Below are 461373 nucleotides of genomic sequence, written 5' to 3'. Positions count from 1 at the left end.
TCATTATTATGGAATCGATCAACCCGATTCATTGGGAGCCACATCGGACAAAATCAATCAAAAGTTTGTTTCGGCCTTTCCAGTGGAACAGAACCGGACTGATAAAAATGTTATTACTAAGCAAGCCCACGGACATAATTTGGTAGTGACGGCAGCAGGTGACGCTGCAGTCAGCCCTCATTTTATGACTGCCAGTGGACTGACTGGCGCAAGGGAACATATTCTGCATTTGCAGAACTTCACCCAAAAAACGGCCAAAGAGACCGATTCATTTGATCCGGCTTTACATCAGGCAGAGCTCGAAGCCAAACACAAGAGAACGGCTGAATACATTGTTGGGCGAGGCAGAGTGCTTCTGAGGAGGTGAAGGCACGATTCTATTCCCCAGGCAGAGCAATAACGGCTTGATCAATAATCAAAGCCTGCTCTTCTTCGGTCATATTCTGAAAATCAGGGTTCTCTTTCAGTTGCTGTCGGAAACGGGCAACCCTGAGTCTTTCAACGTCTTCCATGGCTCGACCCTGATCTTCCAGCCGGTTGGCCATGGCTGTGCTCATTTGCTTAAGGTTCACCTTTTGACCCTTGCCAAAGTCCTCCTCAACACTTTTTGCTGCTGTATTAACTGCCAGTTGCAGCCGCTCAAGCGCCGCTGATGAAATTTCCTTCTCCAGATAGTTGTGCAACTGACTCATCACACGGTTTTTGATGATCTGCAGGTCATCACGACTGAGAGGTTGGAGTGAAACACGACCATCCTCGTCTAAAACGCTTTTGATGGGTCGCCCCAGAGTGGCCATTTTCAGCAAATAGTGGCCCCTGATCGTCTGTCTCAAAGTATCCTCCAGAGTTTTCTCAATAGCCAGCCGGGTGATGCCAGGGTTGGGAGTACCACAATGACGATGGATGGCCAGAGGAATCTCCAGTAACTGATCCTGAATGTAATAGCCAATGCCACGGCTGATTTCTGGCGGGTTAAGCCCCACTTCCCTGAGTTTGCTCTTGAATGTGTTAAAGGCTTTGGTGTCTTTGGCCAGAGTACCGGCCTGGTCTTTATAGCTCTGGAAGATCATCAGGGCTTTCTGGTGTTTCAGAATGTTTTCTGCCAGCTCTTTTCTGGCTTCAGCCAATTCACTGACTTCTTTTTCCACGCCGGTGTTAACGGTATCAACCAGATGTTTGTTCTCTTCAGCGTCACGCCATGCGTCCCAGTGGGTATTGGCCACTTCGGCGGTGATGGTTTCCCGCAGGTATTGCCTGAAAGGGCTCTGGGCGGTCATTTTAGCCATCATCTGTCTTGATGATTCCATGCAATGGGCTTCAATCCGGGCTCTTTCATCGGAGCCTTCCGGCAGCAGCATCTGATAATAGTGATAACCGTCATTGGCCGAACACATCAGGGTCTCGACATGATCCCAAGAGTTAAAGAGTCGACTGAGAACATTGCCGGCAGCCAGTGTTGTGACCATCAATTCGAAGCTGGCGGTGGCTATGGGCCATAATGCCACAGTCAGTAAGCCCCCGTAGAGAGTGCCACCGGCTACCAGGGCTCCGGTGGCGACTGAACCTCCCAGAACCATCAGGCATTTGGCACCTTCAGTGGCCAGCCGGCTAAAGGCTCCCGCCTCCCTGTTGTGGTAGGCATGAATCGCTTCTGCCAATCGGTTGTAGCGCAAATGAAAGGGGTTGTAGCAGGCGTTAAAGACGCTTCTGGCCAGACCTTCCTGTTTAGCAACGCCCCTGGCAATCAGCGCCAGCTCATCCATGGGGCTGGTTGCGTTGGCAAAGGTCGGTCCATAGTTGATTAACTGATTCAGGGTTCGAACCTGACGACCATCCAGTTGATTGACGCCTTCACGGATGGCAATGGCTCCGGTGGCATGAACGGTTGCCGTAGCCACCGCGCCAGCCCATCCGCCAGTCGTCCAGCCCAATACGGCACCTGCGGGTCCGGCAATCAGTGCGCCGGTAGTCAGTCCGATGACATTACCCAGTCTGGAACCTGCCGTATGATTGGACAGATCGGCAAAGAAGTTCAGGGCGACAGAGCCTTTCAGAGCCAGGTCAGAAACCTGTAGCAGAAACTGGAACTGTTTTAACAACGCCGCCTGTTCAGGGTGTTTTGCATAGCTGTTGGTGTGGTCGAATGTGTCATTAACGGCTTTATCACCTGCATCACCAGCGAAGTATGAGGCGGCTGATTCAGCCGACAGCCTTGCCTGAAGTTGTGAAACCAGCCCTGATTCGGCTCCCACCAGGATTTTTAACTGCTCAATAGTCTGGGCAGAGTCGCCGACCAGGCGTCGGAACAGATGTGGGTGGCTTTGGGCCATTGCCAGTACCCCCGAAAGTGTCTCACAGGCCTGTTTTTCCAACTCTGCGTAACTGCCATTTACCCCGGTCAGTACACTCCAGGCACTGCCTTTACCGCTGTACCAGTTCTGAACGGTGGTCGCGGTTGGCTGGACAATGTTGGACACCCGGTCAAGGAGATCAATGCTGGAGCCGGGAATGGCCACGCAGGTTTTCAGAAGCTCTTCCCTGAATGAGTAACCTACGGCTTTCAGGTCTTTAAGGTGCTGAAGTTCGACCAGTTTGCTATCAAGTGATTTTCTGTGGGGCCAGACGATTTGATGTCCCACTGCCATGATAGCCTCTGTGCCTGAATGGACGGGTCTGACCGGGGCTGTTTCCTGTAATGCCCGATCCATGGCTTTCAGCAGTTGCAGGTTTTCCTGATAATCACCGGCACTCATGACGGGCGGTATTTCAGGGTGTTCTATCAAAGCTCTGGTCTCTGCCATCAGCTGTTCTTCCTGAGCCAGTCGCAGGTCGTGATGTTTTTGCTGGTAAGCGACTATGGATGAGTAACTTGGGTTTTTATGATAAGCCTGCAAGTGATCACTGTATTGTTTGATAGCGTGATACAGCTTCATTTCTGTATCTGACTGTTGCTTGCAGTTACTCAGCTTTTCCATGAGATGCCGGGTGGCGGGAGGCTTGAGCATAAAAGTTCTTTCTGAAAGAGGCGCTTCCAGTTCCAGTTTCATAAAACGAACCAGTTGAATGGCATGATGGAAGTGTTTTAACGGTTGCAGCATGTCAGCTGAGACATCTGCCGACATTTGTTGATGCCCTTCTATAAGCAGCATATCGCCAACCTGCTGCTCTGCCTGATTAAGCTCGTTGATAGAGAGCTTCGATAACTCTGTTGACATTAAATGTTGATAGCGCAGATTGAAGTAGAGCTTCTGGCATTCCATTTCCAGAAAGTCCCGGACCTCTTGATATTCAGGATGTTCAATGAAGTCCGTCAGGTTTTCTGGCGTGCCGGGCATCTGGGCAAGACACTTGAGACGGTCCGATAACATTTGCAGGTGCTGACGACTTTGCGATTGCCCACTGTGCATCTTTTTTCGAGCTTCATGGATATCCGAGCAGCAGCGATCCAGCAGTAGTTTGTGGACGATTTGCGGTGTTTTCCGAATCATTGTTCCGGTTAACTCTGAGCGGTTATTCCAGTCATCGGGTGCTGGAAAATAGAGCCCTTCCAGAGCTTTTTGGGCGTTCATTTTTTTCAACGTCCCGACAGACGGGTTGGCTCCGGCATTTTTGGGTTTGAAGGGATCGGTCATTGTGTTCTGTACGAAGCACTCTTGCAGCACTTGGTAGAAAGGTGTTTTGCCATGCCGGGTTTCAAATTTAAGCAACTCATCAAGCAGGGCCTTGTAATCATGAGCGGCCAACAGGCTGAATAAAGCCTCCAGCTGTTTTCTGGCTTCCGGTTTGCTGGAGGTGATGCCCCACCAGTTTTTTTCTACGTCGCTGGCCAGTGCCAGCAATCTTTGTTGTAACAGGGCAAAACCGCTTTGCGGGCACTCATCCAGAATCCGTTCGAGAATGCCAAAAGGGTGCATCATGGAGATAATGTCTGCGTCCATGCCTTCCTGCCTGAACCTGTCCAGCAAATCGGAATACTCATGAATCAGGGTGTCCCTGTCGCAGGCTGAAAAGCACCAGTGATCCTTTGCCGCCAGTCTGGCATCGTAATCCTGTATCCAGTCCGGGTTATCCTGGGCATCCTCAAAAATATCATCCTCGTCATCGGGAGCAGGGACAGAGATGGGGGTTTTACCAACAAGTACCGAGGCTGAAGACGGGGTGACCTGATGGTCCGAGAGAGGTTTTGATAAAGGTACAGAGTGGCTTCTGGTCTTTTCACAGGGCAAGTGTGTGGACGCATCTTCCAGAGGGCTTTGCACGGGATTCAGGCCGGCGTGTGGATTGCCTGTAAAGTGGCTGCTTGTGGGAAGGCTTCCCATCAGTGCTTCTGACATTCCTGACCTCCTGCCAATATCGGGTATTAGGATCCTCTGTTGTTTAAGACACCCTGAATGGTCGGAGATTCTCTTTTTGGTCAGAATCACTGACCGTCTGGTTAAGAAGATAACGTCGAAAGTTATAAAAAACCCGGTGCAGCACTGGTTTTCAAGACGAAGCTGCGTATAATTTCGCGGGTTTATCTAAATTATCCGGGACTTTTCATGTATCAACTGGGCCGAAAGTTGTTATTTTGTCTCTCTGCTGAAAATGCACACGACGTAGCATTAGAGATGATAGGGGCGGGTCAGCGGCTTGGCCTAACCCATGCTTTTGTGCCATCTGTGCCTTCCCGTCCCAGGGAAGTTATGGGGCTGACTTTTGAAAACCCCGTGGGTCTGGCCGCGGGTCTTGATAAAAATGCAGACTTTATCGATGGCCTTGGCAGCCTGGGTTTTGGTCATATTGAACTGGGTACCGTGACTCCCCGTCCTCAACCGGGCAATCCGAAACCCCGCTCCTTCCGTATTCCAGAGCGTCAGGCGTTGATTAACCGTATGGGGTTCAACAACAAAGGGGTTGATCATCTGGTTGAGAATGTCCGCAAGTGCAATTATCAGGGCATTATTGGCATTAACATTGGCAAAAACTTTGATACGCCTGTGGAAGACGCTGAAAGTGATTACCTGACGTGCCTGCGAAAAGTGTACCCTCATGCCAGCTACATCACAGTCAATCTCTCATCCCCTAATACTCCGGGGCTGCGTAAATTGCAGTTTGGTGATGCCCTGAAGAGTCTGCTGGACGCCTTGAAGAAAGAACAGGCTTTATTGACCGAAAAGTTCGGTCGCAGGGTACCGGTGGCCATCAAGATTGCACCGGATATAGATGAAGTTGAAATTGCTGATATCGCCCGTGAACTGGCTGCCTGCGAGATGGATGGAGTGATTGCGACCAACACCACGCTGTCAAGGGATGCTGTTGAGGGTTTGCCTAATGCCGATGAGCAGGGCGGACTCAGTGGTGCGCCGTTAAGTGACCGCTCGACTGAAGTCATCAAGCTGTTGTCTTCCGAACTTTCCGGAAAGCTGCCCATTATTGGTGTGGGTGGAGTAATGGATGCCAGAACCGCAGCAGACAAGATCAGGGCCGGGGCCAGCCTGGTTCAGTTGTATTCAGGCTTTATTTACAAGGGGCCTTCCTTGATTCGTGAAGCGGCAGAGGCCGTTTACTCTTGCGATCACGGTTAAGAAAGTTCTCAATGAAAGAAGCCCCGGAAATCCGGGGCTTATAGGCTTTAACAATAGGACGACTCAGAGAAAGGAAGCATTATTGGCCCGTTGCAGGCCAGAAATGCCAATCAGGCCGTCCCAGTTGTCTACGCGACCTTCCCGCCAGCCCGATAGCCAGGCCTGACGAAGTTGGGGTTCCGTATGTGGGCAGATATCCTTCGAACGTCCAGACGCACCTGTCTGATATCCTTTGGTAAAGGCTCTGTCTGTCATATCCCTTTTTTGTCTTTTCATCATGTGGTACTGCCTCTTGCTGATTCGTTTACCAACGCCTCCCTGGCACCCTGTTACAGCACTTGGAAGATTCCCTGATCCGGTTCGTTGTTACCGCTCCGGGTGCCCCTGTTATCGCTAAAGTTATCGCTAAACAGAGGGCAGGGAAAAAACCAGAGAGCCAACATACAGGGAGAGTCTACGTTTTAAGTTCTAACCAAGTTTGATCAGGCTGTCGAGAAATCAATCTTAATTAATTATTGGGTTTTTAAATGATATTGGAATATAGGTTATGAATACGCCTCTTGCTGAGCGTTCTCTGGAACTCTTTGCCAGCTGCCCCAAGGGGCTGGAAATATTGCTGGCCCGGGAGTTAAAGGATTTGGGTGCAGAATCGGTTCAGGAAACTGTCGCTGGAGTGAGCTTCAAGGGTCGTCTTGAAGTGGCTTATCGCAGTTGTCTCTGGTCGAGGCTGGCAAGCCGGATTCTGCTACGGCTGGGTGAGATTCGATCCGAGAACAAAGACGATCTTTATCAGGGTGTCAGAACCTTTGAATGGGATGATCATCTCGACCGTCAGGGCAGCTTCCGGGTCGATTTCACCGGTTCCACGCCCGATATTAATCACACCCGATTCGGTGCCCAGGTCGTTAAAGACGCCATCGTTGATCAGTTAAGAGATGAGCATGGCTGGCGACCGTCCGTGAGCGCCTCTAACCCCGATATACGAATCAATGTTCATGCCAGGGGAAAAACTGCTTTTGTATCCATTGACCTGTCAGGTCAGAGTTTGCATCAGCGGGGTTATCGTCAGGAATCCGGTGAAGCGCCTCTGAAGGAAAATCTGGCGGCCGCCATTCTGATAAGAGCGGGCTGGCCTGAAATGGCGGCTCGGGGTAAACCCTTAATGGACCCCATGTGCGGTGCTGGCACGCTGTTGATCGAAGGGGCCATGATGGCGGCGGACATTGCCCCCGGCCTGCTTCGGGCCCGCTTTGGCTTTGATCGCTGGATAGGGCATGTGCCAAAGGTATGGATGAGCGTGCTGGAGGAAGCCAGAGAGCGTCGTCAACAGGGGCTGGCTGCCATGAACTCGGACATTATTGGCTTTGAAGGCCTGGGTTCTGTTGCCCGTCGTGCCCAATCCAACCTTGAAAGGGTCGGGCTGGCCAGAAGGGTTAAGATACGACAGCAGGAACTCAAGGATCTGGCCATGGATTCTGACGTAGACACCGGGTTGGTGGTTTGTAATCCACCCTACGGTGAACGTATGGGGGATGAAGCCAGCCTGGTCTATCTCTACAAACATCTGGGTGAAAAACTGAAGCAGAATTGTCCGGGCTGGGAAGCAGGCATTTTTACTGGTACAGCCAGTTTGGTGAAAAATCTCGGAATGGGACCAAAAAAGAGTTATTCACTCTTTAACGGTGCGCTGCCCTGTAAGCTCTTTCTTTATGATATTCGCAGCCGCGAAGCGAGGGAGGCTGTTTCAGAAAAGCAGGAAAGCCATTCATCAGAGACCAGAACGGTTACCTATATCTCCGAAGGGGCCACCATGTTTGCCAATCGCCTGAAAAAAAATCTCAGGCAGATGAGCAAGTGGGCCAGAAAAAACCACATTGACTGCTATCGCCTCTACGATGCCGACATGCCGGAATACGCTGTAGCCGTCGATGTTTATCGTGACTGGGTGCATGTTCAGGAATACGCAGCCCCTAAATCCATTAGTGAAGAAAAAGCTCAGGAGCGGTTAATAGAGGCGCTGGCAGTGACGCCTGAGGTGCTCAATATACCGGATGAAAATATTGTCCTGAAACGACGCCAGCGGCAATCAGGTTCGAGTCAGTATGTCCGGCAGGACGAACAGAAACAGATGATGGAAATCAAAGAGGGCGGATGTCGTTTACTGGTGAATCTGCATGATTATCTCGATACCGGCCTGTTTCTGGATCATCGCCTGATGCGAATGAGACTCCAGCAGGAAGCGGTAGGCAAGCGCTTCCTTAATCTGTTCTGTTATACCGCTACCGCGACGGTTCATGCCGCCATGGGTGGGGCTGTGTCGTCTACCAGTGTCGATCTGTCTAACACTTACCTGGATTGGGGTAAAAAGAATCTGGCCCTGAACGGCCTGAGTGAGCGCCGACACCGGTTGGAGCGGGAGGATTGCCTGAAATGGCTGGAAAAAGACACCAGCGAGTATGAGCTGATTTTTATGGATCCCCCTACTTTTTCCAACTCCAAGAAGCTAAAAGGGGTTTTTGATGTTCAAAAAGACCATTACCGGTTAATTGCACTGGCAGTCAAAAGACTGTCTGAAGGTGGTACTCTCTATTTTTCTAATAATTTCCGAAAGTTCAGGTTGGATGATTGCGTTGAGTCAGAATTTCTTGTGGAAGAAATTACGCATCAAACCATTGACCGTGATTTTCAACGGCGAAAAGGTATTCATCGAAGCTGGAAGATTATGAAGAAATAATCGGTACTGAGCTTCAGGTATTGGTTATCCTACTTTTTCCAACTCCAGGAAATTGAAAGGGTTTTTTGATGTTCAGAACGATCACTTCAGGTTAATTAGCTTGGTAGTCAATCAGAGCTATAATTTCCGCTAGGGCGACAACAGGGTATGAGGTCTCATGCCCTGTCTGCCTGGTTGACATCAGTAGGTGAGAAGTATGAAGCTGATTTCCAGACTAGCAGGGTCAACGATTCTTGCGCTCGCGTTCGGAAGTGTTCACGCACTGGATCAATATATTTATTTTATAAGAAACTATGATTCTGACCATAGCATGTCCTACTCCTTCAAAGCTGGGTCAGACAGCTCTTGCATGTACGGGGTATACTCTCCAGGGACTGACTCAATGCCACCTTATTACTTAAACATCAGCAAGCTTGGCCTTCATTATATGAATGCCATATTTACAAAATGTGGCGATGGCGATTTACCGCGATATCAGGATATCGTCATATCCCGGGATACCCCGCCGCCCAAGGCGACCGCTGTCGTTAGATGGCACATGCCAATAAGTGACGATTGTGACCCTTGGGCTGAGACTAAATCTGATCCTGTCAATATATTGCAGTGTTCCTTTGATCATTACGGAAATAGCACTGATGTAATGCTTGTTGTGGGTGAGAATGTGCCCGGTTCCGGTGGTAGCTGCAGACACAACAATTTCCGGGATTGACGGCGGAAGATATCACTCATCAAACCATTGGTTGCGACTCACTTTTTCTAACTCCAATCAGTAGGTAAGAAGTTAGTAGGTAAGAAGTATGAAGCTGATTTCCAGACTAGCAGGGTCAACGATTCTTGCGCTCGCGTTCGGAAGTGTTCACGCACTGGATCGGGATATTTATTTTATAAGAAATTATGATTCTGACTTGGGCGCGTCCTACTCTTTCAAGGCTGGGTCAGATAGCTCTTGCATGTACGGGGTATATGCTCCAATGACTGACTCAATGCCGCCAGGTTACTTAAACATCAGCAAACTTGGCCTCCATTACAAGGCTGTCATATTTTCGAAATGTGACATTGGCGATAAACCGCGATATCAGGATATCGTCATATCCCGGGATACCCCGCCCAAGGCGACCACTGTCGTTAGATGGCACATGCCAGTATGTGACGATTGTGATCCCTGGGTTGAGACTAGATCAGATCCTGCCAAGATATTACAGTGTGCCAATGATCGTTACGGATATACCAGTGATGTAATGCTCGTTGTGGGCCGGGATTTGCCCGGTTCAGTTAATAGCTGCACACACAACAATTTCCGGGATTGACAGCGGAAGAGATCACTCATCAAACCATTGATTGCGACTCACTTTTTCTAACTCCAATCAGTAGGTAAAAAGTTAGTAGGTAAGAAGTATGAAGCTGATTTCCAGACTGGCAGGATCAACGATTCTTGCGCTCGCATTCGGAAGTGTTCACGCACTGGATCGGGATATTTATTTTATAAGAAACTATGATTCCGACCATAACGTGTCCTACTCTTTCAAGGCTGGGAAAGACAGCCATTGCATGTACGGGGTATACTCTCCAGCGACTGACTCAATGCCACCATATTACTTAAACATCAGCAAACTTGGCCTCCATTACATTGCTTCCGTATTTTCAGTCTGTTCCAATGAATACGTACCGCGATATCAGGATATCGTCATATCCCGGGATACCCCGCCCAAGGCGACCGCTGTCGTTAGATGGCATATGCCATTATCTGAATCCCGTGGGCCCCGGGCTGAGACTAAATATGATCCTACCAATATATTGCAGTGCCCCTTTGATCATTACGGATATACCAATGATGTAATGCTCGTTGTGGGTCAGAATGTGGCCGGTTCAGGTGGTAAATGCAGACACGACAATTTCCGGGATAATTTCCAGGATTGACAGCGGAACAGTGTTTGGTTGGCTTATGGCTTTATGGCTGTTGTGGTTTCCAGCGACGAAAAGGTATTCATCGAAACTGGAAGGTCATGAAAAAGTAATCAGCACTCATATTTAGGTTTTATAACTTTGTCGTGTATCGGTATCCCCTTATCAGCCTGTGCAAATTACAGGTGTTGGAACGATTCTTAATAAGACTTAATGAAAAAGGTTTTTTTGCTGATCCATCAAAAAATCAAAGGGAGAGTTCTCAATAAGCTTATAAATAACAAAGAATGTTTCTATAAACTTATTGAAATCTCCCCCGCCTGAAGTCTGTCGGCTTATGTCTGGAAGGCTTCTCAAGTTCAGGAAGATCGAGCAATACCAGGGATACGGTCATTCACTGTCGAGCATCGGAACAAGGGGATAGATTTTATATGTCGCAATCTTTGAACGTACTGAAACAGCCCAGACCGTTTTATCTGATCTTTTTTCTTGAGCTATGGGAACGTTTTGGTTACTACGGACTTCAGGCCATCCTGGCCGTCTATCTGGTTCGTGAACTGGGTGTTTCGGAGTCTGAATCCTTTATTATCTTCGGTTCTTTCAACGCCCTTGTCTACGGTCTGGTGGCAGTAGGTGGCTTTCTGGGAGACAAGGTACTGGGTACCAAGCGGACTATCGTGTTCGGGGCTCTGATGTTGATGGCCGGTTATGCCATCATGGCCACAGCAGGCGAAGACATCCAGATGGTATACCTTGCCCTGGGTACTGTTGCCGTGGGTAATGGGCTGTTCAAAGCCAATCCTTCCAGCCTTCTGGCCAAGTGTTATAAAGAAGGCGACAGTCGTCTGAGCGGCGCCTTTACCATGTACTACATGGCGATCAATATAGGTTCCTTCATTTCTCTGCTGAGCGTACCTTATGTGGCGGATCATTTTGGCTGGAGCGTAGGCTTCATGGTCAGCGCGCTGGGTCTGTTCGTGGCTCTGGCTAACTATTTCATCATTCGTCACTGGGTCGCTGATTATGGCTCTGAACCTGACTTTAAACCTCTGGACTATAGGAAGTTTGGGCTGGTTTTTGTCAGTGCTATTGCTGCCTGTTTTGCCTGTGCCTTTATCCTGAACCATCTGGTTATTGCTAATATCCTGTTGGCGATTGTCGGTAGCGGTGTGGTATTAATCTTCCTGAGGGAGATTCTGGCTTCTACCGGTGTTGAGCGTGGCAAGATGATTGTCGCCCTGGTGTTGATGCTGGAAGCGATTGTCTTCTGGGTGATGTACTACCAGATGCCGACCTCTTTGAATTTCTTCACTATTCATAATGTTGAGCATACTGTTTTTGGTTTTGACATTAACCCGATTTCCTTCCAGTCACTTAACCCATTCTGGATCATGGTAGCCAGCCCGATTCTGGCTTACCTCTACAACCGCAGTGGTGTGACCGGTAAAGCCATGAGCATGCCAGCCAAGTTTGCCCTGGGTATGGCTCTGACATCAGCGAGCTTCCTGCTGATTCCTCTGGCCGCTAAGTTTGCCAGCGCTGAGGGGCTGGTGGCTCCGGGCTGGATTGTCGGTTCTTATCTGGTTCAGGCACTGGGAGAGTTGCTGATCAGTGGTCTTGGTCTGGCGATGGTGGCTATGCTGGTACCTTCACGTATGCATGGCTTCATAATGGGAGCCTGGTTCCTGACGACTTCAGCAGCTTCTGTCTTGGCAGGTTATGTGGCGGGCTTAACCGCTGTGGATTCTGGTCAGTCAGCGACCGCACTGGATACTCTGCCGGTCTACAGTCATTTCTTTGAAACCATGGGGCTGATTTCGGCGGTGGTTGCTCTGCTGATGTTTGTGACCGCGCCTAAGCTGAACAGACTGATGCACCCTGTAGAGGGAAATCAGGCAGAAACAGCAACAGCCTGAACGTTCTGACATTTTGGTGCTACGAAAAGGCGACTGTTCAGTGACGGTCGCCTTTTTTAATGGTGCGATCAGTTACGAGACTTCCATTATATTTTTTGAGTACTTTAGTTTTTGCAAGGAAATGCAAACAGTCTTATTCGTGTCGGCCTGTTGGGGTTATAATGACCGGCTTCACAACCATTGACGCCTTATAAATTCTAAATGTTCAGACCTTTACCGTTTTTTGTCGGCCTCAGGTATACCCGGGCCAAACGAAGGAATCACTTTATTTCCTTTATTTCACTCATGTCGATGGTTGGGCTGACCTTAGGGGTCTGCGTACTGATCATTGTTATGTCGGTTATGAACGGTTTCGACCGGGAGCTGAAACAGCGCATTCTGGGTATGGTTCCCCATGCCACCATTACTTCGGCATCCGGTGGCATGAAAGACTGGCAGGATATTCTTAAGCAGGTCTCAGGGCATGAAGGGATTGTTGCTGCTGCTCCTTTTGTCGATGGTCAGGGCATGCTGACCAATGGCAGTCAGGTTCGGGGAGCGATGATTTACGGGATTGATCCGGCCTATGAAGAGAAGGTTTCTATTGTTGGTCAGCATATGGTGCAGGGGGCTCTTGAAGACCTGAAACCCGGCAAGTTTGGCATTGTGCTGGGTGAGATTATGGCTCAGTCCCTTGGGGTGACCCTCGGTGACAAGGTCACCATGGTTCTGCCCGAAGCGAACGTCAATCTTGCCGGTGTTTTCCCCAGGCTCAAACGTTTCACAGTGGTCGGCATCTTTTCAGTAGGCGCTGAAGTGGATGGCAGTCTGGCCTATATCAATATTCAGGATGCGGCTCGATTCATGAGAGTCACGGAAGGGGTTGAAGGCATACGCCTGAAAATGGAAAACCTGTTTGCCGCCCCCAGACTGGCTTGGGACATTGCTACTGGGCTGCCGGGGCGTTACTACGTGCAGGACTGGACTCGTACCCAGGGGCAACTGTTCCAGGCGATCCAGATGGAAAAAACCATGGTGGGCCTGCTGTTGACGCTGATTGTTGCAGTAGCGGCCTTCAATATCGTTTCTACCCTGGTGATGGTGGTGACTGACAAGCAGTCGGATATCGCTATTTTGAGAACACTGGGAGCCAGCCCGAAAACCATTATGGGTATTTTTATGGTGCAGGGCTCTCTCATTGGCGTGGTGGGAACATTATTGGGCGTGGTGCTGGGTGTTATTGCCGCATTGAACGTCCCTGAGATTATCTCAGCCCTTGAGTCCTATCTGGGTATCCAGTTCCTCAGCCCGGATGTTTATTTCATCAGTTACCTGCCTTCTGAACTGCAATGGCGCGATGTTGCTGTCATCAGTATTGCCGGTCTGTCCATGAGTTTCCTGGCTACTCTGTACCCTGCCTGGAGAGCCTCTAAAACCCAGCCAGCAGAGGCACTTCGTTATGACTGAGTCCATGAGCGCGGTATTGGAATGCAAGGCACTTGCCAAGAATTTTGATGAAGGCCCTGAAAAGCTGGAAGTTCTGAAAGACTTAAATCTGATGGTCGGCCCTTCAGAAAGGGTAGCGGTGGTTGGCAGCTCCGGCTCAGGGAAAACGACATTACTGCAATTGCTGGCCGGACTGGATCGTCCTTCTTCCGGTGAAATCAGAGTCTGCGGCCATGATCTGGCAACGATGAAAGACACCCAACAGAATGAGCTGAGAAATCGTCATCTGGGCTTTGTTTACCAGTTCCATCACCTGTTGCCCGAATTCACCGCTTTAGAAAACGTCTCGATGCCGCTGCTGCTAAGAAAGAAAACGCCCATCAGGCAGATTAAAGAGAAAGCTGAACGCTTGCTGGATGCCGTCGGACTGCTGGCCAGAGCCAAACATAAGCCCGCAGAGCTGTCCGGTGGGGAACGTCAGCGTGTCGCCATTGCCAGAGCCCTGGTCACAGAACCTGACCTGGTGTTTATGGATGAACCAACGGGCAATCTCGATCCTAACACGGCAGAAAAAGTACATGGTTTGATGGCGTCGCTCAGCAAAGCGTCCAGGACCAGTTTTATTGTGGTAACCCATGACATGAATTTGGCCAGACAAATGGACAGGGTGTATCGACTGGAGTCTGGTACTCTGGTTTTAGACTAAAGCCAACCGGTTAACAGGTCAGAAAAAGCTACGCCTACTGGCATGGTTACTGAGGCTTTGATAGCATTGGGCAACGGCAATATTGCGGTTTGCCCTTGCATCTGCTACCGCAACGGGTGCGCAAGTTATCTTGCTACTGTGTACCTTATCTCGATGTTGTCGTCTTTTAATTCCTTACATTCCCAAATGGTAGAGACCTATGCTTTCCTATTTGCTGGCCGGTGACCACGGTATCCCTCTGACTCTGGTGGAAACTTCCGATTACAATCGCTGGTTTGATGAGCAGTCAGAACCTATTCAGAACTGGCTGACCTGCACGGACTACAAAGGAAAAGGCATTAGTCTGATTCCCGGCGAAGAAGGTGTCATGAGCCAGGTCGTTGTCGGGGTTGAAGATCTTTCCAGTCACTTTATCTGTGGCGATCTGGTCAATCAGCTGCCAGCTGGAGACTACCGACTGCAGGGTGATGAAAACCTGCTGAAACTGGCGGCATTCAGCTGGGGGCTGGGAGCTTATCAGTTCGATCGCTACAAAAAGGCCGATGAAAAAGAGCGTCCAAGATTGATTCTGCCGAGTCAGGCTCAGGTTGAAGAAGCTGAAAAGTTTGTTAAGGCCGTGGCTGTTGTTCGTGATCTGGTGAACACCCCGGCGGGCGATATGATGCCTGAACACCTGGGTGAAACCGTAGAAAAACTGGCCGCAGAGTTCGGCGCTAAAGTCAGCCAGATTGTCGGTGACGAGCTGTTGACCCAAAATTACCCCACCATTCATGCAGTAGGCCGTGCCAGTTGCCATGCGCCACGACTGATCGATATGACCTGGGGTGATGAGAAACATCCATTAATCACACTGGTAGGTAAGGGGGTTTGCTTCGACAGTGGCGGTCTGGACATGAAGGGCGCAGCTGGCATGCGTCTGATGAAAAAAGATATGGGCGGTTCCGCTCATGTCATCGGGCTGGCACGTCTGATTATGGACTTCAACCTGCCTGTTCGTCTGAGAATGCTGATTCCAGCGGTTGAAAATGCGGTGGCCGGTAATGCCCTGCGTCCTGGTGATGTTGTTAAAACCCGTCAGGGTCTGACCGTAGAAATTCACAATACCGATGCCGAAGGCCGTCTGGTTCTGTGTGAAGCCCTGACGGAAGCTAGTACTGAAAACCCCGAAATGATTGTCGATTTCGCCACCCTGACCGGAGCCTGCCGTGTCGCCCTGGGCACTGAAGTAGGCGGTTTTTACACCGACGATACAGCTCTGGCCTGTGAACTGATGCAGGCCGGTGATAAAACCGACGATCCAGTCTGGCGCATGCCGCTGCACAAGGGCTACAAGTACATGCTCAAGAGTGAAGTGGCTGACATGACCAACTGCGCTAAAGAGCCTTTTGGAGGTTCTATTACTGCGGCTCTGTACCTGAAGGAGTTTGTCGGCAAAGATATTCCCTGGGTTCATTTTGATATCATGGCCTGGAATATTCGTAATCAGCCGGGTCGTCCGGTAGGTGGGGAAGCTTTCGGTATGCGTGCGGTATTTGAAGTGTTGCAGAACCGCTACGGCCGGTAATTGAATCTCTTTGTTGAAAAAAAACCACTCCTGATTGCAGGCGGTGGTTTTTTTTGGGGTGTAGAGAAGGTGCCTGAACGCCCGTGTTTGATTTATGTTGCAGCAAGCAGGCTCTTCACAAATCTCAGGGAGCTATTTCTTGCAATAGTTATCAAGTATGATAACCTTTCTGTATGAAGTGGCGAATTACGTTTTACAGCAAGAAGGTAGAGGAAGAGACCCTGAGCTTCCCCGAGGGAATCTTGGCGAACTTCATCCATATAGCTGAAATAATTGAAGAATTTGGCCCTGCTTTGGGCAAGCCATATACAGCTCCAATGGGTGATGGTCTCTTCGAGATCAGAGCAAAAGGCAAAGAAGGCATAGGTCGTTCTCTGTTTTGTCAGGTCAAGGGGCAAGAGGTCGTCATCCTCAACTCCTTCATCAAGAAAACACAGAAAACGCCTAAAAAAGAGCTGGATCTTGCCAAAAAGCGAATGAAGGAGGTCAAAAATGACAAGACCAACATTTTCTGATTTCAAGAAAAAAGCGCTTAAAAATCCAAAAGTGAGGGCAGAGTACGAAGAACTTGAGCTTGCTTATGAATTACGTAAGCAGCTTATTGCCCTTCGTAAAGAAGCAGGCTTAACCCAGGAAGAACTGGCTGAAATTCTGCATACACAAAAAAGTAATATTTCACGCTTGGAGAATGTAAATTCTAAAACATCTCCAAAGTTGTCAACTATCGAAGATTATGCAAAGGCGATTGGGTATAAAGTAAAAATCAGTTTTGTGCCACAAACTGCAACATAACAATGGTTCCAGTTCTTTCCGGGGCTGCGCTACTCAACTCGTCGGCGGTGAGGCTGAACTGGACATTATGTTACCGGCCGATGAGGATGTCCCTGAGTAGGCAGGCTCATCCTTCACCCTGCCCAATTTCATGAAAAAAACCACTCCTGATTGCAGGCAGTGGTTTTTTGTCGGGGTGTAGAGAAGGTGCCTGAGCGCCCTAAAGGCTACTCTTCGTATATTGCTGTATAAATTTTGCCTTCCGCGTCAACATAACCTCGATACATACCCTTTGAATTAAAAGAAAACACGGCCTCCCCTTGTGGTGTCATTCCAACTACACCACCTTGCCCTTCCATTTTAACCAGCTTATCCAGGATCACTTCGTCGGACGCCGCTTGGAGCTTAATTCCCTTATACTTAACCCGCGCACAAACATCATGGGCGACCGCTGCACGAATAAAGTACTCGCCATGCCCAGTTGCCGAGATGGCACAGGATTCATTATCTGCATAAGTACCAGCACCGATAATGGGGGAGTCTCCGACCCGCCCAAATTTTTTATTTGTCAGGCCGCCGGTTGAGGTTCCTGCCGCCAGATTGCCATCTTGATCCAGGGCAACGGCACCGACAGTACCGAACTTTTTATCATCTGGCCACACCTTATCAGAAGCGGTGGATACTTGTGATGGCTGTTGATGGGAAGTACTAGCGTACTTGTCATCTTTGTCTTCTGACAATTTAGAAGCGTCGGGATCCTCTTTAAGGACTTTTTGAAGTTGCTGCCAACGACGATCGGTATAAAAGTATTCGGGTTTAACCATTTCCACCGATTGCGACTGCGCGAATTGCTCAGCGCCTTCACCACTGAGCATGACGTGCCTGGATTCGGTCATTACTAAAGCTGCCAATTTTATCGGGTTTTTAATATGGCTGACGTTGGAGATTGCACCGGCATTCAGAGTCTTGCCTTCCATAATCGAAGCGTCGAGTTCATTGGTTTTTTGGTGGGTAAATACTGCACCTTTACCCGCATTAAATAAAGGCGAGTCTTCCATGATGACGATAGCGGCTTGAACCGCTTCAACACTTGAGCCGCCTTTTTTGAGTACCTTGTGTCCAGCCTTCAATGCTTCTTCGAGTTCAGCGTGGTAGGCCTTCTCTAACTCAGGAGTCATATTCGCTTTTAAAATTGTGCCCGCACCGCCGTGGATCGCGATGGCGACTGGTTTATTTTTAGCCATAACTTGAGTGCTCATAACAAGAAAAGTGGAAAGGACTGCTAGCAGTTTTATCATTATTATTTGCCTTTATTGAAGAATCGCAAGCAGCTTAACCTAGCGTTTGGTCATATTAATTGCAAATTTCAGATGCTTGAGTGTCCCTAAAAATGACCATCAGGCTGGCTGGCAGAAGAGTGAGAGTGAACTTACCCTATAGGTTTGTGGTCTTAGAGCTAGAGTTGACTTAAATCAATGCTATGGAGTGGCTGATCCATTACTTTTGCGCGCTCAATCTGCGTAAGTTACCTATAAAGAAGGCGGCTGGCAGGTGGTTTCCATGCTTGCTGGAGCCTTCAGACGCAGAGTAGGGTACGAAAGTAATCATAAACAAGCAGCCAAAAGCTGTGAATTCAACCTTTTTCTGATCATCAGAAGGGGGTATGAATTTCATTATAAATAAGGTGGTACGGTATGGTTGAAACTCAATCTCTATTCGCTCGCATGGCCAGTACGAGTCTGGTATTGAGGATCGTCATTGGTATTGTGCTGGGTGCAGGTCTGGCAGTGGTTGCACCTGATACAGCCGTCTCATTTTCGCTCCTGGGTTCTCTGTTTGTCGATGCCCTGAAAGCCATAGCGCCTGTTCTGGTCTTTGTGCTGGTGGCGGCTTCGATTGCTAACCAGAAAAAAGGTCAGCATACCAATATGAAGCCTATTATCAGCCTTTATCTGATCGGTACCCTGGCTGCCTCCCTGACCGCTGTTGTCATGAGCTTTGCCTTCCCGGTCACCCTGACTCTGGTCACCCACGAAGCCAGTGCCAGCCCACCTCAGGGTATTGGCGAAGTCCTGAACACCCTGCTGTTCAATATTGTCCAGAATCCTGTAGAAGCGCTCATGACAGGTAACTTTATTGGTATCCTGGCCTGGGCCATTGCCCTGGGTCTTGCTCTGCACAGTGCCTCCGATTCTACCAAACGTGTTGTTCACGACCTTTCCGATGCAGTATCCAACGTCGTGCGGTTTATTATCCAGCTGGCGCCTTTCGGTATCTTCGGCCTGGTTGCCAACACGGTAGCCAAGACCGGTTTCTCTGCCCTGGCTGAGTACGGTCAGCTGCTGATGGTTCTGATCAGCTGCATGTTGATTATTGCCCTGGTTGTGAACCCATTGATTGTGTTTGCCAAACTCAAGCGCAACCCATACCCACTGGTTTTCCAGTGCCTGCGTGAGAGTGGTGTCACGGCATTCTTCACCCGCAGTTCCGCCGCCAACATTCCGGTGAACATGGAGTTGTGCAAGAAACTGAACCTCCATGAAGATACCTACTCTGTATCCATTCCCCTGGGAGCCACCATCAATATGGCGGGTGCTGCCATCACTATCACGGTGATGACCCTGGCGGCGGTCAATACCCTGGGTATTGAGGTGGACATGCCAACGGCTCTGATTCTGAGTGTGATTGCTGCCGTTTCTGCCTGTGGCGCTTCCGGTGTGGCCGGTGGTTCTCTGCTATTGATTCCTCTGGCTGGCAGCCTGTTCGGTATCTCTGCCGATGTGGCCATGCAGGTCGTTGCTGTCGGCTTTATTATTGGCGTTATCCAGGACTCTGCTGAAACCGCTCTGAACAGTTCAACAGACGTTTTGTTTACGGCTACAGCCTGTATCTCTGCTGAAGAGCATGGTCAGGCTGTTCATGTTACCCAGGAAGCTAACGCCTGAGACTGAAGTTTCATTAAGTCCATAAAAAAACCGCCAGCTGATTCTGGCGGTTTTTTTATGTGATGAATCAATCAGGAAACATTAAGGTCGAACCGATCCAGATTCATTACTTTGACCCAGGCGGCGGCAAAATCTTGAACAAATTTCTCACCAGCATCGGACGAGCCATAGACTTCAGCCACTGCACGGAGTTCGGAGTTTGAGCCAAAAATCAGGTCTACCCGGGTTGCGCTCCATTGGCTGGCTCCGGTTTTACGATTATGGCCTTCAAAAATATGTTCATCTACCGATGTGGCTTTCCATTCAGTGTTCATATCCAGCAGATTGACAAAGAAATCATTGGTCAGGGCATCGGGTTGAGAGGTGAAAACCCCATGCTGGCTCTGGTCGCTGTTGGTGTTCAGAACACGCATGCCACCAATCAGTACCGTCATTTCAGGGATGCTCAGGGTCAGTAGTTGAGCCTTGTCGATTAACAGTGCTTCGGCAGGAGTATCCGTGGTTTGTTTCTGATAGTTCCTGAAGCCGTCGGCTAAAGGCTCCAGTAGCCGGAAGCTCTGAACATCGGTTTGCTCCTGTACAGCATCCATACGACCAGGGGAGAATACCAGGTCAATATCGTAACCCGCATTTTTAGCAGCCTGTTCAATGGCGGCACAACCGCCCAGGACAATCAGGTCGGCCAGGGAAATCTTTTTATTACCTGATTGAGAATCATTGAACGCTTGCTGAATACCTTCAAGTTGCTGCAGGACACGAGAGAGTTGTTCTGGTCTATTAACTGCCCAGCTTTTCTGAGGCTCCAGACGGATCCGGGCACCATTAGCGCCACCTCGCATATCCGAACCCCTGAAGGTTGAGGCAGAAGCCCAGGCCGTTGATACCAGTTCGCTGATGGAAAGCGATGGACTTAGAATCTGCTGTTTGAGAGCCGCCTGATCTTCTTTATCCACCAGTTCATGATCAACAGGTGGAATGGGATCTTGCCAGATCATCACTTCGCTGGGTACATCCGGGCCCAGGTAGCGTGACCTGGGTCCCATGTCTCTGTGAGTCAGCTTAAACCAGGCCCGGGCAAAGGCATCGGCAAACTGATCCGGATTGTCATAAAAGTTTCTGGAAATTTCCTCATAAACAGGGTCAACACGGAGCGACAGGTCGGTGGTCAGCATAGTGGGCTTGTGACGTTTTGTTGGATTATGGGCATCAGGAATGGTGGTTTCACTCTCTTTGGCTACCCACTGATAAGCTCCAGCCGGGCTTTTGGTCAGTTCCCATTCGTAGTTAAACAGGTTTTCAAAATACAGATTGCTCCACTGGGTAGGTTGGCTGGTCCAGGTCACTTCGGGTCCACTGGTTATGGTATCACCGGCTTTCCCGCAACCGTGGCTGCTTATCCATCCCAGTCCCTGCTCGCTTATGTCAGCTGCTTCTGGCTCTGGGCCCATCAGCGCCATATCGCCCGCTCCGTGTGTTTTACCAAAGGTATGGCCGCCTGCAATCAGGGCAACGGTTTCTTCATTGTCCATGGCCATGCGGGCAAAAGTAGTCCTGATGTCGATGGCAGCAGCTTTCGGGTCAGGGTTGCCATTGGGGCCTTCAGGATTAACATAGATCAGACCCATCTCGGCTGCGGCCATTGGCTTTTCCAGATTACGTTCTCCGGTGTGGCGATCATCACTCAGCCAGGTTTTTTCGTTGCCCCAGTAAACGTCTTTTTCTGATTCCCAGATATCGACGCGACCGCCAGCAAAACCAAGGGTTTTAAAGCCCATGGATTCCAGGGCTACATTGCCTGTGAGAACCAGCAGGTCGGCCCAGGACAGTTTTCGGCCATATTTCTGTTTAATAGGCCAGAGCAAACGGCGAGCCTTGTCGAGATTGGCATTATCCGGCCAGCTGTTAAGTGGTGCAAAACGCTGGTTACCTGTTCCCGGGCCACCACGACCATCAAGGGTGCGGTAGGTGCCGGCATTGTGCCAGGCCATGCGGACAAAGAAAGGACCGTAATGACCAAAGTCGGCAGGCCACCAGGGCTGGGAGTCGGTCATCAACATTCTGAGATCGGCTTTGACTGCCTTGAGATCCAGAGTGTTGAACTCTGTCGCATAATCGAAATGCGCACCCATCGGGTTTGAGGCAGCACCGTGTTGACGCAGGATTTCCAGCTTTAATCGATTGGGCCACCAATCCTGGTTGGAAGTACCGCCACCAGCGGTATGATGCCTAACCGGACATTGACTGACAGACATACAGTGTCTCCTGTTCGTCCGCAAAAGTGCGGAACATGCCTTTGAAAATCGTTTAACAGCCGTCGTGTAAACAACAGAAGGCTAACCGGATACAATCAGATTCAAGTCAAAGAGATCAGATGATATGGAAGTGTAAGAGCGATTGGCTGTGTCGGCAAATGATATCGTTGGTTTGCGGGTTAGGAATTCTGATCAATACTTCAGAAGATTCTGGGTCAGTGGTCAAAGTTCTTGAGAAAAGTGAATAGCCCTCTCCATATCATCCAGAGTAGCTTTCTTGCCATTAGTATGATCTGCAAGGCATCCTCCCAATGCTTCAATATCATCAGACATTGGAGTAAGAACAATCATGCCATTTTTTTCTTCAAACATGACCTTATCGCCGGGTTGGAGCTGAAGTTTGGCTCTGATCTCACTGGGAATAGTGACCTGACCTTTGCTGGTAATGGAGCTGGTGGACATAGCTGTGATCTCACTGAGTAGGTATGACTAAAGGTAATACTAGTGCATCATTTCATGAGTTTGATGTGAACGATCTACGTTCATCCTGAGCGCCCTTCGACTCCGCTCAGGGTGCACGGTCGAAGGATGTGGGCTCCGAACCAACAATAAAGATCGTGCCCGGCACCCTTCGACTCCGCTCAGGGTGAACGGAGCTTGGGTGCCATTAATAGAGGGAACCCATCAATTACATTGAAACCGTGCACTAGCTTGATTACCTGTCAAAATGACCGTCAGAAAAGGGATGAAATCTCCGAAAGACCCATGTGACGAGTGGATAAGGCAGTTATTCGGCCTATTATTGTTTGCAGTAAAACTGTATGTCACGAATGCGGAGGCGTTGAGAACCAATATGCTTTCTATCGAAATGGACAGGAAAACCGGCATTGCCCTTATGGAACCCCATGGACCTCTCTCAAAAGAGGACTTCGTTTCTGCTGCCCGACAGATTGATCCCTTTATCGAAGAGAGAGGGGGGCTGGCCGGGTTGATTGTTCACACCGATCATTTTCCCGGCTGGGAATCCTTTCGGGCATTGGTCAGCCACATCCGGTTTGTGAAAAATCATCACAAGCACTTGAGGAAAATTGCCATTGTGACCAACGCAAAAGAAGGGGATCTGCGAGAAAAAATGGCCAGTCATTTCATTGCTGCAAAAATCAGGCATTTCAGATACGAGCAGATGGAGGCGGCCAAACTCTGGATTTTGGAAGAAGAATGAGACTACAGGGCCTGAAAAACAGGCCCTGAGAGAAGACATCAACGACTGGCTGTGGCTCTCTGCTGCTTCTTCTGCATTTGCACCAGATCCACCAGAACCATCCCGGCTTCCTTGATAAAGGCATCCGCTTCTTTCTTTTTCTTCTTGGCTTCAGCAGCCGCTTCTTCCTGCTCTGCTTCTTCCAGTTCATCCAGGTTATTTAGCAGGGGTTCGCCCTTAGCCTTTCTTAACCGGTTTTCAATGGCCAGTCTCTGGCTGCGCATGGTCTGGATTTCGAGCTTGCGCTTGGCTTCGTTCAGCGAGACTTTTTTCTGATTTTCGTAGCGCGACAGGTAGTCCTTCATTTCGTTCAGGTAGACGAAATCGGGATTGTCGTCCGTGCGCTGGTGGTGCTGCTTATCCAGAGACTCCAGATAAGGTTTCATATCGGCATACTTGCGGTGAGGGATTGGCTTGATGGTGTCCCAGGGGAGGGCATCAGGCAATTTGCTTTCGCCGATATCACGTCCGTCGTACAGCGATGGGAAGGCAATGTCCGGCAGTACACCCTGGTTCTGGGTGCTCTGACCGGAAATGCGATAGAACTTGGCCAGAGTCAGTTTAAGTTGCCCATGGTTCAGTGGCTGAATGCTCTGAACAGTGCCTTTTCCGTAGGTTTGACCGCCAATCACCAGCGCCCGTCCGTAGTCCTGCATGGCTCCTGCAAAGATTTCTGAAGCGGAAGCACTCAGGCGGTCAACCACGACAGCCATGGGACCACCGTACACCTGAGTCGGATCTGGGTCCTGCTGACGCTCGGTGCGGCCTCTGCTGTCCCGGACCAGAACCGTTGGGCCCTGATCAATAAACAGGCCAGTCAACTCATTGGCTTCCTGTAAAGAGCCACCACCATTACCGCGCAGGTCTATGATCAGGCCGTCCAGGTTTTCTTTCTTGAGCTTTTCAAGCAGTTTTCGTACGTCGCGCGTCGTGCTTTTGTAGTCGGGGTCACCAGACTGAGCTGCTTTGAAATCTATGTAGAAGGTAGGAATTTCGATAACACCGACACGCTGGGTTTTGCCCTTCTCTTTAAACTCCAGAATATGGCTTTTGGCGTCTTGTTCTTCCAGCTTGACCTTGTCACGAACAATTTCATAAATGCGGGTGTTGCTGCTTTTGCTGGAGCCGGGAATGATTTCCAGCCTGACCTGAGTTTTCTTTTTACCGCGGATCAGCTTAACCACGTCGTCCAGACGCATACCGACGACATCTTCCAGCGGGCCTTTACGACCCTGGCCGACGCTGATGATTTTGTCGCCAGGTTTCAGCTGGCCTGCTTTGTCGGCCGGGCCGCCGGGAACTACGCTGACCACTTTGGTGTATTCATCCTCCGAAGAGAGAACGGCTCCGATACCTTCCAGAGAAAGGCTCATATTGATATCAAAGTTCTCGGCAGTCTGGGGCGAAAAGTACTGGGTGTGAGGGTCAAAAATGCCGGTGAAAGAGTTGATGTAGGTCTGAAAAACATCTTCGCTTTTGCTCTGGTGCAGTCGGCGTAACAGGTTGGTGTTGCGTCGGCGTAACTGATCGGCAATTTCTTCATCGGTTTTGTTGTTCAGTTTCAGGGTCAGTACGCTGTCTTTGAACTGCTTTCTCCAGAGGTCACGTTGAGCCTTTTTATTGGCCAGCCAGGGCTGCTCCTTACGGTCAACAATCAGCTCTTCGTCCTTTTTCAGGTCCAGTTTGTCGACACCCTGCTTGACCAGAGCCAGCATGTAGCGGGCACGCTGTTCGGCCCTGACTGCGTATCGATTAAATATTTCAAAAGCAGGTTTCAGGTCTCCGCTTTTAAGCGAGCTGTCGAGCTTTTTTTTGTAAGGGGCAAACTCAGCGATGTCGCTTTGCAGGAAGAAGCTGCGATTGGGATCCAATCGGTCGAGATAGCGCTGAAAGACTTTCTCACCACTCTCCTGGTCCAGGTCAATTTTGCGGTAATGATTGCGTTCCAGTAGTTGCACCACATTGACACTGGCAATGGCCTGCTGCAGGTTAGGCTTGAGTTCATCAATCGGACGGTCAAGATTCTGGTCTGCGGCGAAAACCGAACCAGTGGTTAGAAAGAACGCGGTGAACAGGGCAAATAAAACCGAGGGTGTTTTCCTGGCGTTTCGCAGGGTCGGTATCATGGATTGTAAAGCTCCGTGTCGTTTTTCGATATCGGGTGTGCCGCCTCGGCTCATTAAAGGAATGCGTCCTGTCTCAGAGTGTTTAAAGCGACTCTTATCGACTATAGGACACTCCATCCCACCGTTCCTGAAACACTTGTACCAAACTACCCGGAACGGGCCCTTAAGCCTGTTTTGTCCCGGAAATAATTTTTAGCCTCTGGGTGGTACTGCGTTTGGTGTATGCAGCGCTGCTGGTTATCAGGCAGTTGCTCCATAGACCACAAGGCATTGGTTGACTTCTATTTTTAAGTTACCAGTGCTTTGAGGGTATTCTCAATCAGTTTTCTTGAATGATTGTGAATACCTTCTGAGACATAATACAGTCTATGTCTGAATGCAGCCAGTCAGGAGGGGTTATCAGAACGGCTGTTGAGCGGATAAAACCCCATTTAATGAGGCTCGATAACAGAAGTATTTCTTTGATGCCGGTATCGGCTTAATCACTGAGGTGTGAGTTAAAGATGTCAGAGAACGAAGGTTTTCAGGGACTTGTAGCTATTGATAGGGTGCTGCAATGGCAATCCTTTCCCCATCAGCCCCTGGGTAAAGATCAGGTAAAAGTTCGAGTGGTGGCCGCAGGTCTTAACCGTGCCGATCTTTCGCAGCAGGCTGGAACTTATAATCCACCGGAAGGGGTAACACCTGTTTTGGGACTGGAGTGCTCCGGAATCATTGAGTCGGTGGGAGCTAATGTTAGCCAGTGGCTGCCCGGCCAGCAGGTGTGCGCGCTGTTACCAGGTGGAGGGCTGGCGACCAGTGTCGTGTGTGACCAGCGGCTGCTGTTACCAGTTCCCGAAACTCTGAGTCTGGTGCAGGCGGCAGGCATTGTCGAGGTCTTCACAACCGCCTGGCTAAACCTGTTTCATCGTATTGGTGTCAAGGCGGGAGACAAGGTTCTGCTCATGGCTGGTGCCAGCGGTGTGGGGACAGCAGCTCTGCAATTGTGCGCTCATTTTGGCATTGATGTCACCGTAGTGGTCGGCAGTGATGAGAAGTTGCAATTCTGCAGGGGGCTGGGAGCAAAAAATGGCTGGAATCGACAGCAAAAGGACTGGCAGGCGCTTAAGGCTTTTGGCCCTTTTGATGGAGTGCTGGATTGCTGTGCCGGAGACTGGCTGGAAAGATACCTGCCTTTAATGAATACCGGCGGAAGAATTGTCACCATTGGCTTAATGGCGGGTCGAAAAGCACAATTGGATATGGGGCTGCTGTTAATGAAGCGGATTCAAGTGATGGGATCAACTCTGCGGTTTTTACCTATTACTGAAAAAGAAACGTTGTTAGCAGAGTTAATGGAAAAGGTTTGGCCTTTGTTTGCCCGAGCTCAATTAAAGCCGGTTATTGATAGGGTGCTTCCCATGGATCAGTATCAGAAGGCCTATGATTTGATGGCGTCCAATAAAACAAAAGGCAAGGTTATCCTTTCCTTGCCAGCTTAATCTATTATGAATCGCCTTAAAACAGTCATAGATACCTCTTGTTATTCTGGTATGGACAGAAAAACGCCTGACAGAATGGATCAGTTATACCCAAGCTCAAAGCATTCATTGCCCTCAGGCTTGCTGGCAGGCAGCTGGTTGCTGTTTTTCATCAGAGGCTTCAGGCCTTTTGGGTAGGCTGCTGAATGATGGGCGCGACCTTGTGGGCGAGTTTTCCGGTTTTTAAATGGCGCAGAGTAGTGATGTTTCATAGTCTTTCCTGACCGTGCTGGTTTTTGCATGAACACCATTTAAGAGTAACAGTAACTTAACCGTTGGTTTAGTCTGAATTTGTACTTAAGTGAGAGTTTCAATTGCAGTTTGCAACGCTATGTAAAAAGTGTTGCAAACTGTTGGGAGAGTAGGCGGGTGAGTTAAACAGTAGAGGATCAGGACTTTTCCGGTAACTGAACGTTGACTTCCAGGGTGGAGCAGTCACCTTCTTTGTCCAGCCGGACGGAGATGGTGTTATCAGCGACCTGAAAATACTTTTCCACGACTTTCAGTATGTCCTGTTTCATAGCCGGAAGAAAATCATGACCAGAACGGTTCAGCCTTTCATGGGCAACCAATATCTGCAGGCGCTCTTTGGCGACCGATGCGCTGCTTTCTGATTTGCTGGATTTAAAAAATTGCATCAGGCTCATGTACGACTCCCAAAAACTTTTTGGAGAAAGCTTTTTTTCGGAGGTTCAACAAACCGGAGCGGTAATTCAGCACCCAGAAAGCGAGCCACCATATCATTGTACGCCTGACCAGCGTCGGTTGTTTGCTGGTGAATCACCGGAACACCATGGTTTGATGCTTTCAGGACGTCTTTCGATTCCGGGACAACGGCCAGCAATGGAATGGCAAGAATTTCCTGAACGTCTTCAACATTCAGCATATCGCCCATTTCAACCCTTACCGGGTTATAACGGGTTAGCAGCAGGTGTTCTTTGACAGGATCAAGCTTCTTTTCAGCCCGTCGGGATTTGCTTTGCAAAATACCCAGAATCCGGTCTGAGTCCCTGACGGAAGAGACTTCGGGGTTCGTCGTTATAATAGCTTCATCTGCGAAGTACAAAGCCATGAGCGCACCATGCTCAATGCCAGCAGGTGAGTCGCAGATAATATACTCAAAATCTTTTGCCAGCTCGTCAAAAATTGCTTCGATCCCTTCGAGGGTCAGCGCTTCTTTATCCCGGGTTTGTGATGCCGGTAGTACGCTCAGGTTTTCAGTGTGCTTGTCTTTAATCAGAGCCTGATGAAGAGCGGCTTCGCCATTAATGACGTTGACCAGATCATAGACGACTCTGCGTTCACATCCCATGATAAGGTCAAGATTGCGCAGCCCCACATCAAAATCGATGACTACGGTCCTGTGTCCTTTCATGGCCAAGCCCGTGGCAAATGAAGCGCTGGTTGTGGTTTTACCAACACCGCCTTTTCCTGACGTTACGACTATTATGCGTGCCAAGTTCAAATCCTGTGAATAGTAAGTGGTGGTCGTTGTTCCAGTATTTATTAAAGCCTGCTGATGTGCAAGCGATCCTCTGCAAGCTTTATTAAAACAGACATGCCCCAGTGGCGGCTCCAGGATGATTCTTCCGTCTGGTCGGTCAGTTTGTACTGACCGTTGATGGAAATCAGTTCGGCTTCAAAACGATGACAGAAAATTCTTGCTTCAGGGTTGCCATTAACCCCGGCAAGCGCTCTGCCCCTTAAAAGTCCGTAGACGTGTATGTGCCCGCCAGCCAGTAATTCTGCACCCGGACTGACCTGTGATAGAACAACCAGATCGCCCGGAGCATAGATTTGCTGACCGGAACGAACAGGTTGGTCGATAATTTTTGTTTCTGAGCCGGAGCTGGCTGATGGCTCTTCTTTGGCTGATGGCTCTTCTTTGGCTGATGGCTCTTCTTTGGCTGATGGCTCTTCTTTTTGCTCAGAGCGAGGGAGTTCATGACTTTCGACGGGCATCGGCTGCCCGCTCTGTTGCATCATGATCACATTTTTCTCTGACTTTGTTTTTTGAAAGGGCAGCCAGGCTATGCCTGCACGTTCTGCCGAAGATCTGAGCGCCTCACCGCCACGGACGGCAACCAGAATCATACCTGATTCTCTCAATCGCCCAACAATAGCCCTTAGATCCGGGGTATCAACCGTTGCCGGTAACTTCTCCAGATCCAGAACCACTGGTGTCTGTTGAAAGAAGTGCGGGGCTTTTTCTGACATCGTCTGTAATTGCTGGCTGAGGTTGTTCAGGCAGCTGTTGTGCAATTCGAGCGTAGTCAGTGTATAAATACCGCCTTTTAACTGGAAGGCAGTTCTTGGCGGTTTTGAGGTCAGAGTTGAATTCATGATAGTTACGCTATTTACGTAAGTGTGTCAGTGATATCCCTTTTTGGTCTGGCGGATAATAGGAGGAAATGGTTGTTTCTCTCATTCTCAGGCTATCGTTCCGCATTGCCTTTCAGGCTACGATCAAAAACAATTTTTCTCAAGTCATTTAAAAGGTATCCCTTGAGAAATATGATCTTAGCTTTAACAGCTGAGATAATAGAACTTGGTGAATAGATGAAGTTAGATGGATTAAGCAACACCACGGAAGCAGATCGTTTTCGATGGTCCTATTTGAAGCCAAAGTTCTGGCTGGTATGGCTGGGGCTGGGGTTGACTGCTCTTGTGGCACGGCTTCCTTTTTCTGTCATGGTGCGTCTGGGACGGTTGATGGGGCGTTTTTTGCTGCGTTTTGGTGGTAGCAGGGTGCGTATTACCCGGGTCAATTTGGCAAAGTGTTTTCCCCAGATGGATGAAGCACAAAGGGATGCTCTGTTACAAAAGAACTTCGAGTCGGTCGGCATCGGTTTGATGGAAGTGCTGATGGCCTGGTGGTGGCCAAGAGAGCGCCTTGAGCGACTGGTGACTTATAAAGGCCTGGAAAACCTGGATTCAGAGCACGGTCAGGGTAACCTTTTACTGATTCTGCATTTTACCACTGTTGAAATAGCGGGCGCTTTGATTACGCTCAGGCACAGTGTCGATGCGACCTACCGTGAACATAAAAACCCTGTTTTTGAGTATATGCAGAGAAGGCAGCGTCTACGTTATGACCGGGGTAGTCGTCTATTGGGCCGAAGAGATGTGCGCGGTATGTTGAGGTCGCTGAGACAGGGGAAAACTGTCTGGTACTCACCTGATCAGGATTATGGGCCTAAGCAAAGTGTTTTTGCCCCTTTCTTTGGTGTTCAGGCGGCATCGGTGACAGGCACTTCCAGAATGACCAAAATGGGGAAGGCCAGAGTGGTGCCGATGGTGGTTACCCGAAAGCCGGGTTCCGAGGGGTATATTCTTGAGGTGTTTAAGGCTTGGGAAGACTTCCCCCAGGGAGATGACCTCCAGGATGCGACACGGGTCAACCAGTTTGTAGAACAACAGGTCAGGAAAAACCCGGATCAGTATATGTGGCTGCATCGTCGTTTTAAAACCCGGCCTGAAGGTGAGCCGGATTTTTATAAAGCACCATGAGGGAGAGGGGGCGGTGTAGCACGCGGATACTTCAATAAAACTTGCAAGATTCAGTTAGCAGGGTATTATGACGCCGCGTCGGGTCGTTAGCTCAGTTGGTAGAGCAGTTGGCTTTTAACCAATTGGTCGTAGGTTCGAATCCTACACGACCCACCAGCTTTTCTCCGCTTTTCCCCTACTGCCTGAATCTTTCAGTTGTGTTAAAATCCCCGCTGCAATTTTTCTAAGTTTGTCTTTTAGAGACTTTCGGATCGATTTTTATGAGTGTAATTAGTGATAGAGCATTTGTTCAGGAGCATCTGAGTGGCACATACGTTCAGAGTCTGGATGAAGCAAAAGAGCAAACACTGAAGCAGAAGGTATGTGAGCTTCTGGAACAGAATAATGCAGTTCTTGTTGCTCATTATTACACTAACCCTGTCGTTCAGGCCTTGGCCGAAGAAACCGGTGGTTATGTGGCAGACTCCCTGGAAATGGCTCGCTTTGGCCGTGATCATGCTGCCAATACGCTGGTAGTTGCTGGTGTTCGCTTTATGGGTGAGACCGCCAAGATTCTCAGCCCTCAAAAACGTGTTTTGATGCCAACGCTGGAAGCAGAGTGTTCGCTGGATATTGGTTGTCCAGTGGATGAGTTTTCGGCTTTCTGCGATCAGCATCCCGATCGTGAAGTGGTCGTCTACGCCAATACCTCTGCGGCGGTAAAAGCCCGGGCGGACTGGGTGGTCACCTCCAGTTGTGCTGTGGACATCGTTGAACATCTGATGGATCAGGGCAAAAAAATCATTTGGGCACCGGATAAATACCTGGGTGGCTACATACAGAAAAACACCGGGGCAGATATGCTGCTCTGGAACAGCAGTTGCATTGTTCACGAAGAGTTCAAGGCCAAGGGGATTGAAGACCTTAAGCGGGTTTATCAGGACGCAGCGGTTCTTGTTCATCCTGAGTCACCAGACTCCATTGTAGAACTGGCTGATGTGGTTGGTTCCACCAGCCAGCTGCTGAAAGCTTCTCAGGAAATGCCAAACTCCACCTTTATCGTGGCGACAGATCGGGGTATTTTCTACAAAATGCAGCAGGCCTCTCCTGACAAAGCTTTTGTAGAAGCTCCGACTGCCGGCAACAGCGCTACCTGTAAGAGTTGTGCCCATTGCCCGTGGATGGCCATGAACTCTCTCGAAACACTGGTTCAGTGCCTGGAAACACCCGGTAAGTTGAATGTGGTCAATGTGGGTGATGAGCTGAGAGAGAAGTCTCTGATCCCGCTGAATCGTATGCTGGACTTCACGGCATCGCTGTCAGCCTGAGTTATAGTCGGCCACAATGGCGGCCTTTTCTCACCCACTTTTTTCAAGCTTCTTACGATATTCAAATATGTCGTTTAACTTCTTGTCGATCTTGGCTCTCAGGGCGTAATTATCACCCACCATCTTGCGGGCGAACTGAAGGTGCTTGATAGCATCGTCCAGGTTGCCTGTTAAGAAGAAGTATTCTGCCCGGGCCTGGTGCAGGCCCAGAATGTCATCAGACTGCCCCTGTACTTCCGCCAGTTCATACCAGATGTCCGGGTCGTGGGGTCGACTGCGACTCAGCTTCAGTAAGATATCCCTGGCTTCGGTGAACTCTTTGGCCTGAGTCAGAATATCCGCTTTGGTTGCCATCAATGGGTAGTTATTCAGGTGAATTGACAGCGCTGTATTCAGCCGTTTAATCGCTTCATCTGATTTTCCGGTAGCCGATTCCAGTCGGGCCTGAGCCATCATCAAATGCAGGTTACGAGGGTATTTCTTCAGCAGAGTTTTCAGCTCTTGTTCTGCGGTTGGGTAATCCTGTGCTGCCATACTGGCCAGGGCAAGGCCGTAGCGGGTAATGTCTTTTGAGGTGGTATGACCCGTCTCCAGTTCTTTTTGCAACTGACGTGCATAGCGGGTCGGATTTTCGTCGCTGAGCACGAACAGTCTCATTCGGGTCAGCTGATAATCAAGGCTGCCCTCAGTACCCTCAGAAGGTAATTGTGCAGCCCTGGCTCTGGAATCAGCAATACGGTTATCGGTAACGGGGTGAGTCAGCAGAAACTCAGGCGGGCGACTCTGGTATCGACTGGCCTTGTTCATATTCTCGAATATCTCAGGCATCGCCTGAGGGTCAAAACCCGCCTTGGCAAGGGTTTGAATGCCAATGTTATCCGCCTCGCGTTCAAATTGTCTGCTGAAGCGCAAGCGACTGGTCTGGATGCCCGCCACCGTTGATGACAGTGCAGCAGCTCCCACCTGGCTGCCTGCTGTTGCCATCAGGACAACCGATGCCAGAATGGCGGCAGCGGTGGGCAGGCTTTTGTTCTTGGCATCTTCAACGTTTCGGGCGTAATGACGTTGGCTCAGGTGAGCCAGCTCGTGAGCAAGCACGGCGGCAAACTGAGCTTCTGTGTCAGCGTTAAAGAACAGTCCGGAATTGACTCCGATGATTCCGCCCGGTGCTGCAAAGGCGTTCAGGACAGCACTGTCTATTATTATGGTGCTTAATCGGTGATCCTTAATCTCGCTGAATTCAGCCAGGCGGTAGGTGAGCCGTTCCATATAATCCTTGACTTCAGGATCACTCACTGTCGATGTTCGGCTACGCAAATATTTCAGATAGGTCTGCCCTAGCTCATACTCCTGTTGAGGTGAGACTACTCCGGAGGTGCTGTCCCCCAGACTGGGCAGTTCAATTGGGGCCGCGCTTACAACTGCGGAAGAAGTTCCGAGCCAGGTGCTTAGCAGGGCCGCCATCAGGAAACCCGGTTGCTTCATAGAATATCCGTACTCATATAATCTGCGATACACTGTATCGTCATTAAAGGTGTTGGTTTATGGGTTATTCATCAGCCCAGCATAACACTGGAAGTGCAGTTTCTGCACAACTGATTTTCAGCTTTCCTGTGGGAGAATCGTTTTTATCATGATTGAAGTGGATGTTGAGCTGGATCTGAAGGGGATGAATTGTCCGCTCCCCCTGCTCAGGGCCAAGCAGGCGCTCAGTAAAATGGGCCAGGGTGAGGTGTTGCGGGTTCAGGCGACGGACCCGGGTTCGGTTCGGGATTTTGCCAGCTTTGCCCGTATCAGTGGTCATAAGCTGCTGGCCAGCGATGAAGCTTCCGGGGTTTTTATCTTTACTCTTGAGCATAAATAAGGTTGGATCGTTATTATTCATAACCCTGACCGATAATAGGTGATCAGGTCAGGCCCCGGGCAAATCAAAAGGAAAAAAACATGCTGGATATCATCAGGGAATGGCTGAACCGTTACCTGTCGGATCGTGAAGCCCTGGTGCTGCTGTTGATGCTGGTGACTGGATTTATGGTCATCATCTTCATGGGGAATATGCTGGCCCCGGCTCTGGCGGCCCTGGTTCTGGCATTTTTGATGCAGGGCGTGGTGAACGTACTTGAAAAGTGGGGGGTTCCCCACCTTTTGGCGGTCAGCATTATTTTTACCCTCTTTATGGCGGTTTTGCTGGTTTCCATATTTTTGCTGATTCCACTGATCTGGCAACAGGTTACCGGCCTGCTGAATGAGTTGCCGTATATGGTCAGGCAGGGACAGGTGATTCTGAGAGAGTTGCCAGAACACTACCCGGCTTTTATTTCCGAAGCTCAGACAGCGGCTATCAGCAATACCATCAGTGTGCATCTGGCCAAGTTCGGTCCGTGGGCGTTGTCATTTTCCATCTCCAGGTTGCCGGGTGCGGTGGGTATTATGGTTTATTTGATCCTGGTGCCCATTCTGGTGTTCTTTTTTCTTAAGGATAAAAATGAACTGCTGGGCTGGATTGGTAATCGCTTACCAAAGCGTCGTCGTCTAATTATTCAGGTGGCGGACGAAATGAACGACCAGATTGCCAACTACATACGGGGTAAGGTCATTGAGATTCTGATTGTTGGTGGAATCAGCTTCGTGGCTTTTGCCTGGCTGGAGTTAAACTACGCTGTTCTACTGTCTGTGCTGGTGGGCCTATCGGTCGTGGTTCCTTATATTGGTGCCACTGTGGTCACTATTCCTATTGCCCTGATCGGTCTCTTTCAGTGGGGTGTGGAACATGAGTTCATGATGCTGATGATCGTGTACGGCATCATTCAGGCCCTGGATGGCAATGTTCTGGTTCCTCTGCTGTTTTCTGAAGCGGTCAACCTGCATCCGGTGGCTATTATTGTTGCGGTTCTGGTGTTCGGAGGAATCTGGGGGTTCTGGGGGATATTCTTTGCTATTCCACTGGCGACCTTGCTGAAGGCTGTGATGAATGCCTGGCCCAGTGGGTATGATGTGGAAAAGGCTCCTGGCTAATTCTTGAAGAAAACAGGTTATCGTTGGGGGAATTGTCTTTGAGGGCCATCAGAGTAGATGACCCTGACGAATAAATCAGCCCAGCGCCTGGGCGGCCTGCAAAACGTCTTCTACATGGTTTTTAATCCGGACCTTGCGCCATTCATGTTGCAGGATGCCTTCACGGTCAATAAGGAAAGTGCTGCGCTCAATGCCCATATACTCTTTCCCGTACATATTTTTTAGCTTGATGACATCAAACAGTTTGCAGAGTTCCTCGTCCGGATCGGAAATCAGCTCGAACGGGAATTCGTGTTTAGCCTTGAAATTCTCGTGAGATTTCAGGCTGTCGCGGGAGACACCGAAAATCAGGGTGTCAGCTTCCTGGAATTCTGAGTAGAGATCCCGAAAGGTCTGCCCCTCGCTGGTGCAGCCCGGGGTATTGTCTTTGGGGTAGAAATAGACAACAACTTTCTTTCCTTTCAGTTCCGACAGCGTAACTGTAGTGTTATTGGTTGCCTTGGCAGTGAATTCCGTAACGGATTGGCCCAGGGTAAAACTCATTGTTCTTCCTTCGATACTCTTGTATTGGCTATTACCTGTTGTCTTTGCTTAGCTGCATTGACACGTGTTATGGGTTGCCAGACTTTAATGTTCAGGTGCGAAAACAGTCTGAAGGGTTCAGGTTTGAGCCTGATCAACAGGGTGTTTTCACGATAGCGAATCTATAGCATAGTGCCAATGACTGGCAATGGTCTATAAAGCTGGACTCAGTTGCACAGAATGTCAACGCTGCCCTTGTTAATGCCAGTGTGCGTCAGTAACATTATGCACAGCTTATGATTGACCCCTTGGAGTGGATAGATGATTACCGGTAGCCTTGTGGCACTCGTGACCCCGATGCAGGACGATGGAGAGCTGGACTGGGAACGTCTTCAGGAATTGGTCGAATTCCATATTCAGGAAGGCACTGATGGCATCGTGGCGGTAGGTACTACCGGAGAGTCTGCCACTCTGACTGTGCAGGAACATTGCGAAGTCATTAAACGGGTTGTTAATAAGGTCGATGGCCGGATCCCGGTGATTGCCGGTACCGGTGGCAACTCAACCCAGGAAGCCGTTCTGTTGACGGCAGAAGCCAAAATCCTGGGGGCTGATGCCAGTCTGCTGGTGACACCTTATTACAACAAGCCAACCCAGGAAGGCTTGTACCGGCATTTCAAAACCATTGCTGATGCGGTGGCCATTCCCCAGATTCTTTATAATGTACCCGGTCGAACTGCGGTGGATATGTTGCCTGAGACGGTGGCTCGTCTGTCCGGCCATGAAAATATTGTGGGTATAAAAGAAGCGACCGGTATCCTGGAACGCAATACCCGGATTCGTGAACTCTGTGGTGACGACTTTGCTATATACTCCGGTGACGACGCTACCGGTATGGAGCTGATGTTGCAGGGCGCAAACGGCGTCATTTCTGTCACCAATAATCTGGCTCCCCGCAAAATGCATGAGATGTGTGCAGCGGCTCTTAATGGAGATCGTGCTACAGCCGAAGCCATTAACGCTAAACTGAACGAGCTGCATCAGCAACTGTTTGTTGAGGCGAACCCCATTCCTGTGAAGTGGGCGCTGTTGGAGATGGGATTAATAGGTGGCGGTATTCGCCTGCCTTTGACGCCCTTGTCCGAAGAATATCACCCGGTTCTGCGTGACGCTATGAAGCAGGCTGAACTGATTTAATTACTCAAGGGGACGGGCTGACTCAGCCCGATTCCCATCCCCGTTATGACTGAACCTGAGCAACCGAAGGAGGTTATCGGGGGGATTGTTATGGAGCTTTTCAGAATGGAGATCGTATGTCGCGAGCGATGAAAACCTTGCCGGTTATGGCCTGTGCCCTGGTGCTGACAGGTTGTGCCAATCCATTCGGCAAGGAAGGTTATTTCCGGGATAAATCCGGAGATTACACTCAGGCAAGAGTGACCCAGCCGCTGGAAATTCCGGAGCAGATGAATACTGAGCCCATGGTGGAATCTCTGTCTATCCCGGCTATTTCAACAGACCACGCGCATCTGGAATCCGATTTTGACGTGCCCAGGCCTGACCAGCGTCTGACCCAGAAGCAGGGTGAAGCCTACACCATCGAAAGGGCGGGTGACGAAGAGTGGCTGCAGGTGGGTCATTCACCCAGTGAAGTCTGGCCGAAAGTTCTGGCGTTTTTGCAGGAAAATGATATTCCGGTCAAGTTCCGTAATGTCAAAGAGGGTATTCTTGAAACTGAGTGGGCTGACCTGGGTAAATATCCCGATAAGGGTTATGTCTCCCGCGCCTTCAGCAAGCTGTTTGGTGCAGAGGTGACTGGCCCTGTTGAAGATCGTTTTCAGTTTCAAGTGAGCCAGGGTGTGACGCCGGATTCTTCGGAGGTGCGCATCAAGATCAAGTCTCGCGCCATCCTGGAAGAAGGTCAGCCGGTCACTGAGCCTGAGTGGAATAACCTTGTAGAACGCAGTCAGAAGATGAGTGACAGTCTCCTGAACCAGTTGTTGTTATTCATGGTGCGGGATGACAGCGAAAAATCCGTCTCTTATCTGGCCCAGGATTTGAACCTCGGGGATCTGGCCGTTATTGAACAGGACGGTGCCGGTAACCCGTTGCTGAGACTGGATCAGTTGTCCTATGCCCGAAGCTGGTCTGCTGTTGATGCTGCCCTGCAAAAAGCCGGGGTGGATGTGACCGATAAGAACCGCTCGGCGGGTATCTTCTACCTGCAGGTAAACCCTGAAGGCGTGGTCAAGAAAGAGAAAGAATCCAGTGGCTGGTTCAGTGGCTGGTTTGGTGGTGACGAAAAGAAAGAGGCACCCAAAGAGGTTCTGCTAATGAGAGTCTCAGAACTGAACGGGGTTGTCTGGGTGTCGGTAGAAAAAAATGTCAACACCTCGGCACCGGCTGACATCAGTCTCAAGCTGCTGAACCTTGTGAAAGAAAACCTCAAATAGGTCAGCATCGCGCATTAAAAGCCAGTCTAAGTGACTGGCTTTTTGTTTTTGTATTCTCTGGCAACACGAGTCGTTTAATAGTCCGGCTTTTAATGTTGCTTCTGTTGATGGTTTATAAAAGAAGACGTGGTATTGGTAATGGGCCTTGCTGATAAAGTACTGGCGGTAAATAACGACCTCCCCATTCGCACAGCACTGCCTGTGCACTCAGGCAAGGTTCGCTCTGTTTATTGGTTAACTGAGGCGGACAGTCGCCGTCTGATCCGGGAAAAGGGCTATGATGTAGCAGCTGATACTCCGCTGGCTATTATGGTGATTTCTGACCGTATGAGCGCCTTTGACTGCATCTGGAAAGGTGAAGGCAATATGGAGGGAATACCTGGGAAAGGCGCTGCTCTGAATGCGATTTCCAATCACTGGTTCAAGCTGTTCAGAGACTCAGGCCTGGCTGACAGCCACATACTGGACGTTCCCCATCCCCTAGTCTGGGTTGTTCAAAAAGCGCGGCCTGTGATGATTGAAGCCATCTGCCGTCAATACATTACAGGATCCATGTGGCGTGACTACAGCAAGGGTGTGCGTGAATTCTGTGGTATCCAGCTTCCAGATGGTCTTGAGAAAAACCAGAAGTTGCCAGAGTTGCTGATAACGCCTTCCACCAAAGGTGTTCTGAAGGGGATTCCCGGTGTCCCGGAGCTGGATGATGCCAATATTACACGTTCTGACCTGAAGGCGAATTATGAGTCCTTTTGCTTTCAGAAAGCTGAAGATATTGACCGTTATGAAAAGCTCTTAAAAGAAGGGTTTGGTGTTATTTCAGAGGCCCTGGGCAAGCTGGATCAGGTGTTTGTGGACACCAAATTTGAGTTCGGTTATGTCACCGCGGCCAGTGGCCAGGACAAACTTATTTATATGGATGAAGTTGGGACTCCGGACTCTTCCAGAATCTGGGACGGAGCTTCCTACAGAGCCGGGAAGGTGGTGGAAAACTCCAAGGAAGGCTTTCGTCAGCAGTTGCTGAGTTATTTTCCTGACCCGGATATTCTGCTCAACAAAGACAGGATGGATGAGAGACGGGCATTGGCTGAGGAGACTGAGTTGCCTCAGTCTATTATGGAAGCTGTCTCCAAAACCTACCTGAATATTGCTGAGCGCATCACCGGTCAGCCTGTTCAGCTTTCAGACAACCCCAGGACTGAGATGATTGCCATTCTTAAGAATCAATACGGTTTGGTTGATGAAAGTCTGTGAACAGAATCTGTCCGTTGCTCGGGACGGTTTCACGAGTGCTGGCGGTTTAATAGCGATTCGCTATTAGGGAAAATATCTGGTGTGACCGGTTTTTTCCCTGTTTTTTCAATGAATGACCCGCACAAGGCGTACGTCATCTGTTTTTTATGCACAAATGTCAAGCCCTTGACGTCAAAAAAATGCAGCTTCTCTAAGTGCTTGATTTTATAGGCTTGAGATATAACTCATTGAAAATTAAAGAAAAAAAGTTGATCAAAAAACAAGCAATTTGTACAGAGCGCAGTAAGATTCGGTCTTTCTGGAAGATATGATCAGTTCTTCCACAAAGTTATCCACAGATTTTGTGGGTAAGATTTCAGCAATATTTCTGAGAGGTGACATAAGCGGCCGCCAAAGTCCTTTATTACAACTTTTTATTAAAGAATGTTGTGCTTCTGTCGAGGCGGCTCAATGACCTGAGTGTGAACGAGTTGTCGGTTTGAGCATTGATGTGAGCTGGGCTTCCTTAGAACAGAAGCCCAATGGCGGGCTTAAGATTCAGTTGCTATATCCGTCAGTCCACCCAGAACTTCTACCAGATCATTGATGAGCTTTCTTACCGAAAGGCTCATGACCGCGAAATCGGCATCGAATTGTTCAGCTGCGGTTTCCGCTTCGACTTCGTCCAGTTGATCCTGAATCACTTCGGTAAATTTCAGTTTTCGAACCGTTAAATCATCGCTGAGCACAAACGTTTGTGCTTCATCCCATTGCAGCGCCAGTTTGCTGACCAGCATCCCGCCTTCCAGGTGGGCCTGAATTTCTTCTGTGATCAATGCTTGTCGGCGAACATTAATTTGACCGCCCTCATCACCAGGTTCTCTCAGATCGCATTCATCACCCAGAATAAAAGGAGTGGGTACAGAAGGGTTTTCTGATAGCCATTGTGTCATGGAGGCTGAGGGTGGGTTCTTTAAAGGAGGGTTAATCACCGGCAGGCTGCCCAGGCATTCTCTCAGGCAGCTGGTCAGCTCTTCTGCTTTCTTAAAGGAAGAAGCGTCTACAATCAGCCAGCCCTCTTTGATGTCCAGATAAGCCAGCGTTTTCTGATGTTTGGTGAAAGCCCTGGGCAACAACTCCATGGTAACGTCGTCTTTGAGAGCCTTCTTTTCCTTGCTAAACACTTCCCGTTGTTCTTGCTGTTCTATCGTTTCTATTTTCTCTTCCAGGGCATCCTTGATAACGCTGGCGGGAAGAATCTTCTCCTCTTTCTTGGCGCAGACCATGACAAAGTCACAGCTGGTGTGAGTCAGCATGTCGCCATGACGACCCAGAGGTGGAACCCAGCCATAGGAGCTGATGTCCTGACTGTTGCAGCCGCGAAAGCGTTTTTCAGAGAGCTTTTCTTCCAACTCTTCGCTGTTCCATTCAATGGCTTTGGTAAAGCGATAAAAAATCAGGTTTTTAAACCACATGATTGAGTCCATGCAAAATTGAGTGTCTGCATTATACGCATCAGGCTCCTGGCCAGGGTAGGGGCCCATCATGTGAATACGCTTTTGCGGAGTTATGTTATCGATACTTATAAAAAAAGTGTCTAAAGGCGGTTGCGTGAAGTTAGGTTCGCTGCTTATAATGCGCCGCGTTGTTGAGAGACACACGGCCAAGACTGAAAGGGTGATTAGCTCAGCTGGGAGAGCATCTGCCTTACAAGCAGAGGGTCGGCGGTTCGATCCCGTCATCACCCACCACTTTTAATGCCTGGGCGTTAAGTGGTAGGTTATTGAGCTGTAATGCGGACCGGTAGTTCAGTTGGTTAGAATGCCGGCCTGTCACGCCGGAGGTCGCGGGTTCGAGTCCCGTCCGGTCCGCCATCTTGATTCAAGATGCAGTAGTGAATTATTTTTTTATTCCTTCTCTCAATCAGGACTTGAACGACAACTGTCTTCATGTATAGTTCAGTCCCGACTCACATCAGGGGTCGTTAAAAATACTTTGGGTGATTAGCTCAGCTGGGAGAGCATCTGCCTTACAAGCAGAGGGTCGGCGGTTCGATCCCGTCATCACCCACCAGTTTTATAGAGAGCAGTAATTGATTACAGTTCTTTGTTAAAAGAATGCGGACCGGTAGTTCAGTTGGTTAGAATGCCGGCCTGTCACGCCGGAGGTCGCGGGTTCGAGTCCCGTCCGGTCCGCCATACTTTTAAAGGTTGCACGACAGGCGCAGCCGACTCTAAAGTTGAAAGGCTTTAGATCAGGGTGATTAGCTCAGCTGGGAGAGCATCTGCCTTACAAGCAGAGGGTCGGCGGTTCGATCCCGTCATCACCCACCAGTTTTATAGAGAGCAGTGATTGAGTACTGCGCTTTATTAAAAGAATGCGGACCGGTAGTTCAGTTGGTTAGAATGCCGGCCTGTCACGCCGGAGGTCGCGGGTTCGAGTCCCGTCCGGTCCGCCATGCTTTTAAAGGTTGTACGACAGGCGCAGCCGACTCTAAAGCTGAAAGGCTTTAGAATAGGGTGATTAGCTCAGCTGGGAGAGCATCTGCCTTACAAGCAGAGGGTCGGCGGTTCGATCCCGTCATCACCCACCAGTTTTATAGCCAGTTTTATAGAGAGCAGTGATTGAGTACTGCGCTTTATTAAAAGAATGCGGACCGGTAGTTCAGTTGGTTAGAATGCCGGCCTGTCACGCCGGAGGTCGCGGGTTCGAGTCCCGTCCGGTCCGCCATTAATAAAAACGATTATCGCTAAGGTAGTCGTTTTTTTTTGTTTACAGATTGGGGATTTTCAGGCGAAAAAAAAGCTAGTACTGTACCAGCTTTTTTGCCCTTTGGGTGTAGCCTGTCAGAAGCGACGATTGCCTTCTCGGTTCCCACCAAAGCCACGACGAGCGCCGCCATTATTGTTGCGAGGACGTTCAGTTGCGATGCTGACGCGAATGCTGCGACCTGCTACATCCTGACCATCCAGGGCAAGAGCCGCTTCAGCAGCATCTGTAGAATTAAAAGTTACGAAAGCAAAGCCACGAGAACGACCGGTTTCACGATCGAGGATAATTTTCGCTTCCTCGATTTCGCCGAAGGCACCAAAAGCCTCTTCCAGATCTTGTTCTGTTGCGGCGAAGGCCAGGTTACCAACGAACAGTTTGTTTGCCATTTTTCCTCTATCTCCGGGGAAGCTGTAGCTGCTTGTCTGCTACCTTCCAAAGCATCAGGCGTCGGTTGAGACGCTGTCTTTTTGGGCATCAGGTAAGAGTACATGTTTAAGTGAGCTCCCATTGTAGCACGTAGATCAGTGGAATGAAGGCTTGTTATATGTATTATTTATTACTGATATCGTTTATATCACGGGCTTATTGCGTTATTTACCGTGACTCAAAATCAAAATCAGCAAAACAAATAAGGTTATGTGTTTTTCAGATGTTATTGGTAATAACGTACCTGTTAAAAGAATAAATCTCTCCCATATAACTGGTTGTCCTGAGGTGCTTGATGTTCTTCGTCTTGATCTGGTTGATCCACTCATTAGTGGCAACAAGTGGTTCAAGCTTAAATATTTCCTCACTGAAGCGCGTTCAAGAAAGATCAAAACATTATTAAGCTTTGGTGGCAGCTGGTCTAATCATCTTCATGCCATGGCGGCGGCGGGTTGTCGCCTGGGCTTTCAAACAGTGGGCATTGTTCGCGGTGAGAAACCGGCTAAACCTTCTGCCATGTTACAGGATGCAGAACGCTGGGGTATGAGGCTGGTTTATGTCAGTCGTGCGGATTATCGGCAGCGTTATGAGACAGAATATCAGCATAAGCTGTTAGAACAGCTGTCGATCTCTCTGGATCAGGTGGTGATTGTTCCTGAAGGAGGTTCGGGCGAACAGGGTGTCAGAGGCTGTGAGGATATTCTTGGGGCAGGCGGTATTCAGGCTTCGGAATATGATGAGATCTGGCTGCCCTGTGGTACCGGCGCCACCATGGCTGGCATCGTTCGCAGTGTCGGCAATACCACCTATGTGCGAGGCTTTCCTGTGCTGAAGGGAGCGGGGTTTTTGAAAAACGATGTTCAGCAGTACCTTTCCCCGGCTGCAACCCGTTGGAGTTTGGAATTGGATCATCATTGTGGCGGTTATGGCAAAGTAACACCGGAGCTTATCCGGTTTATCCTGGAATTTGAGCGAGAGACCGGAGTCCCTCTGGATCCGGTTTATACGGGTAAACTGGTGTTTGCCCTGAAGCAGATTGCTGAATCAGGTGGGCTGTCCGGGATGAACAGGCTGTTGCTTATTCATACCGGTGGCCTGCAGGGTCGTCGAGGTTTCAGGGAGTGGGCTACTTAAAGAGGGGTGTTTATATTTGCGGCTATTGTCGCTTTCTCTTCCCAGTCATCGGGTACTACAAAAAAACGACTGTTTTCCTGCAGTTCACCCCCTTTGTTATGGCATCGCACTACCATTTGGGGCTGGGGGCTTTTGTGTAACTGCAACTGCAAGTGTTTGACCAGTTCATTCTTGGAAAAGTGAGTGGTTGGGTCAGGCAGACCTCGGTATAAGGAGATCCAGTGCGATTTTGGCAGAGGCAGGTAGCGGACCTCGCCTGCTTCGGGTTGCAGCCAGGATGACAGCTGATTGATGGGCAGCCAGTGTCCTCTGAGATGTTGGGCAGAACTGTTTTCAGGGGGTGGGCAAATGCCTGTGACCGGATAAAAAAGGTATCCCTGAAAGAGGATTTCTGTCTCTACTTTGGCGATCGCTAAAGTATTCAGTGCCTGTCGCCCGGCCGGGGTTTCAGAAAGCCTGATCTGATGTTGCAACATATGGTTGAGCTTTCTGTCCATGCGATCGCGCAGGCCGGGGCCAACCCAGTGATGCCAGGGACTGGCGGAGTGAGTATTGGCAGGAAGGCCCAGGTAGTATTTGATGGCAAGCTCCCGATGAATAAAAACTTCTTGCCGAAGGGACTTGAGAATCAGGTCGTACTCGCCCAGGGTCTGGTGATTATCCTGCACCTGAAGGTTGCAGGCCAGCAACTGATAGTCTTCTGAATGTCTGAGAATGTATTGCCAGAGTGATTCATAATAGATGCCCAGCAGATGACTCCGTCGCTGATGTAGAATCTCCACTAGCTCTGAATAGTCAGAGTCTGTAACCTGATCGTTATGTACCGGACGGCTTGCCGGGCAGATAAACCTCGAATCACAATCAGGGTTGATGATGGAGGGGCTGTTTAGCGACCAGTGGATGTCCCGGGCTATCTGTTGATGAGAGAGGTGTTTCATTGTTGACTGTTCATGGTATCTGGCCGATGGCTATGAATAATAAAATGATGGCTTATCACTGCATGCTTTCAGAGGCTTGCCGGAGAGAGGTAAGGGTAACAGATTCAAATCGGTGTGTTTATTTCCAGACAGATAATAGCTAATCCCATCTTTGGAGGCTGTCATCCGGACGATATGAATTCACCAATCACAAGTGATTTAGACCGATGGAAGAATTTAAGCAGGTTGGGGTTACCGGACGTCAGGGTAAGGCCCATATTGATGGCACCCTGAAGTGTCTGACTGAGTTTCTGCAATCGCAGGGTGTCGCTGTGTCACTGGACGAGCAATTGTCGGATCTTTTGCCGGGGCACAGTTTCCCGCTCTGCGACCGGGCCAGTATGGGCAAAACCTGCGACCTGGTGGTTGTTGTCGGAGGGGATGGCAGTTTACTGGGAGCCGGCAGGGAGCTTTCTGTCTATGATGTTCCGGTCGTCGGTGTTAACCGCGGTCGTCTGGGTTTTCTGACGGACGTTTCACCCGATGAGCTGGAAACCTGTATGGGTGAAATACTCAATGGCCATTACCGAATGGCACATCGGTTTTTGCTGGAAGCCAAAGTTGAGCGTCAGGGGAAAACCATTGCCTCCGGCGATGCCCTCAATGATGTTGTGCTGCATCCGGGGGTATCCACTAAAATCATAGAGTTTGAATTATTTATTGAAGGCCAGTTTGTCTATCGCCAGCGTTCTGATGGCCTGATTATGGCTACACCGACGGGTTCAACAGCCTATGCGCTGTCGGGTGGGGGACCCATCATGCACCCCAAACTGGATGCCATTGTGCTGGTTCCCATGTATCCGCACATGCTGACTAACCGACCCCTGGTTGTGGATGGCAACAGTCAGTTGCAGCTGGTGATTCATGAAGGCAATGAAATACACCCGCGTATTAGCTTTGATGGACAGGTAGATATTGAGCTGAAGCCTGACGATGTCATTCTGATCCGTAAAAAGAAGCAAAAGCTGAAATTGCTGCATCCTTTAAATCATAATTTTTACGAAGCCTGTCGATCCAAATTAAACTGGTACCCCAACGAGGATCAACAGTGACTGTATTGTCTACACTAATCCGTTTGAGCATAACAAGAGTTGACTATGTATAGGGTGCTGGAACTTTCTGCACAAAAGGATTTAAGTGCACTGTCCTACTTTCTTTACCGGCAGGGAGTGCCCCACAAAATTACCGAAGAATCCGGGAAACAGGTGCTGTGGACCCAGAATGAGCAGCAGGGAGAAGCAGTAAAAAACTTCTACCGGGACTGGCAATCCGGGGAGCTGGAACTGGAAGCGGCGCCTCCCCGTAAAGGACCTGAAGTCGGGAACTTTTTTAAAAACATTCCCTGGAAACGCTTTCCCTTCACCTTTCTGATTCTTGCGATTTGTCTGGTGGTGGCTGTCCTGACGCACCTGGGCGAGAATTTTCAGGCTATATCCAGTTTCACCTTCGTAGACTTCAAGGTGGCCAATGGCTACATCTACTACGCCAGCCTGGAGCATACTCTGGAAAGTCATGAATACTGGCGTCTGATCACTCCGATTTTCATTCATTTCGGGATTCTTCATTTGGTGTTCAATGCTCTGATGTTCTACGTGCTGGGTGGCAGAATCGAAATGCATCAGGGTGGTATTCATCTGCTGGGGCTGGTTTTGCTGACCGGGGTTCTGTCCAACTTCGCCCAATACGCCATGTCAGAGGGTTCCGTATTGTTTGGCGGTCTTTCCGGTGTCGTCTATGGGCTGATGGGTTACAGCATGGTTCGCGAACGGCTGGACAAGAGTTTCCACATGGGACTGCCGCCAGCGATTTATGGCTTTATGCTGGTGTGGCTGGTGATTGGTTATACCGATATTCTCGGCCCAGTGCTGGGGCAGATGGCTAACGCCGCCCATCTCGGAGGACTGGTATCCGGGATTGTACTGGGCGGGCTGGCAGCCCTGATGTTTAAGTCCAGAATCAAAGTTTAAGTTGAAGTGTATCGGGAAGAGGCTTTTCGCAAACTGCACTTCCATGGAAGTGCAGTTTTGAAAATATAAATCAGTTGTCACTCATATACTGGCTTGGGTCAATGTAGATGCCCAGCGAGCGTTTGTCGATACGCTTTTCATTAGCCTGTTCTTTGTAGCGGAAGACGACAGTATCTCCCTGACTGACATCCAGGGTCTTGTCGGCGGAGAGGTACTTGTATTCGTCACCGGATACGGTCAGTGTATGGATGTAATAGTCGGGCATGCCCAGCCAGTCATTGTGTGGGCCGTCGGTGCTGATGTTCTCAAGCACACCGCGGCCTTCCAGCTTTGGCTTGCGCTTTTGGGGGCTTCTTTGCATGGCAGTATTTGGATTACCGAGGGGTCAAAAAGAGTTCTTCAAAAGGTGAGGGTTCTAACTCATGATGACAACTATAGGAAGACCGAGGCTCACTGTCCATAGCAATAGAGTGAAAATGTCGCATTTTTAGTGGTACTTATTTATTTATCACTCTGAATGGGTTTTTCATAACAGATTGTCGGGCAAGCATTCAAGCAATGAAGATGGAGTTAAACGATAGGTGTCATAAGGTCGCCGGTAATAAAGGCGCATTTACGGTTTTTTGTGAGCTGAGCGTTTGCGTCGCTGCCGCCAGTGGTGAATGACATTCCAGCGCCAGTAAAGCCGGATCAGCAGATAGCCAAGAAAACCACCAATCACTCCTGTAATGATTGAGCCCAGGTACAGAGGCTTCCAGATTCTGGCGAGTTCAACCCCCACGCTGTGTATTGAAAGCTCAAAGGAGTTTTCGCTGACGGGCACATCCAGAATGTAGCATCCGATCTTATAAGTGAAATAAAAGATGGCTGGCATAGTGACCGGGTTGGTGATCCAGACCAGGGCTACCGACAGGGGCAGGTTACAGCGAAATACGACGGCCATGGCTGCTGCTACGACCATTTGGAAAGGCATGGGGATAAAGGCACAGAATACGCCCACAAAAAAAGCGCTGGCTGCTGAGCGTCGATTCAGGTGCCAGAGGTTGCTGTCGTGAATAGCACTGCCCAGAAACCGTAGATGGCGGTTGCCCTTAATGGTTCCCGGATCCGGCAGGTAGCGTTGTATTAATTTCCTCGCCATGTCCCTTAACTGTACTCTTTCTCTAATTTGAGGCTGGTTCGAAGTCTTCACAGCATAATCCAATCTTGGCGACTATGCTGTGAACCTACCCCCGAGCGGCAAGCCCATTTTGGTCTGGTACGATCGTACTTTGTAAAAAAGCCCGACATTATGCACTGATAAAATGAAACACACTATCCACCTTCCCACAGCTTACTGTAGCTATTTGTCGGGAATAGTGCTGACGATTCTGTTTCCGGTGATACCTGATGAAATGTCTATCAGGGTTATCGGCGTCTTCAGTGCGCTGTTAATTATGGCAGGATTTTTGCCTGCCATCGCAGGGGTGAAGGTCTCCCGGATCACTGTCCCTGCTGCATTAAACGGAGGGTCGGGGTTTCGGAGGTTTTTGAGCGGTTATGCCCGATTCAAGGGTTCTGCGCCGGGTGCCAGCTATTTCTCCAATGGTTTTTCAGCGCTGATCCTTTTCTATCTGGGATTGGGGTTGATGGGAATCTTTACAGGGTTTTTACACGCTGATGGACTGAGGAAAAGCTGGATCAACGCTGAGCACGAAAGCAGAGCAGTGACAGTAACAGGGGTTATTTCAGACATTCCGGCTTATCACTCACACCTCACCCGCTTTGATTTTAATGTGAAAACGCTGGAGGAAGAGGCTACCGGACATCTTAAAAAGATTCGACTCAGCTGGTATCAGGCACCTGAGATTCAGGCTGGAGAAGTGTGGCGGTTACACATTCGGATCAAGCATCCTCAGGGTAATCGCAGTCCGGGAGCTTTTGACAGAGAGGCGTGGGCAGCCAGAGAGAATATTCAAGCCACGGGTTATGTCAAATCAGGCGAAAAAATGGCGACTTCTGACGGCATGGCTTTTTTCAGAAGTCGGTTTCGAAGTGCGGTGCGACAGTGGCTCTATGAACATTGCAGTGAGAATTCTGCTGGTTTGTTATCGGCACTGCTGATAGGCGATAAGTCAGGCATCTCTCAACAGCAATGGCAGTGGTTGAATCAGACCGGTACGACTCATCTAATGGTGATCTCAGGTCTCCATATAGGGCTTATGGCGGCAGTGGGTTTCTGGCTGATAATGATGCTGGCACGAACGGGGGCTGTCCCTCTCAGGAAGATCACCTGGCCTCGGTATGCGGCTGGGGCAGGGCTGTTGTTTGCTCTGGCCTATGCCTTCATGGCGGGCTTTTCGGTTCCGGTTCAAAGGGCTCTGGTGATGACGGGGCTGGCACTATCGGGGCCTTTGCTGGGTATTAAGGCCAGACCCCTGACCCTGTTCCTGCTGGCGCTTTGTGTTGTACTGTCGGTTGAACCTCTGGCAATAACCAGTGCTGGCTTCTGGTATTCCTTTTCGGCGGTAGGCATTCTGCTTTACGGTTGTTGTGGGCGGGTTTTCATGGCAGCTGATGAGGCCAGGATGGGAGGCAAGTCGAGGGCCTGGCTCAGGCCTCAATGGCTGGTTTTCCTGATGTTGGCCCCGATGTTGTTATTCAATCAACAGTCGGTATCTCTGTTTTCACCCCTAATTAATCTCGTTGCGATTCCTGTGATGGGGTTACTGGTCGTACCTGTTGCTTTTCTTGCCCTGGTACTGCAGCCGATTTTTACATCAGCCTCGATCGGGGTTCTGCACTTTCTGGATGAAGTTTTCAGGTTCTGGGATGTGGGGTTAGCCACGGTATCATCGGTGCCGGTTTTTGTGCCTGTTGTCAGCATAGGACTGGTTCAAGTGGTCCTCATGGTGTGTGCTGTATTGATTCTGGCGACACCCATGGGACTTGGATTAAGGGCGCTTTCCCTCTTTTTTCTGCTGCCTCTGTTGTTCCCAATCAAGGATTATCCTGAAACAGGCGCAGCAAAAGTGGCCGTGCTGGATGTGGGGCAGGGCATTGCCGTGCTTTTGCAAACTCGTCAGCACACACTGCTGTACGATACCGGAGTGGCTTCCAGGGGGCGCTTCAACTCAGTGGATGGCATCATTGTTCCTTATCTCAATCGATTGGGGGTTGATCGGGTGGATCGTGTCATGATTTCCCATGGCGATAATGATCATTCAGGCGGACTGGAACGGATTCATCAGCGATACCCCGAAGCGGAGATTATTTCAGGCTCTGCGGTGACGGGGTTTGAAGGCGCAATAAGTCCTTGCCTGCCGGGAATGAAATGGCAATGGGACGGAGTCGCGTTTGAGGTTTTATCAGGCAGTCGGTTATCAGTTCCTGATAATGAGCGATCCTGTGTCTTGAGAGTCACAGCAGGTCGTGAAACGTTACTCTTGACCGGCGATATTGGCAAAAAAACCGAGTCTTATTTAGTCAGTCAGCTTGAAGGTCTTGAGGCTGATTACCTTCTGCTTCCTCATCACGGCAGCCGTTTTTCGGGTTCACAGGCGTTTCTGTTTCAGGTCAATCCATCGCAGGTGTTGGTGTCATCCGGTTATCGAAATCGATTCGGGCACCCAGCGGGAGAGACCCTGGATCGAATTGAGCAACTGGGAGCCACTCTCTACAATACGGCGACTTCAGGGACGCTCAGTTTTGTCATGGGGAAAGGGCCGGAGAGAGTGAAACAGTACAAACATCAAAGCGCCAGATACTGGTGGCGCTGAGAAGTGACCAGTCGTGTCTGGGGTATCAGCACCCTTGCGGTTGATACGCATGTGCTCGTGGTTTTAAAGCAATGCTCTATGATAGAGTCATTTTATTAAGCGCAGGAAAAATCAGAAGGGAATAGGCCGTGTTCGAATTGGTTAAATCCGGTGGTTGGCTTATGTTGCCAATCCTGCTGAGTTCTGTCATTGCCATGGCGATTATTTTTGAACGTCTCTGGACGCTCAGGCCGTCGCGTATTGCCCCCAGGAATACCTTGTCCCAGGTCTGGAAGTGGATTGAGAATAATGATCTGGACAGCAAGAAAGTCAGAGGCTTGAGGGATGGTTCTCCGTTGGGTGAAATCCTTGCGGCAGGCATCAGCAACGCTCGCTATGGTCGCGATATCATGAAAGAGAGCATTGAGGAGCAGGCCGGCAAGGTCATCCACGAGCTGGAACGTTATCTCAATACCCTGGGAACCGTTGCTGCCATTGCCCCCCTGTTGGGTCTGTTAGGTACAGTGATTGGCATGATTGATGTGTTTACAGTGATTATGCTGGAAGGTACGGGTAATGCCGGGGTACTGGCAGGGGGGATCTCCAAAGCCCTGATTACCACTGCCGCAGGTTTGACGGTGGCGATTCCGACCCTGGTCTTCCACCGTTATTTTACCCGCCGTGTGGATGAGCTGGTGGTCGCCATGGAGCAGGAAGCTACCAAGCTGGTGGAAGTGCTTCAGGGAGAGCGGAAGCTGAAAAACCGCGAGGGTAAGTGATGAAATTTCGTCGCCAGTCCAGGGAAGAGGTCTCACTGAACCTGACACCGCTTATTGATGTGGTCTTTCTGTTGCTGATTTTCTTTATGGTCTCGACGACCTTTACCAAGGAAACTCAACTGGCTATTGATTTACCAGAGGCCAGTGGTGAACAGAGAGAGCCTGTTAAGAAAACCCAGGTGGAAATTACCATCAGTCGGGAAGGTCATTATGCGGTCAATGGCCGGTCGCTCGTGAACAGTCGTCTGGATACCCTGAAAAATGCCCTGGCCAAAGTCAGTGAGGGAGACTCCAATCTGCCCCTTACCATTACCGCTGACGCCAAGACGCCTTATCAGTCCGTGGTGACTGCCATGGATGCGGCTGGACAGCTGGGTTTTGCAAACCTCAGCATGACAACACGAAAACCGGTAGAATCAGAGCCGTAACGATTAATGAGCCTGAAAGGCTTTTTGTTAAGAGCATGTTATTAAGAGAGTTACTGATCCCCCATGGAAAGCAAGGAATCCCGTCGTTGGCAGGCAGTACTCAGTGACTCGGTTCTCAACTCATGGTACGGCAGTGGGTTCTGGACCCGGCTGCTGTTGCCATTATCCTTTTTATTCACTCGAATAGCTCGCAACCGCCGGGTAAAACTGGAGCGCTCTGAGCGCTGGCAGTCGCCTGTTCCTGTCGTTATTGTTGGCAATATTACGATAGGAGGCACAGGCAAGACACCTTTTGTCGCCAGCCTGGTGGCAAGATTAATCCAGCAGGGATTCAGGCCGGGGATTGCCAGTCGCGGTTTTGGGGCCGGCAGGGGTATACATTTGCCAGCAGAAGTATTGCCTGAGTCCGATCCTGCCCTGGTTGGAGATGAGCCTGTGATGCTGGCCCAGCAGCTGAATATTCCGATTATGGTCGATCCGGATCGGGTTTGTGCAGCGAAAGCACTGATCGAACGGAAAAATTGCAATCTGGTGATCGCTGATGATGGTCTTCAGCACTATAATCTGGATCGGCATGTTGAACTGGTGGTGATTGATGGTCAGAGAATGTTAGGCAATGGCCTCAGTCTGCCTGCCGGACCGTTAAGGGAATCTCCTGACAGGCTCAGGGAAGTCGATCAGGTGGTGGTCAATGGTGAGCCCTCTGGGGCACTGGACTGTCAGTTTGAAAGTTTTTTTCTTGAGCCGGGTGCACTCAAGCCTGTTAATGGGCAGAATACGGGTCAGCCTCCTGCCTCCGGAAAAGTACATGGGGTGGCAGGTATAGGTAACCCGGAGCGTTTTTTCAGAACGCTGGAAACGCTTGGATACGAGGTTATTCGCCATCCTTTTCCTGATCATTACGCGTTCGGGAAAGAAGATTTTCAGTTTCATGACCATCTGCCCGTTATCATGACGGCCAAGGATGCGGTAAAATGCTCCGCCTTTGCAGAAGCCCGTTTCTGGTTTCTGCCGGTCCAGGCCAGAGTGCCCGAGACGCTTTTTGAACGAATTCTGAAACTGATTGAAACTAAAGGACCGAAGAGTCGGTCTGATAAGGATACCCATGGACAAGAAGCTGTTTGAGATTCTGGCCTGTCCCCACTGCAAAGGCGACCTGAGATACGACAAATCAGCGGCTGAGTTGATTTGTCGCCCCTGCGGCATGGCCTATCCCATTCGTGATGGCATTCCTGTCATGCTGGAAAACGAAGCCCGTACCCTGACGACTGATGAGCGGCTGGAAGGAGGCGAGGCACCATCCCAAGAGGATACATCGGCCTGATGAATGCTGCCATTGCTCCATTTACTGTTGTTATTCCTGCCCGATTCAGCTCCAGTCGCCTGCCCGGCAAACCACTGGTTGATATCTGTGGCAAGCCTATGATCCAGCACGTCTATGAGCGTGCCTGCGAGAGTCAGGCCACCCGGGTCATTATTGCCACTGATGATGAGCGTATCGTCAAAGCCGCTGAAAGTTTCGATGCTGAGGCCTGTATGACACTGGCCGGCCATCCTTCCGGAACTGATCGTCTTCAGGAGGTTACCCGTCTTTATGAAATGGGTGACAACGAAGTGATTGTTAATGTCCAGGGCGATGAACCACTGATTCCGGCAAAAGTCATTGATCAGGTAGCCAATAATCTGATGCAGACTGAGTCAGCAGGTGCTGCAACCCTCGCAGAGCCGGTCAGGAATCGGGACGATCTGTTTAATCCCAATGTGGTCAAGGTGGTCACGGATCGCGAAGGGTTTGCCCTTTATTTCAGCCGCGCTCCCATGCCCTGGGCCAGAGATGAGTTTGCCGACAACGGCAGTTTATTACCCACAGTGGATATTTTCAGGCGCCATATTGGTATCTATGCCTATCGTGTCAGCCTGCTGAGTGAGTATGTGCAGTGGGAGCAGAGTCCGATTGAGTCCATTGAGTCCCTTGAACAATTGCGACTGCTCTGGAATGGTCATCGTATTCATGTCGCCGATGCCATGGAAACACCGCCCCACGGGGTTGATACGGAAGAAGATCTCAACGCTGTCAGGGTGCTCATGGCAAACAGACTGGCTGATATTTCCTGATGAGAATTCTTGAAAATCATTCCCTCGAGGCGCTGAACACTTTCGGTTTCAGGGTCAATGCCCGCTATTTTGTCGAAGCCAGCTCGGTGGATGACCTCCGCGAGGCTATCGCTTTTGCTACTCAAAAGAATCTTCCTGTCGTTCCTCTGGGCGGGGGCAGCAATCTGGTGTTGACGGGTGATCAGGAAGCTTTGTTTGTCCATGTCAATATCTCTGGTAAAAGGGTCACCTCCCGGAATGATGAATGTGTCGGCGTGACCGCGGGAGCCGGTGAGAATTGGCATGAGTTCGTCCGTTGGACTCTGGGTGAGCGGGCCTACGGCCTTGAGAATCTTTCCCTGATTCCGGGCAACCTGGGGGCAGCGCCTATTCAGAATATTGGTGCCTATGGCGTTGAAATTAAAGATTACTTTCAGAGTCTGCAAGCACTGGATATCCACTCCAAAGAGTTGAAAAACTTTGCTCTTGAGGATTGCCAGTTCGGTTACCGTGATTCGATCTTCAAGCAGTCAGCCCGAGACCGTTTTATTATTACCTCTGTTTCATTTGCCCTGGATTCCAAATGGTCGCCCAGACTCTCTTATGACCGTTTGCAGCAGGAAGTCGAACAGCGCTCAGATGGAAGTCCTGACCCTTTTGTGGTCAGTGAAGCCGTTTGTGGCATTCGCAGAGAAAAGTTGCCTGACCCTTTGCAATTGGGCAATGCCGGCAGCTTCTTTAAAAATCCTGTAGTGGGCGAAGCGCTTCTGAAGAAAGTACAGGCAGCTTACCCTGATGTTGTTGCCTACCCTTTTGAGGGACGCTGGAAGCTGGCCGCTGGCTGGCTGATTGATCGGGCGGGCCTTAAAGGCTGTCGTCATGGTTTGGTGGGTACTTATAACAAGCAGGCTCTGGTGCTGGTGAACCATGGGGGGGCAGAACCTGATGATTTGCTGGGGCTGGCCAGACATATTCAAACTGTGGTTCATGATCGCTTTGGTGTCGAGCTGGAAGTGGAGCCAAGGGTTTATTGACTCATTTCCGGTTGCATCTGGGAGGCCACAACAGGTTTTCGAATTTTCTTCGCTACAGCGTTTGAAGTTGCTATCCTGACGCGACTGATATTTCCATAGATTGAGCTCACTGTTACTTCCAGAGACAGAGTGTTCCAGCTGACCAGAGTTTTCGAATGACTGCCAAGATATCCGCTGTATCTTCTATACCCCAGACCCATCGCCAGGAATTGATTGTTGATTTAATTCGTCAGCATGGCTTTATGACAACGGATGAGTTGGTGCAACATTTCAAAGTGGCTGCCCAGACGATTCGCAGAGATTTGAATGAGCTGGATAAAAAGAACCTGATCTCGCGTCATCATGGTGGGGCGGGTATGCCCTCCAGCAGTACGGTTAATACGGCTTATTCTGAGCGCAAGATGAGCTTGAGTGAAGAAAAGGATCGTATTGCGGTGGAGCTGGTCAAGAGAATTCCCGACGGTGCATCACTGTTCATCAATATAGGCACTTCGACGGAAGCCGTGGCCAGGGCGCTGTTGCATCACAAGGCGTTAAGAATCGTTACCAATAACCTTCATGTGGCATCAATTTTGTTGCAGCGTGAAGACTTTACCGTGGTGATTGCAGGAGGGGAAGTGCGAAATCGTGACGGCGGTGTTGTTGGTCAGGCCACTCGGGATTTTATTGAACAATTCAGGGTGGATTATGCGGTTATGGGTATCAGTGGTATCGATATGGACGGTTCCCTGATGGACTTTGATTATCACGAGGTCAGGGTCGCACAGGCCATGATTGGTAATGCCAAACACTGTTTTCTGGCGGCAGATCACAGTAAATACGGTCGAAGTGCCATGGTCAGGCTGGGGCATCTTGAGCAGATTGATGTTTTATTCACAGATGATGAGCCACCCGAGCCACTCAAAGAGGTTATGGCAGATTCGGCAATAGAGGTTGTTGTTTGTGATTGACCTCGTCACTGGAGCGATCAAAGCCCGGTGATGGCTCACCGGGCCTGATTATTAATGTTCCTGTGACGCAGAGGCAGCGGATTGCCGATCTCCGGATGGCTTGTTGTCAGACTGCTGGGCGGCTGCGGCCTGTTGTTGCTCCTGGCGATGCTTCATTCGAGGGTCGTTGTGAGCCCGGCTGCGTCTGCGGCGGGGAGCAGACTCTTCCTTTTTGTTGAACTCAACAACATTTGACGTTGGTTCGGCCGCAACTTCAGGTTCAACTGCTTTGGGTGCTTCCTGCTTTTGAGGTGCAGCTTCTTCAGTAACTGGTGCCGGAATGACTTCCCTGGGGGTCTCAATCGCTGGCTTGACCGATTCTTCTGCTTTTACAGCCGGGGGCCTGGCACTTGGCTGAACCGGAACATTCGGCTGCTGAAGAGGGGTTGGTTCCCTGTGGCTGCTGGCAGCGACGGCCTTAGCCATTTCAGTCATGCGAGGTGCGGCTGTTTCAGGTGTTTCAGTAACCGGCTGGGCACTGGCTGCTTTAGGCTGCGAGGTTTCAGTCACAGGCTTCTGCCCGGTGGCAGGAGCTGGTTTGCTGACTGCTGCTTCAGTCTGTCTGGTTGCAGGCGTTTCGGCGGTCACCTCGACTGGTTGATGAGCAGCTTTTTGTTCAGGCTCTCTGGCAACCATCTTTTTAGCTGGGGCTTCCTGCGACGCTTTTGCTTCCTGTCGGGGAGCCGGTCTGGCACTCTGTTTGTGCGAGGTCTGTTCTACAAGCTCTCTATTAGCCGCAGGCGCTCTGGTGGCATCAGGTTGCGCTGGTGCTTCCGTCCTGATCTCTTCAGGTTGAGACAGTGAAGGCAGTACCGGTTGTTCCACCTGGCTACGGTCTCTCTGGGAAGGACGGTTGCTTCTTCTGCGATGTGCAGAGCCCGGGCGGCGACGGCGGCGGTTATCTTCCTGCTGCTCGGAAATGGCCGGATCCTGATGCCTCTGTTCTGCTACAGGCTCACGGCGCTCTCTTCTTTCCTGCGGCTGGCGACGGGGGCTGCGCTCTTCCGGCTGCTGATGAACACTGCGTTCCTGGCGGGCGGTGTTGTCTTTTCTCTCGTCCTGCTGGCGACCACTGCGACGACGTTCGTTGCGAGCCTGGCGATCATCGGGCTGTTCCCTGCGATGCGGTGGCTTGTTGCGTTGCTGGCGCTGGGTACGATGATCCCGTTGTTGATAGTCGCGCTGCTGGTTGTCACGATCCCTTGGCTGACGCTGCTGATGGGCAGTCTTGCGAGTTTCGGTCCGGACAGGCTTTACCGGAGTTTCTTCGGCTGTGAAGAGGCCACCAATGGCTTTCACAAACGACTTGAGCAGGCCTTGCTTTTCAGCTTGAGCGGGCGCCGGTTGAGTCGGAGTTACGTTTTTAACTGCGGCTTCCTGACGTGGATTAGCCCTGGTCTGGGGAGCAGTCGCTTTTTCTTCCTGCGGCTCTTCGGCGGAGATGATTTCGTAGCTGCTTTCGGAGCCTTCCAGTACGTGATCGTCTCTCAGGCGCTGGACGTCGTAATGCGGTGTTTCAAGGTTAGGATTGGGGATCGCAACGATACGAATCTTATGTCGCTTCTCAATCTTGGCAATGGTCTGTCGTTTCTCGTTCAGCAGGAATGCGGCAACCGAGACGGGTACCTGGGCACGGATTTCAGAAGTCTTGTCTTTCAGGGCTTCTTCTTCAATCAGGCGCAGGATAGACAGGGCCAGGGATTCAATGTCGCGGATAGTGCCCTGGCCGGAGCATCTTGGGCAGACCACGCCACTGGTTTCACCCAGTGATGGGCGCAGACGTTGACGTGACATTTCCAGCAGACCGAAAAGAGAAATGCGTCCTGTCTGAACGCGCGCACGGTCCATGGACAGTGCCTGACGGATACGGTTCTCAACTTCACGCTGGTTGCGGTTGTGGCTCATGTCAATGAAGTCGATCACAATCAGGCCGCCGATATCGCGGAGTCTGAGTTGTCGGGCGATTTCATCAGCTGCTTCCAGGTTGGTGTTCAGCGCGGTTTCTTCAATATCGCCACCACGGGTTGCACGGGCGGAGTTGATGTCGATGGAAACAAGCGCTTCTGTGGGGTCAATAACAATCGAGCCGCCGGAGGGTAGCTTAACTTCCCGCTGGAAGGCGGTTTCAATCTGGGATTCGATCTGGAAGCGGTTGAACAGCGGAATGCTGTCTTTATACAGCTTGACCTTGTGTTGGTATTGAGGCATGACCTGCTTGATAAAATCCAGGGCTTCATCAAATACGCTGGTTTTATCAATCAGAACTTCACCAATGTCCTGGCGCAGATAGTCGCGGATCGCACGAATGATAACGTTGCTTTCCTGATAAATCAGCATGGGCGCAGGCTTTTGCGCTGCATCCTTGATGGAACTCCAGAGTTGCAGCAGGTAGTCGAGATCCCACTGAAGCTCTTCCCTGGAGCAGCCAAGGCCTGCTGTGCGGACAATAACACCCATTTCGGAAGGGATATTAAGGTTGCTGAGGATCTCACGAAGTTCGGCTCGCTCATCACCTTCGATACGCCGGGAAATGCCACCGGCTCTCGGGTTGTTAGGCATCAGAACCAGGTAACGACCGGCCAGGCTGACCAGGGTCGTGAGGGCAGCGCCTTTATTGCCACGTTCTTCCTTATCTACCTGGATAATGACTTCCTGCCCTTCCTTGATGACGTCCCTGATATTGGGGCGACCACCCTGGTGAGGAGCGCAGAAGTATTCCCGGGAGATCTCCTTCAGGGGGAGGAATCCGTGACGTTCAGCGCCAAAATCGACAAAGGCAGCTTCCAGGCTGGGTTCAACCCGGGTGATTTTTCCTTTGTAGATATTGGCCTTTTTCTGTTTACGAGCCCCGGACTCAATGTCCAGGTCGTAAAGGCGCTGGCCATCAACCAGCGCAACGCGCAACTCTTCAGACTGAGTTGCGTTGATTAACATTCTCTTCATAGAGTACCGAATAAATTCAGAGGCTAGCCTCTCAAGCCGGCACTGCCCGATTTCTTGTCTTCCGGTCCGTCACTGATGCGGAACTGCCGGTTTTTAATCTGTGCTACCGGGGTTACTTCCCAGTACTTCTCTAACCTGCTTTGTAACGACGTAGCATCAAACTGGTGACCAGGTCCTGATCCGGACGGGTCACCCTGGGCGGGGAATTAAGTTTTGCCGGGAGTTTTCGGCGTTTATCAATAGCAAAAGGCTCGATAAAAAAATGGCCGATGATAATGTCAATTTTCCCGGAGTTTTCCTCACGCCCGGAATCCGGGGTGCACTGCTTGACAGAGAGTAGCGCAGTTTATCTTACACGGCTGAGCCGTGATGGTGTTTCATCTGTCCTGAGTGTCATCGGCTCTGGTTTAAATGGCTTTATGGGTCTTTGGTACTTGCCAATCCCGCTGCCGGCCGCTCTCAGGTTTCGTAAATCGAACTGCCCTTTCGGATATGCACAGGGCAGTGCCACAACTATATCAGTAATCAGTAAGTGCTTCAAATGAGGTAAAGCTGATACTATAGCGCAATGGATAGACATCAGAACGACTCCCGGCCAGCCGGGGAACCCCGTCCAGCGGTAAAAATGATCAATATTGATAGCGAAGATGCCGGGCAGCGGGTTGATAATTATCTGGTACGGATTCTTAAAGGCGTACCCAAAACCCGGGTTTACAGGATCATCCGCAAAGGTGAGGTTCGCGTAAATAAAAAGCGTGTGACAGCAGATTATCGCCTGCAGGATGGTGATCTGCTAAGGGTGCCACCTGTCAGAGTGTCCGAAAAAGCACCCAAGGCAGCCCCCGGAGCTGTTATTGCCCAGAAGTTGGAAGACGCCATCCTTTATGAAGATAACTCTCTGATCATTATCAATAAACCAGCGGGTATTGCTGTTCATGGTGGCAGTGGTATTTCCTATGGCGTTATTGAGACACTCAGAAATATCCGCCCCGAGGCACGAGGCCTGGAGTTGGTGCATCGTTTGGATCGGGATACGTCAGGCTGCCTGATGATTGCCAAAAAGCGAAGCATGCTTCGTTATCTTCATGCTCAGCTGAGGGAAGACAAAATCAGCAAAATCTACAATGCCCTCGTTCTGGGTCGCTGGCCCAGTAGAAAAGTTCTGGTGAATGCGCCTTTGTTGAAAAACACGCTTCGTTCCGGAGAGCGCATTGTGACGGTTGATGTAGAAGGTAAGCGTTCAAAAACCCTGTACAAAGTGCTGGAGCGGTTCAGTTATGCCGATCAGGTGGCCACTCTGGTAGAGGCCAGTCCTGTTACCGGTAGAACCCATCAGATCAGGGTGCATTGCCTGCATGCCGGGTACCCGATTCTTGGTGATAACAAATACACATCAGATGAAGACAATAAACGGTTCAGGGAATTTGGTTTGAAGCGACTGTTTCTCCATGCCGCCAGGCTGAAGCTGGTTTTGCCAGACGGACAGGCTTTGACAATGGATGCCCCTTTGCCGGAAGATCTGGATGGTGTGCTGGGGGCGTTCAGGGATTGACTGGGCAGGCGCAGAGAAAGAACTGTTTTTCTATCGTGGTCGTATAGAGAACAGGAAAGTTTTTTTTAAAATAACAGGAGCAAGTTGAGTGAGAAGTTCATGGAATGAGAGTGATGACTATGAGCAGTCAAATGAACAGGATGGGCGTGCCTGGAAGTTGGTAGAAGGTCTGGCTCAAGGGGCATTGAAAGAGCAGCGTCGTGCACGCCGCTGGGGGATTTTCTTCAAGCTTCTGACCTTTGTCTGGTTGTTTGTGTCTGTTGGTGTTGTCTACAACGTTATGCATGCGGATTTTTCCAGTACTCCAACCACTACATCATCCCATACTGCTCTGGTGGACCTGAACGGTGTTATTGGTGCTGACGAGGTTGATGCTGACTCTGTAGTGACAGGGCTGCGTGCGGCTTTTGAAGACAAGGGAACCAAAGGGGTTATTCTGCGTATTAACAGTCCGGGTGGTAGCCCGGTTCAGTCTGGATATATCTATGATGAGATAAGACGTCTGAGGGAGCTGTATCCTGAGACTCCTCTCTACTCAGTGATTATGGATATTGGTGCTTCAGGTGGTTACTACGTGGCGGCAGCGGCTGACAAAATTTATGCCGATAAAGCCAGTCTGGTGGGTTCTATTGGTGTGATTTCTTCCGGTTTTGGCTTTGTTGAGGCTTTGGAGAAATTGGGAGTGACGCGTCGTGTCTATACGGCAGGCGAACACAAAGCCTTCAACGATCCGTTTCAGCCCCAGGACGTTGAAGCCACTCAGCGTTGGCAGCAGTCTCTGGATACGATCCATGGTCAATTTATTGATGTGGTGAAGCAGGGGCGTGGTGATCGACTGGCTGATAATAAAGACATCTTTTCCGGCATGGTCTGGACCGGTGAGCAGGCTGTGGAACTGGGTCTGCTGGATGGTCTGGGTGGTGCGGGTTACGTTGCCCGTGAAGTGATTGGTGAAGAAGAGATTATCGATTTTTCTTTGCGTTTAACACCGTTAGAACGTTTTGCCAGAGATTTTGGAGCCGGAGTCGCTTCAACCATGGTGAAAGTTCTGGGGCTGAACACGCTGTCACTGCAGTGATGTTTTAAGTGATCAGAATCTGAAAAAGGTCAGCAGCGCGCTGACCTTTTTTGCATTAGTGGGGGAGCAAAGGGTTAACGCCTTCGTTCATCAGCATATGGTTCAGCCGTACCAGTGGCAGGCCAATCAGACTGTTTGGATCGTCACCTTCCATTTTGGAAAAAAGGCTGATGCCCAGCCCTTCGCATTTAAAGCTGCCTGCGCAGTCAAGCGGTCTTTCCAGCTTCACATAGTTCTCAATTTCGATTCTTTTCAGGGTCCTGAAGTGAACGGTATAAGGCACTGTATCAACCTGGTATTGGCTGGTTTGGGTGTTGAGCAGGCAAAGGCTGGTATAAAAAGTCACTGACTGCCCGTTGCAGTCCGACAGTTGCTTGATGGCTTGCTGGATGGTTCCGGGTTTGCCAAGAATGGTTTCGTTGAGTTGTGCGGCCTGATCTGAAGCAATAATCAGGTGTTCAGGATATTGAGTCTTGAGAGCCAGGGCCTTTTCTCTGGAAAGCCGTTGGGTCAGCTCTTCTGCGGACTCGCCAGCCAGGGGTGTTTCGTCAATATCGGGTGAGCAGCATTGAAAAGGAAGGCGGAGTTTTTCGAGTAAAGATTTACGGTAAGGAGAGCTGGAAGCCAGAATGATGTTCATAAAATTTGGTTGCTCAGATTGGTTCCTGGTTGAATGCGGTTAAACCCTTTGACAGGGGCTTTTCTAGCCCCTATTATGGCGCGCCTATGACAATCAACCCGTGAGCTCATGGCTATCGGACAATTACCCAAAACCTTCGACCCGCGTAAGTTCGCGCGTCAGGGCAGGCAGTTTCAAGGTTCGCTGGCGCTCAGTCAGTTCAAGCGTCTGGCAGACAGTCTGGTTGATGACAAAGGCGATGTCCAGATTAACCTTCGCTTTTCATTGAGCGAAAACAACCGGGTTGTGCTGGAAGGGCATGTTGAGGCGGAACTGAGCATGATCTGTCAGCGCTGTCTGGAGGTGGCCAGGCTGCCGGTGCGAGCTGACCTCCACTTGATGGGGGTGCTGACCGACGAGCAGGCCAAAGCCCTGCCGGAAGACTTTGAGCCATTGATGTATGGTGACGAGCTGGTAGAATTATTGCCTATTCTCGAGGAAGAGCTGATTCTGGCACTTCCGCTGGTGGCCTATCATCCGCCTGAAGACTGTTCAGCTCAGCAACACTATACCACTGAGTCTGAAGAAGAGGCTCGGGCAGCTGCCATTGAGGCAGATAAAGAGCGCAGGAGCAGTAACCCTTTCAGCGTTCTGGCCAAATTGAAAACAGATACTACGATCCAGGAGAGTTGACACATGGCTGTTCAGCAAAACCGTAAAACCCGTTCCAAGCGTAACATGCGCCGTTCCCACGACAGTCTGACTTCTGCTCAGCTGTCTGTAGAAGCAGCTTCCGGCGAGACTCATCGTCGTCACCACGTTTCTGCTGAAGGTTTCTACCGTGGCAAGAAAGTGGTTGCAACCAGCGAAGACTGAGTCTTTTGGCAGGTTAGCCAAGGGAGTCGGCACAGTGGCTGTTTCACTGTCTTCCAGGGGCGCGGAATAAATGACATCAGGTGCAAACGCAGATTCAAAAACGACGGTTGCTCTTGATGTAATGAGCGGGGACGACAGTCCCCGTTCTCGTATCCGGGCCGCAGTCAAAGCGCTCAAGCGTTATTCTTCTCTTCACCTTCTGCTGGTCGGCGATCGACAACTGATCGAAGGCTATCTTTCCGATATCGATTACTCCGATCGGTCACGTTATACCCTCATTCATGCCAATAAAACCGTCGCCATGCATGACAAACCTTCGCTGGCGCTTCGTGGCAAAAAAGATTCTTCCATGTGGAAGGTGCTTGAGCTGGTCTCAACGGGAGAGGCGCAAGCCTGTGTCAGTGCCGGTAATACCGGTGCGCTCATGGCAATGGGGCGCTACGTACTTAAAACCTTTGCAGGCATTGATCGTCCGGCAATAGCGGCCAGTGTGCCCACCGTCAATGGCAGTACCCTGCTGATGGATATGGGGGCGAATGTTGATTGTACCTCCATGCATCTTTACCAGTTTGCCATTATGGGGGCTCAGCTGGCCGCATCTGTGCATGGTGTGGAATCTCCGAAGGTGGCTTTGCTGAACATTGGTACCGAAGAAATGAAGGGGAATGAGCAGGTCAGGCTGGCGCACCACCTGCTTCTGGAAAAGCTTGAAGTGCAGCAGGGACTGGATTACATCGGTTTTGTCGAGGGGCACGATATTTTCAGTAGTCGGGCTGATGTGATTGTTTGCGACGGTTTCGCAGGCAATGTTGCCCTGAAAACCGGAGAGGGTGTTGCCAACCTGGTGCGTGATGGCCTGAGATCCATTTTTCAACGCTCCCTGTTAAACCGGTTTCTTTATTTTCTCATCTCGCCTCTGCTGAAAGAACTGAATCGCAAGATTGACCCGGTACTGCATAATGGTGCCAGTTTGCTCGGTTTGCAGGGGATTGTGATCAAGAGTCACGGTGGAGCCGATGAAGAGGGTTTCTATCGAGCGATTTGCCAGGCGGTGCAAGAAGCGCAAAACGACGTTCCAGCCAAAATCGCTCAAGAGGTTGAAGAGCGGTTGCTTTAACCCTGCTCCTCATCTAATTGTGCTCCTCAGCAGCAGGCGCCCGTCGTACAACCTGGCTCATTGTCAGCGACTACCGGCAGGCAGTTAAAAGGGCCGTAATGGGTGTTTCGGCTACCATGCACGGTAAAGTGTCTGCCATATCGGGTATCCTGCACCATGGCCGCGGTATTGCCGCACACCAGCATTGGTTTGCCGTTGATAAACCGGTGGTGGTCGTCCAGCTGGAAAAAGTGGGGGTGTTCCGGGAGTGTGCCGTTGTAAATAGCCACCTGTCCATAGTCTTCACAGATATCTTCAAGCTGATCCAGTTTGAACGCTCGAACGGTCAGGGATTGAAAATCAATATTGCCAATTTTTTGTTCGACCTGTTGATTGGCAATGGTGATTGGACCAGCAGAAAGTAACCGGTAGTCCGGGTAGCCCAGACTGGTTAGCATTCGACGGAAATCTTCAATATACAAAGCGCCACTGAGGCATTCTCCCATCAGCACTGGGTCGTCTTTTAGCGGGTCAGGTACTCGCTGACCGGAAAATACGTCACTGAAAAGCAGTTCGCCACCGGGTTTCAGTACCCGGAAAATCTCTTTGAACACTTCCTCTTTATTGGGTGAGAGGTTTATCACGCAGTTGGAAATCACCACATCAATGGAATTATCTTCTATGCCCGGCGTTTGCAGATCTTCAATATAACCTTGCCTGAAGTCGATATTGGGCTGCTCAAAGCCAAACTTCTCCATCATGGAAGGAATGTGCTTTCTGGCCACTCCTAATTGTTCATCAGTCATATCGATACCGATAACATAGCCCTGTGCTCCCACCAGACTGGCAATAATGTAACTGTCCCTGCCGGTGCCGCAACCAAGATCCAGTACCCGGCATCCTTCAAGAGCGGATGGGATGGGTGAGCCGCAGCCGTAAAACCGGTCAGTAATGGCTGGGTCGATCTGTTTCAGGATGTCCCGGACGTGAACAGGCATTGCGCCGGGATCAGAACAGCAGGCATTGGTTTTAAGATCCTTTGTGCTGCTGAGAACTCGACCATAGTACTCTTTCAGGATTTGATGATTAACGGAGTGGCTATTCATTGTCATCACCTTTGATAACGTACGCGCAACACAGACTTGTCATTTGCCATGAGGGGGTGTTGTGTCGCTTTTGTTATGTTCTTCAGCTGTCGTATGCTTCATCAGCGGTTCAGCAACACCCATAAAACATAAAGCGGCCATGATGCCCCCGGTAATTGGACCTAAAACATACACCGTCAAAAAGCCATAGTGATCATCCGGAAACGCTGCGCCCGCCCAGCCGGACATTGAAGCCAATAGCCGGGGCGATAAATCTCTGGCCGGGTTGAGTCCTGCCTGAGTCAGTGGCGCAATAATGGAGATGATAACGGCAACGGTCAACCCGATAAACAGCGGTGCCAGAGCCTGATCGGGTCGCCCGGTATTGCAGGCTTCGGTAAGAACGAGAATCATAAATACCAGGACAAATGTACCGGTACACTCGGCAAAGAAAGCATTGGCAGTGGAAACAGAAGCGACCTGTCCGGCCATCGGATTGGGGTAATACTCACCAAATATCATGGCGCTGGCTATGGACGACTCGGTACCACGGACAATGTCATGTGTTAACTCGAACTGCATGATTGAGCTGGAGAAAAGCAGGTAAAGCAGGGCCGCCGCCACAAATGCACCGGCGAACTGGGCAATCAGATAGCAGGGAAGCAAGGTCACAGGCATCCGACGGCTGACTACCATGGCAATGCTTACCGCCGGATTGAGGTGAGCACAGGAAAGGTGTCGGGTGGCGTAAATCGCCAGTGTTACTGCCAGCCCCCAGACCATGGCCACCTGAAAGAGTCCGGCATGGGCAGAAAATAATACCGTCACCGCCACCGATCCGCAGCCGAATAACACTAGAATAAACGTGCCTATAAACTCTCCGACAAAGTCCTTCAGGTAATTCATCGCGGTACTCCCCCGATGATCTGTACGATACGCAGAAAAACAGATCGTAGTTAGATGCCTGCCCGAGGGAGCGCAATCCCCGAGCCTCACGACGAGACACTAGGAGCCTGACCGAGAATAGCTGCCCTACGCGGCAACTGCTCCTGCGTTGCTCTAGCTCCTGCATCCATGCAGTCGTGCGGCGACAGCAAATTGGTCTAAAAATCCGCTTTTGTTCGTCAAATAGCTAGCTATTCTCCTCACAAAACCGAATTTTCATCCTCAATTTTCTGCCGCCCTCGCTACGGGCGCTATTCTCGGTCAGGCTCCTAGCAGGCAAAAACAAGTTAGTTCACAGGTTTGCAATGCGCAAGCCTTGCTTACGTTTCTGTCAGGTTGCTGAGTTTTTTGCAGGGGTAGTCTTCAGATTAAAACCATTGCACTCATGGCTGTTTCAGTCAAATAAAATTGCAACAATCGTAAAATCAATTACGCTAGACACAGGATAAATTGTCAAAAGACGAATTTATCTTGTGAGTTTCAGCTACAAAGCTCACCAAGATTGAAGGCCTAACCAGTCAAACCATAAGGCGCAAGATCGAAAGCGGTCACTACGAAAAAGTGAAGTAAACCAGTAGTGGCCACTTCCGAATATTCATTAACCAGCAAAGGAAGATATGCTACGCAAGAGTCAGTTCTGGAAAGCAATAATCCAGCATTGACACACAAAAGTGTATCTTACTCAAAGAGCACCCTGATGCAGAATTTATCAGCGACATTGCCAGTGCTTTCAACTTTAAGCGAAAAGGACTGCAAACCATTCTGGAATCAGCGGTGTGCGGAAATCCAACCCATATTGTGGTTGCCACAAAAGATCGCCTTGCCCGATCAGGGTTTGAACTCATCAAATGGCTTGTTGAATTATCGGGAGGACACATCGAAGTTTTGGATGACCCGGATAACGCCAGTGAGTCAATTGACACCCAAGAGCTTATCGGTTTCATTACCTCATTCTGCAATAGCCACTGCAGGAAGCGATCTGCTAGAAGACGCAAAGGACGCAAAAATAGTAGCGTCGAAAAAGATCAGGTTTTACCCGGAGAATGAGCAAGCCTATCACGATGCCCTGATGCTCTATCGGAGGTCGTACAACCTTGCTGTTGAGCGTTTCCGTAACGATGACTATAAAGATGCCAGCGGAAAATTCATCAACATGCGACCTGCCATTAAAGCTCAAGTGAAGCAAGAGCACAAAGAAATTGGCAGGGCTTATAACTCGATTGTTTCTGATAATGGAACACTGGAGGCAGCGGATACATTCAAAGCGGTCTGCGAGCACAACAAGAAGCTCAAGGGAGCTAAAGAGGGCTTTGCAGAAATCCATTTCAAAAGCCGCAAAGGTAGCAGGCACTCATTCTCTATTGACCGTTTCCCAAAGGGATTAAATCCTTGCGTAGACGCTCTTGGCAAGATTCACCTGACAGAAGATGTGCCAGCAGAAGCGATGGGTAAATCTTGTGTCATAACCTACGACAAGGGTCGCTGGTTCGTTCAGGTTCAACAACATATTGAGCTAAATCCCGAAATCCAAGGGAAGGTTAGATGCGTTGGAGTTGACCCCGGAGTTCGCACCTTTGCCACTTGCTACAGCGAAAAAGAGGCGTTGATAGCGGGTGATAACGTTGCAAAAACAAAGCTGTTCCCACTGATGAAGCAAGTGGACAGCTTGGTCAGTCAAAAGCAAAAAATCCTGAACACTCAGAAGGGCGTTGAGTTCCCCGATATGCCCCAGTGGGCAAGAGATCGGATTATTCATTTCAACAGGGAAATTGACCGGCTGAAATGCAAAAAGGATGACATTGTTCTTGATCTGCATAACCGGCTGGCGTTCGAGCTGGTGTCGAACTACGACGTTGTATTTTTGCCAACCTTTGAGACAAGAGGTATGGTCACGCGCAAAAATAAGAAGGTTCGCACCATTCGCCGTAACACCTGCCGCCAGATGCTTGACCTCAATCATTACCAATTCAAAAAGCGGCTTAAGTGGTACGCAAAAAAGTATGGAAAGCATGTGATTGATTGCAACGAAGCCTATACATCCAAGACTCGATCATGGAACGGGACCATTGACGAAAAATTAGGTTCTTCCAAGGTTATTAAGGGTGAGGGCTTCACCGTTGATCGTGACATCAACGGTGCCAGAAATGTCTTTCTTAAGTGTTTGACGAGGTAGCTTGAACCTTAGCCATAACAGCGAGTGTTGCGCTCGTTGCGGTTTTAATCAAGAGTTGGAAACATAAATTTACCAACCTTAGGTTCGAATTTTTCTATAATTGGCTCGATTTTTCCGGAAGAAGCCAAAGCCGTGAGAAAGGTGAGCTTCTTTCAACGATCAGCTAGCTCGGGAGTAGACCCAAGACAATGACGGATTCACTTGCATTTGTTTTTCCGGGGCAGGGATCCCAATCGGTGGGTATGCTTGCAGAACATATCGATCACCCTGTTGTAGTTCAGACATTCGCTGAAGCGGCTGAGGCGCTCGGGTTTGACTTGCTGAAGTTGATCAGCGAGGGCCCGGCAGAAGAACTCAATAAAACGGAGAATACTCAACCAGCACTGCTGACTGCCAGTGTCGCGTTATGGCGCCTGTGGCTTGAGAAAGGCGGAGAGCAGCCTGCCTACATGGCCGGTCACAGTCTGGGTGAGTACTCGGCACTGGTGTGCTCAGGGGCAATGAAGTTTGCTGATGCCGTTCGGGTTGTGCGTCAACGTGGTCTCTTTATGCAGGAGGCTGTGCCAGCGGGAACCGGTGCCATGGCTGCCATTCTGGGTCTTGAGGATCAGCAGGTGATTTCAGTGTGTCACGATGCGGCTCAGGACAGTGTGGTTGAAGCGGTAAACTTTAACTCGCCGGGTCAGGTCGTTATTGCCGGTGAAAAAGCAGCCGTGGCTCGTGCGATTGAGCTGGCTAAAGAGGCAGGAGCCAGAAAGGCAATGCCTCTACCAGTGAGTGTGCCTTCACATTGCGCCCTGATGAAGCCGGCAGCCGAGAAGCTGGCTGTTGAGCTGAGCCTTATTGAGTTAAGTCAGCCTTCAATAGCTGTGATTCAGAACGTCACTGCTGAGCCTTGCTCAGAACCGGAAAAAATTCGTGAAAATCTGGTCAGGCAGCTGTACAGTCCCGTTCGCTGGGTAGAAACGATTCAACATCTGAATGAAGCCGGAGTTACCCGGTTTGCTGAGTGTGGTGCGGGTAAGGTGCTTGCGGGTCTTAACAAGCGGATTGTCCGCAGATCACCTGTATTGACTCTTGAATCTGCATCCTCTTTCGAAGATCTTACCGGTCCGTCGAAATGATTCAGCTAAAAGCGGTTTCGCGCTAGAACAACAGGATAGAACTATGTCGAACCTTGAAGGCAAGGTAGCTCTGGTTACGGGTGCCAGTCGTGGAATTGGCAGGGCTATTGCCATTGATCTGGGTAAGCACGGAGCCCTGGTGGTGGGTACTGCCACCTCCGAGCCGGGTGCTGCAAGAATTACTGAAATGCTGCAGGCTGAAGGGATAAAAGGCTGCGGTATGGTATTGAATGTTTCTGAGGCTGAAAGCTGTACTGAAGTGGTAAAAGCCGTAACAGCCGAGTTTGGAGCCCCTCAGATACTGGTTAATAATGCCGGCATTACCCGTGATAACATCCTGATGAGAATGAAGGATGATGAGTGGGACGATGTTGTCAATACCAACCTGAGTTCCATATACAGAATGAGCAAAGCGGTATTGAGAGGTATGACCAAGGCTCGTTGGGGACGCATCATTAACATCAGCTCGGTGGTAGGCTCCATGGGCAACCAGGGGCAAGCCAATTATGCGGCGGCCAAGGCCGGTGTAGAAGGCTTCAGTCGCTCCCTGGCCAGGGAGATTGGCTCTCGTCAGATCTCTGTAAATACCGTAGCGCCAGGTTTTATCGATACCGATATGACCCGTGAATTGCCAGAAGAACACAGAGCCCTTTTGCAGTCTCAGGTGCCCATGGCCCGTCTTGGACAGCCCGAAGAAATTTCCGGTGTCGTGGCTTTTCTGGCCAGTGATGCCGCTGGTTACATTACCGGAGAAACCATTCACGTGAATGGCGGGATGTACATGGGTTAGCAGCTGCATAGCGTTATTCATAGCGTTATTCATAGCGTTATTGATAGCGTTATTGATAGCGTTATTTGTAGTTGATACGTGTCAAAACCTTCTAAGAAAGATGAAATTTTCGGTAATATAACGAGCCCGTCCTTGAAATTACCGTAAGCGTTTATATATAGTAATTGACCGCAGTTACGGCAGTTTCCTAAATCGCCACTCTGCATCCGAATATCGATAGGAGCACAACCAGGTATGAGTACCATTGAAGAGCGCGTCAAAAAGATCGTTTGCGAACAGCTTGGCGTAAAAGCAGAGGAAGTCACCAACAGTGCGTCATTCGTAGAAGACCTCGGCGCGGACTCTCTGGACACCGTTGAGCTGGTGATGGCTCTGGAAGAAGAGTTTGAAACTGAGATTCCAGACGAAGAAGCGGAAAAGATCACCACCGTTCAGGAAGCAATTGACTACGTTGTTGCTCATTCCTGATACTGTCCGGGTTGCATGCAAATAGCTGTATCCTGAAAAAGCCGTACGCAGTAAAATGTGTGCGGCTTTTGTGTTTTTGCAAGATCAGTGCGCGTGATTTTTTGAGTAGAAGGCTCGTTCCGGCCTCGGGTATAAAAAAGAAAGTCAGAAGATCTGATGCAGGAGTGAATGGTTGTGTCGCATAGAAGGGTAGTAGTAACAGGACTGGGTGCGTTATCTCCGGTAGGACTGGGAGTTGAGCAGAGCTGGCAATCGGTACTGGCAGGTTGCAGCGGTATTCATACCATCGATCATCTGGATACTGAGAAATTCAGTGTCAATATCTGCGGAACCGTGAAAGGTTTTGAGACAGGTGATTACTTTAACCCGAAAGACGCCCGGAAAATGGATGTTTTTATCCAGTACGCACTGGCAGCCTCCATTGAAGCGATGAAAGATGCAGGGCTGGATGGCAGTGATTTGCTCCAAAGCGATAACGTAGGTCGCTATGGCGTCGTTATCGGCTCCGGTATCGGTGGTCTCACATCGATTGAACAGAGTTATGATACGCTTCAGAAGTCTGGCCCTCGTCGTATATCACCCTTCTTCATACCGGCGGCCATCATCAATATGGCGGCAGGCTGGTTGTCCATGCACTACAACCTGCAGGGACCAAATTTTGCCACTTCCACGGCCTGTGCAACAGGCAGTCATGCCTTGGCCCTGGCCGCCAGAACCATTGCCTACGGTGATGCCGATGTTATGGTCGCAGGTGGTGCCGAAAAAGCCTCTTCAGCACTGGGCATGACCGGTTTTGCCGCCGCCAGAGCCCTGTCTACCCGAAATGATCAGCCTGAAGCGGCCAGTCGCCCCTGGGATAAAGATCGGGATGGTTTCGTGCTGGGCGACGGTGCGGGTGTTATGGTGTTAGAAGAGTATCAACACGCTGTACGACGCGGGGCTACTATTTATGCAGAGCTCAGTGGCGCAGGCATGAGTGGTGATGCTTATCACATGACCTCGCCTCCTGAAGACGGTCGTGGTGCGGCCAGGGCCATGCAGTCAGCATTGGACGATGCTGGCCTTAAGGCAGAACAGGTGGCCTATATCAATGCCCATGGCACCTCTACACCTGCCGGTGACATTGCTGAAACAAAAGCAGTGCACAGGGTGTTTGGTCAGTCTGCCAAACAGGTTGCCATCAGTTCTACCAAATCCATGACGGGTCATTTGTTAGGGGCGGCTGGTTCGCTGGAAGCCGTGTTTGCCGTGAAATCGCTTCAGGATAATATGGCGCCACCGACCATTAATTTGGAAAATCCCGATGAAGGCTGTGATCTGGATTATGTACCCGTAAAAGCCAGACCGATTGAGATGCAGCATGTACTCACTAACTCATTCGGCTTTGGGGGCACTAATGTGACCCTGGCTTTTTCGAAACTGGATTAGAATTTTGGATAGACATCATCCTGTCAGCTGGGTTAACGGGGAGCCAGCTGCTGAAATACGCCTCAGTGACCGGGGTCTGGCTTATGGGGATGGTGTTTTTGAAACCATCCGTGTCCAGGCCGGTGTCCCCACTCTTTTTGAGCTTCATTGCAAACGACTCTGTTCTGGTATTTCGATGCTGGATATTCCCTTTGATCTGGACAGCTTCAAAAACGAAGTCAGTGACTTTTTGCACAAGCAGAAGCTGAAGGAAGGGGTGCTCAAAGCGATTGTGACCCGTGGCTCAGGTGGCCGTGGATACAACCCTGAGGGTTGTGACCGTCCCAGCCAGATTCTTTCTTTTCACCCGTTGCCGGTCTACCCTGGCGACCCTGCTATCAAGGGTATCAGGTTGCATGAATGTAACATCAGACTGGGTGATAATGCCCTTGCCGGATTAAAGCACCTCAACCGTCTTGAGAATGTTATGGCTCGTTCCGAATGGCAGGGAACCGATTGCCTGGAGGGTTTATTACTGGGGATGGACGACAGGCTGGTGGAAGGCACTATGAGTAATCTATTCCTGGTATCCGGCAAAACCTTGCGGACACCCTGTCTCGGTAAATCAGGGGTTAAAGGGGTTTGCCGGGAGCTGATTCTGGAGCAGGCCCATCAGTGGGGCTTTCAGGTAGAAACGGGTGATTATCACTGGCAAGACCTTGCCGGAGCCAATGAAGTATTTGTTTGTAACAGTGTTAACGGAGTCTGGCCGGTGATTGCCTGTGGCCGTTGGCACTGGTCTGTGGGTAGTGTGACCGGTATCGTCAGAGATCGGGTTCAGGAAGTTTTGAATGCTTAAAAAGTTGTTATTCGCCGTGGTGGGCCTTTGTCTTGCGGGATTATTGGCAGCCGTTGTATTTTGGAAGGCACTGGACTGGTACGGCAATCAGCCCATGATAGGGCCAGGCAGTGCGGATAGCCTGGAGTTTACCATTGCCCAGGGCGAATCCATGACCGGAGTGGCAGACAGTCTGGCTAAGTCTGGCTGGCTTCACTATCCGAAACTCTTTGTACTGTTGGCCAAAATAGAAAAGGCGGCTGGTGCGATACACGCCGGGGACTATCTGATCCCGGCCGGGATTACCCATAGGGATTTGTTGAAGGTTTTTACTTCCGGTCAGGTACGCTACTACAACGTGACACTGGTTGAGGGTCATACCCTGAAAGAGGTCATGGCGGCTTTAAATCAACACGAAAAGCTCTCTTCACCCATGGATCACGAGGCGCTGCAGGCACTTTATAAAAGTCTGGAAATAGCAGGGAACCCGGAAGGTCTGTTTTACCCCGATACCTATTTCTTTCAGGCCAATGCCAGTGTTGAATCCATACTCAGGCGGGCTTACCAGCGGATGGATACCGTGCTGCATGAAGAATGGGAAAAACGTGCTGAAGGACTGCCCTACCAGAGTCCTTACGAGGCACTGATTATGGCCTCGCTGGTGGAGAAAGAAACGGGAGTGCCTTATGAGCGGGGCGAAATTGCAGGTGTTTTTGTCAGGCGTCTGGAAAAAGGCATGAGACTGCAAACCGACCCCACCGTGATTTACGGTCTCGGCGATCGTTATAAAGGCAACATCAGTCGTCAAATGCTTCGGGATGCCACTCCGTACAACACCTACGTCATCAAAGGGCTACCACCGACGCCTATTGCCATGGCCGGTCGGGAAGCGATTCATGCTGCTTTGCATCCGGAAGATGGCCAGTCACTCTACTTTGTCGCCAAGGGCGATGGTACTCATTATTTCTCGAAAACACTGGCAGAGCATAATCGAGCTGTCAGACAGTATCAGATTGAACAGCGTCGAGAGAATTATCGATCGACTGTGGAGGCTCAATAATGGCTAATGCCCCATCCGGTTTTTTCCTGACGATTGAAGGTGGCGAAGGCGCAGGTAAAACGACTGCGGTCGACTTTATCAAAAACTGGATGGCTGAGCGTCAGCTGGCGTTTACCGAAACCCGTGAGCCAGGCGGTACTCAGGTGGCAGAAGAGCTTCGCTCGCTGTTGCTGGGGCTTCATGGTGAACCATTGTCTGACATCACTGAATTGTTAATGATGTTTGCCGCCCGCTCGCAAAATCTTTTTCATAATGTGTTGCCCGGACTGAAAGCGGGAAACATCGTACTGTGCGATCGCTTTACTGATGCCACCTACGCCTATCAGGGCGGTGGTCGTGGCCTGAGCACCCAGCCGGTTGCAACGCTTGAACATTTGGTCCAGGGTGCCCTGCGTCCGGATATGACCATTCTGCTGGATGTTGATCCGGAAATTGGCATGGCCAGAGCCAAAGGACGAGGTGGCAGGCTGGACCGGATTGAGCAGGAAAAAATGGACTTTTTTATCCGGGTACGCAATGCCTATCTGGCAAGGGCAGAACAGTTTCCTGAGCAGTTTGAAGTGATTGATGCCGGGCAGTCCCTTGAACGTGTTCAACAGCAGTTGCTGGCAGTGCTCGAAAGAAGACTGGGAGAGCGCTGATGAAAGACTGGCGCATTTTTCCCTGGCAAAACACCCAGTGGCAGCAAATGGTTCACTGCCAGCAGACAGGTAACCTGGCCCATGCCTATTTGCTAAGGGGGGTGCCGGGTACCGGTAAGCTCCAGTTTGCCAAAGCACTGTCTGCTTATTTGTTGTGTATGAACCCGCAGACGACAGGGGCCTGTGGTCACTGTAAGGAGTGTGAGCTACTGAAAGCAGGAACCCATCCTGATTTCACACTGGTAGAACCCGATGACCCCGGTCGGCCCATTCGCATTGACCGTATTCGAAAGCTGAACGAGTTTGCCCATAAAACCGCTCAGCAGGGAGGGCGCAGAGTGATTATCCTGAACCCGGCAGAAGCGATGAATGTCAATGCTGCCAATGCCCTGCTCAAATGCCTTGAAGAGCCGGGAGACGATACTGTTTTCCTGCTGGTCAGTGCCCGTTCCGGTGATATGCTGCCCACCATTCGCAGCCGTTGTCAGCAATTAAACTTTGCGACACCCAACAGAGCTGATGCGGAACAATGGTTAGCTTCGCAACTGGAGGATTCGAGTCGGGTTGTGCAACTCTTGGATCTCACCGCCAACGCTCCGCTGGAGGCTAAGCGTTTTGCCGATCAGGGGCTGTTGGAAAAAAGAGCAACTCTGGCTGATGGCCTGAAAGGGCTTTTCAAAGGGAAAGTTACCCCTGTTGAGTTGGCAAAAACCTGGCAATCAGAAGATTTGGTTCTGACGATCAGCTGGATCATGGGCTGGCTTGATGATGCTGTTAAATTGAGTTTGAATGGCAGCCCATCGGACCTTCGAAACCGGGATCAGTTGAAAATGCTGGAATATCTGGCTCGAAAATGCGATGCCAGAACTCTCCTGCAAGAGAGGGACTGGCTGATGTCGCAAAGACAGTCCCTGCTGGAAGGCGGCAATCTTAACCCGCAGATGTTGATGGAAGGGGTCTTTTGCCGCTGTCTTGATTGGGTGCTGTGAAGGATCAGACCTTTTCTACCCGCAATGGGATGCTGTGTCGAATCGCAGCTCCGGAACGGCTTTCTCTCATCAGTGAGGCGCCCCTGCAAGTTGGGTCTCCGGCACTGATGGCATTGGTTGAGATCCCGCCAGCCCTGCTTTTCAAACCAGGACGACGCTCGTCGTCAATAAAAATATCTCTGGCGCCAAATGCCGTGTGACCGTAACCGTGGGCGATGGATACCGTGTTTTGGGCCGTCCCTTTATCGGCCTGAATAATCCCTTCAATGGATTCGCCGTTAGGGAATGTCAGTCGCGCCTTGTCTCCGGTTTTCAGGCTTTGTCTGGCAGCATCATCCTGATGCATCTGGATAAAGTTTTCTTCCCCCAGGGCCGTGATCCTGGGCAGAGCCACAGAGTAGGGGCTGCGCATATGGGACTTGAAGGTAGACAGCAGATAGGGATAATCCTCTTCACTCCAAAGCTCCCTGACCGGTGTGCCATCCCAGAAACGGTGAACGTCAAAGACCGGTAATCCTTCAAAAGGTTGACCTGTATAGGAGTCTTTTCTGCGGGTCATCTTCTCGTTATAGATCTGGTGCTGGAACGGCTTTCGCAATGATTTATGGAAGAACTCACCTTCGTACAGGCTCTGCAAAGGTTCATACCGGCCTCCCCGGGTCAGCATAAACAGGGTTGGACCCAGTTCTTCAGGCTTCAGCCGCTCACTGAACTGTGTGGTGAGTCGGTCGACACTGGTGAGTTTTAAATCATCCGCTGTTGGATTGGGTAATGGCTTACCGGAATGAGCCAGGTTGGCATAGAGGCGAACATAAAAGTCTTCCGGCGTATGCAGCGCACAGGGTTTGCCCTGAACATCCTTGAAGGCGTTCTCGCCAAACCCTTTTAGTTCCAGACGTTTGGCAATATCAATCACAAACTGTTCCATGCAAACGGGCTGATTGTGCTGGTTCTTTACCGTTCTTGGCTCAACAATCGGGGCGCAGGCTGATTCTCCAACGACCAGGCTGCTGCCCATTCGGGCCATGGACCATTGCTCATATTGCACAAGATCCGGCACAAAATAATCGGCATACTGATTGGTTTCGTTGAGGTAGGCATCAACGGCAATCATCAGACCCAGCTGGCCGGGGTCTTTGATGGACTCTTCAACCTGATTGGCCAGTCCGGGGCAGCCATAAATCGGATTGCTGGACCAATTAATCCAGGCTTTGAACTGATAGGGATCTTTATTGGCATGAGCGATCAGGTGCGAGCCACTGTTATGAAGCGGTTTGTCATTCACCAGCCAGGGGTTATTGGCGGGGTAGGGTGGTAAGCCCTTGCGAACTTTCTCCCGGTATTCATGGCTTTCTTCGTAGTTGCCAAAGCGTTCAGCACTGAAGCCTTCGAGCCGGGTGTGCTCAAACGCCATTAAGTCATAGAGCGGAGCAGCGGTAATGTTGTACTTACCACTCATGGTTGAACCATTGTGGTAGGACGTACCGCCTTTGGCATTACTGGAGCCATTCATCGCATTCAGTGTGGTCAGGGCCATTTCAAACTGAATACTGTCAGGAACACTGATGCCGGTGTAGTTGACGATACCGGCCTTTCTGCCATGAGAGGTAAATTCTTTAGCCAAAGCTTCAATCTTTGCAACGGGAATCTGACAATGGTTTGCATAGTCGTCCATGGTTTTTTCATTGACTCGCTTTTTCAGCAGAGAAAAAGCGGTTTCAACCATTACAGAAGAGCCATCGGTAAGCGACAACTGACCATTGAAAAGCAGTTTGGCTTTTTTCATGGTGCTACTGGCCACCGGCAAACCGCTGGCTTTATCAATGACGACCTGGGTGTTTTCATCGCCAAGACCGATGGCGCTGGCAGTCAGAAACTGGTTGTAAAGCGGGTGATCCTTGTCCCTGACCACCAGATAGGTGGCATTGGAGTGATTTACCTCGCCAAACGTTTCAGCCGCTTTCTGGTTAGCAATGGACAGGAAGTCAGCATTGTAACGCTCCTGATTAATAATGTACTGCAACATGGCAAACATCAGTGCAGTATCAGAGCCGGTCCGGACGGGAATCCATTCACTGTTTTCATGGCTGGCAGCAGGTGTTGAGGCTCTCAGGATCGGGTCGATGATCACGTACTTGAAATTCTTCCTGGAGGTCAGTGCATTGCCCATGCGTCGCGCGGATATATTGGCATTGTCGCTGACCAGACCCGGATTGGAGCCAATGAAAATGGCAAATTCACAATGGTTAATATCAATGGCAGAGGCCGAGGTGATCCCCATACTGCCACTGCTGACACCACAGTAGGCACTTTTTACGCCATGGTTGGGGGTGCCCCAGGATTTAAAAAGAAAGCGGTCAAAGAACTGTTTTCGGGCGAACTGGTTTTTGCAGGCGGTACCCAACAGCTGATTTCGACTTGGGCCAAAGTCCGGGAAATCGGGGTTTGCCAAAGCGTTATTGCGATGAATCTTTTTCAGGCCTGCCACCGGGCCTTCGCCAAACAGGTCGCCGCCTTCGGTAACTTCTTCCAGCAGCTGTTCATAAGAAATGGTCTGCCACTTGTCCTCACCTCGCTTACCCACACGCTTCAGGCATTGAGTAATACGATGGGGGTCGTTAAAAGCATCAACCACCGAATTGCCCCGGCCACAGAGCGTTGCCCGGTTAGCAAGTCCCTGGTCTGCTACTGCCGACAGTTTCTGGAAGGCTTCCCTGGGCGGTGTTGCCAGATCCATAGGGGTGGTGAGGGCCGCAGCACCATAGGGGTTGCCTGCCACTCTGACCACCTGATCCGATGCGTTATCGATTCTTGCCCTGACCGCACAGGTTGAGTAACAGCCAAAGCACATGGAAAAGGCCATCCGTTGATCGGGATTGGCTTCAAGTTCACCACTGCTGTTGACCTTGAATTCAGGGCTCAGTGAAGTGGGTGCGTATTTACTGATGTCGTCACGGTTACTATCGGACGCCAGACAGGTACCGGAAGCGACCGCTGCGGCTGCGGCTATTGGGCCGGATTTGAGGAAATCTCTGCGTTTCATCATGATTATCTCTGCCAGTTCTGTTCAATATGCAGGCTGCGGGGTTGCTCGGCTTCTTCGCTGGTCAGACCGACATAGAAGACATTCGGTTGGGTGTTTTTGCTGGATTGCAAGACCATGGCCTCCTGACTGGCCAGAAAACGGGAGATTTCGCTGTCAGGATTGTTCAGGTCACCAAAAATACGGGCAGCTCCGGTACAGGACTCAACACAGGCAGGTAGCAGGTTCTGGGTGGTTCGCTGGACGCAGAAATTGCATTTATCCATAGTGCCGGTATCACTGTTGCTGAATCGTGAGCCGTCATAGGGACAGGCCATGCTGCAGAAGCGGCAGTTAATACAGCTGGTGGAATCCACCACAATGATGCCGTCTTCCTTACGTTTGAAGGTGGCACCGGTTGGGCAGACAGTGACGCAGGAAGGGTCACTGCAGTTATTACACAACAGTGGCAGGTTCAGTGCGTATTGTTTGTCGTCTTTTTCAACGATGGCTTGCAATACCTGAGTGCGGTGTTCATCAGGGCGGTTGCCATTTTCAACACCGCAGGCGGTTACACAGGCTTTGCAGCCATTGCAACTTTTCAGGTCGATGGCCATGGCCAGATGTTTTTCGCCATTACTGCTGCTTTTGCGAATGGCGGCGATGGCCGGTGTAGCAGAGATCATTGATACCGCAGCACCGCCGATCATCAGCCGAATAGCATTACGTCTATCCATGTCAAAGTATCCTTATGGCTTTTTAATGGTTTCAAACCAGCGGTTATGGTGTTGTTTGGCCCAGTTGCTGTCGCAATGGCCGTTGATCATGGTGCCCATGGCACCTTCAGACATAATGGCTGCCATAAAAATATGTACGACAGCAAAAGCGCCGAGAACCATGGCGGATCCAATGTGCGCGGCGATCACAAGGGGCGCCAGAGAGTAACCGGGCTCAATAGCCGGAAAAAACAGCATTAATCCGGTCACGGAAAGTACCAGAAAGCAGAAACTGAATACCCAGAACCAGAGCTTTTCGCCACCGCTGGAAAAACCGGCATCGGGGTGTTTGGGCTGACCAGAATTAATGTAGCCGCCAAACTGTTTAAACCAGTCCAGGTCGTAACGAACAAAACGTTGCTGCTGCCACCACATCAGGATCATGGCCAGTCCACCCAGCATAAAGGGAAAGGCCATAAATTCATGCAGATCGGAAGCCAGATTGACGACAGTGCCCCAGCTGTTGCTTTGGGTATCAAAGAAGGTTTTACCTGCACCCAATACCAGACCGGTGACAATTAAAAAGAGGCAGGGGATTGCTCCCAGCCAGTGAGCAACAATGCTTCGGGTTGACCAGCGTCGTATGGGTATCCCGCTGTAGCCATGTTCCAATCGACTGCGGCCATTGATAACAACAAACAGCGCCAGCGTCAGGATGACTCCAAAGACACTGGCTACTAACAGCCAGGAAATGAGCGGTTGATACGAGAAAAGGTTTAGTATGGCTGAGCTAAACCCTTCGCTTCTGGACGGTTCCATAGGTTTCTCACGTGCAGGATTTGTTTGGTCGAGATTTTAGACGCGATGGTGATGCGGTTTTTTGATTAATATCAAAAGTATTTTCGGTATTTACAGGGATACGGGGAAAATTCGGAGCTGTGACCTTTCCTGTCAAAATGGTGTGACTATTTGTGTCAAAAAGAAACTTTGTTAGTTGTACTTGACACCATTGTTATGAACTTTGATTTTAAAACTGATTCTAATCTGCATAGCAATTTTTAATCTCCTTGTTACTCTGGGGATAAGAGGAACAGATTATGGATCCTGTAAATAATGACTCCGGAAATGCTGATTCATTTATGCCGCCAGCCAAGTCAACCCGACTGGAGAGAACTCGAACGGGTGTCAGTATGGGTAGAGATGTCACTGTAAATGACGAGAGTGAACCTTTATTGCTTAATTTTCTCTCGGTATCAGGTGCAGGGCAATCGGTTGTATCACAGAACAGATCACAGTGTGTTCAGAGTACTTCAGATGAAACGGCCTGGGCATTTTCAAAGCGTGTTTGCGTTGATGAAAAGTGTCTGTCTGATGAGTCGTCTGTGAAAAAAAATGGCACAGCATTATGTCCATTAGCATTGAGCATCAATGAACTAAAGGAAGTGACTAACTGCCATGATACGGCACAAGTCATTAAAAAATACTTCACCAAAAACAACCCTTCAGAATTTTATGTTTTTTCACTTGACGATCAGGATGCCTATAAGAAATATATCAATAGCGAATCAGGCCAGGGTCGTCTGTTTATTCACAAGCTTAGAAGTACGGCTTATGGCGATAGAGAATATTATCATCATTTCGTTATTCTCAGGAACGATGAGGGGTTTCAGGTATTACAGTCGATGGTAGGAGCTTTTACTCTTGAGCAATGGCTTACTGGTGACTCTTCAATGATAAAAGACCAGCATAACTATTTTAAAGAATGGAATGATGCTGTTTCATTGCATCGCAAAACAAAATTGCCAACCCCTTTTTCTGAAAAAACACAGTCTACAGCAAAAAAATACCATCAGGAATTCAGAAAAATTAAACCGTCATTTGATAAAATTGTCAAAACAAGAAAAAACCAATCTGTCTCTAAAGCTGTTTTTAATCAGAAGGTTTTGCCTGAGTTGTTTTCGGCTTTAAAAAATTCGGATGATCGTCCCTTTTTTAGGCTGTTTTCATTTTCAAGAAATTATTTGCGTATGAAACCAGAAGATAAGGTTTTTTTAGAAGTAGAGGAAATCCAGCTAGACGAGGGAGTTGATCGGGTTGAAAGCCATACATGATAATGGTAAAAATTTAAAAAAGGAGTTTAAAGATGTCAATAATAAATGGATCATTACTTGCAGATATAGCTAAGTATCATAGACCAGAATATGATGCTAATACTGCGGTTATGGTAATAGATGAATCGGATGATGAAAAGTGGCCATCTGAAACTGATGAGTCGTGGCTTGTTAGAATAAACAACCAACAAGAAACTCTTCGTTTTTGCAAAAGCTTAGGGTGTAGAACGATTGTTGTTCATCAATGTAGAGAAAATCGTGCAAAACACATTTACGACGTTATAGAAGAGCCAGATTTTTCCTGCATTAAGCCTGCCACGGGTGTTCTTAGTAAAGGCAATTTGCCGAGATTAATGTCTTTTTTAACAACTAACACAATTAACAGCCTCTGTAATGTTATAGATGATCCAGACGATTTCGGCATTCGTCCTTTCACAGGTGTATTCAGTCAATGCACTGTGTCTGGATTAATGCCTTTTTTAAAGACTAACAAAATTACCAGCCTCGTTGTTATGGGGGGAGCCTATAATATGTGCGTTCGTGATTCTTTGGTAGGTCGTTGTTCGCCTGATAGCAATTATTCTGGACTTCTGAATCATGAAATCACAGTGCTTACATCACCTTCTTTACTGGCTGCATACAGACCTGAAATCTATCCACTGGAGCCTAAGTTCTCTGCATCTGCTTGTACATTCAGCAACCAGGATGATGCTTATGATGCAAATACTCAATGGCCAGTATTTTCATTACATAAAGGTATGAGAATATATACCAGAATTACCGGGTAGTTTTGTATGGTTAACCGAGAATGCTTACTGCCATCTTTGCGAAATCATTCTTTGAGAGGCGGATCATCCTTTATCACTCTTCTTTCTTTTCTCGTTAGATGGTGGCTGGTCATCGGCTTTTCTTTTGAGTTTCCCGGATCTCTGGTCGGCAGGCAGGTGGGTCTGTTTGTGCCTGTTCAAATTGCCCGTGTTGTCGGTGCTGTAGTTGCAGCTCTCATGGTTACACTGGTGTGCCTTGGATCTCTGGTCGGCAGGCAGGTGGGTCTTTTTGTGAGCTTTCAGATTGCCCATGCAGTCGGTGCGGTAGTTGCAGCCCTCATGGTCGCACTGGTGCACCTTGGATCTCTGGTCGGCAGGCAGGTGGGCTCGTTTGTGCTTTTTCAGATTGGTCGTGTATTCGGTGATGTAGTTGCAGTCCTTATAGTCACACTGATGCATTTTGGGTCTCCCGGTTCTCTGGTCAGCAGGCAGGTGGGTTTGTTTGTGTATTTTCAGATTGCCCGCCTGGTCGGAACTGTAGTTGCAGCCCTCATGGTCACACTGGTACAGCCTGGGTCTCCGGTCGGCAGACAGGTGGGTCTGTTTGTGTCTCTTCAGATGGCCGGACTGGTTGGTGCGGTAGTTGCAGCCCTCATGGTCACACCGGTGTGCCTTGGGTTTCTGGTCGTCAGGCAGGTGGGTCTGTTTGTGCATTTTCAGATTGTCCGAGCGGTTGCTTATGTAGTTGCAACCCTCATGGTCACACTGGTGCAGCTTGGGTCTTTTGGGTCTTTGGTCGTTAGGCCGGTGGGCTTGTTCGTGTTCAGATTTGGCATCGGCTTTGTCTTCGTCTGAACGGTTGTCGCTGCTTTGATCAGAGGTGCCATTGTCTTCACTGTCAGAACCCCCATCAGAGGTTACCCGACGGCAAGTTTTAGCCTCGCCGTTCAACTCCCACCATTCAATGGCTTCGCTCTCTTCTTCAATACTCTCTAGTACCCTGAGTCTTTGTGGCAGGCCCGAGGAGTAAAGGCCAATAGTTCCCCTAACGTAAACTCTTTTCGTGGATGAGACCTCTATAAAGGGCTTCAGAGTGTTGGTAAGCGCCTTGCCGACAGTCGGAGCGAAGTTGCCGACAGCCAGAGTAAAGAGCAAAGGCATATTATTTTCCTGAGCGTGGACATTAAGGCAATGCACAGAAAAGGCCATGACAAAGGCTGAAGTTAATGGTTTTTTGGATAGCAAGGCCTGAGTTTCCAGTCGTTGAAATGTTTATTGGGATATCAGGTTAGTAAAAATCTGGAGAGAGGTCGGAAGTTTTTTTGAGGCTCCCAGGAGGTGTTGCCAGATCCATGGGAGTGGTGAGGGCCGCGGCGCCATAGGGGTTGCCTGCCACTCTGACCACCTGATCCGATGCGTTATCGATTCTTGCCCTGACCGCACAGGTTGAGTAACAGCCAAAGCACATGGAAAAGGCCATCCGTTGATCGGGATTGGCTTCAAGTTCACCACTGCTGTTGACCTTGAATTCAGGGCTCAGAGAAGTGGGTGCGTATTTACTGACGTCTTCACGCTTGCTATCGGACGCCAGACAGGTACCGGAAGCGACCGCTGCGGCTGCGGCTATTGGGCCGGATTTGAGGAAATCCCTACGTTTCATCATGATTATCTCTGCCAGTTCTGTTCAATATGCAGGCTGCGGGGTTGCTCGGCTTCTTCGCTGGACGCAGAAATTGCATTTATCCATAGTGCCGGTATCACTGTTGCTGAATCGTGAGCCGTCATAGGGACAGGCCATACTGCAGAAGCGGCAGTTAATACAGCTGGTGGAATCCACCACAATGATGCCGTCTTCCTTACGTTTGAAAGTAGCACCGGTTGGGCAGACAGTGACGCAGGAAGGCTCGCTGCAGTTATTACACAACAGTGGCAGGTTCAGTGCGTATTGTTTGTCGTCTTTTTCAACGATGGCCTGCAATACCTGAGTGCGGTGTTCATCAGGGCGGTTGCCATTTTCAACACCGCAGGCGGTTACACAGGCTTTGCAGCCATTGCAACTTTTCAGGTCGATGGCCATGGCCAGATGTTTTTCGCCATTACTACTGCCTTTACGAATGGCGGCGATGGCCGGTGTAGCAGAGATCATTGATACCGCAGCACCGCCGATCATCAGCCGAATAGCATTACGTCTATCCATGTCAAAGTATCCTTATGGCTTTTTAATGGTTTCAAAACAGCGGTTATGGTGTTGTTTGGCCCAGTTGCTGTCGTCTTTTCTTGTGAGATGGCGGCGGGTCATCGGCTTTTCTTTTGGGTCTACTGGATCTCTGGTCGGCAGGCAGGTGGGTCTGTTTGTGCCTATTCAAATTGCCCGTGTTGTCGGTGCTGTAGTTGCAGCCCTCATGGTCACACTGGTGCACTTTGAGTCTCATGGGCCTCTGGTCGCCAGACAGGTGGGTCTGTTTGTGCTTTTTCAGACTGTTCGTGTAGCCGGTGCTGAAGTTGCAGCCCTCGTGGTCACACAGATGTACCTTGAGTTTCTGGTCGATAGGCAGGTGGGTCTGTTTGTGTGTTTCCAGGTGACCTAAGCGATCGGTGCGGTAGTTGCAGTCTTTATGGTTGCACTGGTGGACCTTGGGTCTCCGGTTGGCAGGCAGGTGGGTCTGTTTGTGCATTCTCAGGTGGCTCCCCTGATAGGCACTGAAGTTGCAGCCCTCATGGTCACACTGGTGCACTCTGAGTCTCTGGTCGGTAGGCAGGTGAGTCTGTTTGTGCCTTTTCAGGTGGCCTTCCTGGCCGGTGCTGTAGTCGCAGCCCTCATGGTCACACTGGTGCACTCTGAGTCTCTGGTCGGCAGGCAGGTGGGTCTGTTCGTGCCTTTTCAGATGGTCCGCCCGTTTGCTACTGTAGTTGCATCCTTCATGGTCACACTGGTATGCCTTGGGTCTCTGGGTGGTACTGTAAGCAGGTGAGGTGATTTCCTGGTTGTTAAAAGAGTCTGCTGCTGTCACTCCTCCCTCTGACTCAGTGAGTGCTTCACTGTCTGAAAGGGGCTCCTGCTTAATCTTTTTCACTTCCAGAGTCGTACAATACGTACTGATTTCATTGGGTGCTCGAAAAGGATTAAGTGCCATGGTTACATACTGAATTTCAGATTCGCTATCCGTTTTGTTTTCGTCTGAACCGTTGTCGTTGTTTTCATCAGAGTTGTCGCTGCCTTCACTGCCAGAATCCTCATCAGCGGTTGCTCCAATGTAAACCTCAGTTTCGACGCCAGAGTCAGGAGCAAAGCAATAGCGAGTGTCTGGCTTCAAGGGGGTGTAGAGTGGCAGGGCATTAGCCTCTCTAACAGCCAGAGCGAAGAGCAAAGGCAACCTGTTTTCCTGGGCATGGCTATGAGAGCAATGCACAGAAAAGGTAATAACCAAGATCAAAATCAATGTTTTTTTGAATAGCAAGGTTCGGCTTCCCAGTCGTTGAAATGTTTGTTGTGATTTCAGGTTAGTCGTCAGCATCGACAAACAACGGTTTTTATGGAGGCGTGCAAATAGGTCTGCTACGTTTGTTACGAGTTGTCATTAGAGAAAGACTATGCGATTTGTCTTAATCGGACTGCTGTTTTTATTCCATCTGTTTCAGACCTGCGCCTGCGACGCTCGTAAAACCTACCAAAGTGCCTGGTGGATTGACGAGTTATATTCCCGTGCTGAGAACAAGAGCATATCTGTAAGCCTGAACTCCAAGCTGACTTTAGTTTGCCCCAATATTGGTACCACAGTAAGGAAGCGCAGCTGGGATAGACAAACCCTGAGTATGCATGAAAATATATGGTTGTTTACAAACCAAACTTACTACGATAACTGCGAGATACCAGCTAATCCACCAGATAAACTGAAGCCCTTTTATTGCGACGATCCCAACCACTTGTCTTATTTGGACTTAATGATTCTTGAGCATCCTGCTGGAAAAGACGACAGAGTCTTTAAAGGTGGTGAATATTACTATTTGATCTCCACATCAACCGGGTACAAAAGCTCACTTGAGAATAAAAAAGACGGACATTGTCGAACACATAATATGCGCCTCAAGATTTATATTTGTAAAAAATATAATGAAACGGATCCCGGCTGCAATTATCCAGACCCTCAGTTAAACTGGTACAGCGCAACAGGTGCTTTTCTTTCTGCTCCTATAAAAAACCCTTTTAATATGCCTGCAACTACTACCGATTCTGTAACCACTACTGATCCTGCAACCACTAACTATTCTGTAACCACCACTGACCCTGCAACCACTAACTATTCTGTAACCACTACTGATCCTGCAACCACTAACTATTCTGTAACCACCACTGACCCTGCAACCACTAACTATTCTGTAACCACCACTGACCCTGCAACCACTAACTATTCTGTAACCACTACTGATCCTGCAACCACTAACTATTCTGTAACCACCACTGACCCTGCAACCACTAACTATTCTGTAACCACTACTGACCCTGCAACCACTAACTATTCTGTAACCACTACTGATCCTGCAACCACTAACTATTCTGTAACCACCACTGACCCTGCAACCACTAACTATTCTGTAACCGCTACTGATCCTGCAACCACTAACTATTCTGTAACCACCACTGACCCTGCAACCACTAACTATTCTGTAACCACTACTGATCCTGCAACCACTAACTATTCTGTAACCGCTACTGATCCTGCAACCACTAACTATTCTGTAACCGCTACTGATCCTGCAACCACTAACTATTCTGTAACCGCTACTGATCCTGCAACCACTAACTATTCTGTAACCGCTACTGATCCTGCAACCACTAACTATTCTGTAACCACTACTGATCCTGCAACCACTAATTATTCTGTAACCACTACCGATTCTGTAACCACTACTGATTTTGTAACCACTAACTATTCTGTAGCCACTACTGATCCTGCAACCACTACCGATTCTGTAACCACTACCGATTCTGTAACCACTACTGATCCTGAAACCACTACTGATCCCGCAAGCACTACTGATCCTGCAAGCACTACCGCTCTTGCGATGACTAATGACACTGATATCGTAGCCGTTACGGTAGAGGCGACAGCAACGGTTCCTACTGTGGATGATTACTCACTGCCACAGCCTGTGCGCTTAATCTGGTCAATCGGCTATAACAAGATCCGAACTGTATATATCTTTGAAGAAGAGCATTACCCGGTGGTTGCACTGTGTAGAGAACCCGGCACCAGGATCAGTCTGCTGAGCCATAAAGGAGTCATTGTTGGCAGCTGGTTGTGCCAGAAAGTCGGTGAGCACCTGACAATACTCGAACCCGAATACCGAAATGGTGACGTTTATCTATTTGAGGCATCACCCGAGCATCGCCATTTACGGGTATGGAAATCGAAGCTGTTTGTCAATGTTGTTAGCTTTAAGCATCACATTGTTAATAACGTAAACTCACTCTACAGCCCGCCGACATTGGTACTTTTAATGTCAGTGTGTCTTATTGCTAGTGAAAGATTATGCAAGCTGTTTTAATCGGATTCCTATTGTTATTTCATCTGTTTCAGGCCTGCGATGCCAGAGATATCTACACAAGTGCTCTGTGGATGAAAGATTTATATACGCAGGATGAGAACAAAACCATAGCTGTAAGGCTAAACGCAAAGCTATCGTTTATTTGTCCTAATGTTCCTTCTGTGGCAAAGCAATACCAGGGTGAGAGACAAGTCTCAGAAATGTATGAAAATATGTGGCTTGTACAAAACGAAACCTACTATGAAAACTGTGAGATACCGGAAATACATTCAGATAGAGTGGATGCTTTTATTTGCGACAATCCCAACCAACTTACTCACCATCGTATATTATTTGCTGAATTCGTTGCCGATCCGAACTACATAAGCTTCAAAGGAGGGAAGTATTACTATATTTTCTCCACATCAGATGGCTATAGGAGTTCACTTCACAGCAGAAAAGGCGGACATTGTCTTACAGACAACATGCGTATCAAGATTTATGTCTGTAAAAAACGGGGTGACACCAACCCTCTCTGTAAAGATCCAGACCCTAAGTTGAACATAATTCCTCCAAGTGATCCTTCTACCCCTTCTCCTCTGAGGCACCGTTTTATAAAACCTGTAAGAATGAGTGTTGCTGGCATTATCACTGACAACCATAACGATATTGACTCTGATACTGAAGCGGTTCTCACCGGATATAACGATTCATTGCCGGAACTCGTTGAGTTAGCATGGGAGATTGGCTATAACCAGACCCAGACGATAACGCTCTCCGACCAGGAACACTACCCGGTGGTTGCACTGTGTAAAGCGCCTAACACCAGTGTTACTCTGCTAAACGACAAAGGAACGATTGTTGATAACTGGTTATGTGAGAAAGCAGGTGAGCGTCTGACGGTACTTAAACCCGAATACCAAAATGGTGACGTTTATCTATTGGAGGCTACATCCGGGTACAGAATGATGCGGGCATGGAAATCAAAACTGTTTGTTAATGTGCGTAGTATCAGCCAACACGCTATCAATAAAGCAAACTCCCCTGGCCTATCAGCATTGGCGCTTTTGATCCCGTATATCTGTTTCTCTATAAAGTTATCTGAGCTCTAAAATCCGGTTTCACATTCGTCGATGGCACAGACCGCTATCTGAAATGGATTAGCTAATCGTTGATTACGACTTTCGAGCCAGACTTTTAGCTGGTTGGCGTCCACTGCCTGTGGCATCCTGACATTGAACCTGATCGTCTGGCGGCTCTGCTGCTCATTCAAACTAAACCACATCAAATCATAACCTCCTGAGCATTGTAGCATGGCCGCAATGTGCTGCAAATCATCAATCAAATGGCTCAGGCTGAACGTGAAACTCACCTGAAACTGGTTTGGAAAACGAGTGCGACTATAGTACCAGGCATTTGCGGCGCTGTAGACCAGCCCTGCGACGAGGCATCCGGCTCCTATTCCGGCACTGGGAGCTCCACCCATGGCAAACCCGCTGACAGAGCCTGCCGCCGTCAGAAACAATGATGGAAAAACTGCAATCTTTCCATAAAACCAGGACGGGTTTGCCTCTGAGTCAAATACAAAAGGACCACATCGGGGGAAGGGCCGGAGGGTATACATCTTGTTAGCGTTCATGGTAACCAGGCTGGCGAATACACGGACAAAGTCTTTCAATTGGCTTGCAGGAAGATGGAAAAAGGGAACCCTGCCATTTCCCTCCCCGCTTTCCAACGAGGCGGAAACCAGGGCGTTTCCCGTTTGGTATTCGACAGAATGCGTCGAGCCAGCCATGGGTTGAGTGGTTAAGGGTTCAGCGACAGCAGTTGTTTCAGTTCTGTCGCTGAAATCAGGGAACGACACTGAAACTGACGAAGAAACCGTTTCACCTGGCTGGGAAACGGGCAAGCCACCCGCTGCCCCACATTCCTCATTTTCACCGCCATCACCCGACAATCGCTCAGGACGGGGTTCATGTGATCGGTGGGGTACTGATACTTCACCCGTTTCTGCATCAGGTTCCATAGATAGATAGACTTTGACCCGTGCCTGTGAAGTTTCAAAAGTAAGTAGGTAAGGGTCTGCTACTGAAATCCTGGGAATCAGCAGGAACACTATCGCAGCGACAAAACGACACAGTACCTCTAGCTTTTTCACAATGACACCTTTGGCTTTATGGTCACAAATGCATTTGCAATCTGCACAGTTGATTGAATAACAATGTAGGCCAAAAGTGATGACCTGACCTGACACATCAACGTGTCAAATCAGGTCATTCATAGTGAGGGAAGGTGAGGGAAGTTAAGCTTTTTGAATCGCTACCGGAATGGTATGGCGAATCGTGCCTCCAACGTACTGTTCCTGAAGCAGTGCGGGACCTTTACAGGTAGGGTCACCGACACCCACCAGGTTGGTTGAGAGTCCTTTACCACGTTCGGCAATACCGGGTTTCAGCTCTCCATCTATGGTCATATCCTGGGCACCCAGGGCCTTGTGGCCATAACCATGGGCAATACAAATAGTATCCATTGCCACACCTTTGTCGGCCTGAACGATGCCCTTGAGGGTTTTGTTGTTTGGAAAACGAATGATCGCCAGATCACCATTTTTCAGCCCCTCTTTTGCGGCGGCTTCCTCATGCATCTGAATAAAGTTTTCATCAGCCAGTGAGGTGATCCTGGGCAGTATGGCCGAGGAGGCACTGCGCAAGTGAGGTTTGTAGGTTGATATTTGGTAAGGGAACTCTTTTTCAGTCCATAGTTCCCGTATAGGCGTCCCGTCACGGAAGCGATGTACATCAAATACAGGCAATCCGTCGTAAGGTTTTCCGGTATGAGAGTCTTTTCTGTCGGTCATGCCTTCGTTATAGACCTGAAACTGGAAAGGTGAACAAAGCGACTTGTGGAAAAACTCACCTTCATAGATGCTGTCTAACGCTTTGTAACGCCCGCCCCGGCTAAGTAGAAACAGGGTGGGACCGAGTTCTTCGGGCTTCAGGCGTTCACTGAACATCGAGGCCACCCGGTTAACACTGGTGATTTCAAGATCGTCCTGCGTTGGTTGAGGCAAAGGCTTGTCAGCATGGGCCAGGTTGGCGTAGACGCGGGTGTAGTAATCCTCGGGGGTGTGCAGGGCGCAGGACTGACCATCCTTATCCTTGAAGGCCTTGTCGCCAAAACCTTTCAGATCCATTGCCTTGGCCAGGTCGATGACAAACTGTTCCATGCAGACGGTCTGGTTTTTTTGATTCTTTACATTCTTTGAATCAATGGCCGGGGCGCAGGCTGACTGTCCCCGAACCCGGCTGCTGCCCATTCTTGACATTGACCACTGTTCATACTGAGACAGGTCGGGCACGAAGTAGTCAGCGTATTGGTTGGTCTCATTAATAAAGACATCGACACCAATAATCAGGCCAAGCTGCTTAGGGTCTTTGATGGTATCCGTGACCTGTCCTGCCAGTCCGGCAGCGCCATACATCGGGTTGGTGGACCAGTTGATCCAGGCTTTGAACTGGAATGGGTTGCTATTGGCGTGGGAAATCAAATAGGACGCACTGTTTAAGGGTGCCGCTTTGGTGGGCAGCCAGGAAGAATCCGCCGGGTAGGGTGGGAGCCCCTTGCGGATTTTTTCACGGTACTCATGACTCTGCTCGTAGTCTGCCGCTCTCTCGGTGCTCAATCCTTCCACAGGCGTATGTTCAAACCCGTTCAGGTCATAGAGTGGAGATGAGTAAATATCATACGTGCCACTGAAAGCTGAGCCTGCTGAGTAGTTCATACCGCCCTTGGCATTGTGGGCGCCGACCATGGTGCCGAGCAGACCCGTAGCGAACACAAACTGGGTGGTGTCAGGAGAACAAACCCCGGTGTAAAAAGCAACGCCGACTTTTCTACCGTGGGAGGTGAAATCTATGGCCATCTCCTCGATCTTGGCGACCGGAATCTGACAGTGGGCAGAATAGTCGGCCATGGACGTCTCATTGACTCGCGTCTTGAGCAGGGACATGGAAGTTTCTACCTGAATTTCGGAACCGTCCCTGAGTCGAACCGGGCCGCTGTAAAACAGCTTGCCTCTGCTGACTGAGTTGCTGGCCGCAGGTTTGCCGGTTGTGGGATTGATAACCACCTGAGTCTGATCATCCCCAAGCCCCAGTGCCTCGGCGGTAAGAAACTTGTTATACAGAGGGTGTTTCTGATCCTGCACAACCAGGTAAGTAGAGTTGGTGAAATTGACTTCACCGGCAGCGTCGGCTGCCTTGCGGTTGGCAAGGGTCAAAAAGTCTTCGTTGTACCGCTGGTGGTTAATGATGTATTGCAACATAGCAAACATCAGTGCGGTATCAGTTCCAGTTTTAATGGGTACCCATTCGCTGTTTTGTCGATTAGCTTTGGAGGTCAGCGAGCGAAGAATGGGATCGACGACAACGTATTTAAAGTTGTCCCTTCCTGCCATGGCCTCGCCGAAGCGTCGAGCCTGAATGTTAGTGCTATCGCCACCAAGGCTGGGCGCAAAACCAATAAAGATGGCGTATTCGCAGTGGTTGATATCAATAGTGGAGGGGGTGATCACATCGACCAGTCCGGGCATAACGCCGCAGTAGGCACTCTTGACCCCAACGTTGGGTGTTCCCCAGGACTTCTGAAGAAAACGGTTCATAAAGTCCTTTCTGCCCAGTTGGTCGGAGCAGATGGATGCAAACAGCTGGTTTCTGCCTGGACCGAAGTCAGGAAAGTCCGGGTTGGCCAGACCGTTTTTCTGATGAATGGCTTTCAATCCGTCCACATGGCCCTCGCCAAACAGGTCGCCGCCCTCGGTGACTTCTTTGATCATCTGCTCGTAGCTGATGGTTTGCCATTTGTTCTCCCCACGTTTGCCCGCACGTTTCAGGCACTTAGTAATACGACGGGGATCGTCCATGGCATCAACCACAGAGTTGCCGCGGCCACAAAGTGTTGAGCGGGCGTTCAGCCCCTGGTCATTGACGGCAGACAAGCGTTGAAACGCCTCCCGTGGGGGCGTATCAAGATCCAAAGGCTGATCAAGAGCCGATGGGCCATAAGGATTGCCTGCGACCCGCAGTACCTTTCCGGTTTTGTTGTCAATTCTGGCTCTGACAGCGCATGTGCTGTAGCAACCGAAACACATGGTAAAGGCCATGCGCTGATTGGGATTAAAGGTAATCGACCGGTCATCACCAATGGTGTATTCAGGCTCCAGGGCGGTCGGCGCATATTTGCTGACGTCTTCCTGTTCAGGTATTGAGGCCTTGGCGACACCTGTTGTACCCAGGGCGGCTGCGGTGGCTGTCAGGGAGCCTGCTTTTAGAAAATCTCTACGCTTCATGATTTATCTCTGCCAAGTATTTTCAATGTGCAGGGTGTAAGGCTGGTCAGCCTCTTCCTGACTGAGACCCACATAAAAGACATTGGGTCGGGTATTTTTGTCCGATTGCAGCACCATGACCTCATTTTCATCCAGGAATTTGGAGATCTGGCTGTCGGGGTTGTTCACGTCACCAAAAATACGAGCGGCTCCGGTGCAGGATTCCACGCAGGCGGGCAGCAGGTTGCGAGTGGTGCGGTGAATACAGAAATTACACTTGTCTATGGTTGATGTTTTGGAGTTGGTAAAGCGAACACCGGTGTAGGGGCAGGCCATGGCGCAGTAGTTGCAGCCAACACAAACGGTTGAGTCAACCACGACAATCCCGTCTTCTTCCCGTTTAAAGGTGGCTCCGGTTGGGCAGAGCGGGGTACAGGCCGGTTCTTCACAGTGGTTACAGAGCAGTGGCAGGTTCAGGGCGTGCTGTTTATCGCCCGATTCTGCGACCACCTGTACCACCTGGGTCCGGTGCTCATCGGGCTCGTTACCGTTCTCTACGCCACAGGAAGTGACACAGGCCTTGCAGCCATTGCAGCGGCGCAGGTCAATGGCCATGGCCAGATGTTTTTTGTTCTTTTCTTTCCTGATACTGCTCAGTGATCCCTGGGCCGATACGAAAGTAAAGGCGGCAGCACCGGCAGATAACAGCTTAAGGGCTTTCCTTCGATCCAACATGTTTAATTCCTTAGTGATACTGGCCGGCAAGTAAAACGGCGTAACGCAGACAAAATCCCCCGGTCAGGACGGCGATTGACAGTAGGTATTCTTTCGAGTGGGAAAGCGCCGTCCGGGTCAGTACTGCCTTCAGGTTCAGGGCCAGAGGTATCAAAAGTCCCAGACCTATGACACCGAAGAACCACAACAGTCCTGCCTTTGAAGAGATGGCTAAAGGAAAATCAATACCATTGAAGCCGCTGAGACTGTAAATTGAGTAGGTAAAGATCAGCAGCAGGATCAATTCCAGCGTTAAGGTCAGTGCGTCGACTTTTTCAAATGCCTGATTGGGTTCACTGGGAGCACGGATGATGGTCTTGACCAGTAGCACCACAGCGAGGCCGGCGGACAGCGCAGATATCATAAAGATGGTGACCAGAATGCTGCTGCTCCAGACAAAGTTATGGGTGATATCGCCCAGCAGAAAAGCGGTGTAAGAGGATACGCCTATGGCAAACAGCATATTAATGGCTGCTAGCGGACGAAGGTATTTGTGAAACGGCAGTTGCTTGAAAAAAGCCAGTACATACACCGTGCTGGCACCAATGGCCAGACTCACCAGCCAGGAGCCCATACTCATAATGGAGCTGGTTCTGAAGGTTTTAAAGAAGTTAATAAAACGGAAGAACTTGTCCAGATCGAACTCAACAATGCCAGCCCTGAAGGTGGTCAGGTCGAGAATAATCATGGTGGTGCCGATCATCAGCAGGATTGAGCCTGCTATGGCCGAATAACAAGCAAGCTGTCTTTGGCTGTCCTGTTTGATTCGATCAGAGAGTACATAATAGCCACTGATAAACACCGTTCCTGCTCCGGCGCCAGCCAGAAAAAGGTACGCTGCTACTAACAGTCCCCAGTGGGCTTCATTCATGATAGTTGCCTCAAACGCTTGTTTATCAGGGTATTTTAAAGAAACCTTTCCGTTTTTATATTGATTGATCTCACTACTTTTTGTGTGGTTATTATGTACAAGGAGTGCTGGTTTTCGGTAGATACGTATCTTGGGGGGATAGCCGCTATCAACCTATTGTTGAACGGGGTAGACTGTCAGTGAGTCTGGCTCAAACAACGTATAAAGGAGAAGAATAATGAACCGTGGAAAGGGTGGCATGTCGGGCATTTTGTCTCTGACGATCAAAGATACTTCTTCTCTCTATTCGTCTTACATGTCTTTTATCATCGGTGGTGGATTATTTATTCCGACTTCAAAGCGTTACTCATTGGGTGATGAGGTGTTTATTCGTCTGACCCTGATGGATGAAGCGGAACAGTTACCAGTCCCCGGAAAGGTGGTCTGGATCACTCCTCAGGGTTCGACACGAGTGGCCGGGATAGGCGTTCAGTTTAACGATGTAACGGATACGGTCAGAACCAAAATAGAAACCTATCTGGCGGGTGGGCTCAAGTCCGACCGGGAAACCAGTACCCTTTGAGGTTTTATCGAATGTAGGTCTCTTCATCCAGCTCATTCTCCGATTTTGCCACGATCACGGCGGTCAGGCAGTCTCCGGTAATATTGAGTGCGGTGCCAGTCATTTCAAACAACCTGTCCACCGCGGCTATGATGGCTATCGCCATCAGGGGGATGCCCAGACTCTCAAGCAGCAGGGTGACAGAGAGCAGGAAAGCGCCAGGAATGCCCGCTGCTGCAATGGCAGAAACCGTGCTGATAACAATAATGAAAAGATAGTCCATCAATGATAAATCAAGGTTAAAGATCTGGGCAGAAAACACGGCGATGATTGTGAGGTTGATCGTCAGCCCATTCATATTGATGACAGAACCCAGAGACAATACAAACTGACTGATGGGTCTGCTGACGCCCAGATGGTTTTCGGTCACGGTCATGTTTACGGGCAGTGTTGCGGTGCTGGAACCTGTTGTCAGTGCCATGATCTGCGGAGCCAGCATTTTGCGGAAGAAAGCCCTTGCAGAGAGCTTCATGCTTTTCAGGACAAGGCTAAAGCCGACAACCATAATCAGGATGGTTATTAACCAGGTAATACCTACCAGACTGATTAGTTCACTGGCCAAAGTCAGATTGGTGTTGGTAATATTGTCAGCGGTCATGGCAAATATGCCCAGAGGGGCCAGTTTCATAACCGCGCTGATTATCTGATTAACGACAATGGTCGAGCTTTCAAGAAACTCAACCATGGGCTTCCCCTTTTCACCGCTTGCGCGAATCCCAATGGCTATCAGGCTGGCAAAAAAGACGGTAGCCATGACTTCGCCGTGCATGATTGCCGCAATGGGGTTGTCGGGGATGACTTTTGCAGTGATGTCAGGCAAGCCAGGCAATTCGGGCTCAGGTTTAAAATAGCTGGGCAGGACAGATTGGTAGCCCCAGTTGTCAGTGAAAAGCTGGCTGAATATCAGCGTGCTGGTGGAAAGGATCAACATACTGCCCAGAAACAAGGCCAGAGTCTTCAGGGCAATCCGTTGCATAGAGCCGTTATTACTCAGCTGCAAAATACCGTTTGCGATGGAGAAGAAGATCATCGGTATTGCCAGCATTTTGATGATCTTGATGAAGATAATGCCCATTGGTGCCACCCAGTCAGAAATGGCCGGTATTAATATCCCGGTCGCAACCCCGAGCAGCATGGCCATAAAATAATTTGGCCACTGCACATTAAGGCGAGAGAAACTGACGGGTTGAGGCTGCATCTTTCTGTTACTTTGTGTTCGGGTCTGAGGCAAAAATACTAGCCGTGGGTCGTTTAAAAAGAAAGAGGCATAAATACTGATTCAGTTCATCGTTTTGCATAATGTAATTCGATGCATCAGTAGTACACAATAAATGAAATTGTGCTCAATTCTGCAAGTTTAAGGTAAGAAGAGGCTGTATAAGGTATCCTCAACGATGACTTTATCTGAAAATTACTGAATGTATTACGACTGAATATGTTGATCGATTCGCATTGCCATCTCGACCGTCTCAAGCTCGACCACTACGACGGTGATCTGGAAGCAGCACTTAATGCAGCCCGGCAGGCGGGCGTTGAACGAATACTGTGTGTGGGGATTGACCTGGAACATGCCGATGCTGTGGTTAATCTGGCAGAACAATATCAGGATGTGTTTGCCTCGGTTGGCATACACCCCCTTGAGAAAGAGGCTGCCGAGCCTGATTTGCAAACTCTGTTGCAGTACGCCAGTCACCCAAAGGTGATTGCGATCGGTGAAAGCGGTCTTGATTATTACTACTCGGCTGATAATAAAGAAAGGCAGCAGGAACGGTTCAGGATTCACCTACAGGCAGCTGCACAATCAAACCTGCCCATTATCGTCCACACCAGGGATGCAAAGGAAGACACCCTTGAGTTGATACGCCAGTACGGCGATTTGGAAAAAGCCGGGGTATTGCACTGCTTCACAGAGAGTTGGGAGATGGCGAAAGAGGCGATGGCGCTGAACTACTTTATCTCCATCTCAGGCATCGTCACCTTCAGGAATGCCTCTGAATTAAGAGAAGTCGTTAAGAAAGTGCCACTGGACCGGCTTTTGATTGAAACCGACTCCCCTTACCTGGCACCGGTTCCTTATCGGGGTAAGCCTAATGAACCTCGCTATTTGCCTGATGTAGCAAAATGCGTGGCGGAGTTGAAAGGTGTTTCGCTAGAAAAACTGGCTGAGGTCACTGCTGAAAATTTCTTCCGGTTGTTTCCCAAAGCGGTTTCATGCTGAATTCGTTCAGTTTGGTCGATCTTCAGGTTATGCGATATCTGCTTTGAATATAATGGAAACTGCTTTTCATGTTAAGGGATTCCACGATCATTCGCCTATGGTATATCAGGGAGACTGTCTTTATAATTGCGCGACCATTTTTTTTCAATGGTGAGCCGTTGCGGCCACATAACGATGGATTGATGTGCGATTGCGCTTGAGTCTCAGTCAGGGGACTGCTGTGCTTGTGTTGTTGAGCATGAGACCGGCAGGTTCCGGGTAGAGTGAGACTCGGGGATGTTTACCGTCAGTTTGCTTGAATCAGAACACCTGCAGGCAAGACTTATTCCAGCGGAGTACGGTCTTTTGTTGTACTTTTGATTGAGGCGGAGATCATAGCTTGGGTTCTGACTTCCTGTTGGAAAAAAGCTGGGTATTCAGGGTTATATTGGTCAGTTGTCGGTTATCACCGGAGAGGCGGGTTTATTCCGGACCTGAAAATTGATTGATTAGGCGAAAGGTATGATCAAAATCAAACAGGGACTGGATCTTCCGATTACAGGGGCACCTGATCAAAGCATATCGGACGGCAGGGCAGTTCGCTCTGTCGCCGTGGTTGGCTCTGATTATGTAGGTATGAAACCTACCATGGCGGTCGCTGTCGGGGATCGAGTTAAGAAAGGGCAAGAGCTCTTTACCGACAAGAAAACACCGGGGGTGCGCTACACGGCGCCTGCTGCCGGTGTTGTTGCTGCGATTAATCGTGGTGAAAAGCGGGTGCTTCAGTCTGTAGTCATTGATGTTGACGGTGACGATGAAGTGACCTTCACTGAGCACAAGCCTGAAGCACTGTCTACCCTGACTGCTGATCAGGTAGAAGCGCAACTGAATGAATCTGGCTTGTGGGTTGCCCTGCGCACCCGCCCCTTCAGCAAAGTGCCGGCACTGGGTTCCCGCCCGGCTTCCATCTTTGTTACAGCCATTGATACCAATCCTCTGTCAGCGAACCCTGAAGTTGTCATCAGTGAACATGCTGAAGTGTTTGAGCAGGGCATCAGCGTCCTGGGCAAGCTCAGCGGTGGCAAAATCTTCCTGTGTAAAGCCCCTGGCGCCCGTATTCCTGCCGGTATCGCAACGGCCGAAGAGTTTGACGGACCTCATCCGGCCGGACAGCCTAGTACTCATATTCATTTTCTGGATCCGGTGAGTGCTGAAAAGACGGTTTGGCAGATCAATTACCAGGACGTCATTGCAGTGGGCAAACTGTTCACTACTGGTAAACTCTTTACTGACCGTGTTGTTGCTCTGGCAGGCCCTCAGGTTGAGAAGCCTCGTCTGGTGCGTACTCGTCTGGGTGCCAGCACTGATGAGCTGGCAGCAGGTGAACTGAAAGCAGGTGATAACCGTATTATCTCTGGTTCTGTGTTTGGTGGCCGTACTGCTAAAGGCTCCTTCGCATTCCTGGGGCGTTATCACACACAGGTTTCCGTTCTGGAAGAAGGCAATGAGCGTTTGTTCATGGGCTGGGTAAACCCGACGGTGAAACGTCACTCGGTGCTGAACGTGCTGACTTCCGGTCTGAGTAAAAGGTTGCTCAACTTCACCACCACCACCAACGGTGGTGAGCGTGCCATGGTGCCAGTGGGGCAATACGAGGAAGTCATGCCTCTGGATATCCTGGCCACGCAATTGCTGCGTGCGATTATCGTGGGTGATACGGAAATGGCTCAGAAACTGGGTGCTCTGGAACTGGAAGAAGACGACCTGGCACTGTGCACTTACGTCTGTGCCGGCAAGTACGAATACGGTCCCATCCTGCGCGACAACCTCACCCGTATCGAGCTGGAGGGCTAACAGGTTATGGCATTTAGAAAACTCCTCGACACGCTCGAGCCCCACTTTGTCAAAGGTGGCAAGCACGAGAAGTGGTTCGCACTGTATGAAGCAGTGGATACTCTGCTCTATACCCCCCCTAACAAAACCCATAATACTGCTCACGTTCGCGATGCGATCGACCTGAAGCGGATGATGGGTCTGGTTTGGCTCTGTACTTTCCCGGCCATGTTTTTTGGTATGTGGAACGTCGGCTTTCAGGCTAACACGGCCATTGCCGGTGGTCTGGCAGCTCCTGCTGACTGGCACGGGGCCCTGATCAGCCTGTTGGCGGGTCACGATCCGGCCAGCCTGTGGGATAACTTTGTTTATGGCGCTGTTTACTTCCTGCCTATTTATGCCGTGACTTTCTTTGTCGGTGGTTTCTGGGAAGTACTGTTTGCTGTCGTTCGTGGTCACGAAGTCAACGAAGGTTTCTTTGTTACTTCTGTCCTGTTCGCCCTGATCGTTCCCCCCAGCATTCCGCTCTGGCAGGTAGCCCTGGGTATTTCCTTCGGTGTTGTTATCGGTAAGGAAGTCTTCGGTGGTACTGGCAAGAACTTCCTGAACCCGGCTTTGACAGGTCGTGCGTTCCTGTTCTTTGCTTACCCTGCACAGATTTCCGGTGACCTGGTGTGGACCGCTGTTGATGGCTTCTCCGGTGCCACGGCCCTGAGCCTGGCACAACAGGGTGGTGTTGATCAGGTGGTGACCAATGGCATTACCTGGTTCGACGCTTTCCTGGGAACTATCCAGGGTTCTGTCGGTGAGACCTCGACACTGGCGATCTTTATCGGCGGCGCTGTGCTGCTGATCACCCGTATCGCTTCCTGGAGAATTGTTGCCGGTACTATGCTGGGTATGATTGCAACAGCAACCTTGTTTAACCTGATTGGTTCTGAGACCAACATGATGTTCAGTACACCTTGGTACTGGCACATGGTGATGGGTGGCTTTGCTTTTGGTCTGATCTTTATGACAACGGATCCTGTCTCCGCTTCCATGACCAATATCGGTCGCTGGTATTACGGTATGCTGATCGGGGTGATGGTCATCCTGATTCGTACCGTCAACCCGGCTTATCCAGAGGGTATGATGTTGGCTATTCTGTTCGCCAACCTGTTTGCGCCGCTGATTGACTACTTTGTGGTAGAAGCCAACATCAAGCGTAGGGAGGCTCGTGCCTGATGGGTAACGATAGTATCAAGAAAACGTTATTTGTAACGATTCTGCTCTCGCTGGTGTGCTCTGTGCTGGTGTCTTCTGCGGCCGTTTTCCTGAAACCCCAGCAGGAAGTCAACGCCCAGCTGGACGTTCAGCGTAACATCCTGAGCATCTCCGGTCTGGCGAAAGACGCCAAGTCACTCAGCAATGCTGAAGTGGCTGAGCTGTATAAGCAGGTTCAGCCTCGTCTGGTGGATCTCAAAACAGGTAAGTTTGTCGAGAAGACCCCACAGGGTCAGACCACTGCTGACTACGACCAGCGTACCGCAGCCAAGCTTCCTGATGAGTCCCACGCGCTGAGCGCGGCTGAGGATATCGCCAGTATCAAGCGTCAGGCTGATATCGCCGAGGTTTATGTCATTGAGAAAAATGGCAAGCTGGAGACCGTGATTCTGCCGGTACACGGCTATGGTCTATGGTCAACCATGTACGGCTTCCTGGCCCTGGACAGCGACCTGAACACCGTCAAGGGTTTTGGTTTCTACGACCAGAAGGAAACTCCCGGACTCGGTGGTGAAGTCGACAACCCAGCCTGGAAAGCACAGTGGCCTGGTAAGAAAATCTACGATAGCAAAGGTGTAGTAGAAGCAGGCCTGGTGAAGGGGGGGGCTGATCCTAAGTCTCTTTACAAAGTAGATGGCTTGTCTGGTGCCACATTGACCAGTAATGGTGTGACCAACCTGATTCATTTCTGGATGGGCAACGAAGGCTTCAAGCCGTTCCTTACTAATTTGAAAGCGGGGGATGCATAATGTCTGAGAAGACTAAAGATATCCTGCTGGAACCGGTCGTTAACAATAACCCCATCACCCTGCAGATCCTCGGTATCTGTTCGGCGCTGGCGGTGACCACCAGCATGCAGGTCAGCCTGGTTATGGCCATGGCGGTAATCGGCGTAACCGCCTGTTCCAACCTGGCGGTATCTCTGATTCGTAACCACATACCCAACAGCATTCGTATCATCTGTCAGATGACCGTTATTGCTTCTTTGGTTATTGTGGTGGACCAGATTCTGAAAGCTTACGCTTATGACATCTCCAAGCAGTTGTCGGTGTTCGTCGGTCTGATCATCACCAACTGTATCGTTATGGGTCGTGCCGAAGCTTTTGCTATGAAAAACGGTCCAAAACTGTCCTTCCTGGATGGTATTGGTAACGGTCTGGGTTACGGTGCGGTACTGCTGATTGTGGCCTTCTTCCGTGAACTGTTCGGTGCCGGCAACCTGTTCGGTGTTGAAATCCTCAAGACCGTCAACAACGGTGGCTGGTATCAGCCTAACGGCCTGATGCTGCTGGCTCCCAGTGCGTTCTTCCTGATCGGTTTGCTGATCTGGGTGATTCGCAGTCGCAAGCCGGACCAGGTTGAAGACAACGAGTTCAAAATGGCTCCCAACACCCAGTTCAGCGAGGCCCACTAAGCCATGGAACATTTCATCTCACTTTTTGTGAAAGCAGTGTTCGTGGAAAACATGGCATTGGCTTTCTTCCTGGGCATGTGTACCTTCCTGGCGGTGTCCAAGCAGGTTAAAACAGCCCTGGGTCTGGGTGTTGCCGTAGTGGCCGTACTGACCATTACTGTGCCCATTAATAACTTGATCTATCAGAACATTCTGAAAGGCAGTGCGCTGGCAGAAGGTATTGATCTGAGCTTCCTGGGCCTGATCACCTACATCGGTGTCATCGCTGCCCTGGTTCAGATTCTGGAAATGTTCCTGGACAAGTTTGTACCGTCTCTCTACAACGCACTGGGTGTATTCCTGCCACTGATTACTGTGAACTGCGCCATCATGGGTGCTTCCCTGTTCATGGTAGAGCGTGACTACAACCTGGGCGAGTCGGCGGTATACGGATTAGGTGCGGGCGTTGGCTGGGCTCTGGCAATTGCCGCCCTGGCCGGTATCCGTGAAAAGCTGAAGTACAGTGACGTACCTCCGGGCCTGCGTGGCCTGGGCATCACCTTCATTACTGTCGGTCTGATGTCACTGGGCTTCCTGTCATTCTCTGGCGTACAGCTGTAAGGAGGTCGTGTAAATATGGATTCTACAATCGTATTGGGCGTAGTCATGTTTACCGTTATCGTGCTGACGCTCGTAGCGGTTATTTTGGCAGCCCGCTCGCGACTGGTCAGCACCGGTGATGTCACTATCAACATCAACGAAGATCCTGAGAAAGCCGTTACCACGGTCGCTGGTGGCAAGCTTTTGACCACCCTGTCCGGTGCCGGCGTTTTCCTGCCATCGGCCTGCGGTGGTGGCGGTACCTGTGCGCAGTGCAAGTGTAAAGTGCTCGACGGTGGCGGTGAGATGCTGCCTACCGAACGTTCTCACTTCACCAAACGTGAAGAGAAGGAAGGCTGGCGCCTGTCCTGCCAGGTGAACGTTAAGCAGGACATGGAAATCGAAGTTGAAGAAGAACTCTTCGGCGTTAAGAAGTGGGAATGTGAAGTGGTTTCCAACGACAACGTTGCCACTTTCATTAAAGAGCTGGTTCTGAAACTGCCGGAAGGTGAAAACGTTAACTTCCGCGCCGGTGGTTACGTGCAGCTGGAAGCGCCTGTTCACACCGTTGAGTACAAGAACTTCGACATTCAGGAAGAGTACCGTGGCGACTGGGACAAGTTTGACCAGTGGAAGTACGTTTCCAAGGTGGATGAAGAGACCATTCGTGCCTACTCCATGGCCAACTACCCTGAAGAGAAAGGTCTCCTGAAGTTCAACATTCGTATCGCTTCACCACCTCCGGGAACTGACTTTGCTCCGGGCAAGATGTCTTCTTACGTCTTCAACCTGAAGCCAGGTGACAAGATGACCGTTTACGGCCCCTTCGGTGAATTCTTCGCCAAAGAGACTGACAACGAAATGGTCTTTGTCGGCGGTGGTGCAGGTATGGCACCTATGCGTTCCCATATCTTCGACCAGCTCAAACGTCTGTCGTCTAGCCGCAAGATCTCGTTCTGGTACGGTGCCCGCTCCCTGCGTGAAGCCTTCTACGTAGAAGAGTTCGACAAGCTGGCAGAGGATAACCCTAACTTTACCTGGCATCTGGCGCTGTCTGATCCTCAGCCAGAGGATAACTGGGAAGGTTACACCGGCTTCATCCATCAGGTACTGTTCGATAACTATCTGAAAGAGCACGCTGCACCTGAAGACTGTGAGTTCTACATGTGTGGTCCTCCCATGATGAACGCCGCGGTGATCAAGATGCTTGAAGACCAGGGTGTTGAGCCTGAAAACATTCTGTTGGACGACTTTGGTGGTTAATCCAGCGGTCTGAAACAGCTGTTTACCCGAGGGTGCCCAGGTGCTCTCGGTACAAAAAAACCGGTGATACTCTCAGAGTTCACCGGTTTTTTGTTGGCTTTGTCACAAAAATTCTGTGAGTTCCTGCATCGCTGGACTTATTCGTTAGGTGGATTGGTTATTTTTCTAGATGCTTGACAATGATGTCTAGTGAGCCCTCGATTTTGTCAAAACGTTTGTCAATATTGTCAAAACGTTCGTCGTGTTCGTCAAAACGTTTGTCGATATTGTCAAAACGTTCGTCGATATTGTCAAAACGTTTGTCATGTTCGTCCAAACGTTTGTCGATGTTGTCAAAGCGTTTGTCATGTTCGTCAAAACGTTTGTCATGTTCGTCCAAACGTTTGTCGATGTTGTCAAAGCGTTTGTCATGTTCGTCAAAACGTTTGTCATGTTCGTCCAAACGTTTGTCGATATTGTCAAAGCGTTTGTCATGTTCGTCCAAACGATCGTCGATTTTGTTTAAATAATTGTCGTGTTCAGCTAAACGCCTGTCGATTTTGTCAAATCTGATGCGGTTTTCACGCTGGTTTTCCAGCATTATTCTATGTGTTTCTTGAGTGATCTCGACGAGACTGCGTACTGCACCATCCAGTGAGTCAAAATGGGATTCAAGTCTCTCGACCCTGGAATCTAATGACATACTGCGTACCATTATTGTTACACCATTACCTTTTGTTGATAGGAGCAATGAGCGTAGCAGACATTGAAAGATTGTACAGAAACGCCCAATACCTGGTTCAGCCGCCGCAGAAGGCGCAGTCTATTGAAAGTATTTGATAGCTGTCTTATATCGCACTGGGTAGTTAAGGATATTGTCATTCATAGCTCCGTTTAGGATCTATATTTCCTGCTCAGTCGTTGTATCCGGGAAATCACCATGACAAAGCTATTCAATCTGTGTCCGTTACTTTTGTGTTTGCTTTATACGACGGCCGAGGCCAGACCTCCGTCACAAAATGATTTTGATTTTCTTGAGCCATTTAATGACACCGCACTGGTGGAAAACGGGCTTGAGTTAACGGGAAGTATTGCTGGAGTCTCTTTGTCTATCCTGCTCAACCTGGGTGTATGGTGGGGTGTATGTAAAACAGCGGAAATAGTCTCCGGGCTTTCAAGCACACACGATCTGGCTGAATCGGATACAAATGAGGCGGCGAAATTGAAAACGGATTTCTGTTTGCAGCTGGCTCCCGTGATAACCACCGCTGAAATGGCGATGGCCGGGCATGTGTCTCGCTGGCCTCTGGAGCAGCGCTGGTGGAAACCCCTGTATGTTGCCGGTGTAGGAATGGCAGCCTATGCCACTTTTACGAAAACGAGGGAGCAGGTACCTGTCGCAGTCTTGATCTATCTTGCGTCCGAAGCGATATCAAGAACTGGAGCCAGTGCTATTTCAGCGTTTATGCTAAGAAAAATGAGTGTAAGAGATATTTCAGCTGAATGGTATACGGCTGCGGAATACACAGTATTGTCTGGAATTAATGGGGTTGTTGCAGGCGCTGTCTTCTATGAAACCATGACCCATAAAGGCTCAAGTCCAGCAAAAGCAACTCTTGCTTCTGTTGTCAGTGCCGCAATTACGGGCACCCTCTCGGGAATTATCTCAGTGTTAACCATTGACGTGGGTGGGCAGACACAGGCTGCGGTCGGAGCCATAGCCGGAGTCGGAGCCGTAGCCGTAACCGGAGCAGGAGCTGTATTCATAGCCAGAGCCAGGGCTATAGCCAGAGCTGGAGATGGCGCCATAGCTGGAACCATAGCCGGAGCCGGAACTGGAACCGGAACCATAATTTTATCCGGAGTCAGAGTCGGAGTCGGAGCCGGAGTCGGAGCCGGGGTCGGAGCCCTGGCTGGATCCTTCGCCTTAGGGGGAGTAGCAGTCTTACTGATGTTGGGCAGTTCGAAGATAGCCTCAAACAACCCGTTTATTAAAGCCGGTGTTACTCTGTTGCCTGCGTTGACTTTCGCCGTTATCAATAGTCTTTCAAACTATGCCGTGTATGGCTATCCACTGGAAGAAGGTTTTTCAGAGACCGTCTGGATTCAGTGGAAAAAGTTCTATGAGCCCCTGGATTATCTCTCAACTCTGTTTAACTGACAGATTCAACGGTCAGCAACTGAAGGCGCAGTTCATCGAAAGTATTTGATATCTGTCTTATATCGCACTGGGCAGTTAAGGATATTGTCATTCATAGCTCCGTTTAGGATCTATATTTCCTGTTCAGTCACTGTATCTGGGAAATCACTATGACAAAGGTGTTCAAACTCTGTCCGTTACTTTTGTGTTTGTTTTGTACGATGGCACAGGCCAGCCCTCCCTCACAAAGTGATTTTGATTTTCTTAAGCCTCTTAATAACACCGTATTGGTGGAAAACGGGCTTGTGCTGACGGAAAGGATTGCCGGAGTCTCTTTGTCTACCTTGCTCAATCTGGGTGTATGGTGGGCTGTATGTAAAACAGCGGGAACAGTTGCTGGGCTTTCAAGCGCATATGACCTGGCTGAATCGGATACAAAGGAGCTGGAGAAATTGAAAACGGATTTCTGTATGCAGCTGGCTCCCATGATAACGACCGCCGAAGTGGCGCTGGCCGGACATATCTCTCCCTGGCCCCTGGACCAGCGCTGGTGGAGACCCCTGTATTTTGCCGGTGCAGGAATGACAGTTTATGCGACTATGACAGAAGCGAGGGAACACCTACCTGCCACAGTCTTGACCTACCTTGCGTCCGAAGCGGTATCAAGAACTGGAGCCAGTGCAATTTCGGTGTTCAATCTAAGAAAAATGGGCTTAAGGGGCATGGCAACTGAATGGTATTTGGCTTCGGAATACACAGTATTTTCTGCGGTTAATGGAATTATCGTAGGCACTGTCGTCTATGAAGCCATGACTCATAAAGGACTCAGGCCAGCAAAAGCGGCTCTTGCTTCTGTTGTCAGTGCAGCAATTATGGGCACCTTCTCTGGAATTGCTTCGCTGTTCACAATTAATACGGACGGACAGGCAAAGGCAGAAGCCGGAATCGAAGCTGGATCCATAGCCCAAATCGGGGCTATAGCCGGAGCTGGAGCCGCAGTCGGAGCAGCAGGCGCAACTGTAAGTGGAGTCGAAACCGGAATTGCAACCATAGCCGAAGCCGCAGCCGTAGCTACAGCAATAGCCGCAGTCGCAGCCATAGTAGCCACAGACAGCCCCGGATCCTTAACAGCCGAATTGGGCACCTTAGCTGGAACCATCGCTGGAGCCTTTACTTCAGGTGTAGTCACAGCGTTGCTTATGTACGGCAATTCGAAGATAAACTCAAATAACCCGTTTATTAAAGCCATTGCCACTCTGGTGCCTGCGTTGACTTTCGCTGTTATCAATAGTTTTTCAAACTACGCGGTTTATGGCTGTCCACTGGAAGAAGGCTTATCAGAGACCGGCTGGACTCAGTGGAAAAAGTTTTATGCGCCCCTGGATTATCTCTCGACTCTGTTTAACTAACAGATTCAACGGTCAGCAACTGAAGGCGCAGTTCATCGAAAGTATTTGATATCTGTCTTATATCGCACTGGGCAGTTAAGGATATTGTCATTCATAGCTCCGTTTAGGATCTATATTTCTTGTTCAGTCACTTCACCTTGGAAATCACCATGACAAAGTCATTCAAACTCTGTTCGTTACTTTTGTGTTTGCTTTGTACGATGGCACAGGCCAGCCCTCCCTTACAAAGTGATTTTGATTTTCTTAAGCCTTTTAATAACACCGCACTGGTGGAAAACGGGTCCAAGTTAGGGGAAAGCATCGCCGGAGTCTCTTTGTCTACCCTGCTCAATCTGGGTATATGGTGGGCTGTATGTAAAACAGGGGGAGTAGTCGCTAAGCTTTCAAGCACATATGATCTGGCTGAATCGGATACAAAGGAGCTGGAGACATTGAAAACGGATTTCTGTATGCAGCTGGCTCCCGTGATAACGACCGCCGAAGTGGTGCTGGCCGGTCATGTGTCTCCCTGGCCCCTGGACCAGCGCTGGTGGCGACCCCTGTATTTTGCCGGTGCAGGAATGGCAGTTTATGCGACTATGACGAAAGAGAGGGGGCAGATACCTGTTGCAGTCCTGACCTACCTTGCGTCCGAAGCGGTAACAAGAACTGGAGCCAGCACTATTTCGACGCTCATTCTAAAAACAATGAGCGTGAGGCATATTACAACTAAATGGTATCAGGCTGCGGAATACGCAGTATTGTCTGGAATGAATGGGATTCTTGCAGGGGCTGTCTTTTATGAAGCCATGATCTATAAAGGCTCAAGTCCGGCGAAAGCGACCCTTGCTGCTGTTGTCAGCGCAGCGATTACGGGTACCTTCTCGGGAGTTATTTCAATGTTAATGATTGATGCGGGCGGACAGGCACTGGCTGCAGTTACAACCGTGGCAGGAGCCGGAGCAGGAGCCATAGCGGGAGTCTTAGTCCCAGCCGGAATCGAAGTTGTAGCCGTAGTTATGGCAGGAGTAGGAGCAGGTGTAGGAGCCTTAGCCGGAATCGGAGTTATACCCTCGGCTGTAGCCAGTACCGGAGTCGGAGCGGTAATCGGATTCGGAGCCGGAGTCGGAGTTGCAGCCGGGTCCTTTGCCTTAGGCACAATCACAGCCTTACATATGTTGAGGAGTTCGGAGACAACCACAATCAATCCGTTTGTTAAAGCCGGTATTACACTGGTGCCTGCGTTAACCCTCGCTTATATCAATAGTCTTGCAAACTACGCCGTTTATGGCTATCCACTGGAAGAAGGCTTTTCAGAGATCGGCTTTACTCAGTGGAAAAAGTTTTATGCACCCCTGGATTATCTCTCGACTCTGTTTAAATGACAGATTCAACGGTCAACAACTGAAGGCGCAGTTCATCGAAAGTATTTGATATCTGTCTTATATTTCACTGGGCAGTTAAGGATATTGTCATTCATAGCTCCGTATAGGATCTATATTTCTTGTTCAGTCTCTTGATCGGGGAAATCACCATGACAAAGTCATTCAAACTCTGTCCATTACTTTTGTGTTTGCTTTGTACGATGGCACAGGCCAGCCATCTTTCACAAAATGATTTTGATTTTCTTGAGCCTTCTAATGACACCGTACTGGTGGAAAACGGGGTTAAGCTCACGGGAAGCATTGCTGGAGTCTCCTTGTCTACCCTGCTCAATCTGGGTATATGGTGGGGTGTATGTAAAACAGCGGGAATAGACTCCAGGCTTTCAAGTAATGATCTGGCGGAATCCTGTATGCAGCTGGCTCCCATGATAACTACTGCCGAAGTGGCGCTGGCCGGGCATGTGTCTCCCTGGCCTTTGAATCAGCACTGGTGGAAACCCCTGTATTTTGCCGGCGCGGGAATGGCAGCTTATGCGACTATGAGACCGGGGGAACGCGTACCTGCCGCAGTCTTGGTCTATCTTGCGTCTGAGGCGGTGGCAAGAACTGGAGGCAGCACTATCTCGACGCTCATTCTAAGAAAAATGAGCGTGAGGGATATTCCAACTAAACCGTATGAGGCTGCGGAATACGCATTATTATCCGGAATGAATGGGATTATTGCAGGGGCTGCCATACATGAAGTCATGATTCATAAAAGCTTAAGTCCAACAAAAGCAGGACCCGCTTCTGTTGTCAGCGCAGCAATTACGGGTACCCTCTCGGGAGTTTTAATGATTGATGTGGGCGCGAAGGCACAGGCCGCGGTTGTAACCGTAGCCGGGGTCGGGGCAGGAGCTATGGCAGGAGCCTTAATGATCGGCACAACCGGAATCGAAGCTGTAGTCGCAGGTATAGCAGTACTATGTGCAGGAGCCTCAGCAGGAGTCGGGGTTGCAACCATAGTCGCAGTCGAAAACGGAGCTGGAGTCGGACTCGGAGCCGGAGTCGGAGTTGTAGCCGGGTCCTTTGCCTTAGGCGGAGTCACAGCCTTGCTTATGTTGGAAAGTTCGAAAATAACTTCAAACAATTTGTTTATAAAAGCCGGTGTTACCCTGGTGCCTGCGTTAACGTTCGCTGTTATCAATAGTTTTTCAAACTACGTTGTTTATGGTTATCCACTGGAAGAGGGCCTTTCAGAAACCGGCCGGACTCAGTGGAAAAAGTTCTATGCGCCCCTGGATTATCTCTTTACCTTGTTTAAGTAATAGATTCAACGCTCAGCAACTGAACCGGCGGTGAACTCTGCCGGTTTACCAGAACTGGATTTGACCAGTCCGGTTGCTGGCCTATTTCCTGTCCAGTCACTGTATTTGGGAAATCACCATGACAAAGTCATTCAAACTCTGTCCATTACTTTTGTGTTTGCTTTGTACGATGGCACAGGCCAGCCATCCCTCACAAAATGATTTTGATTTTCTCGAGCCTTTTAATGACACCGCACTGGTGGAAAACGGGCTTGAGTTAACGGGAAGCATCGCTGGAGTCGCCTTGTCTACCCTGCTCAATCTGGGTATATGGTGGGCTGTATGTAAAGCAGCGGGAATAGTCTCCGGGCTTTCAAGCAAATATGATCTGGCTGAATCGGATACAAAGGAGCTGGGGAAGTTAAAAACGGATTTCTGTATGCAGCTGGCTTCCGTGGTGACTACCGCCGAAGTGGCGCTGGCGGGCCATGTCTCTCCCTGGCCTCTGAAGCAGTGCTGGTGGAAACCACTGCATTTTGCCGGTGCTGGAATGGCAGCTTATGCGACTATGACAGCAGCGAGGGCGCGCGTACCTGTTGCAGTCTTGGTCTATCTTGCGTCCGAAGCGGTAACAAGAACTGGGGCCAGCACCATTTCGACGCTCATTCTAAGAAACATGAGCGTGAGGGATATTCCAGCTAAATGGTATAAGGCTACGGAATACACATTATTGTCCGGAATGAATGGGATTATTGCAGGGGCTGTCATGCATGAAGTCATGATTCATAAAGGCTCAAGTGCAGCAAAAGTAGCACTCGCTTCTGTTGTCAGCGCAGCAATTACGAGCACCCTCTCGGGAATTTTTTCGATGTTAATGATTGATGTGGACGGACAGGTAATGGCCTGGGTTGTACCCGTAGCCGGAGTCGGAGCAGGAGCTATGGCAGGAGCCTTAGGCACAACCGGAATCGAAGCTGTAGTCGGAGTTATAGCAGGAGTATGTGCATGCGCAGGAGCTTTACCAGGAGTCGGAGCTACAACCATAATCGCAGTCGAAAACGGAGCTGAAGTCGGACTCGGAGCTGGAATCGAATTCGGAGCCGGAGTCGGAATTGCAGCCGGGTCCTTTGCCTTAGGCGGAGTCACAGCCTTGCTTATGTTGAGGAGTTCGAAGACAACCACAAACAATCCTTTTATTAAAGCCGGTATTACACTGGTGCCTGCGTTAACTTTCGCTGTTATCAATAGTCTTTCAAACTACGCTGTTTATGGTTATCCACTGGAAGAGGGCCTTTCAGAGACCAGCTGGACTCAGTGGAAAAAGTTTTATGCACCCCTGGATTATCTCTCGACTCTGTTTAAATGACAGATTCAACGGTCAGCAACTGAAGGCGCAGTTCATTGAAAGTATTTGATATCTGTCTTATATCGCACTGGGCAGTTAAGGATATTGTCATTCATAGCTCCGTTTAGGATCTATATTTCTTGTTCAGTCTCTTGATCGGGGAAATCACCATGACAAAGTCATTCAACCTATGTCCGTTACTTTTGTGTTTGCTTTGTACGACGGCACAGGCCAGCCATCCCTCACAAAATGATTTTGATTTTCTCGAGCCTTTTAATGACACCGCACTGGTGGAAAACGGGCTTGAGTTAACGAGAAGCATTGCTGGAGTCTCTCTGTCTAGCCTGCTCAACATGGGTATATGGTGGGGTGTGTGTAAAACTGCAGGAATACTCTCCGGGCTTTCAAGTAAACATGATCTGGCGGAATCGGACACAAAGGAGCTGGAGAAGTTGAAAACGGATTTTTGTTTGCAGCTGGCCCCGGTGATGACTGCCACCGAAGTAGCACTGGCCGGGCATGTGTCCCCCTGGCCTCTGGAACAGCGACGGTGGAAACCCCTGTATTTTGCCGGTGCAGGAATGGCCGCTTATAGCGCTATTACGAAAACGAGGGGACAGATACCTGTCGCAGTCTTGACCTACCTTGCGTCCAGTGCGGTATCAAGAACTGGAGCCGGTGCTATTTCGGCGATCACTCTAAGAAAAATGGGCGTAAGGGATATTTCAACCGAATGGTATGCGGTTTGGGAATACACAGTATTATCTGCGGCTGATGGAGTTATGATAGGAACTGTCGTTTATGAAGCCATGATCCAAAAAGGCCTCAGTCCAGCAAAGGCGACTCTTGCTTCTGTTGTTAGCGCAGCGATTGTGGGTACCCTGTCAGGAATTGAATCCGTGTTAACTGTTGATATGAGCGGACAAACACAGGCCGGAATCGTAGCCGGAGTCGGAGCCGTATGCGTAAGCATCACCGGAGCCGGAGCTATACTCGGATCTTTAAACGGAGTCGGAGCCCTAGCCGGAGCCATAGCTGGAAGCGGAGCCATAGCTATAGCTATGGCTGGAGCCGGAGCTGGAGTCATCGCCGGAGTCGGAGCCGGAATCAATGTTTCAGACGGAGCCAGCGTCGGAGTCGTAGCTGGAGCTGGGGCAGGAGCCTTAGTTCTGGGCGGAGTCGGAGCCTTGCTTATATTGCACAGTTCGAAGATAACCTCAAACAATTTGTTTATCAAAGCCGGTGTTACTCTGGTGCCTGCGTTAACTTTCGCTGTTATCAATAGTTTTTCAAACTACGCTGTTTATGGCTATCCACTGGAAGAAGGCTTTTCAGAGACCAGTTGGACTCAGTGGAAAAAGTTCTATGCGCCCCTGGATTATCTCTCGACGCTGTTTAAATGACAGATTCAACGGTCAGCAACTGAATCGGTGGTGAACTCTGCCAAATGGAGATCAGGTATTGTTCACCCTTGTTCCTTGGTCATACAAAATAGGTTACTTTGTCAAAGTTGTCGTTATTAATTAATTCGCATAATTCAGCAAGATGAGGCCCGTAGAGCAGACCTTTTTTCTTCTTACATTCAAAGTATTTTTGTATTGCATGAGTTTGGAGTTCACTTTCTTCAGATGAAAAATCTTCTGCAATTTTGACGCAATCATGTTCATCACAGGTGAATAAATGATAAAACTCTTTTCTGACTTCTGATAAGCTCTCATTTTCGAAGAATGCGCCACCCCATGTTCCAAGTAAGATATTAATTACTTGCTGGTAGAGAGGGATTTCCCAACTAATCATATGGCTTTTCGAGTCTAGAAAATCATCAATTTTTTTTTCAAAGTATACTATTGATATGTTTTCTCTAATTAACTCAGCTGCTTTGGTCGATTCACCTTTGTTAAGTCTTTCTAGACTTTTATACCAAGTTCTATATGCTGTTTTTGCTACTTGTGCCAGCTCTTTAACTTTTGCTGTTTGAGAAAGTTCTGGTGATTCATTTAATGCACTTTGTATAGAGTCAAAGAGTTCCGGCATTTTTTGAGTTGAAAATTTGTAATACAAGTTATTCAGTTGCTCGTTAGCATATAAAGCATTGCACAGTAAAATGACGCACATGCATAGTAGTTGAGTAAGCTTCTTGACCATTTTTACACCTCCTTAAAGTTAACGGCTTTTTAAGGATATGCATGATTTGGAACTTTTCAACCTGACTTTTAAATCAGTGGTTGGTTTGACCATCATCGCTAACCTGACTTAATCAGCTTACGAGCTTGCCGAATATGTCCGGTACCGTTTTATGCCCCGGAACTTTTTATTGTCTATCGGGTCAAGTATTTTAATGTCAAATAAAAAACTAACACGGAGGTTAGGATTATGACCCCTTCCTGTATTACCAAGGCAAACGGATAGACGGCCAGAGATATTACAGTGATTTGCGCAGGAAGATTGAGAAGGAAGTAGAGTCTTATTCCGATGAACTTCTCCCAGAACAGAAAAAGGAATACTTAGCCAGAAGTTTAAAGTTTATTGAACCGCTGAAGCCATCGGTTAAGCTGGGTGAATCACAATGGCCGACTTTCCTCCGGGAAGCCATTACCCGGCCCATCAAACCCTGACAGCCACTAAAAAATAAATATTAATCGTTTACCTGAAACGAAAACCGAACCACTCAATAACAGTAGCCGCAAAACTTGCGGCTACTGTTATCAGTGAGTGCTGATCTACAGGCTCCTATGCCATCTGCCGGGTAGCCGTCACTACCAGTTCACGGATACAGACATTCTGTGGCTGCTGGTAGACGAAGGTAATACAACGGGCAATATCTTCTGCCGTAATAACACCGCCCATGCCATCTTTCCACTGTTCATAACCCTCTTTGATGTCGCTGGACGTTGTATGGCTCAGCAGTTCAGTTTCTACCGCTCCCGGGGCGATGGTGACTACCCTTACACTGTCGTCAGACAATTCTTCTCTCAGTGTTTCAGATAACCCATGCACGGCAAACTTGGTACCACAATAGGCCATATGATTTGGAAAACCCTTGATACCCGCCACTGAGCTGATATTGATGATGGTTCCGCCTTTTCGAGCTTTCATCTGGCCAGCAACGGCATAAATGCCATTCAGAACCCCTTTGATATTCACATCGACCATGGCATCCCACTCGGCGGGATCCTGTTCGTCGGCACGTCCCAGCTGCATTAGCCCGGCATTGTTGACAAGACAGTCCGTATGTCCGTAGCGGGACTCGGCTTCTTCGATGGCTTGCTTCAAGGCATTACGATCCGTCACATCCACTCGCCGGCACAGCGCGTCAGGAAGATCCAGGGCCTCCAGGCGCTCAACCCTTCTGGCCAGTAGCAACAGAGGATGTCCAAGTTGACTCATGGCCCTGGCAACCGCTTCACCAATACCAGAGCTGGCTCCGGTAATAACAATCAATGGCTTTTTCATAGAAGAACTCCTGGGGGAGTAAATACTGGGAATTTCAGTTCACCAATATACAGACGGCTTTTGTTCCTGGGAACATTTTATTTCTTGGCATGTCTAACCTGCGTGTCCTGAATTATCCAGCTTAGGAGAGAGAAAAAAAATGGAAAAGACATGGAAACCATCCGGGATAAAAAAGTATCTGGTAGGCTCACTGTTCTGCTTTGTTTCAAGCGCTATTGCCAGTTCTGAACCAGGTATCTACGCTGTGCTTTCGGAATTGAACTCAAGGCCAGAACCTGTTAAGCATCAAAAAGACAGGCGCAGGGTTGGCGGGAAGAGCGCTGTCTACTCCATTGATCAGTACCCTGGTTATATTCTGAAAATCGACTGGGGGAATTCAGATCGAGTACACTCTGCCTGGTCATTTTTTAAGGCTTTTGGCTTGGAACACCTGTTTGTTCCAGAAATGCTCCCGGTGATCGTAGGTGGTGAGGCGATGTTGCTGACAGAGCGGGTCAATATACCAACAGATAAATTTGCACACTATATGGAGTACAGCCTGAATCGCGAAGGTTATCGTGATGCTATTAAAGATCTGACGGCGATGGCCTGCCTGAGGGAAATCCCTGACTTTACCGTTTATGGAGCGATAACAGGAGAGCGCATTCGTTACGATAATATTCCTCCCTTTCAAACAGTGGATAACAACGGCAATACTCAATACAAGGTCGGTATGATTGACCTTGATAATTACTCTGACACTGTACCCGACCGCCGCCCTGCATTAGAGATTGTTCGCGAAGTCGTAGAAGCTTTTCCCTGGGCTTTGGGCGATATTCTGGACACCGCTTCCTATCATCGAAGCTGCTTTTTGACAGATGATAATATCCGTTGGTTGCGTGATTTTGCTGATCAGCAGTCAATCAGAAGGTACACAATGTATGAAGGATATCATGATTATCTGTTAGCCAAAGGCATTAATCCGATGTCCGCTTCCGTGTCCCCGGATACACTCTATCAGGCACCCGGGGAGTTCAAACTGACAGTGAGGCACGACTATGATCCAGTGGTTATTAATCTGGCAGAGGTTGTTTACAATACAGCGAAAGACAAAATGCGGGTTAAGCAAAAACAGAATGTTAAAGGCTATGCTGCCCGTATCAGCTACGTGAATGGTTATGGCATTGATTACCTGAATGATATTAAACAGCAGTATATAGACGTATATATGCATTATAATGAGGGTGTTGAGCAGGGTAATGAATTATTGTTGAAATCAGTTGCTTTATTAGAAGAAAACAAACTGATTTACAGAGCATCTGTTGATCGGGATCGAATGGATATGCTTATTTATTTTTAAGTGTGAACTCTCGGCAACCGGCAAGTAGCCGTATTCAAAATTGCTTCAATTAAGTCGACAGCTCTAGTCTGCCGGAGCTGAAAAACAGCGGCAGGAAAAAAGTAGATAAGCTGGTTTGTTTGTCAAATATAAGGGTGTCCTTTTATTTTTTCAGGGTGTCCCTTTATTTTTTCAAAATTCCATAGGTTCCGGATTATCATACTCAAAATCTTCAATAGATAAGCCTTTTATTCTCCTACACAGATTATTTATTTCTCGCTCTTCTCGGATACGTTTTTCTCTAATGAAAGCTTCTCTTTGCCTTTCTAACTCTTCAGCAACAAGGAATTGATGAAATCCAAGCGTAGCCATATTCTTAAGTGCAAGCTGTAACTTCCTATTAACCAATTCAAAATTCAAAGATATGCTGTTTAACGTCAACCCTTGCACTGATAATTGTGAACACAAGTCATGTCTTACATTAATGAACATATCTCTATGGATATGTATATTCTTTTTGCATACAGGGCATATACTTTTTACATTAGCCCATCGATACAGGCAGTTTGTGTGATATCGATGAGTACAGCATAACTCTTGAACCTCATTGTTATCATTGGTTTCTTCCAGGCAAATTGCACAATTCTCACAGCTGGCTATTTTAGAAAACAATATTATGATAAAACCCAGTGTGAATAATTTCATGATCTCTCCTGCCGCAACTAAAAATCAGCGACAGAAAAAACTTAGACAAGCAGGTTTGTTTGTCAAATTTTCACCAAACGACATTTTTGATATGACCGGAGGTTTATTGGCATTACAGATAAGCTGTTTATGCCATTCTGGTTCAAAAATCAGGAAGAAATCATCAACATAACAGAATACACTGGCCGTAAACATGGGAGTCTCTGAATAGTTATCGATGGTCGTATAACTGGAAGATAGCTAAATGGCTAAGGTTTCCGTGTATGTTTTTACGTCGAACTTACGTTATGTTTGGACTCTGGAACGGAGTTGCTTGGCTGTGATTTATGAAGACCTCTGGCAGATTATTACCGCTACTTTTGCCCTTTGTTTTTATGTGCTCTGTCGTCCATTCAGGCGTACCAAAAAAAGAACAATTTGATTTTTTGAGCCACTACAATAATGCATCGCTGGTTGAAAGTGATCTGAAACTGGCTGGCAGTGCTTCCGGACTGGCAGTTTCCATTTTCTTAAATTATGGATTCTGGTACGCCATCTGCGAATCAACCGATTTGATATCTGTCCTTATGGGTCGGCTTGGCCTGTTCGCTGAGGAGTTTGATGGACGCTTCTGTAACTGTCATCAACTGGCAACCGCTATCACCCATACTGAGGTTGCTTTGGCCGGGCAAGTATCACCCTGGCCCGTTGAACAGGCCTGGTGGCAGCCTCTGCGATTTGCAAGCATGGGACGGAAAAGTTTTTTTTGCTATAAAGTATTCACCAAAGAAAATCATTCTTTTGTGCCTCTGGTCACTCTGTCTATTTTTTCTGGTGAGGTCGTGTCAAGAACTGTAGTCGGAGCTCTTGTCACCCAAGCTTTACGGTATCAAGATAAACTAACCATCCAACCTTTAGAGTATGCCTATGGTGAAAAGCTCTCATTGTCATTACTTACTGGCGTAGTAGTCGGGTCAATCATTAGTGATACAATGAAAGCCAGAGCTTCCACGCGTACAAAAAGAAAGTTTGCTTGTGCCGCATCGGCTTCATTGACAGGGATAATTTCAGCAATAATCTCTTTATCAGCACTTAAGCCGGGCGATAGTGATATTGTTGGAGTCGCAGTCGTAGCCGGAGCCGGGGCCGCATTCATAGGCTTCTCCGGGACCAAGGCCCAGGACGCAGTTATCATCATGGCTGGAGCTGTATCTGGAGTTTTACCCGGGGCTGGACGCGGAGTTGGAACTCTTGCCGGACTCCTGGCCGGAGTCGGGGTCGGCGTCGGAGTTAAAATCGGGGTCAGTATCCGAGTCATACTTTCTCTGCTGTCCCTCATCCCAGAACGCTCAGAACGGAACCTGCCGCCCGGCTCACAACTAGACTCAAGACGTTTATTGAGAAACCTCGGCATTATCCTCGTTCCCGCATTGGCTCTCGCTTTGATCAATGGCATTTCAAGCCATGCAGTTTATGGCATCCCACTTGAAGAAAGTCTCATGGAGACAGTCTGGAATCAATGGCAGAAAATTTATGTTCCTTTGGGTTGTCTGCACGCTTTGTTTAAACGACAGTGAGTAAAAGGGCAGAGGTGGTGACTATACTTTCAGACACCGTTTTCGAGGTGACTTCGGTTTACTGGTGTTTGGTTTGTCAAATATAAGGATGCCCTTTTATTCTCTTTCTTTTATTTCTCTTATTCTTCCACTGGAAAAATAGAAAAAACTTTCAAATTGCTGCCAGCTAACAGCTATTAGACTCACATTCCCAAGATACCCCGTATACCAGAAGCTTGGTGTCTGGCCATATTGAAAAGCTCTTTGAGGGCTGGTGAATATTCTTCTACTTGCCATACCACAATTTCTGGATCTTGAACAATGCAAATGCCTAAATTTTCAGTCCAATGATATTCATCAATATCTGTAAAATATTTTTGCCTGATTTCATAAATACCAATTCGGGTATTTCTATATTCGCCCTCTATATATAGAGGTACATAGTTCTCTGTGGCTTGCTTTAGTGAGTATGGTGGCGGTTTAACTGCCCACGTTAGATTATTGGCAATAGTTTCTCTAATTAGCTGTGTAATTAGTTGCTCTTTTTCGCTATTGAAATCCATAATTAATCCCACCTTGTATCTTTAGCTATTTGCTGAAGATATGTAACAACACCACTAAGCTCTGTAGAGACATTCCAAGAACTATCTTCATTCAAGCCCTTTTCTATAGCCTCTTTTGTTCCATTTATAAAAGATTGGATTTTTTCCTTTTGAGCATCAGGTATCTTGGGTAATACACTTTCAAGGAGGGCTGTAGCTTTTTGTACTTTTTCGTGGGCGGAACGACTCTCTTTATTATACTGCTTTAAATTGGATATTAAGTCACTTGAAATTCTATCCAGATCGTTGACTATCTCAGGAATTCTAGCTTTTCTCATGAAAGAATTTCTGATTTTTCTTGCTTCAACAAATAAAAAGCATGTGACAATAAATCCGATGATAGAAACAACTGAAGCAGTGTCAGTCAGCCAAATTGGTATATAACTATTCAATTCAATTTTGACTCCGTATGTTGATGGTTGTCGTGAATCCACTATAGAAAAGATTGAAACCAGTTCCCTGAGCTTGTCCACAATCCACTGCCGTCGGTGCTTGTAGTTTTGCCCATTAAATGGCCCTCTCCACACAAATATGCTCTGCGCACACATCGAGCTATATAGTGATAACAAGGGGTCGAAGCTGGGCCGATCAGGGAGCTTCGCGCATGAGTGACAATCTTTCCTGCCAGAACTAAAAATCAGCGACAGAAAAAAAATAGACAAGCTGGTTTGTTTGTCAAATATAAGGGTGCCTTTTTATTCTCTCAATCAAATAAGAGTTATTGAGCTTATCATGCCATCTCTTTTTATGACCAAAGTACACAGTACCCTGAGAGCAAAGCCCTGTAGCTATAAAACTGAACAGCCATATTATTACTGGCACGCTACCGCCCGATGCATTCCTCGAAACAACTGAAGAGCACCTATGCCTTGGCTTACGAGCCTACTGCCTGCCCCAGTGAATAGACTCTGTTGAGCAACATTGTGCCAGCATCCTTCGCCAAAAGGTAGGTGATAACGCTCCTTTGTCGTACACTAACAACCCACCAAACCCAAAAACAACACAAACTCACCAAAAAGAGAAAACAACAATGCCAAACCAACAAATCATAGCCATGGGCGGAGGCGGTTTTTCCATGGAATCCTCACCATTGCTTGACGACTACATTCTCAGTTGCGCAAGTAACAATCCCCGTATCTGTTTTATAGCCACCGCTGCTGGCGATAGCACTGAATACATCACCCGGTTTTACCGCAGGTTTACCCAGGCTGACTGTCAACCAACTCACCTGGAACTTTTTCGCAGAGACCAAACGGATCTTGAAGATTTTCTGCTGTCCCAGGACATCATTTACGTCAGTGGTGGCAACACCGCGAACATGCTGGCTATATGGGCGGTTCATGGTATTGACCGAATTCTTGAAAAAGCACTGGCGCAAGGTATTGTCCTCTGTGGCATCAGCGCCGGTTCCATCTGTTGGTTTGAAGAAGGGATGACGGATTCTTTTGGGCAGACTCTGGAACCCTATTCCTGCCTTGGATTTCTGGCAGGCAGCAACTGTCCACACTATGATGGAGAGGCTGAAAGAAAGCCAACTTATCATCGGCTGGTAAGCAAAGGCCTGATCTCTCCCGGAATAGCAGCTGATGACAGTGCCGCCTTACATTATATTGATGGTGAGCTATATCAGGCAGTATCTTCAAAAACAGGGGCGGCAGCCTACAGGCTTGAAGAGTGCAATGGCGAAGTGATTGAAGCTCGTATCCCCACTTTATATCTGGGCGATTGAGAATCAGTGCAGGGTGGATAAACGTCTCTAAAACTCAGGTCCAACAGACAATACAGGAAAGCCATTTCGGTAAACCGAAAAAATTTAACATGAAAACTAATTTATCATCTGGTGTTAACTGATTAATATATTAACGTTAAGTTTTTCTTATGCCGGGCAGTGATACTATCATTGCCTGTCGAAAGCAGTATTTCGAAAAAGGGTAAGTTCTCCATGCTTTGGGTTCAGTTAGCAGTTTTACTTGGGGCCATTTTTATAGGTGCCCGACTGGGTAGTATCGGCATAGGTTTTGCCGGTGGTATGGGCGTACTGGTACTAACGTTGGGCCTGGGACTTGAACCCGGTGCCATTCCCATCGATGTCATTATGATCATCATGTCGGTGATCGGTGCCGTGGCCGCCATGCAGGTGGCCGGGGGACTGGATTACCTGGTTGAGCTGGCAGAGAGGGTGCTTCGCAGTAAGCCAAAGTATATTACCTTTCTGGCACCCACCGTGACTTATGTTATGACACTGCTGGCGGGTACGGGTCATACTTCTTACTCTACGTTACCGGTAATTGCCGAAGTGGCAAAAGAGAACGGTGTTCGCCCTTCTCGCCCCCTGAGCATCGCGGTGATCGCTTCCCAGATTGCCATTACGGCATCCCCTGTTTCTGCGGCTGTTGTCGTATTTAGCGGTTTCCTTGAGCCTTACGGCATTGGTTATCTGCAATTGCTGGCGATCTGCATTCCTACTTCTTACGCAGCAGTTATGCTGACGGCGGTTCTCTGTAACTTTATGGGTGTGGACCTGGACAAGGATTCTGTTTATCAGGAAAGACTGAAGGCCGGTTTGATCAGCTTGCGTGGCAAGCAAGCCCGTCAGGAACGTAAGCAAGGTGCTGTTCTCTCTGTCGTTATTTTTGCCCTGAGTATTCTGGCGGTAGTACTGTACGCCACGGCTATCAGCGACAATGTGGGTTTGATTGAAAATCCTGTGCTGCCTCGTAACTCTGCCATCATGGTATTCATGATGCTGGCTGCCGGTATGATTACTATTTTCTGCAAGCTTGATGCCAGCAACATTCCCAATGCCCAGACCTTCAAGTCCGGTATGAGTGCCTGTGTCTGTGTGCTGGGTGTGGCATGGCTGGGGAATACCTTTGTGGGAGCGCACATTGATTCTATCAAGACCCTGGCGGGTGGTGTTCTGAACAGCTATCCCTGGTTGCTGGCAGTGACCCTGTTCTTCGCCTCCATGCTGCTTTACTCTCAGGCTGCTACCACGCGAGCCCTGATGCCCGCGGCTCTGGCCCTGGTTGATCCGGTGACGGCTATCGCTTCTTTCGCAGCGGTATCTGCTCTGTTTGTGCTGCCGACTTACCCAACATTGCTGGCCGCGGTAGAAATGGATGAAACCGGCTCAACTCGCATTGGCAAGCTGGTCTTCAACCATCCATTCTTCCTGCCGGGCACGCTCTGTATTGCCCTTTGTGTCGCTTTTGGTTTTGCTTTTGCGCCAATCATTGTTTGACTTTTGATGATTGCGGCCTGCTCGTTCGGGCGGGCCCTTGTCTATCTGTTATTGCGTCATTACTTCCAGTTATAATTCATGGTTTTTAGCCAGCTCGGAGAGTGCATGACCCCATGGATTCACCTACTGTCATCCACTCTTCGCCTTGTGGATTTGCACGACAGTAATCATGAAAGACATTCAGAAAATATCAATGTCTCCGCAGAGACTCGCCCGGGCCTCGGTGATGGCTATTGGCTGGATATTGCCTGCCTGCTGTTGGAGTTCCTGCTTGAGGAAGATTACCGTACCAACGGCCAGTACATCCCCCAGGTTCGTTGCCTGAACCATTTGCAGCCCCAGATTCCTGAGCTGACGCCAGAGAGTCTGGCTTACGTCGCCAATGTTCTCAGTACACCCAGTGAGCTGTATTTCCGCAAACGCAGCGAGCAGGAAGGCGCGGTTATAGCCAGTACCAAAGGCACCGCTTTGTTGGAAAAACAGTCCCAGATCGGACATATCCGGCTGTCTCAAACGGGCAGGCAGAGTGTCACTTTATCAAGGCAGGTGGATGATATTCTCTACAGCGAGCATGACGCGGCCAAAATTGTCTCCGCCATTGCCCGCAGTGACTTTGACCGGATTCCTGATATCAGTGATTCCATACTGCTGGCTATTCGTGGTCTGACCCAGGAGATTCGGCGTATCCGGGAAAATCCGGCACTGGAAGGCAAGCTCGAGTCCTTTCGGAACAATCGCAAGCACTACGAAACAGCGGCACGCAATATTCAAGCGACGGTTATGGACTGCCAGAATCAGTTTCTGCGTCCGGAAATTCAGGATCGCTTCTATCAGTGGGCAGCGCAGCAGGAGCTGGAGTGGGATCTGTCCATGATCAACCAGTCCTTCAGCCGGATTCTCAATGCCCTGGAGAACCTTAATCGACGCCTGACCGATCTGCTCAGGGATATTGCTGAAGGCCGAATCCAGAGCATGGGCGTTATTGATTTCCATAAGGCTGCACTGAACCTGGCCTGGAACCCTCCCGCTATGGATTTGTTGACCACTGTCTTTAACCAGACGGCTCCGTTTGGTGTCGCCGTCAACCTCCCAGCGCCGGGTGACTTCCGGAGCCTATTGGATAACCAGCGAGCAGATAACAGCCCCAAAAGCCTGGTGTATGAAGACTCCGAAGACGAAAGTGTTGAATCACTCATGCTGCAACGATTTCTCAATCTCTTTGCTCAGCCCATTCGGGAACGGCTGCTGGAAGGCCCCCTGTCGTTGGCTGAAGCCATTGATAATGGTTGGCATACTCACGATGAAGGTGGTCAGAAGGAAGACTTTTTGCCTCAGCTGATCAATATGTTTGTGGATACCGGACAGTTGCAGTCTGACCTGACGGTAGCGATTGACTACAAGGGTCTTGATATTCAGTTGCATGACGGTCGTCGTTTGCATGGCGATAATCCTGTCCTTATGACACAAGATTCCAACGGTTCCAGGGAAGTCCATTTATGAATATGACGGAAATGGGCGAAGTCTATGCTTTTTTGCTTCGCCACAGAATTGCTGAAAGTCAGCCACAGGAGCGTCGGCGCCGTTCCTCCCAGAGCGGATTAATTTCTGAGCGAGATGCCTGTTCCCTGCTGAAAGAGGCTGATGAAGAGCAGATGCAACAACTTCGCTCTTTTCTTAGCGGCCAGGGATTGCAACTGGCCATCTACGACAGTGCTGACTATCCGGGAATTCCGCCGGGTGGACAGATTTATTTACTGCTTCGACGCCCGGAGGCTGAGCTGCCAGCTATGTTTAGCCAGCAGCAGCTGATTCAGAAACTGAAAATCCGAAATGATTCCCAGGAAACGACAGCCGTCTGGTTTATCCATATCTGGATGCTGATGCTGGGACTGCTGTACACGCGTAATAATCGGGCCCTGTCTGATGTCAGCCTCTATCAGGATGCGGTTTTCAGTCAAGAGGAGCTGATTGATGTCCTGAAAACGCATCTGGAAACCTTGCGTCGCTCAGGGCAACAGGAACAGGAGCTGCCCCGGCAGATTGCCATTTTGCTGACTGAAAAAGGTGAAGATATTGCCCGTCGGGTTCGCAACTTTATCGACAGTCTGGTGGATGCCAGTTTATTGAGCGAAAAGGGCAAGAATATCTATCAACAAACGCTGCTGGGAGCCCTGGAAGTGGAGCAGAGTGGCCTGAATCACCTGAGACACCTTATTCCCGAAGATACAGCGCAGCGGATTGTCCTGCCTGCAGAGCGTCATTTGGAAGAAGAAAAACCGATCGTGCAGGAGCCTGTCGATGTCCGTCATTAATCGTATTGAAATCGCCAGCCTGCTGAACAAACACGGGGATATCAGCAATCCCTGGGACGCGAAAATGCGTCACTTGATGTTGAATTTACGTGGCCAGTCCACCGCCATGAACATGGAAAACGGCTTTGGTAAGACGACCTTGTCAGACGCCCTGATCGGTATGCTGTCGCGAGATCGAAGCTTAATCCGCAAGACCCGTCGGAAGATGTCACCCTCCAGGGATGGTCGGCCATGGACGCATGTTCGCGTTGAGTTCAGCTATTCGTCCGGTCCTGTTGCACAGTCCGATATGCTGGCAATAGCAGGCGATAGCGTGGGCGGTACTGAGCAGTGGGTGTTCGGTATGTACGGGCATAGCGATACCGATGCCGGTTTTTACTTTTATCAGGGCCGACTTGAGCAGCTCCCTGTTAGTTCAATCACGGCAGACAGCAAGCTGCAACTGTTCAGTAATGAGCACTTCCAGCAAAGCCTTCGACAATTAAAACCGGAACGACCTAAAGACCGGGAATCCTGGCTGGATGCTATCAGTCTGCATATCAGCCGTAAGGAGCTGGAGCAGCTGGCGTCCTTTCAAAAAGAAGGGGGAGCCGATAAAAGCCAGATATTTAATGCCATCAAACCCCGTCCCGGTGAAAAGGCAGATCAGGCCTTCTTTTATGAAGTGCTGGCACCACAGGTTCTGGCGGGGGCCAGCCAGGGTGAAACGGACGAGTCAGAAGAGTTTGTTGAAGATCTGGTGATCAATTCCGGACGTAATGTGTCGGAGTTGCGTCACAAGATTCATGAGAAGTCCCTTGACCTGCAAAGAAACCGCAGTAAGGCGGACCGGCTGGCAGAGCTTGACCGATCCGGGGTTAAGTTGGCTGAAGCCCGCTTCCTGCGCGACAGTGCCCGCAAACAACTGGAAACACAGGCTAGCTGTCTGGCGACCATAACCGGCAATGGACTGCCTGGCATTCCTGTCAGCCAGGAAGAGCAGGATCAGGTCTCATTGCTGGCCGGTGAAATGGCCATTCGGCCCGGTGAGACCGAACCGCTGGTGCCTCTCTCCGCCCTCGCAAAAATCACTGGCAGCAGTGCCCGTAAGGTGGAGGAGTACCTGGAGAGCAGGCAGTTATCCGGTTACCGTCATGACCGTACCGCTGTCGTTTACAGTCCGAATGCCAGTTGGGCGGCAGGTAAATCCATGCGACTTTACCCAACTGAAAAAGTGATTCGGTTTCTCAAAGACAGTCAGCAGCTATTCAAAGATGACGCAGATCGTATCAATAGTCTTGAGACGGTAGAAGAAGCCGTAGACCGTTTTCTTGATCTGGATACGAACCCGTTTCGGGAGAGCTATCTGGCCGATCAGGCGTATTTAAAAACCCTGAAAACCGAGTGCCAGGAGCTTAAAGATAAGCAGCGCAGACTGGAAAAAAATCACGAAGTTCTGGTAAACCGGGATAAAGAGTTTACGGACAATGAAACCGTCTATACCGATGCTCTGCAAGAGGGATTGTTCACAGAACAGGAGCTGGAGACCCCGGACGAGACAGAGGCCAGTGTTCAAACTCATCTGAAAGCGGTTAAAGACAGCTACCAAAGGTTTCTGGAAAACCAGGGGCGATTTAGAGGATTAGCCGACCGTTGGGAAAAGTTTCAACGTGACTATGGCAAAGAATCGGGCAAAGAGGCCATCCCGGCCGAGCTGATTCAGGAAAAAGATCTGCAATTGGAAGAACTGAATCACCAGTTGGAAGATTTACAGAGCCATTGTGACCGATACCAGGGGCAGGAAAAGGAGCTCAATCATCAGTTGCAGGTCATTGGCCAGAAACTGCCGGGACTGGAGTCGGACTATCAGCAGATGGAGAAGCTGGGCAACAGCTTTGATTATGCACAGAAATGCTTCCCGGATGAGGATATTTCAGGACTGGTCAGTCGGCTTGAGCAGCAACAGCGTCAGCACAGAGACAGTCAAAGTCAATATCGCCAGCAGCAGACAGAAGCCGGAAACCAGTTGCAGGAGTTAACAACCCTGCTGCCACAATACCAGGCATTTCTTGAAGTCTACCCTGATCAGCAGCCTGAAGGTCTGGAAGGTCAGCTTTGGCAGGAAAAAAACGGCCTGGATCAACAACTTGAGCAGCAGGAAAAACGGCTTGGCGAACTGCAGATACTGGTTTCAGACCAGCAAGAGTTCATTCAGCTTTTTCCCGGAATAGCTCCGTCTGAGTGGTTGGAGAAAGCAGCAGACGCTTATCCCCGCTTATTGACAGAACAAAGCGATCTGCTTTCTCGCATCAGGGATATTGAACGACAGTTGGATGATTTAAAAACAGATCCAATCAGTCCCGGTGCTGTAGAAGTCAAATGTTCTCAGCTTCTTAAAGAGCAGAATATTCAGCATTGGCCGTTGCATCAAGTTATTGCAGAACTGCTTGCAGACGACGATCCCCGTAAGTCTCAATGGTTGGCACAAGCCCACAATCTGCTGTTTGCCCCTGTTCTGGATTCTGTGGAGCAAGCGATGCAGGCGGCAGAACTGTTGGTACAGCATCGCCAGCCAGTACCGGTTTTCACCCGGGAGTCGCTGCAAAACGCTGTGACTAATAACCAACCATTGTTAGGTGCTGTGATTGGTTATGAAAGCCTTGCGGTTCGTGCGCTGTTGAATCCACAGTTTATTGAGGAGCTGAGACAGCAGCTGCAGGACAGACTGGCAGACTCGCAGGTTAAGCTCGACAGAATCAAAGGCGAGCTTGAGCTCTATCATCACGACTCTGATAGCGTCCGGCTGGCAAAATCAGCGGCTGAAGCTATTGAGCAGCAGGCTGAAGGAGAGCTTCCCAAACAGCAGGCAGCCCTTGAACATAACCGCTCCCGGCAACAGCAATTGCTGGAACAGCTGGCTCCGGAAAACCGTAAGCTGATTTACTCTGCCGAGCGTTTTCTCGAACTGGGCGGCAGTCGTCGTATTGATGAGCTGGGTGTTTCCCTGAATCAGCTGCAATCGAAACTCGATCGTCTTGAAAAGCAGCTAAGTCAGCTGGAAAGCCAGTTGAACGGGGATAACCGTCGGAAGCTGGATCAGGCAGAACAGTTTCTCAGTGGCGGAGGCAAACAGCGGCTGGCCGGGTTGCAGGCGGATATAGAGCTGCAAACCATCAAACAACAACAGCTGACTGAGCAACAGGAGCAGTGTCAGGAATCTATAACCAGTTACCAGGGCCAGATCGCTCAATGCAAGGCTCAGGCCGACGCAATTTACCAGCCCGGAGAAGCGGATCTGTTGATTTCGCTGGCAAATTATCTTCAGGAGGGTGGCCCTGAATTTATGGCCAATGCCGAGACTGTACAAAAGTCACTGGAAGGCCAGCAGGAGCAGGCTCAGGCCCGGGCCAGCCTGAAGTTCGACCGTATCAGGGCTTATCTGAGTGCCCGCAATGATGAAGGGGGTACTGCGGCACTGAAAAAACAGATTGCAGAAGCCAAAAGTCAGATCAATCAAATCAGAGACGAACAAGACCAGAAAAATGCTGAAATCGACCGAATTCAGGATGAGCAGCCTCAGCAACTGCAAGCGATACATCAGGTAGACGAAACGGCTGAGCGTTGGTTAAAACAACTTTCTCATTTTAGTGAAGCCATGCTGGCAGAGTTGCCAGAACCCGACCTTGATCAGCTGGACGAGATGCCTCTGTTTGAAAAAGCCGAACAGTATCAGTCAGCCAGTCGGAAGGACGTGATCGACAGGGATCAGGTTTGCCATTTGTCCATGGCTTTGGGAGAGCAGCTCGAACTTGAGAATATTAAAGAGCTGAGCAGCGAGCTTAAACGACAGGAAAAAGCGCATTCTGAGTATGAGACAGGCTTTTGCCAGGTATTGAGTCGCATTCAAAACAGTGAACGACAGTTGTTTAACGCTACAGAGCAGGCGCGTCTGACAGGGCTGGCCGAAGCCGACGAAGCGGCCTTGAAAGAGCTTGCCAGCATGATCAGTACCCTGGACGAGCAGATTGATCATAGCCAGCGAATTCTTGAAGAACTTCAGGAGTCGATGAGCGGCTATGAAGATAAGCTCCACGAGCGGCTTTCCAGCATTATCATGCACTCGGTGGATAATCTTAAAATTCTGAAACGAGTGGCGAAACAGTCCGTCGGAGATAATGCCTACTTTGTGATTCAGGCGGATATTGTCACTGAAGAGGGTATTCGACATCTGGTCCGAAGCCTGCTGGCGGAAATTGAAGATAATCAGCGTCAGATTCGCACCCGTAAAGCCCAGAACCTTCCCGTAGGCAGCGATGAAAAACAGCGAAAAGAGCTGAGTCAGAATCTGCGCAATCAGATTTATCGTCAGCTTTTTACCAATATCAGTATCCGTCTGAAACACGACGCTATTCGTCCCCATGGCAACCTCTTCAGCCTGAATGAAGATATGAGTGAAGGCCAGCGCGAGGCGGTTTCCCTGATGTGGCTGGTAAAACTGTCTGAATTTGCCATTGAACGAGAACTGAAGTCGGTACCCAGTCAGTACCGCAGGCAAGAGCGTAAATCCAGCGAGTCGGTCATTATCCTGGACGGTCTCTTTAGTAAGCTTTCCCACAAGAAGTTGATTGAGGACTCGCTGGAATCCTTACGCAATACCCGTGGCCGATTCCAGATGATGGGGCTGATTCACAACCCTAACTATGAAAACGATCCGGGCATTTTCCCCACCTACCTGGTGGGTAATGTGATTGGTGGTCTCCAGGGGCAGGGAGGGCATGTCACAGTGAAGGAGGGTGCTGTGGTTAGCCCCGACTCTGTGGGACGAGGCAGTGGCGAAGCCAGTGTGTTTCATCTGCATGTGGATCATGAGGAGTAGTAGTTGCTATGTACTCTGAAGACGACAAGGAGCGGGTGCTTGAGTGGTTTATAAAAAAAACAACTGCGACCAATGCCCCCTCTGCGCCAAAAATGATCCAAAAGGCTCTGGGTATAGAGAGCATTCTGGTTATTAAAGAGATACTGAAGGCTCTGGCAAAGGAAAATAAAATCGTCTCTTCTCAGGGAGATGTGGGTTTTGGCAAGCTGTCCTGCCTGGTTAAGTCGGCAGAGTCTGAAACTGAACAGTGCTGGCGAGATATTCTTGGCAGCTATCCGGATAGTCTGGCATTGGCTGCCTGCCATCAGGCACTGTCTGGCTGGACCCGGGAGGCCATGCAGAAACTGGTTGATGGTTTGCACAGGCTAAGATCCGATCTGCCGACCGCTTATCAAATGACGGCTTATGAGGCTTCTGCCCGGTATCTTCTGGGCTCATCAAAGCTGCTTGATGCCCTGGGCAAGCGCAGCCTTCAGCAGTTTGGCATTGATCCTGAGCGGTTCAGAAAGCCTGTCAGTTATGTGGTAACGGCAGGTCCCGAGCAGCCGGAGCAGGTGTTGCTGGTTGAGAATCCCCAGAGCTTTGAGGCCTGTATTACGTTGGAACTGCACCTCAGAATGGCATTAATCAGTACTTTCGGGTACGGGTTGGGCTGGCTCCAGGTGATTGAAAACAGGCAGTCAGTAGCAGCTATTTCCAGGGCCGGTACCAAGCAGAATCTTATGGCCCTGCTGGATCATCCAGAACTGTTTTTCTGGGGAGACCTTGATCATGAGGGGTTGAAAATTTTCCAGACCATCAGGCAACAATACCCACAATGTCGTTTGAGCCGCCTTTATCTGCCCATGATTGAAAAAGTGGAGGCGGGTTTCTGTCACCCCTACGTAAAAGCGGTTGGCAAGGAAGGGCAGAAGGATACAGGGCTCAGTCGATTTGCAACGGGACTGGATCAGGAGTGTCTGGATAGTCCTGCTATCAGGGAGTATTGCCTCGGAGGGGTAGAAGACCATCAATTGATGATTTTGTCTGATGGTCTTTAAATCGGGCTTTTACCCATCAAGCCCGATAGTAACGCTGCTCAATAAAGGGCGGGGAGTAGTTCACTTATCATCTGGCGGCGTCGTCTTTACATCCTCATGAGAAACACCTTTGATGCCGCCCAGCGTGCCATAATCTTTCAGGAACATCCAGTGACGTAAGCCTCCGCTTATATCACCTGCAGCCCCGGCGTCCGTGTCAGGAGTGGTGACGGTTGTTTCTGTTTCAGAAGATGCCTGATCAGAAGTAACAGGTGCTTCTGGCGAAGCTTCTCTTGAATCATCAGGTTTGCCAATGAAGTTATCCTGCTTCTCGAGTTCTCCAAACTCGTTTCTGTCTTCTGGAGGGGGTCGGGAATAATCGGTTGTTCTTTCCGGTGGATCATTGTCTTCACCGCCTGAGCCAGCCCCAATGCTTCCACCACTGCCGATATTACCTGCCCGAAAGTTAGTGTACCCGGCTGGAAGAGGTGCATAGGCAGAGTTTTTCGCTTCACCTCCCTCACCCTGTTTGCCATTATCTGCATCCATAGGCTCATCGGAAGAATAAGGATTGCTGATAATGGCTGCTTTACCATGCCCTGAATAGACCAGCCAGGCATATTGACTCAGGGGAACGCAGTGACTGCTGCCTTTGCATAAGCTGGTGCTGGGATAAGTGGGAAAAAGAGTCATGTCGGGAAAAATGAAATATTCGTTTACTTCAGCCTGTTTCAGCACTCCCCCGGAGAAAGCTTCTTTTCCTTCTAAGCCGTCAGGATGTTCATTCAGGTGCTGAATCAGATTGACAACCAGTTGCAGAACTTCCGGCATTAATAATATAGCCGGAACCAGGAATGAGTGATGGGGTTCGGAAATCTCAGAATCGCTGAATTCAGAAATAATGAACGTTTTTCCATGAAAAGAAAATCTCAGGCTGTTTTCCTGAGAGTCAAACAGCAGCCTTATCTTGTTCAGTCTAAGAATATCCAGATGATTCAGATAGACCTGCTCTAATGCAGATGTTGTTTTGGACGTTCTTTCTGCGGTTTTAAATGCAGTGACGAAAACACCTTTATCGGCTTCAGAAATCTCAATAGAGGAGGAACCGGCAGTGGCAACATTTACTTGAAGAAATGTTTTTGTGTTACTCAGAGGGAGGGCTTCGGGTTGATAAAAAAAAGTATCAGTCCATTGTGCCTCAGTAAGTTCCAATGGCTGTATAGCTGGAAGATATAAGTCTGTTATATCATGGGCCAGCCCAGACCATTGTCCTGCTTCACTGAAAAATGACACAAGGAGAGGGACTATTGGAAGCAACCGATACTGCATTTGTATACTCCACTTAATCAACCATAGCGGCAACTAAACCAGGATGGTTGTGGTTCTTGAACGGGTAGTGAGCTGGAAGCATTTTGATGTACCTGAGTATCTGTTCATTTCTTTGACAATAGATTTTAGGCAAATATCAATCGGGGTGGTGAAAGGCAGATGCAAAAGTTGAAATAAAACACCTTTGATAGATCAAAAGGCTTTGCAATTCAAAAGCAAAAAATTGACCCCTTGGTTATGACCCACTAATCTATTTTCGGACTCTGGGGCGGAGCTGGTTGGCAAGAGAATAGCTTTGCTGAATAAAGGGTGTGGAGCCAATCGTAGTTCAGGGAATGTTTAACACATACAAGTTATCAAAATGAAAACAACTGGGCAGTACTATAGGGAAGGGTTGAATCTATTAAGGAGCAGTCTTGGACAGGGGGATGCCAGCTTTCATGAGCATCAGTGGGAATCGATTGAAGAACTGGTGGTTCGCCGGTCTCGCCTGCTGTGTGTGCAGAAAACCGGCTGGGGTAAAAGTACCGTTTATTTTACCGCAACCCGTTTGCTTCGAAATGAGGGGAGAGGGCCGACTATTATTATTTCGCCTCTGCTGGCTTTAATGCGAGACCAGATTGAGTCTGCGGCAAAATATGGCGTCCAGCTTGGCACCATCAATTCCTCAAACAGTCAGCAAGAAAATACTCAAGCTGAGAGGCAGTTACTGACCGATCAGCTGGATGCGGTGATTATTTCTCCGGAACGGCTGGCTAATGAGGGTTTTGTTGAAGATATATTGCGACCGGTTGCGGCAAATGTTGGGCTGTTTGTTATTGATGAAGCCCACTGTATTTCTGACTGGGGGCATGACTTCCGACCGGATTACAAGCGCATCAAACATATTCTTCCCTTGATGCCGCCTAACCTTCCAGTGTTGGCGACTACTGCAACGGCCAGCCAGCGGGTGATGGACGATATTGCTGAACAGCTGGGAGATAATATCAAGGTTTATCGTGGTCAGCTGGTGCGGGAATCTCTGCATCTGCAATGCCTGCATTTTCCCAAACGCTCTCACCGTCTTGCCTGGCTGGCGGATACCATTCCACAAATTCCCGGAACGGGCATTGTTTATACCGCCACGGTGCGTGATGCTGAGCAGGTGGCAAACTGGCTAAGGCAGCAGGGAATAGAGGCTGAGGCTTACTTTGGTGATTTGCCAACAGATCAGCGGCTGGCGCTTGAAAGGGCATTGCTGGAGAATCGTTTAAAAGTGCTGGTTGCCACTTCGGCGTTGGGCATGGGGTATGACAAACCTGATCTTGCATTTGTTATTCACTACCAGAGTCCGGGCTCTGTGGTCAGTTATTACCAGCAGGTTGGTCGGGCTGGTCGGGGAATCCCTCAGGCTTGGGATGTGATGCTTTCGGGCGATGAGGATAAGGATATTCAGACATACTTTATCAATCAGGCTTTTCCTAAAGAGGAGCTTGTGAATGATATCCTTCAAGCACTCGGTGAAGCGGATGATGGTCTGAAGAAAGCCGGGCTCGAACGTATGATTAATGCCCCCCCATCCAAAGTTGAAGCAGCTCTGAAGTTTCTGATGGCAGAAACTCCGGCTCCGGTGGTGAAACACAAGAGCTTTTTCTATCGGACTTCTGTTGATTATGAACTCCCCCATGAAACCATTGCCCGTCTGTGTCAGCTAAAGGAGCGGGAACTGGCTGAGATGGAGGAATACCTGCACCATGATGGTTGCCTGATGCAGTTTCTGGCTCGTGCCCTGGATGATAATGATGCCCAGCCTTGTGGCAAATGCATTAATTGTTCGGGTAAGGCAAATCTTCCAACCACATTCAGCCCTGAAACAGGTCAGAAGGCGGCTGAGTTTCTTGAGAATGTGTTTATTGAAATTCCACCAAGGAAACAGACGGGTAATGGGGCTGCCAATGCACGGGCTCGTTTCCCTGTGTATCAGTTCCCGCCTAAGTTTGGTGAATTAGCCTATGAAACAGGCAGAGCCTTGTGCAAATGGGGTGAGGCTGGCTGGGGTGAAATTGCCAAAGAAGGCAAGCATCAACATGCTTTTGATCTCAAGCTGGTTTCAGCTTCTGCTCGGTTGATAAGGGAACGCTGGCAGCCAGAGCCTTTTCCGGCATGGATTACCTTTGTACCGTCCCAGAATTATCCCCGACTGGTGGCTGATTTTGCTGAAAATTTAGCCCAAAAGCTGGGCATACCCTGTTACGATGTAATCAGTAAAACCAGAGCAAACAGACCTCAGAAATTTATGGAGAACACCGAATTCCGTTGTCACAACCTGGATGGAGCGTTTGCTGTTGCAGATGACCTGCCCGCTGGCTCTGTTCTTTTGGTCGATGACGCTGTGGACTCCAGATGGACATTTGCTGTGCTGGCCGCTTTGCTGCGCAGGGCAGGCTCGGGAACAGTGTATCCATTTGCTGTAATGTCGACAACTTCAAGTACATAGGCGCGCCTGAATATGCACACAGAAAACACTCAGGCAGTATTATTGCTTTCCTGTTATTTTTCAAAGCCTCGCAAGGACGAGGCAAAACCACTAACGGTGGCAGAATATGCCCGTTTTGCCGAATGGCTGCGAGGGAATCAGTTTATGCCCTCATCGCTGTTCAGTGATTTTGACACTATTTTCGGTAAGTGGAAAGACCCGAAAAAAACAGTCACGGCTGGAAGGGTCAAAGAGTTACTGGGTCGGGGCATGGCTATGAGCCTGGCTCTGGACAAATGGCAAAAGGCTGGTATCTGGCTGCTGACACGTAGCGACAGGGAGTATCCGTCCAGACTCAAGAAGCGGTTGGGGATAACGTCGCCGCCGGTTATATTCGGTGTGGGCAACAAAAGCATTCTGGAAACAGGTGGTTTGGCTGTTGTTGGTTCAAGAGGGATTGGCGAGGAAGATACTGAATATACCCAGACTATTGGTTCTCAGGCAGCAAAGGAAGGCATCAATATTGTTTCCGGAGGTGCCAGAGGTGTTGATGAAACAGCTATGCTCTCTGCCCTGAATGCCGAAGGTACGGCCATAGGCATACTTCCCGACAGTTTGCTCAAAGCTGCTTTAGCCGGTAAATGGCGACGACATTTGCAAAGCAATAATCTGGTTCTCATTTCTACGTATTACCCTGAGGCAGGCTTCAGCACCGGTAATGCCATGGGTAGAAATAAATATATTTATTGTTTATCAGATTGTTCTCTTGTTGTCCGCTCTGATAAAGATAAGGGTGGCACCTGGTCAGGAGCTAAAGAAAATCTAGGTAAAGAGTGGGTTTCCCTGTTGGTTAAACCTTCGGAGGTTGATGGTAATATCGCTCTGTTACAGATGGGGGGGAAACCGCTTGAGACTCCAGTTAATGCCCAGAGTAGTTCAGCAAACTGGTTGACTGATGGTATTAACGGGCAAGTTGAAGCTACAGTTTCAGCAGAATCAAAAGAACCTGTACCTGATAACAGCGATCTTTTCTCCAGGCTTTCTGTTGCAGAGCCAGTACCAGAGTACCTTCAGAATGATTCTGTCATGGAGTCGGCGCCATCTATTGTGGAAAATATTCGGGCTGACACAGTAGTACCTGAGTCTGGCAATGATCCGTTTTTTCATTTGTTTACTGAGAAGCTGCAGGAGCTGCTCAGGAATAAAGCGGATGTCTCACTTTCGGATCTGAAGGAGCGGATGACCGACGTGAATGCCAAACAGATTTCAGACTGGCTTGACCGGGCTGAAAATGAAAAACTACTTGAGCGTAAGGGGCGTTCCAGGACTTATCAGCTTGCCTGTTGATGGTTTTGTGAAATGGGTGAGGTTGTTTGGCTTCCACCCACTTAATGAAAAATATAATAATCTTGTTGATGAATATAATCAGCTATTTACTCGCAGTAACTGCTCAAAATTTGTAGGCATGTCAACCCACTGATATCAATACTTTGATCATTCTGATCAGGCATAATCCCACCCCATGGCTCCGTCAAAAACCTCAGCACTTGAAACTGAAGTCAGCGAACTCAAAACCCTTGTCGGCAACCTGCTCAACAAGGTCAACAAGCTGACCACCGAAAACACCTCCCTGCGTGAGGAAGTCAGGCACCTGAAAAAACTCAAGGGGCAACCCAAAATTCGCCCGAATAAAAAAACCGGAAGACGGTAAAAACAGCGAAGACGGCAAACCATCCTCAGTTTCTGACAACACATCGCCACCAATTTGCCCTCATTTGCCGGCCGTCCCTCAAAGCGGCGAAAGGTTAGTGGAGGTACCCGAAGCTCAATCGGGCGGAGTTGCCGGGACACGTTCGCAAGCCTGAAAAAGACATGCAAGCTACATGGCGTGTCGTTCTCTCGATATCTGAAAGATCGACTATCAGGAATTGGGTTAATTCCCCGGCTGTCTGACATGATACGTCAAAAATCAGCTCAACAAATGGGTAGCTCTGCCTACGGTTTTTGAGCAGTTACAAGTAGTCGATAGCGGTTTTCTAAAGTCGGAGGTTTCTTTGAGGTAGGTTGGGAGGCAGATCATTCTTTGTCACCCTTCTTTCTTTTCTGGTTAGATGGCCGCTGGTCAGACGCTTTTCTCTTGAGCCTTTGGTCGGCAGGCAAGTGGGTCTGTTCGTGCCTTTTCAGATCACTCGTCTGGTCGGTGCTGAAGTTGCAACCCTGACGGTCACACTGGTGCCGCTTGGATCTCTGGTCGGCAGGCAGGTGGGTCTGTTTGTGCCTTTTCAGATCGCTCGTCTGGTCGGTGCTGTAGTTGCAACCCTGATGGTCACACTGGTGCACCTTGGATCTCTGGTCGGCAGGCAGGTGGGTCTGTTTGTGCTTTTTCAGATCCCTCGCCCTGTCGGTGTTGTAGTCGCAGCCCTCATGATCACACTGGTATACCTTGACTCTCTGGTCGGCAGGCAAGTGGGTCTGTTCGTGCCTTTTCAGATCACTCGTCTGGTCGGTGCTGAAGTTGCAACCCTGATGGTCACACTGGTGCCGCTTGGATCTCTGGTCGGCAGGCAGGTGGGTCTGTTTGTGCCTTTTCAGATCGCTCGTCTGGTCGGTGCTGTAGTTGCAACCCTGATGGTCACAGTGGTGCCGATTGGGTCTCTGGTCGGCAGGCAGGTGGGTCTGTTTGTGCCTTTTCAGATGCCTCGCCCTGTCGGTGTTGTAGTCGCAGCCCTCATGGTCACACTGGTGCACTCTGGGTCTCTGGTCGGTAGGCGGGTGGCTCTGTTTGTGCTTTTTCAGTTCCAGAGTCGCACCATACTGACTGATTTCATTGGATACTCGAAAGGGATTAAGTGTCGTGGTTACATACCGGGCATCAGATTCGTCTTCGTTTGAACGATTGTCGTTGCTTTCATCAGAGGTGCCGTTAGTGATTATTTCACTGTCTGCAACGGGCTCCTCCTTAATCTTTTTCAGTACCAGAGTCGTACAATACTGACTGGTTTCATTGGATACCCGAAAGGGATTAAATGTTGTGGTTGCATACTGAACATCAGGTTCAGCATTAGCTTCGTCTTCATCTTCGTTTGAATCGTTGTCGCTGGTTTCATCAGAGGAACGTCTGTCTTCACTATCAGAACCCTCATCAGAGGTGGCCCGACTGTGAATCTTAACTTCGACGCTCAGGGAGTGAAGGCCTATTTTCAAGTTATCGTCAGGTAGCAGCCTTATCCGGGTGGGTTGGTTATTTCCGGAGGATGGGACCTCAATAAAGAGCCTCGGGGTGTTGATAAGCGCCTTGCCCACAGCAAGTGCGAAGAGCAAAGGCACATTGTTTTTCTGAGCATGGCTTTTCTGAGCATGGCTTTTCTGAGCATGGCTTTTCTGAGCATGGTTTTCATGAGCGTGACCATGAGAACAATACACAGAAAAGGCAATGACCAAGGTCACAATCAATGGTTTTTTGGAGTGCAAGGCCTGGCTTCCCAGTCGTTGAAATGTTTATTTCGAAATCAGGTTAGTCAAAAACTGGAAAGAGGTCGGCGGTTTTTTTGAGGCGGGCTGGAACGTGGGTCACTCTTTATTACCTTTCTTTTCACATTAGAAGATGGCTGGTCATAGGCTTTTATCGGATTCTTTTGGTCGGGGCTCAATCCCTTTGCAAAAGGATATTAGATTTTTGATCTATCAATTTAATGTTCTAACTTTACTACTTCAACAAATACGAAATAGATCTGGGGATAAAGCTATGGAAAAAACAATCTCTGCTTCATTGCTATTATTTCTGATATTGATGTCTTTTACCTGTCACTCCGAACTGTTGAAAAAACGTTTTATTGTCGAGTTTGAGCAGGACCGAGGCGTTCCAGAAGGTAGCTTTTCCATAAATCGTGACCTTAATGCATTGTCGTGTGATTCGTCATGCCTTGCGGAGATGAATAACGCAGGATCAATTTTGCCGCCTGATAACAAATCCGACAGAGTTAAGAGCCGCACTCCATTGAGCGCCAGGTTTTATTCATGGATACCCGTAGAGGCGGTATCTATATTGACACAGGGGGATGACCCATTTGTGATCATCACTATGATGCTCCCCGGGAATGGCCAGCAACAAAACCAGCCTCAAAATGAGCAAACAAATTCATCCGGTCAGCAATCCACAGTGGCAACCACCCAGATTGCAGCCACTATCACCGGCTCCCCGGCTTCTGGTTCGGGCGATGGTGGCGAAAGCCCTGAAAAAAACCAACATACTTACGGTTTAAGTTGTTACGTCGATTCCTGTCATGGCGTTTGTAAACTCCGATCATCACCCCGTAGGACGGCGAATACTGAACAAAGTTTGTTTAGCCAGGTTGCAGAGGGGCTTCTCACTCCCGTCCTGTATTTGGCTGGCATCTATTTTACCCCCTGCGCAGCGCGGTCTGGTCAAAAGAAACATCCAGAGGGCCATAGACAACCCCAACATACTTACGGTTTCAATTGTCACATCGATTCCTGTCATGGTGAGTGTAAATTCCGACCACCATCCGATTACTGAGAAGCTGCAGGAGTTGCTCAGGAATAAAGCGGATGTCTCACTTTCGGATCTGAAAGAGCGGATGACCGACGTGAATGCCAAACAGATTTCAGACTGGCTTGACCGGGCTGAAAATGAAAAACTACTTGAGCGTAAGGGGCGTTCCAGGACTTATCAGCTTGCCTGTTGAAGATATTGTCTGATGACTTTTAAATCTGGCTGATTTGTTGTAAAAAGCCCGGAAAAAGCCGGGCTTTTACCCATCAACCCCTATAGTAACGCTGCTCAATAAACGGCATACGACTCACCGTCATAGGCAGTTTCTTGCCACGCACCAATGCAAAAACTTCTGTTTCCAGGGTCGCATATTCAGTAGGAACATAGGCCATGGCGACAGGAGCGCCGACAGTGGGTCCAAAGGTTCCTGAAGTCACCACACCGATTTTTTCACCCTCGGCATTAACAATCTCAGTCCCCTCACGAACCGGTGCACGACTGCTGCCAATTAAACCAACGCGCTTGCGGATAAAGTCTTTGTTTTCAATCTGGCTCAGGATCTTATCCGCACCGGGGAATCCGCCAGCACGTTCGCCATCCTTACGACGGTTTTTGCTGATGGCCCAGATCAGGCTGCTTTCGATGGGGGTGGTTTCTGTATCCAGGTCGTGGCCGTAGAGGCACAGGCCACTTTCCAGACGCAGGGAATCACGGGCGCCCAGGCCAATGAATTCTACTTCCGGCTGATCCAGCAGCATACGACAGAATTTGTCTGCATCTGCCTGCGGGATTGAGATTTCAAAACCGTCTTCACCGGTGTAACCCGAGCGGCTGATATAAACGTCAACGCCTTCAATGGTCATATGAACGGAGTCCATAAAGACCATCTTTGCTGTTTCGGGGGCAAAGCGAGCCATCACTGTTTTCGCCTCAGGGCCTTGAATAGCCACCAGGGCACGGTCATCCAGAACTTCCAGCTTCACATCGTCAGGCAGATGAGCTTTCAGGTGAGCAATGTCCTGCTCCTTGCAGGCGGCGTTGACCACCACGTAGAGGCTGTCATTACCTTCGTTGGTAACCATCAGGTCGTCCATTACGCCCCCCTGTTCGTTGGTGAACAGGGCATAGCGTTGTTTGCGCTCAGGCAAGTCGATGATGTCAACAGGTACCAGCGCTTCCAAGGCTTTGGCGGGCTGATGGCCGGTCAGACGAACCTGCCCCATGTGGGAAACATCGAACAGACCGGCCTGGGCACGGGTATGCAGATGCTCAGCCTTAATTCCCAGGGGATATTGCACCGGCATGTCGAAGCCCGCGAACGGAACCATTTTTGCACCCAGCTCCAGGTGCAGGCTGTGCAGTGGTGTTTTTTTGAGTTCGGTCATTACTGACACTCCCTGAAATAGTGAAGAAACCGGGGCAGTGCTGGCCCCGGTTCAATGCTGATATTCAGACGACGCTAGTCTTTTTCTTGGTAGTTTTCGATAGATGGGCAGGAGCAGATAAAGTTGCGATCACCGTAAACATTGTCGATCCGGTTAGCGGTGGGCCAGTACTTACCATTCATAGAACCTTTCAGCGGGAAGACGGCTTCTTCACGGCTGTAAGGGTGGCTCCAGTCGCTGTCCACCAGATCAGCCATGGTGTGCGGCGCATTACACAGTGGGTTATCTTCTGTCGGCCATTGGCCTTCCTGTACCTTGCGCACTTCTTTGCGGATGGCAATCATGGCGCTGACAAAACGATCGATCTCGTCTTTGGACTCGGATTCGGTGGGCTCAATCATCAGCGTACCGGCCACCGGGAAAGACATGGTGGGTGCATGGAAACCGTAGTCCATCAGGCGCTTGGCAATGTCTTCTTCGGTGACACCGCAGGCTTCCTTGATAGGGCGAATATCGATAATGCACTCGTGAGCCACTTTGTTATTACGGCCACGGTACAGTACGTCGTAATGAGCAGCCAGTTTCTCAGCCATATAGTTGGCGTTCAGGATAGCGACTTCACTGGACTTTTGCAGACCCTGTTGTCCCAGCATAACAATGTACAGATAACTGATGGGCAGGATGGAGGCGCTGCCAAAGGGCGCTGCGGATACTGCCCCCATGCCTTCGTTATCGCCCGCAATCGGGCTGACACAGTGGTTGGGCAGGTAAGGTGCCAGGTGGCTTCTCACACCAATCGGGCCCATGCCGGGACCACCGCCACCGTGAGGAATGGCGAAGGTTTTATGCAGATTCAGATGCGATACGTCAGAACCGAACTTGCCGGGCTTGGCGATGCCTACCAGGGCGTTCATGTTGGCTCCGTCCATATAGACCTGTCCCCCGTGTTGGTGAACAATGTCGCATATAGTGCGAATCTCTTCTTCATAAACACCGTGGGTGGAAGGGTAGGTGACCATCAGGCAGGACAGGTTATCACTGTGCTGTTCAGCTTTGGTCTTAAGGTCTTCAACGTCAACATTGCCGTTTTCGTCACAGTCCACGACGACCACTTTCATGCCCACCATCGCGGCAGAAGCCGGGTTGGTGCCGTGGGCAGAAGAGGGGATCAGGCAGATATTTCTGTGAGCCTGCCCATTGGCTTCCTGGTAGTTACGGATGGCCAGCAGGCCCGCGTATTCACCCTGGGCACCGGAGTTGGGCTGCATGGAGATTTTGTCGTAACCGGTGATGGTTGCCAGTGCCGTTTCCAGTTCGTTGATCATGGTCGTATAACCCTTGACCTGATCTCTGGGTGCAAACGGGTGGATGTTGGCAAATTCTGGCCAGGACACTGGTATCATTTCAGCGGTGGCATTCAGCTTCATGGTACAGGAGCCCAGGGGAATCATGCCGTGGGTCAGGGAATAATCCTTGTTTTCCAGGCGCTTCAGGTAGCGCAGCATATCGGTTTCGGAATGATAGCGGTTGAAGGTTGGGTGCGTCAGTACCGGATCAGTACGACGATGTTCGTCTTTTAGGCCGCTCTTCCCTTCGCTCTTCCCTTCGAACAGGGTAATCTGGTTGTCGATGGTCTGGATGTCCAGATCCTGACCCTGTCCCAGGATAATATTGAGCAGTTGCGTGATGTCTTCCGCTGTGGTGGTCTCATCAATACTGATACCCAGTTGATCGAAGCCGATGCGGCGCAGGTTGCAACCAGCTTCCAGGGCACGGTTATAGATGGCTTCCTGTTGGCTGCCTACTTTCAGGGTCAGGGTATCGAAGTAGCTGTTGTTGCACTGAACACCGAGAGTGGTCAGGCCTTTATGCAGGATAGTGGTCAGGCGGTGAATGCGCTCAGCAATGGTCTTTAGCCCTTCTGGCCCATGATAAACGGCATAGAACGCAGAAATGTTGGCCAGCAAAGCCTGGGCTGTGCAGATGTTGGATGTCGCTTTTTCACGACGGATGTGCTGCTCACGAGTCTGCATCGCCATGCGGTAAGCCGGGTTACCACGACGGTCAATAGAGACACCGATAATGCGACCGGGAAGAGAACGCTTGAGTTTTTCACTGGCGGCAAAGAAGGCTGCGTGGGGCCCCCCAAAGCCCATGGGGACACCAAAACGCTGACTGCTGCCCAGGGCGATGTCTGCCCCCAGCTCGCCGGGTGATTTGAGCAGCATCAAAGCCATCAGGTCGGTGGCGACAGACACCATGGCTTTTTGTTCTTTGGCTTTGGCGACAATGCTGGCGACATCGGTAATCTGTCCGTAAGTGCCGGGGTATTGCAGTTGTACACCGAAAATGTCGTGTTTTTCCAGATCGGTGTTGGGATTGCCGACGGCCACTTGAATACCCATGTGCTCGGCACGGGTTTTGATCACGTCGATGGTTTGTGGGTGGACATCGTCAGCGACAAAGAAAACCGGGTTCTTGCTGCGGCTGGATCGATAGCAAAGTGCCATCGCTTCTGCCGCTGCGGTGGCTTCGTCCAGCAGGGACGCGTTGGCCACTTCCATGCCGGTCAGGTCCATGACCATTTGCTGGAAGTTCAGCAAAGATTCCAGACGGCCCTGGGAGATTTCCGGTTGATAAGGAGTGTAGGCGGTGTACCAGCCGGGGTTTTCCAGAACGTTTCTGAGGATGACGTTGGGAATGTGGGTATTGTAGTAGCCCATACCTATGTAGGACTTGTTTACCTTGTTCTGGTCCGCCAGGGAGCGCAGGTATTTCAGTGCCTGAACTTCTGTTTTGCCCGGGGCAATAGCCAGAGGACTTTCTCCTGAAGTCGCGAGAGAGCGAATGGCTTTGGGAACCGTCTGTTCAATCAGGTCAGACAGTGAGTTCAGTTTCAGTTCCGACAGCATTGCCTGTTGCTGAGCCTGATCCGGGCCAATGTGTCGGCCAGTAAATGCGTTGCTCTGTTCCAGGATGCGCAGTGCCTGTTTATCAACAGCCATGTTTCTACCTTTCTTTGCGGCTGCCGGTGGACAGGACAGCCCTGTGATGGTCTAAAAACAGCTGAACCGTAGGTTCCGGCTCATGCTCCCACGGGGAGGCTCCGGCTTATACGGAGTTTCCCGGGTAGTTGTGCTGACTTTTTTTGGTTTTCTTGTTTGGCATCGGTCATGGGCTCAGCACATGACAACATTAACTGCCAGTCCGCCGGTGGCGGTTTCTTTGTACTTATCCTGCATGTCCAGACCCGTCTGGTGCATGGTTTCTATCACGCTGTCCAGTGAGACCCGGTGCTGGCCGGTACCCTGTAAGGCCAGTCGTGCCGCATTAATGGCTTTGACGGCACCCATGGTGTTTCGCTCTATGCATGGCACCTGAACCAGACCGCCAACCGGGTCACAGGTCAGTCCCAGGTTATGTTCCATGCCAATTTCTGCGGCATTTTCTATCTGTTCGTTGGTGCCGCCCAAAACCGCACAGAGTGCTGCTGCTGCCATGGAGCAGGCTACCCCGATTTCTCCCTGACAGCCCACTTCAGCGGCTGAAATGGAGGCATTTTTTTTGTACAGCATGCCGATGGCGGCAGCGGTCGCCAGAAATGTCTGAATACCCTGATCGGAGCTGTCGGGAATAAAGCGATCGTAATAGGCCAGAACCGCTGGAATAACCCCGGCAGCACCATTGGTCGGCGCGGTGACGACCCGGCCCCCCGCTGCATTCTCTTCATTTACGGCCAGGGCAAAAAGACTCACCCAGTCCATGCTTTGCAGGTCATCCCACTGTTCTTTGGGTTTGTTGATCAGGCGTTTGTGCAGGTCACTGGCGCGGCGTTCAACATCCAGCCCTCCGGGTAGTTTTCCGGTTTGCTGACAACCGCGCCGGATGCATTGATCCATCACCTGCCAGATGGCCATCAGGTCGTTGGCAATATTCTGGCTGCGCCCCAGGTGTTTTTCGTTTTCAAGTACCAGTCCGGCGATGGATAAACCACTGCTTTTGCCGTGGTCCAGTAAGTCCTGACCACTCTCAAAAGGGTAGGGAATAGGGCTGGACTGCTGGCTGGTGGATTGGCTGGAAGAGGCTTCCTGCTCATTGAGAACAAAGCCGCCACCGACTGAGTAGTATTGGTTTTTATAAAGGACTTCCCCATTGGTATCCAGAGCTGTTAGTGACATGCCATTGGGGTGATTGGGCAGGGAGCTGCCAAAGTGAAATTGCAGATCGGTATCAAAATGAAAGGAAATCGTTCTGGTGCCACCGAGCTTCAGCTGATCGTTATCTTTTATAGAGGCGATGTATTCAGGCACCTTGTCAGGATCGACACTGTCGGGATGTTCTCCCAGCAATCCAAGGAGTACGGCAACATCGGTGGCATGACCTGCTCCGGTCATGGCCAGAGAGCCATAAAGATCGGCTTTTATACGGTGAATCTGCTGGAAGTGCTGGTTTGCGCGGAGTTCACCCAGGAAACGATTGGCTGCCACCATGGGACCCACGGTATGGGATGACGAAGGCCCGATGCCAATTTTAAAAAGGTCGAAAATGCTCAGTCCCATGGTCTGCTCCGCCTGTATTCTTATCTGATAAAGACCTTTTATTTACTGGCTTTTATCGGTCAGGCTCCTGGCGATTCTGGTCTGACAGAAACCGACGTTTTCTCTCGATAAGTTTTCTGAATGAAACGACTAAGAAAAGTTCAACCGATATTCAGAGTATCGGCAGAGTAGCAAATCTGGAGGTTTCACATCAACCCATTTGTTTCCAATAGGAAACAAATGGTGAAAAGTGGGGACTGGAAATCTGGTCTCAGTGATCGCCCCAGGCTCAGGAAGCCCGAGATAGAGACATAACCGTAGTTTGAGAAATTTGGTAGAGATAGGAATTAACGATTATCATCTGACGATTAAAGAAAAAAGACAGCCTGCTGAGGCTGTTCGGAGTGGGCTATCTATGCGTATTGAGTGGCTGAAAGTCGAAAATTTCCGGGGCATCCGAAAACTGCGGTTGGATTTTAACCTCAATAGCAATGTTCAGGTGCTGGTGGGCGTAAATGGTGTGGGTAAATCTGCGCTGCTGGAATGTCTGGCGATTATGCTGTCTACCTTTACTGAGCGAGTAAAGGGCGACCCAAGAAAAGCCAGGCAATTTACCGATGATGACATTTCATGCGGCGAAAACTGGTTGCAGGCACACATTGGTGTTCATCATCCCGGTGACTTTTTAGCCTGGGGGGTGGTTAAAAACAGAACAGGGGCTGGCAAGAGTGGCCAGAAATCCGAGTTGGACAACCTTAATGATTTGACAAAGTCTTTGTTAGAGCAATTGCAGAACAAAGAGCCTGTCAATCTACCGCTGGCGGTTTACTACAACGTAAGACGTGCTGTGGTTGAGCCGCCCATGCGGGTGCATGATTCGCTGGAATATAAACCCACAGATGCCTACTGGCAGGCATTGGACAATACCAGCAGTGAGTTTGATAGCTTCTTTAAATGGTTCCGTCGTCAGGAAGATCTGGAGAATGAACTCCGGCGGGATAATGTCCGATATCGTGACCCGCTGCTGGAAACGGTTCGTAATGCCATCAGTGAGTTTATGGAGGGCTTTGACAATCTCCGTATTCGTCGTCGTCCACTGCGAATGACCGTCAACAAAGACGGTGTCGAATTGAATATCAAACAGCTTTCCGATGGTGAAAAATGTCTGCTGGCACTGGTGGGCGATCTTGCTCGTCGTCTGGCTATTGCGAACCCGACTCTGGAGAACAAACTGGACGGTGACGGCGTAGTGTTGATTGATGAGGTGGATTTACATCTTCATCCCCGCTGGCAGCGTATGGTGATTGAACAACTTACGAAAACGTTTAAGCGGTGTCAGTTTATTTTAAGTACTCATTCACCGCAGGTTTTGGGGCATTTGGAACCAGAAAATATATGGGTTTTACGACGGGATGAGAAAGGCGAGGTAGAAGCCGTACACCCCCTCGTTCCCACGCTCTGCGTGGGAGTGCATACCTCACCCAACAAACTAATGAAGCCAGGGTTAACGTCCGTATCATTTCAACTCGCCACCATGCTGAAGCATCGGAGTGTGTCATAGCCTCGTACCCGAACCAGCAGAACCAACCATCGTGACACAACCCTCCACCGGACAGGTAATCTGACAGAGATTGCAACCCACACACTCCTCGGCAATCACTTCAAACACTCGCTCTTTTCCATCATCAGCTGCCTGCACGGCGATGGCCTGATGTTCAGTATCTTCACAGGCGGCAAAACACCGGCCACACTGAATGCACAGGCTCTGGTCAATGTGGGCAATGCTTTTATAGGTCAGATCCAGTTTGTTCCAGTCGGTCAGGCTGGCAACCGCTGCCCCGCGAAACTCAGACAGTGTCTGGTAACCTTTCTGATCCATCCATCTTGAGAGTCCGTCCACCAGGTCATCAACGATTTTAAAGCCGTTGAGCATCACTGCTGTGCATACCTGCAGGGTTGTTGCCCCCAGTGACAGGTATTCTGCAGCGTCCCGCCAGGTTGTGATGCCGCCAATAGCGGATACCGTGAGTTTGGCGGTGGCATCGTGCCGTGCCAGTTGCCCTACCATGTTCAGGGCAATAGGTTTTACGGCCTCGCCGCAATAACCACCGCTGGTATAACGGTTGCCGACGGCTGGATAACCGACCATGGTATCGAGATTGATGCCGGTGATGGAGTTAATGGTATTGATCAGTGAGACAGCATCCGCCCCACCGGCCATAGCAGCACTGGCTGTCTGGACAATATCTGCAACATTAGGCGTCAGTTTAACGATAACCGGCAGTCGTGTATGTTGTTTACACCACCGGGTGACTTGGGTGATGAGTTCCGGTACTTGCCCTACCGCCGCACCCATCCCGAGCTCCGGCATACCGTGGGGGCAACCAAAATTGAGTTCGACGCCGTCGCAGCCCGTGGCCTCAACCTGATTGAGAATACGCTGCCAGCACTCTTCTTCACAGGGCACCATCAGGGAGACCAGTAAAGCACGGTCGGGCCAGTTTTTTTTGGTCTGTTTGATTTCATCCAGATTGATTTGCAACGGACGATCAGAAATCAGCTCAATGTTATTGATGCCCAGAATCCGGCCATGGGTGTCCCGATGGGCGGAGTACCTTGAGCAAACGTTGGCGGGTGCCGGGTCTTCGCCCAGGGTCTTCCAGACTGCACCTCCCCAGCCTGCAGAAAACGCCCGGTCAATGTTGTAAGCCTTATCCGTGGGTGGCGCTGAGGCCAGCCAGAATGGGTTGGGGGACTGAATGCCGAGAAACTCGGTGCTGAGGTTTGCCATCGCTTTTTTCTGCCTGTTATTCGAGCTGTTGCAGGAACTGGTTGATGGCTTGTGCCGCCAGTTTGCCATGTTGGACTGCGTGCACAGTCAGGTCTTCCCCTTTATCGACACAGTCACCGCCTGCCCAGACGTTACCTATAGAGGTTTTGAATTGGTCATCCACTTTGATTTTTCCAGTCTGACTCCGAGCCAGTTTTCCAGAAGCAAAGCATTCTGTTGTTATTGACTGGCCAATGGCCTTGTACACCCGGTCAGCAGGAATCACAATGTGCTCGTCGGTTGCAATCAATTGGCCGTCAGGGTGCAGAATTGTTTTTACAAAACGGACGCCGTGTAATTGCCCGGCTTTTGTTTCAAAGCCAACGGGCTTCATCCAGGGAGTGATGCGAACGCCGTTCTCTCTGGCAAATAACTGTTCATGATGGGTCGCCGACATTTGTTGAAGCCCCCTTCGGTAAGCAAGCGTCACGTCATCGGCTCCCAGTCGGCGCATTTGGCAGGCGACATCAATGGCCGTATTGCCGCCGCCGATTACAACCACTCTGGAAGCAACGGGCAGTTCAGCAAGGTTTTTGGTCTGACGAAGTGTGTTGATGGCATTCAGGGCTTCTTGAACGCCTTCGGACTGCTCATCAGAAAGTCCAAGAGGTTTCGATGAACCCAGTCCAACACCAAGAAAGACGGCATCGTACTGAAGAGTCAGGTCGGCAAGCTGACGATCAAGATGGATTCTGCTGTCAGTCTTGAGAGTGATACCACCGATTTCGAAAATAAAACTGATTTCTTCCTGAGCGTAGTCGTCTACCAGTTTGTAAGCGGCTATGCCGTATTCGTTAAGCCCGCCGGGTTTGCTACGGGCATCGAACAGGGTGATGTCATGGCCCTGCCTGGCTAATGAGTGTGCACAGGCCAGACCGGCAGGACCGGCACCCACAACAGCCACGTTTCGACCGGTTTTTGGTGCACGGATAAACGGGTGAGAGGCTTTCTGCCGATGATCAATGGCATACCTTTGCAAGCGGCCTATCATTACCGGTTGGCATTCTGGCGAGTGATTGCGAACGCAGGCCTGCTCACAAAGAACCTCTGTCGGACAGACCCGGGCACAGCTACCTCCCAGAATGTTTTCTTCCAGAATGACCCTAGCGGCACCGTCTTCATTATGGTCAGCGATTCGGTGGATAAACGAGGGAATGTTGATACCTGTCGGGCAGGCAGAGATACAGGGAGCGTCGTGACAGTAAAGGCAACGACTGGCCTCTATACTGGCCTGATAGTGTGATAAGGGAGGCCTGATGTCAGAAAAATTATCCTGATACGCCTCGTCAGACATTCGATGATTGCTAATACCTTCGCTGGCCACAAAAACGACTCCTGACCGGTAATTGAAGCGAATGGTGATGTCACAATAGTAGCAGTGTCAGGACAGATGGGAGGAAAAAAAGGTGCAAACAGAAAACTGAACGGTTTGCACCTTGAGAGAGCTGAGAACAGGGCTGGCCTGCGCTTTAGTCAGTGGCTGGCTCTGCTGATTCAGCTTGTCTGCTGAAATATTCACGTACCAGCTTGAAGACAACCGGGCTCAGCAATGCCAGGGCAATCAGGTTGGGAATCGCCATCATCGCATTCAGCGTATCAGCCACCAGCCAGATAAAATCGAGGCTGACAGTAGCGCCCAGCGGAACGGCCACAATCCAGAGGACACGGTAAGGTTTCACGGCTTTTGGCCCCATCAGGAAGACGACACAACGCTCGCCATAGAAACTCCAGCCCAGAATGGTTGTAAAGGCAAAGATGGCCAGAGAGATGGCAACAATGTAGTTACCGACACCTGGCAGCGCATCAGCAAATGCGGCAGAAGTCAGTGCCGCACCGGTAGCACCTGAAGTCCAGGCACCGGAAGTAATGATCACCAGACCGGTGATGGAGCAGACGACAATGGTGTCCAGGAAAGTACCCAGCATGGCAATCAGACCCTGACGAACGGGGTCGTTGGTTTTTGCTGCCGCGTGAGCGATAGGTGCAGAACCGAGACCGGCTTCGTTAGAGAACACACCACGAGCGACACCAAAGCGGATAGCGGCCCATACCGCCGCACCGGCAAAACCACCGGTCGCCGCAGTGGGCGTAAAGGCGTAAGTGAAGACCAGGCTCAGGGCAGCAGGAATTTGCTCAGCATTGATGGCCAGAACCACCAGACCGGCCACCAGGTAGGCGATAGCCATCAGGGGAACCAGAGTGCTGGCTACGGCACCAATACGACGAATGCCGCCAATCAGGACAGCACCCACCAGGAACATCAGAATAAAACCGGTCACCAGGGGAGGCAGGTTGAAGTTACTTTGCAGAACGTCAGCCACTGAATTGGACTGAACGGTGTTACCGATACCAAAGCCGGCAATGGCAGCGAAAACAGCGAAGGCTGTTCCCAGCCATGCCCAGCGTGAACCCAGACCATTCTTGATGTAATACATCGGGCCACCGTAGTGTTTGCCATTTTCGTCGACTTCACGGTACTTAACTGCCAGCACGGCTTCTGAGAACTTGGTCGCCATGCCCACCAGGGCAGTACACCACATCCAGAACAGGGCACCGGGGCCACCCAGGAAGACGGCGGTGGCGACGCCGGCAATGTTACCGGTACCGATGGTGGCCGAAAGGGCAGTCATCAGGGCCTGGAAGGGAGGGATTTCACCGGAGTCGCCGGGCTTGGCGCTGCGGCCCTGCCAGAGGAGTTTAAAGCCGGTGCCCAGTTTCAGGATGGGCATCAGTCGCAGGCCCAGCATCAGGAACAGTCCTACCCCCAGCATGAGAACCAGCATAACGGGCCCCCACACGACGCCGTTAATGGCACCGATGATTTCAGTCAGTGTTTCCATTTTGAACGTTCACTCCGCATTATTTGTTGTTCTGTTATTCTTTTTGGATCTTTTTTATACGACACCGTGGGGTGCCAGTTCAGTCAGGGTCAGGACGAATAGTGTTGAGGTTTCTTATCCCGACGGTACGCCTAACTTAATGAAATAAATGAATAAATACAACGCTGAATGTTCTTTGGCAGATGCTTTGGTCGCCTGTCCAGAGTGTTCTGACAGGTCAGGTCTTGAACATTTGAGGCGGACTGGGAGGCAGATCATTCTTTATCAACCTTCTTTCTTTTTTCGTTAGAGGGTAGCTGATCACACGCTTTTCTCTTAAGTTTTTTGAGTCTCTGGTCGGCAGGCAGGTGGGTCTGTTTGTGCTTTTTCAGATTACCCAGATAGTCGGTGCTGTGGTTACAGTCCTCATGGTCACACTGGTACCTCTTGAGTCTCTGGTCGGCAGGCAGGTGAGTCTGTTTGTGATTTTTCAGATGGTTTCTATAACTGGTGCTGTAGTTGCAGCCCTCATGGTCACACTGGTGCACCTTGGGTTTCTTGGGTCTCTGGTCGGCAGGCAGGTGGGTCTGTTTGTGCCTTTTCAGAATGCCGACCTGATTAGTGCAGTAGTTGCAGCCCTCATGGTCACAATGATGCACCTTGGGTTTCTTGGGTCTCTGGTCGGCAGGCAGGTGGGTCTGTTTGTGCGCTTTCAGATTGCTTACCCGATCGCTGATGTGGTTGCAGCCCTCATGGTCACACCGGTGCACCCTGGGCCTCTTGGGCCTCTGGTCGGCAGGCAGGTGGATCTGTTTGTGCTGTTTTAGATAGCTCACACTGTTGCTGCTGTAGTCGCAGCCCTTATGATCACACTGGTGCACTTTGGGTCTCTGGTCGGCAGGCAAGTGGGTCTGTTTGTGCGCTTTCAGATTGCCCGTGTATTCGGTGCGGTAGTTGCAGCCCTCATGGTTACACTTGAGTACCTTGGGTTTCTTGGGTCTCCTGGATCTCTGGTCGGCAGGCAGGTGGGTCTGTTTGTGCGTTTTCAGATTGCCCTTGAAGTCGCTGCTATAGTTGCAGCCTTCATGGTCACACTGGTGCACCTTGAGTCTCTCGGGCCTCTGGTCGGCAGGCAAGTGAGTCTGTTTGTGCCTTTTCAGATGGCTCTTTTTGTCGGAGCTGTAGTTGCAACCCTCATGGTCACACTGGTGTAGCCTGGGTCTGCGGTCGGCAGGCAGGTGAGTCTGTTTGTGCGTTTTCGGAGTAGTTATTTCGTTGTCTGAAATGGACTCCTGCTGAATCATTTCCAGTCTCAGAGTCGAACAATACTGACTGATTTCGTTTAATGCCCGAAAAGGGTCAGCTGTCGTGTTTGCACACTGAGCACCAGCTTCGGAATCCGTTTCGTCTTTGTCAGAATGGTTATCGCTGTTTTCATCAGAGTCAAAGAGTGGCAGGGCTAAGAGCAAGGGCAACCTGTTTTCCTGAGCGTAGCCATTAGAACAATGCACAGAAAAGGCAATGGTCAAGATCAAAATCAGTGTTTTTTTGGATAGCAAGGCCTGGCTTCCCGGTGGTTAAAATGTTTATTGGAAAATCAGGTTAGTCAAAATCCGGAGAGCGGTCCGAGGTTTCTTTGAGTGACTCCACGGGGCGCAGCTTTCTTTTTACGGGAGGCTTATATAGTATCGGGGCGGTCTGGACATCGGGAAGCTATAAATGTCAGAGCAGGAAATATCAGAACAGGCACACTTCCTGAAAAAGGAAAAACAGTCGGTCATGATCGCCCGCAGTAACAGAGAGGCTGCGGTTGAGCCGTTACAACTGGGCCAGCGGGTCCGGGAGATCCGTCTGAGTCTTAACCTGACACTGGAAGAAGCCAGCCAGAAGACCGGCCTGGCCCGATCAACCCTCTCCAAGATAGAAAATGAGCAGATATCGCCCACCTTTACCGCTGTTACCAAACTGGTCACAGGTTTGGGTGTGGATATCCCCCAGTTATTTGCTCAGCCGGTTGAAAAGAAAGCAGCCAGCGGGCGTCGTGATATTACCCGAAAGGGGCAGGGGCGTCCCCATCCCACCACCACCTACGAACATGAACTGCTGGCTACTGAGTTGTCGGGCAAAAAGATGGTGCCCTTCAAAACCACGGTCTGTGCCCGGTCATTTGCGGATTATCAGGATTGGGTAAGGCATGAGGGTGAAGAGTTTTTGCTGGTTCTCAGTGGCAAAGTCATGTTTTACACCGAGTTTTATCAGCCGGTGGAGCTCAATGAGGGAGATAGCACCTATTACGATGCTGAAATGGGCCATGCCCTGGTTTCCCTCAGTGAGGAAGATGCGGTTATTCTCTGGGTGACAGCCTGACCTGCCTTTTCCATTGCATGATACATCCGGCTTTGTTGTCTACACTTGTCCGTTTCATTGAACTCTTGGCGGTTTGCTGAGTCAAACTTCTAACTATTTAGTAGTGGTGGTATTCACCGCCCTGATATGGAGGTTTTATGATCCGGACACTTAAGACACTGCTGTTATCATCCGTCGCGATGGTATGCTCACTGAATTCACAAGCTGGGGAAACCATGGTGTTTCAGCTTGGAGCTGTTAACAGTAACGGTAACGCCGTTGTTGTTGAAAGCAGGGCAGGCAGCAACGCATGGAAAACGGTTTTTAATGGCAACCTTCCCGGTTGTCTGATGAATGAATTTACCAATATCCCCCTGACCAGCATGACCCTGGCTCATCACCACAGCCTGAGCACCTTTCATAAGCCCCTGGGAAATAACCGGTTTGCTTTTGGTTGTTCAAACGGTTGGGTGTTTGTTGCGGCTGACGGTCAGGAGCTTTTCTCGGTAGCGTCTCCATCCCCCAATCTTGATCTCTTATTTCCCTATGCCAACTCGCCTGTTTATCTCGCCCACAGTGCCGAATTTAATCAGCGCTATAAGAAAAACTGGTTATTTGCCGCCCAGCATGGAAATCTTTTTATCATCGACATCGACAAGCAGCAACTGGTGACCGTTCCGGGCTGGAAAGACGAAACCTATCTTCCCATGGGAGATGACCGGATGGGGGTTGATCACTCCAAACCCATGACCGGTTTAGATATTTACCAGGATAAAAAAGGAACTTTTCATGTGCTGGGTGTCATGGAAAGAAATCTGAAGAAACGGGATAGTCATTACTCCAGGCCACTCCTGCAAAGTCTTACACTCAATGGTGGCGAGCCTGACAGCCGTTGGTACGATATTCAGGACGAACCGATCAATGCGAAAGGGGATGGTCTGGTACAGTTTGGTGAAGTCCGCTTTATAACGGATGATGAAAAAGGCATACACGTAGTGGGCGAGAATAACTCTTTGAGAGGAGACTTCAGCGGCCTCAATGTTGACCCTTATACCCGTTCCATGGTGCTCAGAGGCAAGCATCACCAGCTGGTGGTTGTTCGATACCCCGTAGAACCGGTTAGCATGGCTTATATTGGTGCCTGGGGAAAAAGGGTGAGTTCAAAAATATTGGACGGCAAAGAACCACCGCTGCTTGAAGATGGTTATCCCAAAACATTCAGAGTGACTCATGACCTTCAGGATGATTCTGATCTCCTGCCGGTTACTAAAGGCAGGGGTAAACGCTATGCCCATCATCATATGATCAGCATGAAAAAAGGCACTATCTTTTCTGCAGAAGCAGATTTCGAAGGCTTCGGGCAGTATGTCTATCAATGCAATACCGGTTTGACCTCTGGGGAAGCCTGGAAAAAAGGCGCCTGGATAGAGCCCAGACACTGCCAGTGGGAAAAAGTGTCTGCCAGCTACACCCGGCCCGATAAGCTGGAAGGCTTGAACTATCCATTAACCGGAATAAATTATTTCCATTCTTTTACTGCTGAGGTGGTGAATGAACAGGATCCAAGGGATGAGCTCTAACAAGGCTGGTACTCTCTACGGATGACGATTCACCACTCCCGGTGGTACACTGCGCCCCCTTGAGCGAACTCTGGAAGTGCCATCATGGCATTTCCAGCTTCTACGGGAGAGATCAGGTTGTTGTCCAAGTCCTACAAGCGGTCACTGTTGATCGGCTTAATTCTTCTCGCTGCTGGCTTTTACGCCTGGTCTTTGCGCCCGACCCTGAAGCAGATAAAGGGTGAAACCATGGGCACTACCTACAGTATTACTTACGTTTCAACCCCTTTCTCCCATTCAACAGAGAATGTTAAAAAGCAGGTGGATAAGCTGCTGGAAGCGATCAACGACAGCATGTCTACCTACCGTGAAGACTCCGAGTTGATGCAATTTAACCGCGCCGAAGTCGGGAAACCGTTCAAGGCTTCGGATGAGCTGGTTGATCTTGTTGAAAGAAGCCTGGTGGTTTCCCGCATGTCCAATGGTGCTTACGATGTGACGGTGGGGCCACTGGTAAACCTGTGGGGGTTTGGCCCTGCTCAGGCCAGCGGGCAACCCACAGAAAGTAAAAAAGCATCGTCTGATTCCGGTGATAAGAACGCTCCGGAGTTTGTAGAATGGATGATGAATAACTATCCGGCGGAGCTTCCTTCTGATGAAGAGATTGCCGCAGCTCAAGCGAAAGTGGGTTATCAGGCGATTGTCGCAGACACCCGAAATGATCTGTTAACCCGAACCAAAGACGTCTTTGTCGATCTCAGCTCCATCGCCAAAGGTTACGGTGTCGATAAAGTGGCTGCTTTGTTGGAGTCAGAGGGCATTAACAGTTATCTGGTTGAAATCGGTGGTGAGATCAAAGTCGGTGGGCCAAAGCCGGACGGCGCTCCCTGGAAGTTAGGCATCCGTGGTCCGGCTATGGCGAACAGTCAGCCTGCCCTGATCGTCGAGCTGGAAAACAAGGCCATGGCGACATCGGGTGATTATCTGAATTATTTTGAAGTGGACGGCAAGAAGTATTCCCATACGATCAATCCACGAACCGGGCATCCCGAGATGGGACGTCTGGCTGAGGTGGCCGTGATCGAGGATAATGTTGCAGAAGCCGATGCGCTGGCGACTATGTTTATGGTGTTAGGTGATAAAGAAGGCCTGAAGCTGGCCAACAGAGAGGGAATCGCAGCCTATTTCACCTATCATACAGATAACGGCTATGAAGCGGTCAGCAGTGATGCATTCAAACCTTATCTGCCAAAACAGCATTGAGTCATAGTCAGGACGTCAGGCTGCGATGGTAGTTGTGATAGTCGCTGCCATCAAACGACAGCGTACTTATTAAACGTTTCGATACAGGCGTTGAGTCAGGAGGGTAAAATCATGACACTGATGCTGATTACATTTGGAGCCTTTCTGGGACTGATCGCCCTGATGGCCATTGGCGTTATTATCGCCAACAAGCCGATCAAGGGCTCCTGTGGTGGTTTGAGTACTCTCGGCCTGAAGGATGGCTGCATGATCTGCGGAGGAGGAGACAAGAAAGATCCTTTCTCTGAAGGTCAGCATAAGGATATGGAACATCTGTTTTACGATGCCACTGCCGACAAGGCTGTAAAGAAGGCTTGATTAAGTCTCTGGCACTGAATCTTATAGAGGCCATTCCTGAAAAAGATCATGAATGGCCTCCGGTAAAATGAATAAAAATAAGGAAGCGTTGCAGTATCATGGATTTCCGCTTACCCGGATCATGTCTGCTGCAGTGCTGCCTGGACTGAGGGGGTTAAAGGATGGGCGTAAGTCGCTACGATCTGGTGGTATTGGGTTCCGGGCCAGCAGGTGAAGGGGCAGCGATGAACGCTGTCAAGCTGGGCAAGAAAGTTGCAGTGGTTGAACAAAATGCGTTTGTAGGTGGTAACTGCACTCATCTGGGTACTATACCCTCCAAGTCTCTGCGGCACTCTGTCAAACAGATCATGGATTTCAACACCAATCCCATGTTTCGTGAGATTGGCGAGCCCCGCTGGTTCAGTTTCCCGAAAGTGTTGAAAACAGCTGAACGGGTTATTCAGAAGCAGGTGCAGTCCCGCACCCTGTATTATGCCCGTAACCGGATTGATCTTTATTTTGGTCATGCCTCTTTTGTTGATGAGCATACTATCGAGGTTCAGCAGGAAAATGGTCATGTCGAAAAGCTTCATGGTGCCAATGTCCTGATTGCCACTGGTTCTCGCCCTTACCAGCCTGCCGATGTTAACTTCCGCCATCCACGGGTTTACGACAGTGATTCTATTCTTCAGCTAACCAACACTCCCCGTCGGATGATTATTTATGGAGCCGGTGTCATTGGTTCCGAGTACGCTTCTATTTTTTCCGGTCTGGGTGTGCTGGTGGATCTGGTGGATACCCGTGATCGTCTACTTTCTTTTCTGGATAAAGAGATTTCCGATGCCCTGGGTTATCAGCTGCGGAAAATGAACGTCATCATCCGTCACAATGAGGAGTACCAGAAAGTCGAAGCGTTGGACGACGGTGTGGTGATGCACCTGAAGTCAGGCAAGAAACTGAAAGCGGACATTCTTCTGTGGGCTAATGGCCGAACGGGCAACACTCAGGATATGGGCCTTGAGCTGATCGGCCTGAAACCCAACAGTCGGGGACAGTTGTCTGTTAATGAGAACTATCAGACAGAGATCGATCATATCTATGCCGCGGGTGATGTTATTGGTTGGCCCAGTCTCGCCAGTGCCGCTTATGACCAGGGCCGATCTGCCGCAGGTAACATAGAAAATGCCGGTCAGTGGCGTTTTGTCAACGAGGTCCCGACTGGTATCTATACCATCCCGGAAATCAGCTCGCTGGGGAAAACCGAAGAAGAGCTGACCGCGGCAGCGATACCCTATGAAGTGGGTAAAGCCTTCTTCTCAAGGTTGGCCCGGGCTCAGATTACCGGCGAAATCGTAGGTATGCTGAAAATTCTGTTCCACCGTGATTCTGGTGAAGTACTGGGTATCCACTGTTTTGGTGACCAGGCATCGGAGATCGTTCATATCGGTCAGGCCGTCATGTCCCAGAAGGGAGAGGCCAATAATATTCGTTACTTCCTCAATACCACCTTTAATTATCCCACCATGGCAGAAGCTTACCGTGTGGCCGCTCTGGATGGTTTGAACCGTCTGTTCTGAGTAACAGATTTCCGCAGGTTTCCACAGGTTTAAAGTAAGGCTGAGAAGAGTCAGCCTCTCTTTTATTCGAGAGGCTGTTACGAGTTGGCCTATTGGGGATTGAAAGAATAATCGATTTTCCCGGAGAGCGAATGATTAGCCCTGATGGCTGCCTCGGCAGGTTTGGTTTCAGCAATCAGCTGGCCGTTTCGGAAAGAGTGGGTTACCACTGACTGACGTCTGATGGCATCAAACACTGTCTCGGAGTCCAGCAGGATCAGGTTGCCGGGTTTCCCTTCTTCGATTCCGTATTGATCGTGAATATTCAGGCATTTTGCGCTGTTGGTGGTAATCAGATCAATGCCTCGGTTGATCTGGTCCAGCCCGGTCATTTGACATCCCACAAGACCCGTAAACAACACTTGCAGCATATTGCAGCCCTGCATAGGGAACCATTGGTCAACAATATCGTCCTGGCCGAAGCAGGCATTGACACCCGCTTCAAGCAGTTCTGGAATACGAGTAATACCCCGACGTTTCGGGTAAGTATCCATTCGCCCCTGAAGGTTCAGGTTGGTCACCGGGTTGGCAATAAAGTGGATGCCTGAGCGTTTCAGCAGGCGCATCAGTTTCACCACATAGGCGTTGTTATAGGAATGCATGGCAGTGGTATGACTGGCGGTCACACGCTGGCCCATATTGCGTTCCAGGGCCAGACAGGCAACGGTCTCAACGAATCGGGATTGTTCGTCGTCTATCTCGTCGCAGTGAATATCAATCAGGCTGTCGTATTTTTGGGCAAGATCAAAAACAGTCTTGAGAGAGTCCAGGGCATATTCACGGGTGTATTCAAAATGGGGAATACCGCCTACGGCATCACAGCCCAGCTTCATGGCTTCTTCCAGCAGTTCTGCACCTTTAGGGAATGAGGGGATACCTTCCTGGGGAAAGGCCACCAGTTGAATATCAATCAGCCCCTGCACTTCTTCTTTCAGCTCAAGTAACGCATGGACGGCGGTGAGACTTGGGTCGGTGGTATCGACGTGACTGCGAACATGCTGAACCCCCTGGCCTATATACCAGGTCAGGGCTTTTCTGGCTCGTTGTTTGACATCGTCGTGAGTCAGGCTTTTTTTGCGCTCAGACCAGTTTTGAATGCCTTCAAACAAGGTGCCGCTGCAATTCCATACCGGTTCACCGGCAGTCAGGCAGGTATCTAAATGAACATGAGGGTCAATGAAGGGAGGCAGTGCCAGCTTACCACCGGCATCAAAGCTGTCAGTGTTGGGCAGTCGTTGTGTACCTGCGGTGGTGATGCTCAGGATTCTGCCCTGATCAAAAAGAATATCAAACAGGCCTTGCTGTTGATGCAGGTGCACATTCTCAAGACGCATGATTCACTCCATCCTGTTTTTGTTGGAAGAGGGCTGTCTTCTCAAAGATAACATGACAGACAGAAGCGACAAGCACACCGTTCAGGGGCGCTATACCCGGCAGGTAAGAAGCAGCAAGAACACCCAGTAGCCAGGAAATCATGGCCGAAGTGTTCACCCCGATAAATGAATTTGGCCGGTACTCCCGGTACTGGCCTCTTTTCACAAAGATATAGTCAGCCAGCAGGATGGCACCAATGGGTGGGAGTGCCGTGTTCAGCAGGCTCAGCCAGCCGACAAAATTATTATTGAGCCAGATGGCGAACAGGGTGCCCAGTGTCCCGTTGATCACCACCATCAGATTTTTGCTCATTCCCGTGATGCTGGCAAAGCCCAGGCCAGAGACGTAGAGAGCATTGTCATTGGTCGTCCAGATATTCAGGCCAAGACAAATGACGGCGGGAAGAATCAGGCCCTGGATAAACATCACCTCAGAGACATCGGCCTGGCCATAGACCATTGAACCAATAGCGCCGAAGGTGAACATCAGAGTGTTGCCCAGGAAAAAAGCGATGAGGGTGGCCGATACTGCCACTCTGGGTGATTTGGCAAAGCGGGTGAAGTCGGCAGTGAGTGTGCCACCACTGATGAATGAGCCCACGCAGATACTGATGGCTGCGGCATAACCCATGGATTCCTTTGGCTCAAGGCCGAACAGGGCAGACAGCCCACCTGCTTCATTAACGGCATCTGATATGGAAAAGCCGCCCAGAATCAGAATGGCGGGCACAGCCACAAAGCTCAGGATGCTCAGTGCCCTGAAACCAAAAAACGCTGTCAGTGTCATCAGCGCGCCGGAGGTCAGTACCAGTGTATTGACGTCTATACCGGTCGCCTTGTTGACGGGCAGAGCAAACATGGCAACACCGACACCAAACCAGCCAACCTGGGTAAAAGAGAGAATCAGGGAGGTCAGCTTGGCACCGTAATGACCAAACGCATATTGAGTGAGCAGGTGGGTAGAAAGGCCTGACTTACTGCCAATGTAGGCCAGCCCGGCGGTGTAAAATCCCAGCAGCAGGTTGCCAATCGTCACCGCCATCAGAAATTGAGAAAAATTCAGGCCCTGGCCCAGCGTTCCACCCGACCACATACTGGCCGAGAAAAAGGTGAACCCCACCATAACCACCAGAATGGGCCAAAAGCCTTTTCTGGATGATTCCGGTACGGGTGAGTGAGCGAAGTCCTGAGAGAGTTCCGACATTAAGCCTCCAGAAAAAGGAACATATCTGCTTAATAATTAAGCTATCAAGCTAGATGCACAGTCTGCCAGAATATTCTTTTAAATTCATCGATAGGCAGATGGTTTAAGGGTAACGCCTTAAAGGAAAAGTAAAGAAACAGAGGTATATCTTTGTGAATTGTAAGGTTGTTGTCATGGGAAGTAATAGATAAAACCTATGACGTTAATAGATAAAATTTATGTGATCTGTATGTAAAACCATTGTCGTTTATTGAATAAATACCTAAAAAAAATATTCCACGCAGGTGGTATTTCTTATTTTTGTGCGCATGGGCGTGTATTAGTCTGCCATTTCTTGTCCACATCAACATAACGAGAAGTAGTTTACTAACGATGCTTAAACATAAGTTGTCACTTTTAGCGTGTAGCACAGCACTTATAGTTTCAAGTCAGGTAATGGCTCATGGCTGGACTGAATTCCCAGCGTCAAGGGCTTACATTTGTGGTAAGCAAGGGGGGCACTGGAATCCACCTGTTCCAAATGCAGCTTGTCAGGCAGCGCTTGATGCATCCGGTGAGCATCTTTTTGATAATTTCAACGGCGTATCTCACAATGTTGAAGATTACGAGAATCAGGAGGCTGTAGAAGCGGCAATTCCTGATGGTACAATTGCTGGAGCTAATAACCCTCCTTTTGCAGGTTTGAATGTTGTTTCTGAGCACTGGCAGAAAACCCTTATGAAGCCCGGAGAAACCTATAAGCTGGAATTCGCCACTACAGCTGCTCATGCAGGTCATTTTTGGAAAATCTACATCTCGAAACCTGGTTTTGACTCGGCATCTGAGCAGATCAGCTGGGATGATCTTGAGCTGCTGACAGAATATGACGAAATAGAACCTGAAAAAACTGATGATGGTAAAGCCTACTTCATGGACGTTACGATACCGGAAGGCAGGGAAGGTACTGGTGTCATTTTAGTTCGTTGGCAGAGAATTGATTCCGCTGGTGAGGGTTTCTACAACGTTTCCGATATAGCTTTCTCTGAAGACGCTATGGACGGTAACGGCGATGTTGACGAGGGTGGTTCTGACGATAACGTTGATGGCGGCGATGATTCTGGTGAAAAGGTTGCTGTGGGTGATTTGGGCGCTTTTGTCAACCCTTCTCACGCCAAAGTCGTTGAGGCGGGTGATACCGTAAGATTCAGGCTGCTTAAAACGAACGACGGTTCTGCCGTTATTGATTACTCTATGCCAATCACTCAAAACAATCAGGACATCAGTCAGTGGGCTGTTGAACTGGGTGATGATATCAACCTGCACTACGACCAGCAGGTCGATGTCGGTGTTTTGAATGAGGTTGAGCGAAGCATCAATTTTGATCCGGCGAATATCTACAAGAACCGTGTATGGGCTCCTGTTGATACTATGTACACCTTAGATATTATTGAGGGTCAAGATCCTGTACCAGCAGGGCACTGGGATCCGGCGGTTCAGTATGCCCAAGGGTCACAGGTTGAACATAATGGCTTTAGCTGGGTAGCTCAATGGTATCAGAACCCCGGTGAAGAGCCAGGTGTTGCAGATGTTTGGAAGAATGTTACTCCAGGCATCCACCCATGGAATTCAGGTCTGCCTTATGAAGGTGGTTCACAGGTATCTCATGGGGGTAAAAACTGGGAAGCGGCATGGTATGCCGAGCCTGGTCAAGAGCCTGGTGTTGCCTGCATGTGGGAAGAAATCTGAGTCAATATATAACTGACTTTGATTAATAAAGAAGGTCACCGGAAATGTTTTTTTAATTTCTGGTGTCCTTTATAAACTTAATTCTGATCTGATTTATGAATAGATATCATCCGGCTTCTGTCCTGTTGCACTGGTTTTCCGCCGTTATTATCCTTTGGGCTACCATCAGTGGCTTTCTGGTGGCTTTTACTGCACTTCCCAGTCATATTGAAGGTATGATTGGTTATTTTAATGTTGCTATAACAGCGATCTTTGTTCCTTTTTTCATACTCCGTGTAATGGTTCGATTGGTAAAAGGGAAGCCTAAAAATGAAACCGACAGCCTTCCTGCAGAAATAGGGCACTTTTTACTTTATACCAATATTGCCATCGTTCTTGTAACAGGACTATTGATGATGGAAAGGCCGATTGATCTATTTGGACTGCTTTCTCTTGGTCCTTTTATTAGTAGCGAAGAAGTAACCGGCATTTTTCATAGTATTCATCGGGTCACCTGTATGACTCTTGCGGCATTAGTTTTTGGTCATATAGGTGCTGTTGTTGTTCATCATCTTCGTAAAAAGCCGGTTATAAAAGCAATGACTTTTGGTGCTTAACAGAGTCATCTAGCTTTCCTCTTGAGCAACACAAGCAGCGATCCGGTACCACCTTCTGAAGGCGGTGCCGAACAAAATGCCAGTACTTCAGGAAGCTGTCGCAGCCAGTGATTAACATGGCTTTTCAGGGTGTTCTGGCGATTGATGCTGCGGTGGGATTTGCCATGGATAATTCGCACGCACTGCATACCCTCATTACGGCAGAACAGCAGAAACTCTGAAATCAGTTCCCTGGCTTCCTCAATCTTGTAACCGTGCAGATCCAGCTGATATTGGATCGGCAGCAATCCCTGACGTAATTGACGCATACGGGTGTGTTGAATGCCGGGTCTGCTGTAATCCAGCTTTTGTTCCGGGTCTATGGGTTCCACCCAGGATTCTGAAAGCGCAGCGCCGCCGGGTTTGTCTTCCATCTGGGCGGCTTGCCGACGGGCCCTGAGGGTGCTTTCCGGCACCTTGGTAGGCGGTTTCCTGAGTTCAGCAGAGCGGTTGACTTTCTTTAATGGTCGCACGCCTGTCATGGCCTCCTTAAACAGGCTTTCCTGATCGTTGTTATCGTCTTCGGTCATTGTTCCGGGCTCATCTCTAAACGGGTAATAGCGGTATTCTACCCTCTATGGTGATTTGACAATACCGGTAGCAGATTGATCCCTCCTGCTTTTGGCGGCGAATGGCGGCGAATAAAGTGTCCGAAAAAATGGTTCTTCGCCGGTGTCTGAATATGCTACCTTAATGCCGGTTTTACAGGGGCGATCCCGATTTTTCCCCCCTAAGGAGAGAGTGTGACTGAAATCAGTGAGATGCCTGTCGGCAAGCCCTATGATGGTCTGGTCAGTATCCGGGACTTTATTCGCTGGGCAGCATCACGATTTAACGAAGCTGAACTGTTTTTCGGGCATGGCAGTGACAATGCCCTGGACGAAGCGTTTCATCTGGTGTTTCAGGTTTTGCAGTTGCCCTGGGAGTTGCCTGAATCCTATATGGACTGCCGCCTTTCCCTGGCTGAGCGGGAGCAGGTGGCAGCACTGATTGAGCGCCGGGTTTTAGAACGCAAGCCGTTGGCTTACCTGGTTAATCAGGCCTGGTTCTGTGGTCAGCCTTATTATGTCGATGAGCGGGTACTGGTGCCTCGTTCGCCGATTGCCGAGCTGATTCAGCAACAGTTTCAACCCTGGCTGGTGGATACCCCGGTTGAAAAGGTTCTGGATCTTTGTGCCGGTTCCGGTTGTATCGGTATTGCTGCGGCTCATGAATTTCCACAGGCTACGGTTGATCTGCTGGATATTTCGGAAGACGCCCTGGAAGTGGCTGCCATCAATATCGACCGTCATGAACTCTGGGGCAGGGTTCAGACCATCCGTTCTGATCTTTTTGAAGCCATTGATGATGCCCCGCACAGACCAAAGTATCAGTTAATTGTCAGTAACCCACCTTACGTGGACGCTGACGATATGGCAGATTTTCCGGATGAGTTCAGCCACGAGCCGGAACTCGGCCTGGCTGCGGGGGAAGATGGTCTGGATATGGCCAGGGTTATTCTGGCTCGTGCTGCGGACTTTCTGGATGAACAGGGTCTGCTGGTGCTGGAAGTAGGCAACAGCCATTGGGCTCTGAGAGAAGAGTATCCCGAAGTGCCGTTTATCTGGCCAGAGTTTCAATCCGGTGGGCACGGCATTCTGATACTGGATGCTGAGAACTGCCGTAAGTATCAGCCTTTGTTTACTGGTCGTGAGCAACAATGTACGAACGTTAGGGGAAGTCAAAATGGCAGGTAACAGCATAGGCCAGCTGTTCAAGGTTACGACCTTCGGTGAGTCCCACGGTATTGCCCTGGGGTGTATAGTGGATGGTTGCCCTCCGGGTATAGCGTTGAGTGAAGCCGATCTGCAGAAAGACCTTGATTTGCGTAAGCCCGGCACCTCCAAATACACGACACAGCGTCGTGAGCCGGATCAGGTCAGGATTCTATCCGGTGTTTTTGAAGGCAAAACCACCGGTACGCCCATTGGTCTGCTGATCGAAAATGTCGATCAGCGTTCCAAAGATTATTCCAACATTATGGATCGTTTCCGTCCGGGTCATGCTGACTATACCTATACCCACAAATATGGTTTTCGTGATTACCGGGGCGGGGGGCGTTCCTCCGCGCGTGAAACGGCGATGCGTGTGGCAGCGGGTGCGATTGCCCGTAAATACCTGGCCAGTCAGGGCATCGAAATTAAAGGTTATCTGTCCCAGCTGGGCACCATCGCTATCGACAAGGTTGATTGGAATGAAGTTGGCAACAACCCTTTCTTCTGCCCGGATGTCGATAAAGTGCCCGCCATGGAGCAACTGATCGACGACTTGCGTCGTGAAGGTAATTCCACCGGTGCCAAAATCACCGTGATGGCCACGGGTGTGATGCCAGGGCTGGGGGAGCCGGTGTTTGACCGGCTGGATGCTGACCTGGCTCATTCCCTGATGAGCATCAATGCTGTGAAAGGCGTTGAGATCGGTGATGGCTTTGAGTCTGTGGCCCAAAAGGGGACAGAGCATCGCGATGAGTTGACGCCAGAAGGCTTTCTGTCCAATTCTGCCGGAGGTGTTCTCGGTGGTATCAGTTCAGGCCAGGATATTGTTGCTCGTATTGCCCTGAAACCCACTTCCAGCATGACGATGCCTGGCAGGAGCATTAATGTAGAGGGAGAACCTGTGGAAGTGGTGACAAAAGGTCGCCACGATCCCTGTGTTGGGATTCGTGCTGTCCCCATTGCCCAGGCCATGATGGCGATTACCCTGATGGATCACCTGATGCGTCACAGAGCCCAGAATGCTGATGTGGTCAGTCCTGCCCCGGTCATTCCCGGTCAGGTCTGACCTGCCCGAGCCCGTTAACCGGGCTCGGTAGTTCGCTTAGTTTTTACCAAACTGATCAATGTCTTTGGCATCCCAGGCGTAGTTAATCCAGTGGTCGTGAATGTCTTCACCGGTAAAGAAGTGGCTAAGCTTCTCTGGCAGGGTGCCTTTCTTTTCTTTCAGTTTGTTGTGTACGACGAATGCCGCAAACTCAGTTTCAGGATGCGTTTCGTACAGGTGGTTCAGGGTGAACTCCAGAGTCGTCCTTTCATCATCGACTTCATCAATGACCAGCACTTTTTTACCGTCCAGATTGATGTCTGTTTCCAGCCACTGGAGTTTGACCGGCGTATCTGAAGGGGCGGTGCCAGTCTCATCGCTGTAGCGGGTGAGGGATACAATCAGAATCGGCTTGTTAATGTAGGTGCGCATAATGCGAGCCGGAATCAGACCGCCACCACCAATGGCCAGAAGGAAATCAGGCTCAAACCCAGAGGCTTTAATCTTTTCTGCGCAAGCGCGAATGGTGTTATGGATGTCGTTATAGGTGAAATTATATTGCTCCATGAGCACTTTAAACCTTTAGGTGAATGAAGAGTCTGTTGACAGGCTTATAAAACTGAAGCGGCGAAGGATAGGCGATTTACGGTTGTTCAGGCAAGTAGGGCTTTCCACTCTTGATCCACCGTCGAAATCACAGGCCATCCTGTTTGCGGATGGCCTGCCCGGAAGTCAGGAGGCTGACGTGGCCGGTTTGTACATGGCCTCAATTTCCTTGCCAAAGCGTTCCATGATGATCTTTCTACGCAATTTCAGAGTCGGTGTGATCTCGCCCATTTCGATGGAGAATTCACGGGGCAGCAGGGTAAATTTCTTAACCTGCTCGAATCGGGCCAGCTCTCCCTGGATATGGTTCAGCCGGTCCTGGAACATGGCCTGGACATCGGCATTGCGGATCAGCTCCATTTTGTTTTCATATTTCAGGTTAATGCTTTTGGCATACTCTTCCAGTGCTTCAAAGGCAGGTACAATCAAGGCAGAAACATAATTTTTGGCATCGGCAATGATAGCAACCTGCTCAATCAACCGATCTTTACCCAAAGTGCCTTCTATGTACTGAGGGGCAATGTATTTGCCGTTGGACGTTTTCATCAGCTCTTTGATGCGCTCAGTAATACGCAGCTGGCCGGTCTCATCGATCAGGCCAGCATCGCCGGTTTTTAACCAGCCATCAGCATCAAAGGTTTTGGCTGTTTCCTCAGGCTTTTTGTAGTAGCCGCGCATAACGGTCGGGCCTTTCACCAGGATCTCGCCTTCCTGTCCGATTTTAACCTGAGTACCCGGAAGCGGTGTGCCGCAGCTGCCAAACTGGTAACCGGTATCACGGAAGCAGGTAACAGTGGCCGTGGTTTCGGTCATGCCGTAACCCACTTTGACATTAATGCCCAGGGCGTGGAAGAAACGATTGATTTCATCATCCAGCCGGGCGCCACCGCAGGGCATGAAACGGATGCGTCCGCCCAGCTTTTCCTTGATTTTACTGAATACCATTTTGTCAGCCAGCTGGTTCAGGCTTTCCTGATAACCCGGCACTGTTTTGCCCTGACGCTGCAAGTCCATCGTGGCGAGACCGACGTTCATGGCCGCTTTGAAAATAAGGCGTTTAACCGGAGAGCCCTTCTGAATCATGGTGTTCACGCCGGTATAAATTTTTTCAAAGAAGCGTGGTACAGCACAGAGGACCGTTGGCTTTAGTGTGGGCAGTGCGTCGGCAATAGTGGCCGGATCTTTCAGGTAGCAGTTAACCGCTCCCCGGCACAGTACGTAATAAGTCCAGGCTCTCTCAAATATATGGCTCAGGGGCAAAAACGCTATGGACACATCATTGTGATCAATATGAATCAGATGATCGTGTGACTCAAACGATGCGCCGATGCTGTGGTAATCCAGCATAACGCCTTTTGGTTGGCCGGTGGTACCTGAGGTATAGATCAGGGTATAGAGGTCGTCCAGGGACTGATTTTCCAGACGTTTTTCCAGGCATTCGGATTCAGCCGGGGCACTGGCCATAAAGTCACTGAAATACACAGCTTGATTGCAGTCTTTAAGATCAGTCCGGGCGTCAAATACGATGATTTTGTTCAGGCATTCACAGGAGTCCAGTAGTTTCAGTGCGCCATCGAACTGCTCCTGTTCGCCGACAAACAAGGTGGAAATCTCGGCGTCTTCAACAATGTAACGAGCCTGTTCAGCAGTACTGGTTGGGTAAATGGGCACAGTGACGCAGCGTGTTTGCAGAATGCCCAGGTCAGCCATAGTCCATTCAGGGAGGTTCTGTGACCAGATCCCGATATTACTTTGTACAGGCCGATTATCTGTCAGCAGAGAGCGGGAAACCGAATCGATCTTTGCGCCCAGCTGCTGCCAGTTCATGGATTGCCATTGATGATTTTCAGAGAAACGGACAGCCGTCTGGCTGCTACTGCTATGTGAGCGCTGACGAATCAGGCTGATAAGGTGCGACGGAGGATTGTCATTCATTGGCAAGGAATACACATCTTCTCGAAGTGACTGTTTTTCGCGATTCAAAAAAACGACACTTTCTGCTTATGGCTGATTTGATCAAGCATCAAATAGATTGAAGCCTGCTTTCAATGCTTTCGTTAGTGGCGAAGAATACTACAAGACTATGGATAAATACTATTTGATTTACATCAGTTTTTCGACAAGCAGCCTGCCCTGCAGGCCGCTTGTCAGTCCTTCCAGAATGCTGGCGTAAAGAGTACCAGAACGGTAATAACTTCCAGCCTGCCCAGCAGCATTCCCACACTCAGCAACCATTTGGCGGTATCAGGCAGTGATGAAAAGTTACCAGCTGGCCCGATAATCTCCCCAAGCCCCGGCCCGACATTGGCAACGGCTGTCGCTGCCCCACTGAGGCTGGTGACAAGATCGACTCCCAGCAGGCTCAAAAGCAGGGTGAGAATGGTGGTGAGCAGGGCGAAAAAGAAGCAGAAAGCAATCAGCGACCTCAATATATCGCTGCTGATTTGATGGCCATTGTAGGTTTGTACAAAACAGGCTCTTGGATGCGCCAGTTGTTTCAGTTGGATCCCCAGCAGGCGTGCACCAATCTGAAAACGGAAAACTTTTATTCCGCCTGCGGTGGAGCCTGAACAGCCACCAATGACCGTCAGGCAGAGGAACAGGGTGGCGGCAAAGCCTCCCCATGTGGTGTAGTCCGTTAATGCGAAACCTGTGGTGGTGATCACTGACACTGTATTAAAGGCGACGAGGGTCAGGGATTTGAACAGTGAGTAGTTACTGTTCATAAACAGCCAGAGCGTGAACAGGCCCCAGAGAATGATCAGGAAGTTGAGAAAAGCCTGTACCTGATTATCTCTAAACAGTGATTGAGGGTCGCCCCTGAGGAATTTCACAAACAGGACAAAGGGGAGCGACCCCAAAATCATGAATACGGTGGCAACCCAGTGAATAAAAGGGCTTTGAAATTGCGCCATGGAGTTGTCGGACGTTGAATAACCTCCGGTGGAGAGAGTGGTCATGGCATGGTTAATGGCTTCAAAGCCATTCATGCCCCCCAGAAAATAGAGATACGCACAAAAAACGGTCAGACCCATGTAGATACAAACAATCCGCTTGGCAATGCTGCCTGAGCGGGGCATGGCTTTGTCTGACCAGTCCGAAGATTCGCTCTGGAACAGACGCATGCCGCCTACTTTCAGGAAAGGCAGTACCGCCACAGCCAGGACAATAAAACCAATGCCACCCAGCCATTGCAGCAGGGACCGCCACAGGAGAACCCCGGTATTCATCCGGTCAAGTCCACTGAGTACGGTAGAGCCGGTTGTAGTAATTCCGGACATGGTTTCAAAGAATGCGTCGGTGTAACTGATATCCAGTTGGATATACAGAGGCAGGGCTGCGAAGGCGCTGAGTGTGAACCAGGAGGCGTTGGTCAGCAGAAAGATTTGCCTGGGCTTCAGACTGAACACCGGTACACGACAAAAGTAGTAAAGTGGTGCGCCTGCCAGCAGTGTGATCAGGGCTGACAGGCCGAATGAATAAACCCCTTCCTCGCCAATGACGAAATCATGCAGGGCTGGCAGTAGCATCAGCACTGACAACACTATCAGGAACAGGCCTATGACGAACAGAACGGGGCGGACATTCATGTTAATTTCAGTTCAATCAGTAAAGATCCGAACTATTGCACTTAACAGGTTCGAAGTAATTAAGGGTTAATACTGGCTGGCCTGAATGTTCTTGCTCATAAATTTCTGCCATGACAACAGGTTATAAAAACGACAGAGTTAGATTTTTACGATCACACGACCGGTCACCTTACCCACGGTGATGGCTTGCGCGTATTGGGCAATGTCTTCCAGGGCAACTTCCTGGCAGGCTGAGTTGTAAAAATCTTCTGGTAGCAGTTTAACCAGTCGTTCCCAGGCCTGGGTGCGTTTTTCTGTGGGGCACATCACGGAGTCAACGCCCTGCAGGTTCACGCCCCTTAAAATAAATGGCATGACAGTCGTCGGAAGATCAAAGCCTCCTGCCAGCCCACAGGCGGCAACAGTACCGCCATAGTTCATTTCCGAGAGCACCTTGGCGAGCAGCTTGCTGCCAACGGTATCAATGGCACCTGCCCACATTTGCTTGTCCAGTGGCCGGGCCGGTTCTTCAAAACGGCTTCTTGACAGAATCTTTTTGGCCCCCAGCTTAACCAGCATGTCGGCGTTTTCAGGACGGCCTGATACCGCAACAACGTGGTAACCCAGTTTTGCCAGCAGGGTGACAGAAGTGGTTCCCACACCGCCACTGGCACCGGTGACCAGAATTTCACCTTTTTCAGGTGTGACACCAGACTGTTCCAGGGCCATCACGCACAACATGGCTGTCAGACCGGCTGTACCGACCATCATGGCTTTCTGGCTGTCCAGTCCCTTTGGCATTTTTACCAGCTGGCTGGCTTTGACCCGTGCTTTTTCGGCCATACCACCCCAATGGTTTTCACCCACGCCCCAGCCGGTGAGAATAACGCTGTCGCCTTCGGAAAATTCAGGGTTGTTGGAATCGATGACGGTGCCGGCAAAATCAATGCCCGGAACCATAGGGAAGTTGCGGATGATCTTGCCTTTGCCGGTGATGGCCAGACCGTCCTTGTAGTTCAGAGAAGAATACTCGACTGCTACCGTCACCTCCCCCTGTGGTAAACGACTGTCGTCCAGTTCCTGGACAGAAGAGACAGTGGCTTTGCCATCCTGCTCCAGCAATAGTGCCTTGAACATAGAGCACTCCATCAATTCAATGAAAGGTAGTGGCACTATTATAGGAACAAGTCTGCGAATAACAATGATCCAAATAGCAATGATCCAAATAGCAATGACCCAAATAGCAATGACCCAAATAGCAATGGTCAGTCAGCCTGCTGATTCAGCAGATCCAGAAACGCACTGGCGGCATTGGACAGGGTTCGTTCCCTGTGGGTGATGTAACCCAGGTTTCGTGAAGGTGTATGGCATTGTGTTTTCAGGGCAACGAGATCATCATCCAGCATTGACGCGGGTAAAATGGTCCAGGCCAGGCCAATGGCGGCCAGCATCCGGATGGTTTCAAGGTAATTGGAAGACATGGCGGTTTGCAGAGACAAGCCTTCTTCTTCGAACAGTTTACGAACCAGTTGGTAAGTGAAGGTATTTGAACTGGGCAGAATCGCCTGATGTTCACTTAACTGTTGAGTGCTGACTTTTTTCAGGCCGGCTAAGGGATGGTCTTTGGCCGCCATGAAAATCAGCGGGTCATGCCAGACCCGATGGGATTGAAAACGATCCGGGTTATCAGGAGACAGTGTTACAATACCCAGTTCAATTTCACCCCGGCTCAGCATGTCGTAAGCCACTTCAGAATCGACAAAACGAATGTCGAGTTTAACCTCCGGATAGCGACGGGAGTATTCCCTTAAAATACCAGGCAGCCTGCGTAAGCCTATGTGGTGGCTGGTGGCCATGGCCAGCGGGCCTTTTACCTGGGTCTTCAGGTTGTTGATTTGCTGTCGGGAATCCTTCATCAATTCGAGCATTTGCCGGGCTTTGGGCAGAAGTATACGTCCGGCTTCGTTTAAGTTGATCTGTCGACCGATGCGATCAAATAACTGGGTATCCAGTTGGCTTTCCAGGGTAGCAATGCGCTTGCTGACGGCTGGCTGGGTCAAATGCAGCTTTTCTGCCGCCAGAGAGAAAGAGTTGCTCTCGGCAACGGTCAGAAATGCGGTAAGGCTGGGTATGTCCATCGTTCTGTTTTCTGCAGGGCGTCAATAAATGATAACCGATGGTTATTAATAGCATGAAAAAGATGAATTTGAGTAATCTATTTTGTCGTTCTAGGATACCCGTAAACGAAAGCACATGATGAGGATTCAGCTATGGCAGGTAAGACACTCTACGACAAGTTGTGGGACAGCCACCTTGTTCGTCAACGGGACGATGGTTCCTCTTTGATCTACATTGATCGTCAGTTGCTGCACGAAGTCACCTCCCCTCAGGCATTTGAAGGCCTGCGTCTTGCTGGCCGCAAACCCTGGCGAATTGATGCCAACCTGGCAACGCCTGATCATAATGTGCCCACCACGGTGAATGAGCGCAAAACCGGCATTGACGGTATTGAAGATCCTATCTCTAAAATTCAGGTCAAAACACTGGATGAGAATTGCCAGGATTTCGATATCGTCCAGTTCGATATGATGGACACCCGGCAGGGGATTGTTCATGTGGTCGGTCCGGAGCAGGGCGCAACTCTGCCGGGTATGACCGTGGTGTGCGGGGACTCCCATACCTCGACTCACGGTGCATTTGGTGCCCTGGCCCACGGTATTGGCACCTCCGAGGTGGAACACGTGATGGCAACCCAGTGTCTGGTTGCTCAAAAAATGAAGAACATGCTGGTGCGTGTTGACGGTGAGCTGGGGTTGGGTGTTACCCCTAAAGATGTGGTTCTGGCCATTATCGGGAAGATTGGAACCGCCGGCGGCACCGGCTTTGCCATAGAATTCGGGGGCGATGTTCTGCGTGCCATGACCATGGAAGGTCGAATGACCGTCTGCAATATGGCCATTGAAGCCGGTGCCCGTGCAGGCATGGTCGCGGTTGATCAGACCACGGTGGATTATGTCAAAGGTCGTCCCTTTGCCCCCAAAGGTGAACTCTGGAACAAGGCAGTAGCCGCCTGGGCCGATCTGCACTCCGATGCTGATGCTGTTTTTGATCAGGTGGTGGTTTTAAACGGCGCCGATATCAAGCCTCAGGTAACCTGGGGCACCTCTCCGGAAATGGTGCTGCCTGTGGATGCTAACGTACCCTCCCCGACGGATGCGGAAGGTTACGAAAGAGCCCTGGAATATATGGGACTGACCGCAGGTATGCCGATCACGGATATTCCGGTGGATCGGGTCTTTATTGGTTCCTGCACCAACTCCCGTATTGAAGATCTGCGAGAGGCGGCTGCTGTCGTAAAAGGTCGAAAGGTAGCTGACACGGTGAAGGAAGCCCTGGTGGTTCCGGGCTCTGGTCTGGTAAAAGCGCAGGCAGAAAAAGAAGGGTTGGATAAAGTTTTTGCAGCCGCCGGTCTGCAATGGCGTGAGCCGGGTTGCTCCATGTGTCTGGCCATGAATGCCGACAAGCTGGGAGCCGGTGAGCATTGTGCTTCCACATCTAACCGTAACTTTGAAGGTCGTCAGGGGTTTGGTGGTCGAACTCATCTGGTCAGTCCGGCTATGGCGGCTGCGGCTGCGGTAACGGGTCATTTTGTTGATGTGCGGCTCTTCATTAATGAAGAGCAGGGGGTTTAAGGCACCATGAAGGCATTTACTACTCATACGGGTTTGGTGGCACCTCTTGATCGTGCCAATGTTGATACCGACATGATCATTCCCAAGCAGTTCCTGAAGTCCATCAAGCGCAGTGGCTTTGGTCCCAATCTGTTTGATGAATTACGCTATCTGGATGAAGGCCAGCCCGGTCAGGACTGTTCAGAGCGTCCGTTAAATCCTGACTTTGTACTGAATCAGGATCGTTACCAGGGCGCATCCGTACTGATCGCCCGTCACAACTTTGGCTGTGGCTCCAGTCGGGAACACGCACCATGGGCGCTGGATGATTTTGGTTTTCGCTGCGTTATTGCGCCCGGTTTCGCCGATATTTTTTACAATAACTGCTTCAAAAATGGCATTCTGCCCATCACTCTGCCGGAAGAGGCGGTTGACGCCTTGTTCAGTGAAATTGAAGCAGAAGAAGGCTACCAGCTGAAAGTGGACCTGGAACGGGAAAAAGTGATCAAGCCCGATGGCAGCGAACTTGGCTTTTCGGTGGATGAGTTCAGACGACACTGTCTGCTCAATGGTCTGGACGACATTGGTCTGACTTTGCAGGACGCTGATGCGATCAAAGCTTTTGAAGAGCGCCATCGCAACAACCAGCCCTGGCTGTTTGGTGCTCTCCATTAAAGCTATCCATTAAATCCGGTCAGTTTACAAAACAGTATTTTTAATCAGAGGTAAAGGGAAGTGAGTCAACAGATTTTATGCCTGGCGGGTGACGGTATTGGCCCGGAGATTGTCGCAGAAGCACTGAAGGTGCTGGATGTCGTTAAAACCCGCTTTGGATTGGATGTTGCCGTCAGTGAAGGTCTGGTGGGTGGGGCTTCGCTGGATGTTCACGGTATTCCCCTGACCGATGAGACCCTGACCGAAGCAAAACAATCCGACGCCATTCTGTTTGGCTCAGTGGGTGGTCCCAAGTGGGATGACCAGCCGATGATGAATCGCCCTGAGCGTGGGTTGTTGAAGTTGCGTTCCGAACTGGGTCTGTTTGCTAATCTGCGCCCTGCGATGTTGTTTCCACAATTGGCAGCGGCGTCCAGCCTCAAGCATGAGTTGGTGGCGGGTCTGGATATTCTGATTGTCCGTGAGCTGACCGGTGGTATCTACTTTGGTGAACCAAGGGGTATTCGTACCCTTGAGAGCGGTGAGCGCGAAGGTTACAACACCTACGTTTACCGTGAATCTGAAATCAGGCGCATTGCCAAAGTGGCTTTCGAAGCGGCTCAAAAACGGGGTGGTCGACTGACATCGGTGGATAAATCCAACGTGCTGGAAGTGACTGCGCTCTGGCGTGAAGTCGTGTCTGGTATGAGCTCTGACTACGCCGATGTGGAACTGAGCCACATGTATGTTGATAATGCCGCCATGCAGCTGGTGCGTGAACCCAAGCAGTTTGATGTAATGGTTACCGGCAATATGTTTGGCGATATTCTCAGTGACTGTGCTGCCATGCTGACCGGCTCCATTGGTATGCTGCCATCGGCTTCCCTGAACGAAGCCAGCCAGGGAATGTATGAGCCTGTGCACGGTTCTGCCCCGGACATTGCCGGTCAGGGGAAAGCGAACCCCTTGGCCCAGATTCTTTCTTTGGCGATGTTGCTCCGTTATTCTCTGGGTGAAATTGCCGCAGCGGATGCCATTGAACAAGCGGTCAGCGATGTTCTGGACCAGGGACTGCGTACCGGAGATATTGCCTCAGAAGGTTGCACACCGGTAAGCACCTCTGAAATGGGTGATGCCGTAGTGGCTTGTTTGAAGGGTTGAGCAGGTTGAGAATTTAGGGGGCGTTATGAAAAAAGTCGGTTTTGTCGGCTGGCGGGGGATGGTCGGATCCGTTTTGATGGATCGTATGCGCAAAGAAAACGACTTTGCCAATATTGATCCGGTCTTCTTTACGACTTCTCAGCATGGGCAGCCCGGGCCTGATGTTGGCAGGCCCGTGACGGCATTGCAGGATGCTCACTCTATCGAAGCGCTGGCAGCGATGGATATCATTATTTCCTGCCAGGGAGGTGATTACACCCATAAAGTGATTCAGCCCCTGCGTGATAGCGGCTGGCAGGGGTACTGGATTGATGCGGCGTCTTCCCTGAGAATGAAAGACGACAGTGTTATTGTTCTGGATCCGGTCAACCGTCCTGTTATCGACCGGGCCATTGATGCTGGTATCAAGAACTTTATCGGCGGTAACTGTACGGTCAGCCTGATGCTGATGGCCATTGGCGGGCTGTTCCGTGCAGGGCTGGTGGAGTGGGTCAGTGCCATGACGTACCAGGCGGCCAGCGGTGCCGGTGCCCGCAATATGCGTGAGCTGATTACCCAGATGGGGGTGATTCGCGACAATGTTGCCAAAGAGCTGGCTGATCCTGCCAGCGCCATTCTTGATATTGACCGCAAAACATCCGATCTGCTGCGCAGTTCAGATTTACCACAGAGTGAGTTCGGTGTGCCTCTGGCAGGCAGTCTGATCCCCTATATTGATCGTCAACTGGACAACGGGCAAAGCCGTGAAGAGTGGAAAGCCCAGGCAGAAACCAACAAGATTCTCGGTCTGGACGGTCAGGCTCTGGTGCCGGTGGATGGTGTCTGCGTGCGTGTTGGTGCCATGCGCTGCCACAGTCAGGCGTTAACCATCAAGTTGAACAAAAATGTACCAATGGCCGATGTGGAAAGCCTTGTTGCCAGCGCCAACGACTGGGTTTCCCTGATTCCCAATGACCGTGAGATCACCATGGAGAAGCTAACACCGACAGCGGTGACCGGCAGTCTGGACATTCCGGTGGGTCGTATTCGCACATTGAATATGGGGCCAGAGTATTTGTCGGCCTTTACGGTGGGCGATCAGCTGTTGTGGGGGGCGGCTGAGCCTCTGCGTCGTATGTTGGGTATTTTGCTCTGATCCTTTTGGCTGACGATCTAGCACAAGCATTCGGCAAGGGTTGCTCAAAACGCAATCTGGCTCAGATGGTCCGGTTTGCTTAGCTGTTACCAAACCAGAAGATTGTGCAGACACTGTCTGCATAATTGAGTATGAGTTTGATGTGAACAATCTACGTTCATCCTGAGCGCCCTTCGACTCCGCTCAGGGTGCACGGTCGAAGGATCTGTGCACCTCAACCACCTGACAGTCTGCCGAACCCCGGCTGAATCGTGCCGTCACCCGCTCGCCTTCCGTCAGCTGCCCGGCATCCCGAATAAATTCATCGCCCCTGGCGACAATACTGTAGCCTCGCGACAGGGTGGCCAGAGGGCTGACGGCATCCAGCATGCCGGTCAGTTGTTGCAAGCGGCTTTCTTTCTGTTTTAAAAGCATGTGCACGGATGAATCCAGTTGGTTTTTCAGCAGAGTCAACTGGCCCTGCAGACGTTCAATGGGTCTTGAAGGTGAAGACTGTAGAAGTCTGTCGTTTAATCGTTGATGTTTTGCAGCATGAATCTGCAGGGCGATGGTCATGGCTTGTTGCAGACGAATGTCCAGATCTTCCAGCCGCTGGTGATGCTCTCTCAGCCGCTCCCCCGGATGACGCAGGCGCAGGCTGGTGTTATCGAGTCTTTGGGATAGAACTTGCAAACGATGCTTCATCAAGGCCTGGAGCTTTCGGTTCAGCAGGCTCAGTTGATTGAGAATATCCTGTTGGTCAGGGCTAAGTACCTCAGCCGCCGCCGACGGGGTCGGTGCCCGATAATCAGCGACAAAATCAGCAATGGTAAAATCAATTTCATGGCCCACGGCACTGACCACGGGAACTTCAGAAGCTGCTATGGCCCGGGCGACGCTTTCTTCATTGAAAGGCCAGAGGTCTTCCAGTGAACCTCCTCCACGACCGACAATAAGAACATCAAACAGTCCGCTGCGATTGGCCATTGCAATGCCTCTGACCAGCTCGTTGGCCGCTTCTCTGCCCTGGACCGCACTGGCAATGACGGTGATGGGTATGGAGGGGAAACGTCTTTTTAGTACCGCCAGAATGTCACGGACAGCAGCCCCGGTTGGCGAAGTCACGACACCAATATGGGAGGGCAGGGCTGGCAATGGCTTTTTGCGCTCGGCATTGAACAGACCTTCAGTGGCCAGCTTCAGTTTAAGTTCTTCAAAAGCGCGTTGGAGGGCACCGGCTCCGCCTTCTTCCATATGATCGACAATCAGCTGGTAGTCGCCCCGACCCTCGTAGAGACTCACACGACCCCTGACAATTAATTGCATACCTTCAGCAGGAACAAAACGCAGGCTGCGATTTCGGTTTTTGAACATTGCACAGCGAATCTGGGCATTGGCGTCTTTGAGAGTAAAGTACCAGTGTCCTGAGCCGGGTCGGGCAAGGCCGGAAAGTTCGCCCTCAACCCTGATATTTGCGAACCGGGTTTCCAGCATTCTTCGGGTTTGGCTGTTCAGCTCTGTTACCGTCAGCGGGCGTTGATTGTCCGATTGAGTGGAGTTACCCGGCTCAGCATGAAATAAATTTTGGCCTTGCATAAGTGTGTTGACGCCATAAAGTTGAGATAGGGCTGAGCAACAATATACTGGATTCTTTCCTGACTGAGTAGGTGATGAGTCACCTATTCATCATTTAACAATTGTTTGTGGTTTTCGTACTGACTTTGGTGGAAGTCTGCCTTTTGTGTCTCTCCCAGCACAAAGGCGGAAGTGGCTGCGAATTTGTGAAAAAGGGCCAGCCAGGGAGCAAGGTCTGTCTTGTCCTGTTCGAATGCGGTGCTCATGGCCTCCCGGTTATCGTCGTACATTACCAGTAAGTCGGAGGTTGCCAGAAGTGCCAGAAAAGATGCTTTCATGGTTTTAATCTCCTTGCTCATTACCTCATCCAGTTCGTTGTCATGGCTATCGTTGTCATAGCTATCGTTGTCATAGCTATCATTGAGCGTCTCGTAAGCCCATAAGTAATAGCGAACCCAGGCTGACTGAGTACGATGTTTTTTTAAAAGTGCATTACTTATAGCCTCATAATTTGAGTGAGTTTTTAGCCGGGGCAGGTTATAAACAAATTCATCGAGACCAGTTTCAGGTTGTGGTGTTTCCTTAAGTGATTCATGTGAATTGGTATAGGCGTACCGGCTCAGCTCACAGCTTTCAATGTTTTCTGGCAATTGATCGATATCAGCAGCGGTTGTCTCGGGTAATGTGTCTAACACCTCTGGTTTATCTAACATAAAAGCGTTGACACGATTTAGATAGGTTTTAACGTTTTCTGGCCAGTCATTACTTTTGATTTTATGGTCGAGCAAAATACTATATTGTTTTGGTCTCTTTTTTATGGAGGCATGCTTTGCTTTATCCACTGTTTCCAGCAATATGCTCTCAATGCTGTTTGGATCACTTATCCTGGGAAATAACGCTTCTTCAACTTCAGAAACATGATTGTTGAATCCAAACTGGATGTTACGGTTTATGGGGGTAAACAAAAAATTCTTTGCGATCAGTGCTGGCCAACCTGCCTGAGGGATATGCAGAAGATTAAACCGCTTATCAGTAAATAACCTGATGACTGCTTTGGCAGCAACACGTGAACCCAATAGAGAGCTTAACAACAGTCCGGGCAAGATTTCCGAAACAATCTTACCTGCTTCAATAAAGAGCATTTCGTCCGGTTTTCTGGTCGATAGGGATTGAGTCACTGGCTTATAGAGAGATTCTGTTGTTGAGGTTTCTGATATCTGACTCTGATAATAATGGTAGTGGTTAGCGAATCGCATTAATACCAGAGATTCCAGATATCCACCGTAAGGGAAGTCGGCTTGACGTGCTTTCCTGAAATGATCATAAGCAATGGGCAAAACCCTTTTGTGACTGGTTAATGTGACTCGCTGGTGGTCAGCACTGATTTGTGGCTCCAAAAGCGACAATCCAGCAAGGCTATGAAGCCATCCTTTCATCTGTAGTGATTTGGGATCTGTTTTATCTTTATACTTTTCTAATTGTTGTTGTAATTTTTGATAGCCAATTTCATGGATGTACTGAATAGTAAAAATAAAAGCACTTTCATCTCCATCCAGGAATTTTTCCAAATTTTCTCTATCAAAAGTGGCATACTCTTTGACGACCGATTGAAAGCTCCGGGCATTAATATTGACTGGCTTATACCATACAAACTCTTTAAGCAAACGGCTTAACTCTTGCCAGTTACCTACAGTTACGTGAAGTTTTTCCACTTCTTCTGAATTGCCACCGATGAGCGTGTTGATATGCCAGTGAATCAGCAAAAGTATGTTGAACCAATAGGAAAGCGTATCCTCATAAATCATTTTAGGAAACATATCCAGTATTTTTGTTATATGTTGTAAGTCGTGGCCAAAGTGATGGGCGGTTAAGCGGGCCCGGACCTCGGGGGCAACGTTATCAAGATGAGGAAAGTCCAGTTCTGCTTCTGGCAATGCACCCATTAGATGAAAAGCAAGTTTTATAAGGTCCGAGCATGCCCGTATCTCAGGCTCCGGCTCTTCAGCAAGAGTTTTCTGGCTTTGCCTCAGGAATTCGACAGGCTTTAGGTCTAATTCAAAGCCAAATATAGAAAAGCTAACGATGAACGTGGCTATATCCATGCAGTTAATATTCAACAACTCTTCTCGACCAGTAGCCAGGTACAGCGCAAATCTTAATTTTTCTTCTGATTGTTCTACCGCAACTCTTTGTTCTTCCCGTATTGCTTCCACCGATGCTTTTGCTGCTAGTAACCGTAGTTTTGATAGTTCTGCTGATGCTTTTGCTGTTGCCAACGCGCTTTCTAAACTTAGTTTTTCTGCTATTGCTAGTACTTCACGAGCTATATCCGAAGCTTCTTTTGCTGCCTTTAACTCTGACTGGGCCGCAGCCATTTTGTCGAACTTAGTCGCTTGTTCGGCCTGTTCGTCTGGCAGGTGCTGACTATTTTTAGGTGTCTGGCCCATTCGATTCAAAACAACATCAACCGCACCATCAGAACCTTTTACCGGAAGCTGCTTCAGAAACTCTCTGAGTAGACGTATAGAAGGAGTTACCCTACCCGGAATATTGGTTTTTGGGCTATTCAGGTAAGTGTCTGCATCAAAGGCCAGTTTCAGTTCGAAAGGCTTTGGAATAAGTACTAGCCACTTGAGGAGCATTCCGGCCATAGTTGTTAGGTTTGGTTCTGATTCCAATAAAATCTCAATAGATTGTGAGACGCCAGAGAATGCAGAAAAAAAGACTTGCATCAGGCCTTGAGGAGCTTCGTGTGTACCGTATTCAAAAAACAGCCTGAGCATTGGGGCATAAGGGAAGAAGTAATTTCTAGACAACACTATAGTATCTCTTATCTTTTTAGCGTTACCTTTGATTGCCGGGCTAAAGCTCAACTCAATGGTTTTATCATCATCTGACATTTTGGCGTTCATCATGGCCAGGGCCTTCAGAAACTGGTAGTAGCCCATCCCCAGCTCGTTTGTTCGATTTTTATTTTTTAGTAAGGCTTTTCTGAATGCATTGATGTGTTTTTCCACCTGTTTCAAAAAAACTTCCGGGTCTTTCTGAATCAATTTGACTTGCTGAGTAATACTGCTATCCAGCTGTAGTAAATACTGAGCATGTAATTCTTGATCGAATATGTCTTTTGATACGGCGATGCCAGGTTTTAGTTCTTTTGGCTGTTTTTCGGTTTTTATGGTTCTTGTTGCTTTTTCAGGTGTCGCTTTTTCAGGTGTTGCCTTTTCAGGATGTTTATCTATTCCAGACGGCAGTTGTGTCACAGTGGAGGGACTGGGGGAAGCCGGAACCTCTCTGGTTTCAATAAAGTCTCTTGAAAGTAGCAAAGATCGGGCAAGAGCCCAGTTTTTTATCAAGTCGGCTTTGGACTTTTCAATGGCCTTATTGCTTATTTTGTCGTGATGCTGGTCAAATAAAACCTTTTCATTCGTCCTGTCTTTGCTTAAAGATGCTTTGAGATAGTTTTCCCAAAAACCCATTTTCCAAAAAGCGATGAGTTTGGATTGATTGTTTTTGAACAACTGTCCGGTGCGCTCAATGCCCATAACTATTTTCAGGTCAGTCATGGCCAGCACCTTTGGGAAATTAGATACATCAATAAACTGAGATTTTTTTTGGGATCCTCCCTGAACTTGCATGACTTTGAGAGTGTAATACCAAAGCTCACTATGTATCTGACCTGGTGCTGGCTCCCTGATTTTATTCAGTATCAGTTTCAATGAAGCGAGGGTTTGCTGCAGTTCCTTGTTGCGCGGGCGGATGGCTTTCAGGGCGATGAATTTAGCAGGGGTATCCGCTTCTCTCAGGGCGTTGAGAATGGCTTTCACCTCTTGGCCTCGGCTTGAGAGATCGGACTCTTTAGCCAATCCCTGCTCAATGTTTGTCAGGGTGATGACATCGGTATCCTGATAGAGCTGCTCCAGAAACCCGCCCTTTAACGGACCTTCAAGGGTGACCCGGTTTAAGCTTAACCCGCGGGAAGCCATGCTCAGTAACAGCCGGTTAACCGGTTCCATCTGGGGCCAGCCCGCTGGATGATGACTGTGCAATTGCATCCCAATTAACAATTGGTAGGCAAGAGGGAGACCGGCAAGGGCTGCCGGTAACAGGAGTTCGAACGCTTTTTCATAAACCTGAAGTGCTTGCGATTTTCCAGACGGGAGTTTTTGGTTCAGAACGAACAACGCCTCAACCAGCTGTGCATAGGGGAAGTGGTTCTCATAAGCGGCCTGTTCTAACCCCAGGCGCTGCTCACTGTTCAGACTGTTTGCCAGATTGATGGTGATGGACGGTTGGTCTCCGGATGTCTCTGCCGAAGCTCCGGAACAGGCCAGTATTTGCAGGGTTTTTGTTTTTCCTGCCTGCAGTTGATTTTGCAGGGCATTGAGTTCTGTATCAAGCGAAGTGGCCTGACAATCTTGTGTCTTTATTGCCCTGCTCAGCTCGCCGGGAAATTGATGGTCCATCTCCTTAAGCCAGTTTGATAGCTCTGTGGAATGAGATATTGCCGTTTCGAAATCCATCGCACTTGAGGCTGAGGTTTTGGTGGTGGTTTCTTTGTTGCTTTGTTTTGACTGTTCTACAGGAGCAGGTGCAGGTGCCGTTGTCTTACTGTTATGAGCTACCGCAAGGTGTTGATTATCAAGGTTGACTTCTGCGCTCTTTTCGGGAGCAGTGGCGAGGTTGTTGCTTTCTGCTTGAACCGGTTTTTTCCGTTTTTGTTTCCTTTTCTTTTTACGGGAATTTGAACCTGAATCTTCTGTTTTTACTTCTGAATCTTCTGTTTTTACTTCTGAATCTTCTGTTTTTACTTCTGGATCTTCAGCATGAGTGACAGTGGCGGCTGCCGGTTTGTCAACTGGTTTGTCAACTGGTTTGTCAACTGGTTTGTCAACAATGTGTTGTTCCTGTGCACGTTCAGCCGGAGGCTCAACGGCATCGGGTGCTGTTATTTTAGTCTCAGCAGAAACCATAGGCTGTTGATCACGTGCATCATTTCCTGCCTGGTTTTCTATCTTTGTAGCGCTTTGTTGTTGATGGTCTGGTTTTGGCTGGATATAAGGATGCAGAAATTCAGGTAACCGGAATGAATCTGAAAATTTGCTGAACAGTGCCCGTTGAATAATGCTTTCAACCTGTTGCTCCGTGTCACTCATCAGCAAGATTTTTAATGCCTGTTGAGCATTTTGTATCCGTCGATTGGCATCTTTGCCTGAGCGCTCTGGATCAAGTTGCGTATCCTGAAGCAGCTTTTCTACCATGGCGGGCAGGTTGGGCATCGCCAGCTTGGAATCCTTGACAAAAGGTTCTACACGCGCGAAGTCGAAATACCCTTCAGGCCCGGCAGAAACATCGATTGATATGATTCGCCATTTTGTTAACCTGTGAAAGGGACTCGTGAAGTCCATGATGTTGTTTTTATTTTTTCCATAGGGAAAGCAGTAGATTTTTAAGGTGTACAGTAGCCCTTTGGACTGAGAGATGTGTGAGCTGGCTAAAACGGAACTATGCCTGTTGGCGCGTATAACGGTAGTGCCAGGCAGTGCGCGTCTTAGTTCGTTTTCTAAAAAAACTGAGATATCATCCAGGCTTTTCATATCTGTAACGGCCAGGTCAATATCGTTGGTGACAGGTACCTTGCCAAGTTCGCCGGGTTGAACCGATGACGAAATATGTTGCCACCTGGCTAAACCACCATAAAGAAGAGCACCTTGAGTATTGGATATAATTCTGCTGGCTTCTGAATGGGTTTTCCTGATAACAGGTCCGAGTACTAAAAGGGCTGGAATGACGTAGCGAATATGTTGTTTTTTTACTAAAAATGCGCCTTGGGTATAATCTTGTAAATAAACAGCCAAAGGTGTTATTTCGTCCTCTATCGTTGCTGTAGAGAGATCCGGAGCTATAAAAGAGATATATTTACTGGCAGAGTCTTGCCAGAAAAAAATCACCGCGCCAAGCACGTTTTTACTGATGTAAAATGAGCCACCGGGGTGCTCTGTAGCATAGAGCGGGTAACAAACCAGCCCCAGTTTATTGTAAAAGCTGAACAGGTTCTGTCCGTATTCTCCCTGCATAAATTCACCGGGTGCGCTAAATGCCTGCCTCAGTCTTTCGCTGGCAGATGTTATGGACACTTCTTTTGGTTTCTTGCTGGCAGAGTTTATGGCATTGCTCTGAAGGCTTTCCCGGCATAATAAAACGTCTTGTTGCCATTCAGGAAACAGTTTCCATAAATTATGGTCAAGCTGACTGGCCTTTAGTGTTTCTTTTTCCTTTTCAGTTAACTCGGATCGGGTCAGGAAGTGAGTGAACCACAGGCTCTCGTGAGTGCGGCGGGACAGTCTTACCAGCTGATTCTCGTGCAGCAGGAACATAACGACATTTTCAAGCCTGTTCATAGCTCGCTGAGGCGAATAATCATAGTTGCTGAGGGTGCGATATCCTGAGTCCGAAGCAACCATGATCTGTATAGAGCTTTGCAGGGCTTTTGATGCCAGCATCAGATGTTGTTGGTTGCCCGGATCAAAACGCCGGAGCATCTGATGATAGAGTGTTTCACTGTCATGGTCGGGTAGTTGGCATTGGTCGTAAAAAGCTTGAAAGTGTTGGCTGGATGTAATAGCCAGCTGTTCTGACAGGAAATCCGATAAATGGCTGACGCTTTCAGGCCGAAGTCCGGATTTTTCGTAGAGATCAGATAGACGATCGAGCAAGGATATTGAGGATACGGTGTCCGCAGGTGTGGCCGGAGGGGTTCTGTTGCCACCGGGTGGTGGCGGCTCGTTATCATCAACAGGATTCCTCCCGCCCGGGCTGACACTTCGTTGACGTTTGTTGTCGTTTTGTTTGGCTGTTTGTTCAGGGAGGGAAGCCGGTGAAGATTGAGGCTGGGGTGCCTCGTTATTTCCCTGGGCACCAGAAACCGCCGTTATACCTGCTGCAAATGCTGTTGGAGGGAGTGATGTCTCTGGCTGGAAGGCATTGCCTGTGTCCGGCAACAAGGCCGGTGGGTTTCCGTGGGTTGGATGGGGGGGGACAGAACCGGCAAAGTATGAATGGACAGGATGCCCCGGAAGCTCTCGGTTCAAGTAGGCCAGCACATTATTCAGTAACTCAGGCCGCCGTTTGAGAAACTGATAAAGTGAGCCGGGGTCGTTTTGAATCTGTTCCCTTACCCGGTCACTGAGGCTTTTGGGAGTGGATGATAAGCTGAAGCCGGAGAGCATTCCCTGCAACTGATAGAGATTAAGCGGTGCATTGGCTACCGTGTTCACAAACAAAGCGGCCAGGTTGGGATAGGCACTGTCTATCAGGTTGCCAATTTCCGGTACGTCCCAGCCGAGATAACGATCCTTGAGGCTATAAGGAGCATCAGCAAACTGCATAAGCAGTACCGGGTCTCCTGCTCCCCAGAAATGGTATTTCCGATGTTTGTCATTACGGGTAATCAATAGAGATGACTTTGACCAGACCGAATCCCGCTCATTACCGGGCGATGCTTTTTCCAGCGCCCAAAGATTAAAGTACTTGCCACTGATCAGTGGTGGGCTGGGTTTTACGGCGATCTCGGGAATACCGGGTTGATAAAGCCATTTTTGATCCGCCAGTTGATAAAGCCAGTGATGACTGTGGCAGGCGTGTATTTTTTCGCCCAACGACTCACCGTGGGAAGACAGGCAATGAATCGCGTGAGTGATCCGCTGAATGTGAACACTGTCTAAAGCGGTTTGACCGTCAGTGCTGATGCTTTCTTTTTTAGCCAGCTCAGGCAGCAGCCAGGGTTTTTCGTGATTCAGTGGGGAATGAATAAGAATACTCTGACACTGTTTATGATCGGTCAGTGAATGAGTGCAGATAATGGCCTGCAGGCGATTTTGCTGGTCTTCTCGCCAGGGGCGCAGGAAAAGGGTGCTGGTATGGGTGTCATTCAACAGTTTCCATAGTGATAGCCAGGCAGACAGAGAGTCACCCAGAGCCGTGGGTGTCTCTGGCGATGATGTTGAGGGTGAGGCGGTGATCTGCCAGACAGGATGCTGGTCGATGCAACGGGTTTGTACGGATAAGCGGCTTTTCAGCAAAGGGTGGTCGAGAATCACCGGATGAGGGTTGCAATCAGGGGCATCACCAAAAGCCCGGGACAGTGAGGGGAAACCATGCCTGAAAACAGGGTAGGGTACGCTGGAAGAAGGAAGCAGCTTTGCCAACAGAACCCAGAACAGGCTACTCCGCCATTGGTTCTTGAGCAACAGGGATAATTTAACGGGTGTCCCAGTGTCGTGTATTACGTGATAATGGTTACCCAGCCTGAGGTGGAAATTATTGGCGTTAAAGCCAGCGTAGATACCTGGTAAGCGGATTTCTGAGCTGTATTCTGCTTTATTCTGGTAACGGGAGGTATAGTCTGCTTGTACTTTCATTCCAATAATGGACAGCAGCGCAAACAAGATAAATTTTGACATACTTCTGTGACAAACAAACATACAGTTGCCGTAGGTCCCATTTAAAAATTATTAATTTATTAATCAAAATCAATCTGTTAAGTAACCGTTTTTATTGATAGTGATCAATGAATTGCTCTGATCCCTGTGGAGCCTGAGGAAAAATAGCAGTGAGTTCAGGATGTAGCAAGAATGACTTTGTGGATAATTTGACCATTGGTTTTGAGCTCACCATTCTGCTCAGAAGTAAATGGATGAATGTCAGATCAGCTGGTGGAGTCGGTAGTTAAGGAAAAGCCGGAGGAGAATTACCTCCGGTTTAACTGAGTAGATTATGAATTATTGCTTAATCAAACAATATTTTTTTTTGTTTTAAATAACTCATGGTATGGTAATGTGCATTATCTTCATCTCCTAAAAGAAGGCAAGAAGTGACATAGATCGAATGAAAAAAAGATAACCAGAAAGCAAGGTCTTCCTTGTATTCCTGGAATTCGGTGTTCATGGATTTCAGGTTATCACTGTACATAACCGTTAAATCGGAGGTTGCCAGCAGCGCCAAAAAAACGCTTCTCATATCTTCATTGGCTCCCATTCTCTCTGTCATTATCTCCTTCCAGAACAGATCCCGTTCGTTGTCATGGCTATCATTAAGCGTCTCGTAAGCCCATAAATAATAGTGAATTATGGCTGACTTTCTACGGTGTTTCCTAAGAAGGGCGTTACTTATAGCCTCATAATTTGGGTGAGATTTCAGCAGGGGCAGGTTATAAATATATTCATCAAAACCGGTTTCAGGTTGTGGCGTTTCCTTAAATACATCCAGTGATGTTTCATAGATGTACCGGCTTAGTTCATAGCTGGGGCTATTTTTTGATAATTGATCAACCTCAGAAAAGATTGCCTCGGCTGGTGTATCCGGCACCTCTGGTGTATTTAATATTAAGCTCTTGACAAGGCTTAAATACTTTTTAATATTTTCTGGCCTGACACTGCTATTGATTTCGCTGTCAAGAAATATACCATAGTGTTCCAGTCTATTTTTAACGTCTAGCTTCCTTGTCTCCACCATTGGTTTAAGCAGTATGCTCTCAATACTGCTCGGGTCATTTATCCTTGCAAATAACGCTTCTTCAACTTCAGAGCCATGGTCGCTGAACAAAAACTGGATGTTATAGTGCGTAGGGGTAACTAACATATACTTGGCCAGTAGTGCTGGCCAACCAGCCTGAGGGGTATGTAGAAGATTAAATCGTTCATCAGTAAAGATTCTGATGGCTGTTTCAGCCGCAAGCTTTACGCCATATATAGCACTTGACAACAGCCCGGGCAGTATTTCTGTAATAATCTTACCGGCTTTAATAAAGACTTTTTCCTCTGATGTTTTAGCCGAGGCGTATTGAATAACAGTCTGGTCAGTCAGGTCTTTTTGTGTGTCATCCTGATAATAGTGGTAATGGTTATTAAGCCGCATCAATACCAGCGATTCCAGATAGCCACCATAATGGGAACCAATCATGCGGGCTCGCACAAAGTGATCATAGGCACTGGCCAGAGTGCTTTTGTCTCCGGTTAATATGACCTGCTGGGGGGCAGGAATTATTTCTGGATTGAGCAGCGCTAACCCGGCGAGGGTATGAAGCCAGGCTGACATCTGCGTTGATTCAGGATCCATTTTACCTCTATAATGCTCTAACCACTTGGTTAACTGCGGATAGCCAACTTTTTTGGCTTGCCCAATAGCATGAAAAAAGACCTCTTCGTCTCCATTTATGAACCGTTGTAAATTAGCAGAGCTAAAGGCGTCAAAGTCGACTTCCTGTGATATTAAATGATACTCAACCGTTTTGGCTGGCTTGTACCATATATGCTTTTCAAGCCAATAGCGGAATTTTATCCAATCTTTTGAAGTGCTCTGATACTTTTTTGCTTTTTCTGAATTGCCACCAGATTGCTTGATAATATACTCGTGAATCAACAAAAAGATGTTGTACCATTGTGAGTCATCTTCGTTAGCCAGTTTAGGAAACAAGGTAACTAATTTTATTAGAAGTTGTAAGTTGTGAGCAAAATTATGGGCGGTCATGCTAGCTTGGTAATTGGTTGAAAGGTTACTAAGATGAGGCAAAACCAGAGACGTTGCTCCTGATTTTAGACCAAGCATTTGAAAAGCAAGCTCTATGATATCTGCCCATGCCCGATTCTCAGGATCACTATCTTTGGCAAGTGCTGGCTGTTTTTGTTTGAGGTACCTGTAACTAAATGACTCTGTTGCAAGAAAGTCCAGTAAGCAAAAGCGCAGGAAAACTGAGGCTAGATCCGGGCTGGTAAATTGCAGTAAGTCCATTCGACCAGTGGCAAAGTACAATACTAATTTTAATGTTGCTTCCATTTGTTCTTGTTTGGCCGATAGTTCTGTGGCTTCTGTTGCTGCCACCAATGATTTATCGGCCGCGTCTACTGATTCTGTGGCCGACGATATCGCTGATGTCGCTGTGAAATCTTCTTTCGCTTTGACGTTCGATTTCGCTGCTGATGCAAAAAGTGAGGCCGCTGTGGCAGCACGTTGCGCTTGTGCTTCCAGCTCCGTGTTCGTTATTGGCTTCGAGTGTAGTAGTGCTACTGCTTCGGCTGCCTCAGCTGCTTGCACTTTTGCTGCTGCCAACAACATTGCTATCGCTGAAGAAGACCCTTCCGCTTCTGCTTCTGCTTCTGCTTCTGCTTCTGCTATCGCTTTCACTGCCTCTGCAACGGCTCCTTTCGCTGCCACTTCCACAATCACATGTTTCAGCAGGTTGGTTCGCTGAAAATTAAAATGCGTACCACTTATCTGAGTCATAAAAAGATCAACTGCGTCATCAGCACCCTTTACCGGAAGCTGCTCCATAAACTCTCTGAATAGACGTATGGTAGGGGTCACCCTGCCTGGAATATTGTTTTTCGGGTTATTCAGGTAAGTGTCTGCATCAAAGGCTATTTTCAGTTCGAAAGACTTTGGAATGTTCGTCAACCACTTGAGTAACACTCCAGCCAGAACGGTTGTATTTGAACTCAATTCTAATAAGAGCTCTATAGACTGTGATACCCCGGATAATGCAGAGACACAAGGTACTAATGTTGTTTCAGGCTCACCTTCTACAGCGTGTTCAAAAAACAGCAAGAGTATTGGAGCGTAAGGGAAGAAGGCGTTTCGAGCACATAAAATAACTTCCTTTATTTTTTCTGCGTTATGTTTGACTCGCGGGCTAAAGGACAACTCAATGGTTTTATCATCATCTGACATTTTGGCCTCCATCATAGCCAGTGCCTTCAGAAACTGGTAATAGCCCATTCCCAGCTCGTTTGTTCGATTTTTGTTTCGTGCTAAAGCCTTTCTGAATGCATTGATTTTTTTTTCTATCTGTTCTAAAAATTTTACCGGGTCTTTCTGAATTAATTTGACTTCCTGAACAATACTGTCATCCAGTCGCAATAAATCCTGGGTAAGTATTTTTTCACTGAATGCCGTTTTTGATACTCTGATGCCAGGTCTTGGTTCTTTTGGCTGTTTTTTGGTGTTTATGGTTCTTGTTGCTTGTTCAGGGTGTGTCTCTGCCTCAGACGGTAGTTGCACTGAACTGGAGGGGCTGGGGGAAGGCGGAACCTCTCTGGTTTCAATAAAGTCTCTTGAAAGCAATAAAGATCGGGCAAGAGCCCAGTTTTTTATCAAGTCAGCTTTGGACTTTTCAATGGCCTTATTGCTTATTTTGTCGTGATGCTGGTCAAATAAAGCCTTTTCATTCGTTCTGTCTTTGCTTAAGGATGCTTTGAGATAGTTTTCCCAAAAACCCATTTTCCAAAAAGCGATGAGTTTGGATTGATTGTTTTTGAACAACTGTTCGGTGCGCTCAATGCCCATAACTATTTTCAGGTCAGTCATGGCCAGCACCGTTGGGAAAGCAGATACATCAATAAACTGAGATTTTTTTTTGGCCCCCCCCTGGATTTGCATGACTTTGAGAGTGTAATACCAAAGTTCACTATGCATCTGACCTGCTGCTGGCTCTTTGCTTTTATTCAGTATCAGTTTCAATGAAGCGATGGTTTGCAGCAGCTCCTGGTTGCGGGCTCGGATGGCTTTCAGGGCGATGACTTTAGCAGGGGTATCCGCTTCTCTCAGGGCGTTGAGAATGGCCTTCACTTCTTTGCCTCTGCTCGAGAGATCGGACTCTTTAGCCAATCCCTGCTCAATGTTTGTCAGGGTGATGACATCGGTATCCTGATAGAGCTGCTCCAGAAACCCGCCCTTTAACGGACCTTTAGGGGTGACCCGGTTTAAGCTTAACGCGCGGGAAGCCATGCTCAGTAACAGCCGGTTAACCGGTTCCATCTGGGGCCAGCCCGCTGGATGATGACTGTGCAATTGCATCCCAATTAACAATTGGTAGGCAAGAGGCAGACCGGCAAGGGCTGCCGGTAGCAGGAGTTCGAACGCTTTTTCATAAACCTGAAGTGCTTGCGATTTTCCAGACGGGAGTTTTTGGTTCAGAACGAACAACGCCTGAACCAGCTGTGCATAGGGGAAGTGGTTCTCATAAGCGGCCTGTTCTAACCCCGCGCGCTGCTCACTGTTCAGACTGTTTGCCAGATTGATGGTGATGGACGGTTGGTCTCCGGATGTCTCTGCCGAAGCTCCGGAACAGGCCAGTATTTGCAGGGTTTTTGTTTTTCCTGCGTGCAATTGATTTTGCAGGGTATTGAGTTCTGTATCAGGCGAAGTGGCCTGACAACCTTGTGTCTTTATTGCCCTGCTCAGCTCGTCAGGAAATTGATGGTCCATCTCCTTAAGCCAGTTTGATAGCTCTATGGAATGAGATATTGCCGTTTCCAAATCCATCGTACTTGAGGCTGGGGCTGAGGCTGGGGCTGAGGCTTGGGCAGTGGCGAGGTTGTTGCTTTCTGCTTGAACCGGCTTTTTCCGTTTTTGTTTCCTTTTCTTCTTACGGGAATTTGAATCTGAATCTTCTGTTTTTACTTCTGGATCTTCAGCATGAGTGACAGTGGCGGCTGCCGGTTTGTCAATAGGCTGTTGATGGTCTGGTTTTGACTGGATATAAGGGTGCAGACATTCAGGTAACCGGAATGAATCTGAAAATTTGCTGAACAGTGCCCGTTGAATAATGCTTTCAACCTGTTGCTCAGTGTCACTCATCAGCAAGATTTTTAATGCCTGTTGAGCATTTTGTACCCGTCGGTTGGCATCATTACCTGAGTGCTTTGGATCAAGTTGTGTATCCTGAAGCAGCTTTTCTACCATGGCGGGCAGATTGGGCATCACCAGCTTGGAATCCTTGGCAAAAGGTTTTACCCGCACGAAATCGAAATACCCTTCAGGCCCGGCAGAAACATCGATTGATAAGATTCGCCATTTTTTTTCCTCGCAACGGGAGAAATCAAACATGTTTTTTTCACCTGTATCGGGAAAGCAATTGATCTTTAAGGTGTACAGCAGCCCCTGGCGCTGGGACATGTTTGGGTTGTCTAAAACTGGACTGTGCATGTTGGTGCGTATAACGATAGTGCCAGGCAGTGCGCGCCTTAGTTCGTTTTCTAAAAAAACCGAGATTTTATCCAGTCTGTCCATATCGCTGACGGCCAGGTCAATATCGTTGGTAACAGGTACCTTGCCAAGTTCGCCGGGTTGAACCGATGACGAAATATGTTGCCACCTGGCTAAACCACCATAAAGAAGAGCACCTTGAGTATTGGATATAATTCTGCTGGCTTCTGAATGGGTTTTCCTAATAACAGGTCCGAGTACTAAAAGGGCTGGAATGATATAGCGAATATGTTGTTTTTTTACTAAAAATGCGCCTTGGGAATAATCTTTTAAATAAACAGCCAAAGGTTTTATTTCGTCGTCTATCGTTGCTGTAGAGAGATCCGGAGCTATAAAGGAGATATATTTACTGGCAGAGTCTTTCCAGAAAAAAATCACCGCGCCAAGCACGTTTTTACTGATGTAAAACAGACCACCAGGGTTCTCTTTATTATCGAGCGGGTAACAAACCAGCCCCAGTTTATTGTAAAAGCTGAACAGGTTCTGTCCATATTCTCCCTGCATAAATTCACCGGGTGCGCTAAATGCCTGCCTCAGTCCTTCGCTGGCAGAGTTTATGGCATTGCCCTGAAGGCTTTCCCGGCATAATAAAACGCCTTGTTGCCATTCAGGAAACAGTTTCCATAAATTATGGTCAAGCTGACTGGCCTTTAGTGTTTCTTTTTCTTCTTCAGTTAAGTCGGATCGGGTCAGGAAGTGAGTGAACCACAGGCTGTCGTGAGTGCGACGGGACAGTCTTACCAGGTGATTCTCGTGCAGCAGGAACATAATGACATTTTCAAGCCTGTTCATAGGTTGTTGAGGCGAATGATCATAGTTGCTGCGGGTGTGATATCCAGAATCCGAAGCAACCATGATCTGTATAGAGTTTTTAAGGACTGTTGATGCCAACAGCATGTGTTGTTGGTTGTCCGGATCAAAACGCCGGAGCATCTGATGATAGAGTGTTTCACTGTCATGCTCGGGTAGTTGGCATTGGTCGTAAAAAGCTTGAAAGTGCTGGCTGGATTTAATAGCCAGCTGTTCTGACAGGAAATCCGATAAATGACTCATGCTTTCAGGCCGAAGTCCGGATTTTTCGTAGAGATCAGATAGACGATCGAGCAAGGATATTGAGGATACGGTGTCCGCAGGTGTGACCGGAGGCGTTCTGTTGTCACCGGGTGGTGGCGGCTCGTTATCATCAACAGGATTCCTCCCGCCCGGGCTGACACTTCGTTGACGTTTGTTGTCGTTTTGTTTGGCTGTTTGTTCAGGGAGGGAAGCCGGTGAAGATTGAGGCTGGGGTGCCCCGTTATTTCCCTGGGCACCAGAAACCGCCGTTATACCTGCTGCAAATGCTGTTGGAGGGAGCGATGTCTCTGGCTGGAAGGCATTGCCTGTGTCCGGCAACAAGGCCGGTGGGTTTCCGTGGGTTGGGTGGGGGGGGACAGGACCGACAAAGTATGAATGGACAGGATGCCCCGGAAACTCCCGGTGTAAATAGGCCAGCACATTATTCAGTAACTCAGGCCGCCGTTTGACAAACTGGTAAAGTGAGCCGGGGTCGTTTTGAATCTGTTCCCTTACCCGGTCACTGAGGCTTTTGGGAGTGGATGATAAGCTGAAGCCGGAGAGCATTCCCTGTAACTGATAGAGATTAAGCGGCGCATTGGCTACCGTGTTCACAAACAAAGCGGCCAGGTTGGGATAGGCACTGTCTATCAGGTTGCCAATTTCCGGTACGTCCCAGCCGAGATAACGATCCTTGAGGCTATAAGGAGCATCAGCAAACTGCATAAGCAGTACCGGGTCTCCTGCTCCCCAGAAATGGTATTTCCGATGTTTGTCATTGCGGGTAATCAGTAGAGAAGACTTTGACCAGACCGAATCGCGCTCATTACCGCGTGATACTTTTTCCAGCGCCCAAAGATTAAAGTACTTCCCGGTGATCAGTGGAGGACTGGGTTTTATGGCAATCTCGGGAATACCGGGTTGATAAAGCCAATTTTGCTCCGCCAGTTTATAGAGCCAGTGATGAGTGTGGCAGGCGTGTATTTTTTCGCCTGATAACTCATCGAGGGAAGACAGGCAATGAATCGCCTGATGGACCCGCTGAAGGTGGACACTGTCTAAGGCGGTTTGACCGTCAGTGCTGATGATTTCTTTTTTGGTCAGCTCAGGCAGCAGCCAGGGTTTTTCGTGATTCAGTGGGGAATTAATCAGTACACTCTGGCACTTTTTAGTGTCTGTAACCGTATCAGCCTGGCAGATAATGGCCTGTAGGCGATTTTGCTGATCTTCTCGCCAGGGGCGCAGGAAAAGGGTGCTGGTATGGGTGTCATTCAGCAGTTTCCATAGTGATAGCCAGACAGACAGAGAATCACCATCGACAGCCCGCGTCTCTGGCGATGATGTTAAGGGTGAGGCCGTGATCTGCCAGACAGGATGCTGGTCGATGCAACGGGTTTGCACGGATAAGCGGCTTTTCAGCAAAGGGTGATCGAGAATCACCGGATGAGGGTTGCAATCAGGGGCATCACCAAAAGCCCGTGACAGTGAGGGTAAGCCATGCCTGAAAACAGGGTAGGGTACGCTTGAAGAAGGAAGCAGTTTTGCTAACGCAAGCCAGAACAGGTTACCCGACCACTGATGGGTAATAAAAAGGGACAACTTTTTGAGTGTGCCAACGTCGTGTATTACGTAATAATGGCTACCCAGCTTCAGGTGGAAGTTGTTGGCTTTAAAGCCAGCGCAGATATCCAAAAAGCGGATTTCTGATAAGCTTTGCCCAGATTCATTCTGGTAGCCGGAAGCGTAGCCTGTCTGTACCTTCATTCCAAAAATGACCAGCAGCGTAAAAAGGAGAAACTTCAACAGTCTTCTGTGACAAACAAGCATACAGTTGCCGTAGATCCTATTTGATAATTATTAATCAGAGTTAACCTGCTAAATAACAGTTTTTATTTTTACTGATTGAATGAATTGTTCTGATCTCTGTTCTGAATTCGGTTCTGAACTCGGTTCTGAACTCTAAAGAGTTTGAGGAAAAATAGCAGTGGGTTCAGAATGTGGCAAGATGTAACGATGATCTGGCACAGGGCGTGTTGGGGGGATGATTGGGCAACGACGGGCGCGTAGACTTAGCCAGATGAGCAGAGTTGGAATGCATAAGGATAGGTGGAACCTACTGGTCAGCTGTTAGTTGAATTAATAGTTGTTTTTGAGTATTAAAACGATCTAAATGGTAACTTGCCTTTTGTTCGTCTCCCAGGGCGAGGTCGGTAGCGGCTGTGATCCAGTGGAAATAGCTCAACCAGATAGCAAGATCAACGCCACCGTACTTTTTGAATGCGGTGATCATGGCCTCTCGATTATCATCGTACATAACCGTTAGGTCGCCAATTGCCAGAAGTGCTAAAAAAACCTTTTTCATTTCTCTATTTTTTTCAATCTTCTGTGTCATTATATTCCAGAACTGATCCTGTTCGTTGTCAGGATTACCATTGAGTATCTCGTAAGCCCATAAATAACCGTGAATCAGGGCTGATTTTGTGCGATGTTTCTTCACAAGAGCATTGCTTATAAGTTCATAATTTGGGTGAGATTCCAGCCGGGGCAGGTTATAAATAAAGTCATCGAAACCAGTTTCAGGTTGCGGTGTTTCCTGCAACGCTGTAAGCAATTTTGTATAGTCAGACCGACTTATTTGATAACTTGCACTATGCTCTGATAATTGATCAATATCAGAAATGGTTGCTTTAGATGATGTATCCAGTACCTCTGATTCACCCAACACAAAAACTTTGACAAGGCTTAAATAATTTTTAATAGGTTTTGGCCTGTCACTGTTTTTGATTTCACTGTCCAAAAGCACACCATATTCTTTTGGTCTTTCTTTAATGTTTTTCTGCTTTAACTCCTCCAGTGGTTTCAGAAGTATTCTTTCTATACTGTCCGGGTCACTGACTTTGGGAAATAAGGCTTTTTCAACTTCAGAGCCATCATCGCTGAACACAAACTGGCTGTGATGGATTGCATTGCGAATCAAAAGATACTTTGCGATCATTGCCGGCCAGCCAGCCTGTGGGGTATGCAGAAGATTAAACTGTTCATTAGTAAAGATTCTGATGGCTGCCTCAGCTGCAAGGTGTACACCAAGCGCAGTGCTTGCTAACAAGCTGGGCAAAATTTTCGTAACAATCCCACTGGCTTCAATAAAGATCTTTTCCTCCGGATTTTTGGTGGTTGGGAACTGAATAACAGGCTTATCAGCCAAGTCTGTTTGTGAGGCTTCGGATGTTTCATCCTGATGGTACTGGTAGTCGTTTGCCAGCCGCATGAGTATCAGTGACTCAAGATAACCACCATAATGGAAGCCAATTATACGTGATTGCTTGAAATGCTCATAAGCGCTGACCAGAAGTCTTTTGCGAGCGGTTAATATTACCCGATCGTGGTCAGAACTTGTTTGCGCTTCCAGAAGCGTCAATCCAGCCAGACAATGAAGCCAGCCTGATTCAAAATCTGATTTACTTTCATCTTGCTTTAAACGTTGTACTATTTTCTGATAGCCCACTTTTCTGGCTTGCTCAATAGCAAGAAGAAACGCATTTTCGTTTCCTAGCATGAATTCTTGCTTGAGGGTACCATCAAAGACAGGAAGATTGTTCTCCTTTGCTATTAAGTGACGATCAACCGTCTCGACTGGCTCATGCCATATATGATTTTCAAACAATTTACGCATTATTCTCCAACCGTTTTCATTACTCTGGTGAGTGTGTGCCTCTACTGCATTTCCACCAAATTGCTTAATCGTATACTCGTGAATTAATAAAAGGATGTTGTACCAGTGTGACCAACTCCCGGCCGCCAGTTCAGGGAACAGGCTCGTTAATTTTATTAGAAATTGTAAGTTATGACCAAAGCAATGGGCTGTGAGGTAAGCTTGGAAACTGGGGTGAAATTTTTCAAGATAATAGAAATTGGGCTTTACTTTTGTTGTTATACCAATCAGATAAAAAGCAAGTTCTATGGACTCTGCCCTTGCCCAATTTTCAAAATTCTTACTTTCAGCGAGTAGCTCCTGTACTTTTTTAAGGAATAGGGCATTCACTGAGTTTGATGAATCACGCCCCCTCGCAGAAAAGCGTATGATAATTGAGGTTATATCTGAGCTTTGAAATTGAAGCAAGTCCATTCGACCAGTAGCAAAGTGAAGTGCCAATTTTAAAATTGCTTCCATTTTCATTTCCTCTGCCCCTGTATCTGCCCCTGTATCTGCCCCTGTATCTGCCCCTGTATCTGCCCCTGTATCTGCCCCTGTATCTGCCTCTGCCTCTGCCACTGCCTCTGCCACTGCCTCTGCCACTGCCTCTGTCTTTACCGACAGCATTGAAACAAGCTCTGCCGTTTCCATTACTGCCGCTTCCACTACTGCCTGATCTGTTGCTGTTAGCCTGGCCGCTAACTCCACCATTTGTTCATGTTGTTGGTCTTGCAGTTGCCGGGCATTTTTAAATATCTCGCTCATTCGAGTTAAAATAAAATCAACTGCGCCATCAGAGCCTTTAGCCGGAAGCTGTTCCATAAACTCTCTGAGTAGACGTATCGAAGGTGTTATTCTACCCGGTATATTACTTTTCGGATTGTTCAGGTAAGTGTCTGCATCAAAGGCCAGTTTCAGCTCGAAAGGTTTTGGAATCAGCAGCAGCCGCTTGAGCAACAGTCCCGCCAGAACTGCGTGATTTATCTCCGATTCCAATAAAATCTCAATAGACTGTGACACCCCGGAGAATCCATATAAACAGGCTTGTGTTGTTTGCGGGGCCTTTTTTTCTATAGCATAATCAAAAAACATTAAGAGCATTCCGGCATAAGGGAAGTAGACGTTTTGAGCGTGTATAATAGTCTCATGTATCTTTTTGGCGTTGCGCTTGACTTCCGGGGTAAAGGACAACTCAATGGTTTTATTATCATCTGCTATTTTGGCCCCCATCATGGCCAGTGCCTTCAGAAAACAGTAATAACCCATTCCCAGCTCGTTGGTTCGATTTTTATTTTTTAATAAAGCCTTTTTGAAGGCTAAGATCTGCTTTTCTACCTGTTTCAAAAATTTTTCTGGGTTTTCCTGCATGGAGTTGACTTCCTGAATAATCTTATTATCCAGTTGCAACACATACTGGTTATGCAGTGCTTTATTGAATACTTCTTTTGATACTCTGATGCCTGGTTTCAGTTCTTCTGGTTGTCTGGCTGTGTTGACTGATCTTTTTGTTTTTTCAGGATTGGCTTGCTTGGAACTGGAAGCTTGAAGCTGGAAGCTGGAGGCTGGAAGCTGGATCTTTTTGGGTTGAATAAAATCTCTTGAAATCAACAAAGACTTGGCTAGAATCCAGTTTTCTATTAAATGAGGCTTGGATTTTTTAATGGCTTTATTGCTTATTTTGGTGTGATATCCGTCAAATATTTCTTTTTCACTCTCCCTGTCTTTGCTTAATGAAGCTTTGAGATAGTCTTCCCAAAAACCCATTTTCCAAAAGGCGATCAATTTGGGTTGATTATTTTTGATCAATTGTCCGGTATGCTCAGTGCCCATAAATGCCCTCAGGTCAGTCATGGCGAGCACCTGTGGGAAACCGAGTAGATCAAAGAGTTGAGATTTTTTCTTGGAGGCTGCCTTAATTTGCAGAATGTTGAGGCTGTGATGCCAAAGCTCATTTCGAATCTGGCCTGTTGCGGGTTCTTCTTTTCTCTCCAGTATCAGTTTCAGTGAAGCGACGGTTTGTTGTAGCTCCTGAGTCTTGGGGCGGATGGCTTTCAGGGCTGTTACTATAGCGCCGTTATCCGGTTCTCTCAGGGCGTTGATAATGGCCTTCACTTCTTTGCCCCTGTCTGAGAGGTTTGACTCTTTAGCTAACCCCTGTTCAATCTTTGGCAGGGTGATGACATCGCTATCCTGATAGAGCTGAGCCAGAAATCCGTCACTCAACAGGCCTTCAATGTTTACCTGATTGGAGCTTGTCTCTCTGGAAGTCATGCTTTGTAACAGCCGGTTTACAGGCTCTACCTGGGGCCAGCCTGCCGGATGATGGCTGTGCAATTGCATCCCCATTAATAATTGATAGGCAAGAGGTATACCGGCAATGGCTGCGGGTAGCAGCAGCTCGTAGGCTTTTTCATAGATCTGAAGTGCTTTTGATCGTTCCGATGGCAGTTTTTGGTTCAAAATGATCAACGCCTGAACCAGTTGTGCGTAGGGGAAATGGTGCTCATAAGCGGCCTGTTCTAACTCTATGCGTTGCTGACTGCTCAGGGTATGAGTCAGATTGATGGTGATGACTGGTTGATCTTTAGATGTATCAGCAGAGGCTCCGGAACAGGTCAGTACTTGCAGGGTTTTTGCTTTTCCTTTGTTCAGTTGGTTTAGCAGTATATCGAGCTCTGTACCGGGCTTTGGGTTTTCTTCAGAGGGCTGGCTTTCTTCAGAGGCCTGGCTTTCTTCAGAGCGCCGGCAGTGTCCTGTTTTTGCTGCTAAATTCAGTTCACCCGGCAAGTTATTCTCCATCTCTTTAAGCCAGTTTGATATTTCTACGGACTGAGACAATGCTGTTTCGTAATCGATTGTATCCGGAATTGGCTTTTGGACGACGGTTTTCTTCTTTTCTTTTTTTGAGCGTTCAGCGGGATCAGGATTTGTTATCGTTTCGATATTTTCAACATAGGCAGTGCTGGCCACTGCTGTGTTGTCTGATAAAGGCTCAACGGCAACGGGTGCAGTTATTTGGGTGTCTTGTTTATTGTCAGCTTTCGGCTTGATATAAGGAAGCAGAAAGTCCGGTAATGTTAATGATTCTGGGGAATAGCTGAGCAGTGACTTTTGAATAATGTCCTGAACTTGTTGTTCAGCGTCGCTCGCCAGCAAGATTTTTAATGTATTTTGAGCATTGTGTACTTGTCGATTTTTCGTTTGATCAAGTTGTGTATCCTGAAGCAGTTTTTTAACCACAGTGGGCAGGCTTTGCATGAACAGTTTAGAACCTTTGTCAAAAGGTTCTGTATGTGCGAAATCGAAATACCCTTCAGGACCGACAGAAAAATGGATTGATAAGATTCGCCAGTTTTTTTCCTCAAAACAGCTGAATTCAAGGGTGTTTTCTGGGTTTTGACCCGGAAAGCAATTGATTTTTAAGGTGTGTAGTAGCGTTTTGTGCGGCACTATTGTTGAGCTGTCTAACACTATACCGAGAATGTTGTTATGTTTAACGTTAATGCCAGGCAGGGAGCTTCTTAGCTGATCTGCTATAGAGGTCGCAATCTCTTCCAGTGTTTTCATATCCGTAACGGCCAGGTCAATATTATTGGTAACAGGTGCCTTGCCCAGTACAGAGGGTTTAACTAATGACGAAAGATGTTGCCACCTGGCTAAGCCTGCATAAGCAAGGGCATTTTCGGTATTGGCAATAATGGTGCGGACTTCTGTATGGACTTTTCTAAAAACTGGCTCGAAAACGATAAGTGCTGGAATGACATAGCGGATATGCTGTTTTTTTACTAAAAATTCGCCCTCGTGATATTTATTTAAATGGCTGTCCAAAGGTTGTATGGCATCGTTTATTTTTGATATGGAGAGATCGGGAGCTATAAAGGGGATATATTTACTGGCAGAGTCTTCCCAGAAAAAAACGACCGCTCCAAGCACGTTTTTGTTGATGTAAAATAACCCATCGGGATTCTCTGTCTTGTCGAACGGGTAGCAAACCAGGCCAAATTTATTGTAAGAGCTGAACAGCTTACGTCCGAGGTCTCCCTGCATGAATTTAGCGGGTGCATTAAACGCCTGCTTGAGTGCTTCGCTGGCAGATTCTGCGTTGCAAGCAAGACTTTCCCGGCATAATAGAATGTCTTTTTGCCATTGTGGATACAGTGTCCATAAAGATTCTTCAAAGCGATTGTCTGCCAGCCATTTATTTTCAGCTTCGTTTAACTTGGAGTCAGTCAGAAAGTGAGTGAACCACAGGTTGTTGTCACGCTGATGAGACAGTTTTACCACGTAATTCTCGTGGAGCAGGAAGATAATGATCTTCTCAAACCTGCCCAGCAGAGGCCGTCGAGGTGTATGATTGTGATAGCTGCGGCCGTGATATCCTTTTTCACCCGAAATATTGACCTCTATAGAATTTCCCAGGGCTGTTGATGCCAGAATCATGTGTTGTTGGTTTATTGGATCAAAACTCCGAAGCATCTGGTTATATAATGTCTCACTTTTACAATCGGATAGTTGGCATTGGTGGTATAACCGTTCAAACATTCCCCTGGATCGAATGCCAAGTTGTTCTGGAAGAAAGTCCGATAAATGGCTCACTTTTTCCGGCAGAAGTTTAGAGAATTTGTGGAAATACATTAGATGTTCAAGCAAGCGGGCTGGTGGGGATTCTGCGTCTGCCGATGTAACCGGATGGCTTGGGCCCGGTGATGGCGGGTCATTATCGTCATCGCCAGCATTGTTCCTTTTGTCTGGGTCGGCACGTCGTTTATTTCTGTTGCCGCGTTGTTTTGCTTTTTGTTTAGAGGAGGAAGAAGCCGGGTCGGGCTGGTTTGCAGTTGCTCCATCATTTCCTTGAGCGCCAGAAACCATCATTTTGACCGATGGAAAATAAAGGTTGGCAGAGGATAAAAAAGGGGCGAATGGGTTTTCCGTTTTGGGCAATAAAGCCAGCGAGTTCCCGTTTGCCTGGCGGGAAGGTGATACACGACTGGAAAAGTATGAGTGGACAGGGTGTTCCGGAAACTCCCGGTTTAAATAAGCCCGCACATTATTCAGTAACTCAGGCCGCCGTTTGACAAACTGGTAAAGTGAGCCAGGGTCGTTTTGAATTTGCTCCCTTACCCGGTCATTGAGATTTTTGGGCAGGGATGATGAGCTGAATCCTGAGAGCATTCCCTGTAACTGATAGAGATTAAGCGGCGCATTGGCTACCGTGTTCACAAACAAAGCGGCCAGGTTGGGATAGGCACTGTCTATCAGGTTGCCAATTTCCGGTACGTCCCAGCCGAGATAACGATCCTTGAGGCTATAAGGAGCATCAGCGAACTGCATAAGCAGCACCGGGTCTCCTGCTCCCCAGAAATGGTATTTCCGATGTTTATCATTGCGGGTAATCAATAGAGAAGATTTTGACCAGGCCGAATCCCGGTCATTACCGGGCGATACTTTTTCCAGCGCCCAAAGATTAAAGTACTTGCCACTGATCAGTGGCGGGCTGGGTTTTATGGCGATCTCGGGAATACCGGGTTGATAAAGCCATTTTTGATCCGCCAGTTGATAAAGCCAGTGATGAGAGTGGCAAGCGTGTATTTTTTTGCCCAATAGCTCACCGTGGGAAGACAGGCAATGAATCGCCTGAGTGATCCGCTGAATGTGAACACTGTCTAAAGCGGTTTGACCGTCAGTGCTGATGCTTTCTTTTTTGGCAAGCTCAGGCAGTAGCCAGGGTTTTTCGTGATTCAGTGGGGAATGAATAAGAATACTCTGACACTGTTTATGATCGGTCAGTGAATGAGTGCAGATAATGGCCAGCAGGCGATTTTGCAGGTCTTCTCGCCAGGGACGCAGGAAAAGGGTGCTGGTATGGGTGTCATTCAGCAGTTTCCATAGTGATAGCCAGACAGACAGAGAATCACCATTGACGGGCTGCGTTTCTGGCGATGATGACGAGGGTGAGGCGGTGATCTGCCAGACAGGATGGTGGTCGATGCAACCGGTTTGCACGGATAAGCGGCTTTTCAGCAAAGGGTGGTCGAGAATCACTGGATGAGGTTTGCAATCGGGGGCATCACCAAAAGCCCGGGACAGTGAGGGAAAGCCATGCCTGAAAACAGGGTAGGGTACGCTTGAAGAAGGAAGCAGTTTTGCTAACGCAAGCCAGAACAGGTTACCCGACCACTGATGGGTAAAAAAAAGGGACAACTTTTTGAGTGTGCCAACGTCGTGTATTACGTAATAATGGCTACCCAGCCTCAGGTGGAAGTTATTGGCTTTAAAGCCAGCATAGATATCCAAAAAGCGGATTTCTGATGAGCTTTGCCAAGATTTATTCTGGTCGTTGGAAGCATAGCTTTTTTGTACGTTCATTCCAAAAATGAGTGGCAGTGCAAAAAAAAGAAACTTCAACAGTCTTCTGTGACAAACAAGCATACAGTTGCCGTACATCCCATTTGACAATTATTAATCAGAGTTAACCGGTTAAATAACTGTTTTATTTTTACTGATTGAATGAATTGTTCTGATCTCTGTTCTGATTTCTGTTCTGAATTCTAAAGAGTGTGAGGAAAAATAGCAGTGGGTTCAGGATGTGGCAAGATGTAACGATGATCTGGCACATGGCGTGCCGGGGAGATGATCGGGCAACGACTGGCACACAGACTTAGCCAGATCACCAGAGTTGGGATGCATAAGATGCAAAAAAAACGCCGTCCGGATAAGTGGAACCTACTGGTCAGTTGATTGTTGAACTTTTTGAATTAATAGTTGTTTTTGAGCTTTTAAATGATTGAAATGTTGATCTGACTTTTGCTGATCTTCCAGAAAAAGAGCGGTAGAGGCTGAGACCAAGTGGAAAAGGGGCAACCAGAAGGCAAGATTGGCACCATACTGTTTGAATGCGGTGATCATGGCCTCTCGCTTATCATCGTACATAACCGTCAGGTCAGCAGTTGCCAGAAGTGCAAAAAAAATATTTTTCAGTTCTGTATTTTTTTCAATCTTCTGTGTCATTATATCCCAGAACCGATCCCGTTCGGTGTCAGAACTATCACTGAGTATCTCGTAAGCCCATAAATAATAGTGAGCCAGGGCTGATTTTGTGCGATGTTTCTTCACCAGAGCATGACTTATAGCTTCATAATTTGGGTGAGATTCCAGCCGGGGCAGGTTATAAATAAAGTCATCGAAACCAGTTTCAGGTTGTGGTGTTTCCTGCAGCGCTGTAAGCAATTTTGGATAGTCAGACCGACTTATTTGATACCTTGCACTATTCTCTGATAATTGATCAATATCAGAAACGGTTGCCTTGGATGATGTATCCAGTACCTCTGATTCACCCAACACGAAAGCTTTGACAAGGCTTAAATAATTTTTAATAGGTTTTGGGGTTTCACTGCTTTTAATTTTATTGTCCAGAAGCAAACCATATTGTTTTGGTCTTTTTTTAACGTCTTGTATCCTTACCTCCTCCAGTGGTTCCAGAAGTATTCTTTCTATACTATCCGGGTTACTGACCTTGGGAAATAACGCTTTTTCAGCTTCAGAGCCATCATCGCTGAACACAAACTGAGTGTTATGGATTTCAAGGCAAGTCAAAAGATTCTTTGTGATCATTGCCGGCCAGCCAGCCTGTGGGGTATGCAGAAGATTAAACTGTTTATCAGTAAAGATTCTGATAGCTGCCTCAGCTGCAAAGCGTGAACCATACGAAGCGCTTTCAAGCAATTTGGGCAAAATTTCGATAAAAATCTTACCTGCCTCAATAAAGATCTTTTCCTCCGGGTTGCTGGTGTATGGGAACTGAATAACAGGCTTATCAGTCAAGTCTGTTTGTGAGGCTTCGGATGTTTCATCCTGATGGTACTGGTAGTGGTTTTTCAACCGCATGAGTATCAGTGACTCGAGATAACCACCATAATGGAAGCCAATATTATTTGATTGCATGAAATGATCATAAGCACTGGCCAGAAATCTTTTGCTAGCGGTTAATATTACCTGCTTACGGTCAGAACTTATTTGCGCCTCCAGAAGTGTCAATCCAGCCAGACAGTGAAGCCAGCTTAATATCCGTTCTGATTCACGATCTGATTTACTTTCATATTGTTTTAAATGTTGTACTATTTTCCGATAGCCCACTTCTCTGGCTTGCTCAATAGCAATAAGAAAAGCATTGTCGTTTCCTGACATGAATGCTTGCTTGACGGTACTGTCAAAGACAGAAAGTTTGTTCTCCTTTGATATTAAGTGACTATCAACCATCTTGACTGGCTCATGCCATATATGATTTTCAAGGCATTTGCGTAATTGTATCCACTCTTTTTCATGACTCTGGTGAAGGTATGCATCTTCTGCATTTCCACCGAACTGCGTGATTGTGTGCTCGTGAATCAATAAAAGGATGTTGTACCATCTCTCGCCCGCCAGTTTAGGGCAAAAGCTAGTTAATTTTATTAGAAGTTGTAAGTCATGACCAAAGTGATGGACTGCGAAGTAAGCTTGGGCACTGGGGCTAAATTTTTCAAGAGAAGAGAAATCTGGCTTTGCTTTTGTTGATAATCCAATTAAATGAAAAGCAAGCTCGATGATGTCTGCCTTTGCCCAATTTTCAAAATACTTACTTTCAGCGAGTCGCGCCTGTATTTTTCTGAGGAACAGGGCATCCACTGAGTTTGATGAAACAAGCTCCGTCGCAGAAAAGCGCATGATAATTGAGGATATATCTACGCTTTGAAATTGAAGTAAGTCCATTCGACCAGTGGCAAAGTGAAGTACCAATTTTAAAATTGCTTCCATTTTCGTTTCATCTAGCCCTGCCCCTACCCCTAACCCTGCCTCTGCCTCTGCCTCTGCCTCTGCCTCTGCCTCTGCCTCTGCCTCTGCCTCTACCCCCAGCACTAAAGCACATGCTGCCGCTTCCGTTATTGCCGCTTCCGTTATTGCCGCTTCCGTTATTGCCGCTTCCGTTGCTGTCATTTTCATTGCTGCCTGGTCCGCTGCTGCTATTGCCGTGTCCGCTAACGCCAGCATTTGCTGAAGGTGTTTGTCTTGCAGTTGCCGGATATTTTTAAACGCCTCGCTCATTCGAGTTAAAATAAAATCAACTGCGCCATCAGAGCCTTTTGCCGGAAGCTGTTCCATAAACTCTCTGAGTAGACGTACTGAAGGTGTTATTCTACCCGGTATATTACTTTTCGGGTTGTTCAGGTAGGTGTCTGCATCAAAGGCCAATTTCAGCTCAAAAGGTTTTGGAATCTGCATCAGTCGCTTGAGCAACAGTCCCGCCAGAACTGCGAAATTTAACTTCGATTGTAATAAAATCTCAATAGACTGTGACACTCCGGAGAATGAAGTTACACAGGCATCTAATAGTGTCGGGATCTCTTTTTCCATAGCATATTCAAAAAACAGTAAGAGCATTCTGGCATAAGGGAAGTAGACGTTTTCAGCAAGTATAATAGCCTCTTGTATCTTTTTGGCGTTGCGCTTGACTTCCGGGGTAAAGGACAACTCAATGGTTTTGTTATCATCTGACATCCTGGCTCCTATCATGGCCAGTGCTTTTAGAAAACGGTAATAACCCATTCCCAGTATGTTGGTGGGATTTTTATTTTTTATTAAAGCCTTTCCGAATGCAGAGATCTGCTTTTCTACCTGTTGCAAAAAAATTTCCGGGTTTTCCTGCATAGAGTTGACTTCCTGAATAATCTTGTTATCCAGTTGCAATAAATACTGGTTGTGTAGTGCTTTATCGAATACTTCTTTTGATACTCTGATACCTGGTTTTAGTGCTTCTGGTTGTCTGGCTGCGTTGACTGCTTTTTTTGTTTTTTCAGGATTGGCTTGCTTGGAACTGGAAGCTTGAAGCTGGAAGCTAGAGGCTGGAGGCTGGATCTTTTTGGGTTGAATATAATCTCTTGAAATCAACAAAGACTTGGCTAGAATCCAGTTTTCTATTAAATGGGGCTTGGATTTTTTAATGGCTTTATTGCTTATTTTGGTGTGGTGCCCGTCAAATATTTCTTTTTCACTCTCCCTGTCTTTGCTTAATGAAGCTTTGAGATAGTCTTCCCAAAAACCCATTTTCCAAAAGGCGATCAATTTGGGTTGATTATTTTTGATCAATTGTCCGGTATGCTCAGTGCCCATAAATGCCCTCAGGTCAGTCATGGCCAGCACCTGTGGGAAACCGAGTAGATCAAAGAGTTGAGATTTTTTCTTGGAGGCTGCCTTAATTTGCAGAATGTTGAGGCTGTGATGCCAAAGCTCATTTCGAATCTGGCCTGTTGCGGGTTCTTCTTTTCTCTCCAGTATCAGTTTCAGTGAAGCGACGGTTTGTTGTAGCTCCTGAGTCTTGGGGCGGATGGCTTTCAGGGCTGTTACTATAGCGCCGTTATCCGGTTCTCTCAGGGCATTGATAATGGCCTTCACTTCTTTGCCCCTGTCTGAGAGGTCTGACTCTTTGGCTAACCCCTGTTCAATCTTTGGCAGGCTGGCGACATCGCTATCCTGATAGAGCTGAGCCAGAAATCCTCCATTTAACAGGCCTTCAATGGTTACCTGATTGGAGCTTGTCTCTCTGGAAGTCATGCTTTGTAACAGCCGGTTTACAGGCTCTACCTGGGGCCAGCCTGCCGGATGATGGCTGTGCAATTGCATGCCCATTAATAATTGATAAGCAAGAGGTATACCGGCAATGGCTGCGGGCAGTAGCAGCTCGTAGGCTTTTTCATAGATCTGAAGTGCTTTTGATCGTTCCGATGGCAGTTTTTGGTTCAAAATGATCAACGCCTGAACCAGTTGTGCATAGGGGAAATGGTGCTCATAAGCAGCCTGTTCTAACTCTGTGCGCTGCTGACTGCTCAGGGTATGAGTCAGATTGATGGTGATGACCGGTTGATCTGTGGATGTATCAGCAGAGGCTTCGGAACAGGCCAGTACTTTCAGGGTTTTTGCTTTTCCGTTGTTCAGTTGATTTAGCAGTGTATCGAGCTCTGTACCGGGCTTTGGGTTTTCTTCAGTGGCCTGGCTTTCTTCAGTGGCCTGGCTTTCTTCAGTGGCCTGGCTTTCTTCAGTGGCCTGGCTTTCTTCAGTGGCCTGGCAGTGTCCTGTTTTTGCTGCCAAATTCAGTTCACCCGGCAAGTTATTCTCCATCTCTTTAAGCCAGTTTGATATTTCTACGGACTGAGACAATGCTGTTTCGTAATCGATTGTATTCGGAATTGGCTTTTGGACGACGGTTTTCTTCTTTTCTTTTTTTGAGCGTTCAGCAGGATCAGGATTTGTTATCGTTTCGACATTTTCAACATTTTCAACATTTTCAACATTTTCAACATAGGCAGTGCTGGCCACTGCTGTGCTGTCTGCTAAAGGCTCAACGGCAACGGGTGCAGTTATTTGGGTGTCTTGTTTATTGTCAGCTTTCGGCTTGATGTAAGGAAGCAGAAAGTCCGGTAATGTTAATGATTCTGGGGAATAGCTGAGCAGTGACTTTTTAATAATGTCCTGAACCTGTTGTTCAGCATCACTCGCCAGCAAGATTTTTAATGTATTTTGAGCATTGTGCACTTGTCGATTTTTCGTTTGATCAAGTTGTGTATCCTGAAGCAGTTTTTTAACCACAGTGGGCAGGCTTTGCATAAACAGTTTAGAACCTTTGTCAAAAGGTTCTGTATGTCCGAAATCGAAATACCCTTCAGGACCAACAGAAAAATGGATTGATAAGATTCGCCAGTTTTTTTCCTCAAAACAGCCGAATCCAAGGGTGTTTTCTGGGTTTTGACCCGGAAAGCAATTGATTTTTAAGGTGTGTAGTAGCGTTTTGTGCGGCACTATTGTTGAGCTGTCTAACACGATACCGAGAATGTTGTTATGTTTAACGTTAATGCCAGGCAGGGAGCTTCTCAGCTGATCCGCTATAGAGGTTGCAATCTCTTCCAGTTTTTTCATATCCATAACGGCCAGGTCAATATTATTGGTAACAGGTGCTTTGCCCAGCACGGAGGGTTTAACTAATGACGAAAGATGTTGCCACCTGGCTAAGCCCGCATAAGCAAGGGCATTTTCGGTATTGGAAATAATGGTGCGGACTTCTGTATGGACTTTTCTAAAAACTGGCTCGAAAACGATAAGTGCTGGAATGACATAGCGGATATGCTGTTTTTTTACTAAAAATTCACCCTCGTGATATTTATTTAAATGGCTGTCCAAAGGTTGTATGGCATCGTTTATTTTTGATATGGAGAGATCGGGAGCTATAAAGGGGATATATTTACTGGCAGAGTCTTCCCAGAAAAAAACGACTGCTCCAAGCACGTTTTTGTTGATGTAAAATAACCCATCGGGGTTCTCTGTCTCGTCGAACGGGTAGCAAACCAGGCCAAATTTATTGTAAGAGCTGAACAGCTTACGTCCGAGGTCTCCCTGCATGAATTTACCGGGTGCAGTAAACGCCTGCTTTAGTGTATTGCTGGCAGATTCTGCGTTGCAAGCAAGACTTTCCCGGCATAATAAAATGTCTTTTTGCCATTGTGGATACAGTGTCCATAAAGATTCTTCAAAGCGATTAGCTGCCAGCCATTCATTTTCAGCTTCGTTTAACTTGGGTTGGGTCAAAAAGTGAGTGAACCACAGGTTGTTGTCACGCTGATAAGACAGTTTTACCACGTAATTATCGTAAAGCAGGAACTTAATGATATTTTCAAACCTGCCCAGGAGAGGCTGTTGAGGCGTATGATTGTGGTAGCGGTGGCTGTGATATCCCAGGTCATCAGCAATAGTGACCTCTATAGAATTTTCCAGGGCTTTTGATGCCAGAATCATGTGTTGTTGGTTGATTGGATCAAAACTCCGAAGCATCTGGTTATATAATGTCTCACTTTTACAATCGGATAGTTGGCATTGGTGGTATAACGGTTCAAACATTCCCCTGGATCGGATGCCAAGTTGTTCTGGAAGAAAGTCCGATAAATGGCTCACTTTTTCAGGCAGAAGTTTAAAGGAATCGTAGCAATGCATTAGATGTTTAAGCAAGCAGGCTGAAGATGCTGCGTCTGCCGGTATGGCCGGATGGCTTGGGCCCGGTGATGGCGGGTCATTATCGTCATCGCCAGCATTGTTCCTTTTGTCTGGGCCGGCACGTTTTTTATTTCTGTTGCCGCGTTGTTTTGCTTTTTGTTTAGAGGAAGAAGCCAGACTGGGCTGGTTTACAGGTGCTCCATCATTTCCTTGAGCGCCAGAAACCATCATTTTGACCGATGGAAAACGGAGTGATGTATCTGACTGATAAAGATAGTCAGAGGATAAAAAAGGGTCGAATGGGTTTTCCGTTTTGGGCAATAAAGCCAGCGAGTTCCCGTTTTCCTGGCGGGAAGGTGATACACGACCGGAAAAGTATGAGTGGACAGGATGTTCCGGAAACTCCCGGTTTAAATAAGCCCGCACATTATTCAGTAATTCAGGCCGCCGTTTGACAAACTGGTAAAGTGAGCCGGGGTCGTTTTGAATTTGCTCCCTTACCCGGTCATTAAGACTTTTTGGCAGGGATGACGAGCTGAACCCTGAGAGCATTCCCTGTAACTGATAGAGATTAAGCGGCGCATTGGCTACCGTGTTCACAAACAGAGCAGCCAGGTTGGGATAGGCACTGTCTATCAGGTTGCCAATTTCCGGTACGTCCCAGCCCAGATAACGATCTTTCAGGCTATAAGGAGCATCAGCGAACTGCATAAGTAGTACCGGGTCTCCTGCTCCCCAGAAATGGTATTTCCGATGTTTGTCATTGCGGGTAATCAGTAGAGAAGACTTTGACCAGGCCGAATCCCGGTCATTACCGGGCGATACTTTTTCCAGCGCCCAAAGATTAAAGTACTTCCCGGTGATCAGTGGGGGACTGGGTTTGATAGCAATCTCGGGAATACCGGGTTGATAAAGCCATTTTTGATCCGCCAGTTGATAAAGCCAGTGATGAGTGTGGCAGGCGTGTATTTTTTTGCCCAATAACTCACTGTGGGAAGACAGGCAATGAATCGCCTGAGTGATCCGCTGAATGTGAACACTGTCTAAAGCGGTTTGACCGTCAGTGCTGATGCTTTCTTTTTTAGCCAGCTCAGGCAGCAGCCAGGGTTTTTCGTGATTCAGTGGCGAATTAATCAGTACACTCTGACACTTTTTAGTGTCTGTAACCGTATCTGTAACCGGATCAGCCTGGCAGATAACGACTTGCAGGCGATTTTGCTGACCTTCTCGCCAGGGGCGCAGGAAAAGGGTGCTGGTATGGGTATCATTCAGCAGTTTCCATAATGATAGCCAGGCAGACAGAGAGCCACCATCGACAGCTCGTATCTCTGGCGATGATGACGAGGGTGAGGCGGTGACCTGCCAGACAGGATGCTGGTCGATGCAACGGGTTTGTACGGATAAGCGGCTTTTCAGCAAAGGGTGATCGAGAATCACCGGATGAGGGTTGCAATCAGGGGCATCACCAAAAGCCCGGGACAGTGAGGGGAAACCATGCCTGAAAACAGGGTAGGGTACGCTGGAAGAAGGAAGCAGCTTTGCCAACAGAACCCAGAACAGGCTACTCCGCCATTGGTTCTTGAGCAACAGGGATAATTTAACGGGTGTCCCAGCGTCGTGTATTACGTGATAATGGTTACCCAGCCTGAGGTGGAAATTATTGGCGTTAAAGCCAGCGTAGATATCCAAAAAGCGGATTTCTGATGAGCTTTGCCAAGATTTATTCTGGTCGTCGGTAGCGTAACCTGTTTGTACCTTCATTCCAAAAATGACCAGCAGTGCAAAAAAGAGAAACTTCAACAGTCTTCTGTGACAAACAAGCATACAGTTGCCGTAAATCCTATTTGACAATTATTAACCAGAGTTAACCTGTTAAATAACTGTTTTATTTTTACTGATTGAATGAATTGTTCTGATCTCTGTTCTGAATTCTAAAGAGCCTGAGGAAAAATAGCAGTGGGTTCAGGATGTGGCAAGATGTGACGATAATCTGGCACAGGGCGTATTGGGGGGATGATTGGGCAACGACGGGCACGCAGACTTAGCCAGATAACCAGAGTTGGGATGCATAAGACGCAAAAATAACGCCGTCCGGATAAGTGGAGCCTACAGGTCATTTAATTTTTGAATTAATAGTTGTTTTTGAGCTTTTAAATGATTGAAATGCCGATCTGCCTTTTGCTGCTCTTTCAGAAAAAGGGCGGTATTGGCTGAGATCGAGTGGAAAAGGGGCAACCAGAAAGCAAGATCGACACCGTACTGTTTGAATGCGGTGATCATGGCCTCTCGGTTATCATCGTACATAACCGTCAGGTCAGCAGTTGCCAGAAGCGCAAAAAAAACATTTTTCAGTTCTGTATTTTTTTCAATCTTCTGTGTCATCATATCCCAGAACCGGTCCCGTTCGTTGTCAGAACTATCACTGAGTATCTCGTAAGCCCATAAATAATAGTGAGCCAGGGCTGATTTTGTGCGATGTTTCTTCACAAGAGCATGACTTATAGCTTCATAATTTGGGTGAGATTTCAGCCGGGGCAGGTTATAAATAAAGTCATCGAAACCAGTTTCAGGTTGTGGTGTTTCCTGCAGCGCTGTAAGCAATTTTGTATAGTCATACCGACTTATTTGATAACTTGCACTATTCTCTGATAATTGATCAATATCAGAAACGGTTGCCTTGGATGATATATCCAGTACCTCTGATTCACCTAACACGAAAGCTTTGACAAGGCTTAAATAATTTTTAATAGGTTTTGGGGTTTCACTGCTTTTAATTTTATTGTCCAGAAGCAAACCATATTGTTTTGGTCTTTTTTTAACGTCTTGCATCCTTACCTCCTCCAGTGGTTCCAGCAGTATTCTTTCTATACTGTCTGGGTTACTGACCCTGGGAAATAAGGCTTTTTCAGCTTCAGAGCCATCATTGCTGAACAGAAACTGGGTGTTATAGTTTACAGGGCAAATAAAAAGATGCTTTGCGAGTATTGCTGGCCAGCCAGCCTGTGGGGTATGCAAAAGATTAAACTGTTTATCAGTAAAGATTCTGATGGCTATCTCAGCTGCAAGGCGTACACCAAACATAGCGCTTGATATCAAGCCGGGCAAAATTTCCGTAATAATCCTACCGGCTTCAATAAAGATCTTTTCCTCTGGATTTTTGGTATATGGGAACTGAATAAAAGACTTATCAGTCAAGTCTGTTTGTGAGGATTGGGATGATTCATCCTGATGGTACCGGTAGTGGTTTGCCAGCCGCATGAGTATCAGTGACTCAAGATAACCCGCATAATGGAAGCCAATTATACGTGATTGATGGAAATGATCATAAGCAGTGGTCAGAAGTCTTTTGCGACCGGTTAATATTACCCGCTCGTGGTCAGAGCTTGTTTGCGCTTCCAGAAGCGTCAATCCAGCCAGACAATGAAGCCAGCTTGACACCTGTAGTGATTCAGAATCTATTTGACCTTCGTATCGTTCTAAGCGTTGTACTATTTTCTGATAGCCCACTTCTCGGGCTTGCTTAATAGCAAGTATAAAAGCATTGTCGTCTCCTCTTCTGAATTCTTTCATGAGGGTACCGTCAAAGATAGGAAGTTTACTCTCCTTTAATATTAAGTAACTGCCAGACGTCTCGACTGGCTCATGCCATATATGATTTACAAACAATCTGCGTAAAATTTGCCAGTCTTTTTCATTACTCTGGTGTTGAGATGCCCTTTCTGCATTTCCACCGAATTGCTTGATTGTGTACTCGTGAATCAATAAAAGGATGTTGTACCATTGTGACGGACTCCCGGTCGCCAGTTTAGGGAATAATTCAGTTAATTTTATTAGAAACTGTAAGTCATGACCAAAGTGATGGGCGGTCAATTTGCCTTGGGAGGTGGCATGAAGATTTCTAAGGTGAGGGAAAATGGGCTTTGCTTCTGCTGATAAACCAAGCAAATGAAAAGCAAGTTCTATGAGATCTGCCCTGGCCCGGCCCTCAGGATTATCATTTTCAGCGAGTTGCGCCTGATTTTTTCTGAGAAATAGAGCATTCAATGAGTTTGATGTAACAAAGCCCATTATAGAAAAGCGCATGATAACTGAGGATAGATCCAGGCTTTGAAATTGAAGCAAGTCCATCCGACCAGTAGCAAAGTGAAGTACTAATTTTAATATTGCTTCCGCTTTCGCTTCACCTACCAATGCCTCTGCCAATTCGACTTCCTGTTCCGTTGCTTTACTCATTACCGCTATTGCTACCTTTTTATCTTTCCCTGTCGAATAATCGATTTTTGTTTCCATTTTAAATATCTTTTCCTCTGTCTCTTTTGCTGCCATTTGCGCTGCCGCTAAAGCAACTGCTGCTTTATTTACTTCCATCGCTTTCTCTTCGATTGTTGCCGCTTCCATTTTTTCTGGTTCCATTGCTTTCATTTTCGATGCTGCCAGGTTCGCTGCTGTTAACATTGTTGCGAACTTCATTACGTCTCCTTGTTGTTCTTCTTGCAGTTGCCGGGTATAGGTAAACGTCTCGTCCATTTGACTTAAAACAAGATCAACTGCACTATCAGAGCCTTTTACCGGAAGCTCTTCCATAAACTTTCTGAATAGACGTACTGAAGGTGTTAGCCTGCCCGGGATCCGGCTTTTCGGGTTATTCAGGTAGGTGTCAGCATCAAAGGCCATTTTTAGATTGAAAGGTTTTGGAATCAGCATCAGTCGCTTGAGAAACAGTCCCGCCGGAACTGCGCAATGTGAATCCGCCTCTAAAAAAATCTCAATAGCCTGTGATACTCCGGAGAATCCAGAGGTACAGGCTTGTAATGTTTCGGAGAAATCTTTGTTCATAGCATGTTTAAAAAATAGTAAGAGCATTGCGGAATAGGGGAAGAAGTTTTTTTCGGCTTGTAAAATAGCCTCTTCTATTTTTTTTTCGTTGAGTTTGGCGTTCGGGCTAAAGGACAACACAATGGTTTTGTTATCATCTGACATTTTGGCCCCTATCATGGCCAGTGCCTTCAGAAAAAAGTAATAACCCATTCCCAACTCGTTGGTTCGATTTATATTTTGAAATAAAGCCTTTTTGAATTCTAAGATCTGCCTTTCTACCCTTTTCAAAAATTTTTCCGGGTTATCCTGCATAGAGTTGACTTCCTGAATAATCTTGTTATCCAGTTGCAATACATACTGGTTATGTAATGCTTTATCGAATATCTCTTTTGATACTCTGATACCTGGTTTCAGTGCTTCTGGTTTCAGTGCTTCTGGTTGTCTGGCTGCGTTGACTGTTCTTTTTGTTTTTTCAGAATTGGCTTGCTTGGAACTGGAAGCTTGAAGCTGGAAGCTGGAGGCTGGAGGCTGGATCTTTTTGGGTTGAATATAATCTCTTGAAATCAACAAAGACTTGGCTAGAATCCAGCTTTCTATTAAATGGGGCTTGGATTTTTTAATCGCTTTATTGCTTATTTTGGTGTGGTGCCCGTCAAATATTTCTTTTTCACTCTCCCTGTCTTTGCTTAATGAAGCTCTGAGATAGTCTTCCCAAAAACCCATTTTCCAAAAGGCGATCAATTTGGGTTGATTATTTTTGATCAATTGTCCGGTATGCTCAGTGCCCATAAATGCCCTCAGGTCAGTCATGGCCAGCACCTGTGGGAAACCGAGTAGATCAAAGAGTTGAGATTTTTTCTTGGAGGCTGCTTTAATTTGCAGAATGTTGAGGCTGTGATGCCAAAGCTCATTCCGAATCTGGCCTGTTGCGGGTTCTTCTTTTCTCTCCAGTATCAGTTTCAGTGAAGCGACGGTTTGTTGTAGCTCCTGAGTCTTGGGGCGGATGGCTTTCAGGGCTGTTACTATAGCGCCGTTATCCGGTTCTCTCAGGGCATTGATAATGGCCTTCACCTCTTTGCCCCTGTCTGAGAGGTCTGACTCTTTGGCTAATCCCCGTTCAATCTTTGGCAGGGTGATGACATCGCTATCCTGATAGAGCTGAGCCAGAAATCCGTCACTCAACAGGCCTTCAATGTTTACCTGATTGGAGCTTGTCTCTCTGGAAGTCATGCTTTGTAACAGCCGGTTTACAGGCTCTACCTGGGGCCAGCCTGCCGGATGATGGCTGTGCAATTGCATCCCCATTAATAATTGATAGGCAAGAGGTATACCGGCAATGGCTGCGGGTAGCAGCAGCTCGTAGGCTTTTTCATAGATCTGAAGTGCTTTTGATCGTTCCGATGGCAGTTTTTGGTTCAAAATGAACAATGCCTGAACCAGTTGTGCGTAGGGGGAGTGGTGCTCATAAGCGGCCTGTTCTAACTCTGTGCGTTGCTGACTGCTCAGGGTATGAGTCAGATTGATGGTGATGACCGGTTGATCTGTGGATGTATCAGCAGAGGCTCCGGAACAGGCCAGTACTTGCAGGGTTTTTGCTTTTCCTTTGTTCAGTTGATTTAGCAGTGTATCGAGCTCTGTACCGGGCTTTGGGTTTTCTTCAGAGGCCTGACTTTCTTCAGTGGCCTGGCTTTCTTCAGAGCCCCGGCAGTGTCCTGTTTTCGCTGCCAAATTCAGTTCACCCGGCAAGTTATTCTCCATCTCTTTAAGCCAGTTTGATATTTCTACGGACTGAGACAATGCTGTCTCGTAATCGATTGTATTCGGAATTGACTTTTGGACGACGGTTTTCTTCTTTTCTTTTTTTGAGCGTTCAGCAGGATCAGGGTTTGTTATCGTTTCCTCACTTTCTGCCTCACTTTCTACCTCACTATGGATGTCTTGTTTATTGTCAGCTTTCGGCTGGATATAAGGAAGCAGAAAGTCCGGTAATGTTAATGATTCTGTAGAATAGCTGAGCAGTGACTTTTGAATAATGGCCTGAACCTGCTGTTTAGTGTCGCTCGCCAGCAAGATTTTTAATGTATTTTGAGCATTGTGCACTTGTCGATTTTTCGTTTGATCAAGTTGTGTATCCTGAAGCAGTTTTTTAACCACAGTGGGCAGGCTTTGCATAAACAGTTTAGAACCTTTGTCAAAAGGTTCTGCATGTGCGAAATCGAAATACCCTTCAGGACCGACAGAAAAATGGATTGATAAGATTCGCCAGTTTTTTTCCTCGAAACAGCTGAATCCAAGGGTGTTTTCTGGGTTTTGACCCGGAAAGCAATTGATTTTTAAGGTGTGTAGTAGCGTTTTGTGCGGAACTATTTTTGAGCTGTCTAACACTATACCGAGAATGTTGTTATGTTTAACGTTAATGCCAGGCAGGGTGTTTCTCAGCTGATTCGCTATAGAGTCCGCAATCTCTTCCAGTGTTTTCATATCCTTAACGGCCAGGTCAATATTATTGGTAACAGGAGCCTTGTTCAGCTCGGAGGGTTTAACTAATGACGAAAGATGTTGCCACTTGGCTAAACCCGCATAAACAAGGGCATTTTCGGTATTGGAAATAATGGTGCGGACTTCTGTATGGACTTTTCTAAAAACTGGCTCGAAAACGATAAGTGCTGGAATGACATAGCGGATATGCTGTTTTTTTACTAAAAATTCGCCCTCGTGATATTTATTTAAATGGCTGTCCAAAGGTTGTATGGCATCGTTTATTTTTGATATGGAGAGATCGGGAGCTATAAAGGGGATATATTTACTGGCAGAGTCTTCCCAGAAAAAAACGACTGCTCCAAGCACGTTTTTGTTGATGTAAAATAACCCATCGGGGTTCTCTGTCTCGTCGAACGGGTAGCAAACCAGGCCAAATTTATTGTAAGAGCTGAACAGCTTACGTCCGAGCTCTCCCTGCATGAATTTACCGGGTGCAGTAAACGCCTGCTTTAGTGTATTGCTGGCAGATTCTGCGTTGCAAGCAAGACTTTCCCGGCATAATAAAATGTCTTTTTGCCATTGTGGATACAGCGTCCATAAAGATTCTTCAAAGCGATTGTCTGCCAGCCATTTATTTTCAGCTTCGTTTAACTTGGAGTCAGTCAGAAAGTGAGTGAACCACAGGTTGTTGTCACGCTGATAAGACAGTTTTACCACGTAATTATCGTAAAGCAGGAACTTAATGATATTTTCAAACCTGCCCAGCAGAGGCTGTTGAGGCGTATGATTGTGGTAGCGGTGGCCGTGATATCCCAGGTCATCAGCAATAGTGACCTCTATAGAATTTTCCAGGGCTTTTGATGCCAGAATCATGTGTTGTTGGTTGATTGGATCAAAACTCCGGAGCATCTGGTTATATAATGTCTCACTTTCACAATCGGGTAGTTGGCATTGGCGGTATAACCGTTCAAACATTCCCCTGGATCGAATGCCAAGTTGTTCTGGAAGAAAGTCCGATAAATAGCTCACTTTTTCAGGCAGAAGTTTAAAGGAATCGTAGCAATGCATTAGATGTTTAAGCAAGCAGGCTGAAGATGCTGCGTCTGCCGGTACGGCTGGATGGCTTGGGCCTGGTGAAGGCGGGTCATTATCGTCATCGCCAGCATGGTTCCTTTTGTCTGGGCCGGCACGTTTTTTATTTCTGTTGCCGCGTTGTTTTGCTTTTTGTTTAGAGGAAGAAGAAGTCGGGTCGGGCTGGTTTGCAGTTGCTCCATCATTTCCTTGAGCGCCAGAAACCATCATTTTGAACGATGGAAAATAAAGGTTGGCAGAGGATAAAAAAGGGTCGAATGGGTTTTCCGTTTTGGGCAATAAGGCCAGCGAGTTCCCGTTTGCCTGGCGGGAAGGTGATACACGACCGGAAAAGTATGAGTGGACAGGGTGTTCCGGAAACTCCCGATTTAAATAAGCCTGCACATTATTCAGTAACTCAGGCCGCCGTTTGACAAACTGGTAAAGTGAGCCGGGGTCGTTTTGAATTTGCTCCCTTACCCGGTCATTAAGACTTTTGGGCAGGGATGATGAGCTGAACCCTGAGAGCATTCCCTGTAACTGATAGAGATTAAGCGGCACATTGGCTACCGTGTTCACAAACAAAGCAGCCAGATTGGGATAGGCACTGTCTATCAGGTTGCCAATTTCCGGTACGTCCCAGCCGAGATAACGATCTTTCAGGCTATAAGGAGCATCAGTGAACTGCATAAGCAGCACCGGGTCTCCTGCTCCCCAGAAATGGTATTTCCGATGCTTGTCATTGCGGGTAATCAATAGAGAAGATTTTGACCAGACCGAATCCCGGTCATTACCGGGCGATACTTTTTCCAGCGCCCAAAGATTAAAGTACTTGCCACTGATCAGTGGCGGGCTGGGTTTTACGGCGATCTCGGGAATACCGGGTTGATAAAGCCATTTTTGATCCGCTAGTTGATAAAGCCAGTGATGAGTGTGGCAGGCGTGTATTTTTTTGCCCAATAGCTCACCGTGGGAAGACAGGCAATGAATCGCCTGAGTGATCCGCTGAATGTGAACACTGTCTAAGGCGGTTTGACCGTCAGTGCTGATGTTTTCTTTTTTAGCCAGCTCAGGCAGCAGCCAGGGTTTTTCGTGATTCAGTGGGGAATGAATAAGAATACTCTGACACTGTTTATGATCGGTCAGTGAATGAGTGCAGATAATGGCCTGCAGGCGATTTTGCTGGTCTTCTCGCCAAGGGCGCAGGAAAAGGGTGCTGGTATGGGTATCATTCAGCAGTTTCCATAGTGATAGCCAGGCAGACAGAGAGCCACCATCGACAGCTCGTATCCCTGGCGATGATGACGAGGGTGAGGCGGTGACCTGCCAGACCGGATGGTGGTCGATGCAACCGGTTTGCACGGATAAGCGGCTTTTCAGCAAAGGGTGGTCGAGAATCACTGGATGAGGGTTGCAATCGGGGGCATCACCAAAAGCCCGGGACAGTGAGGGAAAGCCATGCCTGAAAACAGGGTAGGGCACGCTTGAAGAAGGAAGCAGTTTTGCCAGTAGAACCCAGAACAGGTTACTCCGCCATTGATTGGAGAAAATAAGGGACAACTTTTTGACTGTACCAACGTCGTGTATTACGTAATAATGGCTACCCAGCCTGAGGTGAAAATTATTGGCTTTAAAGCCAGCGTAGATACCCGGAAAGCGGATTTCTGATGAGCTTTGCCAAGATTTATTCTGGTCGTCGGAAGCATAGCCTTGTTGTACGTTCATTCCAAAAATGACTGGCAGTGCAAAAAAAAGAAACTTCAACAGTCTTCTGTGACAAACAAGCATACAGTTGCCGTAAATCCTATTTGACAATTATTAACTAGAGTTAACCTGTTAAATAACTGTTTTATTTTTACTGATTGAATGAATTGTTCTGATCTCTGTTCTGAACTCTAAAGAGTCTGAGGAAAAATAGCAGTGGGTTCAGGATGTGGCAAGATGTAACGATGATCTGGCGTAGGACGCCGGGGATCATTGGGCAACGATGGGCGTGTAGACTCAGCCAGATAACCAGAGTTGGAATGCATAAGATGGAAAGAAGCGCCGTCCGGATGGCTGGAACCTACTGGTCAGTTGGTTGCTGAATTATTGATTGTTTTAGAGTTTTATAAAGATTGTGATGGTGATCTGCCTTTTTCTCATCTCCCAGAATAGAGGCGGTAGAGGATATGAGCGAGTGGAAAAACATCAACCAGAAAGCAAGATGGGAATGGTACTTTTTGAATACAGTGAACATGGCCTCTCGGTTATCATTGTACATAATCGTTAGGTCAGCAGTTGCCAGAAGTGCAAAAAAAACATTTATCAGTTCTTTATTTTTTTCAATCTTCTGTGTCATTATGTCCCAGAACTGATCCTGTTCGTTGTCAGGAATATCATTGAGTATTTCGTAAGCCCATAAATAATAGTGAGCCAGGGCTGATTTTGTGCGATGTTTCTTCACAAGAGCATGACTTATAGCTTTATAATGTGGGTGAGATTCCAGCCAGGGCAGGTTATAAATAAATTCATCGAAACCAGTTTCAGGTTGCGGTGTTTCCTGCAGTACTTCAAGCAATTTTGTATAGTCATACCGGCTTAGCTGATAGCTTGCAATATTTCCTGATAATTGATCAATATCAGAAGCAGTTGCCTTAGATGATGTATACACTACTCCTGATTCACCCAATACAAAAGCTTTGACAAGACTTAAATAGTTTTTAATAGGTTCTGGCCTGTCACTGTTTTTGATTTCACTGTCCAGAAGCTCACCATATTGTTTTAGTCTTTCTTTAACGTTTTGCTGCTTTATCTCCCCCAGTGGTTTCAGAAGTATCCTTTCTATACTGTCTGGGTTACTGACCCTGGGAAATAACGCTTTTTCAGCTTCAGAGCCATCATTGCTGAACACAAACTGGGTTTGATGGTTTACAGGACAATTCAAAAAATACTTTGCGATCATTGCTGGCCAGGCAGCCTGTGGGGTATGTAGAAGATTAAACTGTTTATCAGTAAAGATTCTGATGACTGCTTCAGCCGCAAACTGTGCGCCATGTACAGCGCTTGCCAACAATCCGGGCAGTATTTCTATAATAATCTTACCGGCTTCAATAAAGATCTTTCCCTCCGGATTCCTGGTGTATGGAAACTGAATAACAGGCTTATAAGTTAAGTCTATTTGTGAGGCTTCGGATGTTTCATCCTGATGGTACAGGTAGTGGTTTTTCAGCCGCATGAGTGTCAGTGACTCAAGATAACCACCATAATGGGAGCCAATTCCACGTGAGTGCTTGAAATGATCATAAGCACGGGCCAGAAGTCTTTTGCGACCGGTTAATATTACCCGCTCACGGTCAGCACTTACTTGCGCCTCCAGAAGCGTCAATCCAGCCAGACAATGAAGCCAGCTTAACATACGTGTTGATTCAGGGTTTTCTTCACTTTCATAATGCTCAAAACGCTGTACTATTTTCTGATAGCCCAATGTTCTGGCTTGCTCAATAGCAAGAAGAAAAGCATCTTCATTTCCTAGTATGAATTCTTTTCTGAGGGTACCGTCAAAGATAGGAAGCTGGTTCTCCTTTGATTTCTCCTTTGCTATTAACTGACTATCAGGCTCATGCCATATATAATTTTCAAGCCATTTGCGTGATTTTTTCCAATCGTTTTCAGTACTCTGGTGAGAGTGTGCCTCTGCTGCATTTCCACCGAATTGCTTAATCGTGTGCTCGTGAATTAATAAAAAGATGTTGAACCATTGTGACTGACTCCCGGTCGCCAGTTCAGGAAACAGGCTAGTTAATTTTATTAGAAGTTGTAAGTCATGACCAAAGTGACCGGCGATGAAGTAGCTTTGGCGATGGAGGGGAAGTTTTTCAAGATTAGAGAAAGCGGGCTTTGCTTTTTCTGATACACCAAATAGATGAAAAGCAAGTTCTATGATTTCTGCCTTTGCCCGACTGTTAATATCTTTATTTTTAGCGAGTTGCGGCTGTGTTTTTCTGAGGAACAGGGCATCCAATGAGTTTGATACATGAGCCTCCATCAAAGAAAAGCGCATGATAATTGAGGATGTATCCGTGCTTTGAAATTGAAGCAAGTCCATTCGACCAGTAGCAAAGTGAAGCATTAATTTTAATATTGATTGATCTACCTCTGCTGATAAAGTCGGTACTTGTTCATGTTGTTCGTCTTGCAGTTGCCGGGTATTTTTAAACGTCTCGTCCATTTGAGTTAAAACAAGATCAATGGCACCATCAGAGCCTTTAGCCGGAAGCTGTTCCATAAACTCTCTGAAAAGACGTATTGAAGGTGTTATTTTACCTGGTACCTTACTGTTCGGGTTGTTCAGGTAGGTGTCTGCATCAAAAGCCAGTTTCAGTTCGAAAGGTTTTGGAATCAAGATCAGCCGCTTGAGCAACAGTCCCGCCAGAGTCGCGTAATTAGACTCGAATTCTAATAAAATCTCAATAGACTGTGACACCCCGGAGAATGCAGATGCACAGGCTTGAAATGCTCTCGGGGTCTTTTTTTCCATAGCATATTCAAAAAAAATCAAGAGCATTTTGGCATAAGGGAAGCAGGCGTTTACAGAGTGTGTAATAGCCTCTTTTATCTTTTTGGCGTTGCGCTTGACTTCCGGGGTAAAGGACAACTCAATGGTTTTATTATCATCTGACATTTTGGCCCCGATCATGGCCAGTGCTTTCAGAAAATAGTAATAACCGACTCCCAACTTGTTGTTTCGATTTTTATTTTTGAATGAAGCCTTTTTGAATTCTAAGATCTGCTTTTCTACCCTGTTCAAAAATTTTTCCGGGTTATCCTGCATAAAGTTGACTTCCTGAATAATCTTGTTATCCAGTTGCAATAAATATTGGTTATGTAATGCTTTATCGAATACTTCTTTTGATACTCTGATGCCTGGTTTTAGTGCTTCTGGTTGTCTGGCTGCGTTGACTGCTTTTTTTGTTTTTTCAGGATTGGCTTGCTTGGAACTGGAAGCTTGAAGCTGGAAGCTAGAGGCTGGAGGCTGGATCTTTTTGGGTTGAATATAATCTCTTGAAATCAACAAAGACTTGGCTAGAATCCAGTTTTCTATTAAATGGGGCTTGGATTTTTTAATGGCTTTATTGCTTATTTTGGTGTGGTGCCCGTCAAATATTTCTTTTTCACTCTCCCTGTCTTTGCTTAATGAAGCTTTGAGATAGTCTTCCCAAAAACCCATTTTCCAAAAGGCGATCAATTTGGGTTGATTATTTTTGATCAATTGTCCGGTATGCTCAGTGCCCATAAATGCCCTCAGGTCAGTCATGGCCAGCACCTGTGGGAAACCGAGTAGATCAAAGAGTTGAGATTTTTTCTTGGAGGCTGCCTTAATTTGCAGAATGTTGAGGCTGTGATGCCAAAGCTCATTTCGAATCTGGCCTGTTGCGGGTTCTTCTTTTCTCTCCAGTATCAGTTTCAGTGAAGCGACGGTTTGTTGTAGCTCCTGAGTCTTGGGGCGGATGGCTTTCAGGGCTGTTACTATAGCGCCGTTATCCGGTTCTCTCAGGGCATTGATAATGGCCTTCACTTCTTTGCCCCTGTCTGAGAGGTCTGACTCTTTGGCTAACCCCTGTTCAATCTTTGGCAGGCTGGCGACATCGCTATCCTGATAGAGCTGAGCCAGAAATCCTCCATTTAACAGGCCTTCAATGGTTACCTGATTGGAGCTTGTCTCTCTGGAAGTCATGCTTTGTAACAGCCGGTTTACAGGCTCTACCTGGGGCCAGCCTGCCGGATGATGGCTGTGCAATTGCATGCCCATTAATAATTGATAAGCAAGAGGTATACCGGCAATGGCTGCGGGCAGTAGCAGCTCGTAGGCTTTTTCATAGATCTGAAGTGCTTTTGATCGTTCCGATGGCAGTTTTTGGTTCAAAATGATCAACGCCTGAACCAGTTGTGCATAGGGGAAATGGTGCTCATAAGCAGCCTGTTCTAACTCTGTGCGCTGCTGACTGCTCAGGGTATGAGTCAGATTGATGGTGATGACCGGTTGATCTGTGGATGTATCAGCAGAGGCTTCGGAACAGGCCAGTACTTTCAGGGTTTTTGCTTTTCCGTTGTTCAGTTGATTTAGCAGTGTATCGAGCTCTGTACCGGGCTTTGGGTTTTCTTCAGTGGCCTGGCTTTCTTCAGTGGCCTGGCTTTCTTCAGTGGCCTGGCTTTCTTCAGTGGCCTGGCTTTCTTCAGTGGCCTGGCTTTCTTCAGTGGCCTGGCTTTCTTCAGTGGCCTGGCTTTCTTCAGTGGCCTGGCAGTGTCCTGTTTTTGCTGCCAAATTCAGTTCACCCGGCAAGTTATTCTCCATCTCTTTAAGCCAGTTTGATATTTCTACGGACTGAGACAATGCTGTTTCGTAATCGATTGTATTCGGAATTGGCTTTTGGACGACGGTTTTCTTCTTTTCTTTTTTTGAGCGTTCAGCAGGATCAGGATTTGTTATCGTTTCGACATTTTCAACATTTTCAACATTTTCAACATAGGCAGTGCTGGCCACTGCTGTGCTGTCTGCTAAAGGCTCAACGGCAACGGGTGCAGTTATTTGGGTGTCTTGTTTATTGTCAGCTTTCGGCTTGATATAAGGAAGCAGAAAGTCCGGTAATGTTAATGATTCTGGGGAATAGCTGAGCAGTGACTTTTGAATAATGTCCTGAACTTGTTGTTCAGTGTCGCTCGCTAGCAAGATTTTTAATGTATTTTGAGCATTTTGTACTTGTCGCTTTTTCGTTTGATCAAGTTGTGTATCCTGAAGCAGTTTTTTAACCACAGTGGGCAGGCTTTGCATAAACAGTTTAGAACCTTTGTCAAAAGGTTCTGTATGTCCGAAATCGAAATACCCTTCAGGACCAACAGAAAAATGGATTGATAAGATTCGCCAGTTTTTTTCCTCAAAACAGCCGAATCCAAGGGTGTTTTCTGGGTTTTGACCCGGAAAGCAATTGATTTTTAAGGTGTGTAGTAGCGTTTTGTGCGGCACTATTGTTGAGCTGTCTAACACTATACCGAGAATGTTGTTATGTTTAACGTTAATGCCAGGCAGGGTGCCTCTTAGCTGATCTGCTATAGAGGCCGCAATCTCTTCCAGTGTTTGCATATCCGTAACGGCCAGGTCAATATTATTGGTAACAGGTGCCTTGCCCAGCACGGAGGGTTCAACTAATGACGAAAGGTGTTGCCACCTGGCTAAACCCGCATAAACAAGGGCATTTTCGGTATTGGCAATAATGGTGCGGACTTCTGTATGGACTTTTCTAAAAACTGGCTCGAAAACGATAAGTGCTGGAATGACATAGCGGATATGCTGTTTTTTTACTAAAAATTCACCCTCGTGATATTTATTTAAATGCCTGTCCAAAGGTTGTATGGCAGCGTTTATTTTTGATATGGAGAGATCGGGAGCTATAAAGGGGATATATTTACTGGCAGAGTCTTCCCAGAAAAAAACGACCGCTCCAAGCACGTTTTTATTGATGTAAAATAATGCATCGGGGTTCTCTGTATTGTCGAATGGGTAGCAAACCAGGCCAAATTTATTGTAAGAGCTGAACAGCTTACGCCCGAGGTCTCCCTGCATGAATTCATCGGGTGCAGTAAACGCCTGCTTTAGTGTATTGCTGGCAGATTCTGCGTTGCAAGCAAGACTTTCCCGGCATAATAAAATGTCTTTTTGCCATTGTGGATACAGTGTCCATAAAGATTCTTCAAAGCGATTGTCTGCCAGCCATTTATTTTCAGCTTCGTTTAACTTGGAGTCAGTCAGAAAGTGAGTGAACCACAGGTTGTTGTCACGCTGATAAGACAGTTTTACCACGTAATTATCGTAAAGCAGGAACTTAATGATATTTTCAAACCTGCCCAGGAGAGGCTGTTGAGGCGTATGATTGTGGTAGCGGTGGCCGTGATATCCCAGTTCATCAGCAATAGTGACCTCTATAGAATTTTCCAGGGCTTTTGATGCCAGAATCATGTGTTTTTGGTTGATTGGATCAAAACTCCGAAGCATCTGGTTATATAATGTCTCACTTTTACAATCGGATAGTTGGCATTGGTGGTATAACCGTTCAAACATTCCCCTGGATCGGATGCCAAGTTGTTCTGGAAGAAAGTCCGATAAATAGCTCACTTTTTCAGGCAGAAGTTTAAAGGAATCGTAGCAATGCATTAGATGTTTAAGCAAGCAGGCTGAAGATGCTGCGTCTACCGGTGTAACCGGATGGCTTGGGCCTGGTGATGGCGGGTCATTATCGTCATCGCCAGCATTGTTCCTTTTGTCTGGGCCGGCATGTCGTTTATTTTTGTTGCTGCGTTGTTTTGCTTTTTGTTTAGAGGAAGAAGCCAGACTGGGCTGGTTTACAGGTGCTCCATCATTTCCTTGAGCGCCAGAAACCATCATTTTGACCGATGGAAAATAAAGGCTGGCAGAGGATAAAAAAGGGGCGAATGGGTTTTCCGTTTTGGACAATAAAGCCAGCGGGTTCCCGTTTGCCCGGCGGGAAGGTGATACACGACCGGAAAAGTATGAGTGGACAGGGTGTTCTGGAAACTCCCGGTTTAAATAGGCACGCACATTATTCAGTAACTCAGGCCGCCGTTTGACAAACTGGTAAAGTGAGCCGGGGTCGTTTTGAATTTGCTCCCTTACCCGGTCATTGAGATTTTTGGGCAGGGATGACGAGCTGAACCCTGAGAGCATTCCCTGTAACTGATAAAGATTAAGCGGCGCATTGGCTACCGTGTTTACAAACAGAGCGGCCAGGTTGGGATAGGCACTGTCTATCAGGTTGCCAATTTCCGGTACGTCCCAGCCGAGATAACGATCCTTGAGGCTATAAGGAGCATCAGCGAACTGCATAAGCAGCACGGGGTCTCCTGCTCCCCAGAAATAGTATTTCCGATGTTTGTCATTGCGGGTAATCAGTAGAGAAGACTTTGACCAGGCCGAATCCCGGTCATTACCGGGCGATACTTTTTCCAGCGCCCAAAGATTAAAGTACTTCCCGGTGATCAGTGGGGGACTGGGTTTGATAGCAATCTCGGGAATACCGGGTTGATAAAGCCATTTTTGATCCGCCAGTTGATAAAGCCAGTGATGAGTGTGGCAGGCGTGTATTTTTTTGCCCAATAGCTCACCGTGGGAAGACAGGCAATGAATCGCCTGAGTGATCCGCTGAATGTGGACACTGTCTAAAGCGGTTTGACCGTCAGTGCTGATGCTTTCTTTTTTAGCCAGCTCAGGCAGTAGCCAGGGTTTTTCGTGATTCAGTGGGAAATTAATCAGTACACTCTGACACTTTTTAGTGTCTGTAACCGTATCTGTAACCGGATCAGCCTGGCAGATAACGGCTTGCAGGCGATTTTGCTGACCTTCTCGCCAGGGGCGCAGAAAAAGGGTGCTGGTATGGGTGTCATTCAACAGTTTCCATAGTGATAGCCAGGCAGACAGAGAGCCACCATCGACAGCTCGTATCTCTGGCGATGATGTCGAGGGTGAGGCGGTGACCTGCCAGACCGGATGGTGGTCGATGCAACCGGTTTGCACGGATAAGCGGCTTTTCAGCAAAGGGTGGTCGAGAATCACCGGATGAGGGTTGCAATCAGGGGCATCACCAAAAGCCCGGGACAGTGAGGGGAAACCATGCCTGAAAACAGGGTAGGGTACGCTTGAAGAAGGAAGCAGTTTTGCTAGCGCAAGCCAGAACAGGTTACCCGACCACTGCTGGGTAAAAAAAAGAGACAACTTTTTGAGTGTGCCAATGTCGTGTATTACGTAATAATGGCTACCCAGTCTCAGGTGGAAGTTATTGGCTTTAAAGCCAGCATAGATATCCAAAAAGCGGATTTCTGATGAGCTTTGCCAAGATTTATTCTGGTCGTCGGAAGCGTAGATTTTTTGTACGTTCATTCCAAAAATGACTGGCAGTGCAAAAAAAAGAAACTTCAACAGTCTTCTGTGACAAACAAGCATACAGTTGCCGTACATCCCATTTGACAATTATTAATCAGAGTTAACCGGTTAAATAACTGTTTTATTTTTACTGATTGAATGAATTGTTCTGATTTCTGTTCTGAATTCTGTTCTGAATTCTAAAGAGTCTGAGGAAAAATAGCAGTGGGTTCAGGATGTGGCAAGATGTAATGATGATCTGGCACAGGGCGTGTTAGGGGGGATTGCTACTGATCAGCTGGTTGCGAAATTATTAGTTTATTTTGAATTTCAAAACGATTGAAATGAAGGTCTGCCTTTTGCTCCTCTCCCAGAACAAGGGCGGTAGTGGCTGTGGTCGAGTGGAAAAAGGCTAACCAGGAAGCAAGCTCGACACTGTACTGTTTGAATGCGTTGATCATGGCTTTCCGGTTGTCATCGTACATAACCGTTAGATCGCCAGTTGCCAGAAGTGCGAAAAAAACATTTTTCATTTCTCTATTTTTTCCAATCTTCTGTGTCATTATATCCCAGAACCGATCCCGTTCGTTGTCAGAACTATCACTGAGTATCTCGTAAGCCCATAAATAATAGTGAGCCAGGGCTGATTTTGTGCGATGTTTCTTCACCAGAGCATGACTTATAACTTCATAATTTGGGTGAGATCCCAGCCGGGGCAGGTTATAAATAAAGTCATCGAAACCAGTTTCAGGTTGTGGTGTTTCCTGCAGCGCTGTAAGCAATTTTGTATAGTCATACCGACTTATTTGATAACTTGCACTATTCTCTGATAATTGATCAATATCAGAAACGGTTGCCTTGGATGATATATCCAGTACCTCTGATTCACCTAACACGAAAGCTTTGACAAGGCTTAAATAATTTTTAATAGGTTTTGGGGTTTCACTGCTTTTAATTTTATTGTCCAGAAGCAAACCATATTGTTTTGGTCTTTTTTTAACGTCTTGCATCCTTACCTCCTCCAGTGGTTCCAGCAGTATTCTTTCTATACTGTCTGGGTTACTGACCCTGGGAAATAAGGCTTTTTCAGCTTCAGAGCCATCATTGCTGAACAGAAACTGGGTGTTATAGTTTACAGGGCAAATAAAAAGATGCTTTGCGAGTATTGCTGGCCAGCCAGCCTGTGGGGTATGCAAAAGATTAAACTGTTTATCAGTAAAGATTCTGATGGCTATCTCAGCTGCAAGGCGTACACCAAACATAGCGCTTGATATCAAGCCGGGCAAAATTTCCGTAATAATCCTACCGGCTTCAATAAAGATCTTTTCCTCTGGATTTTTGGTATATGGGAACTGAATAAAAGACTTATCAGTCAAGTCTGTTTGTGAGGATTGGGATGATTCATCCTGATGGTACCGGTAGTGGTTTGCCAGCCGCATGAGTATCAGTGACTCAAGATAACCCGCATAATGGAAGCCAATTATACGTGATTGATGGAAATGATCATAAGCAGTGGTCAGAAGTCTTTTGCGACCGGTTAATATTACCCGCTCGTGGTCAGAGCTTGTTTGCGCTTCCAGAAGCGTCAATCCAGCCAGACAATGAAGCCAGCTTGACACCTGTAGTGATTCAGAATCTATTTGACCTTCGTATCGTTCTAAGCGTTGTACTATTTTCTGATAGCCCACTTCTCGGGCTTGCTTAATAGCAAGTATAAAAGCATTGTCGTCTCCTCTTCTGAATTCTTTCATGAGGGTACCGTCAAAGATAGGAAGTTTACTCTCCTTTAATATTAAGTAACTGCCAGACGTCTCGACTGGCTCATGCCATATATGATTTACAAACAATCTGCGTAAAATTTGCCAGTCTTTTTCATTACTCTGGTGTTGAGATGCCCTTTCTGCATTTCCACCGAATTGCTTGATTGTGTACTCGTGAATCAATAAAAGGATGTTGTACCATTGTGACGGACTCCCGGTCGCCAGTTTAGGGAATAATTCAGTTAATTTTATTAGAAACTGTAAGTCATGACCAAAGTGATGGGCGGTCAATTTGCCTTGGGAGGTGGCATGAAGATTTCTAAGGTGAGGGAAAATGGGCTTTGCTTCTGCTGATAAACCAAGCAAATGAAAAGCAAGTTCTATGAGATCTGCCCTGGCCCGGCCCTCAGGATTATCATTTTCAGCGAGTTGCGCCTGATTTTTTCTGAGAAATAGAGCATTCAATGAGTTTGATGTAACAAAGCCCATTATAGAAAAGCGCATGATAACTGAGGATAGATCCAGGCTTTGAAATTGAAGCAAGTCCATCCGACCAGTAGCAAAGTGAAGTACTAATTTTAATATTGCTTCCGCTTTCGCTTCACCTACCAATGCCTCTGCCAATTCGACTTCCTGTTCCGTTGCTTTACTCATTACCGCTATTGCTACCTTTTTATCTTTCCCTGTCGAATAATCGATTTTTGTTTCCATTTTAAATATCTTTTCCTCTGTCTCTTTTGCTGCCATTTGCGCTGCCGCTAAAGCAACTGCTGCTTTATTTACTTCCATCGCTTTCTCTTCGATTGTTGCCGCTTCCATTTTTTCTGGTTCCATTGCTTTCATTTTCGATGCTGCCAGGTTCGCTGCTGTTAACATTGTTGCGAACTTCATTACGTCTCCTTGTTGTTCTTCTTGCAGTTGCCGGGTATAGGTAAACGTCTCGTCCATTTGACTTAAAACAAGATCAACTGCACTATAAGAGCCTTTTACCGGAAGCTCTTCCATAAACTTTCTGAATAGACGTACTGAAGGTGTTAGCCTGCCCGGGATCCGGCTTTTCGGGTTATTCAGGTAGGTGTCAGCATCAAAGGCCATTTTTAGATTGAAAGGTTTTGGAATCAGCATCAGTCGCTTGAGAAACAGTCCCGCCGGAACTGCGCAATGTGAATCCGCCTCTAAAAAAATCTCAATAGCCTGTGATACTCCGGAGAATCCAGAGGTACAGGCTTGTAATGTTTCGGAAAAATCTTTATTCATAGCATGTTTAAAAAATAGTAAGAGCATTGCGGAATAGGGGAAGAAGTTTTTTTCGGCTTGTAAAATAGCCTCTTCTATTTTTTTTTCGTTGAGTTTGGCGTTCGGGTTAAAGGATAACACAATGGTTTTGTTATCATCTGACATTCTGGCTCCTATCATGGCCAGTGCCTTCAGAAAATAGTAATAACCCATTCCCAGGTCGTTGGTTCGATTTTTATTTTTATCTCTAAATAAAGCCTTTTTGAATGCATAGATCTGCTTTTCTACCTGTTGCAAGAATTTTTCCGGGTTTTCCTGCATAAAGTTGATTTCCTGAATAATTTTAATATCCAGTTGCAATAAGTACTGGGTATGTATTTTTTCCCTAAATTCTTTTGATACTCTGATGCCTTGCCTCAGGTCTTGTGGTTGTCTGGCTGCGTTGACTGTTCTTTTTGTTTTTTCAGGATTTCTATCTGCGCCAACAGTGAGTGACACCGAATTGGCTGGGTTGCTGGAAGCTGGAGCCGGAACCTCTTTGATTTGAATAAAATCTCTTGAAAGCAGCATAGACCGGGCAAGAATCCAGTCTTCTATCAAATCGGGTTTGGATTTTTCAGTCGCTTTATTGCTTATTTTTTCGTGGTGTTCATCAAATATTTCCTTTTCATTCTTCCTGTCTTTGCTCAGTGTGGCTTTGAGATAGCTTTCCCAAAACCCCATTTTCCAAAAGGATGTGGATTTGGAGTGATTATTTTTGAAGAATTGTCCGGTAGGCTCAATACCCTTAAATGCTTTCAGGTCGGTCATGGCCAGCACATGGGGGAAATGAGACAGGTCAATGAACTGAGATTTTTTCTTGTGGGCTCCCGGGATTTTCAGGGTGTCGAGACTGTGATGCCAAAGTTCACTATGAATCTGACCCGCGGCAGGCTCTTTTTTTCTCTCCAGTATCAGTTTCAGTGAAGCGACGGTTTGTTGCAGCTCCCGGGTTCCGGGGCGAATGGCTTTCAAGGCTGTTACTATAGAAGGGTTATCGGGTTTTCTCAGGGCATTGATGATGGCCTTCACCTCTCTGCCCCTGCCTGAGAGGTCTGACTCTTTGGCTAACCTCTGTTCAATCTTTGTCAGGGTGGTGACATCGGTATCCTGATAAAGCTGAGCCAGAAATCCTCCACTCAACAGGCCTTCAATGTTTACCTGATTAGAGCTTGTCTCTCTGGAAGTCATGCTTTGTAACAGCCGGTTTACAGGTTCTATCTGGGGCCAGCCTGCCGGATGATGGCTGTGCAATTGCATAGCTATTAATAATTGATAGGCAAGAGGTATACCGGCAATGGCTGCGGGTAGCAGCAGCTCGTAAGCTTTTTCATAGATCTGAAGTGCTTCTGATCGTCCCGATGGGAGGGGTTGGTTCAAAATGATCAACGCCTGAACCAGTTGTGCGTAGGGGAAGCGGTTCTCATAAGCTGCCTGTTCTAACCCTGTGCGCTGCTGACTGCCCAGGGTATGAGTCAGGTTGATGGTGATGACCGGTTGGTCTGTGGTTGTATCAACAGATGCTCCGGAACAGGCCAGTGCTTGCAGGGTTTTTGTTTTTCCGTTGTTCAGTTGATTTTGCAGTGTATCAAGTTCTGTACCGGGCTCTGGGTTTTCTTCATAAGCTTTGCTCTCTTCATAAGCTTTGCTCTCTTCATAAGCTTTGCAATGTCCTGCCTTTACTGCCAAATTCAGCTCGCCCGGTAAGTTATGCTCCATTTCTTTAAACCAGTTTGATATTTCCATGGACTGAGACAATGCCGTTTCGTAATCGGTCGTATTCGGGGTTGACTTTTGGACGACGGTTTTATTCTTTTCTTTGTTTGGGAGTTCGGCAGGGTCAGGAGCTGTTATCTCACTGTTGCCAGCTACCTCAGAGCGTTGATCATCAGGGCTTTCTGCTACTTCGATATCCTCCTTTTCTGGCGCAGTTGCCGTATTGCTTATTTCCGGTTGAACCGTCTTTTTCAGTCTTTGTTTTTGTTTCTTTTTCTTCTTACGAGGCTTTAAAGCCGAATCATCGGTTATTGCCTCTTCACTTTCGGCAGAAGTAGTGCTGGCAACGGCCGCATGTTCATCAATGATTTTTTTCTCTGGTGCATTGTCTGCTAAAGCTATAGCAGCAGCTGGCACGGCTAGGTTTGTTTGAGCAGCAATCATGGCATGTTGATCACTTACAGCACTTTTTCCCTTAGTGTTTTTTGCCTTGATATAAGGAAGCAGAAATTCCGGTAATTTGGATGGCTCAGAACGGCTGATCGGTGACTTTCGAATAATGGCCTGAACCTGTCGCTCAGTGTCACTGGCCAGCAAGATTTTTAATGCCTTCTGAGCATTTTGCACACGTCGCTCTTTTGCTCGTCGCTCGGAATCACTGCCTGAGTAGGTTTGATCAAGTTGTGTATCCTGCAGTAGTTTTTTAACCATAGCGGTCAGGTTGGGCATAACCAGTCTGGAATTCTGGTCAAAAGGTTCTACATGAATAAAATCGAAATATCCTTGAGGCCCAGCAGACATATCGATCGATAAGATTCGCCATCTTTCTGCGTTACAATGAGCGAAGTTTATTGTGTTCGCGTCGTTATTAGCGGGAAAACAACTGATATTTAACGTGTGTAGTAGCCCTTGGTGCTCAAATTTTTCTGAGTTGGCCAAGATGATAATGTAAATGTTGTTGCGTCTGATGATGATGCCAGGCAAGGCTTTTCTTAGCTCTTCCTCTAAATCGGCTGAAATGGTTTCCAGATCTTTAATATCCTCAACTGCCAGATCAATATCGTTGGTAACCGGTATCTTGGTCAGTTCGGTGGGTTCAACCGATGATGAAAGATGTTGCCATCTGGCCAAACCGCCATAAAGAAGAATCCTTCTGGTATTGGATATAATTCTTCGGGCTTCTGTATGTGTTTTTTTAATAACCGGTGCCAGCACTACCAGTGCAGGAATGATATAGCGCATATGCTGTTTTTTTACTAAAAATGCGCCTTCGGTATATTTTATTAAATGATTATTTAAAGCTTGTATGCTTTCCCTTATTGTTGGGATGGAGAGGTCAGGAGCTATAAAATGGATATATTTACTGGCAGAGTCTCCCCAGAAAAAAATCACTGCTCCAAGAATGTTTTTGCTAATGTAGAGTATTCCATCGGGGTTCTCTGTCTTGTCGAACGGGTGGGAAACCAGGCCTAATTCATTGTAAAGGCTGAACAGCTTACGCCCGTGTTTTCTCTGCATGAATCGACCTGGTGCAGTAAACGCCTGGGTTAGCATTTTACTGGCAGATTCTGCGTTGCAATGAAGACTTTCCCGACATAATAAAAGATCTTTTTGCCATTGCGGATACAGTTTCCATAAAGCATCTTCAAACCAATTGCTTGCCAGCCATTTATTTTCCTCTTTATCTAAGTGGGGCTGGGCCAGGAAGTGAGTGTACCACTGGTTGTTGTGACTGTGATGAGACAGTTTTACAGCGTGATTATCGTGAAACAGGAAGATATCAAGATCTTCAAGCTTGCCCAGAGACGGGGGATGCTCTTTATCATCGTTATAGGTGTGATATTTCTGATAACCATCAGCAACGATGATCAGTATAGAGTGTTGCGTAGCTTTTGATGCCAGCGTCATGTGTCGTTGGTTTTTTGGATCAAAACCCCGGAGCATCTGGTTATATAATATTTCACCTTCACCTTCACAATCCGTTAGCTGGCACTGGTTGCGTAACTGGTCAAATTTTTCTTTGGATACGATGCCAAGCTGTTCTGGAAGAAAATCCGATAAATGGCTTATTCTTTCAGGCCAGAGTTGAGAGGACTCGTAGAAATGCAACAGATGTTTAAGCAAGGGGGTTGAGGTTGCTGCGTCTGCCGGTGTGACCGGATGGCTTCCTCCGCCCGGTGGTGGCGGCTCATTACCGTTATTGTCAGCATTGTTCTTCTTGTCAGGGCTGCCAGTTCGTTTATTGTTGCCGCTTTGTTCCGCTTCTTGTTCAGAGGAAAAAGCCAGGCAGGGTTGGGATGCAGGTGCTCCATCATTTCCTTGAATACCAGGAACCGTCATTATGCCCGATGGCAGCCGGACTGGAGTATTTGGCTGGTAAAAATAGTCGAACGGGTTTCCCGTTTTAGGCAATAGCGTCAGCGAGTCCCCATTTGCCTGATGGGTAAAAAAAGGTGATACAGGACTGGAAAAGTATGAGTGGACAGAGTGCCCCGGAAACTCCCGGTTTAAATAGGTCTGCACATTATTCAGTAACTCAGGCCGCCGTTGAACAAACTGGTACAGTGAGCCGGGGTCGTTTTGAATCTGCTCCCTTACCCGGTCACTGAGGCTTTTGGGCAGGGATGATGAGCTGAACCCTGAGAGCATTCCCTGCAATTGATAGAGCTTAAGTGGCGTACTGGCTACCGTGTTCATCAACAGAGCGGCCAGGTTGGGATAGGCACTGTCTATCAGGTTGCCAATTTCCGGTACGTCCCAGCCGACGTAACGATCCTTGAGGCGATAAGGAGCATCAGCGAACTGCATAAGCAGCACCGGGTCTCCTGCTCCCCAGAAATGGTATTTCCGATGGTTGTCATTGCGGGTAATTAATAGAGAAGACTTTGACCAGACCGAATCCCGGTCATTGCCGGGCGATACTTTTTCCAGTGCCCAAAGATTAAAGTACTTGCCGGTGATCAGCGCGGGACTGGGTTTTATGGCAATCTCGGGAATACCGGGTTGATAAAGCCATTTTTGATCCGCCAGTTGATAAAGCCAGTGATGAGTGTGGCAGGCGTGTATTTTTTCGCCTGATAACTCATCGAGAGAAGACAGGCAATGAATGGCCTGAGTGACCCGCTTGATATGAGTGCTTTCCAGAGCGGTTTGTCCGTCAGTGCTGATACTTTCTTTTTTGGCCAGCTCGGGCAGTAGCCAGTGTTTTTCGTGATTCAGTGGGGAATGAATAAGAATACTCTGACACTGTTTATGATCGGTCAGTGAATGAGTGCAGATAATGGCTTGCAGGCGATTTTGCTGATCTTCTCGCCAAGGGCGCAGCAAAAGGGTGCTGGTATGGGTGTCATTCAGCAGTTTCCATAGTGACAGCCAGGCTGACAGAGAGTCACCATCGAAGGGCTGCGTCTCTGGCGATGCTCTTGATGTTGAAAGTGGTGTTGAGAGTGATGTTGAGAGTGAGGGTGAGGCGGTGATCTGCCAGACAGGATGGTGGTCGATGCAAGCGGTTTGCACAGATAAACGGCTTTTCAGCAACGGGTGGTCGAGAATCACCGGATGAGGGTCGCAATCGGGGGCATCGCCAAAAGCCCGGGACAGTGAGGGTAAGCCATGTCTGAAGACAGGGTAAGGTACGCTTGAAGAAGGAAGTAGTTTTGCCAGCAGAATCCAGAACAGGTTACTCCGCCATTGGTTCTTGAAAAACAGGGATAATTTCCCGAGTGTTCCAACGTCGTGTATTACATGATAATGGCTGCCCAGCCTGAGGTGGAAATTATTGGCCTTAAAACCAGCGTAGATACCAGGAAGGCGGATTTCTGACACGCTGTAGCCTGTTTTATTCTGGTAGCGGGAATCATAATCTGCTTGTACTTTTATTCCAATAACGGACAGCAGCCCAAACAAGATAAATTTTGATATTGTTCTGTGACAAACATGCATGTTGCCATAGATCCCATTTGATAATTATTAATGTTAATCAGAGTTGCTCTGGTAAATAACAGTTTTTATTGATACTGGTTGAATTGTCCTGATCCCTGAAGAGCCTGAGGAAAAATAGCAGTGGCTTCAGGATGTAGCAAGAATGGCTTCATAGGGGCATACCTCACGAGCGATGACCGTTGTATTTGGGGTTGCATTAAGGGCCTTGTATGTGCGTTCAAATTATTTGAAGGGTTTTTCTGTTTTATTGACAGTGATCTTGATGTATCATCGTCGGGATTCTTTACATCCACCCAATATATTCCGATCGGTAACAGGTAATGCTGAGAGTCGCCCAAGAAGCCCTCACTTTTGATGATGTCCTGCTCCTGCCTGGATATTCAGAAGTTCTCCCCAAAGATGTTTCTCTGACCACTAAGTTGACCCGCAAGATCGAGCTCAAGGTTCCCTTAATCTCTGCCGCCATGGATACCGTGACTGAGGCTCGTCTGGCTATTGCCATGGCGCAGGAAGGTGGCATTGGCATCATTCACAAGAATATGACCGTTGCCCGGCAGGCGAATGAGGTCCGCAAGGTCAAAAAGCATGAAAGCGGTGTGGTCAAGGATCCTATCACGATTGATTCCACGGCATCGGTCAGGGACCTTCTGGAACTGACGGGCCGTCATAAAATATCCGGAGTGCCTGTCCTGGATGGCAGTGATCTGGTGGGTATTGTCACCAGTCGTGACGTTCGCTTTGTCTCCAATCTGGACATGATTGTGGCTGATATCATGACGCCTAAAGACCGGCTGGTTACTGTGAAAGAAGGAACCCGTCAGGAAGCTGTTCGCAAGCTGCTTCACAAGCATCGTATCGAGAAGGTGCTGGTGGTTAATGAGGCGTTTGGCCTGGTCGGCATGATGACCGTAAAAGATATCAAGAAAGCCCAGGACTACCCCAACGCCAGTAAAGATTCCCACGGTCAGCTGAGAGTCGGTGCCGCCGTAGGCACCGGGCCTGAAACCCCGGAGCGTGTTGCGGCGCTGGTTGATGCCGGTGTCGATGTCGTCATTGTTGATACTGCCCACGGTCACTCCAAAGGGGTTATTGAAAGGGTTCGCTGGGTTAAGGAAACCTATCCGCAGGTACAGGTTGTCGGCGGCAATATTGCTACCGCGGCAGCAGCCAGGGCCCTGGTGGATGCCGGTGCCGATGGTGTGAAAGTGGGGATTGGCCCTGGCTCTATCTGTACCACCCGTATCGTGACCGGTATTGGTGTACCCCAGATCTCTGCGGTCGCCAATGTTGCCACAGAACTGGAAGGAACCGACGTCCCGGTGATTGCCGACGGTGGCATTCGCTTCTCCGGCGACCTGGCAAAAGCCATCGTAGCGGGTGCCAGTGCGGTCATGTTGGGCAGTATGCTGGCCGGTACTGAGGAAGCTCCGGGCGAAGTTGAGCTTTATCAGGGCAGAAGTTACAAAGCCTACCGTGGCATGGGTTCCCTTGGTGCCATGGCCCAGGCTTCCGGTTCCAGTGACCGTTACTTCCAGAGCGCAGAAGACGGTGCCGAGAAGCTGGTCCCGGAAGGCATTGAAGGTCGGGTGCCCTACAAAGGGCCGCTGAATGCCATTGTCCACCAGATGGTGGGGGGGCTGCGTGCCGCCATGGGCTACACCGGTTCAGCCGATATGAAGACCATGCGTACGGTGCCTGAGTTTGTCCGGGTGACCAATGCGGGCATGAAAGAATCCCATGTCCATGATGTCACCATTACTAAAGAAGCGCCCAATTATCGGGTAGGTTAATTTGAGAAAACACATGTCACAGGATATCCACGCCGAACGAATTCTGATTCTGGATTTCGGTTCCCAGTACACCCAGCTGATTGCTCGTCGTGTACGTGAAATAGGCGTTTATTGTGAGCTGCATCCCTTCGATATGGATGAGCAGGCCATTGTTGAGTTTGCTCCCAGAGCAGTGATTCTTTCCGGTGGACCTGAGTCCGTGACCGGTGACGCGTCTCCCCGTGCGCCTCAGGCTGTTTTTGACCTGGGTGTACCTGTACTGGGCATCTGCTATGGCATGCAGACCATGGCTGAACAGATGGGTGGTAAGGTGTCGACCTCAAACCTGCGTGAGTTCGGCTATGCCCAGGTCAATCTGGAAAATAAGGTTCGATTGTTCGATGGCATTGAAGATCATGTTAACGAACAGGGACGTCTGAGTCTGGATGTCTGGATGAGTCACGGCGACAAGGTTTCCCAGTTGCCTGAGGGCTTTGTAGCAGCGGCTGCTACCGATTCCTGTCCTTTTGCCGCCATGGCCTGTGAAGAGAAACACTATTATGGTGTTCAGTTTCACCCTGAAGTGACTCACACCAAGCAGGGCGGTCGTATCCTGGAACGGTTTGTCATTGATATTGCCGGTTGTCAGAAGCTCTGGACGCCAGGACACATTATTGAAGACGCCATTGCCCGAGTTCGTGAACAGGTCGGTGACAAGACCGTACTGCTGGGTCTTTCTGGCGGTGTTGATTCCAGTGTTGTGGCGGCGCTGCTGCACAAGGCTATTGGTGATCAGCTGGTTTGTGTCTTTGTCGATAACGGCCTGCTGCGTTTGAATGAAGGTGATCAGGTGATGGCCATGTTCGCTGAGAACATGGGAGTGCGTGTTATCCGTGCGGATGCTGAAGAACTGTTTCTGGAAAAGCTGAAAGGCGTTCAGGACCCGGAGGCCAAACGTAAAATCATCGGTAACACCTTTATTGAAGTCTTTGATCAACAGGCTACGGCTCTGGACAATGTTCAGTTCCTGGCGCAGGGTACTATCTATCCTGATGTCATTGAGTCAGCAGGCGCTAAATCTGGCAAGGCCCATGTCATCAAGTCTCACCACAATGTGGGGGGATTGCCTGACGATATGGCGATGGAACTGGTTGAGCCGCTGCGTGAACTGTTCAAGGATGAAGTGCGCAAGATTGGTCTTGAACTGGGCCTGCCTTATGACATGGTTTATCGCCACCCATTCCCCGGTCCGGGCCTGGGCGTGAGGGTTCTGGCAGAGGTCAAGAAAGAGTACTGCGACATTCTCCGCCAGGCCGATGCCATTTTTATTGAAGAGCTGCACAAAGCTGATTGGTATCAAAAAACCAGCCAGGCCTTTGCTGTGTTCCTGCCGGTTAAGTCAGTGGGTGTGGTCGGCGACGGTCGTCGTTATGAGTACGTGGTGGCCTTGCGGGCTGTAGAAACCATCGACTTTATGACGGCTCGCTGGGCTCATCTGCCTTATGAACTGCTGGAGAAAGTTTCCAGCCGGATCATTAACGAGATAGAGCATGTTTCCCGGGTGACTTATGACGTGTCCAGTAAGCCACCTGCGACGATTGAGTGGGAATAGGGTCGGGTGTTGACCGGTTGAGTGAAATGGAACGGCTTGTCGAAAGATGAGCCGTTTTTTTTGGTGGTGTAAAAATAGAGTGTTCAAATAATTCCTTACCACAATGTAAGGAATTTAAGGAATCATAGAGATACAGCCATGTCTATAGCCGGACTAACCTCAAAAGGTCAGATCACTATACCCGCTAAAGTACGAGTAGACCTGAACCTTAGAGAAGGAGACCAGCTTGAGTTCATTCAACAAGAAGACGGTACCTGGCAGGTTGCGACTAAAAACCTTAGCGTTATGTCGTTGTGCGGGGCTGTTAAGACGGACATAAGTCTTTCAGATAATGAGATCAAAGCCTGCATTTCAGAAGTTTATTCCGGGAAGGATAACAACGACGAACAAGACGACAGGGTGGCAGTATAGCTCGTTCCCACGTTCCAGAGGATGCTGAAACTCTGCTTTCCTCACTGGGCGTGTTATATGCGTCACTTCAATGAGTTTGATGTGAACAATCTACGTTCATCCTGAGCGGAGTCGAAGGATGTGGACTTCGAACCAACAATAAAGACCGTGCCAACCACCCTTGGACTCCGCTCAGGGTGAACGGAGTTTGGGTGCCATTGATAGAGCAAACCCATCAATTACATTGAAAGCGTGTACTGGTTTAATTGATTTTTTGGCTCGTTCCCACGCTGAAGCATGGCCACCAGAGTTTTGCGACAGCCTCTCCAGCGTGGGAACCAGCGTAAAAGACAATGGCCAAGGTAAAATCAATGGTTTTTTGGATGGCAAAGCTTGGGTTCCCAGCCGTTGAACTGTTTATTTTGATATCAGGTTAGTCAAAATCTGGAGGGAGGCCGGAGGTTTCTATTCTTTATCAGCCTTCTTTCTTTTCTTATTAGATGACGGCTGGTCACAGGCTTTCCTTTTAGATCTCTGGTCGGCAGGCAGGTGTGTCTGTTTGTGCTTTTTCAGATTGCTCGCCCGGTCGGTGGAGTAGTTGCAGCCCTCGTGGTCACACTGATGCATCCTGAGTCTCTGGTTGGCAGGCAGGTGAGTCTGTTCGTGCATTTTCAGATTGCCTGAATGGCTCGTGCTGAAGTTGCAGCCCTCATAGTCACACTTGTGTACCTTGGGTCTCTGGTCGGCAGGCAGGTGGATCTGTTTGTGCCTTTTCAGATGGGCCGAATAGCCGACGCTGTAGTTGCAGCCCTCATGGTCACACTTGTGCACCCTGAGTCTCTGGTTGGCAGGCAGGTGGGTCTGTTTGTGCTGTTTCAGATGACCCATGTGGTAGGTGTTGTAGTCGCAGCTCTCATGGTCACACTGGTGTACCTTGGGTTTGGGTCTCTTGGGTCTCTTGGGTCTCTGGTCGGCAGGCAGGTGGATCTGTTTGTGCCTTTTCAGATTATCCAGCCGCTTGGTTCTGTAGTCGCAGCCCTCATGGTCACACTGGTGTTTAGCAGCGTCCACTTTTGTCACGTCTACCTCTGAATCAGTCAGTATTTCACTGTCTGAAACGGGCTCCTGCTTAATGTTTTTCAGTGCCGTAGCCGGACAATACTGACTGATTTCATTGGATGCCCGAAAAGGATTAAGTGTTGTGGTTTCATACTGAACATCAGATTCGTCTTTGTTTGAACGGTTGTCGATGCTTTCATCAGAGCCGCCGTTAGTGACTATTGCACTGTCTGAAACGGGCTCCTGCTTAATGTTTTTCAGTGCCGTAGCCGGACAATACTGACTGATTTCATTGGATGCCCGAAAAGGATTAAGTGTTGTGGTTTCATACTGAACATCAGATTCGTCTTTGTTTGAACGGTTGTCGATGCTTTCATCAGAGCCGCCGTTAGTGACTATTGCACTGTCTGAAACGGGCTCCTGCTTAATGTTTTTCAGTGCCGTAGCCGGACAATACTGACTGATTTCATTGGATACCCGAAAAGGATTAAGTGTTGTGGTTATATGCTGAACATCAGATTCGGCATTGGCTTCGTCTTCATCTTCGTTTAAACGGTTGTCGTTGCTTTCATCAGAGGTGCTGCTGTCCTCACTGTCAGAACCGTTATCAGAGGCTGCCCGACTGTGAACCTTCAACTCCCACCATTCAATGGTCTCGCTCTCTTGTTCATCTGGTAGCCCATCCCGGACCGGGAAAAGCACCTTGCCGACAGCCAGGGCGAAGCGCAAAGGCAACCCATTTTCCTGGGCACGGCCATTGGAGCAATGCACAGAAAAGGCAATGACCAAGGTCAAAATCAATGGCTTTTTGGATAGCAAAACCTGCGTTCCCAGTCATTGAACTGTTTATTGGAAAATCAGGTTAGTCTAAATCTGGAGAGAGGTCGGAGGTTTCTTTGCCGTGAAAACTCACTGGGCATGTTATGCAAAGCTTAGTCGACAAGTAAGCTGTTACCAATTCCCGCGTAAAGCATCGCCCAATCGGGCGGTGATACAAGCGGTCAGTCCGCAGGACTGATAATAAACATCAAGGTTTACGAAAGGCAATGCTTTCTGTAAAATATTTCGCATGAAGACTAAGCGAGCCTACAAAGAACGATTCTACCCAACACCTGGGCAAACTCAGCTACTTGCTCAGTCGTTTGGTTGTGCTCGATTTGTTTATAACAATACGCTTCGTTTTCGCACTGATGCCTACTACAAAGACGGGAAATCCATATCCCACTCTGAGGTAGAAAAAAGGCTTGTCTCGCTCAAGACAGAGTTTCCATTTCTGGCTGATGTATCCAGCGTGATTCTTCAACAAAAGCTTAGAGATCAGCAAGAGGCTTTCAAGAAATTTTGTAATGGAAAAGCCAAATACCCTAAATTCAAGAAAAGACACTCAAGACAAAGTATCCGGCTAACAAAGGCCGCTTTCAGATACAAAGATGGTCAGCTTTTCATTGCCAAAAGCAAAGATCCGCTGAATATCCGATGGAGCCGACCACTGGCTTCTGAGCCTTCCAGTATTACCATCAGCAAGGATCGGGCAGGCCGGTACTTTGTGTCCATGCTGTGTGAGTTTGAAGCTAAACCAATGCCTATTAGTAACAAAACAGTAGGCATTGATTTAGGTTTGAATGATCTGTTCATCACTTCAGAGGGTGAAAAATCCGGTAACCCAAGGCACACCAAACGCTACGAGATAAAGCTCGCCTATCTTCAGCGTCAGATGTCAAAAAAGCAAAAAGGCAGTAGCAACAGAGCCAAAGCAAAGCTCAAGGTTGCACGACTTCATGCCAAGATTGCCGATTGCCGGATGGATGCCACCCACCAGGCATCACGCAAACTCATTAACGAGAACCAAGTTGTTTGCGTAGAGTCTTTGAACGTGAAGGGCATGATCAAAAATCCAAAGCTGTCCAAGCACATAGCCGATGCAAACTGGGGGGAGTTTGTCCGCCAGTTGAAATACAAGGCTGATTGGGCGGGTAGAGATCTGGTTAAGATAGACCGATTCTTTCCAAGCTCTAAACGCTGTTCCGGTTGCGGATTTGTCCATGAAAGTCTGCCGTTGTCTATTCGTGAATGGGAATGTCCGGAATGCAAAACCCATCACGACCGGGACATTAACGCAGCAAAGAATATCAAAACCGCTGGACTGGCGGGGTTAGCCTGTGGAGCGACTGGAACGGGGGTAGAGGCTTAAAAGCCCCTACCTAGGGAAGGCGTGACGAAGCAGGAAGGTTCTTGGAGCGATCTAAGAACCCTCGCCCGAAAGGGCGGGGAGTGTCAGCTGTATGTTCAGCCACAGCTTAGGAGAGGTATTGCAGGCTTTAGCTAATTTGTAAGCCATCTCAACGCTGACATTTGATCTCTGATTGACCAGTTCAGACAAGGTTTTGCGCGCAACGCCCAGACGTCTGGCGGCCTCTGTTACGCTGATATTCAGTGGTTCCAGGTAAGATTCTTTGAGAACTTCGCCGGGGTGCATTGGGTTGAACATGATGAATTCTCTCCTGATGATAATCCCTATAATCGACAATATGAGCACTGCCATTTTAGCTTGTTCCACCCCCTCACCCAAATCTCATAGTTGTCAATCATGCAGCGATGTGCATAATTACCGAACATCAGCAGAGGCGTTGTGACGGTAAGCCACTATTGCACCTCTGCCTGTGATCCTCTTAATCAACACCATAAGTCGGATTAGTCTGGTTATGGGTGAAAGGGTGCTTTTCTGTGAAAGCAGGGAAAGTTCCCACAAGAATCAGCCGTTGATCCCCGGATCAAGGCTAAAAGTAGAGGCGCACCGTTTATCAGTAATCCGTAGCAGGGTGACTCCGAGTGTTCTGAATTGACCAGAACAGAGAGCCGGGTGAAAGGAAAGGGTGCCGAAGCAGAGTCGTCGTCAAACGCATCTGCTGGTGGTGCATCGAAGAGGTGTATCACTGTCACAGTTTTTACTGTGGAGCGCTACTGGACAATCGTTGCTGAGTTATCTGCCTAGACGGGAGACTCAGCAACGGGCAGATACGGAACCTATTGGATCGTATTCTGCAATCCATTGCCCTCCTGATCCTAAATCGTGGATTAAGCTTAGTCAGCAGTCACGGATGTTCTGCTCTGAAAGCATGTTCACTCACAAGATCAGTATTTATGGAATTACTTAGTTACAGCACATCTTCCCTGTCATTAGTCGCTCCGGCAGTGGCTATTATTCTGGCGATCCTGACCCGCCGAGTACTTTTTTCCCTTGGCGCAGGTATCCTTGCCGGTGCCCTGTTACTGACTGACTTCAGTATCAGCAATACGTTTTCTTACCTCCTCAACAGTTTTACCAAAATCTTCTGGGATGGTGGTCTGAATACCGGCACGGTCTTTATTCTGATTTTCCTGGTGATGCTCGGCATCATTACCACCCTGATTGATGTTTCAGGTGGCGCCAGGGCTTTTGGTGACTGGGCCCGCCAGCGAGTAAAGTCCCGTCAGGGATCGCAACTGGTGACCGCGTTGCTGGGTATGATTATCTTCATTGATGATTACTTTAACGCACTGGCCGTTGGCAATATTGGTCGCCCTCTGACTGACCGCCATGGTGTCTCCAGAGCCAAGCTGGCTTACCTGATTGACTCAACGGCGGCACCGGTCTGTGTCATTACACCTGTCTCCAGCTGGGGGGCGTACATTATTGCCCTGATTGGCAGCATTCTGGTGGCCCATGAAGTCACCGAGGTGAGTGCTATGGGTGCCTTTGTCAGCATGGTGCCAATGAATCTTTATGCCATCTTTGCCCTGGCACTGGTGTTTTGTACTGCCGCTATGGATTTGAATATCGGCCCCATGCTGACCCATGAGCGCCGTGCCCGGGCCGGTGAACTGTACGACAGCCGAAAAGGAACACCCCCAGGTTCTTCTGAGACGGTCAGAAGCAGTGAAAAAGGGACGGTGGCTGATCTGGTGATTCCTGTATTGACTCTGGTGATCGCAACGACTGCCTCTTTAATTGCCACAGGCGCCGTTGCGCTTCAGGAAGCTGGTACGCCCTTCTCCATTCTGGGTGCTTTTGAAAACACCAATGTCGTTAACTCCCTGATCTATGGCGGTCTTGCTGGCCTTCTGGTCACGGCGGTTAGAATGCTCAGCCATAATCTGGATGCCTCAACCTGGGGTAAGGCGGTGATAGAAGGTACCCGCTCCATGCTGCCTGCTATTTATATTCTGGTGTTGGCCTGGGTGCTGGTGGATATCATCGGCTCACTGGAAACCGGCAAGTACCTGGCCGAGCTGGTGAGCAGTTCAAAGATTAAGACCGGCTACTTACCGCTGATCCTGTTTGTGGTCTCCGGGTTGATGGCTTTTTCCACCGGCACCAGCTGGGGCACGTTTGGCATCATGCTCCCCATAGCGGGGGATATGGCAGTGGTTGCCGACATTACGATGATTCTGCCCATGCTGGCCGCGGTTCTGGCCGGTGCGGTATTTGGTGATCACTGCTCACCGATCTCTGATACCACGATTCTTTCTTCCACAGGGGCCTCCTGTCACCATATCGATCATGTGACGACTCAGCTTCCTTATGCCCTGAGTACTGCTGTTGTTGCCATGGTGGGTTATCTGGTGATGGGTATGATGGATTCCGTCGTCATGGGTTTTCTTGCTTCTGCAGTCGGCTTTGTTCTGCTTGTGGTTTTATTTCGCAAAATATCTGGCAGGCGCATGGCCAAAGATGTTGATCATCTGCTGACAGAATAAGCGTCGACGGTGTAGTTATATCGGGAGATTTTTTCCGGTACCTGCCGAAACAGTATTAATAGTAAACTGTCATTAATACCACATCAGAAGGCATGGACGCCTTCACTTGGAGCAGGGAAGCCATGAGTTTTGATCATCTGATGAAGGCCGTTGCCCGCAATAATCAGCTGGGTGAACTGGATTTTCGCGATAACCGCTATTACCTCACCATCGACAGCCGCATTGAGTTCACTTGTTTTCAAGCTAATGGGCGATTCTTTATCCATGGCATTATTGCCCAGCTGCCACCCGGTGAAAAAGATCAGGAAAATGTACTCCGAAACTTGATGACTAAAACCGTGGGTCTGGCAACGACCCAGCGGGTTATTCTGTCCATAGAGCCTGAGAAAGAAGCATTAGCTTTGCATTATTCCTGCTCGCTTCAGGGAATGAATGAAGAACTTATTGAGGAAGCCCTGGCTGAGTTTGCCAATAACTTTGAGTATTACCTCATGGAAGTCAGTCAGGAACAGACCGTCATGCCAACAATGCCAACGATGATCATGCCATGATGGATCCAATTTCCAATCACACTGTATTTGGCTGTCTTGTCACCTGGGCAGAAAACTCAATCAGTGGATATAACGGACTGCGTCAGGCTAATGAAGCCTTTTTGAAGGCAGTGATTCGATACAGCCGTTTTGATGAACTGCATCTGTTTCTTCATGAGGCGCAGACAGCCGCTTTCAGGCAAGACTGGAAAGAGTATCTGAGCCAGTACGGGGCGGGCAAAAACATTCATATTCTGCCGGTACATGATCTGCCTTCCTGTTTACAGAAATATGTTTATACCGTCTTCCATTCCGGAGATCCTTATATCGCTGATCTGGCGTCTTTGCGTGAAAGGTATGCAGCTGGATTATTTCCTATCACCGGCAGGGCTCACAGCCTGAGTGACGATGCTCGTCTATCCAGGGTCAGGGATTTGATTTTCTCTCCCATCAAGCCTTGTGACTCCATACTCTGTAGCTCCAAAGCCCAGAAAACGGTGATGAAGCGTTTGATCTCTTCGGCCAGTGCCAGTGTCAGTGATACGGTGGGCGCAGCGGTTCCTTATCGTGGCCAGGTGAGCCTTATGCCTCTGGGTATTGAGCCAGCCAGGCCGGAGGCTGCTGTCGGCAAAGAAGGCGGTGTGCTTCAGATACTCTGTCTTGGCAGGTTATCTGCAGCCGATAAAATGGACCTTCATCCACTATTGCTGGCATTGAATGATCTGTTTGAAGAAGGAACGGTGACCCGGTTTCAGCTGGTGATTGCAGGGGCTGGTGATGCTGCCGGTGAATACGTTCGTTCATTGTTGGCCCAGGCCTATGAGTTCAATCTTGAAGATTGTATTCGCTTTGAGCTCTCTGTTGATGATGAGAAGCGCAAGCAGTTACTGGCCCAGGCGGATGTCTTTGTTGCTCTTGCGGACAATGTGCAGGAGAGTTTTGGACTGGCCCCGGTAGAGGCCATGAGGGTTGGTGTGCCGGTGATTCTTTCGGACTGGAATGGTTATCGGGACCTGATTGTTTCCGGGCAGGAAGGTTTCCTGATCAAAACCACCTCGGCTGACCATGATGATATTTCCCGCCCGCTCAGTCTCCTCAGCAAAACTCAGGCTCAGCTGATCCAGGCCCAGGGAGTGGCTGTTGATATAGAGGCTTTGAAAGCTGCGTTGTCGACCCTGTTGACGGATGAGTCGGTTCGTAAAGAGATGTCCGGGGCGGCTGTTCGAAGAGTGAATGAAACCTTCAGCTGGCCCCTGGTGATTGATCAGTATCACCGACTGGTAGAAGAGTTGGGGGAGGAAGCTTCAAGAATACGACACCATCAGGGCAGGGCAGTGGGGATGCCTTATCAGGATGTGTTTGGGCATTATGCGTCGGTGGCTCTGCAAGAAACGGATGTTCTTGTCGCCACCGACAGAGGTCTGCGGGTTCTGCTGATGTCGGAGAAAGGTTTCTTTTTCAGTCAGCTGAGCCACCTTCTTGATAAAAACGAGATACGAGAGGTGATCAGGAAACTGGTGACACCTCAGACTGTCAGCAGTATTCAAAAGCTGTTCCCTGGCAGGCAATCGTTATTATTTTTATTATCCTGGATGTTGAAATATCAGTTGGTCGATTTTTCTACCCAGACAAAGGCAGGCAAGCCTGCTTTCGCCAGATTGCCCAATTGGTTTAATGCGGATGATTCATGCCTGGTGAATGGTCTGGTATTTCCCGAGCAGCTAAGATCCAAATGGCTCAAGCCTGTTATCAATCAGTACATAAAACTTATTCAGAGTTATGTGGCCGACGTTGATGGTTCTGAAAACAGTGTGCTGCAATCCATTGCCCAGTCGGCCATCGAATGGATGGATGAAAGGCTGCTTCAGGCTATTGGCTGGCTGGCAAAAGATCACACACTGACTCGCTACGGTGAAGTGCTGAAGTTGTTGGAATCCAAAGGGGTGGAGGTACTTATTGATGCTTATCCTCATTGGTATCGAAACCTTCAGAAGGAATTTTTCCAACACGTCAGATTGACCCGTACACTCCTGAGTCGGGTGAAGCAGGACTTGTCTGAAATCAATCATTACTTTTTTTCGGAGAGCCGTCAGCTGGTGGAGAGCCATCAGCCGACTTCTGGTCTGATCGCCATCCGTAATTTGCAACTAGACTCCGGACCACCCGTTTATCAATTGACGTTTAATAATGGTGAACATCTGGTTTACAAATTGAGGGATCTGGCCATTGACCAGTTATTAGTGGGTGATAAGCAGAGCATGGCCCAGTCACTGAATGGTTGGTTGCAGGATCCAGACGCTCTGGGTCTGTTCAGGATACTGAATAAGTCTTCCTACGGTTACATTGAGTTTATTGCCTCGGAAACCGTTGCCCAGAGCGATGATCTGGAAACGTACCATCGTCGTATGGGGGTGGCGTCCGGCTTCTGTCTTATGTCGGGGCTGACTGATATTCACAGTAGAAATCTTCATATCAGTGGTAACAAACCTTACCTTATTGATGCCGAAACAGCGCTGCATAGTCCCGTGATTATGCAATTGCAGACAGAGTTGCAAAACCCTGAGTTGAGTTTTTTAAGGGGCATGCAGGATTCCAGTCTTGGCCTGACGGGTCTGATGAAGGTTTGGGAAAATTTCCACACCTATCAGATTCGATACAGCTCAGTGAAACTGGAAAATGGTGAGCTGGTGGCTGAACAGCCGCAATCAATTACTGCTTTTCTTGATCATCTGCTGATGGAAAAAGGTCGCCACTCTCTGGATGGTGCCCATCCATCGGTAGCCTCTCAATATGGCAAGGCATTTGTGGAAGGCTTCCGCAGTTCGGTGTCCGCCATTTCCCAACATTCAGAACAGTGGTGTGATTACCTGGAGTCGATGGCGGGTTTTGAGGTCAGGTATCAGCCGTGCTGGAATCTGAATGATGCCCGCAAACAGTTTCGAGACCTGCATGTTGCCAGAGAACTGCAGGATCTTTCCAGAGCGCGCCGTAAAGGCTATTTACTGCGTCTGGCTAAACGAATTACGTTGGCTGGCGAAGTTTCTCAGCGTTGGCTTGATGCCCCGTGGCAGGAGCCGGTCAGTGTTCTGGCTGAGTCAGTGGCCGAAGGCTGGCAGGCTAAGGAGCAGCGTGATTTTGTCAGAAAGCTTGGGGAGTCCGGGGTTTTTGTCAAGCGATACGACGGCACCTTGCAGGAGGTGAGTGGTGATTATTTCTCTGTCAATACCATAGAAAAACAGTCAGCGTTGATTGTCAGTCTGTCGGATCATAAGCTCAGGGAGCGATTCCTGAATGCCTGTCAGCAGATGATCGAAAGCTGGTTTCAACAACATATTAATGCGGGAGGGGAAATGCCTGAGGAGCTCAGGCAAACGGTTCTGGAGGCGTTGGCTGACAGGGCGAAAAAGGCTTAACTTTTTCTGATATTATCCAATAGCTCCCTGGCCATGGTGGCGGTCTCTTCGTCACCTTCTTTGTTGGCAGTGGTCAGGTAATCTTCACCTTCCCTGTTTCTTCCTTCCATCATCAGCGCCATACCGATAAAGGCTTTTACGGTGGGATTGTCAGGATCTTTTGGAATGGCTTCCTTGTGAAGAATCTCCAGTGCTTCCTGATTCATCTTTTTATTGATGAAGGTCAGGGCAAAGCCCAGAGTAGGGAGCACGCTGTCAGGCCTGACTTTCTCAAGGGCGCTAAATATACCGAAAGCATGTTTTGACATACCCACGCTGGAGGCCATAAAACCTATATCGGCCAGGGTTTTGATCAGTTTTTCATCGGTCATGTTTCAGGCCTCTTGCTGTTTGCCCGGCTTACAACTTCTGGATAATGCTCTGGAGTGTGTCCTTGATGGATTTGATGATGCTGGACCTCAAACCCTCAATGATCATGTATTTGTTGAACTCAACCTGAAACTCGACCATGTCCTTGGTATTGTTAGGGTCCATGTTCGATATTTTGCTTTTCAGGGCCTGATCAAGATTTTCAGCGGTTTTGCCAAATACATCCTGTACATGATCAAAGTTTAAGTGGTTGGCTGCCTTCTGTGCCATGATCCCTCTCCCTGTTGGACTGCTTTGTAGCTACCAGACGGTGTTTGTTTAATCAGCTCTTTTTGTGATGAGTGTTCCAGGTCTTGTCAACCACTTCAACAGCGGCCATCAAGGCTGTGATCATCTTGTTGTTGGTCTCAAACTCATCGGGAGAAAGCCCTTTATCCCGCTCTGACTTGAGGCGAAAGGCTTCATCCACCAATTCCTGCAGCACCTGCTCTCTGAGTTCACCGTCTGTGTCGAGAATCAGGCGATCTTCGAGGCCAGAGAGGCGGACTTTCTCATTGTCGGTTTGTGGATCCTTCACTGTTGCCTCCAAGACGATATTTGATCCGATCTGTGCCTTTTGATAATAAAAGATAGTCAAGATTAATATCTTCAATTATATACCCGTTGGCCAGTTTTGCGCCGATCAGGTATTTGGCCCCATCTTCCATGGTGACAAAGGGCACCCTTCCCATACTCACTGACCGAATCTTCAGAGAAGGAGCCAGTGGGGTACTGATCACTTTGGCAGGTGCTCCAGCCGTTTTGGTCGCTAATCTCAGCTGGGGCTGATTGCCGTATTGTTTTCTGAAACGGGTGATCACGTCGTTCAGGTTATATACCTGTTCATCGTCCAGAAGGTGGCCTTCTAAAGTGATTTGGTTAGGTTTTTGTATCAAATGTATGCGGGGGCTCAGGCCTTTCTCCCTGAGCATGGACTTAAGAGTGTTAAGGCGACCCGCCTGATTTTCTACTTGATCGACAACGGAAACCAGTCCGTGAACCTCCTGTTTCAGGGCGGCAATGATTTTTTGCAGCTCCTCAGAGCTGGCAACGTAACCGGTCATAACCAGTGAGCCAGGAGAGTTATCCAGCTCCAGGCTGAGGGATGTATGTCCCTGATTCTTCAAAAGTGCATCGGCATTGGCTCTTAATTCACTCATCACCACCAGTTGTGAACTGAAAGGAATCCCCTGTTCACGAAGTTCACGCTGGATGGTTTGTTTATCACTCATTGTCAGGGTATAGCCAGAGACCAGAATGCTCTGGTCAGGCAGTTCTTTCAGTTTGATGTTTTTCTGGTTCAGTTGACTGCGGATCTGTTTGGCCTGGTCAAGGTGGCTCATTTTGGGAGGTGCCTCTTCAGAGCCACCTGTAAGCAACAGGATAAGAAGCAGGAAAAATGTCAAAATGCTGGCCGGGACGCCGATCAACCATTTCCGGTCAATATTCTTCAGAGGGTTCTCAAAGTCTTCTGAGTCGTCTTCATCCTCTTCGTCTTCCTCGTCGTTATCATTATCTATTTCATTCAGTTCATCGCTCAGGCTGTTCAGGTCATCATCATCAACCTCTTCATCGTCTATCAGGATGTCAGGAGCATCAGGGAAGCCCTCATCTTCATTCTGTTCAGCGTCAATATCCTGATCTGCTGCCGGTTCTGGTTCAGGTCTATGAAGCTCTGGCAGGGGTTGATCAGGCCAGTCGGCGTCCACAGGGCCCAGAGAAAAAAATAGTTGGCTGGAGGTTATGATGTCAAAGTGATCGGCATTCAGGGCCGAGCCCTGGGGCAGACCGTTTTTGTAAAGCAATCCGTCTTCAGATTGACTGGACAGGTTGATTTGACCTTCCGGGCTGATGTTGATCACCAGCTCCTGGTCACTGAGTGATTCGTCGGTCAGGACCAAATCACACTGATCGCTCTTGCCCAGAGAGTGACTGCCGGGTTCCAGTGGGATTTCAGCCCCCTGGTGATTACCGGAGAGTATTTTGAGGTAAAACTCGATCATGACGTCTACCCGAAGTGCTTTCCTTAGCTCGTGGTTGTTTTAGCTTTCCCGGAGCCTGTCTCACTTCATCGGTCTTGAATAAAAAAAGTGAAATAAACTTTTTGGACTATCTTTTCCCTGAGAAAGATTTTAGAAGCATCATTATTCAGGTGATTTAAACCCTAGGTTAAGTGAAACTACTTATCTTTTCCAGAGTTGTTTCTATCATCTACATCTTTGAGCAAAGTGTTGATAAGGTTAGGTACTGATGTTTATCGGTGTGTTTTTAGTGGGTTTACCCCGTCGTAGATCTCGTCGTAGATCTCGTCGTAGATGAAGATGCACCCAAGCGGCTGTAGGAGCAAAGATCTGATGGGTCGTGTGATGAATGTTTTACGACAGAAGTCTTGCAGGTCCGGACAGAGCCAACACTCTTATAGAAATCATGACGTATGCGGCATTCGGCGAACAGAAATTGAGGTACGCCAGTCATCGTCGCATGAATAACAAGAAGAGAGCAGGTACTTACTTATGGAAGCATCTTTCTGGAGCGACAAGCGTCCGGCAGGCGTTGCTGAAACCATCGATCCCGATCGCTACCCCAATCTTTTGGCGATCATAGAGGAGCTTCTTGAGAAAAATGCCTCCCGACCGGCATTTACAGGCATCGGGTATACTCTGACCTACGGCGAAATTGATCGCTACAGTCAGCAGTTTGCCAACTACCTTCGTGAACACACCTCCCTGAAGCCTGGCGACCGGATTGCCATTCAGATGCCCAACCTGCTTCAGTATCCCATAGTGGTATACGGAGCAATCAGGGCAGGTCTCATCATTGTTAACACCAACCCCCTCTACACTGATCGGGAAATGTTACATCAGTTTAACGATTCCGGAGCAAAGGCACTGGTATTCATGGATAACTTTGGCCATCTGGTTGAAGAGGTCGTGGAAAAAACCGGCATTGAGCACCTGATCGTAACCCGGCTGGCCGATATGCTGCCATTTGCCAAACGCACCCTGATTAACTTTGCGGCAAAGCACGTCAAGAAAATGGTGAAGCCTTTTAATCTGCCAAAGGCTGTACCTTTCCGGGATGCACTGACTCAAGGCGAAGCCTGTCAGGCTATCCCTCTTGAAAATCCTCCTTCCCTGGAAGATCCTGCCGTTTTCCAATACACGGGGGGAACAACAGGGGTTGCAAAAGGAGCGGTGCTGACTCAACGTAATCTGATTGCCAATATGCTTCAGGCCGCGTCAGCGCTTTCACAGTTAGATGCAAGTGGTCAGCCGGTACAGCAGATTGGTAAAGAAATTATCGTGGCACCCCTGCCTCTTTATCACATTTATGCTTTTACCGTTCATCTGCTTTGCATGCCGTACATGGGGAATCAGAATGTCCTGATTGCCAACCCCAGAGACACCAAGACCTTTATCAAATTTATCAAGCCATGGCAGTTTACCGGTTTCATTGGTTTGAATACGTTGTTTGTCAGCCTGTTGAATCATCCGGATTTCAAGGAGTGTGATTTCAGTCAACTGAAACTCACGCTTTCCGGCGGTACGGCGTTGCAGAAAGAAACCGGCATTCGCTGGCAGAAATTCACCGGCTGTTATGTCTCAGAAGCCTATGGTTTGACGGAGTGCTCTCCGGCTGTTTGTATGAACCCTTTTGGTGACATTGCCCAGCTGGGGACTGCTGGCCTTCCGGTATCCAGCACGGAACTCAAGGTGACTAATGATGAGGGCGAAGCTCAACCCATCGGGGAGCGAGGTGAGCTTTGTGTGCGTGGTCCCCAGGTCATGAAGGGCTATTGGCAAAGGCCAGAAGCTACTGCTGAGGTGTTGTCTGAGGATGGTTGGCTGAAAACTGGCGACGTGGCTGTTATTAAAGAAGACGGCTTTGTTAAAATCGTCGACAGAATTAAGGACATGATTCTGATTTCTGGTTTTAATGTTTATCCCAATGAGATTGAAGACATAGTGGCCAGCTTTGACCGGGTTGAGAATTGTGCAGCCATAGGCGTTCCAGATGATGTTACTGGAGAGAGAATCAAGCTGTTTGTGATTCCTGCAGATGACGGATTAACGGAAGAAGACGTGGTGGCTTACTGCAGGGAGCATCTGACGGCCTACAAAGTGCCTAAAGATATTGAGTTCCGTCGGGAGCTGCCCATGACTCCGGTGGGGAAAATTCTAAGGAAGGACCTGCGTAAGGAAGAGCAGGAAAAAGCTTCCTGATAAAAATGCCGGTGTGTTTGATAAGGGTGTTGCAAAACTCTGGTTCCCATGCTCCAGCGTGGGAACCCATACGTGTGCCGAGCATGTCACACAGCTTGGGGGTGAAAGTCCCCTGTCCAGCCAGATGAGGGCGAAGGACTAGTGAAGCACAAGGTTTGTATCGTGAGGTGCAGGCTGAAGGCAGTGTGGAGCAAAACCGCGAGCCGACGAACAGAAATCAGATATGAGGCTGTTTGCGTGAGGACGAGTCAGCGTATGATGACGAAGTCCATACTCATCCGGACATTCAGGCAGTAGATCTGGCGGTTGTGCGGCGAAGGCGGTGTGACTTACCTCGGGAGGTCTGTGTGGTGTCTGATATTTCGGACTGAGGTCATCGTAAGGTGACTTGACCGCCACACAGAAGTCAGCAGATGGCATAGTAGCTGGCGTATGTCAGTGAAGGCCTGAACGGTACAGAGTGGTGAGTAGTTTCTGTTATTCGATACACTGGACGCAGACAAATCCAGCAAACACTGGAACTCATGCCAAGTGGTCACGGCGGAACCGGAGGCTGCAAGGCTATGAGAGCTGAGGTCGTGTCGGTATCACAGGATTACGAAAGCCCGGCGGGTGGTACTAGACTGATGGAGCGTATCGCCAACCCCAATAATTTAACAAGAGCCTTTCAGCGAGTTAAACGCAATAAAGGCGCAGCAGGGATCGACCGTATGACAGTGGAAGGGTTGTACACCCATCTACAAGAACATGGTCATGAACTGCGACAATGTCTTTTGCAGGGAGAATGGCGTCCTGCTCCCGTAAGGCGAGTACTGATTCCCAAACCGGACGGAGGAGAAAGGCAGTTGGGTATACCAATCGCCTTAGACCGAATGGTGCAGCAAGCGATACAGCAAGTATTGCAGGCCGAGTGGGAACTAAGGTTCTCATCTTTCAGTTACGGGTTCAGGCCGAACCGGTCAGCTCATCAGGCGATTAATCAGGCTCAGTCGTATATCCGAGAAGGATATAACTGGGTTGTGGACATTGACCTGTCGAAATTCTTCGATCGGGTTAACCATGATCGACTGATGGCAAAACTGGCAGTTCACACAGATGACAAGGATGTATTACGTTTAATTCGACGATTCCTACAGTCCGGAGTGATGGAGAACGGGCTGGTAAAACCGCAGACGGAAGGAGTGCCTCAGGGAGGGCCGCTCTCACCTGTGTTGTCTAACATCGTACTGGATGAACTCGATAAAGAGTTAGAAAAGCGTGATTTACGATTTGTACGTTACGCTGATGACTGTCGGGTGTTTGTGCGAAGCAAGAAAGCAGGCGAGAGAGTGATGGCAAGTTTGACTCGTTACATCGAAAGTAAGCTGAAGCTGAAAGTCAACGTTGCGAAAAGTGCAGTTGACAAGGCATGGAGGCGGGCGTTCCTGGGATACAGCTTTACCAGAGATGGCAGGAAGAAGCTGGCAGATAAAACCTGCAAGCGGTTCAGGGACAAGGTCAAACAACTAACCCGCAAAGGCGGGCGGTCACTGGAGCAGAGATTGGAGTCTCTGAATCGCTATTTACGGGGCTGGAAGAACTACTTTCGAGAAGTTGAAACCCGTTCGGAGTTTGAAAACTTTGACTGCTGGATCAGGCGACGATTGAGAAGTTTGCTCTGGTATCAATGGAAGAAAAGTCCGAAGCGATATGCGGAGCTAAGAAGGCGAGGAGTCAGTGAAGAGCTGACGAGGCAGACAGTAGGATCGAGCAAAGGGTACTGGCGGATAAGCCGGAGTCCTGCGCTGCACTTAACATTGCCGAATAGTTGGTTCGATGAATTAGGTTTGATTAGATTATTGGCTGCTTAACTGACCGAAACGCCCAGTACGGACCCGTATGCTGGGTGTTGTGGGAGGAGCGTAGCTGTGAGGCTACGCCCTATCCCGATCTCCCCTGAAAAGCGGACTCTACAGTTTGAGACTTATTTTTTTCTACATTTCTCAAATCGCTCAAGTTCACCCTTTGTATATTGGTAGCCAGGAACATAAAGAGCATAGAGTTCAATAAATAACTCTTCGGTTTTAATATCTACCGATTTCCTATATGAATCTGAATCTGAAAATGAAAATTCACTGTCAGTTTTTTCTACTGTGAACAACGGCTTACCCTTATAAAAGAAGTGAAGCCAAGTGTAGCTATAGCCTCGAAATGAAAAGCCTCTATCCGGGATTCTCTTTTGAGTTATTGAAATATCGGAAGGGTTAAGAAGTTTAAGTAATTCGATGGCATTACTGAATACCTGAATATTCGGGTTAGGGGGTATCCCTCTATTAGGTACATCCTTTTCAATGAGAATAGCTTTTAACCAATGCAAGTGATTTATGGTTTCTGAAATAATGTGACAAGCTGCTGCGTTTTCATCTATTTTTCCCACTACTACGGCACCCTCATGGGCTTGTGGCTGAGAGGGTTGTGTTTCTGTCATTTCATGATGACTGTGTCCTGTCGAACTTTCTGCGTAACTCAGCGACTCTTCAGCTAACGTAACATTATTGAATTTTTGTCGGAGTTCACAAACACCATGACAGGAACCGGCATAACAATTTAAACCAAACGTATGCAGGTCTTGTTCAGGATGTTCATTACCACCGCCAGAACCAGACGACAGGGGGTGGGTGAAAGAGCCTCTGACATGGCTGGTTGTCCCTGAGGCTTGTTGACTGGGTGATTCTGATGACGGGGTTTGTTGGTCACTTTGTTGTTTGTTTTGTCCGGGGAGCATCATAGTAATGATTGTAAACGGGTCATCCCGACTTGCCTCCTGTTGATCCCCTGGGTCAAACAGCAATGAATCGGGGTTCCAATAGCTTTTTAAAAGCCAGCCGACAGCGACAAACTGCTCGACAACAAGATGTCTTGTAAACGAGTCTGCCTGACAGATGGCAGGCAAAGATAAAAGTAGCAACAGCCGTGCCGCAAAAAGCGATTGTTTCACTGTTCGGTGCATCACTTGCTGATGTTGTAGTCAGGAAAGATAGTTGAGGAAAGTGCAAAGTCAATGTGAGTTCGATGTTCGGAATATACCCTCTGACTTCAAACATCACCTTTGTAGAAATCTTTCTGGGCTCTGGTGACTTTTTTCAGATAGTTTCTTGATTCCTGCCTTGGGTGCTTGCGGGTGAGTGCCGAATAGGCTTCTTGACACCGTTCAAGTACGAATAGAAGCTTGCCGATGCGGTGTAAAAAAGTGTCCGGAAAACTCTTGCCATATCAAAAAAGAGGGTGCCCGGATTAACGATCATCATGTAAGCTTGGCGGATAAACAAACTGCGAGGAGCAAGCTGGCATGATTAAACGCCTGGCGCTTAAAAATATTGGGCCAGCCGCAAAGATGGAGCTGGAGTTTAGCCAGCGATTGAACCTGCTGACCGGTGATAATGGCCTGGGCAAAAGTTTTCTGCTGGATATTGCCTGGTGGTCTTTAACCCGTCGGTGGCCCAGGGAGGTGAATAGCCGCCTCACCTCCGGTGGCATGGCGATGCCCAGCCAAGAAGGCGAGGCGACCATTGAGTTCTCTTTTACCAGTAAGAGCAGAGAGGAATCTTACACCAGTCAGTTTGTGCGCAAGGAGCAGGCCTGGAAAGGTCGCCCTGGTCGCCCTGCCAACCCTGGCCTGGTGCTTTACGCCATGACTGATGGCAGTTTTGCGGTGTGGGATCCTCACCGCAATTACTGGCTGCCACAAAAGAATGGTGAAGATATTCAGGAGCGAACCCCGGCTTATGTGTTCTCACCCTCAGAGGTGTGGGATGGACTGGCGGGGGCTGGCAATGCTTCCCTTTGCAACGGGTTGATTCGGGATTGGGCCAGTTGGCAGAAAGAAAATAAGAAGCCTTATCAGCAGTTGAAGGCAGTGCTAAAAGCGTTATCTGCCTCTGATGCAGAGGTGATGGAGCCTGGCGAGCTAACTCGCCTTGGACTGGACGATGTGCGGGATATTCCCACCCTTCGTATGCCTTACCAAAAGGATGTACCTGTGGTGCATGCTTCTTCTGGCATGCGACGGATTATGGCGCTGGCTTATGTGCTGGTTTGGGCCTGGGAAGAGCATAAGAAAGCCGCCAAGTTGCTGGATGAACCGGTAACTAAGCAGATTACGTTTTTGGTGGATGAGATTGAAGCGCACCTGCACCCTGGCTGGCAGCGTCGGATTATTCCGACCCTGATGGGAGTGATGACCAACCTTAACAAACAAACGGCAGTGCAACTGATTACCGCTACCCACTCACCGCTAGTGATGGCGTCGGTAGAACCTTCTTTTGATGAAGCGAAGGATGCCTGGTTCGACCTGGATTTTATTCGAAAAAAAGTGGTGCTGAGCCATCGTGAGTTTGAAAAACAGGGTGAGGTGAATAACTGGTTGTTGAGTGAGGCGTTTGACCTTGCTTCTGCCCGGTCTATTGAAGCGGAAGCCTTGCTTGAAAAAGCCTCAAAATTGCTGGCAAGCGATAAGGCTCCCAGCAAAGCAAAACTGAAGGATATTCACAATCAACTGGTTGAAGCCTTGAATCCGAGAGACCCTTTTCTATTCCGGTGGCGGGCCATTTGCGAACGAAAGGGGTGGATGCAGTGATCCCTGTGGATTTACAAGAGGAACCAGCCAATTTTGATGAGCGTGTTCGCCAGCCGGGTTTAGCCTGGTTGGCGGAACAGGGCATTTCGCTTGATCAGGCACCCGCTGACCCATCCAAACTTCCTAACTATTGGACTCGTACCAGTGAGCAGCTCTGGGAAGCCTATAGTGGTGTCTGCGCCTACTTAAGTATCTACTTTGAATGGGGGACAGGTGCCGCATCGACAGATCACTTTATTGCTAAATCCAGCCTTGCCGGTGAAGCTTATGAGTGGAACAACTTCCGGCTATCCTGCCTGGCACCAAACCGGAGCAAAAACAAATACGATGATGTGATTGACCCTATTGGCATGGCGGAGCATACTTTTGTGATCAATTTTTCATCCGGTGAAATATCACCTAACCCAGCCCTGCCAGCCAAGCAAAAGGCACTGGCTCGAAAAACCATTACCCGCCTTAAGCTTGATAGTCATCAGAACGACAAAATGCGAGCTGAGCATTTCGCTAGCTATATTCAGGGTGACTTCTCGCTGGATTATCTGTCTCGAAAATCCCCTTTTGTTTATACCGAAATTATGCGCCAGGGATTGAATAGTGCAGTTGGTTGATTATTTGGTGAAAGCTGGATTAATACAATAAGTGCAATCGACTGAAATTTCAGACATCACCTTTATAGAAATCTTTCTGGGCTCTGGTAACTTTTTTCAGATAGTTTCTTGATTCCTGCCTCGGGTGCTTGCGGGTGAGTGCCGAATAGGCTTCTTCAGGCTCCATCTGATTGAGGATTTCCATAGCTCGGGTGCGATTGGAGTGGAAGGTTTTCAAAACATTCCCAGCGCCACCGTTGTAGGCAGAGATAATGGCGTAATGTCTCACCCGTGGGTCTCTGACATTTTTCAGGTATCGAGTTTCAAGAAGATGCAGATAGGCAGTGCCTGCATCAATATTGTTGAATGGATTGAAAAGGTACTGCCTGCTGGGCTGTCCGCTGCGACGTTTGACTAGCTTAAAAACATCCCTTCCTGCGGTTGATGGGATAATCTGCATCAATCCATAGGCATTGGCATGACTTACCGCATAAGGGTTGAAGCTGCTCTCTGTTCTCATGATGGCGTAGATCAGGCTTTCTTTGATCTTGTACCTTTGCGACATCTGTCGAACGATATCAGCGTATTGATACTGTCGTTTGATCATATGGTCGCCGACCAGATCAAGATCAACAGAGTAAACCGTTCCCTTGGCGCTGGCACGAGTCGTTAACTGATGGTTGATCAGATAGTCAGCAAACTGACTGGCTCGCCACTCCCAGCGTATGGGTTTGCCCTGGTGGTCGATGACCTGTCCGTAGAGCATGGGTTCTTCGCCAATGGGAACTGCTTTATCGCTGAACAGGTCAACTTCGTCAGGATTGTAAGGCGTCAGCAGGGTGACAATAATCGCATGTTTGAGATCCTTTCTATCCAGTGTTTCAACGTGAACCTTGCCCTGCTCGAAGTTAACAAAGACCCGGGTGCGGTAATGGTTGGTGTACTTGACGTATTCCTTGTTACTGGCGCTTTTTTCGTCACCCCAGTTAACACGGGCTTCGGTCGTCAGAATCCGCACCAGGGCTTCAAAGGCGATCACATCTTTCTGAACGCTTCTGACTTGCTGAACTGTTGAGTAGGCGTCAGCTACCGGCCCACCCAGCTCCCGAACCACAACATCCGTCGCATAGTTAACCACTGCGTTATTGGAGCAGCTTAAAAGCAGAGGAATCATCAGACTGAGGCCAGCCATTCTCTGAGTCTTTTTGATACAGGCATCGAAAGGTTTTTCAGGATTGTCTGGCATTGAGAAGTTCACTTCCCTGTGAAATGTTTATCCCTTGAGTCCCTGAGAGGCACTTTTGCTCTGGATCATTTCGATTTTGTAGCCATCAGGATCTTCGACAAAGGCGATCTCCGTGGTCCCCCCTTTAACCGGACCCGGTTCACGGGTGATCTTGCCGCCGTTGGCACGGATGGCGTCACAGGTGGCATAGATATCATCAAAGCCAATGGCTATATGACCAAAACCCGTGCCCAGATCGTATTCTTTGGTGCCCCAGTTATAGGTCAGTTCAATGACGGCCTGTTCTGATTCATCGGCATAGCCAACAAAAGCCAGAGTGTATTCGTATTGTTCGTTATCGTGCTTGCGAAGCAGCTTCATACCCAGCACATCGGTATAGAAGGCAATGGAGCGATCCAGGTCGCCCACTCGCAGCATGGTGTGTAGAAGTCTCACAGAAAGCTCCTGATATTCAGGTGAAGGAGTGTTGAAACAAGCCGTGCCATTTTATCGGAAAGCGTTAACGACAGACAGAGGAAAAGATAACCTGACAGCCCAACAGGGGCTGTGCAGGGAAAGCTGATCTATTTTGACGGAGTGGGAGTGATTCCCTTAATCGTTTTGCCTTCCAGTTCACCGCCTTTAAACTGAATCAGATAGTCTGACCCGTTCTCTTTTTGATGGAGTTGCACCAGAACATAATCCCAGTCTTTGGCAAACCAGATCCAGGTTTCGCGATCCTTATCTTCACGAACCACTTTTACACGGGTGGTATTAAGAGGGCCGGCAGGTGTGTTCAGTACTTCATCGGCTTCAATCACAAACCGCCTTTCGTAGACCTCGTCATCGTCAACCACCGGGTAGGCCAGTTCTTTCTTGCCCGCCTTTAAGTCCAGCCGAAGTTGCAGCTGGTAGGAGAGAGGGTCCTGGGCACCGGGCTTAAATGAGACGGTTGATTGTTTGTCGTCCTGCTGCCAGGAGGCTTTCATCGTTTTCCAGTCAAACTTGGCTGTTTTGGCGGGTTTGCCGCCAATTCCGCTGCGTTCGTACCGGTAATCCAGGGGACGTACCTGCCCTTTCTGTAAGTTGAAGCGAGTGGTTTCATCCAGGCTGATGGAAGCGATGATAACAGAAGCATTGGCGCTGAAATTCAGAACCCATTGGTCACCCTCTTTTTTCAGGCTGCGAGTGCCTGAGCCGCTGATGCCAGAAACTTCGGCTTTATATTCAGCGGTAAAGGGTTTCAGTGTGGCTTCTGCCGGTTGGGCAGGGGAGGGTGCGCTGGCAATCAGAAGGCCAGAAAAAAGCAGGGCTGTGACGGACTTGTAAGGGGTCATTCAGACAATTCCTTTTCTGGGGAATAGCTCTCCGTGAAGGGTAGGGAGTTATTCCGTAGAGGCGATACTTTTTTCAGATATACGATATCCTTGAGGGCCAAGGGGCTTTTTGTCAAGTGAGATGACATCGTCTTCTACAGTGATTCGGCCAGAAGCAATCCAGTCTATAGCCCTGGGGTAAAGATAGTGCTCCATGACCTTGACTCTCTGTTCCAGTGTCTTTGCCGTATCGGCAGGGGTTATATTCAGAGTTCCCTGCATAACAACCGATCCGCTGTCCAGTTCTTCCGTGACATAGTGAACCGATGTGCCATGTTCTTTGTCACCGGCGTCCAATGCCGACTGGTAAGTATGCAAACCTTTATGTTTGGGGAGCAGGGAAGGGTGAATGTTAATCAGCTTTCCCTGATAGTGCTTAACAAAAGCATGGCTGAGTATGCGCATATAACCTGCCAGCACGACCAGGTCAGGCTTAAACTTATCAATGCGTTCCATTAGCTCAAGATCAAACGACTCCCGGCTGGGGAAGTGTTTGTGGTCAAGGCTGCGGGTGTCAATGCCTGCGCTCCGGGCTCGCTCCAGACCGTAGGCGTCAGGACGGTTGCTGAGCACCCCAACCACCTGATAGCAGTATTGATTCTGCTGGTCGAGAATGGCCTGCAAAGTAGTGCCGCTGCCCGATAGTAATACGACGACTCGACAGTTATCCGTCATGGGTGCTCTCAGTTATTTTTTTAACGGTAAACGACTTTTTACCTGTAAAGGACTTTGTCACCGGAACCTGATTCCATGTGGCCGATGATAAAGGCTTCTTCGCCCAGTTCATTCAGTCTGCTAACAGCCTGTTCAGCCTGTTCTTCAGCAACGCAGACCACCATGCCAACACCGCAGTTAAAGGTCAGGTACATTTCAGACTGGGCAATGTTGCCGCCTTGCTGGAGGAGTTTAAACACTTCCGGAATTTCCCAGCTGTCGGTGTTGATGACGGCGACACAGCCTTCAGGAATAACCCTTGGCAGGTTTTCAGTCAGACCACCACCGGTGATGTGTGCCATGGCATGGATGGGTATTTCTTTCTGAAGCTGAAGCAATGATTTGACGTAGATCCGAGTAGGTGCCATCAGGGCGTCAGCCAGCGGCTTGCCGTCCACTTCGCGGTTCAGGTCCAGCTGGCTGACTTCCAAAACCTTGCGGATCAGGGAGTAACCGTTGGAATGGGGGCCGCTGGATTTCAGGCCAATCAGGGTGTTACCCGCAGTGACTTTGCTGCCATCAATAATGTCGGACTTTTCAACGACACCTGTGCAGAAGCCTGCCAGGTCATAGTCATCGCCCTGGTACATGCCGGGCATTTCTGCGGTTTCACCGCCAATAAGGGCGCAGCCAGCCTGCTCACAGCCTGCGCCAATACCGGTAACGACCTGTTCTGCAACTTCGATATTGAGTTTCCCGGTTGCGTAGTAATCAAGGAAAAACAGGGGCTCAGCACCAGCAACCAGCAAGTCGTTGACGCACATGGCCACCAGGTCAATACCAATGGTGTCGTGTTTGCCCAGATCCATCGCCAGTTTTAATTTGGTGCCGACACCATCGGTTCCGGAAACCAGAACCGGCTCTTGGTAGCCTGAAGGAATCTGGCACAGGGCACCAAAGCCACCCAGGCCACCCATCACTTCGGGGCGTGAAGTGGCTTTGGCCACACGCTTGATACGATCAACCAGAGCGTTACCCGCCTGGATGTCGACACCCGCATCTTTATAGCTCAGGGAAGAAACTTGGGAGTGTGTATCGCGGTTGCTGTTGCTCATCGGGTGGGATCCGCACCGTGGAGTTTAAAGTGGATTCAATGGAGCGGGCATTCTAGCGTAACCCATAACATTCATAAAGCGGCTTGCCGGTGCTCTGTTTGTACCAATAGTATCTGACTGTTTCATAAAGATTTTCTACAAAACCAGAAAATTATGGCAGAATGAGGCGATATTGGACTCCGGACGTTTCGTCTGGGTAATAGTGCCTGTTTTTGATTCCGGACATTATGTTTAAAACGTGCAAGCTGGAACGATTGTTCCCTCTTTCCAGGCTGGTATTCACTCTTATGCTGGCTCTGTTGTCTTTTCAGCTGCCTGCTGCACAGATGAGTGAGCTTTATCAGGTCAGTGTCCCCGTCAGCAGTCAGGACAGTAAGGAAAAAGACCCGGCCGTCAGGCGGGCTCTGTCTGAGGTGCTGGTTAAAGTCACCGGGCAGCGCAGTACCCTGAGTAATGCCGGGGTGGCGCAGTCACTCAGGAAAGCCTCCGAATGGGTTCGGAGTTTTAGTTATGAACGGCGCGACACCGAGTCAGGTCAGCAACTCTTTCTTCAGGTTCGTTTTGATGAAGCAGCTGTCAATCGACTGCTGCGGGACAATAACCTGGGCATCTGGGATTCGAATCGGCCTGATACCATTGTCTGGCTGGCCATTGAAAAGGAAGGTAGCCGACAGATTCTGAGAGAAGCAGAAGGCTCTGTGCTGGTGGCTGATCTCAAGCGGGTTATGGCTGCTCGCTCATTGCCTCTGACAATTCCTTTGATGGACTTTGAAGACAGTAACACGATTTCTGAGGTTGATGTCTGGGGACTGTTTTCAGGCAAGTTGAGTCAGGCGTCAGCAAGATATGGTTCTGAGGCTATCCTGGCCGGTCGCCTGAGCGAAGTGCGTGGCCGGTATCATGGTCGTATCGCCCTGCTGTTCAGAAATCAGCGATTTGATGCCACTGTCACAGACCTTTCTGCCGAAGGATTGGCCCAGGCTATTGCGGATCTTACCGGTAATACACTTTCCCGCCACTATGCAGTCCTCTCAGGAGGGAGTGGCGTTAACCCGATGCTGGAAGTGGAAGGTATTGTCAGCACCCGGGGCTACGCCGGGCTGATTAATTATCTTAAAAGCCTGACGGCAGTAAGAGATGTGATGGTCGTTAAAGTCAGCGGCGACAAAATTCAGCTGGCGCTGTCAATTGATGGTACGCTGAGCCAGTTATCGGATGCTATCGCCCTGGGGCGGAAGTTAAAAGTGGTCAGTAAAGACGATGTCAACCAGACGCTGAAATACCGCTGGCTGGGTAAGTAGACGCATTTCAATTAGAAGGAAGAAAATGACCAGACAGCAACAATGGATGCTGGCAGGCATCGTACTCGTGGGCGTGGTGCTGATTCATTTTGTCGGAGCCGTCATGACGCCCTTTGCGATCAGTGCTGTGCTTGCTTATTTGGGCGATCCGCTGGTTGATCGGCTGGAAAAGCTGAAGCTCTCCCGGTCGCTTTCTGTGGCACTGGTTTTTCTGGTAATTTTTACTTTCCTGGTGCTCATGCTGCTCATTCTGATACCGGCATTATTGCAACAGGTTAAAACCCTGATGCAGTTACTTCCGGTCTGGGAGGAGTGGGTTCGAATCAATGCTATCCCAAAACTGGTTGAATACACCGACCTTGATCCTGAGTGGTTTGATGTCAGTCAGCTGGTTAAGACGGTTGCTGGCGAGTGGCAGAAAGCCGGAGGTCTTCTGGCGGAGTTAGGACGCTCAGTGACCAGCTCAGGCCTGGCCGTCATTGGCTTCCTGGTGAATCTGTTTCTAGTACCGGTTGTGACTTTTTATCTGTTGCGCGACTGGGATCATATGGTGGAGCACATTCGTCTGATGCTGCCTGTTAACCTTGAACCGATTGTTGTTGAGCTCGCCAGCGAGTGCGATGAAGTGCTGGGCGCTTTCCTCAAGGGGCAGCTTTTGGTGATGCTGGCCCTGGGATTGATCTACGGTTTGGGGCTCTGGGCGGTCGGCTTGCAGTTTGCCTTGTTGATCGGTCTGGTAGCGGGGTTGGTCAGCATCATACCTTATATGGGTTTTGTTGTTGGTTTTGTTTCAGCCATTACTGTCGCGCTTTTTCAATTTGACAGCTTTTTGCCGCTGTTTTTGGTGGCCGGTGTGTTTGCCCTTGGGCAGGCTCTGGAAGGATGGGTATTGACGCCTTATCTGGTGGGGGACCGGATTGGCCTGCACCCGGTGGCTGTTATCTTTGCCCTGATGGCCGGTGGCCAGATTCTGGGTTTTGTCGGGATGCTAATAGCGTTGCCATTAGCAGCCATTATTATGGTACTCTTGCGTCATCTGCACCGAAACTATAAGGCGAGCCACTTATATAATGCTGGTGACTCGGGGGAGTAAGACAATCATGCCTACAGCGAACAGAAATTCATTTTGATGAACCAGCCTGTGCAATTACCGCTCAGTGTCCAGATCAGGGACGATGCCACCTTTGAAAATTTTTTCAGTGGGGATAATGCAGCACTGGTCAATATGTTGGATATGGATCAGCAGGTCAGCGGGGTCGATTCAGAACAGTTTATTTATCTGTACGGTGCCCCCGGCGTTGGCTGCAGTCATCTTCTTCAGGCGGCCTGTCATCAGGTTGATAGCAGGAAGGGCCGCGGTATCTACCTGCCTATGCAGGAGCTTGTTCATTACCCTTCCAAGCTGCTGGAGGGTATGGAAAGGCTGCAACTGGTATGCATTGATGAGGTGAATGCAGTAGCTGGTATTCCAGAGTGGGAAGAAGGGCTTTTTGATCTGTTCAATCGTCTCAGGGATTCCCGGACTCGCCTGCTGGTGGCAGCGAATTGCCCACCGAAAAGACTTTCTATCCTATTGCCGGATCTGGTCTCGAGACTCAGTTGGGGGCTGGTGTTTCAGGTGCAACCTCTCAGCGACAAGGACAAGGTGTCGGCATTGCAGCTGCGGGCTCATTTGCGCGGGCTGGATATGAATGAAGATGTAGCGCGGTATATCATATACCGCAGCAACCGGGATATGGGGCATTTATTCAAGATGCTGCAGAAGCTGGACAGTGCTTCACTGAGAGCTAAAAGGAAGTTGACCATACCCTTTGTTAAACAAGTCATGAACTGGTAATCAAGAGACGTAGTATGCAAACTCAGAAATCGGCGGTCCGGTTTGTGCTCTTTGTTGTGATTCTGGCCATTCTGCTGTTTCTGGTTTCAGCGATATTGATGGTCCCTGGTCGCTATACTGACCAGCTGCTCCACAAGATAGAAAATCAAACAGGGGTTGAAATCCTTCCTGTTGAGAAGGAATACTCCTTCTTATCCGGTAAATTCCTGCTTATTAATCCGGAACTCAGAATCTCCCCCGGTATTACTCTTAAATCAGAATCTATTGGTGTTGATGTTGCCTGGACCTCTCTTTGGGCAGAAACCATTACCCTGGATCGGATTGATTTTAAAAAGCCCAGGATTTTTGTTGATCTGGCGATCATCGGTCATAAACCACCCATGCCCAATTTTCATGAGTTTCTCAGAGATACAGGGCAGTTTGTTTTCGACGATGGAACCATGAACGTGGTGAACTCTGAACAGGCTGGATCCAGAAAGGTGATCCGTTTTGGTTTCAGTAAAATGGCGCTTACAACTCATCGCCGTGATCAGGTGGATGTCCAGATGGTCAGGGAGTCAAACCACATTAACTGGTCGCTGGGCGGAATGATTGATTTAAATAAACTAACGCTATCGGGTCAGTTATCCATTGATGAACTGCCTCTGGCTGAGGCTGTCAGCCAGAATTTTCTTAAATGTTCGAACTGCTCACTGGAAGGCCGCCTCTCGACGGACCTTGCTGTTGAATGGTCTAAGGATCAGGGAGTGGTGCTGGCCGGAGCGGCTAAAGTGCTGGATGGTCAGTATCAGGATTTGAGTTCCGGTCTTGATCTGGGCTGGAAAGAGTTATTTGCAGAGGGTTTTCAATTTAGAAACCGGAAAGGTTTTGTTGAAGGCCTGTCGTTCAAGGGTGGCTTACTGACGGTTAATGACAGCCCTTTAGAGCAAATAGCACAGACGATTAAGCGTTCTTTACCAGCTGAGAGCTCTTTATTAGCCGAAGGTTCTTTACCAGCTGAGGGCTCTTTACCAGCTGAAGGCTCTTTACCAGCTGAAGGCTCTTTACCAGCTGAAGGCTCTTTACCAGCTGAAGGCTCTTTACCAGCTGAAGGCTCTTTACCAGCTGAAGGCTCTTTACCAGCTGAAGGCTCTTTACCAGCTGAGGGCTCTTTACCCTTCGCCATCAAGAATATCGAATTCAATGGCTCGGTTCATTCGACTCAAAAACAGCATCCTGAGCTATTTAGTGGCAGCAAGGTGAAGTTGGAGGTACTGAGTCCTGAACAGTTTACCTTCTCGCTTAATGGACAGTGGCTTGGTAGTGTTCCTGTCTCCCTGGAAGGTGTCGTCGACTTGAATAATGCAGTGGCCTCCAGCCTGAATATTTCTGCCAAAGATGTGGATGTGTCTTTGCTACCTGTTTCACACCGCTCTGTTTCTGGATACGACCTGGCCGGAAGTCGTGTAAATCTTAACCTTGAGTCTTCTGAGATGGGAGGCAGCAGAGGGAAGCTGGTTTTTACCAAACTTGAAGCCAAACCTGTCAAACCAAAGCTGGATATCAATGATGTGAAAGCTTTGATGACCAACCCCCAGTCTATCATTGCCATCGACGTTACCGCCTCTGACGGCCAGTCGCCGATGGCTGCGGCAACAATGGCGACGCAGAAGACCTGGAACACTGTGCTTGATCAGCCCCTGCAGTATCTTTCCCGGCAGGCAGGTATTACGCCAGTGTTATCAGGTGCTATATCGATGCCAGCGGGCAGGGCGGTATTGACAGACAATGACAAGGCACGATTAAAAGGCTGGGGTCGTGTGCTGGGGATAAGGCCTGAACTGGACCTATCCCTCAAAGCAACGGCCAGCAAGGCTCGAGACTGGCCTGTTCTGGCAAAGGCAGAGCTGGAGTCTGATCTGGTTGAGTTGTATTCGGCCATTCGTCAGGTCAGGCGGGAAGAAGTGAAAGAGATTCCTGCCGATATCAGAGGGCAGTTGATTGAGCAAATGTACCTCAGGGCCCACAATCAAAAGTTGCCTGAAGTGGGTGATATCAGTCACAGCGCCCGTGTCAAAAAAGCAGAGCAATGGCTGTTGGAAAACTGGCCGTTGAATCAGGAAAAAATGACTAAGCTGGCCTCTGATCGGCTTAATCTGATTAATGACTTTCTTCTGAGTGAAGGTGTTGGCAAAAAACGTATCATCAGCAGTTCACCCTCAACGATGAAACAGGGAGAGCCTGCCGTTGAAGTCCAGCTGGCTTACTAGTGCACCCAAGCTCTAATATCCATACAGCATCACACCTGTAATGGCCGACCTTTGTAAGTCCATTTAAATGGCTTCGCCATTTTCTCGTTGAAGAAGTCAACAAACTGGTGAAGCCGAGCTTTCAGGTCTTCTTTTGAAGTAAAGCTGTTTCGCTTCAGGAAACGTCTTACCAGAATCGAAAACCATATTTCTATCTGGTTCAGCCATGATGCATGTTTCGGAGTATAGTGAAAAACGATCTTATGGGATCTATCAGTCAGGTACGCAGCCCGTGTCCTCATGTTCTTCAGGATACCGGACTTACCCTTAACGCCAAGTTCATCTTGTGGTGTGCCTTCAGCCCTGGTTTGTCGCAAGACATGGCAACAATCAAGCAAATTTGCTCTTCGGTGAACTTGGCTTTTGCGCCAGGGCGAGGAGCCTCTTTGAGTTTTTCTAATACTGGAATCTCATCACTACGCTCGACCCAGTGCTTTCTCCAGCGAGTGACGGTTTCACGGTTACACTTGAGTTCTTTAGTCGTTCCCTGAAGACTTTTCCCTTGTGCCCCCAACAGAATGATTTTGGCTCTGAGCACCATAGCCTGAGAACTTTTCCGTTGGCGAACAATCAGGTCAAGGGCATTGCGTTGCTGTTCTGACAAGATGATTTGTTGGGTATGCTTTGATGGCATCCGTGCTACAACTACTGAAGAGAAATGAGCGCATATCAAAGCATATTTTGATCTGTATGGGTATTAGTGCTTTCCTGCACTAGTAGGGATGGTTAATAAAGCCAGAGAGTATCGTTGATAAAACCGTTAAAAATATCAGGCGGGCTGAGCCAGAGCAGCGTGATCAAGGTTTTGCAGGAACGAAAATCCTGCGGAATAGCCCTTGTGGTAGTCAGACACCAGTCGGGCGCGGTCTCGGGTGCTTCGGGTTGAACTCAGAGGCCTATCCGGAGCAATTTCGGTAATGGTGATGCCGTTGTGTTTTAACTGATCGAAGCTGTCCAGAGTTTCGTTATAGATTGAGTACTGCTGGCGAATCAGCTGAGCCACTTCCGGCTGTTTTCGCAATTGCCAGGCCAGCAGTCTGTTGGCAGAAGAAGCCTTTTTGCGATACTGGCTTTCCCGGCTTCTCAGCACAACAATGTTTTTATAGCCATCCTCTGCCGCTTTTATGACGGGCAGAGGGTCCGCAAGACTCCCGTCTACATGATTTCTACTATCAATGGTGATGGCATTGCGATAAATCATGGGAAGTGCGCTGGAAGCCTTCAGCACGGTGAACAGTTGTTCCAGCTCAAAGTGCTCATCGAACGTGTGGTAGATAGGGTAACCGGTACTTGCGCAGCTGGTGACAACCGTGAATGTTTTGTCCCGAAGCTGGCTTCGAAACTTGTTAATATTCATGTGTTGTCTCTGGATGCGATCAAACAGCCAGTCCAGGTCAAACAGGTTGCCGCCTTTCACGTGTCGTTTGAAGCTGATAAAACGGGTTTCCAGGCAGGCGCCAGTATAGAGATCAAGGTTGCGCCCCCGTTGACCGGCAATAAAGGACACCAGATTGAGCGCACCGGCTGAAACGCCGTAAAAGCCATCGAACTGCCGATGACGTTTGTCCATAAAAGCATCCAGAATGCCGGCAGAGTAAATACCGCGCATGCCTCCGCCCTCAACGACAAGCGCTGTTTTTGTGAGTGGGCTGGCCTCTTGTTTCTGCATTGAGATCCCAAACAGTCACGAACGGAAGAGAAATCTTTTATCGGCGTAAGCGTTAAAAGATGTTTTGCAAAAAAATAAAGCCGGATAAACCGACTTGTATTTGGTAGCGGGAGCCGGATTTGAACCGACGACCTTCGGGTTATGAGCCCGACGAGCTACCAGACTGCTCCATCCCGCATCAAATCTGTTCAACAGTCGTCTGGTTATCAACCGTCGTTGTAAGTTGGTAGCGGGAGCCGGATTCGAACCGACGACCTTCGGGTTATGAGCCCGACGAGCTACCAGGCTGCTCCATCCCGCACCTAAATCTGTTCAACAGTCGTCTGGCAATCAACTGTCGTTGTAAGTTGGTAGCGGGAGCCGGATTCGAACCGACGACCTTCGGGTTATGAGCCCGACGAGCTACCAGGCTGCTCCATCCCGCACCGAAATCTGTTCGACAGTCGTCTGGTAGTCAACTGTCGTTTTAAGTTGGTAGCGGGGGCCGGATTCGAACCGACGACCTTCGGGTTATGAGCCCGACGAGCTACCAGGCTGCTCCACCCCGCATCAATGAGGTGCGAATAGTATGGACGATGATCCTTAAAGTCAATAAAAGATTAAAAGGTTGCGGTTAATAACTAGCTTATCCTGCTAATGCTCGCTCCTTAATCAGCGTTTCTACAACAGAAGGGTCTGCCAGTGTCGATGTATCACCCAGATTTTCATACTCACCTGAGGCAATTTTACGCAGGATGCGGCGCATAATCTTGCCGGATCGGGTTTTGGGTAATCCCGGAGCCCACTGAATGATATCCGGTGAGGCGATGGGGCCAATCTCCTTGCGAACCCACTGCCTTAATTCATTCTTGAATTCATCTGAATACTCAGAATCCGCTGTCAGTGTTACGTAGACGTATATTCCCTGCCCCTTGATATCGTGTGGGAAGCCAACAACAGCGGCTTCGGCAACGTCGTGGTGGGAGACCAGTGCCGACTCAATTTCAGCTGTGCCCATACGGTGACCAGAGACGTTTAGAACGTCATCAACACGCCCTGTGATCCAGTAATAGCCATCTTCATCCCGGCGAGCGCCATCGCCAGTGGTATACATGCCCTTAAAGCTGGAGAAGTAGGTTTGAACAAAACGCTCGTGGTCGTTAAAGACGGTCCGGGCCTGACCGGGCCAGCTGTCGAGAATCACCAGGTTGCCTTCCTGTTCGCCTTCGAGAATACGACCCTCGTTGTCAACCAGGGCGGGCTTGATGCCGAAGAAGGGGCGGGTTGCCGAACCGGGTTTCAGATCAGTAGCGCCGGGGAGGGGGGTCAGCATGGCGCCGCCCGTCTCAGTCTGCCACCAGGTATCGACGATGGGGCACTGTTCATTGCCGATGGTTTTGTAGTACCAGCTCCAGGCTTCGGGGTTAATGGGCTCACCGACGCTGCCCAGCAGTCTCAGGCTGGAGCGGTGAGTGTCTTTAACCGCTGCGTCACCTTCAGCCATGAGTGCCCGTATTGCCGTGGGGGCGGTGTACAGAATATTTACCTGATGTTTGTCGACGATCTTGCTGATTCTGTTGCAGGCCGGGTAGTTGGGTACCCCTTCATGCATAACGATGGTGGCACCGTTCAGCAGCGGGCCATAAGTGACGTAGGTGTGGCCGGTAATCCAGCCAATGTCGGCGTTGCACCAGAATATTTCGCCATCCTGATAGTCAAACACATATTGATGGGTCATGGACGCATAAACCAGATAACCGCCCGTCGTATGCAGTACGCCTTTAGGTTTACCTGTGGAGCCGGAAGTGTAAAGAATAAACAGTGGATCTTCTGCATTCATCGCTTCGGGAGTGCAGTGCGGTGAAGCCATGGCGGTCAGGTCCTGCCAGTTGACATCACGATCTTCCTGCCAGTCGACCTCTTGACCGGTGTGCCGCAGGACAATGACCTTTTCAATGCTGGTCACTTCCGGGTTTTCCAGGGCTCGGTCAACGTTTGTTTTCAGAGGGACTGCTCGCCCGCCGCGAATACCTTCATCGGCAGTAATGACCAGTTTGGCGCTGGAGTCGACGATTCTTCCTGCCAGGGCTTCAGGCGAAAAGCCGCCGAAGATCACCGAGTGAATAGCACCAATACGCGAACAGGCCAGCATCGCGACTGTGGCCTCAACGACCATGGGCATGTAAATGGCGACCACATCACCCTTGCCAACCCCTTGGCTCTTCAGGCCATTGGCAAACCGGCAAACCTGTTCGTGAAGTTCTCGGTAAGTGACTTTTTTGGAAGCTTTGCCTTCTTCGTCCGGTTCCCAGATGATGGCAACCTGATCAGCTTTTTGCTCAAGATGACGATCCAGGCAGTTGAAAGAGGCATTGGTGGTGCCGTCGTAGAACCATTTGATATCGACATGTTCGTGATCGAACGACACATTCCTGATCTGCGTGTATGGGGTGAACCAGTCGATTCTCTTGCCATGCTCTCGCCAAAACCTTTCGGGGTTAACGACAGATTGCTGGTACATTTCAAGATAACGCTGGTTATCTGCCAGTGTATTTTCTCGCTGAACCTCAGTTACTGGGTACACACGTACTTCGGTCATAAGGAATCCTTAGCGTTTTTCTAATTGTTTTTCTAATCGTTCTTCAGGCAATGCACTGACACGGTGCTTGTAGTTTTTAGCATTGCGGTGCCTGATTGTCATCTTAAGACGATACCGTCTTCAAGAAATTAGACTTTGGTAGCATAATTCCATTTTTTTAGAATTAGAAGAAGTAAGAAACGATGGCCGGATGGTGGTTGGCTCTCATAGCCCTGCTCTACGTGGGTGGGTTGTTTTCGGTAGCCTGGTATGGTGACCATGCCGGTGCCAGATTACGAAAAAAATGGCGGCCCTATATTTACAGTCTGTCGCTGGCTGTTTATTGCACTGCCTGGACTTTTTTTGGTGCGGTGGGTCAGGCCTCTCAGAGTATCTGGTCATTTCCGAGTATCTATATTGGACCTATTCTGGTTTTTGTCTTTTTCTGGAAGTTGCTTAACAAGCTGATACGGGTAAGCAAACGCGAAAATATCAGCTCCATTGCTGACTTTATTGCCTCACGCCATGGCAAGTCCAGGGGGCTGGCTATTCTGGTTACTTTGTTGCTGGTGGTTGGCATTCTTCCTTACATTGCCTTGCAGCTGAAAGCCATTATTATTGGTTTTGAACTCCTGTCGCCTATCGCCATGGCTCCCCGCCAACAGCAGGATGCAGCCCTGGTGGTGACTCTGCTGCTGGCTGTTTTTGTGATTATGTTTGCTACCCGCAGGCTGGATACCACAGAGCCTCAGCATGGTGTTATGCTGGCCATCGCCTTTGAGTCCCTACTGAAACTGGCTGCCTTTCTGGTGGTGGGGGGCTGGATCACTTATCGATTCTTTACACAAGCCAGTGAGCCACTGGCTCATTTTGAAATGGCGGTGGTTAAATCGTCTGACGAGAATCTGTTTTTGAACCTGATGGCACCCATTATGGTCGCCATGGCAGCTTTTATCTGTCTGCCAAGACAGTTCCATGTTCTGGTTGTAGAAAACAGGGATATCAGGGATCTGAAACGTGCCCGCTGGATGTTTCCAGTCTATCTGCTGCTGACCGCTGTTTTTGTCCTGCCCATGGCGTTTGCCGGTAATGTCTGGTTAGGAGAGACCGTATCGCCGGATTCCTTTGTGATCGCTCTGTCAAAGCTGCTGGGCAGTGACAGCATGGCCGTGCTCGCTTTTATGGCAGGATTATCCGCCGCGATCAGCATGGTGATTGTGGCAACCATCTCGTTAACGAACATGATTTCCAATGAGATCCTGATGCCGCTGATCCTCAGAAATTCAGGGCAGGGTCGCAATGAGTTCTATCGCTTCAGCGGTCTGCTGCGAACAGTACGACGCACCATCATTATTGGCATTTTACTGTTGGCTTACGTCGTTTATCGAGTGATCAGTACGGGTGAAGATCATTTGCTGGCTAATCTGGGATTGATCTCTTTTGCCGCAGTGGCACAGCTGGCACCTGCCGTGGTGGGTTCGCTTTATCTCAGGGAGAGCAATTATAAAGCGGTCACAGGGGGTATTCTGGCAGGCAGTCTGGTTTGGTTAGTCACCCTGGTTGTGCCTGTATTTGTACAGTCCGGCTGGTTGGATAAAGCACTGCTTGAGCAGGGTGTATTTGGCATTGAGGCTTTCAAACCCGATGCGCTGTTTGGCTTTGGTCTGACGGGCACCCTTAACGGAGCCAGTATTTTTGCCCTGATGATAAATGCCCTGGTTTATAGCCTCGGTTGCCTGTTGTTTAAGGTTTCACCCTTGGAAAACCGACAGGCCAGAAAGTTTGTCGATGCTTCGGTAGTGGAGGGCGATCTTTATGATGACCTGACCGTTACCGTGGATGAACTGGAGTCACTGGCAAGTCGCTATATGGGTGAAGAAAAGGCCAGCAAACTGATGGCCAGTTACACGACAGCGGAGCGTCCTTACCTTGCCGACAGTGAAATGATTGCCGCGGTAGAAAGGGTGCTGTCCGGTATCATGGGGGCCTCGTCAGCAAAGCTGGTGATGAAAACAGGGCTGACCGGAGACAATGCCTTGATTGAAGATGTCGAAGCCGTAGTAGGCGAGGCATCGGAAGTGTTGCAGTTTAACCGTGAGTTACTGACCGGTGCCATAGAACACATCAATATCGGGGTGAGTGTGGTTGACCGGGATCTCAGGCTGGTAGCCTGGAATCAGCGCTATCTGGAACTGTTTTCCTACCCGGAAGGGATGATCAAAGTCGGGCGTCATGCTGCTGACATCATTCGTTACAATGCCGAAATGGGTCGCTGCGGCCCTGGCGATGTGAGTCACCATGTTCGCAAGCGTATTCATCACATGATGCAGGGAACAGCCCACAAATCCGAACGGATACGGGATGATCGGGTTATTGAAACCCGGGGTTATCCGATGCCGGGTGGCGGCTTCGTGATGAGCTTCACTGACATCACCGAGTTTCGCCAGGTAGAAACGGCCCTGAAAGAAATCAACGAAAGTCTGGAGCAAAGAGTAGAAGCAAGAACCAGTGAGCTGCACTGTCTGAACCGTGAGTTGATGAGTGCCAAAGGGGCTGCTGAACGGGCCAATCGATTGCGATCGAAATTTTTTGCTGCCATCAGTCATGATTTGATGCAGCCCATGAACGCCGCTCGGCTGTTTGCGTCTTCCCTGGATTCCAGTTTGACGGATATTGAGCACCGGCAACTGTCCAGCCATCTCAACAGTTCGCTTCAGTCGGCAGAAGAACTGATCAAGGACCTGCTGGATTTATCTCGTTTAGAGGCTGGCAAGCTCAAGGCCAATTTCAGAGACTTTCCTCTGGCAGAAATTCTGGATCCTTTGCAGGCCGGGTTCGATTTGCTGGCACAGGAAAATCATCTTAACTTCCGGGTGGTTCAGTCGTCTGTCTGGGTACACAGTGATCCGGTTCTGTTAACAAGAGTGTTACAGAACTTCCTCACAAACGCTTTCCGTTATTGCAACCCTCAACAGGGGAGAGTAATGCTGTGTTGCAGAAAACGTTCCCAAGAACTCTGCATCGAAGTCAGAGACAATGGTTCTGGCATACCTGAGGCATTACAGTCGGTCATCTTTGGTGAGTTTGAGCGATTGCACCAGGGCGGGAAAGGGCTGGGTCTGGGGCTGGCTATTGCCCGGGGCATTGCCGCCGTTCTGCACCAGCCCATCGAGTTGAGATCCCGTGAGCATTCGGGCACGACCTTCTCCATCCGGGTACCTCTCGCCGAGGCCAGAACCGTGAGGCAGCTGCCAGTAAGAGCGGCATCCAAAAACACTATGAGTGGTATGACGGTGCTTTGCATTGATAACGAGCCGGAAATATTGCTGGGCATGGAAAGCCTGCTGACCCGCTGGGGTTGTCAGGTGTACTCTGCGGGGAGTGTGAAAGAGGCATTCAAGGTCGTTGAAGAATGTGGGCTGCCTGATATCCTGCTGGTTGATTACCGTCTGGATGATGTCATGGATGGTATCCGGCTGATCGGGGAATTACGTAAATCGTCGTCTTTGTCAGTGCCTGCCATTCTTATTACCGCCGATAAACAGGACAGTGTACGAGACCGTTGTCGCAAGCAGGATATCAAGTTGATGGGGAAACCGATCAAACCTGCTTCACTCAGAGCCTTGATGACATCGCTGACAATGCCCATCAAGGCGCTATAAGCGCATGAGCTGATTAAGCGGGTGGCGAAGATGGCTCAATTTCCAGCTCATTCATAGCAATGACAGCCTGGGTCCTGCTGCGAACACCCAGCTTTTTGAAAATGGCTGTGACATGGGCCTTTATTGTCGCTTCTGATACTTCCAGTTCGTAAGCAATCTGTTTGTTCAACAGACCTTCGCTGATCATCCCCAGCACTCTGAATTGTTGGGGCGTCAATGTCGCGAGCTTTTGTTCCAGTTCCGATACCTGTCCCTGTTCTGGCAATTCGGGTTGCGATTCCGGTAGCCAGATATCGCCCTCAAGTACCTGGGTCACGGCATGCTTCAGAACATCCAGTGGTGAGGATTTCGGGATAAAGCCGTGGGCACCGTGTTGCATGGAGCGATGGATGACCTGCGAGTCTTCAGCAGCAGAAACAATAACAACAGGAACCTGGGGGTATTGTCCCCTGAGAAAGATCAGGCCGGAAAGGCCATGGGCTCCCGGCATATTGAGATCGAGAAGAATCAAGTCAGGCGATGACACCTGCTCAAGAAGATTCTGAAGGGCGGCAATGGATCCGGCTTCATAAATTTCGGGGTTTTCCAGCCCCTGGCGCAGGGCTGCCTGTAATGCGGCCCTGAACAGCGGATGGTCGTCTGCAATGATGATCTTGTATTTCATGGGCTCAGAGTGCCATTTACCCGGTAAGCTGTAAAGGCTGACCGTTGTTATTGTTGGAAGCCGGTCTGGCATCAGGTCTCGGCTGTTTTTCTGAATAATGTTGCTATCGGCGGGTGTGGTTTTAATCTTTGTTTTTTGGCACCTGTCAGGGCTTACCTGCGGGTGAACTTTATACGAAGGTCATTGTCGAAAAAAGGAAATTTATTGATGCGTTAGCGATTAAATCATGGACGAACATTAAACATGGAAGGGATGTCACAATGTTAAATGCTGATTTTGGTGGCTCAAAGACCCAAACTCCGAAAACCAATCCAAATCATAATACCAACTCTGGCAGTCCGGCCAATCGGCCTGAATCCAAAAGACATTTCGATCGTCTTGATTCCAGTGGTGCTCCAACCATCCAAACGCCTTTAGTCAAGCGTCTCTGTCGTTTGTCTGTTTCAGATCAGGCTGGCACACTCCGGGAGCAACTGGGGGGCAAGGGAATGTTTTTGCAGCGGATGAAGGACGCCGGTCTGAAGGTTCCACCGTTTCAATGTGTGACAACCCAGGTCGTGAAGGCGCTTGAACAACACCCTCTGAACCCTCATTCTTTAGCTCGCTATCTTCCCGATACCGCCTGTGAGCCGGGTGCGCAGACCAGTCTGGCGCACGTCAGGGAATACCTCAATACTTTGCCACCTTCAGAGCACGTCAAAAGAACCGAGGTGCTGAGGGGGATGGCGGAATTTATTGTCAGCGATGACTTTTATCAGCAGATTAAAGACTCTGAAGCGGCCCAACAAATCAGGGATCTGCGTGGTCAGCTGGACAAACCCTCCCTGTCACCGCCGGTTATTGTCCGCAGTTCTGGCATCCATGAAGATAATTACGGCGATGCCCAGGCGGGTAAATACCTCTCTTTAGTGCAAGAAGAAGACGATGTTTTGCGAACCTGTCTTAAAGTCATGGCTTCAGGCTACCGCCCTGAAGTCTGTCCCGCAGGCGCACCACAACCTATGGCACTGATCATCCAGGAGTGTATTGACTGCCAATGCGGCGGGGTCATCATGAGCTTTGGATCTTTTCGGGATGGCACCATCGGGGTTGAGTTCGCTCGCGGTCAGCCCAGAGGTGTGGTTGCCGGGCTATCCGGTAACACGCCTCACCGGATCGATATTGCTTATGAGGAAGGCCCTGACAGCTATCAATACTTTCCCGGTACGATCTCAAGTCACTATATCCTGCGCAAAAGCAATAACGGCTATTCAGAAACAAGAATTGATAATGCAGATGCTCATAAAGACGACGTTAGTCATTTAGTTACTGACAAAATGGTTTCAGACATCAGGAAGATGGTGACAACGCTGGAAAACTTATTGCGCTGCCCCGTGGATGCAGAGTTCGGCATCAGTCCTGAAGGTGAGCTGTGCGTGGTGCAGGTGCGCCCTGTTACCCAACTCTCTGGCGACATGGACTTCGCCATGCCCATACCCGAAGAGACCATCGCCACAGGTGCGGGTGTCAGCGAAGGTTTTTGCACCGGAACACTCTGGCTGGCTGTAAAAGGAAAGGCATACGCTATGCCGGAGGGGGCCATTGTGGTTGCTCAACACGCTGAAGACTGGATGCTCGAGCCTGAGTTCCTGAAACGGGTTGGCGGTATTGTCATTGCCAGAGGAGGATCCAATGATCACTTTGCGATCGGTATGAAACAACAACAAAAAACGTTGATGCTGGCCGGTGATCAGTTTGAGTTCGTGGTCGCTCAGGCAGGCCAACAGGCGACACTGGCCTGCGCTCGTTTTGACGATAAGCCCGGTGCCTTTATTGTTGCCGGTGACATAAGTGCAAAACTGGCTAGCTACAAAAAGCTATCTACTTCATTTGATGTGTCACAAGCTCAAGCGGTTCCCTCACGGGATGATTTGTCCTTTCCTGAAGGCGCATTCCTTGAGGTTGCCAGCGGTTTCCAATGGCTCACGGATCAAAATGCCCGACTGCTGGCATTTTTTGCCCCCGGCGGTGGACTGGATTGTCTGGCCAACCCGGTAAAACTGAGCATGTCGCCACAACGATCAGAGTTACTGGCAAACACTAAGGAAAACGTAAATCGGCTGGTTGGTGGAGCCGAAGGACTACTGGATGGATACGATGCCTTCTTGCGGTTGGCGGGTACCAGGCAATCGAGTGAAATTCAGCCATTGCTGAAAGAATTGCCGGAACTGATCAACCGGTTCCGGACGCTGAAACAAACCATCCAATCCGGGTTAGACAGGATCATTCAGCCAATGAAGGCCACTGAAGAAGGGCGGCTATCCCCCGGAACCTTTCGTCAATGGCTGGCTGATTGCCATAAGCTACAATCTGATCTTCAAGCACTAGACCCCGGGCAAGCTGAGCAGGTGCGGAGTGTCCATGAGCTGATTTTTGCTGTGCATCAGCGTTTTGTAAAGGCACTGGCACCGGTGACTCTGGCCTCCGGTCAGGGCAGGTTATCTAAGGGAGGTAAGAGAGGTAAGGTCATCTATATTGATTGCACGACTCTCGGTAAGTTGAGTGAAAAGACGCCGCTATTGACTCCATCTGGTAAAACAGCCATCGAAAAATTACTACGTCAGGCGACCGTCATTAGTACGGATGATGCCTTGGTTGTGAACCTGGAATTTGGCATCCATTTGGGCCTTATCGAGCTGCTTGAGCATGCAGAGGGGGGGAAAGGACGAACCTTGCGGCTGAAATTTTCTGACACATTTAGAAAACCCGATGGCAGTGATGAACCCGGCAAGTTGAAACGTATGTGGTTTCTGGTGCAGTTACTGAAAGCGATCGAATTGGGAAAAAATGCGAATACCATGACGCTGAGTTGCAACGCCGTAGCGGGTGACATTATCGTGGAATACCCCGGAATGTCATCACGTCTAGCCATGCAGAAGGCCTTTGAAAAACTAATGACGGTGTTAGAAGCGATTCGTGATCTGGATCGACACTTTGATTACGTAAACACTTTTAAAAGAGAGCGGTGGGATTTTAACTTGCTTGCACAACGCCTTGATAGGGATTCTGTAACAGACGCTGATAGATTCGCCTTTCAACATTGCCTTTTCTCAATGTTTAATAGTGAGAGGGCTTCCATAATGTCCGAATGCTGCAAGTTATTAAGCAATCATCACCAGCAGTTTATTGATCATATTCAACAGCTGGTTGAATCAAATGACAATCCTCGGGAAGTATTAATGAAGATCAATGAGAACACCCGCAGGGAACTCTTGCATCATTTCTTACTGTTCGATCCCCAAATAGCTATTTCGGAGGTTGAGCTTCTGTATGGTTTGAGTGATGAAGGCTTTATTATCAAACCAACTTACAGTTACGAACTGGAGTTTTATCTGCCACCGGGTCACCCGCTTTTAGATGATAAAGAAAAGGTCAAGGAAATCTTGCTGAAGGATGGGTTGCAATATGCCAGTCGACAAATTCGAAGTGATAAAGAAGTTGTTTTACCAACCATTAAAAAATACCCGGAACAACTTGGATTTGTCAGCGAAGAATTGAAAGATGATAAAGAGGTCGTTCTGGCTGCAGTCATCAAAAATGGCAATCAGTTGGAGTATGCCAGCCCGAAACTTCAGGATGATAAAGAGGTTGTTATGGCCGCTGTCAAACAGAATTCAGCAGCGTTATTTTTTGCAAGCGAAAAAATGCGAGGCGATAAAAGCATCATTAAAGTGGTAATTGCTGATCATATTAGTTATTTACAGTATGCCAGTGAAACGCTACTGAATGATCGTGAGTTTATGCTGGGTTTAATTGCAGAGTACCCTCAAGCTTTCGGATGTGTGTCTTCCGAGCTTAGAAAAGATCAGGATTTTATCAAATCAGCAAGGCTTAGAAATCCCGAAGTTGATGATTATGTTCCAAAAGCGAATAAAGTCTGATCTTTTCAGACAAGGTTTCCCGCAGCAAACTTTATTTTCTTTTTTCTATTACTTGCTTCAGGCCGACGGCGAACTTTATAAACGTATTATTGTCAAAACCGGGCAAGGTACTTTATTTATGCGTTAGCCATTAAATGATGGATAAACATTAAGATGAAAGGGATGTCACAATGTTTAATGCTGGTTTTGGCCAAATTCCGACAACGAACCCAAATCAGGATACCTGGTCTGGCAGTCCAACCAATCGGCCTGAAAGTGAACCCAAAAGACATTTCGATTGTCTTGATCCCAGTGGCGCTCCAACCATCCAAACGCCTTTAGCCAAGCGTCTCTGTCGTTTGTCTGTTTCAGATCAGGCTGGCACACTCCGGGAGCAACTTGGGGGCAAGGGAATGTTTTTGCAACGGATGAAGGACGCTGGTCTGGATGTTCCACCGTTTCAATGTGTGACAACCCAGGTCGTGAAGGCGCTTGAAGAACACCCTCTGAATCCTCATTCTTTAGCTCGCTATCTTCCCGATATCGTCTGTGAGCCAGGTGCGCAGACCAGCCTGGCGCACATCAGGGAATACCTCAATACTTTGCCACCTTCAGAGCACGTCAAAAGAACCGAGGTGCTGAAGGGACTGGCGGAATTTATTACCAGTGATGACTTTTACCAGCAGGCTAAAGAGTCTGAAGCGGCCCAACAAATCAGGGATCTGCGTGGTCGGCTGGACAACCCCTCCTTGTCACCGCCGGTTATTGTCCGCAGTTCTGGCGTCCATGAAGATAATTACGGCGATGCCCAGGCGGGTAAATACCTCTCTTTAGTGCAAGAAGAAGGCGATGTTTTGCGAACCTGTCTTAAAGTCATGGCCTCAGGCTACCGCCCTGAAGTCTGTCCCGCAGGCGTACCACAACCCATGGCATTAATTATCCAGGAGTGTATTGACTGCCAATGCGGCGGGGTCATCATGAGCTTTGGGTCTTTTCGGAATGGCACCATCGGGGTTGAGTTCACCCGCGGTCAGCCCCGAGGTGTGGTTGCCGGGCTGTCCGGTAACACGCCTCACCGTATCGATATTTCTTATGAGGAAGGCCCTGACAGCTATCAATACTTTCCCGGTACGATCTCAAGTCACTATGTCCTGCGCAAAAGCGGTAACGGCTATTCAGAAACAAGAATTGATAATGCCGATACTGAGAAAGACGACGTTAGTCATTTAGTCACTGATAAAATGGTTTCAGATATCAGGAATATGGTGACCAAACTGGAAGACTTATTGCTCTGCCCCGTGGATGCAGAGTTCGGCATCAATCCTGAAGGTGAGCTGTGCGTGTTGCAGGTGCGCCCTGTTACCCAACTTTCTGGCGATATGGACTTTGCCATGCCCATACCCGAAGAGGCCATTGCCACAGGTTCGGGCGTCAGCGAAGGCTTTTGCACCGGAACACTCTGGCTGGCTGAAAAAGGAAAGGCAGACGCTATGCCAGAGGGTGCCATTGTGGTTGCTCAACACGCTGAAGACTGGATGCTTGAGCCTCAGTTCCTGAAACGGGTTGGCGGTATTGTCATTGCCAGAGGAGGATCCAATGATCATTTTGCGATCGGTATGAAACAACAACAAAAAACGTTGATGTTGGCCGGAGATCAGTTTGAGGCTTTGGCCGCTCAGGCTGGCCAGCAGGCGACACTGGCCTGCGCTCGTTTTGACGATGAGCCCGGTGCCTTTATTGTTGCCGGTGACATTAGTGCAAAACTGGCCAGTTATAGAAAACTATCCAATTCATTTGATGTACCACAAACCAAAGCCATCCCCTCACGGGATGATTTAACCTTTCCCGAAGGCACATTCCTTGAGGTTGCCAGCGGTTTCAAATGGCTCACAGATCAAAATGCCCGGCTGCTGGCATTTTTTGCCCCCGGCGGTGGACTGGATTGTCTGGCCAACCCGGTAAAACTGAGCATGTCGCCACAACGATCGAGGATACTGGCAGAGACTAAAGACAACGTAAATCAGCTGGTTCATGGGGCCGAAGCCCTGTTGCAGGGTTATCGGGCCTTCTTACAACTGGCGGGTGAGAAAGGTTCACCCAAGGTTCAGTTATTGCGGGATGAATTGCCGCAACTGAGCAACCGGTTCGAGACGTTGCAAAAGACCATCCAATCAGGGCTGGATAGTGTCATTCTGCCCATGCAAGCCGCTGAAGAAGGACGGCTATCGCCGAGAATCTTTCGTCAATGGCTGGCCGATTGCCATAATCTACAATCCGATCTTCAAGCGCTCAACCCCAAGAAAGCTGAGCAAGTCCAAAGTGTCCATGAGCTGATTTTTGCCCTGCATCAGCGCTTTTTAGAGGCACTGGCACCGGTCACTCTGGCTTCGGGCCAGGGCCGGATATCTACAGAAAAGAAAATCACCTATGTCGATTGTACGACTCCGGGTGGCTCAGGTGGAAAGGTGCTGTTATTGAGGCAGTCCGGCAAGGAATTGATTGAACAATCAGAGTGTCCGATAACTGTCGTCAGTATGGATGATGCCCTGATGGTTAACCTGATGCTTGGGGATCATGCAAGCCTTATCGAGCTACTTGAACAGGCAGATGGGGGGAAAGGACGAACCCTGCGGCTGAAATTCTCCGACGAATTGAATAAGCCTGGTGTCGCATACAAATCCGGTAAGTTAAAGCGTATGTGGTTTTTGGCACAGTTTCTAAAAGCGATCGAACTGGATGAAAATTCTGACCCCATGAAGATAAGTTGTAACGCCGTAGCGGGTGAAATGACCGTTGAATTCCCCCACATGAAATCACGTAAAACCATGCAGCATGCCTTTGAAAAACTGCTCATTGTGTTAAATGGTATGTTTTGTCTGGATACATGCTTTGAGAAGATAGCCATTTTTGGAAGAGATCAGTGGGACTTTAATGTACTTGCACAACATCTTAATTGCGATGTTACGACAGAAGCCGATAGATTCGCCTTTCAACATAGCCTTTTCTCAATCTTTTATTTGCAATCTCTTCAAAGTATTCCTCCTTGCTACACGTTATTAAGCAACCATCAGCAGTTTATTCATCATGCTCATCGGTTGGTAGTGTGTCTTTCTTTAGCATCTTCCAAGAAAGCATCGAAACGCAGTTTTCGGGAAGTGTTTATGAGTGATGAGATGAGTGAGGACATCCGCAGGGAGCTCTTACAGCATCTTGTATTGTTAGACCCCAGAAGGGGCAAACGATTGTGTGAGGATGTCAGCTGAACTTTATAAAAATATTATTGTCAAAACCGGGCAAGGTACTCTGTTTATGCGTTAGCGATTAAATTATGGATAAACATTAACATGAGAGGGATGTCACAATGTTTAATGCTGGTTTTGGTGGCTCACAGCCCCAAATCCCGACAACGAATCCAAATCAGGATACTTGGTCTGGCAGTCCAACCAGTCGACCTGAAAGTGAATCCAAAAGACATTTCGATCGTTTTGATCCCAGTGGCGCTCCAACCATCCAAACGCCTTTAGCCAAGCGTCTCTGTCGTTTGTCTGTTTCAGATCAGGCTGGCACACTCCGGGAACAACTTGGGGGCAAGGGAATGTTTTTGCAGCGGATGAAGGACGCCGGTCTGGATGTTCCACCGTTTAAATGTGTGACAACCCAGGTCGTGAAGGCGCTTGAAGAACACCCTCTGAATCCTCATTCTTTAGCTCGCTATCTTCCCGATATCGCCTGTGAGCCGGGTGTGCAGACCAGCCTGGCGCACATCAGGGAATACCTCAATACCTTGCCACCTTCAGAGCATGTCAAAAGAACCGAGGTGCTGAAGGGGCTGGCGGAATTTATTACCAGTGATGACTTTTACCAGCAGGTTAAAGAGTCTGAAGCGGCCCAACAAATCAGGGATCTGCGTGATTGGCTGGACAACCCCTCCCTGTCACCGCCGGTTATTGTCCGCAGTTCTGGCATCAACGAAGATAATTACGGCGATGCCCAGGCGGGTAAATACCTCTCTTTAGTGCAAGAAGAAGACGATGTTCTACGAACCTGTCTCAAGGTCATGGCTTCAGGCTACCGCCCTGAAGTCTGTCCCGAAGGTGCACCACAACCCATGGCACTGATCATCCAGGAGTGTATTGACTGCCAATGCGGCGGGGTCATCATGAGCTTTCAATCTTTTCAGAATCGTAACATCGGGGTTGAATTCACCCGCGGTCAGCCCAGAGGTGTGGTTGCCGGGCAGTCCGGTAACACGCCTCACCGTATCGATATTTCTTATGAGGAAGGCCCTGACAGCTATCAATACTTTCCCGGTGCGATCTCAAGTCACTATGTCCTGCGCAAAAGCAATAACGGCTATTCAGAAACAAGAATTGATAATACCGACACTGAGAAAGACGACGTTAGTCATTTAGTCACTGATAAAATGGTTTCAGACATCAGGAAGATGGTGACAACGCTGGAAAACCTGTTGCTCTGCCCCGTGGATGCGGAGTTCGCCATCAATCGTAAGGGTGAGCTGTGCGTGGTGCAGGTGCGCCCTGTTACCCAACTCTCTGGCGATATGGACTTTGCCATGCCCATACCCGAAGAAACCATTGCCACAGGTGCGGGTGTCAGCGAAGGCTTTTGCACCGGAACACTCTGGTTGGCTGAAAAAGGCAAGGCAGACGCTATGCCAGAGGGTGCCATTGTGGTTGCTCAACACGCTGAAGACTGGATGCTTGAGCCTGGGTTCCTGAAGCAGGTTGGCGGTATTGTCATTGCCAGAGGAGGATTCAATGATCATTTTGCGATCGGTATGAAACAACAACAAAAACCGTTGATGCTGGCCGGTGATGAGTGTAAGGCCGTGGTCGCTCAGGTAGGCCAGCAGGCGACACTGGCCTGTGCCCGCTTTAACGATAATTCCGGTGCCTTTATTGTTGCCGGTGACATTTGCGGAAAACTGGCCAGTTACAGAAAGCTATCCTCTGCATTTACTGACGTGCCACAAACTACAGCCATTCCCTCGCGGGATGATTTGTCCTTTCATGAAGGCACATTCCTTGAGGTTGCCAGCGGTTTCAAATGGCTCACAGATCAAAATGCCCGCCTACTGGCATTTTTTGCCCCTGGTGGTGGATTGGATAGTCTGGCCAACCCGGTAAAACTGAGCATGTCGCCACAACGATCCAGGATACTGGCAGAGACTAAAGATAACGTAAAATGTCTGGTTCACGGGGCCCAGGCCCTGTTGCAGGGTTATCGGGCCTTCTTAAAGCTGGCGGGTGAGAAAGGTTCACCCGAGGTTCAGTTATTGCGGGATGAATTGCCGCAACTGATCAGTCGTTTCGAAAGGCTGAAACGGATCATCCTATCTGGACGGCAGTGTATTAGTATTCCTCCTCAGCAATCCCGTACAGAAGGGCTGCTATCGTTTCGTGGTTGGTTGACAGTCTGCCATCAGCTGCAATCCGCTCTTCAAGCACTCAACCCCAGGGAAGCTGAACAGGTCCGGAGTGTCCATGAGTTGATTTTTGCCCTGCATCAGCGTTTCGTAAAGGCACTGGCACCGGTTACTCTGGATTCGGGGCAGGGCAGGATATCCACTGGCGATAAGATCACCTATGTTGATTGCACAAGCCCGGGTGAAGCTGCACCACTATTGAAGCCGTCCAGCAAAGTATTTATCGAACAATCCGAGCATAAAAGGACAACAGGGACTGTCATCAGTATGGATGATGCCCTGATTGTTAACCTGGATCTTGGCAGTCATATGAGTCTGGTCGAGCTACTTGAACACGCAGAGGGGGGAAAAGAACGAACCCTGCGGATGAAGTTTTCTGACCAGTTTTGGGGCCCCGATGGCAGTAGTGAGCAAGGTAAGTTAAAGCGTGTATGGTTTTTAGTGCAGTTATTGAAAACGATCAAACTGGATGAACAGGCTGGCAGCATGACGCTAAGTTGTAACGCCATGGCAGGTGAAATTATCGTTGAATATTCTCGAATGGCATCACGTGAAGTTATGCAGGGTGCCTTTGAAAAACTGATGATTGTTTTAAATTCTATGTCTGAGCTTGATTTAATCTTCCGGGACAGAGAAATTTTTGAAGAAGGTCATTGGGACTTTAATATGCTTGCACAACGCCTTAGTCCCGATGTTACGACAGAAGCCGATAGATTCAACTTTCAACACTGTCTTTTCACAATGTTTTATCTGGAAGATTACTGCCGTATTGGTCCAGCCTGCTGCCGGTTATTAAGCAATCGCCTTCAACAGTTTGTTTATTATGCTGAGCAGTTAGGGGAATGTGGAGAGTTAGTACGGCAAGGCAAAAAACCGGAGGACAGTCTGCGAAACATATTAATAAGTGACGAGATAAATGAGGATGTCCGTAGGCAGATCTTGCATCATTATTTATTGTTAGATGCCCATTACCCTATACGACTGTTTGAGTATTTTTATCCTCATTTGAGTGGTCAGTACTTTGCTATCAAACCCTCACGGGATTACACGCTGACGTTTAATGTTCCGCCTTTTCAGTCGCTTTCGGATATTAAAAGTTCTGATGTTAAAAGAGAGGTGAAGAAAGCTCTGGTCAAGGATGGCCTGGCATATGTCAGCCAACGGGTTCGAAATGATAAAGAGCTTGTACTGGAAGCCATGGCAGTGCAACCATCTCAACTGGAATATGCAAGTGAAAAACTGAGGGGGGATAAACAGGTTGCCATGGCCGTAGTGACTCAGAGAGGTCATTTTCTACTCGACGTTAGCTCGGAATTGCAGGATGATGATGACGTTGTTAAGGCCGCTATTGCAAATAATCAAAAAGCTCTGGAGTATGCCAGTGAAAGATTACGAAGCGATAAAACTATTATTAACAGTGTCATTGCTCGTCCTACGGGTGTCTTTTTTTTACCCCTTGCCAGTGAAGCGGTGTTGAAAGATCGAGAATATATGCTCGATGTCATTGCAAAGCACCATAAAGCTTTCAATTATGCGGCTTACGAGCTTAAAACTGATCAGAATTTTATCGATTCAGCAAAACTTAGAAACCCCAGGGTTGATCGTGAGGTCAGGAATTTTTTGATGAATTGTGGTCTATTCAAAGACAGCTGAACTTTATAAAAATATTATTGTCAAAACCGGGCAAGGTACTTTATTTATGTGTTCGCAATTAAATTATGGATAAACATTAACATGAAAGGGATGTCACAATGTTTAATGCTGGTTTTGGCCAAATCCCAACAACGAATCCAAATCAGGATACTTGGTCTGGCAGTCCAGCCAACCGACCTGAAAGTGAATCCAAAAGACATTTCGATTGTCTTGATCCCAGTGGCGCTGCAACCATCCAAACGCCTTTAGCCAAGCGTCTCTGTCGTTTATCTGTTTCAGATCAGGCTGGCACACTCCGGGAACAACTTGGGGGCAAGGGAATGTTTTTGCAGCGCATGAAGGACGCTGGTTTGAATGTTCCACCGTTTCAATGTGTGACAACCCAAGTCGTGAAGGCGCTTGAACAACACCCTCTGAATCTTCATTCTTTAGCTCGCTATCTTCCCGATATCGCCTGTGAGTCAGGTGCGCAGACCAGCCTGGCGCACATCAGGGAATACCTCAATACTTTGCCACCTTCAGAGCATGTCAAAAGAACCGAGGTGCTGAAGGGGCTGGCAGAATTTATTACCAGTGATGACTTTTACCAGCAGATTAAAGACTCTGAAGCGGCCCAACAAATCAGGGAACTGCGTAGTCAGCTGGACAAACCCTCCCTGTCACCGCCGGTTATTGTCCGCAGTTCTGGCATCCATGAAGATAATTACGGCGATGTCCAGGCGGGTAAATACCTGTCTTTAGTGCAAGAAGAAGACGATGTTCTACGAACCTGTCTTAAAGTCATGGCTTCAGGATACCGTCCTGAAGTCTGTCCCGAAGGCATACCGCAACCCATGGCGCTGATCATCCAGGAGTGTGTTGACTGCCAATGTGGCGGGGTCATCATGAGCTTTCAATCTTTTCAGAATCGTAACATCGGGGTTGAATTCACCCGCGGTCAGCCCAGAGGTGTGGTTGCCGGGCTGTCCGGTAACACGCCTCACCGTATTGATATTGCTTATGAGGAAGGCCCTGACAGTTATCAATATTTTCCCGGTGCGATCTCCAGTCACTTTGTCCTGCGCAAAAGCGGTAACGGCTATTCAGAAACAAGAATTGATAATACCGACACTGATAAAGACGACGTTAGTCACTTAGTTACTGATAAAATGGTTTCAGATATCAGGAAGATGGTGATCAAACTGGAAAACTTATTGCGCTGCCCCGTGGATGCGGAGTTTGGCATCAATCCTGAGGGTGAGCTGTGCGTGTTGCAGGCGCGCCCTGTTACCCAGCTCTCTGGTGACATGAACTTTGCCATGCCCATACCCGAAGAGACCATTGCCACAGGTGCGGGTGTCAGCGAAGGTTTTTGCACCGGAACGCTCTGGCTGGCTGTAAAAGGAAAGGCATACGCTATGCCGAAGGGGGCCATTGTGGTTGCTCAACACGCTGAAGACTGGATGCTCGAGCCTCAGTTCCTGAAACGGGTTGGCGGTTTTGTCATTGCCAGAGGAGGATCCAATGACCATTTTGCGATCGGTATGAAACAACAACAAAAAACGTTGATGTTGGCCGGCGATCAGTTTGAGGCTGTGGCTGCTCAGGCAGGCCAACAGGCGACACTGGCCTGCGCTCGTTTTGACGATAAGCCCGGAGCTTTCGTTGTAACCGGTGACATTAGCGGAGAACTGGCCAGTTACAGAAAGCTGTCTTCTGCTGTTTCTGATGTGTCGTTGGCAAAAACTACCACGTTACAGGATGATTGGCTCCCCCATAGATTCATATTGCGTCAGGTCGACAGCTGCTTTGGATGGCTCACGGATCAAAATGCCCGCCTGCTGGCATTTTTTGCCCCCGGTGGCGGACTGGATGGTCTGGCCAACCCGGTAAAACTGAGCATGTCACCACAACGATCCAGGATACTGGCAGAGACTAAAGACTGCGTAAATCAACTGGTTCGTGGGACCGAAGTCCTGTTGGAGGGTTACCGGGCCTTCTTACAGCTGGCGGGCGACAAAGGTTCACCCGAGGTTCAGTTATTGCAGGATGAATTGCCGCAACTGGACAAACGGTTTGAGACGTTGAAAAAGACTATCCAATCAGGGCTGGAGCGTATCATTCCGCCCATGCAAGCTGCTGAAGGAGGGCAGCGATCCCCGGGAGTTTTTCGTCAATGGCTGGCCGATTGCCATAAGCTACAATCCGATCTTCAAGCACTCAACCCCAAGCAAGCTGAGCAAGTCCAAAGTGTCCATGAGCTGATTTTTGCCCTGCATCAGCGCTTTGTAAACGCGCTGGCACCGGTCACTCTGGCTTCGGGCCAGGGCAGGATATCTTCGGAAAACAAAATCACCTATGTCGATTGCACGTCTCCGCGTCATAAGTCGTCGCTGCCGCTATTGACATCATCTGGCAAAGCATCCATCACCCAACTGGGGCTTGAGGGAACTGTCGTCAGTATGAATGATGCCTTGATTGTTAACCTGACACTTGGAAATCATATCAGCGTTATCGAGCTATTGGAGAAGGCAGAGGGAGGAAAAGGACGTACTTTGCGGCTGAAATTTTCTGACCGAATTCGTAGACCTGATGGCACTGATAAACCCGAAAAGCTCAAGCGCATGTGGTTTCTGGTGCAATTACTGAAATCGATCGAACTGGATAAAGATGCTGATAGGATGAAGGTAAGTTGCAACGCTGTAGCGGGTGGAATTATTGTCGAATGCCCCGGAATGACATCACTTGAAAGCATGCAGAATGCTTTTGAGAAACTGATGACGGCGTTAGGTGCTGTGAACGATCTCGATATCAATTTCAACAAAATAGACGTTTTTGACGGGGATCAATGGAACTTTAACTTGCTTGCACAGCGCCTTGATAGCGATTCTGCGATAGAAGCGAATAGATTTTCCTTTCAACATTGTCTTTTTTCAATGTTTCATGGGAGCGGTTTTTGTATTACTCCCGCTTGCTGCAAGCTATTAAGCAACCAACACCAACAGTTTATTCATCATGTCCAACAGTTAGCAAAGTGCCAGGAAAAATTGGAAGATCATCTTCGGGAAATGTTAATGAGTGATAAGATCGCTGAGGACATCCGTAGAGAGCTCTTACATCATGCTTTATTGGTACAAAATATAAACAACTTTGCCCAGTTGGTTGAGTGTATCTATCCCCATTTGGAAGGTGAATACTATATTATCAGACGATCTTACGGTGTCAGTCTGGAGTTTGAGGTTCCACCAGGTCAGTTGCTTGGGGATCATAAAGAAAAGCTTAGGGATGCCCTGGTGAAGCATGGACTGAAATATGCCAGCCAACCGGTTCGAGATGATAAAGACCTTGTATTAGCAGCTATTGCAAAACATCCTCGTGACCTGAAATATCTGAGTCAAACACTGAAGAATGATGACCATGTTGTTCTGGCCGCAGTCACTCAAGAGGGTAGTCTGATAGGATATGCCAGTGAGAGACTTCGGGATAATGAAACCCTTGTCAAGACCGCTGTCGCGGGTGATCTAATCGCTCTAAGGTATGCCAGTGAAAGAATTCGGGGCGATAAAAAGATTATTCTGGGCTTAATTCAAAATAATCCTCTGGTTTTCACTTGTGTTGGTCAGGACCTTAAAGATTATGACTTTATCCAATCAGCAATCGACATAAATCCCGAAGTTCGTAAATACGTTCCTAAACCCGCGAATTATTAATATTGTTGATTCAAAGGAGAGGGAAGTCTATGCCCGTGGCGTTCCGACCATCCAAACGCCTTTAGCCCAGGTCACTGTCGTTAAAAAAAACACTCATGGGATATTTGATCTATGCTTCACCGCTTAACAATAATTGAGAATCAAGACATTGGAACGATTACCGAGGTCTCTATTCTTTTTCTTGCTTTTCATGGCTTCGGTGGAGGCACAAATTCCTGAAGGGTTGACTGCGTACCCTCTGCCAGGCCAAGCCTCCGCTATCACAGGGTCTCTGGTGACACTGGGGGCACTGGCACTCAGGCAGCAAACCTGGCAGCCACTTCCTTACCATCCGGAAAAAGGTACCGGACCGGGGCCAGGCAATCATCCGTTTCTTCACGTTTCATCGGATGGTCCTTTTATTATCAGTGGCACAGAACCTATGCCCGGCGAGCATACATTTTGTCAGCCTATAGACACTGCTGAGAACAGAAGCTGGCAATGCTTTGGTATGGAGTCCATAACCAGCGTCACGCTCGACACCCAACAGCCTCTCCACCTGAAAACCCATCGTTACCAGAGCACTGTCCTACGCTATAGCCATGAACCCAAGCTGACATTTCCGGAATACGATCTGCCCGATTACCGGATTTTTTTACAAAGACAGCAAGCTGAAATGGAGCGGATTCATAAAATCGCCGTCGAAGAGCTAGCCATGGGCAGGGTGAAGATCAGGATCGCCGAAGCAGCAACAGACGCAGACACTGCCCGAAAAGTGTACATTGCAAAAACCAACGGAATCACTGTCAGAGAGCAAAAAGACATAGAGCAGGAAGCTGAACGCCACCGTGAAGATGCTCACGTCCAGTCAGACGACTCTGTTGTACCATTGGATATTGATCTTCCTGACGGTACTGTCCTGTGTCTGGCATCAACCAGAAAAGCCTGTCAGGAGGTTCTGTCTAAAATAGTCAGCTGCCCAAATTCTGAACCAGGCTCAACCCGTGAAAACACCAGTGCCCCATCGCAAGAGGGTGGATCAAAGACCCAAAACCCGCCACCGAATCCAAATCAGAATACCCAGTCTAGTAGTGCATCCAAAAGACATTTTGATTCTTCTGGTGGCGTTCCGACTATTCAAACGCCTTTAGCCAAGCGTCTCTGTCGTTTGTCTGTTTCAGATCAGGTTGGCACACTCCGGGAACAACTTGGCGGCAAGGGAATGTTTTTGCAGCGGATGAAGGACGCCGGTCTGAATGTTCCACCGTTTCAATGTGTGACCACCCAGGTTGTGAAGGCGCTTGAACAACACCCTCTGAATCCTCATTCTTTAGCTCGCTATCTTCCCGATATCGCCTGTGAGCTGGGGGCGCAGACCAGCCTGGCGCACATCAGGGGATACCTCAATACTTTGCTACCTTCAGAACACGTCAAAAGAACCGAGGTGCTGAAGGGGCTGGCGGAATTTATTGTCAGTGATGACTTTTACCAGCAGGTTAAAGAGTCTGAAGCAGCCCAACAAATCAGGGATCTGCGTAGTCAGCTAGACAAACCCTCCCAGTCACCGCCGGTTATCGTCCGCAGTTCTGGCATCCATGAAGATAATTACGGCGATGCCCAGGCGGGTAAATACCTGTCGTTAGTGCAAGAAGAAGACGATGTTCTACGAACTTGCCTCAAGGTTATGGCTTCAGGCTACCGTCCTGAAGTTTGTCCCGAAGGCATACCGCAACCCATGGCACTGATCATTCAGGAGTGTATTGACTGCCAATGCGGCGGAGTCATCATGAGCTTTCAATCTTTTCAGAATCGTAACATCGGGGTTGAATTCACCCGCGGTCAGCCCAGAGGTGTGGTTGCCGGGCAGTCCGGTAACACGCCTCACCGTATTGATATTGCTTATGAGGAAGGCCCTGACAGCTATCAATACTTTCCCGGTGCGATCTCAAGTCACTATGTCTTGCGTAAGAGCAATAACGGCTATTCAGAAACAAGAATTGATAATACCGACACTCAGAAAGACGACGTTAGTCACTTAGTCACTGATAAAATGGTTTCAGATATCAGGGAGATGGTGACTAAACTGGAAAACTTATTGCGCTGCCCCGTGGATGCGGAGTTTGGCATCAATCCTGAGGGTGAGCTGTGCGTGTTGCAGGCGCGCCCTGTTACCCAGCTCTCTGGCGACATGAACTTTGCCATGCCCATACCCGAAGAGGCCATTGCCACAGGTGCGGGCGTCAGTGAAGGCTTTTGCACCGGAACAGTCTGGCTGGCTGACAAAGGAAAGGCAGACACCATGCCGGAGGGAGCCATTGTCGTAGCTGACCACATTGAAGACTGGATGCTTGATCCTGAGTTCCTGAAACGGGTTGGCGGTATTGTCATTGCCAGAGGAGGATCCAATGATCATTTTGCGATCGGTATGAAACAACAACAAAAAACGTTGATGCTGGCCGGTGATCAGTTTGAGGCTGTGGCTGCTCAGGCAGGCCAACAGGCGACACTGGCCTGCGCTCGGTTTAACGACGAGCCCGGTGCCTTTATTGTTGCCGGTGACATTAGCGGACAACTGGCGACTTTCAGAAAGCTATCCTCCCCATTTGATGTGCCACAAACCAAAGCCGTCCCCTCGCGGGATGATTTATCCTTTCCCGAAGGCACATTCCTTGAGGTTGCCAGCGGTTTCCAATGGCTCACGGATCAAAATGCCCGCCTGCTGGCATTTTTTGCCCCCGGTGGTGGACTGGATTGTCTGGCCAATCCGGTAAAACTGAGCATGTCGCCACAACGATCCAGGATACTGGCAGAGACTAAAGACAACGTAAAGCGGCTGGTTCACGGGGCCCAGGCCCTGTTGCAGGGTTACCGGGCCTTCTTAAAGCTGGCGGGTGAGAAAGGCTCATCCGAGGTTCAGTTATTGCGGGATGAATTGCCGCAACTGATCAGTCGTTTCGAAAGGCTGAAACGGATCATCCGATCTGGACGGCAGTGTATTAGTATTCCTCCTCAGCAATCCCGTACAGAAGGGCTGCTATCGTTTCGTGCTTGGTTGGCAGTCTGCCATCTGCTGCAATCCGTTCTTCAAGCACTCAACCCCAAGGAAGCTGAGCAGGTTCGGAGTGTCCATGAGCTGATTTTTGCCCTGCACCAGCGCTTTGTAAACGCACTGGCACCGGTTACTCTGGATTCGGGGCAGGGCAAGATATTCACTGTAGATAAGATTACTTATGTTGATTGCACGACTCCGGGTAAAAAGGCATCGCTTTTGAGTTGTATAGGCGAGATATATATCAATAAATTACAGTGTTCAGGAACTGTCGTCAGTATGGACGATGCCTTGATTGTCAACCTGAAGCTTGGCGCTCATATGAGTCTTATCGAGCTGCTTGAAGATGCGGAGGGTGGGAAGGGACGAACCTTGCGGCTTAGATTTTCTGACAATTTTGATTCTAATGGTAGCAGTCAAAAATCCGGCAAGTTGAAGCGTATGTGGTTTCTGGCGCAGTTACTGAAGGCCATTGAACTGGATAAAGAAGCGGATGGCATGAAGGTCAGTGTCAATCCCGTAGCGGGTGAAATGATTGTCGAATGCCCTCGGGTGAAACTGCGTGAGGCTCTGCAGTATGCCTTTGAAAAACTGATAATAGCGCTACAGACAATGAAAGATCTGGATGTGCTCTTTAATGGATTAGCGATTGTTGAGGGAGACCAGTGGAGCTTTAACTTGCTTGAGCAACGCCTTAATAGCGATACTGCGACCCAAGCCCATAGATTCGCCTTTCAACATTGCCTTTTCAGAATGGTAAACACTAACGATTGTGACATTACTCCTGATTGCTACCAGCTTTTAAGCAATGATCAACAGCAGTTTGTTGACCATAGTCGGTGGTTAATAAAATCGAAGGACAATCTTGGGGAATGGTTAAGGAGTGATAAGATCGCTGAGGACGCCCGCAGAGAGTTCTTTTATCATTTTTTACTGTCAGATATCGATAGGGCTATGCCTTGGCTTGAGCTTGTCTATCCCCATTTGAAGGATGAATACTTTGTTATCGAGCAATCCTGCAGTGACAGCCTGAAGTTTTATATTCCACCAGGTCAGCCGTCTGGGGAGCATAAAGAAAAGATCAGGAATTTCTTGCGCCAGCATGGGCTGAAGTATGCCAGCCCACGGGTTAGAAACGATAAAGGCCTTGTATTAGAAGCCGTTGCAAAACATCGCATGGATCTGCAATACGTTAGTGAAGGGCTAAAGGATGATGAAGATGTCGTCCTGGCCGCAGTCAATCGAAATGGCAGACAGCTAGAATATGCCAGCCAGAGGCTTCGGGATAATGAAAACATTGTAAAGGCTGCTCTCGCAGATTATCCAGGAGCTATGCGTTATGCAGGTGAAGGAATCCGGGACGATAAAGACATTGTTAAAATGGCCGCTACTGATCAGATTTACAACTTATCATTGGCCAGCAAAACGCTGTTGAGTGATCGCGAGTATATGCTGGGCTTAATTCGTATGAATGCTTATGCTTTTAATTTCGCTGCTCCTGAGCTTAAAGCTGATCAGCTCTTTGTCGCGTCTGCACTTCGAATGAACTCCATGGTTAAACTTTACCTCAAGAAAGTACCTCCTAAAACATGAGCATACCTAAATCTGATAACGTGATTGAATTGATCTTGATTAATCATTATAAAAAGCAGTAATTAATTGTCTTTTCGAGCATTTCATACACACTATGCCAGACCCGAATCCATCCGTTCAGCGAAAAATTCTCCACGTTGATGCAGATGCTTTCTACTGCTCTGTAGAGGAGAGGGATGACCCCACGTTAAAAGGCAAGGCCTTTGCTGTGGGTGGAAAGGCTGAACGTCGAGGCGTCATAGCCACATGCAGCTATGCCGCCCGAAAGTCAGGCGTGCATTCTGCCATGGCCTCTTATCAGGCACTCAGGCTTTGCCCTGAGTTGATTATTTTGCCTGCCCGGTTTGACGTTTATAAAGCGGCTTCACGACAGATGCATACTATTTTTCATCGTTACACTGAGATGATTGAACCGCTGTCGCTGGATGAGGCCTATCTGGACGTTTCCCAGTCCAGTCACTGCAAAGGCAGTGGTACGCTGATGGCCCGTGAAATTATGAAATCGGTGCGGGAAGAGGTGGGTATCACTGTTTCCGTTGGTGTAGCTCCCAACAAGTTTCTGGCCAAGGTGGCATCGGACTGGAATAAGCCAAACGGTCTTTGTGTGATCACGCCCGATCAGGTCCAGGATTTTGTTTTTGAATTACCCGTAGAGAAGCTACACGGCGTTGGTAAGGTGACTGCGCAAAAGCTCCATAGCAAAGGGATTATGACCTGTGGCATGTTGCGACAATACTCCCCGGTTGAGTTATGCCGTTGGTTTGGTCGTTTCGGTGAGCGTCTCTGGGAGCTTTCCAGAGGGGTGGATAATCGGGCGCTGGAGCCGGATAGAAGACGCAAGTCGTTATCGGTTGAACACACGTTTGATGAAGATTTGCAGGATGAGCCGTCGATACTGACTCAGGTTAAGCCTCTGATTGAGGATTTGTCGCGACGTTTTCAAACCATAAAGAATGAATATTCGGTCACCAGACGCTTTGTCAAAGTGAAGTTCAATGATTTCACCCAGACCACGCTTGAGGAAATGGTAGAGCGTGAAGACCAGACGCCGGAAGCACATTTTCGGGAATTGCTGATTCGGGCCTGGCAGAGGGGGAGGAATAAGCCTGTACGCTTACTGGGAGTAGGAGTAAGGCTGCTGGATCTGAGAACCTCCGGGCAAATGCAGCAGCTGGAGCTGTTTGAACGCAGGGGCAGAAGGATATAAAATGGCGTCTCCCTCAACATTCAATCTCAGATAAGGACCTATGGAGCTGAATCTAACTACTCCCGCTTTGCTGTTTCCAGCTATTTCTCTGTTATTCCTTTCCTATACCAACAAGTTCCTGGCTCTGGCTTCATTGATCAGGAACCTTCATGGTGAGTTTAAGAAGCATCCGGATAACCTTCACATCAAAGAGCAGATGAAAAGCCTTCGACGGCGCATGGTATTGGTCAAACACATGCAGGGGGCCGGGATAATCAGCTTTATCTTCTGTGTTCTGGTGATGTTTCTCCTTCACCTGGGTCAATATCAAGTGGGTTTTATCATTTTTGGTATTAGCCTGTTTGTTTTATTGATTTCCCTGATCATCTGCCTGGCCGAGATAAAAATTTCCATCGATGCCCTGGAGCTTCAGGTAAGTGAGATGGAAGATTGAGCATCTTTTAACAACCATTGCCCTGCCAGCCCTGAAACCAGGCAGTAGGCGACAAACCAGTAAAATCCGGAATGCAGCTCTGCCTGAAAGTTCAGCAGAGCGTTTTCGGACGCAGCGGCGTCTGCAGCCAGCATGGCAATAAGAACGCCCATGGCGAAGACATCGGCCATTGACCATTTACCGAGCACCGCATTTACTTTGAGTGCGATCGTTCGGGATGATGGATGGCAGGATGCCAGCAGGAGCAAGCTTTTGATGGCAGGAATCAGGACACTGAAAGTAAGAATCAGAATGGCTACCAATGGGTAGCCAAAATTCCAGAGATCGCTGGCCGTGCCCAGAATGCTTCGGGTTTTGTCATAAACCCGGCTCTGGCCTTCGACCTTCAGGTTAGACAGGAACTGGTTGGCCATGGACAGCAGGGCAGGGTGCATGGACTGTTGTTCCATAATTTTCTGGCCTTCCTTGACCAGGGCCTGGCGGTTCATATCCGCCTGAAGTGTGATCAGGGGCTGGGTAATCCCGGGGATCAATAATCCCAGGGAAATGATTAACGCAATAAGTGGGGCAGCGATGCCGGACATTCGGGACTCAGTCATTGTTTTTTGTGTCTTCTTCTGGAAACAGTTCTGGAGTCACCAAAATAGTTTAGAAATCAGCAAAGGGCAATGATGATCTGAACGCTCAGGCTGATTCAAGGTGATCAACAATCAGCTGAAGGTTCTGTTGGCCGCGAAAGTCGTTGATGTCCAGTTTATAAACGACATTCACTGATTTTATGTTCTGGTTTGGCCAGAGTCCGGGGTCAATGTTAAAGGCAATGGCGTCCACATAATAGTCTGAGGAAGGCAGCTTGAGCACCATTTTCAGATGTTTCTGGCCTACCAGCTTCTGCTGAATAATCTGAAAGCGACCATCGAACGAAGGTTCCGGGAAATTCTGCCCCCATGGCCCGCTGTCCCGTAGCAGTTGGGCTGTATCCATCGTCAGTTCGGAAACACCCAGTTCACCGTCGGTATGGATCTCTGCTTCAAGCTGCTCAGCAGAGAGTTCCTGCTTAACGATCCGGTCAAAGGCTGTTGAGAACGCTTCAAAATCTTTTTTATAAATGCTCAGACCTGCGGCCATGGCATGGCCGCCGAATTTGATGATCAGGCCGGGGTTTTCCCGGGCAACACTGTCCAGGGCATCACGCATATGCAGACCTTTTATGGATCTTGCGGAACCTTTGATTTCGCCATTGTCTGCCTCGGCAAAGGCAATCACCGGGCGGTGCAGCTTCTCTTTCACCCTTGAGGCCAGAATGCCTACTACTCCCTGATGCCAGCCTTCCTGAAAAAGAGTGACCCCCCAGGGCAGGTCGGAATGTTGATCCAGTTCTAAACTGGACAGGTGTCGCATGGCTTCTACCTGCATTCCTGCTTCAATTTCTTTTCTGTCCTGGTTGAGGCTGTCCAGCTCAGCGGCCAATTCCCTTGCTGTTTCGATGCGCTCTGCCAGCAGTAATTCAATACCGGTGGACATATCATCCAGACGCCCTGCCGCATTCAGACGGGGCCCCAGGGCAAATCCCAGGTCGGAAGAAGTCAGGCGGGACTGTTGTCGGCCTGAGACCTCAATCAGCGCCTGAATCCCCGGACGACAGTGTCCTGCACGTATTCTTGCCAGACCCTGATAGGCCAGAATGCGGTTGTTGGCATCAAGACTGACAACATCAGCAATGGTTCCCAAGGCAACAAGATCCAGTAGCTGAAAAGGGTTGAATTCAGTTTTTCCGGTAAACCAGCCCCGCGCCCGCAATTCGGTTCTCAGGGCACAGATAACGTAAAAAATAATGCCCACCCCGGCGGTATTTTTACCGGTAAAAGGGCAGTCAGGCTGATTGGGGTTGACGATAGCATCGGCTTCAGGAAGCTGTTCACCCGCCAGATGGTGATCCGTAACGATCACCTTCCAGCCTTGAGATTTTGCCGCTGCTACGCCTTCTATGCTGGAAATGCCATTGTCGACGGTGACCAGCACGTCTGGCTGATAGTGTTTGGCAACCTGAACAATCTCCGGCGTCAGGCCGTAACCGTATTCAAAGCGGTTTGGTACCAGGTAGTCGGCCACTCCACTCATTTGCCTCAAGGCCAGCACACCCAGCGCACTGCTGGTGGCGCCGTCGCAATCAAAGTCGCCGACGATTAAAATACGCTGTTGTCCACAGACAGCGTCAGCCAGAAGTCTGGCCGCCTTTTCAATATCCTTAAGACTTTTGTAGCTCTGCAGACCTTTCAACTGACGATTGATTTCTGCCGGATGGCTGATCCCCCGGGCACTGTATATACGGGCGAGAAGCGGGTGGATGTCATCCGTTAAAGGAAGAGGATTGCTGGTGCGTCTAACGATTTGAAGCGGCATGAAAATTCTGGACTAACGGCAATGGAAAAGTATTGGTTTACTTTATCACAGAGAGCGTCAGAGCACAGGATTGTTGTTGGCTAAATGAGAGCAGGCAACCAGATAAGTTGCCTGCGGGAAGCTTTATTAGGTCAGATGATTTTGAATAAAACGTTTCACAGCGTTCAGGTCGTTAGGCAGAACCTCATAACGCTCTTCACGATCCAGAAGATCCTTCAGATGATGAGGCCGCTTTGGCGCATCCAGACCGGCTTGTTCAATGGCTTGGGGAAACTTCACCGGGTGGGCGGTGGCCAGCACAACATTGGGAGTACGGCGGTCTGTTGCAACTTCTTCCAGCGCTCTTATAGCGGTCACAGTATGAGGGTCAGCCAGGTATCCGGTGCGATCAAAAATAACTTTGATGGCATCGCAGGTGTCCTGGTTATCAGTACGACTGCTGTCGAATAACTCACGGACTTTCTGCCAGCGTTGTTCTGAAACCGACAGTTTGCCGGTTTCTTCGAAGGTTGCCATCTGTTCTGCCAGGGCGTTACCGTCACGATCCTGAAGGTCAAACAGCAGGCGTTCAAAGTTGCTTGAGACCATGATATCCATACTGGGCGACAGGGTGTGTTCGAGACCCTGTTTGCGGTAATCATTGCTCTGGAAAAAACGGTGCAAAATGTCGTTACGGTTGGTAGCGACAATCAGCTTGTCCACTGGCAGTCCCATACCACGGGCAATGTAACCTGCGAAGATGTCACCGAAGTTACCGGTGGGTACCGAGAAGGAAACCGCTCTGTCCGGGCCACCCAACTCCAATGCTGCATGGAAGTAGTAAACAACCTGGGCCATGATGCGGGCCCAGTTGATGGAATTGACAGCCACCAGGCGGGGCTTTTTCCCTGAAGACTCAGGCAGGAAAGACTGATCGGCAAAGCACTGTTTGACCATGGCCTGACAATCATCAAAATTGCCCTGAACGGCAATGTTGTTAACGCTGCTGTCCAGAACAGTAGTCATTTGTCGTCTTTGAAATTCCGAGACTCGCTGGTAGGGATGGAGGATAAAAATATCCATGGCGTCACTGTGGCGACAGCCTTCAATGGCCGCTGAGCCGGTGTCGCCGGAAGTGGCGCCCAGCACCACAGCCCGTTCGCCTCTTTCGGTGAGTGTGTAGTCCAGCAGTCGGCCAAGCAGTTGCAGGGCAAAATCTTTAAAAGCCAGGGTAGGGCCATGGAACAGCTCCATAATCCACTGGTGGCTTTTCAGCTGGGTTAACGGTGCTACGGCTTCGTGGGCAAAGGTCGTGTAGCTGTCATCAATCATTCCCTTCAGTTTGGCGTCAGGAATCTCACCCGCCACAAAAGGTTGGATGACTTCAAAGGCCAGCTCGTTGTAGGGCAGGCCTCTCAGTGAACGGATTTTGTCCTGGTCAAACCGGGGCAGTTCGGCAGGGACGTACAAACCACCATCTTCGGCCAGTCCGGCCAGAAGGACTTCCTGAAAACTCTTTGCTCCGCCCTGTCCCCGGGTGCTGATGTATTTCACGGCTTATTCCATCTAGTGTTTATTCGAAGTTAAAGCTGTCTGGCAAACGACAGTTCTCAGGTCATCGTCTCAACACGAATACGTGTAACAGGTGCCTGGATGTCGATCAGGTCTTCAATTTTAACAATGGCTTGATCCAGTACCGATGATTTTATGGTCTGGGTCAGGATAACAATGTCAGCAAAGCCATCGTTTTCACGGGCCGCTTTCTGAGTGATGGCATCAATATTGATTCCGTGGTTACTGAGAATCCGGGTAATGGCATTCATGACACCAGGGTGATCTTCAGCATGAATACGCAGGTAGTTGGGACTCAGTGTTTCACCAATGGACAGAATCGGAGTGCTTTTTAACGCCTCTTCAGAAAAGCCCAGTGGCTCAGGCGTTGCTTCGGGCGTTGCCAGTGCCCTGGCAATATCCATGATGTCGGCCACCACAGAAGAGGCAGTGGGTTCAGCACCCGCACCGGGTCCGACCATCATGGTTTCACCGATGGCATCGGCATTGATCACCACTGAGTTCAATACTCCGTTGATATTGGCCATTGGGCGGGAAGCTGGAATCAGGGTGGGGTGAACTCTGAGTTCAATACCTGCATCGGTTTGACGGGTAATGCCCAGGTGTTTGATTCGGTAGCCCAGTTCTTGTGCGTATTGAATATCTGCCGGGGTTACACGACTGATGCCTTCCGTATAGGCGCGCTCAAAGTTCAGGGGAATACCAAAGGCAATGGCAGCCATAATGGTCAGCTTATGGCAGGCATCAATGCCTTCTACATCAAAGGTGGGGTCTGCTTCTGCGTATCCCAGCGCCTGGGCTTCGGCCAGTACCTCTGCAAATGAACGATTCTTGTCGCCCATTTCGGTCAGAATAAAATTACCTGTGCCATTGATGATGCCCGCCAGCCAGTTAACCTGGTTACCTGCCAGACCTTCTCTCAGGCATTTGATAACAGGGATACCGCCCGCCACAGCTGCTTCATAGGCGACCACGACCCCCTTTTCACGGGCAGCCTGAAAAATCTCATTGCCATGCTCGGCAATCAGGGCTTTGTTGGCGGTAACAACATGCTTGCCGTGTTGGATCGCGGTGAGAATCAGCTCCTTGGCAACGTCGTAGCCGCCAATGGTTTCAACCAGAATATCCACGTCCGGATTGCGGGCGACATCAAAAATGTCACGGGTGATGGGTGTGGTGGAAGTGTCAGCAGCGGGGTTGTCCCGACGGGCACCAATCTGCTCTACGACAATGGGTCTGCCAGTTCGTGCCGCAATACTGCTGGCATTGCGTGTCAGTACATTAAACGTACCGCTGCCTACGGTGCCCAGGCCACATATTCCTACTTTGACCGGTTTCAAACTGTCATCCCCCGGGAGCTGATTTCAACTCACTGTCTGTTTCGACGGCTTTCAGAACAGAAAGTGCTCTGATTCTTATCAATGGATCGGGGATTATAGCCATAAAGCAGCCTAACCTGCACTCTCACGAAGCTCCTTAATTGCGGCCACCTGCAAAAAGTGGCTACGGCTGGCGTACTCGGGGTGGGAATGGATTTACCAAGGCCCAGACCCAACCGGAATATTCTGAAGCGACTATCAGATCCTCTACGGCACTGGGCTGAGGGGGCAATTCACCGTTTTCCGCCATCAACTCAAGATGTCCTTCAATGGCTTCGACGACATTGGACAGGGCTTCTTCATAACTGTCACCCGCTGAAAAACAACCTTTCAGATCAGGAACAACTACACCAAACGCATAGTCCTCACTACCCACTTCAATTGCGACTGGATATAACATATTTATGCTCCTTGGGGCTATTACGTCACTTCAATGAGTTTGATGTGAACAATCTACGTTCATCCTGAGCGGAGTCGAAGGATGTGGACTCCGAACCAACTGAAGATTGTGCCAACCACCCTTCGACTCCGCTCAGGGTGAACGGAGTTTGGGTGCCATTGATAGAGGGAATCCGTCAATTACATTGAAACTGTGCATTAGTATTAGCTGGTTTAATGGAAAGCGGGCACAGAATCAATCTGTACCCGGCCATTTTCTACTTTTTGGAATCAGGGGCAGGCTCGACAGCAGCTGGAGGAGGTGTAATACCCATCATTCTGGCAAGATCTGCGGCTGGGCGGAAACCGGGTATGGCTTTGCCGTTCTCAAGGAACAGAGCAGGGGTTCCACTCACACCCAGGCTCAGGCCCAGCTGGTACTGTTCTTCAACCAGAGCTTCGCATCGGGTTTTTGCCTTCTCTTCTGCGGAGGCCGTATTGGTCACAGCTTGGCCGTTTTTCAGCTCTGAAAGGGCTTGCTTGCGATCGGGGGCGCACCAGGCTTCCACCATTTTGGCATAGGCAGGAGACTGTTTGCCGCCCCTGGGAAAGGCCAGGTAACGAACTTCTATGCCTAGTTTATTGAGTTCAGAGACTTCCTGATGGAGCTTTCGGCAATAACCGCAATCGACATCAGTAAAGGCATAAATAACGCCTTTGGTTTCTCCCTCGGGTGAAAAGACAACCTGATCTTCTTTCTTCAGAGCCTGTAATTGAGCGGAGAGAGCTTTGTTGCGGATTTCCTCTGTTAAGTTGACGACAGTGCCATCTTTAATTTCCAGCATGTCGCCACGCATCAGGAGTTTGCCAGTGTGATTGGCATAGAAGATACTGCCACCATTCAAGGTTACCCTGAATACCCCCTCCCACTCACTTTGATCAATGCTTTCGATGGGAATGTTTGGATCCAGACCTTGCAGCTCGGTGGTAATGGCAGCCCGGGCTTCTTCAATGGTTTTGTCTGCTAACGGTGCAGCCTGTAAAAAGGGTGCTATCGCCAGAGTGGCAGTGAACATCATAGTGCTTGGAATAGTGCTTAGACGCATAAGTCATCCTCTTGGATTTTGTTTTTTTCTTGACTGCAGTGTGTAGCAAGTCAGGCAGCTACCGCCAATAAGATCGGAGGTTATGGAGCTGAAGTTTAGACTCTTTATCGTGATTGTCAGTTTTAACTGCCAGAATCAGACAATTGAGATCAGGCGCACTGTTAACAGCAGGGTCTGGATGGGCTTTTAGCAAAATCGTCGCAAACCCTCGCCCAATCGGGCGGGGATATAAGACGGGAACGCGAGGAGCGTTCCGGTTGCGTGTTTGTACGGAGTTGGCTATATTCAATCTCGGTCTGTCCCTATGCAGGGACTCACGGTGACGAAAACCAAGCACTGTTAAAAAAAATACATAGCAGAGTTAACTGCTTGTTGGGCTAGAAGACCCGCGAAAGTCGTTATTGAAACGCATCGCAGAGGGAACCGTATAGATACCCAATAAATCAAACAAAAGACCAAACAAATAACCGAGGGGCACCCGGTTACTGCTGATGGAGGCTTCTGTGTAAGTCCAGCCGCTATGGGCTGGCAAAAGCCTGAGAAGTCAGAAAGAAGCCTCGCCTGACAAGGCGGGGAGTGTCACAGGAAAAAATGATGGACAGGGAAGCGTAAAGGTTAGCTCGTTTCCCTGTCAGAGAGGAAGCTGCTGGTGTTACTCGCTTAGTGCCTTTTCAGCCTTTTTCTTCAGGTCATCAGGCTTGAGAGTGGCGTAATAGGCGGCGACATCCACCATGTCCTGTTCGGAGAGTTGTTTGGCAGTAACCTGCATATAGACATTCTCACGGGTTCCGGACTTGAACGCCTGTAGCTGTTCCACCAGGTAGGCGGGCTTCTGGCCCTTCAGGTTAGGGTACTGCTGGATATAGGGCAGTACGGTCTCGCCATGGCAGCCAAGACACACTTGTTTAGCCAGTTGTTCGCCATTGAACAGGTTAGGCTTGAGCGTTGTACCTGCGTGGGCTGACATTGCCGAAAGCAATATACCCAGTGTGGCTGCAGCGGATATTGCGACAGATTTCAACATGTGGGGTCCTTACTTTCTGGGTGGAGGCATTAAGGCCGGATCCAGTGGGAGCCTTCGAAACGTCTCCATATCAATATCCGCAACACCATAGTGGGTGCTGAGATAGTCCAGGATTGGTTCCCAGGTTTCCGAGAGATCCCAGAGCCCCTGGGTATCAATCATCCATTGCAGGGTCTCACGCCAGGCTTCTCTATCGCCGCTGTTCTGACCGACAATAAGGCTGGTGTGGCAGGCGTTGCACTGGGCGTTAACCATCTCCCAGCCCGGGGCCATGATCAGTCCGGACTTGGGATCAACAGGGTACTCTTTTTTCGGCGCTTCATCGGGGGCAGCCAGGGCTGTTCCGGAAAGTAACGCAGAAAGCATCAGTATTTTGAGGTGTTTAAGGCCCGGCATCAGGCAACCCTCACTGCAATCCGGTGACAGCCATTAAAGAGGTAGCCTTTCGGGTTCCACTGGGGTTGTACCACTGGCTGGGAATCCCCTTTACTGTCGGTAGCTTTGGCCCAGATTTCGTAGTAACCCTGCTCGGGCAGGTCCAGATTAATAGACCATTGTTGCCAGGCACCTTTGTTGATTGGTTTGGTCAATTTCGCTTCATGCCAGCGGGTACCATAGTCATAACTGACTTCAACCTTGACCACTTCCCGCAAGCCAGCCCAGGCGTGACCTCTGACTTCCTGAGTTTTACCCAGTGGCAGTTCAATTCCGGTTTTTGGGAATGTGATCAGGGACTTGACGACCATCTCCTCGATGATTTCGTAGTCTTCATGGGGAACATCCTCTCCGGGTGCGACAGGGTACTTGGGAACCTGATAAGCAGGCGCTGCCATTTTCGGGCCATCGTGAACCTTGTTACGAACACTGATGCCAGTGGCTGCTTTCTGGGATACCGACGCCGGACGGCCACCAAAGACAACACGCAGAGGATAACCAAGACGGAATGGAATCTGTTCACCGTTCATGGCCCAGGCGATCAGGGCGTTATCATTCATGGCGGCTGCGATAGGAACTCCCCGGGAAATGGCCGGGCCTTTGCCGCTCAGGTGTTTATCAATGGCGTGGTTGCCGGTGTAGACGGCGTCGTCTTTTACACCACAGTCTTTCAGTACATCGCTGAGCAGAACACCGGTCCATTCTGAACAGTAAACGGCAGCGTTATTCCATTGGTTACCTTTGGCACCGGGGAAAAACCCTTTACGGCTGTTGCCACCACATTCCAGAACCAGGTGCTGCTTATGGTGTTTAAATTTGCTCTTGAGTTCATCGATGGTGTAAGTCTTGGATTTGACGACCGATTCACCATCGACGGTAAAGGTCCAGGTCTTTGGATCGATCTTGTCAAACTCCGGCATCAGACCATTCCAGCGTACAAAGGGTACGTTGGCAGGTGTTACCGCCGGATCCAGCATGTGTTCAGTAGGGTGGGCATTTAACGGGTTGGTGTTCAAGATCGTGTAATGGTCGGGCAGGTCTTCTGCTTTGGACCACTTCAGTGTCGAGATATCAATAGGCTCCAGTCCTGTAGGGCGGTTTTCAGCAAATACCCATCGTACAGGCAGGATTGAGGCAGCGGATGCGGTCAGTGCATGCTGCAAAAACTTTCTTCTGTCCATTATTTAGTATCCGGTTAACCTTTTTGCATGCAGTCATTTTGTTCAGATTGCAGGGTTTGTGCCTAAGCTCAGGGGCTGTCTATCAGCTCAGGGCTGTTTATCAGCTCAGGGCTGTTTATCAGCTCGGTGCTGTTTGCCTTCGTAGAAATAGTCAGCCAGACGCAGCATATCTTCTTCACTTAACAGTTGGGCGACTTTGGTCATGGTGATGTCCTGTCGTTTCCCATTTTTGAAAGCATGCAGTTGAGATATGAGGTATGCGCGATTCTGCCACTTGAGGTCCGGGATGGTGTTAAATGCATTACTGCCATCCTGACCATGACAGGCACGACACATATTAGCTAACTTTTCATATTGGTCGGATGCCTGGGCTGTTGCTATGAAAGCAGAAGGCAAAAGCAACAGAGCCGTCACTGCCCAGGGTCTCAGATAGAGCCTGATGAAATCCGGTAAGTTCAAAGCGCAAGCCTTTCCAATGTTTTCAGATATTAACCCAAACTGTTTAAATAGAAGACTGAGGTCTTATAATTGCTATTAAGGGCAGGTGTTTGTAAACGACTAATATCTGTTATGTGTTTAAATCTGATGAAGCTGGTATCAGCTTTCCCCTTTTATTTTAAAATTTTGCATTGACTTTACCAATGAAAATATACGTACATGTCGAATTAATTGGTTTTTTTTTGGTTTTAGTTAAGTGAAACTTAATGTTATGTTCTGTTATTTAAATGACTGACGGCTGTTTTTCAGGTTAATTAAAAAGTAAATTATAAAGATGTGAAGCTTGGGTTAATTATTAATTAATGCGGCGCACTTATGAAAAGGATGCTTGAAGAGAATTTGAATAATTTTGCTGAGTATGGCTGATTTTAAATGGGTTTGATGTTTAACGTCACTTGTCGTTAAAGTTATTTTGATCAAAAAAGGTTGAATGAGAGTTCAGCCCCTGGGGTGGTGAGATTCATGCAGTTCACTCAACCGTTGTTGGGCAATGTGGGTGTATATTTGGGTGGTGGAAAGGTCACTGTGCCCCAGCAGAAGCTGGACCACCCGAAGGTTGGCGCCATGGTTTAACAGGTGAGTAGCAAAGGCGTGTCGAAGCACGTGGGGGGAAACCGGGCCTTGAATGTTGGCCGTTATCCCGTGATGTTTGATCCGGTGCCAAAAAGTCTGGCGTGTCATCGGTTTGCTGTTGCGGCCGGGAAACAGTACCCGGCTATCGGGATTGGTGATGAGAAAAGGTCTGCTTTCTTTCAGGTAGCGGTGAAGCCAGTTCAGGGCTTCTTCACCCATTGGTACCAGTCGCTCTTTGTCACCCTTGCCCTGAATGCGGACGATGCCCTGTCTCTGGTTGATTTGATCCAGGCTGAGGTTGACCAGCTCCGACACTCTGAGCCCGCAGGCGTAGAGCAGCTCGAGCATACATCGATCTCTTATCCCGAGGTCGGTATCAAGGTCAGGGGCTGCAAGCAGGTTTTCAACGTCGGCTTCGGTCAGGGATTTGGGGAGTGGTCGACCCTGTTTGGGCATTTCAATATGTTGAGTAATGTCCTGGCTGACCATGCTCTCTCTTAACAGGTAATGGTAATAGCCACGCAGACTGGATAATGCCCTGGCTGTTGAGCTGGGTCGAAAATCTTGCGTGTGTCGCCAGGCCAGATAATCAGTCAGGTCTAAAGTGGATGCCCCCTCGGGCGTGAGTTCACGTTGAGAAAGCCAGGCAGCGAATTGCCCGATATCGCTTTTATAGGCGAAGCGGGTGTTTTCGCTAAGGCCTTTCTCAAGCCAGAGGTGGTTGAGAAACAGTTCGATGGAGGTATTCGGCATTGCTGTTTGTATGTCGGGTTGAGGTCTTTATTATTGCGGCATTTGGAAGCATCGTAAAGAAAACAGTAGTAGCCAGAAAATAATCGGCTGTATTCTGTTTTGAAGGCATAAAAAAAGCGACTTTCGTCGCTTTTTTTATAGACTGACAAGGTTGCCGGATTGTCAGAACTTTTATTACCCCAGGCGTTATACCCGGGGTTTTGGAGAACCCTTGAGAGTGTTTTCGCGGGGGGCGAAAGCAACTCTTAGTTGAGCTTTTCCTTGATACGAGCTGCTTTACCGCTCAGAGCGCGCAGGTAGTACAGCTTGGCTTGACGTACGTCACCGCGACGCTTCACATTGATGGAAGCGACCAGAGGGCTGTATGTCTGGAAAACACGCTCAACGCCAACACCGCTGGAAATCTTGCGAACGGTGAAAGCGGAGTTCAGGCCACGATTACGCTTGGCAATGCAGACACCTTCGAACGCCTGTAGACGCTCACGGTTACCTTCTTTAACCTTAACTTGTACAACCAGGGTATCACCGGGGCCGAAGCTTGGGATTTCCTTGGTCATCTGCTCTTGTTCGAGCGCTTCAATGATTCTGTTCTTGCTCATTTTAAATTTTGCTCCCGTTAGTCAAGTGTTCCGCTTGTCGAGTCTGTTTTGCTGTGGCTGTCCGAAGAACGATGTTCCTGAATGAATTCAGATAACAGTTTTTCCTCTTCGTTGGTCAGCTTCCTGTTTTGCAACAGCTCCGGCCTTCTCAGCCAGGTTCTGCCCAGTGCCTGTTTGAGGCGCCATGCACGAATTTTTGCATGATCCCCAGACAGCAGGATTTCCGGCACTTTCTGCCCCTTGAAAACCTCAGGGCGGGTGTAGTGCGGACAATCCAGCAGGCCATCAGCAAAGGAATCCTCTAATGCGGAATCCTTGTGACCCAGGGTGCCCGGTACAAAGCGTGATACTGCATCAATCAGAGTCATGGCGGCGAGTTCGCCACCACTTAACACGTAATCACCGATCGACCATTCCTCGTCGACTTCTTCGTTAATTACACGCTCATCAATACCTTCATACCGCCCCGATACCAGAATAATCCGCTTTTTGGCGGCCAGCTCCTGAACCCCGGCCTGATCAAGCAGGCGTCCCTGGGGAGACAGGTAAACTACCGTGGCATCGGCTCCAGCAGCTTGTTTGGCTGCATGGATGGCGTCACGCAGAGGTTGAATTTTCATCAACATGCCGGGACCACCGCCGTAAGGTCGGTCATCCACAGTTCGGTGTCTGTCGTGGGTGAAGTCCCTGGGATTCCAGGTTGCCACCGAGACAATACCTTCTTTTACCGCACGGCTGGATATGCCGTGGTCGGTAATGGCCCGAAACATTTCCGGGAAGAGGGTTACTACACCGAACCACATATCTGCTGTTATGGGTGATTGTTCATGGCTGTTAACCAGCTCAGGGCTGTTTAATGGCTCAGGGCTGTCAATAAGCTCAGGGCTGTCAATAAGCTCAGGGCTGTCAATAAGCTCAGGGCTGTCAATAAGCTCAGGGCTGTCAATAAGCTCAGGGCTGTCAATAAGCTCAGGGCTGTCAATAAGCTCAGGGCTGTTAGCCAGCTCAGGGCTGTCCATGTCAGTGTCACTCATAACGATTAAAATTCCGGATCCCAGTCAATCCGAATAAATCCTGCTTCCGGATTCACCTCCAGAATCACCTGATCCATTAACCAGGGAACCAGTCGCTCGCGTCGGTCAATGCTGCCCTTGCAGGCTTTGATGACCAATACGTCGTTGGCACCTGTTTCCATCAGATGGCTGGCTTTGCCCAGCAGAAGCTCCTTGCCCGCTTTGTCAGCGGTTTTGACTTCCAGACCTTCAAGCTGATGCCAGTAAATCTCGTCATCAGCCAGTGGGGGCAGTTCACTTTCAGCAATCAGGATTTCGGCGCCAGTGAACTGGCGGGCGATATCCCGGTCATCGCATCCGGCGATGTGTGCGACCAGACCCTTGCCCTGACGGCGGCCCTGATCGACTTCAATGGTCTGCTGGCGACCATCCTGGCGCAAAATCCAGTGTTTGTAGTTCAGAATATTGGTCATGGGGTTGGTGTGTGAATACACTTTCACCCAGCCTTTTACTCCGTACACACCAGTAATACTTCCGAGTACAACCTGTTTCGGTTGAGCGGTTGCTGATGCTTTGTTCACTGGTTCTGTTCCTTTTCAAACCTGACCTCAGGCTGCTTTGGCGTCTTTCAGCAGCTTGCTAACGCGGTCGGATACGGTTGCGCCCTGGCCCAGCCAGAACTCAACACGCTCCTGATCCACACGCAGACGCTCTTCCTGACCACGGGCAGTAGGGTTGAAGAAACCTACACGCTCGATGAAACGGCCACCTTGAGCCTTACGGCTGTCAGCAACAGTCAGGTGGTAGAACGGACGCTTTTTGGAACCGCCGCGAGCTAAACGAATTGTTACCATGGAATAATTTCCTGTAATCGTGATGTCCGGCAACGCTTGTCTCTGAAAGCAGCGTTCACCGCTTTCAGGTTCATGGAGCACATGCAGTGAGCCATGAAGGGCGCATATTCTAAGGAATAACTGTCCCGCTGACAATATGTCCGACACTTATCTTGTTGCGGAAAGTCTTATGGTGGGAAATGGAGTGGGCTTGTTATGGGTGTTATGTAGTACATGATGACCAGCTTGCATCGAGTAAGCTGGTCATACCACTCTTGAGAAGAGCTTAGAAAGGAAACTTCTTACCACCGCCGGGAGGTAACATGCCGCCCATGCCGCCAGGCATCTGACCTTTCATGCCACCGAGGCCGCGCATCAGCTTGCTCATGCCGCCTTTTTTGGTGACTTTTTTCATCATTTTACTCATCTGTTTGTGCTGCTTGATGAGACGATTGATGTCCTGAATCTGGGTGCCGGAACCTGTAGCAATACGCTTTTTGCGAGAGCCGTTCATAATATCCGGGTTTGCCCGCTCAGCCGGAGTCATGGAATTAATGATGGCTTCCATCTGGACAAACATCTTGTTGTCCATCTGACCGGGCATGTTGGCTGGCATACCGGGCATTCCGGGAAGTTTGTCCATAACACCGGCCAGACCGCCCATTTTCTTCATTTGCTGAAGCTGGTCACGGAAGTCTTCCAGGTCAAAGCCTTTGCCCTTTTTCAGTTTGCTGGCCAGTTTGTCGGCTTTCTTTTTGTCGAGCTTCTGTTCGGCTTCTTCAATCAGGGAGAGAACATCACCCATGCCGAGGATTCGGGAAGCAATACGGTCTGGGTGGAAGGGATCCAGGGCATCGGTCTTTTCACCGACACCCAGGAACTTGATCGGCTTGCCGGTAATATGGCGAACAGACAGGGCCGCACCGCCTCGTGCGTCACCGTCAGCCTTGGTCAGAATGACGCCGGTCAGGGGCAGGGCATCACCAAAAGCTTTGGCGGTATTGGCGGCATCCTGACCGGTCATGGCGTCAACCACAAACAGGGTTTCAATAGGGTTAATGGCACCGTGCAGTTGCTGAATTTCGTCCATCATATCGCTGTCGATGTGCAGACGACCGGCGGTATCGACAATAACCACATCAATGTGCTTCAGGCGAGCTTCCTGAATGGCCGCGGTGGCAATATCAACAGGTTTTTGTTCGATGTTGGATGGGAAAAATTCGACGCCGACTTCGCTTGCCAGCGTTTCCAACTGTTTGATCGCTGCCGGACGGTAAACGTCAGCACTGACCACCAGTACGGATTTTTTGTGGCGCTCCTGAAGGAATTTACCCAGTTTGGCCACCGAGGTGGTTTTACCCGCACCCTGCAGACCGGCCATCAGCAGAACGGCGGGCGGCTGGGTCGACAGATTCAGCTGGTCATTGGCTTCGCCCATGACCGAAACCAGTTCCGCCTGGACAATCTTGACGAAGGCCTGACCCGGACTCAGACTAGCCTGGACTTCCTGGCCAATGGCCCGTTCCCGGATCCGGTTAATGAACTCCTTGACCACCGGCAGGGCAACGTCAGCCTCCAGTAGTGCTTTGCGAACTTCGCGGAGGGTATCTTTAATATTGTCTTCAGACAGTTTCGCCTTGCCGGTGACGTTACGAAGCGTCTGCGACAGGCGTTCGGTTAAATTCTCGAACATCCAGTTACCTTGGGAATACCTTAAGGAGGGTAATTGCCAGTCATTATATCCAATATCGGGCAAAAGGGGCAGCATCGGGTCCTGACCCGGACAGTATTTCCACTTGATGGATGAAAACAAAGTGGTTCTTGTGTAGATTTGGGCTTGGCAAGCTCCGGTTTGTTTTTTTTGAAAGCAGCTTTATGACGGTTTCGCCATCAGGAACGTTTCAGGTGGAGGTTATAACAATTCAATGAATGTCATGCTCGTCAGTATCGGCGCCATTATTTTTTATGCGGTGGGGATGGTCTGCCAATGGGGAAGAATTACCGGTCGCGGTGGTGCTAGAAATGCGGTGTTGCTAGCTACCACATTCGGTGCTGTGTTACATACTGTTTCGCTCTATTTTTCCATCCACACCGACAAGGGAGTCGACCTTGGCATTTTCACGATCAGTTCTCTGACGACGCTGATGGTCACTCTGGTGGTATTACTCAGCAGTTTACGAAAGCCTTCTGAAAGCCTGCTGGTCATGATTCTGCCTTTTTCCATTATCTCGGTTTTGGTGGCCTGGTTGACCCCGGTGGAACACATTTTCCACTCACCCGCTCTGATGGTGGTGCATGTTCTGTTATCAGTATTGGCTTATGGCTTACTCATGGTGGCCGTATGCCAGTCACTGCTGCTGGCCTATCAGGATAAGCAGCTCAGGCGTCATAACCAGAGACGTCTGCTAAAAGCTCTGCCACCTCTGCAGACTACGGAAAAGCTACTGTTTGAGTTTCTTTCTGTGGGTGTGATCCTGCTGACCCTGTCGCTGATTTCAGGCTTTTTGTATATCGATAATATGTTTGCCAGGGAGATGCTCCACAAAACGGTGCTTTCGCTGGTGGCCTGGGTGTTGTTTACAACCTTGTTGATTGGGCGCTGGGTGAGCGGCTGGCGCGGCCAAAAAGCCATGCGCTGGACGGTGGCTGGTTTTATCCTGCTGCTGGTGGCTTATTTCGGCTGGCGAACCGTGGTGGATTTTATACTTGCAGCTTGATGTGCCGTTAAGTTCGTCTACCTTTAACGGCTATGAAAATGATAATAGCTGTAAAGCTCAGTAAAATTCTGCTGGTAGCCGGTGTTGCTTTATTTAGTACTCTGGTTGTGTTTAACAATCTGGTGGATTACCCGAGCAATTACCTCTACGTCCAGCATGTGATGACCATGGATACCACCGGTAATAATGCCCAGGCAGCATGGCGGGCAATTTATGATCCGGTGATCTGGAAAGTTGTCTATGGTCTGATTATCGCTCTTGAATCCGTCATAGCCCTTTTATGTTGGGCGGGTGTCGTTTGCATGAGTCTCGACATGCACAGTAAAGGTTTCCATGACAGCAAGTGTCTGGCCCTGTTGGGTTTGACTCTGGGTATCCTGCTTTGGTTTCTGGCTTTTATGGGGGTTTCAGGTGAGTGGTTTCTGGCCTGGCAGTCCCGTAGCTGGAATGGTATTCAGCCCGGCTTCAGGGTGGCTACCCTGTTTCTGCTGATATTGCTCTATTTGAGTCAGAAAGAGCAATAATATTCAAAAGCACCAAAAGTGTTTGGGGTTCACAGGGTGAAACGGTAAAATCACTGGTTCCAAAATCAGAATCTGAACGAGCGATTGCAGCCTTGAGCGAAGCATCTACCAGTCTTCTTTTATCCGTATTGGCCCTGTTAATGTTGCTGTCGGCTTTTTTTTCCAGTTCGGAAACTGGCATGATGGCGATCAACCGCTATCGCCTGCGTCATCTGGTTCGCAAGAATCACAAGGCGGCGAAACGAACCCATAAGCTGCTTGAACGCCCTGACCGACTGATCGGGGTGATTCTGATTGGCAACAACTTTGTGAATATCCTGGCTTCTGCCCTGGCTACTCTGGTGGCCGTGAGACTCTGGGGTGACAGCGGTATAGCCATTGCGACGCTGGGTCTGACGGTGGCGGTACTGATTTTCGGTGAAGTAACGCCCAAGACGCTGGCGGCGCTTTATCCTGAAAAAGTCGCCTTTCCTGCTTCCTTTATTCTGACGCCGCTGCTGAAACTCTTCTATCCCATGGTGGTGGTTTTAAACTGGGTTTGTGGTTTCCTGCTGAGACCTTTCGGTATCAAACCCGGTCAGGCGGCACAGGATCAGTTAAATGCTGAAGAACTGCGTACTATTGTGACCGATCCCGGCATGTTGCTGCCCCAGAAAAGACGGGGCATGTTGTTGGGTATTCTGGATCTTGAGAACGTCCGGGTAGACGACATCATGGTGCCCCGAAATGAGATTTTCGGGATTGATATTGACGATGACATCAAGGATATTCTGGAGCAGCTAAGAGCCTGCCAGCACACCCGTCTGCCAGTCTATCGTGGCGACGTGAACAATCTTGTGGGCATGTTGCACATGAGAAAGGTTGCGCGACTGCTCAGTCAGGAAGAAGTGAATAAAGCGATTTTGCTGCAAGAGACGACAGAGCCCTACTATGTGCCTGAAAGTACGCCTCTGCATACCCAGCTGTTTAATTTCCAGAAATCTAAAGAGCGTGTCGCACTGGTGGTCGATGAATATGGCGATATTCTTGGCTTGGTAACGCTGGAAGATATTCTGGAAGAAATTGTCGGTGATTTCACCACCGATGTATCCGACTCCAGTCACGATATTACCCCACGCGAAGACGGTAGCTACATTATTGATGGTTCTGCTTCTATCAGGGATATTAACCGTTCTCTGGGGTGGAAATTACCCACGGAGGATGCCAGAACGATTAACGGTTTGATCACCGAGGTGATGGAGTTTATTCCCGAGTCCAGTGTGTGTCTCAAAGTTGGTGAATACCGACTTGAGATTATGCAGGTCAAGGACAATCGGGTAAAAGCAGTGAAAATTTTCACTGCCTAACGTGAGCCACATATTCCGTTGAGGTCAGGCTTCTAAACCCAAACCATCTAGAAAACCGGAGTTTAATGGATTGGTACCTAGCGCACCCCGGTATAGGGAAGGTGCGCAATCACAGTCGTTCATTTACCTGTATGACTACGCCCACTACGACATGCCAAGCCCGTCGCTATAAGTAAGATAGTTTTCATTTTTTCTTGCTTACCCATGGTATTAAAAGTCTCCCCTCAACAGTGGCAGCAGACACAAGATTGTCTGCTCCAGCAGTCCATACATGCAGCTCACCCACGTACACGAGAGCGCTTTTCTGCGCTCTATCAAGTGGCACAGGGTTCTTCTGCAACTCAGGTTGCCAAGCAATTGGGGCGGCATCTCGAAACGGTCACTGACTGGATTCACCGCTACAATTCAAAGGGGCCGGAGGCTATGGTTTATAAGCGGACTGGGGGCCGCCCCCCTTTTGTCAAATTATCAGTAAAGCTGCTGCTTGCCTGATTGACCGGACACTGGAAAAAGCAGCTAACCAGGAAAGTTCTCTTAACTCACCTCGCTGGACGTTGAAATACTTGGTTCAATGGTGTTGGGATTGCTTTCAGGTACGATGTTGCCGTGAGACCATACGACAGGTTCTTAAACGGCAGGGGTATTCATGGAAGAAAGCCAAAAAACTGCTCAACAAGGCTGACTCGGTAAAACGGGCTACCTTTCTTGAAACTTTAAAGCCGTTGCTGTCAGAAGCCACTTTCCAGAAACGCCTGCTGGTCTACATTGACGAAGCTCATATTCATCAAGATGCCGATATTGGCTATGGCTGGTCCCGTAAAGGCGAAAGACTCTGGGTCAGTTCACACTCTCCAAAGCTGGCTGACAAGATCACCTTCTACGGAATCTATTACTACAATTTTGGTCAGGTCAGAATGTGGCCTTATCCCTGTGGGCGGAAAGAGCACACCGTTAATGTTCTGGAACGAATCAGGCAGGAGAACCCTGACAGGAAAATCGACATTGTGTGGGATGGTGCATCATGGCATACCGCACACTTTGTAAGGGACGCGGGGCTACGCCTGAATTTGAACATTATCCAGATGCCAGCCTACAGCCCTGACTTTATGCCTGTAGAAGCCTTATGGCGCTGGTTCCGGGAAGATGTTACATACCATCACTGCCATAAAACGGCAGAAGATCTGCTCGAAGCCGCAAAAAAATTCGTTGAACGTATAAACCGAAATCCTGAAAAAGTAGCTGACAGACTCTGGGTCAAAGATTCTCTTAATGATGAAGAAGAGCGCCTAAGGGCAAACAATCTGTCAGAGTGGTAAAACTCCGGTTTTCTAGATGGTTTGGGTTTAGTACACGGTTTCAATGTAATTGATGGGTTCCCTCTATTAATGGCACCCAAGCTCCGTTCACCCTGAGCGGAGTCGAAGGGTGCCGGGCACGGTCTTTATTGTTGGTTCGGAGCCCACATCCTTCGACTCCGCTCAGGATGAACGTAGATTGTTCACATCAAACTCATTGAAATGATGTACTAGTCAGCAGTGTTCGGTAAGACCGTGGTTAACATGAAACTGGGGAGCATCAAGCGGAATCGAAGTGTCCAGTCCCACATTCAAAAACTCTACCAGCATAATGGCCGTCAGTCCCCAGATCAGATATTCACCGTATTGATAAGAGGGCATGGAGTAGTTTTTTTTGTTCATGTTCCAATGGTGAAACTGGAGATTGTCAGGATGGGTTAAAAAGCCCAGGGGAACGTGGAAGATACGGTCCAGCTCTTCAATGTTGGGGCTCAGTGGTACATTTTCCGGTACAGAACCGATAACAGGGATCACTTTAATACCAAAGCGGGAAATGACTGGATCCATGGTGCCCAGTATTTGGACGGAAGCCGGGTTCAGGTCAATCTCTTCCTGGGATTCTCTCAGGGCGGTATGAATCAGGTTATAATCATCATCGTCTCGTTTGCCACCGGGAAACGCCACTTCTCCACTGTGTTTGTGCAGATGTGTGGCCCTGCGGGTGAGGATAACTTCGATGGCATGTCCCTGTGTATTGGTCACCAGTGGCACCAAAACAGCAGCTTCCGGAAGGGAAGTGTCTATACTTCTTGGCTGATGTTTGTGGAGTCTTTGTTTAATTTCTGTAATCAACATATAGCACGGGAATCTCAGGCTTTTACGGCGATGTTCAGATGTTTAGAAAAATGACATTGAAAAAAGACGCCGATGGAACATTATTATTATCGACCTTGTGTACCAGACTGCCGGTAGCACCGGGCAAGGCTATGCTTCCGTAGGTATAACACTCATTTTTTTGGGCTTTGAGAAGATCATAACACAGATATTTTTTGCAGCATGAGTTAAATAACGGATCGTTCGTAGAACAGCTGTTACTGGAGTGACTTCAGGTATAAATCGGGTTAAGGTCAAGAAAGGTTTCCATAGTTAGAAGGAAAGTCGGTGAATTTTTGCAGTGATTGTGGCGCTAAGGTCAGTAAGAAAATCCCCAGTGGCGATAACCGGTTGCGTGATGTTTGTGATAGCTGTGGCAAAATTCACTATCAAAACCCGTTAATCGTTGCTGGTTGCCTGCCGGTATTTGAAGGTAAAGTGCTCCTGTGCAAGCGGTCTATCGAACCACGCAGTGGCTACTGGACCTTGCCCGGTGGTTTTATGGAGCTGGGGGAAACCCTGGAGCAGGCAGCCCTTCGGGAAACCATGGAAGAGGCTGGAGCCGAGGTTACCCTGCAATCATTGTATACGCTGTTTAACATCGTTCATGTGGGGCAGCTCTCGGTATTTTTTCTGGCTCATCTTGATAAACCCGAGTTCAGTGCCGGTGAGGAGAGTGAGGCGGTGGCTCTTTTCAGCGAAGAAGAGATTCCATGGGAGCAACTGGCTTTCAATACCGTCAGTCGCACCCTTCGCCACTTCTTCAGTGATCGTCAGAAGGGTGATTTTCCTCAGCGGATGGAAGATATTATCTGTTTTTAAACTTTGGTTCCCACGCTGCAAGCCACAGGCTTTAAAAGCATGGGAGCGAGAAAAGCGGCTGACGAATTAGCGTGAAAGCAAGACTTGGAGCATTTCTTTGACCTCGCCAATCTCATGATCAACTTTCTGTTCGAGGCGGTCAAAACGCCCTTCGAGGTTGTCAAACCGACCTTCGAGGTTGTCAAACCGCTCTTTAGTCTCATGTTTGAATTGACTAAACTCTTTTTCTTGCTGGTCAAACCGACCTTCGAGATTGTCAAACCGCTCTTTAGTCTCATGTTTGAATTGACTAAACTCTTTTTCTTGCTGGTCAAACCGACCTTCGAGATTGTCAAACCGCTCTTTAGTCTCATGTTTGAATTGACTAAACTCTTTTTCTTGCTGGTCAAACCGACCTTCGAGATTGTCAAACCGCTCTTTAGTCTCATGTTTGAATTGACTAAACTCTTTTTCTTGCTGGTCAAACCGACCTTCGAGATTGTCAAACCGACCTTCGAGATTGTCAAACCGACCTTCGAGGTTGTCAAACCGACCTTCGAGATTGTCAAACCGCTCTTTAGTCTCATGTTTGAATTGACCAAGTGCTTTTTCTTGCTGGTCAAACCTTTGGTGCATTTCACCACGGGTTTGACCCAGACCGTTAATCAAGTCGGTCATAGTGTTAAGAACATGGCCAAACTCTGTCGGCTGAGGTTTTGTTCTCGCGCTCACTGGCGTAACTCCAATCAATGTGAATGAAAGGAACAGGATAGCAGAGATTAAAAAACTCACACGCCGCCTGTTATCATTCGTTTTTTTGACTGAGGCGTTTCCCGGCTTTTAAGATCAGGAAGTGTTCACCAGCCAGCTTTCAAAGGCAGGCTCTTCATAGGGGTGTGCCGATCTCAGCGCCGCAATGGCTGCTTTCAGGTATTGCTCTTCACAGATCATTTCTACTTTGAATTCCTGAACGGTTTCCATTTTGCCCTGCTTGCCAAGGAAAGGGTCGCTACCATCCAACGGTCTGAACTGAGCTTGGCCAGACGTTTGCCAACAACAGTTGTCGTAGTTTTGGTAACTGCCAGCCCCCGCTGCAAAGACGACAGTCTTCACCGATTCGAGATGACTTTCAGGAACAAAAAAGCAGAGTTTATGCAGGGTCATACCATTGTCCAGAAAAATGATTGATTACCGGATTTGCATACATTTTCAGGAACCAGAGCCGGTGAGCCTCCGGGCACTGTGCCAGGCGGTCACTAAATTCTTTGACTTTACTGTCGAGTGACTCTTCCGGGCAAAATCTCTCGAGCATAGTCTCTAAAGAGAGTTCTGTCACTTTGGGGTAGTGACTGCGGAGCTGGTCAAAGGCAATCAGGTTGGCAGCGAAGAGATGATAGTTCTGATAAATCTGACGGTCTACGGCTTCAACAACCTGGTTAGCATTCTCATACTCGCCAGTCAGCGGCGTGCCAAAAGCCACATGAACCTTGCCTTTGAAGCCTTCAATGCCCGTCACGATGCTCTGCAGATCTTCACCTTCGAACTTTTCGTAATTGCCCTGGGTTTCAGTCGCGTAGAGCTCGCTGGCCTTGGCCATGTCGCAGGGATCGTATTCGTAAGCAATGGATACGGGTACCAGGTTCATGGAGCGAATGCTGTCGGCAAAAGAAGTATTCGCGGCTTTTCGGCTCATATGAAACATCTTGATGATGGCAGAGTCGGTTTTGTCATCCCCGTCTTTTGCCCGTCCTTCACTCTGGGCGATCCAGATGGAATGCCCGGTATCAATGGAATGATGAATATAGGCTGACAGCGTCTGGTAAGCTTTGAGTTTTTCCCGGCGGCCTTCTAAGGAGCGTTTGACAATAAAACTTTTGTTGAGGCGCATCAGGTCACTGACAAAAGGTCTTTGCAGGAGGTTGTCACCAATGGCTATTCGAACGGTCTGCATGCCTTGTTTATAAACGGCCAGATTGACAAAAGCCGGGTCCATTACGATGTCCCGGTGATTAGACAGGAACAGGTAAGCTTGCTGTTTGTCGAGCTGATCCAGTCCGGAAAAGCTGATACCAGCAGTGCTGCCTTCAACGACACGGGTCAGGTAAGGTTCAATGATCTGCTGTAGCCCGTCAATGGTCTGAATGTTTTTCAGCTTGTAGCGCAGTCCCATGGTCGTCAGCCAGCCGGCAATACCATTAAGGAAGCCTGGCATGTCGGGGTACTGATGATGTACCAGTGCCTGAATCAGTTCACGGTCGTGTAACAAGCGGTCCAGAACGGGCCTTACTTCTCTATCGTGATAGGGGCGGATCTCTTCAAAACGTTCCATCTGTTGCGGATTATTGCCTTTGATGACAGCGATGAATGAAAGTATTGAGTATATAGGTATTAAAATAAAGGGTCTGTATCCGGGTTGTGGCACTTTGTAACCAGTGTATACTTTGCCCTCGACGGCTTACAAATGAGCGTTTAAATAATTACATAACTGGGCAGTTGTCTGCTCAAAATGGCGAGAGGTAGTAGATGTCATTGAATAAAAAGTGCCAGGGTGGGCTGCTGGCTATTACATTGCTGTTCTCCCTGAGTGGCTGGACTGCTGACTTTTCCACCCTGTTGAAGCAGGCCGGCTCCGGCGATAAACAAGCCATGCTGGAAGCGGGCAGCCTGTTGGTGGCTGGTAAAGCCAGTCCGGAAAATGCCAGTCAAACCCTTTCTTTGCTGGAGCCTCTGGTGAGGCAGGGCAATGTTCAGGCGGAACTGTTGTTGGGTAAGGCCTATCGAGAGGGGCTGGGTGGTGTCGCCAAAGACCCTGAAAAAGGGTTCGAACTGATCGAACGGGCGGCGGGTCAAGAAGGCAAGAGTGCGGAGGCTCAGTACGAACTGGGGAAATGCTACTACCAGGGAGCAGGTACAGACGTTAATCTGATTGCTGCCTATATGTGGACTTCCCTGAGTCTGGAAGATTCTACCGGGGATTTCCTGGCAGCGGCACGTAAACAGAAGCAGGAACTGTCTGAACTGCTCAACCCCGCCCAGAGAGCTAAAGCAAATGAGCTGGTCAGTCAGATCAAGACGCTCTACCTTAAGTAAGCTGACTTTACGACGATGGCTGTGCTTTTATAAACGTATGATCAAAATATTCTGCCCTGATAATCTCCTCGAGGCTCAATGCCTGAAGGATGTTCTGGAAAGCCATGGCATTGCCTGCCATCTGGGGGGCAGCTATCTGGCAGGTGCTGTTGGTGAACTTCCCGCCAGCGGTCTGCTGGCACTTTATGTTGAAGATTACGATGCCGGTCTGGCTAAAGAGATGATTGAAGATTACCTCAAAGCGTCTCCCATTCTGGAAGAATCTGCCCGGATTCAGGAAGACTGATTATGTGTGGTCGTTATACGTTGATGGCTAATCAGATCAGCCTGGGCTGGCTGGGTATCCCTCAGCCACAAGCTAACATCCCTTCCTACAATGTTGCGCCTGGCGAGCAGGTGCTGATCGTCAGGCATAATGAGCCAGGTCAGCCAGCTACTGCCCGGGTTAAGTGGGGGCTGGTTCCTCACTGGTTGCAAGATTTTTCCAGAGCCCAGATTAATGCCAGAATCGAAACCGCTGCCGATAAGCCGATGTTTCGCAATGCTCTGAAAAAACGGCGTTGTCTGGTTTTGGCCGATGGCTGGTTCGACTGGCAGAAACTACGGGATCAAAGTCAGCCCTGGTATATACGACGAAAGTCAGGCGGCTTGTGTCTGTTTGCCGGTCTTTGGGAAAGCTATCCTGTGGATGACCAGTTGAGTTTCGAGTCCTGTGCTATTCTCACCCGTCCTGCTACCCGTGATATAACACCGTTGACTGAAAGAATGCCCGTTTTGCTGCAACAGAGTCAGGCTAACGATTGGCTGGGGGAGGGCTATAAAACGATTCTTGGGAGTTTCAACAACCCGGCTGAGATGGATAGTGACCTGTCTTTCTATAAAGTGGGTAGAACGGTGAATAATGTGTCAAATAAGGGCGCGAATTGTATTAAAAAACTATCTTCAAACGTTTAACCTGGCCTCTCAGCTCAGGGAGCATTCGGGTAGAGATCGGCTCTACCCGAATGAGAGAAACGCTTAAGAAACCTGTTGGTTACGGCGCTTTCTCTGTCCCAGAAAGATGACTCCCAGCAGCAGCAGGGCAGGAATCCAGATGATCTCCCTGGGCAGGCGATCCGCAGGTGCTTCCAGCTTATCAAGCTGCCAGTCAAAGTCGATACCGGCTTTTTCAGCAGGGCTGTCAAAGCCTACCATGTCTACGATCAGTCTGTTTTCGTTCTCGATCACTTCAAGACCCATTTCTCTAAGTCTTTCCGTGCCTTCGTTCAGGCTGCCTGCAGGCAGGATGGCCAGTTTGCTGATGATTTTGCCGTCCAGATTTTCACCGGAAACCCAAATACGCGCTTCGCTGTCTTCAGGCAGTGTTTCTATACCCTGGACAATCTCGGTGCCTTTAAAGGTTTCGTAAGCCGGGAAGATGCGATCCCAGAAGAAACCCGGGCGGAACAGCGTAAATGCGATCAGCAACAGGGCTGCTGTTTCATACCAGCGGGTTTTGGTCAGCCAGTATCCCTGAGTCGCTGTGGCAAACACCAGCATGGCAATAACCGCACTGACAACGATCATGGCCAGTTGCAGTGGACTTTCTACGCCAATCAGTAGCAGCTCAGTATTAAAGATAAACATAAACGGCAGAACCGCTGTACGGATGTCGTAGGTGAAGCCCTGAATACCGGTTTTGATCGGGTCAGACTGGGCAATGGCTGAAGCCGCAAAGGCAGCCAGGCCTACCGGGGGAGTGTCGTCTGCCAATATGCCGAAATAGAACACGAAAAGATGAACGGCGATCAGCGGAACGATCAGGCCAGACTGTGCACCCAGGGTCACGATAACCGGAGCCATCAGTGTGGAGACGACAATATAGTTGGCTGTGGTAGGCAGGCCCATACCCAGAATCAGGCAGATAATGGCGGTAAAAATCAGCATGATGATGATATTGCCGCCAGATACCCACTCAACAAATTCGGTCATCACCAGGCCAATCCCCGTCAGGGTTACAGCCCCTACCACAATTCCCGCTGTCGCTGTGGCCACGCCGATACCGATCATGTTTCTGGCTCCGGAGGAAAGACCGTCCAGCAAATCACGGAAGCCTTCACCTTTATCGATGTCGTGTTTCCTGAACCACTGGATCATGCTTTTATGCGTCAGAGTGATAACAATCATCACTACCGTTGAGTAGAAGGCTGACAGACCGGGCGAAAAGCGTTCAACCGTCAGGCACCAGAGCAGAACAACCAGAGGCAGCAGGAAGTAAAGACCGCGTTTCAGGGTTGGGGCAGGTTCAGGTGTTTGAGTCAGGGTCGCTTCTGAGTCTTCAGGCAGGTCAGGTTGCCTTGATGCCAGCTTGACCAGCAGAAAATAGCTGACCAGCAGAGCGCCTGTGATAATGACTGGCGCAAAGTCGCCCATATATTGCCGGGTCCAACCTATACCGTAATAGACTGCGGCTCCCAGGGTGCAGAGTCCGGCAAAGGTGCCGGTAAAAGACATTAATGCCCGGGCAGCGGTTCTGGTTCGTCTTCTTGGCAGGCCTTCCATGCCTGCTTTGACTGCTTCGAGGTGCACAATGTAGAACAGGGCAATATAGGAAATCAGTGCTGGCAGTAGTGCCGCACGGATTACTTCCAGGTAAGAAATGCCTACATATTCCACCATCAGGAATGCCGCAGCACCCATGATAGGCGGTGTCAGCTGGCCATTGGTGGAAGCGGCCACTTCAATGGCACCTGCTTTATGGGCTGGAAAGCCAACACGTTTCATCAATGGAATGGTAAAGGTGCCGGTCGTGACAACGTTGGCAATGGAAGAGCCAGAAACGACGCCACTGAGTCCTGAAGAAACCACAGCAGCTTTGGCGGGCCCACCTTTCAAATGACCAAGCAGTGAGAAAGCGACCTGTATAAAGTAGTTACCTGCACCGGCTCGCTCCAGCATGGCGCCGAACAATACGAACAGGAATACAAAGTTGGTAGAAACGCCAATGGCCACACCGAATACCCCTTCTGTGGTAATCCAGAAGTGGGACAATGCTTTGTTCAGGCTGGCACCTTTATGAGCGATAACATCGGGCATGTAAGGACCAGCAAAGGTGTAGGTCAGGAAGACAATGGCCACAACCATCAAGGGTGGGCCCAGTGCACGACGGGTGGCTTCCAGTAACAGGATCATGCCGGTAGCGGCGGTGATCAGATCCATGGTGGTGGGAGCGCCGGCGCGTCTTGCCAGCTCAGTACTGAAAAGATAAAGGTAGGCGGCACTGAGGCTGGCGGCTATCGCCAGAATCCAGTCCAGGGCGGGAATCCGGTCTCTTGGAGACAGCTTTCTGGCAGGAAAAGCCAGAAACGTTAACAGCAGGGCAAAGGCGAGATGAATGGCCCGTGCCTGAGTGTCGTTGAAAATACCTGTTTTGAAAATAAACGGCAGTGGTGAAGCGTACCAGAGCTGGAACAGAGACCAGCAGAGTGTAATGGCAATAACGAGACGGCCTGCCAGTCCTGCAGGGGATCTGGCTCCCTGGTCAGATTGCTGGACCAGAGCCTGTGCCTCTTTTTCCTGAGAGGTTACTACGGCTTCCATAAAAAATACTTCCTGGCAAATGACACGTCCTGTGCGGATAAAACGACCTTGTCGCACAAATGCTGTGCACAAACAAAAACATTGATCTGGGAAAAACAGGACAGGACAGCATTAAACTATCCTGTCTGGCGCAGACTGAGTGTTGATCAGAAAAACTGATCGCAGTCATTGACGTGAACGGCTTATTTGCTGCTCAGCAGGCCCGCTTCTTCGTAGTACTTTTTGGCGCCACTGTGCAGAGGAGCGGACAGGCCGTCGCTTATCATCTCTTCTTTCTTCAGGTTGGCGAAGGCGGGGTGCAGTTTCTTGAAGGTTTCCAGGTTTTCAAACACGGACTTGGTGATGTTATAAATCGCTTCGTCATTGATATCAGAAGAAGATACGAAAGTCGCTGCGACACCGAAGGTTGTAGTGTCTTTGTTGTTACCCTGGTACATGCCGCCGGGAATAGTGGCAGAGCGATAGTAAGGATTATCTGCAATCAGCTTCTCAACTTCCGGTCCGGTTACGTTAACCAGAACGGTGTCACAGGAAGAGGTGGCTTCTTTCAGGGTGCCACTTGGGTGACCGACGGTGAAGACAAACGCATCAACCTTGTTGTCGCACAGGGCTTTGGCCTGCTCGGAAGATTTCAGCTCGGAAGTCAGGGAGAAGGTGGCCTTGCTCCAGCCGTAAACGTCCATCAGCTGCTCCATAGTGCCACGCGCGCCGGAGCCAGGGTTGCCGATGTTGACACGCTTGCCCTTCAGGTCTTCAAAGTTAACGATGTTGGCATCTTTACGGGCAACAACGGTGAACGCTTCAGGGTGAACAGAGAAAACGGCACGCAGTTTTTTATCAGCCCCCCGATCCTTGAACTCAGCACTGGAACCTTCGTAAGCGTGGTACTGCCAGTCAGACTGAACGATACCCATGTCCAGTTCGCCGGAGCGGATGGTGTTCAGGTTGTATACAGAGCCACCGGTGCTTTCTACGGAGCAGCGGATACCATGGTCTTTACGATCTTTGTTAACCAGGCGGCAGATAGCGCCACCCGTAGGGTAGTAGACACCGGTTACACCACCAGTGCCGATGGTTACGAACTGCTGTTCAGGGGTGGCGGCAGAAGCGGAAGAAGTGACCGCAGCCAGACCCGCGCCTAAGGTGATCATACCCATTTTTTTCAGAACAGACATGCTTTGTGCTCCTTGAGGTAAGGGACTGCCACCGCCGTAATCGGGGAGGCAATCCAGGCTTGTAGTTATTGTTATATCTTTAGGTTCTTATGTATTCGGGCGTAATACTATTCGATTAGTACCGTGTTTTTAAAGGTTTTTTTTGGTTTTTCTCAGTGCGATTTCGGTTTGCATCTGCCAACCTTGCAGGTCAGCACGGTGACGGAGGGAGTTCCCGGGCTGACCAAAGAGATGATCGAAGACTACGACTAACGAGGTTACGACCCTGAAGTGCCTGCTCCCAGGTTTCGAGGATCAAGTATCTGCCCGATGAAGGTGATTCTTCCTGTTTTTGTATTACGCAATATATAAACAAATGGTCGTGTAAACTGGATGGATCTTCCCGCCCTTTCCATTGATCTGGAACAAGATATCTGTGTTACGGCTGCTGCCTGGGTTCCTTTTTCATCAACCTCCATAGCACAATGTTGATTAAGTATATTTATATCAACAGGTACAGGGTCAGTTAACATAGATCCTAAACTGAGCGGTGTTGTAAAAAGAGCATTTAAAGGTAAATTTGATGTACTTAAAATGTTAGCCAGATCAGTGGCCGAATAAACTTTAAAGGGTGGAAGTCCAAGCGATATCGTATCTGATGAGTCTAATTCCCGGGGGGCTAATAATGAAAATAATGCCGTTATTATTTCTGGCGATACCTCGTGGGGCATTGTTCCTTCAGGAGGCAAAACCAGAACCATTTCGTGATCTCCCTGGTAAGGAACGGTGACTGCTTGCCAATGATTGTAATGAGCGTATTGGGAAGATTTAATTTTTCCCTTCATATATCTGTCTATATGGACTATTTCACCATCGGACAAAGTAAAAACACCTCCTCCAGCCCGGGCCTCAAAAGCGCGTTCCCACAACCCCTTGAAGTAAACAGAATTGATGAGCGCTATGATGGTATTGGGCTGCCAGTCGCGGGCATTGCAAAATTTTTTAACCATGCCATGGGTTAATTCACAAAACCGTCTGTTGAGATCCGCGGCGAGGATTTGTAACGACGCCTGATTGGCGAAGTTGATGTTATCCCTGATATTGTCATTTGCCTGTTTAAATAGGTCTTTATAGGTTTCCTGAAGTTCAACTTGACGGGATGCGAGCAAGCAATTGGCAATACAGTATTCGTCCTGTGCACAGGCTGTTGCTCCTGATACTGTTGCGTCTGACGCTTTTGCACCGTCTGGCTCAGAGTAATCTTCTCCCAGGCAGCTTTCAAGCAATGCCTTGGTTGCACCATCAGCCCCCATGAGTAACAGCGCCAATGTCTGAAAAAGGCCATCAGGAGACATCAAAAAATTTTTAGGAATGCGCCGTGCTGCCTGGCTAAAGATATTGACGGCAAGTGCCAGAGTTCCCTGGGATTCGTCCACCTGTGCACCAGCGCTTGAATCAGGATTGGCTGTTGCCGACGCTTGGGAAGGCCTTGCGGTATTTTGAAGGTCCTCATCAGAAGCGTCATCAGAAGAATCAGTAGAGTCACCAGAAGAGAAATCAGAAGATTCACCAGAAGAGTCAGCAGCATAACCATCTAAAGAAGCATCCAAAGAATCATCATCAGAAGAATCATCCAGAGAATCATCAGCTTCTATTCGACATAGAGGGCAGGGTTTGTATTGGTAATAATAGAAACTATCAGCGTAATTCTTGCCGCATTTTGGACATCGTGCAGCCAGAAGTTCTGAGGGTAGTAGCAGGAAAAAGAGCAGGGAGACTAATGTCAGGACGGGTCTGTGATGGCAGGCTGAATGGTAAGATTTACTGAGTAAAAACACGGGTGTACCTTTTTCGGAATTTTAGAGTTTAACCAATGAATAACCTCCCTGCACACTGAGCCATTACCCTGCGGTACGGCCAGCTGGATAAAAATCCCGGAATCTAATATAGGTAAGTTTTCTGGTCAGTACCCAAAAAAATTTGAATCCGCTTAAATCTCTTAAAACTCTATTTACTGCCGTTTGCGACGAGAGGGAGAGGGAGTCAGCCTCCCCCTCCCGTTATCGTGAGTGGGTTCACGATCCTGAAGTGCCTGCTCCTAAATCCCGGGGATCAAGTATTTGCCCTATGAACTTGATTCTTCCGGTTCCTCTTTCACGCAATATATAAAGAAATGGTCGTATGAATTGGATAGATTTTCTCTCCTCCGAAAATGCTCTCAGAGCAGTCATGTGTGTGACGGCTGCAGCTCGGGTCCCTTCTTCATCAACCTCGATGGCACAATTTTGATCAAGTTTATTTATATTTGTATTAAAAGATACAGGGTCAGTTAACATAGCGCCTAAACTGAGCGGTGTTGTAAAAAGAGAACTTAAACGCGAATTTGTTGCACTTAAAGTTTTAGCCAGATCAGTACGGGAACAAACTTTAAAGGGTGGAAGTCCAACATCCGCCCTTGAATCTGATGAAGATGATTCAAGAGAGTCTAATACTGAAAATAATACCGCTATTATTTCTGGCGTTATCTTATGGGGCATTGTTCCATCAGGAGGCAAAATCAGAACCATTTCGTGATCTCCTTGATAGGGAAGGGTTACTGCTTGCCAATTATTGTAATCAGCGTATTGGGAAGAAGTAATTTCTCCATGCATAAATTTTTCTAAAACGACTCTTTCACCACCGGGCAAAAAAAAGATACCTTTGTCTCGGGCCTTCAAACGCTCTTTCCACAACCCCTTGAAGTAAACAGAACTTATGAGTGCCAGGGTTGTATCGGACTGCCAGTCGCTGGCATTGCAAAATTGTTCAACCATACCATGGGTTAATTTACAAAACTGCTTGTTGAGCGCCTGGGCGACGATTTGTAACGATATGTGACTGGAGAAGTTAACACTAAGAGTATCGGCATTTATCTGTTTAAGCCTCTCTTGATAGGTTTCCTGAAGCTGAATGTTACTGGATACGAGCAAGCAATTCGCAACACAGTATTCGTCCTGTGCACAGGTTGTTGTACCTGATGCTGTTGCGCCTGATGCCGTTGCGCCGTCTGGCTCAGAATAATCTTCTCCCAGACAGTTTTGAAGCATTTGCTCGGTATCACCATCAGCCCCCAAGAGTAGCAGTGCCAGTGTCTGAAAAAGGCCATCGGGGGATATCACAAAATTTCCAGAAATTTGTTGTGCTGCCTGGCTAAAGATATTGACGGCAAGCGTCAGAGTTCCCTGGGGTTCGACCGCCTGTGCACCAGGGCTTGAATAAGGATTGGCTGTTGCTGCTGCTTGGGAAGGTCTTGTAGTATATTGAAAATCTTCATCAAAAAAATCATCAGAAGAATCATCAGAAGATTTTTTTACATAACAGGAGCTCATCGGGCAGGATGAAAAGGTATTATGGTCGTAAATAAAGCCGCATTTGCTACAAGGCTCATCCCAATCTTCTTCAAGTTTTTCTTTATTTTGACAATTCACGCAGGGTTTGGATGCGTCATTATGTAAACGATCACTGTAATCCACGCGGCATTTTGGACATCGTGCAGCCAGAAGCTCTGAGGGTAGCAACAGGAAAAAGATCAAAGAGACGAATGCCAAAACGGATCTGTGATGGCAGACTGAATCGTAAGACTTACTGAGTAAAAACACGTGTGTACCTTTTTCTCGACTTTAGAGTTTAACCAATGAAAAACCTCCCTGCTTACTGAGCCGTTACCCCGCGGTACGGTCAGCTGGATAAAAATCCCGGAATCTAATATAGGTAAGTTTTCTGGTCAGTACCCAAAAAAAATCTGAATCCGCTTAAATCTCTTAAAATTCTATTTACTGCCGCTTGCGACGAGAGGGAGAGGGAGTCAGTCTCCCCCCCCCCGTTATCATGAGTGGGTTCACGACCCTGAAGTGCCTGCTCCCAAATCTCGGGGATCAAGTATTTGCCCTATGAACTTGATTCTTCCGGTTCCTCTTTCACGCAATATATAAAGAAATGGTCGTCTGAATTGGATGGATTTTCTCTTACTCGCACATCTCAGACCAGTCATGTGTGTGACGGCTGCAGCTCGGGTCCCTTCTTCATCAACCTCGATGACACAGTTTTGATCAAGTTTATTTATATTTGTATTAAAAGATACAGGGTCAGTTAACATAGCGCCTAAACTGAGCGGTGTTGTAAAAAGAGAACTTAAACGCGAATTTGTTGCACTTAAAATTTTAGCCAGATCAGTACGGGAACAAACTTTAAAGGGTGGAAGTCCAACATCCGCCTTTGAATCTGATGCGCATGATTCCTGGGAGTCTAATACTGAAAATAATACCGCTATTATTTCTGGCGTTACCTCATGGGGCATTGTCCCATCAGGAGGCAAAATCAGAACCATTTCGTGATCTCCCTGATAGGGAAGGGTTACTGCTTGCCAATTATTGTAATCAGCGTATTGGGAAGAAGTAATTTCTCCATCCATAAATCTTTCTAAATTGACTATTTCACCATCAGGTAAAAAAAAGACATATCCTTCGGGTCGTTTCTTCAAGGACTTTTCCCACAACCCCTTGAAGTAAACAGAGCTTATGAGTGCCAGGGTTGTATCGGACTGCCAGTCGCTGGCATTGCAAAATTGTTCAACCATACCATGAGTTAATTCACAAAACTGCTTGTTGAGCGCCTGGGCGACGATTTGTAACGATATGTGACTGGAGAAGTTAACACTAAGAGTATCGGCATTTATCTGTTTAAGCCTCTCTTGATAGGTTTCCTGAAGCTGAATGTTACTGGATACGAGCAAGCAATTCGCAACACAGTATTCGTCCTGTGCACAGGTTGTTGTACCTGATGCTGTTGTACCTGATGCTGTTGCGCCTGATGCCGTTGCGCCGTCTGGCTCAGAATAATCTTCTCCCAGACAGTTTTGAAGCATTTGCTCGGTATCACCATCAGCCCCCAAGAGTAGCAGTGCCAGTGTCTGAAAAAGGCCATCGGGGGATATCACAAAATTTCCAGAAATTTGTTGTGCTGCCTGGCTAAAGATATTGACGGCAAGCGCCAGAGTTCCCTGGGGTTCGACCGCCTGTGCACCAAGGCTTGAATAAGGATTGGTTGTTGCTGCTTGGGAAGGCCTTCTAGCATATTCAAAATCATCATCAGAAGAATCATCAGAAGCATCATCAGAAGATTCATAAGAAGATTCATAAGAAGGATTTTCTTCACCACAGCTCGAGATCGGGCAAGATCCAAAGTGATTATGATCGTACTTAATGCCGCATTTGCTACAAGGCTTCTCCCAATCTTTTTTAAGTTTTTCTTTTTTAGGTTTTTCTTTTTTAGGTTTTTCTTTTTTAGGTTCTATTCCTTTTATTTGACAATTCACGCAGGGTTTGGAAACGTCATTATGGAAATGATCACTGTAATCCACGCGGCATTTTGGACATTGTGCAGCCAAAAGCTCTGAGGGTAGCAACAGGCAAAAGATCAAAGAGACGAATGCCAAAACGGATCTGTGATGGCAGACTGAATCGTAAGATTTACTCGGTAAAAACACGTTTGTACCTTTTCTGAATTTTAGGGTTTATCTATGAATAACCTCCCTGTTTACTGAGTCGCTCCCTTGCCGAACGGTCAGCCGAATATGAATTCCGGGATTTAATATAGGTCAGTTTCCTGATTAGTGCCCAAAAAAAACTAAACCTGCTTAAATCTCTTTAAGTTCGGGGCATGTAGTATCTGCCAATAAACTTGATTCTTCTTGTTATTTTATCTCGCAATATATAAATCAAGGGTCGATCAAATCGGATTGATGGTATGATATCTTCCTCATGTGTTCTCTTAGAGCCAGTGAGTCTTAAAGGTGCGCTCGAGGCTATTTGTTCACTTATCACATTCATAAGAGTCGGTGCGGCTGGCATAGCACCTGAACTCAGATCGCTGGTAACAACGGAAAGTAAACCTGAACCCGGTCGACTTAACGTTTCGCTCAAGTCAGTATTTGTATCAATGTTGAGGGGTGGAAGATTTGTATCAATGTTGAGGGGTAGAAGTCCGGGAGTGATCGTTGAAGGGTATGAAAAGGACTCTTCGGAGTCTAATGATGAAATCAGTGCCATTATTATTTCCACTCCCACCAAATAAAGCGATAACCCTTCCGGGGGTAAAATCAAAATCATTTCATGATTATTCCTGAAGGGAAAGCTAAAGGCTTCCCAACTACTGTGTTGAGCGTGTTGGGAGGGTTGGACTTCTCCATCTATAATTCGATTCAAAGCGACGGCTTGATCAGGAGGTAGCATAAATAAAGCGGCACTTTCGGTCCTTAAAGACTTTTCCCGGAGCCCTATAAAGTAGTTAGAGATTAGGAATTGTATGGATGTCGATGTGGGCCAGTTGTTGGGGTTGCAATAATGTTGAACCATACCATTAGTTAATTGGCAAAACAGACTGTTGAGCTGTTGGGCTAAGGTGGGTAAAGGTCCACGGTTAATGAAGTTGACGTTACCAGAGGTATCGTCGTCTGTTTGCATAAGTCTATCCCTGTAAATCATCACCGGATCAAGTGGATTGGCTGCCAGCATGCCATTCGCAACAGGGTGTTGGCACTGCCCACAGGCGGTTGTGCCTGATGCTGCTGCATCGGTTGGCTCAGCATGTTCCCCTTCCCCATAAATTTGACGCAATTGCTCGGCGGCACCATCAGGGCCGGCATGTATCAGTAACAGTGATACGGTCTGAAAAAGGCTATCAGGTGAGATGACAAAATTGTCAGAGTCAGAAATACTGCGTGCGGCAAAGGCAAATACATTGATGGCAAACTCCAGGTTTCTCAGCGATTCATTGCTCTGTGCATCAGGATTTACAGTGGGGGCTGCCTGGGAGCAAGTAAGGCCGCATTTCTTACACTTCACAGCCAGCAGTTGTGAAGGTAACAGCAGGAAGCAGAGTAGAGAGACAAGCATCAGAACGACCTTGTACTGGCAGGCTGAATCGGAAGATCTACTGAGTAAAACCACAACTGCACCTTATTGTCTTAATTTAAGAGGTTTTCCTGGAATAACCTACCTGTCTACTGAGCCCCAGGGATGAAGTATCTGTCCAATGAAGAAGATTCTATTTGTTATCTGATTACGCAATACATAAATAAGCGGTCGATTAAGTGGGATTGGTTTTATTATATCTCCCTTATGTGTTCTCTTGGATCCCGCTTTTGTTAAAGCTGCCCTCGGGGTTTCCTGTTTACTAAACAGGTTCATAGGAGCAGGTATAGGTAGCATAACTTCTGAACTTAGTTCGCTCATAAAAACAGCAGCTAATCCTGAAGCTGGCCGACTTAAGGTTTCGCTAAAGTCAGTGCTGGTATCGATGTTAGAGAATGGCAGTTCATCAGTCATCGTTGAACTGGGTGAAAAGGATTCTTCGGAGTCTAGTGATGAAAATAATGCCGTTATTATTTCTGAACTTATCTCAGAAGGCTCTACCCCTGCCGGAGGTAAAATCAAAACTATTTCTTCATCGGCCTCATAGGGAAAGGTAACTGCCTCCCAATCATTGTAATGAGCATGTTGGGAAGGATTAATGGTTCCTTTCATGATTTCGTCTAAAGCAGCCGCCTGTTGAATGGGTAAGGTAAACAAAATGGCATTCTGGGTGTTAAAAGATTTTTCCCATAGCCCTATGAAGTAAAAAGAAGCTATGAGATCCAGGCGTAAATATGAGGGCCAGTCATCAGAGTTGCAATAACTTTCAACGAAAGTAGTGGTTAATTGACAAAATAGTCCGTTGAGCATATGGGCTAAGTTTTTTATAGGCCTGGCGTTGGTGGGTTTGGCATTACTACGAATATTGTCGTTTATTTGTTTAAGTCTCTCTTTGTAAATTCCCAGAGGTTCAATTTGACTGGCTGTGAGCAAGCCATTGGCAATGCGGCTTATGTCTTGTCCAAAGATGGTTGCGTTTGATGCTGTGGCACCGGGTGGCTGAGAATAATCTTCTTCCGAAGAAATTTGACTCAGTTGCTCTGTCACACCCTCAGTACCCGAATTTAACAATATCAGTGCCAGTGTCTGAAAAAGGCTATCAGGAGAAAAAACAAAATTTTCAGGAATTCTGGGTGCTGCATGGCTAAATACATTTATGGCAAACTCCAGATTAATCGATGATTCATCCGACTCTGCATTAGAGTTTGAGTCATGGTTTGCTGTTGGTGACGCCTGAGAAGGTGATGAGCCATGTTGCGAGAGCTCATCCTCATCATCCTGACTACACGACGGTGCTGGACAGGATGCAAAGTCTTCCCGATCGTAAGCAAGGCCGCATTCGCCACAGGTTACAGGTAGGGAGACGCGATACTCTTCTGCTAAATAACAGTTCTGCCATGGGCAGGATGTGTAGTCGTTTTCATCGTAAAAAAGGCCGCATTTATCACAAGTTACAGCCAGAAGTTGTGAGGGTTGCAACAGCAAACAGAGCAGAGAGACTAACACCAGGGCGCTCTTGTACCAGCAGACTGAATCGGAAAATTTATCAGGTAAAACCACATCTGTACCTTATTTTCTTGATTTAAGGGTTGTTTTTGGAATAGCTTCCTTGTCTACCGAATCGTTGACCTGTGGGGATGATCAACCGAACGTGAAGTTCGGAGTCAATATAGGACAGTTTTCTGATGAGTGCCCACGGTGTTTTCCAAGATAGTTGTCCCGGCTAGTCGGTACTCGATTCCGAAGAGTCATCTCCGGGGAAAAGTATCTGCCCAATATAGATGATTCTATTTTTTATTTTATGACGCAATATATAAATCACGGGTCGATCAAAGCGAATTGATGGTATTGTATTTCCCTCATGTGTTCTCTTGGAGCCAGCGCGTGTTGAAGCTGCGCTCGGGGCTGCTTGTTTGCTGAACATACTCATACGAACAGGTACTGCTGGCATAGCACCTGAACTCAGGTCGCTGGTAACCGCAGCAAGTAAGCCTGAACCTGATCGACTTAACGCTTCGTTCTGGTCAGTGTTTATATCAACATCAGGGAATGGAAGTTCAGAAGTTACGGTTGAGCTGGATGGAAAAGATTCTTCGGCGTCTAATGATGATAATAATACCCTTAATATTTCTGTCCTTAATGCATAAGGTGGTATTCCTTCAGGAGGTTGTACCAAAATTATTTCATGATCTTCCTGGTAGGGAAAAGTAAACGCTTGCCAGTCATTGAGATGAGCGTATTGAGACTGATTAGTTTTTTTGAACATGATTCTTTGTACAGCGTCTGCTTGATCTCTGGGTAAGCAAAATATATTTGCACCGTGGGCCCTGTGGGTCTCAACAGACTTCCTCCACAGCCCTATTAAGTAAAAACTACTCAAGAGCTCTACGGATGCATCTAAGTGGTGAGGGTTTCGGTTGCAATAATCTCGAATCATGCCACGAGTTAACTGGAAAAATTGTTTGTTGAACTCCTGAGCCAACCTTTTTGGACCTTCAGCATAGGTGTAGTCGCCATTGCTACGAATATCGTCGATTATTTGTAACACTCTCTGTTTATAAACTGCCAGAGGCTCAAGTGGCCTGGCTGCGAACACGTCATACGTAGCAGAGTATGTGCGCCGTCCACGGGCTGCTGCACCTGACGCTGTTGCACCTGACGCTGTTGCACCTGACGCTGTTGCACCGGATTGCTCAGAACAATCCTCTCCCAGATAAATTTGACTCAATTGCTCGTTCGCACCGTCAGCGCCCACATGTAACAGCAACAGTGCCACTGTCTGAAAAAGTGCATCAGGGGGCATGACAAAATTTTCAGGGATATTAGTTGCTGCCTGGGCAAATACATTCACGGCATACTCCAGGTTTTCCTGCGATTCATCTGCCTGTGCACCAGGACTTACAGGTGTAGCGGATTGAGAAGGTGCAGCAATTCCCGCTGTTTTTTTAAGCCTTTGAGCCGCATAGCCTCCAGCGCACTCAAAAAAAAACACTTCGCAGACTTTTTAGCTCTATATTGAAGGCATGAAAACACTGTCGTACTTTTGTGATCACAGCCATGCCCAAAGTCAGCAAACACCTTAACGCAGCAAACCTAATCGATCAGGTTTGCAAGTGCCTTGATGAGATTCCAGATCACCGGCCTAACCATTGCCCTAATGGGATTCCCTTTCCCAACTTTGCAAAATCCGCTTTTGCCATGATGCATCAGAAGTACGATTCCCTTCTGACCTTTGACTCTGACCGTGCCGACCCGGTTATTCTTCATAACCTGGCGACTATGTATCACGTCCAAGATCAGAAAGTACCCTGTGATACACGCATGAGAGAAGTGCTTGATCCCATTGAGCCTGCACAGTTTCGCAAGCCCTTCAAGAAGTTATTCTCCCTGATTCAGCGTAACAAGCTTCTTAAAGCCTTCGAGTACCAGTGTGGTGACTTGAAAGACTGGTACCTGATGCCGGTTGATGGCACCGGCCTCTTCTACTCAGGTAAATGCCGATGCCAAGAGTGTTGTGTAAAAAACAAGGGGAAACCCAATGAAGCTTACTACCACAACTTATTGGGCGGCTGTATTGTTCACCCGGATCAAAAAGTCGTCATGCCCTTTGCCCCAGAGGCGATTGTTCAACAGGACGGCGACAACAAGAATGACTGCGAACAGAATGCCATCAAGCGCTACCTGGCGCACGTCAAGAGAGAGCACCCTCATTTAAAACTGGTCATACTCCTGGATGGGCTTTTTGCTGACAATCCTACTATTGAGTTGATCAAGAGCTATGGCTGGCACTTCATCATTGTGGCTAAAGATGGCAACCACAAATCCCTTATCGAGGCGATGGATGCGCTGTGTGACCAGGAACAGCTCAGTTATCATAAAATCATTGATGAAGAGCAAGGAACCAGGCACTGGTTTCGTTTCGCTAATGATGTACCGCTGAATGCCTCCAAGTTGACCCAAAATGTCAATGTCCTTGATTACGTGGAGACAGACAGTGAAGGCAAACGCCACACCTGGTGCTGGGTCACAGATATTGAGTTAACCAAAGATACCGTTGAAGCTGTCATGAGAGGAGGTCGTTGCCGCTGGCACATCGAGAACCAAACGTTTAACACCCTGAAAAACCAAGGCTACAGCCTTGAACACAACTATGGTCACGGGAAGCAGCACCTGGCAACCAACCTGGCTTACCTGACGTTCCTGGCCTTCATGGTTGATCAAATCCAGGAAATGGCCAGCCCGGAATTCAAAAAGGCGCTGAAGGAGCGAGCGAGGGGCGTCCGAACGTACCTATGGAAGGTGATTACACGGGTATTCCTGTCCTGGATGCTCGAAGGTTGGGATGAATTGTTCGATGCGCTCATATATGGCATAAAGCCTGGTAGGGTTCAAATTAACACTTCATAGAAAAGTAATGTAGCCAAGGTTTTCAGGGGACAATAGTACTTGTTAATGTACCTGGGGTGCAGGGTTTTTGCTGGCCGCTAACTCCTGAGCACGAATTTGAATAAAATACTTACATTGTCGTATTAAGTGCGGGAATCGCTGGAGAAGGTGCTGTTTCACTTTGATGGGGATTATCCTCAGCCTCTGTTTTACACGACGGTGATGGGCAGGATAAAAAGGTGCCATCATCGTAATCCAGGCCGCATCGGTCACAAATCACAGCCAGAAGTTGTGAGGGTTGCAGCAGGAAACAGAACAGAGAGACTAACATCAGGGCGCTCTTGTACCGGCAGACTGAATCGGAAGATTTACCAGGTAAAATCACATCTGTACCTTATTGTCTTGATTTAAGGATTGTTCTTGGAATAGCTTCCTTGCCTACTGAATCGTTGACCTGTGGGGATGGTCAACCGAACGTGAAGTCCGAGGTCAATATAGGACAGTTTTTTGATGAGTGCTCAAGGTGTTTTTCAAGATCGTTGTCTCGACTAGTACGGTTTCAATTTTATCGAAATGGTGCACTGGGCGGTACTCAATTCCGAACGGCTATCTCAGGGGGGTAAGTATCTGTCCGATATAGAAGATTCTTTCTGTTATGTTATTACGCAACATATAAATAGAGGGTCGATCAAATCGCATTGATGGTATTGTATCTCCCTCATGTGTTCTCTTAGAGCCAGCGCCTGTTGAAGCTGCGCTCGGGGCAGCTTGTTTGCTAAGCGCACTCATAAGAGCAGGTACAGCTGACATAGTGCCTGAACTCAGTCCGCTGGTAACAACCGCAGCTAATCCTGAAGCTGACCCACTTAAAGCTTCGCTCAAGTCAATGTTTGTATCAATGTCAGGGAGTGGAAGTTCAGAAGTCACGGTTGAGCTGGATGGAAAGGATTCTCTGGCGTTTAATGATGATAATAATGTCCTTATTGTTTCTAGCCTTAATGTATGAAGCAATACTCCTGCCGGGGGGAAAATCAGAATGACTTCATCATTTTTGAGGTAGGGAAAGGCAAATGCTTCCCAATCATTGTGATGAGTGTATTGTGAAGGATTAATTTTTCCATCCATAATTCTGTTTACAAGGGCTGCCTGGCCATCGGGCAAGGTAAATAAAGCTTCATGTTCGGTCCCGCGAGATCTTTCCAGAAGATCTGTGAAGTAAATAGAAGCTATGAGTTCTACGCATCTTGACAAGGGATAAGCGATGGGATTGCAAAAACGTTGCACCATACCATGGGTTAATTGGCAAAAGAGTCCGTTGAGCTCCCGGGCCAGGCTATGCATGGGTGTGAGTTTCATCAAGTTGACGTTATCACGAAGATCGTCGTGTATTTGCTTAAGTCTCTCTTTGTAAATTGCCTGAGGCTCAAGCTGACCGGCTGCCAGTAAGCTTTGCGCAAAAGCGTGTGTGTCCTGTCCAATGCGACGCCATTGCTCGGTGGCACCGTCAGCACCCGCATTTAATACTGACAATGCCAGTGTCTGAAAAAAACTATCAGGGGATAGGACAAAATTTTCTGGAATATTGGGGGCTGCACGGCTAAAAACATTGACGGCAAACTCCAGGTTTCTCAGCGATTCATCCATCTGTGCATCAGGATTTACTGTTGTTACGGCTTGGGAAGGTGCTGTGTCATGTTGAAGGGGGATCGCCGGGTGGAATGTAAAGTCTTCCTGATCGTCAGTAGAGCTGCATGTTTGACTTGTCGAAGGTGCAGCTTGCTGCTTTGGTCGACCAGGATCAAGCAGTTTGCAGGATGGGCAGGATGCATATTCTTTTTTATAGTAAGGAAAGCCGCAGTGGGGACATGACACTATGTCATTTTGAGCATGTACAGCCAGCGAGCAGAGTAAAAGGGCCAACACCAGAACGACTCTGTCCCGACAGACTGGGTCGGAAGATTTTCTGAGTAAAACCACGTTGTTTATACCTTAGTATTTGAGGGGTTGTTTTGGTGTCACTTCCCTGATTGTCTGAGCCGTTGCCCTGCGAAGTGGGTCAACAGCATCTAAAATCCTGAATCAATATAGGAAGGTTTCCTGATGGGCGCCAATTCGAAAGCTAAACCAGCCTTCAGGCCAGAGAATAATTGCAGCATTCTACGAGCAGGAGTGATGGCTTTTAGATAGAATGTCATTTTACTTAGAGGATCAGATACATGGGCTTTGGCAAAGCAGTGGTGGTTTTATTCTGGCTTTCAGCATTGTGGAATCTCTTCGTGCCTGTGGGTGATCAGCACAGTGCTTGAAGATTCACAGAAAAAGAAGATCCAGAAAGCGTACAGCACATTTCTGGCCAGCAAAAAGCTGAAGGCGCGGCCCGGCCAGAAACAGATGATTGCAGAAGTTGCCCGTTCCCTGGGAGAGGTTGAGACTGATGCTGAAGGGCGTAGAACGTCTGATCCCTCTGTTATTGTGGTCGAAGCCGGGACCGGTACTGGTAAAACGGTAGGTTACGTTCTGCCTTCTGTCGTCATGGCCCAGGCTGCTGACAAAAGGCTGGTGATCTCAACAGCGACGGTGACGCTTCAGGAGCAGATTATTGGCAAGGACCTGCCCGATATTATCCTGAAAACCGGACTTAAGTTCTCTTTTACCCTGGCCAAAGGACGTGGACGATACGTTTGTTTGAGCAAACTTGACCGATTGTTGCAGGAAGAGCAGTCAACCGCCTCATTAATGGATATGTTTGCCGGGGACGGTTTTACTCTGAAGCAGGACGAGTCCTCCCTGAAGCTCTACCAGAATATGTTAGAAGACTTTTCCGCTTCCAAGTGGGAAGGTGATCGGGACAGCTGGCCCGATGCTTTGGAAGATCAACAATGGCGAATGATCACCACAGATCATGCCCAATGCAGTGGCCGACGGTGCGGTTATTTTAATCAGTGTCCTTTCTTCAAAGCCCGGGCAGATCTTGAGCAGGCCGACGTAGTCGTTACCAATCATGACCTGGTACTGGCTGACCTGGCTTTGGGTGGTGGCGCTATTTTGCCTGACCCTAAAGATACGGTTTACGTCTTTGATGAAGGTCATCATCTGCCAGACAAGGCCATTGATCACTTCGCCTGTCATTCCCGGTTAAAAGGAACGGCCAGCTGGCTGGAGAAGGCCAGTCAGTACCTGAAGAAAACCCTGTCCCAGAATGCCCTGCCTGGCGAGTTGGGTGAAAGGCTTGAAAAACTCATGCCTGAGTTTGACGAACTGGTCAATGCCCTCGGTCATACCCGGACGCTGTTACAGGAGATCGCAACCTTTGAGCCTCGAGTTCAGGGCGATACGACGGTTGCAGTTTATCGCTTTCCACAGGGAAAGGTGCCCGAAGCCGTCCGTCAGCAGGCTGAAGTGCTTAAAGTCAGCTTCAGTCGATGCAGTGGGATGATTGAAAAGGTCGCCAAAGAACTGAATGAGGCGATGGATGGAGAGGTTCCCGGCATTGACCGTTGGCAGGCAGAGCAACTGTTTCCGGAAATTGGCGCGATGCAAATGCGTCTGGAGAACCAGTTTCAACTCTGGTTGACCTACACCATGAAAGACCCTGAAGGTGAGCCACCCAGTGCCCGCTGGCTGAAATGGAGCGAAGGGCCTTTTGGTGAGGAACTGGAGGTTTTCAGCAGTCCCATTCTTTCTTCGGCAACGCTCTGGCAGACGCTCTGGAATCCGGGTTACGCATCCATTGTCACTTCTGCCACGCTCACCGCCCTGGGGAATTTCAATCGTTTTCGTATGCGCTCCGGGATTCCGTCCGAGTCACGGTGTGTGGTGGTTCCCAGTCCTTTTCAGCACAGCCATGCAGCTCAGCTGGTGGTGCCGGATATGTTGTCAGATCCTCGTCGGAGTGAGGAACATACGGAAGAAATCGTTGAAAGGTTGCCTGACCTGATGTCCACACAAAAAGGTACTCTGGTACTTTTTTCATCACGTAAGCAGATGAAAGATGTGCATTTTGGTCTGGATGATGCATGGCGCAGGAAGATTCTTTTACAGGATGATTATTCGCGGGCAGAACTGCTGAAACTGCATCGCAAGAATATTGATGAAGGTAAAGACAGCATACTCTTTGGTCTTGCCAGTCTGGCGGAGGGGATCGACCTGCCAGGTGAGTATTGTGAGCATGTTATCATCGCCAAAATTCCTTTTGCGGTGCCTGATGATCCTGTGGAATCGGCACTGTCAGAATGGCTTGAGGCACAGGGCCGAAATCCATTTATGGAAATAACGGTTCCGGATGCAGCCATCAAGCTGGTACAGGCCTGTGGTCGTTTATTGAGAACCGAACAGGATATCGGCCAGATCACCTTGTTGGACCGAAGAGTGATCACAGCCAGATACGGTCGTATGATTCTGGATTCTCTACCGCCTTTCAGAAGAGCCATAGAGCGTTAGGCTCTTCTGCTTCTTCCTTGCCTCAGGCGGTGAATAGGGTTCTGTCATGTCCTCAGATAGCGATGGGGGGACGTGCTGTTCAGGCAGAGGGGCGGCAGGATCAGCGTCGGGCATAACCTTGTCTGCAGGGTCTCCCAAGATGGCCGAAGCTGTCTTGTTGTTCAGGCATAAGGGATCTCCCATGCACACATGAAGCAGGTAGTCCTCTTTCAGAACCTCCAGCTTAATCGCCACCTCGTCTCTGTTTTCGAGAGTGAAAGGCTCTGTCTCGATTTGTTCGATCGTCAGGTCTGACTCATCGCCATGCTTAAGTGTTTGGCGGACCATTGCGTAACTTGCGCTGGTGGTCTTCTGCTTTTGCTTGGCTTGCAGGATAACTATATGGATTTGCCCTGGTAATCTATTCAGTCCTGACCCTACAAAAAACTGACCGGTCTTCTTGTTGATTATTCTAAAGACGTAGCCTTCAAATTCGGCGGTGTCCAGGCAGTCTAACAATGGTGTGCCATCATTGTTGATACGCTGATAGTTCTTTACTCTTGATAGCTTTTTGTGGCACAGCTTGCATCGGGTATTGCAGGCATATCGTTCAGTCGGCTTCTCACAGCGTTGGCAGTATCTTAAAACCGGGTCAGATCCTGCGGCAGCTGCTACTGCGGTATCGTCGGTTTCGTTAGTCGTTAATTCGTTAGTCATGCGAAATGTTCTTCCTATTTATAAAGCCTCTACGTCCACCCCTGCTGCCACCAAACAATCACTTAGAAGAACTAAATGGCAGAAGGCGTAGGGGCTTTATAGATAATTGATTGTTTTAATTAGATACCTGGATCCCGAGTTCAGGCAGTGGAGTGCCTTCCCAATTCTCTTTAAGTCTTATGAATGGGTAACGTCAGAGATCCTCTCGTGTGACCTTCCGTGTCGCTGGTGTCTGCGTACTGTCAGGCTACAGCAGACGTGAACGGTTTAAGTTAAGTGGAAGTAAGTTTCGTCGGTAAAAGGCTCGTCATCATCTTCTTCAGTGGAATCTTCGATTTGAGCAACCAGGCTCTGAAGGTTGATGACCCATTCGCTTTTATCAGTCTCATCCGGCTTTGGCTCTTCTTCATTGGCAAAACCGGCGAGAGACAGAGCAGTCAGGGGAAGGGTTAGCGCCAGAGCTGTCAGTTTCTGTTTAATCATTTGTGTTGCATCCATGGTTGTTTGTTACTGTTGTGGTGGGTTCGACCGCCTATTGTTGAAAATGTTCCCGGAATTTTTATCAGGCCCTAAAAAAAATTGGCTTTCATTTTTCTGTCATTCCAACGCTTGGGTCGATCAGGTAGAATGACCGGCTGTTTTTTATTGTGGAAATCATTCCTTTCTCTTACTGCCTGAAGCAAATATTCCTGATTCAGGAGTATAAGCAGCTGAAGTGATATTTCCTGATTTTCATCGAAACTTTTCATCAAACGAGACTGAGCGATAAGCCATGCTTGAAGTAAATCCTATCAAGGAGCGTATTAAAGATCTGACGGCGCGTAATGACGTGCTTAGGGGGTATCTTTGACTACGCTCACAAAAGTGAGCGTCTGCAGGAAGTAGAGCGGGAGCTTGAGGACCCGGACGTCTGGAATGAACCCGAACGTGCCCAGGCCCTGGGTAAAGAACGTTCCCTTCTGGAAGGCATTGTTTCTACCATTGAACAGCTGACATCCGGTCTGGAAGATGCCAGTGAACTGCTGGAAATGTCAGTGGAAGAGCAGGACGAAGATGGCGTAGAGGGTGTTGTCGAAGAGCAGGACCAACTGAGTGAAAAGCTGGAAGAACTGGAATTCTTCTTCAGTGGAATCTTCGATTTGAGCAACCAGGCTCTGAAGGTTGATGACCCATTCGCTTTTATCAGTCTCATCCGGCTTTGGCTCTTCTTCATTGGCAAAACCGGCGAGAGACAGAGCAGTCAGGGGAAGGGTTAGCGCCAGAGCTGTCAGTTTCTGTTTAATCATTTGTGTTGCATCCATGGTTGTTTGTTACTGTTGTGGTGGGTTCGACCGCCTATTGTTGAAAATGTTCCCGGAATTTTTATCAGGCCCTAAAAAAAATTGGCTTTCATTTTTCTGTCATTCCAACGCTTGGGTCGATCAGGTAGAATGACCGGCTGTTTTTTATTGTGGAAATCATTCCTTTCTCTTACTGCCTGAAGCAAATATTCCTGATTCAGGAGTATAAGCAGCTGAAGTGATATTTCCTGATTTTCATCGAAACTTTTCATCAAACGAGACTGAGCGATAAGCCATGCTTGAAGTAAATCCTATCAAGGAGCGTATTAAAGATCTGACGGCGCGTAATGACGTGCTTAGGGGGTATCTTTGACTACGCTCACAAAAGTGAGCGTCTGCAGGAAGTAGAGCGGGAGCTTGAGGACCCGGACGTCTGGAATGAACCCGAACGTGCCCAGGCCCTGGGTAAAGAACGTTCCCTTCTGGAAGGCATTGTTTCTACCATTGAACAGCTGACATCCGGTCTGGAAGATGCCAGTGAACTGCTGGAAATGTCAGTGGAAGAGCAGGACGAAGATGGCGTAGAGGGTGTTGTCGAAGAGCTGGACCAACTGAGTGAAAAGCTGGAAGAACTGGAATTCCGTCGTATGTTTTCCGGAGAGATGGATCCTAACAATGCTTACCTGGATATTCAGTCAGGTTCCGGTGGCACCGAGGCCCAGGACTGGGCCAATATGCTGTTGCGGATGTACCTGCGATGGGGTGAGCAGCGAGGCTTCAAAACCGAAATCATTGAAGTGTCGGCAGGAGAAGTGGCGGGTATTAAGTCGGCTACGGTTCAGTTTACCGGTGAATACGCTTTTGGTTGGTTGAGAACAGAAACAGGCGTACATCGTCTGGTACGTAAGTCTCCATTTGATTCCGGCAATCGCCGTCATACTTCTTTCTCATCAGTTTTTGTCTCTCCGGAGATAGACGATAACGTCGAGATCGAGATTAATCCGGCTGACCTTCGAATCGATACTTATCGCTCCAGTGGTGCCGGTGGTCAGCACGTAAACACCACCGACTCTGCGGTTCGTATTACTCACGAGCCTTCCGGTATTGTGGTGCAGTGTCAGAACCAGCGTTCCCAGCACCAGAACAAGGATAAGGCCATGCAGCAGCTGAAAGCGAAACTGTATGAGCTGGAGATGCAGAAGCGTAGCGCCGACGCGCAGGCTCTGGAAGAGTCCAAGTCTGATATTGGCTGGGGCAGTCAGATTCGTTCTTACGTGCTGGATGATTCCCGGATCAAGGACCTGAGAACCAGCGTAGAAACTCGCAATACCCAGGCGGTACTTGACGGGGATCTCGACAAGTTTATTGAGGCCAGCCTCAAGAAAGGCCTGTAAAGTCAGCCGTTAGCAGAGAATAGTTTACACAGAGGAGTGACAGGCAGCTGTTCACTCCCAGCCCTGAAGCGGGTGAACCGGAGAAAATATGTCTGAAGAACAGATTTTAGATGCCCAGGAAGAGAACCGGCTGGTCGCTCTTCGCCGTGAAAAACTGAATGCTATCCGTTCGGAGCGAGTCGCTTTTCCAAATAAATTCCGTCGTGATGCGCTGGCTGCGGATCTTCAGAAAGCGTTTGCCGATGCCAGCAAGGAAGAACTGCTGGAAATTGGCAAGAAGGTCAAGGTTGCTGGCCGTATCATGTTGAACCGTGGCGCATTCATGGAAATACAGGATATGTCCGGTCGTATCCAGGTTTACGTGAACCGCAAGGTGCTGGCAAAAGAAGTCCTGAAAGAAGCCAAGAGCTGGGACCTGGGCGACATTATTGGTGCTGAAGGTACCCTTCAGCGTTCCGGTAAGGGTGATCTCTATGTGGATATGGAGCGGGTTGAACTGCTGACCAAATCCCTGCGTCCGCTGCCCGAGAAGCACAAGGGTCTGAGCGATACAGAAATGCGTTATCGCCAACGTTATGTGGACCTGATGACCCGTGAAGAGTCACGTGAAGCATTCCGTATCCGTTCTCGCATTGTTCAGGTGATTCGTGACTATTTCCATGAGCAGGACTATATGGAAGTGGAGACCCCGATGCTACAGGTCATTCCAGGAGGGGCCACGGCACGTCCGTTCGTAACTCACCATAATGCGCTGGACATTGATATGTACCTGCGTATTGCTCCGGAACTCTACCTCAAGCGTCTGGTGGTGGGTGGTTTTGAACGGGTATTCGAAATTAATCGGAACTTCCGTAACGAAGGGCTGTCTACTCGTCACAACCCTGAATTCACAATGATTGAGTTCTACCAGGCTTACGCAGATTACAACGATATGATGGATCACACGGAAGCGCTTGTTAAGCGTCTGGCCAGAGACGTGAGCGGTGGCACGACAGTGACTTATCAGGGCAACAAGATCGATTTCGGCAAGCCATTTGTGCGCATGTCGGTTTTCGATTCTATACTGCACTTCAATCCGGATCTTGAGGCGGCTGATATTGATACGATTGATTCAGCCACTCAGGTTGCGGAAAAACTGGGTATCGAGGTCAAGGGTACCTGGGGTCTGGGCAAGATTCAGATCGAGATATTTGAGGAAACCGTTGAGCAGCGTCTGATGGATCCGACATTCATTACCGAATACCCGACAGAGGTTTCCCCTCTGGCGCGTCGTAATGATGACAATCCATTCATTTCTGACCGCTTTGAGTTTTTCGTGGGTGGGCGTGAAGTGGCCAATGGTTTCTCTGAGTTGAACGATTCTGAAGATCAGGCTGAGCGTTTTCGTCAGCAGGTCGCAGAAAAAGACGCTGGTGACGATGAAGCCATGCACTTCGATGCAGATTACATCAACGCTCTGGAGTATGGTTTGCCGCCAACAGCGGGCGAGGGTATCGGTATAGACCGTCTGGTCATGCTGTTTACTGATGCACCTTCTATCCGTGACGTACTGTTGTTCCCGCATATGCGACCTCAGCAGTAATCCTGGTTGGAATCCGGTGGTCAGTGCTTCTGTCTGCCGGGCCTTCAGTCCAGTCTTCAGCGGCCATTGACCAGGCTTGAACAATGAAACGTCATAAGACTAACAGGCAACTGCAAGGCATTTCCTCATGGAAGCAACGTACAGTGAAGAAAGAAACTGCGCCCTATCGCAGATGGCCCAGAATGAAGGAGCAGCTCTCGGAAATGGAGCTCTGAAATATCAGGGACGTAAAACCAGCCGGGCCAACAGTGAGCAACGCCGTCGAACCATTTTGGAAGCAGCGCTGCGAATCGTAGTGAGAGATGGCGTCCGTGGTGTCAGACACCGAGCGGTCGCCAAGGAAGCGCAGGTGCCTCTCTCTGCGACCACGTATTACTTCAAAGATATTTCTGACCTTATTACAGACACGTTTACCCTGTTTGTAGAAATGGGGGAAGAAACCTTCAAGGCATTCTGGCAAGAGTCAGACGACCAGTTACAGAAGGCGCTTTCCCTGCTGGATGACTCCGACGATTCCCGGGATCAGTTTATCGATCAAATGCTGGAGTTGGCGGTGAACTACGTCACCAACCAGCTGACCGAGCATCGGGATTACCTGATCGCAGAGCGGGCTTTTCAGCTGGAGTGCCTGAGAAATGACAATCTGCGTCCCATCGCCTTCAAACATCAGACCTATCTTTTGAACAGTCTGGTGTCACTTTTTAAGCGCGTAGGCTCCTCACAACCGGAAACCGATGCTCAACTGTTTGCTTCTTTCATTACGCAGGTTGAGTACGAGGGGCTTGTGCAGGAAGGCTTGCTGGATATTGCACCGATCAAAGCGAGGCTGCGTCGCCAGATTGTTTTGATGTTCAGGCCATGATCACTGAACTAAAACCAGCGTTCTGTAAAGTCAAAGATATCGTACACCTTTCTTCCATCGGGTGTACGACGCTGTTTTTTTGTAAAAACTATTTTTGTAAACCCGGTTCAACCCGTATGTGTATAATGCCCGATTATGTTTAACCTCTGCTGAACTGGGGAAATCCTATGCAGGAGATCAGGCTGGAGCCTTCCTGGAAGACTCATTTGCGGGATGAGTTCGACAAGGAGTATATGCAGGTTCTGCGTAGCTTCCTGATGAGTGAAAAAGCTGCTGGTAAAACGATTTACCCAAAAGGCAGTGAATATTTTCGGGCTATGGATCTGACGCCTTTTGAACAGGTCAAGGTGGTGATCCTGGGGCAAGACCCCTACCACGGTCCGGGTCAGGCCCATGGACTTTGTTTCTCAGTGCGTCCCGACGTGCGGATTCCCCCGTCACTGGTAAATATGTATAAAGAGCTGCAAAACGATCTCGGGATCCCCCCCGCCCAACACGGTTGTCTGGAGCACTGGGCTGAGCAGGGTGTTTTGCTACTCAACAGTGTTTTAACGGTTGAGCACAAGCAGGCCGCATCTCATCAGAAACGAGGCTGGGAACAGTTTACTGACAAAGTGATTGCTGAGCTGAACAGCAAAAGGGAAGGTCTGGTGTTTATTCTCTGGGGCAGTTATGCCCAGCGCAAGGGACAGTTCATTGACCGCTCTAAACATCTTGTACTACAGGCAGTGCACCCTTCGCCACTGTCAGCACATCGAGGTTTTTTTGGTAGCCGACCTTTTTCCCAGACCAATGATTACCTGGTTTCCAAAGGTTTGCAGCCTATCGACTGGCAGCTGCCAGCTGTTTAACATTGACCGAATGAGGACTTGAAAGTCCTCATCTGATTCTCAGATCGTCAGCTCACCAGCAATATTATGTCCAACCAGCTCTCTGATCTTCCAGGTTGAATAGCCCTTTGACAGCAAATGATGAAGCTTACAGAACATAGCTTCAGTCGTCGTATCCAGACCACCAATCACCCCCGCTTCGGCCAGTGCTGAACCGGCGGCATAGCTGTCTTGATGAACCGCACCTCTGTGACATTGAGTCAGGTTAACAATGATCTTGCCCGCATCTGTCGCCTTTTTCAGAGTGTCCAGCAGAGCAGGGTCGCCATCGGGGCCGTTCCCTGTGCCATAAGTTCTCATAATAAAAGCTTTTTGCGGTTGATTCAGAGCCGCTTCCAGCCACTGGGCGGTGATACCGGGAAACAGTTGCACAATGCCGACCTGGGTATCTTCAGCGCATTCAAGATGAAACTCTGGCTTGTTTTCAGGCTTTAGTAACAGTGCTTCATTAAGTTCGATATTGATATCAGCGCGTCCCAGCCATGGAAAGTTGGGTGAATCAAAGGCATCGAATAGATAGGCATTTTGTTTGCGAGCCCGGTTACCGCGCATTAAACGACCATTAAAGTACAGGCATACTTCATTAATACGCTCATCAGTGGCAAGACTCAGGGCGCCGACAAAGTTTTCCAGACCATCACTGCGGGGTTCACACAATGGAATCTGGGAGCCTGTGAAGATCACCGGTTTATCGAGATTGCGAAGCATAAATGACAGCATGGAGCTGGAAAACGCCATGGTATCAGTACCGTGCAGAACGACAAAACCATCGTAGTCTTCATAGTGATCCGCAATATCCGTTGCCATCTGCTGCCAGTTTTGTGGGCGGATATTACTGGAATCAATCAGATCCTCATATTCAACCAGATCAAAGTCAGGAAGACCCTTGCGGGCATGGGAAGGCAACTTTTCATCCAAAAGTGCCTGCATATTACCGGAAGGGGCATAGCCCGAATCGGTGGGCTTCATGCCGATGGTGCCGCCGGTGTAAATAACGTAGATTTTTTTGCTCATATGAGTCGATCTTTCAATCCAGATGAACGCAGGGTTTTCTGCTGAATGGCTTTGGCCAGAATCTGCGGCAGTGCAAACAGATCCAGTTTGTTTTTAGCCCGGGTGATGCCGGTGTAAACCAGTTCCCGGGTGAGTACCGGTGTCATCTGCTCGGGTAGCGCCATCACAGTATGGGGGAATTCTGAGCCCTGGCTTTTGTGTATAGTCATGGCAAACACCGTCTGGTGCTCCGGCAAACGACTGGGTAGAAGATGCTTAAGGCTGCCGTCGGGTAATTCAAAGACGACTTTCAGGCGACCATTACTATCAGGAAGAGCAATACCAATATCACCGTTGTACAGGCCAAGGTCGTGGGCGTTGCGGGTAATCAGAACCGGGCGGCCTGGGTACCATAAACCTTCTGACGGGATCAGGCTTTTTCTTGCCAGAGTTGAGCGAATGCCGTCATTCAGTCCTTCTACTCCCCAGCGTCCTTCCCGCAGCGCACAGAGCAGGCGAAAATGATTAAAGGCTTTCAGAACTGTTTTTGCATCCTGCTGATTATGAATAGCCTGAAGATAGGGGGTGTAGCCTTGTGCACAGAGTGACAGCAGTTGCTGATGGCTTTTATCGTCGACAGGGTGCAGGGCAATATCATCAAAATTTTGTTGAAAGACTCTGGTTGTCTGTCTGGCGTCGCCTTTGTTGACGGTTTTGGCCAGTGTGCCTATTCCTGATCGGGCATCAAACCGGTAACTTTTCTGAAGCTGGCAGAAACGGTCATTGATAAACTGACCCTGTCGAGTTGACCATGGTTTCAGATTAAAGCCCGTTAATTTTGCCAGTGTGGCAGCCTGCTGCGATGAGCAACCCCCTTCGGCAGCAGAACAGATATCACCCAGCACACTGCCAGCGTCTACTGAAGCTAGCTGATCTTTGTCGCCTAACAGAATGATCTGGGCGTGATCTGGCAGTGCATCCAGCAGGTGACGCATCAGTGGCAGATCAACCATGGACGCTTCATCCACCACCAGAATATCGAGATGCAAAGGGTTGCTGGCATTGTGGCGGAATTCAGGCCGGTTGGGGATAACGCCTAAAAGCCGATGAATCGTGCCCGCCTGACTGGGAATCAGGTTGCGAACCTCTTCACTGCAATGAAGGGCGGGCAAAGCGCCACCCATTGATTCAGTGAGTCGGGCAGAGGCTTTACCGGTGGGAGCCACCAGTCGGATGTCGGGAACCCTGCCACTCTTCAGGCCTTTTTCAACCAGCATGGCCAGCAGTCGTGTGACCGTGGTCGTTTTACCCGTACCGGGTCCACCGCTGATGATGACCATAGGTTGAGTTGCCGCCGTGGCCGCTGCCACTTTCTGCCAGTTCAGGCAATGTTTTTGTGGGATCAGGTCATCCAGAATGTTCAGGTCTTCAGGTTTAGTAGCAGACTCGAGTGTCTGGGTGCAGGCCTGCCAGTCAATGTCTTCAGGAAATTCTACATCCAGCCATTTAATCAGATAGTCCTCAAGGACTTTCGAATCGTCGGTGTCAGGGCGACTCTTAAAAAGCATTGAATAGTTTCTCTGAAACAGTCGATCCAGAATAGTTCGGGTTTCCTGGAGGTCTTCTGCCTGTCGTCCTGCTTTGAGCAGGTGTTGGGCCACCAGGCACTCATGTTGCCAGTATCGATACAGGTAGAGACGTTTGTCCAGAACCAGGGGACTTGCTTTTGAGCCGTCACCCAGTCCATGAGTTCGCACTATGCGAGAAAAAATAAAATCAGCATCAACAAGGCATGGCTTTTCCTCTGGAAAAGTAGCAACACCTCGCAATCGGTTGCTTTCTTCCCGACTGAGGTCAAACAACTGACCTTCCCCAAGCTGCTCCAGCTCTACGCAGAGATTACCTTTGCCCAGTTCGTAACTGGTGATTGCGGCGGCCAGAGTCAACCAGGGGTTACTGTCGATTTCGTGAATAAAGCGTGCAAACTGGTAATCCAGCGGGCGAATCTTGCCTTGTTGATAAAGATGTTTGATGGCATTAATCATCAGGAGGCTCCAGTCAGGGTGGAGTCTTCTTCACTCAAGGGTGAGTCTCCATAAAAAAGACGATCCAGCTTTTCAATCAGGGTTTTATTCGGGCGACAATAGAAAATGCCCGGACGCTGCGGTTCATCTTTTCGGACGCCCCTGAGAAACAGGTAATACACACCACCAAAATGCTGTTCAAAGTCATAATCTGGCAGTCGGCTGCTCAGCAGTCTGTGCAGTGCTAGTGAGTAGAGCTGATACTGAAGGTCGTACCGGTGCTCAATCATAACGTTCCGCATGTTTTCCCGAGTGTAGTCGCTGAGCTGGTCGCCCAGCCAGTTCGACTTGTAGTCCAGGACATACCAGCGGCCCTGATGTTCAAAGGTCAGATCGATAAAACCTTTTAACATGCCTTTCACGGTGACAAAATCCAGTAAACCAGCCTGGGCCGACAATGTGTCTTCCGATTGCAGGATAGCGTTTAATTCCCCGGCTCTGAGTCTGCTTACCGGCAGATAAAACTCCATCTCCACTTTTTTGGAGTGTTTAGGAAGATCTCCCAAAGTTAATCCAGTGTCGTTCAATGGTGCTTTCAGACAGTGATCCAGCATCTTTTCGAGGGTAGGGCACCACTTCTCATCAAAGCCTTCTGTTTGTAATTGTTTCAGTACATAGTCGGATAAATTGCAGGGTAATGAGTTCAACGTATTTGCGGTCAGGTCTTCGAGGTTTTCGAACAGAGCGTGCAGAAAGGTTCCGGGGCGAGCACCTTTGGGAAAAGTAAAAATATCCAGTTTTTCCGCCTCGGGTTGCAGTTCACTGGTAACCGCTTCTTCCGCTTCACTCACCACTTCGATGTCCAGACCAGCGGTTTCCAGTGAAGCATCAGGTTCCTGAACCGTCGGGTGCCCCGGCTCTTTATGATGAGAGTGTGAGGTTCTGGACAATGCCGAGTAGCTGGTCACCCACCAGTCTTTCTGGACTTCACCCCGGAACTCGGCCGCGACCAGACGACGGTCTTCTTCAGCTTCGCTCTGATACAAAGGCAGCTGAAGGTCTTCAACGGGCTGGAAATCAATGGCCGGGAGGCTTCCGGCCAGGTGTTTCAGTTGTTGCTCCAACGTCCCATAATCCAGCGGGTCAGGGCCATTTAACAACCAGCCAATGGCGGTTCTGTGCAAGTCGGTCAGGTCACCTTTTCGTCCGGAGCCACTTTTCACAGGAGCCATACCCACGTAGCAACGATGGACAGAACGAGTCAGCGCAACATAAAGCAGTCGAATGTCCTCAGCCAGTCTTTCTTCATCGGCTTTAACCAGGGCCTGATCATCACCCGACAGGTCTAAAGTCGTGTGTTCGCTGTCATGATAAACCGGTTCTTCTGCTTCCCTGAAACTACAGATATAGGGCAAAAATACGACGGGGTATTCCAGTCCCTTGGATTTATGGATGGTGACAATCTGCACCCGGTTGCGTTCGCTTTCAAGATGCAGTTGCTGTTCATCGGCATGAGTATCCGGTGTGCGAATGTGTTCAGACAGCCATCGCTGCAGAGCGTGGGGGCTTTCCAGCTCAAGACTGGCTGCAGCCAGCAGTTCACCCACATGCAGCAGGTCTGTCAGACGTCGTTCGCCATGGTCTTTTGCTAACAACTGTTCTGCCAGTTTACGCTTTTGCACCAGTACTCTGAGCATGGGCAGAACACCCTGTTTCATCCAGATCTGGTGATAGCCTGAAAACTCTTCGACGGCCTGTTCCCAGGCCAGCTCATCCTCGTTCAGTGCGTCCAGAGCCTTAGCCGTCAGATTCAACAGTGGCGTGGCCAGGGCGGATCTCAAGGTTCTATCATGGCCCGGATTGAGACAGGCGGTGAGAATTCTTAGCACATCCACCGCCTCATTGGCGGCAAATACGGAATCACTGCTGCTCAGATAAACGCTGGGAATCCCCTGTTTTGCCAGAGCTTCCCTGATCATCAGACCCTGTCGGCCAGTTCTCACCAGGATGGCAATATCTCCGGCTTTTAAAGGCTGCTGGTGTTCATCTGAATGAATAGCGGCCTGAGCCTGACTCAGCAATCGGTTGACTTCACTGGCTGTCGTCAGGGTCATGGTCTGCTCATAGTCGGTTTTGCCCACCGCGGCACTTTCATTATCCTGCCACCAGATCGTTAAAGCCGGAATCTCGGCGTTTGCTTCCAATAGACGATGATGGTCAGCTTTTGGTGAAGGCTTGACGGATAAAAAGGGAATGTCCTGGTAAATAAAAGGGGGACGACTTTGGTCAGCAGTTGTTTGGAGACACTGCTCAAATATCCGGTTGACACTGTGCACCATATTGCTGCTGGAGCGCCAGTTGGTATCCAGGGAGTAGTGAGCCGAGACCTGTCGTCTGGCTTGCATATAAGTGAAAATGTCGGCTCCCCTGAAGGCATAGATAGCCTGTTTTGGGTCGCCGATCATAAACAGTCCGGCATCACGGTTGGGGCTTGAGTGATCTGGGTAGATCCGACTGAAAATGGCGTATTGCAGTGGGTCAGTATCCTGAAACTCATCGATCATAGCCACTGGGAACTGGGCTCGCAGTGTGTTGGCCAACTGTTCGCCATGATCCCGATGAAGTGCCTGATGGAGACGAGTCAGAAGATCGTTAAACGACATCTGATGCTTCTGGTTTTTGATTGAGAGGCTTCTCTGGGCAATGCTGGACAGTGCCCTGGAGAGCATCATGCTTTTGAAAGCATCCTGAATGCTGACGGGTTGATTCAGCAAGTCTTCAATAAGGGCAAAAACCCTGTGTGTGGGCAGTTTGCCCTGTTTGGAAAGGGCTTTTTCCAGAATCTCCCTGCCATAGATTTCCCAGCTCTCGTGCTTGCCAAGCTTCGGGAAGAGGGCGTCACTGTTGGCAAACGCCGCCATCTCGGCTATTCGCTTGAACGGTTTGCTGTTTTTTTTAAGGCCACAGGAGAGCAGTTGGTCTTCTATGTCGCCGCGATCGTCACGCCAAAGATTTCTGATGGCCAGGGCAGGTTCAACATACTGTCGGTTAAAACCTTCAAGGGTGCCAGGCATTGTGCCGGTTTTGACTTGCAGACCCGGCTTACCCAGTAGCCCGCGAAGGGCGTTGAGCAGATCATCGGGGGTTTTCCAGACTGATCGGGCCAGTCGTGCCAGAGGCTTGTCCAGCGGATAAAGTTCGGTGCGCCAGAAGTCGGCGGCTGACTGTTCCAGCAATCGGGATTCGTCGGTAATCAACTCATTGGTAAACAACGTGCCGCTTTCAAAGGCGTGCTGTTTCAGCATTCTCTGACAGAAGCCGTGTATGGTGAATACCGCGGCTTCATCCATCTGACGTTCTGCAGCCAGCAGCAGTCGTGCTCTTTCGGTATGACGATCAAGGTCGTTCATCAGCGTTGCAATAAATGCATCATCCTTCAGGCCTTTTTCAAAGGCTTCCCTGGCCTGGTGAAGTCGGGCACGAATGCGATCTCTCAGTTCCTCAGTGGCGGCTGCGGTAAAGGTCACCACCAGAATCTGATCAACGGTCAGGGGTTGGCAGTGGGCCGATATTGCCTGATTGTGCTCAGGTCCATGGCCAAGAACCAACCTGAGAAAAAGGTTGGCAATGGTGTAGGTTTTGCCGGTGCCGGCGCTGGCTTCGATCAGGCGGTTTCCGTGCAAGGGGAAGGTTTCTGCATTCAGTTGCAGGGGCTTATTGGCCACAGGCTGCTTGTTTGTTGTTGTGGTACTAGTTGTGGTGGTACTGGTAGTAGCCGTCATTTTTGGCCTCCTTCTGAAACCACTTCCATTATTTTGGTCATGGGCTCAAGAATAAGACGACTCAGGTCGGTAAATTCGTCAAAGACAGGTTCCAGTTCAGGAAAACTCCGGTGAATGTAAGCGTCCTCCACTTCCCCGTGAACTTTAAAGCCGCCATAAAAGGCCGTTTCAGCCGCTTTGCGTGCTTTTTCATCGTCGTCCACTTTTTCCAGCCACGCCTGTGAAGTCTTTGGGAAAAAAGGAATTGGTCGGGTTTGCCCTTGCCGGTAGAGAGACACCAGATCGTCAAGGTAAGCCCTGGCCTGTTGTGCAGGGATGGCAGTAAATACGATCTCGCCATCCAGTCCCATCAGTCGGGTATGACCACCGGTTTCTGAATGACTTTCCAGAGAGGCAGAATGCAGAAGATGTTCAATCCAGGCAAAGAGTTTGTCCTTGGCTTTAAGGTTGGCCGCCCGGTAGCGCAGCAGTCCGGAGTTCTGGCCTGCAAATGAATAATGCTGTTTCAGCCAGCCAGTGACCTTGATACCGGCTACTGACAGATTGACCTCAACATCATCCAGGGGGACAAGTCCGGCATCTCTTAGCTTTTCTACCAGAGGTGTGACGGCATTCTGCTGATCTTCCAGAAGCAGCTCACCAAAGGCGCCATGGGGTAGTGTGCCGGTGGCGTTTAATTTTTCCCGGAGGCTGTCCGGTCTGTTCTCTACCAACAGGGTATCCAGCATGGAAACTTTGAGCCCGTAGGTGTCCAGCGGATCCAGGGCAAACGGTTCAGTGTCGGCCAACAGGGTTTCTTGTTGTTCGAAAAAGACCTTTAATCGGCGGTTGCAGAAATATTGGCTGGGATTACGGAAGAACCTTAATAACTCCGGAACTTCAAGTTCTTCCGGCAGTTCCCGGGCACTGAGTGATGACGCCAGAAAAGGGGCTGATGATTCAGTCCGGATACTGGCAGCGGGTAGCCATTCTCTGGCATAACTGAACAGGCCACTGTCCGGGATGAAGTTTTCCTGACTGAATGGTTGCAGTCGGTGTTCTGTGATCAGCTTCTGAAACGCCTTATTATCGGGGAAAAACTGGCCGGGGAAAAACTGGCTGCAATATTCTTGCAGTTCCGTCACCAGCACCGAAGGTATACGTTCACTGTTGTCCTTGATATTGCGACCGGTGTAGCTGATGTAAAAAGTCTCCCTGGCCGACAGCAAAGCTTCCAGAAACAGGTAACGGTCGTCTTCACGACGAGAGCGATCACCCCGTCGGGGGCTCTCTGTCATCAAGTCAAAACCGGCAGGGGGAATGCTTCTTGGATAGGCACCGTCATTCATGCCCAGCAGACACACCACTTTGAAAGGGATGGATCGCATGGGCATCAGGGTGCAGAAATTGACACGGCCTGAAAGGAATTTCTGGCTGCTCCGTTCGCTGGTGAGTCGCTCTGTCAGGTAATCCAGTAACACGGGGCGGGATAACGGGTCGCTATAGCCTGCATCCCGAATCTGCTCTGTCAGATGTTCCAGTGAACTTCTGACCAGTTTCAGTGCGTACTCATCCTCTTCATCGGGCTCAAAGAACTTTTCCAGTATCTGGTTAATAAAGAGTGTCCAGCTTTCAATGGTGCGAGATTCGTTGAGTTGCCGAATCAGTTCAGAGGCTTCTTCAACAAAAACCGCCAGCTGGCCGCTCAGAACGGCATTCATCCCCTGTGCAGAGTCCAGTGGCAGTATGCCTGAGAAAAGTCCGGTGTCTTCAGGCAGGGCATAACCCAGCAGCATACGCTTGAGGCCAAAGAGCCAGGAGTTACTTTCTCTTGGGGGGACGCCAAAACCACTCTGGTGTTCAGGGCTCAATCCCCAGCGAATGCCTGACTCATGGATCCATCGACGCAGGAGTTCAAAGCCCTTTTCATCAATCTGGAAGCGTCTCTGAATCGCTGGGATTTCCAGCAGCTCCAGCATTTCCTGGGCACCACAGCGTTGATTGTCCAGATCCAGCAGTTCCAGCAAGCCTTTCAGCAATGGAAATTCCTGGCGGGCACTGCGATCTGAAATAGCAAAGGGAATATACCGTGGATCCTTTTGATGATCCGGCAGGCCACCGAAAACAGCCTGAATCCAGGGGCTGTACTGATCGACATCGGGTAGCATGACGACAACATCCCTGGGGGTGAGATCAGGGTTCCGTTCAAACAGCCTGAGCAGCTGGTCATGGAGCACTTCCACTTCTCTCAGTGCACTGTGGCAGTTATGGAAAGCCAGGGATTGGTCGTCTGGAGCAATAGTGACAGGATTCTCCAGACTTCGGTCGGTCAGGTCCAGAATATCTTTTTGAATCCGGTGCAGCAGGGAGTCTTCCTGACCTTCGACAAAGGCAACGATCTCTGAGGCGTCCAGATCATGAAGCTGATGCATGTAATCTCTGCCCAGCTTGCCCATGGAGGCTAACAGGGCGTTGCTTTGCTCATCAACCAGCGACTCGAACAGGTCATTCTGTTCCGGAGTGCCTTTATCGGTCTTTGCCAACGAATGGTCAGCCTGTTTGCTAAACAGCCGGGCTGCCAGTCTGGCCAGGTATTTGGGGTCTTTCTCGTCTCCCCAATAGTATTGGCAGGGGTTGCAGACCATGAGATGGACATCGGTTTGCTGACCCAGGGCTTTCAGGGTTTCGACAAAATGTGGGGGGAGTGCAGAAATCCCGAAAACAAACAGTCTGCGGGGCAGGCGTTCTTTATAAACGCCATTCTCCAAGGCACTGAGAAAACTGTGGTGCATATTGGCCCGGTGCCAGTGAGGTTGTCCGGCTTCGGATGTTTTGGCGACCAAAGCTCGCCAGAGCACAGGCTGCCAGAGCTGATCTCTGGCTGTGGCATCTTTTCCCTGTTCCCAGTCAGCAACCCATTCCGGGCGGTAGACCAGGTATTGGTCAAAAAGGTCGGCGACTTTGCCTGCCAGCTGGTAACAGCGCACGGTGTCGCTGTCATCAGCCAGGTAGTGTCTGAGGGGTTTGAACGCCTCTTCATTGAGCATGTCCGGCAGCAATGACATCAGCTTCCAGGTCATGGCTTCTTTGTTAAACGCTGAACGTTTTGGGACATCCGGCAGCACCTTGACGAACATCTCCCAGAGGAAACTGGCTGGCAGCGGAAAGCTGAGCGACGCCGCAATGCCCATGGATTGTGCCAGTTCCTGCCGAAGCCACTGAGCCATGCCGGGGCTCTGAACAAGAATTTGCTCATCGGCCAGTGGGTTGGGCAGTGGGTCCCGTTGTATTCGGTCAATCAGCAGGTCTTTGAGCAGGTCTAGCTGGTTTGAGTGATAAATGGTGAACACGAAAGGAAAATCAGTCTGTTTCAATAATGACTCTAACTCTTCATGTTCTGACGGGGTATGTCAACACTGAATCAGGCCCTGCCGTTTCTGTGCAGGGCATTCATCAGGTTTTTGTGTTTCTTTTTCTTCCGTTCAGGGTTGTTGCTGGTTCCTGTGTATTGGCGGGCAATTTCTTTCTCGGCAGTTTTCAGGCTGGCTTCATCAGGCTTGATTCTTTGCAGGTAGCGCCGACCAGCGCCTTCCTTGATGTTCAGCTTGCCACGCAGGGTAGCCATCTTGTCCATCAGGTTCTGAGCTTCAAGAATACTGCTCTTGCTTTCATCAAGGGTTTTTTGGGATTGTTTTTCGATATCCATAATTGATCCGGAATGGGAGTGCCTTTACTCATTTTAGCCTGTGAGTGAAAATGCGTATTTCCCTCAGTAGCATGCCTTGCGATTCCAGGTAAAATGTTCGGGCTAAGCCCTGTACGATCTAGAACGAACTCTTATGTCATACGCTCTAAACAGCCTTGAGCGTGAAAACAGTCCTGAACTGGTGGCCAGCCTGGAGGCCTCCGAAGATCAGTCTATTTTCACAATAAAAAGAAAACGTGGCCTGATTTTTTGCTGTGTAAGCCTGCTTTTTTTCTGCGCTTTGTCGTTGCCCGGCTGGTCAGCAGAAAACAGGACAGGGGCGGACTCAGGCTATTACAAACCCCTCAAGATTGCCTATACGCCGAATTCCCTGCCCTGGGCTTTCACCAATGATGCCGGTGAACCCGACGGCCTGATACTCGATCTCTGGCGGGAGTGGTCTGAACAGGTGGGCGTACCTGTCCAGTTCTATCCCATGACACAGCAGCAGGCGATTGATCGACTTAAAAACGACGAGATTGATGTCATTGCTCTGCTTGGGGAGGCGGATGAAGCCACCGAACAGGGCATTCTGCCCCGTGAGATTCTCCAGAGTCGCAGGGGGTTGTTTATCCGCAACGATATTGCTTCCAAGCCCATTGATGAGCTGTTGTCGGAGCATCAGGTTGCTATTCTGGGCAGGGGCTATCTGAAGGATAAGGTCGTTAAAGGGTTGCCTGACGCCAACCTGAAAGAGTATGACAGTCAGCGTTTGATGATTGATGACATTGCCTCCAGAAAGGTAGCGCTGTTTGCCGGTAATGCTGATGTACTGGGATATTATCTGGCAAGTCGGGGCGTCAGCTCCGATTACTCCCTCCATGAATCTTCTATTGATAGTACGGTTTCGCTGGTAGCCGGAATCAATAACAGTCGTTCTGCCCTGGGGTCTCTTATCGAGAGTGGTATGGAAATGATACCTGAAGATCGCAGGCGCCTGGTATTCGAACGCTGGCTTGGCTACGATCGTAATACTTCGGGCAGGCTGGTCATTGCCCTGGAAGCGGCTTCAGCCCCTCTGTCTTTTGTGAATGCATTAGGCAAACCGGCCGGTATGTACGTCGACATCTGGCAGACATGGTCTGAAAAAACCTCTACGCCCATTCGCTTTAGAATGGGGGACCGGGCTGAAATTATTCAGGCGTTGAAAAGTGGCAAGGCCGATATCCTGGGCAGTATTTCTCCCTCCAGGGCCCGCAGTGAGTGGATGGTCATGTCCAATCCCTTCTATGGCCTCAATTCAAGAATTTACTATCGCAGCAGCCATCCACTGAATGACCTGGATTCTGAGCTGGAAGGCAAAAAGCTGGGGGTGATTGCTAGTTCCAGTCATGAAGAGTTTGTTAATAAATGGCTTCCGGGCGTCAAGCTGGTCACTGGTAATAATACCACTGATCTGATTCAGAGCCTGTTCAAAGGTGATATCGATGCCTTCATGGGAGAACCTGTGGTGGTTGAGTCTACCTTGGGTGCCCTGGGCCTGATCGGCGAACTCAGCAGCAGCAAATACTTCAACATGAATGAAGCGATTGGTGCCGGGGTGGCCCTGGATAACAGTGAGGATCTGATTGCGCTGGTTAATAGAGGGCTGGGAGATATCTCGCCTGAAGAGTACCGGAAGATTGAAGAACGCTGGATTGTTAACAGCGACAACCGGTATTTCGGAAAAGGCGTTACCAGCGTCGATCTGACCGAGGCGGAGCGTCGCTGGCTGGATCGGAATCGTATTATTGAGATTGATGTGCAGACCGACCATCCGCCATTTCTTTTCCAGGACGAAGACGGGAGTTATCAGGGCATCGCCGTTGATTATATTCGTCTTCTTGAGGATCGCCTGGGTTTCACATTCCGCCTTAACCCCTCCAAAGTCTGGACCGAATCTCTGGGTCGTGCCTATCGTCATGAAACCGATGTGCTCGGTATGGTACAGAAGACAGATGAGCGCAGTCGCTATCTGGACTTTACCAGTCCATTGTTCAAAGTGCCTTCGGTGATTCTGGCCAGAACCTCGGATAACACCATCGAAGATATTCGGGATCTGGAAGGGCGCACGGTCGGTTATATAGCCGGTAGTGCTGCCCTTGATTATTTCAGGGCCAAAAACGGCGACATTGATTTCCGGCCCATCGCCAGTCTCAGCAGCGGTATTAACCTGGTTTCCAGTGGTGCCCTGGATGCGGTGATTGCCGATATTGCGGCAGCCAGTTTTGAGCTTGACCGGCTCAAGGTCACCAATATCCGCGTGGTAGGTGAGGCCGGTTTTGAGTATGAATATGCCCTTGGCAGTCGTAACGACTGGCCCATGCTGGGTTCCATTTTGCAGAAAACTGTTGACAGTCTGACTGAGACAGAGAAGGCACAAATTAACAGTCGCTGGGTCTCTATTACCGAGTTGAGCTGGCAGCCTAATAAAGAGTTGTTCATTGGTCTGTTGCTGGTTCTTGTCACGCTGATCCTGATTATTTACTGGAATCGCAGGCTGACTCTGGAAATCGGTGAAAGGGAGCGTGCCGAAGAAGAGTTGAAAGCCCGTTCAGACCTGGATCGTTTGCTCAGCAATATTTCCAGAAAGCTCATTAACAAACCGCTTGGAGAGGCTGTTCAGTATTTCCTTCGTAAGCTGGCGGTCTTTCTGAGTTACGATTTGGCTTTGGTTTATTCGAAGACGAATGGTCATGCCGCTATTGAGCATGGCTGGTCCAACAGTAACTCGCTGAAAATGGATCACTTGAGTGAGCTGCTCCGGGATATCATCAAACAGAAAAGTCAGCCTTCAGGAGAAGGTATAGCTGCAGAAGGTATCGCTGCGCTTACGCTGAATGTTGATGATAAGCAGCCCGGCAAAAGTGACTATTTGCAGAGTCTCAGTAAGGACGGGGTGATAACAGGTATTCATTTTGCCATGACGTTATTCGGTGAAGAGACGGGTGGGGTTGTATTCCTTAATCGTCAGACCGAAGACGAACTGCTGAGTGATGAGGTGGATCTCCTGCGCAGGGCCAGTGAGCTGGTGGCTGTTGCCCGTTCACGACAACTGTCTGAAGATGCCCTGAGATCCAGTGAAGAGCGTTATCAGCTGGCAATGGATGCCGCTTCCGATGGTCTCTGGGACTGGGATATCGTCAACGAATGTATCTATTTCAGTCCCCGGTATCAACGTATGCTGGGTTATGAGACTGGCGAGCTAACCAATACTTTGGGCGTCTGGCGTCGTCTTATTCACCCGGATGACAAGATTGCTACCATTGACTTCTTTAACGACCAGTTTGCTCACTCGGATGAAGCCTTCGTCTATGAATACCGTATCAGGCGCAAAGATGGCAGTTACGCAACGGTCAGAAATAAAGGTAAGGTCGTTTTCCGGGACAGTCGAGGCCACCCACTTCGTGCAGTAGGTACCCTGGTTGATATTACTGAGCAGAAAGAGCGTGAGCGTGAACTTTCCATGGCCTGCTTCACCCTGGATCAGGCCTCTGACCATATTCACTGGTTTCGCCATGATGGCAGCCATAAATACGTCAATGAGTCTGCTTGTCGTGCCCTGGGTTATACCACCGATCAGATGATGGAGCTCAGTATCATGGACATCAATCCGGCGGTTACTGAGACTTCCTGGGAGCGGCTCTGGGATCGGCTGACCATCAGCAAGGCAATGACTTATGAGACTCTGCGTAAAACCCATGACGGCAGGGTTTTCCCGGTTGAAGTGACGGCCAACTATATGGAATACGAAGGTGAAGGTTACCTTTCTGCCACCGGGCGTGACATCACCGATCGTAAACATGCTGAGGAAACGCTGCATAAAGCCAAAGAGGCGGCCGATCAGGCCAACCTGGCGAAAAGTAACTTCCTGGCCAATATGAGCCATGAAATCCGCACGCCAATGAATGCCATTATTGGTCTGAGCCACCTGGTGCTGCAGACAGAAATGTCCAACAAGCAGCAGGATTATGTCGATAAGATCCAGTCTTCTGCCCATGCCCTGTTAGGCATCATTAACGACATTCTTGATTTTTCCAGAATTGAAGCCGGAAAGCTCAATATGGAGACCATTGATTTTGACCTGGGGGATGTTTTTGACAATGTTTATGACATCACCAATGTAAAGGCAGAAGAGAAGGGGATTGCGCTCAGTTATGACATTGCCCCGGAGATTCCACGCCGCCTTAAAGGTGACCCTCTTCGCCTTGGGCAGGTATTGATTAACCTGATTCATAATGCCGTGAAGTTCACCCATCACGGGACGGTCAGAATAATAGCAAGCCTGATGTCGCTTAATTCAAAAACAGCCAGAATCTGTTTTGAGGTTCGCGATACGGGCATAGGTATCAGTCGTGAGCATCAGGCTAGACTGTTTGAGTCGTTTTCTCAGATTGATGGCTCTACTACCCGCAAGTTTGGTGGTACGGGTCTGGGTTTGGCTATCTGTCGAAGTCTGGTCAATATGATGAGCGGTGATATCGAGGTAGAGTCTGAAATTGATCGGGGCAGTACCTTCCGTTTTGACGTTGAGCTGGGTCTGGGTGAGTCCTTCGGGCTTACTGACCAGTCGCTGGTGGGTACCCGGGTGTTGGTCGTCGATGACACTGAGGAAGCTCGACAGGTTCTGGTCAGCCAGCTCGCTGGTTTTGGTTGTGAAGCTTTGGAAGCCGGGGACAGTGTCACGGCTCTGAATATCCTGAGGGAGCACAATCTTGACTCGTCGGACAATCCGGTGGCTGTTACGCTGCTGGACTGGCGCATGCCTGAGACCGATGGTATTGAACTGGCAGAGCAGATCAGGGCGCTGAACCTTGCTTCTGTACCGATATTGATCATGATTTCGGCCTACGGTCGTGAAGAGGTGATGGCCAGGGCTTCTGGCAAGGTGGATGCTTTCCTGATCAAGCCGGCCAGCAGCCCTGTGTTGGTGGAAACCATGCTGCGCACCCTGAATTACAAAAGCTCGGGTGATGGCAGTAAGAAGGTCGACAGTGTTGCCAGAAAGCAGACGCTCAATGGTGAGATTCTGCTGGTAGAAGATAATGCAATTAATCAGCAGGTCGCCCTTGAATTGCTGGAAGGTACAGGACTGACGGTAACGCTGGCTGATAATGGTCAGGAGGCCGTCGATATTCTTGAATCCAAAGCCTTTGACCTGGTCTTTATGGATATCCAGATGCCCCAGATGGATGGCTACCAGGCGACCAAAATAATACGACAAAACATTGGTAATAACGACCTGCCGATTATTGCCATGACGGCCCATGCTATGACTGGCGATCGTGAACGTTGTTTGCAGGCGGGTATGAATGATCATATATCCAAACCGTTGAATCCTGCTGAGCTGCAAGAAATGGTCGCTCACTGGCTTCAGGTCTCCAAAGAAAGTGTGCCATTAACTTCTGAGGTAACCGGAGAGTCTGAGCAGAAAGAGTTCACAGACGAGCTGGAGAGATTGGCAGGCATTCATCTCCACAATGGCCTGAACCGGGTGAGTGGGAATATCGGTTTATACCGCCAGTTGCTGGTCAACTTTTATCTGGATCAGAAGGACGACTTGCAGAAGCTGTTTGACTGTCTGGATAAGCGGGATTGGGAAGGTGCCAGTTTTGTTGTTCATGGTGTCAAGGGCGCCGGAGGTACTCTTGGAGCAGAACAACTGCATATTACCGCGGCTCGATTAGAAGCTGCCTTGAGAGCCCGGAGCGATTTGCCCTCAAAAGCGTTGATAGATAGTTTTGAACAGGCCTTTAATGAGGTGATGGACGGTCTTGAACAGCTGGTTGACAAGCATCCGGAAGAAGAAATCGTAGGCGAAGGTATGGTCGAGATTGAGCGCCTGTCCTACCTTATGAGTTCCATGATCACGCAGCTTCAGGAAGGGGATGTGTCAGCCTCTGAGTCTGTTTCTGAACTGGTGGGTGGACTGGCCGACAAGGTGGATAAACAGACGCTGGAAGGGTTGCAGAAGTGCATTCGATTCTATGACTTTGAAGAGGCGGAGCGGATTCTCGAGAACCTTCAGTCAGAACTGGGAGCCTGACCTGCGGTAGTGCAGGCAGCCCGACAGGGGTCGTGTATGAAGATTCTCGTCTGGCTGTTGGCCCTTTAAAATTGCAGCTCCTGTTTGGGATCTATTTTATAGGGCAGTGGCTGGCAATTGAGTTTTAGTCCTTCCTCTCCGTCCAGTCGAACATCATTGTCTTCAGCAGATTCAACACGAATCACTGCCAGTACTTCAGTTGTCTGCTGGGTTTGTACACTCGCAATCACTTCACCTATCGCTTTGCCTGCACTATTGAACAGGCGTGTATCAGGTACAAGTGTCAGCGGCTGGTCTGAGCTGAGGCGATAGCAACGACTTTTTAGTTGTCCGAGGTTTTGCATGCGGGCAACAATTTCCTGGCCGGTGTAGCAGCCTTTTCTGAAGCTGACACTTTTTAGTGAGGACAGATTAAGATGCTGTGGAATGTAATTATTTGCAATCTCCGGTGACAGGTTAGGCTCAACGGCGAGGCAATCCAGCAGCTGCCAGTGCTGATGCCCTGCGGGCGTGAATTGCTTTGTGAGTTTATCCCAGAGTGTTGCCAGATGCTCAAGGGTAATCCAGAGTTCAAAACGATTGACTGCCCCGGAGAGGTTCAGAAGCCAACCCTGCTGATCAATATTCAGGGCGCTGTTGTCATTGGGAACGTCATTAAACAGACTGGCAATCTTCTCTTCAACAGCCTTTCCAGAGAGTCCCAGGCAAATGTAGTTTTGGTCGGGGGTCAGTTCAGTTTTATAAAACACAGCGTATTTGCCAAGGGAAGTCTGGGTGCTCTCAATCAATCCCCGATGCATGGCCATCATGAATTGCTCTTCACTGGCTTTGAGCAGTGTGAAGCTGGTGAACATTCTGCCTTTGGGAGTGCAGGCCGCCCCCCCTGAAAACTGCTCCGTCGAAAGGGTATCAAGATTGCAGGTGAGCTGTCCCTGGAGAAACTTCAGGCTGTCCGGGCCAGAAACCTGTAACAGGGCTTTTTGATCCAGCACCGATAATGTCGGGCTTTCCGGTTCAGGGGTTGAAGAGTCTTCACCGAAGTCAAGCAGTTTGCCGTTTTCATAGCGAGCGCCCCGCTCAGTAAAAAACCGTTGGCATCTTTCTTCTCGATCGTTAGTCATGATCCATTCCTACAATGTTTCGTTCTGAACTGTGCTCTGATTTCAGTATCCCTGCTGGCTGGCAATGGATACAGGCAAGGGCGGGTCGACGTTGGTCGTCATAATGCTGGTGGGCATAATATAGAGTATTCAGGGCGTTAACTAAACCGTATAATGCTCGTCGCTGTCTGCTTTCAGGCAGTTTCCCTCGGGTCTTGTAACAAGACTTTCTGTTTAATCAAGGGAGTATTTGGATAATGTTGAGCGCTGATGACTTCAGACGCCTGCAGTGGCACAGTCGACGCGGTATGCTGGAGCTGGATGTCTTGCTTGAGCCCTTTACCAACCAGGCTTTTAAAAAACTGTCTGCGCAGGATCAGTCGGTCTATCTGACATTGATTGATTGTGAAGATCCGGATCTGTTTGCCTGGTTTATGGGCGAGGGGCGTCCTCAGGATCCCGGGCTGGCGAGCATGGTGGATAAGGTTCTGCAGTTTGCCCGTAGTGGTTTGGATAGTGGTTTGGATAGCGGTTTGAAGGATGCCTGCGGCGCCCAATAATCCGATGATTGAAGTGCGGGCAGGTCGGTCTGTTCGCCACTTAATACTGGCTGCCCTCTGTTATCTGTTTGCCAGCCTGGCATTGTTTTTCACCTCTCTTGATTTTCTGTATACCTTGTTATTGTTTACAGGTCTGACTGCCTCTGCCATTCATTATTATCTGCTGCGGCTAAAAAAGAGCCTTGATGGCAGTGTGCTGGCTATACGCTGGTATAAAGATCGATGGTTCATCAAGACCTGTAAAGGTTGGCAGCCTGGTATGCCTAAGGGAGAATGGCTGGTATTGCCCTGGTTGATATGCCTGAGATTTCGTGGGGAGGATGAACGAAATTACTCGGTGAATTTTTTCAAAGACTCCGATCGCCCTGAATCGCTGCACGCTTTGAGGTTGCGTTTATTGTTGATGGCTAAAGGTAGAAAGTGACGGGTTCCGTTCACCCTGAGCGCCCTTCGACTCCGCTCAGGGTGAACGGACGAAGGGTGGTTGGCACGGTCTTTAGCTTTCGCACCTAATGGGTAATGATTATTCTGATGTATAAGCTCGGGTTTCTGTTAAGCCTTGCTATCCGATACCTCTTATAAGGTTCTGCTACTGTGTATATAGCGACGCAGGTGAGCACACACATAAAAACTACCGTGCAACCTACGATTGCGGCTGTAGAATTGGTAGTGTCAGACTCTTCTTGAGAGGGAACCATTGTATCTTCGTTCTCATGTTCAGTTTCATTATAAGTTTTAGTGAGCTGATGAATCCCGTCCTCATCCATTCTGTACTCCAGCAAAGATCCGTTTTCATCCCTGGATCGCAAGGGCTTACCCAGCGGGTTTATGGAGAAAGATATTTTTTTAGGGGTTGTCAGGGTGACATTCTCAGCCCAAAGAGAAGAGCAAAAAGGGAGCATCAGGGCGAAAAGCAGGCTTGAAAGTATCTTCATAAACGATGCAAACCACCTGAAGAAGTTAAAAACCAAAAGAAGAAGTTATCTCCCGGACACAACAGCTTGTTCGGGTGCTCGGACTAGCGGAAAGCTTAGACAGCATATTTCTAGCTGTCCAATCAGAGCACTCCCATGATCAACTCATGATGCGGCAAAGCTATTGCTTTGTGCATCTAATTGATAATGATCACTCTCATCATATGTGAGCTCCGGTTTCCGTTAAGCCTCGTCATCCGATTCTTCTCATAATATTCTGCCATTGATACGGTGATGTGGGTGAGCACACACACAGAAACTATCACGGAAACTAAGATTACGATTATACGACCGTTAGTGTCATATTCTTCTTGAGAGGAACCTATTTTGTCTTCGTTCTCATGTTCAGCTTCATTATGAGTTTTAGTGAGCTGATGAATCCCGCCTACATCAATTCTGTACTCTAGTAAATATCCGTTTTCATCACTGAACGAAAAGTAACTCGGCTCCAGGTCAAGATTTAATGTTGCCAGAGTTATCCCCTCTTTATCTTTGACAATAATCTGTGTGCCGACACTTTCAGGAATGGCCGCTGAGGCGTCTGGCGGTATTTGTCTGGTCGAAGCGGCTATTGATGAAGACTCTGGTGATAAAGACCGGGTTGGTGAAGGGTTGATGGTTGCATACGTCATTGTACTGGTGTCGGACATGGCAACAGAGGTTATTTCAGACTTTGATTTCCAGACGAATTCGATTGAATAATCCTGCTCTTTTTCCAAACTTAGAATGGGTTTGAAGAGCTTAAGCTTGCGTCTTTTGGGTATCAAATCCGGCGACCCGGTGGCATTAGCATTGGAAACTGTCGTGTCAGTCTTATTTAAAACGTCATGCAAATAAGTGGGCGCAGCCGTTGCGCTGAAAACAGCTGTATCAATAACACTGTCTTCATCCTCTTCATAGTAACCAAGATACAATTTTGAGGAGTCGCCCGGGTCTTCAATTAAAACCAGATGGAACAAAGCCTCCCGTAATGAATCGCCCCTGAGTGTGTAATAAAGAAAATCAGACTCTTTACCTTGAAATCGGACTTTTGACTCAATTTTGTTTATTGATTGACTCCCTCGCATGGATTTACCCAGCGGGTTCACGGAGACAGATATTTTTTTAGAGGTGGTCAAGGAGACATTCTCAGCCCAAAGAGAAGAACAAAAAGGGAGTACTAAGGCGAAAAGCAGGGTTGAAAGTTTTATTAAATTACTTGTGTATTGCATGAATGGTACTCGTGTTTATTTCAGGTTGCACTTAGTGTTGGTGAATACCGGTGCTTCCCTGCACCAAACTATCTGTTAATTGTCGTTGAAAAGGCTATTGCAGTGGAAGCTGCCATAGATTTTGCAACTGGAAAAAAGAGAAGTTTATAAAAAAACTCAGGGGTTTTCGTAACCTTTCGGCGATCGATGATACGGACAATAAACTACTAATGCCACCATACCCAATAAGACTACTGCAGTCCCAAAAGGTATCGTTGCAACCATGATTATAGAATTGGTAAGGTCATCACTTTTAGTGGGGGGAACATTTCTACCTCCGTACTCATATTCAGTTTCGGTATGAATTTTAGTGAGCTGATGAATCTCGCTTCCATCAATTCTGTACTCCAGCAAATATCCGTTTTCATCACTGAACGAAAAGTAACTCGGCTCCAGGTCAAGATTTAATGTTGCCAGAGTCATCCCTGCTTTATCTTTGATAATAATCTGTGTGCCGACATTTTCAGGAATGGCCGCTGAGGCGTCTGGCAGTATTTGTCTCGTCGAAGAGGCTATTGATGAAGAGTGTGGTGATAAAGACTGGGTCGGTGAAGGGTTAATGGTTGCATACGTCATTGTACTGGTGTCAGACATGGCAACCGACGTTATTTCAGACTTTGATTTCCAGGCGACTTCGATTGAATAATCCTGATCTTTTTCCAAACTTAGAATGGGTTTGAAGGGCTTACGCTCACCTCTTTTTGGCATCAAACCCTGTGACCCGGTGGTATTATGGGAAGTTAAATTAGCATTTATAAATGTGTCGTTTGAAGACTGAGGTGGCAGAGCCGTGCTATTGGTGTTAGCACCATTGGGAACCGGCGTGTCAGATTTATTTAAAACATCCTGCAAATAGACAGGCGGAGCCGTTGATCTGGAAATGGCTGTATCAATAACACTGTCTTCATCCTCTTCATAGTAACCAAGATACAATCTTGAGGAATCTTCCGGGTCTCCAATTAAAACCAGATGGAACAAAGCCTCCCTTAATAAATATCCCCTGAGTGTGTAGTAAAGGAAACCAGACTCTTTACTTTGAAATCGGACTTTTGACTCGATTTTGTTGATTGGCTGAGTCCCTCGCAGGGATCTGCCAAGCGGGTTTACAGAGACGGATATTTTTTTAGAGGTGGTCAGGGAGTAGCCTTTCATGAATTTTGTGAGTTTGACTCTGGCGCCTGATGCTAATGATTTTATGTAGTTTGTCACCTTACGAACGCTTCCTCTATGACCGCCTCCTTTGTTACCGCCCCACCTGTGACCGCCCCATTTGTTGGCACTTCCTTTTGAACCGCTTCCTTTCGAACCGCCCCCTGAGGAGCTGCTGCCTCTTCGCGCTTCCCTTCTATTCCTTTCAGAAACAACACCACCTTCTTCAAGAGCGTCGTACTCCTGAGGATCGTATGGCAACAGACTATCTGCTCTGATCTGATCATTCTCAGCCCAAAGAGAACAGCAAAAAGGGAGCACCAAGGCCAAAAGCAGGCTTGAAAGTATCTTCATAAATCTATGTAAACCACTTGAAGAGGTTAAAACCAAAAGAAAAATTTATTCGCCGGACATAGCAGATCCGTATGTTCAGACCAGCAGAAAGCTTAGACAGCATATTTTTACCTGTCCAATTAAAGAGCTCGTAGATTGCATAAATAATACTCGTGGTTATTTTTTTAAAATGTGATCTCTTGCACGGGTATCAAACTCATGGGTTTTCGTAAAGTCTTCTCTCTAAACGATCTGCCCAGCAGTCTGCTAATGCGTACAAAGTAGCGAAGGCTAACCCAACCCCAACAATCATCACGGCAGCTATGATAATGAAGCTAGTGTCAGGTCCTGAGCGGGAAACAGTTTTACCTCCGTCTTTATATTCAGTGTCGGTATGAATTTTAGTGAGCCGATGAATCCCGGTCCCATCAATCTTGTACTCCAGCAAATATCCGTTTTTATCACTGAACGAAAAGTAACTTGGCTCAAGGTCAAGATTTAATGCCGCCAGACTTATGCCCTCTTTATCTTTGACAACAATCTGTGTGCCGACATTTTCGGGAATGGCTGCTGAGGTGTCAGGCGTGGCAACCGACGTTACGGCAGCTCTTGATTTCCAGACGACTTCGATTGAATAATCTAACTCTTTTTCCAGAGTCAGGATAGATTTGAAGGGCTTAAGCTCATGCTCTTTTGACACCAGGCGCCGCGACCTGATGGTACTATGGGACGTCAAATGAGTCTTATTTAAAACGTCCTGCAAATAGATGAGCGCATCCGTTGAACTTGAAACATTGGTATCAATAACACTGTTTTCATCCTCTTTGTAGTAACCAAGGTACAATTTTGAGGAATCTTCCGGGTCTGTAATTAAAACCAGATGGAATAAACTCTCTTGTAATAAAGCCCCTCTGAGTGTGTAGTAAAGAAAATCAGATTCTTCACTTTGAAAGCGGACTTTTGACTCAATTTTGTGTATTGGCTGACTCCCCCGCATGGACTTGCCAAGGGGGTTTACGGAGACGGATATTTTTTTAGAGGTGGTCAGGGAGTAACCTTTCATGAATTTTGTGACTTTAACGCGGGCTCCTGATGACTTTATGTAGTCCGTGACCGTATGCTCCTGAGAATCGTAGGGCAACAGGCTATCTGCCCCGGTCTCATCATTCGCTGCACAAAGAGCAGGACAAAAAGACAATGCCAAGGCTAAAAGCAGGCTTGAAAGAATCTTTATAAAGGATGCAAAGCGCATAAAAGGTTATTGGGAGCCACAACATCTTGTTTAAATGTTCGGATTAGCTGGGAGCTTAGACACTCTATTTTTATCTGTCCAACGTTAATCGCGGGGTTCTCCATCCTTTTGCGAAGCAATAGGGTGGAGGGGGATAGCGAGCAAGGCGCTAGGAGCCTGACCGAGAATAGCTACCCTACGCGGCAACTGCTCCTGCGTTGCTCTAGCTCCTGCATCCATGCAGTCGTGCGGCGACAGCAAATTGGTCTGAAAATCCGCTTTTGTTCGTCAAATAGCTAGCTATTCTCCTCACAAAACCGAATTTTTATCCTCAATTTTCTGCCGTCCTCGATACGGGCGCTATTCTCGGTCAGGCTCCTAGCCTTGCCCCTGGGACGCAACGTAATTCTTGACGGTGTCGATATTTGCACCACCTGTAATGCTCACAAAATAAGACCTCGACCATAAAACGGGCTTTGTATAAAACCTCGACAACTGTTCACCGAACTCTTTTCGTAAGATCCGGCTTGTTCCCGTCTTCAAAGCATTAACAAAATCCGACAGTGCAGCAGTTGGCGGCAGTTCTATCAATAAATGAACATGATCACAGTTGTCCGACTCACACTCTATCAACTCCCCTCCCCAAGCCTCACAACGCACTTTTGCCATTTCTTTGAAGCGTTTAACCATTGCATCAGACAATACTCTGCGGCGGTACCTGGTAACAAGAACCAAATGGTATGAAAGTGCATAAGTGCAGTGATTTAGGGTTTTAATACTTGATGTAGTCATAGTAACTAATTGTATAATAGAGATATGGAACTACGCAAAGCAACTTACAAACTATATCCCACAAAGCAGCAGGCCGAAGCCCTGAATCACGCTTTGCGGTTGCATTGTGAGTTTTATAATGCAGCACTTCAGGAGCGAATAGAGGCATACCGGAAGTGCCGTATATCCATTAAGAACAAAGACCAGCAACCGCAGATCAAGGTGATTCGTGAAGAAATACCGGAGTTTGCAACACTCAATTACAGCAGCCTTCAGGTCACTCTAAGACGACTGGATAAAGCTTTCTCAGTCTTCTTTCGTCGTGTCAACTCAGGTGAAAAAGAACCAGGGTTCCCCCGCTTCAAATCCCACAAGCGTTATCCGGGCATCGGCTTTAGCTCGCACGGTGATGGTTGGCGGTTCACTCCTGGAGAGGATTGGAAGCATGGACGATTGAGACTGACGGGTGTTGGTCACATACGTTGTCGCGGCAAAGCCAGAGTTGCAGGCAAGATTAAAAGCATGGAGCTTTTGCATCGTCGGGGAGAGTGGCTTATCAGCCTCACGATGGAATGCAATGGTGTATTAAGAGAACCGACTAGTGGTAAGGCTTGCGGCCTTGACTGGGGAGTAAACAAGCTTCTCAGCGTTGCAACAGAATCCGACGGTTATCAGGTTGATAATCCCCGTTGGTTTCAGCAGGAAAGAGAAAAACTAAAGGCTCTGAAGCAAGCGGTCAGCAGAAAGAAAAAAGGCTCGAACCGATGGAAGAAAGCCTGCAAGAAGCTGTCCACTCATCACCGGAAAGCAGCTAACCGGCGCAACCATGAACATCATCAATTATCGGCTCAAGTAGCCTCGCAATACGCTCTTGTAGCGACTGAGAAATTGCAGGTCAAGAATATGACCGGCAGTGCAAAAGGTACATCAGAGAAGCCCGGGAAAAACGTAAAACAGAAAGCAGGTTTAAACCGTGAGATTTTAGACACTGCGCCAGCGACCTTGCTGGCTATGATCGCCTACAAAGTGAAGGAAACTGGTGGGCTATTCATAGAGACACCTACAAGGAAACTTAAACCCTCGCAGCGTTGCCCTGTATGCTGGTCAGTGAAGAAAAAGACACTGAAAGAACGGGTGCATCAATGCGAAGTCTGTGGTTGCAATGAAGATCGGGATATTGCTGCCGCACGGGTTAATTTAATCTGGGCGTTAAATGAGTTGGGGTCGGAAACCGGCCTACACAGAGCTTGCTCTGTAAAACCACCACCAAGTCTTTAGACTTGGTGGTGGTAGTTTATTCAATATGGTCAATATTGGTCTATGCTTGTTCATTCTTTGCCGTGAAAATGCCCGAATGCATCATTTTCATTGTGCGGGGTGACCGGAAATAAGGTCATGAACATTTGGGTTAAGTTTGCCTTGAGTTATAAGAATGGACTGGGATATTTGGCCGTGGTGGGCAGGAGCAAACTTGGTGAATTTAGTCATACCGATTGCGATAACAAGATGACCTGTATTGATAGTGTACCCTCTGTGCCAGAGCTCTCCAGTGACTTTATGCACTTTATGACACACGACCGGGTTCAGGCCTGGGGTGTGCACGATTGCCACGCCAGAGCGTTTTATATGAATGAGCACTCTCTCTGGCTGTACGGTCTTCCACAACACTATAAAATCTGTGGCAAGCGGTTTACAGACATTCCAGCGCCTATATTCGCTCGTTGTTCTGAACAGATTGTTGAGCAGAACAACATTTGTATCAGGGAAAAAAAAGAAATTACTGTCCTGAACGTGCATCCGGGGGGGAGTGGCTGGTTTGCCTACGTTTCCAGGAAGAAACCTCATTACAACAGTCTGCAACAGGTAGATGGGGTGCTGAGTCACGGCTATTCAGTGACACAGTCATGGATGAAAGCGGCCATGAATATCCGCTGCCTGATGAAGCTGGATGGTCGGGCCAGGGGTCAGTCCTCATTCCGGATAGGGGCGATGCCGAGCCTGAGCCCCAGGGAGTCAGAGGTATTGTTTTTCCTGATTTGTAATCAACAGATTAAGCAGATTGCAGGCATTCTGTCGCTGTCTGAAAACACCATCCGGTCACACATTGAGCATTTGAAGAAAAAGTTTGGTGTGCACTCTATCACCCAGTTGATAGAGGCGGCTATTTCAGTGGGTTGTCACGACTTCCTTCCTCCCACCTTACGTCTCAGGCAGCTGTCTATGATCATGACGAACTGATCAATCTTGCACCGGGAACGGATAGAGTTTTATCTGATCTTATTTTGTAGGCACGTTGCGATCGGACTCAGTTATTTATTGATTGATTTTTCCAAGAGGTAGCCATGGCTTTGCCCCAAAGAAAAGTAGTAGCGATTACATCCCTGGGTGGACTCCTCGAAGCCTACGACTTCACCGTTTATGCGCACATGGCGGCTTACATTTCTCTGGTTTTCTTTCCTGCCTCTGATACCACCAGTTCACTCATCAATACCTTTGTCACATTTGCATTTGGGTATATTTCCAGACCGCTTGGCGCTATTGCCTTCAGTCACTGGGGGGATCGCTATAGCCGTAAAGCCAGTTTTACAGTCACCATTCTGCTAATGGCTGTCTCAACATTATTGATTGGCTTGCTACCCGGTTACGCTCAGTGGGGTCTGCTGGCACCGGTTCTGCTGGCTGTTTTCCGGTTTTTTCAGGGGTTTTCATTTGCCGGTGAGTTGTCTGGTGCTTTTACTTATCTCTATGAAATCGTCCCTGCCCGAACACAGGGCTTTGCTGTCAGTATCCTGGGGGCGGCGACTCTGGCCGGAACTCTGCTGGGGGTCAGCCTGCATGGGGTTCTGATACATCTGTTGACGATGGAGCAGATGGTTGATTGGGGTTGGCGGGTGCCCTTCTTACTGGGAGGATCTCTAGGGGCTGTCAGTTATATCGTCAGAAGACGTTTTGTTGAGCCGGAAGCTTTCAGAGTGCTGGTGGCGCGTGGTGAAGTCGAGAAACTGCCTTTGCGCACCCTGTTAACACAATACAGGTCACAAATTTTTACCGGGTTGCTGCTGGTTATGCCAGTGTTGATCGCTGTGACAGTGTTGGTTTTGTTTATCCCTGGCTATCTGACACGATTGCTCGACTATTCGGCCCGGGAGGTGGCATTGGCCAACGGGCTCAGCATGTTTGCCGGAGTGCCTGTGTGCCTGCTTATGGGCTGGCTGTCTGATCGTCTGGACAGGCGCTACCTGATGCTGGGATCATCCTTTCTGATTTTTGTGACGGCCTGGCCACTTTTTCATTGGTACGCTTCTGGCAACGCGAATCTGTTGGTGACGGCTCTCACAGGAGCCATCCTTTGGGGGAGTATCGATGGTATTTCCCTTTTGCTACTGGTATCGGCCTTTCCAACAGGCATTCGTTTTACCGGAATGGCTTGTGTTTACAATGTAGCGGCCACGGTTTTTGCTGGCTTTGGCCCGGTTATCTCAATGGGTTTGATTCGAGTTACGCAGTTGCAGGCCGCTCCTGCATTGTATCTGATGATCGGTGGCCTGGCAGGTTGTCTGGGGGCTTTGCTGATATCCTCAGAACAGCGAAGAAATCATGCACCAGCCCTAGGAGCCTGACCGAGAATAGCTGCCCTACCGGCAACTGCTCCTGCGTTGCTCTAGCTCCTGCATCCATGCAGTCGTGCGGCGGCAGCAAATTGGTCTGAAAATCCGCTTTTGTTCGTCAAATAGCTCGCTATTCTCCTCACAAAACCGAATTTTCATCCTCAATTTTCTGCCGTCCTCGCTACGGGCACTATTCTCGGTCAGGCTCCTAGGACAGCTGGAGTCCACAACTTAGATCCGTGGATTCCGTCACTTTGGACAAATCAAAACGTGATGGCGCTTTCCGGTACAAAGTTTTCCGGTATCAGAATGGTTTCCCTGCTGTGCTCCAGTGTGAATGGAAAGTCCAGATTGAAATGCAGCCCTCGGGACTCCTGCCGGGAGAGGGCACAATCGATAATCAGTTCTGCCACCTGAGACAGGTTTCTCAATTCAATCAAGTCATTGCTGACCTTGAAGTTGCTGTAAAAATCATGGATTTCATGCTGTAGAAGTTTGGAGCGGTTTCTGGCTCTTAGCAGGCGTTTAGTGGTTCTGACAATACCTACGTAGTCCCACATGAAGCGTCTGAGTTCATCCCAGTTGTGTGAGATGACAACATTTTCATCAGAGTCGCTAACCAGGCTGTCGTCCCATTCTGGAATGTCAGGGCAGGGTGGTTGGTCAGCAATGGTGCGGTTGATGTCTTCAGCGCAGCTTCTGGCACTGACAAAGCATTCCAGCAGTGAGTTGCTGGCCAGACGGTTGGCACCATGCAGGCCGGTAAATGAGCATTCTCCGATGGCGTAAAGCCCGGGGAGATCGGTTTGACCGCTCTGGTTGACCAAAACACCACCGCAGGTATAGTGGGCTGCCGGAACAATAGGGAGTGGTTCGCGGGTCATATCAATCCCGTATTCCAGGCACCGCTCATAAATATTCGGGAAGTGCGACGTGATGAAGTCCCGTGGCTTGTGACTGATATCCAGAAACAGGCAGTCTGCTCCCAGCTTCTTCATTTCATGATCTATGGCCCTGGCAACAATATCCCGGGGGGCGAGTTCACCACGGTGGTCGTAGTCGTCCATGAAACGGGTGCCGTCAGAGCGCACCAGCAAACCACCTTCTCCCCGGACTGCTTCTGATATCAGGAAAGACTTGGCCTTGGGATGGAACAGGCAGGTAGGATGGAATTGGTTGAACTCCAGATTGGCAACCCGACAGCCTGCTCGCCAGGCCATGGCAATACCATCTCCGCTGGCACCATCGCTATTGCTGGTAAAAAGATAGGCTTTGCTGGCACCGCCGCTGGCAATAGCCTGTGCACGTCCACGGAACAGTTTTACCTGGTCTGAAAGGATATCTAGTACATAGACGCCCACGCATCTTTGTTCATCCAGTCCCAGTTTGTTGGTAGAAACGACATCGATGGCCAGATGATGTTCATAAAGGTCAATGTTGGTCTGCTTTCTGGCTTTGGCGATCAGGGTTTCTGAAATGGCCCTGCCGGTCGCATCGGCGGCATGAATGATTCTTCTGGCGCTATGGCCGCCTTCCCGAGTCAGGTGAAAGTCAAAATTCTTTTTGTTTTCCTGTTCAAGGGTAAAGGGAACACCCTGGTCAATCAGCCACTGAATGCTGGCATTACCCTGTTCTACAACATGTCTGACAGTAGACTCCCGGCAGAGTCCCGCACCCGCCGCGAGTGTATCTTGTATGTGTTTGTCCAGGCTGTCCTGCTGTGTGTCCAGAACCGCTGCGACACCACCCTGGGCGCCAGCTGAAGAGCCGGCCATTAACTCGCCCTTGCTGAGAATGGCGATTCGCAGCTGGTTGTTCAGATGGAGTGCCAGTGTCAGCCCTGCTGCGCCACTGCCAATGATTACTACGTCATAGTCAAGTGTTGGATGCATGTGTATTCTCTGATCCTTCTAATAACAGACTGAGGGGTCTGTATCAGGAGTCTGCCACAGACAGGCTCCGGTCTGAAAAATATTATGAACACGGGCAGGGGTATTATCCACTGGTTGTCAGGTGTTCAGGCTAAACTGTGCCGGGGCCGGGTAAGGAGTGGATATGGTCGTTTTACAGGTAAAACTGGAACCCGGCACCATGATGGTTAAACTCACTTCTATCTAAAGCTATATTACAGGTTGCCGATGGCCTGTACGGAGAATATGAGTCATCTTTACGGTGAAAGTCATTACGCTCCCAGAGGTTTGTACTGTTGTCTTTGCTAATGATTACATAAAAACAGGCTCAAAGTATGGCGTTATAAAACACTGAAAAATCGTCATCTAGTATATAGAAATTGTAGTGAGCACTATAGTACGCTTTGATGATCCGAATCAGTTTTCAGCCGATACTGTGAGATTTTTTAAATGAGTTCGGGAACTTTTTGGCCGAAACATGGTCACTATAAAAGAAGATAGAGTTAGAAGCGAAGAAATCTTTCTGTGGAAGGGGGGAGAATTTGGTCAGCAGGCCATAGCATCCGTTCCTCCCTCACATGCTCGCCCGTGTTTTTTTTGCAATAGTGGGGGATCCCCCCTATGGTAGAACATCCGCAGGCGGATCAGCAGCTCGTTAAGCGTGTACAGAAAGGTGATAAAGCGGCTTTTGATATGCTGGTGCTCAAATATCAGCATCGGTTGCTGGGGTTGGTGGGCAGTTATATCTCTGACTATCAGGAAGTGCAGGATGTAGCTCAGGAAGCTTTTGTTAAGGCTTACCGGGCCATAGACAAGTTTCGCGGCGACAGTTCCTTTTATACCTGGTTGTATCGGATTGCCGTCAATACTGCCAAGAACTATCTGGTTTCCAAGGGGCGAAAAATCCCTGAGTCTGACATTGATGTTCATGATGCCGATTTTCTGGATAGTGCCGCGTCACTGCGGGTGGTCGATACCCCTGAGCGTAATCTTTACCGGGATGAGATTGAGCAGGTGATTCATGATGTGATCCGACGTTTACCCGATGAGTTACGAACTGCTGTAATGCTGAGAGAGTTTGATGGTCTCAGTTACGACGAAATTGCCAATGTTATGGATTGCCCTGTGGGTACCGTAAGATCAAGAATCTTCCGGGCCAGAGAGGCGATTGATAAGGAAGTCGAACCGCTTTTGAGTCGAGGCTGACAGACAGCAGGCTATTACAGCCATGAGCCATTTAGAGCCATAAATTGAAGAGAATGACTTCCCCAGGGAACTGTTCTCTTGGTAAGTTGACTGAAACCGCTGATACTTTACGCACTGGGTATCAGCCAGACTGGATGACCAGAGGTATGCCTATGAGTGAGAAAGCATCTCACAATCATGCCCGGGAAAGGTTACATGAGTCACTGTCCGCAACAATGGATGGTGAGGCCGAGGAGTTTGAACTTCGTCGAGTGCTCGATAATATCGATGGCGATGAAGACCTACGGAGCAAAGCCCGCAGATACCAGATGGTGGGTGATGCGTTACGTCGCGAAACCAACGAATTTATGAATGTCGACCTGTCGACGGGTATCCGGAAGCAGTTGGAAGCTGAAGCACCTCATTCCATTGCGGAAGGAGCCTCTGTTTCCAGTCATGGGGTTTTGAAGGTTGTTGATCATTGGTGGTCTAAAGCCGGGCGAGTGGCGGTCGCTGCTTCTGTTGCAGCGGCTGTGTTGTTAGGTGTAGAAAGTTACCATGCCTCTCGGGAAGCTCCGCCTCTGGTGACATCGCTAACTGATCAGACGACATTGTCTCAGCCTGTTCAGGTTGCTCAGAATGGTTATGGTGCTGCTGGTATTCAGGCGGGATACAGTTCTCGTCAGCATAACACTATTACTCCGGAGCAGCTCGCTCAGGCACAGAGCGTAGCCGACAGGGCCATCAAAGAACGTTTCAGGGCTTACGCACTTCAGCACGCTGAAATGAGTGCCATGAACTCAGGACAGGGAATTCTCCCTTTTGCACGCTTGACCACTTTTGAATCACAATGAGTCTATGAAAGGAATTCGATTGAACAGGGAGCGCTTACTGCCATTGTTACTGGTTTTATTGCCAGCACTGGGGGCTCACGCTTTTCCTGTCGACCCGTCATCAAAATCTGCCCGGCAGTCACAAGAGCTTGCCGGGCAGTCATCCAAACCTGCCGACACGCCTGAAAAATGGTTGGAAACCATGGTTCAGGCCACTCAAAATCTTACCTATCGTGGACACTTTGTTTACCAACAGGGTGCTAATCTAGAAACCCTGGCAGTCACGCATACGCTTCAGAAAGTAGGTGATAAGTCAGAAGAACTGGAAAGTATTATTTACCTCGATGGATCGCCCAGAGAAATGATTCGCCAGGGCAGCAAAATTACTTTTGCCAGCGCTGGGAAGGAACCTGCAAGGTTTGAACATGAGTCTCTGGTTCCTATGGTGGGGCGTTTTACTTCCGGTAATTTTGGCAAACATTACAAACTGAAGCCTGCCGCTCTGGATCGGATTGCGGGACGGGAAGCGGTTCAGCTATTGGTAGTGCCAACGGATCGTTTCCGTTACGGCTATCAATTGTGGTTGGATCGCCGAACCGGCCTGCTGCTCAAATCCGTGATGGTGGACAGTGAAGGCAGGATCATTGAGAGAATGCAGTTCACCAGTCTTGAGTTTCCAGGAGAGTTGACCTCGAAAGAGTTGGCGCGATTAAAGCGGAAGCTGCCTGAGTCAGCGGATAAGAATGTGGTGAAACTGAACAGCAAATCTGTCCCTGAAAAGGCCGAATGGGGCTGGGAAGCAGGCTGGATACCCGAAGGTTTTTCACCTCGTGGTCACAGCAAGAGAAGCTCAGTCGTCAGTAATCAGAAGGTCGATATTTTAAATTTTTCTGATGGGCTGGCCAGTTTTTCAGTATTTGTTGAGCCGGACGAAACCCGGGTATTGAGTCAGGCTACCGAACAGATCGGTTCCATGGCGGCAGTATCCAAAGTCTTTCGTAACGGTGAAAAGTACTTTCATGCCACTGTCCTGGGTGAAATTCCGCTGGGTGCGGCGGAGAGAATAGCCGTTTCAGTTCGCCCCAGGGAGCAGAGCCAGAAGGCAGATAAATGATTGAGGAAGAAGGTAGAGTTGTGGCTGTTGAGCAGGGAGCTGTCTGGGTAGAAACCACTCGCAAAAGCACCTGTTCAAGCTGCACTGCACGTAATGGGTGTGGCCAGAATTTGCTGGAGAAGTATCGAGCCAGTAAGCAACAGTCGTATATCCGGGCGACCAATGATTTCTTCATTGAAGAGAGTGATCGGGTCGTCATAGGCATACCGGAAAGTGCCCTGATGAGAGCCTCGCTTCTGGTTTATCTATTGCCGCTGTCTGGCATGATGGGATCGCTCTGGCTGGCCACTGCTGTTGGCTGGAATGATTTTTTTACTGCCTTGTCTGCTATGGCGGGCCTTGCTGTCGGGTTTATTCCTGTGCGCAGGCTGAGCCGGTCAACCAGCGACATGTGTCGCGTTAGAGTAATAAGGGTACTACCCCGCAAAGTGGTCGGACATGAACTCATAACAAACAGTCAGTCCTGGTCCGCATAAACATTATAACCATTCATCCACAACCGCCCATTCTGGGTTTCTAACCACAGGATGTAAGGAGAAGTCAGGTTCATGAACAGGGTCAACCTTCTCTTCAGGAACTTTATTTATTTTCTGAGTCTTTCACTGCTTTCGGTACAAATGGTTCAGGCCAGGGAGTTACCGAATTTTACCCGATTATTTGAAGAAGCCTCCCCTGCTGTCGTTAATATCAGTACCCTATCGACACCAAAACAGAGTCGTGCACAGATTTATGGTCCCGGTGGTGAAGAACTGCCCGAGATATTCCGTCGCTACTTTGGTTTGCCCATGCCTGAAGCTCCTTCAGGTAAGCCGCGGCCAATGTCCCTGGGTTCCGGATTTATCATCTCTAAGGATGGTTATATTCTCACCAACAATCATGTGGTGGAAGGCGCAGAAAAAATCATTGTCAGACTGCATGATCGCAGTGAAAAAGTGGCTGAGCTGATTGGTGCCGACAAACGCTCTGACCTGGCGTTACTTAAAATCGAGAGTGAGGGCAATTTGCCTGTAGTCAAGATGGGTGACTCTGATGATGTTAAGCCGGGTCAGTGGGTAGCCGCTATCGGTTCTCCGTTTAACTTTGAGTACTCCATCACCAAAGGTATTGTCAGTGCTCTTGACAGAAGTCTGCCCAGCGATGCCTACGTTCCATTCATCCAGTCAGATGTGCCCATCAATCCTGGTAATTCCGGTGGGCCGCTGTTTAACATGAAGGGCGAAGTCATTGGTATCAATTCCCAGATATTTACCCGCTCCGGTGGTTTCATGGGATTGTCTTTCGCCATTCCTTCTGACCATGTTCAATGGGCTGTGGAACAACTTAAAGAAAAAGGTTACGTCACTCGTGGCTGGCTCGGCGTGGCTATTCAAGAGGTGGATCGTGACCTGGCAGAGTCCTTTGGTCTTAAAAAGCCAATGGGGGCCCTGATCACTCAGGTTGTCCCCGGTGGTCCTGCTGACAACGTCAAGCTGCATCCCGGCGATATCATTACCCGTGTCGATGGTCGCGAGATCATGAGGTCCAGTGCTCTACCCATGGCTATCGGTGTTATCGAGCCCGGCGACAAAGCGACTCTGGAACTGATTCGTGAAGGCAAGAGACAAACCGTCAGCGTCGAAGTGGGTGAGCTGCCCGATGAGCAGGGGCCGCATTCAGAGCGTCCTCTGGGTCCGAATATGAAAAAGAACCGCCTGGGCATCCAGGTTGAAGGCCTGAATGACGACAATCGCAACAAGTTGCGTCTTGACGAGGAGATTAAAGGCGTCGTGGTGACTGGTGAGGTGACAGGTGTGGGTCGATCCATTGGTCTTCGTCAGGGCGACATTATCACAAACCTGAACAACATCCGTCTTGAATCTGTTAAGGATTTCGACAAAGTGGTAGCTGACCTTCCCGAGGATCGCTCGGTTTCCATGAGAGTGGTTCGTGGTGGGCAATCCGCCTTTATTACCTTCCGGCTGACTGACTGATATCAGCTTTCAAGTCTTCAGGGGTGATCTGTATCTTCAGATGCTGTAGAATCCGCCTGAATATACAGCAGCTTCGCGGCTTTGTTTCAGGTTCGCGAAGACCCTGCAAGCTGAACAACTGTCCTCGTGAAAGAGATTGAACTCTGAGCGGGGACAAATTTTTTGTAGTGATGCAATCGTGAGCGACTTAAGTCATATCAGGAATTTCTCCATTATTGCCCATATCGACCACGGTAAGTCGACGCTGGCAGATCGCTTTATCCAGACCTGTGGAGGATTGAGTGACCGTGAAATGCAAGCTCAGGTTCTTGATTCCATGGAGCTTGAGCGTGAACGTGGTATTACCATCAAGGCCCAGAGCGTTACCCTGGACTATACCGCTAAAGACGGTATTACCTACCAACTGAACTTCATCGATACGCCCGGCCACGTAGACTTTTCCTATGAAGTTTCACGCTCTCTTTCTGCCTGCGAAGGTGCACTGCTGGTAGTGGATGCTGCCCAGGGCGTGGAAGCGCAGTCTGTGGCGAACTGCTACACCGCCATTGAGCAGGGGCTGGAAGTGATGCCCGTACTCAACAAAATGGATCTGCCTCAGGCAGAGCCTGAGCGTGTAGCGCAGGAGATCGAGGAAATTATCGGTATTGATGCCCTGGACGCCGTGCGCTGCTCTGCCAAGAGTGGCCTGGGTATTGACGATGTACTTGAGCGTCTGGTTCAGAACATCCCTGCTCCGGAAGGCGATATCAACGGTGAATTGCAGGCTCTGATTATTGATTCCTGGTTTGATAATTATCTGGGCATTGTCTCACTGGTGCGTGTTAAGAACGGCACTTTGAAGAAAGGCGACAAGGTGCTTGTCAAATCCACCGGCCAGACCCACGGCGTAGATAATATCGGTATCTTCTCACCAAAAATGGAGGCTACCGGAGCACTGAAAGCGGGAGAGGTGGGCTACGTTATTGCCGGTATCAAGGACATACATGGCGCTCCTGTCGGAGATACCCTGACGCTGGCAAAAACACCGGATGTTCCGGAACTACCAGGCTTCCAGAAGGTCAAACCCCAGGTTTATGCGGGTCTTTTCCCGGTCAGCTCGGACGACTTTGAGTCCTTTCGTGAAGCTCTGGAAAAACTGAGCCTTAACGATGCCTCCCTGTTCTACGAGCCGGAAAGCAGTGATGCCCTGGGTTTTGGTTTCCGTTGTGGCTTCCTCGGTATGCTGCACATGGAAATCATTCAGGAGCGTCTCGAACGTGAATACAATCTGGATCTGATTACCACTGCGCCGACAGTTATCTACGAAGTTGAGCTGAAAAACGGTGACCTGGTTGAGGTGGATAACCCATCGAAGCTGCCAGACCCCGCCGGTATTCAGGAAATCAGGGAGCCCATCGTTCAGGCAAACATCCTGGTCCCTCAGGATTACCTGGGTAACGTGATCTCGCTGTGTGTTGAGCGCAGGGGAGTTCAGAAAGATATGCAGTTTACTGGCAGTCAGGTAGCCATAACCTATGATATGCCTATGAACGAAGTGGTTCTGGATTTTTTTGATCGTCTGAAGTCTGTCAGTCGCGGTTTTGCTTCTTTAGACTATAGTTTTGATCGTTTTGAAGCGGCCAATATGGTGAAGCTGGATATCCTGATCAATGGCGAAAAAGTTGATGCTTTGGCTTTGATTGCCCATAGAGATCATGCGGTTTCCAGAGGTCGTTCACTGGCTGAAAAGATGAAAGAGATCATCCCGCGCCAAATGTTTGATGTAGCTATTCAGGCTGCGGTAGGTGGTCAGATTTGTGCACGGACCACTGTCAAGGCACTGCGCAAAAACGTGACGGCAAAATGTTACGGCGGTGATGCTTCTCGTAAGCGGAAGCTGCTTGAGAAGCAGAAAGCCGGCAAGAAGCGGATGAAGCAGGTGGGGCGGGTTGAAATTCCTCAGGAAGCTTTTCTTGCGGTACTTAAGGTCGATAAATAAGTCACCTTTAAGCGAGAAACGTTAATTTTGATAAAAAGAGATCAGGTATCTGAGAACAAATAACCATGGATATTAATTTTCCACTGCTGCTGGTGCTGGCGGTTTTTATTACAGGTCTGGTTGCGCTGTTTGACAGACTGGTTCTGTTGCCCAAAAGAAAGGCGGCGATCAAAGGCTTAAAAGACAGTACCGGTTCTGAGCCGGACCAGGAGACTCTGGGCAAGCTGGAGAGAGAGCCCGGTATTGTTGAGACCTGCAAATCGATTTTCCCGGTTCTGGCCCTGGTGCTGGTGGTGCGGTCTTTTCTCTTTGAGCCCTTTCAGATTCCTTCCGGCTCCATGATCCCAACCCTTGAGGTTGGCGACTTCATTCTGGTGAACAAGTTTGATTATGGGCTTCGCCTGCCCGTCATTGGTACCAAGATTGTCTCCATCAATGAGCCCCAGCGTGGCGATGTGATGGTTTTCAAAGAACCTGACAATCCGAATATTAATTTCATCAAGCGTGTTATCGGCATACCGGGTGATGAAATTCGCTATATAAACAAGCAGCTCACCATCAATGGCAAGCCCGTTCCTGAGAAGTACATCGCACAACTGAGCGATGCGAGTGGAGCTTACCAGTTGTTTGAAGAGACCATTGATGGCAAAAACTTTGAGATTCGCAAGGATTTGGGGCTGAGAAGTCTGCGGGCTGAAGGGGTCTGGATTATCCCGGAGGGACAGTATTTCATGATGGGTGACAACCGCGATCGCAGTAACGATAGCCGTTACTGGGGGACCGTACCCGAGAAAAATATTGTTGGTAAGGCCGTTTATATCTGGATGCACTGGCCAAGGTGGACTCAGCTGCCCAGTTTCAAGAATAATGGCACAATAGATTAATTATTCTCCCGGTTTGAATCTGCCTGCTGCTGGTAGGCAGGGTTAAGCCGGAGTTTAAAAAAGCGAACAATAATAACCCAGTGGAGGGGACATGAGCGTTGCAAAAAACAGACAAAAAGGACTAAGTACTTTGGGCTGGCTGGTAGCTATACTGGTTGGTGGTTTTATAATCATGTTGGCTCTTAAGGTGGTACCCATTTACTTGGATGATTACGCCATCAAGAAAGTGCTGACGTCTCTGGATACCAGACCCGATATTAGTGAAGCGAGTGCACCGCAGGTAAGGGAGTGGCTCGATAAAGGGCTGCAGACCAACCGGATCCAACTGGCCGGGGAGGAGTTGAGTGTTCTTCGGGATAAAGGTCAGCCAGTAGCGATTGCAATCAATTATGAGCGTCGTGTACACCTGATACACAACGCTGATCTCCTATTAACTTTTGAACATAACTGGAACGCTAAATCTCAGTGAAGACTGGTGAACTTGCCCGGCTGGAACGTCGGCTGGGCTATACATTTTCTGATCGCAGCCAGCTTGAGCTGGCTCTGACCCACAGAAGTTGCGGCAGCCGCAATAATGAGCGACTCGAATTTCTCGGGGATTCCATCGTCAACTTTGTCATCGCAGAAGCTTTGTTTGAGCGCTTTCCTGATGCCAGGGAAGGTCAGCTCAGTCGATTGCGTGCCCGCATGGTACGAGGGGTTACCCTGGCTGAAATAGGCCGTGAATTTCAATTGGGAGACTCTCTGCGACTGGGTTCGGGTGAGTTGAAGAGTGGCGGTTACCGTCGCGAATCCATTCTGGCAGACGCGGTAGAGGCGATTATTGGTGCCATCTACCTGGACGCCGGCATGGAAACTTGCCGTGAGCGTATTCGCAGCTGGTTTACTGATCGATTGGCAGGGCTCTCCGTAACCGATCAGCAGAATAAGGATCCTAAGACCCGTTTGCAGGAGTTCCTGCAGGCTCGTCAGAATCCTCTGCCAAAATATCGGGTTCTGAATATTGAAGGCGATGCCCATGATCAGGTGTTTACTGTCACCTGTGAACTGGAAAGTCTGGGTATCACCAGTGAAGGTCAGGGACCCAGCCGTCGAGGAGCAGAGCAACAGGCTGCCCGTTTTGCATTGGAAAAACTGCGAGTAGATAATCGATGAACACAGCCGTGACCGGATCTGAAACAGTGTCTGAAGGTCAACGATGTGGTTATGTGGCCATTGTCGGACGTCCCAATGTCGGTAAATCAACGCTTCTTAACCATATTTTGGGGCAGAAGTTGTCCATTACTTCCCGTCGTCCCCAGACCACACGACACCAGGTTCTTGGTATCAAGACAGAAGACAATGTGCAGACCATTTTTGTGGATACGCCCGGTATGCACAAAGTGGAAAAGAAAGCCATTAACCGTTATATGAACCGTGCTGCCAGCAGTGCGCTGACCGGTGTTGATGCCGTCGTGTTTGTTGTCGACCGTCTGACCTGGACTGAAGAAGATCAGCTGGTACTCACCAAGCTGAGTCATGCCAGGTGCCCGGTGATTCTGGTGCTGAACAAGGTCGACCGTTTAAAAGACCGCAAAGAAGAGCTGATGCAGTTTTTGCAGGAAGTTTCTGATAAGGCGAACTTTAAAGCCATTATTCCGGTGTCGGCTCTGCACGGTCATAACCTCAAAGACTTGGAAAAGTTGATTGATGATCAGATGCCTGAGAGCATTCACTTTTTCCCGGAAGACCAGATCACTGATCGCAGTTCCCGTTTTATGGCCGCTGAGTTGATTCGTGAAAAAATCATGCGTCAGCTGGGTGACGAACTGCCCTACGAAATGACCGTTGAGATCGAAGAGTTCAAGCAGGAGATGCGTCCGAAAGGCCCACTGCTGGTGATCAGTGGTCTGATCCTGGTGGAACGTACCAGCCAGAAGGCGATTGTTATTGGTGACAAAGGGGCCAGGCTGCGGCAGATTGGTCAGGAAGCCCGGATTGATATGGAAAAAATGTTCGACAGCAAAGTCATGTTGAATCTCTGGGTTAAGGTCAAGGGAGGCTGGTCTGACGACGACAGGGCCCTGAAAAGCCTGGGCTACGACTTCGACTGATGAATGAACTGAGCGCAGCCTGGATGCTGCACAGCAGGCCCTACAAGGAACGTTCTGTTATTGCTGAATGTCTGGTAAAAGACCATGGACGTGTTGCCATGGTGATCAGAGGTGTTCGTCAGGCAAAATCCCGCTCCTGGGCTATCCAGCCCTTTACCCGGCTTTTTCTCAGCTGGCGGGGGCGGTCAGAACTGAAAACCCTCAACAGTTTTGAAACCGCTGATGCTATTCATTTGCAGGGTCAGTCGCTCTACTGTGGTTTTTATCTGAATGAGTTGCTGATGCGCTCAGTACTGCCCGGGCAGCTCGTAGAAGGGCTGTTCGAATTGTACAGTGTCGTATTGGAGCAACTGACTACAGGGGTGCCTCTGCAACCTCTGTTGAGAGTGTTTGAGATGGAATTGCTGGAAATGACCGGCTACGCGCCATCGTTGATTTCTGATGCCGCATCAGGGGCGCAGATACAACCTGATCTGCTCTATGAATTCAGAGCCGGAGTGGGTTTTTTACCTGTTCTGACACTCAGGGAAAAAGACCGGCCCCGCTATTTTTCCGGGGAACTGCTGCTGTCTCTGGCAGCAAGACGTTTTGATAATGTTCAGTATTTTCCGGGCTATAAACGATTAACCCGTCTGGCACTGGCTCCCCTGGTGGGAGAGAAGCCGCTGAAAAGTCGGGAATTTTTCCGTACCAGGGAGAAGTTTGTCTTATGATTCCTCACAATCGCATCCTGCTGGGTGTGAACATTGATCATATCGCCACCATCCGTCAGGCCCGGGGAGGCACTTACCCTGATCCGGTTCAGGCCGTTATTGAGGCCGAGCAGGCGGGCGCTGATGGCATTACTCTGCATTTGCGTGAAGATCGCCGTCATATCCAGGATCGGGATGTCAGACTGATTCGCAATGTGCTTCAGACTCGTATGAACCTGGAGATGGCCGCCACAGAAGAAATGTTAGTCATCGCTGAAGAGGTTCTGCCGCACGCGGTTTGCCTGGTCCCCGAGAAGCGCGAAGAGCTGACCACAGAAGGGGGGCTGGATATTGTTGGACAGATGTCTTCCATCTCTTCAGCCTGCTCTCGAATGGCAAAGGCGGGTATTGAAGTTTCTCTTTTCATTGATCCGGATCTGGGGCAGATTGAGGCTTCTGCCCGGGCGGGTGCTCCTGTTATTGAATTGCATACCGGTGCCTACGCTGAAGCAGAAACACCTGAAGCTATGCAGGCAGAGCTGGAGAGACTCAAACAAGCCACTGAGTTTGCCCTGTCTAAAGGGTTAATAGTGAACGCCGGGCATGGTTTGAACTATCAGAATGTGGAGCCTGTTGCTGCTATCAATGGCATCAATGAATTGAATATTGGGCATTCTATTATTGGTCGTGCATTTTTTACCGGTTTAAAAACCGCTGTAAAAGAGATGAAGACCTTAATGCTGAGAGCTGCTCTCCATAAATGATTGCAGGCATCGGCACGGATATCGCCTCTATTGCGCGATTCAAGAAAATCCTGGAGCGGCGGGCCGAGGCTTTTGCCCGTCGTATTCTTACGGATTCCGAGCTGGAAATCTTTCAGTCTCATCCTCAGCAAGCCGCCTGGCTGGCGAAACGCTTTGCCGCCAAGGAAGCGGCTGCCAAGGCTCTGGGAACCGGCATCGGTAAAGTTTCCTTTCAGCACCTTGAGACATTCAGTGATGAGCAGGGTGCGCCTCATCTACGTTTTTTGGGGTATGCCCTGGAACTTCAAAAGGAGAGAGGGATAAAAGCGATTCATCTGAGTCTCTCTGATGAAATCGAATATGCTCTCGCGTTTGTTGTCCTTGAGGGCTGATTCTTTTATCTCTTACCTTGTTTCAGGCAATGGCTTCTGCTTCCTTTGACCGCTGCCATTCCAGAAGCTCTTTAATGGCCTTGATCACTGCCTCAACACCCTGAACGATATCGGGTGAATTGAGCTGAACGGTCTGTTTCAGGCTGGTTTCCAGTGTCAGGCAGGCATCCAGAAGTTTGGGTGCTGCACAATACCGGCAGGCGCCGTGCAGTCGGTGAACCCGCTCCAGTAGCGGTTCGTGGAGACTGTTTTGGAAGCTCTCTTCGATGGTCTGCAAATCATCGGGCAAACCGGCAAGTAGCATGTCCAGCATTTCCCTGGCCAGCTGCTGGTTGCCGGCAGCCAGCTGTATGCTCCTCTCTTTGTCGATCGGTGAGGCGTTGGTTTTTAGCTGACCGGGAACCTGTTCTTCGGTTGGTTCATCCGGAGCCTGCACCGGGTTACCTGTCCAGTGACTGATGGTTGAGACCAGTTGCCGGGTATTGACCGGCTTGGTCGTATAATCGTCCATTCCGCTTTGCAGAATCTGCTTGCGTTCCTCGAGCAGTGCGTGAGCAGTCACAGCAATAATAGGAATGCGTTGGTAGATATTGTTGATCTTTCTGATTCGACGGGTTGTTTCCAGACCGTCAATGTCAGGCATCTGAACGTCCATGAGTATCAGGTCGAAGCGTTTATGATGGCAGCACTCAATAGCCTCAAAGCCATTGTTGGCAGTGGTTACAGACTGATCCATTGTTAACAGAATGGTTTCCAGTAACTTAAGATTGACCGGGTTATCATCCACGATCAGGATATTCAGTTGTTTCTCAAACACCGCTTTGGTGGGTTGCATAACATCGGTTTCAAGGAGAGTTTTCGAAGTCATGCCTTGAATGGCCAGCAAGAGCTTGCTTCTGGCTACGGGTTTAAGGAGGCAGTGAATTCCTGTGGGCAGAGTTTCAGGGTGGTTGCTGCTACCGGCCATGGTAAGAATCAGAACCGGGCTTTGTTGGCGAGGGCTTTGTTGGCGAGGGCTTTGTTGGCGATAGTTTTCAGCGATGCTAAGGGTGCGCTTCAGGGAATCATCACCCTGACTCAACAAAAGCAGATCATGGTTGTGATGAGTTTCAACGTAAGCCTGCAGTTCGACCAGAGAGTGAAACGAAGTGACTTTTAAACCCAGACTTTGTATCTGATGACCAATGGCAAGTCTTGAGAGTTCCTGAGGCTCATAAAGTAACAGGTGATGGCAGCCGGGTATGGGTTGCGGCTTAAACAGTACGTTCTCGTCTTTTACCGGTTGGGTTCGAAGGGTAAACCAGAAAGTAGAGCCTCTGCCAAGGTCAGAATCGAGTCCGATTTCCCCCTGCATCTGTTCCACCAGGCTTTTACTGATAGAGAGTCCCAGGCCAGTACCTCCAGCCTGTCGTGTTCTACTGGAATCAGCCTGTGAGAAGGCTTTGAAAATAAGGGAGTGTTGTTCAGCCGTCAGGCCTGAGCCAGTATCTGTGACAGTGAACTTAAGTGTATGGATGCCAGCGTCGTCCACTTGCTCCAGCATGACTCGAATGGCAACACTGCCGTAATTGGTAAACTTGACGGCGTTACTCACGAGGTTGGTCAGAATCTGGGAGAGTCGCTGTTTGTCACCAATAATTTCTTCAGGGGTATCTTCATAAATAAAGCTGACCAGTTCCAAAGATTTTTGCTGCGCGGCAGGGGCCATAATCGCCAGAACATCGTCGATTACTTCCCGGATACTCAGTTGTTGATTATCCAGCTCAAGCTTGCCCGCCTCGATTCTGGAGAAGTCGAGAATATCATTCAGCATGGTCATCAGACCTTGGGCAGACTTCTCAATGGTGGACAAGTACTCTCGTTGCTGAGATTTAAGTTCGGTTTCCAGCAGCAGAGCGGTATAGCCGGATATGCCATTCAGAGGGGTTCGGATTTCGTGGCTCATATTGGCCAGAAACTCACTTTTACTCTTACAGGCCTCAAGTGCTTCTTTCCGGGCCAGGTCCAACTCAACGTTCTGGATTTCTATGGTTTCCAAGGTTTCCTGTAACTCATTGGTGGACAGGTCAGCGCTTCTTTGCAGTGCTTCTCGTGAATAAGTCAGCCGCTCCAGCAGCTTGTTGATGGCTAACTCCAGCGCAACGTAGATACTCCCCGGATCGGCTGCCAGTCGGCTATCCCGGTCTTTTGGCTCGATGTTATCCACGGCATCGGTGATGGCTTGTATGGGATTGATCAGGGAGCGGGACAGTTTCATGCACAGAGACAGGTAAATGCCAATGACCAGAGCCAGTACGATCATGGCCAGCAGCATGGCTCTGTGTTTTTGTATGCGTGTTTCTGAATAAGCGAATTCAATCTGGAGCCAGCCAATGGTTTCAGATGAATCACCATTGGCTCGAACCACGGGGGTAATTGCTCTCAGTGTGTCCCGTGTGGTGAAAAAGGACAGAGCGCCGGGAAGCGATTGGCCCTTGCCGACAGGAAGCAGGTCGGGGCCGGCATGAACGAGTTCCCCACCCTTTTGGTCCAGCAGGCTGACGGCCCTGATATCGATATCCGCAAGAGTATTAATGGCCAGATCACGGGTGCTCTGTATCCCACCGTTGTCCATTAAATAAACTACAAGTGTCGCCATTCGGTGAGTCATATCCCTGGCTTTGGTGGTTAGCTGTTGGTCCAGCATCGTTAAATGTGTCCAGAGGTAGAGGCTGCACATAAGAACAGAGAGGAGAGCACCTGGCAGCAGTATCAGAACAAGAATTCTGCGCTGAACAGTCTGGAAAGATGTTTTCATAGAGTAAGAGTGGTACAGACTGAATTATTATCATTTATGCTGAGGGCATCATAAAATTTATACGTTCGTTTTGGAAGTTTTCTGTGTCGTCTATCCATTCGTTTTTGGTTTTGCACCTGTCTGCTCAACTACACCGATGCGATCTCTAATCGATCAAAAATATTTACATATTCATTGCTTTACAGTGCTTAAATTTCACAGTGCTGTAGGTATAATTTGCGTGGTTATGTATTGTTTGCGCAGCTTTTTTATGAAAATACAGTATTGTTAACCTCGAAAAGCTTCTCCAGCCTCAGGGAGTGACAGGCTTTCCCGGTAAAGAAGCACAGATAATATATTTTTAAAATGTGAACCCAGTGTCATGGCCAGCTGAGACTGTTTCGGTCATTGAGTCAGTTTCGTCTTTGTAGCTGTGAGTCTTGAGGCAAAGCCCTTCAGTCTGGCGGTGTCTCCAAAGTAATAAGTGGAAAACCTGCATGGTAAAGGTTAGAGAAGATCACCCCGTTCGCTTTGATGGCTCCATCGATCTGGATGCCTGGCTGGCGCGTATGCAAGAAAGCTTTGCTGTTACCGGAGCAGAGCGCCTCAGGGCTGCCTGTGAACTCAGTCGTTGGGCTGAGGAACAGGCTCGCCAGCAGGCCGACACTGTCTGGCCTGCCGGCATGGGCTGTTTTCGTACCGGCCTTGAGATGGTTGAGATCCTTGCAGAACTGAAACTGGATACCGAAACGCTGGTGGCCGCTGCTCTTTACCGTGCTGTGCGTGAGCGCAAACTGTCCATGAAACAGGTGGAAGAAGAGTTTGGTAAGACGGTGGTTCGTCTGATTAAAGATGTTCAGGGCATGGCGGCCATCAGTGAACTCCTTAATCCGGCCAGGACTCAGGTGCTGAACCAGAGTCAGGACCAACTGGAAAAAGTCCGTAAGATGCTGGTGTCCATTATTGACGATGTGCGGGTGGCTCTGATCAAGCTGGCGGAGCGTACCTGTGCCATCAGAGCTCTGCGAGATGCCGATAAAGACAAACGTCGTCGTGTAGCCCGGGAAGTCTTTGAAATCTATGCACCTCTGGCTCACCGTCTTGGTATCGGTTATATCAAATGGGAACTGGAAGACCTTTCTTTCCGCTACCTGAACCCCCAGGATTACAAACGCATTGCCCGCCTGCTGGACGAGAAGCGAACCGATCGCCAGCAATACATTGACCATGTTGTCGATCGACTCAAGCAAGCGTTGGACGAGGCCCAGATAGAGGCTAATGTTTATGGTCGTGCCAAGCACATCTTTAGCATCTGGCGGAAAATGAAACGCAAGGGGCTGGACTTTCGGGATCTTTATGACATCCGTGCTTTTCGGGTGATCACCAAAGAAGTCAGGGATTGTTATGCCGCCCTGGGGGTGGTGCACTCGCTTTTTAACCATATTCCCCAGGAGTTTGATGATTACATCGCAACGCCCAAGGAAAATGGTTATCGCTCCCTGCACACCGCTGTGTTCGGACCAGAAGGCAAAACCCTTGAAGTACAGATTCGCACCGAAGCCATGCATGAAGAGGCTGAATTAGGCGTTTGTGCCCACTGGAAGTATAAGGGCACCGACGTTAATGCCAAGAGTGACAGTTACGAAGAAAAGCTGAACTGGCTGCGTAATGTCATGGAGTGGCATGAAGAACTGGGTGATCTGGGTAGTATTGCTGAAGAATGGCGTTCTGATGTTGAGCCGGACCGTATTTATGTGTTCACAAAAGCGGGCCATGTGGTCGATCTGTCTTTGGGGGCTACCCCCATCGATTTTGCGTTCAGAATTCATTCAGAAGTGGGTTTGAAATGCCGTGGCGCTAAGGTAGGAGGCCGTATCGTGCCTCTGAATCACACGCTTAAAACCGGTGATCAGGTAGAAATTCTGACCGCACCCAATGCTCAGCCCAGCCGCGACTGGCTTAACCCTGACCTGGGTTATGTGACGACTAACCGGGCGAGAGCAAAGATCACCAACTGGCTGAAAAAGCAGGACCGCGACTCCAATATTATTGATGGCAGCCATCAGCTCAACGCTGAACTCAAACGTCTGGCTCTCACCGGGGTTAATTTCAACGACCTTCTGCCGCAGACGCCTTTCAGGGCAATGGACGATATGTACGCAGCCATTGGCGCTGGTGATTATCGCGTTACCCAGGCGGTCGCCCTGGCGCAAAGGGAGTTGGAGCCGGAAGCAGAAAAAGCGTTTGAGATACGCACCCGTGCGCCCCAGGAAAAGGTTTCCGACAGTACCATCACCATTGACGGGGTGGGTAATCTGCTGACCCAGATGGCGGGTTGCTGCCAACCGTTGCCGGGTGACCCCATCATAGGTTACATCACGATTGGCCGTGGTGTAACGATTCACCGGCAGGACTGCAATAACGCCCTGAATCTACAGGAGCAGGAATCGGAAAGGCTGATAGAAGTGAACTGGGGCTATTCTCCGGAATACATGTACCCGGTGGAAATGATCATTACCGCTTATGATCGATCGGGGCTGTTGCGTGATATTACCATTGTTCTGGCTAACGAACGGGTCAATGTTCTCTCGGTACAGACCCGAACCCATAAGGAAGAAAACATAGCCAATATGCTGCTGACGGTTGAAGTGCAGAGTTTACAGCAACTAAGCAAAGTGCTGGCCAAGGTGAATCAGTTGCCCAACGTGATCGAAGTCGCGCGTCATCGCAAGGAAGGGAAATGAGCCAGAACAGCCTGAATGACCTGCTCTACCTTATGAGCCGACTGCGGGACCCTGAAGCGGGCTGTCCCTGGGATCTTGAGCAGGATTTTACGACGATAGCCCCTTATACACTGGAAGAAACCTGTGAAGTTCTGGAGGCTATTGCCAGCGAAGATTTTGACAACCTTCGTGAAGAACTGGGAGATCTGCTGTTTCAGGTGGTGTTTCATTCAAGAATGGCAGAGGAAGCAGGGCACTTCGATTTCCATCAGGTTGTTGCCGGGCTGGTGGAAAAAATGGTGCGTCGTCATCCCCATGTTTTTCCTGATGGAACGCTGGCGTCCCGAAAGTCGCCGGATGATGACACGACCTCCGATCAAGTGATCGAAAGCTGGCAGGCTATTAAACACAAAGAGAAACTGGCAAAGGGTGAGAAACGCTCAACGTCTGCCATGCCGTCAAAATTACCGGCCGCTTTGCCATCGTTAACCAGAGCGTTCAAGCTGCAAAAAGCGGCCGCCAAGGTGGGTTTTGACTGGCCAGAGCTCGGGCCGGTGTTTGACAAGGTTCAGGAAGAAATTGAAGAAATACGGGAAGCTGTGAACGAAGGGCAGGGTCAAGACCGGGTTGCAGAAGAAACCGGTGATTTGTTGTTTGCCTGTGTCAATCTCGCACGACATCTGTCCGTTGATCCGGATATGTCATTGCGCAAAGCCAGTGACAAGTTTGAACAGCGATTCCGGGCCATGGAAGTCAGGGCGGCTGAAGCAGGTTGTGAGTTTCAGCAGTTAACACTGGATGAAATGGAAGCCTACTGGCAGCAGGGGAAAGTCGGTTAATGGTCGTTTCAGCAGAGCTGAACGATAAAGAAGATTGATTATGACGACTGAGAAAAAATACGTTGTTTCACTGGACCAGGGGACGACAAGTTCCCGAGCCATTATCTTTAATCACGACAGTGACATCGAGGGCACTTCACAGCGTGAATTCACTCAGTACTACCCCCAGGCCGGTTGGGTTGAGCATGATCCAATGGAAATTTGGGCGACTCAAAGCTCTGTGCTGACTGAAGTTCTGGCCAAGACCGGTATCCGTTCTGACGAAATTGCTGCCCTGAGTATCACCAACCAGCGTGAAACCACTGTCGTTTGGGATAAGAATACTGGCCGTCCGGTCTATAACGCCATTGGTGGCAAAGGCGGTACCCGTATTCCTGTCGCTGGTATTGCCGGTGATCAGCAAGCCGCCCTGTTCGGTCAGATGTGTCATGAAAAAGGGATGGCCAAGAATACCTATGGTACGGGCTGTTTCCTGCTGATGAATACCGGTAATGAGCCGGTTAAATCTGAAAATGGTTTGCTGACGACCATTGCTTTCGGTATTGATGGTCAGGTGCAATACGCCCTGGAAGGCTCGGTCTTTATGGGCGGTGCTTCTGTCCAGTGGCTGCGTGATGAGCTGGGGCTGATTCGTGACGCCTCTGACACAGAATACTTTGCCACCAAAGTTAACGATGCTAACGGTGTTTACGTGGTACCGGCTTTTGTTGGTCTGGGCGCCCCCTACTGGGATCCCTATGCCCGTGGCGCGATTTTTGGTTTGGCCCGGGGCTGCAACCGTAACCACATCGTTCGGGCAACACTGGAAGCCATTGCTTACCAGTCCCGTGATCTGATTGACGCCATGGAACAGGATTCCGGTATCGAAATGAAACAGCTGCGTGTTGACGGCGGCGCGGTAGCCAATAACTTTTTGATGCAGTTCCAGTCAGACATTCTCGACACTAAAGTGGTTCGCCCGACGGTGGTTGAATCCACTGCCGCAGGTTCGGCCTATCTGGCAGGGCTGGCCGTTGGTTTCTGGGAGAGCATTGACGAGCTAAAAGATAAGGTTTCCGTCGATTGTGTATTTACTCCGACCATGACCGATGAGGATCGTACTAAACTGTACGACGGTTGGAAGAAGGCAGTTGTTCGTAGTCAGTCTTGGGAAAATCAGGATTGATCAATTATTGGGCACCCTTATCAGGAAATTTATTCCTGATAAGGACCTGACCAGTTGGTTTTGCATATTCTGGCGAGAAACTTTGGGATCACAGGTTCACTCTTGAATTCTTGTCCATCCAGTCTACTTTTAGATTTTCTATCAATAGGCTGTAGCTTTAACATTGTTCATGGCATATCTCTTATTGTCAGTTGCAAACTTGCAGGAATGCTACTGATTAGGGTACGCTGCCTTTCCATGTCCTCAAACAGCAGAAATGATCATAACTCAGTAAACATTAATACCAGATATAAGAGGTTTAATCTGTGAAGAGTTTTATATGTGCCCTTTTTATTACAGGCTTATCGAATTTAGGGGTTGCTTCATGTCTGGTATATGAGAGTTCCAATAGCTGGAAGACCATTGGTTATATTGGTTCAGATGGCCGGACTATTTACAAACTTTCTGATAGATTACTGAACAATGTTTACCTTGACAGACTAAAAAATTTTGCTTTTGAACTAACAAATAAATTGGGTTATGGTATTTTTTTAAAAATTTTCTACGAAACCCCACATCAAGAAGAAGTGATAGGATACATTAGTATTTTCAGAAAAATTATTTATGAAAACGCAGCTAGCTGGAATGAAGTTGGTTTTATAGGTTGGGATGGTAGTACTATTTACAAAAATAGGGATAGTTGGAATATCGTAGGATATATCGGGTTTGGTTGCGACGATGATTAGCGATTCTGAATTGAAGGTTAAAGTTTGGATACCTGTTTTTTGCTTGCTACTATTGCTATTTGGAGAATTTAGGTGACAAGAAATTATGTGTTTTTACTCATCAGTGTTTACTGTCGATAACTTTAAAAAATGATTTGAGTGCAAAACGAATAAGCATTATATAGTATTTTTCGTTAAGCTGTTTTTTTTCAATCTCTCTTGAGATTCTTTGCTTATTCTTAAATGTGGGCGTGAATTTTACCTCTTCAACCGTAGACTTGGTTACAACGTTATTATCATTATCCGCTATATCTTGAGATTCACTTGTTTTGTAGAAGTAGGTTATTGCGCTATTTATTGCTGTATCCACGTCCCACTCCATAAAGGTTTTTATGTCTTTAATCAACTTGATTGACTGTTCATCCAAAGGGAGAGAGAGCCTATCGCTATCAGTGTTTCTATGACTTTTGGAGTCTTCAGAATTAGAGATGGCTTTTATGTAATTGTTATGGTTTTCATTGCTCATCTCTAATAACCTCGCCTATTTTACCAAAAATTAGCTATTCAGTAGGTTGAGCATCTGCTGATGACTTTTTACGCAGACCATCCAGGGTAAAAATAATCAGGGCAAGCCAGATCAGGCCAAAGGTGATTAATTGAGCCTGGGTCACCGCCTCTTTATAGACGAACAATCCAACCAGGAAAGAGATGGACGGGGCCAGGTACTGTAAGATACCGATAGTGGTCAGTGCCAGCTTTTTTGCCGCCATAATAAACAGCAGCAGGGGGACCGTGGTCACCAGCCCAGCCAGAGACAACAGCAGGCTGGTATGAATATCCGAGAACCGGAAGCTGTGGTTGCCACTGTTGTAGATCCAGAAAAAGTATCCCAGGGTTACCGGCAGCAGAATCAGGGTTTCAAAAGCCAGACCGGGGACAGCGGTCACCTGAGTCTTTTTTCTCACCAGTCCATACAGGCCAAAGCTCGTAGCCAGGGCAAAAGCAATCCAGGGCACGATACCCAACATCACAATCTGATAGGTGACGGCGACAGTGGCCAGCAGCACCGCCACTTGTTTGAGTGGTGACAGTTTTTCATTCAGAAACAGATAGCCCAGAAGCACATTAAGCAGTGGGCTGATGTAATAACCCAGACTGGTTTCAAGTATCCTGTCGTTGGTCACACCCCAGATATAAATCAACCAGTTGCCAGCAATTAAAATAGCCGACAGCGTCAGTGTACCCGAAAGCCTGATACTGGAGAAAATCTGTTTCAGCTCTGACATCGTGCCCGTTATTTTCAGCAGAACCAGTAATACAAAAGCTGACCAGAACACACGGTGTCCCAATACTTCTAGTGGTGGCACGTGTTCCAGCACTTTGAAATAGATGGGCCCCAGTCCCCAGAGGGCAAAGGCCACGACACCCAGTGAAAAGCCAGAGAGGTCTTGTTGTTTGGACACGCTTTTTCCTTACTTGGTTACTTCTTATTGCATACGTGAGTCATTAAACGGTCATCCACTGTCTTTTGTTGATGAGGTATTTTTACGGTTGGCCGACTTTTGCACAGCCGCAAGAATACCTCTGAGCATATTCAACTCTTTAGCCTCAGGCCTGGCCCGGTTGAACAGGCGACGAAGGCGGGTCATCACCAGACCCGGATGCTGTTTGATGATAAAGTTGATGTCACTGAGCGTTTCTTCCAGATGTTCGTAGAAATATTCCAGCTCACGAGCCAGAGGATATTCTTCTGTCTCGTTATCGGAAAAATCCTGCTGGCTCTTGCGTAATTCCGCCCTGCGAATATCGTAGCAGAGAATCTGAATGGCAGAAGCCACATTAAGCACCGGGTATTCAGGATTAGCATCAATGGAGACATGGTAATGACATTTCTCCAGTTCCTGATTGGTAAGCCCCATCGTCTCCTGACCAAACACCAGTGCCACTGGATGGTGGATCGCTTCAGCCACCAATTTGTCGGCGCAATCTTCAGCCGTCAGCATGGGGCGGGTAAAGGTAGGGTTGCGGGTGCGGGCGCTGGTGCCTATCACCATGGAGCAGTCAGCAATGGCTTCATCCAGGGTTTGAAAGACTCTCGCCGCTGCCAGAACGTCCTGGGCTCCTGCTGCCATAGCGTCAGCATCGGGATCCGGGAAGCGTTGGGGTGTCACCAGGCAAAGGTCCGAAAGTCCCATGGTTTTCATGGCTCTGGCAGCGGAGCCAATGTTTCCAGGATGAAAGGTATTGATCAGAATAATGCGAATGTTAGACAGCATCGTAACCCGAATTAGTACTGAGAAAGGAGGGGTTAAAAGAGCGGCTATTATACGTTGAGTTGTTTTGACTTACGACCGCTTCAGCTAGAATGGCCTTCCTTTTCCCCTCAGGTTGTTTCCCTTGCTATGAGTCGTATCACGGAGAAGCGCGCTTACAAATGGCTGATAGCTCAACTCAGCCCTACCCGGATCGGGTTGCTGGCAGCCATCACGCTGGGCTTGGTCAATGGCCTTCTGTTTCTGGCCCAGGCTGCGTTGTTGGCGAAAATGATTCATCAGATCGTGATGGAAGACGCTGTCAGGGCGTCTTTGATCCACGACCTGATTCTGACGGCCATGATTATCTTGCTGCGTGCACTGTGTCATTGGGGCCGGGAGGTCATCGGGTTCAGAGCCGGAGTGACTGTTAAGGAGATTATTCGCAAAGCCATTCTCAATAAACTAAAAGCCCTGGGCCCACTGGTCATTGCTGAACAGCCAGCAGGCAGCTGGTCGACCATGGTGGTGGAGCAGGTGGAAGAGCTACAGGACTTTATTGCCCGTTATATTCCACAAATGGCTCTGGCGGTATTAATTCCCTTAGTGATCCTTGTTGTGGCCTTTCCGGTGAACTGGACTGCCGGTCTGATTTTCCTGGGGACAGCCCCTTTGATTCCCACGTTTATGGCCTTTGTTGGGATCAAGGCCGCCGAAGCGAATCGACGGAATTTTCAGGCATTAAACCGACTGGGTGGCTTTTTTCTGGATCGTTTGCAGGGTATGGAAACCCTGAGGTTATTTCAGCGAACCCGTCATGAGCATGAGTCGCTAAAGTTCGCCAGTGAAGACTTTCGACATAAAACCATGCAGGTTCTGCGACTGGCCTTTTTGTCGTCCACGGTGTTGGAGTTTTTTGCTTCTGTTTCCATTGCTATTCTCGCTGTCTATCTGGGAATGAGTTTTCTGGGCTATCTGAATTTTGGCAGTTACGGTGCCGGGGTTAGCCTTTATACCGGTTTATTCCTGCTGCTGCTGGCTCCTGAGTTTTATCAGCCTCTGCGTGACCTTGGCACCCATTATCATGCCAAATCAAAAGCGGTGGGGGCGGCAGAGTTGATCCTGGAGTTGCTTGAACGTGAAGAGTCCGAGCTGCATCAGGGCAGGGATTCACTGGCCTTGGATACGCCGGTCTCACTCACTGCAGAGCGTCTGACGGTTCAGGGCAGTGCCGGTGGCAGAGCGTTGTTGAAGGACGTTTCTTTTACTATTGCAGCGGGTGAGCGGGTGGCCATTATTGGTCCCAGCGGGGCAGGTAAGTCAACGCTGGTGAACACGCTGATGGGTTTCTGGAATTATCAGGGCGAAATCCGGGCCGCAGGACAGGATCTCGCCAGCCTGTCAATGGATCACTGGCGCAAAAGAATCGCCTGGCTGGGTCAGCAACCCCTGATTATTGATGGCACGGTCTATGAAAATGTTTCCTTCGGTCGTGATCTGGATGAGTTGCAGGTTAATCGGGCTCTGGCAAAGGCTCAGGCGATGGAAATTGTCGAGCAGTTACCGGAGGGTCTGAACAGTCTTCTGCAAGAGCAGGGAGGCAATCTTTCCGTAGGGCAGGCACAGCGGATTGCTTTGGCGAGAGCTATCGCTGAGCCGGTCAAACTGTTAATCCTGGATGAGCCAACAGCCAGTCTGGATGCCTACAACGAGCGTCTGGTGCTGGATGCTTTGGAAGCCATTGATCCAGAATGTACGGTCATTACGGTCACCCATCGTCTCAAGCAGATCGATTCGATGGACAGGGTGCTGATGCTCGAAAACGGGCAGTTGGTGGCCGAGGGTGAACCCCGTGTTCTCAAGCAGGAGTCTGCGGTGCTGCAAGCTTTTGTTGCCGGGTTAGCAGGGAGTCTGGATGATGAGTGAGTTGTTGCCTTATTTGAAACTGTACCGCAGGCATTGGGGGGCTTTGTCTGTAGGGATGTTACTGGCCATAGCGACCTTGCTGTTCAGTCTTGGGCTGCTGGCTCTGTCTGGCTGGTTTATCACGGCAACGGCGCTGGCGGGTCTGACGGCTGTGACTGCCCAGAGATTTGATTTTTTCTCGCCGGGGGCCGGAGTCAGAGGTTTTTCAATCGGTCGTACCGCTGCCCGTTACTTTGAGCGTCTGGTGAGTCACGACGCTACCTTCAAACTGTTGGCCTGGCTGAGAAGCTGGTTCTTTGAAAAATTGCTCCCCCTTTCCCTGACTCAGTTGAGGCGCTATCGCAAGGCTGAGTTGTTGAACCGCCTTGTGGCGGATGTTGATGCCCTGGATCAGCTTTATCTGCGACTGTTCAGTCCGGTTATTGCTGCGGTACTGTTGGTGATTTTGCTCTCCCTTGGACTGAGTTTTTTCAGTCCGGTGCTGGGCTGGGGGGCTTTACTGCTTATGGGAGTCTGGCTGATTGTTCTGCCCGTGATGTTTTATCGCCTGGGTTACCAAAGTGGCCGGGCCCAGGGCGAGCTGCTGGGAGAGCTGAGACAAGCAGCCCTGGACTATCTGCAGGGCATGGCCGAATCCAGAATTTATGGCTCAGAAGCCCGGATGAGAGAACGAACCGATGCCACGGAACAATGTCTGCACCATACCCAGAGAAAAATGTCGAGACTGGAAGGGCTCGGTGGTGCCCTGATGGTGGCTGGGGCGGGGATTTCAGCGGTGATCATGCTGTATCTTGGCGCCGGAGAATATCAGCGGGGGGTTATTTCCGGGCCGGTAATGGTGATGTCGGTCTTTGCCGTACTGGCAGGCTTTGAGGCCTTGATGCCTTTGCCGGGGGCTTTTCAGTTTCTCGGAAACACCCAACTGGCCGCCTCAAGGCTGACGGAAGTCCTTGAAGAAGAAGCCATTGAATTTGGCGATCAAACGATCCCGGATACTTTTAAAGGTGGTATGACTTTCCGGGATGTCTGTTTCCAATATCCGGTTGCGGCAGGTGTTAAAACAGCGGCCCCGACGATTCTGGATGGCATCAATCTTGATATTCCGGCCGGTCAGCATCTGGCATTGCTGGGTAAAACCGGCTGTGGCAAGTCAACGCTGATCCGTCTGCTGACCCGGCAGTTACCGGGCTTCAAAGGCCGGATTGAGCTGGGTGGTATTGCCATTAATGATTATTCCGAGGCTGCGCTTTATCAATTATTAACGGTGATTCCCCAGCAGACTCATGTGTTCAGTACCACGCTCAGGCAGAATCTGAAAATGGCCCGACCCGAAGCCGGAGACAGCGAGCTGATGGAAACCGTCAAATCAGTAGGATTGGATCGTCTGGCAGCTGCTGAGGGGGATCAGAATCTGCTGGATCTGTGGCTGGGAGAGGGCGGAGTGACGCTCTCCGGGGGAGAACAGCGCAGACTGGCGATCGCCCGGGCGCTTTTGAAAAAGGGTGAAGTGTTGGTTATGGATGAAGCCGGTGAAGGCCTTGACCCGGTGAGTGAGGATCATTTGATGAATCAGATTCTGGACGCATACCGGGATAAAACCGTCATTATGATCACCCATAAAAAGGCCATGCTGGAGCGTATGGGCCGGGTGGTACGAATGGATGGCGGGCGTGTGGTCTAGCTTCTTGGACGACCTTTCTCGTCTAATTCCGTATCGAAATCGATCAGGTTGTCATCACTGCCCTGTTGTTGGTCGAGAAATTGAGCGGTCTCCTGCTGTTGGCGGTCACTGAGCACTTTTTTCAGCAAGTTTTGCTCGGACAGTTGCTGGCTTTCCGGGTTGGTCGCCAGTTCATCCCGGCAGGCTTTCAGAAGCTCGATTTGTTCACGGGGGGGGTAGTTGCCAATAAAGCTGTCCAGATATTGATCGGCTGATTCCTGATCATGATTGAGATTGAGAAGGATTTCGTTATATCGCTCCTTGTTTTCAGTCTCATCCGGGGTATCTGTTGGCAGTATGGTTAACAGATCTTCCTCTTGACCACTGGCTTCAGAAGGGTGCAGCAGCCTGACTGCAACACTCAGGCGCAGGGACATGCGAGCGGCATCATTGCGATTAAGGCCTAGGCTGGCAAATTGTTCCATCTGCCAGGGAATAAGTTCTGCCACCAGAAAGTGTTCAGGAAAAGGCTGATCGTTTTCAATGCACCAGAGAGCAAAACTGTAGGGGTCTTTTTGCCAAAGTTCCCGGGCAAGGTTGCTACGCTCGACCAGCTCCTGCTCCGGGAGATCGGTGGGAATAAAACGCTCATCAACCAGTCCTGCCCCGGCAACGCTCCGGGCCCAGCGGCATTCGCGAATTTCCCGTTCATTGACCTTTTTATTGCTGAGCCAGCCCCGGCCCCGGAGCATATCAGCCAGTTTAAGACCGAAACCCTTAACTGTTCTGACCATACGCCTTCCGAACCAGCGGGGCTTGTCTTCAGGTTCGGATGCCTGCTGGTTTGTTGGAATGCTTTCTGGGAGAAGATCCTGACGGAGTGTGTTCAGGCAGTTTTCAACGCTGGTGGGCATGGTTCAGTCCCTGTAGAGCCGTTCTTATGATGTTTGGAAATAAACATTTTTAGTATAGAAGGCTGTAGGTGGGCATTTCATAGGTCAACAATATTTACCCGAACCCGCTCGTCATTTTTACGCTCTTCAACGATGGCGGATAATTCCAGGTCTTCCAGAGCATTCATCATGGCTTCGTAGATATGAGCGGGAACCGCGTAGAATACGGGCTGGTTACGATTCAGTATGGCAACAGTCTCACCATTCGCTTCTTTAAGAACCGCCATAGGATTTTTTTTCAACTCTGATATACCAGCGCTTACATCTGCAAGGATAGGGTGTACTAATGCCATTGAAGACTCCTTAAATGATTATTTGTGAGTATCGATACTAGACATCATTTCAATGAGTTTGATGTGAATAATCTGCGTTCATCCTGAACGGAGTTTGGGTTCCCTCTATCAATGGCACCCATACCGCCCGGTATTCATCCAGAATACCGAGTGGTATGGGTTCACAGTTTTTTTGCAAAGAACAGGAGGTTGGGGTCTTCCTGATAATCTCCAAAAGGGGGACAGGGTTCAAAACCGAAGCGTTCATAAAGCTCGCAGTCTGGTCTGAAAACTTCTGACAACTCAATACGGATAACCCCGATCCAGAACATAATAGGTGACGGTATCCATATTCTCTTTTACTTTTTCAAGCTTCATTGACCATAGTGCTAACTAGCGCTACCCTGCACGTTCGTACTCCAGTTACTAAGGACACCGAACATGCAGGCTTACAGTTACCGCCGCTTCTCCAGTCAACAACAGGCCAAAGGCTCCAGTCTCGAACGTCAGACTAAAGCCAGCCGAGAGTTCGCCATAAAGCAGGGCTGGACGCTCTCAGACGTTAGTTTCAATGACCTCGGAGTCTCAGCATTCCGTGGGGCTAACGTCAAACGAGGCGAGCTCTCAGACTTCCTATCGGCTGTCCAGTCAGGCAGCATTAGTACTCCATGCGCACTAATCGTGGAATCATTAGACCGAGTGAGTCGAGACAAGCTATCGCAGGGCATGGCTACCTTTCAATCACTGTTAGCGGCTGGTGTGACGGTAGCAACCGTTAGTGATAATCAGGTCTACACTCCAGCAGACAAAGATAACTTAGGCGCACTAATGGTAGCGATGGTAAACCTGCATCGTGCCCACGAAGAAAACCTTATTAAAAGCCAGAGGAGCCAAGGGTTCTGGCAAAAGGCGAAGGAAGGCCGGACTAACGTGAAAGCTGGACGAATACCGTGGTGGCTCAAGCGTTGCCCTGAAGCTGGCTATATCGTTATACCAGAGCGTGCAGAGCTGATACAGAAGCTATTCCAAAAATACCTTGACGGAGTAACCCACGCTAAATTAATCGCTTACATGAATGAAAACTCTGATAAGGAATGGTCAGCATCTTCTATCCGTTCCCTTATGGTAAGCACGCCAGTCATAGGCTTATGGACTCCAAGCGATCCTAACGCTGAGCCTGTAGCGATATATCCGCAGGTAATCAGTGAGAGTACCTATTATGCAGCACTGAGTCTACGCCATTGCAGGAACGGAGAGTCTAACCGTCGTGGCACCTCCAGCTATAACGATAATATATTCAAAGGTCTGGCTAAATGCGGGACATGCGGTCGAGGTAGAACATACAGTAAATTGCGGGGTACTTATGTTTACTTGCGGTGTACAGGCCGTTGCGGTGGTGGCTACAGCGTGTCCTACGCTAACTCTATGATCGCTCTAAAATGCCTGTTGGCTAACGTTGATTCAAGGCCACCAGCGGAGCATGACGATGAGCATTCATCCACATTACGTGAACTGGAGCAAACGATAGCAGGGCATCAGACCGCCATAGACAACGTTAAGGCAGCGATAGCCACTACAGTAGACCCTAGTACCATTGGAGCACTAACGGCTACTCTAACGGGCTCTATAGCCGCTAAAAGCCAAGCACAGGCAAAACTCCAAGCCTATCAGGTGGAACATAAAGCCAAACTGTCCGTTAACGAACGTATCAGCGCCTATGCTGGCATTATGCATGACATTGATTCATCGGTAGGCAGTCCTGAGATCGCTAATAGGGTTAACGCTCGGTTACGTCAGCTCGGCTTGACGGTGCTGGTGGATCGACAAGAGTTCAGGCTTATGGAGAACGGGAGTCCTATCGGTTCCCTGAGTTCTACACAGATTGCCGCACTGAAGGAAGCAGACAAAGAGATTAAGGCCGCACAGGTTGAACGTTTAGCTATCGCCCGTTAAAGAGTAGGTGCCTGTTTTCGGGAGGCACCTGAAGTTCCAACTTCAGCCGAACTTTGCACGCTTAATTAATATATAGGTTTTATGATGGTTCTAATGATGGTTAAAGGGGTACAAAAAGTAAGACGGGGGGAGTGCTAAAAGTAAGACGGGGTGGTTCTACTGTCTGGACACCTTGGCTAACTAGGCTTCCCATCTTCAGGAGGTGGAAGTAATGTCAGCCACAACGTCAGCCACAACGTCAGCTATACAGTCAGTTCACAGCACTCAGCCAGCTGCAAGTGAATCCTTTCTTAAGAGGGCAAACTAAAGCTAACATTAGTAAAGCGTTCTGCAACACTCAGCCAACCCAAGCCAAACAATCGGCCACCAGTGACACTGACATACTGGAGTTCTGAGTTCATCGTTAGGGTGTCCCAAAATGGCAAGATGCCAAATCGGGCCACCACAAGCCAACCCCAAGCCAAACCGCTGAATTAACGGCGGAGCCAAAAGCCACGTGTGCAACACTCAGCCAAACAATCGGCCAACCCAAGCCAAACAATCAGCCACCGCTGACCCTGACATACTGGAGTCCTGAGCTAACTGTTAGGGTGTCCCAAAATACCAAGGTGATATTTCTGCGCACCTTAGCCAACTATGTGCTAGACTCCCGTCCACAATTAGGAACGGAAGTACAACGACACGATGACCACACTGACTATTGCTATTCACCATATTATAGCCAACGATAAAACTCAGCAGAGAGTGGCCACAGAAAAGCTGCACTGGGAACGAATGCAAGAGCGCATATTAGAGCTAAGGGAAATCGGTGAGGAGATCGACCCGATTGACGTTATGCGGGCTACAGACAAAGAGAATGATATTAACGACAGTTACTATTTGATCGACGGATTCCACAGGCTCGATGCTTATATTGCTCTGGGCGATACGTCTGTTAAGTGCAATGTTGTCGGCGAGGGAACAGAGCGTGACGCTATTCTGTCCTCCCTGAGTTCTAACGCCACTCACAAGCTCGCTCTAGCCAGACGGAAAGGAGATATTACGAAGGCCTGCCGTGTAGCTGCTCGCCTACTCTGTGACCAGCAGGAAGCGAACGGCACCGAAAAGCACCTAATCAGGTTACAGTCAGCGTCGATAGCGGAACTGTGCGGTCTCCCCGCTGATAACAGCATGGCTAAGCGTATTGCCGCAGAGTTCAACAAGGAAGCCAAGGCCGTTAGGGATGAGCGGATCTCAGAGCTGTTGAGCGAAGGCAATAGCAATAGGGAGACAGCCCGCACATTAGGTATTCCAGAGTCAACAGTCCGTAATGCGATACGCAAAACAGTCGAGCCCGTGCCTTTCGACCCGTCAGTATTCGACAGCCCACCCGCTGAATTAACGACGGAGCCAAAAGCCAAAAAGGAATATAAGCCACGTTCTCAGGAGGATAACTTTCTCCGTGATATTACGCTCACTCAATATAACTACAAGCTAACTAACGCCTTCTCCACGTTACTATTGACGGACTTCACGCCAGAGGACTTAGCGGAAAGCTGGAAGAATAGTCTTAGCCGTAGCCGCTTAAAGAAATTCAAACAGGCATTACCTAGGATTAAGGAAGCAGTCCGGCTATTTGAGGCTAAATAGTCGCTTAGCGTTCTAGCACAGGCTACCACACTCAGCTAAGCACTCAGCCACCAGCGCAAACATACTGGAGCCTTGCAGGACAAGGGTTTGATTAATGTTACTCAAATTGAGGAAGATCAAACTGAAGGTAATCGCCAGAGTTCACCGCAAGGCTTGTAAACCGTAGCACAACGACGTTTTACGTGACGTCGAACGCATGTTGCACAAGCTGGAAACAGTAGAATTCACTTTTGAATCGTCCTACGTCACACGGAAGTTATACGTGACGTCGAACGCATGTTGACCGATGACAAGGGACTAATCCAGCTTACTCAAATTGAGGAAGTTCAAACTGAAGGTAATCGCCAGAGTTCACCGCAAGGCTTGTAAACCGGCTAAAACCATGTAGGAGAACTGAGAGTTCAGGCGCACTACGTCACACGACGTTTTACGTGACGTCGAACGCATGTTGCACAAGCTGGAAACAGGAGAATCTAAAGTTGGATTATCACAACTACCGGCTAAAACTATGCCCAGCCGTGAGATTGCGGAGCAGGACAAGTGTCTAATCCAACTTACTCAAATTGAGGAGCTGGACGGATAGGAGAATTCAACACCTAACCCCACAAAACAAGCGGGTTAAGCAGTTATTGACCGTTGGTTTGCTCCTGAGCTCACAGGCTCCCACACTCAGCCAGTTGCAAGTGAATCCTTCCTTAAGAGGGAAAACTAAAGCTAACATTAGTAAAGCGTTCTGCAACAATCAGCCAAACAATCAGCCAACCCCATGAAACCAAAGCGAATCCTGCTGTAGACAAAGAGCAAGCAATTCGCCACCACCGCTTACCCTAGCGCCTCAGAATCGTCCTATATGGAGCTCTGAGAGCCACTGACCGCTTTTACTGACAGCAATAACTGACCGCAATAACTGACAGCTAGAACTATACGCCAAACTGAAGAACACACACCGCAAACCTTTGCACGACAAAGCTGTCGAGCCAAGCCAACGATCCCCAATCGTAACAACTAAATCACCTTTCTGTGAACTATCTGTTTCTGCGCTTATCATTCTCTTGAAATGATTTAGGGTAAGTGCAGATGGGGAGCAGATAGTTCACAAAAAGCAGAGAACTCAAAGCAATGCAAAAGCCAAACCCATCAACACTTCAGCATTATCACCAGCTCAATGACGTTACCGTCGATAACTGGGAGGAAATGATTTTTGAAGGCAGTGTATATCGTATAATCGACCAGAAGACCGGATTATTTAGCATCGGCTACACAATCCATAGTCTCAAGAAGACGTTACGTGAGCGAATTGTAAACGCTAAGCGTCGTGAGAATAACTTTCGAGGCCAGTCAGCCTTGATTAACAATGCACTGTCAGCTGGCAGACAGTCAGCCCTGAAGATAGAACAATTAGAGTCCTTACCGTTCCATTGGGCGGACAAGAAGCAGGCGCAATCAGGCCTAGCGGCGCTAGCTTTTAGTCACCGTGAGACTGATCGAGAGCACTGCGTCGATGAACGAGTGTTGACAAGCCATAGTCAGCGGATACCAGATCGGACACCAGACGTCGAAGATAAGTTCTGCCATCGGTGCCAGATGCAGACGGAGCGTCGACGGAAGGGGCACTGTAAGAGATGCCACCAGAAAGTAAGTAAAGTACAGAACTATAAGCGAATTGACGGTTCTAGCGAGCCTCTGGTTGACTGTTTGGACACAGCGGAGTTTGAAGCGAGTATCTTCAAACTCACCGATGAATCAACAGGGCGCTATTACCTCGGCGTGACGCTGCAGAGGCTCAGCAGTCAGCTTCGCACTATCATCTATGCCGCTAAGTCTAGAGACTCCAGAGCGCCCGCCACACTCATGATAAAGGCTGCCCTCGACGCTGACTCTGACCTGACCATCACGCCCGTGGAGACTCGCACGTTTACCCTAGCTACAAAAGACAAAGTGAGGACAGAGCTGAAGACCCGAATGACAACCATTATTCCAACCGATGATCCACTCTGTATGAACTAGGTTTTTGTGAGGAAAATCTGTGGGCGTATATAAGGGAAATCGCCCTCTGCCAGTGCCCCCGTGCGCCCATGTGCCAGTGGGGGAGGGGGGTACGCTGTTGCCTCTTACATTAACCCGTCTGAAAACGCAATGCTGGCTTGTCGCTACATCTATAAGTGTACGCCTCGTTGTCAAGAGAGAGCTTGTTGCTAGACTTGTTAGTGATTGTACGGTGAACCCATGCTAGCCTATTGACAAAGCCTAAACCCTGCGCTATTGCCGTGGTTTCGATTGTCCTCCTGACTGTCTCACAAGTTGTAAGCTCTGAGACACCACCGAAATGCAGGCGAATAACTGTCTGTTAAGTCTTGCTTTCCCTTTTGAGACACTGTATCGTAGCTTTCGACAACTTATGAGACAGGTACAGACAGTGAGTAAAGCAATGACATTAGGCTATGCCAGAGTATCCACAACAGAGCAGGATTTAGGTGTCCAGCTTGACCAGCTCACGCAATACAAGTGTGACAAGATATTTAGCGAAAAGCTGAGCGGTAAGAATGCAAAGAGAGCCCAGCTCCAAGCCTGCATAGAGTTCGCCCGTGAAGGTGATACTATCGTGGTTGCTAAAGTAGATCGTATTGCTAGACGCACCGTTGACGCTCTGGAGATAGCCGACAAACTTAGGGCAAAGGGCGTGGGGCTTCGATGCTTAGACCTTGGGGACGTTGATATTAACAGCGATGTAGGCAGGATGATTTACACCACGATTGCGGCCTTCGCTGAAATGGAGCGCAAGCGTATTCTCCAACGTTGTAACGAAGGCAGGGCTAAAGCGAAAGCCGACGGAAAACATTTAGGCAGATCGGCTGACACCGCATTGCACGGAAAGATTGTCCAGATGTTTGACGAAGGGCACTCTAAGCTAGGCATCAGTAAGGCGCTTGGATGCAGCAGAGCAACTGTCTACAGAGTGTTGTCACTATAGATATTAATTCAAGAATTTCCGAGGTTGATCGAAAACCGAGTCTCACCAGAACCTGCCCGGACTTTGTGTTCTCAGTCAGTGTTCTGGCCCGGATCTGATTGAAGGGTAGCTGCTCAAAGGTATGGCTTATGAGCGCCTGCCCGGCTTCAGAGCAATACCCCTGCCCCCAGTAGGGCAGACCCAGCCAGTAACCCAGTTCAGCATCGGTGTGAGTGACGTTATTCAAACCAATGGCTCCCACCAGTGTGCCCGACGCTTTCAACGTGATGGCATAGACAAAAGCACTGTCTTTTTCTCTCAGGCTTTCATTATTGTTAATCCATTCCTCTGCCAGACCATCAGGGTAGGGGTGGGGAATGCTTTCAGTCAGTCTGGCTACCCGTTCTTCCCCAGCCAGTATTTGTACCTGATCAGCATCCTGTGGAGTGAAGGCTCTCAGGATAAGTCGGTCTGTGGTAATGATCGGTTCCATAATATAAGACTCTTGTTGTTTGTTGTTGTCTGATATCCTGCCATGATTTTAACTAAAAATCCTTTGTTTTAATGGCATAACTGAGGATGTCTCGACAGGCGCCTGACCAACTCCCGCATCCGGAAACAGCGCTCATTTGGACTGCCCCAGACTAAAAAATACACTGCGTATAGTGCCACCTTGATTACCTGATTCATCCGTATCATTGCTCCCTGATCTGGGACAGTTACATGCGCCTTGACAATCACAGGCTTGTTGTGCCTGTGATTCTTCATAATGTGGGGGAGGCTGGTTAACTAAAACATTGTAATTATTAATAGTCAGCGCCAGGGTATAACCATTAATGCTAACCACTACTGCCAGTACCTGAATATTATTGCTGGATAGCTTTTTAAGGTGATATTTCACGACAAGTCCGTGAAGAAAACTTAACGACACAAAATGTGATGGTTTCCCATCATCTTCACTGTTTTGCTCTTGTACAAGAATTGTGGCAGGTGAAGATGTATTTATTAATCCGGGAATGATCAGGTTCAGCGTCTGTGTGGTAGACGGATTTAGATTATCTATCATCCATTGTTGTGTTTCTGGAGTGTTAAGGAAAAGATCAACTATATGGCTATTGACGTCTATATTTTCTATGGATGAAGATCCAAGTATTGCACGTTCATGTGTTACAGTCTTATGAGCCACAGAACGACTATGGAGCGTTACATGTTCTGGCAAATGGTTTGGGGTTGCTGACCCCAGTGTTTTCACTCTTTCTTCCTGGTTGAGTATGTCTTGGGTGACCCTCTCGCAAGATGTAAAACAAGGGTTACAGAAAACGCAACAGAACCATTCAGCAATATTACGTGTTGTTGTTGATGTTTGGCCTTTTAGTTTGTAATACATATGGGATTTATGTGTAAGGCCATAACGGCCACCTCCTAAGAAACGGCGAAAAAAATCGGGCATATTATTATCAGGACTATACTGATGTACTACTACATTAGTGGTCGTTGTCACCTCATAAGTGCAAAAATGATTTCCAGAAAAACTAGCGCACAATTGATTGGGCTCATCAGGATTGAATCCACTGACAGCCCTGCTATGGATAAAATCAATGGATGTTGTGGCTGTACCGATGAATAGTAGCTTATCATACTGATACAGATTCCAGTTAAACTGTACCTCTTTTGATTTTGAGTAAGATGATAGCAAACAGAAAAAGAGTAAAATAATTAACCTAACCTTTGTTTTCATCGCAAGCTACCTATTTGTCGATAATGTCAATTTATACAGGTTGGCAGTTAAGGATAGCTCAAGTAATTCAAATAACTACTCTTTTTGAATTTAAACTTTTGAATTCAAACGACTTTGGAAGTGCGTTTTCAGACAGTAAAGCTTTGCTGAGCTTCCTGTGGTTTTGAAATACTGCTGAGAGAGACGTATGAATCTACCAGCAGCTGGCTCACATCTAAAATATCAGCCACTTGCATTTATTTATTCCAGCATCTAATACGGGTGGTATAAAAAATAAATCATCAGTTTCGATACTAATAGTTTCAATAGAGCTTTCTGAATCATCAGTATTGTTGTTCTGTGGATTTTGACAATTGCAGGCTCCATTACAATTGCAAGACTCTATTAGCTCAGAGTTATTTGAAGGAGATGGGGTGGTGGGAACGTCATAATTATCAACAGTCATGGTCAGGGTGTAATCATGGGCGCTGACTACGACGGCTAATACCTGGACATCCTGAGAGGATAACAATTTAAGGTGGTATAACACGTTTATACCATTAGCCAAAGTCAATGATACAATATGTGATGGTTGCAGGCTTCTGCTTGTAAGTTCACCGCTTTGCTCTTGTACAATAATCGTAGCGGGTGTAGCTGTATCGAATAACTCAGGTATTATCAATTCCAACTTCAAATGCTCTGGGTTCAGGTGCTCTATTATCCATTGCTGTGTTTCAGGGGTATTCAGGAAAAGATCAAATATATGAGTATTTTTGTCCGTAAGTTCTGTGGTTGAGGATGAATGTTCATGGCCGCCAAGGCTGATAGCACTGTGAGATAAAGAGCGTTTATGGATAGTGACATGTTCTGGCAAATGGTTTGGTGTGGCTATTTCCAGTGCTCTAAATCTCTCTATCTCATTTTCATACTCACGAGACATGCTTCTTGTACACATCTCGAATGCTAAAAACAAAGGACAGCAGAGCATACAAGACAAGAGGTGCGCAGTATTTCGCACAGCTGTTGTCGTTTGTCCCCTCAGTAAATAACGAGTGTTGAGGCTATGTTGAAGGGGATGACCGCCACCTCCTAACAAAGTATCAAAAGGTTCTGGTGGGGTGGTAGTAAAGATGTTCTCATCAAAAAATATACGAGTGATAGTGGCTACTTCATAAATTACAAAATCAGCCCCTGAACAAGCAATGCAGTATCGGATGCTACGATCTAAATCTGATGAGTTCTGATCGCATCCTGTTATAGCATTGCTGTGAATGACTTGATTGGATGTTGAAGTGACGCCGTGTACAATCAAATTACCCTGCTGTTCCAGTTTCCATTTGAAAAGTAAATTTTTTGCACTTGAAAAAGAGGATAATAAGAAGAGAAGGAGCAAAAGTATAAACCTGAATTTTACTTTCATGGTCAACTACCTGTTTGTCATTAGTTTTAACTTTTATGCATCGGTAGCTAAGAATAGCTCAAGTATTTCATTTGACTGTTTTTTTTGAGAATTTTTAAACACAGGTAGATGTACCTGGACGTTTAAGGCTGTCTTTAAGCTTATCACGATAGAGCAAGGTTTCAGGAGCTGGTGGCTGCAAAGCAACCACCAGCTCTATCAATCAGATTATTGTTTATTCTGTGGTTGGCTTTGGCACTTCTGCCAGGAATCAGCTGGTTTGCAAGCAAAAGCCCATTCCGGGGTATATTGGCTCAACAACAGTTGCGAGTTTTCAAAGTGAGTATATTTTTGACCGAGGTACGGGTAATAAAGCTTCCACGTAACCTGAAAGGCCACCGGATCTCCATTGTATTTCGAGTAGGGTAGTACATAGTAGAATTCCTGGAAATTGCCTCCATGGGGAGGGCCGTGTTTGTTTTTGACGAATTTGCCGTTAATGTAAAGATCAATGTCAGTTATGAAGGCACTTCGGCCACGATCATTGCTCCAGAAGATGTGCACCACCTGATTGGTACAGAATTCTCCTGGCGATCTGTCACTGACGCATGTTGATATGGGTGGAAGCCCCATGGCTTTGGCTTCATCGGGTGATATCGGTCCTTCAGCACCACCACCCGGATTGTGTATGTCACCTCTGGATTTGTAATAAAACGATTCAGTGAAACGTGAGAAATGTGTGTGTTTGCCGCCAGTTTTATAATAGTGGTAGATAGCCCTGAAATAATAGGTTTTACCAGGCTTTACCCTATAGTAGAAGCCGTGGAAGTTCGTCCCCCCCTGTTGAACCGTACGGAAACCTTTGCTCAGGTCAGACGCGTCCTTTGCGACCCGAACCCTCGTTCCGATCAATTCTCTACCCATCGGAGTCAAGTCCGTATCCATAGTAATCAGGACGATATCACCGGTACATATCCGGTTGTAAGGACACCCGTTTTGGCCAGATTCAGACCCATAAGTGGCAGCAAAAGCAGCAGCGGACATTTCAAAGGGGGTGGTAGCAGCAGCCAAAGCGGCATTCATCTGACTATCAGAGGCAGAAATGTTGAGTTCCGCATTAGCTTCCTGTGTCCCTATGAGGCATGAAAGAGTCAGAGGGAGAAGGTTTCTGAGAGCTTTTGTTTGATACATTGAGCCAACACCTTTCAAAGATTAGGGTGCAGGTCGATACTCACCAACAGGGGGGACGGGCAGGCTTCTCGGCCAGCACTTGCCAATAGGTCAAAGTTACAGGCTGATTCTGAAAAGAGGGGCAATTCTAATAAGTCCCGCAACTTAAAGGTAAATACTTTTTTGGAGTATTTATCCGTTACTCACCACCCCCATCAGGAATAAATGGTTTGGTTTATCCCAGTGGACATCGTCAGGTTGTTTCTGACTTTTTATACAGCATTGGGTTTGCACATGACGGACTGGTATTGATAGATTGAGATAATTCCTTTCGAACAACAGCCAGACTTGGATACGGTTCTGACAGAGGTGTGCAATGATACCGATTAAAAGAATTAATCATGTGGGCATTCGGGTAAGCGATCTGCAGACGACCAGGGACTTTTATGAGCAACTCGGTTTTCGGTTTCTGGCAGGTCCTGTGGGGCCAGAGCCGGTTGCCATTATGGAGCACCCCTGTGGCGTCAACCTTAACTTTATCCTGAACGCGTCGGTTAAACCGGGAGAAAATATCCTGATGGATGTTGACCAGAAGCATCCGGGCTATACCCATATGGCGCTTGAAGTGGATGATATCAACGAGGTTCATAGGCAGCTGCAGGGGCTTGGGATTACGCCTACAGAAGGTCCTGTTACTACAAACAATGGCGCATCATTGTTATTTATTCGTGACCCTGATCGCAATGTGATTGAGTTTCATCAGCCAGCGTGAGCGCGTTGGGTTTTTTTGCCATACTGTTCGTACCCGTGGGGATTCCCCGGCATCAGAGCGATCATTCTACAATGGCAAACTCATCATTTAATCTCAGTGACTATCAGCGTCCGGCCCTTGAAGCACCTGGTCAGGCTGATAAAGTGCTCCTGCATTCCTGCTGTGCCCCCTGTGCCGGAGAAATCATGCTGGCGATACAGGCATCTGGTATCGAGCAGACGGTTTTTTTTTACAACCCCAATATTCACCCGCTAGAAGAGTACGAGCTTCGCAAGGATGAAAACAAACGTTTCTGCGATAAACTAAAATTGTCGTTTATTGACGCAGACTACGACAAGGACAACTGGTTTGAGCGGGTCAAAGGGTTGGAAAATGAACCGGAGCGGGGCAAGCGTTGCACAGTCTGTTTTGATATGCGTTTTGAACGGACAGCACTTTATGCCAGGGAACATGGCTTTCCTGTTATTTCCAGCACGCTGGGCATTTCCCGCTGGAAAAACAGGGAACAGATTAATGAGTCAGGTATCAGGGCGGCATCGCATTACCCCGGGGTCACTTACTGGACATTCAACTGGCGGAAGCAGGGGGGCAGCCAGCGAATGATTGAACTGGCCAAACAGGAAGCTTTTTATCAGCAGGAGTATTGTGGCTGTGTATACAGCTTGAGGGATACCAATCGGCATCGCATGGCAAGTGGCAGGCCGAGAGTAAAGCGTTTGGTGAAGTATTACGAGAAATCACAGAGTGACTGAAGCATACTCTCAATCTCGCAATCGCAGCACTTTGTACAACAGCAAGCAGACACTTATCCGTTGGTCGAATAGCACCGGGATGCCCACGTATTTGATCCGCAGCGACTACACTCTCGAATTAATTGACAAAACAAGGGAGTCACCGAACCCCGCCCTGAAGGACGGGGCTTGTAAAAGCCTCTAATTCAGGGATGTAGGTGACCAGACTAAGCCACTTCGAGTGGCTACGTTAAAGGCGAATGCATAGTTACCTTGGGATGCTTCACCAGTCCCAAGCTCTAAGGATAGTGGTTAAACAGTGTATTGAGGGTTAATCACAGTGCTGCTATCGAGAAACCGCCTATTAACTTTGTCGAGGTGAACTTTACTGCCGAAAGGCTAGAACGGTGCGTAAGCACCAAAAACAGAGTGATGGCTTGCCCTAACGGGCAAGTCAACATTCCTCCCCGCACTAGAAGTACGGGGTATCCAGTTGAGGTAAAACGATGATTGTCTTTCAGTAATTGACCATCGAGAGTTATCTACATGCAGCGATTTTTCACTGTCTTCATATTACTGGTTGCGTATCTGTCTGTGCTAACAGCCAAAGCCACCTGTCCTGACTGTCAAGATTTGTCTAACCGCGGTGCGTCGGGTGGTGTTTGCCCTGCATGTGGAGCAACAAATTCTGTCGAGGTAAGCCAGGGTATGCATGGCTTATGCCAGCTGCTGGTGGACATATTGAATGATAAAACAGCCAACCTGACCACAGCAGAAACCAATATACTGAGCGTTGCCAACCATTGTTTAACAGGCCAGCCAGTCGCACTGAATGAGAGGTTGAGTAACGAAATACAAATGTTCAGGGAAAGATTTGAAGTCATGCAGCGCCAGATTGAGAGAAACCTTCCTGAAGGAAACAGCGAAAGGTTTGCCAGCTTGTTTAGCCCGGAAGATCTCACCATTTTTTTCGCCCTTATGGAGGCAAGCGGGATCACTGATATGGGTTTAGATCGGCTTCAGAAAACCTTTTTTATCAGAATTGGCTGGTTGTCTATCGGTGTAAAAGCTGATCTGTCGAGCTATGACTGGAAGCAACTGAGGAATGAAAAACGTTTTTTTACTTATCTCTTTTACATTTTGCTGCGGCAACATCCGTTTCATCTGGAAAACGAAGACTGCCTAGCCAAACCATTGCTTCTTTACTTACTGAAGATAGATGACAAAAGCTATAACTCTCTTTTTGCGCCTTCGGATATGGGGTTTGACCCTTATATTGAGTCCTGCGTTACTCCATTATCGGTGCTTGATATGACAAGCTCATGGCGTTGGAAGTGGCTTACCCAATATCTCAATCCCCAGGGGTGGGCTATGATGTTTCTACAACCACAGGATTGGATTTTACGATTTGTGCAAGAAGGACGATGGAACTTTCTTGGACGTTTTTATATATCGGATGGAACCTCGACCTATCATTTGGCAGAACCTCATTCTGGTATCTGGATTTTGCTTGCCTTAAATGACGATCAAACGGTCACTTTATTCACTAATCATGGAATGGGCATGATCACAGTGACTGAGAACGACCTCGGATCACTGTTGGAAGGAATACAAAGCACTTTCAGCCATTCAGACAACTTAACCTCTGAACCGCCTGAACCGGGTGACTTGCTTCAGATGGAGGGCTTAAGCTCAGGAATTTGAGTTCGTACAGAAATACACCCATTGGGCATCAAATCAGGTTATTATGGTAAAAATTTTCCATACAGGAGTGCGCCATGCAGCCGGTCACTAATGACAAGCAGCTGACTCACCTCAGGCTAGATGGTTTCAAATCCATACGATCGTGCGATTTAGAGCTGGGCTCCCTGAATATTTTGATAGGTGCAAATGGGGCAGGTAAGACGAACTTTATCAGCTTTTTCCGTTTTATAGGCCAAATTCTGGCCGGTAATCTGCAAAGAACTGTGGGTAAGCAAGGTGGTCCGGATGCCTTGTTAAGGGGTGGACGTAAAGTAACCCGGTCATTTGTGTCTGAGCTGTATTTTGGTGACAAAGTATACGTTCTGGAGCTAGAACCTACGGTCGATAACCGGATGATGTTTCAGCATGAGTCTCTGGCTGCCGGAGGGTATGTCGGTAATGCCGGGCATTTTGAAAGTTATGTTGGCCAAGATGTGACAGATGGTACTGAACAGTCCGTATGTAACGCGATAACTAACTGGCGGGTTTACCACTTTCATGACACCAGTGAAACCGCTCTTGTAAAGCAGTCTGGCAAGATTAATGATAATGAATATCTGCGTCAGGATGCCTGTAATCTTGCTGCGTTTCTGCTGCGCCTGAAACTGGATCATCCGGCACATTACAAAAAAATAGTAAGAACTATCCAGCTGGTCGCGCCGTTTTTTGGAGATTTTCACCTCAGGCCAACTCCTCAGAATGCTGACCAGATTGAACTGGAGTGGATTGAGAGAGGGATGGATGTTCCTCTGAAAGCCTATGCTCTTTCTGATGGTACTCTGCGTTTTATCTGTTTGACGACTGTTCTGAATCAGCCTGAAGGCTTTATGCCCACTACTCTGCTGATTGATGCACCTGAATTAGGTCTGCATCCTTATGCAATTGCTGTGTTGGCTGCACAGTTAAAAGCAGTGTCGCTCAAACATCAAGTGATTGTTTCCACGCAATCGGTAGAACTGGTTAATGAATTCGAGGCTGATGACCTGGTGATCGTTAATCGTCACAATGGTGAAACTGTTTTTGAGCGAACGAGTGAGGAGAAACTTAAAAGCTGGCTGGAAGAGTACTCCCTTGGAGAAGTCTGGAAGAAAAATCTGCTGGGAGGGAGACCATCTAAATGATCCGCCTGAACATAGTTGTAGAAGGACAGACGGAAGAGTTTTTCGTGAATGAAGTTGTGCAGGAACATCTTCAACGGTTGGGTATTTAAGCACCCATGCCAGGAGGCAAAATATCGAATTTTGGCACCCCCTCAGCATAAACGGCCCATGAAGGGGCTGAAGCAGTATAAATCGCCATTGAAGGCACAAGGCCACTTACTTGATCAAGGGTTGAAACCCCGACAGAATAAAAATTGCCGATTGTAACTTGCAGAGCGACCATTACACCGCAGTTAGGGCAAAACAAGTGGTTCATATCTTTACCCGAATCGCCTTTGCGTGTGTAGACTGATGGGCTTCCTGACGTAATTTTGAATTTTTCTTCCGGGAACCATGCGCCAAACCATTTGTCTGAGCCAGTATGAGTCTGGCACTCTTTGCAATAACAAAATACAGTGTTTATTGGTTCGTCTTCGACGGAATACTTTAAATTACCACACCCACAACTTCCGTTTCTAATAGTCATTTTTATTTCCTGTTTTGTTCGATGATATGACAAATAGTGTTTTACAAGAACTCGTTTCGCACACTGTACTATCCATAACTGAAACAGTCCACTCGCCGAACCAGTGCCCCCAGGCTCTGATATCCGTACACCCCCTCGTTCCCACGCTCCGGCGTGGAAATGCATACCTCACCCAACAAACTAGAAACGGTTTCAATGTAATTGACGGGTTCCCTCTATTAATGGAACCCAAACTCCGTTCACCCTGAGCGCCCTTCGACTCCGCTCAGGGTGAACGGTCGAAGGGTGGTTGGCACGGTCTTCATTGTTGGCTCGGAGTCCACATTCTTCGACTCCGCTCAGGATGAACGTAGATGCACCTTCTGAAGTTTATTAGCGGCAATGAACCTTAACAATATCATTCCAGCAAGTGGTGTATTTTGGTGAAAGGCTCTCTTGTCTCATATGCCACTGCTTACGCCCCAAATTTAAGGCCGCAGGGTGCAAAGTGTTCGCGCCGAATCTCTGATTAATGCTGTCCATTACCGACATCAGAGGCGATGTATCGGGTAGCAGCGTTCCTGAAATCAAGTCTCCCTGGAAGCCTTCCGAGTTGCATAAATCAATCAACATAAAGCCTGCTTTTTTGTATTCAAACCCTTGCCTGAAGATTTGACGCAGAGCTGGCTCCAGCTGCCGGAGAAACTGTCTGGTATCATTGGTGGGTGCAGGTACGCCTAACTGAACCGACTGGCAGCTTTGTGGTAAATGATTTTTGAATGGATCAGTACGAATGAAAGCGATAGCTGTACTGGCAAATTTGTTTTGTTCTCTCAGTTTCTCACAAGCTCTGGTGGCAAAATGGCTCAGGGCTGAATGCAGTTCAGCAATATCCGTCACTCTTTCACCGAATGACCGACTAACGACGATCTGATGTTTATTACCGGAAGTCTCTTCATCAAAAGGTATACAGAGTTCGCCCTGAAGTTCACAGACAGTCCTCTCCAGTACTACGGAGAAATTCCGTTTTATCCAGGTTCTGTTACTTCGCGCCAGATCGAGAGCGGAATGAATTCCACTACTTTGTAACCTTTTAGCAATTTTGCGGCCTACCCCCCAGACTTCTGCAACGGGGGTTATTGCCATGAGTCTTTGCTGCCGGATCGTGTTTGTCAGATCGACAACCCCTCCGGTTGCGGGGAATTTCTTGGCGCCATAATTGGCCAGTTTGGCCAAGGTCTTTGTGGAACTGACACCAACACATACAGGCAGGCCAACCCATTGGGCGACCCTGTTTTTCATTTGCATTCCTATGTGCTCAATCTTTTCTGCCATTCCTGACAGGTCAATAAATGCCTCGTCAATGCTGTAGACTGAAACCCTTGGTGAAAACTGCTCAAGGATGCTGTGAAACCTTCCCGAAAGGTCTCCGTACAGCGTGTAATTGGATGACAGAACGATGAGCTGACCGGACTCAATCAGGTGCTTTACCTTGAATACCGGTGTTCCCATTTTGATCCCCATTGCTTTCACTTCAGCTGATCGAGCGACCAGACAACCGTCATTGTTACTGGCTACAGCTACAGGGATATCTAAAAGCTTTGGGTTAAAAAGCCTCTCGCAACTTACATAGAAGTTATTGGCATCGCATAACCCGATGACTGGTTTCATCGTTTTGCCTCAACTGGATACCCCGTACTTCTAGTGCGGGGAGGAATGTTGACTTGCTCGTTAGAGCAAGCTGTAACCATAACCATCCACAGACTGAATTTTCTGACAGTTTCTCCATGAAATTCCTTGGATGGTCTCACTTTCAGTCTTGATGTTGAATGAGCCTGTCGTTCTCACTGCAACCCGTCCTGTATACGTTCCTTGCCGTTTACCGGCTGGAACGATAGCCTTGACGATATCGCCAGTCTGGAAGCCCTGAACCTGCTTGGAACCTTTAGCCTTTGTACGGGGAAATCCGTACTTGTCCACTCTACACATTTGTCGTGAGCCTCTACCCATAGCCTTAATGATTAAGGGTTTTGTGCTCTCTGCTATGTATACACTGGCTCCAGACTCTCCTACACAGGCGGCATCTATCCAGTGCTCTTTCTTGTATCCTTGCTGAGTGCGGTTGAACTTCGTTCTACCGCCAGTAGCAAAGGTGGTAGGAAGACCGATAGCCTGGACACGTCTGGCGGTTTCGTTTCTTGTGGCATTGACAGCAGCAGCATCTTTCAGACAATTGACCTTCTTTCCTTTCAGGATGTTGGTCACATTTTTGACTCTTGCTGTATCCAGCTTGTTCTTGTTCTTTTTCTTTGAAATAGATTCAAGCCACTGCTCAGGGTGGATGGCTCCTTTCTCTTCATTGCATGTACGACATGCAATGTACAAATTGCTGATCCGGTTTGAGCCTCCCAGGGCTCTGGATATGAAATGTTCGATGTTGAGGATTGGGTCGTTACTCACTCCCTTACAGTAAGAACACTTGTGTCCATCTCGATACAATAGATATTGTCTCAACTCCGTACCAAACAGCGTACCACGTTGATACTCGACTCCTGAAATGTCTGGATTCTCCATAAGCTGCATATCGAACTTAACACGCTCAACAGCTACATCACTGATGGGTGCTTTGAGACAGAATCTCTTTGCCCAAGTCTCGGTATTGAAGACTCGACTCATAAGGCTAGGCGGTAGCCAGCCTTCGGGTCTTGTTCGATTCATGAAACGAGCTTTTCTATAGCGGGTTTTCCGGTTTCTTCTGGCTCGACGTGTTGCACGTCGAGACTCAAGAGAATCCTTAACCCTCTGTCCTCTATGCTGGAGTTCAGCAGCAAAGACAACTTTCTTTCCACGATCACAGTCAGCAACAACGGCTATGCCTGTTGTTTTGCTTCCAACGTCGAATTTGAGTTCCAGCGGTTGTACAACACCACCTTCTCTCTCTTTCAGGATGATCGTGAAAGGATGGCGTCTGAAGACAGCCGCTTTACCCTTGTCTAACAGCTTTCTTGCCCTTGCCGGATGGCAAGGCATAAGAGGCTTTTTGTTTTTGTCAAATACGAACACTCGGTTCATACATCGTTGTCCTTAGATTTGGTGCTTACGCACCGTTCTAGCCTTGCGGCAGTAAAGTTCACCTCGACAATGTTAATGGACGGTTTCTTGATAGCAGCACTGTGATTAACCCTCAATACACTGTTTAACCACTACCCTTAGAGCGTGGGACTGGTGAAGCATCCCACGGTAACTATACATTCGTCCTTAACGTAGCAACCTTGCGGTTGCTGAGTCTGGTCACTTCTAACCCCAAATTGGGAGCTTTCTCAAGCCCCGTCCTTCAGGGCGGGGTTCAGTGACCGAAATTGATTGACTGCGGCAATGATGACTCCCCATATATCCAGCTCCTGTTGAGGATTCAGGGTTACAGGGGGATAGTCTGGATGTTCTGACTGAAGAATCAGGGAGTTCTTGTCCCGAATAAGGCGTTTGACGATGAGATCACCATCGAGCATGGCAATAATAATATCGCCTGATTTTGGTGTTTGGCTTCTGTCTACAACCAGCACAGCTCCTTCTTTTATGCCCGCTCTTTCCATTGATGTGCCCGTTGCTCGCGCAAAAAAGGTGGCTGATGGGTGCTGGATTAATAGCTGATCCAAAGAGAGCCTGTCTTCTGCAAAGTCGGCGGCTGGGGATGGGAACCCGCAAGACGCAGGAGCCTGGTACAGCGGAAACGTAGCTGGTATGAAGTCTTTTTCATGCATAGGTGCTTTGGGTTTCATAGTAATTATTTTTTACTGATTATATATACAGTGTATCAGCTACTTTCTTCAACATAAAGAAACCACCGACCTCTCTCCAGATTTTGACTAACCTGATTTCCAAACAAACATTTCAACGACTGGGAAACTGGCTTTGCTATCCAAAAAACTATTGATTTTGACCTTGGTCATTGCCTTTTCCGGGCATTACTCTCATGGCCTCACTCAGGAAAATAGCGTGCCTTTACTCTTTGCTCTGGTTGTCGGCAAGGTGCTTATCAACATCCCGAAGCCTTGTATTGAGCTCTCATCCGCGGAAGGAATAATTGGCCTTCACTCACCGTGTCTGTCACAGGTCGAGCCAGACACTCGTGATTGCTTTGCTACTGACTCAGGCGTCGAAGCTAAGACGTTCAGTCGGGAAGCCTCTGATGAGGGGTCTGACAGTAAAGACAGCGGCACCTCTGATGAAAGCAGCGACAACGGTTCACACGAAGACGAAGCTGAGACTGAAACTGATGTTCAGGGTGTAAACACGACACCTGATCCTTTTCGGGCATTAAATGAAGTCAGTCAGTATTGTACGACTCTGAGACTGGAAATGATTGAGCAGGAGTCGATTAGCACCGACCAGACGGACCATCTGAAAGGGCACAAGCAGACCTACATGCCTGTTGGCCCAAGACCCAGAGTGCACCAGTGTGACCATGAGGGCTGCAACTACAGCACTGACCGGGTGAGCAATCTAAAAATGCATAAACAGACCCACTTACCTGTCGACCAGAGATCCAGGGGGCTCCAGTGTGATCATCAGGGCTGCAACTTCAGCACTTACCATGGAGGCCATCTGAAAATGCACAAGCAGACCCACTTACCTGCCGACCAGAGACCCAGGAAACTCAAGGTGCACCAGTGTGATCATCAGGGCTGCAACTACAGCACCGACCTGACGAGCCATCTGAAAAGGCACAAACAGACCCACCTGCCTGCCGACCAGAGACTCAGGGTGCACCGGTGTGATCATGAAGGTTGCAAGTACAGCACCGACCAGATGAGCGATCTGAAAAAGCACAGCCAGATCCACCTGCCTCCCGACCAGAGACCCAAGAAACCCAAAACTCACCACTGTGACCATGAGGGCTGCAACCACAGCACCAACCACAAGGGCAATCTGCAAGTGCACAAGCGGGTCCACCTGCCTGCTGACCAGCGATTCAAGGTGCACCAGTGTGACCATGAGGGCTGCGACTACAGTACCGACCAGGTCGGGAATCTGAAAACGCACAAAAAGGTCCACCTGCCTGCCCACCAGAGGCTCAGGGGACCCAAGGTGCACCAGTGTGACCATGGCGGCTGCAACTACAGAACCGACCGGGCGAGCGATCTGAAAAGGCACAAACAGACCCACCTGCCTGCCGACCAGAGACCCAAAAGAAAAGCCTATGACCAGCCGCCATCTAACGAGAAAAGAAAGAAGGTCGATAAAGACTGATCCGCCCCTCAAACCTCAGACCTCCCAGATTTTGACTAACCTGATTTCCCAATAAACATTTTAACGACTGGGAAGCCAGACCTTGCTATCCAAAAAAACGTTGATTTTGACCTTAGCCGTTACTTTTTCTGTGCATTGCTCTAATGGCCAGACTCAGGAAAATAGGTTGCCTTTGCTGTTCGTTCTGGCCGTCGAAACTATTCTTCTTCCTCTTTTCCCAGTCCGGGATGGGCTACCAGAACTTGACTCTACGGTTAAAGCTATCGCCATTGCGATAAAGCAAGGAGACGATCAACAACGTGAAATCATTGAAACAGCAAAACAAAGGGGGAGACTGATGCTCTCTCGCTTTAGGGGCGATAAAAGGCCTGAGGAACCAGAAGAAGTGAGCGAGGCTATTGAGTGGTGGGAGTTAAAGCAAGAACCCGAGGCGAACCATAGTGACATGCCACGAGTTTGCCGCGATGATGACATCCTCTTAAAGCCAGACACTCGCTATTGCTTTTCTCCTGATCCTGACGTCGAAGCCAGGGCATACAGCCGGGCAGCCTCTGATAATGCCTCTGACAGTGAAGACAGCAGCACCTCTGATGAAAGCAACGACAACCCTTCAGACGAAGACGAAGCTGATACCGAAACTGATGTTCAGTGTGTAAACACGGCATCCGATCCTTTTCGAGCATTAAATGAAATCAGTCAGTATTGTACGACTCTGAGACTGAAAATGATTGAGCAGGGAGCTATTTCAGACAGTGAAGTAGCCACTGAGTCAGAGGCAGAAGTGACGAGGCTCAAGGTGCACCAGTGTAGCCACGAGGGCTGCAACTACAGCACCAACCGCATGGGCAATCTGAAAGCGCACAAGCAGACCCACTTGCCTGCCGACCAGAGAATCAAGGTGCATCGGTGTGGTCATGAGGGCTGCAACTACAGCACCAACCGCATGGGCAATCTGAAAGCGCACAAGCAGATCCACTTGCCTGCCGACCAGAGAATCAAGTTGCACCAATGTGGTTATGAGGGCTGCAACTACAGCACCGACCGCATGGGCAATCTGAGAGCGCATAAGCGGATCCACTTGCCTGTCGACCAGAGAATCAAGGTGCACCAGTGTGGTCATGAGGGCTGCGACTACAGCACCGACCAAACGGGCAGTCTGAACAGGCACAAACAAACCCACCTGCCTGACGGCCAGAGAACCAGGAGACCCAAAGTGCACCAGTGTGACTATGAAGGTTGCGACTACGGCACCGACCGGACAAACGATCTGAAAAAGCACAAACAGACCCATCTGCCTACCGACCAGAGAGCCAAAGTGAAGTGTGACCATGAGGGTTGTAACTACATCACCCACCATCCATGCCATCTGAACAGGCACAAACAGACCCACCTGCCTGCCGACCAGAGGTTCTACCTACACCATTGTGACCATGAGGGCTGCAACTACAGCACTAACTGGACGGGCGATCTGAAAAAGCACAAACAGACCCATCTGCCTGCTGACCAGAGGACCAAAAGACCCAAAAGAAAAGCCTATGACCAACAGCCATCTAACGAGAAAAGAAAGAAGGTTGATAAAGAATGATTCGCCTCCCAGCCTGCTTCAAAGGTTCTGACAATCACTGTTCTGCCCAATAGCCATCGGTACAGAGCAGCCAGTGAGTGCCATCACTAGACTGGAGCCCCCAGTGCTGTGGCGACACGAATAAGCATCACGCCCTCTCCAGCGGCAGTGTCGAGCGAATGCAGACTCCGAAAGCAATGGCTCGCAACATGCCTGATCCAATTCCTGTGACTGTATTGGGACGACTCGCCGTTGACAATCAACATCAGGGGCTGCGAATTGGCGCAGGATTACTGAAGGACGCTATGTTGCGCACACTGGTTGTCTCCGGTCACATTGGTGTCAAAGCCATGCATGGTTCATGCGATTTCGGATGAAGCGAAACATTTTTATCTCCAGTATGGATTTAAGGAGTCACCATTTAACCCAATGACGCTATTGCTTCCTGTTAAACACATTGCTGACTTATTACCAATGGCACTGACTTAACCCTTCACCCCTGAAATATCAAGGAGTGGTTCAGCAAAACGACCATCCAACACAATCATTCCATCTGACCAGTTTCCAGAGCTTCCCCGCGATGTTTGCCCAGTGCCTGACCAAAAACTCCGACCTTTCTCCAGATCTTTACTAACCTGATTTGCTAATAAACATTTCAACGATTGGGAACCGAGCTTTGCTATCCAAAAAAACATTCTTGGCCGTTGCCTTTGTTGTGCATTGTTTCAATAGCCATGCTCAGGAAAATAGTATGCGTTTGCTTTTCGCTCTGGCTGCAGGCAAGGCGCTTATCAACACACCGAAGCTCTTGCAGGATACGCTACCAGAACTTGACTCTACGGTTAAAGCGATCGCCACTGAGATACAGCAAGGAGATGATCGGCAACGTGAAATCATTGAAACAGCGAAACAAAGGGCGAGGCTGATGCTCTGTCGCTTTAGAGGCGGAAAAAGGCCTGAGGAAGCAGGAGTAGAGGGTACCGAGGAAGAGAGTGAGGTCATTGACTGGTGGGAGTTGAAGCAAGAACCCGAGGCGAACTACAGCGACACGCTACGAGTTTGCTTCGGTGATGACATCCTCTTAAAGCCTGACACTCGCTATTGCTTTTTTCCTGCCACCGGCGTCTCTCCTGCTCCTGGCGTCGAAGCTAAGGCTTACAGTCGCTCAGCAGCGGGGGATGATTCTAACGGTGAAGACAGCAATACCTCTGATGAAAGCTGCAACAACCGTTCAAACGAAGACGAAGCTGATGCCGACTCTGATGTTCAGTATGTGACCACGACATTTAGTCCTTTTCGAGTATCCAATGAAATCATTCAGTATTGTACGACTCTGGAACTGAAAAAGACTAAGCAGGAGCCCATTTCAGACAGTGCAATACCGAATGAGTCAGAGGTAGACGTGGCAAAACTAGATTCTGTTTACTATCTGGACATCATCTCACCTGCTCACAGCACCAAAGAGACGAGCATTTTGAACGAGCACAAACAGACCCACTTGCCTATCGACCAGAGACCCAAGAGACGCAAGAGACCCAAGACCCTCCAGTGTGACTATGAGAGTTGCAACTACATTACCGGACTGATGGGCAATCTGAAAAGGCACAAACAGACCCACCTGCCTTCCGACCAGAGATCCACAAGACCCAGGGTGCACCAGTGTGATCATGAGGGCTGCCACTACGGTACTGACCGGGCGGACCATCTGAAAAGGCACAAACAGACCCACCTGTCTGCCGACCAGAGACCGACAAGACCCAGGGTGCAGTGTGACCATGAGGGCTGTAGCTACACTACCGACCATCCGGGAAATCTGAAAAAACACAAACAGAATCACCTCCCGGCCGACCAGAGACCCAAGAGAAAAGCAAATGACCAGCTGCCATCTAGCGAGAAAAGAAAGAAGACAGAGTTGTAGTAGTCATGATCTCTGGAAGGTTCCTGCGTGGGTGGTAAAGCAATTGCTCAGGCTCATCCCAGCAGGAAACTCGTTTTATAATTGTGAGGTATTTTGAGTTTAAAAACTTCAAGATAGTGGGTCTCGCTGACTTACTCCTGATTTTTGTCGTATACAGTGTGCAAACCTCTCTACCTCGGATGAGGGATTGCCGATTAATACTACTGGGAATACAGCGGTGGTGCTGACTGTTGAGGCTGATTAGTAATAATAGGGGCCCGATCTATGCGTATGCCTCCATATTCTTCTATCCAGTTTGTCGCAGCACGATAAGCAGATAGAGGCCAAAAGATGGGCGCGCAGAAGAAAATCCCAACAATTGCATAACATCCAGAAGTTGAGTCGCAGTAACCGCAGTGTTTCTGGCCCAGAATACCAGCCCAGTAAACCCTGGCAGGCATACCCATGGCACGGGCTTTATGGTAGGTAGAGAGATAAAAAAATGCGGTGGCTGCTACACCAATAGCAGCAGCGATTCCTAAAACAATACCTAATGATTTTGCATCAAGTGAGGCAAAGATTTCGTCATCTGAATCATCATCTGGATCATACGGGTAATCTTTTAGATCTCTTCTGAATCTTGCAATTGGCAGTTCGCTGGCAGAGAAGCATTGGTTGCCCGTACCTCTCAGACAAACCAGCTGGTTTTTTAGGTCGAAGATTGGTGAGCCCTGAGGTATTGAGAACTCGGAGGAAATAATAAATTTCGACTTACTTCGAGTTTCGTCAAGAGCGAGAGTGACTGACTGCTGAACCAGCTGTTTTTTTTCATTAACATTGTACGTAAATGCTTGCTCTTGAACTAAAGAATCATTAAAGGCAGGATAACTCGTCGGCCTGAAGGTCTCGCTATCAAGGCTGATATTCAGCAGCATACTGCTTTCGAGTGACTTATTCGGCTGTTCGGCGATGTATCCTACTGACTCGCCTGATAATGTTAAAGTTTCAATCAATCCATCATTTGAGTGTTCCCTTGCCTTTTGGGCGCATACTGGCGAAGTAGCCATTAAATCTTTCGAAACCAGCACCCCGCGACAAGGGGGGGAATCTGTTTCAGGAAAAAATTCTACAAGTGCTTCCGCAACAGGAAGGGAGTTAGTATTTACAGCCGCACCCCATGAAAGCGACGTAAATAGAAGACTGAAGCCAATTATTTTGTGTGGATCGATGATCATCATTAAAACCTTGACAAGGTGATAGATGTGAAAGGTGTGATGGGCGTGATGAGTGTTAAAGACGTGAGTATAGGATCGAAAAACAGTCTCTTCCAATTCTTTTCCAGTAGTTTTACTGGTAGGGCAAAACTTTTTCAAAGTAGTAGGAATTAAACGACAATCTTATTGCAAATATTGGGCTTGTTTCTCTAAAAGACTTATGGATCAGGTTACACCATCCTTGCTGAACCGCCTGGTGCGAACCCACATGCTGGTGTGGTTGGGGGCTGGAAGTTAGAGACCTCCAGCTACCCGATTTACACGGCACTGTCTCAGTTTGTTACCGACCCTTCAATATGCTGATATCCTTGTCGGTTATAACGATGCTTACAAAAGTAAACTGATACCCCGACATAGTATTTTCTTCCGCAAAAACAGGCTGTTTAGAAAAATGAATAATGAAGAAAAAACAAAAAATAACGTTACCTATTCGTTTTTTAACGGGCATGGTTCAGTTTTCATCAAAATACACTCCTGCCCCGACAAAAGCGCACCCTCACAAGTACGCTTCACTGTCAGGTGGTTGTTTTAGTGGCCACTGCAAATTTGCTGACACTCTTTCTCTTGCTCTTGTACAGCTCGAGAACAAGCTTCGCAGGCTTTATAAGACAGTCCACTCTGGCAAATTTGAGAACAGCTGTTAAACATCTGCTGTTCCTCTGACAGGCACTGGCTGCAACTTTCCATGACTTTTAAGCTCATGGTGTTATTTTGCAATCGCAGCGTATTCGCCTTTTCTGTATTATTTTTCGAATGGCTTTGTGAGATACAACCTTCGATGCACATGGCAGGCTTACAGATGTCTGAGGGATATGGTTCTTCGGTATCACCAAAAAAGTCTGCACTGCATGAAGGGCAGGTAATGCTGTCAGTATACGCTATTGATTCGGTTGAATAGCTTTCACTCGTGGTGAATGTGCAGTTTTCCTTTGTTTGTGAGTTTATGCAGGTTCCTTTTCCGTCAACACTTCCCAGATCGTAACTGCAATGAGTGATCGTTCTGTTAACACACCCGGAATAAAAATAGAAATGAGGCAGGTATGAACGACAATCTACGTTTATTCTGCTTAAGGTCTGCGCATCCATTACAGGTGCCCTGCAAGTTCCGTCCGCCGAGACGACACAGACAATTTTACCTTCGTGAACAATTGGCGCACCCGCCGGTAAAGGATCACGACTATTTAAGGTGTAATAGTGATTGGTATCCGATCTTTGGTGATTGACTATCGACGGTACGGTCTGTATCGCAGCATCCACCAGTCGTACATAAACCCCCTCTACAGCTGTGAGCCTGGCAAGGGGTCTATGGTGTAACGCGGGATATGTCAGGTGTGTTTTTTGACCTTCGTTTTGAGCAGCTATTCCCAAAAGACCTTTTTTGCTCTCAGCTATGCCAAGCAACCTGACTTTGCCCTGAGGCCGCTTTTGCCAGTTCAAGACATTGACCGTTACGTCAGCATTATGTCGTTTGCTGATCAATCGTGCACACTCGGTGCTGGTTAACACAATTTCTGCGCTTAGACGGACGCCAAAGCAGAGCCGGTAGTCATCGCCTACATAGATGCTGGGAGAAAAAGTAACGATATGATCCTGAATGTTATTGCCTGTCAGTCCGGCAAAGCTTCGAGCAGATAAAAATAGCAATAACAAACAATAGAAAAATGTTTGGTATTTGTGCAGTTTCATAATAAGTCACCTCTGATGAACAAACACTTACGCCGCCTGTTTATTTACAGCGGGTAGCGGTGCCGTAGCGCAGGCTGTAGCAAACCTGAGAGACAGGATAGAAGCGATGATGCAGTATAGCCTGTAGCGTTGGGTCTGCACTGAAAACCTGAGTTGAGCTTCAAGGCATAAAATCCTGAAACGCCATTTCAATGAGTTTGATGTGAATAATCTACGTTCATCCTGAGCGCCCTTCGACTCCGCTCAGGATGCACGGACGAAGGATGTGGACTCCGAACAAACCAAAAAAGTGTGGCTTTTGAATAGAACAAAAGAACAGTCTCTATTAGACTCCTATCGGTTTTCGATTATTGGCAACCCGCTGGTGCCATAAATGCTATTTCCTGAATATCTCACGCCAAAGCCCGGTATTGTGTTGCTTGTATTCCTGCTGAGTCAGTTACCGGCCTATGCGAACGACAACTGTCAACTTCAACATATTCAATGCTCAAACCCTTCTCTTAATAGCTGCAACAGTGGTTTTGGGGCTGGTCGGTGCACAAATAGTGTCACTAACGAAACCTGCTCAATGGTCACTTTTCCCAAGGGTTTTTCCGGTAGCTACAGAGGCCAGCCGGTCACTTGCGATGAAGCGGACGGTTGTGAGGCGGTAAGCTGCCCTCAGAACTGTGTCAATGACCCGACAGTTCCTTGCAGCTGTGTTGCAAAGTGGGGGCTTAACGGTGACATTCATTTTGAACCCGCATTTTGTATTCCCGGTTCAACAGACGACAGCTGTCATCAACAGTTTTTTAAATGCAACCAGGTCGATTTTAATTTTTGTTATCAGGGCTATGGCACCGGGTTATGTCAGAACATCGGGCGCTCAAACCGAAACTGTACTGTGAATTATTACCCTGATCCTTTTAATAAAACGGTCAATGGGCATCATCTTATCTGTGATCACCAGAAAGGGTGTGAAAGCGTCGCTTGCACCGATGGTTGTCAAGGCTCCTGGCAGTAGCAATAGTGACCCCGGTGGCCTGTTATTACAGACATTCAAAACGCAGTACCTATCAAAGGATTTCCCCAGAAAACTGAAGGGGTTTCCATAATCACCGAGTTAAAGCCTTTTATGAAAATCACGATTCACGTTCTTCATAGGCAGCACCCCCGGAAAGTCAGGTTCTTTTTCTTAGGAATAGTCTAAAAATAACTCCCCGATTTGCACCCCACGCACAATAGTCAATACTCTGAACTATTGCTGGAGGTGATTATGATTACTTACCCCTCTTTAGTGAAAAAACGGATGAGGTCTTTCTACCGCTCTTTGAATGAGAAAGATCGCCGTCATTATGCTGCTATTGAAGCCCTGAAACTTGGTCATGGTGGCATTGGTTATATATCTCAGGTGCTGAGTTGTAACCAAAAAACCATCGGCAGAGGAATTGCCGAACTGGAGTCAGACCTCGAAACGACTGATCAGCAGTGAAAAAAGGGGGCGGTCGTAAACGGTTGACTGAAGTTTACCCTCAGCTCATTGAAAACTTAGCTGCTTCTGAAGGCCACACAGAGGTCATCCAGACATTGCTGGACTCTGACCGCTCACTGGCCAAAGAGAAGGATAACGATGGCTGGACGGCTCTCGACTTTGCTATCAGGCAAACCTCCACCTCATACTCTGCCAGATTCGGCGCAGTACCATTAAGTCAGATTCAGGCCTTATATTTCACTGGAAACGAGCATAAGGCTTATTTCAATTCTCAGTTTCAACAAAACAGACTACCTTGAATAAACTCAGCAACCTAACCGGTCTGGCAATGTACAGCTTTTACACCTTTCTACAGTTGTTCACTGTGGCATTTGTAACAACAGTCCTTTCCTTTTTCACAAACCCTGAAGTGGCCACTGGTGAATATTTGGAATGGCAGCTGCCTGTAAACCAACAAAGTGATTCCTCTATATCCGTTCGAGCCAGGCCGGTCAGTGTTGCTACAAAAACTCAGGGTACACGAGCGCAGTCTTTTACTGGCGAAGTCACTATTTCCGGGCAGATCGACCAGCCATTTATCATCTGTGCACAAAGCTTAAACTCTCAGGGCTTTACTCATGAGGCCGGTGCTGTTGTACCTTTCCCCTTTTCTGATAGTGATAAATCAACCCATCTTTATGTGCTTACGTTGAGTGAGCAAACAGGCAGAATGGCGATTAAAGAAAGCCAGCCTTGCCCAGCGTCTTTTAATCACCCGTATCCATTCACATCAGGACAATATCTGCGTTCAAAAAAGCCTTTTTTAGTGGTAGATGGACGAGTAAAAAAAACGCGCGATACTCAAAATACCGGGGCTATTCCCCCTGTCGGCCTGCCAATCAAGCCTGAGTTGTTTCAAAGTCCTTCAGGTGGTGGCTACGACACCGACGATTACAACGATTTCAAACGACCGCCCTTTATGCCAGTACCCGACAAAATGATGGTCGACCTGATTCTCCTACCCAGTCTGAGCCTGCCCGCTAACTGGCGTGATTATCTGCCTTTTGTCGGGGTGTACCACTGGCTTACCAATACACAACCCGAAGGGGTAACGATGGTTGTACGGTTCGGTGATTCGCCGCCGCTTACCTTCCAAATCAGCCTGGCTGAATCCCGGGAACTGGCGGATAAGCTGCTTAATACACGGGAGCTTTTGCACTGGCTCGCACCCAGGCTTAGTGGCAGGGAGCACCTGATACAACAGCTTCTGGAGCTGACAGCAGACTCAGATGAACTACCCAGCCCATTATCTGAAGAAATCCTTAAATCCCTCCGAAAGCAACTGGCTATCGTGTTGGAACTACCCGATACTCAGTTCAGTCTTGAGTTTGAATACTCGGAACTGGTACGCACTTTTAGAAAACAGACCAAGACTGAGACCCCCCTCGGAACCATACAGCTGGGAAACTCTCAAAACACAAGTTCACCAAATCCCGAAGTGGATAAAGGCGACGAGCAGAGTTATTCAGACAGCCAGACACAGCTTCACAACAATGAAAAAAAACAAAACCAGCCAGAGCAGAATTATCCAGAACCTGATAAGAAACGTACCGAAAAAACCCATAATGTATTTCCCGGGGATGTTGAGTATTACACCATCAGGCTGCTTCAAACCGAATATCACATCAGCAAACGACAGGTGTTAGCGATTTTGGACAGGCCTGTGTCAGAAGCCGGTTTAAGGCTATCCTGTCTGGATTGCGAACAAAGCGGGCTTGCGCTTCAGGAAGTACTGCCTCACGCAGAAGGGCACTGGCTAATATGCGATCAGTGTCAACAATTCAGACCAACTGCAGGTACCCCTGATGCGCGCCAAATAATGCTACAAAACCATACCCAAAGTCAGTGCACTCACTACAGAGGGCAGGGACTGGAAACTCCTTTAATGGACAATACTCTGACTCTGTTCCGTTTCATGATTCGTTTCGGAACCGAAGAAACCCTGCTCGACCTGTTACAACAATTCGATTTACCGATAGTCGCTGAGGATTTAAATCAGACAGATAGTAACCACAGAACCGTGCTTCACGATCTGGCTCAATATACTTCACCGGCAGTCATCCGGACGTTTTTTCAGCGTTTCAAACATTGGGTAACCGCTGAACTGATACAGCTTCCAGACAATGACGGCTGGACTTCAGCACACTACCTGTTTCAATATCAGTCAGAACAGGCCATCATTGAAACCATTCAATCTATTGGCAAGATGATTACCTGGGAATTGCAGTCCCGGCAGAACCACCAAGGTTCAACCCCGCTTCATATTCTTTATCACCGGAATTTCTTCCGGGCATTGGCGGAAGTAACTACCATGCGACTGCCTAATATTGTTGTGACGGAAGTGTCGACCGGCAAGGCCAAGGTATTGTCGGACAGTGACCGATCCAGACGCATTCGGGATTTTCACTATGCTGCCTGCACTGGCAACATAAGGTTGATCAGGGAATTGCTGGACTTTGATCCCTCACTGGCCAAAGAGAAGGATAATAATAGCTGGACGGCTCTCCACTTAGCTGCTCTTTATGGCCAAACAGAGGTCATCCAGACCTTGCTGAACTTTGACCGCTCACTGGCCAAAGAGAAGGATAACTATGGCTGGACGGCTCTCTACTGGGCTGCTTTTCATGGCTACACAGAGGTCATCCAGACATTGCTGAACGTTGACCGCTCACTGGCCAAAGAGAAGGATAACGATGGCGAAACGGCTCTCCACGTTGCTGCACGTCATGGCCAAACAAAGGCCATCCAGACATTGCTGGACTTTGACCGCTCACTGGCCAAAGAGAAGGATAACCGTGGCTTGACGGCTCTCCACATAGCTGCTCGTAATGGCCAAACAGGGGCTATCCAGACATTGCTGAGATTTGACCGCTCACTGGCCAAAGAGAAGGCTAACGATGGCTGGACGGCTCTCCACTTAGCTGCTTTTCATGGCCACATAGAGGCCATCCAGACATTGCTGAACTATGACCGCTCACTGGCCAAAGAGAAGGATAAATATGGCAGGTCGGCTCTCGACTTGGCTATCGAGCGTGGCCACAGAAAGTGCAAGAAACTTCTTGAAGACTATGAAGCCCAACCATCGGGCAGCCTTCAACAGTGAGCAATAAAATTGTGCGGAGAACCGATTCTTGATTATTTCAAACCTCCACCCCATACTACGCCAAACTCGGCGCAGTACCTTTGATCTCCGCATCCTTAATAAACGCCTTTTCACCAACGTTTCTCGACTTTAGCAGGAATTAATAGATAGGAAGATGGCTGAGGAAATCATTTTTCTGGAAGTGTTCGAGTCTTCAAAATAAAAAAACTAACAGAGCTATACACAAGACAAAACGAGGCTATGCTTGAGAGAGTTTTGCCGGTACGAAGTATAAAGCCGCCATGCGCAACCTGATCATAAGTGCACTGTTGTTTGTATTTTGTCTTTCAATCCCACCCCACGCATCAGCCTGGCTCCACTGGCAACCACCAGATATACAGAGTCATGGGCAAGGATTGAAACTCCTTTTAAAGGCTCAACCAATAGAGCCACAAAGCAGTCAAATAAGATCCGGCACAGCCCCAGAATCACAAATAACCATCACAGCCCGCCCTGGACAGGTATTCACGGCGTGCAGCCAACAGCTTAAAGCAGATGCTAACAGTGTATTGCTAACTGCCTACGATCAGACGAAAAAAACACCACACCAATTGCTACTGACTCAGGAGCAAACGACACTGCATTTGGAAAAAACCTACATCTGCCCCACTGAAGATATAAATCAACTGCCGTATAACTACCAGAGTATCCTGTATTCTCAAGAACCCTTTCTGGTCACCCGCCAGAATGACCCAAAGAAAAAAGAGCAAAATAAAAACACCTTTATCCCACCTACAGGTCTACCCAGTACGCTTTCATCACAAAACCTGCCAACCGGAGGCACTGGACCGGATTCAGATGAAGACAGCTTTTTCAAATATCCCTTCCGGCCACCTTTTGTCGATCAGAGCGGCATCACCATGGTCTTGCTTCCCTTTCTTAAATTACCACTAGGTTGGCAACACCAGATTCCGGGCAGCCAATGGTACCACTGGCTGATTGGCGAGCCGGATTACGACTCTGGCGCAATAGTAAATATTCAGCTAAATGGCGAATCCATAGCCCGACTGCCCATTCATTCATGGGAACTGCAAGAGCTGGCTGAAGACCTGACCAATAGCCGACAACTGTTGCAGAAGCTGGCGTACAGGCTCAATGGCCGGGAAACCTTTATCCAGCAATTGCTGGATATCCTGGCTACAGGTGACCAAAACCCTATGGATGAAGACACTCGTAAGCGAATTGAGAAACAGCTGGCCGATGTGTTGGAACAGTCTGACCATTCTTTTTCACTGGAGCTGGAATGGTTCAGCTTACAGGCGGCCATGACTCCCGATAACTCCATTATCACTGCACATAATGGGAAAGGAAAAAAACAGGAAGCCAGTTCAGGAAAAACGCCCGGTAGCAGTGATCAAAATCAGCGCGGCGCTACCGGTGGTCAACCTTCTCAATCAAAACAAGGCAAAAAAGAAACACCGGATGACCGGCAAAATTCTAATGGCCCTCCACCCCGAAGCAGCAAAACCGGTAACCACCAGAAAGAAGGTAACCCTGGTACTGAGTTGACGATTACCTTTGTCGGGCGCATGAATGCAGGAAAATCGTCACTGGCAAGTGCCTTGTTGGGAGCAAAGTTTTTTCCATCGGATGAACGTCGCACAGAAACCGGGGAGGACGACATCGTCGTGACTCCAGATACAGATGTTCCGTCCAATACACTGAGAATCCGTTCGCTGCCTGGTTATGATACTGAACGCACTCGGATATGGCTTGAAAATAACCCGATAGCTGCAGACGAGATTGTCGTTTTTGTATTTCGTAACAGCCTGAGTGCTGTTGATGTGGATGTTCTTAGATGTCTTACCAGACAAAACAGACACCCTTTAAACCAAATCATTTTTGTCAGAAATCGTTTTGATGAAGTCGTTGAGGCAGAAAAAACTACCCGTAAACAGACTGAAACGATGTCCAGCGATGAGAAAGCCAGCTTTGTAACTGGATTGCAAGAGACTTTGAAGGCAGAGTTTCGCGGTTACATGAATAGGGTTTTTAGAGATGTTAAGTCATTCGTCTGTCCAGAGTTACTGTTTACCGATTGCAGAAATATTTACCAGTGTAATGGGATGGAGCCATTACTGAAAGCGATTAAAAGCAGCATTCAACAGGCATACCCAGGGCAGGGCAGAGAGGTGATATGGACTCGCTTCTCTGGCATTCGTGAAAAACTGGCAAGTAAATTTATGTATTACAGCGATGTGTTCAGGCAGTCGTTTAACCATGAAGATTCCATAGCTACCAGAGTTTTGCGAGCAGTTCGTCATTACGACCCAGAAGTGCTTAACCTCGAAGCCAATTCCCTTGATGCTTACAGTTCATCGTTAGTAAAGTGGTTTGAGAGCGAATACCAGGGCAATTTTGATAAAAAAGTAACAGGGCTCCGCTTTTTGTCAACGCTGGCAATTGCGTCATCTCAGAAGATAAAAGAGCACGCCGAGGCGTTACTGAGAAAAAATGAACAACAGCGAGAAGCGTATTTAAGCCTCCTTCATGGACAATTGAATCGGTTCCATACCAATGTTCAGTCTGACCCCAATCTCAATCAGGAGCTGGGTATATCGGCTTTTTACCAGGCCCACCAGTACACCAAAGAGTTCCGAAAAACCATCTTGAAGGCTATGAGAGAGCATTTATGGTTTTGGACAAGCTGGACAACCAGTGATGAGGGGTTAATTGCAAACTTCAAAGGGCATTTGAGCAGAGCCATTGAAGCAGAATTTCTACAGGCCCGGTATCAGCGCCAATTACAGGAGCCAGTTTACGACTGGCCTGAATTATCGACAGCCTCTCACTCTTTTGACAGTGAACCGCTCCTGTCTGAGCAATCTCTTCAGGATGGTCTGAACGAACACATAGAAGAGTTGGTCAGACAGTTCACTGCCATTCTGCTCAGCAGAATCATTTTACCAGCCTATTACCACCTGCCTGAGACAGCAATAATGGATAGACCAGCGTTACAGCCACCCTTGTTGAATGTGAACCCAACTCCCCAGCCACCTTCAAGAAGGTTACCCCCCACAGAGCCTGTGAATGAATTATGAAGTCGACACGAGATAAAACGAGGCTATGCTTGAGAGAGTTTTGCCGGTACGAAGTATAAAGCCGCCATGCGCAACCTGATTAGAAGTGCACTGTTGTTTGTATTTTGTCTTTCTTTCCCACCCCAAGCATCAGCCTGGCTCTATTGGCAACCGCCAAATTTACAGAGTCATGGGCAAGGATTGAAACTCTTTTTAAGGGCTCAACCGGTAGAGCCAAAGAACAGTCAAATAAGATCCGGCACGGCCCCTGAATCACAAATAACCATCACAGCCAGCCCTGGTCAGGTATTCACAGCGTGCAGCCAACAGCTCAAAGCGGATGCTCACAGTATATTGCTGACTGCCTATGATCAGACAAAAAAAACACCACACAAATTGCTACTGACTCACGAGCAAACGACACTGCATTTGGAAAAAACCTACATCTGCCCCACTGAAGATATAAAGCAACTGCCGTATAACTACCAGCGTGTCCTGTATTCTCAAGAACCCTTTCTGGTCATCCGCCAGAATGACCCAAAGAAAAAAGAGCAAGATAAAAATAAAAACAGCCTTATCCCACCTACAGGTCTACCCAGTACACTTTCATCGCAAAACCTGCCAACCGGAGGCTCTGGACCGGATTCAGATGAAGACAGCTTTTTCAAACATCCCTTCCGGCCACCTTTTGTCCATCAGAGCGGCATCACCATGGTCTTGCTTCCCTTTCTTAAACTGCCACCCGATTGGCAACACCAGATACCGGGCAGCCAATGGTACCACTGGCTGGTGGGTGAGCCGGATTATGACTCTGGCGCAATAGTAAATATTCAGCTAAATGGCGAATCCATAGCCCGGCTACCCATTCATTCATGGGAACTGCAAGAGCTGGCTGAAGACCTGACCAATAGCCGACAACTGTTGCAGAAGCTGGCGTACAGGCTCAATGGCCGGGAAGCGTTTATCCAGCAATTGCTGGATATCCTGGCTACAGGTGACCAAAACCCTATGGATGAAGACACTCGCGAGCGAATTGAGAAACAACTGGCCGATGTGTTGGAACAGTCTGGCCATTCTTTTTCACTGGAGCTGGAATGGTTCAGCTTGCAGGCAGCCATGACTCCCGATAACTCGATTATCACTGCACATAATGGGAAGGGAAAAGAACAAGAAGCCAATTCTGGAAAAGTGCCCGGTAGCAGTGATCAAAATCAGCAGGGCGCTACCGGTGGTCAGCCTTCTCAATCAGAACAAGAAAAAAAAGAAGCTCCAGATGACCAGCAAAATTCTAATGACCCTCCACCCCGAAGCAATGAAACCAGCAGCCAGCAGACAGAAGCCAACCCTGGTAGTGAGTTGACGATTACCTTTGTCGGGCGCACGAATGCAGGAAAATCGTCACTGGCTAGTGCCTTGTTGGGAGCAAAGTTTTTTCCATCGGATGAACGACGCACAGAAACCGGGGAGGACGACATCGTCGTGACTCCAGATACAGATGTTCCGTCAGATACACTGAGAATCCGTTCGCTGCCTGCTTATGGTTCTGAAGACATTCAAACATGGCTTGAAAATAACCCGATAGCCGCAGATGAGATTGTCGTTATTGTATTTCGCAACAGCCTGAGTGATTTTGATGTGGATGTTCTTAGATCGCTTACCAGACAAAATAACCGCCCTTTAAACCAAATCATTTTTGTCAGAAATCGTTTTGATGAAGTCGTTGAGGCACAAAAAAATATCCGAAAACAGACTGAAACTATGTCCAAAGATGAGGAAGTCAGCTTGGTAACTGAATTGCAAAAGGCTTGGAAGGCAGAGGTTCGCAGATACATGAAGAGGCTTTTTAGAGAAGATGAGTCATTCGTTTGTCCAGAGTTACTGTTTACCGACTGCAGAGATATTTATCAGTGTGATGGGATGGAGTCATTACTTGAAGCGATTAAAAACAGCGTTCAACAGGCATACCCAGGGCAGGCCAGAGAGGCTATATGGACTCGCTTCTCTGACATCCGGGAAGAGACAGCAGAAAAAAATCTCACAGAACTCGATGCACATAGCGTGGTAGTGACATTACCTAAACCTAATGGCTATCAAATTCAATACACACTTGATCCTCCGCCTTTTTTAACAGCCTCCGAGCTGGGAGCTGTGCTGGCGGCCTTTGCTGCACAAACTGACCGGTCTCAACAACGGAAAAGCTCACTGACCGTTGCCAGTGGTGGTAGCAAAACGACTTACTGGTACACCATAAACCCGGAAACAAGCCTCACGGGAACTGATTTATTCAGAACAAGTATTTTAATACAGGATGACAGTAAGAAAGCATCAGATCCCATTCAGATATGGATCGACTACGAACCTGCGACTGTTCAGGTTGATAAGCACATCAGCATAATAAGCCTGATAAGCCTGAATAGAATATTGGAAAAAATTAAATCACAGGCATTCGCACCCAAAGCGTGGATTTATAAAGGCAATGCTTTCCCGGAATCGTCTCTTCTGATTACCCGTGCCCCTGCTGTTAGACTTCGCGAACTGATCGTGCCGCAAAATAGTTCAACGGGCGAAGCCAACCGTCTGCTGCCACTGAGTTCATCGGAAGTTCTTGAACTGGCAATCAAGCTCGGGACTGGGTTGAAAACACTGTCAGAAATGCGATTTTCTCTTTCAATCCTGGATGTTGACAGCATTGGGATAGACCCAGGATCCTTGCAGCCCCACTTTGTTGAACTCAGTAACCTCCAAGACACGCCACTTAGGTCGGAGCAGGCATTCACCAATTGGTTGTCGCAACAATACCATAGACTGGTCGGCAGAGCTGACGAAACCGTGGAGTCAGTGACTGTGAAATCTCTCGGGCTGCTGTTCACCCTGCTACCGGGACAATCCCCCCACTTCTCAGAGGTGGACCGGCGTTATTCGGTTCAGGAGAACCTGCTGCTATTGGCTCAATCTATGCTCGATGACAAACCTGAGAATAGACCGACCCTTGATCAAATCATTGCAACGCTGCGAACTATTCAACGGGATTTCAAAACTCATCAGTTGCCGAAAACCCTGACAAAATCACAGCACGGCGCACCGTCAAGCCAGTCAGTGTCGGGCAGTCATGATCCAGAACAAAGCGACGTCCGTACCTACAGCCCGGAGCAGGACAAAGAATTGATAAAAGCCATTTCTAACGGACTGTCCGGGCAGGAAAAGAAGACATTTAAAGAACAGTTTCTTGATAACCGACCGGGTGAGATTAAACAGTTTTCGGATTTTATCAGCCGTCGTTTTTTGGCACTGATCAAAGAGGCCAAGGCAGGCGGAGTTGCCACAAAGAGCGTTTTTGACAGTTTGCTCAGACAACTAAATAATGACTTTGGCTTACACCCCAAGCAAGGTTGCAACCACTGGTTGGAAGAGTTCAACAAAATCTATAAAACGGATTTTAACGAGAAGCTCAAAGAAATTGTAAACGGCGATGACTCGCGGTTGCATACACTTCAAAAGCAGTTTATCGCCTTTTATACCGGGCATATTCCAGGAACCATCTGGTATGAATTTTTCGGGGATGGGCAGGCTTCTTTGCACCGCTGGGCTCGAAACGGGAATTCCGGCTGGGTTTGGTTATGGCTGCAACTGCACAGCGAGGAGGCCGCAACGCTATTAAATGCGCGAGATATTAACGAACGAACCCCACTGCATCTGGCGGTCTACTCTGGCAATGAAGATACTGTCAGGTTCATCTTGGAACATGAGCCGAATGTCGATGCCAAAGACAGTGTCGATTATACCCCCTTGCATTGGGCTGCGTTTTTTGGCCGGGGAACCATTGCCGAACAACTGCTTCAGCACAATGCCAGCCTGACAGGACAACACCGATTAAGAATAACCCCTCTTCATGTGGCAGCCTGGAACAATCAGGGCGCTATGGTAAACAAACTGCTGGAGTGGGGAGCCAGTATTGATTCATCCGCCTACGGAATCTACCCGATCCACTGTGCAGCAGCCACTGGAAGCCTCAACAGTCTTGAGGCACTGCTGGCGCATAGACTGAATGATCTGGATGTCTTTAGTTTCACTGGAAGCTTCAACAGTCTGGCGTATAAACCGATTGCTCTGAATGCCCTTATTAGCAGTGGACACAGTGCATTGCATATTGCTGCCTGGTACGGTCATAGAAAGATCGTTGCCAAACTTATTGACGCAGGCGCTGATCAAAAACAGTTGACAAAAGACGGTTATATGGCAGGAGATCTGGCAAAATTTAGAGGGCACAAGTACCTCGGGCTTTCTGTATCTGGAAAGGACGTTGACCAGCAAAAGCCCAACCCTCCTGACCCTATTGATCTGGCAATACCCATAGCAAATAAACTGGAATTCATGCACATTGATCAATATGGTTATTCGACACTTCATCGAGCTGCCAGAGAGGGGGATGTAAACAGAGTCAGAGACATCCTGATTAACAATGAATATACAAGTGCTCGATCCACTCTGTCGGGTTATACCCCCTTGCATATTGCTGCCCTCTACGGACACAAAGAAATAGCCGCTCTATTGCTATCCCCCGCTAACAGGGAAGACAAAACGGTATCGGGGAACACGCCTCTGCACCTCGCTGCACTTTTCAACAGAGAAACAATGATAGCATTCCTTCTGGATCATTCCTGTAGACCGGATGCAACGACTCACTCTGGTATTACAGTACTGGACGTTGCCTCAGCCATGGGATCACGTAATACGCTTGAACGCATTTTTGAATCACTGAAACAGTCCAAAGGCGACGGCAGCCCAATACATAATGGGGTAACTGCGATGCATCTTGCTGCCAAGTACGGAAATATTGAGGCGATAAGATTTCTCAATCAGGTCGCAGGGATCAGTTTAGAAATAGAGACTGCGAGAGGGGAAACACCTCTGCATTCTGCAACTCATTCAGGCCAGGTTGAAACGGTAAAGTGGCTAAAAATAACAGGCGTTAACTTGGCACCTGCTAATAAGAAGGGGGTCACCCCTTTGTTTATGGCCGCTGCCATTAACTCCCCCGAATTAATAGAACTACTTGGGCAAGAAGGCAAACCCGAACATCTCACAGAAATCATTGGGTTGACGGCAGAACGTTTTGGTGTCGCATCTTTTAGCAGTATTGATGAACCTCTTTCGCTAACCCCATTGCACTTTGCCGCCTTAAAGGGAAACCTCGAAGCAGTCCAGGCGCTGGTGATGAAATGCGGGGCAAAACTGGACACCCGTAGCAGCGGTTTGACAGCACTGGATTTTGCCTCACAGGGAGGACATCTGAAAGTGGTTCAGTGGCTTATTGATGAGTGACATGTTTACCCGGATGTAACATCAACAGGCGATGTAGCCATTACGCTATTACCGGCTACTACGCGACCTGATTAAAATCAATGCGTTCCAGGTTTGCCGTATCGACCACTTGCCTGGCTTTCCACAAGTCAAAGCTTTCCTGAAGTGTCATCCAGCTTTCAGCAGAACCACCCAGCACCTCGGACAGTCGAATGGCCATTTCCGGTGAAACACCTGATTTTTCATTCAGCAGACGATTGAAAGTACTTCTGGCCACGCCCAGTTGGTCGGCAATTCTGTTAGCGGTCATTGAGGTGAATGGCTCAATGTAGGTGCGGTAGATCAATGCCCCTGGGTGAGGTGGGTCAAATTGTTGTATGGCCATCAGTGGTAATCCTCATAGGGGATTGGTCTCAATCATCTAGAAACATAGATCTAGGAACATTAAATCTATCACTTAATTTATCTATGTGATGTAATTTAAGGGTTGATTTTCCTGAAATTATTCTTGATACATAGGGTTGCTTACCAATTTCAGGTAAATCATATTGTGATAAATTGTTTACCTCCATCAAATGTAATAGAAAATCTATTCCTCTGGTTTCAGGCAATGCTTCAAGATTTTCATCTTCCCACATTTTCATGAAGTGATAAATAAAATCAACTTCTTTATCAGTACCCTTTTTTGAGTCGAGTTCTTCTATTAAATCACAAGCTTTGTTGTAGTCTGCTTCTGATGATAGAGGCAAAGAAAATCCGAAGCTCATTTTAGCTTCATGAGATACTGACGCTACAAACTCTCTCATTTGTTCATATATAGTCATATAGTCACCATATTCTCCCCATTTTCAAGTGCTACTAACATTGTCAATTCACTTTTTGCATGTTTTGGCGGGAACTCAAGGTTCCGTACTAGCTATATCATCTATACTCGTTCGTAAATTTGTCATACTCTTTATGAGTCCCAACAAACTTCACAAAAACTCTACCCGATTTGAAATTAATTCCGAGTACAGTTCGATATTTGTTTCCACCAATATCAATAACCCACCAATCTTCCACATACTTGAACCTATCTAAGCTTGGGAACAAGTTCTTAAGCTCTTGAGAGTTGCTTGGTTTACACTTCTCACTGTCAAGCAACCTGTACGTTCTCAAGATAGGTTCACGATCCATTGGAAACCGAACAGCAAGGTCATCGAATGGTTTTCGCTTTATTACATGCAAAAAATCGAACCTCCCATAATCTATGATGGATAAATAATTCCTGTCAGGAATGATAATTCACAGGAATCATACTGTCAATTTCATGAGAAGTTTCAGAGGTGGTGGCACCTAACGCTTGCATGCCTACTTTTTTCCTGTCGCTGATTTTTAGTTATACAGAAAAAACAGCATTCTGGATCATAACCAGTTGATTGCTTTTCTTTCATCAAACTGAATCTGATAACCTTCTCATTCCTCCACTATGCAATGAGAATAAGAATGTAGGACATTATTGGATGAGTGGACAGCCCAGGCCAGTCGACAATCATTTTTATTTTAGGGTCTACGTACCACTCGATTTATTCCTTATTGGGGTGGTGAATGTCGGCATCAGTTTTTACTCGATACTTTTCCAGCCAGAAACAAACCTTCCGTACTGAGCTGATAACTTTGTCTGGGGCTGTTCGGGCTATCGGGGTTAGTCATGATGATCAACCCCTGATCAAGAGCCGGTTTAAGGTAGTTTTTACGGAATGTCGGACGATGTTTTAACCCCAGTTTTTCCATCATACCTTGTACTTTGAAAGGTTCTTCAGGATCAGTCAGAAGAAGCAGGAGAAGGTTTTTTACTTGGTCGCTTACTTGGCGGATTACTTGGTCGCTGAAATGAGTAGGTTCACTCATAAGTGTTTCATTGAGAGCCTGCTCAATCGCTTTCAGTATGAAGGCAATAAATGGTGTTGAGTCGCTGGCGGTGTCTGCCTGTCGCAATGCTTGATAATAGGCATTTTGCTGGTCACGAATGATGGTTTCTACAGGCAAAAAAGCCATCGGTTCTCGCCACTTTGACAGGATCAGGGTTTGCCAGAAGCGACCCATTCGACCATTGCCGTCTGTAAAAGGGTGTATGAACTCAAACTCATAATGAAAGATACAACTGCCTATTAAAGGATGAACACCAGTGTCTTCGATCCATGCGAAAAGTTCAGCGATCAGTCTGGCTACCTGTGAAGGTGGCGGTGGCATATGAACGAGCTGTTCATCCCGGTATATGCCAACGCCTTTATTCCGCCAGCACCCAGCCTGATCGGTCAGTCCTTTCATAAGCACAGCGTGAACTTGCAGTAAGTCTTCTGCATTAGCGGGATCAAGGGTGGGCATAAGATCATAGGCTTTAAAAGCGTTCTGGACTTCAAGGATTTCTTTTGGCTGACCAAGCACTCGTTTCCCTTCCAGAATGGCCGTTACTTGTTCAACGCTGAGTGTATTATGCTCAATCGCCAAAGATGCCTGAATCGTTCGAATGCGGTTGTTGCGACGTAAGCGAGGTGTTGATGAAGAATACTGGCTGGCACTGTAGCGACCCAGCAGCTCACTGATATTGGCAACAGAGTCAAGAATAGCTGGAGTAATCGTATAAGGAGGTTGGTATTTTGCCATAGCAATAAGCTGGTAGCCTTAAATCAATAATCCCACAGTATTGCATACTGTGGGACAGATCGACAGAAAGGTAAGTTGTGGAATTTTGGGGCTAGGACAGGCTGGTTATTCTTGATCTCAACGATGCCTAAAAGGAGTATCTGTGGGAGTAGGGCAGAAGGTTTTTATTCAGGGAGAAGAGGTGAAGGCTACTGCGCCGGATTTGGCGCAGTACGAGACAGGGGGTTGAGTTTGTTGCCTAGTCAGCGGTTCTATAAGCTGCTGGTATGACTCAGTCTGTGGAATCAGCTAACTGAATCAAAGAGCTCACCCTTTCGTCTTTTATCCACCAGAATCAGGATCGTTAAAGCTGAAACTCCAATGACTACACCGACCGGTTTGGTCCACTCTGGAGATAACCCGAAACCAATGCTGGCAGTCAGGATATAAGACAGAGTGATGCTGGTACCGACTACCGCAGGCAGGCTCACAACCCAGTGAAGAGCACCACGGTCAAACAGATACTTGGTGGCCAGCCAGAGCACACTGGTAGACAGTAGCATGTTGGAGAAGGCGAAGTATCTCCAGATCAATGAAAAATCCACAAAGGTAATCAGGTAAGCGATTGCCAAAATCGGAGTAGCCAGCAGGATGCGATTACGCACGCTCTGTGGAATGTTAAACGCATCAACAATCGTTAAACGTAGTGAGCGGAACGCGGTGTCACCGGAAGTAATCGGGAAGATGGCCACCGCAATAATAGCCATGATACCACCCAATACACCCAGGTAGCTGGAAGCGATTTCGTTAACGACCATACCAGGGCCACCCATATCCAGAATGGCTTTCAGCTCAGCGTAACCACCAGGAAAAGCAGCAATACCCGCCAGTGCCCAGACACAGGCCACCAGACCTTCAGACATCATGGCACCGTAGTAAACCGGGCGAACGTATTTCTCGTTAGTCAGGCAGCGAGCCATGATGGGAGCCTGAGTGGAATGGAAACCACTGATGGCACCACAGGTAATGGTGATAAACAGCAGAGGCCATACAGGCAATCCGGGAAGGTTAGGTGTAAGAATTGCGCTCTGATGTTCCAGATGACTGTGTGTTATGTAAGTGAAGAAATCACTGGCTACTGGCAGGTGAGGGGCATCAATCAGCAGCGCAATAGCGATCAGGGTGGTCATGACGATCATCAGCAGGCCGAAGATTGGGTACAGTCGGGTAATGATCTTGTCGATGGGCAGCAGGGTTGCCATGAAATAATAACCCAAAATCAACAGAACCCAGAAAGTATTGTTGGCGAAGATGGTGCCTTCAAAGTAGCTCAAATTACTGAGCAGACCTGCTGGACTCATAATAAATACTACGCCCACAAAGAACAGTAGCATGGCAGTAAACACCAGCATTACACCCTTAAAGTAAACATTGTAATAATGCCCGGCAATTTCTGGTAAGGACTTACCGTCTTCTTTAATACTCATTACGCCGGAGAAGTAGTCATGCACAGCACCGCCGATAATATTACCCAGTACAATCCAGAGTAGGGCTATAGGACCGTAAAGAGCACCCAGGATGGGTCCAAAGATAGGGCCGACACCGGCAACGTTAAGGAACTGAATCAAATAAGCCTTTGCCGGATGTATGGCAACATAGTCGACTCCCTCGTCGAAGCGTTTTTGCGGTGTTTGTGCTTGAACGTCAATGCCTGCCTGTTTTTCCACGAATGGGCTGTAATACTTATAACCCAGTATCAGTAATGCTATGCAGATAAAAAACACGATCATAGTATGGAATCCCTGTGATTTTTTCTTGTTATTGTGGTTTTTCTTGTTGCAACCTGCTATCGCTTAACAAGGTTAATGTAAATATCAACGACTATTGACCACTAAGGTGGACCCCACTGTCAAGACAGTAAGTCAACAAATTATTGGTCTCTGTCTATCCAGGTAAAGTTATCCTGAATAAGCTTCTTCTCACCCGACCAACGATAAGCCACCAGTCTTCCCCCAGGGCGTGCAACGCTGTAGTCAACACAAGCAACCCGGTCACTCATTGGCCTGGGCTGTTCACTCATCCAGTAATGCCCTACAAATAACGGTACTGTATCCGTGTAGCGATAACTTTGTTCGGGCAGTGGAGTGTTGGGCAATTCTGCTTGACCAGTCCCGATGGTTGCATTTGACCAATGAGTCGCTTGTTCATCCCACCAGCGAATGCGGGCAGCGGTTCGCAGATTCCCTTTTTTGTCTCTGAAACTAACGCCTGGTGGTAGTTCCAGCTCTATCCCTTTCAATAGGTACTCTATTGCATGGTAGAGCGGCTGTGATTTATCAGAAGCTGGAACATAAGCATCCGGTTCCAGGCAGTTATTTTCATCAAGAAAGGGGGCAGCAATAGGAAAGCTGGTGTGATGCCATACTGCGTGAATGATTCTCAATTCTCCCAGATCCAGAAACAGTGGCAGTGTCTTAAACCAACTTATAGCTTCTTGATGTATGCTGGATTGAAATGGAAACTCGGCAATAAACTCCGCATGATCCCTGATGTTCTTCTCATTATGTGGGCGAAGGAAATCGCCAGCACCATCCGATATCGAATAACAGATGGCATTAAATTCATGGTTACCCATCACAGCAAGAGCAGTTTCCTGTTCGACCATTGAACGACAAATGTCTATGGTTTTACGGTGTTGCCCTTGGCCATCTATAAAGTCCCCAACAAAAATGGCTTTCCGTTCAGGGTGGCGATATGCCGATTTACGTCGTTCATAACCAAGCTTGAGCAGTAAGGCTTCCAGCTCATCAGCTCGACCATGAATATCCCCAATAATGTCGTACATTCTTATTCTCATTGCATAGTGGAGGAATGAGAAGGTTATCAGATTCAGTCTGATGAGAGAAAAGAAATCAACTGGTCATGATCCAGACTGTGATGCCAGCCAGGAAGGTGGTCATCAATAAACTGTTTAACAAGCTCCGTTGATTGCATGCCTTGCTGGGTTCCATGGTTACAAATAGCTTTCAGTGATTGCTGGTAATGTTTTTGATCCAACAGGCCAGCTTTAAACTGTTGTTTAAGCTCTGGCTTTTTCGCTGACAATTCCTCTTGGCTGGCTTTGTGTTGCCGCAGTTTTGAGAGAACATGCTTGAACTTTGTTGTAAGTAAATCGCGTTTCTCAGCCAGCAGCTGAAGATCATTATAAAGTTCTGTAAGCAGCTCAGAAGCGACCTGCTCTCCGATTTCCAGGTAATTACGACTGGCCCTGGCAAAAGTGGGCACATAACGGCCAGTCCTGTATCCAGAGAAGGGGGATGTTATTTCTACTGTTAAACCAGATCGGGAGAGCTCGGAGATGATGCCTGAGACTGACTGACCATCAATGGTCAAAGAGATGCGCTTATTCATTTTTTATTTCCTGTTTCCTGTTTAGCGAGATTTATTAAGCGCCTGCAAGTGGGACTAAATTGGCGCTGACCTTTGAGACTAATACATTCTGTGTGATAGGTCAAAAATAAAAATAAAGTAAAAATAAAGAAAATAAAGGGACACCCTTAAAAATAAAGGGACACCCTTATATTTGACAAACAAACCAACTTGTCTACTTTTTTTCCTGTATCTGATTTTTAGTTCTGGCAGGAGAGATTATGACCCGTGCGCGAAGTTCTCTGATCGACCCAGGTTCGACGCCTTACTATCACTGTATAGCTCGATGCGTACGCAGAGCGTATTTGTGTGGAAAGGATCATTTAACAGGCAAAAACTACGAGCACCGTCGACAGTGGGTTGTAGACAAGCTCAGGGAACTGGTTTCAATCTTTTCTATAGAAGTCTGTGCCTATGCTGTCATGTCGAATCACTATCATGTGGTTTTGCATATCAATCAGACACCTGCCAGAGAGTGGACACGAGATGAAATTTTGAGTCGATGGACAAGGCTTTTTACGGGGCCGCTTCTGGTGCAGAGGTATCTTGCTGCTGACCAGCTGAGTCATTTGGAACTGGCTCGTGTGGACGAGTTTGTTGAAGAATATCGAAATCGACTAACGAATATCAGCTGGTTCATGCGTTGTCTGAACGAACATCTTGCCCGTGAGGCTAATCAGGAAGATGGCTGCAAAGGTCGATTCTGGGAAGGGCGATTTAAAAAAAAATAAAGGGACACCCTTATATTTGACAAACAAACCAACTTGTCTACTTTTTTTCCTGTATCTGATTTTTAGTTCTGGCAGGAGAGATTATGACCCGTGCGCGAAGTTCTCTGATCGACCCAGGTTCGACGCCTTACTATCACTGTATAGCTCGATGCGTACGCAGAGCGTATTTGTGTGGAAAGGATCATTTAACAGGCAAAAACTACGAGCACCGTCGACAGTGGGTTGTAGACAAGCTCAGGGAACTGGTTTCAATCTTTTCTATAGAAGTCTGCGCCTACGCTGTCATGTCGAATCACTATCATGTGGTTTTGCGTATCAATCAGACACCTGCCAGAGAGTGGTCACGAGATGAAATATTGAGTCGATGGACAAGGCTTTTTACGGGGCCGCTTCTGGTTCAGAGGTATCTTGCTGCCGAGCAACTGAGTCATTCGGAACTGGCTCGTGTGGACGAATTTGTTGAAGAGTATCGAAATCGACTAACGAATATCAGCTGGTTCATGCGTTGTCTGAACGAACATCTTGCCCGTGAGGCTAATCAGGAAGATGGCTGCAAAGGTCGATTCTGGGAAGGGCGATTTAAAAGTCAGGCGTTGCTGGATGAAGCGGCGTTGTTGACCTGCATGGCTTATGTCGACTTAAATCCGATCCGTGCTGAAGTGTCGGAAACTCCAGAAGAATCAGACTACACGTCGATCCAGGAACGAATTGAAAAGTTAGCAGGTTCTGATGCCCGAAAGCAGCCAATCACTCTTATGCCTTTTCGATCTCAGGGGCAAAATCCGGATAAGGCACTGCCTTATATTCTTCACGATTATCTTGAGCTGGTGGACTGGAGTGGGCGTGCAGTTCGATCCGATAAGAAAGGGGCAATTCCTTCAGATATCCCACCCATTCTGGCTCGACTGGAAATTGATTCAAATGAATGGCTCAAAACCATGAGACGGAATAGCCGCTTCTATCGGGCAGTGGGTAGGCTGGCAGCTATGAGAACTTTTGCTCAGGAACTGGGGCAGCAATGGGTACAGGGAATGATTGCCTGTAGTCGTTTATTTTATGGTGTAAGTTGATTGCCCAATTTTGCCATTGTTGTTTGTTTCTCCTGTCATATGGAGAGCTTTGCTGTTTCTGGATTTTCTCCTTTTTAAGTGATTCGCTTTTTGTTTGTTCTGATAAACGATTAATATTTACCTTTTGGTGGCTGTCAGGGTTTGGGGCCGGGTGGGCTCCAGGTTTGTAGGCTGTATTTTATATGGATGTCCTGTTTATTTTATTATTTTTTTTTTATATGGATGTCCTGTTTATTTTTTTCTTTTCTGCCCGATTGATGAGATCCCGAACCGTACCGGGTGACTCCAGATCCAGTTCATCCACCAGGCGAAAAATTTTCTGGATCAGGATATCGCTCATACGGGCGAAACGAGCCGTAAGGGTTTCAAACTTTTCTTCATCTTCAGCGCTGAGCTGTTCGCTGTCCAGCGGCTGACAACGTTGCAGCGACCATTCAAGACCAGCAGTTGCCTTTTGCATTTGTTGAAGCTGTTTTTTCAGTAAATTAAGCTTATCTTCTGTCATGGTTTTTTCTGTGATGGAATCAATTTTACAGTTCAATGGCTGTAGGAAGAACGGTTTTGGCAAAATCACCGGAACCGTCGTTGTCTAGCACGATATCGATTTTCTGTTCGCCCAGTTCGCCGTGCAGGTCAGCTAATATGTTGAGTTTATCCGCAAAGCCGAGTGTTTGTGAGATCACCAGCAGGTCGATATCGCCTCCTTTTTTTTCAGCGTCGGTGCGGGAGCCAAACAGCAGAACCTGTGCCTGTGCATCGTACTCCTGAATAACCTGTTTGATGGTTTTCCGTTCCTGTTCAGTCAGTCGCATAGGATTATCCGGATGATGAATTGGAAGAATCATGTCACCTTTTCAGTGAAAACGAAATGACTTTTTTCCCTCGTTCCCACGCTCCAGAGGGTTTCGCGATACCGGTGTTTTTCAGGATAGCTGCTCCCTCCCTGGCCAGCCAGTAACAGGACAATCTGGGAGGGTTGCAGGTTTGCGTTATCGGGTTCAATGCCGATCCCCAGAATACGCTGTTCTTTATCCTTAGAAAGTTTATTTGACGACTCAGGACGTATGGCGTCCGGTCGCTTTAAGATGATTAACTTCAATCCTTATTAATCGGCTCTCCGGTCTCTTCATCAAAATGGTCAGTGTGAAACTCATACCACATGACATTGATAACAACACTATAGGGTCTGAACCCTTGATATTACGGTTTTTTTGATGCGCTTTCGGAACTAAAAACTACAATAAAACACCATAAAATCCTATCGATTGGTTCCCAAATTGGTCCCCAAAATTTTATGTTCTGAACCGTCTATTGAGGAGTTGTCGTGAGTATTGTCTGTGAGGTTCGCAAACGTAAGAAAGGAACCGTCTATAAGTTCACGGTAAAGGTCATCCGTGAGCATTTTAAAGCCATTGAGCGAATGTCTTTTCCGGACAAACCATCAGGGCGAGCCTGGGCAAAGCAGGTAGAAAAAGAAATGCTGAAACAGGCAGAACAGGAGTTGCCAAAGTATGAGTCCGCTCAGTCTCGAACCGGTGATATCACCCTGGAAACCTACCTCACCCATTATCTGGAAATGAACGACAATTTGCCGGTAGAAGAGCAGATCAGTTACCGCGACAGGCAGGCTATTCTGTTCTGGCAAAAATCAGAACTCAAAAATATCCGGTCAAATGAGATGATCGAACAGCATCTGATTGATTGTCTTATAAAGAGAAGGAAAACGGTGACAGCCTCAACCAATCACCTTTACGTATCCGTGTTGAGGCGAGCGATAGAATGGCAGAAGAGAACGGGCTATTACTTCAAGAATTTCATCACACCGAATGCGATGAAGGAGCTGTGGAAGCTCAAGCTGGTCGGGAAGTCCCAGCGGCATGATGTCAGGCCAACAGAAGAGCAGGTTTTATTGCTGTATGAGGAGCTGCTGAAAGGATATAACACAGCCCAGGGGGTGGTTCCTTATCATCACATTATGTTGTTCAGTATCTACAGCACGTTCAGGGAAGGGGAAATCTGCAGGATAAAATACAGCCAGCTGGATAGGGAGGCTGGTTTTGTCATCATCGAAGATAGAAAAGATCCCAGTAACAAATTTGGTAACCACCAGAAGGTTCCATTGCCACCTGAGTGTCTGGAAATTATTGACCGACAGCCACACTTCGAAGGAGATGACCGGGTTTTTCCTTACAAGGCCAAAAGTGTTGCTACGAGGTTTTCAGAAAGAACCAAGCGGCTTGGATTTTCCGAGTTGCGCTTTCATTCGTTCCGAAATGAAGGCATATCCCGCCTTTTTGAACAGAAAATGTCGATTCCTGAGGTGGCGCTTCGCAGTGGTCATAAAACCTGGGAGCACCTGCGGCGGTACACTCATCTCCTGCATAAGGAACCACCGGATTTATGGAGGCAGTGCAAGAGAATAGAAAATAATTACTGGGCTGAAAATGAGCTGGTGAACAGGCAGTTGCTCAAGGCTTCGATGTCGCTTTCATAAGTAATCCATAGTCTGGGAGATAACAGAAGTGCACTTTTCTCTTTTGGTGCTAATATGGTGCATATATGAACCAGGGAGAGAGTCTCATGCCCAGACAAAGTATCACGTTTACCGAACCTAATGATGAGTGGCTCAAGGCTCAGGTTGACAGTAAAGAATACGGCAGTAAAAGCGACGTGATTAATGACCTGATCAGGCAGGCCCGATCCAGGAAAAGTGAGCTCGAAGTCATTCGTGAAGCTCTGATTAAAGGCGAAAACAGCGGTATCAGCGAATTAACTCCGAAAGAAATAGCGGCCCGAGTCGTGGAGCGGAAACGTAAAAATGGCGAGTTATAAGCTATCTAATGGAGCCGCTTTGGATATCGAAGGCATCCTTGAGTTTGGCATTGACACCTTTGGCCTGGATCAGGCACTTCGCTACCATAACGGCCTGCAGGCCCATTTGTCTGAATTAGCGAATTTTCCACTGCACTACCCGGCAGTGGAGCATATCCGTAAGGGGTACCGTATGAGTGTGTACGGTGCTCACTCCATTTATTACCAAATTCAGGATGATTATGTCCTGATTGTCCGGATTATGGGGAGACAGGATATTTCTGAAACTTTTCAGGCGTAACAACTACCATCTTCTTTTACGATGCAGGATAAGGCAGAGATTGCGGAACGCTGATCAGGTAACGCTCGTCGTATCGACCATTAGTCACCACCTGACGTTTACCAGAGCCAAGCTGTATTCCGCTATGTTCAGCGCACTCCTCTAACCTTTTCCCAGGTGCTGCTATAGGTTTGGTGCCGAGTGTCGAGATAACTGGCCAGATCCGATAGTCGAATCATCATGGGCGACTTCCTGCTTTCAGTCAGCCGGACTACCGGCACAGGCAGCTGCTGGGAAGCTGCCGCTGCCTTGGCTTTTTTCTCGCAGAGACCAAAGAATTCATCACATACCTCTTCGAGGCGGACATAAGGCTTCTCGTATTTGGCAAAGAGCATCAGTTCAGTGTTCATAATATTCAGACTATGGCATTGGTTATTGGTGAGAAGTGAAGCGAGGCTTGCTGAATAGATGTATTTTTTCAGGCGGTAAGCCGTCACCCCAGGTTTCGTTGGTGATTCTGGTTTTCTGGTACTCATCTTTATTGATCCAGCCTTGTTGGTAGGCAACATCAACAAGCCGTTCCGCCAGTGCAGTCAAAGATGTGGCGCCCTGTCGTATAAGAACAATGTTGTCAGGGGGCTGCATAAGAAACAGGGCAGGGTATGTGGCGATATTCAGAGATGCAGGTGGTGACCGTTCTGTTCGACTGTTTGGTAATTCTGGTATCAGCTGTCCATCGGTTGAGATGGGAATCAGCTCAAAGCCGTATTCCATGCTCAGGAGCTGAACTGTTCTGGCCTGAATATGGCAAAGCCTGCAACTTCCCTGGTAGAAGAAAACCAGACCAGCCATCCGGGCAATCTTTCTCAAAATAATTTCTCTGGCCTTGTAAGCCGTGTCATCTCTGATTTTTGCTGCTGCGGGAGAAATTGGTCGGCGGACGTTTTCATCCAGCATAGGGTCGCCTTCGATGACTTGCTTACCGACATAGGCAAAGCGTTCTGCTTTTTCTTTTATCAGCCTGTCGAGATAGAGGTAGTTGCTGACGTTTTCTTTGCTGGGCAGGTCGATGGCCTTGTCCAGGTAGTGACCGATGTTATTTCTGATCCAGGCGGTTGTCAGTGGCTGGTGACTTTCGTTTTGATCGTTGGCTTTATTCTCGTCGGTTTCTGGCTCGGGAATTTGCTCGTACCAGAACCAGCCTTCAGAGTGGCGGCTAAACCATTGTTGTTCAGCAAAAGCAGTCACTGAAAATAATCCGATTAATAGCAGAACGAAGGGCATCAGACTTTCTTCTGCCAGTTGGCGGTCCACCATCCCAGACACAGTGCGGTCAGCCAGGCTATTCCCGGAATTAGTAAGACCGGGAGCGGCAGGGGGATGACGATCAGGTACAGGAACAACCCCGGAATCCATTTTGATGCCCGTCGGCTCCAGAGGTTTTGCAAAGGGCTGGTGTAGTGAAAATCGTGATAACGGATTTTTCGGATCAAAAGGCCATCGATAATAGCGGCAATAAACATCACGCCCCAGAATGGCAGGCACGCCAGTAACACGGAAATCCGGTAAAACAGCTGTCGAATCAGGCTAAGGAAGTTTTTGACCACACCCTGAAAGAGTTCCATGGCCTTTGCCAACCCTTCACCCGAGTTTCGATCCGGAGTTGTATGTTCCATAAGAAAGCTATGAATGCCGGATTTTACAATGGTTGCTGCATATAATTGGTTGCCGGTTCCCATGATCCATAGAGCATTCTCCTGCCCCAGCCTTTGAGCATATTGTTGCTGCTCTTTGTGCAGGTACTGGTTCATGTTTTGGCCAGAAAACCCCAGCCACAGCACTATCAGACCGAGCCCGAAACACCAGATGGTCACAGGGCTGGTTTGTTTTTGAGACGTTGTCATAAGAAAGATGAAATCGAAGGTTCAGGATTTTGGCGAGCAAAGAATCGGGATTCTGCCTTTCAGTAAACGTCCGCCGCCCAGTCGTGCTACGTATTCCAGGTTGGGCAATTCTCCCAGCAGTTGTGGCGGGAATAAATCACCGGTTTCTTCCAACTGTTGTTCGCTGAGGTTGCCGGTGAACTCCATGGGGCGATTAGCATCGGTGCTGATACCCTGGTTGCGGATAAAGTAGCGGTAACGGACCGGCGGCAGTTTATCGGTAATAAATTTCTGGGTGTCGGGGTTCTGTGTTCTCAGACAGATCAGATGGTTACAGTTGTCGATAAACTGTTGGGCAGCCGCTTTCGAGCCTAACTGAGCTTCAAAATCAGCCAGCGTCTGGGTAGCGACGTATAACCGGAATTTTGCCCCTCGACCTTTGTTAAGCAGAGACAGAAGTTGAGGGCAAAGCACTTCTGCGGCCTCATCGACAAATAGGTTGATAGGTTTGTCAGCGTTGTCGGCGTAGTTATAGCGATCCCCGGCCACGGCTGCCAGATCAGCCAGTAACAACTGACCTATGGCTTTACCCACCATAGGATCGGACAGAGAATCGAGCCCAAAATACATCACCTTGTTTTGCTCGATCAGGTGTGCAGTATGGGTACAGGGTCGCAGGTCGTCTATGTCGGTGGGATCAGGAGATAACAGTCGGGCCAGTGGACCACCTGTTAGCATTCCAAGGGCAGGCAACAGCGTTGCAATCATCTTTCCGTAATGCGCCCGGTCATGTTCAAACAGAGAGATCAGCCCTTCCACATCGGTGCAGGGTGATTCAGGCATGACTTTATTTCGATAGAAATCTATCCAACGTCGTGCAATGTGTTCGGGATTGTTTTTATTCTTAGTATCTATTCCCGGAATAACATCAGCTGCCTGAGCCTGGTGACGGGTACAGACAATGGTTAGCGCCTTAATCAGCAGTCTGGTGACTCCACCTTCCAGCCCTTGACGAATCATGACAAGGGTAGGGCGCTGACCACAGAGCAGATAGCCCTGAACCACCGCATCGACAGCTTTTTGGGCAAAGGCCTGAAACGGCGCATTATCCCCACCGGAAGGCATTAATCCGGAAATCCGGCTGGCTAATTCGCTGGAACGGTTAAAGTTCTGTAGCAGGTTGATACGAATAGAATCAGCAGGAAAGCCCGGATGAAACTTCATAAACCGGTATTGGTTGCCCGGTAGCCCACAACTTCTGAGAGTGTGGCTGGCAAGATCATGATCGCCTTTGGGATCGACGATAATGACAGGCTCATTGCGCAAAACGGCCTGAGTCACCAACAAATCAAAGAGTCGGGTTTTACCGCTGCCCGGGACACCGATCACCATGGTATGCATCTGAATCTGTTCAAGAGGCTGATATAACCGCTCTTCGTGCTCTTCCATGCCATGAATCCAGCCTGCTCCCATGGTGTTTTCGGATTTGGCTGGCAGGTTATCATTCCGTAATAAGTCCCAGGCCCTTTGCCCATGGATCCGTTGCCATTCAAACCCCCAGCCTAACCAGACACCCTGTTCCCGGTTTTTTGTTTGCAGTGAATGGCATTGTTTCGAGGTCAGTTCTAACAGAGCCAGCTTTTTCCCTTTCAACCGTTGGTGTTGCTGCCATCTTGGCAGAGCCTGTGACAGCCGGATCGCCATCATGGTTGCGCAGAAAGAAGCCGTCAGGACAAAACCAATTTGTGGCAGTGAACTGAAAAACGACAAGGTATAGGCGGTAATCATGGCGGAAAACCAGACGACTGAAGAACTCAACTCATAAACGGGCCGCCAGTTTTGCAGATAAGGGCGATCACTGATCATGCTGCTTTCCTGTAATGGATTCTGTTGACAACCATTGTTTGCACTGTCGGGAAATGTCGGGTTGCAGAGCTATGACCAGATGGCCATTACGTCGAAAAACAATCTGGTTTCCTACAGGTCTGAGCCAG

333 protein-coding genes, 13 tRNA genes, 2 pseudogenes and 1 riboswitch (2 of these 349 running past the window's edge) are annotated in these 461373 nt (G+C 48.6%); of the genes and pseudogenes, 189 read left to right on the top strand and 159 right to left on the bottom strand.

Translation table 11 applies throughout. The annotated features are described in order from the left end of the window. Positions 1-367, top strand: partial view of a hypothetical protein gene (locus tag K7B67_RS12770; protein WP_252176254.1) — the final stretch only. It extends 2393 nt beyond the left edge of the window; the window shows 367 of its 2760 coding nt (coding positions 2394-2760); its start codon lies off the left edge, out of view; the stop codon is at positions 365-367. A gap of 10 nt (positions 368-377) precedes the next feature. Here the strand turns inward: K7B67_RS12770 and K7B67_RS12765 are convergent, their stop codons facing one another. After that, positions 378-4334 (bottom strand): hypothetical protein, encoded by a 3957-nt coding sequence (locus K7B67_RS12765; RefSeq protein WP_252176253.1) that lies wholly within the window; start codon positions 4332-4334, stop codon positions 378-380. A 207-nt stretch (positions 4335-4541) separates the two neighbouring features. Here K7B67_RS12765 and K7B67_RS12760 point away from each other — a divergent pair, with 207 nt between their 5' ends. Next, positions 4542-5567: a quinone-dependent dihydroorotate dehydrogenase gene (locus K7B67_RS12760; RefSeq protein WP_252176252.1), complete on the top strand. Its 1026-nt coding sequence runs from the start codon at positions 4542-4544 to the stop codon at positions 5565-5567. Positions 5568-5630: 63 nt separating this feature from the next. On the opposite strand, the gene rmf is transcribed toward K7B67_RS12760, so the two are convergent. Next, positions 5631-5843: a ribosome modulation factor gene (gene rmf, locus K7B67_RS12755; protein ID WP_252180574.1), complete on the bottom strand. Its 213-nt coding sequence runs from the start codon at positions 5841-5843 to the stop codon at positions 5631-5633. A gap of 271 nt (positions 5844-6114) precedes the next feature. Here rmf and rlmKL point away from each other — a divergent pair, with 271 nt between their 5' ends. From rlmKL to K7B67_RS12715, 8 genes are all read left to right on the top strand, one after another. Beyond that, complete coding sequence (gene rlmKL, locus K7B67_RS12750) at positions 6115-8301, top strand: bifunctional 23S rRNA (guanine(2069)-N(7))-methyltransferase RlmK/23S rRNA (guanine(2445)-N(2))-methyltransferase RlmL (RefSeq protein WP_252176251.1); 2187 nt, start codon at positions 6115-6117, stop codon at positions 8299-8301. A 382-nt stretch (positions 8302-8683) separates the two neighbouring features. Further along, positions 8684-9010, top strand: a complete 327-nt coding sequence (locus K7B67_RS12745; protein WP_252176250.1) for a hypothetical protein — start codon at positions 8684-8686, stop codon at positions 9008-9010. A 1624-nt stretch (positions 9011-10634) separates the two neighbouring features. After that, the gene (locus K7B67_RS12740) at positions 10635-12119 is read left to right on the top strand and encodes an oligopeptide:H+ symporter (protein ID WP_252176249.1); all 1485 of its coding nucleotides are present in this window, start codon (positions 10635-10637) and stop codon (positions 12117-12119) included. Between the two features lie 201 nt (positions 12120-12320). Continuing rightward, complete coding sequence (locus K7B67_RS12735) at positions 12321-13565, top strand: lipoprotein-releasing ABC transporter permease subunit (protein ID WP_252176248.1); 1245 nt, start codon at positions 12321-12323, stop codon at positions 13563-13565. After that, a complete protein-coding gene (locus tag K7B67_RS12730; RefSeq protein ID WP_252176247.1) occupies positions 13558-14250 on the top strand; it encodes an ABC transporter ATP-binding protein in 693 nt (230 codons plus the stop codon). Before K7B67_RS12735 ends, K7B67_RS12730 begins: the two co-directional genes overlap by 8 nt. 199 nt (positions 14251-14449) lie before the next feature. Further along, positions 14450-15814 carry a leucyl aminopeptidase family protein gene (locus tag K7B67_RS12725; RefSeq protein ID WP_252176246.1) on the top strand — a complete coding sequence of 455 codons (1365 nt, stop codon included), beginning with the start codon at positions 14450-14452 and terminating at the stop codon, positions 15812-15814. Between the two features lie 173 nt (positions 15815-15987). Further along, positions 15988-16329 (top strand): type II toxin-antitoxin system RelE/ParE family toxin, encoded by a 342-nt coding sequence (locus K7B67_RS12720; protein WP_252176245.1) that lies wholly within the window; start codon positions 15988-15990, stop codon positions 16327-16329. Further along, positions 16307-16606: a helix-turn-helix transcriptional regulator gene (locus tag K7B67_RS12715; protein WP_252176244.1), complete on the top strand. Its 300-nt coding sequence runs from the start codon at positions 16307-16309 to the stop codon at positions 16604-16606. Before K7B67_RS12720 ends, K7B67_RS12715 begins: the two co-directional genes overlap by 23 nt. Positions 16607-16812: 206 nt before the next feature. On the opposite strand, the gene K7B67_RS12710 is transcribed toward K7B67_RS12715, so the two are convergent. Beyond that, the gene (locus K7B67_RS12710; RefSeq protein ID WP_252176243.1) at positions 16813-17829 is read right to left on the bottom strand and encodes an isoaspartyl peptidase/L-asparaginase; all 1017 of its coding nucleotides are present in this window, start codon (positions 17827-17829) and stop codon (positions 16813-16815) included. A gap of 450 nt (positions 17830-18279) precedes the next feature. Here K7B67_RS12710 and sstT point away from each other — a divergent pair, with 450 nt between their 5' ends. Continuing rightward, positions 18280-19530: a serine/threonine transporter SstT gene (gene sstT, locus K7B67_RS12705; protein ID WP_252176242.1), complete on the top strand. Its 1251-nt coding sequence runs from the start codon at positions 18280-18282 to the stop codon at positions 19528-19530. Positions 19531-19601: 71 nt separating this feature from the next. On the opposite strand, the gene katG is transcribed toward sstT, so the two are convergent. Together katG and K7B67_RS12695 are read right to left on the bottom strand one after the other, a co-directional pair. Further along, complete coding sequence (katG, locus tag K7B67_RS12700; RefSeq protein WP_252176241.1) at positions 19602-21782, bottom strand: catalase/peroxidase HPI; 2181 nt, start codon at positions 21780-21782, stop codon at positions 19602-19604. Between the two features lie 222 nt (positions 21783-22004). Further along, positions 22005-22244, bottom strand: coding sequence for an AbrB/MazE/SpoVT family DNA-binding domain-containing protein (locus K7B67_RS12695; protein ID WP_252176240.1), 240 nt, complete (start codon positions 22242-22244; stop codon positions 22005-22007). A gap of 283 nt (positions 22245-22527) precedes the next feature. On the opposite strand from K7B67_RS12695, the gene K7B67_RS12690 reads away from it, so the two are divergent. Then, positions 22528-23004, top strand: a complete 477-nt coding sequence (locus tag K7B67_RS12690; RefSeq protein WP_252176239.1) for an STAS/SEC14 domain-containing protein — start codon at positions 22528-22530, stop codon at positions 23002-23004. A gap of 38 nt (positions 23005-23042) precedes the next feature. On the opposite strand, the gene K7B67_RS12685 is transcribed toward K7B67_RS12690, so the two are convergent. Next, positions 23043-25286, bottom strand: coding sequence for a carboxy terminal-processing peptidase (locus tag K7B67_RS12685; RefSeq protein ID WP_252176238.1), 2244 nt, complete (start codon positions 25284-25286; stop codon positions 23043-23045). Positions 25287-25672: 386 nt separating this feature from the next. Here K7B67_RS12685 and K7B67_RS12680 point away from each other — a divergent pair, with 386 nt between their 5' ends. After that, positions 25673-26650, top strand: coding sequence for an NAD(P)H-quinone oxidoreductase (locus tag K7B67_RS12680; protein WP_252176237.1), 978 nt, complete (start codon positions 25673-25675; stop codon positions 26648-26650). A gap of 80 nt (positions 26651-26730) precedes the next feature. On the opposite strand, the gene K7B67_RS12675 is transcribed toward K7B67_RS12680, so the two are convergent. The 4 genes from K7B67_RS12675 to minC form a co-directional block, all read right to left on the bottom strand. After that, entirely contained in the window at positions 26731-26901 is a 171-nt protein-coding gene (locus K7B67_RS12675) for a hypothetical protein (RefSeq protein ID WP_252176236.1), read from the bottom strand. 177 nt (positions 26902-27078) lie between these two features. Then, entirely contained in the window at positions 27079-27336 is a 258-nt protein-coding gene (gene minE / locus K7B67_RS12670; RefSeq protein ID WP_252176235.1) for a cell division topological specificity factor MinE, read from the bottom strand. Next, the gene (minD, locus tag K7B67_RS12665) at positions 27333-28148 is read right to left on the bottom strand and encodes a septum site-determining protein MinD (protein ID WP_252176234.1); all 816 of its coding nucleotides are present in this window, start codon (positions 28146-28148) and stop codon (positions 27333-27335) included. Before minD ends, minE begins: the two co-directional genes overlap by 4 nt. Positions 28149-28195: 47 nt before the next feature. Then, complete coding sequence (gene minC, locus K7B67_RS12660) at positions 28196-29032, bottom strand: septum site-determining protein MinC (protein WP_252176233.1); 837 nt, start codon at positions 29030-29032, stop codon at positions 28196-28198. A gap of 216 nt (positions 29033-29248) precedes the next feature. On the opposite strand from minC, the gene lpxL reads away from it, so the two are divergent. From lpxL to nadA, 3 genes are all read left to right on the top strand, one after another. Further along, positions 29249-30199, top strand: a complete 951-nt coding sequence (gene lpxL / locus K7B67_RS12655) for an LpxL/LpxP family Kdo(2)-lipid IV(A) lauroyl/palmitoleoyl acyltransferase (RefSeq protein WP_252176232.1) — start codon at positions 29249-29251, stop codon at positions 30197-30199. Between the two features lie 80 nt (positions 30200-30279). Next, a tRNA-Lys gene (locus tag K7B67_RS12650) sits at positions 30280-30355 on the top strand. 104 nt (positions 30356-30459) lie between these two features. Beyond that, positions 30460-31506 carry a quinolinate synthase NadA gene (gene nadA, locus K7B67_RS12645; RefSeq protein ID WP_252176231.1) on the top strand — a complete coding sequence of 349 codons (1047 nt, stop codon included), beginning with the start codon at positions 30460-30462 and terminating at the stop codon, positions 31504-31506. Positions 31507-31536: 30 nt separating this feature from the next. Here nadA and K7B67_RS12640 read toward each other — a convergent pair whose 3' ends face one another. After that, complete coding sequence (locus K7B67_RS12640; protein WP_252176230.1) at positions 31537-32991, bottom strand: M48 family metalloprotease; 1455 nt, start codon at positions 32989-32991, stop codon at positions 31537-31539. 148 nt (positions 32992-33139) lie between these two features. Here K7B67_RS12640 and K7B67_RS12635 point away from each other — a divergent pair, with 148 nt between their 5' ends. Together K7B67_RS12635 and K7B67_RS12630 are read left to right on the top strand one after the other, a co-directional pair. Then, positions 33140-33370: a sulfurtransferase TusA family protein gene (locus K7B67_RS12635; protein ID WP_252176229.1), complete on the top strand. Its 231-nt coding sequence runs from the start codon at positions 33140-33142 to the stop codon at positions 33368-33370. 80 nt (positions 33371-33450) lie between these two features. After that, positions 33451-34521, top strand: coding sequence for an AI-2E family transporter (locus K7B67_RS12630; protein ID WP_252176228.1), 1071 nt, complete (start codon positions 33451-33453; stop codon positions 34519-34521). Positions 34522-34596: 75 nt separating this feature from the next. Here the strand turns inward: K7B67_RS12630 and K7B67_RS12625 are convergent, their stop codons facing one another. Further along, the gene (locus tag K7B67_RS12625; protein WP_252176227.1) at positions 34597-35064 is read right to left on the bottom strand and encodes a peroxiredoxin; all 468 of its coding nucleotides are present in this window, start codon (positions 35062-35064) and stop codon (positions 34597-34599) included. Between the two features lie 300 nt (positions 35065-35364). Between K7B67_RS12625 and dapA the strand changes: the two genes are divergently transcribed. The 3 genes from dapA (at position 35365) to K7B67_RS12610 (ending at position 38747) form a co-directional block, all read left to right on the top strand. Then, positions 35365-36240, top strand: coding sequence for a 4-hydroxy-tetrahydrodipicolinate synthase (dapA, locus tag K7B67_RS12620; protein ID WP_252176226.1), 876 nt, complete (start codon positions 35365-35367; stop codon positions 36238-36240). Positions 36241-36356: 116 nt separating this feature from the next. Beyond that, positions 36357-37496: an outer membrane protein assembly factor BamC gene (gene bamC, locus K7B67_RS12615; protein ID WP_252176225.1), complete on the top strand. Its 1140-nt coding sequence runs from the start codon at positions 36357-36359 to the stop codon at positions 37494-37496. A 138-nt stretch (positions 37497-37634) separates the two neighbouring features. After that, on the top strand, positions 37635-38747 hold the full coding sequence (locus K7B67_RS12610; RefSeq protein WP_252176224.1) for a phosphoribosylaminoimidazolesuccinocarboxamide synthase: 1113 nt from the start codon (positions 37635-37637) through the stop codon (positions 38745-38747). Between the two features lie 530 nt (positions 38748-39277). On the opposite strand, the gene rdgC is transcribed toward K7B67_RS12610, so the two are convergent. After that, positions 39278-40201 (bottom strand): recombination-associated protein RdgC, encoded by a 924-nt coding sequence (rdgC, locus tag K7B67_RS12605; RefSeq protein ID WP_252176223.1) that lies wholly within the window; start codon positions 40199-40201, stop codon positions 39278-39280. Positions 40202-40401: 200 nt separating this feature from the next. Here rdgC and K7B67_RS12600 point away from each other — a divergent pair. From K7B67_RS12600 to K7B67_RS12565, 8 genes are all read left to right on the top strand, one after another. Beyond that, positions 40402-40477 (top strand) — tRNA-Val (locus K7B67_RS12600). Positions 40478-40523: 46 nt separating this feature from the next. Next, a tRNA-Asp gene (locus K7B67_RS12595) sits at positions 40524-40600 on the top strand. A gap of 123 nt (positions 40601-40723) precedes the next feature. Beyond that, positions 40724-40799: transfer RNA gene (locus K7B67_RS12590), tRNA-Val, on the top strand. Between the two features lie 48 nt (positions 40800-40847). Beyond that, a tRNA-Asp gene (locus K7B67_RS12585) sits at positions 40848-40924 on the top strand. A 59-nt stretch (positions 40925-40983) separates the two neighbouring features. Then, positions 40984-41059, top strand: a tRNA-Val gene (locus K7B67_RS12580). Positions 41060-41107: 48 nt separating this feature from the next. Beyond that, positions 41108-41184, top strand: a tRNA-Asp gene (locus K7B67_RS12575). Positions 41185-41243: 59 nt separating this feature from the next. Continuing rightward, a tRNA-Val gene (locus K7B67_RS12570) sits at positions 41244-41319 on the top strand. Positions 41320-41379: 60 nt separating this feature from the next. Next, positions 41380-41456: transfer RNA gene (locus tag K7B67_RS12565), tRNA-Asp, on the top strand. Between the two features lie 116 nt (positions 41457-41572). On the opposite strand, the gene K7B67_RS12560 is transcribed toward K7B67_RS12565, so the two are convergent. After that, on the bottom strand, positions 41573-41884 hold the full coding sequence (locus K7B67_RS12560) for an RNA-binding protein (protein ID WP_252176222.1): 312 nt from the start codon (positions 41882-41884) through the stop codon (positions 41573-41575). Between the two features lie 250 nt (positions 41885-42134). Between K7B67_RS12560 and K7B67_RS12555 the strand changes: the two genes are divergently transcribed. Then, positions 42135-43058, top strand: coding sequence for a pyridoxal-phosphate dependent enzyme (locus K7B67_RS12555; protein ID WP_252176221.1), 924 nt, complete (start codon positions 42135-42137; stop codon positions 43056-43058). Here K7B67_RS12555 and K7B67_RS12550 read toward each other — a convergent pair. Beyond that, positions 43055-43996, bottom strand: coding sequence for a DUF1853 family protein (locus K7B67_RS12550; protein ID WP_252176220.1), 942 nt, complete (start codon positions 43994-43996; stop codon positions 43055-43057). The genes K7B67_RS12555 and K7B67_RS12550 overlap by 4 nt on opposite strands. 206 nt (positions 43997-44202) lie before the next feature. Between K7B67_RS12550 and K7B67_RS12545 the strand changes: the two genes are divergently transcribed. Then, positions 44203-45087, top strand: coding sequence for an NAD(+) kinase (locus K7B67_RS12545; RefSeq protein ID WP_252176219.1), 885 nt, complete (start codon positions 44203-44205; stop codon positions 45085-45087). Between the two features lie 45 nt (positions 45088-45132). Beyond that, positions 45133-46002, top strand: a complete 870-nt coding sequence (locus K7B67_RS12540) for a rhomboid family intramembrane serine protease (protein WP_252176218.1) — start codon at positions 45133-45135, stop codon at positions 46000-46002. 70 nt (positions 46003-46072) lie between these two features. On the opposite strand, the gene K7B67_RS12535 is transcribed toward K7B67_RS12540, so the two are convergent. After that, complete coding sequence (locus tag K7B67_RS12535; protein ID WP_252176217.1) at positions 46073-46363, bottom strand: hypothetical protein; 291 nt, start codon at positions 46361-46363, stop codon at positions 46073-46075. A 252-nt stretch (positions 46364-46615) separates the two neighbouring features. Further along, the gene (locus K7B67_RS12530) at positions 46616-47143 is read right to left on the bottom strand and encodes a DUF2062 domain-containing protein (RefSeq protein WP_252176216.1); all 528 of its coding nucleotides are present in this window, start codon (positions 47141-47143) and stop codon (positions 46616-46618) included. 163 nt (positions 47144-47306) lie between these two features. Between K7B67_RS12530 and K7B67_RS12525 the strand changes: the two genes are divergently transcribed. The 8 genes from K7B67_RS12525 to K7B67_RS12490 all read left to right on the top strand — a co-directional run bounded on the left by K7B67_RS12525 (position 47307) and on the right by K7B67_RS12490 (position 55024). After that, positions 47307-49760, top strand: coding sequence for a DNA internalization-related competence protein ComEC/Rec2 (locus K7B67_RS12525; protein ID WP_252176215.1), 2454 nt, complete (start codon positions 47307-47309; stop codon positions 49758-49760). A gap of 128 nt (positions 49761-49888) precedes the next feature. After that, positions 49889-50518, top strand: coding sequence for a MotA/TolQ/ExbB proton channel family protein (locus tag K7B67_RS12520; RefSeq protein ID WP_252176214.1), 630 nt, complete (start codon positions 49889-49891; stop codon positions 50516-50518). Then, the gene (locus tag K7B67_RS12515; protein WP_252176213.1) at positions 50518-50946 is read left to right on the top strand and encodes a biopolymer transporter ExbD; all 429 of its coding nucleotides are present in this window, start codon (positions 50518-50520) and stop codon (positions 50944-50946) included. The genes K7B67_RS12520 and K7B67_RS12515 overlap by 1 nt, the downstream gene beginning before the upstream one ends. Before the next feature lie 63 nt (positions 50947-51009). After that, positions 51010-52071 (top strand): tetraacyldisaccharide 4'-kinase, encoded by a 1062-nt coding sequence (gene lpxK, locus K7B67_RS12510; protein WP_252176212.1) that lies wholly within the window; start codon positions 51010-51012, stop codon positions 52069-52071. After that, complete coding sequence (locus K7B67_RS12505; protein WP_252176211.1) at positions 52052-52270, top strand: Trm112 family protein; 219 nt, start codon at positions 52052-52054, stop codon at positions 52268-52270. The genes lpxK and K7B67_RS12505 overlap by 20 nt, the downstream gene beginning before the upstream one ends. Continuing rightward, positions 52270-53061 carry a 3-deoxy-manno-octulosonate cytidylyltransferase gene (kdsB, locus tag K7B67_RS12500; RefSeq protein ID WP_252176210.1) on the top strand — a complete coding sequence of 264 codons (792 nt, stop codon included), beginning with the start codon at positions 52270-52272 and terminating at the stop codon, positions 53059-53061. The genes K7B67_RS12505 and kdsB overlap by 1 nt, the downstream gene beginning before the upstream one ends. Beyond that, positions 53061-54074 (top strand): UDP-N-acetylmuramate dehydrogenase, encoded by a 1014-nt coding sequence (gene murB / locus K7B67_RS12495; protein ID WP_252176209.1) that lies wholly within the window; start codon positions 53061-53063, stop codon positions 54072-54074. The genes kdsB and murB overlap by 1 nt, the downstream gene beginning before the upstream one ends. 185 nt (positions 54075-54259) lie before the next feature. Beyond that, complete coding sequence (locus K7B67_RS12490; RefSeq protein WP_252180573.1) at positions 54260-55024, top strand: DeoR/GlpR family transcriptional regulator; 765 nt, start codon at positions 54260-54262, stop codon at positions 55022-55024. A 51-nt stretch (positions 55025-55075) separates the two neighbouring features. On the opposite strand, the gene rne is transcribed toward K7B67_RS12490, so the two are convergent. Beyond that, positions 55076-57997, bottom strand: coding sequence for a ribonuclease E (gene rne, locus K7B67_RS12485; protein WP_346658233.1), 2922 nt, complete (start codon positions 57995-57997; stop codon positions 55076-55078). 634 nt (positions 57998-58631) lie between these two features. Here rne and rluC point away from each other — a divergent pair. Further along, positions 58632-59558 carry a 23S rRNA pseudouridine(955/2504/2580) synthase RluC gene (gene rluC, locus K7B67_RS12480; RefSeq protein WP_252176207.1) on the top strand — a complete coding sequence of 309 codons (927 nt, stop codon included), beginning with the start codon at positions 58632-58634 and terminating at the stop codon, positions 59556-59558. 88 nt (positions 59559-59646) lie between these two features. After that, positions 59647-60636 carry a S49 family peptidase gene (locus K7B67_RS12475; protein WP_252176206.1) on the top strand — a complete coding sequence of 330 codons (990 nt, stop codon included), beginning with the start codon at positions 59647-59649 and terminating at the stop codon, positions 60634-60636. A 55-nt stretch (positions 60637-60691) separates the two neighbouring features. Here the strand turns inward: K7B67_RS12475 and K7B67_RS12470 are convergent, their stop codons facing one another. Beyond that, the gene (locus K7B67_RS12470; protein ID WP_252176205.1) at positions 60692-61276 is read right to left on the bottom strand and encodes a nucleoside triphosphate pyrophosphatase; all 585 of its coding nucleotides are present in this window, start codon (positions 61274-61276) and stop codon (positions 60692-60694) included. A 108-nt stretch (positions 61277-61384) separates the two neighbouring features. On the opposite strand from K7B67_RS12470, the gene K7B67_RS12465 reads away from it, so the two are divergent. The 3 genes from K7B67_RS12465 to plsX all read left to right on the top strand — a co-directional run bounded on the left by K7B67_RS12465 (position 61385) and on the right by plsX (position 63248). Further along, the gene (locus K7B67_RS12465) at positions 61385-61948 is read left to right on the top strand and encodes a YceD family protein (protein ID WP_252176204.1); all 564 of its coding nucleotides are present in this window, start codon (positions 61385-61387) and stop codon (positions 61946-61948) included. 3 nt (positions 61949-61951) lie between these two features. Further along, positions 61952-62131: a 50S ribosomal protein L32 gene (gene rpmF / locus K7B67_RS12460; RefSeq protein ID WP_252176203.1), complete on the top strand. Its 180-nt coding sequence runs from the start codon at positions 61952-61954 to the stop codon at positions 62129-62131. A gap of 70 nt (positions 62132-62201) precedes the next feature. After that, positions 62202-63248 (top strand): phosphate acyltransferase PlsX, encoded by a 1047-nt coding sequence (plsX, locus tag K7B67_RS12455; RefSeq protein ID WP_252176202.1) that lies wholly within the window; start codon positions 62202-62204, stop codon positions 63246-63248. A gap of 26 nt (positions 63249-63274) precedes the next feature. Here plsX and K7B67_RS12450 read toward each other — a convergent pair whose 3' ends face one another. Together K7B67_RS12450 and K7B67_RS12445 are read right to left on the bottom strand one after the other, a co-directional pair. After that, on the bottom strand, positions 63275-64333 hold the full coding sequence (locus tag K7B67_RS12450; RefSeq protein WP_252176201.1) for a methyltransferase domain-containing protein: 1059 nt from the start codon (positions 64331-64333) through the stop codon (positions 63275-63277). Positions 64334-64372: 39 nt separating this feature from the next. After that, positions 64373-65218: an MIP/aquaporin family protein gene (locus tag K7B67_RS12445; RefSeq protein WP_252176200.1), complete on the bottom strand. Its 846-nt coding sequence runs from the start codon at positions 65216-65218 to the stop codon at positions 64373-64375. Positions 65219-66164: 946 nt separating this feature from the next. Between K7B67_RS12445 and K7B67_RS12440 the strand changes: the two genes are divergently transcribed. From K7B67_RS12440 to K7B67_RS12400, 9 genes are all read left to right on the top strand, one after another. Continuing rightward, the gene (locus K7B67_RS12440; protein WP_252176199.1) at positions 66165-67430 is read left to right on the top strand and encodes an RNA-guided endonuclease TnpB family protein; all 1266 of its coding nucleotides are present in this window, start codon (positions 66165-66167) and stop codon (positions 67428-67430) included. 188 nt (positions 67431-67618) lie between these two features. After that, positions 67619-68554, top strand: coding sequence for an ACP S-malonyltransferase (gene fabD, locus K7B67_RS12435; RefSeq protein ID WP_252176198.1), 936 nt, complete (start codon positions 67619-67621; stop codon positions 68552-68554). A gap of 43 nt (positions 68555-68597) precedes the next feature. After that, positions 68598-69344, top strand: a complete 747-nt coding sequence (gene fabG / locus K7B67_RS12430) for a 3-oxoacyl-ACP reductase FabG (RefSeq protein WP_252176197.1) — start codon at positions 68598-68600, stop codon at positions 69342-69344. Between the two features lie 234 nt (positions 69345-69578). Beyond that, positions 69579-69812: an acyl carrier protein gene (gene acpP / locus K7B67_RS12425; RefSeq protein ID WP_034842413.1), complete on the top strand. Its 234-nt coding sequence runs from the start codon at positions 69579-69581 to the stop codon at positions 69810-69812. A gap of 174 nt (positions 69813-69986) precedes the next feature. Further along, the gene (fabF, locus tag K7B67_RS12420) at positions 69987-71240 is read left to right on the top strand and encodes a beta-ketoacyl-ACP synthase II (protein ID WP_252176196.1); all 1254 of its coding nucleotides are present in this window, start codon (positions 69987-69989) and stop codon (positions 71238-71240) included. Between the two features lie 4 nt (positions 71241-71244). Continuing rightward, positions 71245-72078, top strand: a complete 834-nt coding sequence (gene pabC / locus K7B67_RS12415) for an aminodeoxychorismate lyase (protein WP_252176195.1) — start codon at positions 71245-71247, stop codon at positions 72076-72078. After that, the gene (gene mltG, locus K7B67_RS12410) at positions 72071-73117 is read left to right on the top strand and encodes an endolytic transglycosylase MltG (protein WP_252176194.1); all 1047 of its coding nucleotides are present in this window, start codon (positions 72071-72073) and stop codon (positions 73115-73117) included. Before pabC ends, mltG begins: the two co-directional genes overlap by 8 nt. Continuing rightward, on the top strand, positions 73117-73758 hold the full coding sequence (tmk, locus tag K7B67_RS12405; protein WP_252176193.1) for a dTMP kinase: 642 nt from the start codon (positions 73117-73119) through the stop codon (positions 73756-73758). The genes mltG and tmk overlap by 1 nt, the downstream gene beginning before the upstream one ends. Beyond that, positions 73758-74747: a DNA polymerase III subunit delta' gene (locus K7B67_RS12400; protein ID WP_252176192.1), complete on the top strand. Its 990-nt coding sequence runs from the start codon at positions 73758-73760 to the stop codon at positions 74745-74747. Before tmk ends, K7B67_RS12400 begins: the two co-directional genes overlap by 1 nt. Positions 74748-74751: 4 nt before the next feature. On the opposite strand, the gene K7B67_RS12395 is transcribed toward K7B67_RS12400, so the two are convergent. Genes K7B67_RS12395 through K7B67_RS12385 form a run of 3 tightly spaced genes read right to left on the bottom strand, consistent with a single transcriptional unit; the run spans position 74752 to position 79304 of the window. Further along, a complete protein-coding gene (locus K7B67_RS12395; protein ID WP_252176191.1) occupies positions 74752-77793 on the bottom strand; it encodes a molybdopterin-dependent oxidoreductase in 3042 nt (1013 codons plus the stop codon). A 2-nt stretch (positions 77794-77795) separates the two neighbouring features. Continuing rightward, positions 77796-78506: a 4Fe-4S dicluster domain-containing protein gene (locus K7B67_RS12390; protein ID WP_252176190.1), complete on the bottom strand. Its 711-nt coding sequence runs from the start codon at positions 78504-78506 to the stop codon at positions 77796-77798. A 12-nt stretch (positions 78507-78518) separates the two neighbouring features. Beyond that, positions 78519-79304 (bottom strand): formate dehydrogenase subunit gamma, encoded by a 786-nt coding sequence (locus tag K7B67_RS12385; RefSeq protein WP_252176189.1) that lies wholly within the window; start codon positions 79302-79304, stop codon positions 78519-78521. A gap of 278 nt (positions 79305-79582) precedes the next feature. Between K7B67_RS12385 and K7B67_RS12380 the strand changes: the two genes are divergently transcribed. Both K7B67_RS12380 and K7B67_RS12375 read left to right on the top strand, forming a co-directional pair. Beyond that, positions 79583-80596 carry a hypothetical protein gene (locus K7B67_RS12380; RefSeq protein ID WP_252176188.1) on the top strand — a complete coding sequence of 338 codons (1014 nt, stop codon included), beginning with the start codon at positions 79583-79585 and terminating at the stop codon, positions 80594-80596. A gap of 32 nt (positions 80597-80628) precedes the next feature. Further along, on the top strand, positions 80629-81384 hold the full coding sequence (locus tag K7B67_RS12375) for a hypothetical protein (protein WP_252176187.1): 756 nt from the start codon (positions 80629-80631) through the stop codon (positions 81382-81384). Between the two features lie 63 nt (positions 81385-81447). On the opposite strand, the gene K7B67_RS12370 is transcribed toward K7B67_RS12375, so the two are convergent. From K7B67_RS12370 to K7B67_RS12355, 4 genes are read right to left on the bottom strand one after another with little or no spacing between them, the layout of a single operon-like run. Beyond that, on the bottom strand, positions 81448-82608 hold the full coding sequence (locus tag K7B67_RS12370; RefSeq protein WP_252176186.1) for a hypothetical protein: 1161 nt from the start codon (positions 82606-82608) through the stop codon (positions 81448-81450). Positions 82609-82651: 43 nt separating this feature from the next. After that, a complete protein-coding gene (locus tag K7B67_RS12365; protein WP_252176185.1) occupies positions 82652-83026 on the bottom strand; it encodes a twin-arginine translocation signal domain-containing protein in 375 nt (124 codons plus the stop codon). Positions 83027-83047: 21 nt separating this feature from the next. Next, positions 83048-83560 carry a 4Fe-4S dicluster domain-containing protein gene (locus tag K7B67_RS12360; RefSeq protein WP_252176184.1) on the bottom strand — a complete coding sequence of 171 codons (513 nt, stop codon included), beginning with the start codon at positions 83558-83560 and terminating at the stop codon, positions 83048-83050. A 43-nt stretch (positions 83561-83603) separates the two neighbouring features. Then, the gene (locus K7B67_RS12355) at positions 83604-84821 is read right to left on the bottom strand and encodes a C2H2-type zinc finger protein (RefSeq protein WP_252176183.1); all 1218 of its coding nucleotides are present in this window, start codon (positions 84819-84821) and stop codon (positions 83604-83606) included. A 133-nt stretch (positions 84822-84954) separates the two neighbouring features. On the opposite strand from K7B67_RS12355, the gene K7B67_RS12350 reads away from it, so the two are divergent. Beyond that, positions 84955-86910, top strand: a complete 1956-nt coding sequence (locus tag K7B67_RS12350) for a hypothetical protein (protein ID WP_252176182.1) — start codon at positions 84955-84957, stop codon at positions 86908-86910. Continuing rightward, positions 86895-88001 (top strand): hypothetical protein, encoded by a 1107-nt coding sequence (locus K7B67_RS12345; protein WP_252176181.1) that lies wholly within the window; start codon positions 86895-86897, stop codon positions 87999-88001. The genes K7B67_RS12350 and K7B67_RS12345 overlap by 16 nt, the downstream gene beginning before the upstream one ends. On the opposite strand, the gene K7B67_RS12340 is transcribed toward K7B67_RS12345, so the two are convergent. From K7B67_RS12340 to nrfD, 4 genes are all read right to left on the bottom strand, one after another. After that, positions 87998-88915, bottom strand: a complete 918-nt coding sequence (locus K7B67_RS12340; protein ID WP_252176180.1) for a hypothetical protein — start codon at positions 88913-88915, stop codon at positions 87998-88000. The genes K7B67_RS12345 and K7B67_RS12340 overlap by 4 nt on opposite strands. Before the next feature lie 276 nt (positions 88916-89191). Beyond that, positions 89192-92236, bottom strand: coding sequence for a molybdopterin-dependent oxidoreductase (locus K7B67_RS12335; RefSeq protein WP_252176179.1), 3045 nt, complete (start codon positions 92234-92236; stop codon positions 89192-89194). Between the two features lie 3 nt (positions 92237-92239). Then, positions 92240-92950 (bottom strand): 4Fe-4S dicluster domain-containing protein, encoded by a 711-nt coding sequence (locus K7B67_RS12330; RefSeq protein ID WP_252176178.1) that lies wholly within the window; start codon positions 92948-92950, stop codon positions 92240-92242. 10 nt (positions 92951-92960) lie between these two features. After that, entirely contained in the window at positions 92961-93860 is a 900-nt protein-coding gene (gene nrfD, locus K7B67_RS12325) for an NrfD/PsrC family molybdoenzyme membrane anchor subunit (RefSeq protein WP_252176177.1), read from the bottom strand. Positions 93861-94077: 217 nt separating this feature from the next. Between nrfD and K7B67_RS12320 the strand changes: the two genes are divergently transcribed. Further along, positions 94078-94422 (top strand): PilZ domain-containing protein, encoded by a 345-nt coding sequence (locus tag K7B67_RS12320; protein WP_252176176.1) that lies wholly within the window; start codon positions 94078-94080, stop codon positions 94420-94422. A gap of 4 nt (positions 94423-94426) precedes the next feature. On the opposite strand, the gene K7B67_RS12315 is transcribed toward K7B67_RS12320, so the two are convergent. Then, the gene (locus K7B67_RS12315; protein ID WP_256484441.1) at positions 94427-95602 is read right to left on the bottom strand and encodes a dicarboxylate/amino acid:cation symporter; all 1176 of its coding nucleotides are present in this window, start codon (positions 95600-95602) and stop codon (positions 94427-94429) included. Between the two features lie 294 nt (positions 95603-95896). Between K7B67_RS12315 and K7B67_RS12310 the strand changes: the two genes are divergently transcribed. From K7B67_RS12310 to nqrF, 7 genes are all read left to right on the top strand, one after another. Continuing rightward, positions 95897-96679, top strand: a complete 783-nt coding sequence (locus K7B67_RS12310; protein ID WP_252176175.1) for a TatD family hydrolase — start codon at positions 95897-95899, stop codon at positions 96677-96679. Positions 96680-97180: 501 nt separating this feature from the next. Next, positions 97181-98512, top strand: a complete 1332-nt coding sequence (locus K7B67_RS12305) for a Na(+)-translocating NADH-quinone reductase subunit A (RefSeq protein ID WP_252176174.1) — start codon at positions 97181-97183, stop codon at positions 98510-98512. A gap of 6 nt (positions 98513-98518) precedes the next feature. Continuing rightward, entirely contained in the window at positions 98519-99718 is a 1200-nt protein-coding gene (locus K7B67_RS12300) for an NADH:ubiquinone reductase (Na(+)-transporting) subunit B (protein WP_252176173.1), read from the top strand. Beyond that, positions 99718-100506, top strand: a complete 789-nt coding sequence (locus tag K7B67_RS12295) for a Na(+)-translocating NADH-quinone reductase subunit C (RefSeq protein WP_252176172.1) — start codon at positions 99718-99720, stop codon at positions 100504-100506. Before K7B67_RS12300 ends, K7B67_RS12295 begins: the two co-directional genes overlap by 1 nt. After that, positions 100506-101171, top strand: a complete 666-nt coding sequence (locus K7B67_RS12290) for an NADH:ubiquinone reductase (Na(+)-transporting) subunit D (protein ID WP_252176171.1) — start codon at positions 100506-100508, stop codon at positions 101169-101171. Before K7B67_RS12295 ends, K7B67_RS12290 begins: the two co-directional genes overlap by 1 nt. Before the next feature lie 3 nt (positions 101172-101174). Next, on the top strand, positions 101175-101771 hold the full coding sequence (nqrE, locus tag K7B67_RS12285) for an NADH:ubiquinone reductase (Na(+)-transporting) subunit E (RefSeq protein WP_252176170.1): 597 nt from the start codon (positions 101175-101177) through the stop codon (positions 101769-101771). Positions 101772-101786: 15 nt separating this feature from the next. After that, positions 101787-103013, top strand: coding sequence for an NADH:ubiquinone reductase (Na(+)-transporting) subunit F (gene nqrF, locus K7B67_RS12280; protein ID WP_252176169.1), 1227 nt, complete (start codon positions 101787-101789; stop codon positions 103011-103013). Between the two features lie 157 nt (positions 103014-103170). On the opposite strand, the gene K7B67_RS12275 is transcribed toward nqrF, so the two are convergent. After that, positions 103171-103695 (bottom strand): hypothetical protein, encoded by a 525-nt coding sequence (locus tag K7B67_RS12275; RefSeq protein WP_252176168.1) that lies wholly within the window; start codon positions 103693-103695, stop codon positions 103171-103173. 237 nt (positions 103696-103932) lie between these two features. Here K7B67_RS12275 and K7B67_RS12270 point away from each other — a divergent pair, with 237 nt between their 5' ends. From K7B67_RS12270 to K7B67_RS23955, 6 genes are all read left to right on the top strand, one after another. Continuing rightward, a complete protein-coding gene (locus K7B67_RS12270; protein ID WP_252176167.1) occupies positions 103933-105153 on the top strand; it encodes a hypothetical protein in 1221 nt (406 codons plus the stop codon). Positions 105154-105302: 149 nt separating this feature from the next. After that, a complete protein-coding gene (locus tag K7B67_RS12265; protein WP_252176166.1) occupies positions 105303-106541 on the top strand; it encodes a hypothetical protein in 1239 nt (412 codons plus the stop codon). A 119-nt stretch (positions 106542-106660) separates the two neighbouring features. Next, positions 106661-107905 (top strand): hypothetical protein, encoded by a 1245-nt coding sequence (locus K7B67_RS12260; protein ID WP_252176165.1) that lies wholly within the window; start codon positions 106661-106663, stop codon positions 107903-107905. 149 nt (positions 107906-108054) lie between these two features. Then, positions 108055-109212 (top strand): hypothetical protein, encoded by a 1158-nt coding sequence (locus tag K7B67_RS12255; RefSeq protein WP_252176164.1) that lies wholly within the window; start codon positions 108055-108057, stop codon positions 109210-109212. Between the two features lie 118 nt (positions 109213-109330). Further along, complete coding sequence (locus K7B67_RS12250) at positions 109331-110557, top strand: hypothetical protein (RefSeq protein WP_252176163.1); 1227 nt, start codon at positions 109331-109333, stop codon at positions 110555-110557. Between the two features lie 149 nt (positions 110558-110706). Next, on the top strand, positions 110707-111939 hold the full coding sequence (locus K7B67_RS23955) for a hypothetical protein (RefSeq protein WP_276576699.1): 1233 nt from the start codon (positions 110707-110709) through the stop codon (positions 111937-111939). A 79-nt stretch (positions 111940-112018) separates the two neighbouring features. On the opposite strand, the gene K7B67_RS12235 is transcribed toward K7B67_RS23955, so the two are convergent. Continuing rightward, positions 112019-112681 carry a hypothetical protein gene (locus K7B67_RS12235; protein WP_252176161.1) on the bottom strand — a complete coding sequence of 221 codons (663 nt, stop codon included), beginning with the start codon at positions 112679-112681 and terminating at the stop codon, positions 112019-112021. Positions 112682-112968: 287 nt separating this feature from the next. Here K7B67_RS12235 and K7B67_RS12230 point away from each other — a divergent pair, with 287 nt between their 5' ends. After that, complete coding sequence (locus tag K7B67_RS12230) at positions 112969-113151, top strand: hypothetical protein (RefSeq protein ID WP_252176160.1); 183 nt, start codon at positions 112969-112971, stop codon at positions 113149-113151. Positions 113152-113266: 115 nt separating this feature from the next. Here K7B67_RS12230 and K7B67_RS12225 read toward each other — a convergent pair whose 3' ends face one another. Next, a complete protein-coding gene (locus K7B67_RS12225) occupies positions 113267-113989 on the bottom strand; it encodes an SDR family oxidoreductase (RefSeq protein ID WP_252176159.1) in 723 nt (240 codons plus the stop codon). 139 nt (positions 113990-114128) lie between these two features. Between K7B67_RS12225 and K7B67_RS12220 the strand changes: the two genes are divergently transcribed. Then, positions 114129-115328 (top strand): hypothetical protein, encoded by a 1200-nt coding sequence (locus K7B67_RS12220; RefSeq protein ID WP_252176158.1) that lies wholly within the window; start codon positions 114129-114131, stop codon positions 115326-115328. Positions 115329-115499: 171 nt separating this feature from the next. Here the strand turns inward: K7B67_RS12220 and K7B67_RS12215 are convergent, their stop codons facing one another. Continuing rightward, entirely contained in the window at positions 115500-116012 is a 513-nt protein-coding gene (locus tag K7B67_RS12215; RefSeq protein ID WP_252176157.1) for an RING finger domain-containing protein, read from the bottom strand. Positions 116013-116338: 326 nt separating this feature from the next. Between K7B67_RS12215 and K7B67_RS12210 the strand changes: the two genes are divergently transcribed. Next, positions 116339-117568 carry a hypothetical protein gene (locus K7B67_RS12210; RefSeq protein ID WP_252176156.1) on the top strand — a complete coding sequence of 410 codons (1230 nt, stop codon included), beginning with the start codon at positions 116339-116341 and terminating at the stop codon, positions 117566-117568. Between the two features lie 182 nt (positions 117569-117750). Here K7B67_RS12210 and K7B67_RS12205 read toward each other — a convergent pair whose 3' ends face one another. Together K7B67_RS12205 and K7B67_RS12200 are read right to left on the bottom strand one after the other, a co-directional pair. Beyond that, positions 117751-118110, bottom strand: coding sequence for a hypothetical protein (locus K7B67_RS12205; protein WP_252176155.1), 360 nt, complete (start codon positions 118108-118110; stop codon positions 117751-117753). Between the two features lie 2 nt (positions 118111-118112). Continuing rightward, on the bottom strand, positions 118113-118622 hold the full coding sequence (locus K7B67_RS12200; protein WP_252176154.1) for a hypothetical protein: 510 nt from the start codon (positions 118620-118622) through the stop codon (positions 118113-118115). 557 nt (positions 118623-119179) lie between these two features. Here K7B67_RS12200 and K7B67_RS12195 point away from each other — a divergent pair. From K7B67_RS12195 to K7B67_RS12170, 6 genes are all read left to right on the top strand, one after another. Next, positions 119180-119878, top strand: a complete 699-nt coding sequence (locus tag K7B67_RS12195) for a peptidase E (RefSeq protein ID WP_252176153.1) — start codon at positions 119180-119182, stop codon at positions 119876-119878. Positions 119879-120091: 213 nt separating this feature from the next. After that, positions 120092-121393: an anaerobic C4-dicarboxylate transporter gene (locus tag K7B67_RS12190; RefSeq protein WP_252176152.1), complete on the top strand. Its 1302-nt coding sequence runs from the start codon at positions 120092-120094 to the stop codon at positions 121391-121393. 105 nt (positions 121394-121498) lie between these two features. Then, positions 121499-122893, top strand: a complete 1395-nt coding sequence (locus K7B67_RS12185) for a hypothetical protein (RefSeq protein ID WP_252176151.1) — start codon at positions 121499-121501, stop codon at positions 122891-122893. Next, a complete protein-coding gene (locus K7B67_RS12180; protein ID WP_252176150.1) occupies positions 122890-123705 on the top strand; it encodes a hypothetical protein in 816 nt (271 codons plus the stop codon). The genes K7B67_RS12185 and K7B67_RS12180 overlap by 4 nt, the downstream gene beginning before the upstream one ends. Then, positions 123692-128560 carry a hypothetical protein gene (locus K7B67_RS12175; RefSeq protein ID WP_252176149.1) on the top strand — a complete coding sequence of 1623 codons (4869 nt, stop codon included), beginning with the start codon at positions 123692-123694 and terminating at the stop codon, positions 128558-128560. The genes K7B67_RS12180 and K7B67_RS12175 overlap by 14 nt, the downstream gene beginning before the upstream one ends. An 8-nt stretch (positions 128561-128568) precedes the next feature. Beyond that, a complete protein-coding gene (locus K7B67_RS12170; RefSeq protein ID WP_252176148.1) occupies positions 128569-129600 on the top strand; it encodes a Wadjet anti-phage system protein JetD domain-containing protein in 1032 nt (343 codons plus the stop codon). A gap of 60 nt (positions 129601-129660) precedes the next feature. Here K7B67_RS12170 and K7B67_RS12165 read toward each other — a convergent pair whose 3' ends face one another. Continuing rightward, on the bottom strand, positions 129661-130791 hold the full coding sequence (locus tag K7B67_RS12165; RefSeq protein ID WP_252176147.1) for a hypothetical protein: 1131 nt from the start codon (positions 130789-130791) through the stop codon (positions 129661-129663). A gap of 478 nt (positions 130792-131269) precedes the next feature. On the opposite strand from K7B67_RS12165, the gene K7B67_RS12160 reads away from it, so the two are divergent. The 3 genes from K7B67_RS12160 to K7B67_RS12150 all read left to right on the top strand — a co-directional run bounded on the left by K7B67_RS12160 (position 131270) and on the right by K7B67_RS12150 (position 135074). Further along, the gene (locus tag K7B67_RS12160; protein WP_252176146.1) at positions 131270-133384 is read left to right on the top strand and encodes a RecQ family ATP-dependent DNA helicase; all 2115 of its coding nucleotides are present in this window, start codon (positions 131270-131272) and stop codon (positions 133382-133384) included. Positions 133385-133396: 12 nt separating this feature from the next. Continuing rightward, entirely contained in the window at positions 133397-134710 is a 1314-nt protein-coding gene (locus tag K7B67_RS12155; protein WP_252176145.1) for a DNA-processing protein DprA, read from the top strand. 175 nt (positions 134711-134885) lie between these two features. Then, the gene (locus K7B67_RS12150) at positions 134886-135074 is read left to right on the top strand and encodes a hypothetical protein (RefSeq protein ID WP_252176144.1); all 189 of its coding nucleotides are present in this window, start codon (positions 134886-134888) and stop codon (positions 135072-135074) included. A gap of 365 nt (positions 135075-135439) precedes the next feature. Here the strand turns inward: K7B67_RS12150 and K7B67_RS12145 are convergent, their stop codons facing one another. Continuing rightward, positions 135440-136834, bottom strand: coding sequence for a hypothetical protein (locus tag K7B67_RS12145; protein ID WP_252176143.1), 1395 nt, complete (start codon positions 136832-136834; stop codon positions 135440-135442). 274 nt (positions 136835-137108) lie between these two features. Between K7B67_RS12145 and K7B67_RS12140 the strand changes: the two genes are divergently transcribed. After that, on the top strand, positions 137109-137900 hold the full coding sequence (locus tag K7B67_RS12140) for a hypothetical protein (RefSeq protein WP_252176142.1): 792 nt from the start codon (positions 137109-137111) through the stop codon (positions 137898-137900). A gap of 13 nt (positions 137901-137913) precedes the next feature. Further along, entirely contained in the window at positions 137914-138069 is a 156-nt protein-coding gene (locus K7B67_RS12135; protein WP_252176141.1) for a hypothetical protein, read from the top strand. Positions 138070-138142: 73 nt separating this feature from the next. Here K7B67_RS12135 and gcvT read toward each other — a convergent pair whose 3' ends face one another. The 3 genes from gcvT to K7B67_RS12120 form a co-directional block, all read right to left on the bottom strand. Further along, entirely contained in the window at positions 138143-139261 is a 1119-nt protein-coding gene (gene gcvT, locus K7B67_RS12130) for a glycine cleavage system aminomethyltransferase GcvT (protein WP_252176140.1), read from the bottom strand. Between the two features lie 74 nt (positions 139262-139335). Further along, the gene (gcvP, locus tag K7B67_RS12125; protein ID WP_252176139.1) at positions 139336-142266 is read right to left on the bottom strand and encodes an aminomethyl-transferring glycine dehydrogenase; all 2931 of its coding nucleotides are present in this window, start codon (positions 142264-142266) and stop codon (positions 139336-139338) included. Between the two features lie 174 nt (positions 142267-142440). Continuing rightward, on the bottom strand, positions 142441-143820 hold the full coding sequence (locus tag K7B67_RS12120) for an L-serine ammonia-lyase (protein ID WP_252176138.1): 1380 nt from the start codon (positions 143818-143820) through the stop codon (positions 142441-142443). Between the two features lie 394 nt (positions 143821-144214). Here K7B67_RS12120 and K7B67_RS12115 point away from each other — a divergent pair, with 394 nt between their 5' ends. After that, positions 144215-145360, top strand: coding sequence for an AAA family ATPase (locus tag K7B67_RS12115; protein ID WP_252176137.1), 1146 nt, complete (start codon positions 144215-144217; stop codon positions 145358-145360). On the opposite strand, the gene preA is transcribed toward K7B67_RS12115, so the two are convergent. The 4 genes from preA to K7B67_RS12095 form a co-directional block, all read right to left on the bottom strand. Further along, positions 145355-146590, bottom strand: a complete 1236-nt coding sequence (gene preA, locus K7B67_RS12110) for an NAD-dependent dihydropyrimidine dehydrogenase subunit PreA (protein WP_252180571.1) — start codon at positions 146588-146590, stop codon at positions 145355-145357. The genes K7B67_RS12115 and preA overlap by 6 nt on opposite strands. A 16-nt stretch (positions 146591-146606) precedes the next feature. Then, the gene (locus K7B67_RS12105; protein ID WP_252176136.1) at positions 146607-147953 is read right to left on the bottom strand and encodes an NAD(P)-dependent oxidoreductase; all 1347 of its coding nucleotides are present in this window, start codon (positions 147951-147953) and stop codon (positions 146607-146609) included. Positions 147954-148098: 145 nt separating this feature from the next. Continuing rightward, on the bottom strand, positions 148099-149469 hold the full coding sequence (locus tag K7B67_RS12100; RefSeq protein ID WP_252176135.1) for a sodium:alanine symporter family protein: 1371 nt from the start codon (positions 149467-149469) through the stop codon (positions 148099-148101). Positions 149470-149723: 254 nt separating this feature from the next. Further along, complete coding sequence (locus tag K7B67_RS12095) at positions 149724-151007, bottom strand: hypothetical protein (RefSeq protein WP_252176134.1); 1284 nt, start codon at positions 151005-151007, stop codon at positions 149724-149726. A 220-nt stretch (positions 151008-151227) separates the two neighbouring features. Between K7B67_RS12095 and K7B67_RS12090 the strand changes: the two genes are divergently transcribed. From K7B67_RS12090 to sthA, 5 genes are all read left to right on the top strand, one after another. Next, positions 151228-151815 carry an XRE family transcriptional regulator gene (locus K7B67_RS12090; protein ID WP_252180570.1) on the top strand — a complete coding sequence of 196 codons (588 nt, stop codon included), beginning with the start codon at positions 151228-151230 and terminating at the stop codon, positions 151813-151815. Between the two features lie 215 nt (positions 151816-152030). Further along, positions 152031-153374: a hypothetical protein gene (locus K7B67_RS12085; RefSeq protein WP_252176133.1), complete on the top strand. Its 1344-nt coding sequence runs from the start codon at positions 152031-152033 to the stop codon at positions 153372-153374. A gap of 84 nt (positions 153375-153458) precedes the next feature. Beyond that, complete coding sequence (locus K7B67_RS12080) at positions 153459-154616, top strand: FAD:protein FMN transferase (protein ID WP_252176132.1); 1158 nt, start codon at positions 153459-153461, stop codon at positions 154614-154616. A 111-nt stretch (positions 154617-154727) separates the two neighbouring features. Beyond that, positions 154728-154973, top strand: a complete 246-nt coding sequence (nqrM, locus tag K7B67_RS12075; RefSeq protein ID WP_252176131.1) for a (Na+)-NQR maturation NqrM — start codon at positions 154728-154730, stop codon at positions 154971-154973. Positions 154974-155134: 161 nt separating this feature from the next. Beyond that, positions 155135-156529, top strand: coding sequence for a Si-specific NAD(P)(+) transhydrogenase (gene sthA / locus K7B67_RS12070; RefSeq protein ID WP_252176130.1), 1395 nt, complete (start codon positions 155135-155137; stop codon positions 156527-156529). 89 nt (positions 156530-156618) lie between these two features. On the opposite strand, the gene codA is transcribed toward sthA, so the two are convergent. Both codA and codB read right to left on the bottom strand, forming a co-directional pair. Further along, on the bottom strand, positions 156619-157902 hold the full coding sequence (codA, locus tag K7B67_RS12065; protein ID WP_252176129.1) for a cytosine deaminase: 1284 nt from the start codon (positions 157900-157902) through the stop codon (positions 156619-156621). Then, complete coding sequence (gene codB, locus K7B67_RS12060) at positions 157892-159145, bottom strand: cytosine permease (RefSeq protein ID WP_252176128.1); 1254 nt, start codon at positions 159143-159145, stop codon at positions 157892-157894. The genes codA and codB overlap by 11 nt, the downstream gene beginning before the upstream one ends. Positions 159146-159517: 372 nt before the next feature. Here codB and K7B67_RS12055 point away from each other — a divergent pair, with 372 nt between their 5' ends. Continuing rightward, entirely contained in the window at positions 159518-160870 is a 1353-nt protein-coding gene (locus tag K7B67_RS12055; protein WP_252176127.1) for a lytic polysaccharide monooxygenase, read from the top strand. Between the two features lie 95 nt (positions 160871-160965). Beyond that, positions 160966-161466, top strand: a complete 501-nt coding sequence (locus K7B67_RS12050) for a cytochrome b/b6 domain-containing protein (RefSeq protein WP_252176126.1) — start codon at positions 160966-160968, stop codon at positions 161464-161466. Positions 161467-161471: 5 nt separating this feature from the next. On the opposite strand, the gene K7B67_RS12045 is transcribed toward K7B67_RS12050, so the two are convergent. After that, entirely contained in the window at positions 161472-162035 is a 564-nt protein-coding gene (locus K7B67_RS12045) for a Smr/MutS family protein (RefSeq protein WP_252176125.1), read from the bottom strand. Between the two features lie 213 nt (positions 162036-162248). Between K7B67_RS12045 and prmB the strand changes: the two genes are divergently transcribed. Then, positions 162249-163241: a 50S ribosomal protein L3 N(5)-glutamine methyltransferase gene (gene prmB, locus K7B67_RS12040; protein ID WP_346658232.1), complete on the top strand. Its 993-nt coding sequence runs from the start codon at positions 162249-162251 to the stop codon at positions 163239-163241. Beyond that, entirely contained in the window at positions 163231-164325 is a 1095-nt protein-coding gene (gene aroC, locus K7B67_RS12035) for a chorismate synthase (RefSeq protein WP_252176124.1), read from the top strand. Before prmB ends, aroC begins: the two co-directional genes overlap by 11 nt. A gap of 36 nt (positions 164326-164361) precedes the next feature. On the opposite strand, the gene K7B67_RS12030 is transcribed toward aroC, so the two are convergent. From K7B67_RS12030 to K7B67_RS12010, 5 genes are all read right to left on the bottom strand, one after another. Continuing rightward, positions 164362-164871 carry a phosphoribosyltransferase gene (locus K7B67_RS12030; protein WP_252176123.1) on the bottom strand — a complete coding sequence of 170 codons (510 nt, stop codon included), beginning with the start codon at positions 164869-164871 and terminating at the stop codon, positions 164362-164364. A gap of 165 nt (positions 164872-165036) precedes the next feature. Next, complete coding sequence (locus tag K7B67_RS12025; protein WP_252176122.1) at positions 165037-166893, bottom strand: long-chain fatty acid--CoA ligase; 1857 nt, start codon at positions 166891-166893, stop codon at positions 165037-165039. A gap of 164 nt (positions 166894-167057) precedes the next feature. Next, positions 167058-168500, bottom strand: coding sequence for a TrkH family potassium uptake protein (locus K7B67_RS12020; protein WP_252176121.1), 1443 nt, complete (start codon positions 168498-168500; stop codon positions 167058-167060). 138 nt (positions 168501-168638) lie between these two features. After that, the gene (locus K7B67_RS12015; RefSeq protein WP_252176120.1) at positions 168639-169616 is read right to left on the bottom strand and encodes an MDR family oxidoreductase; all 978 of its coding nucleotides are present in this window, start codon (positions 169614-169616) and stop codon (positions 168639-168641) included. A 128-nt stretch (positions 169617-169744) separates the two neighbouring features. Further along, on the bottom strand, positions 169745-170617 hold the full coding sequence (locus K7B67_RS12010) for a LysR family transcriptional regulator (protein ID WP_252176119.1): 873 nt from the start codon (positions 170615-170617) through the stop codon (positions 169745-169747). A gap of 132 nt (positions 170618-170749) precedes the next feature. Between K7B67_RS12010 and leuC the strand changes: the two genes are divergently transcribed. From leuC to asd, 4 genes are read left to right on the top strand one after another with little or no spacing between them, the layout of a single operon-like run. Then, complete coding sequence (gene leuC, locus K7B67_RS12005) at positions 170750-172171, top strand: 3-isopropylmalate dehydratase large subunit (RefSeq protein ID WP_252176118.1); 1422 nt, start codon at positions 170750-170752, stop codon at positions 172169-172171. Positions 172172-172177: 6 nt separating this feature from the next. Then, entirely contained in the window at positions 172178-172825 is a 648-nt protein-coding gene (leuD, locus tag K7B67_RS12000; protein ID WP_252176117.1) for a 3-isopropylmalate dehydratase small subunit, read from the top strand. 60 nt (positions 172826-172885) lie between these two features. After that, complete coding sequence (gene leuB, locus K7B67_RS11995) at positions 172886-173965, top strand: 3-isopropylmalate dehydrogenase (RefSeq protein ID WP_252176116.1); 1080 nt, start codon at positions 172886-172888, stop codon at positions 173963-173965. A 25-nt stretch (positions 173966-173990) separates the two neighbouring features. After that, positions 173991-175100, top strand: coding sequence for an aspartate-semialdehyde dehydrogenase (gene asd, locus K7B67_RS11990; RefSeq protein ID WP_252176115.1), 1110 nt, complete (start codon positions 173991-173993; stop codon positions 175098-175100). A gap of 183 nt (positions 175101-175283) precedes the next feature. On the opposite strand, the gene xseA is transcribed toward asd, so the two are convergent. Together xseA and K7B67_RS11980 are read right to left on the bottom strand one after the other, a co-directional pair. After that, positions 175284-176675: an exodeoxyribonuclease VII large subunit gene (gene xseA / locus K7B67_RS11985; RefSeq protein ID WP_252176114.1), complete on the bottom strand. Its 1392-nt coding sequence runs from the start codon at positions 176673-176675 to the stop codon at positions 175284-175286. A gap of 83 nt (positions 176676-176758) precedes the next feature. Then, positions 176759-182731 (bottom strand): hypothetical protein, encoded by a 5973-nt coding sequence (locus K7B67_RS11980; protein ID WP_252176113.1) that lies wholly within the window; start codon positions 182729-182731, stop codon positions 176759-176761. A gap of 416 nt (positions 182732-183147) precedes the next feature. Between K7B67_RS11980 and K7B67_RS23885 the strand changes: the two genes are divergently transcribed. From K7B67_RS23885 to K7B67_RS11970, 3 genes are all read left to right on the top strand, one after another. Continuing rightward, positions 183148-183276, top strand: coding sequence for a hypothetical protein (locus tag K7B67_RS23885; protein ID WP_256484437.1), 129 nt, complete (start codon positions 183148-183150; stop codon positions 183274-183276). Positions 183277-184088: 812 nt separating this feature from the next. Continuing rightward, entirely contained in the window at positions 184089-184241 is a 153-nt protein-coding gene (locus K7B67_RS11975; protein WP_252176112.1) for a hypothetical protein, read from the top strand. A gap of 273 nt (positions 184242-184514) precedes the next feature. Next, positions 184515-184760, top strand: a complete 246-nt coding sequence (locus K7B67_RS11970) for a hypothetical protein (RefSeq protein WP_252176111.1) — start codon at positions 184515-184517, stop codon at positions 184758-184760. Positions 184761-185441: 681 nt separating this feature from the next. Here the strand turns inward: K7B67_RS11970 and K7B67_RS11965 are convergent. From K7B67_RS11965 to K7B67_RS11940, 6 genes are all read right to left on the bottom strand, one after another. Continuing rightward, positions 185442-191198, bottom strand: coding sequence for a hypothetical protein (locus K7B67_RS11965; protein ID WP_252176110.1), 5757 nt, complete (start codon positions 191196-191198; stop codon positions 185442-185444). Positions 191199-193860: 2662 nt separating this feature from the next. Further along, a complete protein-coding gene (locus K7B67_RS11960; RefSeq protein WP_252176109.1) occupies positions 193861-201807 on the bottom strand; it encodes a hypothetical protein in 7947 nt (2648 codons plus the stop codon). Between the two features lie 357 nt (positions 201808-202164). Further along, positions 202165-210213, bottom strand: a complete 8049-nt coding sequence (locus K7B67_RS11955) for a hypothetical protein (RefSeq protein WP_252176108.1) — start codon at positions 210211-210213, stop codon at positions 202165-202167. A gap of 345 nt (positions 210214-210558) precedes the next feature. After that, positions 210559-218547 carry a hypothetical protein gene (locus tag K7B67_RS11950; RefSeq protein ID WP_252176107.1) on the bottom strand — a complete coding sequence of 2663 codons (7989 nt, stop codon included), beginning with the start codon at positions 218545-218547 and terminating at the stop codon, positions 210559-210561. Positions 218548-218887: 340 nt separating this feature from the next. Further along, positions 218888-226750, bottom strand: a complete 7863-nt coding sequence (locus K7B67_RS11945; RefSeq protein ID WP_252176106.1) for a hypothetical protein — start codon at positions 226748-226750, stop codon at positions 218888-218890. Positions 226751-227019: 269 nt separating this feature from the next. After that, complete coding sequence (locus K7B67_RS11940) at positions 227020-233391, bottom strand: hypothetical protein (RefSeq protein WP_252176105.1); 6372 nt, start codon at positions 233389-233391, stop codon at positions 227020-227022. 1435 nt (positions 233392-234826) lie between these two features. Between K7B67_RS11940 and K7B67_RS11935 the strand changes: the two genes are divergently transcribed. From K7B67_RS11935 to K7B67_RS11915, 5 genes are all read left to right on the top strand, one after another. Continuing rightward, a complete protein-coding gene (locus K7B67_RS11935; protein WP_252176104.1) occupies positions 234827-235045 on the top strand; it encodes a hypothetical protein in 219 nt (72 codons plus the stop codon). A 700-nt stretch (positions 235046-235745) separates the two neighbouring features. After that, positions 235746-237215 (top strand): IMP dehydrogenase, encoded by a 1470-nt coding sequence (guaB, locus tag K7B67_RS11930; RefSeq protein ID WP_252176103.1) that lies wholly within the window; start codon positions 235746-235748, stop codon positions 237213-237215. Positions 237216-237228: 13 nt separating this feature from the next. Continuing rightward, positions 237229-238806 carry a glutamine-hydrolyzing GMP synthase gene (gene guaA / locus K7B67_RS11925; protein ID WP_252176102.1) on the top strand — a complete coding sequence of 526 codons (1578 nt, stop codon included), beginning with the start codon at positions 237229-237231 and terminating at the stop codon, positions 238804-238806. A gap of 138 nt (positions 238807-238944) precedes the next feature. Beyond that, positions 238945-239217, top strand: coding sequence for an AbrB/MazE/SpoVT family DNA-binding domain-containing protein (locus K7B67_RS11920; protein WP_252176101.1), 273 nt, complete (start codon positions 238945-238947; stop codon positions 239215-239217). 187 nt (positions 239218-239404) lie between these two features. Continuing rightward, entirely contained in the window at positions 239405-239608 is a 204-nt protein-coding gene (locus K7B67_RS11915) for a hypothetical protein (protein ID WP_252176100.1), read from the top strand. Between the two features lie 53 nt (positions 239609-239661). Here K7B67_RS11915 and K7B67_RS11910 read toward each other — a convergent pair whose 3' ends face one another. Beyond that, positions 239662-241074: a hypothetical protein gene (locus K7B67_RS11910; protein WP_252176099.1), complete on the bottom strand. Its 1413-nt coding sequence runs from the start codon at positions 241072-241074 to the stop codon at positions 239662-239664. Positions 241075-241324: 250 nt separating this feature from the next. Here K7B67_RS11910 and K7B67_RS11905 point away from each other — a divergent pair, with 250 nt between their 5' ends. Then, positions 241325-242446 carry a transposase gene (locus K7B67_RS11905; protein ID WP_252176098.1) on the top strand — a complete coding sequence of 374 codons (1122 nt, stop codon included), beginning with the start codon at positions 241325-241327 and terminating at the stop codon, positions 242444-242446. A 51-nt stretch (positions 242447-242497) separates the two neighbouring features. Here K7B67_RS11905 and K7B67_RS11900 read toward each other — a convergent pair whose 3' ends face one another. Beyond that, complete coding sequence (locus tag K7B67_RS11900; protein WP_252176097.1) at positions 242498-242743, bottom strand: HigA family addiction module antitoxin; 246 nt, start codon at positions 242741-242743, stop codon at positions 242498-242500. 288 nt (positions 242744-243031) lie between these two features. Next, positions 243032-243224, top strand: a riboswitch (Lysine riboswitch). 172 nt (positions 243225-243396) lie between these two features. On the opposite strand from K7B67_RS11900, the gene K7B67_RS11895 reads away from it, so the two are divergent. From K7B67_RS11895 to K7B67_RS11885, 3 genes are all read left to right on the top strand, one after another. Further along, positions 243397-244992 (top strand): Na+/H+ antiporter NhaC family protein, encoded by a 1596-nt coding sequence (locus tag K7B67_RS11895; RefSeq protein WP_252176096.1) that lies wholly within the window; start codon positions 243397-243399, stop codon positions 244990-244992. 122 nt (positions 244993-245114) lie between these two features. Next, positions 245115-245543: a CesT family type III secretion system chaperone gene (locus K7B67_RS11890; protein ID WP_252176095.1), complete on the top strand. Its 429-nt coding sequence runs from the start codon at positions 245115-245117 to the stop codon at positions 245541-245543. Beyond that, entirely contained in the window at positions 245540-248935 is a 3396-nt protein-coding gene (locus K7B67_RS11885) for a DUF4135 domain-containing protein (protein ID WP_252176094.1), read from the top strand. The genes K7B67_RS11890 and K7B67_RS11885 overlap by 4 nt, the downstream gene beginning before the upstream one ends. On the opposite strand, the gene K7B67_RS11880 is transcribed toward K7B67_RS11885, so the two are convergent. From K7B67_RS11880 to sctD, 4 genes are read right to left on the bottom strand one after another with little or no spacing between them, the layout of a single operon-like run. Further along, a complete protein-coding gene (locus K7B67_RS11880) occupies positions 248932-249306 on the bottom strand; it encodes a hypothetical protein (protein ID WP_252176093.1) in 375 nt (124 codons plus the stop codon). The genes K7B67_RS11885 and K7B67_RS11880 overlap by 4 nt on opposite strands. A gap of 28 nt (positions 249307-249334) precedes the next feature. Continuing rightward, positions 249335-249574 (bottom strand): type III secretion system needle filament subunit SctF, encoded by a 240-nt coding sequence (gene sctF, locus K7B67_RS11875; protein ID WP_252176092.1) that lies wholly within the window; start codon positions 249572-249574, stop codon positions 249335-249337. 52 nt (positions 249575-249626) lie between these two features. After that, positions 249627-249881 (bottom strand): EscE/YscE/SsaE family type III secretion system needle protein co-chaperone, encoded by a 255-nt coding sequence (locus tag K7B67_RS11870; protein ID WP_252176091.1) that lies wholly within the window; start codon positions 249879-249881, stop codon positions 249627-249629. Next, positions 249856-251346 carry a type III secretion system inner membrane ring subunit SctD gene (sctD, locus tag K7B67_RS11865; protein ID WP_252176090.1) on the bottom strand — a complete coding sequence of 497 codons (1491 nt, stop codon included), beginning with the start codon at positions 251344-251346 and terminating at the stop codon, positions 249856-249858. Before sctD ends, K7B67_RS11870 begins: the two co-directional genes overlap by 26 nt. Positions 251347-251856: 510 nt before the next feature. Here sctD and K7B67_RS11860 point away from each other — a divergent pair. After that, the gene (locus tag K7B67_RS11860) at positions 251857-253566 is read left to right on the top strand and encodes an AMP-binding protein (RefSeq protein WP_252176089.1); all 1710 of its coding nucleotides are present in this window, start codon (positions 251857-251859) and stop codon (positions 253564-253566) included. Positions 253567-254090: 524 nt separating this feature from the next. Continuing rightward, positions 254091-255416 carry a group II intron reverse transcriptase/maturase gene (ltrA, locus tag K7B67_RS11855; RefSeq protein ID WP_252176088.1) on the top strand — a complete coding sequence of 442 codons (1326 nt, stop codon included), beginning with the start codon at positions 254091-254093 and terminating at the stop codon, positions 255414-255416. A gap of 113 nt (positions 255417-255529) precedes the next feature. Here the strand turns inward: ltrA and K7B67_RS11850 are convergent, their stop codons facing one another. Beyond that, a complete protein-coding gene (locus tag K7B67_RS11850; protein ID WP_252176087.1) occupies positions 255530-256543 on the bottom strand; it encodes a hypothetical protein in 1014 nt (337 codons plus the stop codon). Positions 256544-256894: 351 nt separating this feature from the next. Here K7B67_RS11850 and K7B67_RS11845 point away from each other — a divergent pair, with 351 nt between their 5' ends. Beyond that, entirely contained in the window at positions 256895-258181 is a 1287-nt protein-coding gene (locus K7B67_RS11845; protein ID WP_252176086.1) for an ATP-binding protein, read from the top strand. Beyond that, entirely contained in the window at positions 258169-258789 is a 621-nt protein-coding gene (locus K7B67_RS11840) for a hypothetical protein (protein WP_252176085.1), read from the top strand. Before K7B67_RS11845 ends, K7B67_RS11840 begins: the two co-directional genes overlap by 13 nt. Positions 258790-258838: 49 nt before the next feature. On the opposite strand, the gene mltC is transcribed toward K7B67_RS11840, so the two are convergent. From mltC to purM, 5 genes are all read right to left on the bottom strand, one after another. Beyond that, a complete protein-coding gene (mltC, locus tag K7B67_RS11835) occupies positions 258839-260014 on the bottom strand; it encodes a membrane-bound lytic murein transglycosylase MltC (RefSeq protein WP_252176084.1) in 1176 nt (391 codons plus the stop codon). A gap of 27 nt (positions 260015-260041) precedes the next feature. Then, entirely contained in the window at positions 260042-260449 is a 408-nt protein-coding gene (gene gloA, locus K7B67_RS11830) for a lactoylglutathione lyase (RefSeq protein WP_252176083.1), read from the bottom strand. A 128-nt stretch (positions 260450-260577) separates the two neighbouring features. Next, positions 260578-261330 (bottom strand): DUF3108 domain-containing protein, encoded by a 753-nt coding sequence (locus tag K7B67_RS11825; protein ID WP_252176082.1) that lies wholly within the window; start codon positions 261328-261330, stop codon positions 260578-260580. A 48-nt stretch (positions 261331-261378) separates the two neighbouring features. After that, entirely contained in the window at positions 261379-262044 is a 666-nt protein-coding gene (gene purN / locus K7B67_RS11820; RefSeq protein WP_252176081.1) for a phosphoribosylglycinamide formyltransferase, read from the bottom strand. Between the two features lie 38 nt (positions 262045-262082). Next, positions 262083-263138 (bottom strand): phosphoribosylformylglycinamidine cyclo-ligase, encoded by a 1056-nt coding sequence (gene purM, locus K7B67_RS11815; RefSeq protein WP_252176080.1) that lies wholly within the window; start codon positions 263136-263138, stop codon positions 262083-262085. Between the two features lie 227 nt (positions 263139-263365). Between purM and K7B67_RS11810 the strand changes: the two genes are divergently transcribed. Genes K7B67_RS11810 through K7B67_RS11795 form a run of 4 tightly spaced genes read left to right on the top strand, consistent with a single transcriptional unit; the run spans position 263366 to position 268525 of the window. Next, the gene (locus K7B67_RS11810) at positions 263366-264439 is read left to right on the top strand and encodes a DUF2066 domain-containing protein (protein WP_252176079.1); all 1074 of its coding nucleotides are present in this window, start codon (positions 263366-263368) and stop codon (positions 264437-264439) included. Between the two features lie 25 nt (positions 264440-264464). Further along, the gene (locus tag K7B67_RS11805) at positions 264465-265532 is read left to right on the top strand and encodes an AI-2E family transporter (RefSeq protein WP_252176078.1); all 1068 of its coding nucleotides are present in this window, start codon (positions 264465-264467) and stop codon (positions 265530-265532) included. Positions 265533-265565: 33 nt separating this feature from the next. Continuing rightward, positions 265566-266276: a DnaA regulatory inactivator Hda gene (hda, locus tag K7B67_RS11800; RefSeq protein WP_252176077.1), complete on the top strand. Its 711-nt coding sequence runs from the start codon at positions 265566-265568 to the stop codon at positions 266274-266276. A gap of 14 nt (positions 266277-266290) precedes the next feature. After that, the gene (locus K7B67_RS11795; protein ID WP_252176076.1) at positions 266291-268525 is read left to right on the top strand and encodes a hypothetical protein; all 2235 of its coding nucleotides are present in this window, start codon (positions 266291-266293) and stop codon (positions 268523-268525) included. Between the two features lie 29 nt (positions 268526-268554). Here the strand turns inward: K7B67_RS11795 and K7B67_RS23880 are convergent, their stop codons facing one another. The 8 genes from K7B67_RS23880 to acs form a co-directional block, all read right to left on the bottom strand. Then, positions 268555-268881 (bottom strand): transposase, encoded by a 327-nt coding sequence (locus K7B67_RS23880; RefSeq protein WP_256484436.1) that lies wholly within the window; start codon positions 268879-268881, stop codon positions 268555-268557. Continuing rightward, positions 268812-269198 (bottom strand): helix-turn-helix domain-containing protein, encoded by a 387-nt coding sequence (locus K7B67_RS11785; RefSeq protein ID WP_252176075.1) that lies wholly within the window; start codon positions 269196-269198, stop codon positions 268812-268814. Before K7B67_RS11785 ends, K7B67_RS23880 begins: the two co-directional genes overlap by 70 nt. A gap of 135 nt (positions 269199-269333) precedes the next feature. Next, positions 269334-270233, bottom strand: a complete 900-nt coding sequence (locus K7B67_RS11780; RefSeq protein WP_252176074.1) for a patatin family protein — start codon at positions 270231-270233, stop codon at positions 269334-269336. A gap of 101 nt (positions 270234-270334) precedes the next feature. Next, positions 270335-270411, bottom strand: a tRNA-Met gene (locus K7B67_RS11775). A 46-nt stretch (positions 270412-270457) separates the two neighbouring features. Then, positions 270458-270534: transfer RNA gene (locus tag K7B67_RS11770), tRNA-Met, on the bottom strand. Between the two features lie 47 nt (positions 270535-270581). Continuing rightward, a tRNA-Met gene (locus tag K7B67_RS11765) sits at positions 270582-270658 on the bottom strand. A gap of 47 nt (positions 270659-270705) precedes the next feature. Next, positions 270706-270782: transfer RNA gene (locus tag K7B67_RS11760), tRNA-Met, on the bottom strand. A gap of 76 nt (positions 270783-270858) precedes the next feature. Next, on the bottom strand, positions 270859-272811 hold the full coding sequence (gene acs, locus K7B67_RS11755; RefSeq protein WP_252176073.1) for an acetate--CoA ligase: 1953 nt from the start codon (positions 272809-272811) through the stop codon (positions 270859-270861). A gap of 197 nt (positions 272812-273008) precedes the next feature. Between acs and K7B67_RS11750 the strand changes: the two genes are divergently transcribed. Continuing rightward, a complete protein-coding gene (locus K7B67_RS11750; RefSeq protein ID WP_252176072.1) occupies positions 273009-276452 on the top strand; it encodes a PAS-domain containing protein in 3444 nt (1147 codons plus the stop codon). 13 nt (positions 276453-276465) lie between these two features. Here the strand turns inward: K7B67_RS11750 and K7B67_RS11745 are convergent, their stop codons facing one another. After that, positions 276466-277116, bottom strand: coding sequence for a response regulator transcription factor (locus K7B67_RS11745; RefSeq protein WP_252176071.1), 651 nt, complete (start codon positions 277114-277116; stop codon positions 276466-276468). Positions 277117-277376: 260 nt separating this feature from the next. On the opposite strand from K7B67_RS11745, the gene K7B67_RS11740 reads away from it, so the two are divergent. From K7B67_RS11740 to K7B67_RS11710, 7 genes are all read left to right on the top strand, one after another. Continuing rightward, positions 277377-281036, top strand: a complete 3660-nt coding sequence (locus tag K7B67_RS11740; protein WP_252176070.1) for a DUF4116 domain-containing protein — start codon at positions 277377-277379, stop codon at positions 281034-281036. A 170-nt stretch (positions 281037-281206) separates the two neighbouring features. Then, positions 281207-284278: a PEP/pyruvate-binding domain-containing protein gene (locus tag K7B67_RS11735; protein ID WP_252176069.1), complete on the top strand. Its 3072-nt coding sequence runs from the start codon at positions 281207-281209 to the stop codon at positions 284276-284278. Between the two features lie 98 nt (positions 284279-284376). After that, entirely contained in the window at positions 284377-288114 is a 3738-nt protein-coding gene (locus tag K7B67_RS11730; RefSeq protein WP_252176068.1) for a DUF4116 domain-containing protein, read from the top strand. 98 nt (positions 288115-288212) lie between these two features. Beyond that, entirely contained in the window at positions 288213-291803 is a 3591-nt protein-coding gene (locus K7B67_RS11725; RefSeq protein ID WP_252176067.1) for a DUF4116 domain-containing protein, read from the top strand. Between the two features lie 148 nt (positions 291804-291951). Further along, the gene (locus K7B67_RS11720) at positions 291952-296424 is read left to right on the top strand and encodes a DUF4116 domain-containing protein (protein WP_252176066.1); all 4473 of its coding nucleotides are present in this window, start codon (positions 291952-291954) and stop codon (positions 296422-296424) included. 94 nt (positions 296425-296518) lie between these two features. Then, on the top strand, positions 296519-297631 hold the full coding sequence (gene dinB / locus K7B67_RS11715) for a DNA polymerase IV (RefSeq protein ID WP_252176065.1): 1113 nt from the start codon (positions 296519-296521) through the stop codon (positions 297629-297631). 40 nt (positions 297632-297671) lie between these two features. Beyond that, positions 297672-298064 carry a DUF2721 domain-containing protein gene (locus tag K7B67_RS11710; protein WP_252176064.1) on the top strand — a complete coding sequence of 131 codons (393 nt, stop codon included), beginning with the start codon at positions 297672-297674 and terminating at the stop codon, positions 298062-298064. Here K7B67_RS11710 and K7B67_RS11705 read toward each other — a convergent pair. From K7B67_RS11705 to ffh, 16 genes are all read right to left on the bottom strand, one after another. Further along, positions 298040-298663 carry a paraquat-inducible protein A gene (locus tag K7B67_RS11705; protein WP_252176063.1) on the bottom strand — a complete coding sequence of 208 codons (624 nt, stop codon included), beginning with the start codon at positions 298661-298663 and terminating at the stop codon, positions 298040-298042. The two genes, K7B67_RS11710 and K7B67_RS11705, sit on opposite strands and share 25 nt — an antisense overlap. Before the next feature lie 85 nt (positions 298664-298748). Further along, positions 298749-300467, bottom strand: coding sequence for a single-stranded-DNA-specific exonuclease RecJ (gene recJ / locus K7B67_RS11700; protein ID WP_252176062.1), 1719 nt, complete (start codon positions 300465-300467; stop codon positions 298749-298751). A 126-nt stretch (positions 300468-300593) separates the two neighbouring features. Beyond that, positions 300594-302000 carry a threonine synthase gene (gene thrC / locus K7B67_RS11695; protein ID WP_252180508.1) on the bottom strand — a complete coding sequence of 469 codons (1407 nt, stop codon included), beginning with the start codon at positions 301998-302000 and terminating at the stop codon, positions 300594-300596. Positions 302001-302056: 56 nt separating this feature from the next. Next, complete coding sequence (locus K7B67_RS11690) at positions 302057-303358, bottom strand: homoserine dehydrogenase (RefSeq protein ID WP_252180507.1); 1302 nt, start codon at positions 303356-303358, stop codon at positions 302057-302059. A 163-nt stretch (positions 303359-303521) separates the two neighbouring features. Beyond that, positions 303522-303797 carry a type II toxin-antitoxin system HicB family antitoxin gene (locus tag K7B67_RS11685; protein ID WP_252180506.1) on the bottom strand — a complete coding sequence of 92 codons (276 nt, stop codon included), beginning with the start codon at positions 303795-303797 and terminating at the stop codon, positions 303522-303524. Positions 303798-304053: 256 nt separating this feature from the next. Then, a complete protein-coding gene (locus tag K7B67_RS11680) occupies positions 304054-304881 on the bottom strand; it encodes a DsbC family protein (RefSeq protein ID WP_252180505.1) in 828 nt (275 codons plus the stop codon). 652 nt (positions 304882-305533) lie between these two features. Continuing rightward, a complete protein-coding gene (locus K7B67_RS11675) occupies positions 305534-305905 on the bottom strand; it encodes a cytochrome c (protein ID WP_252180504.1) in 372 nt (123 codons plus the stop codon). A 9-nt stretch (positions 305906-305914) separates the two neighbouring features. Further along, on the bottom strand, positions 305915-306301 hold the full coding sequence (locus K7B67_RS11670) for a hypothetical protein (RefSeq protein ID WP_252180503.1): 387 nt from the start codon (positions 306299-306301) through the stop codon (positions 305915-305917). After that, the gene (locus K7B67_RS11665; RefSeq protein ID WP_252180502.1) at positions 306301-307521 is read right to left on the bottom strand and encodes a sulfite oxidase; all 1221 of its coding nucleotides are present in this window, start codon (positions 307519-307521) and stop codon (positions 306301-306303) included. The genes K7B67_RS11670 and K7B67_RS11665 overlap by 1 nt, the downstream gene beginning before the upstream one ends. 105 nt (positions 307522-307626) lie before the next feature. Continuing rightward, positions 307627-307980 (bottom strand): hypothetical protein, encoded by a 354-nt coding sequence (locus K7B67_RS11660; protein WP_252180501.1) that lies wholly within the window; start codon positions 307978-307980, stop codon positions 307627-307629. Between the two features lie 477 nt (positions 307981-308457). Next, complete coding sequence (gene xerD, locus K7B67_RS11655) at positions 308458-309345, bottom strand: site-specific tyrosine recombinase XerD (RefSeq protein WP_252180500.1); 888 nt, start codon at positions 309343-309345, stop codon at positions 308458-308460. 245 nt (positions 309346-309590) lie between these two features. Next, positions 309591-309944 (bottom strand): 50S ribosomal protein L19, encoded by a 354-nt coding sequence (gene rplS, locus K7B67_RS11650; protein WP_252180499.1) that lies wholly within the window; start codon positions 309942-309944, stop codon positions 309591-309593. A gap of 17 nt (positions 309945-309961) precedes the next feature. Beyond that, positions 309962-310747 (bottom strand): tRNA (guanosine(37)-N1)-methyltransferase TrmD, encoded by a 786-nt coding sequence (gene trmD, locus K7B67_RS11645; RefSeq protein WP_252180568.1) that lies wholly within the window; start codon positions 310745-310747, stop codon positions 309962-309964. 236 nt (positions 310748-310983) lie between these two features. Next, positions 310984-311538 (bottom strand): ribosome maturation factor RimM, encoded by a 555-nt coding sequence (gene rimM / locus K7B67_RS11640; RefSeq protein WP_252180498.1) that lies wholly within the window; start codon positions 311536-311538, stop codon positions 310984-310986. Positions 311539-311565: 27 nt separating this feature from the next. Further along, entirely contained in the window at positions 311566-311811 is a 246-nt protein-coding gene (gene rpsP / locus K7B67_RS11635) for a 30S ribosomal protein S16 (protein WP_252180497.1), read from the bottom strand. A 265-nt stretch (positions 311812-312076) separates the two neighbouring features. Beyond that, positions 312077-313483 carry a signal recognition particle protein gene (gene ffh / locus K7B67_RS11630; protein WP_252180496.1) on the bottom strand — a complete coding sequence of 469 codons (1407 nt, stop codon included), beginning with the start codon at positions 313481-313483 and terminating at the stop codon, positions 312077-312079. A 232-nt stretch (positions 313484-313715) separates the two neighbouring features. Here ffh and ccsA point away from each other — a divergent pair, with 232 nt between their 5' ends. The 4 genes from ccsA to K7B67_RS11610 all read left to right on the top strand — a co-directional run bounded on the left by ccsA (position 313716) and on the right by K7B67_RS11610 (position 317693). Further along, positions 313716-314507, top strand: a complete 792-nt coding sequence (gene ccsA / locus K7B67_RS11625) for a cytochrome c biogenesis protein CcsA (protein WP_252180495.1) — start codon at positions 313716-313718, stop codon at positions 314505-314507. 38 nt (positions 314508-314545) lie between these two features. Beyond that, a complete protein-coding gene (locus K7B67_RS11620; RefSeq protein ID WP_252180494.1) occupies positions 314546-315031 on the top strand; it encodes a DUF2165 domain-containing protein in 486 nt (161 codons plus the stop codon). 92 nt (positions 315032-315123) lie between these two features. Beyond that, complete coding sequence (locus tag K7B67_RS11615) at positions 315124-316377, top strand: HlyC/CorC family transporter (RefSeq protein WP_252180493.1); 1254 nt, start codon at positions 315124-315126, stop codon at positions 316375-316377. A 464-nt stretch (positions 316378-316841) separates the two neighbouring features. Then, positions 316842-317693: an IS630 family transposase gene (locus K7B67_RS11610; protein ID WP_346658273.1), complete on the top strand. Its 852-nt coding sequence runs from the start codon at positions 316842-316844 to the stop codon at positions 317691-317693. 213 nt (positions 317694-317906) lie between these two features. On the opposite strand, the gene K7B67_RS11605 is transcribed toward K7B67_RS11610, so the two are convergent. Beyond that, positions 317907-318527, bottom strand: a complete 621-nt coding sequence (locus K7B67_RS11605; RefSeq protein WP_252180492.1) for a CoA pyrophosphatase — start codon at positions 318525-318527, stop codon at positions 317907-317909. 306 nt (positions 318528-318833) lie between these two features. On the opposite strand from K7B67_RS11605, the gene K7B67_RS11600 reads away from it, so the two are divergent. Then, positions 318834-319367, top strand: coding sequence for an NUDIX hydrolase (locus K7B67_RS11600; RefSeq protein ID WP_252180491.1), 534 nt, complete (start codon positions 318834-318836; stop codon positions 319365-319367). Between the two features lie 66 nt (positions 319368-319433). Here K7B67_RS11600 and K7B67_RS11595 read toward each other — a convergent pair whose 3' ends face one another. The 3 genes from K7B67_RS11595 to K7B67_RS11585 form a co-directional block, all read right to left on the bottom strand. Further along, positions 319434-320078 carry a hypothetical protein gene (locus K7B67_RS11595; RefSeq protein WP_252180490.1) on the bottom strand — a complete coding sequence of 215 codons (645 nt, stop codon included), beginning with the start codon at positions 320076-320078 and terminating at the stop codon, positions 319434-319436. A gap of 114 nt (positions 320079-320192) precedes the next feature. After that, positions 320193-320510: an NGG1p interacting factor NIF3 gene (locus tag K7B67_RS11590; RefSeq protein ID WP_276576733.1), complete on the bottom strand. Its 318-nt coding sequence runs from the start codon at positions 320508-320510 to the stop codon at positions 320193-320195. Continuing rightward, on the bottom strand, positions 320497-321675 hold the full coding sequence (locus K7B67_RS11585) for a 1-acyl-sn-glycerol-3-phosphate acyltransferase (protein WP_252180489.1): 1179 nt from the start codon (positions 321673-321675) through the stop codon (positions 320497-320499). Before K7B67_RS11585 ends, K7B67_RS11590 begins: the two co-directional genes overlap by 14 nt. Before the next feature lie 194 nt (positions 321676-321869). Between K7B67_RS11585 and K7B67_RS11580 the strand changes: the two genes are divergently transcribed. The 3 genes from K7B67_RS11580 to K7B67_RS11570 are packed head-to-tail and all read left to right on the top strand — an operon-like array spanning position 321870 to position 323390. Continuing rightward, positions 321870-322436, top strand: a complete 567-nt coding sequence (locus tag K7B67_RS11580; protein WP_252180488.1) for a hypothetical protein — start codon at positions 321870-321872, stop codon at positions 322434-322436. A gap of 37 nt (positions 322437-322473) precedes the next feature. Next, positions 322474-322722, top strand: a complete 249-nt coding sequence (locus K7B67_RS11575) for a DUF2007 domain-containing protein (RefSeq protein ID WP_252180487.1) — start codon at positions 322474-322476, stop codon at positions 322720-322722. Positions 322723-322724: 2 nt separating this feature from the next. Beyond that, positions 322725-323390 (top strand): SOS response-associated peptidase, encoded by a 666-nt coding sequence (locus K7B67_RS11570; RefSeq protein ID WP_252180486.1) that lies wholly within the window; start codon positions 322725-322727, stop codon positions 323388-323390. 63 nt (positions 323391-323453) lie between these two features. Here K7B67_RS11570 and K7B67_RS11565 read toward each other — a convergent pair whose 3' ends face one another. The 8 genes from K7B67_RS11565 to K7B67_RS11530 form a co-directional block, all read right to left on the bottom strand. Beyond that, complete coding sequence (locus tag K7B67_RS11565; protein ID WP_252180485.1) at positions 323454-326015, bottom strand: TRAP transporter permease; 2562 nt, start codon at positions 326013-326015, stop codon at positions 323454-323456. A gap of 182 nt (positions 326016-326197) precedes the next feature. Beyond that, complete coding sequence (locus K7B67_RS11560) at positions 326198-327190, bottom strand: TAXI family TRAP transporter solute-binding subunit (protein WP_252180484.1); 993 nt, start codon at positions 327188-327190, stop codon at positions 326198-326200. A 257-nt stretch (positions 327191-327447) separates the two neighbouring features. Then, positions 327448-329007 carry a serpin family protein gene (locus tag K7B67_RS11555; protein ID WP_252180483.1) on the bottom strand — a complete coding sequence of 520 codons (1560 nt, stop codon included), beginning with the start codon at positions 329005-329007 and terminating at the stop codon, positions 327448-327450. 237 nt (positions 329008-329244) lie between these two features. Next, positions 329245-330681, bottom strand: a complete 1437-nt coding sequence (locus K7B67_RS11550; RefSeq protein WP_252180482.1) for a serpin family protein — start codon at positions 330679-330681, stop codon at positions 329245-329247. 365 nt (positions 330682-331046) lie between these two features. Then, positions 331047-332567, bottom strand: a complete 1521-nt coding sequence (locus K7B67_RS11545) for a serpin family protein (protein WP_252180481.1) — start codon at positions 332565-332567, stop codon at positions 331047-331049. Positions 332568-332853: 286 nt separating this feature from the next. Further along, entirely contained in the window at positions 332854-334101 is a 1248-nt protein-coding gene (locus tag K7B67_RS11540) for a serpin family protein (RefSeq protein WP_252180480.1), read from the bottom strand. A 99-nt stretch (positions 334102-334200) separates the two neighbouring features. Then, the gene (locus tag K7B67_RS11535) at positions 334201-335679 is read right to left on the bottom strand and encodes a serpin family protein (protein ID WP_252180479.1); all 1479 of its coding nucleotides are present in this window, start codon (positions 335677-335679) and stop codon (positions 334201-334203) included. A 163-nt stretch (positions 335680-335842) separates the two neighbouring features. After that, entirely contained in the window at positions 335843-337111 is a 1269-nt protein-coding gene (locus K7B67_RS11530) for a serpin family protein (RefSeq protein WP_252180478.1), read from the bottom strand. A gap of 65 nt (positions 337112-337176) precedes the next feature. Here K7B67_RS11530 and K7B67_RS11525 point away from each other — a divergent pair, with 65 nt between their 5' ends. Further along, complete coding sequence (locus K7B67_RS11525; protein ID WP_252178095.1) at positions 337177-338526, top strand: transposase; 1350 nt, start codon at positions 337177-337179, stop codon at positions 338524-338526. Positions 338527-338635: 109 nt separating this feature from the next. Here K7B67_RS11525 and K7B67_RS11520 read toward each other — a convergent pair whose 3' ends face one another. Then, the gene (locus K7B67_RS11520) at positions 338636-338836 is read right to left on the bottom strand and encodes a hypothetical protein (RefSeq protein ID WP_252180477.1); all 201 of its coding nucleotides are present in this window, start codon (positions 338834-338836) and stop codon (positions 338636-338638) included. A 275-nt stretch (positions 338837-339111) separates the two neighbouring features. Next, positions 339112-340482 (bottom strand): serpin family protein, encoded by a 1371-nt coding sequence (locus tag K7B67_RS11515; RefSeq protein ID WP_252180476.1) that lies wholly within the window; start codon positions 340480-340482, stop codon positions 339112-339114. A 321-nt stretch (positions 340483-340803) separates the two neighbouring features. On the opposite strand from K7B67_RS11515, the gene dinG reads away from it, so the two are divergent. Further along, complete coding sequence (gene dinG, locus K7B67_RS11510) at positions 340804-342945, top strand: ATP-dependent DNA helicase DinG (RefSeq protein ID WP_252180475.1); 2142 nt, start codon at positions 340804-340806, stop codon at positions 342943-342945. Here dinG and K7B67_RS11505 read toward each other — a convergent pair. Beyond that, positions 342913-343641, bottom strand: a complete 729-nt coding sequence (locus tag K7B67_RS11505; RefSeq protein WP_252180474.1) for a hypothetical protein — start codon at positions 343639-343641, stop codon at positions 342913-342915. The genes dinG and K7B67_RS11505 overlap by 33 nt on opposite strands. A gap of 267 nt (positions 343642-343908) precedes the next feature. After that, positions 343909-344124 (bottom strand): hypothetical protein, encoded by a 216-nt coding sequence (locus tag K7B67_RS11500; RefSeq protein WP_252180473.1) that lies wholly within the window; start codon positions 344122-344124, stop codon positions 343909-343911. 289 nt (positions 344125-344413) lie between these two features. Between K7B67_RS11500 and K7B67_RS11495 the strand changes: the two are divergent. The 5 genes and pseudogenes from K7B67_RS11495 to ung form a co-directional block, all read left to right on the top strand. Continuing rightward, a pseudogene (locus K7B67_RS11495) lies at positions 344414-344789 on the top strand (PCRF domain-containing protein); the annotation flags it as partial. A gap of 427 nt (positions 344790-345216) precedes the next feature. Then, a protein-coding gene (prfB, locus tag K7B67_RS11490) for a peptide chain release factor 2 (protein WP_252180472.1) occupies positions 345217-346315 on the top strand; the annotation gives its coding sequence in 2 pieces (ribosomal slippage) (positions 345217-345291 and positions 345293-346315; 1098 coding nt in all). Positions 346316-346403: 88 nt separating this feature from the next. Continuing rightward, on the top strand, positions 346404-347897 hold the full coding sequence (lysS, locus tag K7B67_RS11485) for a lysine--tRNA ligase (RefSeq protein ID WP_252180471.1): 1494 nt from the start codon (positions 346404-346406) through the stop codon (positions 347895-347897). 127 nt (positions 347898-348024) lie between these two features. Further along, positions 348025-348759 (top strand): TetR family transcriptional regulator, encoded by a 735-nt coding sequence (locus K7B67_RS11480; protein ID WP_252180470.1) that lies wholly within the window; start codon positions 348025-348027, stop codon positions 348757-348759. A gap of 167 nt (positions 348760-348926) precedes the next feature. Next, a complete protein-coding gene (ung, locus tag K7B67_RS11475; RefSeq protein ID WP_252180469.1) occupies positions 348927-349610 on the top strand; it encodes a uracil-DNA glycosylase in 684 nt (227 codons plus the stop codon). Positions 349611-349649: 39 nt separating this feature from the next. On the opposite strand, the gene ansA is transcribed toward ung, so the two are convergent. From ansA to K7B67_RS11450, 5 genes are read right to left on the bottom strand one after another with little or no spacing between them, the layout of a single operon-like run. Continuing rightward, positions 349650-350663: an asparaginase gene (gene ansA / locus K7B67_RS11470; protein WP_252180468.1), complete on the bottom strand. Its 1014-nt coding sequence runs from the start codon at positions 350661-350663 to the stop codon at positions 349650-349652. Beyond that, positions 350660-352687, bottom strand: coding sequence for an exodeoxyribonuclease V subunit alpha (gene recD / locus K7B67_RS11465; protein ID WP_252180467.1), 2028 nt, complete (start codon positions 352685-352687; stop codon positions 350660-350662). Before recD ends, ansA begins: the two co-directional genes overlap by 4 nt. Further along, positions 352687-356448 (bottom strand): exodeoxyribonuclease V subunit beta, encoded by a 3762-nt coding sequence (recB, locus tag K7B67_RS11460; protein WP_252180466.1) that lies wholly within the window; start codon positions 356446-356448, stop codon positions 352687-352689. The genes recD and recB overlap by 1 nt, the downstream gene beginning before the upstream one ends. Next, entirely contained in the window at positions 356445-359801 is a 3357-nt protein-coding gene (gene recC, locus K7B67_RS11455; RefSeq protein ID WP_252180465.1) for an exodeoxyribonuclease V subunit gamma, read from the bottom strand. Before recC ends, recB begins: the two co-directional genes overlap by 4 nt. Positions 359802-359848: 47 nt before the next feature. Beyond that, complete coding sequence (locus tag K7B67_RS11450) at positions 359849-360133, bottom strand: hypothetical protein (protein WP_252180464.1); 285 nt, start codon at positions 360131-360133, stop codon at positions 359849-359851. 133 nt (positions 360134-360266) lie between these two features. Here K7B67_RS11450 and K7B67_RS11445 point away from each other — a divergent pair, with 133 nt between their 5' ends. Continuing rightward, on the top strand, positions 360267-366197 hold the full coding sequence (locus tag K7B67_RS11445) for a transporter substrate-binding domain-containing protein (RefSeq protein ID WP_252180463.1): 5931 nt from the start codon (positions 360267-360269) through the stop codon (positions 366195-366197). Positions 366198-366262: 65 nt separating this feature from the next. On the opposite strand, the gene K7B67_RS11440 is transcribed toward K7B67_RS11445, so the two are convergent. Next, positions 366263-367318, bottom strand: coding sequence for a hypothetical protein (locus K7B67_RS11440; RefSeq protein ID WP_252180462.1), 1056 nt, complete (start codon positions 367316-367318; stop codon positions 366263-366265). A 236-nt stretch (positions 367319-367554) separates the two neighbouring features. Between K7B67_RS11440 and K7B67_RS11435 the strand changes: the two genes are divergently transcribed. Both K7B67_RS11435 and K7B67_RS11430 read left to right on the top strand, forming a co-directional pair. Beyond that, positions 367555-367857, top strand: a complete 303-nt coding sequence (locus tag K7B67_RS11435; RefSeq protein WP_252180461.1) for a succinate dehydrogenase assembly factor 2 — start codon at positions 367555-367557, stop codon at positions 367855-367857. Then, positions 367838-368281, top strand: a complete 444-nt coding sequence (locus K7B67_RS11430; RefSeq protein ID WP_252180460.1) for a hypothetical protein — start codon at positions 367838-367840, stop codon at positions 368279-368281. Before K7B67_RS11435 ends, K7B67_RS11430 begins: the two co-directional genes overlap by 20 nt. An 85-nt stretch (positions 368282-368366) precedes the next feature. Here K7B67_RS11430 and K7B67_RS11425 read toward each other — a convergent pair whose 3' ends face one another. The 4 genes from K7B67_RS11425 to K7B67_RS11410 form a co-directional block, all read right to left on the bottom strand. Next, complete coding sequence (locus tag K7B67_RS11425; RefSeq protein WP_252180459.1) at positions 368367-368792, bottom strand: hypothetical protein; 426 nt, start codon at positions 368790-368792, stop codon at positions 368367-368369. Positions 368793-368968: 176 nt separating this feature from the next. Then, the gene (locus tag K7B67_RS11420; RefSeq protein WP_252180458.1) at positions 368969-369949 is read right to left on the bottom strand and encodes a hypothetical protein; all 981 of its coding nucleotides are present in this window, start codon (positions 369947-369949) and stop codon (positions 368969-368971) included. A 249-nt stretch (positions 369950-370198) separates the two neighbouring features. After that, positions 370199-371584 (bottom strand): hypothetical protein, encoded by a 1386-nt coding sequence (locus K7B67_RS11415; RefSeq protein ID WP_252180457.1) that lies wholly within the window; start codon positions 371582-371584, stop codon positions 370199-370201. Between the two features lie 196 nt (positions 371585-371780). Next, a complete protein-coding gene (locus tag K7B67_RS11410; protein ID WP_252180456.1) occupies positions 371781-372815 on the bottom strand; it encodes a hypothetical protein in 1035 nt (344 codons plus the stop codon). Positions 372816-373610: 795 nt separating this feature from the next. Between K7B67_RS11410 and K7B67_RS11405 the strand changes: the two genes are divergently transcribed. From K7B67_RS11405 to K7B67_RS11395, 3 genes are all read left to right on the top strand, one after another. Then, positions 373611-374843, top strand: coding sequence for a transposase (locus K7B67_RS11405; RefSeq protein WP_252180455.1), 1233 nt, complete (start codon positions 373611-373613; stop codon positions 374841-374843). A gap of 117 nt (positions 374844-374960) precedes the next feature. Beyond that, positions 374961-375803, top strand: a complete 843-nt coding sequence (locus K7B67_RS11400) for a helix-turn-helix transcriptional regulator (protein ID WP_252180454.1) — start codon at positions 374961-374963, stop codon at positions 375801-375803. Positions 375804-375907: 104 nt separating this feature from the next. Next, positions 375908-377185: an MFS transporter gene (locus K7B67_RS11395; RefSeq protein ID WP_252180453.1), complete on the top strand. Its 1278-nt coding sequence runs from the start codon at positions 375908-375910 to the stop codon at positions 377183-377185. Positions 377186-377436: 251 nt separating this feature from the next. Here the strand turns inward: K7B67_RS11395 and nadB are convergent, their stop codons facing one another. Beyond that, the gene (gene nadB, locus K7B67_RS11390) at positions 377437-379065 is read right to left on the bottom strand and encodes an L-aspartate oxidase (protein WP_252180452.1); all 1629 of its coding nucleotides are present in this window, start codon (positions 379063-379065) and stop codon (positions 377437-377439) included. A gap of 639 nt (positions 379066-379704) precedes the next feature. Here nadB and rpoE point away from each other — a divergent pair. The 13 genes from rpoE (at position 379705) to acpS (ending at position 390967) form a co-directional block, all read left to right on the top strand. Further along, positions 379705-380289 carry an RNA polymerase sigma factor RpoE gene (gene rpoE / locus K7B67_RS11385; RefSeq protein WP_252180451.1) on the top strand — a complete coding sequence of 195 codons (585 nt, stop codon included), beginning with the start codon at positions 379705-379707 and terminating at the stop codon, positions 380287-380289. A 152-nt stretch (positions 380290-380441) separates the two neighbouring features. Further along, positions 380442-381122, top strand: coding sequence for a sigma-E factor negative regulatory protein (locus K7B67_RS11380; protein WP_252180450.1), 681 nt, complete (start codon positions 380442-380444; stop codon positions 381120-381122). A 4-nt stretch (positions 381123-381126) separates the two neighbouring features. Next, positions 381127-382215, top strand: a complete 1089-nt coding sequence (locus K7B67_RS11375; protein ID WP_252180449.1) for a MucB/RseB C-terminal domain-containing protein — start codon at positions 381127-381129, stop codon at positions 382213-382215. Beyond that, a complete protein-coding gene (locus K7B67_RS11370; protein WP_252180448.1) occupies positions 382212-382691 on the top strand; it encodes a SoxR reducing system RseC family protein in 480 nt (159 codons plus the stop codon). The genes K7B67_RS11375 and K7B67_RS11370 overlap by 4 nt, the downstream gene beginning before the upstream one ends. Positions 382692-382763: 72 nt before the next feature. Continuing rightward, on the top strand, positions 382764-384185 hold the full coding sequence (locus K7B67_RS11365) for a DegQ family serine endoprotease (protein WP_252180447.1): 1422 nt from the start codon (positions 382764-382766) through the stop codon (positions 384183-384185). A 178-nt stretch (positions 384186-384363) separates the two neighbouring features. Beyond that, complete coding sequence (lepA, locus tag K7B67_RS11360; RefSeq protein WP_252180446.1) at positions 384364-386163, top strand: translation elongation factor 4; 1800 nt, start codon at positions 384364-384366, stop codon at positions 386161-386163. A 65-nt stretch (positions 386164-386228) separates the two neighbouring features. Next, entirely contained in the window at positions 386229-387047 is an 819-nt protein-coding gene (gene lepB, locus K7B67_RS11355; protein ID WP_252180445.1) for a signal peptidase I, read from the top strand. A gap of 91 nt (positions 387048-387138) precedes the next feature. Then, positions 387139-387516 carry a DUF4845 domain-containing protein gene (locus tag K7B67_RS11350; protein WP_252180444.1) on the top strand — a complete coding sequence of 126 codons (378 nt, stop codon included), beginning with the start codon at positions 387139-387141 and terminating at the stop codon, positions 387514-387516. After that, positions 387513-388202 carry a ribonuclease III gene (gene rnc / locus K7B67_RS11345; RefSeq protein WP_252180443.1) on the top strand — a complete coding sequence of 230 codons (690 nt, stop codon included), beginning with the start codon at positions 387513-387515 and terminating at the stop codon, positions 388200-388202. Before K7B67_RS11350 ends, rnc begins: the two co-directional genes overlap by 4 nt. Beyond that, entirely contained in the window at positions 388199-389140 is a 942-nt protein-coding gene (gene era, locus K7B67_RS11340) for a GTPase Era (RefSeq protein WP_252180442.1), read from the top strand. Before rnc ends, era begins: the two co-directional genes overlap by 4 nt. Continuing rightward, positions 389140-389853: a DNA repair protein RecO gene (gene recO, locus K7B67_RS11335; protein WP_252180441.1), complete on the top strand. Its 714-nt coding sequence runs from the start codon at positions 389140-389142 to the stop codon at positions 389851-389853. Before era ends, recO begins: the two co-directional genes overlap by 1 nt. Further along, complete coding sequence (gene pdxJ / locus K7B67_RS11330; RefSeq protein WP_252180440.1) at positions 389850-390596, top strand: pyridoxine 5'-phosphate synthase; 747 nt, start codon at positions 389850-389852, stop codon at positions 390594-390596. Before recO ends, pdxJ begins: the two co-directional genes overlap by 4 nt. After that, complete coding sequence (gene acpS, locus K7B67_RS11325) at positions 390593-390967, top strand: holo-ACP synthase (RefSeq protein WP_252180439.1); 375 nt, start codon at positions 390593-390595, stop codon at positions 390965-390967. The genes pdxJ and acpS overlap by 4 nt, the downstream gene beginning before the upstream one ends. A gap of 22 nt (positions 390968-390989) precedes the next feature. On the opposite strand, the gene K7B67_RS11320 is transcribed toward acpS, so the two are convergent. Then, positions 390990-393653: a response regulator gene (locus K7B67_RS11320; RefSeq protein ID WP_256484849.1), complete on the bottom strand. Its 2664-nt coding sequence runs from the start codon at positions 393651-393653 to the stop codon at positions 390990-390992. Positions 393654-394240: 587 nt separating this feature from the next. On the opposite strand from K7B67_RS11320, the gene relA reads away from it, so the two are divergent. The 4 genes from relA (at position 394241) to K7B67_RS11300 (ending at position 399195) form a co-directional block, all read left to right on the top strand. Continuing rightward, the gene (relA, locus tag K7B67_RS11315; protein WP_252180437.1) at positions 394241-396487 is read left to right on the top strand and encodes a GTP diphosphokinase; all 2247 of its coding nucleotides are present in this window, start codon (positions 394241-394243) and stop codon (positions 396485-396487) included. Then, entirely contained in the window at positions 396484-397305 is an 822-nt protein-coding gene (gene mazG, locus K7B67_RS11310; protein ID WP_252180436.1) for a nucleoside triphosphate pyrophosphohydrolase, read from the top strand. The genes relA and mazG overlap by 4 nt, the downstream gene beginning before the upstream one ends. Before the next feature lie 40 nt (positions 397306-397345). Next, positions 397346-398470, top strand: coding sequence for an FGGY-family carbohydrate kinase (locus K7B67_RS11305; RefSeq protein ID WP_252180435.1), 1125 nt, complete (start codon positions 397346-397348; stop codon positions 398468-398470). A gap of 305 nt (positions 398471-398775) precedes the next feature. Then, positions 398776-399195: a hypothetical protein gene (locus tag K7B67_RS11300; protein WP_252180434.1), complete on the top strand. Its 420-nt coding sequence runs from the start codon at positions 398776-398778 to the stop codon at positions 399193-399195. Between the two features lie 100 nt (positions 399196-399295). On the opposite strand, the gene K7B67_RS11295 is transcribed toward K7B67_RS11300, so the two are convergent. Genes K7B67_RS11295 through trmJ form a run of 3 tightly spaced genes read right to left on the bottom strand, consistent with a single transcriptional unit; the run spans position 399296 to position 401450 of the window. Next, positions 399296-399700: a hypothetical protein gene (locus tag K7B67_RS11295; RefSeq protein WP_252180433.1), complete on the bottom strand. Its 405-nt coding sequence runs from the start codon at positions 399698-399700 to the stop codon at positions 399296-399298. Positions 399701-399734: 34 nt separating this feature from the next. Then, on the bottom strand, positions 399735-400637 hold the full coding sequence (gene rarD, locus K7B67_RS11290; protein WP_252180432.1) for an EamA family transporter RarD: 903 nt from the start codon (positions 400635-400637) through the stop codon (positions 399735-399737). A 51-nt stretch (positions 400638-400688) separates the two neighbouring features. Continuing rightward, a complete protein-coding gene (trmJ, locus tag K7B67_RS11285) occupies positions 400689-401450 on the bottom strand; it encodes a tRNA (cytosine(32)/uridine(32)-2'-O)-methyltransferase TrmJ (protein WP_252180431.1) in 762 nt (253 codons plus the stop codon). A gap of 126 nt (positions 401451-401576) precedes the next feature. Here trmJ and cydD point away from each other — a divergent pair, with 126 nt between their 5' ends. Both cydD and cydC read left to right on the top strand, forming a co-directional pair. Continuing rightward, a complete protein-coding gene (gene cydD / locus K7B67_RS11280; protein ID WP_252180430.1) occupies positions 401577-403352 on the top strand; it encodes a cysteine/glutathione ABC transporter permease/ATP-binding protein CydD in 1776 nt (591 codons plus the stop codon). Next, positions 403342-405033, top strand: a complete 1692-nt coding sequence (cydC, locus tag K7B67_RS11275; RefSeq protein WP_252180429.1) for a cysteine/glutathione ABC transporter ATP-binding protein/permease CydC — start codon at positions 403342-403344, stop codon at positions 405031-405033. Before cydD ends, cydC begins: the two co-directional genes overlap by 11 nt. On the opposite strand, the gene K7B67_RS11270 is transcribed toward cydC, so the two are convergent. Continuing rightward, positions 405030-405926: a hypothetical protein gene (locus tag K7B67_RS11270; protein ID WP_252180428.1), complete on the bottom strand. Its 897-nt coding sequence runs from the start codon at positions 405924-405926 to the stop codon at positions 405030-405032. The genes cydC and K7B67_RS11270 overlap by 4 nt on opposite strands. A gap of 77 nt (positions 405927-406003) precedes the next feature. Further along, complete coding sequence (locus tag K7B67_RS11265; protein ID WP_252180427.1) at positions 406004-406258, bottom strand: type II toxin-antitoxin system Phd/YefM family antitoxin; 255 nt, start codon at positions 406256-406258, stop codon at positions 406004-406006. A 1386-nt stretch (positions 406259-407644) separates the two neighbouring features. Here K7B67_RS11265 and K7B67_RS11260 point away from each other — a divergent pair. From K7B67_RS11260 to K7B67_RS11245, 4 genes are all read left to right on the top strand, one after another. Next, positions 407645-408190: a hypothetical protein gene (locus tag K7B67_RS11260; RefSeq protein ID WP_252180426.1), complete on the top strand. Its 546-nt coding sequence runs from the start codon at positions 407645-407647 to the stop codon at positions 408188-408190. 684 nt (positions 408191-408874) lie between these two features. Next, the gene (locus tag K7B67_RS11255) at positions 408875-409819 is read left to right on the top strand and encodes a ParB N-terminal domain-containing protein (RefSeq protein ID WP_252180425.1); all 945 of its coding nucleotides are present in this window, start codon (positions 408875-408877) and stop codon (positions 409817-409819) included. Between the two features lie 1119 nt (positions 409820-410938). Then, on the top strand, positions 410939-411826 hold the full coding sequence (locus tag K7B67_RS11250) for a hypothetical protein (protein ID WP_252180424.1): 888 nt from the start codon (positions 410939-410941) through the stop codon (positions 411824-411826). Positions 411827-412247: 421 nt separating this feature from the next. Beyond that, the gene (locus K7B67_RS11245; protein ID WP_252180423.1) at positions 412248-412790 is read left to right on the top strand and encodes a recombinase family protein; all 543 of its coding nucleotides are present in this window, start codon (positions 412248-412250) and stop codon (positions 412788-412790) included. On the opposite strand, the gene K7B67_RS11240 is transcribed toward K7B67_RS11245, so the two are convergent. From K7B67_RS11240 to K7B67_RS11225, 4 genes are all read right to left on the bottom strand, one after another. Beyond that, on the bottom strand, positions 412735-413262 hold the full coding sequence (locus K7B67_RS11240; protein ID WP_252180422.1) for a GNAT family N-acetyltransferase: 528 nt from the start codon (positions 413260-413262) through the stop codon (positions 412735-412737). The genes K7B67_RS11245 and K7B67_RS11240 overlap by 56 nt on opposite strands. Before the next feature lie 132 nt (positions 413263-413394). Then, positions 413395-414507, bottom strand: a complete 1113-nt coding sequence (locus K7B67_RS11235) for a hypothetical protein (protein ID WP_252180421.1) — start codon at positions 414505-414507, stop codon at positions 413395-413397. Between the two features lie 214 nt (positions 414508-414721). Continuing rightward, positions 414722-415906 carry a hypothetical protein gene (locus K7B67_RS11230; RefSeq protein WP_252180420.1) on the bottom strand — a complete coding sequence of 395 codons (1185 nt, stop codon included), beginning with the start codon at positions 415904-415906 and terminating at the stop codon, positions 414722-414724. Positions 415907-416113: 207 nt separating this feature from the next. Then, positions 416114-417076: a hypothetical protein gene (locus tag K7B67_RS11225; protein WP_252180419.1), complete on the bottom strand. Its 963-nt coding sequence runs from the start codon at positions 417074-417076 to the stop codon at positions 416114-416116. A gap of 355 nt (positions 417077-417431) precedes the next feature. Here K7B67_RS11225 and K7B67_RS11220 point away from each other — a divergent pair, with 355 nt between their 5' ends. The 4 genes from K7B67_RS11220 to K7B67_RS11205 all read left to right on the top strand — a co-directional run bounded on the left by K7B67_RS11220 (position 417432) and on the right by K7B67_RS11205 (position 421422). Continuing rightward, on the top strand, positions 417432-417827 hold the full coding sequence (locus tag K7B67_RS11220) for a VOC family protein (protein ID WP_252180418.1): 396 nt from the start codon (positions 417432-417434) through the stop codon (positions 417825-417827). 71 nt (positions 417828-417898) lie between these two features. After that, positions 417899-418579, top strand: a complete 681-nt coding sequence (locus tag K7B67_RS11215; protein WP_252180417.1) for an epoxyqueuosine reductase QueH — start codon at positions 417899-417901, stop codon at positions 418577-418579. Between the two features lie 525 nt (positions 418580-419104). Beyond that, entirely contained in the window at positions 419105-420262 is a 1158-nt protein-coding gene (locus tag K7B67_RS11210; protein ID WP_252180416.1) for a hypothetical protein, read from the top strand. A gap of 74 nt (positions 420263-420336) precedes the next feature. Next, positions 420337-421422, top strand: a complete 1086-nt coding sequence (locus K7B67_RS11205; protein ID WP_252180415.1) for an AAA family ATPase — start codon at positions 420337-420339, stop codon at positions 421420-421422. Positions 421423-421507: 85 nt separating this feature from the next. Here K7B67_RS11205 and K7B67_RS11200 read toward each other — a convergent pair whose 3' ends face one another. The 4 genes from K7B67_RS11200 to umuD form a co-directional block, all read right to left on the bottom strand. Beyond that, positions 421508-421927, bottom strand: coding sequence for a GFA family protein (locus K7B67_RS11200; protein ID WP_252180414.1), 420 nt, complete (start codon positions 421925-421927; stop codon positions 421508-421510). 372 nt (positions 421928-422299) lie between these two features. Continuing rightward, the gene (locus K7B67_RS11195) at positions 422300-423577 is read right to left on the bottom strand and encodes a Y-family DNA polymerase (protein WP_252180413.1); all 1278 of its coding nucleotides are present in this window, start codon (positions 423575-423577) and stop codon (positions 422300-422302) included. 60 nt (positions 423578-423637) lie between these two features. Beyond that, positions 423638-424978: an RNA-guided endonuclease IscB gene (gene iscB / locus K7B67_RS11190; protein WP_252180412.1), complete on the bottom strand. Its 1341-nt coding sequence runs from the start codon at positions 424976-424978 to the stop codon at positions 423638-423640. Positions 424979-425226: 248 nt separating this feature from the next. After that, the gene (gene umuD / locus K7B67_RS11185) at positions 425227-425667 is read right to left on the bottom strand and encodes a translesion error-prone DNA polymerase V autoproteolytic subunit (protein WP_252180566.1); all 441 of its coding nucleotides are present in this window, start codon (positions 425665-425667) and stop codon (positions 425227-425229) included. A 151-nt stretch (positions 425668-425818) separates the two neighbouring features. Between umuD and K7B67_RS11180 the strand changes: the two genes are divergently transcribed. The 4 genes from K7B67_RS11180 to K7B67_RS11165 all read left to right on the top strand — a co-directional run bounded on the left by K7B67_RS11180 (position 425819) and on the right by K7B67_RS11165 (position 430638). After that, the gene (locus K7B67_RS11180) at positions 425819-427156 is read left to right on the top strand and encodes a hypothetical protein (protein WP_252180411.1); all 1338 of its coding nucleotides are present in this window, start codon (positions 425819-425821) and stop codon (positions 427154-427156) included. Positions 427157-427238: 82 nt separating this feature from the next. Next, positions 427239-428741, top strand: coding sequence for a hypothetical protein (locus tag K7B67_RS11175; RefSeq protein ID WP_252180410.1), 1503 nt, complete (start codon positions 427239-427241; stop codon positions 428739-428741). A gap of 77 nt (positions 428742-428818) precedes the next feature. Next, on the top strand, positions 428819-429097 hold the full coding sequence (locus K7B67_RS11170) for a hypothetical protein (RefSeq protein WP_252180409.1): 279 nt from the start codon (positions 428819-428821) through the stop codon (positions 429095-429097). A 299-nt stretch (positions 429098-429396) separates the two neighbouring features. Beyond that, entirely contained in the window at positions 429397-430638 is a 1242-nt protein-coding gene (locus K7B67_RS11165; RefSeq protein WP_252180408.1) for a hypothetical protein, read from the top strand. Between the two features lie 200 nt (positions 430639-430838). Here the strand turns inward: K7B67_RS11165 and K7B67_RS11160 are convergent, their stop codons facing one another. Beyond that, on the bottom strand, positions 430839-431855 hold the full coding sequence (locus K7B67_RS11160) for a hypothetical protein (protein WP_252180407.1): 1017 nt from the start codon (positions 431853-431855) through the stop codon (positions 430839-430841). Between the two features lie 564 nt (positions 431856-432419). Continuing rightward, on the bottom strand, positions 432420-433577 hold the full coding sequence (locus K7B67_RS11155) for a hypothetical protein (RefSeq protein WP_252180406.1): 1158 nt from the start codon (positions 433575-433577) through the stop codon (positions 432420-432422). Between the two features lie 1255 nt (positions 433578-434832). On the opposite strand from K7B67_RS11155, the gene K7B67_RS11150 reads away from it, so the two are divergent. From K7B67_RS11150 to K7B67_RS11135, 4 genes are all read left to right on the top strand, one after another. Continuing rightward, on the top strand, positions 434833-435048 hold the full coding sequence (locus K7B67_RS11150; RefSeq protein WP_252180405.1) for a hypothetical protein: 216 nt from the start codon (positions 434833-434835) through the stop codon (positions 435046-435048). 295 nt (positions 435049-435343) lie between these two features. Then, positions 435344-438190, top strand: a complete 2847-nt coding sequence (locus K7B67_RS11145; protein ID WP_252180404.1) for an ankyrin repeat domain-containing protein — start codon at positions 435344-435346, stop codon at positions 438188-438190. A 548-nt stretch (positions 438191-438738) separates the two neighbouring features. After that, the gene (locus tag K7B67_RS11140; RefSeq protein ID WP_252180403.1) at positions 438739-441270 is read left to right on the top strand and encodes a GTPase; all 2532 of its coding nucleotides are present in this window, start codon (positions 438739-438741) and stop codon (positions 441268-441270) included. Positions 441271-441450: 180 nt separating this feature from the next. Continuing rightward, a complete protein-coding gene (locus tag K7B67_RS11135; RefSeq protein ID WP_252180402.1) occupies positions 441451-446571 on the top strand; it encodes an ankyrin repeat domain-containing protein in 5121 nt (1706 codons plus the stop codon). 58 nt (positions 446572-446629) lie between these two features. Here K7B67_RS11135 and K7B67_RS11130 read toward each other — a convergent pair whose 3' ends face one another. The 6 genes from K7B67_RS11130 to K7B67_RS11105 form a co-directional block, all read right to left on the bottom strand. After that, a complete protein-coding gene (locus K7B67_RS11130) occupies positions 446630-446935 on the bottom strand; it encodes a HigA family addiction module antitoxin (protein ID WP_252180401.1) in 306 nt (101 codons plus the stop codon). Between the two features lie 28 nt (positions 446936-446963). Continuing rightward, positions 446964-447374 carry a hypothetical protein gene (locus K7B67_RS11125; RefSeq protein ID WP_252180400.1) on the bottom strand — a complete coding sequence of 137 codons (411 nt, stop codon included), beginning with the start codon at positions 447372-447374 and terminating at the stop codon, positions 446964-446966. A gap of 772 nt (positions 447375-448146) precedes the next feature. After that, positions 448147-449196, bottom strand: a complete 1050-nt coding sequence (locus tag K7B67_RS11120) for a Fic family protein (protein WP_252180399.1) — start codon at positions 449194-449196, stop codon at positions 448147-448149. A gap of 284 nt (positions 449197-449480) precedes the next feature. After that, entirely contained in the window at positions 449481-450965 is a 1485-nt protein-coding gene (locus K7B67_RS11115) for a carbon starvation CstA family protein (protein WP_252180398.1), read from the bottom strand. A 140-nt stretch (positions 450966-451105) separates the two neighbouring features. Next, positions 451106-452020 carry a metallophosphoesterase gene (locus tag K7B67_RS11110; RefSeq protein WP_252180397.1) on the bottom strand — a complete coding sequence of 305 codons (915 nt, stop codon included), beginning with the start codon at positions 452018-452020 and terminating at the stop codon, positions 451106-451108. Positions 452021-452064: 44 nt separating this feature from the next. Further along, a complete protein-coding gene (locus K7B67_RS11105) occupies positions 452065-452586 on the bottom strand; it encodes a hypothetical protein (RefSeq protein ID WP_252180396.1) in 522 nt (173 codons plus the stop codon). Positions 452587-452825: 239 nt separating this feature from the next. On the opposite strand from K7B67_RS11105, the gene K7B67_RS11100 reads away from it, so the two are divergent. After that, a complete protein-coding gene (locus K7B67_RS11100; RefSeq protein ID WP_252180395.1) occupies positions 452826-453335 on the top strand; it encodes a transposase in 510 nt (169 codons plus the stop codon). An 83-nt stretch (positions 453336-453418) separates the two neighbouring features. Then, the gene (locus K7B67_RS11095; protein ID WP_252180394.1) at positions 453419-454405 is read left to right on the top strand and encodes a transposase; all 987 of its coding nucleotides are present in this window, start codon (positions 453419-453421) and stop codon (positions 454403-454405) included. A gap of 214 nt (positions 454406-454619) precedes the next feature. Here the strand turns inward: K7B67_RS11095 and K7B67_RS11090 are convergent, their stop codons facing one another. From K7B67_RS11090 to K7B67_RS11080, 3 genes are read right to left on the bottom strand one after another with little or no spacing between them, the layout of a single operon-like run. Beyond that, entirely contained in the window at positions 454620-454910 is a 291-nt protein-coding gene (locus tag K7B67_RS11090; protein ID WP_252180393.1) for a hypothetical protein, read from the bottom strand. A 25-nt stretch (positions 454911-454935) separates the two neighbouring features. Then, the gene (locus tag K7B67_RS11085) at positions 454936-455250 is read right to left on the bottom strand and encodes a nucleotidyltransferase domain-containing protein (RefSeq protein ID WP_252180392.1); all 315 of its coding nucleotides are present in this window, start codon (positions 455248-455250) and stop codon (positions 454936-454938) included. Beyond that, a complete protein-coding gene (locus K7B67_RS11080; RefSeq protein WP_252180391.1) occupies positions 455247-455504 on the bottom strand; it encodes a hypothetical protein in 258 nt (85 codons plus the stop codon). Before K7B67_RS11080 ends, K7B67_RS11085 begins: the two co-directional genes overlap by 4 nt. 225 nt (positions 455505-455729) lie before the next feature. Here K7B67_RS11080 and K7B67_RS11075 point away from each other — a divergent pair, with 225 nt between their 5' ends. From K7B67_RS11075 to K7B67_RS11065, 3 genes are all read left to right on the top strand, one after another. Continuing rightward, entirely contained in the window at positions 455730-456899 is a 1170-nt protein-coding gene (locus K7B67_RS11075) for a tyrosine-type recombinase/integrase (protein WP_252180390.1), read from the top strand. 86 nt (positions 456900-456985) lie between these two features. Beyond that, on the top strand, positions 456986-457237 hold the full coding sequence (locus tag K7B67_RS11070) for a type II toxin-antitoxin system ParD family antitoxin (RefSeq protein WP_252180389.1): 252 nt from the start codon (positions 456986-456988) through the stop codon (positions 457235-457237). Continuing rightward, complete coding sequence (locus tag K7B67_RS11065) at positions 457224-457517, top strand: type II toxin-antitoxin system RelE/ParE family toxin (protein ID WP_252180388.1); 294 nt, start codon at positions 457224-457226, stop codon at positions 457515-457517. Before K7B67_RS11070 ends, K7B67_RS11065 begins: the two co-directional genes overlap by 14 nt. 16 nt (positions 457518-457533) lie before the next feature. Here the strand turns inward: K7B67_RS11065 and K7B67_RS11060 are convergent. The 6 genes and pseudogenes from K7B67_RS11060 to K7B67_RS11035 form a co-directional block, all read right to left on the bottom strand. Continuing rightward, a pseudogene (locus K7B67_RS11060) lies at positions 457534-457665 on the bottom strand (type IV toxin-antitoxin system AbiEi family antitoxin domain-containing protein); the annotation flags it as partial. Beyond that, positions 457646-457891 carry a pyocin activator PrtN family protein gene (locus K7B67_RS11055; RefSeq protein ID WP_252180565.1) on the bottom strand — a complete coding sequence of 82 codons (246 nt, stop codon included), beginning with the start codon at positions 457889-457891 and terminating at the stop codon, positions 457646-457648. The gene K7B67_RS11055 and the pseudogene K7B67_RS11060, both read right to left, overlap by 20 nt. 37 nt (positions 457892-457928) lie before the next feature. Beyond that, positions 457929-458780 (bottom strand): conjugal transfer protein TraF, encoded by an 852-nt coding sequence (gene traF, locus K7B67_RS11050; RefSeq protein WP_252180387.1) that lies wholly within the window; start codon positions 458778-458780, stop codon positions 457929-457931. Then, the gene (locus K7B67_RS11045) at positions 458780-459307 is read right to left on the bottom strand and encodes a DUF4400 domain-containing protein (protein ID WP_252180386.1); all 528 of its coding nucleotides are present in this window, start codon (positions 459305-459307) and stop codon (positions 458780-458782) included. Before K7B67_RS11045 ends, traF begins: the two co-directional genes overlap by 1 nt. A gap of 114 nt (positions 459308-459421) precedes the next feature. Next, positions 459422-461245, bottom strand: coding sequence for a conjugative transfer system coupling protein TraD (traD, locus tag K7B67_RS11040; RefSeq protein WP_252180385.1), 1824 nt, complete (start codon positions 461243-461245; stop codon positions 459422-459424). Further along, a protein-coding gene (locus tag K7B67_RS11035; protein ID WP_252180384.1) for a TraI domain-containing protein crosses the window boundary here: on the bottom strand, positions 461235-461373 show its 3' end. It continues 1058 nt past the right edge of the window; the window shows 139 of its 1197 coding nt (coding positions 1059-1197); its start codon lies beyond the right edge, outside the window; the stop codon is at positions 461235-461237. The genes traD and K7B67_RS11035 overlap by 11 nt, the downstream gene beginning before the upstream one ends.

Source organism: Endozoicomonas sp. 4G (assembly GCF_023822025.1).
Taxonomy (GTDB): domain Bacteria; phylum Pseudomonadota; class Gammaproteobacteria; order Pseudomonadales; family Endozoicomonadaceae; genus Endozoicomonas_A.
Note: the sequence above shows the minus strand (reverse complement) of the source record. Positions and strands in the feature narration are given on the sequence as shown.

Coding starts and splice junctions, on each gene's coding strand:
- K7B67_RS11860 (WP_252176089.1), top strand. CDS start 251,857: ATGGAAGCATCTTTCTGGAGCGACAAGCGTCCGGCAGGCGTTGCTGAA.
- K7B67_RS11150 (WP_252180405.1), top strand. CDS start 434,833: ATGATTACTTACCCCTCTTTAGTGAAAAAACGGATGAGGTCTTTCTAC.
- K7B67_RS12555 (WP_252176221.1), top strand. CDS start 42,135: ATGTGTTTTTCAGATGTTATTGGTAATAACGTACCTGTTAAAAGAATA.
- K7B67_RS12395 (WP_252176191.1), bottom strand. CDS start 77,793: ATGATGAAACGCAGAGATTTCCTCAAATCCGGCCCAATAGCCGCAGCC.
- K7B67_RS12175 (WP_252176149.1), top strand. CDS start 123,692: ATGTCCGTCATTAATCGTATTGAAATCGCCAGCCTGCTGAACAAACAC.
- K7B67_RS12710 (WP_252176243.1), bottom strand. CDS start 17,829: ATGGCTAAAAATAAACCAGTCGCCATCGCGATCCACGGCGGTGCGGGC.
- K7B67_RS11090 (WP_252180393.1), bottom strand. CDS start 454,910: ATGACAGAAGATAAGCTTAATTTACTGAAAAAACAGCTTCAACAAATG.
- codB (WP_252176128.1), bottom strand. CDS start 159,145: ATGTCGGAACTCTCTCAGGACTTCGCTCACTCACCCGTACCGGAATCA.
- K7B67_RS11305 (WP_252180435.1), top strand. CDS start 397,346: ATGACGACTGAGAAAAAATACGTTGTTTCACTGGACCAGGGGACGACA.
- K7B67_RS11210 (WP_252180416.1), top strand. CDS start 419,105: ATGCAGCGATTTTTCACTGTCTTCATATTACTGGTTGCGTATCTGTCT.
- katG (WP_252176241.1), bottom strand. CDS start 21,782: ATGTCTGTCAGTCAATGTCCGGTTAGGCATCATACCGCTGGTGGCGGT.
- K7B67_RS11375 (WP_252180449.1), top strand. CDS start 381,127: ATGAAAGGAATTCGATTGAACAGGGAGCGCTTACTGCCATTGTTACTG.
- K7B67_RS11405 (WP_252180455.1), top strand. CDS start 373,611: ATGGAACTACGCAAAGCAACTTACAAACTATATCCCACAAAGCAGCAG.
- K7B67_RS11740 (WP_252176070.1), top strand. CDS start 277,377: ATGTTAAATGCTGATTTTGGTGGCTCAAAGACCCAAACTCCGAAAACC.
- recJ (WP_252176062.1), bottom strand. CDS start 300,467: ATGCCGCTTCAAATCGTTAGACGCACCAGCAATCCTCTTCCTTTAACG.
- K7B67_RS11120 (WP_252180399.1), bottom strand. CDS start 449,196: ATGGCAAAATACCAACCTCCTTATACGATTACTCCAGCTATTCTTGAC.
- K7B67_RS12380 (WP_252176188.1), top strand. CDS start 79,583: ATGGATCCTGTAAATAATGACTCCGGAAATGCTGATTCATTTATGCCG.
- K7B67_RS11665 (WP_252180502.1), bottom strand. CDS start 307,521: ATGGACAGAAGAAAGTTTTTGCAGCATGCACTGACCGCATCCGCTGCC.
- K7B67_RS11560 (WP_252180484.1), bottom strand. CDS start 327,190: ATGTCTGTTCTGAAAAAAATGGGTATGATCACCTTAGGCGCGGGTCTG.
- K7B67_RS12055 (WP_252176127.1), top strand. CDS start 159,518: ATGCTTAAACATAAGTTGTCACTTTTAGCGTGTAGCACAGCACTTATA.
- K7B67_RS11945 (WP_252176106.1), bottom strand. CDS start 226,750: ATGAACGTACAAAAAATCTACGCTTCCGACGACCAGAATAAATCTTGG.
- K7B67_RS12220 (WP_252176158.1), top strand. CDS start 114,129: ATGGAAAAGACATGGAAACCATCCGGGATAAAAAAGTATCTGGTAGGC.
- K7B67_RS11565 (WP_252180485.1), bottom strand. CDS start 326,015: ATGGAAGCCGTAGTAACCTCTCAGGAAAAAGAGGCACAGGCTCTGGTC.
- K7B67_RS11110 (WP_252180397.1), bottom strand. CDS start 452,020: ATGTACGACATTATTGGGGATATTCATGGTCGAGCTGATGAGCTGGAA.
- K7B67_RS11200 (WP_252180414.1), bottom strand. CDS start 421,927: ATGACTATTAGAAACGGAAGTTGTGGGTGTGGTAATTTAAAGTATTCC.
- K7B67_RS12340 (WP_252176180.1), bottom strand. CDS start 88,915: ATGGAACCTGATGCAGAAACGGGTGAAGTATCAGTACCCCACCGATCA.
- ccsA (WP_252180495.1), top strand. CDS start 313,716: ATGAATGTCATGCTCGTCAGTATCGGCGCCATTATTTTTTATGCGGTG.
- rne (WP_346658233.1), bottom strand. CDS start 57,997: ATGTTAATCAACGCAACTCAGTCTGAAGAGTTGCGCGTTGCGCTGGTT.
- K7B67_RS11225 (WP_252180419.1), bottom strand. CDS start 417,076: ATGTATCAAACAAAAGCTCTCAGAAACCTTCTCCCTCTGACTCTTTCA.
- K7B67_RS11410 (WP_252180456.1), bottom strand. CDS start 372,815: ATGCGCTTTGCATCCTTTATAAAGATTCTTTCAAGCCTGCTTTTAGCC.
- K7B67_RS12045 (WP_252176125.1), bottom strand. CDS start 162,035: ATGACCGAAGACGATAACAACGATCAGGAAAGCCTGTTTAAGGAGGCC.
- K7B67_RS12680 (WP_252176237.1), top strand. CDS start 25,673: ATGTCAGAGAACGAAGGTTTTCAGGGACTTGTAGCTATTGATAGGGTG.
- acpS (WP_252180439.1), top strand. CDS start 390,593: ATGATTGCAGGCATCGGCACGGATATCGCCTCTATTGCGCGATTCAAG.
- K7B67_RS11575 (WP_252180487.1), top strand. CDS start 322,474: ATGATCAAAATATTCTGCCCTGATAATCTCCTCGAGGCTCAATGCCTG.
- mltG (WP_252176194.1), top strand. CDS start 72,071: ATGCTTAAAAAGTTGTTATTCGCCGTGGTGGGCCTTTGTCTTGCGGGA.
- purN (WP_252176081.1), bottom strand. CDS start 262,044: ATGACGGATAACTGTCGAGTCGTCGTATTACTATCGGGCAGCGGCACT.
- K7B67_RS12310 (WP_252176175.1), top strand. CDS start 95,897: ATGTTGATCGATTCGCATTGCCATCTCGACCGTCTCAAGCTCGACCAC.
- K7B67_RS11710 (WP_252176064.1), top strand. CDS start 297,672: ATGGAGCTGAATCTAACTACTCCCGCTTTGCTGTTTCCAGCTATTTCT.
- recB (WP_252180466.1), bottom strand. CDS start 356,448: ATGACGGCTACTACCAGTACCACCACAACTAGTACCACAACAACAAAC.
- K7B67_RS11095 (WP_252180394.1), top strand. CDS start 453,419: ATGACCCGTGCGCGAAGTTCTCTGATCGACCCAGGTTCGACGCCTTAC.
- K7B67_RS11450 (WP_252180464.1), bottom strand. CDS start 360,133: ATGGATATCGAAAAACAATCCCAAAAAACCCTTGATGAAAGCAAGAGC.
- K7B67_RS12225 (WP_252176159.1), bottom strand. CDS start 113,989: ATGAAAAAGCCATTGATTGTTATTACCGGAGCCAGCTCTGGTATTGGT.
- K7B67_RS11045 (WP_252180386.1), bottom strand. CDS start 459,307: ATGAACCAGTACCTGCACAAAGAGCAGCAACAATATGCTCAAAGGCTG.
- recD (WP_252180467.1), bottom strand. CDS start 352,687: ATGATTAATGCCATCAAACATCTTTATCAACAAGGCAAGATTCGCCCG.
- K7B67_RS11785 (WP_252176075.1), bottom strand. CDS start 269,198: ATGCCATCAAAGCATACCCAACAAATCATCTTGTCAGAACAGCAACGC.
- K7B67_RS12560 (WP_252176222.1), bottom strand. CDS start 41,884: ATGGCAAACAAACTGTTCGTTGGTAACCTGGCCTTCGCCGCAACAGAA.
- relA (WP_252180437.1), top strand. CDS start 394,241: ATGGTAAAGGTTAGAGAAGATCACCCCGTTCGCTTTGATGGCTCCATC.
- fabD (WP_252176198.1), top strand. CDS start 67,619: ATGACGGATTCACTTGCATTTGTTTTTCCGGGGCAGGGATCCCAATCG.
- purM (WP_252176080.1), bottom strand. CDS start 263,138: ATGAGCAACAGCAACCGCGATACACACTCCCAAGTTTCTTCCCTGAGC.
- K7B67_RS11440 (WP_252180462.1), bottom strand. CDS start 367,318: ATGACTAACGATCGAGAAGAAAGATGCCAACGGTTTTTTACTGAGCGG.
- lpxK (WP_252176212.1), top strand. CDS start 51,010: ATGGAAAGCAAGGAATCCCGTCGTTGGCAGGCAGTACTCAGTGACTCG.
- K7B67_RS12210 (WP_252176156.1), top strand. CDS start 116,339: ATGAAGACCTCTGGCAGATTATTACCGCTACTTTTGCCCTTTGTTTTT.
- recO (WP_252180441.1), top strand. CDS start 389,140: ATGAATGAACTGAGCGCAGCCTGGATGCTGCACAGCAGGCCCTACAAG.
- traD (WP_252180385.1), bottom strand. CDS start 461,245: ATGATCAGTGATCGCCCTTATCTGCAAAACTGGCGGCCCGTTTATGAG.
- rpoE (WP_252180451.1), top strand. CDS start 379,705: ATGGTAGAACATCCGCAGGCGGATCAGCAGCTCGTTAAGCGTGTACAG.
- K7B67_RS12100 (WP_252176135.1), bottom strand. CDS start 149,469: ATGGAAACACTGACTGAAATCATCGGTGCCATTAACGGCGTCGTGTGG.
- K7B67_RS12505 (WP_252176211.1), top strand. CDS start 52,052: ATGGACAAGAAGCTGTTTGAGATTCTGGCCTGTCCCCACTGCAAAGGC.
- xerD (WP_252180500.1), bottom strand. CDS start 309,345: ATGCCGAATACCTCCATCGAACTGTTTCTCAACCACCTCTGGCTTGAG.
- K7B67_RS12445 (WP_252176200.1), bottom strand. CDS start 65,218: ATGAATTACCTGAAGGACTTTGTCGGAGAGTTTATAGGCACGTTTATT.
- cydC (WP_252180429.1), top strand. CDS start 403,342: ATGATGAGTGAGTTGTTGCCTTATTTGAAACTGTACCGCAGGCATTGG.
- K7B67_RS12180 (WP_252176150.1), top strand. CDS start 122,890: ATGAATATGACGGAAATGGGCGAAGTCTATGCTTTTTTGCTTCGCCAC.
- K7B67_RS12360 (WP_252176184.1), bottom strand. CDS start 83,560: ATGGATAGACGTAATGCTATTCGGCTGATGATCGGCGGTGCTGCGGTA.
- K7B67_RS12740 (WP_252176249.1), top strand. CDS start 10,635: ATGTCGCAATCTTTGAACGTACTGAAACAGCCCAGACCGTTTTATCTG.
- K7B67_RS12695 (WP_252176240.1), bottom strand. CDS start 22,244: ATGTCCACCAGCTCCATTACCAGCAAAGGTCAGGTCACTATTCCCAGT.
- K7B67_RS12155 (WP_252176145.1), top strand. CDS start 133,397: ATGCACACAGAAAACACTCAGGCAGTATTATTGCTTTCCTGTTATTTT.
- K7B67_RS11725 (WP_252176067.1), top strand. CDS start 288,213: ATGTTTAATGCTGGTTTTGGCCAAATCCCAACAACGAATCCAAATCAG.
- K7B67_RS12295 (WP_252176172.1), top strand. CDS start 99,718: ATGGGTAACGATAGTATCAAGAAAACGTTATTTGTAACGATTCTGCTC.
- K7B67_RS11240 (WP_252180422.1), bottom strand. CDS start 413,262: ATGGAACCGATCATTACCACAGACCGACTTATCCTGAGAGCCTTCACT.
- xseA (WP_252176114.1), bottom strand. CDS start 176,675: ATGCAAGGCCAAAATTTATTTCATGCTGAGCCGGGTAACTCCACTCAA.
- K7B67_RS12630 (WP_252176228.1), top strand. CDS start 33,451: ATGCTGGATATCATCAGGGAATGGCTGAACCGTTACCTGTCGGATCGT.
- K7B67_RS12020 (WP_252176121.1), bottom strand. CDS start 168,500: ATGAATGTCCGCCCCGTTCTGTTCGTCATAGGCCTGTTCCTGATAGTG.
- trmD (WP_252180568.1), bottom strand. CDS start 310,747: ATGTGGTTCGGTGTAGTAACCCTCTTCCCGGAAATGTTTCGGGCCATT.
- cydD (WP_252180430.1), top strand. CDS start 401,577: ATGAGTCGTATCACGGAGAAGCGCGCTTACAAATGGCTGATAGCTCAA.
- K7B67_RS11970 (WP_252176111.1), top strand. CDS start 184,515: ATGGCCTGCAGGCGATTTTGCTGGTCTTCTCGCCAGGGGCGCAGGAAA.
- K7B67_RS11215 (WP_252180417.1), top strand. CDS start 417,899: ATGGCAAACTCATCATTTAATCTCAGTGACTATCAGCGTCCGGCCCTT.
- K7B67_RS12760 (WP_252176252.1), top strand. CDS start 4,542: ATGTATCAACTGGGCCGAAAGTTGTTATTTTGTCTCTCTGCTGAAAAT.
- K7B67_RS11900 (WP_252176097.1), bottom strand. CDS start 242,743: ATGTTCAACCCAATGCACCCCGGCGAAGTTCTCAAAGAATCTTACCTG.
- K7B67_RS11265 (WP_252180427.1), bottom strand. CDS start 406,258: ATGGCATTAGTACACCCTATCCTTGCAGATGTAAGCGCTGGTATATCA.
- K7B67_RS12185 (WP_252176151.1), top strand. CDS start 121,499: ATGACCCCATGGATTCACCTACTGTCATCCACTCTTCGCCTTGTGGAT.
- K7B67_RS11620 (WP_252180494.1), top strand. CDS start 314,546: ATGATAATAGCTGTAAAGCTCAGTAAAATTCTGCTGGTAGCCGGTGTT.
- K7B67_RS11065 (WP_252180388.1), top strand. CDS start 457,224: ATGGCGAGTTATAAGCTATCTAATGGAGCCGCTTTGGATATCGAAGGC.
- K7B67_RS12290 (WP_252176171.1), top strand. CDS start 100,506: ATGTCTGAGAAGACTAAAGATATCCTGCTGGAACCGGTCGTTAACAAT.
- K7B67_RS11980 (WP_252176113.1), bottom strand. CDS start 182,731: ATGCAGGGAGAATACGGACAGAACCTGTTCAGCTTTTACAATAAACTG.
- K7B67_RS11230 (WP_252180420.1), bottom strand. CDS start 415,906: ATGAAAGTAAAATTCAGGTTTATACTTTTGCTCCTTCTCTTCTTATTA.
- K7B67_RS11320 (WP_256484849.1), bottom strand. CDS start 393,653: ATGCTGGACCAACAGCTAACCACCAAAGCCAGGGATATGACTCACCGA.
- K7B67_RS11380 (WP_252180450.1), top strand. CDS start 380,442: ATGAGTGAGAAAGCATCTCACAATCATGCCCGGGAAAGGTTACATGAG.
- K7B67_RS11500 (WP_252180473.1), bottom strand. CDS start 344,124: ATGATTAAACAGAAACTGACAGCTCTGGCGCTAACCCTTCCCCTGACT.
- K7B67_RS12525 (WP_252176215.1), top strand. CDS start 47,307: ATGAAACACACTATCCACCTTCCCACAGCTTACTGTAGCTATTTGTCG.
- sstT (WP_252176242.1), top strand. CDS start 18,280: ATGGTTGAAACTCAATCTCTATTCGCTCGCATGGCCAGTACGAGTCTG.
- dinB (WP_252176065.1), top strand. CDS start 296,519: ATGCCAGACCCGAATCCATCCGTTCAGCGAAAAATTCTCCACGTTGAT.
- umuD (WP_252180566.1), bottom strand. CDS start 425,667: ATGCATGAAAAAGACTTCATACCAGCTACGTTTCCGCTGTACCAGGCT.
- K7B67_RS12195 (WP_252176153.1), top strand. CDS start 119,180: ATGCCAAACCAACAAATCATAGCCATGGGCGGAGGCGGTTTTTCCATG.
- K7B67_RS11070 (WP_252180389.1), top strand. CDS start 456,986: ATGCCCAGACAAAGTATCACGTTTACCGAACCTAATGATGAGTGGCTC.
- K7B67_RS11960 (WP_252176109.1), bottom strand. CDS start 201,807: ATGAACGTACAAAAAAGCTATGCTTCCAACGACCAGAATAAATCTTGG.
- rdgC (WP_252176223.1), bottom strand. CDS start 40,201: ATGTGGTTTAAAAACCTGATTTTTTATCGCTTTACCAAAGCCATTGAA.
- dapA (WP_252176226.1), top strand. CDS start 35,365: ATGATTACCGGTAGCCTTGTGGCACTCGTGACCCCGATGCAGGACGAT.
- pdxJ (WP_252180440.1), top strand. CDS start 389,850: ATGATTCCTCACAATCGCATCCTGCTGGGTGTGAACATTGATCATATC.
- K7B67_RS12720 (WP_252176245.1), top strand. CDS start 15,988: ATGAAGTGGCGAATTACGTTTTACAGCAAGAAGGTAGAGGAAGAGACC.
- K7B67_RS11245 (WP_252180423.1), top strand. CDS start 412,248: ATGACATTAGGCTATGCCAGAGTATCCACAACAGAGCAGGATTTAGGT.
- guaA (WP_252176102.1), top strand. CDS start 237,229: ATGTCACAGGATATCCACGCCGAACGAATTCTGATTCTGGATTTCGGT.
- K7B67_RS12715 (WP_252176244.1), top strand. CDS start 16,307: ATGACAAGACCAACATTTTCTGATTTCAAGAAAAAAGCGCTTAAAAAT.
- K7B67_RS11100 (WP_252180395.1), top strand. CDS start 452,826: ATGACCCGTGCGCGAAGTTCTCTGATCGACCCAGGTTCGACGCCTTAC.
- K7B67_RS12335 (WP_252176179.1), bottom strand. CDS start 92,236: ATGAAGCGTAGAGATTTTCTAAAAGCAGGCTCCCTGACAGCCACCGCA.
- traF (WP_252180387.1), bottom strand. CDS start 458,780: ATGCCCTTCGTTCTGCTATTAATCGGATTATTTTCAGTGACTGCTTTT.
- K7B67_RS12545 (WP_252176219.1), top strand. CDS start 44,203: ATGGAAGAATTTAAGCAGGTTGGGGTTACCGGACGTCAGGGTAAGGCC.
- K7B67_RS11920 (WP_252176101.1), top strand. CDS start 238,945: ATGTCTATAGCCGGACTAACCTCAAAAGGTCAGATCACTATACCCGCT.
- K7B67_RS12745 (WP_252176250.1), top strand. CDS start 8,684: ATGCCACCTTATTACTTAAACATCAGCAAGCTTGGCCTTCATTATATG.
- K7B67_RS11805 (WP_252176078.1), top strand. CDS start 264,465: ATGACCAGACAGCAACAATGGATGCTGGCAGGCATCGTACTCGTGGGC.
- K7B67_RS12050 (WP_252176126.1), top strand. CDS start 160,966: ATGAATAGATATCATCCGGCTTCTGTCCTGTTGCACTGGTTTTCCGCC.
- K7B67_RS11950 (WP_252176107.1), bottom strand. CDS start 218,547: ATGAACGTACAACAAGGCTATGCTTCCGACGACCAGAATAAATCTTGG.
- K7B67_RS12540 (WP_252176218.1), top strand. CDS start 45,133: ATGTATAGGGTGCTGGAACTTTCTGCACAAAAGGATTTAAGTGCACTG.
- K7B67_RS12385 (WP_252176189.1), bottom strand. CDS start 79,304: ATGGAACCGTCCAGAAGCGAAGGGTTTAGCTCAGCCATACTAAACCTT.
- mazG (WP_252180436.1), top strand. CDS start 396,484: ATGAGCCAGAACAGCCTGAATGACCTGCTCTACCTTATGAGCCGACTG.
- rmf (WP_252180574.1), bottom strand. CDS start 5,843: ATGAAAAGACAAAAAAGGGATATGACAGACAGAGCCTTTACCAAAGGA.
- K7B67_RS12265 (WP_252176166.1), top strand. CDS start 105,303: ATGACAAAGGTGTTCAAACTCTGTCCGTTACTTTTGTGTTTGTTTTGT.
- K7B67_RS11670 (WP_252180503.1), bottom strand. CDS start 306,301: ATGCCGGGCCTTAAACACCTCAAAATACTGATGCTTTCTGCGTTACTT.
- K7B67_RS12010 (WP_252176119.1), bottom strand. CDS start 170,617: ATGGACATACCCAGCCTTACCGCATTTCTGACCGTTGCCGAGAGCAAC.
- K7B67_RS11235 (WP_252180421.1), bottom strand. CDS start 414,507: ATGAAAACAAAGGTTAGGTTAATTATTTTACTCTTTTTCTGTTTGCTA.
- K7B67_RS11505 (WP_252180474.1), bottom strand. CDS start 343,641: ATGACTAACGAATTAACGACTAACGAAACCGACGATACCGCAGTAGCA.
- K7B67_RS12255 (WP_252176164.1), top strand. CDS start 108,055: ATGACAAAGTCATTCAAACTCTGTCCATTACTTTTGTGTTTGCTTTGT.
- guaB (WP_252176103.1), top strand. CDS start 235,746: ATGCTGAGAGTCGCCCAAGAAGCCCTCACTTTTGATGATGTCCTGCTC.
- K7B67_RS11055 (WP_252180565.1), bottom strand. CDS start 457,891: ATGCTCTTTGCCAAATACGAGAAGCCTTATGTCCGCCTCGAAGAGGTA.
- K7B67_RS12675 (WP_252176236.1), bottom strand. CDS start 26,901: ATGAAACATCACTACTCTGCGCCATTTAAAAACCGGAAAACTCGCCCA.
- K7B67_RS11125 (WP_252180400.1), bottom strand. CDS start 447,374: ATGACTATATATGAACAAATGAGAGAGTTTGTAGCGTCAGTATCTCAT.
- K7B67_RS12365 (WP_252176185.1), bottom strand. CDS start 83,026: ATGATGAAACGTAGGGATTTCCTCAAATCCGGCCCAATAGCCGCAGCC.
- bamC (WP_252176225.1), top strand. CDS start 36,357: ATGTCGCGAGCGATGAAAACCTTGCCGGTTATGGCCTGTGCCCTGGTG.
- K7B67_RS11295 (WP_252180433.1), bottom strand. CDS start 399,700: ATGAGCAATGAAAACCATAACAATTACATAAAAGCCATCTCTAATTCT.
- K7B67_RS12090 (WP_252180570.1), top strand. CDS start 151,228: ATGATCGCCCGCAGTAACAGAGAGGCTGCGGTTGAGCCGTTACAACTG.
- K7B67_RS12625 (WP_252176227.1), bottom strand. CDS start 35,064: ATGAGTTTTACCCTGGGCCAATCCGTTACGGAATTCACTGCCAAGGCA.
- K7B67_RS12640 (WP_252176230.1), bottom strand. CDS start 32,991: ATGAAGCAACCGGGTTTCCTGATGGCGGCCCTGCTAAGCACCTGGCTC.
- K7B67_RS23955 (WP_276576699.1), top strand. CDS start 110,707: ATGACAAAGTCATTCAACCTATGTCCGTTACTTTTGTGTTTGCTTTGT.
- K7B67_RS12765 (WP_252176253.1), bottom strand. CDS start 4,334: ATGTCAGAAGCACTGATGGGAAGCCTTCCCACAAGCAGCCACTTTACA.
- gcvP (WP_252176139.1), bottom strand. CDS start 142,266: ATGGCTGTTGATAAACAGGCACTGCGCATCCTGGAACAGAGCAACGCA.
- K7B67_RS12215 (WP_252176157.1), bottom strand. CDS start 116,012: ATGAAATTATTCACACTGGGTTTTATCATAATATTGTTTTCTAAAATA.
- K7B67_RS12015 (WP_252176120.1), bottom strand. CDS start 169,616: ATGTTCAAGGCACTATTGCTGGAGCAGGATGGCAAAGCCACTGTCTCT.
- K7B67_RS11795 (WP_252176076.1), top strand. CDS start 266,291: ATGCAAACTCAGAAATCGGCGGTCCGGTTTGTGCTCTTTGTTGTGATT.
- tmk (WP_252176193.1), top strand. CDS start 73,117: ATGGCTAATGCCCCATCCGGTTTTTTCCTGACGATTGAAGGTGGCGAA.
- K7B67_RS11895 (WP_252176096.1), top strand. CDS start 243,397: ATGGAATTACTTAGTTACAGCACATCTTCCCTGTCATTAGTCGCTCCG.
- K7B67_RS12085 (WP_252176133.1), top strand. CDS start 152,031: ATGGTGTTTCAGCTTGGAGCTGTTAACAGTAACGGTAACGCCGTTGTT.
- minE (WP_252176235.1), bottom strand. CDS start 27,336: ATGAGCCTGATGCAATTTTTTAAATCCAGCAAATCAGAAAGCAGCGCA.
- K7B67_RS11250 (WP_252180424.1), top strand. CDS start 410,939: ATGCAAAAGCCAAACCCATCAACACTTCAGCATTATCACCAGCTCAAT.
- K7B67_RS11825 (WP_252176082.1), bottom strand. CDS start 261,330: ATGACCCCTTACAAGTCCGTCACAGCCCTGCTTTTTTCTGGCCTTCTG.
- K7B67_RS12250 (WP_252176163.1), top strand. CDS start 109,331: ATGACAAAGTCATTCAAACTCTGTCCATTACTTTTGTGTTTGCTTTGT.
- trmJ (WP_252180431.1), bottom strand. CDS start 401,450: ATGCTGTCTAACATTCGCATTATTCTGATCAATACCTTTCATCCTGGA.
- K7B67_RS11155 (WP_252180406.1), bottom strand. CDS start 433,577: ATGAAACTGCACAAATACCAAACATTTTTCTATTGTTTGTTATTGCTA.
- kdsB (WP_252176210.1), top strand. CDS start 52,270: ATGAATGCTGCCATTGCTCCATTTACTGTTGTTATTCCTGCCCGATTC.
- K7B67_RS12690 (WP_252176239.1), top strand. CDS start 22,528: ATGAAATCTCCGAAAGACCCATGTGACGAGTGGATAAGGCAGTTATTC.
- rpmF (WP_252176203.1), top strand. CDS start 61,952: ATGGCTGTTCAGCAAAACCGTAAAACCCGTTCCAAGCGTAACATGCGC.
- plsX (WP_252176202.1), top strand. CDS start 62,202: ATGACATCAGGTGCAAACGCAGATTCAAAAACGACGGTTGCTCTTGAT.
- K7B67_RS12390 (WP_252176190.1), bottom strand. CDS start 78,506: ATGGATAGACGTAATGCTATTCGGCTGATGATCGGCGGTGCTGCGGTA.
- K7B67_RS12205 (WP_252176155.1), bottom strand. CDS start 118,110: ATGGATTTCAATAGCGAAAAAGAGCAACTAATTACACAGCTAATTAGA.
- era (WP_252180442.1), top strand. CDS start 388,199: ATGAACACAGCCGTGACCGGATCTGAAACAGTGTCTGAAGGTCAACGA.
- K7B67_RS12030 (WP_252176123.1), bottom strand. CDS start 164,871: ATGGAGCAATATAATTTCACCTATAACGACATCCATAACACCATTCGC.
- K7B67_RS12300 (WP_252176173.1), top strand. CDS start 98,519: ATGGCATTTAGAAAACTCCTCGACACGCTCGAGCCCCACTTTGTCAAA.
- K7B67_RS11940 (WP_252176105.1), bottom strand. CDS start 233,391: ATGACGCTGGCATCAAAAGCTACGCAACACTCTATACTGATCATCGTT.
- K7B67_RS11130 (WP_252180401.1), bottom strand. CDS start 446,935: ATGGCCATACAACAATTTGACCCACCTCACCCAGGGGCATTGATCTAC.
- lysS (WP_252180471.1), top strand. CDS start 346,404: ATGTCTGAAGAACAGATTTTAGATGCCCAGGAAGAGAACCGGCTGGTC.
- rluC (WP_252176207.1), top strand. CDS start 58,632: ATGATCAATATTGATAGCGAAGATGCCGGGCAGCGGGTTGATAATTAT.
- K7B67_RS12685 (WP_252176238.1), bottom strand. CDS start 25,286: ATGGAGTGTCCTATAGTCGATAAGAGTCGCTTTAAACACTCTGAGACA.
- K7B67_RS12315 (WP_256484441.1), bottom strand. CDS start 95,602: ATGGCCATGCTGCTCGGGGTTGCGACCGGGATATTAATACCGGCCATT.
- mltC (WP_252176084.1), bottom strand. CDS start 260,014: ATGCCAGACAATCCTGAAAAACCTTTCGATGCCTGTATCAAAAAGACT.
- K7B67_RS11430 (WP_252180460.1), top strand. CDS start 367,838: ATGCCTGCGGCGCCCAATAATCCGATGATTGAAGTGCGGGCAGGTCGG.
- K7B67_RS11205 (WP_252180415.1), top strand. CDS start 420,337: ATGCAGCCGGTCACTAATGACAAGCAGCTGACTCACCTCAGGCTAGAT.
- nadB (WP_252180452.1), bottom strand. CDS start 379,065: ATGCATCCAACACTTGACTATGACGTAGTAATCATTGGCAGTGGCGCA.
- K7B67_RS11735 (WP_252176069.1), top strand. CDS start 281,207: ATGTTTAATGCTGGTTTTGGCCAAATTCCGACAACGAACCCAAATCAG.
- K7B67_RS11445 (WP_252180463.1), top strand. CDS start 360,267: ATGTCATACGCTCTAAACAGCCTTGAGCGTGAAAACAGTCCTGAACTG.
- K7B67_RS12530 (WP_252176216.1), bottom strand. CDS start 47,143: ATGGCGAGGAAATTAATACAACGCTACCTGCCGGATCCGGGAACCATT.
- codA (WP_252176129.1), bottom strand. CDS start 157,902: ATGCGTCTTGAGAATGTGCACCTGCATCAACAGCAAGGCCTGTTTGAT.
- K7B67_RS11195 (WP_252180413.1), bottom strand. CDS start 423,577: ATGAAACCAGTCATCGGGTTATGCGATGCCAATAACTTCTATGTAAGT.
- ltrA (WP_252176088.1), top strand. CDS start 254,091: ATGCCAAGTGGTCACGGCGGAACCGGAGGCTGCAAGGCTATGAGAGCT.
- rpsP (WP_252180497.1), bottom strand. CDS start 311,811: ATGGTAACAATTCGTTTAGCTCGCGGCGGTTCCAAAAAGCGTCCGTTC.
- K7B67_RS11160 (WP_252180407.1), bottom strand. CDS start 431,855: ATGATGATCATCGATCCACACAAAATAATTGGCTTCAGTCTTCTATTT.
- K7B67_RS11540 (WP_252180480.1), bottom strand. CDS start 334,101: ATGCTTGTCTCTCTACTCTGCTTCCTGCTGTTACCTTCACAACTGCTG.
- K7B67_RS11220 (WP_252180418.1), top strand. CDS start 417,432: ATGATACCGATTAAAAGAATTAATCATGTGGGCATTCGGGTAAGCGAT.
- aroC (WP_252176124.1), top strand. CDS start 163,231: ATGGCAGGTAACAGCATAGGCCAGCTGTTCAAGGTTACGACCTTCGGT.
- ung (WP_252180469.1), top strand. CDS start 348,927: ATGCAGGAGATCAGGCTGGAGCCTTCCTGGAAGACTCATTTGCGGGAT.
- nqrE (WP_252176170.1), top strand. CDS start 101,175: ATGGAACATTTCATCTCACTTTTTGTGAAAGCAGTGTTCGTGGAAAAC.
- asd (WP_252176115.1), top strand. CDS start 173,991: ATGAAAAAAGTCGGTTTTGTCGGCTGGCGGGGGATGGTCGGATCCGTT.
- K7B67_RS12080 (WP_252176132.1), top strand. CDS start 153,459: ATGGCATTTCCAGCTTCTACGGGAGAGATCAGGTTGTTGTCCAAGTCC.
- K7B67_RS11745 (WP_252176071.1), bottom strand. CDS start 277,116: ATGAAATACAAGATCATCATTGCAGACGACCATCCGCTGTTCAGGGCC.
- K7B67_RS12345 (WP_252176181.1), top strand. CDS start 86,895: ATGCAAGCTGTTTTAATCGGATTCCTATTGTTATTTCATCTGTTTCAG.
- K7B67_RS11905 (WP_252176098.1), top strand. CDS start 241,325: ATGAAGACTAAGCGAGCCTACAAAGAACGATTCTACCCAACACCTGGG.
- K7B67_RS11730 (WP_252176068.1), top strand. CDS start 284,377: ATGTTTAATGCTGGTTTTGGTGGCTCACAGCCCCAAATCCCGACAACG.
- K7B67_RS12535 (WP_252176217.1), bottom strand. CDS start 46,363: ATGCAAAGAAGCCCCCAAAAGCGCAAGCCAAAGCTGGAAGGCCGCGGT.
- K7B67_RS11270 (WP_252180428.1), bottom strand. CDS start 405,926: ATGCCCACCAGCGTTGAAAACTGCCTGAACACACTCCGTCAGGATCTT.
- rplS (WP_252180499.1), bottom strand. CDS start 309,944: ATGAGCAAGAACAGAATCATTGAAGCGCTCGAACAAGAGCAGATGACC.
- K7B67_RS12350 (WP_252176182.1), top strand. CDS start 84,955: ATGCGATTTGTCTTAATCGGACTGCTGTTTTTATTCCATCTGTTTCAG.
- K7B67_RS12400 (WP_252176192.1), top strand. CDS start 73,758: ATGAAAGACTGGCGCATTTTTCCCTGGCAAAACACCCAGTGGCAGCAA.
- K7B67_RS11115 (WP_252180398.1), bottom strand. CDS start 450,965: ATGATCGTGTTTTTTATCTGCATAGCATTACTGATACTGGGTTATAAG.
- ffh (WP_252180496.1), bottom strand. CDS start 313,483: ATGTTCGAGAATTTAACCGAACGCCTGTCGCAGACGCTTCGTAACGTC.
- acs (WP_252176073.1), bottom strand. CDS start 272,811: ATGACCGAAGTACGTGTGTACCCAGTAACTGAGGTTCAGCGAGAAAAT.
- K7B67_RS11810 (WP_252176079.1), top strand. CDS start 263,366: ATGTTTAAAACGTGCAAGCTGGAACGATTGTTCCCTCTTTCCAGGCTG.
- K7B67_RS12150 (WP_252176144.1), top strand. CDS start 134,886: ATGGCTCCGTCAAAAACCTCAGCACTTGAAACTGAAGTCAGCGAACTC.
- K7B67_RS11520 (WP_252180477.1), bottom strand. CDS start 338,836: ATGTTAGTCTCTCTGTTCTGTTTCCTGCTGCAACCCTCACAACTTCTG.
- K7B67_RS12270 (WP_252176167.1), top strand. CDS start 103,933: ATGACAAAGCTATTCAATCTGTGTCCGTTACTTTTGTGTTTGCTTTAT.
- ansA (WP_252180468.1), bottom strand. CDS start 350,663: ATGAGCAAAAAAATCTACGTTATTTACACCGGCGGCACCATCGGCATG.
- K7B67_RS12725 (WP_252176246.1), top strand. CDS start 14,450: ATGCTTTCCTATTTGCTGGCCGGTGACCACGGTATCCCTCTGACTCTG.
- K7B67_RS23885 (WP_256484437.1), top strand. CDS start 183,148: ATGCCAGCATCAGATGTTGTTGGTTGCCCGGATCAAAACGCCGGAGCA.
- K7B67_RS11880 (WP_252176093.1), bottom strand. CDS start 249,306: ATGACCGATGAAAAACTGATCAAAACCCTGGCCGATATAGGTTTTATG.
- K7B67_RS11480 (WP_252180470.1), top strand. CDS start 348,025: ATGGAAGCAACGTACAGTGAAGAAAGAAACTGCGCCCTATCGCAGATG.
- K7B67_RS11365 (WP_252180447.1), top strand. CDS start 382,764: ATGAACAGGGTCAACCTTCTCTTCAGGAACTTTATTTATTTTCTGAGT.
- K7B67_RS12190 (WP_252176152.1), top strand. CDS start 120,092: ATGCTTTGGGTTCAGTTAGCAGTTTTACTTGGGGCCATTTTTATAGGT.
- K7B67_RS12305 (WP_252176174.1), top strand. CDS start 97,181: ATGATCAAAATCAAACAGGGACTGGATCTTCCGATTACAGGGGCACCT.
- K7B67_RS12235 (WP_252176161.1), bottom strand. CDS start 112,681: ATGGTCAAGAAGCTTACTCAACTACTATGCATGTGCGTCATTTTACTG.
- K7B67_RS11580 (WP_252180488.1), top strand. CDS start 321,870: ATGTCATTGAATAAAAAGTGCCAGGGTGGGCTGCTGGCTATTACATTG.
- sctF (WP_252176092.1), bottom strand. CDS start 249,574: ATGGCACAGAAGGCAGCCAACCACTTAAACTTTGATCATGTACAGGAT.
- K7B67_RS11685 (WP_252180506.1), bottom strand. CDS start 303,797: ATGTTATATCCAGTCGCAATTGAAGTGGGTAGTGAGGACTATGCGTTT.
- K7B67_RS11965 (WP_252176110.1), bottom strand. CDS start 191,198: ATGCAGGGAGAATATGGACAGAACCTGTTCAGCTTTTACAATAAACTG.
- nqrM (WP_252176131.1), top strand. CDS start 154,728: ATGACACTGATGCTGATTACATTTGGAGCCTTTCTGGGACTGATCGCC.
- minC (WP_252176233.1), bottom strand. CDS start 29,032: ATGAATTCAACTCTGACCTCAAAACCGCCAAGAACTGCCTTCCAGTTA.
- K7B67_RS11590 (WP_276576733.1), bottom strand. CDS start 320,510: ATGACCCTGCATAAACTCTGCTTTTTTGTTCCTGAAAGTCATCTCGAA.
- K7B67_RS11105 (WP_252180396.1), bottom strand. CDS start 452,586: ATGAATAAGCGCATCTCTTTGACCATTGATGGTCAGTCAGTCTCAGGC.
- K7B67_RS11955 (WP_252176108.1), bottom strand. CDS start 210,213: ATGAAGGTACAAACAGGTTACGCTACCGACGACCAGAATAAATCTTGG.
- K7B67_RS11370 (WP_252180448.1), top strand. CDS start 382,212: ATGATTGAGGAAGAAGGTAGAGTTGTGGCTGTTGAGCAGGGAGCTGTC.
- K7B67_RS12330 (WP_252176178.1), bottom strand. CDS start 92,950: ATGTTGGATCGAAGGAAAGCCCTTAAGCTGTTATCTGCCGGTGCTGCC.
- K7B67_RS12515 (WP_252176213.1), top strand. CDS start 50,518: ATGAAATTTCGTCGCCAGTCCAGGGAAGAGGTCTCACTGAACCTGACA.
- K7B67_RS11255 (WP_252180425.1), top strand. CDS start 408,875: ATGACCACACTGACTATTGCTATTCACCATATTATAGCCAACGATAAA.
- sctD (WP_252176090.1), bottom strand. CDS start 251,346: ATGATCGAGTTTTACCTCAAAATACTCTCCGGTAATCACCAGGGGGCT.
- K7B67_RS12375 (WP_252176187.1), top strand. CDS start 80,629: ATGTCAATAATAAATGGATCATTACTTGCAGATATAGCTAAGTATCAT.
- K7B67_RS11890 (WP_252176095.1), top strand. CDS start 245,115: ATGAGTTTTGATCATCTGATGAAGGCCGTTGCCCGCAATAATCAGCTG.
- K7B67_RS12320 (WP_252176176.1), top strand. CDS start 94,078: ATGAACCGTGGAAAGGGTGGCATGTCGGGCATTTTGTCTCTGACGATC.
- nrfD (WP_252176177.1), bottom strand. CDS start 93,860: ATGAATGAAGCCCACTGGGGACTGTTAGTAGCAGCGTACCTTTTTCTG.
- K7B67_RS11435 (WP_252180461.1), top strand. CDS start 367,555: ATGTTGAGCGCTGATGACTTCAGACGCCTGCAGTGGCACAGTCGACGC.
- K7B67_RS11680 (WP_252180505.1), bottom strand. CDS start 304,881: ATGCGTCTAAGCACTATTCCAAGCACTATGATGTTCACTGCCACTCTG.
- K7B67_RS11395 (WP_252180453.1), top strand. CDS start 375,908: ATGGCTTTGCCCCAAAGAAAAGTAGTAGCGATTACATCCCTGGGTGGA.
- K7B67_RS12275 (WP_252176168.1), bottom strand. CDS start 103,695: ATGTCATTAGATTCCAGGGTCGAGAGACTTGAATCCCATTTTGACTCA.
- K7B67_RS12550 (WP_252176220.1), bottom strand. CDS start 43,996: ATGAAACACCTCTCTCATCAACAGATAGCCCGGGACATCCACTGGTCG.
- K7B67_RS11675 (WP_252180504.1), bottom strand. CDS start 305,905: ATGTTGAAATCTGTCGCAATATCCGCTGCAGCCACACTGGGTATATTG.
- K7B67_RS11780 (WP_252176074.1), bottom strand. CDS start 270,233: ATGCAGAAACAAGAGGCCAGCCCACTCACAAAAACAGCGCTTGTCGTT.
- lpxL (WP_252176232.1), top strand. CDS start 29,249: ATGAAGTTAGATGGATTAAGCAACACCACGGAAGCAGATCGTTTTCGA.
- K7B67_RS12610 (WP_252176224.1), top strand. CDS start 37,635: ATGGGCCTTGCTGATAAAGTACTGGCGGTAAATAACGACCTCCCCATT.
- K7B67_RS11525 (WP_252178095.1), top strand. CDS start 337,177: ATGCCCAAAGTCAGCAAACACCTTAACGCAGCAAACCTAATCGATCAG.
- iscB (WP_252180412.1), bottom strand. CDS start 424,978: ATGAACCGAGTGTTCGTATTTGACAAAAACAAAAAGCCTCTTATGCCT.
- nadA (WP_252176231.1), top strand. CDS start 30,460: ATGAGTGTAATTAGTGATAGAGCATTTGTTCAGGAGCATCTGAGTGGC.
- gcvT (WP_252176140.1), bottom strand. CDS start 139,261: ATGACCGAACTCAAAAAAACACCACTGCACAGCCTGCACCTGGAGCTG.
- K7B67_RS12140 (WP_252176142.1), top strand. CDS start 137,109: ATGGAAAAAACAATCTCTGCTTCATTGCTATTATTTCTGATATTGATG.
- rlmKL (WP_252176251.1), top strand. CDS start 6,115: ATGAATACGCCTCTTGCTGAGCGTTCTCTGGAACTCTTTGCCAGCTGC.
- K7B67_RS12170 (WP_252176148.1), top strand. CDS start 128,569: ATGTACTCTGAAGACGACAAGGAGCGGGTGCTTGAGTGGTTTATAAAA.
- K7B67_RS11425 (WP_252180459.1), bottom strand. CDS start 368,792: ATGAAGATACTTTCAAGCCTGCTTTTCGCCCTGATGCTCCCTTTTTGC.
- K7B67_RS12635 (WP_252176229.1), top strand. CDS start 33,140: ATGATTGAAGTGGATGTTGAGCTGGATCTGAAGGGGATGAATTGTCCG.
- K7B67_RS11400 (WP_252180454.1), top strand. CDS start 374,961: ATGAACATTTGGGTTAAGTTTGCCTTGAGTTATAAGAATGGACTGGGA.
- K7B67_RS12450 (WP_252176201.1), bottom strand. CDS start 64,333: ATGAATAGCCACTCCGTTAATCATCAAATCCTGAAAGAGTACTATGGT.
- sthA (WP_252176130.1), top strand. CDS start 155,135: ATGGGCGTAAGTCGCTACGATCTGGTGGTATTGGGTTCCGGGCCAGCA.
- acpP (WP_034842413.1), top strand. CDS start 69,579: ATGAGTACCATTGAAGAGCGCGTCAAAAAGATCGTTTGCGAACAGCTT.
- preA (WP_252180571.1), bottom strand. CDS start 146,590: ATGGCAAACCTCAGCACCGAGTTTCTCGGCATTCAGTCCCCCAACCCA.
- nqrF (WP_252176169.1), top strand. CDS start 101,787: ATGGATTCTACAATCGTATTGGGCGTAGTCATGTTTACCGTTATCGTG.
- K7B67_RS12120 (WP_252176138.1), bottom strand. CDS start 143,820: ATGGGACTGAGCATTTTCGACCTTTTTAAAATTGGCATCGGGCCTTCG.
- K7B67_RS11415 (WP_252180457.1), bottom strand. CDS start 371,584: ATGAAGATACTTTCAAGCCTGCTTTTGGCCTTGGTGCTCCCTTTTTGC.
- K7B67_RS11570 (WP_252180486.1), top strand. CDS start 322,725: ATGTGTGGTCGTTATACGTTGATGGCTAATCAGATCAGCCTGGGCTGG.
- K7B67_RS11350 (WP_252180444.1), top strand. CDS start 387,139: ATGAGCGTTGCAAAAAACAGACAAAAAGGACTAAGTACTTTGGGCTGG.
- leuD (WP_252176117.1), top strand. CDS start 172,178: ATGAAGGCATTTACTACTCATACGGGTTTGGTGGCACCTCTTGATCGT.
- murB (WP_252176209.1), top strand. CDS start 53,061: ATGAGAATTCTTGAAAATCATTCCCTCGAGGCGCTGAACACTTTCGGT.
- K7B67_RS12470 (WP_252176205.1), bottom strand. CDS start 61,276: ATGAACATCATTCTGGCTTCCAGCTCTCCTTACCGTAAATCTTTACTC.
- K7B67_RS11605 (WP_252180492.1), bottom strand. CDS start 318,527: ATGTTGATTACAGAAATTAAACAAAGACTCCACAAACATCAGCCAAGA.
- K7B67_RS12465 (WP_252176204.1), top strand. CDS start 61,385: ATGGCTATCGGACAATTACCCAAAACCTTCGACCCGCGTAAGTTCGCG.
- fabG (WP_252176197.1), top strand. CDS start 68,598: ATGTCGAACCTTGAAGGCAAGGTAGCTCTGGTTACGGGTGCCAGTCGT.
- K7B67_RS12735 (WP_252176248.1), top strand. CDS start 12,321: ATGTTCAGACCTTTACCGTTTTTTGTCGGCCTCAGGTATACCCGGGCC.
- leuC (WP_252176118.1), top strand. CDS start 170,750: ATGGCAGGTAAGACACTCTACGACAAGTTGTGGGACAGCCACCTTGTT.
- K7B67_RS11885 (WP_252176094.1), top strand. CDS start 245,540: ATGATGGATCCAATTTCCAATCACACTGTATTTGGCTGTCTTGTCACC.
- K7B67_RS12730 (WP_252176247.1), top strand. CDS start 13,558: ATGACTGAGTCCATGAGCGCGGTATTGGAATGCAAGGCACTTGCCAAG.
- K7B67_RS11845 (WP_252176086.1), top strand. CDS start 256,895: ATGATTAAACGCCTGGCGCTTAAAAATATTGGGCCAGCCGCAAAGATG.
- K7B67_RS11585 (WP_252180489.1), bottom strand. CDS start 321,675: ATGGAACGTTTTGAAGAGATCCGCCCCTATCACGATAGAGAAGTAAGG.
- K7B67_RS11085 (WP_252180392.1), bottom strand. CDS start 455,250: ATGATTCTTCCAATTCATCATCCGGATAATCCTATGCGACTGACTGAA.
- K7B67_RS12115 (WP_252176137.1), top strand. CDS start 144,215: ATGCGTATTGAGTGGCTGAAAGTCGAAAATTTCCGGGGCATCCGAAAA.
- K7B67_RS12160 (WP_252176146.1), top strand. CDS start 131,270: ATGAAAACAACTGGGCAGTACTATAGGGAAGGGTTGAATCTATTAAGG.
- lepB (WP_252180445.1), top strand. CDS start 386,229: ATGGATATTAATTTTCCACTGCTGCTGGTGCTGGCGGTTTTTATTACA.
- K7B67_RS11705 (WP_252176063.1), bottom strand. CDS start 298,663: ATGACTGAGTCCCGAATGTCCGGCATCGCTGCCCCACTTATTGCGTTA.